Here is a 456,093-nt window from a genome sequence, read left to right on the forward strand (position 1 = left end):
TCTGCTATAAGAGTGCCCTTGTCGGTCACAATCTCCCACGTTCCATCCACACGAGGGTTGGTTTCCAACACCTTGGTATGAATATGAATTTCCGCCCCACCCATCCGCGCGGCCTTGGCATATGCATGTGTAGTGCCGGAGGGGTCGAGATGCCCGTCGAGCGGGTCATAAAGCGCGCCGAGCACGCCGTCGGTGTTGGTGATGGGCGCAAGCGCCTTTATCTCGTCCGGGCCGACGATTTCTGTCTCCAATCCCATGAAGCGATGCTTGGCGCGTTCGGCCTTGAGCATGTCGAGCCTTTCGGGGGTGTCAGCCAACGTCACGCCGCCCACATGGTGTAGGCCGCAGGACATACCAGTCAGCTCTTCGAGCTCCTTGTAGAGACGGATTGTGTAGCCCTGTAAAGCGGCCATGTTGGTGTCGCCGTTGAGCGTGTGAAACCCGCCGGCTGCGTGCCATGTGGAGCCGCTTGTCAGCTCGGACCGTTCCAAGAGAGTCACGTCCGACCAACCCAGTTTGGTCAGGTGGTAGGCAACGGAGCAGCCGACGACGCCACCGCCAATGATGCACACACGGGTATGGGATTTCATGGAGCTCTCCCCAATAAGATGTTTCGCGCATCTGATTTGGTTCAAGGGCTATGGGCAAGCCGGAATGCGACATGCGCGCGTCTCGCGTGCCGTATCCGTTGCAATGCCGCTGGCGGGCAAGCTTTGGGAGCCAGGTGGGGCAGGGCCTGCCACGGGGCTACCGGCCTGCAAGTTGCTCCGTCAGAAGGACGCGGACAGCGTTCTGCGGCACGTCTGCCGTGACAAAAGCCTTACCGATGCCACGGGCGAGGATGAAGCGAAGTTGGCCCGCGATCACCTTCTTGTCCTGCGCCATGAGCGCCAAAAGGCCATCTGCATCCGGCAAATCCCCTGCGATATCAGACAGATCACGCTTCATGCCCATCGCGGCCAGATGTGCACGGACACGGCTTGGGTCTTCTTGAGAACACAGGCCAAGACGGGAGGAGAGTTCGAACGCGAGCGCGCAACCGATGGCAACGCCCTCGCCATGCAGCAGCCGGTCGGAATAGCCGGTCGCAGCCTCTAAGGCATGGCAGAATGTGTGACCGAGGTTCAAAAGCGCGCGGTCGCCTTGCTCCGTCTCGTCACGGACCACGATGTTGGCTTTCATCTGAACAGAACGCCGGATGGCTTCCTGCCGAAGGGTCGCGTTTTCAGACAGGGAAGGGCCGTTTTGTTCCAGCCATTCGAAGAAGTCGGCGTCGCCAAGGAGGCCGTATTTGGCCACCTCGCCATAACCGGCCAGAAAATCGCGTGGTGTTAGCGTGTCGAGTGCATTGATGTCGGCGAGTACCAAAGCCGGCTGGTGAAACGCACCGATGAGGTTTTTGCCGTGTGTCGCGTTGATGCCCGTCTTGCCGCCGACAGAACTGTCGACTTGCGCGAGCAACGAGGTCGGGATCTGTACGAACCGGATGCCACGACGGTGGATGGCGGCGGCAAAGCCGACCAGATCCCCGATGACGCCGCCGCCGAATGCGATCACGATGTCGCGGCGTTCGACTTTCTCTGACAGAAGCCAATCCACCGTTTTCGCAAGGTTTTCCCAATTCTTGGTGCTTTCGCCCGGCTCCAAGATAAGGGCCTCGGACGTGATGCCGTGGCTGTTAAGCGCGTCGGTCAGGGCGCCAAGATGGTGGCTTGCTACAGTGCGCTCCGTTACGATCCACGCCTTTGGGCGATCGAGAAGGGGCGCAACCTGTGCACCCGCATCGCGGATCAGCGCAGGGCCGATCCGGACGTCGTAGGCGCGGTCGCCGAGGGGCACATGAACGATATCGGTCATTGAGTAAGGGCTTTGGTTGTGACGGTTCCAGTGGCGCGCAGGACGTCCATGACGGCGGCAGCGGTTTGATCGATCGACCAATGGGCTTCGACACTTACCCGGTTGGGCGCTGTCGCGTAGGCCGGTGTACGGTCTTCCAAAAGGGCGGTTAGCGTCGCCTTGGGGTCGGAGGTGCGCAGAAGTGGGCGATGCGTTTTGTGCTTCACCCGAGACCAGAGCAGGTCAAGGTCGGCCTCAAGCCAGACCACGCAAGCCTGTTCCCTAAGCATGGTGCGATTGGCCTCGGACAACCAGGCACCGCCGCCGGTGGACAAGATGCAAGGCGGGCCTTCAAGTAGCCGGGCGATGACCTGACCTTCCTTTTCGCGAAAGAAGGCCTCGCCATATTTGTCGAAAATCTCGGAAATCGTCAGCTGTGCGGAGGCGACGATCTCGGCGTCCGAATCGCGCATGTCAACGCCCAACTCAGCTGCCAATGCGCGGCCTATAGCGGTCTTTCCTGCGCCCATCATGCCCACCAGCACGACCGAGCGGGTCAACCGCCGTTCCCCATGTGGCACGCTTTCGCCCATGACCGAAAAAATTGCCTCCGTAAGTGGCGAAATCTCGCCGTCCATGGCTTATATGGAAAATACGGCGGCGGCAAACGCTGCTGTCTTTGCGCGGGGGCGCGAGGGAGCAGGCACGCAGAGGGGTCAGGGCGCGGTCATGGGGCGTATCCTTATTGTATTGATTGTATTGGCTATTCTCGGGTTCCTGGGATTGGTTGGATATGCCTATTCCGGGTTCCTTCGGCCCGATGTTCAGACCGTGACGCAGCCGGTGGTTTTGGATGTGGACTAACGTACCGACCTTTGTCTTGCTGGTCGCAATGGCACAGCCGCTTGCAGCACAAGAGGCTGAGATCGATCTGACTGGCTTGCCGGAATTGGGCACGCCGGACTGGCTGTCGGACGCCATCACGCGCCCCCATGCGAATGTCGCCACCGACGCGTCCGTGCCGCAGATTACGGTTCTGCCGCTGGATGCGATGCAGCTGGACTCCGTTGGTCTTTTGCCAGCCTCCATCACCGGCTTGCCGCGCGGCCTTTGGGGCACGTCAGAGACGGAGACGCTGGCCCGCCTGATGCGCGCACAACCGGTGCAAGGCCTACCAGCGATGCAGAATTTCACCGAGGTCCTGGCGCTCGCCGAACTGGACCCGCCTTTCGGGGCACCCGCAGAGGGGTCTGAACTGTTCCTCGCGCGGCTCGATCTGTTATTGGACCGAGGCGCACTTGATCCGGCGCAGGCGCTTATGGAGCGGGCTGGACCGACGCAAGAGGGGCTCTTCCGGCGATGGTTTGATGTCTCCCTCCTGACGGATCATTCAGACCGTGCCTGCGCCGCGATGAATGCGAACCCGGACATTGCGCCAACCTTTCCCGCGCGCATTTTCTGCATGGCGCGGGGTGGGGATTGGTCAGCTGCGGCACTGTCGCTCGGCACGGGTGAGGCACTTGGCGAGATTACGGAAGAGGAAGGGGATCTAATTGCCCGTTTCCTGGACCCGGAATTGTTCGAGGATGAACCGCCATTGCCGCCGGATGCTACGCTGACGCCGTTGGAGTTCCAGATGCGTATGGCGATTGCGCAACGCCCGGACATGACCGGCCTGCCGCTCGCATTCCTTTACGCTGATCTTTCGCCGCTGGCGGGCTGGCGGGCGCAGTTGGATGCGGCGGAACGGCTGACGCGGTCCGGTGCGATCGCGCCGCAGGAATGGTTAGCGATCTACACTTCCCAAGCGCCGTCCGCGTCCGGTGCCGTATGGGATCGGGTCGAGGCGCTGCAAGCGCTTGATGCCGCGCTTTTGGCCGGTGATCCGGTTGAAACATCGCGGCGCTTGGCCCCAGCCTGGGCTGCGATGCAGGAAGCGGGCCTGGAAGTCGCATTTGCGGACATTTACGGCGAGCGGTTGCTGCGCACTCCGTTGGTGGATGAGGCTGGCATTCTTGCGCGGCGGGTGGGCCTTTTATCGCCCCTCTACGAGCAGGTGGCGCAATCATCGGTCCCACAGGATGAGACGGAGCGCTTTGCCTTTGCGATTGCCCGCGGCCTACCGCCGGAAAACGCGCGTGACCCGCTGGATCGGGCCATCGCCGCAGCGTTCGCGCCTGATCTGCCGCCGCATCGCTACAGCCTGTTTCTTGAGAACAACCAACTCGGTGAAGCCTTGCTGCGAGCGGCTTTGGTTTTGGGGCAGGGTGCGCAGGACAGCGACCCGAACGATGTGACCGATGCATTGGTGCTGTTTCGGTCTGTGGGTCTAGAAGATGTGGCGCGGCGTACCGCGTTGCAGCTGCATCTATTGCAGGGCTAACGGATGGCAGGCCCGGCCACGGACGCGGATTGGATCGCCCTTTATCTGGATGCGGCAGCAGCCGAACAAGGGGCGGCGCAGAACACCTTGCTGGGATATGGGCGCGATCTGACGGACGCGATGGGCTGGCTTTCAAAGCGCGGCGGATTTGCCGGTGCGGATCGCGACAAGCTGGAAGGCTATATTGCCAGTCTTGAGGCGGAGGGCCTGGCGCCTGCCACGCGTGCGCGGCGCTTGTCGTCGCTGAAACAACTCTTCCGGTTCGCACATGAGGAAGGCTGGCGCGCGGACAATCCTACCTTGCAGATCACCGGCCCGGCGCGCGCGCGCAAGCTGCCGGGTACGCTGGATGTTGGCGAGGTCGACGCGCTTCTGTACGTCGCCGAACGGCACGGACGGACTGAGGGCGACCGGCTGCGCAACCACTGTTTGATGCAAATCCTCTACGCCACAGGCCTGCGGGTGACGGAACTGGTGTCTCTGCCGATTTCTGCCCTGCGCGGCGATCCGCAAATGCTGTTGGTCATGGGTAAGGGGGGCAAGGAACGGATGGTGCCTCTGAGCCCGCCGGCACGTGAGGCGGCTGCGGCGTGGTTGGCTCATAGGGACGCCGAAGACGACAGAGCGCGTGTGGAGACCGGTGCGAAACCCAGTGCTTTCGCTTTCCCGTCACGCGGCAAAGCCGGGCATCTGACACGGGTGCGCTTTTTCACGCTGATCAAGGAATTGGCGCTGGAGGCCGGTCTGGACCCGGCCAAGGTCACACCGCACACCCTGCGCCATGCCTTTGCGACGCATCTGTTGCAGAACGGGGCGGACCTGCGCGCGATCCAGACGCTTCTGGGCCATGCAGATATCGCGACGACTGAGATTTACACGCATATCTTGGACGAAAGGCTGAAAGCCTTGGTGCTTGAAAAGCACCCCTTGGCGCGGGGCGGGTAGGGCGCCCTAACCCCTCGTCCTGCCTTGGGCTATCCTCGCAGTTGGCCTGTTTTGCAGGGGCGTCCCTTGAATGGGACCGTCCGCGCCCCCATAACCCGCCCATGGAAAACGAATTGCCCCTCCCGGAACCGTCGGCGTTGGCCGATCCCACGAATTGGATCATCGCGGCGGTGATTGTGTTTTTGCTTGTCTGTTCGGGCTTCTTCTCGGGCTCTGAGACGGCTTTGACGGCTGCCTCGCGCGGGAAGCTGCGGTCGATCGCCAGCAAGGATACGGGACCGACCCGCGGGGCAGCCCGGGCGTTGGAGTTGAAGGAAGACAATGAACGCCTGATTGGCGGAATTCTTCTTGGCAACAACCTCGTCAACATCTTGGCGACAGCTTTGGCCACGGCTTTATTCACGGCGATCTTGGGCGAAGGCGGCGTGGCGATTGCAACGCTGGTGATGACAGCGCTCGTCCTGATCTTTGCGGAGGTGCTTCCTAAGACCTTTGCTATCAACAGCCCTGAGATGTCGGCGGCGCGTGTTGCGCGGCCCATCGGGTTGATCATCGCAGTCATGGCTCCTGTCGTGGCAGTCGTGCGCTTTATCGTGCGGGGCGTGCTGCGTCTGTTCGGCACGCGGATAGAGGCGGGCGACAACATGTTGTCGGTCAAGGAAGAGATCATGGGCGCGCTCTCGATTGGCCATGAGGAAGGTTCCGTCGAGAAAGAGCAGCGCGACCGGTTGCTCGGTGCGCTCGACCTGCACGAGCGGACAGTGGAGGAAATCATGCTCCACCGCTCAGGGATCGAGATGATCGACGCTGATGCTGCGCCGGAAGAGATCCTGACGCAATGCCTCCGCTCGCCCCATACCCGCCTTCCGGTCTTCAAGGATGATCAGGAGAACATCGTGGGCGTCGTGCACGCCAAGGACCTGCTGCGCGCAATTGACCGACTGACGCGGGGAGAAGATGCGAAAGGGCTTGCGGCGTTCGACATCTCGGACGTGGCGATGAAGCCCTATTTCGTGCCCGAAACCACGACGCTTGATGACCAGATGCGCCAGTTCCTGCGCCGCCACACGCACTTTGCGTTGGTGGTAGATGAATATGGCGCCCTTGGTGGGTTGATCACGCTGGAGGATATTCTGGAAGAGATCGTGGGTGAGATCACCGACGAGTTCGACGTGGAAGATGCGCCAGTGCTGGAGGCTGACAGCGCGGGGAACTACACGATTGATGGTGCCATGACGATCCGCGACCTCAACCGTGCGGCGGACTGGACGCTGCCGGATGAGGAGGCGAACACGGTCGCCGGCCTTGTGATCCATGAGGCGCAGACGATCCCGTTGCCGGGGCAATGCTTTGCGTTCCACGGCTTCCGGTTCGAGGTGGCTGAACGGGAGCAAAACCGGCTGACCAAGCTGAAGGTGCGGCGGTTGTGACGGCCTCTGCTCACGTGTCAGCAGGTGGGTTAAACGATTGAAATTACGCCAGAAAGAGGTTTTGCTTTCTCTGTTTCAACCACGTTTTGACCGCTTTAATCCTTGCCGCGATAGGGCTCCACATATTGCAGGGCCATGTCCCAAGGGAAAAAGATCCAGGTGTCCTGACTAACGCCGGTGATGAATGTGTCCACCATCGGCTCACCCTTCGGTTTCGCGTAGACCGTGGCGAAGTGGGCCTTGGGGTAGAGGGAGCGGACAAGTTCCAGCGTTTTGCCGCTGTCCACCAGATCATCAACGATTAGAATACCTTCGCCGTCGCCCATCAACTCGGCATCGGGGGATTTCAGAACCTCCGCCTCGCGCTGCTGATCCGCCTTGCCGCCACCCGCATGGTACGACTTCACCGAGATCGTATCGACCGTGCGGATGTCCAACTCGCGACTGACGATCATAGCGGGTGCCATCCCACCGCGTGTGATGGCAACCACGGCCTTCCACGCGCCATCGTCGGGGCCACGTCCGTCCAGCCGCCAAGCCAGCGCACGGGCGTCACGGTGCATCTGGTCCCAGCTGACGTGGAACCCTTTTTCGTGGGGGAGTTGTGTGGTCATGGCGTGCCTCGTTCGAAGAGCAGGCGCAGGCCCAAGGCGACGAGAACGCCGGCTGCGATGCGGTCAAAGATGGATTTGGCGCTGAGATAGCGCGTGCGGACGATCGCCGTCGAGAGGGCAACGGCCAAAAGTGGCTGCACGACTAGTTCAACGCCCAGATGGTTAAGGTAAATCAGAGCTTTATCGGCTGTGGTTAAACCTTCGGGAAAGATCACCACGATCACAGCAGCCGAAAAGAGAACGGATTTCGGATTGGCGAGATTGACGAGCATCCCTTGCCGAAACGCCCGGCCCTTGCTGACCTGCGGGGCGGTCCCAAGCGGCGCGCGGGCATTGCGCCATGTCTGAAAGGCGATCCAGATCAGGTAGGCCGCGCCGCCCATCTTCACCGCTGTGTAAGCCCAAGGAAACAGGGAAAAGAGAGCATCAAGGCCCAAAAGCGCGGCCAGGGTCCAGAGCGAAGCCATGATGCCCAAACCAACAGCTGCGGCCAGACCGGCGGTGCAACCTTCGGCCATGGCGGTGCGGGTCAGGAACGGAAGCGATGGACCGGGGGACGCAATGGCGGCCAGCAACGTCGCGTTGAAGGCCAGCACATGCACCCATTCGATGGTCATTCGCCCTTTTTCTCCAGCGTCATGTCAGGCGCTTCGGGGTTCTTCATGCCGATGATGTTGTAGCCCGCATCGACGTGGTGGGTTTCGCCGGTAACGCCGGACCCCAGATCGCTGAGCAGGTAGAGAGCCGATTTGCCGACTTCGTCCTGAGTGACCGTGCGGCGCAGGGGGGCGTTGTTTTCGTTCCATTTCAGGATGTAGCGGAAATCACCGATGCCAGAGGCTGCGAGCGTCTTGATCGTGCCTGCGCTGATTGCGTTGACGCGGATATTGTCGCGGCCCAGATCCTCGGCCAGGTACATGACCGACGCCTCAAGCGCTGCTTTGGCCACGCCCATGACATTGTAGTGCGGCATGACGCGTTCCGCGCCCGAATATGTCAGCGTCAGAAGCGAGCCACCGTTGGGCATCATCTTTTCGGCGCGCTGGCACACGGCGGTGAACGAATAGACCGAGATGTCCATTGTCATCTGGAAATTGGCTGACGAGGTCTCGACATACCTGCCGCGCAGTTCGTTTTTGTCCGAGAAGCCAATGGCGTGGACCACGAAATCAAGACTGCCCCATTCGTCCTTGAGGGTTTCGAACAGCGCATCGAGTGAATCTGCGTCGCCTACATCACAGGGCACGACCAGAGATGAGCCCAATTGTTCCGCTAGCGGGCCAACACGCTTCAGCAGCGCCTCACCCTGGTAGGAAAAGGCAAGTTCCGCCCCCTCCGACGCGAGGGCCTTGGCGATCCCCCATGCGATGGATTTGTCATTGGCGAGGCCCATGATCAGCCCACGTTTGCCGTCCATCATGCCCATATTGTGTCCCCATCCGTCACGATCTGAAACTCTCGTAGGCGATTGGCCGCAGGGCTTCAAGGTGGGCGACCCTTGTCGCAACATATGCTGACCGCTAGCTGATGGAGCGATTGGGAACGGAGGCATTCGGAATGACGACGCGAGACGGTATCTTTGCAGGCGACGACCCGTTCGCCTTGGCGCAGGCGTGGTTGACTGAGGCCGAGGTAAGTGAGCCGAACGATCCAAACGCAATTGCCCTTTCGACAGTGGATGCCGATGGGCTGCCGAATGCGCGCATGGTACTGCTGAAAGAGATTGAGGCGCACGGCGACGGGAATGGCGCGTTTGTGTTCTACACGAACTACGGCTCGGCCAAGGCGCAAGAGATTGAGGGGGCAGGGAAGGCGGCTTTCGTGTTGCACTGGAAATCGTTGCGGCGCCAAATTCGGGTGCGCGGCGTGACGTCTCGTGAAGAGGGGCCGCAGGCGGATGCGTATTACGCCTCAAGGTCTCTCAAAAGTCGGTTGGGCGCTTGGGCGTCGCAACAATCGCAACCGCTGGATAGTCGGGCAACGCTTATGGCCGAAGTGGCGCGTGTGACGGCGCTGCACGGGCCCAACCCGGCGCGCCCTCCGTTTTGGGGCGGCATCCGGATCACGCCGTTAGAGATCGAGTTTTGGGCGGATGGAGCGTTTCGTTTGCACGACCGGTTCCGGTGGACGCGCACTGGCCAAGGCGCGCCTTGGGAGGTGGTTCGCCTGAACCCGTAATTGACCCAAACGTCACCTAACTAAGGGTGTGTCTTTTTTGCAATTTCATGTATCATGAAAATGTAAGATACTGTTAAGAATAGAGTATTTGACCTTGTGTCTGGCTGTGGGTGCTTCACCATCACTACGTGGTGGAAGTGGAGCATATTATGCATACGGGCCCTGATGTGACCTTGGACGACGCGGTTGCCGGACAGGTGAAGTGGTTTGATGCCGCTAAGGGTTTTGGATTCGTGCTGGCCGATGGCGGCGGCCCGGATATTTTGCTACATGCGAATGTGTTGCGGAACTTCGGGCGAGGCTCCGTGTCGGAGGGCGCACGGGTCAAATTGCTGACGCAGGAAACCGGTAGAGGGCTGCAAGCGACCGAGGTCATCTCGATCGAGGCGTTGCCGGAGAGTGAAGCACCGGCAGACAGCACACACGCTGATCTCCCCGATGTGACCGACGTGCCCCTTGTCGCAGCGCGTGTGAAGTGGTTTGACAAGTCCAAGGGTTTTGGGTTCGCCAACGCGTTCGGCCAGCCGGAAGACGTGTTTGTCCATGTCGAGGTTTTGCGCCGGTTCGGGTTTTCGGAACTCCAGCCCGGTGAAGCGGTGGCGGTGAAAATCGTTGACGGGCCGCGAGGAAAGATGGCTGCGGAAATCCGCACCTGGGATCAAGCATAAGGTCAGACTGCTGCGGATGCGGGCTGTGCCTGCAGCGCCCGAAAGGGGCAGTGGTAAATGACGAAGATTTTTTTGGCCCCTTGTCTGGCGCTTCTTCTGATTTGTGTGAATGCTGCCGGCGCAGCTGCCGCGTGCCGTGAGGATCGTGTCGAGTTGCGGGGCGATTGGGGATCAGTCCGGTTCCGGGTTGCCCTTGCGGACACTCCGGCGGAACGCGCGCAAGGTCTTATGCATGTAGAAGAGATGCCGCGTCTGAGCGGGATGCTTTTTGTCTACGAGCGTCCGCAGCGCGTGAGCTTCTGGATGGAAAACACACTGATCCCCCTTGATATGATCTTTGTGGGTCCGGACGGGGTGGTCCGGCACGTCCACGAAAACGCGATCCCGCTTGACCGCACGGGCATTCCGGGCGGGAGCAATGACATTCAATATGTTCTTGAAGTGAATGGCGGCGTGACTGCCGATTTCGGTATTTCCGCAGGCACGCAATTGCGGCATCCCGCAATAGATCAGACCCAAGCAGTATGGCCGTGCGACGAGTGATGTTATTTGCGCTTTGATAGGGCTTGCGCAATGGCCCAAAGGACCGATATGACGCGCCCACGGTCGGGGCGTGGCGCAGTCTGGTAGCGCACCTGTTTTGGGTACAGGGGGTCGTGAGTTCGAATCTCGCCGCCCCGACCACTTTCCTAAATGTTGTATCCGCTGCCCTCAGGGGCGCCTTATGTAGTGTTCAGCCCTCGAATTGTGGCCGAATGACTACATATTGTGGGGGGCAGATTCTTTCTGCCTCGGCCTGATTTGAGGGTGCGAGCCCTGAGCAGTTGTTGAGGCATGACCTCAGGTAAATACGCTATCTAGGCCTGAATAAAGAAAAACATCCATATGTAGGGTGTGCATCGCGGTATACAGGAATCACCACCTCTACTGGACCGGTTTGATCGCCAAGCAGATTGCAAGAAAAATATCCCGAAAAATCCCTCAAAAAGCCGTTGACCCGATAGGGGTGAACACGTCAGGTTGTGCTGGCTGACACAAGCGCCACCACATATAGCGCATGTCGGCGGGGGCAGAGGGATAACACCTCAGCAAAACAAAAGCACGGTCTGTCACCGAGTGCCGCGGCACCCGACTGGAAGAGCTGTGCGTACGGCCAGCAAGCGCTGGAATGAGAGAGACGGTCAGAGGGCAGAAGACCCTGGCAGACCGCTTTGTTGGGAAACAGGGGCCTGGCACGGGTCCAGGCGATGATGAGGCAGCTATGAAAATTGAACGGAGATTCACCCGCGACGGTGCAGACCTGTACGCGGATCTGGAATTCACCACGACAACGTCGGAGATTCGTAACCCCGACGGCACGGTCGTGTTCAAGCTAGACGATGTAGAGGTGCCCCAAGGTTGGAGCCAAGTCGCCTCTGACGTCATCGCCCAGAAGTATTTCCGTAAAGCGGGTGTGCCCGCAGCGACAAAGCCTGTGAAGGAAAAAGGCGTTCCCGCATTCCTTCAGCGCCACGTGGCCGACGAAAAGGCGCTGGAGGCTATGCCGGAGGACCAGCGTTATGGCGGCGAAACGTCCGCCAAGCAGGTCTTCCGGCGCCTTGCCGGCGCCTGGGCCTACTGGGGCTGGAAAGGTGGCTACTTCACCAAGGAAGCTGACGCCCGTGCTTATTTCGATGAAATGCAGCTGATGCTGGCGCGCCAGATGGCAGCGCCCAACAGCCCGCAATGGTTCAACACCGGCCTGCACTGGGCCTATGGCATCGACGGCCCCGCGCAGGGCCACCATTATGTCGACTACAAGACCGGCAAGCTGACGAAGTCGACCTCGTCCTACGAGCATCCGCAGCCGCACGCTTGCTTCATTCAGGGCGTGGCCGACGATCTCGTCAATGACGGCGGCATCATGGATCTCTGGGTCCGCGAAGCGCGTCTGTTCAAGTATGGCTCCGGCACCGGTACCAACTTCAGCCACCTGCGTGGCGAGGGCGAGAAGCTGTCGGGCGGCGGCAAATCCTCCGGTCTGATGGGCTTCCTGAAGATCGGCGACCGCGCGGCGGGCGCAATCAAGTCGGGTGGCACAACACGCCGGGCGGCGAAGATGGTGATCGTCGATGCGGATCACCCCGATATCGAGGACTTCATCGAGTGGAAGGTGCTGGAAGAGCAGAAAGTGGCCTCCATCGTCGCGGGCTCCAAGATGCACGAGAAGATGCTGAACGGCATTTTCGCAGCCATCAAAACCTGGGACGGCTCGCTGGAAGATGCGGTTGACCCGGCTAAGAACGCGGGCCTGAAGCAGGCGATCCGCGAAGCCAAAAAGGTCGCGATCCCAGAGACTTACGTGAAACGGGTGCTGGATTACGCTAAGCAGGGCCACACCAGCATCGAATTCCCGACCTACGACACCGATTGGGACAGCGAGGCGTATAACTCGGTCTCCGGCCAGAACTCCAACAACTCCATCCGCGTGACGGACGCCTTCTTGAAAGCGGTCGAGAATGACGACGACTGGGAGTTGATCAATCGCAAGGACGGCGACGTCGCCAAGACGATCAAAGCTCGCGATCTGTGGGAGAAGGTCGGGCACGCGGCGTGGGCCTGTGCCGATCCCGGCATCCAGTACCACGACACGGTCAACGCGTGGCACACCTGCCCGGAAGATGGTGCGATCCGCGGGTCCAACCCTTGCTCGGAATACATGTTCCTCGACGATACGGCCTGTAACCTGGCGTCGATGAACCTGCTGACCTTCTATTCGAACGGCGTGTTCGATGCGGAAAGCTACATCCATGCTACGCGCCTCTGGACGCTGACGCTGGAAATCTCGGTGATGATGGCGCAGTTCCCCTCGAAGGAAATCGCGCAGCTCAGCTATGACTTCCGGACACTTGGCCTTGGCTACGCGAACATCGGCGGCCTGCTGATGAACATGGGCTACAGCTATGACTCGGCTGAGGGTCGCGCGCTTTGCGGAGCGTTGACCGCGATCATGACTGGTGTGGCTTACGCAACCTCGGCAGAGGTCGCGTCCGAGCTGGGGCCATTCGACGGCTTTGCCAAGAACCGCGAGCACATGCTGCGGGTCATGCGCAACCACCGCAACGCAGCCTACGGCAAGACGGAAGGCTACGAGGACGTGAACGTGAACCCGGTGGCGCTGGACCACACCAACTGCCCCGATCAGAACCTGATCGCGCTGGCCAAACAGGCTTGGGACGAGGCGCTGACGCTGGGTGAGCAGCACGGTTACCGCAACGCGCAGGCCACGGTGATTGCGCCTACGGGCACGATCGGTCTGGTCATGGATTGCGACACCACGGGCATCGAGCCGGACTTTGCGCTCGTGAAGTTCAAGAAGCTAGCCGGTGGCGGTTACTTCAAGATCATCAACCGCTCGGTCCCCGGCGCGCTTGAAGCGATGGGCTATTCCTCGGCCCAGATCGAAGAGATCATCGCCTACGCCGTGGGTCATGGCACCATCGGTCAGGCGCCCGGCATCAACCACACGAGCCTGATTGGCCACGGCTTTGGCCCGGCAGAGATCGAAAAGATCGAAGCCGCCCTGCCGCAAGCCTTCGACATTCGCTTCGTCTTCAACCAGTGGACCCTTGGCGCGGAGTTCTGCACCGAGACCCTGGGCATCCCGGCGGAGAAACTGAACGATCCCACCTTTGACCTGCTCCGGCATCTTGGCTTCTCCAAAGCCGATATCGAGGCCGCAAACGACCATGTCTGTGGGACCATGACCTTGGAGGGCGCGCCGTTCCTCAAAGACGAACACCTGTCCGTGTTCGACTGCGCGAACCCCTGCGGGAAAAAGGGCAAACGCTTCCTCAGCGTCGACTCGCATATCCACATGATGGCAGCGGCCCAGTCCTTTATCTCGGGTGCGATCTCCAAGACGATCAACATGCCGAACAACGCCACGATTGAGGATTGCCAGAAGGCATATGAACTCAGCTGGTCGCTCGGCGTGAAGGCCAACGCGCTTTACCGTGACGGCTCCAAGCTGTCGCAGCCGCTGGCCGCAGCCCTTGTCGAAGATGATGATGAGGCCGCAGAGGTTCTGGAAACCGGAACGCCGCAGGAAAAAGCGGCCGTGCTGGCGGAAAAGATCGTCGAGAAGGTCATCGTCAAGGAAATCGCCCGCGGGCGGGAAAAGATGCCGGACCGCCGCCGCGGCTACACCCAGAAGGCGATGGTTGGAGGCCACAAGGTCTACCTGCGGACGGGCGAATATGAAGACGGTCAGTTGGGCGAAATCTTCATCGACATGCACAAGGAAGGCGCAGGCTTCCGGGCAATGATGAACAACTTCGCCATCGCGGTCTCGGTCGGTCTGCAATACGGCGTGCCGCTGGAAGAGTTCGTGGACGCGTTCACCTTCACCAAGTTCGAGCCCTCGGGCATGGTGCAGGGCAACGAGACGATCAAGAACGCGACCTCGATCCTCGACTACATCTTCCGCGAGCTGGCCGTGTCCTACCTCGACCGCACCGACCTGGCGCACGTCGCGCCAACTGGTGAGACCTTCGACGATGTCGGACGTGGTGCAGAGGAAGGCGTGTCGAACGTGCAGGAAGTGCCGGAAAGCCGCGGCTCCGATCCGCTGGAAGTGCTCAAGCAGGTGGCCTCAAGCGGCTACCTCCGCAAGCGCGTCCCGCAGGAGCTGGTCGTGCTGCAGGGCGGGGCCGATCCGGTCGCCGTGCTGGAGACGCTGGTGCCAGAAACCAAGGGTGGCGGCACGATGGCTGCGGTGGCCTCCACCACAGCCGTGACCACCGGCACCGTTGAGATCGACGCGCGCACCAAGGCCAAGATGCAGGGCTATGAAGGCGAAGCCTGCGGCGAGTGCGGAAACTACACGCTGGTGCGCAACGGCACCTGCATGAAGTGCAACACCTGCGGCGGCACGTCGGGGTGTAGCTGACACAAGAGATCGGATGCGCGTCCCTCACCGTTCGCGCATCTGAGTTCCGGGGTGGGTGCGCTCACCCTTGGCGCGGATCAGGCCGCAGGCAGAAAATTTCGGGCAGTCAATTATCAGAGCCTGATCAGCGAAACTGGGGGTCCTTCGGGGCCCCCATTTTTTTTGTGCACGCACACTGACTTGCCGCCCAAGCCGCCAGCCGCGATAGTCGCGCAATGCGTATGGCCTGGCTCTTCTCGCTATTCCTGACCACGCCCGCCTTGGCGGAGGATGTCACCGTTTTCGCAGCCGCCAGCCTTGCCGGACCGCTGGACGAAATCGCGGAAGCGTTCGAACAGGACAGCGGCCACGATGTGACGCTGGTCTATGCGGGTAGCTCGGCCTTGGCGCGACAGGTTGCGGCAGGCGCTCCGGCGGACATTGTGATCTTGGCTAATGAGGCCTGGATGGACCATCTGGACGCGGAAAATGCCATCACTCGGAACACGCGTCGCACGCTTCTGACCAACCGGCTGGTCCTGATCGGATCATGGCACCTGTCTGAGCCGCTGGCCTTGCACGACCTGCCCGACGCTTTGGGCGCGCGCCGCCTTGCCATGGCGCTGACCGAAGCGGTCCCGGCTGGCATCTACGCACGCCAAGCCCTTGAAGAAGCAGGCCTTTGGGAGGCGCTCGCCCCGCAAGTGGTTGAAACCGACAATGTGCGCGCGGCGCAGATGTTGGTGGCCATCGGGGCGGCGGGCTTTGGCATTGTCTACGCAACAGATGTGGCTGAGGAACGGCGGGTGAGCGTACTGGCCCAGATCCCTGAAGATTTGCATGCGGCCATCCGCTATCCCGCCGCGCTGACGCCGGGGGCGAGCACAGCGGGGCAGGCCTTCTTCGATTATCTGGACGGCCCCATTGCGCAGGCCACCTTCAGCGGTGCCGGGTTCGGAGTGCCATCCGGTGAGTGAGTGGCTGGGACCGGCGGAATGGCAGGCGGTGGCGCTGTCGCTGCGTGTGGCGCTGGTGGCGACCTTGCTAAGCTTGCCGTTTGGCGTGGCCGTGGCGTGGGCTCTGGCGCGCAAGCGGTTTCCGGGCCATGCGCTGCTGAATGGCTTGGTGCATCTACCGCTGATCCTGCCACCGGTGGTGACGGGCTATCTGTTATTAATCTCCTTCGGGCCACAGGCCGTGTTGGGGGGCTGGTTGGAGGCGGCGGGCCTCGGCGTGGCATTCCGCTGGACGGGTGCGGCGTTGGCGGCAGCAATCATGGCGTTCCCCCTGATGGTGCGCGCGATCCGTCTGTCGCTTGAGGCGGTCGATCCGGGGCTGGAGGAGGCCGCAGCGACCTTAGGCGCCTCTCGATTGCGGGTGTTTGGAACGGTGACATTGCCCTTAATCGCACCGGGCGTACTAACGGGCGCAATCCTCGCCTTTGCCAAGGCGATGGGCGAATTTGGCGCGACGATAACCTTTGTCAGCAACATCCCGGGGGAGACCCGGACGGTACCCTCGGCGATCTACGCTTTTCTGCAAGTGCCGGGCGGAGAAGCGAGCGCATGGCGCTTGGTGATCGTCTCAGTGGTGATCGCAATGGGGGCCTTGCTGGCCTCCGAGCTATTGGCGCGCCGGGTCGCGGCCCGTGTCAGGGGGCGCGATGCTTGAGATCTCCGTAAAGCATGATTTCGGCGCTTTTGCACTGGACGCCGTGTTTGAGGCACCGGCAGGCGTGACCTGCCTGTTCGGCCATTCGGGTGCCGGAAAAACGAGTGTCGTCAAAGCAGTGGCAGGCCTTCTTAATGCGGATCACTCACGGGTTTCTGTCGATGGAACACGTCTGGACGGTTTACCGACGCACCGACGCGGCGTGGGCTACGTCTTTCAGGGGCCCCGCTTGTTTCCACATATGTCCGTGCGCGCAAACCTAAGCTATGCGCGATCCGGCATGGATATGGGCCCCGTGGTCGACATGCTCGGCATCGACCACCTGCTGGACCGTCGACCGGCATCCCTATCTGGCGGTGAGGCGCAACGTGTAGCAATCGGGCGCGCGCTTCTGAGCCAGCCGCGCCTGCTGCTGCTGGATGAGCCGCTGGCCGCGCTCGACGAAGCGCGCAAGGCTGAAATCCTTCCATATCTGGAGCGGGTCCGCGACGCGGCTGAGGTGCCGATCCTCTACGTCTCGCATTCCGTGGCGGAGGTGGCGCGTTTGGCCACCACGATTGTGGCACTTGAGCAAGGCAAAGTGGTGCGGGTCGGGCCTGCGGCGGATGTGCTGTCGGACCCTGACATTGCCCCAGTGATTGGCATCCGGGAGGCTGGTGCTCTGTTGTCGGCCCGCGTGGTGCGCCATCATGAGGACGGGCTAAGCGAACTGGCGGTGGCGGGCGGGGCGCTTTGGTTGCCCAAGGTCGCGGCCGTTGAGAGGGCTGAGGTTCGCGTCAGAATCGAGGCGCAGGATGTTATGCTGGCGGCCGACCGCCCCTCGGGAATCTCTGCGCTGAATGTGCTGCCGGTGCGCATCCGAACCCTGCGACAGGGGCAGGGGCCGGGTGTCATGGTCCAGCTTGAGGCGGGCGGTGAGCCGCTTCTGGCGCGTGTAACCAACCGGTCCGCCAAGGCGATGGGCCTTGGAGAGGGGTGGCAGGGCTACGCTGTTATCAAATCCGTCGCTGTGGCCTCGGGAAATGTCGGACGCTAGCCCCTAGTTTACCACTGGCTTTTCACTCCGCCGCTATTTTGATCACCGGCTCCATCCGCGCGAGAATGTCTTCGGCAAGGTGGCACTTGATCTGGTGGCCATCGGCCAGCGTGCGCATTGGCGGGACCTCTTTCTCGCAAAGCCCGCCGGGTACGTCGGACTTCCAGCGGCAACGGGTCTGGAACGGGCAGCCGGAGGGCGGGTTCATGGCAGAGGGGATGTCGCCTTCTAGCACGATGTGCTTCTTCTCGATGCTGGTGTCGGCGATCGGAACCGCGCTGAGGAGCGCCTCGGTATAAGGGTGATAAGGCGGGCTGAAGACCTGCTCTGTATCGCCCAGTTCAACCACATGGCCGAGATACATGACCATCACGCGATCAGACAGGTAGCGGACGATGGAGAGGTCGTGGGAGATGAACAGAAGCGTGGTCTTCTCGCGCCGTTGGATTTCCATCAGCAGGTCTGTAACGGCGGCCTGAACGGAAACGTCGAGAGCCGAGACGGGTTCATCCGCAACGACAATCTTGGCGTCACCCGCAAAGGCGCGGGCAATGCCGACACGCTGTTTCTGGCCCCCGGACAATTGGCGCGGCATGCGGTCCGCGAAGGCGCGGGGCAGTTTCACCAGATCGAGTAATTCCAGCATCCGTTCACGGCGCTCTGCCTCGTTCTTGCCGATTTTGAAGATCTCAAGCGCGCGGATGATCTGGCGGCCTACGGTCATGGAGGGATTGAGCGTGTCGAAGGGGTTCTGGAACACCATCTGCACGTTTGAGACAGTGCCGGTGTCCCGCTCCTCAATTGGGGTATCACCGATGGGCTTGTTGCCCAGGGTGATTTCGCCATCTGTGGCTGTCTCCAGCCCCATCAGAACCTTGGCGAGCGTGGACTTGCCACAGCCGGATTCGCCCACGATGGCCAGCGTCTCAGACTCGCGCGCCTCGAAGGTAAGTGTCTCATTTGCTTTGACAACTTTCTTGTCGCCGCCGCCGAAAAGGGCGTTGGCCGCCACCTCGTAGTACTTCTTGAGGTTGTCGATTTTCAGGACCGTATCGCCGATGGCGGCTTTCTCGGTTGAGGCCGCGACATCGGGCGGAGCGTCCCAGTCAATCTCATCGTAGCGCAGGCAACGCGTGGCGTGGCGGTCGCCATGGTCCAGATCGGCCATGGGGATGGCGGTGGCGTTGCAGCGTCCCTCCTCGAAATAGTTGCAGCGGGGGCCGAAATTGCAGCCGGGCGGGCGTTCATGGGGCAGGGGGAAGTTGCCCGGAATGGCGATCAGGGGACGGGCGTTCTTGTCGGCACCGGGCAGGGGGATCGAGCGGAAGAGGGCCTGCGTATAGGGGTGCTGCATGTTGTCGAAGACATCGGCGATGCGACCCGTCTCTACCGCCTCGCCGGAATACATCACGCAGAGGCGGTCGCAGGTTTCCAGCACGAGGCCAAGGTTGTGGGAGATGAACAGCATTGACGTGCCGTATTTCTCACCCAGACCTTTCACGAGATCGACGATGCCGGCCTCAACCGTCACGTCGAGGGCGGTGGTGGGTTCATCGAGGATCAGCAAGGAAGGCTTTGACATCAAGGCCATAGCGATCACGATGCGCTGCTGCTGACCGCCGGAAAGCTGGTGCGGATAGGATTTCAGCATCCGCTCAGGGTCGGGCAGGCGGACGTCTTTGACGACCTCAAGGGCCAGCTCATAGGCCTCTTTCTCCGACGCGCCTTCGTGGATCATCGGCACTTCCATCAGCTGCTTGCCGATGCGCATGGCGGGGTTCAGCGACGCCATGGGTTCTTGGTAGATCATAGCAATTTCCGAGCCGCGGAGGTCGCGGAGTTCTTCCTGGCTCATCTTGTTCAGGTCGCGGCCCTTGAACTTGATGGAGCCGCCAACGATGCGCCCGTTCACGCCGAGATCCTGCATGACGCCAAGCGCCACGGTGGATTTGCCGCAACCTGACTCGCCTACAAGGCCCATGGCCTCGCCGGGCATCACGGTGCAGGAGAAATCCATCACCGCCGGGATTTCGCGCAGGCGGGTGAAGAAGGAGATCGAGAGGTTTTCAATCTCAAGGATCGGGCCGTCGTAAGGTGTGCGTTCTGCCATGTTAGTTTTCCTTAACTGACCGGCCAAAAGGCGGTGTAGTGAAACTGTAGTTTTCCTGTAGTTTTTTCGTAACTACAGACTTTGGGCTCGGGACTTGCACGGTCATGGTTGCCACCCGCATCCGACGCCGTCGCGAGCTATGCGACCCTGCGCCGACATCAGGGTTTCAAATCCGAGTGTCTGGCGGCATTGCTGAACGCGCTGGATAATGTCGGTGTCGATATCGCTTGGGCTTGCGCCATTTTCGAGCTCTGCGACATAGTCGGCGCGAATGGCATTGCCGTGATCGAGCATCGCGTCATAGACCGCTTCGTAGGGCCGTGCGCATTCCGTGACGTCGCTTGTGAGACGGAGGGATTGGAAGAACAGGGCAAGGGCGCTTTGATAGAATTCCTGGGCAGTTGGTTCCCCGGCTTCGGCGGCTTCGCGAGCCCGAAGTTGCAGGACCAGCGCCAGACCACCGCATTCCGTGAGGGGTTGAATCCATTCCTCCTGCGCCTGTGTTGCCTCAGCCGAGGCAACAAGGCTTGCGGCGACCAGCAAACCAGCCGGGATCTTTGCAGGCAAGGCGTTCATTCGCGCCACCCGCAGGGGCTTGGCCGGGTGAAGCGGCGGTCGTTCATTTCGACCAGAAAATCGAAGCCAAAATAGGTCACGCATTCATCCCACTGCCCGAGGAATGCGACGAGCATTTCTTCGCGGGCTGCGCCGGTCGCGCGGATCGGGTCATGCTCTTCCAACAGGGTCGATCCCGACTGGGCGAATTGTTCGCTCGCCTGCTCGAAAGTGACATTGCATTGGCTTTGTACGGCATAGAAGTATTCGAGACCGTCATACAGCAAGTTGCCGCTTCGGATGATGTTGTCCGTATACTCGGACGGGCCTTCGTTTTCGATCAGGATGTCCCCCAAAACGCCCATGGCCAGCCCGTGGCCGCCGCAGGAGACAATTTGATCCGCCAGTGTCTGCTCCCCGACCGCGTGTGTGGTCAGGGCGAGAGATACGGCCATGGCGGATGCAGCCCGCTTCAATCCTTCAGGCTTTCTTCACGCAGGCCATCGGCCAGCAGGTTGAGGCCAAGCACAAGGCTCATCAGCGCCAAGGCGGGCGGTAGGGCGGGGTGGGGATAGACCGTCAGCAGGCGTCGGCCTTCGTTGATCGTGCTGCCCCAGTCCGGGCTCTCTGGCGAGAGGCCGAGACCGAAGAAGCCCAAGGTGCCCAGAAGGATCGTGGTGTAACCGATGCGAAGGCAGAAATCGACGATCAGCGGCCCACGTGCATTGGGCAGGATCTCCCACAGCATGATGTACCACGGGCCTTCGCCGCGGGTTTGGGCGGCGGCTACGTAGTCGCGGGTTTTCACATCCAGCGTGATGCCGCGCACGATGCGGAACACCGTGGGCGAGTTCACGAAGACCACCGAGACGAAGACAATCAGCAGGTTGCCGGGGATGTTGAAGAGGTCGAGACTTTCCGGCCAGAAGCGCACGGCGCTTTCCGGGTCGGCGCGGTCCGAGATCAGCGAGAAGTAAAGCCAGAAGCCCACAATCGCAGCGATACCGACAAGGATATTCCGGGTCATCGGTTGGGTGTGGTAGCGCGAGTTGAACAAGACGATCAGGAAGACGATGGGGAACAGGAACAGCACCATCGACATGTATTGCGGCACGCCCGCTTGCACGATTTCCGGAGTCACGAGCAGGTAGAAGAGCAGGATGACGGGGAATGCGAGGACGAGGTTCGCGACGAAGGTCAGGATCGTGTCGAGCTTTCCACCGATATAGCCCGCCGGAAGCCCAAGCGTAATGCCGACCATGAAGGCGAAGAGCGTGGCGAGCGGCGCGATTTGCAACACGTAGGTGGAGCCGAGGACCATACGGGAGAAGACGTCACGGCCCAAACGGTCTCCGCCGAAGAGGTAGTGGGAATAGGCCTCCCCCTCAGGGGTGGCGGTGCCGGGCACCTCGTTGCGCATGGAGCTAATTTGGTCGAGGGCGTCAAACGGCGCGACCCAGCTGGAGAAGATGGCCGAGAAGACCCAAAACATCACCAGCCCGAAGCCCACCATACCGATGGGGCTGTCGAAGAGCTTACCGTAGAGGCCGAGCTTGCGCTTGAACGTGATCGACAGGATGAACGTCACAATCAGCGCGATCCAGACGGGCAGGAACCGCTGGCCGGCCGCACCGATGATGCCCTTTTGCTCCATCGTTGGCAGGACAAGCCCGCCGATGATGAAGCCTGCAACACACAGCAGGAAAAGCATTACCGCGTATTTCATCGTCGTCAGAGCATAGTCTGACGGCGTGCGTGTGATGCCCATGGTGCCGTCGCCCTGGATTTCCAGCTCACCGGGGCGGACGCCCACGATAGTGAGGACGAAGTTGGTGAAAAAGCCCAGGAAGAAGACCACCACGGAGGCGAGGATCATTGGGTTGAGGAAGCTGCCGAATTGGCCGGTCCATGTAAGGGATTCCATCTCGATATCTCCTTACGCGATGCGAATGCGGGGGTTGAGGAAGACGTAGCCGATATCCGAGATCAGCTGCGTCACGAGGACCACGAAGACCGCCACGATGGAGCAGGACAAGAGCAGCTCGATATCGTTGTTGGAGGCGGCTTGTACGAGGGTCCAGCCAAAGCCGTTATAGTTGAACAGCGTCTCCACGATCACCACGCCGGTCAGCAGCCAGGGGAACTGGAGCATGATGACGGTGAAGGGCGCGATGAGTGCGTTTCTGAGCGCGTGCCGCAGGACGATCTTGCGGAAGCTGACGCCCTTTAGGCGGGCCGTGCGGATGTATTGGGCGGTCATCACTTCGGCCATCGACGCGCGTGTCATCCGCGCGATGTAGCCCATGCCGTAGAGCGCGATCGTCACGACAGGCAGGGTGAAGTTCCAAAAGGTGATATCGTCCATGGCCGAGCGGGCGGAGCCGAGGAACAGCGTGCCGCTGTCGAGCCAGCCCCATTCCACCAGCAGCGGTGATAGGCCCGCCTGGGAGGAAGCGAGGAAGACGATGAAAATCACGCCGGAGACGTATTCTGGTGTCGCGGTGGAGGCGATGGACATGGTCGATAGTGATCGATCAAGCCGGGAACCTTCGCGCATCCCCGCAAGCACGCCCACGAGAAGGGCGGCCGGGACCATCAGGGCAAAGGCCCAGAACATCAGGATGCCGGTCAGCTGCAGTCGCCCGCCGATAATGTTGGAGACCTCGTCATCGGAGACGGTCGAGAAGCCCAGATCGCCTTGCAGCAGCCCGCAGCGGGCAGGCGCATCGGCGGGATCCATGCCAAAGTCGATGCAGCGGCCAGTGATTTCACCGGTTTCTTCATCCACCCGGGTCCAACCGGGGACAACACCCAACCACTCGCCATAGCGGGAGATCATGGAGCCGCCATAGCCGTTGCGGTCAAGCCACGAGACGACCTCTTCATCGGTCATGCGGGCATTGCCTTGGGTCTTCGCGAGCTTTTCCAGGTTCGGGAAAAGGTTCGTGAGGAAGAACACCACGAATGTCAGGCAAAGTGCGGTGAGGATCATCACGCCAAAACGGCGGAGGATGAAGGCTCCCATGTCGGTCGGTCCCCTGTTGGTCTGGGCGGCGCGGTTGTTGTCGTGATGCGCTTCGCCTGGAGGTGGCCGCCTGCGATCTGCGCCGCGGTTCAGCCGTTTGCGGGAAAGTCCCGCAGGAAAGAAAAACCGGCGCCCCTGATGGGGGCGCCGATCTTTGAATTTAGGCTTCGAAGCCGAGGTAGTGGACGTTGATCTCAAACTTGGGATGCATGTCCGCATTCACGATGCCGGCCTTGTAGTGGCGGAAGAGCGAGCGCCAGTAAGGCTGGATCGTCACGCCTTCGTTGACCATGATCGTTTCGATCTGGGCCATCACCTCGCGGCGCGCATCGGCGTCCTGGATGCCGTTGGCCTGATCGAGAAGCGCGTCGAATTCCTCGTTCGCGAAGCCGGATTCGTTCCACGGCACACCGGAGCGGTAGGCGAGGTTGAGAACCTGAACGCCGAGCTCGCGGTGGTTCCAGTTCGTGGACGAGAACGGATAGTTCGCCCAGTCGTTCCAGAAGGTGGAGCCGGGGATGATCGTCCGCGTGACGTTGAAGCCGGCGTCGCGCAGTTGGGCTGCCACGGCGTCGGTCGTGTTCTTGCGGTAATCATCGTCGATCGAGATCAGTTCGAACTCGAAGTCAGCATTGCCAGATTCTTCCAGCAGCGCCTGAGCGGCAGCCGGATCGAACGCCAGTGCAGGCACGTCGGCATATTCAGGGTGGATCGGGCAGACATGGTGGTTCTGCGCGGTCACGCCTTGGCCGTTGATGCCGAGATCCAGCATCACCTGGTTGTCGCACGCCATTGCAATGGCCTGACGGACGCGAACGTCGTCGTAAGGTGCATTGTTCTGGTTGGGACGGATCACCACGGTCGCGGCCGTCGTCACCTCGGACTGTGTCCAGCCGATGGCGGCGAAGAGGTCAACGAATTCACCGACCGTCTCGTAGGTCATGTCGAATTCGTCGGCTTCAGCGCCTGCGAACCACGCGGCGGGGTCCTGGCCGAGGTCAACGAACTGAACTTCGTCCAGATAGGCTTCGCCCCAGTACTCGTGATCCGCTTTGCGGGTCAGCGTCGCGCCAACACCCACTTCGTAGGACGTGATCTCGTATGCGCCGGTGCCCACGCCGTGGTCGGCAGGGTTGGTGCCGATCAGGTCACGGTGCTGAACAGCGGACGGATAGTCCGCGATGCCGGGCACAAGCGTGATGTCGGGCGCAGGGTAGGTCACGCGCACGGTGTATTCGTCGACCACTTCGATGGCGCCTTCGCGGGCCACACCGGTGTCGGGGTCAACCAGGCCGCCCATACGGGTGGCCATGGAGTTGCCTTCAACGGTGCTGTCGCACCAGCCGATGAAGTTGGCAGCAACGTCTTCTGCGGTGAACGGATCGCCGTTGTTGAAGCTTACGCCCTGACGCACGTTCAGCGTGTAAACAGTGGCGTCTTCGTTGGCTTCCCAGCTGTCGAGCAGAACGCCTTCGAAGGAGCCGTCTGCGTTGTACTGGATCAGATATTCAAGGAAGCCGCGGGTCACGTTGGCCATCTGCGACCAGTCATAGGTGCGCGGGTCTTTCAGCGCGCGCACTTCCTGCTGGATGCGCAGGGTGCCGCCAGCGGCGGGCACGGCGCGGTGGCCATCGGCTGCGGCGGGTGTGGCACCGATCAGCGAATAGGCTGCGGCGGCGCTGAGGCCGAGTGCGGTCGAGCGGACGAGGAATTCGCGGCGGTCAAGTTTGCCTTCCTTGTGCTCGCGCGCATACATCTCGGCGACCGGATGGCTCGTCAGACCCTTTTGGGTCTGTACGTGGGTGAAATCTTTCATTTGCGTCGTCTCCCTGTGACGTCTTGGTCTGTTTTTATTTGAGCGCCCATTTTTCCGCGAAGCGGCCTGCGCGCCCTCAATCGCATTAGCAACCGCATTGGACACTTGCGTCAACGGTTAGTTGCGCCGACTAAGCGTCTGTTTGCGACATCGTCCAAGACAAAAACCGACATTGGGCCGGGATGCAACCGGAGATGTATACAGGTCCCCGGAGCGATGGCCCGGAAATAACGCTTAGCTGCGCAGGCGCGGCTTGCGGAATTCCTTGGGTGTCTGACCCACCGCCTGGCTGAAGGCGCGGGTGAAGTAGGCCGCCGAAGAGAAGCCCAGTTGTTCGGCCACCTCGCGCGCTGGCAGATCGGTTTCCAGAAGCAAACGGCGCGCTTCGTGCATGATCCGCTCATTCAGTAGGGCAAGGGCCGGGCGGCCCGATGCATCGCGGCAGACGCGGCTGAGATGGGTCGGTGTGACCTGCAGGTCGCGCGCGTAGTCCGCGACGCCTTTGCCTGTGCGAAAGCCCTGTTCCATGCGTTCGGCAAACATCTCCACCAGCTTGTGCGAGCGTTCGCGGCTGATCACGCCTTCCTGGCGCGACAATTCGCGGGTCATCCAAGCGGAAATCAGCAATGAATAGGCAGTCAGCGCGCGGCCCATGGCGGGAGCTCGAGCGGCCAGTTCGGCTTCCACTTTTTCGATGTGGGACGTGACCGCAGCCTGGCTTTCGATGTTCGAGACGCGCAGGTGAAAGGGCAGGTCTGGAAGATCCAGACTATTGTCGGGCGGCAGGCAGAGTTCCAACCCCTGCGTTTGTGCCGCCAATTCCAATGCCATTGGCACGCGGGCGGGCACAAACACGGCGGTGTTGGGGCCGTAGCCGCGCGTGATGCAATTCACGGAAACACGGCCCTGGCCACGGGTGATCCAGTAGAGGCGGGCGCGGGGGGAGGCGTGCAGGTGTTCGATCCGCCATGCCCCTTGCATGCGCAGTTTCCCGAGGGACGCGACAGAATGGGCAATGGGGCGGCGGGACGCTTCGAACATGGGCGGCAGGGTAGCCGTAGGGTGCGAGTGCGCAAGCGGAAAGGAAGTTGGAGCGCTAAGGAAGCGAAAGGTGAGTCCAATCGGCCATATTCGAACGGAACCATGTACGTTGCCGCTTGGCGTATTGGCGCGAGGCGATGATTGCGGCGTCGCGCGCCGCCTCGAGGGTCATTTTGCCTTGCAGATGGGCGATCAATTCGGGCGCCCCGATGGCTTTGGCGCTTCCGCCCGCATTTGGCCAACGGGCAAGGTTTCCGCGCGCTTCTTCGAGAGCTCCCTTGTCCAGCATCAGGTCAAACCGGCGCGCAATGCGGCCGGCCAGCCAGTCACGATCGGCGTCGAGCAGGATTGAGTAGGTGTTTGCAAGCGGAAGCACGGGCGGCGGTGTCTCGGACTGCCAGGCTGAGAGTGGCTTGCCGGTACCGCGAAGAACTTCCCACCCGCGTTGGATACGGGCACGGTTCTGGCGGTCGATGCGGTTGGCCAAGACGGGGTCTTCGTTATCAAGCTCGTTCAGGAGGATTTCGGTTGCCAAGGCATCTGCCGTCGCGCGCACCTCTGGCGCGGTGGCAGGAATCTCCACCAGGCCCTCCGTGAGCGCGCGAAAATAGAGGCCGGTGCCGCCGACGATGATCGGGCGTAGGCTCAGGAAAGGGGTGACGTCGCGCAGCCATTGGCCGACGCTGTATTCGGCCTCAAACGGGACATGGCCGAAAAGGTGGTGGGGCGCCGCTGCCTCTTCCGCGGGCGAGGGGCGCGCTGTCAGGATGCGCCAGCCGTCATAGACCTGAAGGGAGTCGGCGTTCACGATGGGCCGGTTTTGCGCCTGCGCAATTGCAATGGCGAGCGCGGTTTTGCCGGATGCAGTTGGCCCCGCAATCAGCACAGGCCTGTCCTTTGGTATGATATCTATATCAATCAATGCTTTGCGGGCCGTTCTTCAAGTTCTTTATTCGAGCTGGCCCGGCGAAAGGAGGGCGTTGAACCGGCGCGGTGTTTAGCCCATTGTTGCGCCGCAAATCAACGAAGGACATCCCCGCCATGACAAGCGACCCCGCCCACACCGCCGCCCGGTACAACCGCGTGATGCTCAAGATTTCGGGTGAGGCCTTGATGGGCGATCAGGGCTTTGGCCTTCATCCGCCGACCGTGGAGCGCATCGCAAAGGAAATCAAATCCGTACACGATCTGGGCGTTGAGATCTGTCTGGTGATCGGCGGCGGCAACATCTTCCGCGGGCTGCAGGGTAGCGCGCAGGGTATGGAGCGGACGACAGCAGACTATATGGGGATGCTGGCAACGGTCATGAATGCTCTGGCGATGCAGAGCGCGCTTGAGTCGCTGGGAGTGTTTACGCGTGTCATCAGCGCGATCACGATGAACGAGGTGGCGGAGCCCTATATCCGCCGCCGCGCCGTTCGCCACCTCGAGAAGAAGCGCGTTTGCATCTTCGCCGCTGGCACCGGCAACCCGTATTTCACGACCGATACTGCCGCCACCCTGCGCGCGTCCGAGATGGCGTGTGAGGCGATCTTCAAGGGCACCAAGGTCGACGGTGTGTATGACAAAGACCCTGCCAAGCACGACGATGCCAAGCGGTTCGAAACGGTCAGCTACGATGAAGTTCTGGCACAGCATCTGGGTGTGATGGACGCTTCCGCCATTGCCTTGGCGCGCGAGAATGACCTGCCGATCATCGTCTTTAGCCTCGATGCACCGGGTGGATTCCTCTCGATCCTGTCGGGCGAGGGGACGTTCACGAAGGTGTCCGATTGAGGCTCGCGGTCTGTCTCGCGCTGTTCGCCTTTCCCTGCGCGGCGGACCCTGTCGCGCTTTCGTTCTTTGAGCAGAATGGATGTGTTGCCTCAGCCGGTGATCTGACTGCGGCAGCGGCCAGTGGGGTCGATGTTGCAGCGATTGATGAATACGTCATGGCTCAGATGGCGGAAGGTCATGTGGTTGAGCAGGGGGCCTATACGGTTCTATCGCCAGAAATCTGCACGATCCGCCTGCCGCAGATTGAGACCGAGTGGCGACTGGATGCGCCAGAAATCCAGGCCATCACCACGGCAGTCGATCGTGACCCTGAGTTTCCTGGATGTCTCCTTGGGGATTTGCGCGGTTTTTTCGGACAGCAATACCCCGATGATCCGGCACGCGCCTATGATGAGTTTGTCCGCTTCGTGGCCGCACATATTATTTCTGGGGAGGTTCGCTTCTTCAGCGAGTCCCCCTTGAGGACCCCGGCGACGTGGCAGGTTGTGACGGGTGATTGCGCAAACGTGCCCGAAATTGACGCGATGCGTGAGACCCAACGCTACATCGCCGATGAACCCTTTGCGGAAGTCATTGCGACCTTGCAGGCCAACGACCCATGTTTTGAGGAGCGAAGTGACAGTTTACGCAATGCGGTGCTCGCCCTTCAGGGGATCGATGTTACAACGGGGCAGGGACCTGATGGTGCTGCGGTGAATGCGTGGATGGATACAGAATTCCTGTTCATAATGCTCGCGGCCGACTGGTTCATAGGGGACAGCTTTACGGAGCGGGGCATGACGCGTCCGCCGCTTTGCGCCTGGCCATAGGGTAATCGGACTACCGCCAATCACGCATCATCTGCACGAAAAGCCCTGAAACCGGGGTGTTGTCGAACCTCTGCCCTGCGGGTTACAAGCGGCGCTACGTAACAACAAAGAACAGGCCTTTGCGACATGTCCGACGAATTCATGCTCGATACCGATGATCTGGAGCGCCGGATGGAAGGGGCGATTGCCTCCCTTCGGACGGAATTTGCCTCGCTGCGGACGGGCCGTGCCTCAGCCTCGATGCTGGAGCCTGTGATGGTGGACGCTTATGGCGCGATGACGCCGATCAACCAGGTTGGCACGGTTAATGTGCCTGAGCCGCGGATGGTTACGGTAAACGTCTGGGACAAGGGCCTTGTCGGCAAGGTTGAGAAGGCGATCCGCGAGAGCGGTCTGGGCATCAACCCGCAGCTTAACGGCACAATCATCATGCTGCCGATCCCAGAGCTGAATGAAGAACGCCGCCGGGAATTGGGTAAGGTTGCGGGCACCTACGCGGAGAATGCTCGGGTCAGCATTCGCAATATCCGCCGCGACGGGATGGACCAGATCAAGAAGGCCGATACCTCCGAGGATGATGCGAAGTTCTGGGAAGGCGCGGTGCAGGAACTGACCGATACCTATATCAAGCGGGTCGATGACCAGCTGGAGACCAAGCAAGAAGAGATCATGCAGGTTTGAAACCGGTATCGGCCCTGACGGGCCGACAGACGCGTCAGTGGCGCGTTTGCGGTTTCAAAGGCCAAAGCCCGGGATGACATGCATCCTAGCCAATCAAGCCTCATCCATCATACCGGACGCTCCCTGAAAGGACGCCCAATGACCGACCAGACCAAAGCGCCAAAACACGTTGCCATCATCATGGATGGCAATGGCCGTTGGGCGCAGATGCGGCATCGTCCGCGCCTTGTCGGCCATCATGCTGGCGCCAAACGTGTACGGGAAGTTGTAAAGGCTTGCCCTGATTTGGGGGTGAAGTATCTGACGATCTTCGCCTTCTCCACTGAGAACTGGAAGCGGACGCAGACCGAAGTTGCGGGTCTGATGAAGCTGTTCAAACGCTATATTCGCCGTGAGGCAGAGAACCTGCTGGAAGAGGGAGTGAGGGTTCGTTTCATTGGCGACCGCGTGCGGCTTGAGCCTGCGCTGGTGGATCTGATGGACGGGCTGGAGCTTTTGACGGCTGACAATGACAAGGTGCATTTGACGATTGCGCTGAATTACGGCGGTCGGGATGAGGTGGCGCGTGCCGCCCGTCGATTGGCCCATGATGTTGAAATGGGCAAGCTGAACCCGCGTGACGTATGTGATGAGACGTTTCCCAAATACCTCGACACCCATGTTCTGCCTGACCCCGATCTGGTGATCCGCACGAGCGGTGAGGCGCGCATCTCGAATTTCCTGCTGTGGCAGTCGGCCTACGCGGAGTACGAGTTTATCGACACGCTCTGGCCTGATTTCACCTCGGATGTCTTCGCTGAAGTGGTGGGGCGCTTCGGGGTTCGGGAACGGCGCTTCGGCGCGGTGCCGGTCTGAGGCGCGCGATGGCGGGAGGGCCGAAATTCGCGGATCTCGTCCCGCGTGTGCTATCGGCGCTTGTCCTTTTGAGTGTGGCGGGGGCGGGGCTTTGGTTCGGCGGCCTTGTGCTGGCGCTTTTGCTTTCGGTCTTCGGGGCCGTGATGCTTTGGGAATATTTCCGTCTCATCATCCGGCTAACGAAGCCCTTTGCCCGGATCGCGACTGTTTTGTCTTCGGTCTTGCTCGCGGTCGCCTTGATCCTTGAACATCGACTTGTCCAGGAGACAGATGGAACGCTCGCCGTGTCCCCGATTGCAATCGGGGTTCTGATCGTCACGATGATCGTGGTCATGATACCGGTCCGCAAAAGCCGGTTGGAGACATTGTTCGGCGCGATGATCCCGCTGGCGACTTTCCTGTTCTTCTTCCTGCACCAGTCCGCGCCGATGGCGATGTGGCTTGTCGTGGCCGTGGTGATCTCTACCGACGTGGCGGGCTATTTCTTTGGCAAGTTGATCGGCGGCCCGAAGTTTTGGCCAAGCCTGAGCCCCAACAAGACATGGGCAGGCACGGTCTCTGGCTGGGGGATGGCTGCGATTATCGCGATCATCGTGGGTATCCGCGCCAGCGATCCGGTGTCGACGACGATTGTGGGCGTGATCTTTCTGGTTCTTGTGGCTTTCGCCGCGCAGATGGCCGACATCGCAGAAAGCGCGCTGAAACGCAGGGCAGGGGTCAAGGACAGCTCCAAGATCATCCCCGGCCATGGTGGCGCGCTTGACCGGTTCGACGGGATGCTTGGCGCCTTCACCGTGGCGGGGCTGGTCTTTGTGCTCGCGGGTTTCACGGTGACGTTGTGAAGAAGCGCCGTGTCTCGATCTTTGGGGCGACAGGCTCCATCGGGCAGAACACCATCGACCTGATTTCGCGCGATCCAGATGCTTATGACGTGATGGCCCTGACGGGGTCGTCGAACATCGCCCAACTCGCAGCAGATGCGAGGAGCTTGGGCGCGCAAATTGCGGTCACAGCCGATGAGCGTTTGTTGCCGGACCTGCGTGCCGCATTGGATGGCTCCGGGGTTGAGGCGGCGGCGGGTGAGGCGGCGTTGCTAGAGGCCGCAGATCGGCCCGCAGATTGGATCATGTCGGCGATTGTCGGCGCGGCGGGGCTTGCTCCGGGGTTCCAGGCCTTGCGCCACGGGACAACTCTGGCCTTGGCGAATAAGGAAAGCCTTGTGACCGCAGGCCCACTTCTTTTGCAAGAAGCACGCGCGCATTCGGCCCGCATCCTGCCCGTCGATTCCGAGCATTCCGCAGTTTTTCAGGGGCTTGTCGGCGAAGACATGGCGGCGGTGGAGCGCATCATCATCACCGCATCGGGCGGCGGTTTGCGGGATTGGCCGGTAGAAGCGCTCGCCTCCGCCACCCCGGAAGATGCGGGCGCGCATCCGAACTGGGACATGGGGCAGCGTATCACGATCGATAGCGCGTCGATGTTCAACAAGGCGATGGAACTTATTGAAACAAAAGAGTTCTTCGGTGTTGCGCCATCACAGATCCAGACGGTCATTCACCCGCAAAGCATCGTCCATGCGCTTGTCGGCTTCAATGATGGGGCGCTGATGGCGCATCTGGGCGCACCGGATATGCGCCACGCCATCGGCTACGCGCTCCATTACCCGGATCGCAAGACTCTTCCGGTGGAACGCATTGACCTCGCGCACCTGGCCAAGCTGGAATTCTATGCCCCCTGCGATACACGTTATCCGGCACTAAAGATCGCGCGGGCTGTCATGGAAACCGGTGGTCATGCGGGCTGTGTATTCAACGCAGCCAAGGAGGTCGCGCTGGACGGGTTTCTGGCGGGGCGGATCGGTTTCATGGACATGAGCGGTGTGGTTGAGGCCACACTTGACGCGATCTCGTCAAAGATCGGCCTTTCAAATGCCGTCGAAACCCTTGAGGACGTCCTGCAAACGGACCAAATGGCACGTAAGACTGCCTGGACCATGATCGAGCAACACGCAGAAAAGGCATAATTGATGGATCTTCTTCCCGCATTCGGCAATTTCGGCTTCACGTTGGTGGCATTCGTGGCTGCCTTGTCGATCATCGTGGCGATCCACGAATATGGCCACTACATCGTGGGCCGTTGGTCCGGCATCCATGCAGAGGTTTTCTCCATTGGATTTGGCCCGGTTCTGTTCAGCCGCGTCGATAAACGGGGCACGCGCTGGCAATTGGCCGCCTTACCCTTTGGCGGCTATGTGAAATTCCTTGGCGATGCCAACGCGGCCTCTGCCGGGGCAGATGGGGCGGTTCTGGATGCGCTCGACCCCACGGAACGCCGCCGCTCCATGCCCGGTGCGCCCCTATGGGCAAGGGCTGCGACAGTTGCGGCGGGTCCGATTTTCAATTTCATTCTGTCCATCGCGATCTTCGCAGGCATCGTCATGTTCAGCGGCCAGGCGGTGGAAGAGGCGCGCGTGGGCGCGCCCAAAGCGCTACCGGCAGACGTTGTTACGCTGGAGCCGGGCGATCTGATCACCGCCATCGAAGGCCAGTCGGTCGAAGAATTGCAGGACCTGTTTACGCTCGCCCGCGACCTCGAGCCCGCGCCTTTGCTGACCTACGACATCGTGCGCAACGACGAAGCTATTCAGGTGGAAGCGGCGTTCCCAATGATGCCCATCGTGCAAAGCGTGGCTCCGCAATCTGCGGCCATTGCCGCGGGTATCGAAGAGGGTGACTTGATCCGGAGTGTGGATGGCGTTCCGATCCATGGCTTTGGCCAGTTGCGCGAATTCGTCGATGCGTCTGAAGGCGCGCCGCTGGCGCTCGAAGTGTGGCGCGCGGGTGAAATCCTGAACCTGACGCTGAGCCCGCGTCAGACCGATATCCCAACCGGTGACGGGTTTGAGACGCGCTGGCTTATCGGCATCACCGGTGGTCTCATCTTTGACCCTGAACGGCAGAGCGTTGGCCCCTGGGCGGCTTTGACCTACGGCGTCAATCAGGTGGGATTCATCATCGAAAGTTCGCTTGACGGCTTGTGGCACATCATCACCGGCGCAATCTCAAGCTGTAACCTGCAAGGGCCTATCGGGATTGCAGAAACCTCCGGCGCCGCAGCCAGCCAAGGTTTGGACAATTTCATCTGGTTCATCGCAGTTCTGTCGACGGCTGTGGGCCTGCTGAACCTGTTCCCGATTCCTGTTCTGGATGGTGGCCATCTCGTGTTCCACGCCTACGAAGGCGTCACCGGCAAGCCACCCTCGGACAAGGTTCTGCGCGTGTTCATGTCGGTCGGTCTGGCAATGCTGCTTTCGCTGATGCTGTTTGCGCTGACTAACGACATCTGGTGCTGAACCAGCCGGGGTTTTGGGCGGGCCAAAACCCCCAAAACTCCACCCGGCGAACAAGGTTCTGACACATTTGAAGCGGATCATTAGCGCAATCGTACTTTGATTGGACCAGTGACCCATGCGTTATCTAGCTCAGAGCACCCGCGGAATGACCCAGCTTGTCATGCTGAACATGGACCGCTTTTTGACCCCGCTTCTGATCGTTGCGGCGCTGACGCTGGCCGGTTGGGTTCTGACACTGGCGCAGCCTTGGTAAAGGCCTGCGCGGGCACGCGTTAACCTACACATCACAAACACTTATCCGGCGGCCAGGGGACTGAGCCGCCGTGCTGGATTCGCCACAGGTTGTGACAATCGGCGAGAAAGGCACAACACTTCCACATCATGCGTTTGACTACCCCTTGGGGGCAGGCTACCCAGTGACTGTCTGCAAATTTGACCAATGGGTGGGATTCTATGGTCCTCCGTGCTTTTTCGCACTTGTCTGGCTTCGTCGGACGTATCGCGACCCCTGCATTGATTGTGTGTGTGCTGCTGTTGTCGGCACCTTTGGCAACCGCGCAGTCGTTTAATTTCAACAACTTCGATGTTCAGGGCAATGTGCGCACCAATGATGCGTCTGTGCTGGAAGTGGCGGGTATCACGCCGGGTCAGTCTGTGTCTGCCGGACAGGTGAATGACGCGCTTCAGCGGCTGCAGAACTCGGGTTTGTTTGAGCGCGTTGAAGTCGCGCCGCGTGGCAATACACTGGTCATCACCGTTGTCGAATTCCCCACGATCAACCGCATCTCGATCGAGGGAAACCGCCGGCTGGATGACGAGGACCTCCTGACAGTGATCTCGTCCACCCCGCGCCGCGTCTACTCGCCTGTCACGGCTGAGCGGGATGCCGCCGCAATTGCAGAAGCTTACCGCGAATCCGGTCGCCTGACCGCAACGGCAGTTCCGCAAATCATCCGCCGCGATGAGGGACGTGTTGATCTGGTCTTCGAAGTGACCGAGGGCGCGGTTGTCGAAACCCAGCGCATCGCGTTTGTGGGTAACCGCGACTACTCGGACCGTCGCCTGCGGCAGGTTTTGGAAAGCACACAAGCCGGTCTGTTCCGCGCGCTGATCCGGTCGGACACGTTTATTCAGGATCGCATCGCGCTCGACCAACAATTGCTGACGGACTTCTACCAAGACCGTGGCTACATCGACTTTGAGATTCTGTCGGTGACGCCGGAACTCAGCCGCGACCGCGGCGCATATTTTGTGACCTTCAACATCCGGGAAGGGCAAAGTTACCGGATCGGCAATGTCGGCGTTCGCTCGGAACTGCCGGGTGCGAACGCAGCCGACTTTGAGGGTGCCATCAACATCCGGCAGGGTGTCCGTTACAGCCCGCGCATCATCGACAACGTTGTGACGCGGATGGAAAACCTTGCCGCTGATCAAGGCCTGCGTTTCGTGCGGATTGAGCCTGTTGTGAACCGCGACGATGCCAACCTGATCGTGAATGTCGAGTTTGTCATTTCACGGGGCGAACGTGTCTTCGTGGAGCGGATCGACATCGAGGGCAACCAGACCACGCTGGACCGCGTGATCCGCCGCCAGTTCGACGTCGTGGAAGGCGACCCGCTTGACCCCGCACAGATCCGCGCGGCTGCTGAGCGTATCCGCGCCACCGGCTTCTTTGCGGATGTGCAGGTTGAAGGCCGCCCCGGCACTTCGCCCGAACAGGTGATCATCGACGTGGATGTTGAAGAGCAGCCCACGGGTTCACTTGGCTTCTCGGCGAGCTACTCGACGGACAGCGGTGCAGGTTTTGCGATCAACTTCTCGGAAGAGAATTTCCTTGGCCGAGGTCAGGCTGTTGCGTTGAGCCTGAACACGGTGGACGGCTCGCAGGCGTTGACCTTCTCGTTCGAAGAACCGGCCTTCCTGCGCCGTGACCTCGCGGCGGGTGTGACGGCGTACTATCAGCAAACGCAGCAGCAGAATAATGCGAGCTTCGATACGGTTCGCTATGGTGTGGGTGTTGGGTTCGCTTTCCCGGTCAGCGAAAATGGACGGCTGCGCGTATTTTACAACTACGATCATGATGAAGTTTCGGGGCTCGATAATGCTGCGAACCTGAACTCTGATATCCTTTTGCGTGAGCCGACAGAGGCAGACACGTCCCGCATCGGTTTCACTTACAGCTTTGACAACAGAGACACGGGTCTGAACCCGAATGCCGGCGTAGCGTTCGCGTTTACCGGTGAATATGCAGGGTTGGGTGGCGACACCGAATTCTTCCGGTCAGAAGTTCGTGCGGTCGCGGAGACACGTGTTGCGCGAGAAGAGATTACGCTGCGTGCGACGTTCGAGGGTGGCGTAATCAACGCACTCGACGATGACGGCACACGAATTGCGAACCGTTTCTCGTTGAATTCGCGGCAGATGCGAGGCTTTGAAAGTGGTGGCCTGGGGCCACGTGACTTGGCTGTGAGCAACCAAAACTTCCTTGGCGGAAACTACTTTGCGGTCGCGCGTTTCGAGGCAGCGTTCCCTCTGCCTTTGCCCGATGAATATGGGATCTCGGGTGGTGTTTTTGCGGACGTTGGTTCGGTTTGGGGACTCGACGATGTGCAAGGCGGGTCGGCTGCAGGCTCGGGTGCCAGCGTTGTCGACGACAGCTTCCGTCTCCGCTCCGCGGTCGGCGTCTCGATCTTCTGGGACACGGCGCTTGGGCCGCTTCGCTTCAACTTCTCGCACCCGGTCCAGTACGAGGATTATGACCGGACCCGCAACTTCGACTTCACTGTCGAGGCGCGTTTCTGATCGCCATGGGATCGTTGGCCAATGGTCTTTGCGCCGCCGCCCTTGGGTTGGCGGCGCTCGCTTTCGCAGCGCCTGCCACCGCGCAGACCGGTCCGGCACGCAATGATGTGCTCGTGCTCAACCAGGAACGGTTGCTAAACCAAACCGCCTATGGCGCGCGCATTCAGCAAGAGCTTGAAGAGGCCTCGATCGCGCTGGCCGCTGAAAACCGTCAGATCGAAGAATTGCTGACCGCGGAAGAGCTTGAACTGACCGACCTGCGCCAGACCCTTCCCGCTGACGAATTTCGCGTCCTGGCAGATGAGTTCGACACGCGTGTCAGCGCGATCAGGGCAGCACAAGACGCAAAAACCCGTGACTTGCAGGCGCAAGCCGAAGCGGCGCGCCAGCGGTTTTTCGAGGAAACGGTGCCTATTCTGCTGGAACTGGTGGAAGGTCGCGGTGCCTCTGTCCTGATGGACAGTCGCACCGTTCTTTTGTCTGCCGGAGGTGTCGATATTACCGAGGCAGCGATTGTCGTGATCGATGAACGTCTCGGGCGCGGTGGGGAAGATCCGCTGATTGCGATCCCAGGCCTGTCCTCCACGCCGCAAGAAGACTAGCCCCACGACTTGCCGCGCGCGGGCGGAGTTGCTAGGCCACCGCGAACAACGCCCTAATGCCGGAGCAGAACCATGACGGTCGACCCTCAGACCACAGCCGATATCGACCTGATCCAGCGCATTCTGCCGCATCGTTATCCCTTCCTTCTGATCGACAAGGTGCGCGACATTGAAGCGTTCAAATCTGCGGTAGGCATCAAGAACGTCACCGTGAATGAGCCACACTTTCAGGGCCATTTTCCGGGTGTGCCGATCATGCCTGGCGTCACTATCGTGGAAGCGATGGCGCAAACGGCGGCGGTGATGGTCGGCGTGTCGGCGGATTTGGCGGACAAGAATTTCCTCGTGTACTTCATGGGGATCGACAGCTGCAAATTCCGCCGCAAGGTGGTGCCCGGCGACGTGCTTGAGCTTCAAGTTACGACCCTGCGCGGCAAGCCCGGTGGAAAGGTCTGGAAATTCGAAGGTCGCGCCGAGGTTGAGGGCGAGTTGGCCTGCGAGTGCAGCTTCACGGCCATGATGGATCTGCCGCAAGGAGCCGCCTGATGGCGGTTGACCCATCTGCGCGTGTTCACCCGTCAGCGGTGGTTGAAGACGGAGCCTCAATCGGGCCCGGTTGCGACATTGGCCCGTTTTGCGTGGTCGGCCCCGAAGTGACCATCGGTGCGGACGTTGTGCTGAAATCCCACGTTGTCGTCGCCGGTTGGACCGAGATTGGCGATGGTTGCGAGATCTTCCCCTTCGCCTCCATCGGCGAAATTCCACAAGACAAGAAGTTCGGCGGCGAACGGACCCGCCTGATCGTGGGCAAGCGCAATCGCATCCGCGAAGGCGTGACCATGAACACCGGGACCGAAGGCGGTGGCGGTGTCACCAAAGTCGGCGATGATGGTCTGTTCCTCGCCAATTGCCATGTGGCCCATGATTGTATCGTGGGCGACCGTGTTGTGATGGTGAACTCCTCCGCCTTGGCCGGTCATTGCATTGTTGGTGACGACGTTATCCTCGGCGGCCTTTCGGGTGTGCATCAGTTCGTGCGCATCGGACGTGGCGTTATCGTTGGTGCGCTGAGCATGGTGACAAATGACGTAATCCCCTACGGCCTTGTTCAGGGACCGCGGGGCCGATTGGACGGGCTGAACCTTGTGGGTCTCAAACGTCGTGGCGTGGCCAAGGCTGATATTACGGCCCTGCGCGCGGCCCTTCAGGCGCTGAAACAGGGCGAGGGTGCTTCGTTTCAAGAACGTGCCCGGCGCCTTGGCGACAGTGACGAAATCGACAGCGACTATGTGCGCGACATCGTTGATTTCGTCATGGGCGAAAGCGACCGATCCTACCTGACGCCGGAGTGATGTGATGCGTGCCATTCTAGCCGGTGACGGCGCCTTGCCCCGCCTCCTGCTGGAGGCCGAGATGGCCTATGTCGTTCACTTCAAGGGCACAGTGATCGAACGGCACAAGGGGCCTCCGATCAAGGCGCGGTTTGAGCAGCTTGGAAAGCTGTTTGATGATCTGCGCGCCAAGGATGTGACTGAGGTTTGTCTGGCCGGTGCGATGGGCCGTCCGGCTTTGGATCCGGTGGCATTTGATCCCTTCACCGCTGCGAAGATGCCGATGCTCATGCAGGCCATGGGGCAGGGCGATGATGCCCTGTTGCGGGCGGTCGTGGGCGTGATTGAGAGCGAAGGCTTTTCAATCGTTGCGGCCCATGACATTCGCCCTGACCTTGTTGTGCCTGCAGGTGTGATTTTCGGTGCTCCGGTAGGGGAAGACGACGCCGCACGCGGACGCGCGGTTCTGGATGCGCTGGGGCCATTGGATGTTGGCCAAGGGGCTGTCGTCGGCAAAGGTCAGGTTCTTGGGATTGAAACTCTCCAAGGCACTGAAGCGATGCTCCGGTTCGTGGCCGAGACGGCCAAGGGATCGGGTGGTGTGTTCGTCAAACGCCCCAAAGCCGGGCAGGATCTGCGCATGGACATGCCCGCGATTGGCCCTGAGACGATCCGTCAGGCAGCTGTGGCCGGGTTGTCTGGCATCGAAGTTGCGCCCGGTGAAGTCATGTTGCTGGACCGACCGGCGATTGAGGCCGCCTGTGCCGAGACAGGTTTGAGCCTGTGGGCGGGTCCGTGACGTGGGCGCGCCGCTAAAGTTGTTCCTGGTTGCGGGGGAGCCTTCGGGCGACCGCTTGGGGGGCGCTTTGCTGGCGGGCTTTACAGACGCGGGCGTGGATGTGATCGCACGGGGCGTAGGTGGCCCCGACATGGCCGCGCAAGGCATGGCCTCGCTTTTTCCATACGAAGAACTCGCGGTGATGGGCATAGCGGAGGTGCTGCCCAAATATCGGCAGTTGAAGCGTCGGATAGCCGAGACGGCTCAGGCGGCGATTGCGTCAGGCGCGGATGCGTTGATCACCATCGACAGCCCTGATTTTGGCCTACGCGTTGCCAAGCAGGTCAAAGCGGCACGGCCCCAGACCAAAACCATCCACTATGTTGCGCCGTCGGTCTGGGCCTGGCGCCCGGGGCGGGCGGCGAAGATGGCGAAGGTGGTTGATCATGTGCTGGCGCTTTTGCCGTTTGAGCCGCCGTATATGGAAGCGGCGGGGATGACGTGTGATTTCGTGGGCCACCCGGTTGTGGCGGAGCCGGTTGCGTCAGTAGACGAAGCCGCCGCATTTCGGGCGGCGCATAGCTTCGCAGGCGGCGAGACTCTGATCCTTGTCCTGCCGGGGTCGCGCCGGTCAGAGGTTTCCCGTCTCGCCCCTGTCTTTGGTGAGGCATTGTCTGGCGTTAACGCGCGGCTGGTTTTGCCTACATTGCCACATATCCGGCAAACGGTCGCGGAACTGACACAGGGTTGGTCCAACCCGCCGCTCATTGTGGACGCGACGGACCTGCCTACCAAACGCGCAGCCTTTGTTGCGGCGGACGTGGCGCTGGCTGCATCGGGAACCGTGTCGCTCGAATTGGCCGCCAGCAACACGCCGATGGTCATCGCCTATGACTTCAGTTGGATCACTCGCGCCTTGGTGAAACGCGCGATCCGGGTGGACACAGTCACTTTGGTCAATCTTGTGAGCGAGACGCGAACCGTCCCTGAATTCCTGGCTGAGAATTGCCGCCCTGATCTGATCCGGGCAGGGCTGCTCGATGTCTTGGATGATCCGTCCAGTCAGACCGCCGCGATGGAAGAGACGATGGTGCGACTGGGCAAAGGCGGCGACGCGCCGGGCCTGCGGGCCGCGCAATCGGTGCTGCGGGCGATTAGCTGACGAAATCCGCTGTCTCGGCACCCGACATGGCCTGCAACGCATCGGGAGCGACTGGAAAAATGTGGCGTGGTGTACCTGCCGCCGCATAGACCAGATCGAACTCGGAAAGCCGTGGATCCCACCATGCCCGGATCGGGTTGAGATGTCCGATGGGAGCAACGCCGCCAATCGCAAAGCCCGTTTGTGCGCGGATCAGCCCGGCATCGGCCTTGCCCAACGGTTCGCCCGCCACGGCACTTGCCTTGGCCGCATCCACCTGATTGCCACCGGCGGTCACGAACAAAACGGCCTCGCCACTGGTTTCCGCACGAAAGATGATCGACTTGGCGATCTGGTCCAATTCGCATCCTGCCGCTGCCGCCGCCTCGGCTGCCGTGCGTGTGCCATCCGCCATTTCCAGCACGTCCACGCTCTGGCCCGCCTCTTCCAGCGCCCGTTTTACTCTTTTCAACGATTTCGACATGATCACCTGCTTGCCAATCCCGCCGGACCTTACAAGGATCGCACTCGGTCACAAGAGGGCAGAAAATGAGCTTCGCCGCACGCCTTAGCCGGGCACCTATCGCGTTCGCCCCGGAGCGGGGGAAGGAGGCTTTGGCCGCCGTCCCACATCTGGCGCCGGAACTTGCTGAGTTGATTGCGGGTGCAGGCGGGTCGTCGCCCTACCTCGCTGGCTTGATGGCGAAAGAGGGTCATTGGCTGTCTCATGCCTTCGACAAGCAGCCTGAGGATGTGATTGCAGAGTTGATTACCGAAACGAGCAATCTGGACGTAGGCAGCCTCAACTCCGGTCTGCGGCAGGCCAAGCGGCGGGCCGCGCTGATCGTGGGCCTTGCTGATCTGGGGGGTGTTTGGGGGTTGGCCACGGTCACGCAGGCCTGGACAGACTTTGCCGATGCGTGTGTCTCGGCAGCGCTGGCGATCCATGTCGCGGCCCAAGCGCGTCGGGGCAAATTGCCCGGCATGACCGAGGAAGACGCCTTGCGCGACGGGGCAGGGATGGTTGCGCTTGCGATGGGCAAGATGGGTGCGGGGGAGTTGAATTACTCCAGCGATATCGACCTGATCTGCCTGTTTGATGAGACCCGCTTTGACGGCCCCGCCGAAGAGATGGAAGCCCGCGCCGCCTTCATCAAGGCAACCCGCGCCATGGCGGCCAGCCTGAATGATGCGACGGCGGAGGGCTATGTCTTCCGCACCGATCTGCGCCTGCGGCCCGATGCGAGCGTGACGCCTGTCTGCATCTCCATGGCGGCGGCTGAGCGGTATTACGAGGCAGAGGGGCGCACTTGGGAACGCTCGGCCTACATCAAGGCGCGCGCAGCGGCGGGGGATGTGGAGGCCGGACAGAGGTTCCTTGAAACCCTCACACCCTTCGTGTGGCGCAAGCATCTGGATTTCGCGACGGTTGCGGAGACCATGGATATGCGCCAGCGCATCCGCGACCATAAGGGGCTGCATTCGCAGGCGTTGGAGGGGCGCAACATCAAGCTGGGGCCGGGTGGCATTCGAGAGATCGAGTTCTTTGCCCAGACCCGGCAACTCGTTGCCGGAGGGCGTGATCCTGCGCTGCGCCAGCCGCGCACCGTGAAAGCCCTGCAAGCCTTGGCGCGCGCTGACTGGATCACGCGGGATGTGGCCGGTGATCTGGCGGATCATTATTCTGCGCTGCGGGAAGTCGAGCATCGCCTGCAGATGATCGACGATGCGCAGACCCACAGCCTGCCCAAGTCCGATGAAGGGTTCGACCGGCTGGCCCGCCTGAGCGGCGAGGGGGATACGGTCCGCTACCGCGAAGCCCTTGAGGCGCGCCTGAACGCTGTCGATCAGATCACCGGCGACCTCTACGAGACAAAGACCCGTGCGAAAGTTGCGCCCGAATTAAGCGAGGATGCGAAGGCCATTGTGGCCCGTTGGCCGGGCTATCCGGCGCTCCGCTCCGAACGCGGGCAAGGTATTTTCGAACGCCTCAAACCCGATCTGCTGGCCCGGTTTGCGTCTTCTGATCGCCCCGAAGAGGCGCTGACGAATTTCGATGGCTTTCTGCGCGGCCTTCCTGCGGGCGTTCAGCTTTTCTCGTTGTTTGAGGCGAACCCAAGTCTGGTCGATTTGATTGCGGACATATGCGCCACCTCTCCGGGCCTTGCCACCTACCTTTCGCGCCATTCGCGCGTTTTGGATGCGGTGTTGGACGGGCAATTCTTTGCGGACTGGCCCGGTGCCCAAGGACTGACCCAAGACCTGCAAGCGGCGCTCACACCTCTCGACTATGAGGCGCAACTCGACACTGCGCGGCGCTGGCAAAAGGAATGGCACTTCCGGGTTGGCGTGCACATGCTGCGCGGGCTGATCGGTGCGGATGTCGCGGCACAACAATACTCCGATATCGGAGAGGCCATCGTCGCGTCGCTCTGGCCATGCGTCTGTGCCGAGATCGCGCGCAGGCACGGACCGGCCCCGGGGCGCGGCGGGGTCGTTCTGGCGATGGGCAGCCTTGGGACCACGTCCATGACTGCCACGTCAGATCTGGACCTGATTGTGATCTTCGACGCGGGGGATGTTGAACTGACAGATGGCCCGCGTCCGCTGGACCCGCGGGGCTGGTTCGCCAAAGCGACGAAATCGCTGATAACGGCGCTCAGTGCCCTGACCGGCGAAGGCAAACTCTACGAAGTCGACATGCGCCTGCGCCCGTCCGGCGGACAGGGGCCGGTGGCCACTTCGCTTGCCGCGTTCGACCGCTATCAGCGGGAAGAGGCATGGACGTGGGAGCATATGGCCCTGACCCGCGCGCGTGTTGTGGCGGGCGATGCGACACTGACCCGCGATGTGGAACAGGTGCGGTGCGATGTGATTGCCTCGCGGAATTCAGGCACAGCCAAGATCCTGGAAGACGCCGCAGACATGCGCGCGCGCCTCGCCAAGGCTGGCCGGGCCGGGGATACGTGGGCTGTGAAGGACGGGCCCGGGGGCTTGCAGGATATCGCGTTGTGTGCGCAGGCCCTTGCACTTGCGGCAGGAAGCGCCAGCCGTCAGCCGCCCGCACAGATCTCGAACGCCGTTGAGGCCGGGTTGCTGCCAGTCGATGCTGCCCGCGATCTAAGGGAGGCGCACAGGGTTTTCAGCACGCTCCTGCAAGGCGCGCGGCTGTTGACTGAAAAGCCGCTTTCGCCCGAAACGGTTGGTGCAGGCGGCGTCAGTTTTCTGCTGCGCCTGCTGGAAGTGACGGAGCTGGACGCTCTCGTGCCGCAGCTTGACAGGTTGCGGGGTCATGCAGCCACTAGGGTCAGCGAAATTCTAGGCGAAACTGGAAAGGATCCTGCGGATGCGTGAGGATGACCCAAATGATCCGAAGAACCTGATCCGTGAGGCGTTTCGCATCGACGGGATCACGGCCTCTGAGTGTCGGTCAATCTTTGTGGATTGGGCGTTAAGCCTTACTTCCCCGGACCCGAAGCCAGCCATCACAGCTTTGCTGGACAAGCACCGGGCAGAACCGGATGATCACCCTATGAAGGCCGTGCTGACAGAGGGTTTGTCACAAGCCCCCGATGCGCGCAGGCGGGGCGGTCGGGCCGCGCGTATGAAGACGGTCTAATCTCCACCCCAAAGGGAAGATACGAAATGCTCCGCAGATTAATCACCGCCGCAGCGCTGGCACTACTTGCCACGCAAGCGTCCGCCCAAACCGGCCTCGCAACACCCGGCGTTTTTGAGAACTACAACGCCATGCGGGCCGAGGTTGATCCGCTCGTCTCGGACCTTCGCATACAGACCCTGTTGCCGCGTATCGCTGATACCAGTCAAATGGACACGGGCGAGATCATGGCGCTTGAGATCCAGATGCGGAACGCACTGCGAGATCCGTTGACCGAGGTCGAGGTGATGATGCTGTCGCCGTTGGAGAACGGCTTTCGGCGCGAAATCCTGGCCTATCACGACGGCGGCACTGGTTATCTGTACCTGCTTTTGATGATCCACGAACGTGAGGATGATCTGGTGGTGTTGCATATGCTGATGAACACCAGCCTCGCACCGCTTTTGTCGTTGTTCTGAGCTACGTTTTCAGACGTGCCGCGTGGGTGCCGCGTTCGCGGTAAGGCGTGGTGTTGTAATGTGCGCGGTAGCACTTCGAGAAGTGCGAAGGTGAGGCAAAGCCACAGGCCAGCGCCACGTTGATCACACTCATATCCGTCTGCATCAACAGGTTGCGCGCTTTGCCCAACCGAAGCTCCATATAATAGCGCTTGGGCGAGCGGTTCAGGTAGCGGCGGAACAAGCGTTCGAGTTGCCGCGTGGACATGCCCACATCCTCGGCCAGTTGCGAGGGGCTGATCGGATCCTCGATATTTTGCTCCATCATGCGGATCACTGCGCCGAGTTTCGGGTGGCGCACGCCGATGCGCGTCGGGATTGAAAGGCGCTGCGTGTCCTGATCGGTGCGGATGGAGGTGTAGATCAGCTGGTCTGCCACCAGATTGGCGAGCTCTTCCCCGTGATCCTCCGCAATCAGCTTCAGCATCAGGTCGATAGACGCCGTGCCGCCGGCCGTTGTGATGCGGTTTCCGTCCACCACGAACACTGATTTGGTCAGCGTGACCTCTTCGAATTCCTCGGCAAAGCTGTCCTGGTTTTCCCAATGGATGGTCGCACGCTTGCCATCCAGTAAACCCGCCTTGGCCAGCGTATAACCCGCCGTGCAAAGCCCCGCGATAACGGGGCCTTTCCGGGCCTCGCGCCGCAGCCAGCTCAGCAGCCGTTTCGTCGTTGCGCCGGCAACATCAATGCCACCGCACAGCAAGATCACATCTTCGCGGCGAACCTCATCCAGATCAGTGTCGAGCCGAAACCAGATACCGGCGGAGCTTTGCGCATATTCGCCGCCTTCGCCCGCAAGGCTCCATTGATAGAGCTCTTGCCCCGACATCCGGTTGGCAATCCGCAAGGCCTCCACCGCTGAGGAGAAACAGAGCATGGTGAACTGGTTGAGCAATACGAAGACGAACCGCTTGGGGCCGTCGCCCGGGCGTGTTCTTGCGGTAGCATCCGTCATGCGCAGGTCTCCCTTGGGTGGCATCGGTTGATCCGAGCTTCACCCCAACGGAAAAATCGAAATCACCAAATTCGAGCCGGTGCAATCCCACAATTGTTTATGTGAGCGCTCACACTTTTGCCAAATGCGGGATTGGAAGCGGCAAGGGCCTTGTGTAGAGAGGGGGCCGACCCTTGGAGATGGAGACGAGAATGGCCTCTGCAACGACCTGGACGAAATCGGATTGGCGCGCCAAACCGCGCGTGCAGATGCCCGATTATTTGGATGAAGCCGCCCTGCACGAAGTCGAAGCACAGCTGGGGAAATACCCCCCGCTGGTTTTTGCCGGAGAGGCGCGCACGCTGCGCAATGAACTGGCCGCCGTGTCGCGTGGCGAAGGCTTCCTCCTGCAAGGCGGCGACTGCGCTGAGAGCTTCTCCGAATTTTCGGCGGACAATATCCGCGACACCTTCAAAGTAATGCTGCAAATGGCGACCGTTCTAACCTTTGGCGCGAAAGTGCCGGTGGTAAAGATCGGGCGCATGGCCGGTCAGTTTGCCAAGCCACGTTCCGCACCCACTGAAACCGTGGGCGGGGTGGAGTTGCCGTCGTACCGGGGTGACATCATTAACGAGCTGGATTTCACCGAAGCCGCCCGTATCCCGAATCCGCAGAAAATGCTGCAGGCCTACACGCAAGCCGCGGCCACGCTGAACCTGTTGCGAGCGTTTTCAAAAGGTGGTTTCGCGGACATCCACCGCGTCCATTCCTGGACCCTAGGCTTCACTGATATGGGTGATGCTGAGCGGTATGCAGACATGGCCAACCGTATCCAGGACGCGCTTGATTTCATGACGGCTGCTGGTGTCACACCGGGCACAGCCCATGAACTGGGTCAGGTGGATTTCTACACCTCGCACGAGGCTCTGCTGTTGGAATATGAAGAGGCGCTGTGCCGTCTCGATTCCACGTCCGGCAAGTGGCTGGCCGGGTCCGGCCACATGATTTGGATCGGCGACCGCACACGGCAGCCCGATGGTGCCCATGTCGAATTCTGCAAAGGCGTGCAGAACCCGATCGGCATCAAATGTGGCCCGTCTATTTCGCGCTCGGACCTCAAGGAACTGCTCGACACGCTGAACCCGAACCGGGAAGCGGGCCGGATCGTGCTGATCAACCGCTTCGGTGCCGGTAATGTGGCCGACCACATGCCCAAGCTGATCCGCGCGGTTGAGGAAGAGGCCCATCCTGTTGTCTGGTCCTGTGACCCGATGCACGGCAATACGATCAAGTCCGACAGCGGTTACAAGACACGGCCCTTCGACAGCGTGTTGCGTGAGGTGCAGGAATTCTTCGCGGTGCACCGCGCTGAGGGAACCGTGCCGGGCGGTGTGCATTTCGAGATGACCGGTCAGGACGTGACCGAGTGTACCGGCGGTGTCCGTGCTGTAACCGATGAGGATCTGTCCAGCCGCTATCACACGGCCTGCGATCCGCGTCTGAACGCGTCACAGTCTCTGGAACTGGCGTTCTTGGTGGCTGAAGAGCTTTCCGCCAGCCGTGAGGCGCTGCGCGCAGCCGGATAAACGATCAGCGCGCCCTTCATTTGAGGGGCGCGCGATCAGGCGCTATCAGGCCTTGCCACCTTCAATTACCTGAAACACTGGTCGCGCGTGGTGCTCCATCCGGCGCGCCTCAACGCGTGCAAGGGCGGGGCCCTTGGGGGCCCGTGTTTTTCGGGGCATGACCAGTTTCGCCTTTGGCGCATCGCCAAGGGCGCGCGCGGATGCGAGGCCGGGCAGGTCAGCCTTTTCGGGAATGTCGTGGCTCCAGACCTCAGAGATGCGGAATCGCCCTCGCAAGTCGTCGAGTGCTGTTGTGACAACTGCTTCCGAATAGAGCGCGATGGCGCGGTTCAACGTGCCGCGTGTGTCCGCAAGTGGTAGGATCAAAAGCTGGCCTTCGTGGCGCGCCCCAAATTGCCGCTGAAGATCCAGCGACAGGATGCTTATCGCAGGTGTGGTGATCGCCGTTTCCGCCGCATCCAGTGCCTTTGCCCGGTCATCAATGTCAAAAAGGGCGCGAAACGGCATACCGCGCAGCTCCATCCCCATCCGTTTTGAGAGGGATGCCCCCGACAGCCTGATCCGAACTGTTCCAGCCCGTGGACGTTCGAGAATGCAGATACGCGACAGGAATTGCGGGATGTCTGCGGGATTGATTTCAACCCGCCCCGGAACAGTACGACCCGCACGCAGGTTATCCCAGTGGCGCAGCATCGAAAGGCAGCGGGCATCGAGGCGCTCGAAGCCATTGGCGTGCATCAAGGTATCGGTCATGGGTCGGCCTCCGCCAAATCGCGTTATCGTACTGGTCGTTGCCCCCATAAGAACGCGCCTTGGCTTGACCACAGTCGGCGTTCCTGTCCTTTTTCAAATACACTGAATAAAATTGTATGGGCAGGGGGAGACTGGCGGGATGGTTAATGGGTTCAGGGGCGCACATGGTGGGTAAAGGTCTTGCATCGATGACGGCCTTTGCGGCGTCAGATGGGTCGGACGGGCCGCTGAGCTGGCAATGGGAAATCCGCGGCGTGAACGGGCGCGGCCTCGATCTGCGCCTGCGTTTGCCGGATGGTCTTGGCGCGTTGGAACAACCTTTGCGGGCCGCTCTGCAAAAAGCTCTAACACGCGGAAACGTCTCACTGTCGCTCAAATTGCAGCGGGCCGCTGGCGGTGCCGCTCTGGCTTTGCAGGCCGAAGCACTGGATGCAGCGCTCGCCGCGTTGGCAACTGTCGAAGAACGTGCAGACGGCGCTTTGGCTGCATCTTCAGCCGCAGATATTCTAGCGCTGAGGGGCGTGTTCGAGGCGTCAGACACGCTCCATGTGCCAGAAGTGTCCAACCTGATGCCTGAGGCTGAGGCGCTGATTGCGGCCTTCGTGGACATGCGCAGGGGCGAGGGCGCGGCTCTTGCGCAGGTCATGTCCGCGCAACTGGACCGCATCGCAGAGCTGACCGAAGCTGCGTCAGAGACAGCAACACTTCGCGCTGCCGCCGCAGGCACGCGCTTGCGTCAACAGGTGGCCGAGTTGCTGGAAGCGACGGAGGTGGTCGACGAGGCCCGACTGGCACAGGAATTGGCCGTTTTGGCCGTAAAAGCGGATGTGACAGAGGAGTTGGATCGCCTTCGCGCCCATGTCAAAGCGGCGCGTGACCTGATTGCAGGCGGTGGCGCGGTCGGGCGCAAGCTGGATTTCCTAATGCAGGAGTTCAATCGAGAGGCCAATACACTTTGCTCCAAGTCCGGTGATGCGGCGCTGACCGCGATCGGTCTTGACCTGAAACTGACCATCGATCAGATGCGCGAACAGGTTCAGAACGTGGAATGACTATGCCAGACACATCGCGCCGCGGGCTTTTGATTATCCTGTCTTCTCCGTCCGGTGCGGGGAAGTCGACCTTGGCGCGCCGTCTGATGGCGTGGGATGAGACCTTGTCCTTCAGTGTCTCTGCAACCACCCGCGCCCCTCGGCCCGGCGAAGTTGACGGCAAGGATTATCATTTCCTGGATGAGGCCCGGTTCAAGGCGATGGTCCGGGATGGTGAGATGCTGGAACATGCCCATGTCTTCGGCAATTTCTACGGCTCGCCTATGGGGCCGGTCGCGGACGCGATCGAAGCCGGGCGTGACATCTTGTTCGACATTGATTGGCAAGGCGCGCAACAGATCCAGAAAAGCGCGTTGGCCCCGCATGTGCTTTCGATTTTCATCTTGCCCCCGTCCATCGCCGAATTGCGTCGTCGTCTGGAAAGCCGCGCGCAGGACGATGCGGAGGTCATCGCAAAGCGGATGCAGAAAAGCTGGGATGAGATCAGCCATTGGGACGGCTATGATTATGTGCTGGTCAATGACGATCTGGATGCGACAGAGGCGCATCTGAAAACCATCGTGACCGCCGAGCGGATGAAGGCCAGCCAACAGCCCGCCCTGATGGATCATGTCCGCACGCTTCAGTCGGAATTCGAGGATAGCCCATGACACTTTACGCGCTCGACGCCGTCAGCCCCCAGATCGCGGACGATACCTGGGTTGCGCCTGATGCCAATGTCATCGGCAATGTGGTGCTGGAGGAAGGCGCAAGCATCTGGTTTTGCTGCACGCTGCGTGGCGATAACGAGGAAATTCGCGTCGGGCGCGGCTCGAATATTCAGGAAAACGTGGTCTGTCACACTGACCCCGGGTGTCCGCTGACCATCGGGCCGGATTGCACGATTGGTCACAAGGCGATGCTGCATGGATGTACGATTGGTGCGGGGTCGCTGATTGGGATGGGCGCGACCGTTTTGAACGGCGCTGTGATCGGCTCAGGCTGCTTGATTGGGGCCGGTGCGCTGATCCCGGAAGGCAAGGTGATACCCGACGGCTCGCTTGTCATGGGGATGCCAGGAAAGGTCGTGCGGGAGTTGGACGAGGCGGCGCGCGCGGGGCTGTTGGCGTCAGCCGAGCATTACAGGCAGAACATGCGCCGCTTTCGGCAAGGACTGCGGGCGCTCTAACGCGCGGCGAGGCGGACGTACCCTTCGGCCACTTCATAAGCCAGAGACAATCCAAGGGCCGCGGCCGCATGGATTGCAACAGCGAATTGCGCTTGCGAAGGTTTGAGGTTCACCTCCTCTGGCACTTCACCGGCGGGCAAAACGGACCAGAGATCGTCGTGAATGGTCAGCCGTGGTCCGTGGGCTTCGACTATCAGGGCTCTCTCCCCATCGCCTTGCAGGTAAAGATCACCCCCCATCGGCAGGCCCGTTTCGGCACAAAGTAGCATCAACATAAGCAATTTGATCTCTTGACGCGGGCGGTCTCCCCCAATCCGCCAATGCCCCATGATCCGGCTCTGGTTGAAATACCCTTCAACCGCCTCACGTGCTTCGCGGTTGCTTGTGGACTGGTCCGCGACTGCCCCCCCGAAGGCCAGCCGAAACAGGCGAATACGCGCCTCTGCGGCTTTGACGGCGTCGCGGATCAATTCCATTTCCGGGCCATCGGCCTTGCCCGTCATCTCCAAAAGCTCGACCCCATTGCCGATTGCGCCCAATGGGTTAACTAGATCATGGCACAGCCGCGAAGCGACCAGATCTGCCAGCTTGGTCGGCAGGTGTGAATGCGCGTCAAGCATGGCGGAAAGGTCCTTTGATTTCATGGAACGAGATATACACGCATCCGATATCACGGCGATCCTTGAGCCTGGAATGTACGTTCAACATCCCGCCGCACCAGATTGGGGCATTGGACAAGTGCAATCGAACATCGGCGGTAAGGTGACGGTCAACTTCGAGAATGAGGGCAAGGTCGTACTGGATGGCCGCGTCGTGGGTCTGGTCATCGTCGATCCCTCATAACATTCCACCCCAGCGTTAGTGGAAAGTGGTTAACGCGAGCTTAACGTTGAGGTTATCCGAGCGTCCAGCTTGCATCGTGCTTGCTTGCAAATGAGCCTGCCTCCGCTTAACCCTGCGCGCCAATGCCCCAAGCGCTACGAGGAAAACCCTCGCACCATGCCCATGGACGAGCCCCAATTCGAGTTGCGCCTGGCCGCGAATGAAGCGGATGTTCTGGCCGCGCAGCACCTGCGGTATCAGGTGTTCGTGGAGGAATTGGGCGGGGACGGTGTGCTTGTCGACCACGATCAACGGATCGAGGCCGACCGGTTCGATCCCTATTTCGAACATCTTCTGCTGCTCGACAATCGCAGGGCGGTCGATGATCGGGTGGTCGGCGTCTATCGTCTGATGCGTGCCGATGGAGCCAAGCGTGCGGGCAGCTTCTACTCCGAGGATGAATACGATCTGAGCGTTCTCCATGCTTCAGGTCGGCGCTTGCTGGAATTGGGTCGCTCCTGCCTGCACAGGGACTATCGCGGCGGGGCTGCAATGATGCACCTCTGGAACGGGTTGGCCGATTACATCGCCGCCAATGAGATTGAGCTGATGTTTGGCGTGGCGAGCTTTCATGGCCTCGATCCGGCCCCGTTGGCGTCGCAGCTCTCGTTGCTGCACCACCGCCATCTGGCCCCCGATGATATCCGCCCAACGGCCCGGGAAGATGGCTTTCAGAGGATGGATTTGATCGCATCCGAGGAGCTCGACCGCCCGGCCGCGATCCGCCAAATGCCCGCACTGATTAAGGCCTATCTGCGCCTTGGCGGCTTTGTCGGGCAGGGAGCTTATATCGACCGATCATTCAATTGCATCGACGTCTGTCTTGTGATGGATGTCGCCCGCATGTCCGACACGCACCGCACGATTTACGAGCGTGGGGCGGCCCGATGAACGGCACATGGTACGGGCAAGAGCCGCCCACGCCGCGCCGCATTGGCGCTCTGGACTGGCTCCGCATCCTGTGGCGCGGCGGGCCGCTGATTATCCTGCTTCTGATCTGTTTCCCACTCCTGTTGATCCTGCGCCTGCCTGAGCGCGCGATCTGGGGGCTGAAACGCCCAATCACGCCTTACATCACTCAGTTCGTCTGTATCTGGGCCTGTCGGTTCCTGTCATTGCGGCGTGAAGTCATCGGCCAGCCGATGCGCGAGGCCGGGGCCTATGTCAGCAACCATGTTTCCTTCCTCGACATCTTCGTGCTGAACGCCTGCAAGCGGCTCTACTTCGTGGCAAAGGCCGAGGTCAGCGGTTGGCCGGGCGTTGGCTGGCTGGCGCTGGGGACGGGCACGGTTTTTATTCGGCGTGACCGGCGGGAGGCTGCGGCGCAAACCAAGCTGTTCGAGGATCGTCTGATCGCAGGCCATCAGCTTCTGTTCTTTCCCGAAGGCACCTCAACTGACGGCCATCAGGTGCTGCCGTTCAAGACGACGCTTTTTGCGGCCTTTTTCTCGGACCGCTTGCAGGGCGAGATTTCGGTTCAACCGGTCAGCCTGCGCTATCACGCGCCGAAGGGGGCCAATCCGCGCCATTATGGCTGGTGGGGTGACATGGATTTCGGGCCAAGCCTGTTGCAGATCCTCGCCACACCGGGCCGGGGCAGGGTGGAGGTCGTGTATCACGCGCCATTGCCCGTAACGGCGTCCAGCAACCGAAAGGCACTTGCGAAGGCTGCTGAAGAGGCCGTGCGCCACGGCCTGGAAACCGGAACGTCGCTGACTTAGCCGAGGGGCGCCAGAAGCGTGCGCAGTGCCGCGAGCGGGTCGTCCTGCCCCCAAATCTCCGGCCCGACGGCAAAGAAATCCGTCACCGGCGCAAGGGCCGCGACAAGCTCCACATCCAGCGCACCTTCGGCCACAACCGGCAATTCGATCATCTGCGACCACCAGGCAAACAGCTCTGCCTCGGCAATGGTCCCATCGCCTAGGCTGCTTTCGCCCACCGGGCCGAAGCTCACGTAATCGGATCCGGCTTCGCCCGCGTTCATCCCGTCATGGCGCGAGGCCCCGCAGAAACTGCCAAGGATCGCATCGGCTCCAAGCGCCTTGCGGGCTGCCCGGATGGAGCGCGCGCCATCAGGCAGATGCACGCCATCGAGGCCAAGTCGTTCTACCAGCTGGATATGGCGGTCGATGACCAAGGGCACATCACGCGCATGGGCAACTTCACGGCACGCATCTGCGGCGCGCGCCAGACTGTCTTCATCATCCCCGGCCAAGGCCATGCGCAAGCATGCAATCTCGGTTCCATCAAGCACCTGTGCAAGTTGCGGTGCAAAGGCCGCGGGATCGAAACTGTGCGGAGTGATGAGGTAGATCTGCGGGCGATCTGCGGATTGGTCGTCAGTGGCCATGGCGCTCTCCTGCCAAGCGGGTTTTGAGGCTGATAGCCGCCACGCGCGACCGGGGCAATGGCTTGCGGCGTGGCGGGCCATTGGCTAAGCGGCGCATATGACTGACACCCTCAATGGCCCACGCCAGCCCGCCTTCGTTCTCGTCCGCCCCCAGATGGGCGAAAACATCGGTGCGGCGGCTCGCGCGATGTGGAATTTCGGGCTGGATCACATGCGCGTCGTGGCCCCGCGAGACGGATGGCCGAATGAACGTGCCGTGGCCTTGGCGAGCGGGGCAGGGCGGCTTCTGGATCAGGCGGGGCTGTTTGAGGATGTGCCGGGCGCTCTGTCCGATTGCACCTATGTCTTTGCAACCACTGCGCGCGAACGCGGGATGACCAAGCCAGTGGTCACGCCGGAACGCGCCATGGAACAGGCCCGTGCCATTGCGGCTGAGGGTGGCAAGGTTGGCGTGATGTTTGGACCCGAACGCGCGGGCCTTGAGAATGCCGATATCGCGCGGGCGGATGCCATCATTTCGGTCCCGGTAAACCCCGAGTTTCCGTCGCTGAACCTCGCCCAATGCGTGTTGTTGTGCGGCTATGAATGGCGGCGGCAATCGGTGGATGTGGCCCCGGAAGTCATGGAATTGGCAAAGACGGAGTTTGCCAATGGAGTCGAAGTTGCCGCCTTGGGGGATCATTACGAGGCGCAACTCGAAGAGGCTGGCTTCTTCTGGCCGCCCGATAAGGCCGACAGCATGAAGCTGACCCTGCGCAACCTGTGGGGGCGTTTGCGTCTGACACGGGCGGATGTGCAGACGCTGCATGGCGTGTTGCGCCAGATGGGCCGATGGGCGGAAGGCAAGCGCAAGGATCACAAATAGGGATTGCGCCGGCTGCGCCGTCGCCGGGGCAGATTTCCAAGGGAAATCTGGGATATGCCGGGCGATGGATATGCTTCGTATCCGCCGGGCCACGTGGCGAGAGGGTGGAGCCTCCGGCGGGGATATTTTGATCACATGGAAGACGGGGTGAGCATATCGGCGGCGGCCCGGTGTCGCGGGCGCTTGAAGGGGCCGGGGGCGCGGGTTAGGTCTTCGGGCAAGAGCGAAGAGGGACGACAATGGCCGGTGGACGCAGCATTTTCGAAGAGGTCAGCGAGACGCAAAAGCCCGCAGCAACGCCGGGCGGTGTGACCGGCGATCGGGGGCGCGGGCGGCGGCTTGTGCGGATCTTCATCATGATCCTGTTCGTGATGGTTGTGGTCCAGATTGCCGTGGGTGGCCTGACGCGACTTACAGATTCCGGGCTTTCGATCACTGAATGGGCGCCGATCAGCGGGGCGATCCCGCCACTGAATGACGCGGATTGGGAAGCTGAGTTAGAGGCCTACCGCGCCACCACGGAATATCAGGAACAGAACCGGGGCATGACGATGCCGGAGTTCCAGTTCATCTATTGGTGGGAATGGGGCCACAGGCAGTGGGCGCGGTTCCTTGGGCTTGTCTGGGCCGTTGGTTTTCTGGGGTTGTTGGCTACGAAATCGGTTCCGACCGGCTGGTCAGGGCGATTGCTTTTGTTGGGCGCGCTTGGCGGCCTTCAGGGGCTGGCCGGATGGTGGATGGTGCATTCCGGCCTTGCGCCGGGCATGTTTGATGTCGCGTCCTACCGATTGGCAGTGCATCTGGTACTGGCCTTCGTGATCCTTGCGCTGATGGCCTGGTATATCCTGACACTTGGGCGGCAGGAGGCTGAGCTGATGACCGCGCGGCGCGATGGGGATCGCAAGCTGAACGGCATGGCGACGGGGCTGTTGCACCTGACTTTTGTTCAAATCCTGATCGGAGCTCTGGTGGCTGGCATTGACGCGGGCCGCAATTACATCGACTGGCCGCTGATGGCAGGCGCCTTCACGCCGCCGGACATGTGGGTGCTGGAGCCGTGGTATCGCAACCTGTTCGAGAATGACGGGACGGTGCAATTCATCCACCGGATCACGGGCTACGTGCTGCTCCTGTTCGGGATCGGGGCTTGGTTTGCCTCGCGCCGCTCCTCCCGTGCCGCGACCAAGCGCGCGTTCGATTGGGTGGGTGTGATGATGTTTGGCCAGATCGTTCTGGGCATCGTGACGGTCATGCATTCCTCACCGTGGTACTTGGCGATCCTGCACCAGTTCGGCGCGGTTGTTCTGATTACCCTAATCCTGCGCGCCCGCTTCCTTGCGCGTTATCCCTTACCGCAATCCGTGAGAGGAGCTGCCTGATGGCTGCCATTGATGATCTGCTGGCGCACCAGCGCACCAGCGCCGCCCTTGGGCAGGTGATGGGACGTCTTGGGTGGGATCAGGAGACGATGATGCCCCCCGGCGCAGCCGAGCAGCGCGGCGAAGAGATGGCGGCGCTGGAGACCGTGTTACACGCACGCCGGACGGACCCGAAAGTTGGCGATTGGCTCGCGCAGGCTGAGCCGCGTGATGAGGTCGAGGCCGCGCATCTGCGCGAAATCCGGCGCGGGTATGAGCGCTCAGTCAAGGTGCCTGCCGATCTGGCAGCAGAATTGGCGCGTCTTACCTCTGTCAGTCAGGGGATATGGGCCAAGGCGCGCGCCGCCGATGATGTGGCGGCGTTCTTGCCGACCCTGAAGCAGGTTGTCGCGCTGCGCCGCGAAGAAGCGGCTGCGATCGCCGATGGCGGTGATCCGTATGATGCGCTGTTGCAGGATTACGAGCCCGGAACGAATGCCGCCGAGATCGCGGCGCTGTTTGATCGGATGCGGCCGCGACTTGTTGCGCTGCGGGACCGGTTGGCCGGGGCGCAGATGCCCTCATCTCTGGAGGGGCGGTTTGCGAAGGAGGCTCAGCTGGCGTTGAGCGCTGAGGTTGCCGGCGTGTTCGGGTATGATTTCGACATCGGACGCATTGATCTGGCGGTGCATCCGTTCAGCTCAGGCTCGGGGGCGGATGTACGGATCACCACGCGGGTGGACGAGGCTGAACCCCTTGGCTGTCTCTATTCCACGATCCACGAGGTCGGGCATGCCTGCTACGAGCAGAACATCGCGGCCGATCTGCGCCTGACGGCGTTGGGGCAGGGTGTGTCGATGGGCGTTCATGAGAGCCAGAGCCGGATTTATGAGAACCAGCTGGCGCGCTCTGTGCCGTTCACGCGGTATTTGTATGGTCGGATGGAGGCGCATTTCGGGGCGCTTTCAGCCAGCGCCGACGACTTCGCGCGAGTCATAAATCGGGTGGAAACCGGCTTTATCCGCACCGAGGCCGATGAGGTGCATTACAACCTGCATGTGATGTTGCGGTTCGATCTGGAACGGCAGCTGTTCGGTGGCTCGCTGGAGGTCGCGGATCTGGAGGAGGCGTGGAACGCGCGTTTTGCTTCAGATTTCGGGATGGAAGTCGACAAGCCGTCAAACGGCGTGTTGCAAGATGTGCATTGGTCGGTGGGGCTGTTTGGCTACTTCCCGACCTATTCCTTGGGCAACGTTTATGCGGGCTGTCTGCATGAGGCGCTGCGCCGGGATGTGCCGGATCTGGATGCGCAACTGGAGGCAGGGGATCCGTCGGCGGCGCTGGCGTGGCTGCGGGAGAATTTGCAGCGCCATGGGGCTTTGAGGACGCCGCGCGAGACGATCATGCACGCCACGGGCGGGGCGATCAGCGAAGCGCCGCTCTTGGATTATCTGGATGCGAAATATGGGGCGCTGTTTGGCGTTTGAGGCGCTTGCTCACGCGTGAGCAAGTGGGTCAATCTGTTGACCGGAAACGGTTTTCGTCTTCTTGTTAACGGTTTGCTAACCCGCGCAACCGGGCGGGCGAAGCGCGCCCTCCTCTGCTCTTGACGGGCCTCCTTGCAGCTTGGCCCGTCTTCAGGACCAATCGGGCGGGCGCTTTTCGAGGAAGGCGGTGATGCCCTCATCCGTGTCGCGGTTGAGCATGTTTTCGACCATGACCTCGCCTGTCAGGGCATAGGCCTCGGCCGTGGTCAGCTCGGCCTGCGCGTAGAAGGCCTGTTTACCGACGCGCACGGCGGAGCCGAGCTTGGCGGCGATGGTTTCGGCCAGCTCGGATGTAGCGGCGTCGAGGCCCTCGTTCGGGGCGGTGCGGTTGATGAGGCCTGCGGCTTGCGCCTCGGACGCATGAAGGAATTTGCCGGTGGTCAGCATTTCGAACACCTGTTTGCGTGGCATGACGCGGCTGAGCGCGACCATGGGCGTCGAGCAGAACAGGCCGATGTTGACGCCGTTCACACCGAATTTCGCATCCTCCTCAGCCACGGCGAGATCGCAGGAGGCGACAAGCTGACAGCCTGCGGCGGCGGCCAGACCGTGGACTTGCGCGATGACGGGCTGGGGCAGGCGGGAGAGGGTCTGCATCAGATGGGCACAGCGGTCGAAGAGGTCTTTCCACGCCGCCGCGCCATTGTCTTCAGACTGACGAGCGGCTTGCATCTGTTTGAGATCATGGCCCGCGCAGAAGGCCCGGCCCGCACCTTTGAGCACGATGACCTTTTGATCCGGAGTCTCGCCGAGGGTGTCGAGTTCGGCCTGCAGGGCGGCCAGCATCTCATCACTCAAGGCGTTGAGGTTTTTCGGTGAATTGAGGGTCAGGTGAGTGATGGGCCCGTGATCGTCGCGCAGCACCAGTGGATCAGATGACATAGGGGCGCCTCCCTTGCGCGTGTCTTCGAGTTGCGGGAAAGGTAGCCGGGACGGAGGACGGGGGGAAGCCATGCCGGTTAAGATGAACGCCGCCGAGGTTGCGGCCTATCTCGATGAGGTCTTTCCGCAGGTGCGGGGCGATTTTGTGATCGAGGAGGTGTCCGACATGGCGGTCCGCGTGCGTATGCCCGTAGCCGAGCGACATTTGCGGCCCGGTGGCACTGTCTCAGGCCCCGCGATGTTCGCGCTGGCCGATGTGTCGGTCTACATCGCAGTGATGGCTATGGTAGGGCGCGAGGCGTTGGCGGTGACGACGGGCGGGTCGTTCGATTTCATGCGCAAGCCGGTGGCGGGGGTGGACATGATCTGTGAGTGCCGCTTGCTGAAACTGGGGCGGGTCTTGGCCGTGGGCGAGTGCCTGCTGTACTCCGAAGGGATGGAGGCCCCGGTGGCGCGGATGTCGATGACCTATTCGATCCCGCCGAAGTAGCGGTTTCTTTTGAAGTGGAGCGGCTGCGCCGCGATCCGTTTGTTCTGGGTTGAGGGCGCTGCGCCCGCCCTTCGCGCTACCCCGGGATACTTCTGCCACATAGAATAAGGGCTCAGCGCGCACCGCGGTGGAGTTCGGTGACGTGGATGTCGTCGGTCTCAAACGCGGTCGAGAGGATCGGGATGGCGGCGTGGGGATCCGTTTCACCGCACATGAAGATATCGAACGCCGCGTAACCGATCTCGGGCCAGGTGTGGCAGGAGATGTGGCTCTCTGCGAGGATGGCCATGGCGGTGACGCCCTGGGGCGAGAAGTGGTGCGAGTGCAGACTGAGAAGGGTGGCGCCGGTCGCTTCGGTTGCATCGCGCAGCGCCTGCTCGATAAAGGCGCGGTCGTTGAGATGGGACGCGCCGTGCAGATCAACGATCAGGTGCGTGCCGGCGTAGGTGGTGCCGTCTTTGGCGGTGAGGTGCGTCTCAGTCATGGGCGAGGGTATGGCCCGTGTCTGTTGGAGAGGGCAAGAGGTGGAATTTAGTGCGGAAAGAGTGGGGTAAAATAAAACCCCATATTTAAGTCGTTGTTTTTACTTACCTGATGACATCTTTGGGTTCTTGACCTTGGCGCACAGATGCTTAGAAGACGCCCATGTTCAGAGGGCGTGCGCCCTCTTTCGTTTTTCTTTGGCGCAATATGTGCCGACCCGTAAGGAAAATACCGATGAAAACCTTCTCTGCCACGCCGGCGGATATCGACAAGAAGTGGATCCTGATCGACGCCGAGGGCGTTGTTCTGGGCCGTCTTGCCTCGATCGTCGCCATGCGTCTTCGCGGCAAGCACAAAGCCTCGTTCACGCCGTCCATGGATATGGGCGACAACGTTATCGTCATCAACGCCGACAAGGTGCAACTGACGGGCAACAAGCGCAACAAGCCGAACTACTGGCACACTGGCTATCCGGGTGGGATCAAGTCCCGCACCACCGGCCAGATCCTGGAAGGCGCGCATCCTGAGCGTGTCGTCATGCAGGCCGTCAAGCGGATGCTGCCAGGCAACAAGCTGAGCCGTCAGCAGATGACCAATCTGCGTGTTTATGCCGGTGCCGAGCACCCCCATGAGGCGCAAGATCCAACCGTTCTCGACGTCGCGTCGATGAACAAGAAAAACACGCGGAGCGCATGATATGACCGAGACACTCACATCGCTCGACGAACTGCGCGGCACTGTTGAAGGCACCGAGGCCTCCGCGCCCGTGGCCGAGACCATCCACCGTGAGCCCCAGCGCGACGCGCTTGGTCGCTCCTACGCCACCGGTAAGCGGAAGGACGCGGTTGCGCGCGTCTGGATCAAGCCCGGTTCCGGCAAGGTGACCGTGAACGGCAAAGAGATGGACAAGTATTTTGCCCGTCCCGTGCTTCAGATGATCCTGCGCCAGCCCTTTGAAGTGGCCGGTGTGGACGGCGAGTTCGACGTCATGGCGACCGTCAAGGGCGGTGGTCTTTCGGGGCAGGCCGGTGCGGTCAAGCACGGCATCTCGAAGGCGTTGCAGCTTTATGAACCGTCCCTGCGGGGCGCGCTGAAGGCAGCCGGTTTCCTGACCCGCGACAGCCGCGTGGTGGAACGCAAGAAGTACGGTCGCCGCAAGGCACGCCGGAGCTTCCAGTTCTCCAAGCGCTAAGCGTTCGCGCTTTTCAGATTTTTGGGAAGGGCTGCTCCGTTGGGGTGGCCCTTTTTCTTTTTGGGGCGCGCGTGGGGCGAATTTGGGCCCGGCCAGTTTTCAGCCCGGAACGCGCCGCATCTGTGCCACATTCATTACCTAGGACGGCCTCATATTCTGGGGAGCAGATGCCATGTATGCACAGCCGCAACGCGCCGAATCGTCGTTCTTGATCACGCATTTGGGTGGATTAACAATAGCTTTCGCCGCGTGCCTGATCGCGTCACTGGCCTTGCGCCTTGTCGGGGCGACGGATCCGGCGACGAGCGCCGCATCGTTAACCATTTTCGTCATCTTCATGTTCGCCGACCCGGTTGGGGCTTGGCGCGGTGTGCGGGATTGGTCGACATTTCGGGTGCGCCTCGGGGCGGGCGGTATTGTCGCGCTGTTGCTGTCGACTGTGTTCAACCTGGCGACCGAGCACAGCGCGGGCATTGTGGCCTCGGTCGGGCGCGAAGGCTTTGGCGGCGTGTCGCTGACCATGATCCTTGCGATGCTTATCGTTCCCATAGTTACCTTCGGTCCTGTCATCGAACGCATTCTGTCGGGCAAGGGTCCGAATGGAGAGCGGTTGACTTGGGATAGCTTTCAGATCGGTTTGACCTTCCCTCTCTACGTCAGCCTGCACTTCGGCTTGATGGGCGTGATCGCTGTGGCCCTTTGGACCTTGGGTGTGCCTTGGGTGGCTGGTGTCCTGACGCTGACGGCTGGCGCGCTTGTGGCCGTCGGGGATGCATGGACCGCTGCGCCGGAAGACAGATTGCCGAGCTGGCAGCCGAAAGTGGCTGGTCTGGCGGAGATCGAGACCGCAGAGACGGCTTGGGGCGCGTTTCGCCAGGCGATCCGTGGGGCCTTCCCCTCGGCTCTGTTCCTCGCAGGATTGACCTTCACCACGGTGGCTTTGGCGGTCTCCGTCGGGCAGGCGACGAGCGGCAGCGCAGACAGCTTGAACGGTGTCTTCATGCACCTGGCGTCCATTGCAGGCGTGATCGTGGCGGTCCTGATGGGATTGTCGGCCTTCGCCATGGCCCTGGCCTCTGCGATGGCATCGATCCTGGCGCATCGCAACGGGCTGGATGCGGCGCAGAGCGAGCAGATGATCAAGGAAAGCCTTGGGCGCTTGTTCGTGGGGGGCACCGCGTTTGTGCGCCCCGCGGCTACGTCGGCGGCCACCTCTGTTTGAGGACGCCGCTTCGGCTCGCACAACCGATGCTTCAGGGCGTAACGCTGCGGGCGACTCGGTAACTGCAACCCCAGCCCTGACCTTGCCCGGTGACAAACAGCCCCCTGCGGTAAGCGACAGCTGAATTCCCTGGCAGCTTCCGAGGGGCTGGCGTTGCGTGCCCCCTCATCAGAAACTTGGCGCTTGTGATCGCAAGGACAAACAGCAATCCTGCCCGCTAATGGGGCGTGCAGGGTGCGGGGATGGCACAAGGCTTATCGAGAGAGTCCAAGCAAGGTCTGACGATTGTCAGCCCTGCGCTGATCTTTGCGCTTTTGCTATTGGCGGTGCCGCTTCTGACGATCATCGCGTTCAGCTTCTGGACTCAGAACTTTCTTGAGATTGACCGGACCTTCACGCTTGAGAATTATACGGAGGCACTGACCGATCCGCTCTATCGCGCCTTGATGATGCGATCATTGCGGATTGCGGCCTCCGTCACGGCGGTGACCGTGATCCTTGCCTTTCCGATTGCCTATTTCATCAGCTTTCATGTGCGACCCGAGAAGAAGGCGCTGTGGTTGTTCCTGATCACCATTCCGTTCTGGACGAGCTATTTAATCCGGATTTTCCTGTGGCGCGTGATCCTCGCCTATGACGGTCCGATCAACGGGACATTGCTGGAACTGGGCGTAATCGAAGAGCCGCTTTCGTGGATCCTCTACAACGCCAACGCAGTCGTCATCACGCTGGCCCACGCCTTCGCACCCTTTGCGATCCTGCCGATTTTCGTGAGTCTGGAGAAGATTGACCGCTCGCTTCTGGAGGCAGCGAAGGATCTGGGCGAGGGGGCGGTGATGACGTTTTTCCGTGTCACCTTGCCACTAGCTATGCCCGGAGTGCTGGCCGCAGTTCTGATCGTGTTCATCCCGACAGTCGGCGATTACGTGACGCCGCGATTGGTGGGCGGATCAGGCGGGACGATGATCGCCAACATGATCTACGTGCAAATTTTCGACCTGTCGAACCGGCCCATGGGGGCGACTTTGGCGGTGGTTGCGATGCTGACGGTGACGATCACCTTAGCCTGGGCAATCCTACATGTGCGGTTCTGGGTGCATCTGAACGACCGCGTGGGTGGCGGTTTGGCCGGACTGGCGTTGGCGGGTGCGGCTGCAACGGTGGATATCGGCATCCTGTGGTGGCTTTGGAACAACGGCGCAGATTGGTTCGGACCGGCAGGCGTTTTGGGTGTGATGGCGGCGATCATGGCGGGGGGCGCGATTGCAATTGCCGTCTTCCTGCCGAAGGGAAGGTGGGGGATATGAGGATCCGGCCCCTTGGCATCTTTGCAGTGCTGTATCTTGTGTTCCTTTATGCGCCGATCGTGCTGCTGCCGATTTTCGCGTTCAACGATGGCACGGTCATCGCTTTCCCGCTGCGCGGCTTCACCTGGGGCTGGTTCGCGGAGCTGGCCAACATACCGGCGCTGCACGAAGCGACGTTGAATTCATTGATCATCGCCAGTTCGGTGGCGGTTCTGGCGACCTGTCTGGGCATGTTCGCAGCGCGCGCGGCAACACGCTACAACTTTCCCCTGAAGGGCGGGATCATGGGTTTTATCATGCTGCCACTTGTGCTGCCTGAGGTGATCGTGGCGATCTCGCTTTTGGTGGTGCTGATGCAGTTGGGGCTGGAGACGTCGATTTTCACGATCATTCTGGGCCATACGCTGCTCTGCATGCCCTTTGCTATTGCGATTTTGCAGGGGAGTTTTGCGGGCTTGGACCAGTCGCTGGAGGAAGCGGCGGTTGATCTGGGCGAGACGCGGGCCGGGGCCTTCCGGTTGGTGATCCTGCCGCTGGTTGTGCCCGGGATCATCGCGTCGCTGCTAATCTGTTTCATCATCAGTCTCGACGAATTCATCATCGCCTTCTTCCTGTCGGGCAATGAGCCGACTTTGCCGGTGTATCTCTGGGGCCAGTTGCGGTTCCCGGCGCGGCTGCCGGTTGTCATGGCGCTTGGCACAATCCTTGTGGCGCTGTCGATTGTGTTGCTGATCGTGGCGGATTTGTTCCGACGCAGGGGATTGCGGAAAATGGGCCAACAAGATGCGGGAGGGTTCTTGTGACTGAGCCTTTGATCAGCCTGAGCGGTGTGAACAAGTATTACGGCGACTACCATGCGCTGCGCGATATCTCGGCCGAGATCGGAGCGGGCGAGTTCTTCTCGCTGTTGGGGCCGTCGGGCTGTGGCAAGACCACGCTTCTGCGCGCCATTGCAGGGTTTGAGGAGATCTCGAACGGGACGATCACCTTATCGGGCAAGGATATGGCCGGAGTTCCGCCGAACCTGAGGCCCACGAACATGGTCTTCCAGAGCTACGCGATTTTCCCGCATCTGACGGTGGAACAGAATGTGGGTTTCGGGTTGCGCAAATCCGGCATGGCAGCGGGCGAGAAGACACGCGCGATTGGTGAGGCGCTGGAAATGGTGGGACTTGGCCATTTGGGCGGGCGCGCGGCCCATGCTCTGTCGGGCGGGCAGCGACAGAGGGTGGCTTTGGCGCGCGCGCTGATCCTGAAACCCAAGGTGCTTTTGCTGGACGAGCCTCTGTCTGCGTTGGACCGCAAGATGCGAGAAGATATGCAGGTCGAGCTGATGAAGTTGCAGCGCGAGGTGGGGATCACCTTTGTGCTGGTGACGCACGATCAGGAAGAGGCGCTGGTGATGTCGGACCGCATCGCTGTGATGTTCGAGGGTGAGATTGCGCAACTGGCCGACCCGGAGGATTTGTACCGACGACCTGCGACGAAGCGGGTGGCGAATTTCATTGGCGTCATGAACTTTCTGCCTGCGATGGCTGGGGATCGTTTGGACGTCGCAGGGCTGGGGACGGTTGATCTGGAGGGCGTCTTCAGTCCGCAAGGGGCAGTCGCGGGCGCCTGTTCCGTAGGCCTGCGCCCGGAGACTTTATCACTGCTTTACGAAGGTGAAACTGCACCGTCACGTGAGGCCCGAGGTGTGATCGACGAAGTCGTCTACTATGGTGACATGACCTATTACGACGTGCGGCTTGACGGATTGCAGACGCCCGTGCGCCTGTCGATGCGCAACATTGTGGGCCGCGATGTGCTCGATGTCGGCGCGCAGGCCCGTGTGGCCTGGGACCCGCGAGCGATGGTGGTTTTTCCCGACTAAACCCTTATGCCCGGTGTGCCCCCGCATCTGGCTCGGCCCTGCGGCCTCCGCCATTTAGGCATGGCGTATCAGGGACGGTCGTAAGCTGGGGATCAGGCGCGGCGGCGGATGTGGAAGGTTGTTGCACCGTCTGCTTCAGACGTTTCGAGCAGCGTGTGGCCCTGTTCGGCGCAGAAATGCGGGACGTCGACATGAGCGGCGGGGTCGGTAGCGCTAAGGAGGACCTCTGCGCCAGGCGCGATGGTGGCAAGGACTTTGCGCAGGCGCAGCACGGGCAAGGGACAGAGCAGGTCGCGCGCGTCGATGAGGATGGGATCGGCCATGGGTAGGGCAGGTAGCGCGGGTTGACGCTCACGTCTACGCGATTGTGCGGGTTTGGCAGGTGACGCCGCGCGGCGGGGCGTCTAAGGGTTGGGTTATGTTCGGAATAGATCTGTTTGATGCCTCGCTTTTGCCGGCAATGCTGGTGGCCCTCGCCGCGGGTGTGTTGAGCTTTCTCAGCCCCTGCGTTTTGCCCATCGTGCCGCCCTATCTGGCCTATATGGGCGGGATCACGATGACGGATATTCAGGATGAGGCCCGCGCGGCCCGGCGCAAGGCGTTGCTGCCGGCCTTGTTCTTTGTGATGGGGCTGTCGACGGTCTTTATCTTCCTTGGCTTCACGGCGTCGATCCTCGGGCAGTTTTTCCTGCAGAATCAGATCCTTCTGGCGCGTATTTCAGGTGCTGTTGTCATCATATTTGGTCTGCATTTCCTTGGCATCATCCGTATTCCGCTGCTCGATCGTGAGGCGCGGCTGGATGCGGGCGACAAGGGTGGATCGACCCTTGGCGCTTATGTGTTGGGGCTTGCATTTGCCTTCGGCTGGACTCCCTGCATCGGGCCGCAGCTTGGCGCGATCCTGTCGATTGCCGCAACCGAGGCGAGCGTTGAACGGGGTACAGCCTTGCTTGCGGTCTATGCCATTGGTCTTGGCCTGCCGTTCCTGTTGGCGGCGGCCTTCATCGACCGGGCGCAGGGTCTGATGGCGCGGATGAAGCGACATATGAAGCTGATCGAGCGGATAATGGGCGGGCTTCTTGTGGCGGTCGGCATTGCTTTGATGACCGGAGCATTCTCGGCCTTTGCATTCTGGCTGCTTGAGACCTTTCCGGCACTCGGCCAATTGGGCTGAATTGCCCTAGCGCCGCCATAATGGGCGGCTATGCTGCGCGTCATGACGCGCGTGGCTCGTAGACATGTCCTTTACATCCCCGGCTTTGACCCGGTGCCGCCGCGTGCTTATCGCGAACGCTATCGGCGTGAGGCGGCGCGGCAGGCGGAGATTTCCGGCTATGTGATCGAGAAGGGCGAGCCGCCGGAGGGCGCTCGGTTTGGCTGGCATGTTGATGCCCATGTTGAGGGGGCTGAAGTCGCCGTCGATCTGGAGGTGCTCTACTGGGCTGATATCGTGCGGGAACGGATGCAGGGGGGCATTGGTGCAACTTATCTGGCGCTGGTGCGTACGGCCTGGGCTTATATCGGATCGGGTGCACTGTGGCGGCTGATGCGGCTCAGGAAGGGGCCGGTGATAGCTGCGCTCTATCCGGTTGCTGTGCTATTGGGACAAGGGCTTGTTGCGCTGGCGATTGCGGGCCTCGTCGCTTGGTGTTTCTATCGTGGCGCGCATGGGCTGATGTCTCTGATTGGTGCGGACCAATTGGCCGACCCGTTTGATGCTTTTCGCCCACTTGCCGCTTTGGCTGGATTTGGGACCGGATATCTCTTCCTGCGTTGGTGCGCGAAACGGGATCACCTCTACGCGTGGTATCTGATGAAGGATTATGCGTTTTCCTCATCGCTAAAGGGGGCGTATCCGCCCGAGCAGGAAGCGCGGATGGAGGCCTTTGCGGATCGTATTGCCGAAGTGTTGCGCTCGGATGTGGATGAGGTCTTGGTCGTTGGCCATTCCTCTGGTGCCTATATCGCCGTTTCAGTCTTGGCGGACCTGATCCGGGCGGGGCGGGTTCCAGACGATGGCCCCGTGCTGTCATTGCTGACCCTTGGCCATGTTGTCCCCATGGTGTCGTTCCTTCCAAAAGCCGGGCGGTTGCGGGCGGATCTCGCCTTCATGGGCTCCGCCGATGTCCCGTGGGTGGATGTCACGGCCCCGGGTGATGGCTGTGCCTTTGCGCTCTGTGATCCGGTGGCGGTGTCGGGTGTTGCGGGAGAGTGCAAACGGTGGCCTTTGGTGATTTCAGCCGCCTTCACGCAGACGCTATCGGAGGCAGAGCAGGCGCGATTGAAATGGAAATTGTTCGAGTTGCACTTTCAGTATCTGAACGCCTTTGACCGCTTACCTGATGGCGCGGATGCCTATGACTATTTCCGTGTGACGGCGGGGCCTTTGACGCTGCGGGACCGGTTTGGCGAACGCGCGCCGTCGAAGTCTCGGCTGGAAGCGCCGGTCAACAAATTCACGGATATGGCGGCGTGAGCGATCTTCCCCCGAAACCACCTGCGCGTGCTGAGAAGGTCTCGCTCTGGCGCTATATGCGGCTGTTCCGCGAAGACATTCTGTCGGCGCAGCCCGCGCGGCTCTATCGCGCGTGGATGGCGGAGTTTCGCACGCCGTTTTTCCGGTCTTACTTGATCAATCAGCCCTCGTTGGTGGATGAGGTTCTGAAGGCGCGACCCTTGGATTTTCCGAAGTCGGATCGGGTGGGCGAGGGGCTGCGGCCGTTGCTTGGGAACTCGGTCTTTCTGACCAACGGGGCGGAATGGCAACGTCAGCGACGGATCATTGACCCGGCGTTTGAGGGCGGACGCCTGCGCGACACGTTCCCGGCGATGTGGGAGGCAGGCGAGGCCTCCGTCGCGCGGATGCCGTCCGGGATTGTGGAAGTCGAAGAGGAGATGAGCCACGCGGCGGCGGATGTGATCTTTCGCACGCTGTTCTCGCTGCCGATCGAGGCAGAGATTGCGACGCGCGTGTTCCATGAGTTCCGCGCCTATCAGCGGACGCAGCCAATCCTGAATGCCGCCGCCTTTGTGCCTTTGCCACGCTGGTTGCCGCGCGGGCATCGGGCCGAGACGCGGCGGACGGCCAAGGCGATCCGGGCGTTGATTACAGAGCTGACTGAGGCGCGGATGGCGGAGATTGAGGCGGGCACGGCGCCGGATGATCTGGCGACCAAGATCATGACGACGACCGATCCTGAGACGGGGGAGCGGTTCACGACCGAAGAGATGGTCGATCAGGTGGCGATCTTTTTTCTTGCGGGGCATGAGACGAGTGCCTCGGCTCTGGGGTGGGCGCTTTACCTGCTGGCACGCTACCCGGAGTGGCAGGAGAAGGTTGCGGAGGAGGCCATGCAATTGCCCGCCTCGCCGGACTTTGCCGTGATGTCGAAGCTGCGTGTCACCCGAGATGTGTTTCGAGAGGCGCTTCGTCTTTACCCGCCGGTGCCTATGATGGTGCGAGAGACGACGTGCCCTGAGACCTTCCGCGACAGACCAGTCAAGGTTGGCAGCCAAGTGGTGATATCGCCGTGGCATTTGCATCGGCAGAACCGGCTTTGGGACAATCCCGATGGGTTCGACCCCGGCCGGTGGGAGACGGAAAACGGCAAGCAATGTATGCGGGAGGCGTTCATTCCGTTCTCGGCTGGGGCGCGCGTATGCACGGGCGCGGGCTTTGCGATGGTGGAGGGGCCGCTTCTGTTGGCGATGCTGCTGCGCGCGTTTCGGTTTGAACGGGTGGAAGGTGTGGATCCGGTGCCGGTGGCTTACCTGACGGTGCGCGCCAAGGACGGGATCCGGTTACGGGTGTCGCGGCGGTAGAGGCGGGCGGAAACCTTGAGATGTCCGTTTGGAAAACTGCAGTTTTCCGGTCAGAAAAACTCAAGTTTTTCTGCGAGGAGGCGCTGATTTTTGAGCGAGGCCGCAAGATGCGGACAGGCTCGGCACTACAGAATAATACGATTTGGCCTGCATTTTCGACGGCACGAAATCCCCGCCTGTAGACTTCGTCAATGAACGCGGCGCGCCCAAAATAGCGTTCAATGTCGCGCATGTTTCGGCGCACGACCTTCCCGTCGCGAACAAGCTTGGTTCCGAAGACATCCGCAAGAAGGGCTTCGGGACTGACATGAGGGGGCTGCTTTTCCATGGTCCAAGCCTAGCCAGCCTTGGTTAATGGAGCGTTATCTCCGCTTCAGCTCCGCCAAGATATGGACCCGGATTGCGGAGGCGAGCCCTGCCGACACACCGCGTGCGGCATCAATTTCGGCGACCAATGCATTGATGGACATCTCTCGGCGCTCGGCCATGGCCTGCAATTCTTCCCAGAACGCATCTTCAAGCGACACGCTGGTGCGGTGGCCTTGCAAAGTCAGGGACCGTTTGCGGGGACGCGCATCAGTCATCGCGTTTGTGGGCGTCCAGATTGCGCGTAGCCTTTGCGTCACGCGTTTCATCGGCCAGCCGTTCGGCCTTCGTGCGACCGTGTTTGGCCGCGTTGGCATCGGCCTGCCGCCGGTCTTCGTCCCGCGCTCGTGATTTCCGCGCGCGGGACAGGCTCACGACCTTACCGGTCACTTGGGGCCGATCATGGTTTCGGGGCGGACGACTTTGTCGAAGGTTTCCTCGTCCACAAAGCCCAGTTCGATGGCTTCTTCCTTGAGGGTTGTGCCGTTCTTATGTGCCGTCTTCGCGACCGTCGTGGCGTTGTCGTAGCCGATGGTCGGCGCGAGCGCCGTCACAAGCATCAAGCTCTCGTTCATGATCTTGTCGATGCGCTGCGTATTGGCCTCGATCCCGGCGACGCACTTGTCGGTGAAGGCCACGCAGGCGTCGCCGACCAACTGCATCGATTGCAGCACGTTGTAGGCCATCATGGGCTTGTAGACGTTCAGCTCGAAATGCCCTTGGGAGCCCGCAAAACCCACGGCGGCATCGTTCCCGATGACATGGGCACAGACTTGGGTCATCGCCTCGCACTGGGTCGGGTTCACCTTGCCGGGCATGATCGACGAGCCGGGCTCGTTCTCGGGCAGCATCAATTCGCCGAGGCCGCAGCGGGGGCCGGAGCCCAACAGACGGATATCGTTGGCGATCTTGAAGAGGCTGGCCGCGACGGTTTTCATCGCGCCCGACATGGCGACCATGGCGTCGTGGCCCGCCAGCGCTTCGAATTTGTTGGGCGCGGTCACGAAGGGCAGGCCAGTGATGCGCGCCATGTTGGCGGCGACTTCTTCGCCCCAGCCTTTTGGAGAGTTCAGGCCGGTGCCGACGGCGGTGCCGCCCTGCGCCAGTTCATAGATGTCGCCCAAAGCGGCCTCGACCCGCTCGATGCCCTTGCGGACCTGATGAGCGTAGCCGCCGAATTCCTGTTCCAGCGTCAGGGGTGTGGCGTCCATCGTATGGGTGCGGCCGATCTTGATGATGCCTTCAAACGCCTTCGCGCGCTCTTCCAGCGCGGCCAGCAGCTTGCGCAGACTCGGCAGGGTCACGTCGCGCGCTGTCATCGCGGTGGCGATGTGCATGGCGGTGGGAAAGGTGTCGTTCGACGACTGGCCCATGTTGCAATGGTCATTGGGGTGAACGGGGGTTTTCGAGCCGATCTCACCGCCGAGGAGTTCAATCGCGCGGTTGGCGATGACCTCGTTGGAATTCATGTTCGATTGCGTGCCGGAGCCTGTCTGCCAGACGACCAGCGGGAAGTTGTCATCGAGCTTGCCGTCGATGACCTCCTGCGCGGCCTCGATGATGGCCTCACCCACGCCGTCAAGCTTGCCAGCCTTGTGGTTGGCCTCCGCACAGGCGCGCTTGATGACGCCAAGGGCGCGGACGATGGCGACGGGCTGTTTTTCCCACCCAATCGGGAAGTTCATGATCGAACGCTGCGTCTGCGCGCCCCAATACTTTTCGGAGGGGACCTCAAGGGGGCCAAAGCTGTCGGTTTCGGTGCGGGTCTGGGCCATGGTTGTCCTCCGGTATGCGGCTTGTGAAGCGGTTTACCGGGGGCAGCAGGGGGGTGCAACGCACCCTCGGTCGCAGGTTTGCGCTATCAGCCCTGTTGGCGGAACCGGTAGACGCGCGCGGGCGGCATGTTCCACCAGATTTTCCCGCTCTTGCGCCAGGTCAGGTTCAGCTCATCGCGGACCACGGATGTGACTGGCGGTTTGGGGCCGTAAGTGAATTGCACGTAATCGCCGCCGGGCTGCACCTTTGAGGCAAAGCCCGTCATGATATCGCGCTGAAGTTGGGTTGGCATCGACAGAAGCGGCAGGCCAGAGACAACGGCCTGAACATTTTCAACCGGAAGATCGCCGCAGTCGCCCGCGCTCATCTGGTAGACATTCAGGCCGGGGAAGTTTGCGCGCAGGCGGTCACAGAAATCGGGGTTCATCTCGATCGAGTGGCAATCTTCCGGCGCGATGCCCGCGTCAAGGATCGCACGCGTGATGTTGCCAGTGCCCGCACCAAGCTCGATGACAGGCCCCTTTGCCGGATCAAGCTCCGCCGCCATCTCGGCACATAGACCTTTCGAAGATGGTGCGAGCGCTACAACTTGATGAGGCTTGCGAAAAAGCTGACCCATGAACAGGGCAAAGTCGCTGGTGGCCATGCAGGTTTTCCCGGGCTTTGTATCGGTGGAAGATCAGGTGTTGCGGCGGAAGGTATCCAGGCTCACCACCTCGGCATCGCGAGGCGCCTCTTCCTGTTCGTCCGGCGCCGCGTCGGCCTCTTCGTCCGTGTCAGCGTTTTCGGGCGCCGGATCCTCCGTATCCTCTTCATTTCTCTCAAACCGCCAACCGAATTCGACGGAGGGGTCCACAAAGGTCAGGATCGCATCGAAGGGGACTTTCAAACGCTCAGGCGCATCACCAAAGTTCAGCGTCACCGCAAAGAACTCTTCTTCCACAACCAGATCATCATACCAGTTCTGGATCACGATCATCATCTCTTCCGGGTAACGGTCGCGTAGCCAATCGGCCAGTTCGACCATGTCGTGGCGGGTGTTGAAGGTGATGAAGAAATGATGCTCACCGGGCAGCCCATTGTCGGCAACGCCTCGCAGCACCTCACGGATCACACCGCAGACGGCCTCATGCATGAGGCGTCCGTAGGGAATGGAAGAGGGGCTATCAGGCATGAATAAGAACCGGTTGCGTGCAGACCCGTTCACCATACGAGATTCGCACCGATTTGAAAGGCGCAGTCGGCGGATCAGGTGGCGGGCAGGTTTGCGATGATCAGCCACGCGCCAAGGGCTGCCTCCGTCCCGAAGAACGTCCAGCTTTGGCGAGAGCCTGCCTGATCGCGCAGGATTGATGTCACGCGCCCTACAGCGGCCCCGCCATAGGCCAGGCCGAGGGCGATCCACGCCATAGGTTCGTTCAGGAACAGCACACCAGCGCCGATACCGACGAAGAGGCAGCCAGAGACCGCTGAGACCTCCGTGTATGCCATATTTGTGGGGCCGGATTTCATGTCCAGCACGTCCATGGTCCAGCGCGGCGCGAGCCACCCACACAGGCCAAGCCCCACGGTCAGGATGGCGACGGCATAGTTGATATAGTCGATGGCGGTCATGTGTTTGAAAACCCGGATTGCTTGCATTTGTGAACGTTAAACGCGCAAGGGCTCGGATTGGATCACAAAGCGCACAAGTATTGATCGCTAAAGGGCAAAGAAACGTCGGTGCGCAAGAATTGGCTTTCCACACCGTTAATGGCAGTTTAGTGTTATTTTTAAGGTATTTATTCTAATCTGGAAACAATGGCACGGGGGATCGCGCATGGTTTCTTCAACGGACACACAAAGCGGGTCAGACACCGGCACGATCAACGGAATTGATGTTGGTCTGACGGCTGAACTGCCAACCTTCGCAACAGATACGTTCGAAGTAACGGCGGACATCACGACTGGCGCGACCAGCCAGGACGTCAATGTGGCGCTTGTCATCGACACCTCTGGGTCGACGCGCAACAACTCTGGCTCGGACGTTGATGGCGATGGGAACAATGACACGTTTCTCGAAGCGCAGAAACTGGCGGCCAAAGCTGTTTTCCAATCGCTGGTCGATGCGGGTTACGACCCTGCTGACGTCACGGTCACGTTGGTTGAATACAATTCCGGCGGCAACACGCTTGGCAATTTCACGCTAGACCAACAAAGTAATTTCGACAGCGCGGTTGATGGACTGACCTCTGGCGGTGGGACGAATTTCGAGCAGGGCCTCGATGAAGTGGTCGATGAATGGCGGGACGCGGGCGATGTGGGCCCGGACGACAACAACCTTGTCCTGTTCCTGTCCGATGGCCGGTCTAACGCGGGCAACTTCAACAGCGAAGTGGCCGAGTTGGAGAATGAGTTCGACGCGGACATCACGGCAATCGGTATCGGTGCGAACGCGCAGCTGAGCCAATTGCACCTGCTCGACAACACCGACCCGACGCCAGGCGACGGAAATGACACATCGGCCACCCAGATCACCGATCTGAGCCAGTTGACCGACCTGATCACCACACCGCCGCCGCTGCCCGAACTGGAAAAGATCGAGATCATCGTCACTGACGAAGATGGTGTTGAAACAGTAATTGAGATCCCCGCCGACAGCCCCGCAATCATCGAAACCCCGCTTGGCCTTCGCATCGATTGCTTTGAGGTTTCCGGGTACGATTTCGAATTGGGCGAAACGCTGGAAGTCGAGGTGGTTGCCACGTTCACGCCAGATGGCGACACGTTGACCGTGGATGGTTTTGCGCTGCCCATGTTCGTGTGTTTCGTGCGCGGCACCCGCATTCTGACGCCGGAGGGCGAGCGCGCGGTTGAAGACCTCTCCGTTGGCGACCGCATCGTCACGCGCGACCATGGTGTTCAGCCAATACGCTGGATTGGTGCAACCCGCCTTCCCGCAGCAGCGCTCTCCGCCCGGCCTGAATTGCGGCCGGTGCGGATCAGCGCCGATGCGATTGCCGAAGGCGTCCCTGCACGTGATCTGTGCGTTTCGCGCCAGCACCGCGTTCTGGTCCGCGATTGGCGGGCAGAGATGCTGTTCGGAAGCCCGGAAGGCGTTCTGACGCCTGCCTTCACGTTGATCAATGATAAGACCATTCGGCCCGACGATGTCGCAGCCGATGGTGTGGAATACTTCCACATTGCCTTTGATCAGCATGAGGTCGTCTATTCCGAAGGGCTGGAGACGGAAAGCTTCCACCCCGCAGCTGACACGGTATCTGTCCTGACGGAGCCGCAGCGGCAGGAACTTTATGCGATATTCCCGGAACTGGAAAACGGCGTGGCGAATATGCCGGCGGCTCGTGTCGGCCTGAAGGGCCGCGACGGGCGTGCTCTGAAGCTGACAACCTGATTGCAAAACACTCCGCCCCGTTGCGAGGAGAGCCGAGGGCTCGAAGAGGGGCGGAGATGTCTGCACTGCTAAATCAACAAACGAACTGACACCGGACGCGCGGTTTGCGTGGCGTATAACTCGTCATGTGCGCGTAGGGAGGAAATGCAGGCTTCTGTTGCCAGGTGCCTGCGAACCCCGCCAGCTCTGGCTAGAGAACTGGGCTTAAAGTCGGCGACTCAGGACAGCTTACGCTGCGAGAGCCATTGCCGGAGCACGATTGTCATTTGCAATTGTACTTGTCGGGCCGATACGGTGGCACCCCGCCGAAACAAAGCTAACCCCTTTAGACGTTCGTCGATCCTATTTCGGCCCCGTGCCATCCCCAAATGAAGGATATTTTGGTGGAGCCGCCGGGTACCGCCCCCGGGTCCGATCCGCTTATTACGAGCGCGTTTATGTTCATAGTCCCCGAAGGAACATCTTACATATACGGAGGGTATGGCGCCTATTCAACCTTCGTCGGCACGTGGAAGCTGCGCTTCCAACAGGGCACGCACCGTGCCAACGCGGGTCGCCTCAGCCATGCGGGCCATCACTTCGGGCAGGCGACGGTCGATGCCTGAACCTGCTTCGGAAGCCTCGGCCATCCGCCAGCGGAACAGCCGCCACAGGGCGGCCTTGAGCGCATTGGCCAGAATATCGCTCGACATCTCACCGGTGATAATGTGCAGCGAGGTCGACCGGATTGCGAAGTTCGTTTCAAGGTTCATCTCATCGGCGGCGCTGACCTGCCGCTCTAAAGCGACGATATAGGCGTTGGTCTCCACCGACAGGGGGCGGTCGCCTTCGATGTCCGCCGCAACGTTCAGCAATGCAAAGGCAAGGTCGATATCGCGCTGCTTGTCTTCCGGTTTCAGCGGGGAGACGACGGTGCCAACACCGGAGCGGACTTCGACTAAACGCTCATATGCCAACCCCTGTAGCGCCTGACGCACTGGGGTGCGGGACACGCCGAATTCGTGGGCAAGGGCCTGTTCATGCAAAACGGGGCTGGCCGTTGGCGGTTCCAAACAGATACGCTTGCGCAGCGCGTTGGCGATGGTTTCTGCGTTGTTTTTGGCCATGGGGCAGCAAGCAACCTTTAATTGCAAAGCGTTAGCACCAAGTATATCTGTATACAGCATCACTTGAAAGCCAACTTATGTCTCTTCCAAATCGCCTAGACGGAGATCTGGCCCTTCCGGGCTCGATCCGGGCTGTCATTCCACACCCGATGGGCGGGGCGATTGCCATGGCCGGGTTTCCGGGCCTTGAAACCAGCATCGACGGTTCGGCGGTGTTTTTGCCGGAAGAGTGTCGTGAGACTTTGCAAGGGTTGGCTGACCTTGGTGCGACGTCGCTCACGCTTTTGGTGGAGTCGGACGAGTTGGACGAGGCGTTCATCCCGGCACTTCTTGCGATGGCGAACGAGGTTGGGATCGGGGTCGAGCGTCTTCCCATCGTTGACTATTCGGTCCCGACCGAGGCGCAGATCCAAGCATGGGCCAATGGCAAAACGCACAGACTTGCTGCGTTTGAACGGGGAACGACCTACGCATTCGCCTGCCAATATGGGGCAGGGCGCAGCGGTCTTATGGCCGCGCGAAGCCTGATTGAAGGCGGCATGACACCTGATGATGCCATTGCGCTGGTGCGCCACCATTTTTCCGAGGCCATCGAAAGTGACGCTCAGGAAGACTGGCTGAAAGCTGATGGGTGACGTTGCGTCACTTGGTCCGATGTGTCCATTTTTGATCTAATGGGTCTCAAAACCAACTTGTATACAGGTGTTTGAACATGTATACAGGTCGCTGAAAGGGAGCGAGGCGATTGAAGCGTGCCCGGAGCAATCCGGAGGTCACTTCGCAAACTTCACCTTTGCAGCCGCGGTCGACTTACCCGTGTCGCGGCTGCGGCTGCAAAGGACAAAACATACACCGTCCGACTGAGTGGCGGCAGGACCGTAAGGTCACCTAGAACGCGACGGGCTCACCCCCGGTCGCGTTTTTTCTTTGCTGAGACAGATATCAAAAAAAGAAACGCGCCCGGCGATGCGGGCGCGCTTTGTTTGTTTGTTTGGCGATGGTGAGGGGTTAGAAGCCGGCTTTGATCCGCTCAAACGCCTCAGCCTGACGCTCACGCTGCTCGTTGGAAATCGGCAGCTGCGCCAGTACCGGTACGGTCACTTCGCCCAGACCTGCGGCCTCCATCGCCTCGGCACCAAGAGCCTGCAGGGCCGCGTCATTGGCCGAGCCGAAACCGTTGCTCAGAAGTGGACCGGCGGAGGCGTCGCTGAGGACGGCGTTAACATAGTCATAAGCCATGGCTTCCTCGCCGGGGGCTTCGACCATGTTCACGTAACCGCAGAGCCAGACGGACGTGCCCTCAGTCGTGTTACGGGCGAAGCCGACGTTGAACCCTTCTTCGGCCATCGCCACGGGAACCTCGTTCCAGACCCAAGCCGCCAGAACCTCGCCGGATCCGATCAGCTGGCTGATCTCAGCTGGGTCGGTCCAGTAAGTACGCAGATTCTGGTGGATACCGCGGAGCCAGTCGGTGGCGGCTTCGAACTGTTCGTCTGTGACATTCGACCAGTCGGACACGCCCGTGGCGAGGTAGGCCAGCGCGTAGGCGTCATCCACGTTGTCGGGGATCGACAGGCGGCCTGCGTATGCGGGGTTGTTGAAGATCTCGAGCGAGGTCACGTCGTCGGCGCTCAGCTCATCGGCGTTGTAAGCGACAGCGGTGGAGCCGTAGTCGGTTGGCAGGAAGAACAGCTCCTCGGAGCCAGACAGGACGTTTTGGCCCACGAGGTCGGCGTTCAGGGTCTCAAACGCGGCGATCTGGTCTTGGTCCCAGGCCTCGATAATACCGGAGGCCTGCCAGCGTGGCACAGAGCCTGCACAGATATGAGTGACGTCGGATTGGAAGCCCGCCAGCAAGCGCTGGAATGCCTCATCCTCATCGCCGAAGAACACGAATTCAGGCGCGCCGTGGGCGTCTATGAAGGGCTGGTGGAACGAGGGGTCTTCGAACCCGGAATAGTCGAAGACGGTGAGGCCTTCGGCGGAGGCAGCGCCCGCAAGCGCAAGGGTCGCGGCGGAGGCGAGGAGGGTGGTTTTGGTCATGTTTGATGGTCCCTGTTGGCGTCTTGTTACGGTCAGACTGCCGGGGAGTTTAGGGCGCGGGCTTGCTGCGGTCCAGTGGATTTGAAGGCTGAGGTGCAAGGTTGCACGCGGGGGTTAAGTACTTGAAAAAAAATACTAAACCGATTTTCGTTTACTTTGCCTTAACCATATTTCGCCAAGGATTAACTTGACGCCTCGCCCGGCGTCGGCACCATAGCAGGGCGCTGATACCGGAGCCTTGAATGTCTGAACGCCCCACTGCATCCTCGCTGTTCTTCGGCGCCATCGGCGATCTGTTGACCAACTTTGGCGCGGTTCTTCGGATTGGGGCGCCTTGGTTTCTAATCTACCTTGCGCTGAACGCACTTGCGGGTCGGTTTTACGCCCATTGGGTGCTTTATGACGTGAATCAGATCAGCCCGGGCCCACCGAACGAATGGTATCTGACGGCCATGTTCCTGCTGATGCTTGGCACTGTCGCCGCGTCTTGGCACCGGTTCATGACATTGGGTGAAACGCCACGGTTCCTGCCGCAGATGCGCCTCGTCATTATCCTGAAATACGTTTTGGCCTGGGTCGTGATCGGCATCATCATCGGATCGATCCTTCTGGTCTGTCTGGGTTTGCCCGCGCTCCTCCTTTCGGCGCTGGTGGATCAGGCATTTCAGGACGTGATTGCGGGCCTGCTGCAAGACTCGGTCTTTGTGCCGTCTGGTCTGTCGGTGGGACTTATCGGTTTGGCTTTGTTTTTTGTCTTTCTCGTCGTGACCCTCTCCATCCTGTTGCTCTACCGCATGGGGATTGGGCTGCCTTCGGTCGCCATTCTGGACGGGGAGGGGATCGGGATGCGCGCATCGTGGCGCGCGACGCGTGGCATGGGGGGCGCGATTTTAGGCGCAAGCCTGATATCTGCGATTGGATCTGTGATCCTCTACGGCGTTGTTTTTTCAGGTTTCTTCTTGCCGAGCGAATCTTATTCGACCGCGACTGAAGTGACGATGCGCCTAGGCTTTGCGGTGACCGACATCATCACAATGCTTGTAGGCACGGCCATCCTGACACGTATCTATCAGGCGGTGCCGGAAGAGTCGCTCTGAGCTTTCGCGCGCGCATCGAAAACCGATTGCGCAAGCACCTTGGTATAGCTTTCAAGTTCGGTCAGCGCGGCAACAACGGCCTCCCCGTCTCGGGCGTCTTCGGCATCGGCGATCTGTTCGTGCAAGCGCACGATCTCGGCCCGGTCGCGTGCGGTGAAGGTGATCATGTTCATCAGGGGCTGCATCGCCTCAACCGCGCCAGCGAGTTGATAAGACATGACTGGGTTATCGGCGCCATCGACCAGCGCCCGATGGAAGGCAACGTCCGAGGCGCAGAAGGCCTCATCCGAGAGGCCCGGCTGTGCCTGACGCACAATCTCGGCCCGCATTGTGGCAAGGTGGTCGGCGTCGCGACGTTCTGCTGAAAGGCGCGCGCAGGCGCGTTCTAGGGCAAAGCGGGCTTCGCAGGCGGTGTCGAAGCTGACATTGTTCATGCCCAGTAGCAGCGTCGAAGTCGTGATATGGCCGCGATAGGCATCTTGAAACGACAGGCGGTTCACGAAGGCCCCGCCGAATGCGCCGCGTTGGGTGCGGATGAGGCTTTGCGCGGCAAGGCGTTTGAGCGCCTCACGCACCGTAGAGCGGGAGACATCGAAGTGATCTGCAAGCTCTGCCTCAGAAGGCAAGCGCTCATCCACGATGAGCTTGCCGGAGACGATTTCATCGCGGATCGCGGCGGCGATTTGCGCGGACAGATCAGCGGAGCTGTTGGGGTCAATTTTCATTTGTCTGACATTTAAATGTCTGACATCACGTTGAGCAAGCAGAATCGCCGTTTAGGGAGTGACCGGTGACGCATGTAATCCGCAACACGTTATGGCTTGGCTTCTTTGGCAGCATCCTGATCGCTTGGGTTGTCTTGTATCAGATGGCGACCGGCATGGGGCTGGATTGGATCGGGCGGATGACCATGGATATGGACATGGAAATGTCCGATCCGATGGACATGGGTGGCATGGAGATGGCCGACGGCGATGACATGGCTGGCATGGAGATGTCGGGCATGGGTGAGGGGGCTGAGATGCCCGCCGATGATGGCATGGCCATGGAGATGGACGGCGACGCGATGCCTGCCGAGGGCATGGCGATGGACGATGAGATGCCGATGGCAATGGACGGCGACATGGCGATGGATGGCATGGCCATGGACGGGATGGAGATGGGCGGCATGGATATGTCGGCCATGACGCGCTTCGGCCCGCTGTTCGGCATGTGGTCGATCATGATGGCGGCGATGATGTTGCCGACGCTGGTGCCGACGCTGGTGAATTACGAGCGGCTTATGGCGTCCGCCGATGGTACGCGGGCCGGATGGTTGGGTGTGTTGGGCGGCTATTCGATCGTGTGGATCGGAGTGGCAGCGATCTTTGCGATCGTGCAGATCGGCCTGCTGCGCGCCGGTGTGATCGACATGATGGGCATCGCGCAAAGCACGTGGATTGCAGGCGGATTGCTGATCGTCGTGGGCGCGTTCCAGTTCACCCGCGCGAAAGAGGTTTGCCATGGCGTGTGCCATGCGACGATGAATTACTTTCTGGGCCATTGGAAGACCGGGTTCTCGGGCGGGCTGCGCATGGGCATGGGCCTTGGCGCGTTCTGTGCGGGCTGCTGCTGGGGCTTCATGGCACTGGGTTTCGTGGGCGGCATGATGAGCCTTCTCTGGATGGGTCTCGCGACGCTGTTCATGGTGATCGAAAAGCTGCCCCAGATCGGGCATTATGTGACCAAGCCACTGGGTGTGGCGCTGATTTTGGGCGGACTGGCTGTGCTCGGCTATCCGTTCGTGACGTAGGGAGAGACGGACATGGCCGTAAAGAAACGCCCCGATGCGGACCGCTTGCCGGTCAGCCAGCGCATTGACCAGCGGATGGACAACCCCAAGCGACGGCAGTTGAAGCCGCGTGATTGGGCGATCAAAGGTGAGTTGATCCTGAACTGCTCCTGCACCGTGTTCTGTCCGTGTGTTGTGTCGCTCGGCAAACACGATCCGACGGACGGGGATTGTAAGGCGTGGATGGGCATTGCCATCGACGAGGGCCATTTCGAGGGCGAGGATCTGAGCGGTCTGAATGTGGGCCTGATGGTCTACATCCCTGGCAAGATGGCCGAGGGCGGCTGGCAGGTTGCGGCTTACGTGGACGAGCGGGCATCCGGAAAGGCCTATCAGGGGTTGCTGGAGATCTTCTCAGGGCAGGCGGGCGGCACGACGGGCCTGTTCACGCTGCTGGTGTCGGACATTGTGAGCGCTGAGCGCGAGAAGGTGGAGATCACCCGCGACGGCAAGAAGCGCGGGCTGTTTGTCGGCAAGAAAATTCAGGGTGAGATCGAGATGATCGACGGGGCGTCGCCCGATCATCCAGTGATGATCACCAATTCGAAGTACTGGATGGGTCCCGACATTATTGCAGCGCGCGGTCTGAAATCGAAGGTGCGCGACTTCGGCAAGATGTGGGATTTCTCGGGCAAGTCGGCGGAAATCTGTCCCATTGAATGGGGCGGATCGGCTGGCGGTAAGAAGTAATGATCGGCCCCGATTATGCGCGCACCATGGCGCGCTACAATGCCTGGCAGAACCAGTGGATGTTCCAGGCCTGTGATGGTCTGTCTGAGGCGCAGAGGGTTGAGGATCGGGGGCTCTTCTGGGGCTCGATCCAGGGCACGCTGAGCCATTCCTATTGGGGCGACATGATCTGGATCTCGCGCTTTGATGGGGGCGAGGGACCGGAGGCGCCGCTGACGGATACCGCGAGCGCTTATGATTGGGCGGAGCTGATGGCGGGGCGGCCGTTGTTGGATGCGCGGATCGCGGCATGGGCGTGGAGCACGGACGCGAGCGACTTCGAGGGCGACCTGAGCTGGTATTCGCAAGGTGTGGGGCGGCAGATGACCATGGCGCGCACGCTGTGTGCGGTGCAGATGTTCAACCACCAGACCCATCACCGGGGCCAGGTTCACGCAGCCCTGACCGCGCTAGGCGTCAAGACCACGGACACGGACCTTCCGTTCATGCCGGACGAGGTGCCGGAATGGGACTAATGCGCCTCCGTATAGCTGAGGTAGGCGCCACGCTGGACGAAGTTGAGGTCGTCGATGCCCCAGCTTTGGTCCTCGGGTCCGTCGAGCGTGAGGAAAACCGCGATGTAGCGGCCATCCGCGCCGCTGTTCAGCGGTTGACCGGCACTGCCCACCTCGATGGCAAACGGGATCACGGCGGTGCCGTCGGCGGTGTAGCGGGCGGGCAGGATCAGGCCATCCCACGCCACGGCTGCGCGCCCCTCGAGGCCATTGAAGACAGAGTCACTGGGAGCTTCGCCCGAAGCGAAGGCTGCGAAGATGTCTGCATTGAAAGCGTTCGCATGGGCACCGATGCCCGCCACGTCACGGTTCGTGAACGCGGTCAGGATTGCACTGGCGACGGCCTCTGGCGGATGGGCCTGAGCCGCGGCGGGCTGGATCGAGGCCAGCATCAGGGCGCAGGTCACGAGACATCGATTCATCATGGGTTTTTGCCTTTCATCTCTGCGCCCGCCTGCGACGCTGGCATGGGATCAACGGCTTTCGGACGCGGCCATATAGTCTGCAGGATCAATGAAGTTGATGTCTTCCGCGCCCCAGGTCGTGTCGTCGGGGGTATCAAGCGTCAGGATCAGAGAAATGTATCGACCTGGCTGCCCGGAGCCGAGTGTCGCCACTCCAGTTTCCGTTTCGATCATGAAGGGGATGATGGCCTCGGGCCGGTCTTCGCGCCCGATGCGGTAGCGCGCCGGAAGGATCATGCCATCCCACGCGGCACCCGCCTCACCGCGCGTGCCGTCCCAGAGCTCAGACGCCGTGTCCGGGTTAACGGCGGCTTCCGCGAAGAATTCCGCGTTCGTCGCGTTGGAATGGGGTGCAATCAGCGATGCGTCCTGAGCGCGCATCCCATGAAGAATGGCGGAGGCCACGGCCTCGGCGCTCTGGGTCTGCGCGTTGGCAGTACCGGCGATGCTGAGCGCGGCCAATACCGCAAAGAACAATCGTGTCATGGGACAATGCCCTCCATTACCGGCCTAAAGCCTATGACGCGCAAGACAGTCTGCCAAGGTAAGGAGACCCAGCCATGGCCATGATTTCTGCGTCTCGCCGCTTGCGTCGCACGCCTTTCTCAGAAGGCGTGGAGGCGGCGGGTGTGAAAGCCTACACAATCTACAACCGGATGCTTCTGCCCACGGTCTTCCGCTCGGTCGAGGAGGATTACAGCCATCTAAAGGACGCCGTGCAACTTTGGGACGTCTCGGTTGAGCGTCAGGTTGAGGTGCGCGGCCCCGATGCGGGCAAGCTGATCCAGATGCTGACGCCGCGTGACCTGCGCGGCATGCTGCCCGGCCAGTGTTATTACATGCCTGTGGTCGATGAGACGGGCGGCATGCTGAACGATCCGGTCGTGGTGAAACTGTCCGAGGATCGCTGGTGGATCTCCATTGCGGACAGCGACCTGCTGCTGTGGGTCAAGGGCGTGGCCTATGGCTACCGGCTGGACGTGCTGGTGGATGAACCGGACGTGTCGCCGTTGGCCGTGCAGGGGCCGAAGGCGGATGACCTGATGGCGCGGGTTTTTGGCGACAGCATTCGCGATGTGAAGTTCTTCCGCTTCGGGTGGTTCGATTTCCAAGGGCGCAGCATGGCGATTGCACGCTCGGGCTATTCCAAGCAGGGCGGGTTCGAGATTTATGTCGAAGGCTCCGACATCGGGATGCCGCTTTGGAACGCGCTGATGGAGGCGGGCAAGGATCTGGATGTCCATGCGGGCTGCCCCAATGGGATCGAGCGGATCGAAGGCGGTTTGCTGAGCTATGGCAATGACATGACCGACGATAACACGCCCCATGAATGCGGGCTTGGCCGGTTTTGTAACACCGCAACGGCGATTGGGTGCATTGGGCGCGATGCGCTGCTAAGGGTGTCGATGGAGGGGCCGGTGCAACAGATCCGGCCGATTGCGATTGATGCTAAAGCCTTGCCGGGCTGCGACCGGGCCTGGCCGTTGATGGCGGGCTCTCGCCGGGTGGGGCAAGTGACCTCAGCCGCGATCAGCCCGGATTTCGGCGAAGGGGTCGCGGTTGGCATGGTGCGCATGACCCATTGGGATGCGGGGACGCCATTGCACCTTGAGACGCCCGAAGGCAGTTTCGACGCAGAAGTGCGGGAAGATTTTTGGATTTGATTGTAAGGCCTTGTGCTGCAATCTTGAAGTAATGGGAGAGATGAGATGAGCTTCAATGCCCTAGTGGTCGAAAAGAATGACGAGGGGAAGACCAGCGCCTCGGTCACGCAGATCACGGAAGATCAGCTGCCCGAAGGTGACGTGACGGTTGCGGTCGAATATTCGACGGTCAACTACAAGGATGGTCTGTGCATCGGGCCGGGTGGCGGCTTGGTTCGGAATTACCCGCATGTGCCGGGAATCGACTTTAGCGGCACGGTGGAAGCCTCTGATAATCCGAAGTATTCTGCCGGTGACAAGGTTGTGCTGACCGGCTGGCGCGTGGGTGAGGCGCACTGGGGCGGCTATTCGCAGAAGGCGCGTGTGAAGGGTGACTGGCTGGTGCCGCTGCCCGACGGCTTGAGCGCGGAGCAGGCGATGGCCGTGGGCACGGCTGGGTTTACCTCCATGCTTGCGGTGATGGCGCTTGAAGATCATGGGCTAACTCCCGGAAACGGTGAAGTTTTGGTGACGGGAGCTGCCGGCGGTGTGGGGTCCGTGGCGACCGCTATTCTGGCCAATCTGGGCTATGAGGTTGCGGCAGTTACCGGGCGGCCCGAACAGGCGGACTACCTGAAAAGCCTTGGCGCCAGCCGGATCGTGCCACGTGAAGAGCTGAACGAAACCACCAAGCGCCCGCTTGAGGCCGAGACATGGGCCGGCTGTGTGGATGCCGTGGGTGGCGATATGCTGGCGCGCGTGCTGGGGCAGATGAAATATGGTGCCTCCGTTTCTGCTGTGGGGCTTGCCGGTGGTGCGGGCCTGCCTGCGACGGTCATTCCGTTCCTGCTGCGCGGTGTGAACCTGCTGGGGATCGACAGTGTCATGCAGCCCTACGACAACCGCGTGCGCGCGTGGCAGCGGATTGCCAAGGAACTGCCGATGGACAAGCTGGAGGCGATGGTGCAGCCCGCGACTTTGGCCGATCTGCCGGAGCTTGGGCGCGCGATCCTGAAAGGCGGCGTGCGGGGCCGGGTTGTGGTCGACGTGAACGCCTGAGGCTGGCTTAGAGGGGCAGGGCCTGCCCCTCTTTCAACTCCTCCATCACGAAGCTAGCGGAGACATCGCCCATCTCGACCATTTCGATTAGGCGCTGATAGAGACGGTCGTAATCGGCCATGTCCGACACACGCGCGCGGATCAGATAATCGAGGTCGCCGGTCATCCGGTAGACGCCGAGGATCTCGGGGATTGCGCGTACGGCCCGGCGGAATTGGTCGAGCCAGTCGGCAGAATGGTGCGCCGCGCGGACCTGGATGAACACCATCAGGCCAAGGCCGACGGCGGCGGGGTTGACCAAAGCGACACGGTCTTTGAGGATGCCTCGTTCCTCCAACGCCTTGATCCGACGCCAGACGGCATTGCGGGACAGGCCGATATGTTGGCCCAGATCGTCCAGCGGCTCATCACATCTAAGTTGCAAACGGGCGAGGATTCGGCGGTCGGTTTCATCAAGTGTTGTCATAATGCGAGAGATAGTGGGAAACCCTCCACAAGTCACGGCGGATTTGTGCGAGGTTTGGGAGCATTTCACACGGTGAGCAGGGCAAATTGTTCGAAACAGCGAACAGGAGTGCCCCGCCATGATCAACCGCGTCTTTCTTGACCATCCGCAAAGCGTGGATGAGACCTATCTGGAGCATGCCGCATTTGCCGGGAAGTTCAGCGGCAGGCTGTTTCTGGCGGCGTTCGCGGCGGCCGTTCATGCGGTGATCCCGTGTCTGTTTGAAAAGACGGCCAGCCGGATGATCGCGGATATGTACGCCAAGACGCACAATCGAGGGCAGTGAATGTGTCGGTGGGCGGCTTATTTAGGGCAACCGATTTTCATTGAGGACCTCGTCAGTGCGCCGGGTCATTCTCTGATCGAGCAATCGCGGCGCGCGACGGAGTGTAAGACGGCCACCAATGCCGATGGATTCGGGCTGGCCTGGTACGGGGACCGGCCAGAGGCAGGGCTTTATCGTGATGTCTACCCGGCCTGGTCTGATCCGAACCTGGCTGCCCTGTGCCGGACTGTGAAATCGCCCGCCTTTCTCGCCCATGTCCGCGCGTCCACAGGGGCCGCGACCAGCCGCAACAATTGCCACCCCTTTGCCCATGGGCGGTGGAGCTTCATGCATAACGGCCAGATCGGGGGCTTTGACGGGTTCCGGCGGCGGGCGGATATGGGGGTGAGTGAGGCGCTCTACCCGCATCGCAAAGGTGCGACCGACAGCGAGTTACTTTTTCTTTACGCTTTGGAGGCAGGCTTGGACGCAGATCCTGTCGGGGCCATGACACAAGCGCATCTCATGCTGCGCGATATGTCCATCACTCACGGAACGGCCCCTCATTTGCGATCCTCCGCGGCGTGGAGCGACGGACAAAGGCTATTTGCCCTTCGCCTTTCGTCTGACCACATCGCGCCATCGGTCTACTACCGCTGGAGCGCCAGCCGGGCCGGTTGGGCCGTGGTGAGCGAGCCGCTGGAGGTTGGGCAGGGCGGGTGGACGGAATTGCCACCCGGCCATGTGGCCGTGTTCGAGGGCGACCGGGTCGGGGTGCAGATGATGGAGCGCCAGGCCGCCTAGTGCCCCACATACAGATCGCCGCGGTGATTGATCGCGACGATGCCGTTGACCATGGCCGCGCCGAGCAGCGACCAGCCGACAAGGATCGGATCAAGCAGCGCGAAGGCGGCGGCGAAGATCAGGGCGTCAACGCCGAATTGGACGTAGCCCGCGCGGAGGCCGAATTTCTCTTGCACGTAATAGGCGAGAATTCCGATCCCGCCGAGCGACGCACCGTGGCGGAAGATGGCGAGAACGCCCAGGCCAAGCGTGGCCCCGGCGAGAAACGCCGCGACACCCGGATGGATGTAGTCGAGGCGCAGGACGTGGGGGGCAAGCTCGGCCATGACAGACAGCAGCGTGACGCCAATCACCGTTTTAAGCACAAATCGCCAGCCGAGGCGGAGCAAGGCCAGCGCGTAGAATGGGATGTTGACCAAGAAAAAGACCCAGCCGAATGACCAGCCGCTGACGTAGCTGAGCAGGACAGCAAGGCCCGCGGCCTGACCGGTGATCAGGCCCGCATGGGTCAGCAGGTGGATGCCAAGGGCACATAGCGTTGTCCCAAGGATAAGGGCCTGCAAATCCTCAAACAATGTGTGCCGATGGCCTTCGGATTTCGCGTCAATTTGGGTCATGCTTACTGACATAAAAGTCAGCGCCGAGATGTCAAAGGTCTGATCGGCGTTGGGCAACGGCTATGCGCGTGGATCATGAAGCGCTGGAAAAACGGGCCGTTTCCAGACCGATCGACCTCAGATCGTGCGGTAAATGCCTTTAGATCGACCCGGCCTCGACCATGTAGTTGTTGGCCGAGCACATGGCAGCGTCGTCGGAGGCGAGGAATAACGCCATGCGCACGACATAGACCGGGTCAATCGGGTCGGGCAGGCATTGGCGATTGGTTTGCGCCGTCAGCGCCTCATCCGTCACCCACAGCTCTTTCTGGCGGTCGGTCATGATCCAGCCGGGCACCACGGTGTTCACGCGAATGCGGTGGCGGCCCAGATCGCGGGCCATGGTGCGGGTCAGCCCGTGCACGGCGGATTTCGCGGTGGCATAAGCTGGAAAGCCACCGCCGGCCTCCCACCACGAGTTTGAGCCCATGTTGATGATGGAGCCTTTGCCTGCCTCGATCATCGAAGGGGCGACAGCTTGAATGGCAAAGAACATGTGGCGGAGGTTGGTGTTCAGTCGGTCGTCCCAATATTCCGGCGTGACATCCTTCCAATCGTGCCGGTCATCGCGGGCGGCATTGTTGACGAGAACCTGCGCGGGCCCAATAGCACCTGCCAGGGCGGCAAAGGCTGTGCGCAGGGCGTCGATGTCGCGGAGGTCGCAGGGTGCGAACGTGGCGCCGGTTTCGGATGCAAGCGCCTCGCCGCGGTCCAGATCAAAATCGACAAACCCAACCCTTGCGCCTTGTTCGGCAAAAGCGCGCACCAACCCTTCACCGATCCCGGATGCGCCGCCGGTGATGAAGACGGTGGTGCCCTTAAGGCTGGGATAAGTTGCGAATTGAGGATGGGTCATGGTGTGGGCTCCTGCACGGTCAGATGCGCAGGATTGGCCGAAGCGGCGCAGACGTCAATTCATGGAAGGGGCCAGATCAGGTCACCGGCCTCATCATGGACCGGGCTTTGGGGTTCGGCGGGCAGTAGGCGAACCACTGTATGGGAAGGGCGGCACAGGGCCACGCCTTTGGTCGTGCAGACGAAAGGCCGGTTCACGAGGATCGGGTGATCGAGCATCGCCGCGATCAGCGTCTCGTCATCTATCAAGGGATCCGTCAGCCCAAGCTCTACCGCTGGGGATTTCGAGGTGCGAAGTGCATCGCGAGGCGTAAGGCCGGCCGTGGCAAAAAGCGACAGGAGGTGGGGACGCGTCCAGCCTTTGTCGAGATAGGGGATGACATGAGGTTCGATGCCGGTTGCGCGGATGATCGCCAGCACATTGCGCGATGTGCCGCAGTCTGGGTTGTGATGGATAACGATCATCGGCGGGGCCTTTTCGCGGAATGCCATTCTGTTAGCGCCGGTCTGTGACGGGCGTATGACAGGCGGTTCAGGTGGTGTGCATCCAGTCCCATAGTCGGCGCAGAAGGAGGACAGCGATCATGGGCAGCATGCAGGCGAGGGCGATGCTCAGGAAGATCGGGTTCGTTTCATCGATGTCGGAGCAGGCGCTGTAGCTGGCCTCGCTCCAGTTGGATCGCGGGCCGCAATCGAGCCACACGAACTGGATTGCGCCGAGGAGGAACAGGCCGAATGAAAGGAGGCCCAAGGCGGCGACGAGTGATAGACAGAGCCAGAAGAGCAGCTTCATAATACGGGTCATGGAAGCCTTGTGCCATGGGGCAAAACGCGGCGCACCGGCGGATAACCTGTGCCAAAGGGCGCGAGGTTCCGTCAGCGGCATGGAGACCTCGCGAGCCTCAGCGACGTCAGAACAACAGGCTGAGGTCGAACCGGCTGATGTCCGTGATGCTGTCGACAACGGCAAACATCTGATTGGCATGCTGAGCGTTGGCGGTGTTTTCCTGGCGTGTTTCGAGGGTGCCGTTCAGGTCACGTTGGATCGCCTCGACAAGAAAGCTTGTGGTGGCGAGGACAATCTCGTCATAGGTCTGGTACCCGGGCTCGCCGCTTCTGAAACTCTGGCTGCCATCGCCCGCTGTGAAGATCAGGCCCGGGGGCACGCTCAGCACAAACTGCGTGCCGTCGGGCCGTGTCACAACGGTTTGAGACACGTATTGTGGGCCTTCATATTGCGTGCCGCCGCCGAATCCCGGAACGGTTTGCGTGGTATCGCGGAGATAGTAGGTGATGTCAGCCTCGTAGACCTGGCTTGGATCGTCGGGGTCGGCGACCTCCACCGTGTAGCTGACCACCTCTTCGGTTGGGCCGCTGAAGGTGTTACATCCCGAAAGCGTGAATGCGGCCAGAACCAGGATCACGGGCAGCAGGAGCAGGCGGCGGGCAAAAGGGCGGGTGGGCATCATGGCTGTTCTCCTTTGCGCGACGCTAGAAGCGGTGCGTGAGCCCGAGGCTCAGACGGTTGTTGGTTTCTTCCGCGCCGAGGGCCATGCCGTAGCTGGCCCGAAGGTCGAGCTGATCCGAGAAGGCCCAGGACGCCCCAAGGGAGGCGCGGGTGAGTTCGGTGTCACCGGTGATGGTCATGATCTGGTTGGACGTGGCGTATTCGACGCCGCCAAACAGGCTCAGGTCAGGCGTCGCCGCATAAGCGAGGGCGGCAGACGCGCCATAGGTGCGGTTGAAGACATCGTCGAGGAACAGGGAAGAGGGTGTGGTGACGGTGCCTTCTGTGACCGCGACGCTGATATTGGCCACGCCGACAAGACGATCGCTGAGGGGCACGAGCTGCTGGTAAGCCAGCGACAGGCCGCGCACATCACCGGCGCTTTGGGTCGGGACATTGAAGACGACGTTGACCTCGTCGATCTGGCCAAAAAGCGTCATGGCGCGGATGGTTGCGCCGCGCAGGCCGGTATAGGCGACGCCGAGACCGAAACTTCCGGCATCGGTATCTTGCGTCGCGGTGCTGCCGCCCGCAGTCACTTCGAAGGCCGTGCTGGTGAGCCCGAACTGGGTGATGACCTGCCAATCGCGGCTGAATTGGTACGCGTGGCTGATTACAAGTCCGTTGGCATCGCGCGAGAATGCGCCGTCCGAGCGGGTCAGAAGGAAGGCATCGACCGAAAGCGCGTGTTCCCCCGGCGCAAGGCCCTGGCCTGAGGCGGGTGCTACAAGAGAAAGCAGGGCCAGCGCGCCAAGGCTGGCCCGCAAAGCTTGCGACATGATCGACATGAAATTTTTCGTCCCCGAACAAGTGTTTGGACGACAGTGGCGCGAGTGGCTGGCCGGTGTCAAAGGCCACTCCGCAGAGAACACGCCGAGGCGTCCTCTCTGCAACACTTGTGCGCGCATGCCTTAGCCAGCCAGCGCCTTGTTCAGGTTCTCGTCGATCTTCTCAAGGAAGCCCATCGTGGTGAGCCATTTCTGATCGGGGCCGACCAGAAGCGCGAGGTCCTTGGTCATGAAGCCTGATTCCACGGTCTCCACGATCACACGTTCCAGCGTTTCGGCGAATTCCAGCAGTTTGGCGTTCTCATCGAGCTTTGCGCGATGCTTAAGTCCGCCGGTCCAAGCGTAGATCGACGCGATGGAATTGGTTGAGGTTGCCTTGCCTTCCTGATGGTTGCGGTAGTGGCGGGTGACGGTGCCGTGGGCGGCCTCGGACTCGACGATCTTGCCGTCGGGCGTCATCAGGACGGAGGCCATCATGCCGAGGCTGCCGAAGCCCTGAGCCACGACATCGGATTGCACATCACCATCGTAATTCTTGCAGGCCCAGACAAAGCCGCCGTTCCATTTGATCGCGCAGGCGACCATGTCGTCGATCAAGCGGTGTTCGTACCAGATCTTCTTTTCTTCGAATTGCTCTTTGAATTCGGCCTCGTAGACCTCGGCGAAGATCTCCAAGAAGCGGCCATCGTATTGCTTGAGGATGGTGTTCTTGGTGCTGAGATAGACGGGCCAACCGAGGTTCAGGCCGTAGTTGAACGAGGCGCGGGCGAAATCGTAGATCGATTTGTCGATGTTATACATCGACATGAAGACGCCGGGGCCGTCGGCCTTGTAGACCTCGTGTTCCACTTCGGTGCCGTCATCACCGGTGAATTTCATAGTGAGCGTGCCAGCCCCGGGGAATTTCATGTCGGTGGCTTTGTACTGGTCGCCAAAGGCATGGCGGCCCACGACGATGGGCTGGGTCCAGCCGGGCACAAGGCGGGGGACGTTTCTGCAGATGATGGGCTGGCGGAAGATCACGCCGCCCAGGATGTTGCGGATCGTGCCGTTGGGCGAGCGCCACATCTTCTTGAGGCCGAATTCCTCGACGCGGGCTTCATCCGGCGTGATCGTCGCGCATTTGACGGCGACGCCAACTTCCTTGGTCTTCTCAGCCGCGTCGATGGTGATCTGGTCTTCGGTCTCGTCTCGGGCCTCGATGCCGAGGTCATAGTAGAGCAGGTCGATGTCGAGATAGGGCAGGATCAACTTGTCCTTGATGAAGGCCCACATGATGCGGGTCATCTCGTCGCCGTCCATCTCGACGATGGGGTTGTCTACTTTGATTTTGGTCATATTGGCGGTCCTGTTGGGTCGCGGTCTGGTTGTATTTGGTTAGAGCGGAGCACCTTCTCGGAATCAAGGTTGCAGACCGCCATGAACCGACTGGCCGGGCCCCGGCGCGTCATTTCGGTCGGGCTGCTTGTGCTGCACGGATCTGGCGCTCATTTGCCAGGCAAAAAAACGCTTAGATACGCGTATGCATCGCCTCACCGAGGCTTGGCGATGCACAGCCTGAGCTTCATCCGATAATGCCGTTCAGGGTTGGGGAAGGACGCATGACGTTGGTGAGTTTTGCGCCTTCGTTCTTGAAGTAGCCACCGGTGTCTGCGGGGCTTCCTGCGCCCGCGTCGAGTTCCGCTATGATCGTTTCTTCATTTTCTGCAAGCGAACGCGCGACTGGAGCGAATTCGGCAGCGAGATCAGCGTCCGGGCCGCCCGCAAGCGCCTCTGCCCAAAAGCGCGCGAACCAGTAGTGGCTGTCGCGGTTGTCGGGCTGGCCGACCTTGCGCCCGGGCGAGCGGTTGTCGTCGAGGATGCCCTGCGTTGCTTTTTCAACGGCGTCGCCAAGAACTTGCGCCTTGGCATTGCCCTTGGCGTCGGCAAGGAACTTGAAGCTCTCGCCCAGGGCGCAGAACTCGCCGAGACTGTCCCAGCGCAGGTGGTTTTCACCATGGAGCTGCTGGACGTGCTTCGGAGCTGAGCCGCCCGCGCCGGTCTCGAACAAACCGCCGCCCTGCATCAGCTTCACGATGGAGAGCATCTTGGCGGATGTGGCCAGTTCCAGGATCGGGAAGAGGTCGGTCAGATAATCCCGCAGCACGTTGCCGGTGATGGCGATGGTGTTTTCGCCTTTGGTGATCGTTTCAAGGCTGGCACGGGTGGCCTCGCGCGGCGCCATGATCTCGAATTTATCAGCAACACCAGCGGCTTGCAGAATGGGCCTCACGTATTGGATGAGCTGCGCATCATGGGCGCGGGTCTCGTCCAGCCAGAAAATGGAGCGGTAGCCCGTGGCCTTTTGACGGCTTATCGCAAGTTGCACCCAGTCTTCGATAGGGGCTTTGCGGGCGGAGGCAGAGCGCCAGATGTCGCCGGGCTGCACATCATGCTGGTGCAGGACTGTGCCATCATCGAGGATCATCTTAACGGTGCCGGCCTCCGCGATCTCGAAGGTCGTTGGGTGGGAGCCGTATTCTTCGGCCTTCTGGGCCATCAGGCCAAGGTTTTGCACGGTGCCCGCAGTGGCGGGGTTCAGCGCGCCATTGGCTTTGAAGAACGCAATGCTCTCGTCGTAGACAGGCGCATAGCTGTTATCTGGGATGACACAGACGGCGTCGGCTTCTTTGCCGTCGGGCCCCCAACCTTTGCCGCCCGCCCGGATAAGGGCTGGCATGGAGGCGTCGATGATGACGTCCGAAGGGACGTGCAGATTGGTGATGCCGCGGTCACTGTCGACCATGTACATCGGAGGGCGGTCGGCCATAGTGGCGTCGATCGCCGACATGATCTCAGAGTTGCCGTTCACACGCTCCAGCAGGTCGCCAAGGCCGGAATTGGGGTTTACGCCGAGGGCCGCCATCTCATCGCCGAATTGCTCGAAGACCGGCGCGAGGAAGGTTTTGACGGCATGGCCGAAGATGATCGGGTCGGAAACCTTCATCATCGTGGCCTTCATGTGGAGCGAAAAGAGGACACCCTCGGCTTTGGTCTTCTCGATTTCCTCGGCAAGAAAGGTGTCTAGAGCGGCGGCACTCATGTAAGTTGCGTCGACCACGGTGCCGGCAGGGTAGGAGAGGCCGTCTTTGAGAACGGTTGTGCCGTTCTCGGTTTCAAGCACGATTTTGGCCCCGGTGGCGTGCTTGAGGGTTGCAGAGACCTCGTTGGACCGGAAATCGCCGCCGGACATGGAGGCAACACGCGTCTTGCTGTCGGCCGTCCACTCGCCCATCCGGTGCGGGTTGTTCTGAGCGTAGGATTTCACGGCAGCGGCTGCGCGGCGGTCGGAATTGCCTTCGCGCAGGACCGGGTTCACGGCGGAGCCTTTGATGCCGTCATACTTTGCGCGGATGGCTTTTTCGTCGTCGGTCTGCGGGTCCTCGGGGTAGTTGGGCAGTGCGTAGCCTTTGGCCTGCAATTCCTCGATGGCGGCGACAAGCTGCGGGACGGAGGCCGAGATGTTGGGCAGCTTGATGACGTTGGCCTCGGGTGTTTTCACCAGCTCGCCGAGGGCGGCGAGATCGTCCGGGATGCGCTGATCTTCGTTGAGATGTTCGGGGAAGGTCGCGAGGATGCGGCCCGCGAGGCTGATATCCTTGGTCCCAACGGTAATGCCCGCGGCGGAGGCAAAGCGCTGAATAATGGGAAGGAGCGAGGCGGATGCCAGCTCGGGCGCTTCGTCAACCTTGGTGTAGATGATATCGGGGTTCGTCATGGGCGTGCCCTCCGGTCCGGGGTGGGAGAATTTGGCCCGCTTCTATCGGAGGAGGGGCGCGCAGGGAAGGGGGTATACGATTGTATACCGTGCGCAGAGTGTCGCGGGCGTAATGCGGTGCTTGCAGGGCCGCAATGTGGCATTTGCTGTGGCTTGCGGCCTCAGGCCTGTTTGAGTGCTGCGCTGAGGGTTTCACCAAGCTGCACCATCGCCTCTAGCTGTTCGGGCGATTTGACTGTGTCCTTGAGGTTCAATTGCAGCCCCTCGGGCGAGCGGATGATCGTGGGCATGGCCCCTTTCGGCATCGCGTCATGGGGGCTGACGAGCGCCTCGTGAAAGGCGATGGGCAGGAGCGCTTCATGGGCGTCGGAGGTGGCGAGGATGGCCCCGGCTGCCCCTGTGGCCTCGACCGCATCGAGTTCCGAGGCGCGGTCACCGACGACACCGAAGAAAGTCTTCATCATGTGCTGGCCCATCACGCCGTCGCCCATCGTGTCGAGAAACCGTTCCATGTTGGCGGCTTTGTCGTCGGACATTGCGAGGCTCATGACCGCCAGACCCGTGGGGATGCCGGCATCCGGATCGGTCCAGGTCAGGGAGCGGTTCGTGCTGTCGGTGGCACCTCCACCGGAATTGGAGCCGAACCGCTCCTCCACGATCCAGTTGGCCGTGCGGCTGGTGATTTGGGTGATCCGGGTATAGCCGGACGGGTCGGTGGTGACGTCATGGCGCCAGCCCTTGGATTGGGCCAGCGCGTGAATGTCTTCCGCTTTGGCCTGGGACTTGCGCTTGGCAAAGATCATGATCGCGGTGCCTGCGAAGGCAGCTACGATCAGTATGGGTATCATGATGTTGAATTCCATAGCGCGGCTCCACTGCTGATAGCTGTTTGGCTGCGTTATCTGGTGCTTGGGCCTTGGGCAGCAAGCAAGGGAAACCTGACCTGACGGATCACCCTGATCCGGTTGCAATCACGGACTGGCCGGGCTCTGCAGCCTTCAGCTTATCTTCCAGCAGCTTCCGCGCGCGGCGTTCGGCCATGATGGTGCGCACGGCGGTGCGGAAGAGTTCTTCGGTTGTGGGGGACGAGGCCCCGACGGACTTCGCGATCGTTTCAGGCAGGCTTTCGTCGCCGAGCTTGTCAGCGGCGGCGACGGTATCGAGCGCGAGTTGCTCGGCAAGGTCTTGGGCGAGGCGGCTCATGGGCGTTTTACCGTGTGTTTTCGGTCAGGCGGCGGCGGACATAGGTCTGCACGTGGTCGATCATCGGGTCCATGTGGGGATCCTCGAAGAAGTGACCGGCGCCCTCCATCTCCTCATGGGTGATGGTGATGCCCTTTTGCTCGTGCAGTTTGTCAACGAGGATGCGGGTGTCCTGCGGCTTTGCCACGCGGTCAGCGGTGCCGTTGATGATCAGGCCCGACGACGGGCAGGGCGCGAGGAACGAAAAATCGTACATGTTCGCGGGCGGCGAGACGGAGATGAAGCCGGTGATCTCGGGCCGGCGCATCAGAAGTTGCATGCCGATCCAGGCGCCAAACGAGAAGCCCGCAACCCAGCAATGCTTGGAATTGGGGTTCATGGACTGGAGGTAATCGAGCGCGGACGCTGCATCGGAGAGCTCACCAATACCCTGGTCGTATTCGCCTTGGGACCGGCCCACGCCACGGAAATTGAACCGCAGCACCGTGAAGCCCATCTGATGGAAGGCGTAGTGCAGGTTATAGACGACGCGGTTGTTCATCGTGCCGCCGAATTGCGGATGCGGATGCAGGATGATCGCGATGGGGGCGTCTTTGGCTTTCTGGGGGTGGTAGCGGCCCTCAAGCCGGCCTTCGGGTCCGGGGAAAATAACCTCGGGCATCCTGTCTCCTTCGCGTGCGCGGCCTATGGCCGCTTTCTTGACGCGCGTGGTGCACGTCCTTAGAACGATTCCAAATTGCGGTCTGGCAAGGAGCCGGTCCGCCGGGCTGTTCCGCAGTTAAGCGGGAGGGCGCGAAAGGTCAATCGGAAGGGCGGCAACAGTGCCTTTCCTTGCGCTTAATTTTCGGGGGTGTGGCCATGAAACTGAGCACCAAGGGGCGCTACGCGATGGTGGCAATGGCCGACCTTGCCTTGCAGCCTGCCGATCAGTTGACGCCGTTGTCGGATCTGTCGAAGCGTCAGGACATCTCGCTGCCCTATCTTGAGCAGTTGTTCGTGAAGCTGCGTCGGGCTGATTTGGTGATTTCGGTTCGGGGGCCGGGCGGCGGCTACCGCCTGGCGCGGGCGGCGAGTGACATTCGTGTGGTCGAGATTTTTGAAGCGGTGGATGAAACGGTTTCTGCTCTGCACACCGGGGCCGGGGCCTCTGGTGGAGCCTCGGGCAGCCGCGCGCAAAGCCTGACCAACCGGTTGTGGGAGGGCTTTTCAGCCCATGTCTATGTTTTCCTGCATCAGACACGGCTGTCAGATGTGGTGAAGAACGACCTGACGCCATGCCCTGCCGTGCCGAACCTGTTCGAGTTGGTGGATGAGTAGGCCGGTGCGCGGCAGGTATTGCGCCGCCTTCGGCGTCGCCGGGGGCGATTTTTCTGGCGAAAAATCGCGGCGTTCCGGGCCGGTGATCGTGCAGATTTGCGAACCGGGATCGCAGGCGGCTGATCCTGAACCCTCCGGGGGGAGCTTTTCGGGCAAGATGAAAGAGTTGGCGCGTGACGATGCGACCGGGCGGGCATGAGGCGGGCCTATCTGGATTGGAACGCGACCGCGCCGCTCAGGGCTGAAGCGCGTCGCGCGATGGAAGCCGCGATGGATGTCGTCGGCAATCCCTCGTCCGTTCACACCGAAGGGCGCGCAGCGAAAGCCATGATGGAACGGGCGCGGGCGCAGGTGGCGGAGGCGTTGGGCGCGCAGGCGGCGGATATCGTGTTTGTGTCTGGCGCGACAGAAGCGGCGGCTTTGGCCATGGCCGGGCGCGGATTGCGCGTGGCGGGCGTGGAGCATGATGCAGTTTTGGCCTGGGGTGAGGCAGAATTGGACGTGTCCGGCGACGGGATCGTAGCCCTGTCGGAGCCTGCGTGCACCTGCGTTCAGGTGGCGAATTCCGAGACGGGCGTGGTGCAGACCCTGCCGGATGGATTGGCGGTGAGTGACTGGACGCAAGGTTTTGGGAAGATCCCGCTAGCGTTCGATTGGTCCGGTGTTGAGATGGCCTTTATCTCAGCCCACAAGATTGGAGGGCCGAAGGGCGTTGGCGCGCTGGTGTTGAAGCGTGGCCTTGATCTGCAGGCGCGCATCAAGGGCGGCGGGCAGGAGATGGGCCGCCGCCATGGCACTGAGAACCTGATCGGCATCGCTGGATTTGGGGCCGCGGCACAGGCGGCGGCGCAAGATTTGGCGGATGGCGCATGGTCTCGGGTTGAGAAACTTAGAAATATTCTAGAAAAGACTCTGGAAGATGCTGCGCAATCGACTATTTTTGTCGGGAAAGGCGCGGATCGCCTGCCGAACACCTCGATGTTCATCGCCGAAGGGTGGAAGGGCGAGACGCAGGTCATGGCGATGGATCTGGCGGGATTTGCCGTATCGGCGGGATCGGCCTGTTCCAGCGGCAAGGTGAGAGCCTCGGGCGTGTTGCGCGCCATGGGATATTCAGAGGAGCAAGCCGCCTGCGCGTTGCGGGTGTCGCTTGGGCCACAGACGACGGAGGCGGAGGTAAAAGCGTTTTGTGACGCTTGGCTGGCCGCCCGTGAAAAGAAGATGTCACGCGCATGACGCGCGTTTGGAGGGTTTGAGATGAGCGCACTCGATACGGATGTTGTCGTCAAAGACGGGGTCGATCAGGAAACGGTCGATGCGGTCAAGGGCCTGGGCGGGAAGTACAAGTACGGCTGGGATACCGAGATCGAAATGGAATATGCGCCCAAGGGCGTGAACGAGGATATCGTTCGTCTGATCTCTGAGAAGAACGGTGAGCCGGAATGGATGCTGGATTGGCGTCTGCAGGCATTCAAGCGCTGGAAGCAAATGGAAGAGCCTGAATGGGCGATGGTCGATTATCCGGCCATCGACTATCAGGACCAGTATTATTACGCGCGCCCCAAGAGCATGACGGAGAAGCCGAAATCGCTCGATGAGGTCGATCCGGAATTGCTGCGCACCTATGAAAAATTGGGGATCCCGCTGAAGGAGCAGGCGATTTTGGCGGGGGTGGAGCCTGCGCCGGAGGATCGCAAGGTTGCCGTGGATGCTGTGTTCGACAGCGTATCCGTGGGAACGACCTTCAAGGCGGAACTGGCGAAGGCGGGCGTGATCTTCTGCTCGATCTCAGAGGCAATCAAGGACCACCCGGATCTGGTGAAGAAGTATCTGGGCTCGGTTGTACCGATCACCGACAATTTCTTTGCGACGTTGAACTCGGCGGTCTTCTCGGACGGGTCGTTTGTCTACATCCCGCCGGGGGTGAAGTGCCCGATGGAACTCAGCACCTACTTCCGCATCAACGCCGAGAACACCGGCCAGTTTGAGCGGACGCTGATCATCGCGGATGCCGGCAGCTATGTGTCGTACCTTGAGGGCTGCACCGCGCCGATGCGCGATACGCATCAGTTGCACGCAGCTGTGGTCGAGTTGGTCGCGCTGGACGATGCGGAGATCAAGTATTCGACGGTGCAGAACTGGTATCCGGGCGATGAGAACGGCAAAGGCGGGATCTATAACTTCGTGACCAAGCGTGCCGATTGCCGGGGAGATCGCTCCAAGGTGATGTGGACGCAGGTGGAAACAGGCTCTGCCGTAACGTGGAAGTATCCATCGTGTATCTTGCGCGGTGATGATAGCCAGGGCGAGTTCTATTCCATCGCCATCGCCAACAACATGCAGCAGGCCGATACCGGCACGAAGATGGTTCATCTGGGTAAGCGGACGAAATCGCGGATTGTCTCCAAGGGGATCAGCGCGGGCCGTGCGCAGAACACCTACCGCGGGTTGGTGTCGATGCATCCCAAGGCGAAGGACAGCCGCAACTATACCCAGTGTGACTCCCTACTGATCGGCGACAAATGCGGCGCGCACACTGTGCCGTATATCGAGGTGAAGAATAACTCCTCCCGCGTGGAGCATGAGGCGACGACGTCCAAGGTGGATGACGATCAGATGTTCTACTGCCAGAGCCGTGGCATGGACGAGGAAGAGGCCGTGGCCCTGATCGTGAACGGCTTCGCGCGCGAAGTGCTGCAAGCGCTGCCGATGGAGTTTGCCATGGAAGCGCAGCAATTGGTTGCGATTTCGCTGGAAGGGTCAGTGGGCTGACACCTTCGGGTGCATCTGCGCAAATGGCTGCGGAAAGAGTCGATGGTTGAACCTCAGAACCCGGATCGCGTGAAGGAACGCGCGGCGGCCTCGGACGGTCTCGCGCGCTACCTGGTGCGCAACGTGCCTTTGGTCGCCTTGGGGGGCGGGCTTGCCGGACTGTTCATGTCGGTTGGGGCGCCTTTGCCGCAAATGGCTTTGTCGGCCGGGATTTTTGTCCTGCTTGGGCTGATGCTTGGTTTGCCGATTATGTCCCTAAAATGGTGGGCAGCGCGCCGCGACACCGATCTGACGGTGCAAGAGCAGCTTTTTCTAGGCATGAACAATTGGCGTTCGCGTTTGCTGCTATCCATGCCGTTTCCGGTGTTGGTGACAGGCGTGCTGGCGCTTGATCCGGCCATGGGGATGAGTCCCATGGGCATGATTTCGATGTTGCTTGCCACAACCGCAATCTTCTTTGTGGTGATCTGGGTGTTCGCCTTGGTCCTGCGCGCGTCGGGTTTGATGCCGGAGCAATCGCAGTGAGAGCGGATGCGCTGCATATCGAGGATCGCGCCTATGGGCGGGATGCGCGCCGATTGTTGGCCGACGCACAGCGCTACATGGACGATATTGTCGTGACCGATGCCGAAATCGACGGCCAGTTGGTGCGATTTGCCACCGACATGCTGCGCGATCCGATCCAGAAGCGGCATCGAAAGGGTGTCTTTTACGAGCCGGAAGAATTGGCGCTTACCGCCAAGTATCTGCCCGACGGCGGCACGTTTGTGGATATTGGTGCGAATGTGGGCAACCATTCGCTCTATGCCGGGCTGTTCTGTGGGGCGGGGAGGATTATTCCGTTCGAGCCAAACCCGCTGGCTTACCGGTTGCTGGTTCTCAACATCGTAATGAATGGCCTGTCGGAGAAGGTTGTCTTTGACCATATCGGCGTGGGGGCCTCTGACCTGGACAGCGATGGCTTCGGCATGACCGAGCGGGAGTTCAACTTAGGCGCCGCGCGGATGGTGCCCGGGCAAGGCGATATCCAGACTGTGCGCCCGGATGATGTTTTGCGGGATGAAAGCCCCGATTTCATAAAGATCGACGTAGAAGGCATGGAGATGTCGGTGCTGCGTGGGTTGCAGAAGACGATCCGGCGCTGCCGTCCGGTTTTGCTGGTCGAATGTGACCGCGCCAATATCCACGACTTCGCCGATTGGCGGCTGGCCAATGGCTTCGTGATCCCGGCGTCGATCAAGCATTACGCGGACAACCGGAATTTTCTGTTGGTGCCGGAGGAAAGTGCATGACCGCTCCGCTGCGCCTTTACTACTGGCCTGCGCCGAATTTCGGCGATGCGCTGAGCCATCTGATTGTTGAGCATGTCTCGGGCCGGCAGGTTGAGCAGGTGCGTCCCAAGCAAGCGGAGCTGTTTGCGTTAGGCAGCTTGATGCATGTGATCGCCAAGCATTGGACGGATCATAGCCGGGGCGAGGGGCCAATTCTATGGGGGACGGGGTTGCTGAACCCGTTCTATCGCAAGGATTTCCTTGAGAATGTGCGAGTGCGTTTGCTGCGCGGGCCGGTCTCTGCCGCCTTCCTGCGCCTGAAGATGACCGAATTCGGGGATCCTGGGCTGCTGGCCGATGACGTGATCGGGCCGGTGCCGGAGCGTCATGATCGGATCGCCATTGTGCCCCATCACAGCCAGATGGAAGACCCGCGCTTTGTCGACATGGTGGAGGCTGATCCGGCGCTGCATCTGATCGATGTGCGCTTGGACCCGGTGACGGTCTGCCGTGAGATTGCCGCCTCACGCCACGTTTTTTCGGCCAGCCTGCATGGCCTGATCGTGGCGGACGCTTATGGCATTCCAAATACCTGGATGGACCCAACCGAACAGGGCCGTCTGAAATACCACGACTATGCCGCGTCAATCGGGCGCGACATGACCTATCCGGTTGAAATCGAGGATGTACCTGCAGCGGCCCTTGCCGTTAAGGATCATCCGCTTCCCTACACTGAAGGCATTGCGCGTTGCCGCGAGAGTCTTTTGCGCCATTTCCCGGCAGAGCTGCGCGCTGCCCCCGTTTCATTCACGTCGGAGGCATAGCGATGGCCAAGCGCAGAAACCCAACGCACGCCGAGATTTCGCCTGCCGACCGCATGGCGCACCTTCGGGATCAAAAGCCGGTTGCGCTTGGGAAGTTTCACATCGGTTGCGCCTTTTTCGACGGGCGGCGCGTGATGTTTGCGGTGGACAACCCAAACGATGAAATTCAACGCCATCATCTGGCCGGAGAGTTCTACGAGCCCGAGGAATTGGACATCATCCGCAAGGCGTTCACGCCGGGCACCAATTTTATCGACATCGGCTCTAACGTAGGAAACCACGCGGTTTATGTCGCCATGGTTCTGGATGCCGCAAAGGTGGTTGCGTTTGAGCCTAACCCGGCCGCCTACGAAGTGTTGACGGCCAACGTTGTCCTGAACGGCCTGGAGGATGTCGTCGACCTGTCATGGCTGGGATACGGCGTATCCAACCAGAACTCTGACGGGTTTGGCGTTGAGTATTGGGGCGGCAATCTGGGCGGGGCAAAGCTTGTCGAACTGGATGGCGGCAATATCTCTCTGCGTAAGGCCGATGATATGCTTGGCGATGTCCGCGCTGACTTCGTGAAGATTGATGTGGAAGGCATGGAACTGACCGTGCTTGAGGGGTTGGATGCGACGATCGCGCGCGACCGCCCGACCATGTTTATCGAAATTGACAATGTGAACCGCGATGGCTTTCTCGCTTGGGTCGAGAACAAGAGCTACCGCATCGTAGATACGTTCCAACGCTACGGTTCCAACGAGAATTTCTTGTTGGCCCCTAGCGAAAAAGGAGAAGAAAAAGATGCTTGAGATCAAAGGCCTGGCCGTCAAACTGGAAGAAGAAGACAAGCAGATTCTGAAAGGCGTCGACCTGAGTGTCGAGGCCGGCAAGGTCCATGCAATCATGGGGCCCAATGGTTCGGGCAAGTCGACGCTGTCATACGTGCTGTCGGGCCGCGATGGCTATGAAGTGACAGGTGGCTCCGCCGCGCTGGAAGGCGAAAACCTGCTGGATATGGACCCGGAAGAGCGCGCGGCGGCGGGCCTGTTTCTGGCGTTCCAGTACCCGGTTGAGATCCCCGGTGTCGGCAACATGACCTTCCTGCGCACAGCATTGAACGCTCAGCGCAAGGCCCGTGGCGAGGAAGAGATCAGTGCGGGCGATTTCCTGAAGCTGATCCGCGCCAAGGCGAAGGATCTGAAGATCGACGCCGATATGCTGAAGCGACCGGTGAATGTGGGCTTCTCGGGCGGTGAAAAGAAGCGAAACGAAATCCTGCAGATGGCCATGCTTGAGCCGAAAATGTGCATCCTTGATGAGACGGACTCGGGCCTCGATGTGGACGCTATGAAGCTCGTTTCCGAAGGCGTGAACGCGCTGCGCGATGCGGGGCGGGGTTTCCTTGTGATCACCCACTACCAGCGCTTGCTGGACCACATTCAGCCCGACGTCGTGCACATCATGGCCGACGGCCGCATCGTGAAGACCGGCGGCCCGGAGCTGGCCCTTGAGGTCGAGAAGAACGGCTATGCCGACATTCTGGCGGAGGTGGCGTAATGGCGGCTCCGGCTGTGAAACAGGACGTTACCGAGGCGCGGCTTGCCGGGCTTTCGATGCCTGAAGGGGCAGGGTGGGCGAATGAGGCGCGCGCCGCCGCCTTGGCGCGGGTCCGTGCAATGGGCCTTCCGACGCGGCGGGATGAATATTGGCGCTACACCGATCCGGCAACGCTTGTGCAGGCGACGGCACCCCGCGCTGCGATCTTCGATGACCGGGATGAAGCCCCGGTGTTCGGTGATATCGACAAGCTGAACATCATCTTTGTCGATGGCGTGTTCGATCCTGAGCGGTCCGATCCCTTAGAGATGGCCGGTTTGGAAATTGAGCGGCTGTCGGACGCGATGGCGACCGACATTCACTGGGCCAAGGACCTTTACGGTGTGCGGGAGACGGCGGGACAAGACCCTGTCGCGCGGCCGTTGGCGGCCTTGAATACAGCGTTCGCCAGCGACGGTGTGGTGATCCGTGCGACGGGCAAGGCCCAGAAGCCGGTCTGTTTCATCTATCTGCATCGGGATGAGACGTCGGACGCGATCCTGCACCATCTGGTGAAGGTTGAGCCGGGCGCAGACGTGACTGTGCTTGAGGTCGGCCCGGCGGCGGCACGCTTCAACAAATGCATGGAAATCGACGTCGCCGAAACAGGCGCGTTCCATCATGTTCGCGCGCAGGGCCGTGACCATGAACGCCGTGCCGCGACGCATATGTTTGCCCGAGTCGGTGCGGACTCCTTATACAAAAGCTTCACGCTGACAGCCAACGGCGTGATGACCCGCAATGAGCATGTCATTGAAATCGTGGGTGATAACGCCTCTGCCCATGTGGCCGGTGCTGCGCTTGGCGATGGAAAAACCGGCGCCTTCCACCACGACGATACCGTCTTCATCACCCATGATGCCGTGGGCTGTGAGAGCCGTCAGATCTACAAAAAGGTCCTGCGGAACGGGGCCGAAGGTGTGTTCCAGGGCAAGATCCTTGTGAAGGAGGGCGCGCAGAAGACCGACGGCTACCAGATCAGCCAATCGCTTCTGCTGGATGATGACTCGAGCTTCCAGGCAAAGCCGGAACTGGAAATCTATGCCGACGATGTGGCCTGTTCCCATGGTTCCACCACCGGCGCGATTGACGAGACGGCGTTGTTCTACCTGCGCTCCCGTGGGGTGCCTACGGACATCGCGACCGACCTTCTGGTGATCGCGTTCTTGGCGGAAGCGATTGAGGAGATCGACAGCGAGGCGTTGCGCGAGGATATCATCGCGCGGTTGATGCATTGGCTGGAGCGGCGCAGGCAGGGCTGACGCGGGATGGCATTGGTCAACGATATCGTCGGCTCCTACAGGCGCCCGCGCCCGGTTTTCGCCGGGCTGTTGGCGCGTGGGGCGGACGATAAAACAGGCTTGGTGTTCCTGTTATTGGCAATGGCCTTGGGGTTCGTCTCTGAACTGCCGGGTGTGTCCCGCGACGCAAACCTGCCCAATCCTGAACTGGAAGCCGCTATTGCCGCCGAACGCGATGATGTGCGCCCGATCGAAGGGGCTGAAGTGCCCGAAGCGATGGTGGATGCCAAGTTCAGTGCCCTTCTGTCGGCGGAAATCATGGTGTGGTTCCTGATCTTGCCGTTGGTTTTCTATGGCGTTGCCATGGTCGGCCATCTGGTGGTCAAGCTGTTCGGCGGCGTACCGGATACCACGGCCTCTCGCCTCGCGCTGTTCTGGGCACTGGTCGTTGCGGTGCCGCTGAAGCTGTTTCATGGCTTGGTGGGGGGCATGATCGGGCCCGGCCCTGCGCTGACGGCGGTTGGATTCCTGTGGTTTGTCGTGCTGATGTGGAACTGGTCCATGAACCTGCGCGTGGCCGGATGGGAGGCGCGGGCATGACCGACCTATTGCGGCTTCCAATCCTGTTGAACATGGTGCGCGACACGATCTCTGACCCCCGGCGCGGGGCCGAGATGGTGCTGGCGCTAAACCTGCCGCGCTCGGCGCTCTGGTTGGCGTTTGCACTGACCATTGTGTTTTCGATGATCCTTGCCGTGCTGGTTACCTTCGTGCTCGGCACGCCCGAGGAAGGGCCGCTGACCGGGCGAACGCCTGTCGCGCTTGGCCTGCTGCAAGGGGCCTTTCTGTTTCTGGCCGTCCACGCCGTCACCCATATCGGGCGCATCTTCGGCGGGACAGGCAGCTTTGAAGGCGCTTTGGCGCTGATCACCTGGCTGCAATTCATCTTCATCGTTTTGCAGGTGCTGCAACTGATGGTGGCTTTGATCGCCCCACCGCTGGCGGCTGTGATCTCCCTTCTGGCGATCGTCCTGTTTTTTTGGCTTCTGAGCCATTTCGTCACTGTCCTGCACGGCTTCACGTCCGTGGGGCAGGTCTTTTTGATGACCCTGCTTAGCTTCATGGTCATCCTCTTCACCCTTAGCCTTGTCCTGTCCTTGCTGGGATTGGGCCTTCCGACGGGAACACCGACATGAGTTACGACGTTGATGCGATCCGCGCAGATTTTCCGATCCTGTCGCGAGAGGTGAACGGCAAGCCATTGGTTTACCTCGACAATGGGGCATCGGCTCAGAAGCCGCAGGTCGTGATTGACGCGATTTCGAACGCCTATTCGATGGAGTACTCCAACGTCCATCGGGGCCTGCATTACCTGTCGAACCTCGCCACCGAGAAATATGAGGGCGTGCGCGGCACCATCGCGCGGTTCCTTGGGGCAAAGGACGAGGATGAGATCGTCTTCACCTCCGGCACGACCGAAGGGATCAATCTGGTGGCCTATGGATGGGCCATGCCGCGGATGGAAGCAGGCGATGAGATCATCCTGACCATTGCCGAGCATCACGCCAATATCGTGCCCTGGCATTTCCTGCGGGAGCGGCAGGGGGTGAAGCTTGTGTGGGTCGATGTGGACGCCAATGGTGATCTGGACCCGCAAGCTGTGATCGACGCGATGGGGCCGAAGACCAAGTTGGTGGCGATGGCGCATATGTCGAACGTTCTTGGGACCGTGTTCGACGTGAAGACCGTGGTTGAGGCCGCCCATGAGCGCGGGATTGCCGTGTTGGTCGACGGCTCCCAATCGGCCGTCCATATGCCCGTGGATGTAGAAGCGCTCGGCGCCGATTTCTACGCAATCACCGGGCATAAGCTTTACGGTCCAAGCGGGTCCGGCGCGATCCATATTCGGAAGGATCGGATGGCTGAGATGCGGCCTTTCATGGGTGGCGGCGACATGATCCGTGAAGTGCACCGGGATGAGGTCACGTGGAATGACCCGCCGATGAAGTTCGAGGCCGGAACGCCCGGCATCGTTCAGCAGATCGGCCTTGGTGTGGCCCTGGACTATATGATGGGCGTGGGTATGGAGAAGATCGCCGCCCATGAGGCTGAGCTTGCGGTTTATGCGAAGGCGCGCTTGGAGGGGCTGAACTGGCTCCACCTACAGGGACGCAGCGCCGGTAAGGGTGCGATCTTCAGCTTCACCATGGCAGGCGCGGCCCATGCTCACGACATCTCAACCGTGCTCGACAAAAGGGGCGTTGCTGTGCGGGCCGGGCACCATTGTGCGCAGCCGCTGATGGAGCATATGGGCGTGAACGCCACGGCGCGCGCCAGCTTCGGCATGTACAACACGAAGGCCGAGGTCGATGTGTTGGTAGATGCGCTGGAGCTTTGCCACGAATTATTCGCCTAAGACGTGTTCGGGGAACTCCCGTGATCACCGCCGCTCGCTAACGCGAGACGTTGGTGAACTTTGGGCGTGGCGCGCTGACGCGCGCGGGCGGGTCTGGCTTGGCAGATGGTGGGGCTCAGCTGGCCGCGTTCCGGGGGAGGCAGGCGGTGCACAGGCCTCCGGCGGGGATATTTCTGGCACATGGAAGACAGGGACGCGCGCTATGGGAGCGGTGTGCCGTTCAGCTGTCTGGCGTGATCAGGCCCAAGCCTCGCAAGTAGATGCCGATCCCGGCCTCCAATAGATCTTCGGGCGGGAAAGGCGCATTCGCGCCGGGGCGGCCGCGCGCGAAGAGTTCGACAACACCGTGGCTCATGGCCCAGATATGGGCGGAGAACATCGACGGCGGTGGGCGCTTTTCCGGTGGGATATGGGCGGAGAGCGCCTCGGCCGCGCGTTCCAGAACATCTCGGGATTTGTTGGCGGCGGCGGCCAGTTCAGGCGTGGCATTGGCGGACGTGCCACTTTCAAACATCGCCATGTAGTGACCGGGGAACTTGCGGGCGAAAGCCAGGTACGCGCGGCCCGTGGCCTCAAACGCGGCCAGAGCCGTGGGTTGGCCGCCATTATAGGCGTGATCCATCAGGTCGGCGAAGATCTCATGCCCCTGCCGAGCGCATTCCGCGATTAGGTCTTCGCGGCCCTCAAAATGGCGGTAGACGGCGGCGGGGGTGACGCCAGCGTTCTTCGCCGCCTCCGACAGCGTGAATCCGGTCGGACCCTTCGCCTCGATCAGGCGCAGGGCGGCGTCGACAAGCGCTTGCTTGAGATTGCCGTGATGGTAGCCGCGTTTGGGCATTACTTGGCCACGTGCCCGGGATCAGACCACATCTCGGGTGAGCCGGTGATGGCTGGGTCGGGTGCTCCAACCACTTCGTTGTCTTTATCTTCGTAGTCCAACCCTTGCAGGACCGCCCGAATGACCGCCAGCCGCGCGCGGCGCTTGTCGTCAGATCGTACGACTGTCCATGGCGCGGCAGTGGTGTGGGAGCGATCCAGCGTTTCCGCAATCGCGTCGGAATATGCATCCCAGCGCTGCAAACCTTCGACGTCGATCCAACTGAGCTTCCACTGCTTCAGCGGATCGCCTTCGCGGTCGAGGAAGCGGCGCAGCTGTTCGGCACGGCCCACGTTCAGCCAGATCTTCGTCAGGTGAATACCGTCCTGCACCAGCGTGCTTTCAAAGCCGGGAAGTTGCGCGAAGAAGGTTTCGCGCTGCGCGTCGGTGCAAAAGTCGAAGACCTTTTCGACCACGCCGCGATTGTACCACGACCGGTCGAATAGGCGGATTTCACCGGCGGCGGGCAAATGCTTGATATAGCGTTGGAAGTACCATTGCCCGGCTTCGCGTTCGGTCGGTTTCGATAGCGCCACAACGCCCGCTGCGCGCGGATTCAGGTTCTCGCGAATACGCTTGATTGCACCGCCTTTGCCCGCGGCATCGCGGCCCTCGAACACCACCGCCACGCGCGCGCCGGTATCGCGCGTCCACGCGAGCATTTTGACCAGCTCGATCTGCAGGGCGGCCAATTGATCCTCGTACTCCGCGCGCTTCATCCGCTTTTCGTACGGGAAGGAGGGGTCGAGAACGCGGTTCTTCTCAGCGCTTTCGATCTGATCGCGCACCCAGTCTGGGGCGAGGTCGTCGAAATAGGCGCTGATCGCGCCGACATGTTTGTTGCTCATGATTTTGCCCGCCTCTCAGGGGATCGCATGGCTGCGAATGTTATTCCCTATTACATTAGGGGCTTGTGGGGCTTAACGCAAACCCGACGCGGCGTTCAGACGGTCAATTGCGTCCGCAACCGCTTGCGGATCAGCATGGTGTGGCATGTGGCCAACGCCTTCCATCACAACGAGGTTCGCGCCAGGTATCGCCCGTGATAGAGGCTCGGAGTGAATGGAAAGCGGCACGACGATATCGGCATCACCGTGGAGCAGTTCGGTCGGGACGGCGATATCCGGATAGCTCGGCACCATCGCCTGGATCTGCGGCAGAAGGCGCGTGCGCTGGCGGGCGTTTTCCAGCAGCGAAAAGCGGCGCAGGATCAGGCCGGTTCCGTAGTGGGCTTCATACCCCTCGGGCTCTGATTGGGGAGAGAAGGTGCCCGCGATGGCGTCTGAGACCGTCGCATCAGGGACCCACGCTGAAATCAAAGCGGCCATGATCGGGCCGGTGATGGGGTTGCCGAGGAATGTGTAGTAGAGGCCTTGGCCGCCTTCCCAAGGGTTCGACGCGCCGGCCAGAACCAAAAGCGCACCGATCTGATCCGGATGATAGACCGCCCAAGCCAAAGCGACAGAGCCGCCGTAGGAATGGCCCGCCACGATGGGTGTCTCCACCCCAAGCGCCTTGGACGCGGCGACCAGAACATAGGCCTGCTCTTCCGCCGTTGCGTTGCGGCCTACCATATCCGTGTAGCCCAAACCCGGCCGGTCGAAGGCCAAAACGCGGTAGCGGTCAGAGAGGCGCCCGACCATATCGAAGGTCCAGTCATGCACATTGCCGGACGCGCCGTGGATCAGCACCACAGTCGGGGCGTCGCGCGGGCCTTCGTCGACGTAGTGCACCTGGATCGGATCACCGCCGCGCGGGTTCGTCACCGACACGAATTGCCCGACAGGCGGATATTCGGCCTCCGTCGCGGCCTCTCGCGCGTTGGACCGCCACAGCGTCACAACGGCCAAAACTGCGAGGAGGGCTGCCAGACCGAGGAGGAGCTTCATTTCCGCAAATCCGTGCTGGCGAGGCCGATCTGGTCCATGTCGTAGGGTGTTGTCAGATAAAGCTCGGACACCCAGTTCCCGTAGAGCAGATGGGCGTGTGACCGCCAGCGGTTCATCGGATCACGCGCCGGGTTGTCTTCGGGGTAGTAGTTCACCGGCACATTGATCGGCGTTCCCGCATCGACATCGCGGTCGTACTCCTGCTTCAAGGTATCGCTGTCGTACTCGAAATGGTTGAACACATAGAGCGCGCGGTGGGCGGTGTCTTCAACCAGCGCAGGGCCGACTTCTTCCGATGAAATCAGCGTGTTCATGCCCGCCGCTTCCATCTCTGCGCGCTGCATCTCCGTCCAGCGGCTGACGGGCATCAGCACATCGTCCGAGAACCCGCGCAGGTAGGGCGAGGCGGGGGCAAGGTTCTGGTGCCGGAAGCAACCAAAGGCCTTGGCGTCCAGCATGTGCTTGGGAATGCCGTGGAAGTGGTAGGCCATCGCCATGCCGCCCCAGCAAATGCCGAATGTGGAATGCACGTTGGTCTGGGTCCAATCCATCACGCGGGTCAATTCATCCCAATACGTGACTTCCTCGAACGGCAAATGTTCAATCGGGGCGCCTGTGATGAGAAGCCCGTCGAATTTCTCGCCGCTCGCCCCTACTTCAGAGAACGGTCGGTAGAACTCGGCCATATGTTCAGAGGATGTGTTCTTGGTCTCATGCTCGGACATGCGGATCAGGGAAAACTCGATCTGCAACGGCGAGGCCCCGATCAGCCGCGCAAATTGCGTCTCGGTCTGGATCTTCTTGGGCATCAGATTCAGCAAGCCGATGCGCAAAGGCCGAATGTCCTGCTTCGATGCGCTGTCTTCCGGCATGACCATCACGCCCTCGCGGGAGAGAACATCGTAGGCGGGCAGGCTGTCAGGAAGTTTGATGGGCATGGAACCGGATCTGCTTTGTCTGGGAGGCTGGAATTAAGCCTTCGCGGCGGCGGTGCCAAGGGCCGTGGCGATCATCTCTTCGGCATCAGCGGCGTCACGCACCGATTCCACGTCGGCAGCCGTGACGCTGACACCCCAATTCCGCGCCATCGCCTCGTAGATCGGGGCGCGATGGTGGATGACCTTGGTGAAGGCGTGGACGGCGAAAGCGTCGGGATCAACCTGCGCTTCCGACTGGCCCGTGTCGTCCAGATAGCCCTGCCAGAGCGCATCAAGCATCTCGGGCTGATAGTAAATCGGCTTAGGGTTGGATTTGAACCGGCGGATCAGCTCGGCTTCATGCCCCTCTGGGCTTTCGATCCAGATCGTCAGGGTCTGCGCCGCTAGCGCGCTCAGCACCTCGTCATCGGGATCAGTCGGATCCACGACCTCGCAGATCGACCCGCCCGTATCGCAGATGAAATTCGGATAGCCATAAAGCGTTTGTGCGCGGTGTATAAACGGCGCTGTGTCGAGCAGCGCATTCACCTCGGCTCGGCGATGCAGCGCTTGGCGGCGCTTGTATTCTGCAAAGGGTAGGCCGTCGTTCGACGCGTCACCGGGCTTGCCTAGGAACGTGGACAGGGGGGCCAGGTTGTCGAAGGTAATGTTGGAGCCGATGTAGATCGAGTCGGAGCGGAACAACTCCGCCAGAAACGGCACCTGCATGGCCTGTCGCTTCAGGTTGTCGGTGATGTGCTCGCCCATATAGGCGGTGCCAATGCGGTAATCGACCGAGTAGTGAAACCAATCGCCTTGTGCGCGCAGCTTGTTGGACAGCACGGTTTTGCCAAGCCCGGACATGCCGAAGACGGCGATGCGCTTCTCTGGCGCTTCGCGGAAAGCGGCGGGGCTGTCGTAGAGCAGTTTCATAGGCGCAGGCTTGCCACGGGCAGACGGCCCGAAGCAAGCCATGTCAGGCCCTTAGCGGTACCACACGCCCTGATTGTAGGCTTGGCCCGCATGCACGACACGCGATTGCTGACGCAGGTAATAGCCTTGGTTTTGGTAGAACAGGTTCCGCTGAACGAAGGCGCTGTCTGACATGCCATGATGCGTCGCCCAATTGTTCACGCCGCCGGGCGCCGGTCCAAAAGTTGCGTGGTAGTGGACTTGCCCGTTGATCACGGCGGCATCCACTTGGATCGGCACAAGGGGCTGATAGAAGCCTTCATCAAAGAAGTACTGGTAGTCGTGATGCGGCAACCAACCAGTGGTGTTTTGTTGGGCCGTGGAAGGTGTCGCCGCAGCCAGAGAAATGGTCAACGCGGTGAGTGCAGAAAGAAATATGGATTTCATGGTCTAAGCCTTAACTAAAAAAGGGGATTTGAAAGGGCGTTAACGCAGCCAGATGGCCTGATTGGCCACGCGGCCAGATGAACTGACAAAGCGCTGGTGGTGGCTCAAACGGTAGCCCTGGGACCGGTACTGTTGATCCCGCTGCTGGAACGAGGCGTCCGATAGACCGTGATGCGTGGCCCATCCCACGCCGGGCGGCAGCGGGTCGAAATTAGCGAAGTAATAGATCTGGCCGTGAAATTCCGCCGCTTCCAGATAGGTCAGCAACAGGCCGCGCCCCTGAACTTGGGTCTGGAAATATTGCTGATACTGGGCGCTGGTCATCCACTCTGTCGTGACAGTCTGAGCGTTTACCGCCGCAGGCAAGCCTGTACCGGTAAGCAGCACGGCCAACAGGCCAGCCGAAATAAAATGTCTCATAAATTTGGTGTCTTTCAGAATTTGGGTAAAGGGCAGCCCGCCGTCCCGGCCAAGCTTACGCAGGGTCATGCATTTCGCCAAGAAAAAACCGATTTAGCGGTTACGCAGAACCGCCAATGCGCGGCCATCGATCAGGATCAGGCCAAGCGCAAGCAGGCCGAACCCAGCGAAAGCAGACGGCGCCAAACGCTCCCCCAAAACCACTGCACCAAGCACGATGGCCACCGGAGGGATCAGGAGGGTCACAAGCATGGCATTGCCAGAGCCTGCCAAAGCGATGATCCGGTAGTAGAGCAGGTAGGCCAAAGCGGTGCCGACAACGCCGAAGTAAAGGATCGCAGCCCATGTCGCGGGCAGGGTGGGTACTTGCGGTACGCCGTCGATTGCGAACGTCACAGGAAGGATGATCAGGCTTGCCCCGGTCAGCATCCCGGCGGCGGAGACCTGCGGCGGCAGATGCGACATCGTCTTGCGCGCCCAGGCCGCGGCGAAGGCGTATGAGATCGTGCCGCCTATAACTGCCAGCTGCGCGATAGAGCGGATGTCGAACTGTCGGAAGCTGTCGAGACCAATTGCAACAGCAACCCCGAAAAAGGCCACCAGAACGCCAAGCGACTTGCGTGGGGTCAACCGCTCATCCGCGAAGACGGCTGCGGCGACAAGCACACCGAAGATTGCCGTGCCTGCGTTAAAGATGGAGGTCAGCCCGGTCTCGATGAATTGCTGCCCCCAAGCCATCAGGCCAAAGGGGATCACGTTGTTCAGCAAACCCATCACCAAGAACGCGCCCCAGATGCGCGGATCACGCGGGATCGGGAGGCCACGGATCAGCACATAGGCCCAAAGGATTAAGCAGGCCCAGAAGACGCGGTGTGCGACAAGGGTCAGGAACGGCAGCTCCTCCAACCCCACCTTGATTGCCAGAAACGACGCCCCCCAGATTGCGCCAAGGGCGGCCATGAGGATCCAAGCATGGGTGCTGACAGAGGTCTGGTTCATGGGTCCGGTCTACGCGGGCGAATGGCTGCGCGCGACCCGGAACCTGCTGCATGAGCAAAGAAAAACCCCGCGCAGCCGGATGGCGCGCGGGGCAAACGTTTGCGAACGCAGAGCGATCAGAAGGAGTAGCCGACCCGCAGACCAACACCCAGAGCGGAGTTGTCCGAGAAGGTAGAGGTAGCACCGCCGCCGAGCTGCGTGTCGGCGTTGCCGATCCAGGAATACTGGATGCCACCGGCGAGGCTGATTTGACCCATCGTGTATTCACCGCCAAGCCCCAGCGAGAAAACGCCATCGGTTGGGCCCAGGTTGCCCGAGAACCCGCCGCGCTCAGTCTCATAGCCAACGGTTCCGGAAACGGAAAACTCGTCGTTGATACGACGGCCAACACCAAGCGCGAACGTGAAGACATCATCATCATAATCGACGAGGTTACCCGAAGGCGTCGGGTAGCGGTTCGGCGTGATGGCAAAGCCGCCATAGTCCGTCCAGCGAACGGACCCGAACAGGAGCGTATCTTCCGCGATCCCGGATTGTGCTTCCAGATGCACTTGCTGGGGCATGTTCACTTCAAAGGAAGTAGCCGGAGCGGCCGCCGCCAATCCAGCTTCCGGTGTGCCCGCTGCGCCGGGTGTTTCAACACCCTCCAGCGTCAGATCGATACCGCTGTAATAGGTCAACGCTACGCGAAGTGCTATCTCTGGCATTTCGTAGGCAGCACCTACCATGTAGCCAAGGGCCCACTCGCTTTCAGAGTCCAAATAGTACGTGAAGGCTGTGCCTGCGCTCACGTAAGCATCACCCGTTGCCCGCAGGGCGCGCAAACCACCATAAACCGAAACGTTTTCGTTGATCTGGTAACGCAAAACACCCGTCAATTGCTGCGACGTGATTTCAGCCGTTGATCCGGCAAACGGATAACCAGTTCCCGTTGGGTAATCGACTGACGCGCCGTAGGGCTGATCGAAAATCAACGCGAACGACAATTCGTCGGTCAGGTCTTGGCGGTATCGGACAGAGACAGAGCTGAACGAAGCACCGATATCGCCAGAATTGAGTGGCGCGCCATTGACTGCTCCCGAGATTTCCGGATCGGCAAAGCTGTAGCCGATTTCAACATAGGTGCCCTCTTCGAACAGGATCGAAGTGCTTGGCGCGGCACGGTCAATGCCACCCGCGCTTGCGATGCTTGTGGATGCCAGCAGCGCTGCGGCTGCGGTGAGTGTATAGCGGGTCATGAGTGCCTCCCCGACCTGTATGTCCCAAAATGTCCTGCGTACACTAAAGGCGGAAAAGGGCCGTTTCGGTCAAATATTCCGCAACGTCAGGACGGGGCAGAGGGCAAGGTAAGGAAATCGCTGTGTCACAAAAGCTACACTATCGCGCGGATTGGCTGCGGCGATGCTCGGTCAGCACGTTGAGGTAGTTCGCCCCGAAGATCAACGCCGCCCCCAAAACGACCGACCATTCCAGTGGCTCCCCATAAAGCACAAAGGCCAATGCGCCGATGACGGGCAGGCGCACAAAGTCGATGGGCATCACAACCGAGGCCGGAGCAAGCGAGATGGCGCTGGTCAAACTGAAATGCGCGACAAGGCCCGAGATGGCCACAACGATCACCCAGGGCCAGGCGGCCAGACTGGGCCACGCCATGGTGCCATCGTAAAGGCAAAACGCCAGGCCAAGCACCAGTTGGATGGCGGTTAGCCAAAACAGGATACAGGTGATTGATTGATCCCGCGTCAGGCGCTTGGTGAAGATGGCCGTGATTGCGAAGGCCAGCGCCGCGGCACCCGCAGCGACCATACCGGACGAGAGAGGGACGGAGCCCGGTTGGATCACGATCAAAACCCCGATGAACCCAGCCAACCCCGCCAAGGCTTTGATCCATGTCAGCCGTTCGCCAAGAAAGATCGCGGCCAGAACCATCACCCAGAGGGGCGAGGTGAATTCCAGGGCGAAGACCTGGCTGAGGGGGATTACGCCAACGGCCCAGAACCAAAGATTTTGTCCGGTGAAATGGAAGATGTTGCGAAGACCATGGTCGCGCAATCGGTTGGTTTTGACCTGTCCCAGCGTGCCGCAGGCTGCCGCAATGGCCACAACCAACACCATCCCGATCATCGAGCGGTACGTCATCAACTCAAAAGTGCTGAGTGTGGTCGAAAGCTCACGCCCTGCGATGGCCATGGACGAGAAGGCAATCACGGCCCCACTCATCCACAATGCGGCGAGGGGGACGTTGGAGGGTGGGGCTTCAGGCGCAGACATGGATGGCAACATTGAACATGCCAAAGGCCATAGGCGCGGAAATCGGTAGCCGCAAACGAAAAGACCGCCCCGAAGTGGAGCGGCCTTACATCATTTGGTTGCGGTTCGGATCAGAACCGGAAGCCCGCCCGAAGCGTGGCAGTGTTCAGCACGGCGTCGTAATCGAATACACCCGCAGATCCTTCAACCTGACGACCCGTTACATCGGCACCCAGAAACAGGCTTTCGTTGATGTTATACTCAACACCTACACCGTAGTTGAAACCGGTCATGTCAAACGCATTAACGCCAGCCATTGTGCTGACCGTGGACCAACCGGCGGCACCATAGATCATCAGAGCGTCGGAAGACGCGAGGCCCACACGCCCGCGAATGTCGAGGATTGTGTCAATCTCGAAAGCGCCGCTGGCGTCCGTTAGGTCAACGTGCAGATACCGCACCTCTCCACCGAATACGGTCGACCCATTTTGGACGTTGTAGCCCGCAAAGACACCGTATGCCTCACCGTCGAAGGTCAAGGTGCGCGACGGGAAGTTTGCACCAGCAACCGGCTGAGCGATTTCGTCGACATAACCGTCGCCAAACCCAAGTTCGAACCCGCCATAGAAGCAGTCGAAAGCCTGTGCGCAGGTTTCGGGTTCAACATAAACGGGCGGCGGGGGCGGTGGCACTTCAACCGGACCGGCGAAAGCGGCGATGGAAGAGCAAAGTAGCACAGCGGTCGTCGAGGCAAGACGGATCATCACAAGTCCCCTGAGTATATTTGCGTGTGTCGTAGGCAGTTGCCATTAAGATTGCATGAAGGCCGCTGTATCGCCAGCATTGCCACTGGAAAAGTTGCCGTCTGTTGCGTTTTGAACAACGCTTTGATGGTGTAGTTTCCGAGCGGAATCCCAACGAGCAATTTCTGTCGAGGTCAGCGGCAAAGACAAATCCCTAAAGGCCAACCCCCTTCGCGTCGTTCCAGAGCTTATCCATCTCTTCAAGGGAACTCTCCGACGGGCTTGAAGAACGTTTCGTAAGCTCTTGTTCTATATAACGAAATCGCCGCACGAATTTCGCATTGGCTTGGCGTAGGGCGGTTTCGGGATCAACCTTGAGATGCCGGGCAAGGTTGGCCATCACAAACATCAGATCGCCCATCTCTTCGACGATCTTATCGTGAGGCAGGCTATCCTGGGCCTCTGCGAGCTCTTTCGCTTCTTCTGTGATTTTTTCCAGCACTTGCCCGATCTCCGGCCAGTCAAAACCTACACGGGCGGCCCGTTTTTGAAGCTTTTCCGCCCGCATCAATGCAGGCAGGCCAAGCGCCACGTCATCCAAAACACCGCCACGTTGCTTGGCAGCACGTTCCGCGGCCTTGACGCTTTCCCAATCTGCCACTTGCTGGTCCGCAGACTTTTGGTTGCTTTCGCTTCCAAAAACATGGGGGTGCCGCGCGATCATCTTGTCACCAATGCTCTGCGCCACATCATCCAGATCGAACAGCCCCGCATCTTCGGCCATTTGGGCGTGGAACACGGACTGAAACAACAAATCCCCTAATTCGCCCTTCAATTCCTCCATATCGCCACGCTCGATGGCGTCCGCGACCTCATAGGCTTCTTCAATGGTGTATGGCGCGATGGACGCGAATGTCTGCTCCACATCCCACGGGCATCCATGCTCAGGATCGCGCAAGTGCGCCATGATGGCGCGCAGGCGGGGCAAAGGGTCGGACGGCAAATCAGTCATGCCCCGGTGATGGGCCAAGCGCTGGCGGAGGGCAAGCGCTCACCGCGTTGACTGATATGCGCGCAAACAGGTCACGCAACGTGGCGTTGCCCTAGACATTTTCGCCCACCACTGCAGGTTAAGCATATCTCACAACGTACCGCTGGAGGCTTCATGCCCGTCATCAACTCCATCGCCGCCATGGCGGACGATCTGAAGACCTGGCGCAGGCACCTTCACGCGCACCCGGAATTGGAATTCGATTGCCATCAGACGGCCGCGTTCGTCGTTGAGCGCCTCACAGAGTTCGGGATCACTGATATCCACACGGGTATCGCGACTTCAGGTGTTGTTGCCATCATCGACAGTGGACGCCCCGGCCCGACCATCGGTCTGCGCGCAGACATGGATGCGTTGCCGATGGAGGAGGTCACAGGGGCTGATCATGCCTCAACCGTGTCAGGCAAAATGCACGCCTGTGGCCATGACGGGCACACGACCATGCTGCTAGGGGCCGCGAAATATCTGGCGGAGACGCGCAATTTCTCTGGCCGTGTTGCACTGCTGTTCCAACCGGCGGAAGAAGAGGGCGGCGGGGGCGAAGTCATGGTGGACGAAGGTGTCATGGACCGCTTCGATATCGGGCGTGTCTTTGCCATTCATAACGTGCCTGGCGCGCCGGAGGGGCAGTTCTTTACAACGCCTGGGCCGATCATGGCCGCCGTCGACACATTCTACATCAACATCGAAGGGCAGGGTGGCCACGGCGCTTACCCGCATGAAACGGTTGATCCCATTCCACCTGCCATTGCTATTGCTCAGGCCTTTGCGACCATCGTGTCACGCAATCACCGGCCAAGTGACGATCTGGTGGTGTCGGTCACACAAATCCACTCCGGCTCGGCCAGCAATATCATTCCCGGTCAGGCCTTTGTGAACGGGACGGTGCGCACGTTCGATCCTGTTGTGCAGGATATGGTCGAAAGGCGCATGGCAGAGATCGTCGATGGAACCGCCGCCGCCTATGGCGTGAAGGCTGTGCTGGATTATGAACGCGGCTATCCCGCCACCGTGAATGATGCAGATCAAACCAGCTTTGCCGTGGATGTCGCGCGCGATGTCGTCGGAGCTCAACGGGTCGTCCCCGACGCTGGCGCGGAAATGGGCGCGGAGGATTTTGCTTATATGCTTGAGGCGCGACCCGGCGCCTACCTGTTTCTCGGGGCGGGTGAAGGGGCCGGGCTTCACAACCCCGCCTACGATTTCAATGACGACATCGCCCCCATAGGCGCCAGCTATTTCGCGCGCCTTGTCGAATTGGCCCAACCCGCATGATCGGAAAATGGCTTTGGATGCTGCGCAGTGTATTGCGCCGGCTTTGGGTCCGTGTGGCCGCGTTTGCTTTGCTTGCCATATTGGCCGCCATCGCAGCGCCTGCCTTGTCGCGGTTCGTGCCAGACGGATGGGCAGACGCGTTGGGCGGCAATGCGGTCGACCAAGTGCTGGGGATCCTGTCGACGTCGATGCTTGCGGTGACGACCTTCTCTCTGTCCATCGCCGTGAACGCATATATCGCCGCCTCCAGCACGGCCACGCCGCGGGCAATCGCGCTACTGCAGGAAGATCATACCACCCAGACGACGCTGGCGACCTTTCTGGGGGCTTTTGTCTATTCGATCGTGGCGATCATCGGATTGAACGCCAGCTATTATGACGACGGAGGCCGCGTTGTTCTGTTTGGTGCGACCATTCTGGTGATCGTTGTTGTTGTTTTGGCGCTGCTCCGCTGGATCGCCTACTTGCCGGATTTCGGGCGGATGGAGAACACGCTGGACCGTGTCGAAGACGCGGCGCGGCATGCACTGGCCACACGATTGAAGGCACCATACCTGCAAGGCGTACCAAGCGACGGCGTGATCCCGGATGGTGCGCAGCCAATAACCGGTGGGCGGACGGGCTACATCCAACATATCGACATGCGAGAGCTGCAAGACCTTGCAGAGAAGGCTGATCTTCGCCTCTGGCTCGGCGCTGTTCCGGGCGATTTTGTGCACCCCAAGCAGCCGCTGGTGTTTGTTCTGGGGGATGCTCCCTCGGCTCAACTATGCGAGGCGCTTTGCGAGGCATTCACCATCGACCGCACCCGGGATTTTGATCAGGACCCACGCTTTGGGATGGTGGTGTTCGCTGAAATCGCCTCGCGCGCGTTGTCGCCTGGCGTGAATGATCCCGGCACGGCGATTGCTGTGATAGGTCGGCAAGTGGCGGTGCTGTCGGAATGGCAAGTGCGCGAGGGCCCGGATGTCGCGTTTGATCGGGTGCATGTCCAATCAATAGATCCTTCCGACATGCTGGATGATGCGTTCCGGGTGATCCTGCGCGACGGTACGGGGGCATGTGAGGTGCTCGTTCGTTTGATCCTTGCGCTCAAAGCGGTGAAGGCCAACGGACCAGATGTCTTTGATGACGCGGCAAATGCCATGCTGAACGACCTCGATGACGCCGTGTCTCAAGCACAGCTCAGCGATTGGGATCGAGAACAGATCGCGTCAGCTCGCAGTTGAACGGGCTTAATGCGCCTCTGCGCGCAGGTACTTGCGCATACCATAAAGCAGCGGATCCCCATCCGGGGCCACGCGCACTGCCTCAACCGCGCCGATGCAGATGTGATGCGTCCCGTGGCGCTCCGCCGAGATCAGTTTGCAATCGAAGCTGACCAGCGCCTCACTCAACGACGGTGCACCCGTGGCCAAAGGCTCGACCGTCACCGCATTGAACTTATCGCCACCCGGCGCGGGCCTGCGGGATGAGAATACGTCTGAAATATCGGTTTGCCCGATGCGCAGTACGTTTATGCAGAAGCAGCCATTTTCCAGCACCAGCGGCAGCGCCGAGGACGACGCATTCAGGCAGGTCAGCATCGTAGGCGTCTCACCATCGGCCGAGATCGAGGTCATGGCCGATACAGTCACGCCGCCGCGTCCGGCCGCGCCATCGGTTGTAACGACAGAAACGGATGCGGCCGCGCGGCTCATCCCTTCCAGAAATTGTGCTTTCAGATCGTCTGAATTGCCCATGCTCATGCCCTTTATTCGCGCGCCCGAACCATCGCGCACTGCCGATTGCCGCACAAGATGGATCAATTCACGCTTTCGTCCTGCGAAATCTGCGGTGTAGCTAGGGGTACGGCGGTGGAAAGGCAAAGCACATGGCATTGGAAGACGCAAAAAACGAAGTTGATGGGGCGTTCACGCGTCAAGATTTGAAGGGACCAGCCTTTGAGAACACCTTCTCCGGCGCGACGTCCTTCCTGCGGCGGCGCTACACCAAGGACCTTGCGGGCGTGGATGTTGCGGTCACGGGCATTCCGTTTGACCAAGCCGTCACAAATCGCCCCGGCACACGCCTTGGCCCCCGCGCGATCCGCGAAGCCTCTGCCCTTCAGCCCTATGATCCGCCCTATGGCTGGGATGGCTATTCGCCGTTAGAGGCGCTCGCGATAGCCGATTACGGTGACATGGCATTCGACTACGCCCATACCGCTGACGTGCCCGACCGGATTGAGGCGCATATCGCCAGCATCCTTGGGGCAGGGGCCGCAGCCATCACCCTTGGTGGCGATCATTCCATAACCCTCCCAATTCTGCGCGCCCATGCTGCCGTCCACGGTCCGCTCGCTTTGATCCAGGTTGATGCACACACGGACACCTGGCCCGATGATGACCCGTCCCGGATCGATCATGGCACGTTTTGCTACACGGCTGTGAAAGAGGGGCTGATTGATGTCGCTCGGTCTTCCCACATCGGTATCCGTACGGTCGTCGAAGATAATCTCGGCATACAAATCCACGATGCCCGCGAAATCCACGAAGACGGCGCCGCGCAGGTGGCCGCCGCAGTCAAAGCGCGCGCCGGGGATGCACCGGTCTACCTGAGCTTTGACATTGATGGCCTCGACCCGGCCTTCGCACCCGGCACGGGAACCCCCGTTTGGGGCGGCCTCAGCAGCGGACAGGCCGCGATCTTGTTACGTGAACTGGCGGGCATCAATCTGGTTGGCGGTGATGTCGTCGAAGTCTCTCCGCCTTTTGATACTGCCGGTATCACTGCTGTCGCCGGCGCCCATGTCGCCATGGAGCTTCTATGCCTTTGGGGTTGGACAAGGAAGTAGACCCCGCCGCACCCTTGGCGTATCCATGGGCCAGCACGCAAACAGAGGCTTCCTGAGCAGATGCCCAACCGTCGCCGACCCGATCGCGAAAGCCGCGCTGTAGCGCGCGAGATTTCCTATGCCCATTCTGCCGAAACCAAGGGCGGGCGGGCGATGATCCGCGTAATGGAGAATACGACCGGCCGTATGCGTCTGATAAAACAGGCAGACGGCTATGATGAGGAAATCCGTCAGGGCCGCGATTTCTGGGAGGTCATGGTTGAACGCTACGGTCTTGAGCTGAACGTGATCCGCGGCAGCCTCTCAAACATTCCGCAAGAAGGCGCGGTCGTGCTGATCGCTAACCATCCTTACGGTATCCTAGACGGGCTCATGATGGGCCATATCCTAAGCCAGGGACGTGGTGATTTCCGCATTCTGGCCCATCAGGTGTTCCGAAAGGCCGAAGATCTGAACCGTGTGATCCTGCCGGTGAACTTCGAAGAAACCAAAGAGGCGCTTGCGCAAAACCTCCGCACTCGGAAAGACGCGTTGAAGTATTTGAGTGATGGCGGCGCCATCGGTGTTTTCCCCGGCGGCACCGTCAGCACCGCCGCTAAACCGTTCGGGCGGCCCATGGACCCGGTCTGGCGCAGCTTCACCGCGCGCATGATAGCCAAATCCGACGCGACCGTCGTTCCGATCTTCTTTGACGGCCATAACAGCCGTCTTTTCCAATTGATGAGCCACCTTCACTACACGTTGCGGATGGGCCTGCTGATCAAGGAATTCAAGAAACGGGTGAACAAACCCGTGGACGTGGTCATTGGCGATCCGATTGCACGCGAAGATCTCAACGACATGGCAGGCGACGCAAAAGCGCTGATGGAGCATTTGCGCAAAACGACCTATGCCTTGTCACCCCGCCCATTGGACCCAACGGTGCGCGGGTTCGAATTCGAAGACAAACATCGCGGACCGGAAGAGAAGCCGATGCGCAAGAAACTGAAGGATCGTTACTGATGGCAGTGGGTATTTTCGATTCCGGCCTTGGCGGCTTGACCGTTCTGGATGCCGTTCAGAAGCGCTTGCCGGATCTGCCGATCCTTTACTACGGCGACAACGCGCACACGCCCTACGGAACGCGGGAACCCGAGGACATCTACAATCTGACCACCGCTGGCGTTCAGGCGATGTTCGACCGCGGCTGCGACTTGGTGATCCTCGCCTGCAACACGGCCTCTGCCGCAGCACTGCGCCGGATGCAGGAAGGGTGGGTGCCCGAAGGCAAGCGCGTCCTCGGTGTGTTTGTGCCGCTGATCGAAGCTCTGACTGAGCGGAACTGGGGCGACAACTCCCCTCCGCGCGAAGTGGCTGTGAACGACGTGGCCTTGTTCGCCACACCCGCGACCGTTTCCAGCCGGGCCTTCCAGCGAGAACTCGCGTTTCGCGCGATCGGTGTGGATGTAGAGGCGCAGCCTTGCGGCGGAGTGGTGGACGCCATCGAAGATGGCGACATGATCCTCGCCGAGGCGCTCGTCCGCTCCCATGTGGACGCACTGAAACGGCGGATGCCCAAGCCGCAGGCCGCCATTCTGGGCTGCACACATTACCCGCTGGTCGAAGATGTGTTCCGCGCGGCACTTGGCGATGAGGTTGCCGTCTATTCGCAACCCTCACTCGTGGCGGAATCGCTCGCCGACTATCTTGAACGCCGGCCAGAGATGTTGGGAACAGGTGAGGCCGCTTTCCTTACAACCGGCGATCCGAAATCGGTTGAGGCGAAGGCCACCCTGTTCCTTCGGCGGAAAATCACGTTTGAGGGCGTCGAATAGGCAGGTCGCTTGTGCGGACGGGTTTTGTCCCTCACCGTGTGTACATGGTCCGTACCTTTCCGCTGCTTCTTGCTCTCACCCTCGCATCGCCTGTGATGGCCCAGGTTCCGATACAGTCCGTGCCTCCCGCTGCGGCTGCAACCTCTACGGCTGATCGCAGCGATCCGGCGGCCTGGCAGGCGGCAATGCCATCCATTGAAATCGTGGCCGGTTTTCTGGCGGAGCGTGATATTCGGGGCGAGGATGACGCCCATATTCCGCGCGCAGACAACGCCTTTGTCAGTGGGGAGGAGGTGTATTTCTACGTCTCCCTTGGCAATGTCGCACGCGACCCCGTCGGCCAACCCGGAGCACGTTTCCAGATGTCCCTGCGCGCGCAGGTCCGCTCGGATACCGGCGAGCCGCTCAGCCCATGGCTCGACATCCATACATATGAGGGGACCATGACCATGGCCCCGGACGATCCGGAATATTTCCAAAGCTGGATCACGGGGGGATTGGGGCCGGAAGTGCCGCCGGGACGCTACCAACTCGCGCTCGAATTCACTGATGACCTGCGCGTAGAAGAGGCGGCCCAAACCCCTGTAGAGATCGTCTTTGACTTGGTCTATCCCGCTCCTTGAGCGCGTGATGCGCGGGCCGGATCCCGAAGGCGCAGCCACTACATGTGTAGTTACAGAAAAACTACGGGATCACTACAGGTTGAGGCCCCGCATTTTCAGTGCTGATCAGCGTATCACGCAGGATGATTTGATCGCCATGCCGATTTGCCGTAAGGCGCTCGGACACATCTGAAACGGGCCTTTCACCATGACCAAGACCATCGCGATCCTCGGCGCTTCCGGCTATACGGGGGCAGAGCTCTGTCGCCTGATCGGTGGGCACCCGGATCTGCGAATTGTAGCGCTGACCGGGGACCGTAAGGCGGGTCAGCCCATGGCCTCGGTCTATCCGTTCCTGCGCAGTGCCGGATTGCCCGATTTGCAGCGGATTGAGGATGTGGATTTCTCTGGGGTTGATTTGGCCTTTTGTGCCTTGCCTCACGCCACATCTCAAAGCGTTATCAAAGGCTTGCCGAGCGATCTTAAAGTTGTGGACTTGTCGGCCGATTTCAGGCTGCGCGATCCGGCCATGTATCGCAAATGGTACGGCAAAGATCAGGATGCGCCGGAGCTTCAGGCGGAGGCCGTCTATGGCCTGACCGAATTCTACCGTGAGGACATTCAGTCTGCGCGGTTAGTAGCAGGCACGGGGTGCAACGCGGCCACCGGGCAATTTGCGTTGCGGCCGGTGATCGCAGACGCTTTGATCGACCTCGATGAGATCATCATCAACATGGTCGTCGGCGTCTCGGGCGCGGGGAGGAGCCTCAAGGAAAACCTCCTCCATGCCGAATTGAGCGAAGGCACCAACGCCTATGCCCTTGGCGGCACGCACCGGCATTTAGGTGAGTTTGATCAAGAGTTTAGCTTGATCGCAGGTCGTCCCGTCGAAGTGCAATTCACGCCGCACCTCGCCCCCTTCAACCGGGGCATTCTGGCGACGGTCTATGTCAGCGGCGATGCGGATGCGATCCACAGCGCGCTGCGCACCGCTTACGATCACGAACCGTTCATCGAAGTGCTTCCGATGGGGCAGGCCCCCTCGACACATGACGTCAGAGGCACCAATTATTGTCATATCGGGGTCGTAGCTGACCGCCGGTCGGGCCGGGCGCAAATCGTGGCTGCCCTGGACAATTTGTGCAAAGGCTCTTCAGGGCAGGCGATCCAGAATGCCAACCTGATGCTAGGGCTGGAGGAAACGGCGGGCCTGATGGGCCTTGGCGTATTCCCGTAGGGAGAGATTGCGATGCGAAGTTTGAAGCGGCAGCGGCGCATTCAGGTGATCGTCTTGGCGGCCGTGGCCCTTTTGGGCTCCACCGGGTTGATCATCTGGGCCTCGCAGGATGCGTTCAACTTCTTCCGCCCGCCCGCCGAAATCGCCTCCAACCCGCCGCCGCCGAATGAAGTTTTCCGCATTGGCGGATTGGTCGAAGAAGGCACCTTGGTGCGCGGCGAAGGGGAAACGATTACCTTCAGCGTGACCGACGGCGCGGCTTCGATCCCAGTCAGCTATACCGGTATCCTGCCCGATCTTTTCAACGAAGGCGAAGGCATGGTGGGCACTGGGCGCTTGGTGGATGGCGTATTTGAGGCCACGGAAATTCTCGCCCGCCATGATGAGACCTATATGCCCGCCGAGGTGATCGAAGCGCTGGAAGAACAGGGCGTTTACCGCGACCCAGGCGAAAGCTGATCTTTCAGCTTCTCCTCCAGCCTGTCGCCTGTTCTCGCAGCTGATTTCTTTGGCTCAGTAACACTTCCTTAACTCTCCCATGGTGGATTCCATCGCTCAAAACCAATGAGTGTGGAGGGACGGGCCATGCTTTCGGTTCGATCTATAGCAGAAGACATTGTTGCCCGTGAGGGCGGTTTCGTGAACGATCCCGACGATCCGGGCGGGGCGACCAAACATGGTGTGACCATCCATACGATGCGCAGTCTCGGCCTCGATCTGGACACGGATGGTGATGTGGACGTCGCCGATGTGCGGCTGGTGACGCCGGAGCTCGCAACCGATCTGTTCATCGAGCACTACTTCACACGCCCCCGCATCCATCTTTTGCCGGAGCCCTTGCAGGCCACGGTCTTCGATATGCAGGTCAACGCGGGCTCAAATGCCGTGCGCATCCTTCAACGGCTGTTGCGGGACATGGGGCTCGACATAGCGGTCGACGGTGCCATCGGCCCGCAAACGGCGCGTGCAGCCCATGCCGCTCTCGCGCAAGCCCCGGACCATCTGGTTGATGCGTACGGGATTGCGCGGCGCAATTACTACTATCGCCTGGCCGACCGTCGCCCCGCCAGCCGCAAATACGCGCGTCGCCGGGACGGCGGAAAAGGGGGCTGGATCGTTCGGGCCGAAGAATTCATCTCCCCCCGCTACCACCTGACAGCGGCGCAGCACCGTGAAAGGACAGCGGCATGGGGTTGATGGATCGCGGGATCGGCGAGACGGTCGAAGGGATCGGAGAAGCGGCGGAAGGACTGTCGGAAGTCTTCGTGCCCAACGCCACGCGCGCGATGGAGCTCGCCGCAGGCATCCACCAAGCGACATTGCAAACGGCGGCGGCGGAATTTGAATATGCGGGCACCGGTTGGTTTGACCGCATGATCAACGGGTTGAACCGGTTGCCCCGTCCCATGCTGGCCTTGGGCACGCTTGGCCTGTTTGTTTATGCGATGGCCGATCCGCAGGCTTTTGCCGCGCGCATGATCGGTTTGCAGGAAGTGCCGGAGCCATTGTGGTGGCTTCTAGGAGCCATCGTCAGCTTCTACTTCGGGGCGCGTGAGCTGCACTATTCCCGTGGTGTGACGCCCCGGCTAAATGGCGGCGCACAACAAGGCAGGCGGCGTCTGCGCGATCGTTTGGGTGGCATTTTCGGTCGGCGTCGCCGCCAGCCTGCCCCGGAAGAAGAGGCCGATAACCCCGCGCTCAGCGATTGGCGACGCAACTAGTGCCAATCTTCCGGTTTGGTGCCTGCGAACGATCCCAGAATTGCAGCCATCAATCCAGTGGCCTCAAACAAAAGTCGTTTGGGCAAATGCTCATTCGGGGCGTGTTGGGAGCATTCGGGGTAGGAATGGGGAACCCAGATTGTTGGCAAGCCCAATACCTCCCGAAAAATGTCGTTCGGAAGCGAGCCGCCCAGAGAAGGCAGAATGGCTGGGGGCTGCCCGCTCTCGGCTTCGATGACACCAGAGAGGCGTTTAACCGCTTGATGGTCAACTGGCGTGGCACTGGCTCGAAACGAAGGGCCTTCGGGGGTGATCGTAACGTCTGAAAACCCTGCTTCGTCCAGATGAGTGCGGAGCGCCTCTAACAACCCCTCGCTCCGCGTTCCGGGCGCATAGCGCAACTGGACCCAAGCACTGGCTTTCGGCGGAATGGCGTTGACCGGAGCAGGGGGATGGCCGGCGTGCAAGGCCAGCACTTCCGCGGACGACCAGGCATGGATGCGTTCCGCAGGTGTCAGGCCGGCAACACCCCAATCTTCATCGACGGCACCGCCGGCGGGTGTGATTGTCTTAAGGGCTGCCCGCGTTGCGTCCGGAATATGGCCGGGTGTCCACGCGTCAATCTGCAATCCGCCGTTCCGGTCGACGATGCTGGTCAAGGCATGGGCAAGTTCGATTGCGGGGTTCCGAAGGGCACCACCGAAATTGCCGGAATGTCGCCCGCTTTCCCTGTGTTCTAGATCCAACCGGAACGTCATGCCCCCGCGTGCGCCGAGAAACAGAGTGGGCGTCTCAGCCGCAACCCTTGGGCCGTCAGAAGCCAGCAGCACATCCGCTTTCAGGGCTTTCGCCTGTAGCATACAGATCTCGGCCAATCCGGGGGAGCCAATTTCTTCCCCCATCTCAATCAACCAGATCAGGTTAAATCCCAAGGCGTGCCGTTCTGCCAGAACGGTTTCCACCGCGGTCAGGTTGACCAGAAACTGACCCTTGTTATCGGCAATGCCACGGCCAAACCAATGCTCACCCGCTTCGGTCAGCGTCCAAGGGTCACGCCCTTCGGCCCAATCCCCCTCCATGCCCGGAACGACATCGCCGTGCGAATAGGTCAGTACGGTTGGAAGAACCGGATCCTCAATCCGACGCGCGATCAAGAAAGGTGCGCCGGGAACGCCGTGCTGTTCCAAAGTAAACGAAAGTGGCGCAAGCCATTGCGAGATTAGGTCAAAGTACGACGCCGCCCATTGCGGGGCATTTTCGGTTTGGGCATCCGTCTTTTGGGCAATCAGTTGCGCCAAGCGGGTCTTGAAAGCGGACCCGCGCGCACGTTCGAGTCCAGCCATTGAAAGTTCAGACGTAAACATGCGCGGATCCTTTAGAATGGTTCACTGCGATTTTTGGGCGCAACTATCCGAGCGTGGCCGTTTTTGTGTGCGATTGCACCCGCCGATCTTGCACAGGATTTTTCCTTTTGGCACCGCTTAACACTGCATTGGTGGAGATAAGAGTGCGAACGAACGCAACTATTGCCTCAGACTTTGCGGAAAGCGCTCGGGTTTTCGGACTGCTCTGCGAAAAGGCCTGACCAAAGGATAGCGATGGCTAATGCGTCACGCGCGGTAGGCGGGCAGGGGGGATCGATCTTGAAGAGAGATCATTCTCCGCAACATCAGCTCCGACAAATGATGCCGCACCTGCTCAGCAGACGGTTGATCGTAAAGGTTGTCCACTTCTCCAGGATCTGTCTCTAGATCGTAGAGCTCGTTCCAATCCTCACCTTCTCGCAGCGACATGCGGTAGCGGTCCGTCACCAGTGTTCTGACGCGTTGAGGGCGGTCGAAGCCTGTCATGGTCCGTTGGCTGTCTTCCTCGATAACGAGACCTTCAGGGGGCGACGATGAGAACAGATCGCGCCCCTGTATTCCGTTGTACGGCTGGATACCCGCGCGCGCCAGAACGGTTGGTGCGATATCGATGGAGGAGGCGAGCCCCGCATCGCTGTGACCCGAGATCGCCGCGTGCGGATCATGCCAGATAAACGGCACCCGGATAATGCCCTGATAATGCAGCAAAAGTTTCAGCATCAAACCATGGTCGCCCATATAGTCACCGTGGTCCGTTGTGAATATTACGACCGTATTCTCGGCAAGGCCCAGTTCTTCAAGCTGATGTAACACACGCCCAATCGCGTCGTCGATCATGGTGATCATGCCGTACGTCAGCGCGATAATGGCGCGCGCTTCGTCTTCGGTGACGGCGAAGGGGTTTTGGTTATCACGTGGATCGCTGCCGTTTGCCATTGCCTCGCGCATGGCGCGAATGGGCGGAAGATCGCCCTTTCCGAACGTCTCAGGCAGGGCGATGTCCAATGGGTCGTACATATCCCAATAGCGACCCGGCGGGGTGAAGGGGTGGTGCGGATCGGGAAAGCTCATCTGCAGAAAAAACGGAGCGTCTTCTTGCGCACGTTCGGCCAGATAAGCCGCAGACCGATCCGCGATCCAATTGGTTGAATAAAGCTCTTCAGGGACAGCGGTTCGCCATGCCTGTGGCGCATTTATCCGGTTGTCTGGCAGCGCGTTTTCCGGGCCCACGAGGTTGTCAAAATCGGGGCACTGATCTCGCGCCCATAGAAGGTAGTCGCCGCTGGCCTGATCCCCGTGATCTGCAGCAACTTCGACATGCTCGAACCCGTAGAAATCGCCATCGATCCTCTCGGCCAGCGGGCGATCCCATTTCGGCGCAATCTCAAGATCATAATCCGGCGTGTGCCGGTTGTTCTTGATCGCATCGCGCAGAGGGGCGCTTGGCGCGTGAAGGCCATCGGCGGGTTCATAAGTGTTCGTGGCCGCCAGTCCCGTAAAGCTTTGCAGGTGCGACTTACCAATCAGCCCTGTGCGATATCCGGCATCGCGCAGCAGTTCCACAAACGTGGTGTGGTCCTTGGAAAGCGGAATTCCGTTGTGCCGCGCACCATGGGCCGAACACATCCGCCCCGTCATAATAGAGGCCCGGTTTGGCATGCAAATGGGGTTGGCCACATAGAACCGCTCAAACCGGGTCCCTTGGGCGGCGATCCTGTCGATATGCGGCGTGCGGACTGTCGGGTTGCCGTAGCACCCCAAATGATCGGCGCGATGTTGATCGGTGATAATGAAGAGGAAATTGGGACGCTTTGTCATGGGCTCACCTTTGGCTCAGACGGCGTGCCCCCGCGCATCGCCCACGCCACCAACGCAAGACCAAGGGCCAGTGCAGGCAGGTGGATTGCAGGCGATGTGGCCAGAAGGGCGAAGGCAGCCCCGAACCGCAAAACAACCTCGGGAATAGTAAGCTTGCGGACCCCAAACGCCGACAAAGCAGAGGAGAAGAGCCAAATGCAAAAGCATGTGCGCGCCACGATCCACAAGAACGGCAGCAGGCTGAACTCCTCAACGATCAGGATCGTAGGGTAGAAGGCAAAGATGAACGGGATGATAAATTTCGCCATCCCAAGCCGGAAGGACATCAACGCCGTCATCAACGGGTTCGCCTGCGCAATCGGGGCCGCCGCATAGGCCGCGATGGCTACCGGCGGGGTCAGCGACGACGCCACGCCGTAGTAAAACACGAACATATGTGCCGTCAGCATCGACACGCCAAGTGCCTGAATGGCTGGCCCCATGACAAGGATAATGATCAGGTAGGCGGGCAGGGTGGGCATCCCCATACCGAGGATCAACGCGCCAATCATCGCCACCAGCAGGGCGGAAAAAAGGCTCTCGCCGCGAATGTCCGAAATCACCCCGGCCAGTTTCAGCCCAAGGCCGGTGCTGTCGAGCGAGCCCACCAGAATGCCTATCGCCGCAATCGCAATCAAAAGCGTCGCGCCGCTTTCGGCACCTTTCAGGAACGAGTTCCAGACCCGCACCGGATCGCGGCGCACGTCTGGGTTGATCACTGACAGGGCCAGCAAAACGATCACCGCATAAAAGCCTGCCGCTGAGGTCGAGTACCCGAGCAAGAGGCTCCCGATCACGGTCACAATCGGCCCGACAAACAGGATCGCGTTGATCATATCGGTGCGCGTGATTTTGTCGTCTAGGGCCAGCGGCTGCACTTCGATGCCCTGCCGACGGGATTCGACCGTGACGCCAGTGAAGAGACTGAAGTAATAGAACAAGGCCGGAAACAAGGCCGCAATGATGATGTTGAGGTAGCCTGCGCCCGTCAGGTCCGCCATGACCAGCGCTGCCGCGCCCATGATCGGCGGCATGATCTGCCCGCCGGAGGAGGCCGTGGCCTCGATCCCCGCCGCAAAGGTCGGGCTGAACCCACGCCGCTTGATCATCGGGATCGTGAAGGTGCCGGTGCCCACGATATTGGCCACGGTCGATCCCGACATCGTGCCGAACATCGACGACGCAACGATGGCCGCATGGGCCGGGCCGCCGCGTGTCCGCCGCGTCAAAAGAAACGCGAATTTCAGCAGCGTGTCGCCCGCGCCGGTGCCTTCCAGCAGCACACCAAAGATGATGAAGATGAAGACCGTGACCAAAACGATATTGGTAATCGAGCCGAAGACACCCTTGTTAGTGTTGTACCAAAGCGCCTCGGACACATCGACAAAATCGAAACCCGTATGCTCCAGAATGCCCGGCATCCCTTGGCCGTAGAGCAGGTAAAGCACCCCCAGCGCGCCGATGGAGAAGAGGCCCCAGCCCCAAAGGCGGCGACACAGCTCCAGGAATACGATCAGGCCAGCCAGCGCAGGCCATGCATCGGCCTGTCGCACATCGTATAGGGCAACCTCCATCTGCGTCTGGACGGTAAAGAAAGACCAGATCGCCCAAAGCCCGGCGCCCAAAAGCGCCAGATCGATCGCCAAGTGGATTGGCCCATTGGCTTTGCCCGCATCGACCCGCCTGCGGCGTGACACGGCGATGGCTACAAACAGGGCCAGTGCAAAGCCAACAGCGCGGTGCATCTTTGGATCAATGAGATCAATGCCTGCGCTATAAATCGCGATCGCCCCGAGCGCGGCACAGGCCAGATAGGCGGCCCACGTAAAGGCGCGGTCAATCGGTCCGGACGGAACGTGCGTCTGGTCGGCCATGGGTGTGGCTTTCGGGTAAGAGGGTCGGGGGCGACGCCGCCCAGTTTAGGCGGCGCCGTGTGCGCATCGGTTAGGGGCGCAGCTCATCGGGAATGTCGAATCCCGCTTCCTCATAGTAGCGCAACGCACCCGGGTGCAGCGGCACGTTGACGGCAGTGAATGCCGTCTCGGGCGTCACATTCTGCAAGAACAGGGCCGAAGCATGGACCTCGTCCAACCCTTCCCAAAAGGCGCGTGTGGCCTGATAGACAACCTCTTCATCCACGCCCACATGGGTGCCGATGAACTGGAAGAAGCCGAGCGCCGTGATCGTCCCTTCGGTCAGCTGACCCTGATAGAGGTCGCCTTCAAATTGCATCATCCCGCGACCCGGGCGCCCAAACAGCGCCTGCATGTCCTCGTCCGCAACCATGTCCTCGGGGATCGAGAAGATGCGGAATTCGCCCGAAAGGCCAAACCGCTCGATATTGGCTGAGCCGACTTCCGCCGGACGCACCATCATGTCGATCTGACCATCGGCCAGAGCGGAATACCCCTCACCCCAGCTTAAGCGTACGGCCTCGTAATCCTCACCCGGTTCATAGCCCGTTATGATGCGGATCAGCGCCTCAGACGTGGCCGAAGCCGAGCCTGCCGGCGGACCGGTGAATACGGTCTGACCCGCAATGTCTTCCCAGCTTTCGATACCCGATCCGGCCAGCGTGACGGGGTGATAGGCCCCAGCCTGAAAGCCAAGGATCGCACGCAGATTGCCTGCAACCTCGGGCGCGTCATCGACTGTTTCATACATCCGTGCGCCGTTGGACATCAGGCCCACAAGCGACGGCACGGACGAGAAGAATTCGATGTCTCCCCGTGCGCCTGAAAGCATGGAGCGTGTCAGCGTCTGACCTGCGTTGACCTGAATGTTGACCCCCGCTTCGCTCGCCTGATTGGCAAATGCCACAAACATCGTGTGCACCGGATCGCCGACGCCAGCCGTCTCGCCGCTATAGATCTGTGCTGATGCGGTGGTCGACGCCAAAGCCGAAGCTGCAAAAACGGCCATCGCAGCCGCAATTTTCCTGAAATGGAACACGGTATCCTCCCTTGATTTTGGAAAAGACTAGCACGTCCAATCCATTCGATATAATCAAACATAAGGATTGAAGCATTCCGTTTTGATATGAAACTTGACCCGAAGCACCTTGTCCAACTGGCCGTCATTGTCGAGGCAGGATCGTTTCAATCGGCGGCTGACCGGCTGGGGCTGACGCAACCTGCGCTCAGTCGCAACATGAAGTCGCTGGAGGCGCGGCTTGGCGCGAGCCTGTTCAACCGCGACGGCCGCAAATCCGTTCCCAACACGCTTGGCCTGCGTCTTGCCCGCAATGGCGCGACAATCAGATTGGCAGAAGAACAGGCCAGCGTGCTGGCCGCGCAGTCCGCCCAAGGGGCTGTGGGGGAATTGCGGATCGGCGCCCCACCCATCGTGGCGGGCAGGTTCCTGAGCGGCGTGCTGGCGCATTTCATTCGCGACAACCCGAATTGCGTCGTCGAGATGCGAACTGGTCTGGTTCACGAACTTCGCTCAATGCTGGAACGCAAGCAGGTGGATCTGATCCTGGGTCCGCAAAGCCTGGCCGACGCGACCGACAGCATGGTGTTCGATCCTCTGATTGATGACCGCGTTGGCATCTTATGCCGTAAGGACCACCCCCTCACGAAACGAAAGCGGGTGACCGCTGATGATCTTGAGGCGCAGGTCTGGCTTGCACATTCCCGTGGCAGCCTTCTTCGCCAACAGACGGAGGCCGCGATGACCGCATCCGGTGTGACCTCCATGCATATCGTTTGTGAAACGGATTCTATCCGGTCGGCGCTTGAAATCGTGGCCGAAACGAACCTGATAACCACCATGCCGCGGGCGACGACGACGCCTTACTTGGCAAACGGTCTCGCGTTTCTGGATTTTGACCATCCGCAATTTCGGAGACCGCTGGGGGCAATCAGACGCGCAGATGCGAGGATGAACCCGATCGAGAAACGGTTTCTCTCGAGCCTGAATGCCAGCTTGCTCAGTCTAGACCAAACGCGCAATTGATTGTTGGCGATCGCTCCACGATTGCAAGTCGACGCGCCGGCTACCAAAGCGGTTTTTCGACGGAAGTTTGAAATAGGATTTGTGGCGGAGAGACAGGGATTCGAACCCTGGGTGGGCTTGCACCCACAACGGTTTTCGAGACCGCCCCGTTCGACCACTCCGGCACCTCTCCGCGGATAGGGTTGTCGCCCGTGGGCGGCGGGATAGCGGCAAGCGGTGCGCCGCGCAAGGCCCATATCGGGGAAAACTGATTTGACGTCCGCTGGTTTTCCGGCAGGATCGCCGCAATGTGCCAAAGCGGTCCGTAGTGGGACAGTTTCGGCATTGCGAATTTGATCGGAGTGCCCATGGTCCGCGCAATCTGTATTGCTCTCTTGCTGTCGCTTCCGGCGGTTGCAGCTTTTGCTCAGGCCCAACAGGCTTCTGCGGTGTCCGGCAGCACCTACGCGGTTGAGCAACCGGCACTTTATGAGATGTTCGAGGCGATGGGCATGTACGAGATGCTGCCGATCATAGCTGAGGAACACATCAATGCGGCCCAAGACATGCAGGCCGGGCTATTTCCCGGACGGGGCGGGGCCGCTTGGCAGGCGCGGATTGAAGAAATCCACGACCCCGCGCGCCTGATTGCGTTGTTTGAGGAATTCTTCCCGCACGATCGGCTAAGCCGCGAAGATGTTGCGGCTGTCACCGCCTTCATGAGGTCTGAGTCCGGGCGACGCCTGATCAACGGCGAAATCGCGGCCAGGCGCGCGTTCCTCAATGCCGACGCAATGGAGAACGGACAGGCGGCCCTGCTGCTTGCGATGGAGACCCAAGATATCCGCTTGGAAACACTGCGCGCGTTCAACGAGGTAAACGATCTGATCAACCGCAATGTCTCAGGCGCCATGAATTCGCGTTTCTCCCTGTTTCAAGGCCTCGCCGACGGTGGAGCGTTTGACGATGATATGGGCGAAACCCTCATGATCAGCGACGTCATGGCCCATGAGCCGCAAATCCGCGAAGCGACGGTTGAATGGTTGTTCTCGTTCCAGGCCATCGCCTATTCCAATGTCGAGAATGCCGATCTTGAGGCTTATGTCGCCCATTCTGAAAGTGAAACGGGTCAAGCGATGATCGCTGCTTTGTTCATCGCCTTTGAAGAGTTGCTCGGCACGCTCAACTACGATCTGGGTTATGCGGCTGCGACCTATATCGGCGGCGAAGATCTATAGGGCGGCAACGCGTGCCTTTTGGCTTGACATAACACGGCGCCTCCAGCATTTAGCGGCCTCCGCCAGCGCAGGGATTCTGTCGGCTGGTGGTTATGGTAATGAACGCCCCTAATCGGGGCGCGCTGTTCGAGGCGGGGAAACCCCAAAACGCTGCAACGCTGCAGGGCCACACGACGCGGGTTATGAAGGATAAGCCAATGTTCGCTGTCATGAAGACAGGCGGCAAGCAGTATAAAGTCCAGGCGGGTGACAAACTCCGCGTGGAAAAGCTTGCAGCAGAGGCCGGTGAAACGGTCCAGTTCAACGAAATTCTGATGCTGGGTGGCGATAGCGCCACGGTCGGCGCGCCGCTTGTGGAAGGCGCCGCTGTTCAAGCCACGGTTGTGGACCAGGTCAAGGGCGAGAAGCTCATCCACTTCGTCAAGCGCCGTCGTAAGCACTCTTCGAAGCGTAAGAAGGGTCATCGTCAGCAGCTCACGCTGATCGAGATCACCGAAGTCCTCGCCAAGGGTGGCGACAAGACCGGTGTGAAGGCTGCTGTTGGTGCAGGCTCCGTTGCCGGTGTGGCCGTGGCCGCCGCCGCTGCGAAGCCCGCAAAGAAGGCGAAGAAGGCCGAAGCGCCCAAGGCAGAGGCCCCGAAGGCCGAAAAGCCCAAGGCGAAGAAGGCTGAGGCCGCTCCGGCGCCCGCCGCCGAAGCTGGCGCAGATGACCTCAAGCAACTGTCCGGTGTTGGACCCGCGCTTGAGAAGAAGTTGCACGCCGCTGGCGTGACCACTTTCGCTCAAATCGCCGCCTGGGGCGCCGATGACATCGTCGCCATGGACGAAAAACTCTCGTTCAAAGGCCGGATCGAGCGTGAAGGCTGGGTCGATCAAGCCAAGAAAATCGTCGAAGGCTAAGGAGACAAACACATGGCACATAAAAAAGCAGGTGGTAGCTCCCGGAACGGCCGCGACTCCGCTGGCCGCCGTTTGGGCATCAAGAAATTCGGTGGCGAAGCCGTCATCCCAGGCAACATCATCGCGCGTCAGCGCGGCAACAAGTGGTGGCCGGGTGAAGGCGTGGGCGAAGGCAAGGATCATACGATCTTCGCAACCGTCGAAGGCAATGTGTCCTTCCGCAAAGGCTTCAAAGGCCGCACTTTCATTTCCGTACTCCCAGCAGCCGAGGCTGCCGAGTAACCGCCCGTCCCAAGGGTAAGATTTTCAAGGGGCCGGTGGAAACACCGGCCCCTTCGCATTTCTGTAACCGCTCTTGTGCAAACAGACCGCGATGCCCACCTGTGAGGCTGGGGATGAGAGGCCAACAAGAGCAATCGGTTCGGAGGAGGACCGAGATATGAAACAGGAAACGATCCTGCGCACGGCTCCAAATATGGAGGCAGCGCAATTGCAGATCCAAACACCCCGTATGGTGCTACGCCCCATGCGTGCGTCCGATGCCGGGCTGATCACCCTCTACCACGCCGACAAACGCGTGGCTGAGATGACGACGTCTATCCCGCACCCGCTGCCGCCTGGCGCTACGGAAAGCTTCATGGGCAAGTTCCTGCGCGATGATGTGGAGCATACGGCCTGGGTCATGGATGCCAGCAGCTTTGGCGGGGCCGAGGTTCTGGGGATCATTTCGCTCGACCAGATGGATCGCGGCCAGTCCGAGATCGGCTATTGGGTTGCACCCGCGATGTGGAACACCGGCTTCGCCTCCGAGGCCGTCCATGCGCTTGTCGATGCCAATCCGCTGAAGAACAAAACCATCTTTGGTTCGGTGTTTCAGGACAATCCAAGCTCCGCACGTGTTTTGACGAACGCGGGCTTCGATTACCTTGGCGATGCGGAAGCCTTCTCGGTCGCGCGGGCCGCAAAAGTTGCGACGTGGACTTACCTCAAGCGATTGGGGTAGGAGGCAAGCGCAAGGACATTGGGGGGCCAGCCCCCCAAGCCCCCCGGCATATTTGAAGAACAAAGATGGGGCGGGCGTTCGCGCGCGCAAACTCAGATGAAATTTCTCGATCTGGCGAAAGTCTATATCCGCTCTGGCAGTGGCGGTGGCGGCGCGGTCTCGTTCCGGCGGGAGAAATATATCGAATATGGCGGTCCCGATGGCGGTGATGGCGGGCGCGGTGGCGATGTCTGGATCGAAGTGGTCGAGGGCCTTAATACGCTCATCGACTTCCGTTACCAGCAACATTTCTTTGCTAAAAATGGCCAGCCCGGCATGGGCAAACAGCGCACGGGCAAGGATGGCGATGATATCCTCTTGCGCGTGCCTGCAGGCACCGAAGTGTTGGAGGAAGATCAAGAAACTCTGATTGCGGATCTTGATGAAGTTGGCCAACGGCTTTGCGTGGCCAAGGGCGGCAATGGCGGCTTTGGCAATCTGCACTTCAAAAGCGCCACCAATCAGGCCCCGCGCCGCGCCAATCCAGGCCAAGAGGGCGTTGAGCGCACCATATGGCTGCGCCTGAAGCTCATCGCCGATGTGGGCCTTTTGGGCCTGCCTAATGCGGGCAAGTCCACCTTCCTGTCGGCGACCTCCAACGCGCGCCCGAAAATTGCGGATTATCCCTTTACCACGCTCCACCCCAATCTCGGCGTCGTTGGCGTGGATGGTGCGGAATTCGTTGTGGCCGACATTCCCGGCCTGATCGAGGGCGCGAGCGAGGGCAGGGGGCTTGGAGACACATTCTTGGGCCATGTCGAACGCTGTGCGGCGCTTCTGCACCTGATTGATGGCACGGCGGAAGATGTGGTGGCGGATTACAAGACCATTATTGGCGAGTTAGAGGCCTATGGTGGCGATCTTGCGGAAAAGCCACGCATCACTGTGCTCAACAAGGTTGATGCACTGTCGCCGGAAGAAACCTCCAAGAAACGCGCCGCGCTTGAGGCTGAGGCCGGGCCAGTGATGGAGATGTCGGGCGTGGCCCGCACAGGCCTGATCGAAGTGTTGCGCGTGCTGCGGGCCCGCGTTGATGCCGACCGTAAGGCCGAGCGGGAGGCCAAGGAGGATCCTTCGCCATGGCAGCCCTGACCATTTCTGACGCGAAGCGGGTCGTCATCAAGATCGGCTCTGCGCTTTTGGTGGATCGCGACACGGGCGCGTTGCGGGCTGATTGGCTGGTGGGCCTTGCCTCTGACGTAGCCGCCCTCAAAGCAAATGGCACTGACATCATCCTCGTCTCATCCGGCGCGATTGCGCTTGGGCGTGGCGTTCTGGCGCTGGGGTCCGGCCCCTTGTCACTGGAAGAGGCTCAGGCGGCGGCGGCTGTGGGTCAGATCCGTTTGGCGCGCGCCTATGAAGAGGCGCTTGCGCCCCATAACTTAACCTCGGCCCAGATACTGTTGACACTGGATGATAGCCTTGACCGGCGCCGTTACTTGAACACGCGCGCAACCTTTGCGGCCCTTCTGGCGCGCGGGGCGGTGCCCATCGTCAACGAAAACGACACCATCGCCACTGACGAGATCCGCTACGGCGACAATGATCGTCTCGCGGCAAACGTAGCTGTTATGGCGGGCGCAGATATCTGCGTGCTGCTCAGCGATATCGACGGCCTTTATACGGCCCCGCCGGGAACAGATGGCGCGACGCATTTGCCGCTGGTGGAAGAGATCACCGCTGAGATCGAGGCGATGGCGGGGGATGCCGGGTCTGGCCTGTCGAAGGGTGGGATGAAGACCAAGATCATGGCGGCACGGACGGCCACGGCGGCAGGCTGCGCCATGGTCATCACGCAAGGCGCAGTGGATCGGCCCTTGCAGGCCTTACAAAGCGGCGCGGCGTCCACTTGGTTCACCGCCAACCTCACACCGCAACAGGCTCGCAAGGCGTGGATCGGGGCCATGAAGCCGAAAGGGGCCGTGCGCCTCGATGCAGGTGCTGTGGCTGCCATTGGCCGTGGCAAATCTCTGCTACCTGCCGGGGTGGCGCAAGTTGAAGGCAGCTTTGAGCGCGGCGACCCGGTGCGCATCGAAGGCCCGGATGGTGCAGCGCTTGGCATCGGCCTCAGCCGCTACACAAGCGCCGAGGCGCAGGCGATTGCGGGCCACCATTCTTCCGAGATCGAGCCAATTCTGGGCTATCCGGGGCGCGCCGCCTTGATCCACCGTGATGACATGGCGCTCTGACCCCTTCCGCTTCACGCAAAACACCCTATTCTGCCCGCCGACCCTGGAGGCACCGCCATGAAAGATCTGACCGACAACATCCCCGCCCTGATGGCCGATATCGGCGCCCGTGCAAAAGCGGCCTCGGCCGAACTGGCTTTTGCGCCGGCTCAGGCAAAGACGGCAGCTCTCAACGCCGCAGCGGATGCAGTCTGGGCGCGGCGGGAAGAGATCATCGCCGCCAATAGCCAAGACATGGACTACGGGCGCGAAAAGGGTCTCTCGGCGGCGATGCTAGACCGTTTGATGCTGGATGCGGGCCGGATCGAAGGCATCGTCGAAGGCTTGCGCGCCGTGGCAGGGCAGGACGATCCTGTTGGCCAAGTCATGACGGAGTGGGATCGGCCCACTGGCCTTCACATCCAACGCGTGCGCACGCCGCTTGGCGTCATCGGTGTCATCTACGAAAGCCGCCCCAATGTAACCGCCGATGCCGGCGCATTGTGCCTGAAGTCGGGCAATGCGGTGATCCTGCGGGGCGGATCGGAAAGCTTTCATTCCTCAGCTTTGCTGGTTGAATGCCTCAAGGACGGCTTGCGCGCCGCGTCTTTGCCGGAAGATGCCGTTCAACGTGTGCCGACCCGCGACCGCACGGCTGTCAGCGAGATGCTGACGATGACCGATGCAATCGATGTGATCGTGCCCCGTGGCGGCAAGGGCCTTGTCGGGCTGGTGCAGCGCGAGGCGCGTGTGCCCGTCTTCGCCCATCTCGAAGGGATTTGTCATATCTTCGTCGATGCGGCGGCGGACCCTGAAAAGGCGCTGAAGGTTGTGCTGAACGCCAAGACACGGCGGACCGGGATTTGCGGCTCGGCCGAATGCCTGCTGATCCACCGCGATATTGCCGATACGATTGGGCAAGGCATCGTGCGCGCCCTGCTGGATGCCGGTGTCGAAGTGCGTGGCGATACGGAACTTCAGAAGATCGACGGCGTGATGGCCGCGGTGGACGATGATTGGGGGTGCGAATTCCTCGACATGATCATCGCGGCGCGAGTCGTCGATGACGTGGACGGTGCGATTGCCCATATCCGCCAGTTTGGCTCGAACCACACAGATTGCATCATCACCGAAGATGACGCGGTGGCCGGGCATTTCTTCCAACGGCTCGACAGTGCCATCCTGATGCGCAATGCCTCGACCCAGTTTGCCGATGGCGGTGAGTTCGGAATGGGGGCCGAAATTGGCATCGCCACGGGCAAGATGCACGCCCGCGGGCCGGTCGGGGCGGAACAGCTGACCTCGTTCAAGTATCTTGTGACGGGCGACGGGACTGTTCGCAGCTGACACGGACAGCAATGAAGTGGGAAAAGGGGGCTTTGCCCCCGTCGCTTGCGCGACTCCCCCAAGGTTTTTCGGGTAAGACGAAAGGGTACAGGGATGAGTGACGGGCGGAATGAGAAACCGGCAACTCTGGTGCGGCGCGCGGCGCTGCGCGAAGGGGTCAGCCGCCCGGTTGCGACACCAATCCAGCCTTCGGTGGTTTATGCCTCCCCTTCGATCCAGACGCTCCACGCACAATACGAAGGTGGGGCTTATGGATACACCTACGCCCGTGAAGGGCACCCGAATGCAGAGCTTCTGGCGCGCAAGATCGATGCGATGGAAGGGGCCGAGGGCGGGCTTGTTCTGGGGTCAGGCATGGCGGCAGTGTCGGCCACGATCCTCGGGCTTTTGGGGCAGGGCGATCATATCCTGGGCGGTAACCAGCTTTACGGGCGCTCGCTGCGATTGATGCATCAGGATCTGGCCCGCTTTGGGATTGAAACCTCGGTTGCAGACCCGACAGATGTGGAGGCGATGCGGGCGGCCCTGACTCCGAAAACCAAGATGATCCTGGTCGAGGTGATCTCGAACCCGACGCTTCGGGTCGCGGATATGGAGGGGATCGTCGCGCTCGCGAAAGAGGCCGGCGTGATCCTTGCCGTGGATAATACCTTCACGACACCGCTTGGCTACAAACCGCTCGACGCCGGGGCCGATATCACGATCCATTCGGTTACCAAATTGCTGGCTGGCCATTCCGATGTGACGCTTGGCTATGTAGCGGCGCAGGACCCGGACAACATGCGGGCGATTTATGATTTCGCCGTGACCGTCGGCATGACACCTGCACCGCAGGAATGTTGGCTGGCCGAACGCGGGCTCTACACTTTCCCGCTGCGGTTGGAGAAAGCGCAAGAGAACGCCACAGCTTTGGCCGATTGGCTGGCAGAGCATCCAAAGGTTGCGCGCGTCCTATACCCCGGGCGAGCCGATCACCCGGATCACAGCCGCGCCGCTGCCCTGACTGGGGGTGTTTACGGGAACATGGTCAGCTTCGAGCTGATCGATCCGACAGAAGCCGCAGCTGATCGCATGATCCAGGCCGCGCCCGATCTGCCCTTTGCCCCGACGCTTGGCGATGTGGGCACCACGCTCAGCCACCCGGCTTCCTCGAGCCATCGCGGCTTGACGTCTGAGGGCCGCGCAGCACTGGGGATCAGCGACGGGTTCTTCCGCGTCTCGGTAGGGATTGAGCCAATTGAGCTGTTGATTGCAGATTTCGAAACGGGATTGGCCGCGGTTTAAACCGTATGGAGCGTGCTGGACGCCCCAAGCGCTATGACATCCAGATCAATGCAGCCCGCCTGGGCCATCATCTCGGCCCGGATCAACGGGATATCCGGCATAGCGGAGGCCAACATCAGGTAGCGCCCGGCGAAACGGCGCTTTTGCAATATGCGCAGCAGGTCGATTGCATCGAACCCCGGGGAGATCAGCGGTGAAAGCACCAGATCGGGTGCCGCTGGCCCTGAGAATGCTTGGTTTTCAATATCCGCGATCGAGACATGTTGCACCCGCGCGTCAGGCGCCAGCACGTGCCTTGGTATCCGTTCTAGCACACGGGCAGGAACGGAGACTGTCAGGGTATACTGGGGTTTAGCGACAGGTGGCAACTCACCGTCGAGGGGTGTCCATCGGAGCAGGGGTTGGTCGTTTAGCATGATGGCCCACCAAAGGCGCGCAAGGTCACCACGATGGTGCGTCCCTTTGAACCGCGTCTACCCCAGATCATTACAGGCAAAACGTGTTCTTTGCGAGTGCAAGTATTTCCAGCGCCGACACCGGCACCATTGCGCCACCTCTAAGAATCGGCGCAATTCAAAGCGACGTCGCAAGTTGCGCAGGTTGAGGACATGGACGACAGAATTCCAATGATCGACACCATCCTCAATGCCGTGCCGGACCCTCTGCTTCAGATCGACGGCCTGGGGAATATCGCCAACGCGAACGAACCGGCACTGATCATGCTTGGCGATTGGATCCTCGGGCGCAGCCACGGAACCGTTCTGCGCCAGCCCGCACTACAATCGCGCATCGAGGCTGTGCAAAGTGGCGATGCAACGGCTGAGGCGCGGTTCGAACGGTCCGAGCAATCCGGAGTGACTGAATACAAGGTCCGCATAACCGCCCTGCAAGCGGACGGTTCCCGTGGACTACTTCTGCACTTCACAGACGTCACTCATTTGCGCGAAGCCGAAGAAATCCGCCGCGATTTCGTAGCCAATGTCAGCCACGAATTGCGCACGCCGCTGACGGCTGTTCTGGGCTTCATCGAGACACTCCGTGGTCCGGCTAAAGATGATCCCGCAGCACAGGAACGGTTCCTGTCGATCATGGAGGAAGAGGCGCAGCGCATGAACAGGCTCGTCTCCGACCTTCTGTCGCTCAGCCGGGTGGAAGCCGCCGAACGGATGCGTCCCAGTGACGTGGTCGACCTGGATGGCCTGTTGCAAGCCAGCCTCGCCTCGCTACGGCCCCGGGCCGAGGAAACCGGCAACACGCTGAGCCTCGAAATCGATCCCTCCGCCACAAGTGCCGCCAGCATCATCGGAGAGCGGGACCAATTGATGCAGGTCTTCCTCAACCTCACCGAAAACGCGATCAAATATGGTGGACCAGACAAGCCTGTGACGCTTCGGATCAGCCGGGGCGAGGGCAGGGGCCTTATGCGTGGACCATTCGTTCAAGTTGATGTGACGGACCAAGGCGACGGCATCGACGGCCAGCATCTGCCGCGTTTGACGGAGCGTTTCTACCGTGTCGACACCCACCGTTCGCGCGAAATGGGGGGCACGGGCCTTGGGCTGGCCATTGTGAAACACATCGTCAATCGCCACCGGGGACGGCTCAAGATCACGTCCGAGAAGGGCAAAGGCAGCACCTTTTCTGTCCTTCTCCCGGCGAGCTGACGCAACGGCAGCGCACCCTGTCATAAAACTGTTACGCAACCGTCACAAAAGCATAGCGAGCCGTCTTTAGGCGGGTCGGCAACGGGGGCGAAATGCGCCTTCGGGATGTCTGACAAACCAAGTGGAGAATGTTCCAACATGTCTTTCGCAAAGCTTAGCGTTTCTGTTCTGGCCGTGGCTGCCGTATCCGCAACCGGGGCCGCCGCCCAAAGCCGCGACAACGTCCAGATCGCCGGTTCCTCGACCGTTCTGCCCTATGCCACCATCGTGGCCGAAGCCTTTGGCGAGAACTTCAGTTTCCCAACCCCGGTTGTGGAATCCGGAGGCTCCTCCACCGGCCTGCGCCGTTTCTGCGAAGGGGTGGGCGAGAACACGATCGACATCGCGAACTCGTCGCGCTCGATCCGCGAAAGCGAAGTCGCGACCTGCGCCGAAAATGGCGTGACCGACATCATCGAAGTGCGCTTTGGCTATGACGGCATTGTCTTCGCCTCCGACATCAACGGCCCGTCCTTTGAATTCAGCCCCTCCGACTGGTATCTCGCACTGGCCGCTGAACTGCCAGTGGACGGCGCGATGGTCGCGAACCCGAACACCAACTGGGCAGAAGTAAACGGCGACCTGCCGGATCAGGAAATCTCTGCCTTTATTCCCGGCACCCGCCACGGCACGCGCGAAGTGTTTGATGAACGCGTGATCTTGCAAGGCTGTGAAGACACCGGCGCAATGGCTGCGATGATGGAAATGGGCATGGACGAAGATGCGGCGGAAGAGGCCTGCATGGAAATCCGCGCTGATGGTGTCTCGGTCGACATCGACGGCGACTACACCGAAACGCTGGCCCGCATCGACGCGGATGCCAATGGTGTCGGCGTCTTCGGCCTCGCCTTCTATGAGAACAACACCGACCGCCTGCAGGTCGCCACAATGAACGGCGTGGTGCCAACGGTTGATGCGATTGCAACCGGTGAATACCCCGTCTCGCGCCCGCTGTTTTTCTACATTAAGGCCGCACATCTCGACGTAATCCCGGGCCTTCAGGAATATGCCTCCTTCTTCGTCAGCGAAGATATCGCGGGGGATTGGGGCCCGTTGGCCGCTTACGGTCTCGTATCCGATCCGGAGCTTGCCGAGACGCAGGCAGTGGTCGCCAATCGTGTGCTGATGGGCCAGTAAGCCCAACTGCTTGAACCGACAGGGCAGGGCCGCTAGACGGCCCCGTCCGCACCCCAAACCCACCGGAACGCTGCCATGCTCTGGATTCTTCTCGCCCTGATTTTCCTTGGTGCGCTCGGCTATGTGCTGGGGCGTCAGAGGGCGATGGCCAGCGCCGGGGGTGACCGCCGGGAACTCCATTCGCTGCCCAACTATTACGGCCTCAACGTCACACTCCTGACGCTGGTGCCCGCGCTGCTGGTTTTGGGACTATGGCTCATCATCCAGCCCATCGCGGTTGAGCGCATTGTCGAACGCCAGATCCCCAATCCATACATGGAGCAGGTCGAAAACCCGACCCTTCTGATGACCGAGGTGCGCAGGTTGGCGGGCGGCATCGACGCCGCTATTGATCGGGGCTTCCTGAGTGCAGACGACGCGTCAAACCTCGCGTCCGACAACGACATTCGCGCGCAACTGGCCGAGGCCGGTGTGGCCCTCGGCGCCGATGTCAGTGAAACGGTTCTGGAGGCCGCGCAAAACTTCCGCGATCTCAACGCCACTGGCGGCACATGGATGCTGGTCGTTGTCTTCGCGCTCGCCTTCGCGGGCCTCGCCTATGCTTACGTGCGCACCCACAAGGATCTGCGCGCTCGCAACCGGGTGGAATATGCGATCCTGTCCATTCTCGTGGTCGCCTCAACCCTCGCAATTCTGACAACCGTAGGCATCGTCCTGTCGATGCTGTGGGACACGCGGAACTTCTTCCAACTCTACCCTTGGCAGGATTTCTTCTTCGGCCTGGAATGGCGGCCATCGTTTGAGGGCAATTCCGAACTTGGCCTGATCCCACTCCTCTGGGGCACGCTCTACATTTCGCTGATTGCACTGCTCGTGGCAGTCCCCATCGGCCTCTTCGCCGCCATCTACATGGCAGAATATGCCACCAAGCGCGTCCGCTCCATCGCCAAGCCACTGATCGAGGTGCTCGCGGGTATCCCTACGATTGTTTACGGCCTTTTCGCCCTCATCACCGTGGGCCCCATGTTGCGCGATTACTTCGCCCAACCGCTGGGGCTGGGGGATTCATCATCCTCCGTCATGACCGCAGGCATCGTCATGGGAATCATGCTGATCCCCTTTGTCTCCTCGCTCAGCGATGACATCATCAACGCCGTTCCCCAATCCTTGCGTGATGGCTCCTACGGCCTCGGTGCCACGCAATCGGAAACCGTGAAACAGGTCATCCTGCCCGCAGCCCTGCCGGGCATCGTCGGCGCAGTCCTGCTAGCCGCCTCCCGCGCGATTGGTGAGACGATGATCGTGGTTCTTGGAGCAGGGGCCGCGGCCCGGCTCGACCTCAACCCGTTTGAGGCCATGACAACCGTGACCGTGAAGATCGTGGGCCAGCTCACAGGCGATACCGACTTTTCTAGCCCCGAAGCGCTGGTGGCCTTCGCACTGGGTCTGACGCTCTTCGTCATCACGCTCGCGCTCAACATCTTCGCGCTCTACATCGTCCGCAAATATCGGGAGCAATACGACTAATGACCGATATGCCGATCTCCACCGCGCCCAAACGCTCGCTCTACGCGCAAGACGCCCGCACGCAAAAGCGCAACCGGGCAGAAGCGCGCTTCCGCGCCTATGGCATGGCTGCTGTCCTCACCGGCATCCTTGCGCTTGTGGTGCTGCTGACCTCAATCCTCGGCAACGGCCTCAGCGCGTTCCAACAGACCTATATTTCCTACCCGATCACGCTGTCCGAAGACCGGCTCGACCCACAAGGCAACCGCGACCCTGAGGAAATGGCCGCCGTCACCACGTTCGGCTACCTCCCCGTGATCGCCATGTCGCTGCAGCAGCACCTTGAAGCTGAGGGGATTGACCCCGGGATGGGCGGACGTGAGCTGGCCGCCATGCTGTCCGAGGAAGCACCCGCACAAATCCGCGCCATGGTACTTGCTAATCCCGAGCTTGTCGGCACCACCATCGACGCTGAGATCCTAGCCGGCGGCCGCATCGACGGCTTTTTCAAAGGCCGCGTGACGATGGAGAGCGCCGAGAGGGACCGCAACGTGTCCGTCGCGCAATTGGAACTGGCGCAAGTGCTCGTCGAAGCCGGCATGATGGACACCCGCTTCAACTGGGATTTCATCACCTGGCCCGATGCCTCCGGTTCTCGCCCCGAAGCGGCGGGTCTCGGCGTCGCCATCATCGGCTCATTCTACATGATGCTTGTGGTCTTGGCCCTCGCACTTCCCATCGGTGTGGCCGCGTCCATCTACCTTGAGGAATTCGCCCCGAAAAATCGCCTTACGGACCTGATCGAGGTGAATATCTCCAACCTTGCCGCCGTGCCCTCCATCGTTTTCGGTATCCTCGGGTTGGCCGTGTTCATCAACTTCATGAATTTCAACCAATCCTCGCCGCTTGTCGGCGGCTTGGTCCTGACGCTCATGACCCTGCCCACAATCATTATCGCCACCCGTGCGAGCCTGCGTGCCGTGCCGCCGTCGATCCGTCAGGCCGCCCTAGGCTTGGGCGCGTCCAAGATGCAGAGCATCTTTCATCACGTCTTGCCGCTCGCCATGCCCGGCATCTTGACCGGCACGATCATCGGCCTGGCGCAGGCCCTGGGCGAAACCGCACCGCTTCTGCTGATCGGTATGGTCGCTTTCGTCCGCGAATATCCCGATTTCCTGTCGGGCCATTCGAACACATTCCCCCTGATGGGCGACGGCGCCACCGCCTTGCCCGTGCAGGTCTATAGCTGGACACAACGCTCCGACCCCGCATTCGTGGAACGGGCCTCGGGCGCGATCATCGTGCTGCTTGTGTTCCTCTTGATGATGAACCTGATCGCCATCCTGCTGCGGCGCCGGTTCGAAAGACGGTGGTGACAAGGTCCATGGAAGGCGCGAACATGAACGAGATGACCGAGATTGACCAAACCGTCGCAACCGATGCGCTGAAGATGAAAGCGCGCAGCGTGGATGTCTTCTATGGCGACAATCACGCAATCAAAGAGGTTGACGTTGATATCGCCGACAAGACCGTCACGGCCTTCATCGGCCCGTCCGGCTGCGGCAAATCCACCTTCCTTCGCGTGCTGAACCGCATGAATGACACGATCGACATCTGCCGTGTCACCGGTGACGTGACCCTCGAAGGCGAGGATATCTACGACCCCAAGGTCGACCCCGTGCAGCTGCGCGCCAAGGTCGGCATGGTGTTCCAGAAACCCAACCCGTTCCCCAAGTCGATCTTCGATAATGTCGCTTACGGCCCCCGCATCCACGGGCTGGCGCAGAACAAGGCGGATCTTGAAGGCATCGTTGAAAAGTCGCTGCGCCGCGCGGCCCTCTGGGATGAGGTGAAGGACCGTCTGACAGCGCCGGGCACCGGCCTCTCAGGTGGCCAGCAACAGCGCTTATGCATCGCACGCGCTGTGGCAACCTCACCTGAGGTTCTGCTGATGGATGAACCGTGCTCGGCGCTTGACCCCATCGCCACCGCGCAGGTCGAGGAACTTATCGACGAGCTCCGCAGTCGCTTCTCTGTCGTCATCGTCACGCACTCCATGCAGCAGGCAGCGCGCGTGTCGCAGAAGACCGCCTTCTTCCACCTCGGCAACCTCGTGGAATTCGACGACACCGACACCATTTTCACCAACCCCAGCGATCCGCGCACGGAAAGCTACATCACCGGCCGTATCGGCTAAAGACAGGGCAGGGGCCATGGCACATTCAGACCATATCGTCAGCAGTTTCGACCGCGACCTTGAAGGCATTCAGGCCAAGATCATGCGCATGGGCGGCATGGTCGAAGAGGCGATCAGCAAATCCGTTGAGGCCCTGGAGGCCCGCGATGTCGAGCTCGCGAAGACTGTGCGCAAGGCCGACAAGGCCATCGACGCGCTGGAAGAGCAGGTGAATGAGGATGCCGCGCGCATCATCGCCCTGCGGCAGCCCATCGCGTCCGATCTGCGCACCGTGCTGACCGTCTTCCGCGTCTCCGCCAACCTCGAACGCATCGGCGATTATGCCAAGAACATCGCGAAGCGCAGCCAGTCGGTGATCGAGTTGGAACACGTTCCGGGCACGGCAAAGGCGCTCAAGCGTATGGCGCGGCAGGTTGAATTGATGCTGAAAGACGTGCTCGACGCATACATCCAGCAAGACGCCGATCTGGCCGAAGATGTCCGCCAGCGCGATCTGGAAGTTGATCAGATGTATTCCGCGCTCTTCCGCGAATACCTCACCCACATGATGGAAGATCCCCGCAACATCACCACCTGTATGCACCTCCATTTCATGGCCAAGAACATCGAGCGCATGGGTGACCATGTGACATCTGTGGCCGAGCAGGTGATCTACCTTGTGACCGGTGAAATGCCCGACGATGACCGTCCGAAAGAGGACAAGACACCTTACGTTCAGGGCACATAAATGGCTGGCGAACCCCTTGTTCTGGTGGTGGAGGATGAACCCGCACAGCGCGAGGTTCTGGCCTACAACATTCGCGCCGAGGGGTTCGAGGTGCAGACCGCCGCAGCAGGGGATGAAGCCCTGGTCGCCGTACAGGAAACGCCGCCCGATGTGATCGTCCTCGATTGGATGCTGCCCCATGTTTCGGGTATCGAGGTTTGCCGTCAGCTCAAGATGAGCACCGACACCGCGAAAATCCCGATCATCATGCTCTCCGCCCGATCTGAGGAGGTCGACAAGGTCCGCGGGCTTGAGACCGGGGCCGATGATTACGTCACCAAACCCTATTCCGTGGCCGAGCTTCTGGCCCGCCTGCGCACCCAACTCCGCCGCGTGCGTCCATCCACTGTGGGTGAACGCCTCGAATACGAAGATATCAGTGTCGATCTGACCGAACATCGCGTTTATCGCGGCGGTGACGAACTGCACCTCGGCCCGACCGAATTCCGGCTACTCAGCGCCTTCATGGAACGCCCGGGCCGGGTCTGGAGCCGCGAGCAATTGCTGGACCGCGTCTGGGGCAGGGACATCTATGTCGATAGTCGCACGGTCGATGTTCACGTCGGCCGCCTGCGTAAAGCGTTGAAAGCAGGTGAGGCCGGCGACCCAATCCGCACGGTGCGCGGCGCTGGCTATTCGTTAGGTTAACTTCACGCCGTAAGCCGTTGCTGCAGAAAGCAAAAACACTGCATCGTGCTGTTCGGAAAGGATGCCGCCCGCAATCTCTTCAATGCATGCCTGATACCGTTTCGCCAGCTTCTCCACCGGGTAATTGCTGCCCCACATGACCCGATCCGCGCCGAAACTCAGCATGATATCGTCGACATAAGGCTGGATCGCTTCGACCCCGAACCGATCCCAACCGCTGTCATACATGCCCCAACCGCTTAGCTTGATCCAGGTATTCGGACGTGCAGCCAGCATCCCAACGGCCTTGTTCCACAACTCATACCCCTCTGCGCGTTGGTCATATGGGCACAACGCATGGTCGATGATGACCCGCAGGGCAGGGGTCGCAGATAGCGCCTCCAGCGCCTGTTCGGCCTGCTCAGGATACATCTGCAAGTCAAAGGTCAGCCCATCGCCTTCAAGTCGTTTCAACCCCTCACGCCATTGATTTTCGGCCATAAAGTCGCGCGGTGCAAAGGTCAGATCGGGTCGATGCGCCAACCGTCCAACGATCTGGCGCACACCACAAAAGCCGTTATACGCGCCGTGTCGTGCGAGCGTCTCTGCCAAATCACCGGCGCTCAGGTCCGCAAGCCCGACAATCCTCACAGTGTGATCGCACCGATCCGCCTCGGCCTGCACGAAGGCCGTCTCGGCCACAGGATCAGGCAACGCGCCGTCCGTTTGCACGTGCACGGACGCTCGGGGCGCAACTTCGGCCTCAGCCAGAAACTCCTCCATCAGGTAATCACGCTGGATCGGCGTCGGATCGCCAAACGGTTTCGGAGCGCCGATGTCGCGCAACCATCCGTACCCAATCTCGTCGCCACGTGTATCGGGCGCCCAAACGTGGTGGTGCGCATCAATATAACCGGAAGGGAGGAGATCATTCAGCGCCATATCTCATAGTCCATTTCGCCAGTAATCATGATTATGTTAAATATGCAGTATGCCGGGAATGTATAATAACCCCAATGGCTTAGACGTTTGCTCACGCGTGAGCAGCTTACGCAACCGCCGCCGTGACGATCATCTCCACCTTCAGCACGTCCCGCGCCAGCTTTGCTTCGCCACAGGCGCGCGCCGGTGCATGGCCCTCAGGCACCCATGCGTTCCACACTTCGTTCATCGCTGCGAAGTCGGCCATATCGGCCAGCCAGATCGTCACCTGAAGCATATGCTCGCGGCTGGAACCGGCTTGTTTCAGCAAAGCATCGACACGACGCAGGCATTCAACCGTTTGCTCCGTGATATCCGCACCCTCGCCCACTTGGCCGGTCAGATAAACCACACCATTGTGCTTCACGATCTTCGAGGACCGGACACCCGGCTCAATTCGTTCGATCATCCGACCAATCCCTTCGTTTTCAAGACATCCGTGATCTCATCCAGGATCGCCGGGTCGTCAATCGCAGCTGGCATCTTGTAGCTCTCAGCATCCGCAATCTTCTGCATCGTTCCACGCAGCACCTTCCCAGAGCGTGTCTTGGGCAACCGTTTGACACCCACAGCCGTCTTGAAAGCCGCCACAGCACCGATCTCAGCCCGAACCATTTTCACCAGTTCGGCGCAGATCTCATCCTCAGGCCGGTTTACGCCAGCCTTGGTCACAAAGAACCCCAGCGGCATCTGGCCCTTCAATTCATCCGCTTTGCCCACAACAGCGCATTCAGCGACATCCTTATGGTGCGCCAGAACCTCTTCCATAGCGCCCGTGCTCAACCGATGGCCCGCGACGTTGATGATGTCATCGGTGCGCGCCATGATGTGCAGATAGCCGTCTTCATCCAGAATGCCAGCATCCGATGTGGCATAATATCCTGGAAAATCATTGAGATAGCTCGACCGAAACCGATCTTCCGCATTCCACAACGTCGGCAGGCAACTCGGTGGCAAAGGCAGTTTCACCACGATATTCCCAAGCGTTCCGTTGGGCACAGGCGCGCCGGAATCGTCCAACACCTGCACGTCATAGCCCGGCATGGGAACGCCCGGAGAGCCATGTTTTACAGGCAAGGCCTCGATCCCCATGGGCACCGCGGAAATGGCCCATCCGGTCTCTGTCTGCCACCAATGGTCGATGACCGGCACGCCCAGATGTTCCTCGGCCCATTGCAGTGTTGCGGGGTCCGAACGTTCGCCGGCAAGAAACAACGATTTCAGCCCACTCAGGTCATAATCGGCCATCAACGCCGCCTCAGGGTCCTGCCCCCGGATCGCCCGGAACGCTGTGGGTGCAGTGAACAGCACCTTGACGTTGTGCTCGGAAATCACCCGCCAGAACGCGCCAGCGTCGGGCGTGCCGATGGGCTTTCCCTCGTAGACCAGCGTCGTGCAACCCGCCAGCAGCGGCGCGTAGCAGATGTAGGAATGGCCCACGACCCAGCCAACGTCCGAGGCCGCCCAGAACACATCGCCCGTATCGACGTCATAGATGTTCTTCATCGTCCAGTTCAGCGCCACCATATGGCCGCCGGTATCGCGCACCACGCCTTTGGGCTGACCCGTCGTGCCAGACGTATAAAGGATATAGGCCGGGTCAGTCGCCTTGACCTCAGCACAGGGCGCTTTCCGACCCTCTGCACGAGCCGTGGCCATTGCGTCGGCCCAATCCAGATCGCGGCCTTCGGTCAGTGCACAAGACTGAACCTCGCGCTGAAGGATCAGACATGCATCCGGCTTTACCTGAGCAATATCAATCGCTTCATCCAGCAACTTCATGTAATCGATGACGCGCCCCGGCTCGATCCCACAGCTGGCCGAGATCACCGCCTTCGCGCCCGCATCGTCGATCCGTGTCGCCAGTTCCGGCGCCGCAAAGCCACCGAACACCACCGAATGTACCGCCCCAATCCGCGCGCAGGCGAGCATGGCCATCACCGCCTCAGCGACCATGGGCATATAGATGATCACGCGGTCCCCCTGCCCCACGCCCATGCCCTCGAGCACGGCGCCAAGGGTGGCGACCTCATCCTGCAACTCGGCGTAAGTGATCTTGCGCTTGGTGTCCGTCACCGGGCTGTCGTAGATCAGCGCGAGCCTGTCACCGTGCCCGGCCTCCACATGGCGGTCCACCGCGTTCCAGCAGGTGTTGCAGGTCGCATCCGGGAACCAGCGGCCATAGACGTCCGCGTTGCCGTCAAAAATCACCTCAGGTGCCTTGATCCAATCGATCCCTTTGGCGGCCTCCACCCAGAAATCCTCAGGCGCGGCAGCCCAGGCCGCATAGGTGTCTTTGTAGCTCATCTCGGTGTCCCTCCCGCTGCGCCTTGGCGTGTATTCGGCAGTCATGTTGCAACCCGGGCGCGAGGGGGTCAATCTGCGTTACCGCCAACTGTGACGAAAGGGACAGGCATGACGCTGACCACCACCGCGGCTGAGATGGTTGCCGCCGCCCGCGCCCGTATTGATGAGGTCGAAACAAAGGACCTGATCGCGCAGCTGGATGATCCCGATCTGGTCGTGGTCGACATTCGCGACATCCGCGAACGCCAGCGCACGGGCTTCATTCCCGGATCGGTCCACGCCCCACGCGGCATGATCGAATTCTGGATCGACCCCGACAGCCCCTATCACAAGGCCGTCTTCGCGCAGGAGGGCAAACGCTACGTCTTTCACTGCGCCTCAGGCTGGCGCTCGGCGCTGACAGTGGCCACGCTGCAGGACATGGGATTCCCTGCCGCCCATCTGCGCGAAGGCTTTTCCACCTGGGCCGATCAAGGCGGTCCGGTCGAACAGTCAGACAAGGGTTAACGACGCTTTGACGCGGCCCGGCACTTGATTATAAAGTGCCGTCAAAGGGATAGGACTAAAATGAAATTTCTGGTGCTCAACGGCCCCAACCTCAACCTCCTTGGGGAGAGAGAGCCCGAGATTTACGGGGCCAAGTCGCTTGCCGATATTGCGGCCGAATGCGCGGCGTTGGCCAATGATTTAGGCTGTGAAGTTGAGTTCCGCCAATCGAACCACGAAGGCGGCCTTGTCGATGCCCTTCACGATATTCGCCACACCCATCAGGGCGTGGTGATCAATGCGGGTGCCTACACCCATACGTCGATCGCGTTGCGGGATGCGATCAGTGGGATCGCCCTTCCCACGGTCGAGCTACACATTTCCAATACCCATGCCCGCGAAGACTTTCGCCATGCCTCCATGCTTGGCGGTGTCTGCCTTGGCATTATCCAAGGTTTCGGAACGGCAGGTTACGGCCTGGCAATCCGCGCCCTTCACACTCACCTTTCATAAGCGTTTAGGATCCCCTTCATGAAACGCCTTCGCCCCTATTTGCAAATGACCACCGTCGAAGATCTGTGGTCCCATCACACCAAGGTTCTGGCCTCTTACGGCTTTGACCGTGTCTTCTATGCATTCAACGCCTTTCGGGGTGCCGGCCTGTACGACAACCCTGAAGATGCGCTTTTGCTCACCAATATGCCCACGGATTACATGGAGGCCTATGTTGGCGGGGGCATGTTCCGGGACGGTGTCATGATGCGGTGGGCCGTGGACAATGTCGGCGCGGCCTCCTGGCGGGATGTGTTTCAGTCCATGGTCGGTGACACCCCCACCAAGGGCGAACTCGCCATGATGGAGTTGAACCAGCGCCACGGCATGACAGCCGGTTACACGATCAGTTTTCCCATGGCGATCAAGAACTCGAACGCGGGCATCGGCCTGGCGGTCAAGAAAGGCATGGGCCAGGACGAGGCTGATGCGATCTGGGAAGAGCATGGTGCGGACATCGAGACGATCTGCCATGTCGCCCATCTGTGTATTCTGCAACTGCCCGCCACCGGTCAGCGCAAACTTCTAACCCCCCGCCAATCCGAGGTGTTGGAGCTTGTGGCCGACGGCAAGACAATGGCCGACATCGCGCTTCTGCTCGAACGCAACGTGGCCACCGTCGAAAAACACCTGCGCGGCGCACGTGATGCCTTGGGGGTCGAAACCACGGCCCAAGCGGTGCGCAAAGCGTCGATTCTCAACCAGATTTTCCGACTCGACGACAAGGAAGATCAAACCCCGCGCCTACCACATTTGACCGGTTCCGTCGGCGATCGGCGCTAAACCTGTCCTTTTCGACAGGTTTTTGACCGAATGGTAAGGGAATCCCCATCTATCCTGACGGGTTCTCTTTTGGCATTCTGATGCTGTTCCGTGAGTGATGGCAATTACGGCCAGGAACACCGGGCCTTGGTGGCGGCATTTTCCCGCCACCGGGTCCACCTAAGGGTCACGCGAGTGGCCCGAGGGGCTCGAAGCGGGCGGCGTTTATTTTTCGACGCCCGATATCCGCTTCGGGGAAACGGACCGCCTTTATCCCTTGGGCGGCCCGACATAACGAACCGGCGCACCTTGTCCCTTGCCCCTCGCGCCGGGTGTTCACTGAAGAAGCGGCGTTGCCTATGTCCCTGGGCGGCGCCGTTTTTCTTTTTGATGGCACGCCATACCCGCCAAAAAATGCAGCAACGATGTAAACCGATCCTCTGTTCCGTGACATGAATGGTCATGAAAGGGCGGACCATGACCGAGACGGACAAAGACATCGAAACGCTGAACATGCTGTTTGGCGACGCAAGGGCCGATTATCAATCGCTGCGCCACGGCGCCGTCCCCCCGCCCCTTACGGTTGCGCCACAAGCCAAGCCGCGCCCCGCACGCCGCTTCCTTGCGATTGCAGCAGGCGTCGCGGCGCTTGGTGTGACGGGCCTCGTCCTGCTCAGCCTCAACCAACCGGACAATTCGACAGGCCCCCGCTTGATCGCCGCCCCGCAAACCATGCCTGATGCGCCCACAGGCCGCCCCCAATTCAACGGCAGCACCCGCCCCAATCTGTCCTTTTCGCGCATGACGCTTGATTTCACCCTTCCGCAACGCCCGGACGGATCGAACGGATGAACGCCGCCCCGCCCTCAGATGCGGATTGGGGCCTTATGGCGCGCGCCTCGCAGGACCAGCTGGCCCTGTCGCAACTTTACGACCGGCACCGCCATTACGTGTTCCGGCTCGCCTGGGGCATCTTGGGCGAAGACGCCGCTGCAGACGACGTCGTGCAAGAGGTGTTCCTGCGCCTCCACGATGGCCGCCTGAAGGCGCAGCCGCGCGCGAAGTTCACCACCTGGCTCTATGGTGTCGTGCTCAACATCGCGCGCGAACAGGCCCGCAGGCGCCGCCGCTTCTGGGGCGCTGCGCAAGCCGATGAGGTGCTCAGCACCCACGCCGATGATCAGGCCGACCCGGCCCGGTTGGACCGGTTGCGCGATCTGGGCCGTGCGCTCGCCACCCTTCCAATCCGACAGCGCGAAGTCGTTCTACTGCGCTTTCTCGAAGGTTTCGACACCGCCGAGACCGCCGAAATTCTCGGATGCCGCCAAGGCACCGTGAAGGCCCACCTCCACCGGGCTACCCGCAAACTGCAAACCGAATTCCAATCCCCGCCCCCACTTTCGAAGGAGACGTCCCAATGAAACACTTGATGCTCGCAGGAATCCTCAGCGTGACCGCCGTATTTGCCCCAGTTCACCACGCACAGGCGCAAGAGGCCGAGTTTGAGATGATCGACCTCTTCCAATCCTATCTCGACCTGGCCGAGCAATTCGTGGGCTTCACCACCGAACAGGAGGCGACGGTTTTCCTCGCCATCGAAGGTGTGGTCGAAATCTACGAAGAACGCGGCGAACAGGCCGCCGCCATCCCGATCCTGCAAGAGGCGCTGGCCCAGTACCCGGATGATTTGGCCGTGCGCAATATCATCCGCTTCAAACTGCGCGATCTCTACCGTGACACGGGCCAGGCCGAGCTGGCATTGGCCGAATTGCAGGCCATCATTGAAGAAAACAGCTGACCCGCAAAGAAAACGGGGCAGAGGATTGCTCCCCTGCCCCGTCACTGTCCCTCGCGAAAGCTGAGTTCAGCCTTGGGCCGCTTTTGCGACCTCTTCTGCGAAGTTCTCTTCTTTCTTTTCGATGCCTTCGCCCACTTCAAGGCGAACGAACCCGGTGATCTCAGCACCGGCTTCCTTGGCGGCATCGCCAACAGTTAGGTCGGGGTTCACGACAAACGCTTGGTTCACCAGCGTGACCTCGGCCATGTACTTCTTCATACGACCGACGATCATCTTCTCGATGACCTGCTCGGGCTTGCCGGACTCGCGCGCGATGTCCATCTGAACCTGCTTTTCCTTCTCGACCACGGCCGGATCCAGATCAGCTTCCGACAGCGAGGCGGGGTTCACAGCGGCGACGTGCATTGCGACCTGCTTGGCGAAACCGGCATCACCACCTTTGGTGGCAACCAGAACGCCAATCTTGCCCATGCCGTCAGCAGCCGCGTTGTGCACGTAGGCCACAACCTGATCGCCTTCCAGCTTGGCCATGCGGCGCACCGACATGTTCTCACCGATCACGGCAACGGCGTCAGTCACGGTCTGCTCAACGGACTTACCGTCCATGTCAGCGGCTTTCAGGCCGTCAATGTCGTTCACGCCCATTGCCACGCTGGCAATGCCGGACACCATCTTCTGGAAGTCGGCGTTCTTGCCCACGAAGTCGGTTTCTGAGTTCACCTCAACGGCGACACCTGTGCCACCGTCAACGGCGACAGCCACAAGGCCCTCAGCCGCGGTGCGGCCCGATTTCTTCGCGGCCTTTGCGAGGCCCTTGGTGCGCAGCCAGTCAACGGCGGCTTCCATGTCGCCATCGGTTTCGGTCAGCGCCTTCTTGGCGTCCATCATGCCTGCGCCGGTCGTGTCGCGCAGCTCTTTCACCATGCTTGCGGTGATAGCCATGTCATGTCTCCTGAAATGGGAAATGTCGGGCCGGGGCATCTCCCCCGACCCTCATGTCAGTTCGCTCGCAAAGGGCTCAGCCCTCGGCGGGGGTCTCTTCTGCGGCGGGTGCCTCGGCTGCGGCTTCTTCCGTGGGGGCGGCTGCAGGGGCCTCTTCGGTGAGCGCTTCCTCGACGGAGCCCTCTTCGAGCGCACCCAGATCGACACCAGCGGTCTCCATCTGCGTGGTCATACCGTCCAGTGCCGCGCGGGAGATGAGATCGCAGTAAAGCGCGATTGCGCGGGCCGCGTCGTCATTGCCGGGGATGATGTAGTCCACACCATCGGGCGAGCAGTTCGTGTCGACCACAGCCACAACCGGGATGCCAAGCTTCTTGGCTTCGGCAATGGCGAGGTCTTCCTTGTTGACGTCGATCACGAAGATCAGGTCAGGCAGACCGCCCATCTCGCGGATACCGCCGAGCGAGGCTTGCAGCTTCGCCTGGTCACGCTCCATGCCAAGACGCTCTTTCTTGGTCAGACCTTCGAGGGAGCCGTCTGCCGACTTCTCGTCAATCTCTTTCAGGCGGCTGATGGAGTTGGAAACGGTTTTCCAGTTGGTCAGCGTGCCACCCAGCCAGCGGTGGTTCATGTAGTATTGCGCGCAACGCTCAGCGGCGTCAGCGATCGGCTTTTGTGCCTGACGCTTGGTGCCCACGAACAGAATGCGGCCGCCCTTGGCGACGGTTTCGCGAACCGCGACCAGCGCCTGCTCAAGCATCGGGTGCGTCTGCGTCAGGTCGATGATGTGAATGCCGTTACGGTCACCATAGATGAACTCGCCCATACGGGGGTTCCAACGTTGGGTCTGGTGGCCGAAGTGAACGCCAGCTTCAAGAAGCTGCCGCATGGAGAAATCAGGAAGCGCCATGCTTGTTTTCCTTTTCCGGTTTGTACCTGAGCGAGGGATCAGAGGCGGATGCCTCAACCGGTGGACCGTATGGGGATGTCTCCCCCAAGGGCCCGCCCTCGCCTGTGAAGTGCGCGCGCTTTAGGCCATCGCGGGCGGCAACGCAACCCCGCGTTCAGGACTTGATGCAAATCAAGGCAGTCGCAGCGTGTTTGACGTACATGACCTGCATACCAACGGAGAGTAGCATGGCGAAAGACACAGCAGAGAGCAGCCAAAAAGCCCCCGCTCAACCTGTGACGGAATTGGCCGAGGCCAAACCCACGATCACTGGCTTTGAAACGGGCGACTATCCCTACCCCAACAAGCTGGCTGCAAAGGAATATGAGGCTGAAAAAGCTGCGCTTCAGGTTGAGCTTCTTAAAGTCCAGCATTGGGTGGAGGAAACGGGCCAGAAAGTCGTCATGCTGTTTGAGGGCCGCGATGCCGCTGGCAAGGGTGGCACGATCAAGCGCTTCATGGAGCATCTGAACCCACGCGGCGCGCGTGTGGTGGCGCTCAACAAACCGTCTGACGAGGAACGCGGCCAGTGGTTTTTCCAGCGCTATATCAAGCACCTGCCCACGGCCGGTGAGATCGTTCTCTACGACCGCTCCTGGTACAACCGCGCGGGCGTGGAACGCGTAATGGAGTTCTGCGAGCCCAACGAATATCTCGAATTCATGCGCCAGACGCCCGATCTTGAACGGATGCTGACACGCTCCGGCATCAAGCTGTTCAAATACTGGTTCTCGGTCACGCAGGAAGAACAGCGCCGCCGCTTCCAATCGCGTGAAACCGATCCGCTGAAGCAATGGAAGCTATCTCCTATCGACCGTGCAAGCCTCGACAAGTGGGACGATTATACCGAGGCGAAAGAGGCGATGTTTTTCTATACCGACACCGCCGATGCGCCTTGGACGTTGATCCGCTCCAACGACAAGAAGCGCGCGCGGCTTGGCTGTATGCGCCATTTCCTTTCGAGTCTTGATTATCCTGGCAAGGATCATGAGGTCGTCGGCGCGCCGGATCCACAGATCGTGTTGCAAGCCGAAACCGTCGTGCACGAGGCTGATCATATCCTCGCCAGCTCGCTTCATCCAAAAACTCGGAAAAGCGGCTAGAGCGGTTGGCGGGCCGGTACGCGCGGCCCGCCATTCGATCTATTCCAACACCAGCAGCACCCATTCCGTGCGGTCAGTGTCCCAATCGCCTTTCACCAACGGACGCCGCGCGACCTCGCGGAACCCGAGGCTATGATAGAGCGCCTCTGCAGCGTCATTACCAGCCGCCAGAATGATGCTTGCCCCCTGCCCCGCAGGCCGTGCGGCAAGCGCTTCTTTCAATAGAGACCGGCCAAGGCCTTTCCCGCGCGCGTCGGGCAAAACCGCCAAAACGTTCACATAAAGTGTGCCCGGTGCCATGTTCTCCAACTCGATCAGCGGCACGAACAAGTCAGGCGTGATCTCCTCTGGCTCGGTAGCGACGTCGTAGGTGATGATCATCCCTTTGGACGCACCATCCACGGTGCCCACAACGGCATTGCGCCACGAGAACGCGCCTTCATCGCGCGACGCGCGCGCCATACCCACATCCATCGGAGTTTCATCCCCCTGAACCATCGCGGCCCACAGGGTCATGGGCAGGCCCTCGCCCGCCATATCCACCAGTTGCGCCATCAGCGGCACATCGGCCAGCGTTGCCGGGCGGGAGGCTAGATCATGCGACATGATGATGCCCTCCAAGGCAAGTATGACCAACGGCTGCGATGTGGCGGTGATCGGTGCCACAGCATCCGCCAAGAACCTTCATTCTCGGCACATGCGACAACATCTCGGCATGCAGCTCACCGAATTCCTGCGGGTCGCCATCGTCCAGCTCTGCCGCCTCATCCAGTTCCGCGTGACTCATCCGGCTGGCGTTGGAGCGCAGTCCACCAAGGCGGTGGGTCCAGGCTTCCCCCCGCAGGATCGCGGCATAGTGATCGGGATGGGCGCAATTGATCATATAGAAAATCGGCGTGCTGCCCGTCGCTGCATCCACTTCTGCCACAGCGTCAGCCACGCGCTGACCCGATGGCATCACGCCATCGGTCTCAACGGTGAAGGAGACGATAACGGGCAAGCCTGCCAAAGCGGCGGCGCGCGCGATCCCGATTGCCTCTTCCACATGCGTCATGGTGACAGCACTCACCATATCGACCTGCGTTTTCGCGAAAGCCGCGATCTGATGCGCGTGATAGGCCTCATAGGCGGCAACCGATTTCATCTCGCCCGGTGCATATCCGTCGCCCTCAGGCCCGATCACGCCGTTAAGCACAACATCCATGCCCTCTTCGCGCCAAGGCTTGGCCAATTCAGCCGCAAAAGCGGCGGCTTTCCCGTTGGCCTGCGCGACAGCATCCGGGGCAAGCCCCAGTTTCGCACCCCAGCCCTGGCTTGCCCGCCATGTCGGTGTGTCGAGAACAAAGCCAGTGACAGCCTCAGCGGCCAGCTTCAAAAAGCCGTTGTAATAGCGCGCGATCATGGCGCGTCCGTCTTCCGTTTCCAACAATGGAAACGCGGCAAATTCCGGCAGGTCGAGGCCGTCGTGGAAAATCAAAGTCGTCTCCAGCCCGCCATCCGTCAAATACGGGCGGGACGTCGTCAGCAACGCCGAAGGGCGTGTGTGGTCCAATTGGTCCATGGTGTTGATCCTGATAAAATGTGAGGCCCGGCGTCGTGGAAACCTCCTCCAACACCGAACCCGCCGCAAAGAACACGGCGCACCCTGGTGTCCAAGGTAAGGGATTCCACCACTCCGTCCAAAGCATGATCTTGCAAAGCGCGTGGCCCCGCGCCATTGAACGGGGCATGACACAACGTCCCGACATTCTGTGCATTGGCGCTGTCCTTTGGGACATTATCGGCCGGACGCATCTTCCAATGGTGCAAGGCAATGACAAGCCCGGCCGGATCACCCGCATCCCCGGGGGCGTGGCGCTCAATATCGCCATGGCGCTTCGAAAACTCGATCTGCGGCCCGCCCTTCTTTCTGCCATTGGTGAAGATGCCGAAGGCCGTGATCTGCTGGCGGCGTGTGGCACCCTTGGCCTCGACACCAGCTACATTCACATCGACCCGTCGCTGCCAACCGATCGCTACATGGCCATCGAGGCGCAGGGGGCGTTGGTGGCCGCAATCGCCGATGCGCAAACACTGGAAAAAGCCGGGCGCGCGATCCTGAAACCGCTGGCCGACGGCGCACTTGGCTCGGCCCAAAGTCCGTGGGCGGGGCCAGTCGCCCTCGATGGCAACCTCAGCGCAGATCTGCTGGAAGAGGTCTCGCGCAGCCCGCTGTTTAGCCAATCTGACCTACGCATTGCGCCCGCATCCCCCGGCAAGGCCGAACGCCTCCGCCCGTTCCTCGTCCATCCGCAGGCCACGCTTTACGTCAACCGTGAAGAGGCCGGCCTGATCACCGGAACCAACCCCGCCAACGCAGCCGCCGCGGCCGAGGCGATGTTGCGTGCAGGCGCGCGCCGGGTGCTTGTCACCGAAGGCGCGCAAATGGCCGTCGACGCCACACCCGACAGCACGCTGACCCAGACCCCGCCCCCGGTGGAGGCCATCCGCATTACCGGTGCAGGCGACACCTTCATGGCGGCCCACATCGCCGCCGAGATTGCAGGGGCCACGCGCCACGACGCGCTGCACTCCGCCACCACAACCGCGGCCACCTACGTCGCCGGAGATGCCCTATGACCCTGCCCCTCACATTCTCACCCGAAGTCGAAGCCGCCAAGGCAGATGGCGCAGCAATCGTGGCCCTTGAAAGCACGATCATCACCCATGGCATGCCCTACCCGCAAAACGTGGAAACCGCTCGCCTGGTCGAGGCTGAGATCCGCGCCGCAGGGGCCGTCCCCGCCACCATCGCGATCATGGACGGGGCCATCCATATTGGCCTGACCGACGAACGCCTCGACGCACTCGCGCAAGCCCAAAACGTCGCCAAGCTCAGCCGCGCCGATCTGGCCGTCTGCCTTGCTTCAGGTGGCATCGGGGCCACAACGGTCGCCGCCACCATGATCTGCGCCCACCTCGCGGGTATCCACGTCTTCGCCACCGGCGGCATCGGCGGTGTGCATAAAGGGGCCGAAGACAGCTTTGACATCTCTGCCGACCTGCACGAACTCGCCCAAACCCCCGTCACCGTTGTGGCCGCAGGCGCAAAGGCGATCCTCGACCTGCCGAAAACCCTCGAAGTCCTCGAAACCCTCGGCGTGCCCGTCATCGCCCACGGTCAGGCCCCTTTCCCCGCTTTCTGGAGCCGCGACAGCGGCCTGCCCGCCCCCCTCCGCATCGACGACCCCGCACAAATCGCAGCCGCCCACCGAATGCGCACCGCGCTTGGCCTGCCCGGCGGGCAACTGATCGCCAATCCGATCCCGGTTGAGGCCGAAATACCGGCCGAAACGCTCGCCCCCCTCATCGCGCAGGCGCAGTCCGAGGCAGATGCGCAGGGCGTATCAGGCAAGGGCGTCACCCCCTTCCTGCTGCAACGCCTGTTCGAGTTGACCGAAGGCAAAAGCCTGACCGCCAACATCGCGCTTGTGCTCAACAATGCCCGGGTCGCGGCCCAAATCGCCCAACATTTGCGCGGCTGAGCCCTCCCGAGCCCATGCGCGCTTGTGCGCCCGCCCCCGCGCGCCTAGATAAGCGGTATTATGTCTAGCAGCTGACGGCCCCATGAAACTGCCCCAAACCGATCAACCGCCGCGTCGCGGGATTTTCTCCTCGCTGAGGTCGAATTTCCTGACCGGCCTTATCGTGATTGCCCCCATCGGCATTACGATCTGGTTGATCTGGACGTTGACGGGCTGGATCGACAGCTGGGTGCTGCCGTTCATTCCCGACCGCTACAATCCCTCGCTGCTGATTGCCGAATGGACCGGCATCAACATCAACATCCGTGGCATCGGCGTAGTAACGTTCTTCATCTTCACCATGCTGGTGGGGTGGATCGCCAAGGGCCTGATCGGTCGCTCGATGATCCGATGGGCGGAGTCGCTGGTGCTCTCGATCCCCGTGATCCGCACGGTTTATTCCGGCCTCAAACAGATTGCCGAAACCGTTCTCCAGCAAGGCCAGCAGAACTTCGACAAGGCTTGCCTCGTGCAATACCCGCGTGAGGGCATCTGGGCGATTGCCTTTATCTCAACCTCCGCCAAGGGCGAGATCGCCGAAAAGGTGCCGCAGGATATGGTCTCGGTCTTCTTGCCGACCACGCCGAACCCGACCTCAGGTTTCCTGCTGTTCGTGCCGCGCAAGGATGTCATCATCCTCGACATGAGTGTCGAAGACAGCGCCAAGCTGATCATCTCCGCCGGTCTGGTCTATCCCAACGGCGAAGACGCGAAAAAGGCGGTTGAGGCTCAGGTGGCTGAAGCCGCGGAATGAGCGCCCGGCGCCTTTACGTCATCTCCGGCTGCTCCGGCGGTGGCAAATCCACATTGATCGACGCGCTGGCCGAAACGGGCCACAACGTCGTGCGCGAACCCGGTCGCCGGATCATCGCTCAGGGTGGCCCCCTGCCGTGGGACGATATGGCAGGCTTCGCACAGGCAGCGATTGCGATGGCCGAGGCCGATTACGATGCGGCCCGTGCGCTCGAAGGCCCGGTCTTCTTCGACCGTGGTCTTGTCGACGCCGTCCTCGCCCTCGCCCACGCTACGGGCCAGCAACGTGACCTCACACGCATCGCGCAACGTCCCTATGCAAAACCCGTCTTCTTTGCCCCGCCGTGGCAAGACCTCTTCGCCAACGACGAAGATCGTCGCCATGGGTTTGCCGAAGCGCTCGCCGAACACGACAGGCTTGCGCGCGCCTACCGATCCTTGGGTCACACGCTCACCCCGCTTCCCAAATCCTCGGTCGCGCAACGCGTGGCGCTTGTCGTTGCAAAGGCGCTTTGAGCGTCCGAGGCAAATCAGGCTATAGGTGATCGGATGTTAGACGGCCTCGACGACATTTCTTGGGACTCGCTTGTTCACGCGTACGGGCCCGCGTCCGATGTGCCAGCCGATCTGCGTGCCCTGCTCAGCGCCGATGAGAACACCGCCAAAGACGCGCTCTGGCGTCTGTTCGGAAACATCCATCATCAAGGCACGGTGTATTTGGCCGCGCCACCGGCCATTCCCTTCCTGACAGAAATCGCGCTGGCCCTTCCGCCCGAGCGCGCGGCCGGTGTCGTCGATTTGCTCTCGGCTATGCTCGACTATGCAGCGGACATGATCATCGAAGACGGCCTGACCGTCGCAGCATTCCGCGAAAAGATGCGGGCCGACGAAGCCGCACTTGATCCCAAGGCCCTCGCGGAATGTAGGGAATTTGGTTGTTACCCCACGGTAATCGTTGAGACGTATGACGCCGTGATGGCGCAGATCCCTGTTTTGATGGAAGGGCTGGATACGGACGATCCCACGATCCAGATCGCCCTTTTTGGCCTATTGGCGGACGCACCTGAACACAGCGCGATGGCCAAAACCCTCGCCGAACGCGTCCTGTTTTTCGGCACATCCGACGAGGTCGCCCAGGTCAGCGCCATTGAATGCCTGCGACGCTTGTCGCTGTTTGACGAGGTCGCGGATTTTGGGCCGATCATTGAAAGGCTCACAGCCGACGGCGCGTCCCCGTTCCTAACCGCCTATGTCGTGCTGGCCCAAAGCAAGACCGGCCAAGCAGGCAAGGAAGACTTGCTGCGCGTTCTGCAAAAGGCCGACCGCTTGTACGAGATTGACCGCATGAACGCGCGCGGCGAAGGCTGGACCGCACCCCGCATCGCAGGCGCGCTGATGCCTTGGGCAGACACCGACAAAGAGCGGATTTGCGACGCAATCATGGGCGCAATTTCCGCCGCACGAACGGTCAAGGCCAGCCCTGATGACGTGATCGCCGTGCTGGTTCGGGTCCTGGCCAGCCCGCAGCCCGCGCAGGACTATTTCACCGGGAAGCGCACTTCAGACCTTACCCCTTTGGAGAGGCGGGCGTTGTTGCACGTCGCCGAGTTCGGAACGTGGAAATTGCGCGACAAATGGTTCGCAAATTTTGCGCAGCAAATGCGGTCTTACGGTCTTCCCGACAAGCCGGACGCATTGGAACGGTTTGCCGGGGCCAAACGCGGTGTGATTGCACGCCTGTTGGGGCGCTGACAAAAGGGCCGCCCCCGTTCGGGAAGCGGCCCAATCATGGTTAGCGAAAGGCTAACGTTTTCTGCTTTTATCAATATATCAGACACTTAACCCCTGGTTGCAACCTTGCAACCCTCGGCCCTCACTCTTCTTCAACCCACCAGACATCCGGCTGCCAGCCGATCCAGTCGCCATAAATCGGGATGTAATCGGGGTAGTTCAGCTCGGCGTTGAAGGCCAAACGGCTGATCGGGTTGTGGTGGAACGGCACCACATAACGCTGCGAGATCAGGACCCGGTCAAGCGCCCGGACAGCCGCCCGGTAATCGTCTTGGCTGGCAGCACTCAGCATCTCATCCACCATCGCTTCAATCGCCGGATGACACGCCCCCATAAGGTTGCGGGAGCCTTCGGCATCCGCCGACTCACACCCCCAATAAAGCCGCTGCTCATTGCCCGGGCTCAGCGACAGACCACGGCGGTAGTAGGTCATGTCGAAATCATAAACATCCGTCCGCTCGCGGTATTGCGCACTGTCCACACGGGTCACGTTGACCTCGATGCCAACACGCGCCAACGCCTCGACATAGATATTTGCAATTGCCTCGTTTTCAGACGATCCGGTCTGCAACAGGATCTCGAACGTCACCGGCCCGTTCGGCCCGGTCATGATCCCTTCTTCAACCGCGTAGCCCGCCTCTTCCATCAAGGCGATGGCCTGACGGATGCCGGCCCGGTTGCGTTCTGATCCATCCGAGATCGGCAGTTCATACCCCTCCATCGCGCCGGGAAGCAGGTCGCCTTGGAACGGGGCGAGGAATTCGGCCACTCGACCCGAGGCCGCGCCAGGTTCCATCGAAAGCGGCGAGTTTGCGAAGTAAGAGGTGATGCGCGGATCCACGCCACCGTTCACCGTCTGATTGATGAACTCGAAGTTGAACGCCTGGATCATCACCTCGCGCACGCGCCAATCGTCAAACGGCGCGCGACGGGTGTTCATAACGAAGCCAGTGATGCCCGAAGGCCGCTGATGCGGAATTTCGGCCAGCACGACTTCGCCGCTCTGCACGCGCGGGAAATTGTAATTGTCGGCCCAAGCCTGCGCCGAAGTCTCGCGCTGCGTGGTGATCAACCCGCTGGTGAAGGCTTCGGTCATGGCATTGCCGTCGCCGAAGAATTCCATGCGGATCTCGTCGATCACGTGCGTGCCCCGCCGGAACGGCACATCGGCGCCCCAATAATCCGGGTTGCGGCGGAGGCTGACGAAACGGCCCGCTTCGAAATCATCAATGACGTAGGGCGCGGTCGTTATCGGGATATTGGTCAGCCCGCTTTCAGTGAACTCAAGGTCCTCCCATTGCGCCGCCTGAAGGATCGGGCGCAGGCCCATTATCATGGCCAGTTCACGATCCGCTTCCGTCAGCGTGATGCGGACTGTGCGCTCGCCTACGGCTTCTATTCCCTCTACTCGCGTCCAGGAGCCGAGGTAACGCGGGTGCCCATCTGTGCCGAGCGTCTCGAACGACCAGATCACATCCTCGACCGTCACGGGGCTGCCATCGGAAAACGCGGCTTCCTCGCGCAACGTGAACTCGACCCACGTGTGATCTTCACCGATCTCAACCGTCTCGGCCAAAAGGCCGTAGAGCGTAAAGGGCTCGTCATAGGACCGGCCCAAAAGCGATTCGTAGGCAAGGAATCGCAACTGCCAGGGAACCGAGCCTTCGCGGATATGCGGGTTGAGCGAATCGAATGAGCCGACCTCGCCAGTTACGATTCGCCCGCCCGTGGGCGCGTCAGGATTAGCGTAAGGCAGATGCTCGAAATCCGCGCCAAGCGCTGGCTCACCGTACATGGCGACGCCGTGCGAAGGCTCAGCAATGGCAGGGCTGGCGAGCGCCAGACCCAGGGCCACAATACCTGCCCCTTTTATGAAACAATGCGTTTGCATTTGCGAACAATCCTCCTGCGGCCCGATTTTGTTGTAGTCTCACGCTATCCGGGCCGGATTGGGAGGGCAAACTTTTCGGTTGGACACGGGCCAAGTCATTGCTTATAAAGGGGTCACTGCTCGATAGGTTTCTTGCCTGTATGAAACCTGCCTCAATGACTTAACCCTGGCCTTGTGCCAGGGTTTTTTTTTGTTCAGCCGTCAAATCACACGGAACCTTGTCTGGCTTCCTCTGTTCTTTTCGCACCTGCAGCATTAGCGTGCAGGAAAAGACGATCAGAGCGGAGACCTTTCCATGGCCATCACCACAGACCTTTCCGGCAAGACTGCCGTTATCACCGGCTCAAATTCAGGAATCGGCCTTGGCGTCGCGCGGGAATTGGCGCGGGCGGGCGCAAATGTGGTTCTGAACTCCTACACCGACCGGAAAGAGGACCATGCGCTGGCCGAGGAGATCGCTGAGAACTTCAGCGTCGAGGCGCGCTACATCAAAGCAGACCTCTCCAAGGGCGATGAGGCGCGCGCGCTGATCGAGCAAGCTGGCACCTGCGACATCCTCATCAACAATGCTGGTATTCAGCACGTGGCGCCCATCGACGAATTCCCGGTCGAGAAGTGGGATGCGATCATCGCCATCATGCTATCCTCAACGTTCCACACCACGGCAGCCGCCCTGCCGATGATGCGAAAGGCCGGTTGGGGACGGTTTATCAATATCTCGTCTGCGCACGGCCTGACCGCCTCCCCCTACAAATCGGCCTATGTCTCGGCCAAGCATGGGGTTGTGGGAATGACCAAGGTTGTGGCGCTGGAAACTGCGCAGGAACCAATCACAGCCAACGCCATTTGCCCCGGTTACGTCCTGACGCCTTTGGTCGAGTCGCAAATTCCGGATACAGCCAAAAAATACGACATGTCTGAGGAAGAAGTGACGCAGAAAGTCATCCTCGAACGCCAGCCGTCCAAGGAATTCGCTACAACCGAGCAGCTCGGCGGCACCGTCGCGTTCCTTTGCTCGCCTGCAGCGGACCAGATCACCGGCACGACGATCAGCGTGGATGGTGGTTGGACGGCGCTCTGACCCACCGCTAGGCTTGTCGTGCGCGCTATCGCAAGGAGGAAGACCCATGTCCGAAGAGCAAGAAGCCGGAAACGACAAGCTTGAGATCGACAATATGTACCTGTGCGGCTCGACCTTCTCTCGCGTCAGCCTGAAGGGCGCGTCTTTCACCGACAGCACCTTGGAAGATGCGCGGCTGGAAGATGTGAATGCCACCGGGTTCATTTTCGAAAACGTCAACCTGACCGAAACCAAGTTCCACGACGTGAACATGGCGCAGGCCCATATCGACTATGCCAATCTGACAGGTGTGAAGATCACTGATGCGAACATGACCGACACGCGGATCGAGAATGTGAACCTGACGGGCTTCCACATGTCGAACGTCAATCTGACGGGGGCTGAGATCAGCAATGCAAATCTTTCCGACATGAAAATCAACGGCGTGTCGGTTGAGGATATGTTGGCCCTTTGGAAGGACACACATGGCACCGCCTAAGCGGATCAACCTTGCCCTTCAGGGCGGCGGTGCGCACGGCGCGTATACGTGGGGCGTGTTGGAGGCGATTCTTGCCTGCGATGATTTGGAAATTGCTGCGATATCCGGGACGTCCGCCGGAGCGTTGAACGGGGCAGCGGTGAAATCCGGGCTCAGCCGGGGATCACGGAATCTGGCGGCAGAAATGCTTGCCGGCGTTTGGGAGCAGGTGGGCGCAATCACGGATGAGGCATTTACGCCTTGGCTCAACATGATCTCGCCACAGGCGGTCAGCTTCGCCATCGAATCCTCCCTGCCCTTCGCCGTGGGCGACAGTGTCAGCCGGATGGTCAGCCCCTATTCAACCGGGCCTTTCTACCGCAACCCGTTAGCCCCCATCGTTTCCAAATTCGAATACGATCACATCTGCTGCGAAGACGGCCCGGATTTTTACATCTGCGCCACCAACGTGCGCTCCGGCAAAATTCGCATCTTCTCAGGAGAAGAGATCGGGCCGAAGGCGATCATGGCATCGGCCTGCCTGCCGACGCTTTTCCGCGCCATCGAAATCGACGATCCCCAAACCGGTGAGACCGAGGCCTATTGGGACGGCGGCTATACCGGCAACCCGGCGCTATTTCCTTTATTCAACCCCGAACTTCCGCGCGACATTCTGATCGTGAACATCAATCCCCTCTACCGCGATGAAGTACCGACATCGGCCCGCGCGATCCAGAACCGGATCAATGAGATCAGTTTCAACACATCTTTGCTGCGCGAACTTCGCGCCATCGAATTCGTCCAGCGCTTGCTTCACAAAGGGGCCGTTCAGGACAATGCGATGAAGGATATGCTGATCCATATGGTGTCAGACGACGACCTGATGCAGCAGCTTTCTGTTGCCACGAAACTGGTAGCCACGCCGCAAGTCCTCCATCAACTACGAGAGGCCGGTCGAACATCGGCTGAAACCTTCATTTCCGAGCATTTTGACAAAATCGGTGAAGACAGCACCGTCGATCTGCGGGCGATGTTCGAATAGCTTGGAACCCTCACCCGTTCCGCGCGTTGCAGTTTTACGCAACAGGAAAGGGAAATCCCATGAAATGGTCCGATGTTACAGCCAATTGGCCGTCTGTATTTGCTTCGTTGAAGGCGCGCTTTCCCTATCTTTCCGATGATATCCTGATTGCTGCTGACGGACAGCGCCATGCGCTTGAAGCAGCTATTGCCAATGAGCATGACCTTTCGAAAGCCGAAGCGCGTGAAGCATTGGACGAGTGGCTGGACGGACCCATGCCGTCGGATGCACGCACGCATCCAGCACAAGACAACGTGGCTATGCTGAACAGCCGCAGATACGTGGCGCCGCAGGAGGACGTGTATTCTGATGACGCACGGTTCGGCGACGATGATCAGGTTGAACAGCCCCGGCGTCGGTTCGGCTAAGGCGTCAGTTCCGTCACAAAACCTTCACATGAACGCATCTTGATTGCCGATCCCACTTTCGGCATGGATCGCGCTCATGACCTTGTCACAGCGCCTCATAGCCGAAGCCATTGGTACAGCTTTCCTTCTGATTGCTGTCGTTGGGTCGGGCATAATGGCTGCCAACTTAAGCGATGGGAACATCGCGCTTGCACTTTTGGCCAATGCCATCGCAACGGGCGTTGCGCTTTATGTGCTGATCACGATCTTCGGCCCCATCTCAGGGGCGCACTTCAACCCGGCGGTGACACTGGTCTTTGCATTGCGGGGTGAGATTGCGCTGCACCATGCTGCGGCGTATGTGTTGGTGCAGATCGTGGCTGGTATCTTGGGCGTATGGCTGTCCCATGTGATGTTTGATCTTCCGATCCTTCAGGCCTCAACAACCGCGCGGACAGGCCTTTCGCAGTGGGTGGCGGAAATCGTCGCAACCTTCGGCCTGCTCATCACCATTCTCGCGGGTATCCGTCATGCGCCTGCGCAAGTCCCAGCCTTGGTGGCGGCCTATATCACCGGCGCCTACTGGTTCACTGCATCGACAAGCTTCGCCAACCCCGCGGTCACGATCGCCCGCGCCTTCTCAGACACGTTTGCGGGGATTGCGCCTTCTGACGTGCTGCCGTTCATCGCCGCCCAGATCGTTGGTGCGGTACTGGCTTTTGGCCTTGCACGAATTCTCTACGCGCCAAATCGCTAACCCATCGACGTGACCCAAAGGATCGTGGCGTCATCGTCTGAAATCGAGATCACGTTGTGCCCCATCGCGGCGTCGTAGTATGCGCTATCGCCACGCACCATGTCGACGGGTTGGTAGAACTCCGTAAACAGCCGCACGGCACCGGTCAGCACGTAGAGGAACTCTTCCCCCTCATGTCGGACCCAACCGTCGAATTCCTCAAACGACCGCGCCCGGATCCGCGCGCGATAGGGCAGCATCGACTTTTGGACCAACTGATCGGCCAAAATCTCATGCTCATAGGTCGTGGTTGCATGGGCCGCGCCTTCGCCGCGTTTGGTGGAAACCATCCGCCCACCGCCCTGTGGCGAGGATTTCGGCGTGAAAAGCTGCGGCACTGAAATCCCAAGGCCCACGGCCAGCTTTTTGAGCGCGTCATAGGTGGGCGACATCTGCCCATTCTCGATCTTCGACAGCGTTGAGCGCGCGAGCCCTGCCTGCTGCGCCGCCTGCTCCAACGTCCAGCTTCGCGCCTTGCGCAATTCCCGCACGCGGACGGCCAGATCGACTGGCGCGGCTGTCGCATCCTCACCTGAGGCACGAGCAAGTTGGATCAGGCTGGGTTCCGGGGCGTGATCGGTCATGTGCTGTGCAGTAACGCAGGCCGGGCTGCGCTTGCAACCGCGCGCGGGCACGCATAGGCCATCGCCATGCAGCCACCCGCGAATTTCAACATCGTCGATCACGTTCTGGCCCATGCACAGGCGGACCCTGACAAGATCGCGCTCGCCGTTCTTGGGCCAGCCCGGGCTGAGCGCTGGTCCTATGGGCGGCTGGCCGAAGCTGTGGCGAGAGCCGCTGGCGGATTGCAGAGCACTGGCTTGCCACCAGGCAGCCACATCATGCTGCGCCTGACCAATTCTGCGACCTTTCCCGTGGCCTTTCTGGGCGCAATTTCCGCCGGTTACGTCCCACTCGTGACCTCTGCGGCTTTGACCGCGCCCGAGGTAACGAAGCTCACGCAGGTCGTCGCGCCGGACGCGATCATCGCCGACCAGGGCATCGCACTGCCGAATGGCGATTGGACGGTCTATGGCCCTGACATCCTACACGGCGCCCTTGCCCCGAACGGCACGTCCCACGCTGACAATCTGGCCTATATCGTGTTCACCTCCGGCACGTCCGGACGACCCAAAGCCGTACGCCATGCCCACCGGGCGATCTGGGCGCGCCAGATGATGGTGGAGGGCTGGTATGGCCTGACACAATCAGACCGCGTCCTGCACGCGGGCGCGCTAAACTGGACTTACACGCTCGGCACCGGGCTGCTAGACCCTTGGGCGATAGGCGCAACCGCGTTGGTCCCCGCCGACGGCACTGATCCGGCAACCCTCGGCCTTCTCGCCAAACGTCATGATGCGACGATACTGGCAGGCTCCCCCGGCCTTTTCCGCAAGCTTCTGGCCCGCGATTTGCCGCCCTTGCCCAAGCTGCGTCACGCCCTCTCAGCCGGGGAGGCCTTGCCGCCAAGCATGCGCACCCGCTGGCAGGCTGCCACAGGCACCGATATCCACGAAGCTCTCGGCATGTCGGAATGCTCTACCTTCCTATCCGGCTCCCCTGCCCGGCCCGCACCCGACGGGTGCATCGGCTACGCGCAGCAAGGGAGGTCTCTGGCCGTATTGGATGATACCGGCGCCCCGGTTCCTGATGGCACCACCGGCCATCTTGCCATACATCACAGTGATCCGGGCCTGACCTCTGGCATCTCCGGCCTTGGCGGTGCCGTTAGCTTGCCATTAACCGGCGACTGGTTCGTGACCGGAGATCTCGTCACGCGCCGCCCCGACGGCGCCTACACCTACCATGGCCGCGCCGATGACATGCTGACCGCTGGCGGATTTCGTATCGCCCCGGCCGAGATCGAAGCCGCTTTTGACGGCGTCTCCGGCCTCACCGAATGCGCCGCGCTGACCATCCAACCGAACGCGGAAACCAATATCCTCGCCCTTGCCTATTCCGGCACAGCCAGCGAAGATGATCTGGCACGCCACGCCGAACCCATTCTCGCCAAGCACAAACGCCCCCGCGCCTTTCTGCGCCTCGACGCCTTGCCGCGTGGCGGGAACGGCAAACTGAACCGCCGCGCGCTTGCGGCGGCTGTGAAGGACCTGACATGATCAAGCTCGATATCCTTTCCGACCCGATCTGCCCCTGGTGCTATATCGGCTGGAGCAACCTCGCCCGCGCGATGGAGGCCAAGCCGGATCACCCCTTCACCATCGAATGGCACCCCTTCCAGCTAAACCCCGACATGCCGCCAGAGGGCATGGACCGCCGCGCCTATCTGGAAGGCAAGTTCGGCGGCAAAGAGAATGCCGTGCGCGCCTATGCTCCCGTGTCCGAAAAGGCCGAGGAAGCGGGACTGAAACTGAACCTCGAAGGCATCACGCGCACTCCGAATACACTGAACGCCCATCGGCTGATCCACTGGGCAGGCATCGAAGGCCGCCAGACGCCCGCGGTTCTGGCGCTGTTCCGCGCATATTTTGTCGATGGCCGCGATATTGGTGACGTGACAAACCTGACCGACATTGGCGAAAGCATCGGGCTCGACCGCGCCATGCTGACCAAACTCTATGACGGCGACTCAGACACCCAGAACATCCGCGACCGCGACGCCCATGCCCGCGAACGCGGCGTTCAGGCCGTGCCGACCTTCATTGTGGCATCCCAACACGCTGTTCCCGGCGCACAGCCACCGCAGCAGTGGGAAGCGATTATCGACGACTTGAACGAGCAACTTGCGAAGCTGCAAGAGGCTGAGGGGTGATCTTCGGCCTTATCCTCGGCCTTGGGGCCTGCGCCGCTTGGGGGCTGCTGCTTTGGTGGTCCGAGCGGGACGCCATGACCGGCCCTTGGCCACCCGAGCAGGGCAATTGGGGCACCGCCGCCTGGGCCTGGGGGCTGACGATCCTGATCTATGTCGGCCTCTTTCAGACATGGGAGGTTCCCACTGGTCCGTGGGCCTGGCTGATCTGGACCATCGGGCTGGGGATTGGCTTTGCTGGCAGTGCGCTCCAGACATGGGGCACGGCCAATCTGGGCTTCAAAGGGACCAGCGGGTGGGACGTGGGTGTTGAGACGCGAGGTGCCTATGCACGGTCGCGCCACCCGCAATATGTAGGCCAAGCGGCGGGCTTTCTGGGCTTTGCCATCATTTTGGGTCACTGGCCCGGCTGGATCATCTCACTGACGGCCATGGCCACGCTCTACGCCGCTGCCATCGTAGAAGAGGCCGCGCTTGCCGCACGCCATGCGGACCACGCCGCCTACCGCGCCCGCATGCCGTTCCTGTTGGGGCGCAGCACATGAGCAGCACCGCCGAGGCCCCGCGCCCGATCCCTCGCCTGTCCACAACCGAATTCATCGCCCTGATGGGCATGATGTTTGCCACCATCGCCTTTTCAATCGACGCGATGCTGCCCGCACTGCCCGACATCGCGGCGCAGCTTTCACCAGACGAGCCCAACTATGCACAACTTGTCATAACTAGCTTCGTGATGGGCATGGGCGTGGGCACGCTTGTGACAGGCCCGCTCTCGGACGCGTTCGGGCGCAAGACGATTATCATTTCATTCGCAGCCCTTTACATGGTCGGCGCGGCGCTTGCTTGGGCAGCTTCCAGCATGGAATTGCTGATTGCCGCCCGCATCATCCAGGGCTTAGGTGCGGCGGGCCCGCGCGTGGCCTCCATGGCGTTGATCCGTGACCTTTACACGGGTCGGGAGATGGCCCGGATCATCTCATTCGCGATGCTGGTCTTCACCGTCTTTCCCGCCGTCGCGCCTTTGATCGGCCATGGCATTATCGAGCTGTTCGGCTGGCGGGCGATCTTCGTCAGCTTTCTGCTGTTCTCACTGGTCTCCGTGGGTTGGCTGACGATCCGCCAGGCCGAAACCCACCCGCCTGCAAACCGCCGCAAGCTGAACGCGGCTGAGCTGTGGGCCGGCACGCGTGAGGCGCTTTCACTGCGCCAGATGCAGCTGTCGATCCTTGTACAATCCATGATCTATGGCCTGCTGTTTGGCACGATCACCTCAATCCAACCGATCTTCGACCGTACCTACGGATGGGGCGAATATTTCCATTGGTTCTTCTTTGCCATAGCCGTGCTTTCAGCCCCGGCAGCCCCTCTGAACGGACGGCTCGTGGTGCGCCTCGGAATGCGCCCTTTGATCCGCCGCGCACTCTGGGCCCAGACCGGCTTCTCAAGCCTGTTCGTCCTGCTGCTGCACAGCAGCGCCGCAGGAGGGGCGGAGGTTTGGTTCTACTTCGCCTGGTCCGTCACGGTTTTCGCGCTGATGGGCTTCACCATCGGCAACCTCAATGCGCTGGCACTGGAACCACTCGGTCACATCGCAGGGCTGGCAGCCTCGCTTATGGGAGCATTGGCTACAGTAGCAGGCGCAGTCCTCGGCACAGGGATCGGCCAACTCTACAACGGCACGGCCATGCCCCTTGCCGCGTCAGTTCTGGCGCTGTCACTGATGGGCGCCGTCGTCATGCGCTATATGCCCCGTGAAGGACGCGACTGAGGCTATTCGGCGGGCTGGGGCATGGGCGCGCGCTTTGCGGTGCGCCACCACCAGATCGCCACGACAAGCACGTTTGGAACCCAGCAGGTCCAGCCAAGGTAAGGGAAAACCACGTCCATATCCCAGAACAGCCGTAGGACCGGCAGCTGCAAGCGGAACGACACAGCCCCAAAGCTCAGCGCTGCCATCATTACCATCCAGCGTTTGTGCATCTCGTAATTCTTTCGGCGGATGTGCCAGATGCCCATAACCAGCGCGCCGAACCACGCGACGGAGCCCAGGGCGAAGCCCGCCTCGGACCAGAGTGGATAGGACATGTTGAAACTGATCGGCGGGGTCGTCAGCGACGCGATCACCACAATGGGGACCAGCGCCCACCCCAGATAGACATGTTTCCGCCGATCGCCCCGCCGCCACATGCGGCTAACCTGAAGCGGTGTCAGGATCACGGCCAACCCACCGGCAATCATATGCACGGCCAGGATCGAGCCAACATTCTCGATATGATGGGCCACATGGTCCGCGCCGCGTTCGATCCCCTCGACCACGAAACTCATCCACGTGACATGAAACCCTTCCCCCCAATGGGCAAAGACCCCATGGATCAGGCCAGGTGGCACGAATTTGAACGCCGAAGCTGCAGACAGAGCCGAGAAAAACAGGAATGCGTACCAACCCCAACGGGGCATCTCTCGGCGGGAATTAGGCGTGTCTGACATCTGCTCGGGGCCTTTGCGTATATGACCTTCGCGCTTTGGGGTCACTTACCCCGAAAAGGCCACCGGCATCAATGCGACGCCTTTGCAGGAGCCTTGCCCTCGGCATGCATCGCCAGATCGCGGGCAATCGCAAAGGCACCTTTGATCTTGTCGCTGTCTTTCTTCCAATCGCGGCGCACGACGATCTTGTTGTCTTTGACCTTCGCCAGACCCTTCTGGTCCTGCACAAACTCCACCAATCCGGCGGGGCTTGGAAACTTGTCGTTGTGGAACTGGATCGTCGCCCCCTTCGGCCCGGCGTCCAGCTTGGCGATATGGGCGCGTTTGCACATCGCCTTGATGCGCACGACCAGCAGAAGCGTATTCACTTCTTTCGGCAGCGTTCCGAAGCGGTCGATCAATTCGGCGGCAAAGCCTTCCAGGTCGACCTTCGTTTCAAGCTGCGAAAGCCGCCGATACAACCCCAAGCGCACATCGAGATCGGGCACATATGCCTCGGGGATCAAAACCGGTACGCCGAGGTTGATCTGCGGTGACCATTGGCCATCATCGGCAACGATCCCCTCCGCCTCGCCTGAGCGGATCTTGGCAATCGCCTCCTCCAACATGGATTGGTAAAGCTCAAAGCCAACTTCCTTCACATGGCCCGATTGCTCTTCGCCCACGATGTTGCCAGCGCCCCGAATGTCGAGGTCTTGGCTCGCAATCGTAAAGCCCGCCCCAAGGCTGTCGAGGCTGCCCAACACCCGCAACCGTTTCTCCGCCGTGGGCGTCAGCTTGCCCCGTGGTTTGGTCGTCAGATAGGCATAAGCCCTTGTTTTTGAACGGCCCACCCGGCCCCGGATCTGGTATAGCTGCGCCAGGCCGAACATGTCCGCGCGGTGAATGACCATCGTGTTCGCCGTTGGAATATCGATGCCCGATTCCACAATCGTGGTGGCCAGTAACACATCGTATTTTCCGTCGTAGAAGGCCACCATCCGGTCGTCCAATTCGCCTGCCGCCATCTGTCCGTGGGCGGTGATGAACGTCACTTCCGGCACATGGTCACGCAGGAATTCCTCGATCTCGGGCAAGTCCTGTATCCGCGGCACCACGTAGAAGGATTGCCCGCCCCGATAATGCTCGCGTAGCAGGGCTTCGCGGATGGTGACCGCATCGAACTCGCTGACATAAGTGCGGATCGCCAGACGATCCACCGGAGGCGTACCGATCAGGCTGAGGTCCCGCACGCCAGACAATGACATCTGCAACGTGCGCGGAATTGGCGTTGCTGACAGCGTCAGGACATGCACGTCAGAACGCATCTCTTTCAGGCGTTCCTTATGCGTCACGCCGAAGCGCTGTTCCTCGTCGATGATCAGCAGGCCGAGGTTCTTGATCTTTACTTGCTTGGCCAGCACGGCATGTGTGCCGATCACGATATCGACGGAGCCATCGGCGAGACCCTTTCGCGTATCCGCCGCCTCCTTCGTGCCGACAAAGCGCGAAAGCTGCCGCACCGTGACCGGGAAGCCCCGGAAACGGTCCGCGAAGGTTTTCGCGTGCTGGCGGGCCAGCAGAGTCGTCGGTGCAATCACGGCGACCTGCATCCCCGACGCCGCCGCAACGAACGCGGCCCGCATCGCCACCTCGGTCTTGCCAAAGCCCACATCGCCAACGACCAGCCGGTCCATCGGGCGCCCAAGGGTCAGATCGTCCAACACATCGGCAATAGCCGTAAGCTGATCGTCCGTCTCCTCATAGGGAAAGCGGGCATTGAACGCCTCCCACATGTCGCCGGGTGGCTCGTAAACGGGCGCGCTGCGCAGCTCGCGTTCGGCGGCGATCCGGATCAGCTTATCGGCAATCTGGCGAATGCGTTCCTTAAGCTTCGCCTTCTTCGCCTGCCATGCCCCGCCACCCAGCTTATCAAGCAGACCTTCATCATGGCCGTAGCGGCTGAGCAGTTCGATGTTCTCGACCGGCAGGAACAGGCGGTCGCCCCCGGCATATTCCAACGCAACACATTCATGCGGCGCACCGGCGGCTGTCACGGTCTGGAGGCCGGTGTAGCGGCCCACCCCATGATCCACATGGACCACCAGATCTCCGGGGCTCAGACTTTGTGCCTCGGTCAGGTAATTCTCGGCCCGCTTCACCTTGCGCTTGGGTCGGATCAAGCGGTCGCCCAGAACATCCTGTTCCGAAATTACGGTCAGGCTATTGCCGGTAAAGCCTTCCTCCAGCGGCCAAACCGTCAGGTTCAGGCTGCCTGCACCGCCGATCTCCCGCGCATCCGCCACACGCCGGATGTCGCCAAGCCCCTCATCTTCCAGCAAGCCTTCAAGCCGCTCGCGTGCACCTTCGGACCAGCTCGCAATAAGCACGGCCCCATCTTCACGCTTTGCACGAACATGATCCGACAAGGCTCGGAAAAGGCTCAGATTCTCTTGTTGTCGCTCCGGCGCAAAACTGCGCCCGATCCGCCCGCCTGCGTCAATCACACCCGGACCGCTTGCAGCCGAGTGGACCGAGAATTGCAGAACTTTGTGGCCTGCCACCGCCTTTTCCCAAGCCGCATCGGCCAAATAGAGCAGTTCCGGCGGCGCAGGCTTATACACGGTATCAAGTCGCCCTTTCTGCGTCAGGGCAGTCTTGCGGGTGTCATACTGGTCCGTGATGCTTTCCCACCGCGCGACACGCTGTGGCGTGCTCTGGTCGTCCAGTGTGACGGTCGCTTCGGGCAGATAGTCGAACAGCGTCTCCAACCGCTCATGGAAGAAAGGCAGCCAATGCTCCATCCCCTGCGCTTTGCGCCCTGCGGTGACCGCTTCATAAAGCGGGTCTTCCGACCCTCCTGCCCCAAACTCCACCCGGTAGTTCTGTCGGAACCGCGCAATCGCAGCGTCATCAAGGATCACCTCGGAGACCGGCGCCAATTCCACACGCTCAAGTTTTTCTGACGTGCGCTGTGTGACCGGATCGAACCGTCGGGCCCCATCCAGCACATCGCCGAACAGGTCGAGACGCACAGGCTGGTCCTCACCGGGCGGCCACACGTCAATGATCCCGCCGCGCACGGCATAGTCGCCCGGCTCCGTCACCGTCGGGGTCTGCACGTACCCCATGCGCACAAGGAAGCCGCGCAACGCCTCTTCGTCGATGCGACCGTCCACCTGCGCCACGAATGCGGAGGAGGCCAGCAGGTCTCGCGGCGGTACATATTGCGTGGCCGCGTTCAGCGTTGTCAGCAAGATAAAGGGGCCCTTCAGCCCACCAGCCAACGTGGCGAGTGTCGCCATCCGTTGCGCCGAGACTTCCGCCTGCGGACTGACGCGGTCATAAGGCAGGCAATCCCAACCGGGGAATTCCAACACTGGCACCGTGGGATCAAAGAAGCGCAACGCCTCTGCCATCGCGCGCAGGCGCTTGTCGTCGCGCGCGACATGCACAACCGGCCCTGACGCGACTTCGCGCAGGACCAAAGTGGCATCGAACCCCTCAGGGGCACCACCGCACAGGATATGATTGGGATCAGCCATGGAGCGCCTGACCTACGCCGCCTCGCGCGGGTGTCAAGGTGTCAGCCGAACGGGCCAACATTCACATTCTGATACATGCCCCAGAACGCCGTGATGAAGATGAACACGACGCCCATCATCTGCACAATCAGCCGGTGTTGGCGCAGCATTGCGGGCACTTTGGCATATCCCGTGTCGTGCAAGCGCCGCGACGTCCACACGCCAAGAGCAACAACCAGCATCGACGGGCACAGCAACAGGAAAATCGCTTGACTGAATTCCACGCCATAGGCCCAACCGGTGATCGCGAGACCAGTTAGCAAAAAGGTCGCAAAGGCCACCGCAGCCACGCCTGATGTCTCTGCGTACTGCAGCATCCGCTCGGCGTTCATGCGCGCCAAAACCATCATGTCGGCCTCGGCACGTTCATCGCCACGCTTGGCGCGGCTGACCAGGTGGAACGGCACGCCGATGGTCCAATGGCTCAGCGAGGACCACAGGATCGCCAGAACGATCCAGTACCACATGTTCGAAAACGACCTGAGGTTGATCACTTGAGTGACGAGATCGAGGAAATCCAAGGGGAGCTCTTGCTGGGTGCCGACAATTCGCGCGCACCATATGCGTGCGATTCACCGGATGCCACCCCCGGCAGCACGCTTGCACCAAAAGCGTTGCCATGGCACCCCTGTCAACGGAACGTGACGACCGAAAGACCTGACAGATGAGTGTGAACCAAGCCCCCTTCCCGCTGGCCCGCTTCCGGCGCACCCGCGCCGCCGCACCGATCCGCAACCTCGTGCGCGAAAGCAGCCTCAGCGTGAATGACCTCATCTGGCCCGTCTTCGTCTGCGCGGGCACAAATGAGCGCCAAAAGGTCGCCTCAATGCCCGGTGTCGAACGCCTTTCGGTCGACTTGCTGGTCGACGCCGCGCGAGAAGCTGCCTCACTTGGCATCCCTGCAATTTGCATTTTTCCCTACACAGACCCATCCCTGAAAACCGAGCTCTGTGAAGAGGCCTGGAACCCAGACAACCTCTCCAACCGCGCGATCCGCGCGATCCGGGAAGCAGGCGTCGATATTGCGATCATGACCGACATCGCGCTCGACCCTTACAACGCCAACGGCCATGACGGCATCGTGCGCGACGGCATCATCGTGAACGACGAAACGGTCGAGGCGCTCGTGAAGATGGGGCTGGCGCAGGCGGAGGCCGGTGCAGATATCCTAGGACCGTCCGACATGATGGACGGGCGCATCGGCGCTATCCGTACAGCGCTTGAGGAGAACGGCCATAGCAATGTGACCCTCATGTCTTACGCCGCCAAATTCGCATCCGCCTATTACGGCCCGTTCCGGGATGCCGTCGGTGCGTCCGGTGCGCTGAAAGGCGATAAGAAAACCTACCAGATTGACCCTTTGAACGGACGCGAGGCGCTGCGCTGTGTGGAGCGTGACCTTCGCGAAGGTGCGGACATGGTCATGGTCAAGCCTGGCCTGCCCTACCTCGACATGTGCCGGCAGGTGAAAGACCGCTTTGGCGCACCGACCTTCGCCTATCAGGTCAGCGGCGAATACGCGATGGTTGAGGCTGCGGCCGCCAATGGCTGGATCGATGGCGAGAAGGTCATGCTGGAAAGCCTCATGGCCTTCCGCCGTGCAGGATGCGACGGGGTGCTGACCTATTTCGCGCCGCGTGTGGCGCGCATCCTCAACGGTTAGACCCAAGAATTGGGCGCGGCATCGGCAAAAACCCGCAGATATAGCGCCTTCACGGATGACAGCCCCGCCATTTCGGCGTATTCTTGCCACTAAGGATCGAGGCTACACAAGCCCCGGCAAGAGGCAATTAGGCAAGGTATTTCCCATGGCAGATGGTCTTTCCAGACGTTCCCTTCTTCTTGGCGCAGGCGCAGCACCGCTTTTGGCAGCGTGCGGCAACCCGCTTGGCAATTCAAACGCACCGCGCATCGACAGTCGCGTCGATGCGGCGATTGATTTCATGGTGGCCGAGGTTCCCGGAACACAGGACCTTGTGAACAACGCATCCGGTATGCTCGTCATGCCGCTGATCACCGAAGCAGGCTTCGGCTTTGGCGGGGCTTACGGTCGCGGCGCGCTGCGCGTCGGCGGGGCCACGGTCGATTACTATTCCGCTGTCTCCGGCAGCTTTGGCCTTCAGATCGGCGCACAGCAATATGCCCACACCCTGTTTTTCATGAACCCCGACGCGCTGGCTGAATTCCGCAATTCCGTCGGTTGGTCTGTCGGTGCAGACGTGCGCTATGCGGTCAACACAAACGCGGGCACTCTTGGGTTTGACACCGCCACATTGGCGGAACCCGTCATTGCCGTGATCTACGGCCAAGCCGGCCTAATCATTGGCGCGACGCTCGACGGTACGCGCTACACCCGCATCATTCCCTGATCTTGCTCGCGCAAGCGTGACTGGATGCAGTCCCCGGGCCGCGCCATCCTCTCGCCATCTTTACCGGAGGTCCCATGCTGCGCTTGCTCTTTGCCCTGATCCTGTTCGCTCTTCCCGCCACGGCCCAGGAAGACGTTGCCGACCTTAGCCCCTTGCCCGGTTGGGAAGTGCATGCCACTGACCACGACTTTAACACGCTAGTGCAAAGAACAAGGGACGCGATCGGCGCGCATGGTCTGGCAGTCGTCACGCAAGCCGGGCCAACCGGGGCTGCCGCGCGCCGGGGCATCGAGATTCCTGGCAATCGCGTGATCGGCGCGTTCAACAACCATTTCGCTGTCCGTCTTTTGCGGCAATCGACCGAGGCGATGATTCACGCCCCCATCCGCTTCTACGTCACCGAAAACGCGGACGGCACGGCCACCCTGTCTTATATCGCCCCCTCCACCCTTCTTTCGCCTTATGAGACCGCGGCGGACGTGGCGTCCGAACTCGATGATGTGTTTGCCGCCATTGCCCAAGACGCTGTCGCGCGCTAGACGCGGGCGATGCAGTGAACCCTGGCTAAGGACCGCCCGCGAATGATGACCCTGTTGCGATGGCTGACGCGGCTTGTGGCCGCCGGTATCGTTTTGGTCGTCCTCGTCGCCATGCTGGCCTATTGGATCGCCGGGCGCTCCATCCCTGATTACGAGGCCGAATGGACGGTTCCCGGTCTTGACGGTGAGGTTGAGATCGTCCGAAACACCGCCGCCGTTCCCCATATCTTTGCTTTGACCGACCACGATGTGCATTACGGACTTGGCTTTGTGCATGCCCAAGACAGGCTATGGCAAATGCTGATGCTGCGACGCACGGCGCAGGGGCGGCTATCGGAACTGTTCGGGCCCCGAACGCTGGAAGTCGATGATCTGATGCGGCGGTTGGATTTGGATGGTCATGCCACTCGCTCACTCGATGCCTTTTCCGACGACAGCCTTGGCGCGTTGCAAGCCTATGCCGACGGCGTAAACGCTTGGCTGCGCCTTGTCGGGTCGGAGGCGCTTGGGCGCGGGGCACCGGAATTATTCCTGTTCGAGCCTGAAATCGCACCATGGCGCCCGAACGACTCCGTCGCCATTTCGCTGCTTGTGGCGCTCGAATCCGCCACGCATCACGAACACGAAATCCTGCGCGCCCGCACGTCGCTGGCCTTGCCTGAACCGGGGCGCATCGTGGACATCATGCCGGATGCGCCGGGCACAGGTGCCGCAGAACTGGGCGACATCGCAGCCATTCTGGACATCCCCCGCAGCCTGTTTGCCGATGCAGGACCCACCAGGCCGCGTGATCCATTGCATCCCAATGCGCAGGGTTTGAACCGTGGCGGCGCATCGAATGTCTGGGCCGCAGCCCCGTCGCGTTCCGCGGCCGGCGGAGCTTTGATGGCCTCCGACCCGCACGTCACGCTGAGTGCGCCATCTTCATGGTACCTCGCCCGGCTGGAGCTTGCCACGGGTGGCGTCATCGGGGCCACCATCCCCGGGATGCCGAGCATCCTCAACGGTCGATCCGAGCAGATCAGTTGGGGCATCACCGCCGCCTACCTTGATGATATCGACCTCTATGTCGAAGAGCTGAACCCGGATAATCCGCAGCAATATCGCACACCCGACGGTTGGGCGGATTTTGAAACACGCCGAGAGATCATCCAGATCGCCGGCGAGGCTCCCGTTACGATAACCCTGCGCGAGACCGAGAATGGCCCCGTCATCCCCGGCGCGCATTGGGGACTGAGCAGCGTGACACCGGCAGGTCATGTGATGTCGATCCGCTGGACCGGGCTCAGCGATGAATTCACCTCCATCCAAACCGGCCTGCGTCTTATGCGCGCCCGTACTGTCGAGGAAGCTTTGACCACCGGCGAAGATTTCGTTGCACCCGCGGCCAATCTGCTTGTCGCGTCAGCTGACGGGCAGATCGGCATGCAGGTCATCGGCCATATGCCCTGGCGTCTGATCGAACATGAGACGGAGGCGCGCATGCCGTCGCGCGGCTGGATCGAGGGCAACCGTTGGCAAGGCATCACCCAGTATTTCGCCAATCCCACCTTCGTGGACCCCGAAAGCGGTGTTCTGGGCAACACCAACAACAAGATGGTCGACCGCGAATTCCCGCTGCATGTCTCCTACCATTGGGGTGACACGCAGCGCATCGACCGTCTGAGCCGGTTGATGGAGGCCCGCGCCGTCCATACCCGCGACAGTTTCATCGAGGCGCAGCTTGATACCGTCTCACCCGCCGCGCGAAACCTGTTGCCGCTCATCGCGCGCGACCTTTGGTTTACCGGGGAGCCCGCCGCCCCCGGCACGCCCGAACGCCGCCGCCAACGCGCCTTGGAGCTGCTCGCCGACTGGAATGGTGAGATGAACGAGCATCTGCCTGAGCCGTTGATCTTCGCGTCCTGGATGCGGCATCTGCAACAGCGCCTGATCCGCGACGATATCGGCCCCCTTGCTGAGGAATTCTGGCAAGTGGAGCCGGTGTTCCTCGAGCGGGTCTTCCGCGATATCGACGGGGCATCGATCTGGTGCGACGTGCGTCCGTCCACGGCCGAGGAAACTTGCACAGACATCGCGCGCATCGCGCTTGATGAGGCGTTGCAGGAGCTTTCCGAAACGTACGGCGGCGATATCGCCAGCTGGCGCTGGGGCGCGGCGCATGAGGCGTTGCACGAACATCCTGTCCTTGGGCAAACCCGCCTCTTTTCCTGGATCGTGAACATCCGCCAGGCCACGTCGGGCGGCGACTTCACCCTCAACCGCGCAGCCACCCCGGGAACAGGCCCAGAGCCTTACCTGAACACCCATGCGGCCGGCTATCGTGGGGTTTACGACTTCGCTGATCCCGACAGTTCGGTCTTCATCATCGCAACGGGCCAGTCTGGCCACCCGTTAAGCCGCCACTACGATGATCTGGGCGATCTTTGGCGACGGGGCGAATATGTCCCGATGACGCTTGATCCTGACCTCGCCCGCGCCGGAAATCTTGGAATTACGCGGCTGCGCCCGCCGCACTAGGGCCTAGCGTCCGGGCGGTGGCCAGCGCTTCGTCAAGCGGCAGTGGCTTTCCAAGCAACCACCCCTGCCCGCGATGGACACCCAATTCCCGTAATGTCTCGGCCTCTGCCTCGGTCTCTATGCCCTCCGCAACCAGCAACGCGCCGGTTTCCTTGGTGTAATGCATCACAGCCGCACAAAGCGCGCGCAAGGCCTGATCCGTGTCGATCCCCGACACGAGCGTCCGGTCCAACTTGATCAATTCTGGTTTCAACCGCGCGATCTGTTGCAACCCCGAATACCCCGCCCCCGCATCATCGACTGCGATGCGGACGCCGATGGTCCGCAGATCGGCCAAGGCTCGTGCCAGCTGCGCCGCGTCACGGACGGCGGCATGTTCGGTGACCTCAAGGACGATCCGCTCAGGCCCGTGGTCCGCGAACAAGTCCTTCAGGCGACCCGTGGCCACCAATTCAGGGCCTGCATTGACGGATAGATACAAAGGCTCCGGGATAATCGGCAGGACGCCAACAGTGGCCTCCAACACGCAGAGCTCCAGCTCTTCGCCAAGGCCGATATTGGCGGCCTCATCAAACCACATATCCGGGCTGCGAACCGGATCAGCCTCAAACCGGCAAAGGGCCTCAAACCCCGAAACCGTATTTGTGGTCAGGTCACAGATTGGCTGAAACACCATCCTGAAATGCTCGTTGGACATGACAGTTCGAACGCGCGCCTCGGCCTCTTCCGCCATGCGGCGCGCCTCCATCCCATCCTGCACCTCAGCCTGGGCCAGGCGGGCAAACATCTTCATGATGTTGAGATCGCGCTCATTCAGGCCCGGGTTGGGCTTCGGCGACAAACAGCAAAACATCCCGTACACCGACCCATCCCTACGCTGGATCGGAACGCTCACATGGGCGCCAATCGGAACTCTTGCCGTTATAGGCAAGCCGTAGGCAAATGGGTTGGCCGACGTGTCCGGGATCAACTCGGGCAAGCGCCCGTCCAGAATGTGCTGACAATACACTTCCGACAAAGGCTGTGCATCGCCGGGCTTGATCATGTCCTCAAGCCCTGGCGCATCGACGGCCCGAAACACGGTCTGATCCCCTACAAACTCGGACAAATAGGCGATTTCCATGCCCAGATGCGTGCGCACACCACGCAACGCCTCCTGCACGACATCCTCGGATTCGCGTGCTGGCGTCAGTCCAACCGGCGCGCCGAACAATTCGGGAAGGTGCAAATCGACCATGAGACATCCTTTTGAAAGCCACTCGCCGAAAACCATCGCACAGCGTGAGTTAAGGGCAGGTTTCCAAACCGTCGATCTTCATAGAGAGGTTAAAGCGAGCGAAAGGCCTTTTCCTGCCGCGCGGTCCAGCGCACGTTCAGAACCGTTTCATCGTCCCCCGATGCTTCCGTCTCAACCACACCTTGCTCAAACAACCAGGCGCGCTTGCGACCTTCCGTATGGGGCAATGTCAGCTCCGTCTCATGACGGGGCGGCGAGAGGGCCTCGGCCACGGCGGCCAGCATTGGCCCCATGCCTTCACCCGTCAACGCCGATGTGGCGAACACATCAGGCCGTCGCTCGGCTTCGGTTGAGCGTGCTTCGCGTGCCGACGCATCCAGGCGGTCCAGCTTATTCCAAACTTCGATCTGTGCGGCGCTCTCACTGACACCCAAGTCACTCAAGATGGCCATAACATCTTCGGCCTGCTCGATCGTTTCAGGGTGGGAGATGTCGCGGACATGCACGATCAGGTCCGCATCCAGAACCTCTTCCAACGTGGCGCGGAACGCAGCGACCAATTGCGTAGGTAGATCACTGATGAACCCCACCGTGTCCGACAGGATCACCTCTGTCCCATCGGGCAACTTCACCGCCCGCATGGTGGGATCAAGCGTGGCAAAGAGCATGTCCTTCGCCATCACTTCCGCCCCGGTCAGTCGGTTGAACAGCGTCGACTTCCCCGCATTCGTATAGCCGACAAGCGCCACAATCGGATATGGCACCTTCTTGCGGGCCGCGCGGTGCAGGGACCGCGTCTTGACCACCTTCTGAAGCTGTCGCCGGATACGCGTGACGGCCTCATCAATCGCCCGCCTGTCCGCTTCGATCTGCGTCTCACCGGGGCCGCCCACAAAGCCCAAACCGCCCCGCTGCCGTTCAAGGTGGGTCCAGGCCCGTACCAGCCGCGTGCGCTGATAGCTCAGTGCCGCTAACTCCACCTGCAGCACGCCCTCGCGCGTCGCAGCCCGGTCGGCAAAGATCTCGAGGATCAACCCTGTCCGGTCGAGCAGTTTGCAGCCCCATTCCTTCTCAAGGTTGCGTTGCTGTACAGGCGTGACCGGCCCGTCAATCAGGACAAGGCCAATATCCATCGCCTCCATCAGATCGTGCAATTCCTCGATCTTGCCGGACCCGAACAGAAGACCTGGCTGCGCCCGAGGCAGGCGCACCACTTGTGCTTCCACGACCTCAAGATCGGGCAAAGCGGCGGCAAGCGCCACAGCCTCTTCTAGCGCCGGACCGGCGTCGCGCCGATTGCGATCAGACTGAATGTCAGGGTGCAACACCAAAGCCCGCATAGGGCCCTTGCCCAATGCGGTACCTGTCTCGTCAGTGGCGCCGATGGCTGCGCTCACTCTTCCCCGTCGTAGAGGTTGATGGGCTGAGCCGGCATCACGGTCGAAATCGCGTGCTTGTAGACCAACTGGCTTTGTCCGTCGCGTCTGAGCAACACACAGAAGTTGTCAAACCACGTGATGACGCCTTGAAGCTTCACACCGTTGATCAGGAAAATGGTTACAGGAACCTTCGTCTTGCGGACGTGATTCAGAAATGCGTCCTGCAAGTTTTGCTTATTTTCGGCCATTAACTATCACGCCCCGTTGGTTTTTTTGGGCCAGGTTGATCCCGGCCGCACTCCCGCGTCCGGACACTATGTCGCCCTTCGAAGGGAATTTCCACCCCCGTTCAATAGGTTGAGCGTGTCGGGGCCTAATCCCGCCAGAACGACGGGTTGAACAGCGCGATCAGAACCAGCGTTTCGATCCGACCCACGATCATCGCGGCGGCACAAATCAGCTTGGCCGCATCCGAAAGAGCAAAAAAGGAGACCGGCGTTTCCCCGGCAACGATCGCCAACGGCCCGGTCGTGGTGAGTGAGGCAATCGACAGGATCATCGCCTCTTCAAATGAGAGCCCAGTCAGCGCCAAGGCGATCATCACGGCCGCCATCGACAGGATAAACAGCATGAAAACGACCCAGGCGATATACGCGCCCTCCCGTCGGATGCGACGCCCCAGCCGCCCTGCCCCGGCCACGGAGTTCGGATAGACCAGTTTCCCGATCTCCCGCACCCCATGCTTGTAGAGCGCATAGACCCGCAACAGCTTCACACCGCCTGCTGTGGTCGCCACACCGCCGCCCATCAGGACAAGGCCCACGAGCAGCAACCCCGGCGATTGCAGACCCGACCAATCCCGCGCAGCACCCCAACTGTCCGAGACGAAGCCTGTTGTGGTCAGAAACGACACCACTGTGAACACCGACCCCCAAAGCGCCTCCAGCGCTGCGCGTCCATCGGCCAGCTCATCCACCTCCAGCGCACCGAGCCAATGTCGCGCAAACAGCAGGGTCGGCAAAACAACACCGGCAAACAGCGCCAGCCGGATCTCGCGGTCTTTGGTCAGCCTCTCACGCAATTCGCGCCCAATCCCGCTGGCATAAGTTCGCCGCGACAGGGCGAAGACGAAGAAGATCAGGATCAATGCCTCGCCCATCACACCTGTCGGTCGCCCGTCAATCCCGCCCACCGGGCTGATGCCTGATGTGGCCAAAGTCGACATGGCGTGGATCGACGCAACCAGTGGCTCTTCCCCCACGGCGATCATGGCAAAGGCCAGCACCGCCGTCAGCCCGAGATAGATCGGTGTCAGCCGCATCGCATGTTTGCGCAGCCGCTCGGACGCATTGGCCGCCCGCATTTGCCCCCGCGCCTTAACCACCTGGCCTTGGATATTCGCCTCGGACGTCACCTCATACCCGCCAAGGTTCAGCGGCGCGAGAACGGCAAACGCCGTGATCCAGATCAGCAATCCGCCCATCCAGCCCACAAGGCCCCGCCATAGATGCACGACAGGATCCAGCCGCATCGGCTCAAACACCTCCGCACCCGTGGTTGTCAGGGCCGAGGCCATGTCGAGATAGACATTGATGAACCGAGTATTCCCAACTGCCTGATCCATCGGCCAGGCCAACACCACGGGCATCCACAGATAAGCCAGGAAGACCGTCGCCAAATGGCTGCGCTCGGACGGTGGGCGGCGCGGGGTCTGGCTGGCAAAGCCAATCAGAAACGCCGCCATGATCACCATCGCGCCCACGTAGAAGAAATCGCGCGCCGTCGCGTAAAAGCCCAGATAGGTGCCCACCACAGCCGGCAGCAACATCGCCACGCCGGATGCGAACAACAGCACCGTAAAGAAAGGCAGGTTGCGGAAATAGACGGCCATACCGGCTCAGAAGAAATCGATGGAGACTTGCAGCAAAGCCTCAACCGCTGGCACATCCGCCGTCAGCGCGAAAATCACGATGGCGTCGCCATCCTCGATCCGCGTCGTGCCGACCGGGCGGAACACCTTGCCGCCCCGCTGCACGGCGCCAACCAACGCCCCTTCCGGAAAGTCGATGTCGCGGATCGCCTTGCCGGAAATGGGTGAAGTCGACAGAACCTGCGCCTCGATGATCTCGGCCTCCGCATCCCCGATGGAATAGACCCCGCGTACCCGACCATGCCGGATATGGCGCAAGATCGAACTCACCGTCGTTGCCCGCGGGCTGACATAGGCGTCGATCCCCAACGGGTCCATCAACGGCACCAGAGTGGGATCGTTCACCAGACTAATCGCCATGCCAGCTCCCGCCGACTTCGCCCGGACGGAGGCCAGCATGTTCGTCTTGTCATCGTCCGTCAGGCACAACATCACATCGGCCCGTTCCACCCCCGCCTCGCGCAACAGGTCCATATCGAGCCCGTCACCATGCAGCACAATCGTCCGCTCCAGCGCATCGGCTGCCACCTCGGCGCGCGCACGGTTCGCCTCAATCACACGGGTGCGCATTCGGGTCTCAGACAGCTCAAGCTTCCGGGCCACTGTCAGGCCCACATTGCCACCGCCCACAATCAGAACACGCTCCGCCGCCGCCCGCGTCTTGCCGAAAATATCCAGCGTTCGCGCGACATCTTCGGCATGGGTGAAGACATAGATCTGGTCATGCGCGAACAGCTGATCGCCAGGCTCCGGCGCGAACAACGCGCCATCCCGCCGCACGCCGACGACAATGGCCCGCAGGGTCGAAAACAGCTCTGAGAGTTGCCGCAACGGCGTATCAAGCACCGGGCATTCTTCATCCAGCGCGATCCCCAGCAACTTGGCATCCCCGCCGAGGAAGCTTTCCGTATCAAAGGTCGTGGGCGATGCGATCCGGTTCAAAACAGCCTCCGCCACCTCCATCTCGGGTGAGATCACGACGTCGATGGGCAGGTGGTCCCGACGGTAGAGGTCCGAATAGCTGGCCTGCAAATAGCTCTGCGACCGCAACCGCGCGATCTTGCGGGGCACGGCAAACACCGAATGAGCGACCTGACAGGTGACCATGTTCACCTCGTCCGAGAACGTGGCGGCAATCACCATATCGGCATCTCGCGCGCCCGCTCGGTCCAGCACATCCGGGTGGCTGGCAAAGCCTGTCAGGCCCTGCACGTCCAGCGTATCGGTCGCACGGCGCACAAGATCGGGGTTGTTATCAACCACCGTTACATCGTTGTTTTCCGAAGACAGATGGCGCGCAATCTGCCAGCCAACCTGGCCTGCGCCACAAATGATGACCTTCATGTCCGAGGTCCGCCTTTAAGCTCCAAAAGGTTGCGCAGGATTGGCAGGTTGGGGGCCGGGCGTCAACGGGTCCACAAGAACTCCGACACCGGTCAGCGCGCCACAAAATGGTCTAAAAATAATGAAATCAGGGTCTCCATCACGCGACAGCCTCAACGAACAGTTACGATCAAGGACAGTTTTCATGCGTAAGTCGGCCAGAGTATTCGTATCAGCCCTGGTCTTATTCAGCGGACAAGTGGCCCTCGCGAACCCGCAAGCCGACGCGATCCTCATTGCACAGCGCGCGCAGACCCCGGATTGGCTGGAAACTGTCCAACAAACCCTTGGAGATGCACTTGTTGATGCGTATTTCGCGCCGATCGCCGGAAACGGGATCGAAATTGCGGATCGCGACCGGTTCAGGGCGTTGATCCCCGAAGAAATCGTCGCGCGATATGTAGAATTTCTTGAACAAAGAAGTGTCGATACCGCGCTCGAGGTCTATACGCCGGAACAGCTTGCGACCATCGCGGCCGTTCTGCGCGCCGACCCGGATGCGACCCCGGCCGAGATTTTTGCCGAAGACTACCAACAAAGGCATGAAGCCGCCCTCATTGAGGCTCGGAGCAATGCCGTAGCCTCCGGTTCAGACGATCCGCTCGTGCTAGAGCTCGAAGAGGTTGCCGTGCGCATGAACGCACTTTCCGCAATGCTTGAGGATGGCGGCGGCGAAGCGCTTGGGCAGGACCTTGCATTTGGCATCGCCTCCCTCTTCTCCATGGCAGCAGTTGCCAACCAGCTGGCGCAGAGCGAGGTTGAGGCCGACAATCCCGTTACCTTTGCCGCAATCAATGAGCGCGGGGTTCTCCGGTTCGCCAATCCGACGCATCGCCAAACACTGTTAAGGCAGATTGCGCCATCCACGAGTGGCGGCGGAATTCAATTCGTCAGGCCGCTGATCGGATCCGCCGGGTCGAACTAGCCCGGTCTCTGGCGCTAGGCAGCTATTGAGGCGCCTTGCCCAAGTTAGTGCTCGACTTTTCATGCATCCGCAAACCCGACAGATCGCTTGTTATTGAGTGACACGGCATTGCCCCCTACCGCATGGGCATTGATCTAGTGGAGCTTTCTATGATGCACCGATTCCTTCTTGGCACACTTCCGGTGCTCGCCCTCACCGCCTGCGTGTCCGACACCGTCTACCACGCGCCCGGCGTGTCAGTGGCAAGTCGGGATGCCACTTTTGCCCAGTGTCAGTCGCAATCATTGAGCCAATACCCAATCCGCAATGAAACCCGCTTTCGCCCGCCCACATTTGTGCCAGCGACCGAGACCTGTGATGCGGCGGGTGTTTGCACGCGAACCGAGGGCTATTGGGAACCCGGCGAGGCCTATACGGTCGATGTAAATGCCGATTTCCGCCGGACTGCCACGCAGGGCTGTATGGGGTCTGCGGGCTTTTCGCGCGTGGAATTGCCGTTTTGCGAAGAAGGCACTGCCGTCATCCAATCCACCACGATCCCGACGCTGAACGGCGGCACTTGCCTGATACGGCAACGAGGGGCCGAACCGTTGATCGTGAACCCCGCTCGATGAGGGCAGCCTAGGCTCAATACATTTCTACAATTATAGAAATGATTTGATAGGCCGACTGTTATTTTTCAGAAACTTACGCGACGACCTTAATCCTGATCACGCGAGAGCAACCTTGCAATAGCCTACCCTTCGCTCACCTGCGCCACTCGAGTCCCGGCCTTCGAGGTCGTGACAACGCCAAGCGATTTCAACTTCCGATGCAGCGCCGATCGCTCCATTCCCACAAAGCTCGCCGTGCGGCTGATATTGCCGCCAAACCGGTTGATTTGAGCCATCAGATACTGCCGCTCGAACAGTTCCCGTGCCTCTCGCAATGGCAACGTCGTTAAAGACGCCGACAGCGCGATGTCCTCCTCCGAAGTCGGCGCCTCCGTCTGTCCAGGCAGGTCCCGCGCCTCGATCGGGCCGGAGCCTTCGCCAAGTATCAACACCCGTTCGATCATGTTCTTCAACTGCCGCACATTGCCCGGCCAAGCCATCGTTTGCAGCATCGCTGCCGCATCCTCCCCCAGATCGCGCGCCGTCAGACCCTGTTCGCGGTTGAAAAGCTCAATAAAATACCGCGCCAGTTCCGGAATATCCTCGCGCCGGTCCTCAAGGTTCGGCACCTCGACTGGCACCACATTCATGCGGTGATAAAGCTCCTCCCGAAACCGCCCGGCGTCGATTTCGGCCTGCAAATCCCGGGTGGTTGACGACACAACCCGAAGGTCGACGCGCACCTTCGTCGTGCCGCCCACTCGCGTGAAACTTTGGTCCACCAGAACCCGCAAGATCTTCGCCTGCGTCTCCAGCGGCATGTCGGCAACCTCGTCGAAATAGATCACCCCACCATGCGCCTGCTCGAGCAAGCCCTGCTCTACCCCGCGCTGCTGGCTTTCGCGGCCGAACAAAACCTCTTCCATGTGATCGGGCTGGATAGACGCGCTGGAGACGGTCACGAACGGCGCATCAGCGCGGTTCGACTCCGCATGGATATACCGTGCCGCCACTTCCTTGCCCGCGCCCGGCCCGCCCGTCAGCATCACTCGGCCATTGGATTTTGTGACCTTATCAAGCTGGCTTTTCAACGTGCGGAACGCCGAAGACGACCCAACCATGTCCATCGAACGGCTATCCTGACGCCGAAGTGCCGAATTCTCTCGCCGCAACCGGCTTGTTTCCATCGCCCGTTTGATCACCACCATCAGCTGGTCGATGTTGAATGGCTTCTCGATGAAATCATACGCCCCCTGTTTGATCGCGGCGACCGCGATCTCAACATTGCCATGGCCCGAGATGATGACTACCGGCACTTCAGGGTTGTCGCGCTTCACATGGCCCAGAATGTCGATCCCGTCCATCGAACTGTCCTTGAGCCAGATGTCGAGGATCATCAGCCCCGGCTGGCTCTTGTTTAGCTCAGCCATGCATTCGTCGGACGACCCCGCCATGCGCGTCGTGAAACCCTCATCTTCGAGGATGTCACAGATTAGCTCGCGAATATCGCGCTCGTCATCGACGACCAGAATGTCACTCATCACTTAATCTCCATGCCTGTCGGGCAAACGCGGCAACGTGATACGCGCAAGCGCCCCCAGATGCGCGCCGTCGCTGAACGGCTCCGCATCCAGAAGCTCCAGCGTGCCGCCATGCTCCTCAATGATTTTCTTGACGATGGGCAGGCCAAGACCGGTGCCCTTGTCGCGGGTTGTTACATAGGGTTCGAACAGTTTCGCGCGGTCCGGTGGAAGGCCGATGCCATTATCTGCGATGTCGATCTGGACACTATCCGCGCCAATCTCCATGGCAACGCGAAGCTCCGGCACATGGCCTTCAGGTGCGCTTTTTTCTTGAAGGCTCTCAATGGCTTCACCGCCGTTCTTCAACAGGTTCGTCAGCGCCTGTCCGATCATGGTCGCGTCAACTTCTGCCATCGCCTGCGCATCGGGAATATCGGTCACAAACCGCACCTCTGGCTGGCCCGCGCGCTGCAACATCACCGCATTGCTCAACAATTGAACGACATCCTCGACCCGTGTTTCCGGCTCCGGCATACGCGCGAACTTTGAGAATTCATCAACGATGCGCCGCAGGTCATTGGTCTGGCGCACGATCACTTCGGTCATCTGTTCCAGAGATTCTTTATCCTCATCCTCCAACCGTTTGGAGAATTTGCGGTTTATCCGTTCAGCACTCAGCTGGATCGGCGTCAACGGGTTCTTGATTTCGTGGGCAATCCGGCGAGCCACGTCGCCCCAAGCCGCCATACGCTGCGCACTGACAAGTTGGGTCACATCGTCGAAGGCCACCACGTAGCCTTCAAGCTCGCCGTCAAGATTGCGTCGTGTGGCCATGCGAACGAGCAGGCTTTCCTGCTTACTGCCACGGGTTAGCTTGATCTCCTCCTGCACAGCTTCGGCGGTGGTGCCCTTCAGTTTCTCGAACAGCTCGGCGAACTCTGGGACGGCGGCTTCAAGCGTCAGTCCGCTGTCGCGCTGTTCGACCAAAGACAACAGCCGGATAGCCGACCGGTTCATGAAATCGACGCGGCCCGATTCCTCCAGCCCAATGACGCCCGCAGTCACCGAAGACAGCACAGAATCGAACAGGCGGCGGCGTTCTTCCGTTGAGGCATTTTGCTCGATCAACGTGTCGCGCTGGCCTTTGAGTTGCAGAGTCATCTGATTGAACAACCGCCCCAACATGGCGATTTCATCATCTGAGGTTTCTTCCGGAACACGGACGTCGAGATCGCCCTGCCCGACACGCTGCGCCGCACCGGCCAGACGGCCCACAGGGCGCGAAAGACGCTCTCCAAAACTTAGGCCTGCCCAGATGGCCGCGAGGATCATCAGTGTCGCAAAGCCAAGATAAAGAAGGGCAAAATCGAACAGCAGACGCCCACGGTCGGATTCAACCTGCCGGTAGAGCAAAACGGTTTGCTCAGTCTCATCCAGCAGAGAAATGATCTGCCCGTCCACCTCGCGGCTGATGTAGAGGTATCGGTCGGGGAAAGCGTCTAGCCGCAGCAGCGCGCGGAATTCGTTCTGCTCCCGATCCTCGGTCAGAACCACATCGCCTTCGGCGGCGGCTATCAAGTCCTCGGCGCTCGGTTCGTCGTAGTCGAATAGATAAGATCGCTCACCTCGCGCCCGGATCTGCCCTGCCCCGTCGATCACGAACGCCTCTCGCAACCCGCGCTGAATTTGCTGCTGTCCTTGGCTGAGCACCTGTCGCAAGTCGCCGTCACTCAGGAACGGCACCGCGCGTCGGTTGAGGTTAATGAAGGCCCCCAGCGCACGGACATCCTGTTCCAGATCATCCCGGTGCTCTTCCTGATAGGCCACGGCCGCGTCCACGGAATTGCCAAGCGCCGTTGAGACCCTGTCTGAAAACCAGCCCTCAAGGCCCATGTTCACGCTCAGAACCGCCAGCACAGCCACGACCACCGTGGGCACAAGGGCGACCGCCCCGAAGATCGTAGTCAGACGCAGGTGCAGCCGGGAGCCCGCCGATTCCGCGCGGCGCGATGCGGCGATACGGGCCAGCTCCCGTAGAACGAGGGTCGCAATAACAAGAATATAGACAAAATCCGCGAGCAGGATCAGCGTACGCGCCGTCTGCCCCGTGACATCCCCAAGCGGGCGGAAGGCCAGATACGTCGCCAGCGCCAGAACCGGTGCGAGCACGATCAGACCAATGGTGCCGAACGACCGCACACGCTTGTTGCGCCGCAAACCCGCGACACGCGCCAGAAATGGCTGATGTTCGCCCATATCGCTGGCGGGCTTGTCGACCACTCGCATCCCCCAATTCTGTCGCTCGATCGGGCTGACAGACCCGGCGACGTCGAGGTGCCTGTACCCCGAATGCCACGCGACTGTTGCGAGATTACATCAATTTTCTGCGGCGCGTAACCCGAATATCGAGGTCGGTGATCTTTTTTCTCAAGGTATTGCGGTTGATGCCAAGAAGATCGGCACATTTGGCTTGGTTGCCGCCCGTTGCATCAAGAGCAATCTCGATAAGTGGAAGCTCTACTTCCCGCAGGATTCGAGTGTAGAGGCCCGGAGCCGGAAGCACCCCGCCGTGTAGATCAAAGTAGCGCCGCAAGTGTTTGGCAACACTGGCAGAAAGCTTGTCGCCTTCGCTGTTTCCAGAGATCAGCGGCTCAATTGCTGGCTGGCTTCCGAGCACAGCCTCAACTTCCGCCAATGTGATTTCCTCACTGGCGGCGGTGACAGTCAGGCGGCGTATGGAATTCTCCAACTGGCGGGCATTGCCCGGCCAGGAATAGGCGCGGATCAGGTCCATTGCGGCATCGGAAAACCGGCGCGTGAGCGCTCCGTCCCGCTCGGCCCGCGCAAGAAAGTGATTTGCAAGCAACGGGATATCGTCGACCCGCTCCCGTAAACTGGGAACTGCGATGCCGACGCCACCGAGGCGATAAAAGAGGTCTTGGCGGAAGGCACCGGCCTCCATTTTTTCCATCAGGTCCTTTTGCGACGTCGCCATAATGCGCGGACCGCCGTCGGACATAGAATCGAGCATGCGCACGATCTTGGCCTGGGCGTCCTCGGGCAGATCGCCAACCTCATCAAACAGGATAGAACCTCCCTTCGCGCGGGCAAGGATGGACGACGGGCCATCGATCCCCTCAAGATCCGGGGCAGAGGCTACGACAAACGGCAAGGTGCGCCGGTCTGAGAAGTCGTGAATAGCGCGCGCAATCAGCGACTTACCAGTACCAGATTCACCTGTGACAAGAACGGTCAGGTCGGTGTTCATCACCCGGGCGACAAGGCGATAAAGCGACTGCATGACGGGTGTTCGCCCGACCAAGGGCAGGTCTTCGCCGGAGGTAGGAGCGGGGGTGGAGGCGGGTTTGGCCGTGGCTTGCAGGCGCCGCTTTTGCTCCAAAGCGCGGGCGGCGCGTTTCATCAGGTCGGGCAGGTCAAAAGGCTTTGGCAGGTAATCGTAAGCGTCTTTTTCGGTCGCCTGAATTGCCGTCATGATCGTGTTCTGTGCCGAAATGATGATCACCGGTAGCCCCGGACGCTCCGCCGTGATTTTCGGCAGGGTTTCCAAGCCGTTGCCATCTGGCATGACCACGTCGGAGATCACCAGATCGCCCTTCCCCTCCTCAACCCATCGCATCAGGGTCATCAGGCTGGAGGTCGCGTGAACCTTGCACCCGGCCCGGGTCAACGCCTGGGTCAGAACGGTGCGAATGGTGCGGTCGTCATCGGCGACTAGAACGGTGCCGTCCATGGGTCAGTAGCCTTTCGAGATAAGACCAGTTGAACGCAGATGCGTCCTTCTGATCGGATTTTCGTGGGAAACGCGTCCGACAGAACGCATCCCTTTTCGCAGAGGGTCATCCAGTCGCTCCTTTTGGTGCGACCGGCAGTGAAATGCGGAACGCAGTACGTCCGGGTACGCTATCGACACTGATCAATCCGTCATGGTCGGAAACGATCTTGGAGATCAGGGCAAGCCCAAGACCGGTACCATTTTCGCGACCCGAGACGAACGGCTCAAAAATGTCCTGCGCCAGATCGGCGGGGATGCCGGGCCCATCATCCACGACCTCGACCTGAAGCGGCACGGCGGCGCCCGAGCCGTCGCTGCGGCGGACTTTCAGGCCAAGTTCATAAAACGTGCGGATGCGGATCGTGCCGCCCTCCGCCCCGGCTTCTGCGGCGTTCTTCAACAGGTTAAGAATGACCTGCAAAAGCTGATCGGGGTCCGCCCAGGTCAGTGGCAGCGACGGATCGTATTCATCCTCAATGGTCATATGGGCGGCAAACCCCAAGGCGGCGGACTTTCGCGCGCGATCCAACACGTCGTGAATATTGACGCCCTTGCGATCCGGTGGACGGACATTGCCGAAGTCTTCCACCTGTTCGAGGAGTTTGAGAACGCGGCGCGTCTCAGCCACGATCAAGTCGGTCAGTTCCAGATCTTCCGGCGGCAGATTCATGGAGATGAGCTGCGCCGCGCCCGTAATCCCGGCCAGCGGGTTCTTGATTTCGTGCGCCAGCATCTCGGCCATGCCAATGGCAGACTTCGCCGCCGTTTTCGACGACATGGCCCGGTCCATCCGCCCCTGCATCTCGCGGCTTTCCAAGAGCACCAGCACATGATCGGGTCGGTCAGTCAGCCCCGTGATCTGAACGTCACAGGAAACAGGTTTGCGGCTGCCGGTGCCGACATCGACGGCATTCACGAACAGCGCGGATTGGGCGTTGCGGACGCGGGCGAAGCTTTCTTCCAGCGGCGCATCGACGAAGATCTTGTCCCAGACCGGGAAGCCCAGAAGCGAACGACGCGACGTGTTGAGGAAGGCCTCTGCCGCCGGGTTTACGTCGGCGATGCGATCGTCAGCGTCAAGGATCAGCGCCGGGATCGGCAGGGATGCCCACAAAGCGTCGGTCACAGAGGTCATGCGACGGCCCTCAACCCGGAGGACAAGGCCAGTGGCAGGGTCGCCATAACCTGCTTGGGATCCGTTTCCGTCAGCACCTGTTTGCGGAGATCGCGTGGCGTGGCGCTGGCATCCATGTACCAACCAAGATGCTTACGCGCGACTTTGAGGCCGAGCGTGGTGCCGTAGAAGGCCAGAATGTCTTCGTAGTGGCCGGCGACCATTTCAGCGAAGGCTGCACCTGCGGGAACATCCGGCGTGGGCGTGCCGTAAAGACTTGCGCCAATCTCGGCCAGCAACCATGGCGCGCCCTGAATACCACGCCCTACCATGACGCCGTCCGCACTAGAGCAGCGCAGCGCCTGCATCGCAGATGGCGCGTCGACGATATCGCCGTTGGCAATGACCGGGATCGATACGGCTTCTTTGACGGCACGGATGGCAGGCCAGTCGGCTGTGCCTTTGTAAAACTGGCAACGGGTGCGGCCATGGATCGTGACCATGCGAATGCCGGCCCCTTCCGCGCGCTTTGCAAGGCGCGGCGCGTTCAGGAGGTCGTCGTCCCACCCCAACCTTGTCTTGAGCGTAACAGGAACGTCTACGGCCCCCACCACGGCTTCGATCAACCGCAAAGCATGGTCCGGGTCGCGCATGAGCGCCGAACCAGACATGCCGCCCGTCACCTTCTTGGCGGGGCAGCCCATGTTGATGTCGATGATCTTTGCGCCCTGCCCGGCTGCGATGCGCGCGGCCTCGGCCATCCAATGTGCTTCTCGCCCCGCGATCTGCACAGCAGAAGCTTGTTCACCAAACCCAAGCTCGGCCCGCGCGCGCACGGACGCTTTCGCCTCGACCATCTCTTGGCTTGCGACCATCTCGGACACGACAAGGCCCGCGCCGAAGCGGCTGACCAGCCTGCGAAACGGCAGATCGGTGATCCCCGCCATGGGCGCCAGCAGAACCGGCGGCGTTAGGGTCATGGTATCGAGCTGGATGGCCAGAGCGCTTAATCCTTGTGCGTTTGTCATGTGGATAGGGCTGCGCAGGGGAGAAGACAAAGTGGTGAGGCTTTCTATTTGCACGCAAAAGGGCATTTGCACAATAATTAGGCACAACGATGCGAAAACGGTCAGAACGATATCGGATTGTGCGGGAGGGTGGCCTCGCCTATCACAAAACCCATGGTTGAAACGCCCCCTTCCCTCACTGCCGTCATCGTCGCCGCCGGACGTGGCACACGCGCCGGTGGAGACGTGCCGAAGCAATGGCGCGAGATCGCCGGGAGGAGGGTTGTGGAGTGGACCGTGTCGCGGTTCGCGGCGCATCCGGCGGGCCTTGACATGGTGTTGGTGATCCCTCCGGAAGATTTCGGGCGGCTTGAAGGATTGGACCTTCCAAGCACGCTGCGTGTGGTCCATGGCGGAGCAGATCGGGCGGCGTCGGTGCGGGCCGGGCTTGCGGCTTGTGGCGAGGGTATTGTCCTCATCCATGATGTGGCGCGCCCCTGTGTGCCGCCGGGCGTGATTTCCGCCGTGATCGAGGGCGTGCGCCGCCACGGTGCGGCAGCCCCGGCTTTGGCGGTGACAGACGCGCTTTGGCGCGGCGGGGAGTCGGTTGAAGGCACGCAGGAGCGTGACGGATTGTGGCGGGCGCAGACGCCGCAAGGGTTTGAGCGGTCGGCGATTATTGCAGCGCATGAGGCGTTTGAAGGCGTGCCTGCCGACGATGTCGAAGTTGCGCGTGCGGCGGGCCTGGACGTCGCGATTGTGCCGGGCGATGAGGCCAATCTGAAGATCACTGGCCCAGAAGACTTCGCGCGGGCCGAGGCGCTGTTGAAAGGCGAGAAAATGGATATTCGTGTCGGCAATGGATTTGACGTGCACCGGTTCGGTCCGGGCGATCAGGTCTGGCTATGCGGTGTCTCCGTGCCCCATAACCGGGGCTTGCAGGGGCATTCGGATGCGGATGTGGGCCTGCATACGGTGACAGATGCGATCTATGGCGCGCTGGCAGTGGGGGATATCGGCACACATTTCCCGCCGAGTGACCCACATTGGAAAGGGGCGGAGAGCCATATCTTCCTGAACCATGCAGTGGAACTGGCCGCAGAACGGGGGTTCGAGATTTCGAATGCCGATCTGACGTTGATGTGCGAGCGCCCCAAGATCGGCCCTGTCGCTGGTGCGATGCGGGCGCGATTGGCAGAGTTGCTGCGGATCGAGTTGGGCCGCGTCTCCGTCAAGGCGACGACGACGGAGCGGCTGGGCTTCACGGGCCGCGAGGAAGGGATTGCGGCGATGGCAACGGTCACGCTGGTGGCGCGATGACGCGGTTGATTGCGATTGTCGGCGGTGTGGGATTGCTGAGGCCAGCGCCGGGCACTTGGGGCAGCCTTGTGGGGCTTGGGCTGGGCGTGCTGGTGCACATGGTCGGCGGGGCGCTGTTGCTGGTTTTAGCGACGCTGGCGGTGACGGCCCTAGGCTATTGGGCGGTGCAGGTCGAGGTTGGCACTTCGGACGAAGACCCAAGCGAGATCGTGATTGACGAGCTGGCAGGACAATGGGTTGCCCTGTGGCCGGTCTCGGTCGGCGCGCAGATGACGGGATCGGAGATCACCGCGCTTTACCCGGGGCTGATCGTGGCGTTTCTGGCGTTCCGCTTCTTCGACATCTTTAAACCCGGACCTGTGGGTTGGGCAGACCGGCAGCACGGCGCTTTCGGGATCATGGCTGATGACGTGATCGCAGGCTGGCTGGCAGCGATGATCGTGGCGCTGGCCGCCGTGCTTGGTCATCTGTTGTTCTTGTGAACCCGCAAGCCGTCAATGAGGCGCTGCATAAGGCCGGGATGATGCTGGCCACGGCGGAAAGCTGCACGGGCGGGTTGATCGCTGGGGCGATCACGGATGTGCCGGGCAGCTCGGACGTGCTGGATCGGGGGTTCGTGACCTATTCCAATGCGGCCAAATCAGAAATGTTGGGCGTCGATCCGGCGCTGATAGAGGCGCACGGCGCGGTGTCAGAGCCGGTCGCCCGCGCGATGGCGGCGGGCGCCTTGAAACACTCAGGCGCGGATATAGCGGTGTCTGTCACGGGCGTGGCCGGACCGGGTGGAACGGATGCGAAGCCGGAAGGCATGGTCTGCTTTGGCCTCGCCATGGACGGGCACGAGACAAAGGTCGAGACCGTGCAATTCGGCCCGCTGGGGCGGCCAGTTGTACGGATGCGGACGATCGAACATGCCTTGTCGATGATCCTCGACGCGCTCAAATCCAAGGCTTAGCCCGGCAATAGCGCCTATTTTTCGAGCAAATTATAAACCGCATAGGTTTTGGGCGGCAAAATCCCCACCTGCCTCTTTTTCCCGCACGCGCTTCGCGGTTTGTGCCGCCCCAAGAGGGACAAAGGAAGGGAGCATCCGCCATGGTCGGAGCCGACACCGCCTGGATCATCGTCGCAACGGCGCTGGTCCTTTTCATGACATTGCCGGGACTTGCGCTGTTCTACGGAGGGCTTGTGCGCTCTCGCAACGTGCTGAGCGTTTTCATGCAATGCTTCTCAATCGCCTGCCTGATGAGCGTTCTGTGGCTCGCCATTGGCTATTCCATCGCCTTCGGGGATGGCAATGCCTATTGGGGCGGACTTGGGAAAACCTTTCTGAACGGGGTCGACGCTGACACCTTGTTCGGCACCATCCCAGAAGTTCTGTTCTTCGCCTTCCAAATGACATTCGCGATCATCACCCCTGCCCTGATCGTCGGCGCCTATGTGGAGCGGATCAGCTATGGCTTCGTTATGGCCTTCTCAGCGCTGTGGATGCTGATTTGCTACGCGCCGGTTGCGCACTGGATCTGGGGCGGCGGATTGCTGGCCGGCGAAGAATGGTCGCTGTTTGAGAACGGCGTGAACGACTTTGCGGGCGGCATCGTGGTGCACCAGACCGCCGGTCTGGCGGCGTTGATCCTGGCCTTCTTCCTGGGCCAACGGTCGGACAAGTCTAAACCCCCGCATAATCCGGGCATGGTGATGATCGGGGCTGCAATGCTGTGGGTCGGCTGGTTCGGCTTCAATGGCGGCTCGCAACTCGCCGCTGATGGTGGGGCCGCGATGGCGCTGACCGTCACGCACATCTCGGCCGCCACGGCGTCGCTGACCTGGGCGCTGTGGGAACGGATCCGCTACGGCAAAGCCTCGCTTGTGGGCATGGTAACGGGCACGATTGCCGGACTTGCCTCCATCACGCCTGCCTCGGGCTCCGTCAGCCCGGTAGAGGCCATGATCATCGGTGCTGTTGCCGGTGTCATGTGCCAGGTCCTGTGTGGCGTCGTGAAAGACCTGATGAACATCGACGACACACTGGACGTCTTCGCCGTGCACGGCGTTGGCGGCATGTTCGGGATCATCATGCTGGTCGTTTTCGGCCATGCGGGCGCGACCGAGCAATTCGGTGGACTGGCCGTTGTGGGTGCCTGGACGGTTGTAACGACCACGGTGATCATACTTGTCGTGAAGGCGATCTTCCCGCTGCGCGTGACGCAGGAGGACGAATATACCGGCCTCGATCTGTCGTCCCATGGGGAACGAGCCTACGACATGACCTCGTAGATCCGCATCATCTGGAAAACAAAGCACCCGGCCAATTGGTCGGGTGTTTGCGTTCTGCGGGAATGTGAACACGAAGTGTTCCGGGCGGCATTCAGGCCGTTTCGGCGGCCCCTGCCCCATAAAGGTCGTGAGCGCGTGCTTCGAACGCGCGAACGATGCGCTGCATGGCGTCCATGAAGAACAGACCTGCCGCGCCTTGGAGAAGTCGGTTCTTGAACTCGAAATCCACGGCGAAGTTCACATCGCAGCCCGTGGCCGTGTCCACGAATTCCCAATTCGAATTGAGGTACTTGAACGGGCCATCGACATAGGCCGTGTCGATCTTGCGCGCGGCCTCATAAAGCTCAACCCGGCTCAGGAACTTCTCCCGGAACATCCGGAACCCAACGACCATGTCCGCATGCATAAGCGCGTGATCGCCCTTATCCTCCACCGAACGCACGCGCGTTGCGACCGTCCACGGGATGAACTCCGGATAGCGCGCCACGTCAGCGACAAGGTCGTACATCTGCTGCGCTGAGTACGGCAGCTTGCGGGTCTCAGAATGGCTAGGCATGGGCCCCTTTCGCCTTTTCGTCTTGTGGCTCATGTCATAAACCTGACCGGCGATTGCAAGGTTCCGGGGGGAATTGGGGGCGAAATGGCGCAGCAAAGCTACACTGTCGACAAGATGATCTCGGCCAAGGCCATTGCCGCCCGGATCGAAGAACTGTCGCGTGAGATCGAGGCAGAGTTCGGCGGAACTGACAAGCTGGTGGTGGTGGGTCTTCTGCGCGGAAGCTTCGTATTTATCGCTGATCTTGTGCGTGAGATTGACCTGCCGGTGGAGGTCGATTTTTTGGAGGCCTCCAGCTATGGCAACGCCATGGAAAGCAGCCGCGAGGTGCGCATCCTGAAGGATTTGCGTGGCGAAATTCAGGGCCGAGATGTTCTGGTTGTCGAAGATATTGTCGATACAGGCCACACGCTAAAGCATGTTGTGGGCCTGTTGGCGCAGCGCGAACCGGCGCGGATGAAGACCATTGCGCTACTGGACAAGCCAACACGGCGTGAAGTCGATATTCGCGCGGATTGGACCGGTTTCGAGATCCCTGATGAATTCGTGGTCGGCTACGGCATTGATTATGCGCAAAGAAACCGGAATCTGCCGTTTATTGGCAAAGTGTCAATGAAATAAGGGGCTGTGGCACCCCTGCAACGCAATTGACCTTAGGTCAACGAAGGAACAACAGGGACGTTGCATGACCCGTTTGGTGGGCTGCACGATAGTGCAACACCACCACCGAGGACTATTTCATGAAACGTATTTTCGTTCTGTCAATGACAACGGCCATCGGCCTTAGCAACGCGGCACAGGCGGGTCCAATTGATCCAACAATCGGGTTTTCCGGGGATGTTCGGATCGGTGCCTTCGACATCAGCAATGCCGACAGGCTGGATTATTTCGACCTGGATCTGACGGCGCGCGTCCTGTTCACACCCTTTTTCGGGATTGATCTGGGATATGACGGTTTCAGTGAATTCAACGGACCCCTCCGGGACCGTTATACGGCATACTTTTTCTATGAGTTCTTTGAAGGCGGCACGATTGGTGCGGGCTACGTCCCCTCTCCCATCGGGCAGGTCACTCTTGATGACCGGATCGGCTACGGCGCACCGATTGAATTCGAAGTCGGTGCCATTTTGCTCGAACCGTTTCCTCATTTGATCGCGCTTCTTGATGAGGAGCCTGTGGCGGGTCTTCTGTACGAGGGCAATTACGGGTCAGTTTGGGCCGGGGCGAGTGTCCACTTCAACCCAAGCGGCGACGGCGAGGTGTACTCGGTCGCTGCAACCTATTCCGGAAGTCTCGCCAACGGGATCGACTACGACTTGGGTGGCGGCGTCGAATATGTCGACAGCGAAACGGCAGACGATTTCGTGCGGATCTTTGCCCGTGCCAATCTTGAGAATGAAAACTTCGATGGTGGGTTGGCCATCGTCGGCGGAGACTCACCACTGGGCAGCGACCGATTGACGGTGATTGACGCTAGCGTGGGCTACACACCGGATATTCCGACGCTTGCAGGGAGCTTGTCGAGCGAGCTGCGATTGGGTGCGGATCTTACCCATGCCTTCCGTTCCAACGGCGGCTCGACGCTGACTGTCTATGGGCTTGGTGCGGAGATCACATTCGAGGAACAATTCGGCCTGGGACTTAGCGCGGGCCGCACAGACTCGGGCGGTGGAAGTGACTCGGAATGGGTCGCAATCGAAGCGTTCCTGAGGTTCTGATCATCGCAAAGATGAGCGGTGGGGCACACGGGCCGTGCGCCTTCGCACTGAGTTGTGAGTTGACGGAATGTCGCACCTGTCTACCCTTAGTGACATAGCGACCTGTCAGCCACGTAACCACGGAGCCTTCGCCATGACCCTGTCCCGCATTCTTATCGCATCTGCTTTGACCGGCGCCTTCGCCCTGACGGCGACGGCACAGGAAAGCAATCCAGCCGTCGATGCACGGCAAGGTCAATTTCAGGTCATGGCGCTCAATATCGGTGTTCTGGGTAATATGGCGCGCGGCAACACAGACTATGATGCCGAAGCCGCCCAAGCGGCAGCAAACAACCTGCTGACGATGAGCCAGATCGACCAGCGCTTCCACTGGGTGCCGGGAACAGACAATGCCAGCATCGAGGGCACGCGCGCCCTTCCCGCGATTTGGGAGGAAGGCAGCCGCGTGATCGAGATTTGGGGTGAGTTCGGTACGGGCGCTGAAGGTCTGGCCGCGGTTGCCGGTGACGGGTTGGATGCCATGCGCGCCGCGCTTGGTCCCGTGGGGGCCGCTTGTGGATCGTGTCACGACGATTACCGCGCTGCTGCGAACTAAGCGATGCGTGGCCTGATCCGCCTTTTGGGTCTTTTGGCCGTTCTGGCCCTTGCAGCAGGTCTTTGGCTGACCCGGGCGGATCACATCACGGAGGACGAGGTGGCCGGGCTGACCGGCGATCCGGCGGCGGGTGAAGCCGTTTTCTGGGCGGCAGGCTGTGCGTCCTGCCATGCTGCCGACGAGGCCGAGGGCGAAGATCGGCTAATCTTGTCCGGCGGTCAGGCTTTTCCCAGTGAGTTTGGCACGTTCCGCGCCCCCAATATCTCGACCGACCCGGTCCATGGCATCGGGGACTGGACATTGGCCCAATTCCTGACGGCACTGCAAAACGGCATCAGCCCCGAAGGTCAGCACTACTACCCTGCCTTCCCTTACACCGTCTACCGGCTGGCGGAGCGTCAGGACCTCGCAGACCTTTATGCTTTCATGCAAACCCTGCCCGCGTCTGGCGTGCCATCAGAGCCGCATGACGTAGGCTTTCCGTTCTCGATCCGGCGCGCGGTCGGAGCATGGAACCTGCTGCATCTGCGGGACGATTTCGCGGTGAACGCTGAACTAAGCGCCGAGGCCGAGCGCGGGCGGTATCTGGCAGAGGCGCTGGCGCATTGCGGTGAATGCCACACGCCGCGCAATGCCATTGGAGGGCTTGATCTGGCGCGCTGGTTTGGCGGCGCTCCCGACCCGTCCGGCAGCGGGACGATCCCCAACATCACGCCTAATGCATTGGGCTGGTCCGCCAGTGAAATCGCAGCCTACCTCAATGATGGCTTCACGCCGGACTTCGACGTGGCAGGTGGCCATATGCGGTCCGTGATCCTCAACATGGCCGAACTAACCGAGGCCGATCGCGCAGCGATTGCGGACTATCTGCTTCAGGTTCCTGACATTCCCTAAGCGGTGCCAAAAACTCACGAACGGGCCCGTCCGCGACATCAGTACGTATTCAGCAACTCAGCCGAACGGGAAATTGCCGCGCGCTGCTCATCCTGGCTAAGGTTCTGCGCGAGGTCGGCGCAGTTCAGGCGGTATTCATCCCGCGTGTCCGGGTTATCTTCCCGCTCCGCACTGAAATGGCACCATGCAACGCCTTCCACCGGATCAACGGGGGATTTCGTGGTATCGGTGAGGATGTAGGCGAGGTTCTGCGCGCCCAATGTGTGCCCGCCCTGAGCCGCCTGCTGATAAAGATGCGCCGCGCCTGAGATATCAACCGGCCCGCCCAGACCTTGTTGCAGCATCACGCCCAGATCGTTCATGGCGCCGTAATCGTTTTGCTCTGCCGCATGGGTAAGCAGACGGCGCGCCTCGTCAAAATCGACCGGGCCGCCAACGCCGTCCCAATGCAGGTAGCTGAGCGCAACGCTTGCATCGAGATTTCCCATCTCGTGCCCGACCTCATAAAGACGCCGCGCGCGGACCGGATCATCGGGCACGCCCGGATCGCCATCAGCCAACAGATCAGCCAAATTGACGTGGGACCATTCATCACCCGCGGCAATCCCGCGCTCATACCATTCAACAGCTTGTTCAAAGTCCACCGGCACGCCCGTCGCACCATAGTTGAAAAGCAACCCCATATCATTCGCGGCGGCGACATCCCCCAGGTCCCACGCTTCGCGGTAGAGTGCTTCGGCACGCGGCACATCTTCCGGCCCGCCGATGGAGAACTCGAGCATATAGCCAAGCATCCGCATCCCGCGCGGCGACCCGACGGAGACGGAGCTTTCGGCCCATTGCCGCGCCAGTGAGGGGTTTTCAGGAACGCCGTCGCGACCATTAAGGAAGACATTGGCGAGATTTGCGGCGGCGCTTGGCTCGCCGAGGTTGGCTGCGCGCGCATAAAGGTCGATGATGGAGGCCCAGTCCGGCGTGCCAAGCAGCCCTTCTTCTTGCATCAGCGCGAAATTGTTCATCGCAAACTCGCTGCCCCCCTCGATCGCGCGTTCGTAGAGTTGGCGCGCGCGGGCCACATCAACCTCCTGCCCCAGAAAGCCATAATGGTAGACGCGGGCCAGATTGTTCATGGCTCCGGTGAAACCGGCATCGGCAGATCGTGTGTAGAGGTCTAGCGCGCGTACGGGATCTACGGGCAGCCCACCAAGCCCGTCATCATACATCAGACCCAGCATATTCATCGCCGCCGCATCGCCGGCCTCGGCCAATGGCATGACCAGTTCTGCAGCCCGCGCAAAATCGCCCGCATCATAGGCGGCGCGCGCATCGTCGTAGGTTTGAGCGGAAAGCGGAGCTGCAAGCGCTACGGCGAAAGCCGCGGCCATTGCGAAGGTCGAAAATCGGGACATGAAGGGCATCCAGCTGTGAAGGGTGCGCCCAATATAGGCACACCCATTGCTGGCTGCGAAGGCAGGAATTCCCGTAAGGCGCTTAGGCTTGACCCAGTTTGGCCAACCGATTTTCGCGCAGGCGGGCAAAGTCATTACCCGCGTGGTAGGAGGACCGCGTCAGTGGCGTGGCCGAAACCATCAGGAACCCTTTGCCCCAGGCCGCTTTCTCATACCCCGCGAATTCCTCGGGCGTAACGAACCGGTCCACCTTGTGGTGCTTCGGTGTGGGTTGCAGGTACTGGCCAATGGTCAAGAAATCGATGTCGGCGGCGCGCATATCGTCCATCACCTGATGCACCGCCTGCTTATCTTCGCCGAGGCCTACCATGATGCCGGATTTGGTAAAGATCGTGGGGTCCATCTCTTTCACGCGTTGAAGCAGACGAAGCGAATGGAAATAGCGCGCGCCAGGCCGGACCTCTGGATAAAGGCCGGGGACAGTCTCGAGGTTGTGGTTGAAGACATCAGGCTTGGCATCGACCACGATTTGTAGCGCATCGGGCGTTGATTTGATGAAATCAGGTGTCAGGATTTCAATCGTCGTCTCCGGCGCACGGTGTCGGATCGCACGAATGGTTTGGGCAAAATGCTCCGCCCCGCCGTCGGACACGTCATCGCGGTCAACGGAGGTGATCACAACGTGGTTCAGGCCAAGTTTCTGGACCGCATCGGCCACGCGGCCGGGCTCAAACACATCTAGGGGCTCTGGCGGCTTGCCTGTGGCGATATTGCAGAAGGTGCAGGCGCGTGTGCAGACCTCGCCCATGATCATCATGGTGGCATGGCCCTGCGACCAGCATTCGCCCACATTCGGACAGCCCGCCTCTTCACAAACGGTGGTCAGCTTATGCTCCCGCATGATCTTGGCGGTGGATTTATACCCCTCGCCCACAGGTGCTTTCACGCGAATCCAGCTTGGCTTTTTCGGCTGCGGATTATCGGGCCGCCGCGCCTTTTCGGGGTGGCGCTGTTCAGGGATCTTCAGATCGCGCATGGCTTCCTCATTCGGTGCGTTGAGGATCATTTAACGTTAAACGATCCCTACGTCACCCGGGCGAGTTGGCACAGCCGCTATGTCCCATATGCAAGTCCCGCTGAGTTCACTGATCGGTGCCGGACGTCGAAAGTGTTACGGATGTTCCAGTTTGCGGGGTTGCAAACGTGCCCGGCGCAGACGCGTTCGCGGCCAAGGACCGGAAGTACGGCATGCAGGCTGCCATCACTACCGGGTCAGCCTGCTGCGGCCCGATGATTAGAGCCTGTTCGCACTGCGCTGCGCTTTGGGCGAAAGCAGGGCCGGTGACCAGGGCAAGCACAGCGGGGATGGCGAGTTTTCTAAGCATTCTGAACCTCGGATGTATGAGTGAGAGGTTTCTACACTCACCATTCCCGCCCGCGCATGAACCCGGAGAGCATTTCGAATTTTTCGCTATTTCACAAAGCCTTGGCGCAACTGACAAAAAATCCACGAAGACTTTTATTCGAAGTCTCCCGTCCTCTCCTCTGGCGCTTATCCCCGTGTAGCAGGGACGAATCCTTGCGAGGCCTCGTAGTGCTGCAACAAGCGCTGCAAGCCGATCTTCAGCACTACTTTGCCTGAACGGGCCGACCAACCAAGCCGCTTTTCGGCTGACTCCAGCCCCTCCAGGAAACAACAGACCCGCATCACGACATCCGCCAGTCCCGGACCCAGATCGTCCAGCGCATCAGAGACGCGTTTGCGCGCATCCATTGGGCCTTCGCCGATGCCTCCATCCGAAAGGAAGCCACCGCGATCCCCGCCTGTCAGGAAGCGGTCCCAGTTCTGGCCGACGCGTGGCCCCATCTGGGCGCGCTCAAAGTCCTCTCGCAAACGCTCACCCGCCTGAACCAACTCCGGGCCAAGGAAAGGCTTTCCGTCCGGCCCCTTGCGGCGGGCCAATCCAGCCAATGGTGATTCCGACAGGTTCACACGCAGCTGAACGGGCTTTCCGTCGTCTCCTGCAACCTTGCGTTTGCCCCAATTGGCATGTTGGCCCTGAAACGCTGTCGGCCCCTCCGCGAAACCGGCATTTCCCACACGACGCTTGCGATCTTCCTCAATCAAACGCTTAAGCGCCGACTTTCCGGCATTTGTGATGCCGTAACGTGCGATGCGGCCGCCCTTTTTTACGCATTGGATCCAGTCTTTGACCGCGAACGCCTGCGCAACGCGGCGATCCACAACTGCGGTGCGTGTCTGGTCCCCGTCTATGCCCTGGCGCAGCACTACGGCCTTGTCCATATCCTGTGCTACGGCCAAAACGGCCCCCGTCTCACACAGGCGGCGCAAAATCCGCCGAGCCTCGCGTGTGATCTGCGTCTCATCTTCAATCGGCGTCCGTATCGGGGCAGTCATGCGCCGCGTCTCCTCATGTTGATTGGTGTTTTTCGTCAGTTCGCACGGGCGGAAACCGGATAAGGTGTCGAGTGCTTCATTCAGCAACGGATCGTCCCGCCGATCCTCGAAATCCCGCACCTGGCGACAGATTGTCGAAGGCGATTTGCCGACCGTTCCGGCGATATTGCGATAGCTTTGCCCCGATGCCGTATGGGCCAAATATTGCTGTGCCTGTTGAGGCACCCAAGCAGGTAAGTGCGGAACAGCAACCGTTTTTGCAGAGTCAGTATTGTTCATGGCCAAAGGCCTCGCGATCAAAAGGTTAATGCCTGCAAAATTCCGCCGTATTGATTACTGAATGGTTAAATTCTGTGGATAACTGGAAAATTGTTTCTGAATCGTAAACTTTTTCAGGGGGTCCGCGCGCATGTTCTTTGATTCATGCAACGCCCCCGTATCCGGTGGCAGCCTGTGGCAGTGAAATCCATTGTCTGGGGACGCCGAAATGACCGAACTGACCAAACATCTCAGCACTATTCGCCGGCCGGGCCTTCTTGTCCGAGCCGCCACAATGGCTTGTGATACGGGCGATGCCCACCGCCGGGCCAAGCGGCGTCCGGTGACGAAACTGCTTGCCGAAGAGGAAATGCTGAATGCAGCCCGCATGGGCGGCGGCATGGGCTATTCTCCCACGCGTCACGTCCAGGTCATGAGCGCACTGCTGGCCGCGGCACGCGCCGTCAATTGAACGGCGCATTTACCTTTTGGTGTGGATAACCTGCGGCCAGTTCAGATGAACGCGTCCGGCATCGACGCCTTCTTTTCGCTGACATAGGCGCGCAGTTCTTCGTTGATGGCCGGATCCAGCGCGGGTTGCTGGTAATCGGCCAGCATCTTCTCAACCTTCAGCGCGGCAAGCTCATAGCTCGACTGACTGCCATCCTCGGCCCAAGTCTCGTAGGGCTTGTAGTCAAGCACATTGGTCCGCCAGAACGCTGTCTGGTAATTGGCCTGTGTGTGCTCGCACCCCAAGAAATGCCCGCCCGGCCCCACTTCGCGCAAAGCGTCAAGGGCTTGCGCATTCTCATCCACGGCAATGCCTTCGGCCATCTTGTGCAGAATGCCAAGCTGGTCGGCGTCCAGAACGAACTTCTCCGGCGACGCGGACAAGCCACCTTCCAGCCAACCGCAGGAATGCAGCATGAAGTTCACGCCCGACAACAGCCCCATGTTCAGCGAATTCGCGGTCTCATACCCCGCCTGCGCATCGGGAATTTTCGAGCCGGTGAAAGACCCGGAGGAGCGGTATGGCAGGCCAAGGCGGCGGGTCAGCTGGCCCATGCCGTATGTGATCTGCGAAGTCTCAGGCGTGCCAAAGGTCGGCGCGCCGGAGTTCATGTCGATTGACGTCACCATGGCACCCATGATCGCGGGGGAGCCCGCTTTGACCAATTGGCTATAGGCCACGCCCGCCAGCCCTTCGGCGAGGCATTGCGTGAGCGTCCCGGCCACAGAAACAGGTGCCATCGCCCCACCCACGATGAAGGGCGAGATGATGGAAGCCTGCCCGGCCTCGGCATACACCTCCAACGCGCCCATCATGGTGCTGTCGAAGGTCAGCGGCGAGTTAATGTTGATGAGCGAGGTCATCACCGTGTGGTTATCGACCACATCTGCACCAAAGAGGATCTTCGACATTTCAACCGAGTCGACCGCGCGTGAGGGTTCGGTGACAGAGCCCATGTACGGCTTATCGCTGAGCGCCATATGGGCGTAGAGCATATCCAGATGGCGCTTGTTGACCGGCACATCGGTGGGCTCACAAACGGTGCCGCCGGAATGGTGCAACCATTTCGACATATAGCCGAGCTTCACGAAAACCTCGAAATCGGCCATGGTGGCGTAACGGCGCCCCCCTTTGAGGTCGTTTACAAAGGGCGGTCCATAGACCGGCGCCAGTACCATCGTGTTGCCGCCAATCTCGACATCGCGGGCGCGGTTGCGGGCGATCTGGGTGAACTTCGACGGTGCCGTCTTGATCAGCTCGCGCGCAAGGCCACGCGGAATGTGCACACGCTCGCCCTGCACATCAGCCCCGGCATCGCGCCAACGCGCCAACGCGCCCGGGTTTTCGACGAACATAACGCCGATTTCTTCCAGCACGGTCTCGGCGTTGGTCTCGATAATCTCGAGCGCCTCGTCATGCAGGATGTCGAGGTTGGGAATCTTCCGCTCAATAAAACGTGCTGTCTCAAAGCTGACCGCTGAACGGCTGGCTCGGCGTGCGGCCCCACCGCCCCCACGTGCCCTGCGCCGACCGCCCGTTGCCTGTTCCGCTTCGCCCATGACACCCTCCAAAGGCAAATGACCCGTTGGAAGGTGTCTAACGCGCGGGCCAACCGGTCAGCGGGCGAATTACGTCATCTGCGACGCGGATGCGACATGGTCGCGTGCTTGCGGGTTCCGCGCGAACGCCCTTAAGGAAAGGGATGGCAGACGAAACAGTCACACACCATTGGCGGCCTTCCCCTTACCCTAGATGCATCGCCATCGGCCTGATTAAGGACAATGGCAGACTTCTATGCGCTGAGGTCACCTGCGACGACGGCGGGATCAAGGGGTATCGCCCACTGGGAGGCGGAATCGAAATCGGTGAAACCGCCGCCGATGCCCTTGCCCGTGAATTCAAAGAAGAGGTCCGGGCAGAGGTAAAGGTCGGTCCGCGCCGCGCTGTGTTGGAAAACATCTTTCAGCATGAAGGCGCGTTGGGGCATGAGATCGTGTTCGTTCATGAAGCCGTAGTGATCCGTCCCGGATTGATCCAACCAAAGCGGTTCCTGCTTGAAGAGGCAGGCCGTGTCACTGCCCTTGATTGGGTCCCGCTGGACAGTTTCAAAAGCGGTCAGGCTGTGCTGTTTCCCGATGGTGTGTTGGCGCTTCTCTAGTCAGGGCCTTGCACGCCCCTGCCCCGCGGCTTAATCCGCGTCCATGACCAACGCTGCTGTCCCCGACCCCGCCGACCATGAACGCCTGCTGATCATCGACTTCGGGTCGCAGGTCACGCAATTGATCGCCCGCCGCCTGCGCGAGTTGAGCGTGTATTGCGAGATCCACCCCTATCAAAACGTTGATGACGCTTTCATCGAAGCCTTCGCGCCAAAGGCGATCATCTTCTCGGGCGGGCCGGATTCGGTTGTTCGTGAAGGCTCGCCGCGTCCTCCGCAGGCTGCCTACGACGCGGGCGTTCCGATCCTGGGCATCTGCTACGGCCAGCAGGTGATGATGCAGGACCTTGGCGGCGAAGTGCACGGCGGCAAAATCTCTGGCGGTGGCGGCACCGCCGAATTCGGACGCGCCTTTGTGGAGCCGAAGGGGGAGCTGGACCTTCTGACCGGTTGGTTCGGCACTCCGGAACAGGATGGCCGCGAACAGGTATGGATGAGCCATGGAGATCACGTTGCGAAGCTGGCCCCCGGCTTTGAGGTCTATGGCACCTCGCCCAACGCGCCCTACGCGATCACGGCTGATCTGAGCCGGCATTTCTATGCCGTGCAGTTCCACCCAGAGGTACATCACACGCCCAAGGGCGCGAAGCTATATGAGAATTTCGTGCGGCTCGCCGGGTTCTCGGGCGACTGGACGATGGAAGCCTACCGCGAGCAGGCGGTCGAGGCGATCCGCGCACAGGTGGGCGATGCCAAGGTGATCTGCGCCCTGTCAGGCGGCGTGGACTCGTCGGTGACGGCGGCGCTGCTGCACGAAGCCATTGGCGATCAGTTGACCTGCGTCTTCGTGGATCACGGCTTGCTACGCCACAAGGAAGGCGAAGAGGTTGTGGCTATGTTCCGCGATCATATGAACCTTTCGGTCATCCACGCCGAAGAGCAGGAGCTGTTTCTGGGCGAGTTGGAGGGGGTCAGCGACCCTGAGACGAAGCGGAAGATCATTGGCAAGCTCTTCATCGACGTGTTCCAGAAATACGCCAACGAAATCGAAGGCGCAAAATACCTAGCGCAGGGCACACTTTATCCGGATGTGATTGAAAGCGTGTCGTTCTCCGGTGGGCCCTCGGTGACGATCAAATCCCACCACAATGTCGGCGGCCTGCCCGAAAAGATGGGTCTGAAGCTGGTGGAGCCGCTGCGCGAGCTCTTCAAGGACGAGGTGCGGGCCTTGGGCCACGAACTTGGTCTGCCGGCCCATTTCATCGCGCGCCACCCCTTCCCCGGCCCCGGCCTCGCCATCCGCTGCCCAGGTGAGATCACGCGGGAGAAGCTGGATATCCTGCGGCTGGCTGATGCCGTCTATATCGACCAAATCCGGAAGCACGGCCTTTATGATGAAATCTGGCAGGCTTTTGTCGCGATCCTGCCCGTGCGCACCGTGGGCGTGATGGGCGACGGGCGCACATATGATTACGCCTGCGCCCTGCGCGCTGTAACATCGGTCGATGGCATGACCGCCGACTATTATCCGTTCAGCCATGAGTTCCTTGGCGAGACGGCAACGCGGATCATCAACGAAGTTCCCGGGATCAATCGGGTCACATACGACATCACCTCAAAACCGCCCGGCACGATCGAGTGGGAATGACCCACGAACGGTTGCGAAAGATGTTCATGCTTTGAAGACCTTTGGCAGGTAAGAGCGGGCCATGTCGGCACATATCGAGACATTTGCCCTTTTGGCAGTTTTTGATTGGCAGTTCATTTGGCCCTGATCCGGCCCATCAAAATGCGGCGCGTCCGGCGCGTTCTGCGGCTGATGGTGATCTTCTATGCCGCGACGCTTGCAATGGTCCTGCTTTGCAACTGGTTTTGGCCGCGTGACACGCTTCCTGCCCCTGCTGCACAGGTGATTTGCCTCGGTGGCCAGTCACATCAGGGTGTTCTGGCCAGCGACAGCACCTCGAGGGCTGAACGGTGCGCCGAGTTGCTTCTGGCCGGATTGGCGGACGAAATTCTTGTCACAGGATCAGGCACCGGCACACTGATGGTGGATCACATCCTGGCCTTGGGGGTCCCGGCAGAAGCGGTCTCGCTTGAGGCCATGTCACGTTCCACCCTGCAAAACGCGCTATTCTCTGCCGACATAAGCGACGTTGAGCAGCCCGTAATCGTGGTGACAGACGCATATCATTTGCCCCGATCGTGGGTCTCGTTCCGCGCAATGGGCTTTCAGGATGTTCGCCTATCCTCATCCTCGTCGATGGTGGACCGGCCCAAACCCCTTTTACGTGAGGTTTCCGCAATCTGGTTCAACGCGCTCAGGCTTTTGGTTTACAGCGCCCTGTTCTGGGTCGATCCAGATATTCGCGCGGCGCTGATGGCGTGACGGCGGCCCCTTAGCGGAAAGCTTGTAGCCGACCGCCCTCTGTCACAACCAGCAGCGTGTCGTTGACCACAATCGGGTGGGCTGCCGCGCCATCGCGCATTTCAACCGCACCGACCAACTGGCCGCTTTCCGGGCTGAAGAAACGGATATTTCCATCGCCTGAGACCACAACCAGGCGACCACCCGCAAGGATTGGCCCGAAATGGGTGAAGACGGCCCGACGGCGACGCTCCCGATCATTGACATAAAGCGGCAGTTCCGTGCCCCAGACGCGTGCGCCCGATCCGGCATCAAGGCGGATAAGCTCGTTGCGGTCGGACACGAAAAACAAGTCACCACCGGTGGCCAGAACGGGCGAATACGCGCCTTCTTCGGCGGTCCAAAGACGCGTGCCCGTTCCCGGGTTCAGCGCAACGACACGGCCCGATTGGTTGCCGACATAAATGCGCCCGTTCGCGATCACGGGGTCAGAGGTCACATCATTGATGTTCGCATAAGCAACACCACTGCGCCCACCGGCCACGGACGTAACCCACAAAGGCGCACCGGACCGGCGCAACGTGCCCGAAAGCTCACCCGAGCCGAAAGGGAACAAAACGATGCGGTCGGTCACTGCCGGGGCCGCGGCACCACTGAGAAGCGGATCGGTTGTGGTCGCTGGCACTTGCCAGATCAAACGGCCATTGGACACATCCAGCGCCCAAGCCTGATTGTTACGGCTGACGATGTAGACGGTGTTGCCCGAAATCGTAGGCGCGCCGATGCCTGCATCAAGTCGCTGCCGCCAGTTCACAGCACCCGTGGCGGCGTTGACTGCGATCAACTCCCCAAAGCCGGTCGTCACGAACAGCGTGCCGCCGGACAAAGCCAAACCACCACCTGAGACGGAGCCGCCGCGATCAAATCCTGGCTGAAGGTCAGCGGACCAGACCGTTCCACCTGTCGCAAGATCGGTCGCAACCACCCCTGCCGTTGCATCCATCGTGAACACGCGCGCCCCGTCCGAGACAGGATCAGCGGTAATCCGGTTTCGCCGTGAATTTCCACGTCCGATCTCAGCCGTCCAAACAGGCGTCAGGCTGGAGCCGAGATTGGCATGTGGTGTGCGGTTCGAAGAATTATAGCCGCGCTGTTCCCAAGTCGCGATGCGCACGATGCTTGGCAAGCTGATCGCGCGCGGCGCGTCTGCGGCCCCCGCATCGGCAAGCGACCGCGTGGCGTCACCGCTGAGAACATCGGCCAACGGCGTGTCGATAGAGAAACGCTCACCCGGCAAAATCACCTCACGCTCACAGGCTGCGAGGCCAAGAACGGCGACACAGGCGAAGGCGCTGGCTTTAACAAATGTGCTCATCTCGTGCCCACCACTCATTGTCTTGGGATCGTTTGGCGATCCTGAAAATGTCTTGCGCCGGACCAATCGGGCCATCGGCTTATTCCGTTTCCGCCTCGGCCTCTTCCGCCGCTGCAGGCTCCTCTTCGGCACCGTCTTCTTCGCCGGGTGCTTCTGCCGCCGCATCGTCCGCTTCTGCGGGTTCCTCGGCAGGTTCCCCCTCTTCGGAGCCTAGCTCACCAACGGCTTCATCCTCAACAGGCGCGTCCTCCCCCGGCGCCTCTTCTTCAGGGGCCTCTTCTTCTACTGGCGCGTCCACCAGCACTGCTCCACTTTCCAGCGACACAATCAACTGCGCAGCGCGTTGTTGCAAGCCTGCAGTGGCCGCAGCGCTGTTCTCGATGCTGCGCAAACGGTCGAGGCCCGCATCAAGATTACCGGCCCGAATGTCGACAAGGGCCAACTGCTCTTCCGCAAGGGCTGAATAGGGCGCGCCGGGCTCGGCCAACCGCTCAAGCACGAGGCGTGCTTCATCTTCCGGGGCCGGGTCCATCATCTGCGCCTTCAAAAGCGCCAGATCGACGTAACGGCGCGGCAATCCGGGTGCCTCAGCGGCTTCGCGAAGGCGGGCCGCAGCGGCTGCGGTATCTTCTGAATTGGCCTCTTCTCCCGCGGCCAGCAGGGCCAGGATCATGGCGACCTCAGGCGAAGGTGTCTCGATTGCGGACAGGGCGGCGATACGCGCCTCAGGGTCTTCGCTTTCCAGGCCGGCCAGAAGCGCGTCGCCAAAGGCCTCGGACTCTGCACGCTGCTGCGAGGATTGCCATTCAAACCATGCGGCGGCTCCGACGATGGCAACCACAACCAGAATGGCCAGCCATCCCCACCGACGGAACAGCGAAAACAGCCGATCACGGCGAACTTCCTCGCTGACTTCCTCGATAAAACTGTCGGTATTGGACATGCCTGCCGCTCCACCCCGGAATTCTTTGTTGCGCAGGGATTACCCCGGCATTGGGTCAAGGCGCAAGGGCCGGAAGAGCGGCGGTTTATCCCGCCCATACTCAACCCGAGGGCGAGTATTCTGAACCGTTCAGTTCACTCTTGTAGCTCCGGCGGAAAAAAAGTAATCTGAACCGGACGGTTCAGCGTAACTCGTCAACACGGGATGATGCCAGGCCATGCGAACGGGCTGGCGTTCCAACGCCGGGGGGCGTTTGGACAAGAAAGGTCGAAGGCATGAAGCTGTTTCCAATCCTGACCGCGGCGCTCGTCTGCGTTGCGCTCTACTTTGTCGTACTCGACCGGGAGAGCCTGACCGACTTCGCGGCCGGCTTTGTGCCTGAGCCGCAAAATGCCCCTGAGGAAATGGCCGACGATGAGACGGCCGACGCCCTAGCCGAAGAGGCAGAGGCTACGTCCGATGATGGCCGAATGCACGTCGTTGTGCGCCGATCAGAGGCACAAGTGACTGAAAACGCAGTATTGATGCGCGGTCGCACCGAAGCGATCCGGCTGGTTGATGTCGCATCCGAGACATCAGGGCGCATCATTTCCGCCCCTATTCGGGCCGGTGCCTTCGTCGAAGAAGGTCAGGTTATGTGCGAAATCGACCCCGGCACATCGCAAACCGCCTTGGAGGAGGCTCAAGCACGTCTAGCCGAAGCGCAAGCGCGCGTTCCCGAGGCGGAAGCCCGCTTGCCCGAGGCGCAGGCCCGCCTTCCTGAGGCCCGCGCGATGCTGGCACAGGCTCAGGCGCAACTCGCCTCGGCTCAGATCGATGGCAATGCAGCATCGCGGTTGAGCGAGTCGGGTTTCGGCTCTGAGACACGTGCGGCGTCGGCTGCTGCTGGAGTTGCAGCGGCTGAGGCTGGCGTGCAAAGCGCCGAGGCCGGTGTCGAAGCAGCCGATGCAGGCGTACAATCGGCACGGGCTGGCATCCAGTCCGCACTCGCCGGTGTCAGAGCGGCAGAGGCTGCCGTGACGCGCGCGGAAGACGCGATTGCTGACCTGACGATCTACGCCCCCTTCTCGGGCCTGCTGGAGTCGGACACGGCAGAGCTGGGAACGCTGATGCAGCCGGGCGCCATTTGCGCGACGATCATTCAACTGGATCCAATCAAGCTAGTTGGCTTTGTGCCGGAGGCGCAGGTGGATCGCGTCACACTCGGTGCAAGGGCCGGGGCGGATCTGTCCTCTGGTCAGCGCGTCGAAGGAGAAGTCACGTTCGTCAGCCGGTCCGCCGACGACAGCACGCGCACCTTCCGGGTCGAAATCACCGTTGAGAACCCGGAGCTTCTGATCCGGGACGGCCAGACAGCAGACATTCTGGTGCAGACCGAAGGCATTCCCGCGCACCTCCTGCCCTCCTCCGCCTTGACGCTGGACGATGATGGCCGCCTCGGCGTCCGCACGGTTGTGGACGGCGTCGTGGAGTTTGTCGAGGTCCAGATGATCCGCGACACACCGCGCGGTGTTCTCCTGACTGGCCTGCCCGAGGTGGCGGATGTGATCACCGTGGGACAGGAGTTCGTGACCGCCGGTGTCGAAGTCCGCACCACGTTTGAGGAGCTGACGCAATGACCGGCATCATCGACTGGGCCGCCAGCCGCGCCCGCATGGTCATCGCCTTCGTCCTGCTGTCGCTGACGGCGGGCGCTGCGGCCTATATCGGTCTGCCCAAGGAAGGTGAGCCCGATATCGACATTCCCGGCCTGTTCGTCTCGGTCCCCTTCCCCGGCATTTCGGCCACGGACAGCGAACGCCTGCTGATCCGCCCCATGGAGGCAGAGTTCCAGGACCTCGACGGGCTACTCAGTATCAACTCGACCGCTGGCGAAAGCTATGCCGGTGTGTTCCTTGAATTCGAATTCGGTTGGGACAAGGGCGAGACAATCGCCGATGTCCGCGATGCCATGGGACGCGCGGAAGTGCAGTTCCCTGAGGGCGCGGAAAGCTATTCGATCAACGAAATCAACTTCTCCGAATTCCCGATCATCATCGTGGCGCTATCCGGTGATGCCCCTGAACGCACGCTGATCCGCCTTGCAAATGAAATGCAGGCCGAGCTTGAGACGCTTTCCCCTGTTCTGGAAGCAGGGCTGGCCGGTACACGCGATGAGATGCTGGAGGTTATCCTCGATCCGCTTGCGCTGGAGGCTTACAACGTCACCGCCGCCGATTTGATCAACGCTGTGGTCAACAACAACCAGCTGATCGCTGCCGGTGAAGTTGAAACGGCGGGCGGCGCGATTTCCATCACGATCCCGTCGAGCTTTGACAACGCACAGGACGTCTACAACCTTGCCGTGACAGTGAATGGCGACCGCGTTGTGACCCTTGGGGAACTCGCTGAAATCCGCCTGACCTACCAAGACGAGACCGGCACCGCACGCTTCAACGGTGAGACGACGGTGGCGCTTCAAGTCGTCAAACGGCAGGGTTTCAACATCATCGACACGGTTGAATTGATCCGCGCCGAAGTGGAGCGGGTTCAGGAAAGCTGGCCCGAGGAACTACGCGCCTCCGTCACTGTTGAGACAACGCTCGACCAATCCGTGCAGGTGGACTCCATGGTCCGCCAACTTGAAGGTTCCGTCCTGACGGCCATCGCGCTTGTGATGATCGTCGTTCTGGCCGCCCTTGGCACACGCTCCGCCCTTTTGGTGGGCTTCGCCATCCCAACATCGTTCCTTCTGTGCTTCATCCTTCTGGGTGTGATGGGCATCACCATCTCAAACATCGTGATGTTCGGCCTGATCCTCGCGGTGGGTATGCTGGTGGACGGCGCGATTGTCGTCGTTGAATACGCCGATCGCCGCCTGAAAGAAGGCGCGCGGCCGATGCAGGCCTATGCCGACGCCGCCAAACGGATGTTCTGGCCAATCGTCTCGTCGACCGCGACAACGCTTTGTGCCTTCTTGCCGATGTTGTTCTGGCCCGGTGTGCCTGGCGAATTCATGGGCATGTTGCCTGTGACACTGATCTTCGTTCTGTCGGCATCGCTAATCGTGGCGCTAATCTACTTGCCTGTTCTGGGCGGTGTGGCTGCGCGGTTCAGCCGGGTGATCGACAATGCGGCGGCGGTCGTGAAGGGATTGATCCCTTGGTATCTCGCGCGCCTCGCCCTGACGATCGGCGCAGGTTACCTGATGTTCAGGGCGGCGCTGAACGTCGTGCAGCCCGGTGTGTTGCTGCCGATGCCCGCCGACATGTCGCCAGTGATGCAAATGGCGCTCGGCGGCATCGTATTTGTCGTGACTTGCGTGATCATGTCCGTTCTGATCGCGACCGTGCAATTCGCACGCCGCGAAAAGGCCGTGCAGTCTGGCTACAAACGCTCGCCCTTCGGGTGGTTCGTTCATTTCCTGACGGGCAACCCGTTGATGCCAGTTGTCTCAGTAGTGGCCGTGCTTGGCTTTGTCGGGTTCACGTTCAGCTACTTCGGTGAGAACAGCAACGGCGTGGAATTCTTCGTGGCGACCGAGCCCGAGAATGCCATCGTCTATGTCCGTGCGCGTGGCAATCTCAGCGTGCAGGAACAAGACGCGTTGGTCTCACAGGTCGAGGACATTGTGCTTGAAACCGATGGTGTGCGGGACGTGTTCGCCTTTGCAGGCTCCGGTGGGTTGAACAACAACACTGGCGGCGCGGCGGCCCCGTCCGACACAATCGGGCAGGTCCAGATCGACCTTGAGCCATGGGGCGAACGCGCTGACGGCGACATGATCCTTGATGCGCTGCAAGCACGCCTAGACCAGATCCCCGGCATCCAGACTGAGATCTTCTCGGCCTCCACTGGCCCGGCGGAAGGCAAGCCTATCAGCCTGCGCCTTGCGGGCGATAATTGGGAAGAGCTTCAGGAAGCCACCCGGATCGTGCGGGAGTATTACGCCAGCCTCGATGGCCTGACACTGATCGAAGATACGCTCCCCCTGCCCGGCATCGACTGGCAGATCAACGTCGATGTTGAAGCCGCTGGCCGCTACGGCGCTGACGTGGCGACCGTGGGTGCAATGGTGCAGCTTGTGACGCGCGGTATCCTGCTCGACACGATGCGCGTGCCAACCTCGGATGAGGAAATCGACATCCGCGTCCGTTTCCCGGAAGAGGCGCGCGTGCTGTCCACACTCGATAGCCTCCGGGTGCGCACCCGCGACGGTCTTGTGCCGCTGTCCAACTTCGTCTCGTGGGAGCCGACGCCCCAATTGGCCACCATCGAACGCTACAACCAGCAGCGCTTTTTCATGGTGAAGGCGGATGTCTATTCCGGGTTGGAACGAGTCGACGATGCGGACGGGAACATCATCGCCCTGATCCGCGATGTGGCCGAGATCGCCACAGGCGACACGACAGCGGATTTTGAACATCAGGAGGTCGGCTATCAGCTCTATGCGAATTACTCCGACCTCGATGTGTCCGAGATCGCGGATGGCGTGATTGCGGGTGATTTACCAACCACCCCAGTCACGGCTAACGAACGGATCGAGCGCATCACCGAATGGCTTGAGACGCAGGATGTTTTGCCGGCCTCAGTCAGTTGGGAATGGGCAGGCGACCAGGAAGATCAGGCGGAAAGCCAGGCCTTCCTGAGTTCGGCCTTCGCTGCAGCCCTTGGCTTGATGTTCATCATCCTGCTGGCGCAATTCAACTCCGTCTACAATGCGATCCTCGTGCTGCTGGCCGTTGTCCTGTCCACCACGGGCGTGTTGTGGGGCATGATCGTGATGGATCAGACCTTCTCAATCATCATGACCGGAACGGGCATCGTGGCGCTGGCGGGGATCGTGGTGAACAACAACATTGTTCTGATCGACACCTATCAGGAATACAGTCGCTACATGCCTCGGCTTGAGGCGATTGTCCGCACGGTCGAGGCGCGTATTCGTCCGGTTCTGTTGACCACCATCACAACCATGGCCGGTCTGGCACCGATGATGTACGGCATCAGCCTGGATTTCGGCAGTGGTGGCTATACGATCGACAGCCCCACGGCGCTTTGGTGGAAACAGCTGGCGACGGCAGTGGTCTTCGGCCTTGGCATCGCAACCTTCCTGACGCTTTTGTTCACGCCGTCGCTTCTGGCACTTCGCATCTGGTTCTGGACGATCCTGTCCTGGGGTGCGCGAGGTCTTGCGCGGGTAGGTGCAAACAGCATGAGCCAGCGGGCGCAGGATTGGGCGTTGCAACGACAGGCTCGCCGCGCGCAGAACCCGGTCATCTTCTGGGACGAAGACCCGCGCGAAGATGAGGTGGCGGCTCTGGAAGTGCCGGAAGAGGATCTGACGTTGAACGAGATGGCAACGGAAGATCCGATCCCACCTGCGCCGGAGGATCTGCCGCCCGAGGCTGATCCATTCGAGGATACGGAACTCGACAACGACATCCCGCCGCAACCGCCCCTGCGCGCCGCGGAGTGATCCTTCCTTAGGGTCGGGCACGTTGCAGGACGTGTCCGACCCGGCTTGATGCGCTGGCCCAATGGCGGATCATCGGGTGATACAAAAAGTCTAAGAAGCGTAAACGAAAATCCGTTTATGCCATTAAATCAATATCTTAAACTCTAAGTGCAACTATGCATATTCCGCTTTCGGGCGTCAGGCGGCCTCGTCTTCGTTCGCCTGCCGATGCCAAAGCTGCGCATAGCGTCCATCCTGCTCTAGCAACGCATCGTGCGTGCCTTCTTCAACCACCTCGCCCTTCTCAAGCACAACGATCCGGTCCGCATCCACGATGGTGGACAGACGGTGAGCAATGGTGAGAACTGTCCGCCCCTCACCCATCGCCTTCAACTCGGCCTGAATCTCCATCTCCGTATCCGTATCAAGCGCAGACGTCGCCTCATCCAGAACAAGGATCGGCGGATCTTTCAGAAGGGTCCGCGCAATACCCACACGCTGTTTTTCACCGCCCGACAATTTCAAGCCCCGCTCACCAACGGCTGTCTCGTAGCCCTCCGGTAGTGACAGGATGAAATCATGCACCTGTGCAGCTTTCGCCGCCGCCTCAACCTCATCCCGGCTCGCGCCATCGCGGCCATAAGCGATGTTGTAGAAAATGGTGTCGTTGAACAGCACCGTATCCTGCGGAACCACACCAATCCGCGCGTGTAGGCTTTCCTGCGTCACATCCCGCAGGTCCTGTCCGTCGATGGTGATCCGCCCGTCGCCGACATCGTAGAACCGGAACATGAGCCGCCCGATGGTGGATTTGCCTGACCCGGAAGAGCCGACAACGGCAACAGTCTGCCCGGCTGGGATGTCGATATCGACGCCTTTAAGGATCGGGCGCGACGGCTCATAGCCAAAAACAACGTTTTCCAGGCGCACATTGCCGCCCTCGACCTGCAGAGGCTTGGCGTCTGGGGCATCACGCACTTCTTGCGGCTGTTCCAGCAGATCAAACATCTCACCCATATCCACAAGCGCCTGCCGGATTTCGCGGTAGACCGTGCCAAGAAAATTCAGCGGCATGGTGATCTGGATCATGTAGGCGTTGACCATGACGAAATCGCCAACGGTCAGATCGCCCGATTGCACGCCCATGGCCGCCATGACCATAACTGCAACCAGACCGCCGGTGATAATGAGGGATTGCCCGAAGTTGAGCGCCGCCAAGGAATAGGAAGTTTTGAGCGCCGCCGCCTCATACCCCTCCATCGAGGCATCGTAACGGCGCGCCTCGCGGGTCTCAGCGCCAAAGTACTTGACCGTCTCGAAGTTCAGCAAACTGTCGACGGCTTTCTGGTTCGCATCAGTGTCCTGATCGTTCATCTCCTTGCGGATACGAACGCGCCATTCCGTGACCTTGAAGGTGAACCAGACGTAAGCCGCAATCGTGACGGCGAGCACGAACAGGTAGTTGATGTCGAAGACTACGGCCAGGATGATCCCGGTGAGCGCGAGCTCAAGGATCAGCGGACCGATGGAAAACAGCAGGAAGCGCAGAAGGAATTCAACACCTTTCACCCCGCGCTCGATGATGCGGCTGAGGCCACCCGTCTTGCGCGTGATGTGGTAGCGAAGGGACAGCGCGTGGATGTGCTGGAACGTCTCCAATGCCAGCTGTCGCAGCGCCCGCTGTGCGACACGGGCGAACACGGCATCGCGGAGCTGCTGGAAGCCCACGTTCATGACGCGGGTCAGGCCGTAGACGACAGTGATTGCGACGGCCCCTGCCCCAAACATCCAAGCGGGCGACGTCCCTTCCCCTGACAGGATATTCACGGCTTCACGGTAGAAAAACGGTGTGGTGACGGCGATCACTTTGGCCAAGGCCAGCATGCCCAAGGCGATCACAACGCGCTGCTTTACCCATGGTTTGTCGTCGGGCCAAAGGTAAGGCGCGACTTTGCGGATCGTGCGCCAGCCAGAGCGACGCTCGGCCACCTCCTGCGCTTCAATGGGATCGGGTGTGTTGCTAGGCGCGGGGCCGCTTTGCCCCTGCGCACTTGTGTCGGCTGGCATGCAGGCTCGCCCCTTTATTCGTCAGGTGCATAACCTAGGGTGTCGCCCCGGGGACTACCAGTGCTGCCGCTCAGTTCCGTGCTGTGTCGTCGCCCATTTCCGGCATGCGGAAAATCTGGCCCGGAAAGATCCAGTTCGGATCGCGGATCTGATCGCGGTTTTCCTCAAAGATCTGAACGTAGAGGATGCCATCGCCGAAGTTGTTTTCGGCCATGCCCCACAGGGTAAAGCCGGGCTGCACCGTGATCACGTCGATGCCCTGTGCTGCGGCCTGCGCGGGTGCCTCGGCCACACGCTCCGGATCTTCGCGCAGGAATGGCGTTGTGACCTGGCTTTCGACGGTGCCATCTTCGGCCAGTTCCGCCACCACCAAATCGTACGTGCCCGGGTCGACATCGGGCAGTTGCAACGACCACGCGCCATTGGCCCCGACCTCGCCCAATTGGATTGGCTGGTTGTTGAGGTAGACCTGAATATCTGCCGTCGCAGGACCACGCCCGGCCAGAATAACTGCTCCACTTGCGTCGTATGAAATTGCGTCCAGTTGCACCTCGGTCTGCACAGCCGGTGTACCCGGGCCCTGCGCAATGCGCAGACCGTCCGGCCCGGCGATCAGCACCGCCGGGGGTTGGCTTGGCTCAGCTGTGGCAAGGTTCGGTGCGGCGGCGATGGGGCCGGTGGAACCGGCGGTCGCTTCAATGGCGGCTGGCGGACCTAGAGAAGGTGCAGCGGCAACGGTCTCGGGTTGCGGCGCTGCCGGGCCTTCTGCAAGAGTTTCGGGGTCAACATCTGGCGCGGCTTCAGGTGAGGCAGCTTCTGAATCGGCCGTTTGATCACCTTCATCGACGATAGGCTCAGCTATTTCCTGCTCAACCGTTTCGCCCTCCGCAGCGGTTGGGAGGTCGTCCGGCGAAGGATCGACGCTCGCCAGAGCAAATGGCGCGACAAGAACAGACTCCGGGCCGGGCAAAGCTGGCACGCCTTCGGGGCGACCCTCGGCTGAAATCATGCGCGGGGCGTCTGAGGGCTCTAGCGTCAGGAAGGCCACAAAATCGCCTGCGCCGTCCGCCTCAACCAGTGCGACTTCTGAGCCATCGAGCAGAATGGCAACCGGCCAACCCGGCTCTGTCTGGCCCGCGATCAGCGTGCTTCCGTTAGGCTCGACGCGGACCACATCCAGCAGCGGCGCGCCAATCGCTGGCTCCTCTGCCAGGTCAGGTTGCACGGGTGCTTCCGGGGTTGCGGGGGAGAGCTCGACACTTTCGAGGATCGGAGCAACTGGCGTTTCGGGATCGGCGTCCGACGTCAAAACCGAGTAGCCAACAGCGCTGGCAACCAACAGCACGGCCCCACCGGCGGCCGCGCCGACAACTCCGGAACTTGAACCAAACATTGCCGCGATCTTCATGGACGACCCCGCCGCATGATATTCCCCTCGGAACGCTCCACGGCCGCTTCGCCATGACGGCTTGAGCGGCCCGCACATCCTCCCTATCAGGGGGGAAAGGAATCCAAAACACAAGGTATAGTGATGTCCACCTTCTCATTGTGTGTCTATTGTGGCGCGCGACCCGGTTCCAACCCGTCATATATGGCTGCAGCAACAGAGCTGGGGCAGGCCATTGCACAGGCGAATATGCGTCTGGTCTATGGCGCCGGAGATGTCGGGATCATGGGCGCGGTTGCGCGCGCCGCACAGACAGGTGGAGCCGAAACCTTTGGCGTGATCCCTACTCATCTGATGGACATGGAAGTGGGCAAGACAGACCTGTCAACTTTCGTCGTCACCGAGACGATGCATGAGCGCAAGAAGGTGATGTTCATGAATGCCGATGCGGTGGTTGTTCTTCCGGGGGGCGCGGGGTCGCTGGATGAGTTTTTCGAAGCTCTGACATGGCGGCAATTGCGGCTGCATGAAAAGCCGATCTTCCTGCTGAATGTAGACGGCTATTGGGACCCGCTGCGCGCAGTGTTGGATCATGTTGTGCGCGAGGGTTTTGCGGATCCATCCCTTTTGTCCTTCGTTCAAACCGTAGCAGACGTACCTGACCTGATGGCGAAGCTACAATAAGGCAGCGCACTGCCCCGCATTTCGACGGCAAGGCAGTGAGATGAGGGAATAAGCGCTAAGCGTCGACAGTCGCGTCTGTGATGCGCGTGGCGATCTCGTCGATCGGGTGATTGGTCAACACCAAGTCGATCTCCGCGACCACTTTGCCGGTTACCACCTGGTGAAGCTCTCGCCGCAACTCGCCTAGGATCTTGGGCGCTGCACATAGGATGATGCGGTCAAACCGCCCGTGATGCGCTTGCTTGTAAAGAATTTCGGCGAGATCGGACGCAAAGCGCTCTTTCTCCAACCAATGCCAATCGGTGTCGTCAACGGCCGAGCGCTGAACTTGAGGGCCATCGTTAAAGCGACCGGGTTTGTCTGTCCCCTGCGCACGCGTTGGCGGATTGTCCTGCTCTTCTTCACGGAAGACGCTTAGGTTCGGATCATCTGCATCTCCGTCATTGCGCAGAAACAAAGCCTTTTCGCCATCGGCCACCAAAACCCAAGTCCCGGTCGTCAAGGGAGATGAGTTACGACGCACGTAGTCGATTTCAGGATTTTTCAGCGGGTCTGCCATCCTACTTATTCCTTTCGCCCAAGTTGTCGGTGCCAGGTTTTTCTTCGTCGGACTTGGTGATGCGCGTCGCGCCAGCTGATCCGTTCTCAAACCGGCGCAATTCAGCTTTCGTGCCGGTTTTCCGCGCCAGATCACCGCCATCGCGGCCTGCATGGCTGGGGGTGGAGGGCATGTCGCCCAGAAGCTCTTGAGTTTCGCTGCGTCCATCGCTTGATCTGTGCCGCATGGCCATCCTTTTTCCTCCATCGTTGAATGCACTTGTTGATCAACGCGAGGCGCGGGTCTGGGTTCCGAAACGAAAAAGGCCCGCCGTTGCAGGCGGGCCTTTCAAGGAATGGTTGGCGGCTCACATGCGTGAAGCGACGTTTTCCCAGTTTACGAGATTGTCGAGGAAGTTCGACAAGTAAGCCGGGCGCTTGTTGCGGAAGTCGATGTAGTAGGAATGCTCCCACACATCGCAGCCCAGAAGCGCGGTCTGACCGAAGCAGAGCGGGTTCACGCCGTTTTCGGTCTTGGTGACCTTGAGGCCGCCATCGCTGTCCTTGACGAGCCAGCACCAGCCCGAGCCGAACTGGCCAGCACCTGCGGCGGAGAACTCTTCCTTGAATTTGTCGACGGAGCCGAAGGATTCGGTCAGCGCCGCTTCCAGCTCACCCGGCATTCCGCCATCGCCCGGGCCCATCATTTCCCAGAACTGGTTGTGGTTCCAAAGCTGCGAGATGTTGTTGAAGATGCCCGACTGCGCGACAGCGTTCGCGTCGTAGGTGCCGGTGATGATCTCTTCCATCGACTTGCCGTCCCACTCGGTCCCGGCGATCAGCTTGTTGCCGTTGTCGACATAGGCCTTGTGGTGCAGGTCGTGATGATATTCCAGCGTCTCGGCGGACATGCCCTTGGAAGCAAGTGCATCGTGCGCATAGGGAAGATCGGGAAGGTCGAATGCCATGTTGGCCCCCTGTTTTTCATGTGGTGCGTTCTGCGGCACAGATGGAGGCCGCAAGGGGTAAACGTCAAGGGGCCAGCTCCAGTTCCCTGACACTTAGCCCTTTGCGTGATAGCCGACTTCGCCACCTTCTTTGGCCGCTGTGCAGAGCAAATCATAAACGTATTGCGCCACGGAACGGAAGCAGATGACGGCCGCGTGGTTGTGGCTGTTCATCCAGAACGCCGCGGGCACTTGGGCCAAACGAGACCGGCGCATTTCGCGGATTGGCAGATTGCCCAGATCCGCTGGCGTGAGCTTGCCCAAAACCTCCCGCACATCACGGGCTTCGATGGTGAAGACCGCGCGCGCGTCGGAAACATTGACGGCGAGGTGGTGCGCGCTGCCCATCTCTTTTGTCAGGGTCGCCACAACCTCATCGGCCTTCGCATGGTCGCAGAACAACAGCAGCTCGTCGGGTGCCATCCAAGCGACGCCGTCCTCCTTCTTTCCGCTGCTCATGCCGCGTGGTTCAGGGATATCCGCCCCCACAGCCGCTTTCACAGCCTTTTTCGTGGCCGCCGCTCCAAGATCAGCCTTGAGCGTGACCATACCAGCAAGGCCCATCTCCTTAATGTGGGCGAAGCCAGTCTCTGACACACCCTGCAACGCGCTGACAGCATTAGACATTTTGCTTCTCCCCTTCCGGGTCATAGAATACGGGGCTGAGGATCTTGGTTTTGATAAGTTCGCCGTCGACGGTGTTGAACTCGATCACTTCACCCATGCGGTCGGGCCCTTTGTGAACCAAACCCATGGCGATACCGCGCGCCAGCGTGGGCGAATAGTAGGTCGAGGTCACACGCCCCTGCACATTGCCCTGCCCGTTCGCATTGGTGCCATCAGCCACACAGTAAGAGCCATCGGGCAGGACTGAGCCGTCTAGCGTTTCCAACCCGACCAATTGCCAGCGGTCCTCTGACGCGAGGAAGGTTCGTTGCTGACCGCGCTTGCCTAGGAAATCCTCTTTCTTCTTGGAGATCGCCCAGTTCAGGCCAAGGTCCTGCGGGATCACGGTGCCGTCGGTCTCGTCCCCGATCATGATGAAGCCCTTCTCGGCCCGCATGACGTGGAGCGCCTCTGTGCCGTAGGGTGTCGCTTTCCACTCTGCCCCTGCCTCATGCAGCGCATCCCAGAAGGCGCGCCCCTGGCTGGCGGGAACGGCGATCTCGTAGCTGAGTTCGCCCGAGAAAGAGATGCGGAACACGCGGGCGTCGAAGCCACCGAGCTTTCCCTCGGCCATCTGCATGAAGGGCAACGTGTCTTTGGACACATCCATGCCGCCGAGCTTCTCAAGCAGTTTGCGGGCATTCGGACCGACCACGGCGATCTGCGCCCATTGCTCGGTCACATTGGCGGTGTAGACCTTCCAATCCCACCATTCGCACTGCAGCCAATCTTCCATGTGGGCATGGACATGATCGGCACCGCCCGAGGTCGTGTGGCACAGGAAGGTATCTTCATCGAGCCGGACAACGACGCCGTCATCCATCAGGAACCCGTTCTCGGAACACATCAGCCCGTAACGGCATTTGCCCGGTTTAAGCGTGGACATCATGTTGGTGTAGAGCATGTCCATGAATTTCGGCGCATCCGGGCCTTTGACGATGATCTTGCCAAGGGTCGAGGCATCGAGCAGCCCGAGGGACCGGCGCGTTGCGTCAATCTCACGGTTCACGGCATCGGCATGGCTTTCCCCATCACGCGGGAAGCAATAGGGCCGCCGCCAATGCCCGACGGGTTCCATGTAGGCGCCCTGTTCTTCGTGCCAGTCATGCATCGGCGTGCGGCGCAGCGGCTGGAAGATTTCGCCCCGCGCCTCGCCCGCAATCGCGCCCATGGAAATGGGGGTGTAAGGCGGACGGAAGGTTGTGGTGCCAACCTGTGGGATGCCCTTGTCGAGCGCATCAGCCAGCACGGCGAGGCCGTTGATATTGCTGAGTTTCCCCTGATCGGTCGCCATACCGAGCGTTGTGTAGCGTTTGGTGTGTTCGACGCTTTCATAGCCTTCCTGAGCCGCAAGCATCACGTCGGACACTTTCACGTCGTTCTGAAAATCGAGCCACATCTTGGCGCGCTTCTTGGCGCCTGCATAGGCGGGCATGACCCAAACCGGTGCCAACGGCGCCTCGCTGGCGGTCTTAACCGCTATTTCGTCTGCGTCGATGCCCAACCCTTTCAAGCCAAGGCCGACCGTCTTTGAAGCTTCACTGCCCGTCAACCCGCCTGCTGCAGTGCCGATACAGGTGACAAAGCCTTCACCGTTCTGGTTCGTCGGCGGGCGGTCCGGGTCGGGTGAGAAGCAGGCCCGCGCCTCATCCCAATTCAGCTTGCCACCGCAATGGGACCAGAGATGGACCACCGGCGACCAGCCGCCGGACATGGCGACCGCATCGCAGGGGATTTCCTCAAAGCTGCCATCATCCTCGGCAAACGGTTGCACACGAACGGCCACCACGCGCTTGAGGCCCTTTACCTTGCTGATGGCCGATCCCGTCTTGATGGGCACGCCGAGCGCACGGACCTGTTGCGGAAGCTCCCCGTCAACCTCTGCGCGCGGGTCCACAACGCAGGCGACCTCCACCCCTGCAGCGCGGGCCGTCAGAGCGGTGCGGTAGCCATCGTCGTTGTTCGTCACGACTACGATCCGGTCGCCCGGCGTCACACCGTAGTTGACGATGTAATCGCGCACGGCCGAGGCGAGCATGACCCCCGGCTTGTCGTTACCGGGGAAGCTGAGAGGGCGTTCGATCCCGCCAGTCGCGGCCACGATATGACCGGCCCGGATGCGCCAAAGGCGGTGGCGCGGGGCATCCTCATCATCCAGATGGTCGCTGACACGCTCATAGGCCAGGGCGTATCCATGGTCGTACACACCGGAAAGCTGTGTGCGAAGGCGGAGCGTCACATTCTCCATCTTTTCAAGCGCTTCAACGGCGTTCTTCACCCATTCATCGGCGGGCAGGCCATCGATCACATCTCCATCTACCGGTGCGCGCCCACCCCAATGGGCGGATTGTTCCATCAGCAGCACGCGTTTGCCTGCCTTGCCCGCCGCCAGCGCCGCCATTAGGCCCGCCATGCCGCCACCGGCAATGGCCAGATCGACATGGGCGTAGAAATGCTCATACCGGTCCGGATCGCGAGTTTCGGGATGCGGCGCCGCGCCAAGACCTGCCGATTGGCGGATCACAGGCTCGAACACATGCTTCCAGAATGCGCGCGGGAACATAAAGGTTTTGTAGTAGAAACCCGCCGGCAAGAAGCGCGAGACCATCGAGTTAATCGCACCCACATCGAATTCAAGCGACGGCCAGTGGTTCTGGCTGGTCGCCTCCAACTTCTCAAACAACTCGGTCGTGGTGACACGTTGGTTCGGCTCATGCCGGTCCTTGCGGCCCAGGTTGACCAAAGCATTGGGTTCTTCCCCGCCACTGGCCACAATCCCGCGCGGGCGGTGGTATTTGAACGACCGGCCTACCAGCATCTGGTCATTCGCCAGAAGCGCGGAGGCCAGAGTATCGCCCGAATGTCCACGCATCCACTTGCCGTTGAAGGTGAACTTCACAGTGGTCGAACGGTCAATCAGGCGACCGTGGGTTTCAAGACGGGTGCTCATTTATGTCAGGCTCCAGTCGGGGCGTTTCGCCTTAATGGCTTTGATGATGTCAGCGGGCGGCTCGGTGGTTTGGGCGGAATAGGTGCCAAACACTTCCAGCGTTGCCGTATCGCGCGCGGCAAGGAACCACTTGCCGCAGCCCATGGCGTGGCGCCAGCGTTCAAAATGCACACCCTTTACGTTGGGGCGCATGAACAGATATTCCTCAAACTGCTCATCGGTGGAGCCAGGGCCATAGCGCTTGAGATGTGCTTCACCGCCTGCGGCAAGCTCAGTCTCGCAGGCGTCCACGCCGCAGACGGGGCAGGTCAACGTCAACATGGGTCAGTCTCCGTAGGGAAATCGTCGGTCAGCGCCATGGGCTCGGTCGCGTCGAGCTTGGCGAGAATATCAGCGTGCAGCGCGCGGGCTTCGGCCTCCGGTGGCTTTTCGTACTTGTCCAGCGTGCTGCCCCAATGGTGCTCGGCATAGATGCGACCGGGGCCATCATAGCGCGGGCCGGTCTTGTGTTGCGGCACGAAGAAATAGGCCGGCCAGATGCGCAGATCCGTGATCTCGTCACGGTACTTCTGCAGAAATTCGCGCAAGAAGAGGTTGCCCACCGAAATCCACGGCTGGCGTGCGGTCTCAGGTGCGTGAGCAAAGGTTTCGTGGATCTCGTCAATGGTCAGCGCCAACGTGTGTGTGCCGGGTGCCGATGCGAGATACGGTGTCAGTTTAGAGCGACGCTTGGGGTAGGTTTCATAGCAGGTATAGGTGCAAGGCTCGGAAAACAGCTCCTCGCAACACTGCAACGCTTCGAAATCCGCACCGGGCAGGAATCCGCCCTGCTCGAACAGGATCTCGTAACGCATGAGGTCCGCCACGCCCTCATAGTGCTTCTTGCGGAAATAATGCGCGATCAGGCGCTGGTTCCGCCAACGACGTCCCGTGAGATAGGCGTTGTCGAACAGGCGATAGGCCCAGTTGGGGTGCAGCCGCTTCCAGCTGTCGAGCCACCGCGTGGGCGCAGGGCGCGGGCCGATCCAGATATGGCCCAGGCGCATGGGGATGGCGACCGTAGTCATGGCCGCCACCCACCATGGGAGAGGGTCTTATTCGGTCGGTGCGGGCGCTGCCGGCGCTGTTGTGTCGGCGGCAGGTGCCGTGCCTTCAACGGCTGGCACTGCGGCCCCGTCTTCGGGAAGCGTGCTTGTGCCACTGCCCATGAAGATGACGGCAAGCACGAACAATGCGATGATCCCGCCAATGAACATGAGCGCACCGGAACCGGAGCCGCCACGGGTGGGCGGCGCGTAATCGAAAGCTTGGTTTCTGTGGTCGTAGTCAGACATGAGGCATCCTCCATTTGGATGACCTCAGCCTCGCGCCCTGCCCCATTTGCCTCAACGACCACACCCAAGCGGTCGGTTCCTCGGCCGGAAAGAGCCATTTCCGACCAAAGCCGTGCGCTATTCCCTGCCGCGTCCCGATCACGTTTTGTGACCGGCGGGACGTTGCCGAATGGGGGCCCATGCAATGTCGTGGTTACGGCAGACACTAGTGCGCCACCCCGGCCGCAACCGACTCGTCGATGAAGCGGCCTTCCTTGAACCGCTCCATGCCGAATTCCGCCGTCAGAGGCGAATGTCCTTTGGCCATCAACTCGGCAAAGCCCCAGCCAGAGCCCGGGATTGCTTTGAACCCGCCCGTGCCCCAGCCGCAATTGATGAACACGCCATCGACCGGTGTTTTGGAAAGGATGGGCGAACGGTCGCCCGTCACATCCACGATCCCGCCCCATTGGCGCAGCATCTTCAGACGCGAGAGCATCGGGAAGGTCTCGATCAGCGCGCGCACGGTTTCCTCAACATGATGGAATGACCCGCGCTGGGTGTAGTTGTTGTGACTGTCCGTACCACCGCCGATCACCATCTCACCTTTGTCGGACTGGCTGAGATAGCCATGGACCGTGTTGGCCATGACGACCACATCCATGCAGGGTTTGATCGGCTCGCTGACCAGCGCCTGCAGCGGCACAGATTCCAGCGGCAGACGGAAGCCCGCCATCTCGGCCACCACGCCTGAATGACCCGCAACGACAACGCCAAGTTTCTTGCAGCCGATGAAGCCGCGGGTTGTCTCTACGCCCGAAACTGCGCCGCCTTCACGCCGCACGCCCGTCACCTCGGTCTGCTGGATGATATCCATGCCCATGTCTGAACACGCCCGCGCATAGCCCCACGCCACCGCGTCATGGCGCGCCGTACCTCCGCGTGGCTGCCAGAGTCCGCCTAGAACCGGATAGCGCGGCCCTTCGATGTTCATTATCGGGACGAGCTTCTTGACCTCGTGTTTGTCGATGAACCGGGTATCTACACCCTGCAATGCATTCGCATGCGCTGTGCGGATGTAACCGCGTACCTCGTGATGGGTCTGCGCCAGCATGATCACGCCGCGCGGGGAGAACATGATGTTGTAGTTCAGGTCCTGGCTCAGCGTCTCGTAGAGCGAGCGCGCCTTCTCGTAGATCGCGGCCGAGGGGTCCTGCAGATAATTCGAGCGGATAATGGTCGTGTTCCGGCCCGTATTGCCACCACCCAGCCAGCCCTTCTCGATCACCGCGACATTGGTGATGCCGAAATTTTTGCCAAGGTAATAAGCCGTCGCAAGGCCGTGCCCGCCTGCACCCACGATGATCACATCGTAGGACGCTTTAGGCTCAGGCGAGGCCCAGGCCCGCTCCCACCCTTTATGGTGGCGGAACGCTTCGCGGGCGACGGCAAAGGCAGAATATTTGCGCATGGAAATTCACTCCGGAACCTGTTGCTTCGCTTTTCGCGCGAGACCGAAAAAAGAGGATACTCCGCGCGACCTTTGAACGCCATTTTGCGACCCCATGCCATGTTGTCGCGGCTGTGCCGAAATTGTCATGCACATATGCTTTCGCTCGGTCGCTGCGCGGCTTATGTGAAGGGGACGTTAAGTACTCACGGAAGGGTTGCGGAACATGGCATTCTGGATCGCCGCAGGGTTGATCTGCCTCGTTGTGGCGGCTCTCGTCATCATGGCAGCGCGTCGGTCTGGCCCCGCAGAAGCACCCAAGGCGGCCTATGACCTGCAAATCTACCGCGATCAGCTTCGTGAAGTTGAGCGTGACGTTGCCCGTGGCACCCTAACCGAGGAAGAGGCCATCCGCGCCCGCACCGAAGTGAGCCGCCGCATCCTTGACGCCGACCGCACCTTGCAAGCCGAGCAGGCGCAGACCGCCGACGGCAAAGGGTCAGCGCTGATCTTCGGCGGGCTATTGGCTGCTTTCGCGATTTCGGGCTGGACATATTGGCAGATCGGCGCGCCGGGCTACCCCGACCTGCCCCTACAGGGCCGTATCGCACTGATCGAAGATGCTCGCGAAAACCGCCCCGACCAGGCCACGGCAGAAGAGCAAGCGCCGGAGCGGCCTGAGAGACAGGTTGATCCCGAGCGCGTCTCACAAGTTGAACAATTGCGCACTATCCTCGAACAGCGCCCTGACGATACGCGCGGATTGGAACTGCTTGCAGCCAACGAAGCGATGCTTGGCAATTTTCGCGCAGCCCGAAACGCGCAAGGCCGCCTGCTGAGCCTGCTGGAAGACGACGCCACCGGCCGCCATTGGATCGACTACGCTGAGATGCTGATCTTCGCGGCGGGCGGTTATGTCTCGCCCGAGGCCGAAGACGCGCTTGTCCGTGGCCTGGCGCTTGAGCCGCGCGATGGCACCGGCCGCTATTTTGCGGGGCAGATGTACGCGCAACAAGGCCGCCCGGACCTCGCTCTACCGATCTGGGTAAACCTACTGCGCGAAAGCCGCCCAGAGGCGCCGTGGGTGCAAGCCATTCAAGCGCAAATTGCCGAAGTGGCGTTTGCGGCTGGCGTCGAGTTGGACCCGGCCATGCTGGAAAGCGCCGCGCCCGTCGACATCGCCGCGATGGAGGGCCTCAGCGCCGATGAACAGGCCGAAATGATCGAAACCATGGTCGCGGGCCTTGCCGACCGTCTCGCGACCGAAGGCGGCACGCCGCAGGATTGGGCGCAACTCATCACGGCCTATGGTGTTCTCGGACGCTCCAACGCCGCGCAGATCGTGCATGATGATGCGCAGACCACTTTCGCCGAATTCCCCGAAGCGCTTGAGATCATTGATGAAGCCTTCCGCGCCGCCATGGCCCGCGCCGGTGGGGCGGCGGAATGATCCACGATACGCTGGAAGCGCTCGCCGGCGCTGCACGCCCGATGTCTGGCCTGATCGGCTTGGACCTTGGCACCAAAACAATCGGCGTCGCGCTGTCGGACCGTTTGCTCAATTCGGCAACCGCGCTTGAGACGATCAAACGCAAGAAGTTCACGCTGGATGCGGATCGGTTGGCCGAGCTAGCGAAACAACACGAGGTCGGCGGCATCATCCTTGGCCTGCCCCGCAACATGGACGGTACTGAAGGCCCTCGCGCGCAGGCCACCCGTGCTTTCGCGCTCAACCTCTCCCGCCGCCCGGATTTCGCTTACATGCCGCTGGCGTTCTGGGACGAACGGCTCAGCACCGTTGCGGCAGAAAAGGCACTGCTTGAGGCGGATACGACCCGCAAACGTCGCGCAGAGGTGATCGATGCGGTCGCCGCGGGCTATATCCTGCAAGGAGCGCTGGATCGTTTGCGCCATATCAGGAGCGGGTCATGACAGACGAGGTCTGGAAACGGGACGAGATCGAAAGCCCCTGCGTAAAGATTTGCGTCGTCCATCCCGAGGCGCGGATTTGCACCGGTTGCCTACGCTCCATCGACGAAATCACTCAATGGTCCCGCATGGCACCCGAGGCCCGGCGCGAAGTGATGGCCGCCCTTCCCGACCGCCGCGCCCTGACCCAGAAGCGCCGGGGTGGTCGTGCGGCACGGATTGCACGCGAAGGCTGACGGAACCCCCTGAAGCCTGCTGCGTTCTCCTTCCATCACACGGAAGGATAGACCATGGCCAACTTCAAACAGGGCGACAAAGTTGAATGGGATTGGGGCAAAGGCTCCGCCCAAGGCACGGTCGAAAAAACCTACACCCAGAAGATCACCCGCAAGCTGCAAGGCAGTGAGGTCACGCGCAATGGGTCGGACGATGACCCTGCCCTCTACATCGAGCAATCTGATGGTGATGGCGTGCTGAAGCTGGCGTCCGAAGTGCGTAAGGCGTGATTTAAGGCGCGGAAAGCCACGCTTCGGGATCGTCGAAACACGGCCTAAAATAAGCTATCGCCCGCCCCTCGAGCGCGGCCTTCGTGCCATCCGCCCAAGGGGCAACGCCGTGAATGACGTGGCGGTGCAAAAGCACGCTTTCCCCAATGGACAACGGCACCTCAAAGCGTTTGCAGGTCTCGAAAACCTCGGCGCGCGCGTCTTTGTAGATGTCCGTCACGTCCACATCGCCCCAATCCGTGGGCGCAATCCCCTCAAACGCGTCCGAGAAGGCGCGCGCGATGATGCGATGACTTCCTTCCCAGACGACCAATGGCGCAGCGTCCGCATCTGCCTCCGTCAACGCGATGCCCAGAATCCAAGCATGCGGCTCTCGCAAGTGGCGCCGTTTCTGCGGACCCTCGGGCAGCAGGCCATCCAGGTGCGCCGCATCCCGCACTAATCGAAACCGATGCGCGGTCTCGCTTTCGTCCACGTCCTGTCGCGGATAGCCCGGATAGGTGATGGACACCTGCGCCCGGTGCAGCAGGGATACGCCCGTCGCTGCAACCGCCGCGCCGTAAGCCGCGCCGCCCAAGGCCGGGCCAAGTCCGACATGACCCTCGGCGTCGTTGTCCAGCGCATCCACACCTACGAACCAGGTCCCGCCATGGCGCAGCCAAAGCTGGCGTAGTTCCGGGTCCTCTGCCGCGGTCAGCGCCGCGTTTCTCGCCGCCTCACACCAGGCATCAACTGCAAATTCGCGCGGGAAAAGCTGATAACCCGCCTCAAGCCAAGTCAAAACCCGAACGCCTTTCGCAGCATGTTCAATGCCATAAGAATGATGAAGAACGCGAAGACCCGCTTGAGCAGCTTTGGGTCCAGGGCATGAGCCAGCCGTACACCAAGCGGCGTGGTGATTAGCGTCATCGCAACAACCAAACCGAACGCGACAAGATTGACCTGACCCACGGTGAAGGGTGGCCGATTTGCGCCATCACCACTGACCAGCAGGAACCCGATAACCGAAGGTACCGCGATTAACAGCCCAAAGCCGGCTGCCGTTGCCACGGCGCGATGGATGGGCTGGCCATAAAGTGTCATCATCGGCACCCCGAACGAGCCGCCACCAATGCCCATCAGAACTGACAAAAACCCAAGCACGGGAGAAGAAACGGCCGTGCCGACCCCTCCCGGCATGGCATCCCCCAAGCGCCATTCTGCTCGGCCAAAGGCCATGTAGAGCCCCACGATCATGCCCAATACGCCGAAGATGATCATCAGTGCCTCGTTGCGCAGGCCGCTGGCCGCGACAACGCCCAAGGCTGACCCAATCACGATCCCCGGCCCCCAGGCCTTCAGGATGTCCCAATCCACGGCGCCCTTCTTGTTGTGCCCATGAACAGACCGCAACGAGGTCACGACAATCGTTGCCAGAGACGTGGCAAGGCAAATTTGCATCAACCCATCTGGGCCGTATCCCAGCCCCTCGAACGCGAAGTAGAACGCGGGCACCAGAACGATGCCGCCGCCGACACCCAGTAGCCCGGCAATCACACCGCCCAAGGCCCCGATGGCAAGGATCAGCGCCACCATCGGCAGCAATTCGGAAAGCTCTGGCACGGTCGTTCTCCTCAAGCGCGGCGCAGAGCTAACGCAAGGGAGCGGCGGGCAAAAGGCCGCCCTTCGAAAAATCTCGCGGGCGTCTATTCGGCTGCTTGAGCCGTAACCCTGCCGCCCGCCTGAAGGCTTGCCAAAATCACAGCGCGGCGATTGGCGGCGCGAGACGCATTTGCCTCTTTCACAGGGCCAAACCCTCGGATGTCCAGCGGCAATTCTGCCAAGGCCACCATGGCGTCCATCCGGTCGGGCGTGGCGTCGGGCAACCAAAGGGTCATGTCCCGCTCATATTCACGGATCAGCGCGCGTTCCATCTTGCGCTCGGCGGCATGGCCAAACGGATCGAACCATGTCCCGCGCAGGCCGCGCATCTTCGACAGCAGCTTGAACGCCGTTCCCATCCAGCTCCCGAAAGCACGTTTGCGCGGACGGCCATTGGGTTCCTTCCCGGGCAGAAGCGGTGGGGCAAGGTGGAAAGACATCTTGAAATCACCGCCGAAGGTCTCGCGGGCCTTGGCCTCAGTCTCCAAATGCAGGCGGGCAACCTCGTATTCATCCTTGTAGGACAGGAGCTTGTGGTAGCCCTTCGCCACCGCCTCCTTAAGCCGTGGCTCTTCGACCTTATCGACCAGCGCGCGATACCGTTTCGCCAGGCGCTTACCGCCATAAGCCACCAGATGCCCTTCGCGGTAGGCGATTTTCTCGTCCAGCGTCTTGGGCAAAGCGATGACGTTTGGTGTGGTCAGCCGCTCGGCCTCCACCGGATTCTCGACCGCCCAACGGCCCATCTCGAACGCCTGAAGGTTCGCATCGACTGCCGCGCCATTCATTCCGATGGCCGTGGTGATTGCGTCATGGCTCAACGGCACCAACCCCATTTGCCAGGCCGCGCCGAAGACCATCATGTTCGAATAAATCGAGTCACCCAACAGCACACGCGCCAGTTCTGTTGCGTCAAACAGCACCAAGCGATCCCGTAATCGTGCTTGAAGAGCGACCTCCAAGTCTTTGCCCGGAACAGTAAATTCTGTATCGAGGGTGAAATCGCCGGTTGTGATTTCATGGCTGTTGACCGCCGCGCCCGTGCGCCCCGTCGCCATCTGGCCGAGCGTCTTGGCTCCACCCGTCACAACCAGATCGCCGCCGATCACGGTGTCGGCCTCTCCCGCGCCCACGCGGATGGCAGCGATCCCGTCCGGGCTGTTGGCCAAGCGCAAATGGATCGCGACTGCCCCGCCCTTTTGGGCCAACCCGGCCATCTCGATCATGCCGACGCCCATGCCATCCAGCTGCGCGGCTTGCGCCATCACAGCACCGATGGTGACAACACCCGTGCCACCAACACCTGTGACCAGCACATTGTGCGTGCCGTCAATCGCGGGCAGCGCGGGCTCCGGCAGTCCGCGCAAGTCAACGGAGGCCGAGGCCTCTTTCTTGATGACAGCGCCTTCCAAAGTCACGAAGGACGGGCAGAACCCCTTCACGCAGGAGAAGTCTTTGTTGCAGGTCGATTGATCAATCGCCCGCTTGCGACCCAATTCGGTCTCCACCGGCACGATGGACACGCAATTCGATTGTACCCCACAATCGCCACATCCCTCACAGACGTCGTTATTGATGAAGACGCGCTTGTCGATATCCGGGAAGGTCCCCCGCTTTCGGCGGCGCCTTTTCTCTGCCGCACAGGTCTGCAAGTAGATGATGGCCGAGACGCCTTTGACCTTGGCCATACGCTCCTGCACGTTCATCAACTCGGCGCGCTCAAACCGCTCAACGCCGCTAGGAAAGGACTGGAAATCAACGTCTTCCTTTTCATCGTAGACCAGTGCGACCTCACCCACACCCATCGCCTTCAGCTCATGGGCAATCCGGCCGGGCGACAGCTCCCCCTCATTTGTCTGCCCGCCGGTCATCGCCACCGCATCGTTGAACAGAATCTTGTAGGTGATGTTTGTGCGGGCCGCCAAAGCCGCCCGGATCGCCAGAATGCCCGAATGGTTGTAGGTCCCCTCGCCTAGGTTCTGGAACATGTGATCGCGGGTTGAGAATGGCGCCTCACCCACCCAGTTCACGCCCTCACCGCCCATATGCGTATAGGCCTCGGTTTCGCGGTCCATCCACTTCGCCATAAAGTGGCACCCAATCCCCGCCCCCGCGCGAGAGCCTTCGGGCACCTTGGTCGAGGAATTGTGCGGACAGCCAGAACAGAACCAAGGCGTGCGTTTGGCGAGGTCCGGCGCGTTGGTGGCCCTCTGCGCCTCCTCCACACGCGCCATGCCCGCCCGCATCCGGTCAGTCATGCAGCCTTCTTCTTCTAAAACACGCCCCAGCTTCAGCGCGATATCCGCCGGGTCCAGCGCGAAATGTTGCGGGAACAGGGTATTCCCGTGCCCGTCCTTGTATCCATAAACGCGCCGACCGCGTCGATCGTCGAAAATGGCTTCTTTGACCTGAACCTCGATCAGCTTGCGTTTTTCCTCGACCACCACAATCAGGTCGAGCCCTTCGGCCCAATCGTTGAAGCCCTTCATGTCAAGCGGCCAGACCTGCCCGATCTTGTAGGTTGTGATCCCCAGCCGCTCGGCTTCCGCTTCATCAATTCCCAACGCAGCGAGCGCCGACAGAAGGTCGAGCCAGTTCTTACCCGCCGCAACGAAACCAATCTTCGCGCCCGGCTTGCCATGCACTCTCTTGTCGATGCCGTTGGCGTGCGAAAACGCCTCTGCCGCCCACCGCTTATGCTCCAGCAGACGCTCTTCTTGCGGAATCCAGTGATCTCCAAGACGAATGTTCAGCCCGCCCTCAGGCATGTCGAAGTCCGGCTCAACAAAGCTCAAACGATCCGGGCGACCATCCACCACAGCCGTCGCTTCCACCGTGTCCTTCAGACATTTCAGCCCAACCCAAACCCCTGCAAACCGGCTGAGCGCGTAGCCGTACATGCCGTAATCGAGGATTTCCTGAACGCCCGCCGGACTGAGCACCGGCATATGAGCATCCACCATGGCCCAATCGCTTTGGTGGCATACAGTCGAGGACTCACCGGTATGATCATCGCCCATCGCCATGATGACGCCGCCATGCTTCGACGTCCCCGCCATGTTCACATGACGCATCACATCGCCCGTGCGGTCCACACCCGGCCCCTTGCCATACCAAAGGCCGAAGACGCCGTCATATTTCCCCTCACCGCGCAATTCCGCCTGTTGGTGGCCCCAATGAGAGGTCGCGGCGAGGTCTTCATTGAGGCCCGGACGGAACAGCACATCATTCTCCGCAAGGCGCTTTTCATTGCGGGCCATCTGCAAATCGACCGCCCCAAGGGGTGAGCCGCGATAGCCCGACACAAAGCCCGCCGTGTTCAGGCCGGCCAGCCTGTCACGCTCCTTCTGCATCAGCATCAAACGCACGAGCGCCTGCGTGCCGTTCAGCAATACCGGGGATTTCGAAAGGTCGAACTTGTCGTCGAGCGAGACCTGCTGCACTCCCATGATGGGCCTCCCGTGCTGCGTGGTGTTCATCCGTTAAGGGCAAGATAGGTCACAAAAGCTGACCTGTCTAGCAAAACAATCGTGAAACCTTGTGTCCCCCGCACCGTTGCGCCAGCATCGCACCTGCCCATCCATGTGTGGCTAGGGTTCCGCTGACGATGCGTCAGGTCTGGAGCGAGCGCCACGGCAGCCGGTGCACCGGCGGACACCTTAAGGGATAGAAGACCAGGGGGGATGGCATGGGCGCGGCTTTGCCGTGCCTTGCAACCTCCTGCCCCGAAAGGGCCGCCACACATGACACTTCTTGGCTTCTCCCTTGTTCTCGCCGCCGCATTTGCCCATGCCGGGTGGAATTTTCTGGTAAAACGCCTCAATGGCGGACCCGAGCTTATCTGGCTCTTCGGTACCGTTTCGCTACCGATCTTCGGACCTCCGGCGATATACTTTGCCCTCACCTTCGACGGCTGGACCTGGCTTGCCGTGCTGGCACTTGTCGGCAGTGCGCTACTTCATCTGGTCTATTTCTTGCTCCTGCAAGCGGGCTACCGCGTCGGTGATCTGTCCGTCATCTACCCCACCGCCCGCTCTACTGGCCCAGTCCTTTCGTCACTTTTGGCGTTTCTGCTTCTGGGACAGGCGCTACCACTGCAAGCAGCAATCGGTGGCGCGGTCATCGTGTTTGGCGTCGCCATGCTGACCTTTGGCCCCAAAGGCAGTACTCGCCCGCTAAAATCACTGGCTTATGGCTTAGCCGTCGGCCTGCTGATTGGTAGCTACACGGTTTGGGATGCCTGGGGCGTGTCGGTCCTGCTTATCCCGCCCATCGTGATGGATTATGCCACAGCCCTATTACGCTCGATCCTACTGTTGCCCTATGCACTGAAACGCTGGGATAGTGTCTGTGTGCTCTGGAGCGATCATAGAATAGAAGTCGTAGCCATTGCCGTACTTAGCGGCCTGGCCTACATCCTAGTGCTCTACGCGCTGACCTTCACACCCGTGATCTACGTCGCCCCCTTGCGTGAAGTCTCTGTTCTGATTGCAGTACTCCTCGGATCCATCATGCTCGGCGAAGGTCAGCTTGCCCGAAGATTGATCTGGGCGAGCGTTATTCTGGCAGGCGTCAGCATTCTGGCGACAAGCTGACAGAAACCTTTTGCATACACAGGCATGCGTTCTTAGGTTGCCCTTCAACGCGCGCGAACAGGTGACACAATGGATTGGGACAAACTGCGCATATTTCATGCGGTCGCCTCGGCGGGCTCTTTGACCCATGCCGGTGACACCTTGCACCTCAGCCAATCCGCCGTCTCACGCCAGATCCGGGCGCTTGAGGAAGGGTTGAACACCACCCTCTTTCACCGCCATGCGCGCGGCCTGATCCTGACCGAACAGGGTGAGCTTTTGTTCGACGCCACCCGCGCCATGACCAAGCGCCTCGATGCCGCATCGGCCCGCATCCGCGACAGCGAGGAAGAGGTGTTTGGAGAGCTGCGCGTGACCACTACTATCGGCTTCGGCTCTCTCTGGCTCGCCCCGCGCCTGCCCGCGCTTTACGAGAAATATCCGGATCTCAAGATCGACCTCATGCTCGAAGAGCGGCTGCTGGACCTACCGATGCGCGAGGCTGACGTCGCCATCCGCATGAAGGAACCCAGTCAGGCCGACCTGATCCGCCGCCGGTTGATGACGATCAACATGCGTCTCTTTGCGACCCCGTCCTATATCGAGGCCAACGGGATGCCGGAAACGGTCGAAGATCTTGGCAACCACCGGCTGATTTCGCAAAACGCGTCCGCTGCTCAGGTCAGCGCTGGCGCTTTGTTGGTGCGCGAATTGCTTAGCTACGATGTCGGCTCCACTCTTAGCGTGAACAACTATTTTGGCGTGCTACAGGCCGTGATCCACGATCTCGGCATCGGCGTGCTGCCCGATTACTTGACGCAGGACTTCCCGGACATTGTCCGCGTTCTGCCTGAGGTTGAATCCGCCGAAGTACCGGTCTTCCTTGCGTATCCCGAAGAATTGCGGCAATCACGCCGGATAGAGGTGTTCCGCGACTTCGTGATGGAAGAAGTGATCGCCTATCGCCGCCGCCAACGCGAGGCCGAGGCTGATCCAAGCGCCTGAAAATCGGGCAAACCGCCTACTAAGTCTGTGTGCTATGCGCCACAGACATACCGGGTTTGCGCAGTCAATCCCCATTTTGCCTTGATTGAACGCAATCTGCCACTTACTTCATCAAGTGTCAGAGCAAATTGCTTTGACACCTCCCTGTTGGACTTCGGCCGAGATTCGTCTCGGCCTTTTTTTTGGAAATTCAGAGGGATGCGATGGTTTCCAAAATAGAAACAAACCCGCAATCCGTCGATTGGCTAGCTCTGCTTCACCTGCTTCGATCATGCTTTGCCTATATGCATGATCGGATTGATCCGCCTTCTTCATTAAATCGAATGTCGCTAGAGGACTTGATTGCGAAGGCAAATCACGAGGATCTGTTCCTCATTCAAGACGCAAACACCCCTATCGCCTGCCTTTTCGGCGCGCAGCGCCCTGATACCTATTACGTCGGGAAAATGGCCGTAGCCCAAACGCATCAAGGCAAAGGGCTTGCCAAGCAATTGGTTGAAGTCGCGGCAAATCGCGCCCTCGCCCTCGGCCACACGTCCCTAGAACTCGAAAGCCGTGTCGAGCTGACTGAAAATCACGCTGCTTTCACACGTATCGGCTTCGTCAAAATCAGCGAGACAGCGCACAAAGGCTACACGCGCGCCACCTCTTTCACCTTTCGCCGTGACCTCTCTTCCCCCCACGGCGCAGGCGGCTTATAGACCGCCGCAACTGGGGGACATACATGCAAGAGCCAACCATCACACCCGAGATCATCGCAGCCCACGGCTTCACCGACGGCGAGTGGGCCGAAGTGAACAACATCCTCGGGCGCGCTCCGAATTTCACCGAGATGGGCATATTCTCGGCCATGTGGAACGAGCATTGTTCCTACAAAAGCTCCAAAAAGTGGCTCCGCACCTTGCCAACCGAAGGCCCCCAAGTGATTTGCGGCCCAGGCGAAAACGCGGGCATCGTCGATATCGGCGACGGGCAATGCGTGGTCTTCAAAATGGAAAGCCACAACCACCCCTCCTACATCGAGCCCTATCAGGGCGCGGCGACAGGCGTTGGTGGCATTCTGCGTGACGTTTTCACGATGGGTGCGCGCCCGATTGCGGCAATGAACGCGCTTAGTTTCGGGCAACCCGACCATCCGAAAACACGTCAGCTTGTAAACGGCGTGGTCGAAGGCATTGGCGGCTACGGAAACTGCTTCGGCGTGCCAACCGTGGGCGGCGAAATCCGCTTCCATCCTGCCTACAACGGCAATTGTCTGGTAAATGCCTTTGCGGCTGGTTTGGCCGACACGGACAAGATTTTTTATAGCGCGGCCTCAGGGGTCGGTATGCCCGTCGTCTACCTCGGCGCGAAAACCGGCCGCGATGGTGTCGGCGGCGCGACGATGGCCTCGGCCGAGTTTGACGACACGATCGAAGAAAAGCGCCCCACTGTTCAGGTTGGCGACCCCTTCACCGAAAAGCGCCTTCTGGAAGCCTGTCTTGAGCTGATGGAAACCGGCGCCGTGATCTCAATCCAGGACATGGGCGCTGCTGGCCTGACCTGCTCCGCCGTGGAAATGGGCGACAAGGGCGGGCTTGGCATCAAGCTGACCCTCGACCATGTCCCGCAGCGCGAAGAGAACATGACCGCTTACGAGATGATGCTGTCCGAGTCCCAGGAACGGATGTTGATGGTCCTCAATCCCGACCTTGAGGATCAGGCCCGCGCCATCTTCGAGAAATGGGACCTCGACTTCTCCATCGTAGGCGAGACCATCGCGGAAGACCGCTTCCTGATTATCCACGGAAACGAAACAGTCGCAGATCTTCCGCTGTCAAAGCTCGCCTCCACCGCGCCCGAATATGACCGCCCGTGGGTTGAGACACCCGCAGCCGAGCCGCTGGCCGACGTGCCTGAGATTGACCCTATCGACGCCCTCCGCGCGCTGGTCTCCTCCCCCAACTACTGCTCCCGCGCCTGGGCCTATCAGCAATACGACAGCCAGGTCATGGCCGACACGATCCGCGCGCCCGGTCTTGGCGCGGGCGTTGTGCGTGTGCACGGCACCGACAAGGCACTGGCCTTCACCTCCGACGTGACGCCCCGCTACGTCAAAGCCAACCCCGTCGAAGGCGGCAAGCAGGCCGTGGCCGAAGCCTTCCGCAACCTCTGCGCTGTTGGGGCCAAGCCGCTTGCGACCACCGACAACATGAACTTCGGCAACCCCGAAAAGCCCGAGATCATGGGCCAGTTCGTCGGCGCCATCAAAGGCATCGGTGAAGCCTGCCTCGCACTCGATACTCCCATCGTCTCCGGCAATGTCTCGCTTTACAACGAGACCGACGGCACCGGCATCCTGCCCACGCCTACCATCGGCGCGGTCGGTCTGCTCGACCACACCGACGACCTCATCGCCGGCACCGCGCGCGACGGGCACATGCTGCTGCTTGTTGGGGAAACCCAAGGCCATCTGGGCCAATCCGCCCTCCTCGCCGAGGTCTTCAATCGCGAAGACGGCGATGCCCCCGCTGTGGATCTGGACGCCGAGCGTCGCAACGGTGAGTTCATCCGCGAGCAACGCGAATGGATCGGCGCCTGCACCGACCTGAGCGACGGCGGCCTGGCGCTCGCTGCATTCGAGTTGGCCGAAGCAGCAGGCACTGGCGTCACACTTGACGTGGCCGATACGCCAGCGCTGTTTGGCGAAGATCAGGGGCGTTACCTGATCTCCACGAGCTTTGACAAAGCCGAGGCATTGATGATCGCCGCAGGCCACAAAGGCGTGCCCATCGTCACGGTAGGCAAGGTCGGCGGCGAAACCATCAAGATCGGCACTTCCGAAGCGCCCCTGTCCGAACTGAGCGAAGCCTGGTCCGGCGCTTTTGCGGAGACGTTCGCCTAGAGCCGCCGTGCGGCATAGGCGTCCATTGTATCAGGCAACCATTTACCGAAGCCCGGAGCGAGTGCCTCATACCGGGCCACAAAACCTGCATGACGGCGGTATAGCTCTGCCAAACCCGCATAGGCTTCGACCGTGCAGGACCGTCCCCACATGTTCGTCACCCAACCGCGATGCGCGTCGAGCAAAAGATCCGTTTCGTTCTCGTCATTTTGAAATGCCTGAACGAGCGCTTTCTCAATTTCACGCAACCGAGCCATGCTTGCCTCCAAGTCCGATCCCGAGAGATGGGCCTGGGACGTGGCAATATCGTCTGCAAGTGACGCGCCGTAGCTTTGCGTCAGCCAGTCTTCGTGATCCTTCTGCGTTTCGGGTGTGAAGGGCGTGTACAAGTCTTCCAAAGCCATGGGGGGGTCTCCTCTTATCACCGCAATGCTGCGTTCAAGGGTCGCTATGACCTGAGCTAGATCTGCCGCCTGCCCCATAAGACGGGCACGGTGGGCTTCAAGCCGGGACAACCGATCCTCCGGTCCATCCAGCAGCGCGGCGATCTGCGCTAAGTCCATACCTGTGGCGCGGTAAAACAGGACCTCCTGCAAACGCTCAGCCTCGGCCCGGCCGTAAAGCCGATAGCCATTGGCCCGGACATGAGCAGGTTTCAACAAACCAATCGCATCGTAATGATGCAGCGTCCGCACCGAAATGCGGGCCGCCTTGGCCAGTTGTCCGACCGAATATTCCTCGATTCGCTTCTCCATGGCTCCTCTATCGGGCCTCACGTGGCGTGAGGGTCAAGCATCGGCTTGCGGCTGCCCCAACCGCGTCCTACATTTCTTCTCAAGACAGCCAAGGACAACGCAATCCATGCCCATGCAAGCCAACGAGATCGAGGCCCTCCTGCGCGAGACCTTCCCCGACGCCCAGATCGAAGTCGCGGGCGATGACGGCGTGCACATGTCAGCCATGGTCATCGACGAAAGCTTCCGCGGAAAGAACCGCGTCCAGCAACAGCGCGCGGTCTACGCGGCATTGAAGGGCAAGATGGATGGCCCTTCGGGTGAGTTGCATGCGCTGGCGCTGACGACTAAGGCACCGGAATAGTGGGGAAGATTGCCTCATTTCTCGTCGCGGGCTTGTTCCTGAAACCTCTCATCAACAGGTTTCTCGGGGCGTCCTACCGCGAGGCGGAGCCGTTCTTCGACCGAATGACACGTGACGGCAAACGCCGCGCTTTGGGATCGCGCTCCGAGGTGCCAGACTCAGATAACGCGCAAAGCAAAAGGGACATCCGAACATGAAAGCCTTCCTCCATGGCGCCTTCATCGCGCTTCTCGGCCCCTTCGCGCTGTTGTACCGTCCCACGCGGCAGCAGCTGAACCCCATTCCCATTCGTACCGACGACCAAAGGATCCCGCCACATGAGCGCTGAAGATCAGATCAAGCAAACCATCACCGACAACACCGTCGTCTTGTTCATGAAGGGCACCAAAGAGATGCCGCAATGTGGGTTCTCTTCGCGGGTTGCAGGTGTGTTGAATTACATGGGTGTCGAATATCAGGATGTGAACGTGCTGGCCGATGAGGGCATTCGCCAGGGCATCAAGGATTTCTCCGACTGGCCCACGATCCCGCAGCTCTACGTGAAGGGTGAGTTCGTCGGCGGCTGTGACATCATCACCGAGATGACCCTATCGGGCGAGCTGGACTCGATGTTTGCCGAGAATGGCGTCGGGTTCGACAAAGACGCGGCTGACAAAATCCGCGAAGCGAACGCCTGAGGCGTTGCGCCCGCTGACGCGGTCGCCGAATGCGAGGGGCCAGCCCCTCGCGCTCCCCGGAGTATTTTTGACCAATGGAAGACCGGGCGTTTTGGCGAGGCGGGTCAACGCAGGCGGGTGATCAACCGTTCTTCGTCTCACCCTTCCGCACGTGCTTGTTGAGCCGTGACGGCGTCGATTTCTTGCGGTTCTTGTAAGGGTTATCGTCAGCCTGGCTGCGCATCCAAAGCCGGATCGGCGTGCCGGGCATGTCGAAATCCTCCCGCAACCCATTGACCAGATAACGCGAATAGGCCTCAGGCAGTTTATCGGGGTGAGAGCACATCACCACAAAGCCCGGTGGGCGCGTCTTCGCTTGCGTCATGTAACGCAGCTTGATGCGGCGGCCGCCCGGTGCAGGGGGCGGGTGCGCCTCGATCATGCCACCGAGCCATTGGTTCAGCTTCGCGGTCGAGACCCGAGTGTTCCACGTCTCATGCGCTTTCATGATCGCCGCGTGCAATCGGTCGAGACCCTTGCCGGTCTTGGCTGAAACAGTGATCAAAGGTGCCCCGCGCAACTGCGGCAATAACTTTTCAAAGCCTTGGCGAAGATCTTTCAGCTTTTGCTGCTTCTCAGGCTCGATATCCCATTTGTTGACCGCCACGACGACAGCACGTCCCTCACGCTCCGCCAGATCCGCTATGCGCAGATCCTGCGTCTCAAACGGAATGGCAGCGTCGAGAAGCACCACGACAACTTCGGCGAATTTCACCGCGCGCAGGCCATCGGCGACCGAGAGCTTTTCCAGCTTCTCCTGCACCTTTGCCCGTTTGCGCATCCCCGCCGTGTCAAAGATTTTCATCGGCACGCCGTCCCATTCGAACGGCAGCGCGATGGCATCTCGGGTGATCCCGGCTTCGGGGCCAGTCAACAGGCGGTCTTCACCGATGATCTGATTGATCAAGGTCGATTTGCCGGCATTCGGGCGACCAACAACCGCAATCTGCAAGGGTTTTGAGCGACTTATAACGCGATCTTCACCCTCAACGTCGACATCCGTTTCGGCCTCTTCGTCTGGCTTGGCCTCGATCAGAGGCGCAAGTTCGGCGGCCAGATCGCTCATCCCTTCGCCATGTTCGGCGCTCAGCCCAATCGGCTCTCCCAGGCCAAGGCCAAAGGCCTCCAGCATCCCCGACTGGCCTGCATTGCCCTCAGCCTTGTTGCAGCCCAGAAGCACAGGCTTGCCGGACTTGCGCAGGATGTCGGCGAAGTATTCATCCGCCGCCGTCACACCCGCACGCGCATCGATCACGAACAGCGCCGCATCGGCCATCTCTACCGCATGTTCGGTCAGCCGCCGCATCCGCCCTTGCAGGCTATCGTCCGTCGCATCCTCAAGTCCCGCCGTGTCCACCACCGTGAAGCGAAGCGGCCCTAGCCGTGCATCCCCTTCGCGCAGATCGCGCGTGACGCCGGGCTGGTCATCGACCAGCGCCAGCTTCCGGCCCACAAGCCGGTTGAACAGCGTCGATTTGCCGACATTGGGACGCCCGACAATGGCGAGGGTGAAAGACATTGGACTACCTCTAACAGAAGGCGCGGCTCTACGCCCTTCTGTGCACTATTTCAAGCGCCGCAGCGCGGTCTCGATGGCATTGGAAAAGGCCGACCGGTCCGCTTTGCTGAACGGCTTCGCACCGCCAATCCCCTGCCCGTCCAGACCTGCGCGAATATCGGCCATGATCGCACGCGTCGCCACCTGGGATCCGATGGAGTTTTTTGTGAACGCCCGGCCTTTCGGGTCCAGTACAGCTGCGCCCTTTTCAAGGCAGCGCTCCGCCAGAAGGATGTCTGCCGTGATCACCAAGGATCGCTCATGGGCAGCCTCTGCAATAAGATCATCCGCCGCATCGAACCCGTCACCTGCCATTTGCATCGAGATCAGCGGGTGCTCGGGGTGGCGCAGATATGACCCAGCCACAAGCCGCACCGCGATCCCATGGCGCCAAGCAGCCTTGTAGATTTCCTCCTTCACCGGGCAGGCATCGGCATCGACGAGGATCAGGGGCTCAGCCAAAGTGACCCTCCGGGAATGGCAAGGAGATCTCAGCGCCGGAGGCTTCTCGCAAGGTCAACGTACCCTTCTTCAACGTCACCGCCTCTACCTCCGTCCAACCCGGCGGGCGCGGCAAAGATACCATCGCGTGCCGGATCGTGTGCAATTCTCCCAAAGGCAGCGTTGTGGGTACGTCCATCGACGTCAGCACGTTTTCTGCCATTGCGGCCGCCAGCCCCTGCCCGCCCATGGCGCGCCCATCTTCGATCCCCAGAACGCCGGTATGGCGGCTGTTCCAAGGCGGAAAGTCCCGCGCACCGTTGGAAATCCACAGCATCGTCACAGGCATCATGACCGGGTCCTTCAGGACCAACAGCATGTCATCCTCGGCATTGCGCATAACGCAGGTCCAGCCGAGCGTGTTCTCGCGGGACTCTACCAAGGTGCAGAAATCCTCCACCAGATGACCGGCCGGATAGGTCCGCCCGTCCCATTGGCCACCACCTTCCAACTCAAGATGAAGATCGCCGCGCAATTGGCTCAATTGCCAGTAGTTGAACCCGTCATGTTGAGGCGCAGGATCGGTCAACGCCGCGCGCTTCTTGCTGAAAGAGACGCGCCCGCCCTCTTCCATCCGCACCATCGGATGGTGGGCGAAGGTCACATCGCCGCGCCCCTTGTCGATGACATGCCGTTGCAAAAGGCACTCGCCCACAACCTGAATTTCCTTGGCAACGACAGCATCGTTCAGTTTCGTCAGGCCATTGGCAAAGACACCCTTATTGCCCTCTGTGCTCAGGATCACCCAAGGGTCATTCGCCGTAGGTCCATGGATGGGATGACCATGCACATCATCGCGTCCAAACGGCATGCAGAAAAAATCTCCCGCCAGCCGTTTGTCGACATCTGCTACGTTCGGGTCGGACTGCACCGCCTCTTCATCCCGCCAAGGGGCAACGTGCAAGGGCGAACGCCCGCCCACCGTCCAGACAGGGATATTGCCTGCCTCCATATCGAAGACGGCATGGGCATCGCCGTGTTTAAGATCGACTCTCATCCTTCGGCCAGCTCCGACAAGGCGCTTTGCAACAGGGAGGCGTCCGATCCGCAGCCAAGGAACGTGACCCCCAACTCGATCATTCGCGCTTCGGCCTCTGCCCCGGCAACAATGATACCCGCCGCCCTGCCACCATTGCAGATCGTCTTGATGCCGTCGGCCACCGTGTCCCAAAGCTCTGGATTCGACAGGTCATCGCGGTAGCCCATATCGGCGCCCAAATCTGCGGGGCCGATGAACACCCCGTCGACACCGTCTACTGCTGTAATCGCCTTCAACGCCTCCATTGCAGCGCGGCTTTCGGCCTGCACCAGAATGCAAATGTCGTCATTGGCGTGGGCAGCATAACCCTCGATCCCGCCAAAACGCCCCGCACGAGCCACCATAGCTCCCATGCCACGCACGCCTTCGGGCGGATAGCGGCAGGCACGCACAACGGCGGCGACCTCCTCGGCGGAGTTCACCATCGGCACCAGAAGCGTCTTCACGCCCAGATCCAACGCCTGTTTGATGATCCAGTCTTCCGCGACCGGGACTCGGACCACAGCCTCGGTGTCAGTACCCTCAAGCGCGATCAATTGGTCCCGTATGCCCGCCGGATCCCACGGTCCATGCTCCCCGTCGATCAGGCACCAGTCGAACCCGGCCTGCCCGGCCATTTCTGCCGTCACCGCGCCCGGCAGGTTCAGCCACAGGCCGCGCTGCAACCGCCCCTCCGCTAATGCCGCTTTCAACCGATTTCCCAAGGCATGTCCCCCACTTTATTCCAGCGCAAAACTCGCCGCCCTTCCGCCACTTGTCCACCCGTTATCGCGGCTTGTCACCCGGCCAACACCTTGCAAGACGACCCCTTTTACTTTGCGGGCGTGAAAGCTAATCTCCCCTCCATCAAGGGCGATGAACGCCCATCCACAGGGAGAATATTGATGAAGAAGTTTTTGCTGGCATCCGCCGCATCCATGGCGCTGACCGGTGCTGCAGCCGCTGATGGCCACCAGGGTGACGTGACCCTCGGTGTGATCCTCGGCTTCACGGGCCCCATCGAATCGATCACGCCAGCCATGGGCGACGGCGCAGAGCTTGCGATGGCCGAAGTCACCGAGTCCGGCGCACTTTTCGATGGCGCAGCCGTCACGTCCGTGCGCGCGGACTCCACCTGCGTTGACTCTTCGGCAGCACAAGCCGCGGCTGAACGCTTGATCACGTCGGACGGCGTGCACGGCATTGTCGGCGCGGATTGCTCCGGTGTGACCGGCTCCATCCTGGCCAACGTCGCTGTGCCAAACGGCATGGTAATGATCTCGCCCTCCGCCACGTCGCCGGGCCTCTCGACCGCTGAAGACAACGGCCTGTTCTTCCGCACCGCACCGTCTGACGCGCGTCAGGGTGTTGTGATGGCTGAAATCATCATGGAACGTGGCATCGACACCGTCGCCGTCACCTACACCAACAACGATTATGGTCAGGGCCTCGCAGACGCCTTTACCGCCGCCTTTGAAGAGGCCGGTGGCACCGTGACGCTCTCCGCCGCCCATGAAGACGGACGCGCGGACTATTCCGCTGAAGTCGGCGCACTGGCCTCGGCCGGTGGTCAGGCGCTTGTCGTGGCGGGCTATGTCGACCAAGGCGGTTCTGGCGTGATCCAGGCAGCACTCGACACCGGCGCGTTTGACACGTTCGTCTTCCCGGACGGCATGGTCTCTCAGGCACTCGTCGACAACTTCGGCTCCGACATCGACGGCTCCTTCGGCCAGAACCCCGGCACCGACAGCGAAGGCGCAGGCCTCTTCCAGGCGATGGCTGAAGAAGCTGGCTTCGATGGCACCTCGCCCTTCTCGGCGGAAAGCTATGACGCAGCAGCGCTGATCATGCTCGCCATGGCAGCTTCCGGTTCGCGCAATGCCGCCGACTACATGGGCGAAGTCATGAACGTGGCCAACGCACCGGGCACCGAGATCCTGCCGGGTCAGCTTGGCATGGCGCTTGAGATGATCGCCAACGGCGAAGACGTGGACTACGTCGGCGCGTCGGCAGTGGAGCTCATCGGTGCAGGCGAATCCGCCGGCAACTACCGTGAGATCGAAATCGTCGATGGTGAGCTTTCGGTCGCTGGCTACCGCTGATCGTTTGATCATTGAACATTCAAACAGCCCGGTGATATCGCCGGGCTGTTTTTCTACCGAAAGGGCACGCGCCTCATGATCGAAGTCCACGACCTACACAAACACTTCGGCGGCTTCCATGCCGTGGATGGCGCAAGCCTGAAAATTGAGACCGGCTCAATCACCGGCCTGATCGGCCCCAATGGCGCAGGAAAAACCACGCTTTTCAATGTGATCGCAGGCGTTCTTGAACCAACATCCGGGCGCGTTCACATGGACGGCGAGGACATTACCGGCCTGCCGCCACACAAGCTGTTCGGCAAGGGTCTGCTGCGCACCTTCCAGATCGCGCATGAGTTCAGCTCCATGACGTGCCGCGAAAACCTTATGATGGTGCCTGAAGGTCAGACCGGCGAAAGCCTGTGGAACACGTGGTTTGGCCGCAAGCGGATCGCTGATGAAGAGCGCGCGCTCCGGGCGAAGGCCGACGAGGTTCTTGAATTCCTCACCATCACACACCTCGCGGACCACCCCGCGGGTGCCGTCTCAGGCGGTCAGAAAAAGCTTCTGGAACTTGGCCGCACTATGATGGTTGACGCCAAGATCGTCTTTCTTGATGAGGTTGGTGCAGGCGTGAACCGCACCCTTCTCAACACGATCGGCGACACAATCCTGCGCCTGAACAAGGAACGGAACTACACCTTCTGCGTGATCGAGCATGACATGGATTTCATCGGCAAAATCTGCGGCCCCGTGATCTGTATGGCCGAAGGCAAAGTCCTCGCCGAGGGCACGCTCGATGAAATCAAGGCCAACGAGCAAGTGATCGAGGCTTATCTGGGCACGGGCCTCAAAAACAAAGACCAACTGGAAAGCGCGCCTGCATGATCAAGGCGGGCATGGTCTTGGCCACAGCGGTACTCGGTGCCCCTGCACTGGCCGAAGACTGCCGCTTTTTGCGCGACCCCGTCCATATCTGCGGCTCCGACCATGGCTGGTTCGAGTTCGGCCCATTCGGGCGCTATGGCAATGATGCATTTCTAACCAGGGTTGGTGGCCCCAACGCCTACATCGTGTCAGACCCGCTGGATGGCTCGGACTATACGCTCGCCACGCTTGAAGCGACCGCGTTGCGTGGGCTTCCCGCAGGCGATCCGGAAGCCAGGACAGTGCGGGTTCTCGAACGTAGTGTCGTGTCTCACCTGGGCATGGAATGGCTCACACTCGTTTATGAAAGGCGCACGTCCGAAGACGTGACCTTGCTCTTCGCCAACACCATGGCGCTGACAGAAACACACGCGATCCAGTTGATCACCATCGAGCACGAGGTAGACGCCTACACCGACACCCACCGCGCGGATCACGCTCTGTTCGTCTCCGCCATCGCGTTAGAGCCGTAGATGATGAAACGCGTGCTCCCTTTTGCCCTTCTCCTCTGCGGCATTCCCGCGCTGGCGCAGGTGGCCCCAAAGGACGGCGATCTGCCGATGCCCGGCTCCGCCCCCTGCCCGTTGATTGCCGAGCCTGTCCGGTTCTGCGGCACGTCCCCGCAATTCGTCCTCACGCCCCAAGCCGACAATGCCGAGATCACCAGCTATTTCGCCACACCCCTGGGCATTCAGGCCATCGCCGTGGTTGAACCGATCGGCCGCACCAATGGGCTGACGATCGAGCGCTTGCAGGACGTGGCGCTCCAGAACCTCGCCGCAGCTTCTGGCGCACCCGTTGAAACAATCCCCGTGATCCAGCGAGGGCAGCTTATCATCGCAGGCGGTCCTCACCCGAACTTCGTCTACCGCGGAACGGTAGATGGTGAGATGTATGTCTATTCTAACTCCATGCTGCTGATGGAGGACAGCGTTGCCCAATTCGTCACTATCGAATCTGGCGTGACCACCTATTCCCCGCGCCACCGCTCACTTCATCTGCAATTCCTCGACCAGATGCAGGTGACCCAATGAGCCTTCCACGCCTTTCTGCCATCGCATTCGCAATAGTCACCACGTTGACCGCCCCCGCCGCGGCCGACTGCATCGACTGGGGCCTCGATCTTGAGGTGTGCAGCACGCCCGACATCAGTGTGGCCTACAATGAAATCGGCTTCCCATTCGCCGAGATTCGCACGGAAACACGCCTAACGCAGGTTTTCTGGACAGTCAGCGGACCTCGCATCGAAAGCGAAACTGACCTCGAAAACTCCTTCTGGACCGTGTGGAGCCTAGTTGGCGACCGTCTTGAAGGTAGGGGCCACCTGGACTTCAACCGTGATTACATGAGCGAAATCAACGGCCAGACCGTCTTTCGCAACCCGTTCGTCCTCCGCCCAGAAGACAATCCAAACCACTTCTACATCCATCTCTCGGTCTTCGACGCCTTTGGTGTCCCCGCCGCCATCGAGATCATCGAACCGGTTCGCAGTAGTGATACGCAGACCACCAATGCCTTGCTTGCCCAGGCCATGCAGATGATACAACCACAAGGCACCGGCCAGTGATCCGGCGCACATGCTTACCCAAGACAGGCCAACCATGACCCAAACCGCAGCCGCCACAGACACCACAACGCCCTTCCTGATAGGCGACGCCATGACCGGCGGCTATGGCTCGGGCGCGGATATCCTGCATTCCTGCACCATCGCCGTGAATCCCGGCGAGATTGCCGTCATCGTTGGCCCCAACGGCGCGGGCAAATCTACCGCCATGAAGGCTGTCTTCGGGATGCTGAACCTGCGCGAAGGCCATGTGATGCTGGATGGAACCGATATCTCGGGCCTCACGCCGCAAGCGCGTGTTGCGGCGGGCATGGGTTTCGTGCCCCAGACCTCCAACATCTTCACGTCGATGACGGTCGAGGAGAACCTCGAAATGGGCGCTTTCATCCGCAAGGACGATTTCCGGGCCACGATGGAGCAGGTTTACGACCTCTTCCCGATCCTCCGTGAAAAGCGCAAACAGGCGGCGGGGGAGCTTTCCGGCGGCCAGCGCCAGCAAGTCGCCGTGGGCCGCGCGTTGATGACCCAGCCCAAGGTCCTGATGCTGGACGAGCCCACCGCTGGCGTTTCCCCCATCGTCATGGACGAACTCTTTGACCGCATCATTGAGGTCTCACGCACCGGCATCCCGATCCTCATGGTGGAACAGAACGCCCGCCAGGCCCTTGAGATTGCAGATCGCGGCTATGTGCTCGTCCAAGGCCGCAACGCCTATACCGGCACCGGCAAGGAACTGCTGGCCGACCCCGAAGTGCGCAAAAGCTTCCTAGGCGGTTGATCCTGTGCGGGCAGCGTTATTCGGTACACTGATGCTACTGGCCAGCCTGCCAGCCGCCGCCCAAATTCAGCCCCGAACCATGACTTGCGCCATCGACTTTGTGTGCACCGGGGTCAGCCTTGACCCGGACACGTGCGAACGTGCCGAAGGAGCGGCTAACGTCCAGATAACCACAGACTTGATCACCGTCTCCGCATTCGAAGAAACGCTGCGCTTCGACGATATCACACCCGGAAGCCTGTCCCTCAACACGGGCATGACGGCGTCCGGCCTCGACACGTCCTCCGATCCGGCTCGCTACATGACCCTTGTGCTGTCCGATACGACCCTTGGCGTTTTCATCAGTGACGAGCGGGCCGAAAGCGGCGAGTATTACGGCGCACGCACCTTTGCCGCCACCTGTCCTGCGCCATAGCCCTCCCTTCGCTTCAAGGAGCATCGAACTTGGAACAAGTCACAATCCTTCTGACCTGCACTTTCCTGACCTTTTGCGGCGGCGACGGAACCTGCACCAGCGACACACCCTTGCCGATTACGCTCGACCCCGGCGCCGACAGCGCATCGGCCCGGATCTGGGCCACGCCGGGCGCCACGGGCAGACCAACCGGCGCCGAGATCATTCCACCGCTTCCATCCAGCGCAGGCGCGCCATTGCATTTCCTAGCCCGCACACGCTCTGAAGGCGCTCTCGTACTGTCGATCAGTCGAAATCCATCCGACGACAGCATGCGCGCCACGCTGCGCCGTCATCCTGACCGAGGCGGGAATCCAGCCGGACCCGACGCGTTCGTCTCAGAAGAAGTCCCCTGCCAACAGTCATTCGTGAGGCAGTGACAGGTCGGAGCAACATACCCCAACGCCTCGTTTGCGCGGCTATGCTCGCTCTGCCTTTGCCAGCGCAGGCCAATCTCAGCGATGACATCGCAACAACAACGTACACCGCCACCTGCGAAACCATCGAAATCTGCCGTGAGAGCAGCGGCTGCGTCTCGTTCCCAACCTTCGGCGTTCTGATCCTTCAGGTTCAAGGCGACAGAGGCAGTCTCGGGCCAGAGGCCGACGATCCGCGCCCTCTCAACGTCTACCACGCCCTCGAGTCTGCGCCCCCAGACCCCGAAGATCTCGGCCTGCGCTTCATCGTCGAGCAAGAGGCAACAGACCCCCTCACCCGCCGTTTCGCCTATGTCGACCAAACCCGTGCAGGCCCCGCCGGGCGCTATTTCATGCTCGAATGCACGGAGCGGTCCGAATGATCCGCGCACTGGCCGCCTGTCTCTGCCTCGTTAGCTCCCCCGCGGCGGCCACTGGCCTTGCCTGCACGTTCACGCAGCTCTGCTCCCCCCTCACCGATTGCCAGACACACCCCGGTCTGCCCTTCACCTTTGATCTCATCTCCGGCGCGCTGGCGTTGACCACGGCGGATGGCATCGCCTTGGGCACCCCGCTCTCGCATGTGGAGGCACCAGCCCTGTCGCTCCTCTTCGACACCCGGCCCGATCAAACCCTACTCCTCAGCGTCTCCGCCACCGGCGAAGCCGCGATGACCCAGCATGATTTTGAGGCCGCAGGCAGGCTCACCTCGGTCAGCTATTTCGGCACGTGTGAGCCCGCCTCATGATCCGCCTCGCTTCCTTGCTGCTCCTCAGCGCACCCGCCCAAGCCGACGTCCTGATCTGCGGCTTCTCCCCGACAGATTGCGCGCCCGGCGTCCTGTGCGAACCTTACGAAGTGACAATCAACACTCACCACGGCGCAGCCGCCCCGCTGTTCGACTATGGCGGCCACATCGTGCCAATCCGCGTGATCCCCGAGGAAGGGGTCCAGGCCCCAAGCTACGTCACGCTCGGCCATGGCGACCGCGAGATGATCACGCTATTCAACGGCCTCGACGCTATCCATACCCGGCACTTCACCTTGAACGGCCAACCTGCCGCCCAAACCACCGTTGGCCGCTGCACCAGCTTCTACTGAAAGGTCCCCATGCGCCTCCTCGCAACAACCGCCCTTCTCTGCACCCCGCCCCTTGCAGCGCCCGCGCAAGAGGCGCCCGTGGAATGGACGTGCCTTCTCAACGTCATGTGCCCACATACCGGAGCCTGCCGTGACCTCGCCCAAACAATTGCGATCATCGAAGGCAATGAAGGTTGGACCGTGGATTGGATCGATACCGACCTCCCTTCCGACTACGAATTGATCGCTGACCTCCCACCCGTTGAAGGGGCCGCCCATCAGACCCGTGTTCGCAGCCTCATGCACCGCGATCCGGACAGCCAAACCGTTCAAACGCTGACCTTCGACAGCACTGGCCATGTGATCGTGACCACCCACCAACCCCATGCGGGCATGCAGGTCGTCACCGGCCTCGGGACTTGTGAGCAATCATGACATTTGCCGTGCGAGTCGTCGCCGCATGTGTTGCAGCGGTCATCGCGCACCCGCTTTCGGCGCAAGTCCTGTCGGATCGAATGCTGTGCGAACTCATCGACCCCTGTGGCGATGAACCCTGCGAAGGATTGGACGCACCGCTTCTCTTCTCACTCGAACTTGTAGATGGTACGTGGCTTTGGGATCCGCTGGCCGAATGGAACGGGTTTCCGGTTGCAGTTGCTGAAACCCTTACACAAGCGGAGGCATTGGCGCAGGAAGATACCACAGAGGTTGGCCTGATCCTCGTTCCCATGGGACACACGGAAGACGGCGCGCTTATCCTTGATGGCTACGGCTTCCAGTATTTCCCCACCCGCGGTCTCGCCCCCCGCGCAATGCGCCACCATTGTGCACCGGTTGGGCGTGACCTGTCATGATCCACTTCGTTTTGGCCTTCATGCTTCCAACGACTTCCGCCATTGCCAATCCGACGTGGGATAGCTTCCCCGACCGGATGGTCTGCCAATCGCAAACGCCGTGCAACCTGCAAGCCATTTGCGACGCTGGAACACCGGCGCACCTCATCCTCACCCGCGATGGCTCTGAATGGTTTTGGACCGTAACGCCAGAGCACCCGTCACGCGGCCTCCCCGCGACCATCGCCAGCACGGTGGCGGAAGCGCAAGACATGGCCCGCAGCCACAGACTTTCAGACCCGCCAATCTATCGCTTCCTGTTCGTCGCGGTTTCCGGCAACGCCACGGGATCGATCTTGATCCACGCCCACGAATTCAACCCCGTGTCCCGTGCGCTCATACCGGGCCCGCTCGAATATGTCTGCCACCCCTCTGAGGTCACATCATGATCCGCACAGCTTTCGCCCTGCTATTGCTCGCCACACCAGCCATGGCCGAACCGTGGGACTGCACCTTCACCACCACCTGCCTCGCCAGCCTCGACTGCTTTGATCAGGACAATTCGGCCCGTGTGATAGCCGCCGATCATGCAGGCGATCTGTTTCTTGAATGGGACGGAATGCAGCTGCGCGCTGAGGCACTTTCCGACGGCGCAGGATATGTGGCCGTCTCTCCGAGGGACACACACGCCTTGCTGACGATTACCGGCAATCTGGCCATACTGACCACCCACACCGCCGCTGCCATGACCTTTTTCGGCAGTTGCGAGGTCTTGGGAAATTGATAGAACCAACAAAACGCCAAAAGGCCAAAACCAACAGGGACACGTGATCCGACCATGGATTTTCTGAACGCACTCGTTGCGCTGGCGAACTTCGTCATTATTCCCGCCACCGCCTATGGCGCGCAGCTCGCACTGGGTGCGCTTGGCGTGACGCTGATCTACGGCATCCTGCGGTTTTCCAACTTCGCCCATGGCGACACGATGGCATTCGGCACCATGATCACGATCTTCGGCACCTGGGGCCTGCAGGCCGCAGGCGTCAGCTTCGGCCCCCTGCCCACAGCGCTCCTCGCCCTACCTCTCGGCATCGCCGTCACGGCCCTTCTGGTGATCGGCACCGACCGCACCGTCTACCGCTTCTACCGCGAAAACAAAGCCAAACCCGTGATTTTCGTGATCGCCTCCCTCGGCGTCATGTTCATCATGAACGGCATCGTGCGCTTCCTTATCGGCGTCGATGACCAACGCTTTGCCGATGGCGAGCGGTTCATTATCCGCGCCCGCGACTTCCGCGAGATGACCGGCCTCGACGAAGGCCTCGCCTTCCGCACTACCCAAGGCATCACAATCGTTGTGGCCCTGATTGCCGTCATAGCGCTCTTCTGGTTCCTCAACCGCACCCGTACCGGCAAGTCGATGCGCGCGTTTTCCGACAACGAAGACCTGGCCCTTCTGTCGGGCATCAACCCCGATCGTGTCGTGCTTGTCACCTGGATCATCGTCGCCGCGCTCGCCACCACCGCGGGCGTCCTCTACGGCCTCGACAAGTCGTTCAAGCCCTTCACCTATTTCCAGCTGCTCCTGCCGATCTTCGCCTCCGCCATTGTCGGCGGCCTCGGCAACCCGCTCGGCGCCATTCTTGGCGGCTTCCTCATCGCCTTCTCCGAAGTCGGCGTGACTTATGCATTCCGCAAAGTGGTGGGCTATCTGGGGCCAGAGGATTGGCAGCCAGAGGGCCTCCTGCAACTGCTCAGCACCGATTACAAATTCGCCGTCTCCTTCGGCATCCTGCTGATCGTGCTGCTCTTCAAACCCACCGGCATCATGAAGGGGAAATCAGTATGAGCGACGCAGCCACCACCCCTCAGTCGGGTAATTCCAAAACCATCCTTCTCTTCGCTCTTGTGGCCGTTCTCTTCATCGGCACCGGTTTCGTGCAGTCGTGGAACACTGCGCTCACGATCTTCAACATGGGGCTGATCTCGGCCATCATGGCGCTCGGCGTGAACATGCAATGGGGCTACGCGGGCCTCTTCAACGTGGGCGTCATGGGCTTCGTGGCCCTCGGTGGCCTCGCCGCCGTCCTCGTGTCCTCCGACCCAGTGCCAGAGGCCTGGGCCGCCGGCGGCCCGCAAGTCCTTCTCGGCCTCGTCCTTGGCGCCATGACCATCGTCGCTGCCATCCTGACCTACACCAAACTCCCCGCCGGACGCCTCCGCGCGCTCGCGGTGGTCGTCGTCTTGATCGGCGGCTTTGCCATCTTCCGCACCGTCTTCGACCCCGCCGTTGAGGCCGTCGAAGCCGTCGATCCCGCCTCCACCGGCTTTCTCGGTGGCCTCGGCCTGCCCGTCATCCTCGCCTGGCCCATGGGCGGCGTTCTCGCCGCCGGTGCCGCATGGATCATCGGCAAGACGGCCCTTGGCCTGCGCTCCGACTACCTCGCCATCGCCACCCTCGGCATCGCCGAGATCATCATCGCCGTCCTCAAAAACGAGGATTGGCTGGCGCGCGGCGTGAAGAACGTCACCGGCATTCCCCGCCCCGTCCCCTATGAAGTCGACCTGCAGGCGAACGAGGCCTTCCTGAACGCCTTCGCCGACCCGGTTACGGCCTCCACCATCACCGTCAAACTCGCCTATGCGGGCCTCTTCATCCTGTTCCTGATCGCCTTGATCTGGCTCAGCGAGAAAGCGTGGAACTCCCCCTGGGGCCGCATGATGCGCGCCATCCGCGATAATGAGGTCTCGGCTTCAGCCATGGGCAAGGACGTCAAAGCGCGTCACTTGCAAATTTTCATCCTCGGCTCCGCCGTCTGCGGCTTGGCCGGCGCAATGATGACCACGCTCGACAGCCAGCTTGTGCCCGGCACCTACCAGCCCCTGCGCTTCACCTTCCTGATCTGGGTGATGGTGATCGTCGGCGGATCGGGCAACAACTGGGGCGCGGTCCTGGGCGGCTTCCTGATCTGGTGGCTCTGGGTGCAGGTCGAACCGATGGGCCTGATGCTTATGCAGGGCCTGACTTACTTCTTGGAACCAGGCTCAGCCCTGTCTGAGCACCTGCTCGACAGCGCCGCGCATATGCGCCTACTGACGATGGGCTTGATCCTGCTGCTGGTCCTGCGCTTCAGCCCACGGGGCTTGATCCCGGAGCGATAAGGCCGAGCGCCACACATACCCGCGAAAAAAGCAGAACCCCCGGCTTCGTCACAAAGCGGCCGGGGGTTCCTGACCCGTGAAGGCGAAAACGATTTACGCAGTGTGAAGGCCTACAGTGCCGTCGCGGGATAACGCGGGTCAAACACAATCAAAGCGCCTGTTCTGCTATCTTCCAAACCGGGCTCAATACCCTGCCGGAGAACTGAATTCTGCTCTGGCGAACGTGCTCCACCGCCTTGCGCAGAACCTACGGTTACGGCTCAGATTATGGCAATCACCCGAACGGGTGAAATCCGACGGAAACGCCCGCAGGATCGGCCTTTTTTCAGATCGGCTCTGCCGCGGACAACACGGTTGGCAAAGCCGACGACACATAAGGCAGGTAGCTGTCGATACGGACCACGGGCGCACCGATGCGTTGCGCGAAATCGTCAAACGGACCCGATGCCTTGATCAACGAATCCCTGCAATGGATGAGCGTCGCACGAGGGCGCAAATTGCTGCTTTGGGGCGCATAGGCCCAATCCACACAGGAATAGCTTGAATCCCGCCACATCCCGTCTGCCCTATGGACCATGAGATCGGCGAAGTTCCGGTCATCCGCGTGCAGACCGTCTTCTGTCTCCACCTTGCGCATCTCAACACCGATCAACGGATGCACCCCGGCATGGCGATCCTCCATCCGCTCCAGTTGATGCATCGCCAGCCCGAACATGAATTTGATCGTCTTGGGGGCATAAAGGCAGGCCAGACCAAATGTCTTCATCTTGCCGACAAAACCTGTCGTCACCTCACGCGACAGGATCGGTGGCACTGCTTCGATCCCTACAATCGTCTGCACCCGTTCGGGGTGTTGCAGGGCCAGTTGATATCCAACGGCAAACCCATCCGCCGCCGCAAAGATCGAGAATGCGCCAATCCCTTCCTGGTCCAGCACCGCCATCACGTCGTCGATGTGATCCTGCAACAGCGCTTCGCCTTCCTTGACGTTCACCGAAGATGGCCCCCGACCCGCGCGACTAATGCGCACCACTTGCCAGCCGCGACCAACCGCAAGCGCCCGTGCGTTCTCCGGCCAATGCCGCCCTTGCGTCATCCCGTGCAGGTAGACCAGTGTCTTGCCCGAGTTTGGTCCATCCACCTCATATCCAAGCGTCCGGCCATCCGGTCGCTGCAGCGTCAGCAGACCACCCTCCCCGGCTGCGCGCGCTTGCGTCGCTTGCGGGGGGATCAATGTCGCCGCCTGATTCAACATGCGCAAAATATCGGATTGGGAACTGACCCCCAACTTATTGGTCAGGGATTTGACCTGGCTGCGCACCGTCTCCCACGATTTCCCGACACGGTCGGCGATTTCGCGCAGCGTACCGCCCAGAAGAAGCTCTTTCAGCAGGCCGAATTCCGCGTGGGTTAAATCGAAACTCTCGGCCACGAAGGCCGAAATGACACGCTCAAAGGCATCGCCCGAGCGCTTCGACACATATCCATCCACCGCCGGGTCACGCGACAGCATGACCAGTTCAACCGCCTGACCCTCGTTCACCCGCAGCAGCAGGGTCGACCCGTCCTCATCATCGGACAACCACTTGTTCAGCTTGTCCTGATCCTCCAGTGGGATGCGCGCCACAAAACCGGCTGCAACGTCTGCCTTGCTCTCATAGCGTGTGATGTCCAGCGCCTGCAGGGCTTCGACCTCGTCCGGCGTAGCACCTTGCGAAAGCTCCCCTAACAAGCGCCAGGCTCGATCTGCATGATATTCCAGCTTCGGGGATATTAGCTGCCCATCTTCATCATCGAGCCACGAGGTCAGGACCTCCATCAAACGGTCCAACTGTGCCGGTTCGGTCAAGCACTCGTAAAATGCCAAAAGCACTTCACCAAGCGTTGGGGCCGAAGGAGGATGTTCTAGTTTGGACATCTTTGGGCTGGCTGCGTTTGTGGCAAGGCACCGTTCGGCAAAGTGTAGTCACATGGCTCAGCTAGGCCAGCGGAAAACAGGGAGCGTGTTGCTATTCACCTCCGCACTGTATGGAAACGGGCAACAACTTCGCTGCTGCGCGTTTCACACAATCATAGTTACCGAAACTTTAACGGAAATGGCTTTGTCTTGGGGGTACAGATACTTAACCCCTTTGTGCAAGCGTGCACAAACCTCGCTCACCGCCCCTCATAGACCGGCGCGCGCTTCTCCAGAAAGGAAAGTACACCTTCCTTGAAGTCCCGCGTTTTCCCGCATTGGCCCTGCAGCTGACCTTCCAGATGAAGCTGCTCCTCCAACCCGTTGCCAAAGCTCGCCCGCATCACCTGCTTGACCCGCTTGAACGCCTCCGTCGGCCCGCTCGCCAGATGCTGCGCTCGGCCCATCCAGACCGCCTCGAATTCGTCGTCCGAAGCCATCTCCCAGATCATGCCCCAATCCGCGGCCTGCGCGGCTGAGATCTTGTCCGCAAACAAAGCCGCCCCCATCGCCCGCTGCAATCCGATCGTGCGCGGCAAAGCCCAGGTTCCGCCCGCGTCCGGAATAAGCCCAATCCGCGTGAACGCTTGAATGAAGGAGGCGCTTTCTGCCGCAATCACCACGTCACAGACGAGTGCAAGATTGGCCCCCGCCCCTGCAGCCGTGCCGTTCACAGCGGCGATCACAGGCACCGGACACTCCACAATCGCCATCAGCATCGGAATGTATTCGTCCCGCAATGTGCGCTCCAGGTTCAGGTTCGCTGCATTCGCGCGATCCCCCAGATCCTGCCCGGAGCAAAACGCGCGCCCCGTCCCGGTTAGCACCACGACCCGCGCCTCATTGCCCGCAGCCGTCACTGCGTGGGTGATCTCGGCCCGCATCTGCGTGTTCAGCGCGTTCATCACATCTGGCCGGTTCATCGTGATGACAGCCATACCATCGCGGTCTTCGCGGGTGATCGTTTCATAATCCATGGGGGTGCCTCCCGTTGCGTTGCGCGGACCCTAGGCGAACCGATCAGTTCAGAAAAGCGGAAACGCTGCGTCAGTCCGTGCGGTCATCATTGAGGATCGCATCCAATCGCGCTTGCTCATCCGAGCTTAGCCCTGCTTCAGCAGGTGCAGGCGCATTGGAGCGCCCTCGGATATAGACAACGGACATCCCGATCCCCGCACCCAAAAGGATCAGGGGCAGAACCCACAGAACGCGGTTGGCACCGTCAAAATTCGGGCTCAGTAAGACATATTCGCCGTATCGCGCCACGATATAGGCCACGACCTCATTATCGCTATCGCCCTCCAGCAACCGTTCCCGCACCAGCAGCCGCAGGTCGCGCGCAATGTCGGCGCTGGATTCGTCGATGCTCTCATTCTGACAGACCGGGCAGCGCAACCCGGCTGAAATATCCCGCGCACGGTCCTCAAGCACCGGATCGTCGAGAACCTCGTCGGGCTGCACTGCGCAAAGCGGACCAGCTGCGAGGAGGATCGCAGATCCGAGGAGGGCTGCGCGCAGCCCCCTCATTCCGCGGGCACCCCGGCCGCAGGCGCTTTTGCGGCGCCTGCCGCGACCCGATAGCGCCGGTCAGACAGACTCAGGAAACCGCCCAAAGCCATGATGATCGTGCCGCCCCAAATCCAGTTTGCGAAGGGTTTGATCCAGACGCGCAGCGCCCACCCGCCTCCGACCTGGGGATCACCAAGCGTCACGTAGACATCGCGGGTCACGCCGTTGTTGATACCCGCCTCGGTCGTGGGCATCCCGGCGACAGGATAAATCCGCCGCTCGGGGTTGAGGATGGAGATTTCCGCCCCAGTCTCCGGGTCCCGCACAGCAACGGACGCCATAGTTGACAGATAATTCGGCCCCTGAACGTTTTCATCCACGCCCAGAAGCTCAATCTCATAAGCGCCAACCTGATAGGTCTCGCCCTCGCGGGCAACGCGGATATCCTCGATCTGATAGCCTGTCAGGGTCACGACCGCGAACATTGTAATGCCCACGCCGGCATGGGCGATCGACTTGCCCCAATCTGCGCGAGGCAGGCGTGTCAGCCGCGCAAACCGCCCGCCAATTGCACCGCGTCCGGTCCGCGACCAAAGGTCGGTCGCAGCGCCGGCCACAAGCCAAACCGACAGGCCCACACCGATGGGGCCAATGGCAGACCGCCCCGTCCACATCGCCCAGGTCAGCAGGCCCACAGCGACGGCAAGCACGGCCGCCGGGACCAACGCGCGCATAGGCTTTGCAATGGTCGCCCGCTTCCATGGCATCATCGCCGCAATGGGAAGCGCCACGGAAAGCGCGAAGACAAATGGCGTGAAGGCCGCGTCGAAGAATGGCGGGCCCACGGACAGCGTACGGTCGAAAAACAGGTCGGCAATCAGGGGCCAAATTGTGCCGATGAAGACTACGAACGTCGACACGGCGAGGATCAGGTTGTTGAAGACCAGACCACTTTCCCGGCTGACGATGCCGAAAACGCCCTTCGCCTCCATCGCGCCCGCACGCAGCGCAAAGAGCAGCAGCGCACCGCCCATGAAGACGGCAAGGATCATGAGGATGAAGACCCCGCGCTCAGGGTCATTGGCGAAGGCGTGCACAGACGTCAGTACGCCCGAGCGCACAATGAACGTGCCAATCAGCGAGAAGCCAAAGGCGAGGATCGCCAAAAGAATGGTCCAGCTTTTCAGACTTTCCCGTTTCTCCACAACGATGGCCGAATGCAGCAGCGCGGCTGAAATCAGCCACGGCATGAAACTGGCATTCTCAACCGGGTCCCAGAACCAGAAGCCGCCCCAACCAAGCTCATAATAGGCCCACCAGGAACCAAGGCCGATCCCAATGGTAAGGAAAACCCAAGCCGCCAGCGTCCACGGACGCACCCACCGGCCCCAAGCGGCATCCACGCGCCCTTCGATCAGGGCGGCGACGGCGAAAGAGAACGCCATGCTGAGGCCCACATAGCCGAGGTAAAGGAACGGCGGGTGGAAGGCCAATCCGGGGTCCTGCAACAGCGGGTTCAGGTCCTGCCCGTCAAAGGGCGGGCTGGCGAGCCGCAGGAACGGGTTCGACGTGAAGAGAATGAAGGCGAAAAAGGCCACGGCCACCGCGCTTTGCACCGCAAGAACGCGCGCGCGCAGAGTCGGCGGAAGGTTCTTGCCGAACCAACTGGCGCAGGCCCCAAAAAGTGTAAGAATCAGCACCCAAAGTAGGAGAGACCCCTCATGGTTGCCCCAGACGCCGGTGATTTTATAAAGCAACGGCTTGTCGGTATGGGAATTGGCCACCACGAGGCTCAGCGAGAAGTCCGACGTAACAAACGCATAGGTCAGCGCCGCGAAACTGAACGCTGTCAGCACGAATTGGGCGCTGGCTGCCGGATCCGCTGTCGCCATCCAGCCGCGATTGCCCGCATAGGCGCCCGCCATGGGCACAACCATCTGAAAGATTGCCACCGCAAAGGCGAGGATCAGGGCGAAATGTCCGAGTTCTACGATCATGAGGTGGAACCTAGCTCAGTGCGACCCTGTATTCCATAGGATGCGACGCCCTTTCCTGATCGGATTTGCGGTGGATGCAACCGTTGAGATTTGGCTCATTCCATGGGGCGCGATGGGCGAAAGAGCCTTATATCAAAGGGGTAACGGCACCGCCGCAAGGGCCCTCGCCATCGCATCAAGCTGATCCCTAGAGGTGATCTCGATCGCCGTCTCTGTCACACGAAAAGGTGAGCCGTCTTCCGTGATCACGAAGCGGGCGGAAATGATGTCGAGGGTGTCATGCTGGGGTACCACATTCAGATGCGCATGGGGCACGCCAAAGCCGTGGACCACATAGCCGATGCGCGCCGCCTCGGTCACGGTAAGAAGCCGCCGCCCAAAATGCTGCCCCACCCTCAGAAGATGCGTTGCCAGATCATCGGGAAGATCCGTGAAATGGTCGATATGCTCGCGCGGGATCACGATGAACGCCCCCGGACGGATCGGTCGCAATGTCATGAATGCGATGCAAAGCGCATCTTCATGGATCACGCTGGCGGGTTCGGTGCCTGCAATGATCCGGCAAAAGACGCAGTCGTCGTCCACCTAGCGCCCCCTGAACAGCCCGCCCAGAACACCGCGCACAACCGCACGCCCTGTCCGCGTTCCTAGTTGGCGGGCGAAGCTTTTAGCGAAAGTTGTGCCTATGCTGTCGGACCGCGAGGAGCTGCGCCGTTGGCGGGCGGGACGTGAGGAAGATCGGCTGACCCCTCCGCCAGAATAGCGCCGTCCGGCCCGATATTCGCGTTCAGCCGCTTCGGCCTGTTCTTCGGCCTCCTCTGCCTTTTCCGCTTCTTTTGCAGCCTCTTCGGCACGCTTTTGCAAAATCTCAAACGCGCTTTCGCGGTCTTGGAGCTCATCATACTTGCCTGCGACCGGCGACATGCCCATCAGTGCGGCGCGCGTTGCAGGCTTGATCGGGCCAAGCTGCGACGACGGCGGGCGGATCAGCGTGCGTTGCGCGATGCCGGGAATACCCTTGCGTTCGAGCAGAGAGGTCACAGCTTCCCCGACCCCCACCTCGCGGATTGCGTCTTCGATGTCGAGGTCGGGATTTTCACGATAGTTTTCAGCCGCTTGCTTCAGAGCGCGGCGGTCTTTCGCGGTGAAAGCACGCAGCGCGTGTTGGACACGGTTGCCAAGCTGCCCGAGAATGTCTTCGGGAACGTCCGCCGGGTTTTGGGTGATGAAGTAGACGCCCACACCCTTGGATCGGATCAGGCGCGCGACTTGTTCGACCTTGTCGACCAGAGCCTTGGGGGCGTCTTCGAACAGCAGATGTGCTTCATCAAAGAAGAAGACCAGCTTGGGTATATCCGGGTCGCCGACCTCAGGCAGTGTTTCAAACAGCTCGGACAGCAGCCAAAGCAGGAAGGTCGCGTAAAGGCGCGGCGATTGCATCAGCTTGTCGGCGGCTATGATGTTGATGCGGCCTGCGCCAATTTCGTCCTTCAGGAACAGGTCATCCAATTCCAGCGCCGGTTCGCCGAAGAATTGCGCAGCCCCCTGCCCTTCAAGCACCAGCAGCCGCCGCTGGATCGCGCCGATGGACGCGGTGGAGACATTGCCGTAGCGCAACGACAGCGTTTTGCGGTTTTGACCCACCCATACGAGCAGCGCTTGAAGGTCCTTCAGGTCCAGAAGGGCCATGCCCTCTTCATCGGCCACGCGGAAGGCAATATTCATCACACCTTCCTGCGCTTCGCTCAGCTCCAACAGGCGGGACAGAAGAAGTGGCCCCATTTCGGCCACGGTCGTGCGGACAGGGTGGCCCTGTTCACCGAATAGGTCCCAAAAAGTCACGGGAAAAGCGCGATAGGCATAATCGGTGAAGTTGATCTTCTCGGCACGCTCGGTGAAGGCGCCGTGCAGCTTGAACTCGGGCGAGCCCGATTGGGCTAGGCCGGAGAGATCCCCTTTTACGTCCGAAAGGACAACCGGTACGCCGAGGGCAGAGAAGCTTTCAGCCAGAATCTGAAGGGTCACGGTTTTACCGGTGCCGGTCGCGCCGGCAATCAGGCCGTGGCGGTTGGCATAGTCGGGCCGCAAGACCTGCGCTTCGCCGTAATCGCGGCCACCGCCCCCTACAAAAATCCCGTTTGGCACCTGTTCTGGCATCTTGTTTGTCCCTGCAGTCCGTTTTTCTGGCGATACCAATACATTTTTAACCTTTGGATGCCAGTCTGTCCCTACGCCGCGCTTTTGCGTGGTGTTGACTTCCTCCCTGTCAACTGGCCGCGCCCCTCTTGGGCGCGGTTTTTTTGGCCATTTGGTCAAGAAAAACAGGCCTTCGTTCACTTCTGCAAATTTCCTGAAAAGCCCTGTTGACGGCTGCGACACCTTGGCATAGCGTCCGTCGCATAAGTCGGCCAGTCCGACAGGGAGAGAAAACGCAAAGGGTCCGTGCGCGGGCCCTTTCGCTATTTTAGGCACAAATTTTTTGGCGCTGACAGGCGCACCCCTGCCATGTTAGCCAACGCTGGATTGGCAGGCGCACCCTTGGTTTTTGGTGCCCGAGCAGAGCCAACCGAAAAGCAAAAGGACGCACACCTGATGACCGTGTTTAACAAATTTGCCACCCTGAGCTTTGCCGCTGTGATGGGCGTAACTGGTGCCGCATTTGCGCAAGATGAGCCACTGGTTCTTCCCGACCGCAGCGAGGTTGAAGCCGGTGAGACCTTTGTGGCCGAGATTTACCGCGATTGGCAAATCCGCTGCATCCGCGCGGAAACCGACGACGCGCCAGATCGCTGCGAGATGTTCCAACTGCTGGAAGAGGAAAACGGCAACCCGGTCGCGGAATTCCGCGTGGGGGCCGAGCTGTTCTCGCCCGACGAAGCGGTGGCATCCGCCACCATCCTGACGCCGCTGGACACGCTGCTGAGCCCCGGGCTTCAGATGCAGATCGACGATGCGGAAGCGGTTGTTCTGCCCTACGCCTTCTGCCGTCCGATTGGCTGCTTCGTGCAAATCTCGCTGACCGAAGAAAACGTGGCCCTGTTCCAGAACGGAGCTGACGCGCTGATCGTGTTGTTTGCGTTGACACGCGATGAGTTCGGCCAGATCGGCGGTATTCCTGTCCCCACCCAAGCCTCCCTGCGCGGCTTCACCGCCGCTTACGAGGATCTTTTGGAGCGCCGGACAGAGATCATCGCGTTCATTGAAGAGCAAGAGGCCGCAGCTGCGGCTGCCGAAGGTGAAGGCGAAGACGGCGCCGTTGAGGAAGAAGACGGCGAAGCCACCGAATAAGCGCGCCTTTGCGCAAAGAAAGAAGCCCGCCGATCCAATCGTGCGGGCTTTTTTGATGGCTTGCGAGGATTTTAAGGTGCAGCGCGCAAAGCGAGGACGGCGTTCAGGCCCCCAAAGGCGAACGCGTTGGACAGGCAGGCCTCAACCTTGGCCTCCCGCGCTTCATTGGGCACCACGTCCAGCGCGCATTCGGGATCAGGCTCTTCATAGCCAATCGTGGGGGCAACCACCCCGTCCTTCAGCGCCATGATGCAAGCCAAAAGCTCCACCGCGCCGGTGCCGCCGATCAGGTGGCCGTGCATGGATTTCGTGGAGGAGATCATCAAGTCATCGGCATGATGCCCAAACGCATGGGCGACCGCGGCGCATTCCACCTTGTCGTTGGCGGCTGTCCCCGTGCCGTGGGCATTGATGTAGCAGACATCTTCGGGGTTCAGCTTGCCATCGGTCAACGCGCCGGTGATTGCGCGCGCCGCGCCCTGCTGGGACGGCATCACGATATCCGCCGCATCCGACGTCATGGCAAACCCAACCACTTCAGCCAGAATATCCGCGCCGCGCGCGCGGGCATGGCTATATTCCTCGAACAGGAAAACGGCCGCGCCCTCCCCCTGTACCATGCCATTGCGGTTGGCCGAAAACGGGCGGCACGCATCCTTGGACATGACGCGCAGTCCTTCCCACGCTTTCACCCCACCAAAGGACAGCATCGCCTCGGACCCACCCGTAACCATCACATCGGCCATCCCACAACGGATCAGATTGAACGCCTGCCCCATGGCGTGATTGGACGACGCGCAGGCTGTCGCCACCGAGAAACTGGGCCCTTTGAGGTTGTACTCCATGCTGACATGAGAAGCGGCCGCATTGTTCATTAGCTTCGGCACAACGAAGGGATGAACGCGGTTCTTCCCCTCTTCATAGACGGAGCGATAATTCTCGTCCCACGTATTCACACCGCCCCCGGCGGTTCCGAATACAACCCCCGTCCGCGTGGCCAACGCGCCCGAGAAATCCAGTCCACAGCCATCCAGCGCCTGTTTCGTGGCGATTAGCGTGAATTGGGTGAACCGATCGTAAAGCGCGATCTGCTGGCGATTAAACAGCGCCTCAGGATCATAGCCTTTGACCTGACCACCGATCTTCACCGATAGACGCTCGACATCGCGCAAGTCCAACGGGCCAATACCGCAGCGCCCTTCGCGGAACGCCTCTAGCGTTGTCGGAATGTCGTGGCCAAGCGCGTTGATCGTGCCTTGTCCGGTGATGACGACGCGGCGCAAGGGTCAGCCCTTCTGTTCGGCCACGAGGCCCTCAACCGCTTTCACGATGGCCGCAACCGAGGAGATGTCAAAATCACTGGCCTGAGGTTCATTGGCATTGAAAGGCACTTGAATATCAAAGGCTTCTTCAATCGCAAAAATGGACTCAACCAGCCCAAGGCTGTCGATACCCAAGTCTTCAAGCGTCTGCTCCATCGACACATCCGATGGCTCTAAAACCGCTTGCTCTGCGATGATCGCGATGATCCTGTCCTGAACGCTCTCGCCCATGGATTGATCCCCTTCCTCTTGAGAAGGCATTTAGGGCCTATCATCCGGCTTTGACAGGGCTTTTTGCAGTTCCGTCACAGCGCGCGTGGTGCGCGGCAGGCGGCGCAAAGCTTTGTACATCTCGACATGCGTGTCCATCTTCACAGCCGGATGCCCCATGACCATGCGACCCGAAGGAACGTTGGTGAACAGTTTGGAGGAACCGGCCGCCACAACATCACTGCCGATGACGATATTGTCGTTCACGCCACACTTGCCGCCCAAAACAACGCGGTCGCCCATCTGAACTGACCCGGCAAAGCCCGTCTGGCCACAGATAAGGCAGTCTTTCCCGATGACACAATTATGGCCGATATGCACAAGGTTATCGATCTTGGTGCCGTCGCCGATCACGGTGTTGGCGATGGTGCCACGGTCGATGGCGGCGTTGCTGCCGACCTCCACATCATGGCCAATCACCAGCGACCCGAGGGAATGAATGCGCGTCCAGCTTTGGTCCGTCGCGGCATTCTCCGCCTTGCCGAGCGTGGCGCGGGCCTGTTCAACCATCGAGGTTTCAGGCGTGACAAAACTGAACCCATCGCCGCCCAAAACCGCACCCGGTTGAGCAATGAACCAGTCACCAATCTGGACATGGTGGCAGATGCGCACGCCCTCATGGATCAGCGCATCATCCCCGATCACAGCCCCCGCCCCGATGCTGACGTGGGAGGCGATCCGGGCATTCTCACCAATCCGCACATCCGGCCCGATCACGACAAACGGCCCTATGGCCGCGCCCGCACCGATCCGGGCCGTCTCATCAATCACAGCGCTCGGGTGGATGCCCGGCGCAATCACGGGTCCCGCATCCATCGCGGCGGTTACGCCGGCCATGGCATAGCGCGGGCGTGGCGCGATGATCGCAGCCTCGAGCCCAAGGGCTTGCCAGTCCATGCCGGCCCCGATGACGGCGGCTCGCGCCTGCCCCTGTTTCAACCCGTCTGCGAATTCCGGCTTCATCGCCAGTGCCAGATCCTTCGGCCCGGCGCTGGCCGGTTCGGCCACGCCGCTTACCAAAAGATCGGCGGCGCCCAAGGCCTCTGCCCCAAGCGCCGCCGCGATGTCTTTGATCGTGTAAGCAGCCATGCCGCCCCCGCTTAAGTGTCGGAGGTGGACTTAGCTGTTCACCCCGCGAATCTCCACCCCGAGGTTCGCAATCGCGTCCCGCAAGATGGCATTGCGCCCGTAGATGTCGTTGCGGAAGTTCAGGCGACCCTCGGTGTCGACCCAAGCCGTCCAATAAACAAGGTGCACCGGAACCGGCTCGACAAGATTTACCTGCGTCTCACGCCCCGAATTCAGGATCGTGTCGAAGAAGGTGCGCGGATCGTCTTCCTGCGCCGCCAACAGGTGGTAGGCCAGGTCGAACGGATCATCCAAACGGATACAGCCCGCCGAATAGGCCCGGACTTCGTGCGTCATCAAATGCTGGTCCGGGCTGTCGTGCAGGTAGATGTTCCACTGGTTGGGGAACATGAACTTCACAAGACCCAAAGCATTGCGCGGCCCGGGCGGCTGACGCAGGTCGAACGGAAAGTTCGACGCGGAGTAGCGCGACCAATCCACAGCGCCGCGGCTGACCGGGCGCCCGTTCGCCATCAGCTGCAGGTGGTTCGCGCCACCGGCAAGGATCGACGGGATGTAGCCACGCGCAATCGAACGCGGGACATACCAGCTAGGGTTGATGACCATATGCTCCATCGTGTCGGAGAATTCCGGTGTCCGGCGGTCGCTGTCGCGGCTGCCGATTACCGAGCGAGTGATGAAGGTCACTTCGCCATCGTCGATCACACGGGTGTGGAAATCGGGCAGGTTTACGAAGATGTGGCGATCACCACGGTCAAAGTTCATCCAACGCTGCCGCTCCATCGCAAGGATGACTTCCGACAGATGCTCTGCCGCCGACCGGTTCACCGCGCGGATCGTCTCACCACCGGCAATGCCATCGGCGCTGATGCCATTGTCGATCTGGAATTCAACGACGGCCTGCTGAATGCGTGCGTCATATTCCGCTGTCATCGAGCGTTCGAGATAGCCCATCGTGATCAGGCGATTGCGCAGCTGCACCACAGCGTCACCCGTTGCGCCAGGCGCGAGAGATCCCGCCTGCACAGTCGGACCATAACCGCCATTGTCGATCAGGTTTTCCAGATGCAGCTTGGCGCGCATCAGGCGCGTATATTCCGGGTGCTGCGGCGCCAGCGTGGCGATGTATTCATAGGGGTTTGCGTCCACGAACTCCGTGAACAGCTCAAGCGGATCGCGACGCGGCAAGGTGTGAACGATATCACCTACGATATCGCCCGGCTCAAGGAAGCCAGAATGAATGTCCTGCGCATATTGCAGGAAGAGGAGCGAGGCCTGCACATCAGCACGGCCCATCTCATAGGGGTTGGTGGCGTTCTCAAAGGCCGCGACCAGGTCTGTCGTGTCATAGCGCTGCGTCGGCAGGCCATGATTGTGCGCCTCCGCCAATGCGCTGAACAGCGCGTTCCGGCGATCGGCTGCATCTACGGTCGTCCAGATCGGCTGGAAATCCCGCTCCCGATAGAATGCGGCCAATTGCTCCTCGGTGGAGGACGCCTCGGCAATGGCTTGCCGCAAGCTGGAAAAAGCCTGTGCTTCGGCCTGCGTCGGCGCAAGAACGAGCGTCACAACGGGCGTGGTGGCCAAGGCGAGCGAGAGAAGCGAAAGCCTCGCGAGTTTCAACATGTTAACGTATCCCCGGTTGGAAATGTGTGGTGCAGCCGTCAATGCCTCACCCTTACGTGAGCCTGCGCGCAAGTCCATTCACGTTTCTGCAAGTTTTTCAGGGTAGTTTCACGGATGCAACGGCGGGTTTCCGGACCTGTCACATCATAATGAGAGGTTTCGTGAACACGTCCCTGCCGCGGCGTCATCGGCAATTTTCCGCTAAACCGGCAGAAAATCGCCGAAATTCGGGGACATATCCACAAGCTAAGGGCATCGGGGCTTTCAGAAAAGTTTCGATTGTGTCATTCAAGCCGCACTGAGCCTGTGGGGATGGCACACGAGTTTGTGATGATCGCATGGACAAGCGATCGAGGTGCTGAATGGAACGGGCAGAACAAGGGGCAATGAACCCATGACGACAACGAATTTTACGCGGCGCGCGCTCATGCGTGCGTTCGCCGCCACCACTGTTGCGGCTGCACCAGTGATGGCCAACGCGACCGGCCTTCTTCGAGGCGCAGGCGATATCCGCCGCCTCAACATGTACAACGGCCGCGCGGGCGAAAGCCTGAACATGATCTACTGGATCGAGGGCGAATATATCGCGCCCGCTCTGGATGAAGTGAACTACTTCATGCGCGATTGGCGCAACGATCAGGTGATCGACATCAACATTCGCACCATCGACATCATGGCCGCAGCGCACAATTTGCTTGAGACATCCGAGCCTTACACGCTCCTCTCCGGCTACCGTTCGCCTGAAACGAATGCCATGCTGCGCCGCCGGTCGTCGGGTGTTGCCCGCAATTCGCGGCACATCCGTGGCGAGGCGGCGGACCTGCAGCTGCAGTCGCGCTCGGTCACGCAGATGTTTAATGCGGCACGCTCTTGCAACGCGGGTGGCGTTGGTCGTTACTCTCGCTCGAACTTCGTGCATATGGATTGCGGCCCTGTCCGCACTTGGGGTGGCTGAAGGCAAAACGCCGAACCACCCCGAAGGTTCCATCACGCCCCGCCCTGCCCGCGGGGCGTTTTCATGTCCGCCCATTGGACAAGTGACCACCGGCTCCCCATATTCCTGAAGGAAACCAGAAGGGGAGCATAATGTCCGAATTCACCAAGAACCCCGACGTGATCGCCACGCTGACGCCCGAGCAATACCGCGTCACACAGCAAAGCGGCACGGAACGCCCCGGCACGGGCGAATATCTCGATAACAAGGAACCTGGCATTTACGTCGACATCGTCTCTGGCGAGCCTTTGTTTGCCTCGTCCGACAAGTATGAGTCCGGTTGCGGCTGGCCCTCGTTTACCAAGCCCATCGACAACGTGACCGAGCATCGTGACACGACACACGGCATGATCCGGACCGAGGTCCGGTCCAAGCACGGCGACAGCCATCTGGGCCATGTCTTCCCCGACGGACCGCGTGATCGCGGTGGCCTGCGCTATTGCATCAACTCCGCCAGCCTCCGGTTCATCCATCGCGACGAGATGGAGGCCGAGGGCTACGGCAAATACATTGATCAAGTGGAGGACGTGGCATGAGTGACCGCGCAGTACTGGCCGGCGGCTGTTTCTGGGGTATGCAGGACCTGATCCGCAAGCTGCCCGGCGTTGAGAAAACGCGTGTGGGCTATACGGGCGGCGACGTACCGAACGCGACTTATCGCAACCATGGCACACACGCCGAAGGCATTGAAATCATTTATGATCCCAATGTCATCAGCTACCGTAAGCTGCTGGAATTCTTCTTCCAGATCCACGATCCCACCACGCTGAACCGGCAGGGCAATGATCGCGGGATGAGCTATCGCTCTGCCATCTATTACGTCGACGAAGACCAGCGCCAGGAGGCCCTGAATACCATCGCTGACGTCAACCATAGCGGGATTTGGCCCGGCCCGGTTGTCACGGAGGTTGAGCCCGTAGGCGATTTCTGGGAAGCTGAGCCTGAGCATCAGGATTATCTGGAGCGGATTCCGAATGGCTATACCTGCCATTTCCCGCGTCCCGACTGGGTGCTGCCGAAACGGACCCAAGCAGCGGAGTAAGACCCATGGCCATTCGACATATCGCCGTTTTCGTGATCCTCGCGGGCGTCTATGCCGGGTGGACAATGCTTGCCAAACGCAAAGAGGCTGCCGCCCGGAATGAGGCGGCGGCCAACATGCAATCCCCGAAAGCTGACGAGGCTTAGGCGTTCGCCAGCGTCTGTGCCTGCGCCCAAAGCGCATCGGGTACGTCCACCGGATCTAAGTGCCTGCGCGGCACACCGGGAATGCGACCTTCCCCGCCATCTGACGCGATCACATCTGCCACCCGAGCCAAGCGTTCGCGCATGACATCACCGCCTGCATGGGCGTCGGGGTCGATAAGCAGGTAGGTCTGCCCCAGATCGTGGGGCGGCCCATCGGGCAGTTTCAGCCCTTTCACGTCCAGCGAATTGACCGATCCGGTCAGGCCTGCGGCCATCACCTCCACCAGCAGGCCAAATGCCCACCCTTTCGGCCCGGCCGCACTGACCAACGCGCCTTTCAACGCCGCTTCGGGATCAGTCGTCGGCTGCCCCTCCGCATCCACGGCCCATCCGAGCGGGATCGCCTCGCCCGCCGCCTTCGCCATGGTGATCTTCCCAAGCGCCACGGCGGAGGTCGAGAAATCGGCATGCATCACCGGCGCGCCCTCGCCCGGAATGGTCATCGCAATTGGGTTCGTGCCGAGGACCGGCGCGCGGCCTCCGGGCGCCGCAACGATGGCAGAGGCATTGGTGAAGCCAATCCCGATCAACCCCTCAGCCGCGATCTGTTCGGTGAAAAACCCAAGCGAGGTACACGTATGGGCATGGGCCACGGTCAATGTTGCCACACCGTTTTCCCGTGCTGCCTCAATGGCTTGCGGCAAGGCACGGGTGAAGGCCGGCTGCGCAAAGCCAAGCCGCGCATCGGCTACAACCACGCCGGGCTTGGGGCGGGAAATGTCTGGTTCGACCGTCCCGTTCACCCGGCCCGACCGCAACTGCGTGCAATAGCTCTCAAGGTAATAGAGGCCGCAGATGATATTGCCCGTCTCTTCGGCCCGGGCCACGGCACGCGCCACTTCTGCCGCCTGAAACGCCCCTGCCCCATGGGCAAGCAAGGCCGCCTCGGCCGTCGTGCGTATGTCTGAAACGGAAACCTGCATGCTCTTTCCCCTCTGCAAACTCTTCGTCGGCACGCATCCACATCGCGCCCCGAAAGGCAAGTAATCCTGCGCGTCGGAAGTCTTAAGAAATCGTAAACGGATTTGGCTTTATCGTTTTAAATCAACCGCGTAACCCACATGCTCACGCGTGAGCAGAGCCGCAATCCGGTCTTCTGAAAGAAATGGCGGACCCTAGAGGATTCGAACCTCTGGCCTCTGCCTTCGGAGGGCAGCGCTCTATCCAGCTGAGCTAAGGGTCCGCGTGGCGAGCGGTATAGACCCGGGTCCCGGCTACCGCAATCGGAAATAGGGCTCAGGCCGCGTGTTGTGTGACGTGATCCAACGCCCGCAGGACGACCTCCGGCCCTGCCCCATCGCGGTGGGCCTCTTCCGACAGTGTCCGCTTCCAGCCCCGTGCACCGGGCCGTCCTGCAAACAGCCCAAGCATATGACGCGTTATCTGGTTCAAACGGCCACCAACACTCAGATGCGCCTCGATATACGGCAGCATGGCGACAGCCGCATCTTCCGCAGATCGTACCGCCGGAACATCGCCGAACATCAACGCGTCCGCGTTGAGCAGAATATCGGCAGGCGTATGGTAGGCAGCCCGCCCAATCATCACGCCATCCATGCCGTGGTCGAGGTGCACCTGCGCTGCGTCGAGGGATGTTACACCGCCATTGATCGACAAGTGCAGATCAGGAAAAGCCGCTTTCATTCGGTAAACCAACGGATAGTCCAAGGGCGGCACGTCGCGGTTCTGCTTCGGGCTAAGCCCCTCCAACCATGCTTTTCGCGCATGGATCGTTGCGCGTTTGATCCCTGCCTTCTCCATCGCTTCCAGGAACCGAGGCAGAGCCTCTTCCGGGTCTTGCTCATCAACACCGATGCGGCATTTAACGGTTACTTCAACGTCGCTCTGGTCCTGCATCGCCTTGACGCAATCGGCTACGAGGTCAGGCTGTCGCATCAGCACCGCCCCAAAACAGCCTGACTGTACACGGTCTGATGGGCAGCCGACGTTCAGGTTGATCTCATCGTATCCGTAGCCGCTGGCAATGCGCGTGGCCTCCGCCAGTTCCGCGGGGTCGGAGCCCCCCAATTGCAAGGCGACCGGGTGTTCTGCGGCGTCGAAGGTCAACAGGTGCAAAGCGTCGCCACGGGTGATGGCCGGCGCGGTCACCATTTCCGTGTACAACAAAGCGCGGCGCGACAGCACGCGATGAAAGAACCGGCAATGCCGATCGGTCCAATCCATCATCGGGGCCACGGACAGCTTCGCCGCCTCGGTGACTGCGTCTGCACGCATCGGAAACTCCTCGGACGCACCCACGCCCAGTATTATCTTTGGAGGAACCCTATACGCCGACAGTATTTGTCCTGCCACCCCACCGGGCTTCAGCGCATGGAGGAGATCGGTAGAGGCTGCCTTTTGGGGCCGCGTTGAACGGAGCTACGACACGGAGGCTTCGGCCAATGCTTTTGCAGCTTGACCGACGGCGTGCTCCGTTAGCTGCAAGTCCTCCTCGCGCAAGGCAAGTGATGGGTAGAGCTTGCCGGGTGACTTGAACACGCCATTGTCCCTTAGCACCCTGTTCCAAGTTTCATTCATCCTCGGATCGCTGTGTTTCGCGCTTCGGTAATCAACGGGATCACCTTGCGTGAAGTAAATGTCGAACAGCGTTGGGTCGCCACAGATGCGATGCGGAATTCCGTGTGCGGTCAGAGCGGAAGACTGCATGTCCTTAAGGGTTTGACCCAACTCTCGTAACTTATCGTACTGCCCCGGTCGTCGCAGGATCTCCATCGTCTTGAGGCCTGCGGCGGCAGCCACTGGATTACCCGACAGCGTACCAAGCTGCATCAGCCATTTGTCCGCGCCGACGGCGGATTTGTCGAAATGCGCCATGATCTCGGGCTTGGCCCCGAGTGCGGCTAGAGGAAAGCCGCCACCAATAATCTTGCCCAAGGTACAGATGTCAGGTGTCACGCTATAGCGTTCTTGCCCGCCGCCATAGGCAAGGCGAAAGCCAGTGACGATCTCGTCAAAGATCAGCAGCACGCCATACTTGTCGCAAAGATCGCGCAGTCCTTGCAAAAATCCGGGACGCGCGGGGATGATCCGTTGCAAGGGTTCGGCAATGACGGCTGCAACATCATCGTGTTCGGCCAAAAGGGACGCCACAGCATCCAGATCATTGAATGGCGCGATCAGCATGTCATCGGCCACGCCCTGCGGGATGCCGGCGCTGTCGGGCACTGCAGTCGGAAAATTGACCTCACGCGTGGGGGCCAGACTCATCTGAGCCTCGGCGGACATACCGTGATAGCCCCCCTCGAATTTGAGGATCTTGGCCTTGCCAGTATAGGCCCGGGCAAGACGGATGGCGTACATGTCGGCCTCACCGCCGGAGGCAACAAAGCGCACTTGTTCGCAACAAGGCACAGCATCAACGATAGCCTCAGCCAGTTCGATCCCGCGCGCGTTATTGGCGAAAAACGTCATGCCTTTGGGTAGCTGCTCAAGCACGGCTTCCATCACCTCACGGTCGCCATGGCCCAAAAGCATGGGTCCTGAGCCGATGAGATAGTCGACATATTCCCGCCCCTCTTCATCCCAGACACGGCTGCCCTCGCCCCGCGCAATGACGATGCCAGGATCAAAATTCCCGAAGCCTGCGGCGGGCAGCACCTTCCGCGCGCGGGCGATCCAGTCAGCTTGGGTATGGAGGCGGTTCATGGGATCAATCCAATACCAGGTCAGGTGAGCCGAGGAGGTCTTCGTCGATCGTGATCCCCAAACCGGGGCCGTCTGGGGGGGCAATGAGACCGGAGGTTCGGCTTGGTGCATTCGGTGCGAGGCGTGGGCTGACATAGCCCGAAAGATCGCAAACGTTAAGAAGGCGCGATGGCGGACTGGCGGCACCCAGATGGAGGGCTGCGGCGGTGACGATGTCACTTCCCCATGTGCATTCGATGCACATCTTTGCCCCAAGATGCAGACAGAGATCGCGTGCGCGGCGTGTTGCAGATAACCCACCAAACTTGGACAGCTTCAGCGCAACCGCATCCATGATGCCCAATGCATGCGCGGCCAGAAGCGATCCGGTATCGTGCGCCAATTCATCCAATTTCATGGGCACGCCAGTTGCCGATTGCACGCGAGCGCAATCTTCCAGTGTTGCGCAAGGCTGCTCCAGCATCACATCCAGATGCGCAGCACCGCGTCCCACACGGATCGCGTCCAGCGTCGTCGCGCCGCAATTCCAATCGCCGTATACCAACGGACCGGGACCAACCGCCTCCCGCACCTTGGCAAGGCGTTCGACATCTGTTTGCCAATCCCCCGACGCACCGAGTTTTGCCTGAAACTGAGTGATACCGCTGGCCTTCGCCTCGCGCGCGATGCGGGCCATTTCATCTGGGTCAACGCAGGTGATCGAATGGTAAAGCGGCAAATCCGGCTGACGCCGTCCGCCCAACAGAGTGTAAAGCGGCAGGCCCGCGGCCTGTCCCGTCAAATCCCATAGCGCCAAATCAATGGCAGATTTCGCATAGCGGTGCCCGATCAGGTGCGTATCTACACGCGCCATCAGCGCGTCTGCACCAAGTGGATCAGCCCCCAAAAGCACCGAAGCACATTCCGTCAACGCCGGGGCCACGCCGCGTGCATAAGCAGGCAGGTAATGCGGGATTGGACAGACCTCGCCCCAGCCGGTCAGCCCGGCATCGGTTCCAACCGCGACAACAACGGTTTCCACCGTCGCACAGGTCTTACCCTCGGCCATGTAATAGGTCGCATGACTGGTCAGCGGGATGTGCCAGATCGATATTCGGGTGATCTTCATGCAGAATACACCGCCACCGGGTGCCCAAGCGTAGCCTCGTCAGGGTGCACGCCCAGACCAGAACCTTCGGGCAAATGGAGATGGCCGTCGATATTTCGCGGTCCGCGGCCGCCTGCGATCTCAGCCGTGATCATGTCCTGACATGCCCAGACTGCACGGCAGGCCGCATCGGGCACAGTTGCGGCCAGATGCAGAGCCTCAGTATCGGCCAGCACACTGCCGCCTGTGGCCATTACGAAGATGTCGATGCCATGGGCCAAAGCAATGTCGCGTAGGCGAGCGGCCTTGGTAAGCCCCCCGACCCTGTTCAGTTTGATGCCAAACACCTCAGCCAGTCCGTCGCGTGCAATGCGCGCGCCGTCTTGCAGGGTGACAAGGCTTTCATCCACGCTGACAGGTGCTGCATGCAACGGGCGCAGTGCGGCTATATCGTCGAGCGTTTCGCACGGCTGTTCGAAGGTCACGCAGAGGTCTTCGGTCGCCCGCATGACTTGAAGCGCCTGCGCACGGCTCCAGCCCCGGTTAACGTCGTAAAGCACGATCTCTCCATCACGGCGGATCGCTTCGACGTCGCGAATGCGCGCGATGTCTCGGGCGACGTTGCCGCCGATCTTGACGGAATGGGCCACGTAACCGCGCGCGCGATATCGCTCAATCACGTCGCGCGTTTCCTCAATGGTTTTGGCCCCTACCGACGAGGCAATCGGGCGCGGGGTGCGCGACCCGCCGCCCATCAGATCTGCAATAGGCACGCCCGCCGCCTGCCCCGCAATGTCCCAACAGGCCATATCAATGGGCGATTTCGCGTAGAGATGCCCCGGAAGCGCAAGGTCCATGGCACGTTCGACATCCAGAACGCGGCGCGGATCTAAACCAAGGACAAACGGAGCCATTGTGGCAAGGCCCGCGCGCAGTCCAGGCCCATGGGCCGGCACATAAGTGTGCCCCCAAGGCGTGCCTTCACCCCAACCGGTCAGGCCAGTGTCAGTTTCCAACTTCACCAGCGTGGCATCCAGACATTCGAATTTGAGACGCCCACCGGACAACCAATAGGGATGCTCCAATGGCAAATCGACTTGGTAGACGGTGATGCGCGTGATCTTCATTCTGCGGCCACCGCGTCAGCATCTGTGCGGGGCGCCAGATTTTGCGGGTCGTAGGCGGGCTCCGCCAGTACCCGCGCCGGGCGCGGTGTGCCATGGATCACCACCTCAAGCGCCGTGCCCGGCACCGCCGCCTCAGGCACGATATAGGCGAAGGCAAGTCCTTTGCCGACGGTCGGGCTATGCACGACCGAGGCCGTTGAACCGACCACGCGCCCGTCGTGCATCACAGCCTCGCCACCATGGCCGTCGATCTTTCCATCCGGTTCAATCTCCAGATAGGCGCAGACCCATTGCAGATCGCTATTCAGGCTAAGGTCTCGGCCCAAATACTCCTTGTCGGTGCGTGCAAAACGCAGCACATCGGCCTCCGCCAATGTGACTTCATTGGTCAACTCTCCCGCACCCTTGAAGCCCTTTTCCATTCGCATCACGTTCATCGCGAAACTGCCGTAATCGGCGATGCCATGGGTCTGCCCTGCTTGCCAGAGCGCCGCATAGACGTCTGCCATTGCGGTGAAGGGCATGTGCAGCTCCCAACCGAGCTCACCCGCGTATGACATGCGCAAGGCCCAGACATCGTGACCGGCAATGTCGATCTGCTGCGTGGAGAGCCAGCGGAATGACGCGTTTTCCAGGCGCGCATTGGTGCAGGCGGCAAGCACGTCGCGTGACCGGGGGCCGTTCAGGCTGAGCGCGCCCCAGCTATCGGACAGGGCGGTGAACGTGACCTCCTCACCATCGCGGTGTTGGGCGAGGTGATCCAAAAGACGCTGCTCAAAAAATGCAGCACAGACGAGATAGAAGCGATCCCCAGCCATCCGCACGATGGTCGTCTCCAACTCAATCCGTCCACGGCGATTGAGCATATGGGCCAAAGTAATCGAGCCATCCTTCTGCGGCATTCGGTTCGCCGTCAGCCGGTCGAGTAATGCATATGCGCCCGGTCCTTCCACCAACACCTTGGTAAAGGCCGTTACATCCATGATCCCCGCACGCTCCCGCACGGCCTTAACCTCAGCAGCAACGACGTCATCCACAATTGTGCGGCGGAACGAGTAGTGATCCTCCTGCGCCACGCCGTCTCGCGCGAACCAACGCGGGCGCTCAAAGCCGTAGACCTCCTCAAAGACGACACCCTTGGCCTTCAGCGTTTCATACAGCGGCGAGGGTTTGATCGGTCGTCCAGCCAAGCGATTGAAATGCGGGTACGGGATCTCGTGGCGGAGGCAGTAATCCTCTTTGGCCTTGGTCACTTGCCACTCTTTCGTCGCGTAGCTTCCGAACCGACGCGGGTCATAATCGCGCATCGAGATATCCGCTGCGCCGTGCACCATCCAATGCGCCAATTCTCGCGTCAGGCCCGGGCCCCAACCGATCCCGATTTGTGTACCGCAACAACACCAGTAATTGCGGACACCCGGCGCAGGGCCAACCAACGGGTTGCCATCGGGCGGATGGCTGATTGCACCGTGCACGTCGCGCGTGATGCCAAGCTCGGCGAAGATCGGCATACGGTTCAGGCTTTCCTCCAACCACGGCATGACACGGTCGTAGTCCGCCTCGAAAAGCTCATTTTCGGCCTCCCAAGGGCAATGATCCTCCCAAACTGTGTTCGGGTTTGCCTTCTCATAGATACCAATAAGGCCCTTCTTTTGCTCCATCCGGATGTAGCCGGAGACTTTACGGTCATCGCGGATGACGGGCAGTTCGCGATCTAGGTCACGGAATTCGGGGACCTCATCGGTCACGAAGTAATGGTGGGTCATCGACGTCATGGGTAGTTGCAGCCCCGACCATTCCCCCATTTGGCGCGCATAGGTTCCACCTGCATTGACGACATGCTCGCACAGGATGGACCCCTGCTCCGTTTCGACAAGCCACTCACCCGTTGGCTGCTGTGTGACATTCGTGGCGCGGCATCGCCTGATGATCCTAACGCCCTTGGCCCTCGCCCCGGCGGCCATTGCCATGGTCACGTTGGTCGGATCGACATGGCCATCATCGGGCGTATGCAGTGCACCCAAAACACCGTCGAGGTTGTAGAACGGATGCAACTCACCGACTCGCTCAGGCCCGACCAATTCGATGTTGAACCCGAGTGCGCGACCCACCGACAACGTGTGGCGCAGCCAATCCATCTCATCCTCGGTATAGGCCAGTCGGAACGACCCGCATCCATGCCAGGTGACGGCCTGCCCAGTCTCCGCCTCCAAAGCACCGGAATAGAGCCCGATATTGTAGTCCACACATTTGCCGAGGCTGAAGCTGCTGGTTGAGTGGGTGATCTGCCCTGCCGCGTGCCAAGTGCTGCCAGAGGTCAGTTCCGCCTTTTCCAGAAGCACAACCTCAGGGCCCCACCCCTCATGGGCAAGATGGTAGGCAAGCCCGACCCCCATGACCCCACCGCCTACGATGACAACACGCGCGTGGCTGGGCATCTGCTTGTCCGACATTGTCGCTGCCTTTTCATTCAAGAGTCGCAAAACCTGTAGACAGGCTAATTGGATATTTGTACCACTGTCAATTATGGATGGTACAAACGTGTCACTACAAGTTCTGGAGCGCCTCAACGATGAATGGGATGCGCTGACGCCCGAAGCGCAGAAAGCTGCGCGCTACGTGCTGGAAAACCCAAATGACGTCGGTGTTTCGACGGTACGTGAGATTGCCGAAGCCGCAAACGTGAAACCGAATACCTTTGTGCGCATGGCCCGGCAGGTCGGTTTTGAAGGCTATGAGGACTTCCGCGCGCCCTTCCGCGAGGCGATCCGTAAGGGCGCTGTTAGCTTTCCTGACCGGGCCCGCTGGCTGCAGGACATCCGCAAATCGGGCGATCTGGGTGGGCTTTACGCCGACATGGCGGAAGGCGCGATCCGCAATCTTGCCGAGACCTTTTCCAGCATCGACGCAGACGCCCTGAAAGCTGCCGCAGATGCGATCTGGACCAGTCGGCAGGTCTTTACTTTGGGCGTCGGTGTAAACAACGCAAACGCGCGCAATTTCACCTACCTTGCCTCTACCGGGATGGTTCAGTTCCATGCCATCCCACGCCCCGGATCGACGCCGACCGATGACCTGGCTTGGGCGGACAAGCGCGATGTTCTGATCGCCATGTCTATGCGCCCCTATCGCAGCGAGGTCGTGGACGCCATTGAAGTCGCGCGGGAACAGGGAATGACCATTATCGGCCTCAGCGATAGCCCTGCCAGCCCGATCCTTCGCGCCGCCGATCATGCCTTTGTTGTCGCCGTCGATACGCCCCAGTTCTTTCCATCCTCGGTGTCGACCATTGCGTTAATGGAAACCTTGCTGAGTTTCGTCATCGCAGTGGCCAGTGATGAGATCGTCGACCGTGTCGACAGCTTTCACCAGCGGCGGCATCGCCTTGGTATGTACACGGAGGAGCCTTGATGAAGGACGATGCGGGCCTCATCCGGTCACTTGACGCGCGGTACTATACCGATCCGCAGGTGTTCGAAGTCGAAAAGCGCGGCTTGCTGGCGCGCACGTGGCAATTCGCGTGCCATGCCAGCGAATTGGAAAACCCGGGCGATTACGTCACGTTCGATTTGGCTGATGAGAGCCTGTTCTCGATCAAAGGCCGGGATGGCCACATCCGCACCTTCTACAATGTTTGCCAGCATCGCGCGCATCAGCTTGTCAGCGGGGTCGGCAATACGCGCGTGGTCGTCTGCCCCTACCATGCATGGACCTATGAACTGACCGGCAAGTTGCGCGCCGCACCCAACACAAAATCAGTTCCGGGCTTCGACGCGGCCAATATCTGCCTGACTGAGGTGCGAACCGAGATTTTTCTGGGCTTTGTATTCGTGAACCTCGACGCAAACGCCGCCCCGATGGATGATTGGTTCCCGAATGCGCGCGCTGAGTTGGAAAGTTTCGTTCCCAATTGGGCGGATCTGAAGCCCTTGGAATGGGTGGAGATCCCGGAAAACTGCAACTGGAAGGTCTCGGTCGAGAACTATTCGGAGTGCTACCATTGCACCCTGAACCACCCAACCTTTGCCACCGGCGTGATCCGGCCCGAAACCTATGACATTCAGCCCCAAGGTTATTGCTTGCGGCACACGACCGAATGCAGCGACCTCAGCCAGATGACCTACGACATCGAAAGCGGCTTTCCCAACCATGACAAGTATTCCAGTTGGTTCCTTTGGCCGATGTTTTCCTTTCAGGTCTATCCCGGGAATTTGCTGAACACCTATCATTGGCGGGCGATTGACGCCGATCATGTGGTGGTCTGGCGCGGTTGGTATTCTGTAGACGGCACTGACAATCCGGTGGTCAGACGCATGGCGCAGCAGGACCGAGCGACGACCGTGGAAGAGGACATTCACCTTGTCGAAAGCGTGCAGCGCGGTCTGAAATCACGCGGCTACGTTCCCGGCCCGCTGGTTGTCGATCCACGTTGCGGCGTGAACTCGGAACATTCGGTCATGCACCTGCAACGGTGGATGCGAGAGGCGATCGATGGCTAACGTTAAGCGGTACTGGAAAAACTATATTGATGGTGCATGGGTCGACGGCGGCGCGGCCTGGATCGGTGTGCTCGATCCGGCAACAGGCGAGCAAATCGCAGAGCATGCCCTGGCCGATGCTGCCGATGTGGACCGCGCCGTCCAAGCGGCGCGCAGAGTGCATGTTTCAGGCGCGCTGACCGCGATGCGGCCCATTGAACGCGGCCGGATGGTCCAAGCGATGGGACGCTATCTTCTGGAACATAAGGGTGAGATTGCCCGTGTGCTGACGCTCGAACAGGGCAAACCGCTTTGGGAGTCGCATATCGAAATCGAAGGCGCGGCCCTCTACTTCGAGTATTACGGCAATCAGGCGAGCACGGTTGAAGGCCGCTCCATCCCTCTCGGTGCGGGCTACATGGACTGGACGGAGTACGAACCGTTCGGGGTATCTGCCCAGATTGTCCCGTGGAACTACCCGGTAGAGATGACGGCCCGGTCGCTGTCAGCCGGTCTGGCCACTGGCAATGCCTGTGTCATTAAGTCCCCGGAATTGACGCCATTGACCAACGGTTATCTGGCCATGGCAGCCGAAGCGGCGGGCTTTCCCGCCGGTGCGGTGAACATCATCTGCGGCTTAGGACACGAGGCTGGCGCGGCACTGGCCGGGCATTCTGGCGTCAACCAGATTGTTTTCACCGGGTCAGTGCCCACAGGCGTCGCGATTTCAACCGCAGCGGCTCAGAACGTCGTGCCGTGCGTCCTTGAACTGGGTGGCAAATCGGCGGCCATCGTCCATGAAGACGCAGACCTGGATGCATTTGAGAACGACATTCGCTGGGGCATCTATTTCAACGCAGGTCAGGTATGCTCTGCCATGTCACGTGTCATCGTGCATGAAAGCCGCCGGGACGAACTGGTCGAACGCGCCGCGTCCGTGGCCAAATCCCTTTCCGTCGGTCCGGGCATCGAAAGCCCGGATTTCGGCGCCAATATGGGTGCTATGGTCAGCGACGGCCAACGCGACCGCGCCATGGAAATGATCGCCCGCGCTCAAGACGAGGGTGCCACCCTTGTTACGGGGGGACGAAGGCCCAACCGCCCCGGTGCATTTTTGGAGCCCACGGTGCTTTCAGACGTCACGCCCAATATGGAGATCGCCAATCAGGAGGTCTTTGGCCCGGTTCTGTCCGTTCTGTCTTTTCAGGAAGAAGCTCAGGCCATCGAAATCGCCAACGGTACAGAATATGGCTTGGTCGCGGGCGTCTTTACGGCTGACCTCGATCGCGCGACGCGGGCGGCGCGACACCTTCGCGCGGGTCAGGTCTTTGTCAATGAATGGTATGCGGGCGGCGTGGAAACACCGTTCGGAGGCTATGGCAAGTCCGGCTATGGCCGCGAAAAGGGCCGGGAAGCGCTATGGAACTACGTACAGACCAAGAATATCGCGATCCGGCTGAAAGGATGATGGCATGAGCACCTTCGACGAAGACCTGTTCCTGAAGGGACTTGAGCAACGCAAAGCGACCCTTGGGGCGGAGTATGTGGAGAGGAACCTTGCCGCCGCGGATGATTTCACCCGCCCGTTTCAGGAGGCGATGACCGCCTGGTGCTGGGGCTTTGGCTGGGGCGACGACGTGATCGACGCCAAGACCCGTTCGATGATGAATCTGTCCATGATCGGTGCCCTTGGCAAAATGCAGGAATGGGAAATCCATTGCAGGGGCGCCATCAGCAATGGCGTGACGCAGGAAGAATTACGCGCCATCATCCATGTGGTCGGTATTTATTGTGGGGTGCCGCAGGCACTGGAATGCTTTCGGGTCGCCCGCAAAGTACTGGAAGAGGAATAGGCGCTCCAGCAGCGCTTCAGAAAGAAAAACGGCCCGAGAATTCGGGCCGTTTCCATTTCATGCGATGCCTTTTCGCTTCAGCTTTTACCTTTCCAAGGCACCAGCCAGTTCTCAGCCGCACGCATCAAAATATCGATGCCGAAGCCGATGATACCGATCAGAATGATCCCGAGGATCACGATGTCGGTCAGCTGGAAGCGCGAGGCCGCGATAATCATCATGCCCGCGCCCTGGGTCGCCGCCACGAGCTCGGCCGCCACAACCGTGCCCCAGCAAACCCCCATCGCGACCCGCGCGCCGGTGAAGATTTCCGGCAGCGAGTTTGGCACAATGACGTGCCAAAGGATCTGCCCCTTCGACGCCCCAAGCGAATAGGCCGCGTGGATTTTCGAGATATTCACCCCGGCCACGCCTGCCCTTGCAGCGATGGTCATGATCCACAATGCCGCCAGGAACAGCAGCACGATCTTTCCGGTCTCGAAGATGCCGAACCAGATGATGACCAGCGGGATCAAGGCCAGTGGCGGAACCGGTCGCATGAATTCGACGATTGGGTCAAACCAGCCGCGGAACCAACCGCTCAAGCCCATCGCATAGCCAAGCGGGATGCCCACCAGCGCGCCGAAAAAGAAGCCGCCAAGCACGCGGAAAAGCGACGCCCAAAGGTGCTCCAGCAAGGTCGAGTTCTGGTAGCCGTCCGTCCAGATTTCTTTCAAGCGGAACCAAATCGCCTCAGGCGCAGGCAGCCAAATCGGCTGCATCTGCATACCCGCCGTTGGTGTGAAGTTGAGCGAGCCGCGCTGGGTGAGTGTGACGGTCCCGTTGTCCACGCGCACCGTCTCGTTTGTGGCAATCGGCTCCCCGTTGATTGCCACGATACCGTAGCCATCATCGCCTTCGGCGCCCGGGTCGTTGCGCGGTGCACGGATCAAAACCGATCCCCACGCACCCGCCGAGCCTGCATCATTCAGCGCCAGACCATCACCTTCGTCAATCTCAGGTGGATCGCCCTCTTCCTCATCCCGGCCATAGACGCGGATGAATACGGTCGCATCAGCACTTTCCCCATCTGACGTCTCGGCGGTGTAAGTGAATTCAACGTCACCCGAATACGGCCCCGGAACGTGCAACGGCACAAGGACCGAGTTGGTGAACGCGCCCCAGATGAAGAACAGGCAGACAACGGACAGAACCGACGCGATCCGATCCGGCGTCACGGCGCTTTCATCACCGAACGTCACCGTTTTCAAAGAGGTGAAATCGCGGCGCGCATCCATTTGCGAGCGCACAAGTTTCACCACGAAATAGCAGCCCACAAAGAGTGCTACGTAGAACGCTAGAACGATCATTATCAGCCCTCCTTCCGGCCCATGATTTCTTCTTCCATCTCCCAGATGAGCGATAGGATTTTTTCCCGTGTCGGGTTGAACTCGGGATGCAGTTTCACCTCCCGAAGGTCTTTGCCCACGCCAGCCTCTGCGAATGGCAGGTCATAGACCGAGTGGATGCGGCCCGGGCGTGGTGCCATCACGACCAGCCGCTGGCCCAGAAGCAGGGCTTCCTCGACCGAGTGGGTGATCAGGATGATGGTCTTGCCGGTCTCTTTCCACAGCTTCAGAACGAGGCCCTGCATTTTCTCGCGCGTCAGCGCGTCCAACGCGCCGAGCGGTTCGTCCATCAAGATGACATCAGGGTCGTTGGCGAGACACCGCGCCAGCGCCACGCGCTGCTGCATACCGCCGGACAGCTCATAAATCGCCTTGTCCTTGAAGTCCTGCAGTCCAACGGCGTCGAGCAGATGGTCCGTGATTTCGGCAGCTTCTTTCGCCGGCATGTTTTTCATGCGCGGGCCGAAGTTCACGTTCTTGCGCACGCTCATCCATTCAAACAGCGCGCCTTTCTGAAAAACCATTCCGCGTTCCGGCGCAGGACCGGTGACTTCGTGGCCATTGATCTCGATCGAGCCTGCGGTTGGGGCCAGAAAGCCCGCAACGATGTTGAGAAGGGTCGTTTTACCACAGCCCGATGGGCCGAGGACGGACATCAGCTCGCCCTGCTTCAGGTTTAGGCTGACATCCTCAAGCGCTTGCACGGCGCCGCCATCGGGCAGCTCGAAGCGCATGGATATGTTGTTGATTGCGAGTTCCGACATGGGCGGGGCAAACTCCGACGCAAAGGGGCCGATCTGAGGACCTGGCGGATAAGAAAAAGCCCGCCGCGAGGGCTTGGTCGCGGCGGGCCGATATCAAGCGGCTATTGCCTTACTCAGCCGCAGCCCGCAGCGGAGCTGTGTTCACCAGCGAGCCGTAATCGTCGAGCGTGCCGTCGATGGACCCTGCATCTGCGAATACAGTCGCCACACCGGCCATGAACTCACCCACATTGCCGCCGAGCCATGCATCGGAAAGCTGCTCTTCGGTTGAGGGGAAGACGAACGTGTCGATGGTCTGAGCGGTTGCTTCGAGGTCCATACCGGCATCGTTTGCGATGACTTCGAGCATCGCGTCGCGGTTCTCACCGGAGTTCCACATCGCGTTGGCTTCTGCCGTCACGGCCAGGAACTGTTCAACCAGCTCGGGGTTTTCTGCGACGAACGACGCAGGTGCCGAGGTGACGTCAAACACCAGAATGCCAAGCTCGGTCTTCTCAGCGCCGGTCAGCAAGACGTTACCATGCTCCAGCATACGACGTAGGGCGCCGCCCCAGCCGCAGACCATGTCCAGCTCGCCCTGTGCAAAGGCTGCTGCGCCATCGGGCGGCGCCATGTCGACGACGTTCATCGAAGACACATCCACGCCGAAGTGGTTCATCTGAGCAAGGAAGCCGTAATGCGCGGCAGTACCCAGCGGCACACCAACGGTCAGGCCAGCCAGATCGCCGGCGTTCGAGGCGTCGATTTCCAGCGCTTCTGCCACGACGCAGTTGTCGTTGTCGGCGTAAGACACGGCCACGTCGAGCAGCTCAAGGTCCTGACCGGCAGAGGTCGCAACGATGAACGGCGGCAGACCCTGCGAAACCGAAAGGTGCACGTCGCCAGACGCCATGGCTGCGGACATCGCAACACCGGTGTCGAACGCAACCCAGTTAATCGAGACGCCCATGGCCTCTTCATACATGCCTTCCACTTTCGCGAACTGGAACGGCATCGGCCATTCGAGGAAGTACGCAACAGTGATCTCTTCAAGATGGCCGTCAGCCATTGCCGCCTGACCGGATGCAAGGATCGCGGTGCCAGCCAGCAGCGAGGCGATAGTCTTTTTCATTGTTCTCTCCTGTCGGGATCCGTCCGTAAGGACTGGACCGGTTCCGTATTTTTGGCGGGTTTCACGCACCCTTACGGACATTGAGTTTTGTGTGGAGGACCGACGGCCCACCACGCGTGAGCGTAGGTGGAGCGTCTGAACGCCGTCAACACCTTTCAGATGGAGTCCAACAGGCGCCTAGGTCCAGATTCGACGAACAGACTGGCCAACAGTGCTGGTTGCCGTTTTTGCGGGTCTCAGTACCCAGCGGCCAGCGGAGGGCGCAGGATCAGATTTCCAGCTCAGCCAGTATATTGGCAAAGGATGCCCCGTGCATGTCGCGGTCATGACGCGTACCTTGGATTTGAGGGCGCGGCAGGCTGAATTTGAGAACGTTTAGATCGCTAATCTCAAACCGTTTGAGTTGCGTGGAGCTGACCTGTAACGCCGCTGCGACACGCTCCGTATTCAGTGCCGCGCAGATCTCGCCGAACTCGGCTTCTCCTGCACAGAAGATATCGAAGGTCAGCCAAAACGGTCCGGCATTCTTTGAGCGAACCTTTGTCACAACATCTGCAAGCGTTGTCATGGGCCCACCTCCAGCGTTTCGATCCGAAAGGCCGACAACGGATCCTCCAACTCCAGCACATGGTTCAAACAGAACTCAAAGATCTCTCCACACGCCATTTCTGGGGGCGAGAAGGGAAATGCGAAGGTCGGCATCTCCTCCTGTTCCGTCAGCGGATGGTGTAAAAGGTATGGGTTCAGGATCTTGGCGACTTCGCGCGACACGTCTTCGCGTTCAGCCGTCACAATCCCCATAACCCCCACTTCTCCAGCACTCAGTGTCGATGTTTCGAGCGGCCCCAAGGTCGCATCGACACCAATAAGTCGTAACTCCAGCGAGAAATCCGCATTCACCCGCGTGCGCGCCTTTTCAGTGCATTGAGCCTCAATATCCGCGACCCATGCACGGATGTTTTCCACGTAACGCGCGTCGCGCACCAGTGCGAGGGATACCGTCTGAAAGCCACCAGACCGGGCCCCCTCTAGCTTCACTGTATAGCGCTCGGACGGCAGCCACTGGCTTCCCGTCACACGCACCCGACGATCATCCAACGCCTCATAAGATGCTTCGGTCACATCAAGATGGCCACCAGGCTCAAAAAGCACATGCGGGTTCGCGTTCTCGTACAGCATGTGAGCTGAGACAGTGTAGGGCGTGGCCCGCGCCTCTGCTCCCATGGGCGTAATCGTGAATCCTGCATCATCGAATTCGATTAAGATCGTGCCGGAGTTCGGGCTGGTCGTGGCCAATGCACCGCATTCTCCGATCTTCGCACCATGCCAAGCCCCACCCGGATGCGCTCCGCGGGCAATGGGCAAAGCCGCGATGATCGCCGTGTCGGTTGTGCGCCCCGCGATCACGATGTCCGCTCCGGTATCGAGGGCGGCGTTGATCTGTTCCACCCCGGCCAACGCCACGATGTTGGTGCAGGCGCTCAGCACATCCGCAGAAATCTTAGGTGCGGCCTCAAGCGGCGTGATCCGGCCTGCCGCAAATGCCTCGGCCATGGCCGCCCCACCCTGCCCGCTTTTGACCGTAGCGATTTTCAGTGTCTGGCCCAATTCCGCAGCAAGCTCTCGCGTGATATCGAGCATCCAATCCACGGCGCTGTCTGCCCCACATGTACCGGCTGTCCCTATCACCAGCGGAACACCGGCGCGGGCGCGTGCCTCCATCAACTCGCGCCATTCCGCCTTCACGGAACTGCGTGAATACTTTGAGGTACCGGTACCGAGGTAATGCGGTCCACTGTCCGTGGACCCGCCATCAATCGCGATCAGATCAGGACCTTCTGCGATCCCTCGCGCAAGGGCGTCGCGGTCATAGCCAAGGCCGAGGGCCCCTGAAGGAATTAGGATTTTCGTCATGACCCACCCTCGCTTACACGCACTGTCTTAGGCGCGTCAGTTGCGCGTCTCAATCCAAATCCAATTCGACTTGCGGCAATAGATGCGACCGCAAGGCAATGCTCATTAAAATCAAACCAGGACTACGGCCCCCAAGCTGAGCCAGACGGACCCTCCATCCGGCCTAAGCTGTTAGGCGCATGGAACAACAGAGAGGGCCCGCCATTGGCCATGCCCTAAGCCCATGCTACGCCTCCGAAAAGCCTTTAAGGAGACGCCCATGCCCGACCTTGTCATCGCCGCCCCAAAGCAGCACACGATCCCCACTGCAAACGGCGGCGCGTTCCCTGTACGCCGGGTTTACTGCATCGGGCGGAACTTTGCGGACCACGCTATCGAGATGGGCCATGATCCAAACCGCGAGGCCCCATTCTTCTTTCAAAAGAACCCAGACAGCCTCGACCCGTCCGGTCAGTTTCCCTACCCGCCCCACAGCCAAAACGTGCATCATGAGGTAGAGCTTCTGATCGCCCTTAAATCTGGCGGCACAAACATTCCCGTTGCGTCCGCGCTGGATCACGTCTGGGGGTACGGCGTGGCCTTGGACATGACGCGCCGCGATTTGCAGGGTGAGGCCAAGCAGGCAGGCCGCCCGTGGGAAATCGGCAAGGCGGCCGAACGTTCTGGCCCTGTCGGCCCCGTGCACCCTGCTTCGGACGTTGGTCACATTGAATCCGGCCGCATCGCAGTATCCGTTAACGGCGAGGTCAAACAGGATGGCGACCTTAACCAGATGATCTGGAAAGTGCCTGAAATGATTTCGTATTTGTCGGAGTATTTTGAGCTTGCTGCCGGTGACGTTATCCTTGGCGGCACACCTGCGGGCGTTGGGCCAGTCGAACGAGGGGAAACAATGGTAGCCTCAATCCAAGGGTTGGGTGAAATCACGGTGAACGTGGTCTGAGCGGCCTATTCCCGACCGTCCCGCTTCCGCGTCCAGCGGTGTAGCCACACGGGGCTAACCGCGGCTCCGCCTGCATCGCGCAGAACCAGCCGCACCTCGAGCGCACGCGCCGCATTGCCCGGTGTAAGCAGGAAGGTCGCCCGCTGCCCGCGCCCGTCCGGGAGATTGAACAGGGCGATGCCATCCAGCATGTCGGGCACGGCCCCTTCACCCGACACACTCAGATCGGGCACCAGCCCATCGGACGACCCGGTGAAATCAATCACAAAACGCCGCGTGCCGGGATATTCATGCTCCCGCCCGCTACGCGATTGTATGACCTGCGCCGGGCTGTCGGGGTCCGGGTCGGCCAACGTCCAATCCAAACGATAGCGGAAGCGATATTCTCCACCGGCTTCCAGCGCCGCTTCCGGCCGCCAGAACGCCACGATATTGTCGAGGAACTCTGTGCCCGTTGGTATCTCGACCAGCATCACAGCACCCGGCCCCCAATTGCCGAGCGGCCCGATAATGGCAGAGGGGCGTATCTCGTATCGCGCTTCGGTGTCCTCAAAATCCTCGTAGGTACGCGCTGTCTGGAACAGACCGAAAGCCCTTGGATCGTTATCTGAGAAAGCCGAAGTTTCGACCGCTGCCGGGTTACCGATAGGCCGCCACAGGCGCTCGCCCGCGCCGTTTTCGATGAACAGCACATCACTGTCATGCACGCGTGGCCGGAAATCATCCGACGCCGCCCCGCGCATGGGGCCTTTCAGATACATCGACGTCAGCGGCGCTATGCCAACCGAATCCAGCCGCACACGAGGGAACAGCGTGACCGAGATGTTCATGCCCGTATCCATGCCCGGGAAAAGCTCCATATCGAAATGTCCGGAAAGGGACGGGCTGTCGATCAACGCCTCCATCCGAATACTGCCACCGCCCCCTTCGTGCAGGCGCATATGCGTGAAACGAGGGAACTCCTCCGGGGTGGCCCCGCCCGTACCGAGTGCCACAGCCCGTGCGGAAAGGCCGTAAGCCATCGCCTGACCAATCGCGCGGAAATAGCTTGCCCCCTGAAAGACCGCCACCTCGTCCATGACATCCGGAGCGTTGAGAGGATATCGCAGTCGAAGCCCGGAGAACCCGGCGCCCGGTGCCTCTTGCGGAACGGAGTCGAAATATCTTGGGTCGAAATCGAACAATTCCGGCGTCAGCGGCAGGTCAGCCCACGCGCCATCCACTTGCCGCTCCACCGTGACAGGATCAGGAAAGTAGAGCCCCGGTGGTAGAAGATCGACCGCGAATGAACCGCCCTGCGGCAACAAGGCGGCCTCACCAACAATGGGTCGGATGCCACGAAACGCATCATAATCCAGCCCGGCAAAAGGTGGCGGTAACACGCCGGAAGGCGCGACATAATCCTGAGCCGCCGTGGCACGCGCGACCTCCAACAGCGACGGCACGCCGCCTTGGGCCGCAACGGGAAGCCCACGGGCGATCATGCTGGCCAGCGCCGTGCCCATAAACAGCCTTCGGTTCATGCCTTTGCTCCCACTTTTTGTGCACACCGCAAGTAAGCTGTTGCCGAATTTGTCATTTTCCACGCGAAACCCTTTCAAGTAGGGCTTGGCAGGTTACCATTAGTATCTGATCTGACCCGCATCCCTTTGCACAGGCAAGGGCGCCCAAAGCCTGCACGACATTCGATTTTGACCAATAGACCAACAAATATTGAGCATTCCGCACAAACCCGAGCCATCCCTCTCAGGATTGTGAAGCCGCGTGGCGTTTTGCTGGCCTTTCTGGGTGCAGCATTGGTGGGCATTTTCATTTCGTTTGGGCTTGGGGGGCTTATGCTTGGCGACGCAACGCCAAGTGCCTCGACTGTCTCAGCCTTGGTATTCGCCGTTTTAGCAGCGTTTGCCGGGGCTGCCCTTGCGCAAAGCTATCCCCATTCGCGGCTTGGTTTTTGCAACACGGTCACCTTACTGCGGCTTTCACTGGCCAGCGTGTTGGTGGGCGCCTGTGTTGCGGGTGGTTGGTCGGCTTGGCCCGCATTTGCCGTTGCCAGCACGGCTTTCGCGCTCGACGGGCTGGACGGGTTCCTTGCTCGGCGTGAGGAGCTGAGTTCGGAGTTCGGCGCGCAGTTCGACATGGAGGTCGACTCGATCCTCGCCCTCACCCTTGCGGCACTTGCCTTCCAAAGCGGCGCCGCCGGGGCGTATGTGCTGCTTCTTGGCCTACCCCGCTATCTTTTCGGTTCGGCACAGCTTGTGTTTCCGTGGCTAAAGGGCGACTTGCCCGCGCGTTTCTCCCGCAAGGTGGTTTGCGTTATTCAAATCGCAGCGCTTCTGTTGATGGTGCTGCCGCTGGTTGGCTCTCCGCTGACTGACTGGATCGCAGGCTTTGCAGCCTTTGCCCTGATCTGGTCCTTTTGGCGCGACATTGTCTGGCTCAAACAGGCCACACGCGCATGACGATGACGCGGCTGCTTTTGGCGGCACTTGTGCTGCATCTTGTCCTCATCCAGCCAAATCACCCAGCCGCCCTGTCATGGCAGGCGTTGTTCCTGTTTCCGCTGGAATTTCCCGTGATCCTGTTCGCGCTGATGGCGCTTGGCCAGACCGCCGCTTCCCGAATTGTCCGCATGGTACTGACTGCTGTTCTTACCGGTCTAGTCGCTCTGAAAGCGGCCGACTTCGTCAGCTTCACCGCGTTGTCGCGGGGTTTTAACCCAGTCACCGATCTCTCATTGATCGACGCGTTCATCAGGCTGCTCACTGGGTCTGTTGGCGTCCCTGTCACTCTCCTAATCGGCGTAGCGTCACTTGCTCTTATCCTTTTAATTGCTTGGTTGATATGGTGGGCCACAGGCATTTGGGCACGCTTGGCCCTGCCACGGATTGCCCGCCTTGCTGCGATCCCTCTAACATTGCTTTCCGCTGGTGTCGCAACGGCTGAGATCGGTCAGGCGCTCAACCAATGGTCCCTGCCCGCCACTCCACCCGGTGCCGCCTTCACGGCCCGCGTCGGTGTCGAACGGATTGAGATGATCCGCGAAACCCGCGCCCGCCTCGCCGCTTTTGATCTAGCCGCCTCCGAAGATCCATTCACAAACACGACCGGCCTGTTTGAGGTCATCGACCGGGACGTTTTAGTCATTTTCATCGAAAGCTATGGCCGGACCAGTTTCGATACCCCTTTCTATGCCGACACCCATCGCGCGACGCTTGAGAGTGCGGAGGCGCGGCTGAGCGATCTTGGCCTTTCCATGCAATCAGGCTTCCTTACGTCACCCACGCAAGGCGGGCAAAGCTGGCTGGCCCATACCACGTTCGCCAACGGCCTTTGGGTGGACAACCAGATCAGCCATGCCGCCGCTTTGGCAAGTGGGCGCAGCACGCTTTATCACCATGCGGCTGCCAATGGTTTTCGCACGGCAACGCTGATGCCGCAGATTACGCTCGATTGGCCTGAGGCGGATATGATGGGGTTTGAGGATGTGCTGGTCGCCGCCGACACAGGCTATGCGGGACTGCCCTTCAACTGGGTCACGATGCCCGATCAGTTCACGCTTGCCACACTGGACCGGCTCCTGCGTGACGGGTCTGACACGCGCCGCTTGTTCGCGCAGGTCGCGCTTGTATCTTCCCACGCACCGTGGACCCCGGTCCCTGAGCTTTTGCCGTGGAGCGACATCTCAGACGGCACGGAATTCAACGAGATGGCCCAAGCCGGTGATCCGCCAGAAGTCGTCTGGCGCGATCATGACCGTGTGCGCGCTCAATATCGTTTGGCCGTCGACTATTCCTTGCAGGTTGTTTTCAACTACGCGGCCCTTCACGCCGAAAACCCACCCCTCATCATTGCACTCGGCGATCATCAGGCGGCTGGCTTCATCGCCCTAGATGAACGAGCGGAAGTGCCTATTCACGTCATCGGCCCGGAAGCTTTGGTCTCGCGCTTGACGCCGCTTGCCCCAACCCTTGGCTTGCTGCCGCCTTCTGACGCGCCTGCAATCGGTATGGAGGCAGCACGCGACATCTTCCTCCGCGCCTTCCAAGTTGAAGACGTAAACGAGTTGGGCAATTGAGCATGGGCCGCGCTTATCCCAAATGGCTCAATACGGTGCTGCAACTGCTCACCTTGGCCGCGCTGGCTTACCTCCTTTCCCGCACTGTAGATTGGTCGGAGGCATGGACGCTCCTGAGCGGTGCACACCTCTTGCCCCTCCTCGCAGCGGCCCTCCTGTTAACCGCGCAAACCGTGCTTTCGGCCATGCGTTGGCGGCTCACAGCAGCGCGTTTGGGGATCAGCCTGCCGATGGGGTTTGCCGTTCGCGAGTACTACCTAAGCCAAGTTGTAAACCAGTCCCTGCCCGGCGGTGTGCTAGGCGATGCTGGCCGTGCCGTTCGCGCCCGCAGCCAAGCGGGGCTACTGGCTTCGGGTCAATCCGTTCTATTTGAGCGCATCGCGGGGCAGATCGGCCTCTTGATCATCCTCGCGAGCGGCCTTCTTCTGAACGCGCTCAGCCCTTCTGGCTTACATTGGCCATTAGGCGTAACGACCGCCATTGGCGGCGCATTCGTGCTCGGGCTGATAATCCTGCTCGTTGCTCTCACCATGCGCCGAACTGCCATTGGTCGCGGACTAGCCCGGTTTCACCACGCGGTTCTGGCCGCACCCGTACTTTCCAAGCAAGCCAATCTGAGCATCGGCACCGCAGCACTCAACATCAGCGCCTTTTCCCTTTGCGCCACAGCCATCGGCGCGCCACTCCCTCTTCTTCATGCCACTGCCCTTGTCCCCATGATCCTTTTTGCGATGGTCTTGCCCCTGTCCATCAGCGGCTGGGGCCTTCGTGAGGGGGCCGCAGCACTCCTCTTTCCCATCGCGGGTCTTTCGTCGACCGCCGGACTTGCGGCCTCTGTCGCGTTTGGCCTGACCTATCTTGCCGTGACCCTGCCCGGCCTGTTGATGGTGCGCCGCGCGCCAAATCTCGCCGCTGATCACAATTCCGAGGCCAAGCCTTGAGTTTCCGGCTCAAAGGCTAAAAACTGTCAACAAAACTATACACTTGCAACGAATTGGACTTTCACATGAAACCATCCACCGGTCTCTCCCGTCGCTCTCTTCTGGCCACCGGCGCAGGCGCGCTCGGCGCTGCATCTCTTGGCCTCTCGCCACGCCGCTTGCACGCTCAAACAGCCGTGAACTTCCAACTGTCCTGGCTCCACTCGACGCAATTCGCAGGCTCCTATATCGCACAGGATCGTGGTCTCTGGGCTGAGCGCGGTCTCGCCGTCTCCCTCCAGCCCGGCGGCCCCAATGCGCCCGTGGAGCCGCCCGTCGTCTCTGGCACCGCGCTCATGGGCATCTCGGCGGCTGACTATACCGCCGCCGCCGTATCGGAAGGCGCACCGTTCAAGATTATTGGCGTGGCAATGCAGAACAACCCCTTCGCCATCGCCTCGCTCAGCGCCAATCCCGTGAACCAACCCTCTGACATGGAAGGGATGCGCATCGGCATGGCGCTGGCCAACACCCCCGTTCTGCAAGCCCTCTGCACAATCAACGACGTTGATTTCGATGCCATCGAGATTGTGCCGACGCAATACTCGCCCCAGCCCCTCGTCGCGGGTGAGGTAGATTGCCTGCTCTGTTGGGCAACTGACCTGCCGGTTGCCATGACTGTTCAGGGCGTCGACAACACCACCATGCTGATGGCCGACCACGGATACGCTGTTCATTCGCAGACCTACATCGTGACCGAAGACAGCCTCGCCAACCGCCGCAACGAGATCGTGGCCCTGATGGCGGGCGAAGTGGCCGGATGGGCCGCCTACCGCGAAGACACCGTCGCCGCCACTGACCTGACGCTGGCCATGTTCCCCGATGCGGGCCTCGACCGCGAAACGCAGCTTTTGCAGGCCGAACGGCAGGTGCCGCTGATGTTCTCGGATCTGACCGATGCCAATGGCTTCGGCTGGTGGACCGATCAGACCGTTGCCGCCAACATCGAAACCCTTGGCCTTCTGGGGCGCGAGGTCACATCCGACCTCTGGGATCGTTCGATCCTGGAAGAGGTCCACGGCGTCTGATCAGTGTCGGTTGAGATCATCTGCAAAGGTCTGGCCAAGACCTATCCCGGCGGGGTCGAGGCGGTGCGCCCGCTTGACCTATCGTTAGCGGCTGGCCAGACCACGGCACTGGTCGGGCCCTCGGGCTGTGGCAAGTCTACGCTGTTGCGGATGATTGCGGGGCTGGAGGATCCCTCCGCCGGCACACTGACCATCGGTGGTGCACCCGCCGCCGATACGCTTGCCCGAGCAGGCCTTGCCGTCGCCTTTCAGGACCCCTCACTCCTGCCTTGGCGCACGGTTCGGCAGAACATCGAACTGGCTCTCGACCTCGCTCGAAAGCCGCGAAAAGCGGCTGAGATCGACCAGCTGATCCACCTTGTCGGCCTCGACGGGTTTGCCGACACGCGCCCCGGTGCCCTGTCCGGCGGAATGCGCCAGCGCGCTGCAATTGCGCGCGCGCTTTCCACCAACCCCGACCTGCTGCTGCTGGATGAGCCATTCGGAGCGGTCGATGAACTGACCCGCGCGCAACTGGCCGCCGACTTGCCCGGCATTTGGGAGGCGCGGGGCACCACGACCCTGCTCGTGACCCATTCCGTGACCGAGGCCGTAACTCTGTCGGATCGCATCCTCATCCTGTCGCCGCGTCCCGCGCAGGTAGTCGCTGACTTGCCTATCGACCTGCCCCGACCGCGCCCCTCGAACCTAAAGGCCCTGCCCGCCTTCCAATCCCATGTCGAAGCGACCTTCGCGGCGTTGAGCCGGGGTGTGGCGGATACCCTGCCTAAAGCCGCCCAATGATCCGCGCCGTCGCTGGCCCAATGCTTGCCCTGATCGCTTGGGAGGCGCTCGCCCACCTTTTCGCCAGTGCCTTTGTCCTCGCTGCACCCTCCGCAATCCTGCTTTATTTGATCGACAATGCAGGTCTCATGGCCCGCGCGCTTGGCGTGACGCTGACCAATGCGGCCGCAGGCTTTCTGATCGGCAATGTCGCGGCCATCTTGCTTGCAGGTATCGCCATTGCCGTACCGCGAACCGAAGCGATGATCCGCGCCCTCGCGCTTGTTGTCTTCTGCCTGCCGCTTGTCGCCACAGGCCCGGTCCTGCGCATACTCTTCGGCCCCGGCATCGGCCCGCAAATCACGCTGGCCGCACTGGCGGTCTACTACACCACGCTGATCCCCCTCCTCGTGGGTCTGCGCGCGGTTCCCTCCGATTGGCTCGACCTTGTGCGCAGCTATGGGCGTGGCCGTATGACGGCGCTGTTGCGGGTCCGCGCCATGGCCTCGTTCCCCTATCTGGTTGCGGGTTTGCAGATCGCAGCGCCTGCTGCATTTTTAGGGGCCATGGTGGGGGAATTCACTGGGGCCGAGCGTGGTATGGGCGTGCTCACTATCCGTGCCATGCGAGATCTCAATATCGAGATGACTTGGGCTTTGGCCACGCTAGCCACTGCCGTCGCCGTCGCCGCATATCTGGCGATTGGATTCGCCGCACGTGCTATCCTGACGGAGGAGCCGCCCGTTATCCTTGCAGCGCCCGCCACGAGGCGACGCAGCCCGCTCGTCGCGTTTACCATGATTGCGCTAAGTACCATCTTGGTCCTTGCGCTTTGGTGGGGCGGCTTAGACGCCCTGAATCTGTCATCCTTCTTCGCCAAACGCCCGGACGACCTGATCGACGCCCTGTTCCTTGCCCCCGACGCGGCCCAAACCCGCGCATCTCTTGGCGGCGCCCTAGCCGAAACCCTCGTCTTCCTGTTCCCCGGCTACCTTGCGGGTCTGCTAGCCGGTGCGGGCCTTGCCATGGCTCTCATCCTCTTGCCGAGTCTTGCCAACACCGCCCTGCCGCTTGCCATTGCCCTGCGCTCGGTGCCGATCATCACGACCGCGCCGCTTGTGGTGCTGATCCTCGGGCGCGGGGCAATTGGCACCGTGACACTCATCGCAATCATGGTCTTCTTCCCCACCTTCATCGCTTGCCTGCACGGCTTGCGCCAAGCACCGGGCCGGGCCACGGACGTCATGCGCTCCTACGCCGCCTCGCCCACCGCGATCTTGCGCCATGTCCGCATTCCCGCAATGTTGCCCGCTTTCTTCGCCGCCGCCCGCATCAACGTGCCCGCCTCCATCCTTGCAGTCACGGTTGTCGAGTGGTTGGCCACCGGGAACGGCCTTGGCGCGCTCATGGCGTTGTCTGCGTCTTTATCCGACTACGACATGCTGTGGAGTGCAGTTGTTCTCACCACGCTCCTCTCGGTGGTCGGCTACGGCCTGATTGGCCTTATTGAACGCCAAACCCTGAAGGTTTACGCGCCGGAGCAATTGGCATGAGATCTGCGGCCTTCGCCATCCCCGGAGACATCACGACGTTGACCGGCGGATATATTTACGAACGCCGCCTGTTGGAGGGGCTGCGCGGGCGCGGCCATGACGTGCAGCATATCGAATTGGGCGACACGTTCCCCACGCCGACCGACGACCACATGGCCTGTGCCATTGGCGCACTGACCGCCCTGCCACCTGAACGTGCACTGATACTCGACGGGCTAGTCTACGGCTCCATCGACACCGCGGGCCTCGCTCAGATCCGTACGCCCATCGTCGCCATGATCCACCATCCGCTCGCGTTGGAAACCGGCCTCGACACGGCAACTAAAGCCCATCTCTACAAGACCGAACGCGATAACCTTGCCCTCGCGTCGCATGTCCTTGTTCCCAGCCCGCACACGGCGCAGATTCTGACAAGCGACTACGCCGTCCCACTCGAAAAGATCACCATCGCGCAACCCGGTACAATGCGGCCGCCCCTTCCCCGTATGCCAACACACCCGCCCCTGATCCTGTCCGTTGGCATCCTGCACCCGCGCAAGGGCCACGATGTGTTGCTTGCGGCGCTGTCGCGGCTCGCGCACCTGGATTGGCGGGCCGCAATCGTAGGCTCCCTGCACGATCCGGTTTATGCGGAGGGCCTGACAGAACAACTCCACGCCCTTGGCCTTAGCGACCGCGTGGACCTCATGGGTCGCGTTGCCCAATCTGAGCTCGATCAACTCTATGCCGAGGCCACGCTTTTTACCCTCGCAACCCGTTACGAAGGATACGGCATCGTTTTTGATGAGGCATTGGTTCGTGGCCTCCCCATAGTCACCTGCGCGACCGGCGCTGTTCCACAGACCGTGCCAGAGGAGGCGGGTCTGCTCGTCGCGCCCGATGACGCCTCTGCGCTCAGCCGCGCCATGGAAACTCTGCTGACTGACACCAAAAAACGCGAAACGATGGCCAAAGCGGCGCTCCGTGCAGGCAATGCGTTGCCAACATGGGAAGACACGGCACGTAAAGCCAGCAATGTCCTCGAACGCCTATGACAGCCCTTCGCCGCTCCTTCGATATCTACTACCGGGACGCCGCCCGTACGAAGCGGATGGACAGGCTGAATGCTCAGTTTGTCCAAGATGGCGATCTTGCCTTCGACATTGGCGCCCATGTCGGTGACCGCACCGGCAGCTTTCTGCGACTTGGCGCGCGCGTCGTTGCCCTCGAACCCCAGCCGCGCGTGCATCGGGCCTTGCGGCTGATCTACGGTCGCAATCCGAAAGCAACCTTGCTGCAATCAGCCATAGGTGCCACGCCCGGAACGATCCCGTTTCACGTCAATTCCGCTAATCCAACAGTCTCCACCGCCTCCACCGCTTTGGTAGCCGCCGCGCCTACAGCAGCGACCTGGAGCGACCAACGGTGGGACACGACAACTGACGTGCCCATAACAACGCTGGACGACCTAATTGAGGAGCACGGCACGCCCGTTTTCATCAAGATCGACGTTGAAGGGTTCGAGCTTGAGGCGCTGAAGGGCCTGACCCACTCCGTTCGCGCCCTGTCGTTTGAATTCACCACACTGCAACGCGAAATCGCGGCCGCCTGTCTTGAGCGTTTAGCCGAACTGGGCCTTTACCGCTTCAACCTCAGCCTCGGGGAAGACCATGTCCTGCGGCCCGAGTGGTTAAGCGCAACGCAGATGAACGACCTGTTGTCCGCCTTGCCCGAAGCCGTCAATTCCGGCGATATCTTTGCGGTACAGCGCGACAACACTGCGCGGTAGACGCCGCCTCGTCGTGGAACCATTGTGGAATCATGACCCAAAGCCACCAATCCTTTGCCTGCCTTGTTGCCGTTGATCCTGAGACCGCGCGGATCACCCATGCCAGTGAGACTTGCGGCACCATCTTGGGTCATGATGCTAGTGATATGCTTGACGCGAACATGCGCGATCTTCTGGGGGTCGAGTTGTGGCACGCCTTGCGCAATGCTGCGTCGAACCCGGCCTTCGGGAAAAGCGCCATTGCCGTCCAGGCACTGGGAGAAAGAGGCGAAAGCCTCAATATTCTCGCTTATCCCACCGGTCCCCTGCATGTCATTGAGGTCCTTCCCAAAAACCCACAAGAATTCGGAAGCACGGCACCCATCGACATAGCAAAGGCAAGCATGGCGCAGCTTTTGCCACTGAAAGCGGGCGCGGAATTCGCGTCACATCTCTCCACACTCCTGCGCCACTTCACCGGGTCGGAGCATGTTTTGATCTGGGACCGTCAAGCGGGTGACGCGGCCATTTGCACCGCGGAGTCCAAGCGGGCGAGCCGAGACAGCATGCTCGGCGCACAATCCCAATGGCCCGCCCTATGGCCGGACGATTGTGGCACAATCGGCTTAATCTCCGACGTGCAGGCAGATCCTGTTTCGCTCCTCACAGCCTCGGATCCCCTAGTCTCGGAAATCGATTTAACCAAGGCATTGTCAAGCAATCCATCACCCGACTTGACCGCGCGTCTGCAACAATTGTCCATGCGATCATCGATTTTACTACGCCTTGCCCGCAACGGAACGCCTTGGGCCGTCGTCGAATGCCAAAGCTCCCGCGCACGCGTGCCCTCATCTGCGCTCCTGTCACTCTTCGACGTGATGCAGCCCTTTCTGGACGCAAAACTTCAGCTGCTGCACGGCGCCTGAGCTTTTGGATCGAGCATTGAGCTGACCATCGAAAGCAAATCCGCTTCGTTGATCGGCTTTTTCAACTCATCAGTGGCCCCAATGGCGCGCGCCGTGGTCAGAATATCGGCCATACCGGGGTTCTTGTAGGTCCCCGTGACTGCAATAATCGGAACATTGGCCGATGTCGCATCGCCCCCCATAAAACGGCGTACTTTGCCAATAAGGCTGATGCCACCATCCGGCTGGCTGCGGCCTTCTACCTGCACAATGATGTCCGTGATGATAAGGTCAAAGCGTTCGGCCATCGCGGCGCTGACTGCGTCCGTCGCGTTGGAATAGCTCGCAACATCGTGGCCGTCCTGCTCAAGTATGCTGGTCACGTGCGACCTTTGAAGCGCATCATCTTCCATCACGAGTACATTCGCCATTTTCTGCCCTCCGAAGGGAAAGGCACCGAACCTATCGTGGCGGGTGCTGCATTTTGGTTAATCGCTTAGGTTGAAATTTGCAAAAATCATCGCAAACAGCGACAAGACGCCACTCCGCACGCCGCGATAAACAGGTCGAACACTGATGCAATCTCCTCTTCTTCTTCTGCCCGGAATGATGTGCGACGCACGGCTGTTTCAACCGCAATTCACCGCTTTTTCGGCCACGCGACCGGTCATGACGGCGCCTTTGAGCGGTGCCAGCACAATACCCGAACTTGCGGCGCACATCTTTGGCGCTGCGCCGGAACGCTTTGCACTGGCTGGTTTGTCGATGGGCGGCATCGTCGCCATGGAAATGGCACGCCAAGCCCCCGAGCGGATCGAGCGGATCGCGCTCTTGGACACCAATCCGCTGGCAGAACCGCCAGATCGCGCCGCCGCCCGAGAACCGCAGATCGCAGATGTCCGAGCCGGCGGATTACGGCGCGTGATGCGGGATGAGATGAAGCCCAACTATCTGGCGGACGGCCCCAATCAAGGCGCGATCCTTGATCTGTGCATGGCTATGGCGGAAACGCTGGGACCTGCGGTTTTTGAAAGCCAATCCCGGGCGCTTCAAATCCGGCCTGATCAATCCGACACGCTGCGCGGCCTCAACATTCCCGCTCTTGTGCTATGCGGGGCCGAGGACTCGCTTTGCCCGCTAGAAAGGCACACGCTGATGCGTGATCTGTTGCCCGATGCCACGCTTGAGGTCATCGAAGGGGCCGGACATCTGCCGACGCTTGAGCAGCCAGACGCCACCAACGCAGCCCTGTTGCGGTGGCTTGAACGTTAGGCAGAAGCCCTTACCCGCATTGCAGCCAGTGCAGGGATGCTCTGCATACAAAAGTATACCAATTGGATCGTCGGACCGCTATAGCTGAAGCACACTCCCCACCCGGTCTCGCCCTTTGCTGATCCTCGCGCGCACTTACCTCATTTCGGCCCTTGGCGTCGGCGCATTCTATCTGCTGTCTTTGCCTTTGCCGTTTCTGCTTGGCCCGATCACGGCATGTTTGATCGCCGCATTGGCGGGCCTCGATCTGCGCGGCCAACCGGTCGTGAACGATGCGATGCGGGCCATTCTGGGTGTCGCTGTCGGAGCCACGCTGACGCTTCCGGTTGTGTTGTCGATGGGCGCGATGTGGCCCACACTGGCCATGATCCCATTGATGATTGCCGCCATCGGCGCGGTCGGCATCCCCTATTTTGTGCGGCTTTGGGGCTTTGACTTTGCCACCAGCTACTACTCCGCCATGCCCGGTGGCCTGCAGGACATGCTGGTTTTCGGAGAGGAAGCAGGCGGCGATGTCCGTGCGCTGTCGCTGATCCATGCCACACGGGTTTTGGTCATCGTCATGCTCCTGCCCTTCGTGCTTAGCCTCGGGTGGGAGGTTGACCTGACCAATCCACCCGGCGCGCCCGCTAGCTCCATCGCCCCCGCGCAACTGTTACTGATGGTCGCCGCAGGTTTGGTTGGTTGGCAAGGCGCGAAGCGGATTGGGTTGTTCGGTGCCTCGATCCTCGGCCCCCTGATCGTCGCCGCCCTGCTCGCGATAACGGGCCTCCTGCAATCCCGCCCCCCGGCAGAGGCTATCTTTGCCGCGCAGTTCTTCATCGGCATGGTCGTGGGCACAAAGTATTCCGGTGTAACAGGCCACGAGGTGCGCCGCGACGTGGCCGCTGCGCTCGGCTTTTGCGTTATCATCCTGCTGCTCGCCCTGGCCTTCGCCGAACTTGCCGTGTTTTGGGATCTTGCCCCGCATCTTGAGGCTCTTCTGGCCTTCGCACCCGGTGGTCAGGCCGAGATGACGGTTCTTGCGCTGGTCGTTGGCGCAGATGTGGCCTTTGTCGTCGCACACCACCTTCTTCGCATCATCGCCGTTATCCTCGGCGCGCCCATCGCAGCCCGTATCTTTGATCGCCGCTAGCCCCGGATGTCGGCGCTGAACCAAAGGGTTTCGGAATCTAGCTAGTCGCCTGAAACTCCGATGTATACGTTTTGTATACAAATGGGAGGCTGACCATGACCGACACCGCAACGCGCACCCGCGCCGGAGGCCGCGCATCACGCCGCGCCGCGCGGCAAGCCATTGATGTCACCATGCTCCCGGGTTTGGAGAACACGCTTCCCTTCACCGAAGTCATGGACGGCGCGCAGGTTGAACGGATCGATGCAGCCTCCATGCACATCCTCGAAAACGTGGGCGTTCAGTTCCGTGACGACATCGCGCTGGCCGATTGGAAAGCTGCAGGCGCCAAGGTCGAAGGCGAAATGGTCTATCTCGATCGCGGTCTGGTGCGAGAGCTGATTGCCACCATCCCCTCCACCTTCACGTTCCACGCCCGCAACCCGGCCAACAACGTGCCGCTTGGCGGGCGGCGGTCGATCTTCGTGCCCATGACCGGAGCGCCCTACCTCCGAGATCTGGAAGACAAACGCCGCAACCCGATGCTCGACGACCTGGCGATGTTTCACAAACTCAGCCACATGCTGCCCGCGCTGCATTCGAGCGCGCATCACATCGTGGAGCCCTACGATCACCCGATCAGCCAGCGCCACCTGCGGATCACCTATTCCTCGATGAAACATTCCGACAAGACGTTCATGGGCATGACGACAAGCCCCAAGAACGCCGAAGATGTTATCGACATGTGCCGCATCCTTTTCGGCGCGGACTTTATGGAGAGCCACCCCGTCGTCACCGGAAACTGCAACGGCAATTCGCCCTTGGTGTGGGACGAAACCATGCTCGGCGCACTGCGCGCCTTCTCCCGCGCGAACCAGCCGATCCTCTGCTCCCCGTTCGTGCTTGGAGGAGCGAACACGCCTGCCTCTGTTCCGGCCACCGTCGCGCAATTGAACGCCGAGGCCCTGAGCGCACTGGCCTACACGCAAGTCGTGCGAAAAGGCGCACCGGCGATCTACGGCCACTACCTCAGCACCGTCTCAATGAAATCCGGTGCCCCCATGGCAGGTACACCCGAGATCAGCCTGATGAACTTCATGATCGGCCAGATGGCGCGCTACTATGACGTGCCTTGGCGCACCTCGAACACGCTTGGCGGGGCCAAAACCTTTGACGCGCAAGCAGGCTATGAAAGCGCCCACACGCTCTCCGCCGTCATGCATTCCGGCGCAAATTATATCTGGCATTCAGCGGGTTGGAACGAGGCTGGGATGCATTGCTCTGTCGCAAAATTCGTGGTCGACGCCGAGCAATGCGCCATGGCTTATCGCATGGCGGAGGGGCCGAAGTGGCACGATTTCGACATGGCACTCGATGCGGTGAAAGACATTGGCCCCGGCGGCCATTACCTTGGCCATCCCCACACGCAGGAAACGTTTCAAGAGGCGTTCTTCATGCCCGAACTGTTCGATAACAACTCCATCGAGCAATGGGCGGCTGAGGGATCGGTCGAGATCACCGAACGTGCGCTAACCTATGCCAAGAAGCTGCTCAACGCCTATGAGGAACCGGAGCTGGATGAAGGCGTGAACGAAGCCCTGTTGGACTACATCGCCCGCCGCGAGCGGGAGATTCCGGCCGCAGATGCATTGAATCAAACGGCATGACCGGCCTCGCCGGAAAACGCGTCGTCATCACAGCTGGCGGCGGGGGCATCGGGGCCACGCTGGCACGGCGCTTCGCGGCAGAGGGCGCGAAGGTTGCGGTATGTGATCTGGATGGTGCCGCAGCGGAAGCTGTCGCGGCCGAGATTGATGGCCTCGGCATGGGCGCGGACGTCACCGATGAGGCGCAGATGCAGGCCTTCTTCGATGCAGTGGACGGCGCGTTCGGTGGCGTCGACGTGCTGTGCGCCAACGCCGGCACAGGTGGCCCTGCCGCCCCGATCGAAGACATTGACTATGCCGCATGGCAGGCGTGTCTGTCGTCCAACCTCGACGGGGCTTTCCTGGCCTGCCGATGGGCCGCTCGGCATATGAAGGCGCAAGGCAGCGGACGGATCATCCTTACCTCTTCCACCTCCGGCCTGTTCGGCGTGCCCACGCGCGCGCCTTATGTGGCTGCAAAGTGGGGCATCATCGGCCTGACCAAGACCCTCGCGATGGAGCTTGGGCCACACGGCATCACGGCGAATGCCATCTGCCCCGGCGCGGTTGACGGCGACCGGATGGAACGGGTCGTGGCCATGGAAGCGCACGCGCGCGGTGTGCCAGCAGACGAGGTCCGCACGCTCTACGCTGAAGGCACATCCATGCGCACTTGGGTCAATGCCGACGACATTGCAGACAGCGCGCTCTACCTCGCCTCGCACGCCGCGAAAAAGGTCAGCGGACAGGTCTTGGCGGTCGACGGCCACACCGAGCGAATGACCTAAGCCACTACTCCAGCTCGGCGCGGCGCTCTTTCCAGCGGATCACGGCATTGCCGACCGCATCGCGGAACGGCTGTGGCGGCAGACGGGGCGGCACGACCTCCTCCTGAAAGTGCGCCGTCAGTTCGGTGGCTATACCGCAAGCCATCTCCGCCGCCGCGATGCCCGTCAAAGTCCCACGCGCCGTGCCAAGGCCGTTCTGCACACAAGCGGTAAACAGCCCCTCCTCCACCTCGCCGGTGACCGACGCCCCGTTGCGCGACAGGCAGAGATGCCCGGCCCAAGTGTATTCCGGTTTCAAGCCTGCCAGCTCCGGAAACCGAGCGTCGAACTTCGCCTGCTGGATCGCTGTGGCCCGCGCAAGATCCGCCTCCGACGCCTTCATCCCTGACCGCAACGTTGCCACCGTCCGCGTCAGAATACGATCTCCACCCTGCGGCCCATCAATCCGCCGCATGGAGGTGCCCATTGGGTCCGATGGCGTTATCCCCCACCGCGCCGCGCCGCCAACCGCACCCTCGGGCAGAACGGGCGTAAACGCCGCATAAAGGAACACGTGCATCAGCCGTCCGGTAGCGATGCTGAAACTCTCCACATGCCCGTTCGTGGCAAGGATAACCTGCGGCGCGGCGACACCGCCTTTGGGAACCTGCACACGCCAGATGTGACCGATCCGCTTGATGGAAATAACGGGCGAGTGCTCATGAATTGCGGCAGACAAACCCGCTGCCAGCCCGCGGATGTATCCCGCCGGTTGCAGCATCGCCGTGCCCGGCGTGTAAAGGCCGGATCGGTAGTAGGTGCTGCCCGTCATCTCAGCCATCGCCTGCGCATCAAGCCACTCATAAGGTTCGCCAAGCGCATCCAGATGTGCTGCGTAGCTTCGGTTCTGACTGTCTGCCCCCTCACCGACCGCGCCATTCACCTTGCCCACCGGGTCGAAGAAATCCGTGCGGATGCCGTGCTCCTCAACCGCATCCCGCGCGAAGGCGATGGCGTGCCGGTTCATCGCAATCTGCGCCCGATCGTCCCCCGCACCGGCATAATCGTGGCTTGTCAACTCATGTGGCAGATCGATCATGAAGCCGGAATTTCGCCCCGCCGCCCCTTCCGCAATCTGCCCGGCCTCCAGCACAACCACGCGCGCCTCTGGCCGTAGCTGCGCAACCCGCCGCGCTGCTGACAGCCCGGCAAAGCCCGCACCGACGATAACGACATCCGCCATAATCTCTTCTTCCAGACGCGGATACGCGGGACCGGCCCCCAGGATGCTTGCCCAAGCGGCCTCGCCCCGATGTTTCGGCAACCGCCGGGCGACGTAACGGCTCAATCCACCGCCTCATCGCCATCATCGCTCAGGTCGATCCAGATGGTCTTAAGCTGCGTGTATTGGTCATGGGCCTGCAAGCCATTGTCGCGCCCACCGAAACCCGATTGCTTCCAGCCTCCGAACGGCGTGGTGATGTCGCCCTCGCCAAAGCTGTTCACCGTCACGGTGCCCGCCTTAAGCATCCGCGCGCCCCGAATGGCGCGCTTGGCGTTGGCTGTGAACAGGCTGGCGCAGAGGCCATAAGGCGTGTCGTTGGCCAGTGCGATGGCCTCATCAAAGCTGGAAACGGTCAGGACCGACAGGACCGGCCCGAAGATTTCCTCGGTCGCCTGCGGGCTGGACGCATCCGTTTCAATGCAGGTTGGCGCAACAAATCCATCCTTGGCCTCACCGCCGAATATCACTTGAAGATCGGCGTCTAGATAACTGGCAACCTTATCGAAATGCGCTTTTGACACCAGCGCCCCAACACGCACCTCGGGGTCGAGCGGGTCGCCGACCGGCCACTCGCGGGCATGGGCCTCGATCCGCTCAAGCAACGGCGCCTTGACCGCCTCATGCACGATCAACCGCGACGTAGCGGAGCAGTTCTCCCCCATGTTCCAATACGCGCCATTCACGATATGCGCGGCCACACGGTCGAGATTTTCGGCGTCGTCCATCACGATAGCAGGGTTCTTCCCGCCCATCTCAAGCACGACCTCCTTCGCATTACTTTCAGCAGCATAGGAGAGGAACTTCATCCCCGTTTCGGTCGATCCGGTAAACGACACCACGTCGATATCCATATGCCGCCCGATGGGTTCGCCCACATCTGCGCCCATCCCCGGCAGGACGTTCAGCACACCGCGCGGCACGCCCGCCTCCATCGCCAGTTCTGCCAAGCGCAAGGCAGTCAGTGAGGTCTCTTCCGCGGGCTTCAACACCACCGAACAGCCAGACGCCAAAGCCGGGCCGATCTTCCACGCCATCATCAAAAGCGGGAAGTTCCACGGCAGGACCAAGCCCACCACACCCACAGGCTCCCGCACCACCATGGCAATGTGATCGTCTGAGGCGGGAGAAACGGAATCGTAAATCTTATCAATCGCTTCCGCGTGCCACTTGATGAAGTTTATCGCCTCTGGCACGTCGACGGTTTCGCAATCGAAGATCGTCTTGCCTGAATCCACGCTCTCCATCACCGCCAGCTCACGCGCATTGCGGGCCATCAGCTTGCACAGACGGATCAAAACGTCCTTTCGCTCGGCCGGATGCAGACGCGACCAGCGGCCATCGTCGAACGCCTCCCGCGCCTTCTCTACCGCAACGTCCACGTCTTCGGGCCCGCACGAAGCGACCTTAGCCACCACAGCCCCCGTTGCAGGGTTCACACTATCGAAGGTCTTGCCCGACGCCGCTTGCCGGAACCCGCCGTCGATGAACGCGCCCGTCGGCGGGTTCAACTCCGCCGCCAGCGCGCGGTATTCCTCTGCCGTCAAAAGATCCATCGCTCAGCCCTCCGCCTCGATCGCCGCAACGGTGCGTTTGACCACGGCCACCACCTGCTCCAACGCGCGTTTGTCGTCCTTGTTGAGAGGCTTCAACGGCGCGCGCACATCGGTGCAATCAATCCCCTGCATCGTCACGCCATACTTGATCGTCGCCACGAACTTCCCGCCCTGTTCCAGCACCCGCATCAGCGGCAGAAGCGCCGACATGATGCGCCGACCCTTGGCGAAATCGCCCTCGATCACGCAGGCCTTGTAGAGCGCCACATGCTCGCGCGGCAGGAAGTTCGACCCGCCGCAGACCCAGAACGGCGCGCCCCAGGCGAAGAACTCCAACGCCTGATCGTCCATCCCGCAGCCAAGCTGGATGTGGGGGTAATCGCGGGCCAGCAGGTGCACGCGGTTGATATCGCCCGAGCTTTCCTTGATGCCACAGAAATTGCGCGACCGACCGACCCGGTCGAGAAATTCCTCGCCCATGCATGTGCCCGTCCGGCCCGGATAATTGTACAGCATCACCGGCAGGTTCGCCGCCCGATCAATCGCCAGCGCGTTCAAGGCATTCTCCCGATCCGTGGGCACCGCATAAGGCGGTGAGGCCAGCAGGATCGCATCCGCCCCCATCTCCCGCGCATCGGTCGCCAAGGCGATGCTGTCATCGGTCAGCATAGCGCCCGTGCCCACGACCAGCGGCAGCCGCCCTTTCAACCGTTCGTGCGTGAAACGCGCAATCTCAATCCGTTCCACCACGGTCTGCGCGTAATTCTCGCCCGTAGACCCGCCCGAGATCAGGCCGTTCACACCATTCTCGACCAGCCATTCCACCACATCCGCCAGACGGTCCCAATGCACTGATCCATCGGGCGCATAAGGCGTCAAAACCGGCGTGTAGATGCCGTCGAAGTGGAATATCGGGGTCAAGACGCGCCTCCACCCGCAATGTCATCGCCAAGGCCCAGGTCGAGGGGCGCGGGGAGGACGAACCGTCCAATCTCATCGCGGCTCAGCGCCCAATGCGCCTCGGCCAACGCCGCCGCCGCGTCCTCATCCCCGGCTTCGATGGCCGCGATGATTTGGTCATGGTGTTCGCTGGCCTTGGCCAGATTGTCCGCCATTTGCTGGTTCTTGGGCTGATAAAAGGTCATCCCGATCCGCGCATGGTCGATCAGCAAACGCTGGAAGGACGGAATCAGATAGACGCTGCCCGACATCTCGCCAGTGATTTCATGGAACCGCGAATTTGTCAGCGCGCGCTCCGCCGCGCTGCCTTGACGCAGGGCTGCAGTGAAGGCGTTCTGCGCTGCCTTGAGGTCTTTGATTTGGGCTGCGGTAGCGTTACCGGCAGCCATCCGCAGGATCGCGGAATAGATCATCGGCGCGACAAGGAAAAAGTCGCGCAAGGTCGTATGCGACAGCGCCGCCACCCGCGCGCCCTTGTTCTCGCGCAGTTCGACAAAACCGGCCCCGTCCAAGTCACGAAACACCTCGCGCACGGGCGTCCGACTAAGCCCAAAACGCTCACAAATCGCGACTTCATCCAGGTCGCTGCCCGGATGGTATTCCAACGTCAAGATGCCCGCACGCAGATGGTCGGCCAGCGCGGCCTTGCGGTTTCGGGGGGAAAGATGATCAGCAGCCATGGGCGGACGCTAGACCCGAACCCGGCGTGAATACAATATGTATTTCTTATGTGACGCGCTGCCGGGCCAGATACTCGGGACGATCCCAAAGGCGGTCGCGCAGGATCTCGGCCAGTATAGCAACGGCCCTCTTCACATCTGCATCGTCCAGATAGAGCGGCGTGAACCCAAAGCGCATGATGTCTGGTGCGCGGAAATCCCCGATGACACCGCGTGCAATCAACGCCTGCATGGCGGCGTACCCGTTCTCAAAGTGGAAAGAGACTTGGCTTCCACGGACCGCCGCATCGCGCGGACTGGCAAGGCGCAGGTTTGGGCAGTGCGCCTCGACCTCAGCGACGAACAGCTCGGACAACCGGATGGAGGCGGCACGAATGTCGACCATGTCCACCTCACCCCAGATCTTCATCGCCTCTTCCAAGGCGGCAAGCTGCAGAACCGGCGGCGTGCCCACACGCATTCGTTCAATCCCTGGCGCGGGCCGGTAGTCGAGATCAAAGGCAAAAGGCGCCTCATGCCCCAGCCAACCCGCCAGCGCCGGGTCGATGCTGTCGGCCAGATCCGGGCGCACGTAGATGAAGGCCGGCGCCCCCGGTCCGCCATTCAGGTATTTGTAGGTACAGCCCACAGCGAATTCGGCGTTTGAGCCTGCCATATCCACCGGCACGGCCCCGGCAGAATGCGCCAGGTCCCAGACCATCACGGCCCCTGCCCCATGGGCCTTGGCAGTGATGGCGTTCATGTCGTGCATCCGGCCCGTCCGGTAATCCACCTGCGTCAGCATCACGGCAGCGATGTCACCGGTGATCGCATCTGCGACCTCTTCCGGCGCGACAACCCGCAATTCATGTGCCTGCCTCAGATGCCGCAACAGGCCTTCGGCCATGTACAGATCGGTCGGGAAATTTCCGCTGTCAGACAGAACCACCTTCCGCTCTGGCCGCATCTGAAGCGCCGCAGAAAGCGCCTGATAGACCTTCAGCGAAAGTGTGTCCCCCATTACTACCGAGCCCTCGGGCGCGCCGATGATCCGGCCCACCATGTCGCCCACGCGGCTCGGCTGCGCCATCCAGCCATCCACATTCCAGCCCTTGATCAGGTTCGCACCCCACTCATCCGACATCATCCGCCCAACCCGCGCAGCCACACCCTTGGGCAGCGGCCCTAGCGAGTTCCCGTCGAGGTAGATCATGCCCTCGGGCAGCTCAAATCTGTCTTTCATCGGCAAGTTCATAGCTGCCCCCTTACATTCCAAAGCTCCGGAAACAGCTCGACTTCGAGCATACGGCGCAGATATTGCACGCCAGACGTGCCTCCGGTGCCCCGTTTGAAACCAATGATGCGTTCGACAGTTGTGACGTGGTTGAAGCGCCATCGGCGAAAGTAATCTTCAAGATCAACCAGCTTCTCAGCCAGTTCATAGAGCGACCAATGCGCGGCCGGATCACGGTAAACCCTGGCCCACGCATCTTCGATGGCCGGAACAGGCTTATGCGGCGCGTCCAGTGCAGGCCGCGGCAATTCAGAGTCCAGCTTGGCAATGGCCACAGCATATAGCGACGGGCGCGTCAGTTCGGCTGCCAGCATCGCGTGGAGCGCGGGGCGATGTTCATGCACCCGCATCATCGCCGTGTTCCGATTGCCGAGGATGTATTCGATCAGTCGGTATTGGTGCGACTGGAACCCGCTACTCTCGCCCAGATCTTCGCGGAACGCTGTGTATTCAGAGGGTGTCATCGTACGCAGCACATCCCACGCACCATTGAGTTGCTCGAAGATGCGTGCCACCCGCGTCAGCATCTTGAAGACGGGCGGGAAATCGTCGGCCATCAGTGCCTCACGCGCGGCGTTCAACTCATGCAAGGCCAGCCGCATCCACAGCTCCGAGGTCTGATGCTGAATGATGAACAGCATCTCATCATGGGCCCGGCTTTTGGGTTGCGCGGCCCCAAGGATCGGGTCGAGCGCAAGGTAATCGCCATAGCTCATTGCGCCGTCAAACGACATGCGCGCGCCATCATCTTCGGGGTTCTCGGGCTTGGTCATACCGCACCGTATCCAGCCAGCGCGGGGCGGCAAGGCTTATCCGCCTGCGGCCACGCCTACCCGGTGCCGGGCGGGGCCGAATAGACAGGCCAACAACAGGATCACGCCCGAGACGGCGGCGACCATCCCCGCCGCTGAAACCGAATTGGACGCCCCAAGCCAGAGCGGGCCGTAGCCCGCCAGAACATAGCCCAGGATCGCTGAGGCCGTGGCAAACACGACGCTCCACCCCACCTGACGCCCAAGATGGTTCGTCATTAAACGCGCAGCCGCGGGCGGACAGATGAACATCGCGATCACGATGATGGAGCCGACGGCATCAAAGGCTGCTACCGCTGCAACCGCTGCGGCCGTCACAAGGCCGAGGCCAATGGCACTGACGGGCATCCCAAGGGCGCGCGCAAAGCCTTCATCGAAACTCGACAGTTTGAGCGGTCGCCAGAACAGCCAAGTCAATACAGCGATCAGGGCGGCCGCCACCGCCATGCGCGGAAGCTCAGGCGGCAGATGGGACAATGCGACCGGGTCCAGCAGCGATCCCCAGCCATCCGCGCGCAGCCAGATCAACTGCTCCAGATTGCCCATCAGTGCGTGTTCAACATCAAGATGAACGCTCGAAGTATCCGACTGCTCCAACAACAAAACACCGGCCGCGAAAAGCGAGGTGAAGACCACCCCCATCGCCGCTCCCGGTTCGATCTTGCCCAATCGGCGCACGGCCTCGATCAACAGAACAGCTGCAAGTGCGGCCCCTGCGGCCCCGAGCAGCATCGGCCAAGTCGAAACCACACCAGTGATCAAGAACGCAACGACGATCCCCGGTAGAACAACATGGCTGATCGCATCGCCAATCAACGCCTGCCTTCGCAGGATCAGGAAATTGCCCGGCAAGGCACAAGCAATCGCGGCAAACACGCCAATCAGGATCGGGGTCAGCGAAAACTGGACGAACTCGGCCCCCATTATGCTGCCCCTTCGCTGAGAACCTGGCTATCGATCCAAGTGATCTCATCCTCGGTGAACACATCGTCGATGGGCGTCAGCCCGTCATAGCGCCCGGTAAGAGCTGTGTCCTTGTGCAGACGGCGCGCCACACTCCAACGGCGTTCATCGCGGGCAATACGGGCACAGGCCGCCTGCCCGGCTTCGGTAGCGACCCCGTCACGCCGCAAGAGCCCCTCGGACCTCAGGATTTTCAGGGTTAGGCGATCATAGATCGGCTCATTCCGCGCCAACGCCAGCAACCCCTGACGCCGGTGAACCCGTGTCTGAAAGGCTCTGCGCGCGATGACGGCCGCCGCAACGCCGCGCGTCGGTGAGAACAGAAGAGACACCGCGAACAGGCCAGTGGCCACCAGCACGATAATGGGGCCTGTCGGCAAGGCTGGAGCCGTCGCAGAGATGGCCGCACCGATCCAACCGGACACGCCGCCAATCACGCCGGCAATCCAAACAACGTTCTCCGCCCGGTCTGACCAGAACCGGGCCGTGACGGGCGGGATAATCAACAGCGCCACGATCAGGATCAGGCCAACCAATTTCAGCCCCACGACTGTGACGGCCAAAACCACGCCCATCATCGCCAAATCGACCCGGCGCACGTCGACGCCCCGCGCTGCCGCAAAGGCTGGATCGAACGCCACCAGCGTCATTGGGCGGCGCAAGAGCCAGATGGCGAACACCACTGCCATGCCGCCCCCTGCAATCAGCAACCCATCTTGCAAAAGCATGCCCGCGGTCGAGCCAAGCAGAAAATCCTCCAGCCCCGCCTGCCGACCCCGGCTCATGCCCTGAATGACGGTCAGAAGTACAACACCAAGCCCGAAGAACGTGGACAAAATCGCGCCAATTGCTGCGTCTTCGGAAAGGCGCGTACGGCGCACCATCCACTCCACCGCCAGAAGTCCAACCCACGCCGAAACCGCAGACCCCGCCAGCAACCCGATCAGCGAGCGTCCATCACCTCCGAGCGCGACCATTACGATGAACGCCAAGCCTACGCCCGGCAACGTAGCATGGGCCACAGCATCGGACACCAGCGCGCGGTTGCGCAAAAACAGGAAAGAGCCGCCCGCGCCCGCCGCAAACCCCAAGAGCATGGCCCCAAGCGCCACGAGGGCCGCATTGTACCCGGCCTGAAAGAACAAGGCGTCCAGAAAGGCCGACATCATGCCTCCGACAGAGAAAGCGCGTCGATCTGCACGGCGCCAAGCCGCCCGCCATAGGCATCAGCCAGCGTCTCTGCCGTGAAGGTTGTGGCCACCGGCCCTTCGGCAATGCGGCGCAGGTTGACCAGCATTACATGGTCAAAATAATCCGCCACAGTGCTCAGATCATGGTGCACTGCAACCACGCTGCGCCCTTCGGCCTTGAGGGACTTCAAGACCTCAATGATCGCCGCCTCTGTCGCGGCGTCCACACCGGCAAAAGGTTCATCCAAAAGGAAAAGATCAGCCTCCTGCGCCAAGGCACGAGCCAGGAAAACACGCTGCTGCTGGCCACCTGAAAGCTGCCCGATCTGTCGGTCCGCAAAGTCGGCCATGCCCACGCGATCAAGGCAGCCGCGTGCTTTCGCTCTATGCGCCCCGGTGATCCGCCGCCACAGCCCGACCTGCCCGTAAAGGCCCATCAAGACGACATCCAGTGCCGTCGTCGGAAAATCCCAATCCACGCTGGCACGCTGCGGCACATAGGCGATGCGGTCGCGGACGCGGTCCACCTCCCGGCCAAACACATTCACCTCGCCCGAGACTTTCGGGATCAGACCAAGCGCTGCCTTCAGAAAGGTCGACTTCCCGGCCCCGTTCGGCCCCACGATCGCTGACATCGCCCCGACCGGAAAGGTCGCATCCAGCGAGAACAGCGCTGGCTTTTCGCCATAACTGACGGTCAAACCCCGCACGGCGAGAGGGCTGGCAGCGTCTAGTGGTTCAGGCGATTGGATCAGGGTCAGGTCTGCCATCTCAGTTCAGCGTCAGCGCCCCCTGCATTCCGCCATCCGGCACTTCGCCACCAAGGGCACGGGCGATGGTGGTGACGTTGTGGTCGATCATGCCGATCCATGTGCCCTCATAGGTGCCATCCGGGCCCATTGCGTCCGAGAACAATTCGCCCCCGATCACGACCTCATGGCCCCGCGCCGCAGCCCCTTCGATCAGCGCGCGGATGTTGCGGTCAGAAACAGAGCTTTCGACAAAGACAGCGCCGATATCGCGTTCAACAAGCAGGTCCACGAGTTCACCGATACGCTGAAGACCGGCCTCCGATTCCGTGGAAATGCCTTGAATGCCAACCACTTCAAAACCGTAGGCCGCCCCAAAATAATTGAATGCATCATGGGCCGTGACCAACACACGCGCCTGTTCCGGCACGGTAGACAAGACCTGCTCCGAGTACACCGCCAGTGCCTCGACCTGTTCGCCGTAAGCCTCTGCATTTGCGGTAAAGCTTTCGGCGGCGTCTGGAGCGCTCTCAGAAAGAGCTGCCGTCACCTCCTGCACGACGCCGGCCCAAAGGTAAGGGTTCATCCAGACATGCGGATCGAATTGATCGCTGTAATTCTCCGACGCAATCAGACTGGAAGAGTCCAGCGCCTCGGCGACCGGAATGACCCTGTTGGTCTCGGCCAGCTCCAAAAGGAACTCTTCCAACTGTGCTTCAAGGTAAAGGCCGTGCCACAGAACCAAATCCGCACGGGCGATCGCCACAATGTCAGACCGGGTCTGGCGGTAGGCGTGCGGATCGACGCCCGGCCCCATAAGCGCCTGAACGTCAACGAAATCTCCGCCAATCACCCGCGCGGCGTCGGCGATCATACCGGTCGTGGCAACAACCGAGATTTGCTCCTGCGCATACAGGTTTGTGGGCAGAAGGGCCGTTGAAAGCAAAATGGCGGGCAATGTGCGCGTCATTGGCAAGACTCCAAAGAAAAACGCCGTCGCATCTGAATATGCGAGGCATTCGCAAGAAGTCAAGAATTGCGAATGATTTTCAAAAACATGTGATGTGCATCAGCCTACGTAGTGCAAGCTACGGAATTTCGACCTGAAATCAGCAACTTCCCGCGCCATGGTTTCGGGCGTATCACTGCGTAGCGCACGCGCAATGAGAGAGCCCAGTTGCGCCACCTCACCTTCGCCCTGCCCCACGCCCCAACGGACAATCTCAGGCGTCCCGATGCGTATCGCGTTCATATCATTGAGAATCTCGGGCGTGGGCACCCCTATCCCGCAGGCAATCAAACCGGCTTTGTAGAGGTGTTTCGACGCCGCCTGCCCTCCACCAAACTCATGGGCGAGGATCGCAAATTGATGGCTTTGGGTTGTCCCCTCCGCCGTCTCAAAGACCGGGATACCTTCTGATCTCAGCGCTTTAGCCAGCCCTTGCGCAATCTCGACCATCTTGGCCGCGTAAGCCGCCCCATGCTCGCGCCAATCCAGCAATGTTCGTGCAAGGGCCGCGGATTTGGAGGCGTCGAAGTTCGCGGTCATGCCGGGAAAGGCAATGGAATCGAGCCGCTCCGCAAGTTCTGCGTCGTTGGTCACGATCAGGCCGCCAGCGGGGCCGCCGAGGCTTTTGTAGGTGCTCATCGTCATCAGATGGGCTCCTTCGGCCAAGGGATCGGGCCAGGCCTTTCCAGCGAAGAGGCCGCATTGATGGGCGGCGTCCATCAGGACTTTCGCCCCCACTTCATCGGCGATCTTGCGGACGTCGGCCACGGGATGGGGGAGCAGGTTGAGGGAGCCGCCAAGGGTGATTAGGGCGGGCTGCTCACGCGTGAGCAATTCTCTAAGCCCTTGAATATCCACGGTATAGCGATCCGCGTTAACCGGATATTCATGAATGTTAAGCCCAAACAGTCCCGCGCAGCCCGCCATGTGATGGGTGACATGCCCGCCGATCTCGGCGGGCGGAACGAGGATGGTGTCGCCGGGGTTGCAGGTCGCCATGAAGGCATAGAGGTTGGCCATCGCGCCAGAGGCCACGCGGATCTCGGCGAAGCGGGCATTGAAGACCTCCGCCGCGAGCGCCGCAGCGATCACCTCGGCCTCCTCAATCGCTTCCAGACCCATCTCGTACTTGTCGCCGGGGTAGCCAAGCGACGGACGCGTGCCCATGCCGTTGGCAAGCAGCGCCTCGGCGGCGGGGTTCATCACGTTGGTGGCGGGGTTGAGGTTGAAACACCGCGCCTCGTGGATGGCTCGGTTTTCCTCGCCGAGGGCGGTGAGGCGCGCGGCGATATCGGGGGTTGGTGCATTGGTCGTTTGGCTGGCGATGGTCTGGACGAGCGTTTCCGAGTGGGTCGGAACCCAGGGGCGGTGGGCGAGCGTCATGGCGGGCTTTCGTGCGGTGGTTTTGGCGGAGTATGACGGGGATCTCACCTTGCCGCAAACGACTGGCGGCGCATCAAATCCGCAGACCAAAGGTAATCGGCGCTGCTGCAGAGGCGGGCCTCAATATCTCTTACCCAATTGTGGGCCAACACAAACCTCGACACCGAGGGGAGCTCGGTTCCAGGAGTGCCTTGTAGGAAATTTAGCAACAATGCTTGATGAGAGCATACGAAATAGCCTTAGTTGCAGTATCGGGCGTGACGTCACCCAAACGAAGGGAGATCGCTATGAGTGCGAAGCAAGGCCTGTTTGAAAGTGATGAGGCTTTCAGAGATCGGATGGAGCTGGAAGCCAATGAGAAAACGATCAGCCAGTCAACAGGCTCTGAGCCGTCCCAAGGCTTTTTCGAAAGCGATAGGGATTACTCTGAAAGAGTCGCTAAGGAGGCAGATGAATATACGATCTCGGGAAACACGGGTTCGCCACCACGACAGGGTCTCTTTGAAAGTGAATCCGACTATAGATACAGGCTCGAAGAAGAAGCCAACGAAAGTATCATTAATCACTCAACCGAAAATTCCCCCCGACAAGGGCTCTTTGAAAACGATACTGACTATAATACAAGGGTTCGCAAAGAGGCAAATCAGCGCATTTTGAACGAGCAATCAGACGAAACATATAAAAGAGGCTTGTTTGAAAGTGATTACGAGTATCGACGGAGGATAGACCACGCGGCGAACATATCGCAGATTTTAACCAAGCCAAAGGATAAGACAAGGTATCGTCATTCCACATCGTATAATGTGGCTTCGCAAACGGCTACGGTGAATGACCATGAGAGTCCCGGTACGCTCCTCTTTTTTGGAATTATAGCCGTTTCAGTTGCTGTGGTTTTCTGGGTTTTGCGAACCGCAACGCCTGTTGCTCCTCCTTTAGATATTGAGGTCGCAGCATATCAGAACGGTTCCACAATACCGTCGCCCCTTTTCGGAAGCGATGTTGGCGAGATTCAAATTCGTGCTCGCTTGGTCAGTGGCAGTACCTATCCGGAAGACTTCCAAATTGTAATCAGATATCCAAACGGGGATATACAATCCTGCGCTGCACCGACTTGTCCTGTCAGGCAATATGAGATTCGGACAATAGAACTAGGGCCGTCACTATTTGCTCCAAATCGAGCAGGGCGCGATCGAGTAAGCATCGCATTCCAAGCCGGGTGGTACACGATTTATGCGCATTCCGACGAAGAAGTGATTTCGCAAACGCGATTTCAAGTCCGTGGGTAGTGTTTCCTCCTTTCGCAAATGTCCATCACTTTCTCAAGTTTGCTTTTTCGAATCTCCGCAGCCCATACTTCGCAAGGCTGTAGATTATAGGCAGGGTGCGTCGCCCTTGCCGCGTCGAGAAGCCACCATGCGGAAATCTCGAGATTTCCAGTTAGCTGAGCCGCCGCCCCTCGCCCGCATCAAACAAATGAACGGCGTTTGGCTTCAGCGCGAGGCGCATTTCGCCAGTTTCGGCTTCTTGATCCTTCGGGACCGCTACCGAGAACGCCTGCCCCGCCATCTGGCCGTGGAGCAGCCGTTGCGCGCCCAATTCCTCGATGATGTCGACGTTGAAGGTCAGGTCGCCTTGCGGTGACGGCGTGACATCTTCGGGGCGGATGCCGACCGTGATGGTGCCGGCGTGGCCGTTGACGCCCGCTTGGGGGATAACCTCGCCCCCTTTGAGGGTCACACGCCCCTGCCCCGCTTTGGCCTCCAGAAGGTTCATCGGCGGCGCGCCCATGAAGCTCGCCACGAAGGTGGAGGCCGGGTGTTCGTAGATCTCGTTCGGGGTGCCGATCTGTTCGATATGCCCATTCGAGAGCACGATGATGCGGTCAGCCATGGTCATGGCCTCGACCTGATCGTGGGTTACATACATGGCGGTGGTGCCGAGGCGGCGTTGCAGGGCGCGGATTTCGATCCGCATCTGGTTGCGGAGTTTGGCGTCGAGGTTCGACAGCGGCTCATCAAACAGGAACAGGTCCGGTTCCCGCACGATGGCGCGGCCCATAGCGACGCGTTGGCGTTGGCCGCCGGAGAGTTGCGATGGCCTGCGGTCGAGGAACTCGGTGAGGTTCAGCATCTCAGCCGCTTCGCGCACCTTGGCGGAGATCGCGCCCCTGTCCATGCCGCGGTTCTTGAGGCCGTAGCCCATGTTCCGCGCCACGGTCATATGCGGGTAGAGCGCGTAGTTCTGGAACACCATGGCGATGTTACGGTCGGCGGGATCGACATCGTTGACGACACGGTCGCCGATGGAGACCTCGCCTTCAGTGATATCTTCCAGCCCCGCGACCATGCGCAGCATCGTGGATTTGCCGCAGCCCGAGGGGCCGACGAGCACGCAAAGCTCACCATCTGGGATGGTGAAGGTGGAGGGTTCCAGCGCCTCGGCGCCGTTGGGGTAGACCTTGCGGACCTGATTGAGTGTGACTTGTGCCATTCTTGTTGCCTTTACTTATCGGATTCCGTCAGGCCCTTCACGAACCAGCTTTGGAAGAAGACGACGATGAGGACCGGGGGTGTCATCGCGATGATGGCGAGGGCTGCGGCCTGCCCGTAATCGGGCGTCTCGGAGCCGTCGGCGTAGCTCTGCACGATCTGGCGGATGCCGCGCACGAGGGTGAAGAGGCTCTCATCCGTCGTGATCAGTGTGGGCCAGAGGTATTGGTTCCAGCCGAAGACGAACATGATGATGAACATCGCCGCGATCATGGTGCGCGAGAGGGGCACGAGGATGTCGATAAAGAATTTGACCGGCCCTGCCCCGTCGATGCGCGCGGCCTCGATCAACTCCTCGGGCACCGACAGGAAGAACTGGCGGAAGAAGAAGGTCGCCGTGGCGGACGCGATGAGCGGGATGATAAGGCCCGCATAGCTGTTGCCCATGCCGTTTTCGTAAAGGCCGAAGACGGTGATCGAGGTGATGATCTCATACGATGGCAGGATGCGCACTTCGAGGGGCAGGAGCAGCGTGGTGAAGATCATCCAGAACGCGAGGGTCGCAAACTTGAGGCGGAAGTAGACGATGGCATAGGCGGCCATCATGCCGACGACGATCTTGCCTATGGCAAAGCCCAAGCCAAGGATCAGGGAGTTGGCCAGCATCGTCACGCCATTCACCGCGTCGGTGAAGCCGCCGTATTCGAACAGGGCCGCGTCGTAGTTGGTGCCGAGTTGGTCGGAGAAGCCGAATTGCATGCCTTCGCGGTGGACGGTGATGGCGTCCCACGACGAGGTCGCGAAGACCATGTAGACGGGCACCAGCATCAAAAGCGCGCCGGCGATCAGTATCGCGTGGTCGGCCACATGATCCCAGCGGATGCGTTTGCGGGTGCGTGTGGTTGTGGCGGTCGTGACGCGGGTTTCAGTGATGTCAGCCATATCCCTGCCCCCTTACGTGTAGTGAATGCGGCGTTCCAGGAAGCGGAACTGCACGATTGTTAATATGAGGACGAGGACCATCAGGACGACCGATTGCGCCGAGGACCCGCCCAGATCGCCGCCCCGGAAGCCATCGACGTAGACGCGGTAGACGAGCGTCAGTGGATTGTTCCCGGGTTCTCCCTTCACGATGGTGTCGATGATGCCGAACGTGTCGAAGAGCGAATAGGTGATGTTGATGATCAGGAGGAAGAAGCCGGTGGGGGCGAGCAGCGGGAAGGTGATGTCCCAGAAGCGGCTGGTGCCGGACCGATTGTCGATCATCGCTGCTTCGCGCACCGATTGCGGGATCGCCTGAAGGCCGGAGAGGAAGAAGATGAAGTTGACCGGGATTTGCTTCCAGACCGAGACGGTGATCATCGCGGTGGCGGTATCCCAGTAGTTCACGCCAAGACGGTATTCGTAGCCGAAAAAAGCCAGAAGCTGGGTGATGTTGCCGCGCGATTGGTCAAACAGCATCACGCCAATCAGGCCCGCGACGGGCGGCGCGATGGCGTAGACCCACATCAGAAGCGTGCGGTAGGTCTTTGCGCCCCGGATCACCTTGTCGGCCTTAACTGCCAGCAGAAGGGCAATGCCGAGCGAGAAGAAGGTGACGAGCACGGTGAAGATAACCGTGAAGTTCAGCGCATTGAGGTAATTGGTCGAGTCGATCAGGCGGGTGTAGTTCTCAGCGCCTACAAAGGTCGACGTAAACCCGAACATGTCTTGCGCATAGAACGACGACTGCACCGCATAGGCGGCGGGCCAGTAGAAGAAGATCGCAATGATCACAAGCTGCGGCAGAAGCAGCAGGATCGGAAAGCCGATATGGCCGAAGGCGGCGCGTTTCATGGGGGCCCTGTCGTGTCGTTTTTGTTGGTGCAACGGGGGCCGAATGGCTCGGCCCCCGTCGAATGGTATAGTTTGGCTTAGCCCTGCGTCTGCGCGAAACGCTCAAGCAGATCGTTGGCCTCAGCTTCGATGATCTCGAACGCCTCTTCCACGGTGGCTTCACCGGTCAGGATGCGGCTGTATTCGCGGTTCATCACGTCACGGATCTGGACGTAGAAGCCCATACGGTAGCCACGGGTGTAATCACCGGCGGGCAGCGAAAGCTGCTGGATGCCAACCTCGGCAGCCGGGAATTCTTCGTAATGGCCCTGTTCACCGGCGGCGGCATAGGCGGCCGTGGTGATCGGCACATAGCCGGTTTCAGTGTGCCACATGACCTGCGCATCGACGCTGTCGAGATAGTCGAAGAACGCCGCCGTCGCTGCGTTTTCCTCGGCATCGAAGCCGGACATTGCGAAGAGCGCTGCGCCACCGATGAAGGTTTGCGTGGGTTCGGTCGTTACCGATTCCCAGTAGGGCAGCATGGTGGCGGAGAAGTTGAATTCCACGCGGTCCGCAATGCCACCGAACGAGCCGGAGGAGCCGAGCCACATGGCAACTTCGCCAGCTTCAAACGGGTTCTGGTTGTCGCCCCAGCCGGTGCCGTACCAGTTGAACAGACCCGCTTCCTGCCAATCGGCCAGCGCCTGGAAGTGCGCGCGGATGGCGGGGTGGTTCACCATGATCTCGGTGTCCGTGCCGTCATAGCCGTTGTTGTTGGAGGCAAACTGCAGGTTGTGGCGCGAGAAGAAGTTCTCGGTAAAGATCCACGGCAGGTGCGATTGCGCAAGCGGCGCGATGCCGGATTCGAGCAATGCGGGGCCGGTCACTTCGGCGAATTCTTCCCAGGTGGCGGGCGGCTCAACGCCAGCGGCTTCAAGCGCGTCGGCATTGTAATAGAGGATCGGCGTGGACGAGTTGAACGGCATGCCGATCATCTGGCCATCGCTGTCGGCGTAGAAGTAGCGCACGCCGGCGATGTAATCTTCGATGTCGAATTCAACGCCATTCTCGCTGAGGAGCTGCTGAACCGGGATCGTTGCACCCTGTGCGCCGATAACAGTGGCAGCACCGGCGTCAAAGACCTGCACGATGTTGGGCTGTTCGCCCGCGCGGAACGCGGCAATCGCGGCGGTCAGAGTTTCTTCGTAGGTGCCCTTGAAGACGGGAGTCAGGACATAGTCCGACTGGCTGGCGTTGAAATCGGCAACCAGCTGGTTGACGGTTTCACCCAGTTGGCCGCCCATGGCGTGCCAGAATTCGATCTCGGTCTGCGCTTGCGCGGCACCACCGACCATGAGGCCGGCCGCAAGGCCAAGCGATAGTGTGGTCTTAAGGGTCATTCGTTTCTCCCATCTCTCCGCAGCCGGAACAGGCTGCCGTTTCCGCGACTGCCTGCCGTTCATTGGGCAGGTCGTGTCATTTTCGAAAAGAGGCACGTGCGCTGGCACGATCCCCCCAATCATCATGTCGCGTGGGAGAAGCCTACACAGCGCGTGCGCGAACGCAAACGAAATGAAACGCGCCTGCCCCGGCGACATTGAGATCGGCATAGGGGGAGTCGGTGACAGGTCTATGACGGTTCTAGCTAAAACCGTTACAAAACCGTCACTTAAGTAGGCTCAATCGGCGAGTGAGCGGATGATGCCCGTGGCCGTCGCCTCGTTCACTGCCATCAGGGTGTCGTACAGAATGGCCAGACGGATCAGGGATTTAACGTCAACGTCATGGGGCATGGCCGAGAGCGGATCGATGAAGAAGATCAGGGCATGCAGATCCTCCTCCGCGATCATCGCGCCAAGCTGCGCATCGCCGCCCAAGGGCCCAGATTTCAACGGCGTGACGTTGAGGCCGGTTTCCTCTTGCAGCCGCCCGCCCGTCGTGCCGGTGGCAAATAGGCGATGGGGGCTAAGTTCAGCTTCATGCGCCTTGGCCCAAGCGACGAGCGAATCCTTTTTCTGGTCATGGGCGACAAGGGCGATGGTTTTCATGTCTCTTCTCCCGGAAGGGTCAGGCCGGAGGCGCGGGCATAGACCTTGGCGACGGCGGCGTCATCTTCATGCCCATGGCCCATGCCCGCGGCGGCCACGAATTGTTGAAGCGCGATGCCGGTGATCGGCGCGGGAAAGCGCGCTCCCTTGGCGATATCAAGCACGATGCCCAGATCCTTGGGCCAGATGTTCACGCTGCTAGTGGGAGTATAGTCACCATCTACGATATGCGGCCCGCGGTTTTCCAGCATGAAGGAGGTTCCGGCGCATTGGGGGATGACCTCCATGAACCGGGCGGGATCAATGCCCTGGGTCATGCCGAAGGTCATCGCCTCAGCCATGGTGGCGATATGGACGCCCGCGAGGATCTGGTTGACCGCTTTCATGGCAGAGCCCGCGCCAACCGCGTCGCCCATATGGTGCACGGTGGACGCAGTGGCCTTTAGGACCGCATCGGCAGCGGTGAAAGCCTCTGGCGTGCCGGAGGCCATGATCGCCAGATCGCCAGCCGCTGCCCGGGCCATGCCGCCGGAGATGGGCGCGTCGAGGTAGTGGAGGTCAAGCGCCTCACACCGGGCGGCCATATCGCGGGCGAAGTCCGGCGCGACGGTGGCGCAGGACATAACGAGCGCGCCCTTGCGCAGGAAGGGGGCGATGCCGTGTTCACCAAATAGAACGTCTTCAGTTTGGGTGGCGTTCAGGACGACAATTACAACGGCATCGAGTTGGGCGGCAACGGTGTGCGGTGTGCCGTCTGCGCCGCCCTCGGATTGCAGGCGGGCGACAGCGTCTGTGTTGAGGTCGGCGCCGTGCACCGCATGGCCCGCGCGCAGGAGCGATTGCGCCATGCCGTAGCCCATGGCGCCGAGGCCGAATAACCCGACAGTTTTGTGATCGCCCATGCCCGTTCCCCTTTCACGCCGTTTCTATGCCTTATCGGCGAAACGGGCGCGGAGTGCGAGTCAGGTGGGCTCGCAGGTAAGGGACGGGTCGTGCACGCTGCCCGGTAGGGTCCACATCGTGTCGGGCGTGTGGACCTGAAAGGTCTGGCGGCGGTCGAACTGATCGAAGGCAGCTTGCGTGGTCGGCAGATTGAAGGAGGCGACCTCGCCCCGTTCGGCATAGAACGACAGCAGCATCGGATCTTCGTAATCGGTGACGCCGCCCAGATCGCCCGCCACATCAACGATGTCGAAAGACATGTAATCGGCCCAATGTGGCGCGCGGACGATATGGACCACGCCGAGCCGCCCGGTCAGGCCGGTGCCGTCGGGGCCGGTGATCTGGACCGTGCCGTCTGTCAGGTACGCTGTGGCCTCCGCACCCATACGCATCCGGCGGGTTGGGGTGAAGGTGAGCTCGGCCTGGAGGGATGTGCCTTCGGGGTGGGCGCCGTGGATCGCCTCGGTCCGAATGGAGAGGGTCAGCGTGCAGGTTTGGGCCGTGGCTGGGGTCGCGATCAGCAGCAGGAGCACGGCAAGGTGGATCATTCGGGGACCTCCCGCAGGACAAAGGTGAAATCTGAAAATGCGCCCGCCGATGTCGTGGCCTCCGCATGGCAGCCAAGGCAGGTGCCGTCGCGATGGGTCTGGATATAGGTTTCCATCGTGACGTTCGACAGGAAGCGCGGAAGCTCTCCGTGTTCGATGTAGGGGCTGGCATTTGCGCCGCGCCATTGGGCGGAGATGAGCATGTAATGCTCAAGGGGCGTGCCGAAGAGTTCGGCCTGCCAGCGGGCGTTGGTGGCTTGCGTCGGCGCGAAGATGTCCCAGCAGCGCACGACTTGGGACGGCGGTAATGGGGTGCCGGTATCGTCCACCGCATAGGGCGGCGTGGCGGACCAGAGGGCGGCCGCGGCGGGCGGCGTGTTAGCGGGCGTGGAGAGGGTCGCGTCATAGAGCAGCCGGTCAGGTGGACTATCGGGCGCGATGCAGCCTTGCGGGAAAAGGTTGTTGCCGTAAATCGCGTTTATGTCACGCGCATCCGCTGCGATGGGGGCGTTCGCGCGGTGTTCGAACGTGGCCCAGATCCATTCATCGCCATTGCCACTTTCGACCTTGGTGACGATGTGCATGCCCACAAGGCCGAGCGTGACCTCAAGGCAGAGAGGGGCGCCGGTGAGGCTCTGCTCTGGCGGGACGATGATAAGGCCCTGCGCGGTGATGTAATCGTCGGAAGGGGCCTCAAGCACTGTCCAAGCGGATTTGAACAATATGGAGGCCGGGTTATCGGCGTCGCGGCCGTGGGGGAAGTTGACCGGATTGGCGTGGCCTTCGGCGTTGTGGAGGTTTTCCGCGTGGATGTGGTCCGCCACAACCGGGTTCAGGCGCGTCTCGTAGAGGATGTAATTGCCGTGGCGGTCTACCAGCGGGTGCCCGTCGGATTGGGCGAAGTCGGTGATGATGACCTCCGCTTGGGCCGCCTGTTCAGCGCATTGCGCGGTCTCGCGGCCAAGCACGGCATCGCGGCGTGGGAAGTCGCGCCAGCCGAGTTGGTCCGTTTGCGGTTCGATTTCGGGCCAGTTGAGGGCGACGAAGGCCTGCCAGGCGTGGCGGTCAAACGGTTCCTGCGCGGCGCCGGAAATCACCATGTATTCAAAGAATTCGCTGAACTCCGGCACGTCCTGCGGGAAGGTGGCGCACAGCTGATCGTGGGGCGCGTGGACGCAGAATTCGCCCTGCTCCTCCTGAGCCATCAGCGCCGGTATCGGAAGCAGGCAAAGGACGGGAAGAGGAAAGCGGATACGCATTCTTATAATTGGATACAGTTTTAGATATTTGTCAACAAAGCTGAATCTGCTAGGCTGCAGCCCATGAAAGCACCGATCCGAGAATTGGCCGATCTGGCCCCCCTGCCCTTGCCGCGCGGACGGGTCGCCGACCTTGTCGAAGACCTGCGCGCGGAGATCGTCACAGGGGCCATCGCGCCGGGGGCCACGCTGGTTCAGGAGGATTTGGCGAGCCGGTTTGGCGTCAGCCGGATGCCCGTCCGCGAGGCGATCAAGCATTTGCAGATGCTTGGCTTTGTGACGGTAGAGGACAACAAGCGCGCCCGGGTCGCGGAGTTAAGCCGGGCCGATTTCGTGGAAATCTACGACATGCGGGAAGCGGCGGAGGCTTTGGCGATGCGCTCGGCCATTCCGCATCTGACGAACGCGCATATTGACGAGGCCGCAGATATCCAGGATCGGATCGAAGGGGTGGACCCGAAGGGCTTCGGCGCGCTGAACATGGCCTTTCACATGGTGCTGTATCGCCCGTCGGGCCGGACGCGTCTGCTGGCCCATGTGGAAATGCTATTCAACGCCGCGGACAGGTATGTCTCAATGGTGTCCGCCGGGCCGGAGTTGAAGGCCAAGGCAAATGCCGAACACCGCGCGCTGCTGGAGCATTGCCTGGCCCGCGACACGGACGCGGCGGAGGCCTGTGTGCGGACCCATATCGCCGATGCGCGGGACGCATTGGTGCAGTTTTTCTGAGCCGGACGCGCGGATTAGCTGAGAAGTGCCGCTACCAGCGCGAGTACGATCACGACATCCACAAGGATGAAGGCCCATGTCACCCATTTGCGAATGCTGAATCTGTCTCGGTTGAGGAACGCGATGGTCCCGCCCATGCCCGCGGCAAGCAGCGCGATGATCTGGGTGATCATACCGCCGGTGCCCAACACCAAAAGGCACCCGAGCAATAGGTAGACAAGGCCGACCGGCACCAAACGCCATGTGTCGGGCCGCCGGCCATCCATCATCCATTCCGTTGCGTGCCATATCCCGGTGAAGACCAGAAGGCCGCCTGCTATGCCTGCGAACATGGGCCGCTCCTCAGTTTTCGGGACAGGGCATACCAGCGACGCCCCAGATCAGAATGTCGTCCACATGCTCCTGCAAACTGTAGGGCGCGGGTTCACGGGTGCCGCCAGGGTTCCACGCCCAATGCAGGATCAGGTCATGGTCGAGATGTTCGGCCAAAGCCATCATATCGCGATCACCGTTCCGGGCCGGATCGCGAAGCTGTTCGCAAATCTCAGGCGAACTGCGCCCGAACCAATCGGCCTCCACCGGGGCGAGTTGCCAGAACATGGGCACACGTGGCGCAGAATGGGGCATGGCATTCGCGTTCTCCCAATCCTCGCTCATCGTCGTGTGGCAGGTCTGGCAAGGCACATATTCCGCCCCGAAACGGCTTTCACCGGCACGAACGTTCATGCCATGGGGCCGCGCCTGCCCATAGGACGGGCCGGACCACATCGGCCGGTCGCTTTCGCCAGTATGGCAGTTGGAACAGCGCGGGTGGCTGGCGACCTCATATATGCGCGCCCAAGCTTCTAGCCCTTCGGCCTCCGTCGCGCTGTCGGGAGGGGTCAGGTCAACCTCGGCCAGAAGCGGGGTGGCGAGAGCGGCGACAAGCGCCAGGGTCAGTTTGGCATTCATGGCGGCCCCCTCAAACAAAGGTGATGTGCTTGTTGAACGGCATCTCGCGGATGCGTTGCCCGGTGGCCGCAAAGATCGCATTCCCAAGCGCGGGGGCTGAGGGCGGGATCGGGGGTTCGCCAAATCCGCGGATCTTTGGGTTCGTCTCCAGCGCTCGGAATTCGATGGGCGGGCATTGCCAGATGCGCATCCCCTCATGGGCGTGGTAATTGCTCTGCTCCGCCATGCCATCGGCATAGGTGATCTCGCAATTGATCGCGTGACCAAGGCCAAAGACCGTACCGCCTTGCGCAAGGTTTTCGAGGTTCACGGGGTCGATCACCCGGCCCACATCGGCGGCGACCCAGACATGGTCCAACTTGATGCCCGCATCCGTGTTCGTGACCTCAACCACCGTGGCAACGGCCACCCCGAAGGAGAAGCCGTAGGCGACGCCCCTGCCCCGGCCTTCGCCGATATTGGGGCCATTCCAACTGCTCATCTCACCCACGGCTTCCAACACACCGACAGAGACATCATGGCCCATCAGGCGGATGCGTTCCTCCAACGGGTCTGCGCCTGCGGCATGGATCGCTTCATCTAGAAGTGTCTCGTAAATGAAGACGTTGGGCCCCGCGCCCACCGCGCGCCAGGAGGAGACGGGCGCAAGCTCTTCCGTCACGTAGGAGCGGACGCGCAGGTTTGGCAGATTGAACATGGGTGCATCCCATGCGCCTTCGTGGAGCTGTGTATCCGGGCCCGGCAGGCTGTAACCCATTCGCCCGAACTGGCTGCGGAGAACCGATTGCCCGGCGATCTGCACATCAAGCGCATTGACCTGCCCGTTCAGCACCTTCGCCGTGCCACGCCCCATGGTGATGTGGCGGGGGAAATCGTGGGCGAAATCCTCTTCCCGCGAATAGGTCATCTGCACGGGCGTGCCGCGCATATGGTTGGCGATCTCTGCGGTCTGTTTGATAAAATCAAACTCCAGCCGGTGCCCGAAACTGCCGCCCATGAACATGTTGTGCAGATGGACATTGTCTTGATCTACGCCGGTGATGTCGGCCACGACCTGTTCCACAATTTGCGGAATCTGATGGCCGGTCCAGATATCGACTCGGGCGTCGGTGACAAGAATGGTGGCGTTAAGCGGTTCAAGTGGTGCATGGGCGATATAGGGGGAGCGGTATTCGCCTGTGATTTCTTCGCCTTCAGCAGCCTCCACATCGCCTTCCACGCGGGCCTCTGCATTCAGATGCGCCTCATCGAAGATACCGGCGAGATGATCCCAATGGGCGGCCTGTTCCGAAGGGTACGGTGCCTCGCCCCAATCGAACTCTATTGCGTTAGCGGCCTGAATGGCGCGCCATGTGTTGTTGGCGACAACCGCCACACCGCCCGTGATCTCGAATATCTCCTGCACGCCTGGCATGGTTTCAGCGGCGGAGGCATCATAGCCGTTCATCGCCCCACCCTGACGCGGGTTCACCTTCACGGTGGCGAACAACATATCCTCAGTGCGGAAATCGATGCCATAGGTCAGCGTGCCAGTGGATTTCTGGACGATGTCCACGCGCTCCATAGGCTGACCTACAAGCGACCATTCGGACGGGTCGCGCAAAGTGACGTTTTGGACGGGTTCGATGGAGGCGGCCGCACCGGCAAGCGCCGTGTAGGGCATCTCAGTCCCATCGGGCAAGACGACTGCACCGCGTTCTGTGCGCAACTCAGCCACTGGCACGCCGCTTTCACGGGAGGCAGCGAGCTTCAGTGTTTCGCGCGCGGTGGCCCCGGCATGGCGCAGTTTGTCATACACATCCGGAATAGAGGAGGAGCCGCCTGTGCCCATAAGCGGTAGCGTCAGTTTTGCCACCCCACCAAAGAAGCCGCGCACGCGTTCCGCCGTGGGCGACATGTCGTAGAGCGGGAAGCCCGCAGCGGCTTCGGTGAATGCCGTGTTGTAATAGGCGCGATCCGGGGTGCCGAAGCTGGCCTCCACCTGATCGAGGCCGATGTCGAGTTCCTCCGCGATCAATGCGGTCTGGGCTGAGAAGATGCCCTGCCCCTTGTCAGCGTGTGGGGCGATCAGCGTGACACGCTCGTTGTCGATGATGACCCAAGGGTTGAAGCTGACTGAGCCTTCGAGAAGGTCGGCGAGGTTCGGGTTGGGAAACGGCTGACGCGCGGCATAGACGCCGAAGGCTACGCCCCCAGCGACGGCAGCCGAGCCAATCAGGAAGGTGCGGCGGGCGATTTTTCCAATGCTGGCCATGGTTACGCCCCTTGCAACTTGGCGGCGGCAGAACGCACGGCGGCGCGGATGCGGGGATAGGTGCCACAGCGGCACAGATTGCCGCCCATCACGGCGTCGATGTCGTCATCGGTCGGCGCGGGGTTGGCGGCGAGCAGATCGGCGGCCTGCATGATCTGGCCGGACTGGCAGTAACCGCATTGGGCCACCTGCTGTTCAACCCACGCCTCTTGCACCGCATGAAGGTTGTCTGGCGTGCCAAGCCCCTCAATGGTTGTGACCTCACCCTGCAAATCGCCAATGGCCAATTGGCAGGAGCGCACGGCAAACCCGTCGACATGCACGGTACACGCGCCGCATTGCGCGATGCCGCAGCCATATTTTGGGCCGGTGATGTTCAACTCATCCCGCAAGACCCACAAAAGCGGCATGTCCGCTTCGACATCCACCTCATGCTCGGTTCCGTTGACGGTCAGTCGCATTGCGCTGCCTCCCTGGTCGCTGTTGCCGCCATCATATGGGATATGCGGACAAAGTCGAATTGACGGAGCGCGCCAATTCAGTGTCATTTCGCGCCAATGGTTGGCCGTGCTCTGGATAGGGTCAAGCGCCATGGCGCATAGTGCCGCCACGTCGTGCAAGCGGAGCAGCGCCATGGCCACCCGATACCCGATGGGCAATTACATGAAGCAAGCAGGCGCCCTTCTGGGGGTTTCGCCCGACCGCGTGCTGCGTCGTGTTGGACTATCGAACACGTTACTGGAGGAGGACTTCAGCGTCACGGCCGAGATGTTTTTTCGCCTGTGGGATGCGATGTCGGCAGAGGCCGACCGGCCGGGGATCGAATTGGAACTGGCCACGGCCTATGCCCACGGGCCCTTTATCCCACCCATCTTTGCGTTTTCATGCGCCGAAACACTGGCCTCGGGGCTGGAGCGCTTGGCAGATTTCAAAGCGTTAATCGGGCCCGCGATCATGGAGGTATCGCGCCCAGGGGGCGGGCTGCATCTGGTTCTACGCCCCGCTGATCCGGGGTTGCAGATGCCCGCGCGGATGGGGTTGTTCGAATTGCTCTACATCCTTGAATGCGCACGAACCTTCACGGGCGTGAACCTGCGCCCGGTGGCTACCGGCCTGCCCGGTCCGCTGGAGTTGGACGCAGACGCCCTCGCCTATCTGGGCGTAGCACCTGACACAGGTGATGCGGTCCGCCTGACCTTTTCCGCGGAAGATGCCGACCGCCCCCTGATCACCCGCAGCGCGGCCTTGTGGGAGACATTGGAGCCGGGATTTGTCGAACAGCTTCGCGCGAAGAATGACACCACAAGCATGACTGCGCGGGTCCGGCAGAGCTTGTCTGAAGCGCTTCCGGGCGGGGCCACATCAATCGAGGATATGGCGCGCCGGCTCAACGTCTCAAAACGCAGCCTGCAACGGCGATTAAGCGAGGAAGGCACAAGCTTCCAGAACCTGCTGTCGCAAACACGATTTGAATTGTCCGAGCAATATTTGAAGAACAGCGACCTGAGCGTGCCGGAGATCTCATACCTGCTCGGATACCGTGAAACCTCTTCGTTTTTTCGGGCTTTTCAAGGTTGGACGGGCATGACGCCCGGCGATTACCGTACAAAAGGCACAGCTGTTTGAGAGCGCATCGAGCGGAGGAAGTGGCGGAAAAGAAGTCAGCGCAATCCTTCAATTAGGCAATTGTTTTTATACAAAAAAAAGAAAAACCGTGAGACTAGCTGCCACGTTTCATACCGCACAAGCGCCACCCCAAAGGCCGCCAACGACATGCAGCAACGAAGACCACACTAGGGGTAAGCTTCGTCAAACTCGGATACGCAATCGCGTCATACCAAAAACTGGACACTTCTTCCCAAAAGAGTTCCCCAGCGTTTCAGCGGATTCGCGCAATACTCGTCACGATGCGAAGCTCATATGACGCGGCCTGTCGCCATCGCTGTTCGATCAAGTCTTCCAGCGCGTCCAGATTGCGCCGTGCGACCTCAGCACTTTCATCGCCACGATAGTAGTCCAACTCCAGAATCGACGGACGCTCACCAAGCACTTGCATCAAACGCTCGACCCCCTGCACCAAGGCGTTCGTGGGCTGGCCATTGGGTTGGAACGCGGCCGCCGTTAGGTCGATCTCGATCAACTGACCGAACGTGGCACCAAAGTTGAACACGGTCATGGTGCCCGGCGTTACTCGCAGGATACGTGGGTTCTCGGTTGTCACGAAGAAGCCGGTGGGCAGGGTACGGTCGTCCAGTTCAAGCTGGAAGTTCGATCCGATATCGGCCCTAGGCAGTGCGGCACAAGGCACGGAGAAACGGCCATGTTCATCGGTCGTGATTAACGTGCCGTCGACCGTGACCAGACGCACGCGCGGAAGGCCTTCTTCGGTCCCTTCATCGAAGACACCATCGAAATCCCGGTCGTCAAAGACCCGTCCGATGATATCGGCGCAATCGAACAGGGCTTCGGCCCGCCGCGTCACCGTTGCCGAGGCGATGTTGGACACGACCGATCCATCTGCCGCCACGATGAAGGCGCGGTTCGTCAGCTCTCCGCTTTCGCCGCCGGTGATGCGCGCCTGCAGTGCGATGGTGATCGTTTCACCGGGCCCAATCGTCACGCCCTGCCACTGCAGTTGCCGCCCGACGACAACCGGCGCCGGTGTTGCCGACCCGTTGTAGGTCGCTGTGCCCGGGGTGTATTCCAGCCCAGGGGGCAATTCGTCGATCAACGTCAATGCGCCCTCCGCCGTGGTCAGGCGGTTTTCGAACGTCATCGTGTAGGTGATCGTGTCGCCCAGGATCGCTGATTGCGGTGAAGCCGTCTTGGTGGCGAACAAATCAGGCTGAGCGGTGATGCCAGCCACCAAAGCCGTCGCCGTGACAGGTACCGTGATCCGATCCGATGTGACGGACACGGTATTGGGTGAAGCCGGATTACCACCCGCAATGTCGTAGCGCACCGTCAGCGTGATGGTCCCGCCCTGCCCCGGATCGAGGTCGACCGCCCCATCGAGGACCTGCGTGTTCGTCGCTCCATCATATAGAGTGTTGCCCGCCGCGCCGTTCAGGCCGGTCGGTGCGGGTGTATCGACATCAACCAATGTGGCCGGGGCGACAAAGCCCGTCAGATCATCAACGACTTCGACGCCGGTCTGCGTGACGTTGCCGGTATTCTCGATCTCGATCTCGAACACCACTTGCGTCAGCGTCCCGTTGATCCGCGTCGGCACTCCGGCGGTTTTGCTGACAGTGATTTCATCAATCTGCGTGATCGGTGCAGGCGTCGGTGTGCTGCCTGTGCCGGAGCCGGTATCGGATATATCGACGACGGGCGAGCCCGTCGGGGATGTCGCCTGGAACGTGGCAGAGTTCAGGACCCCGCCCGCGTTGATGTCATTTTGCTGGATCGTGTAAGTCACACGGAAAACAGACGAGCCGTTTACGGGCAATAGTCCGGTCGTGTCGCCACTGGTTTGAACGATGCTGTCCGGCGTCAGGCCTGAGCCGTCAAAGTTTGTCAGATCCTCCGAGGTCAGGGACAGTCCCGTGAGGGTGACGTTGCCTGCGTTCCGAACTTCGATGTCGAAGACAACCGTCTCACCTACCGCATCCCCGGCCGAAACCAGCGTCTTGATGACCTCGATGGCGGGGCTGCGAATGATTTCCATCTCGGTCGGGTCGTCCGTGACATTGCCATCGGCCGGATCGCCATCGCGCGACACATCGGACACGGATGGCGCACCACCCGGCGGGTCGCCTGTGACAGTCGCCGTGTTCGACAATCCGCCAGCATCCACATCGTCTTGGGTCAGGATGTAACGCAGTTCCCAAACCCAGGCCTCACCCGGATCAATGCCGCCCGCATTGCCCGATGTCAGGACCGGTGCAGGAATCGTCCCACCGACAGGGGTGCCATCAATCTGGGTAAGCGTATCGGCGATATCCGGCGCGGTCAGGGTCACATTGCCCGTGTTGCGCGCGGTGATCGTGAAGACGACCTCATCGGTGGCGACAAGGCCCGGTGTGGTCACAACCTTCTCAACCTCCAGCGACGGAGTGCTGGAGATCTCGATCCGAGTCGGGTCATCAACCGTATTGCCGTCGCCATCATCGCCGTCGTCGGAAACATCCGAGGCAGTGTTGCCCAGAAGATCAGTGGCCGTGGCGGTCGCCGTATTCTCGAACCCGCCCGCATTCACATCGGCCAGAATGATCGAATAGGTGGCCGTGTAGGTCCACGTCTCGCCCACATCGAGCAGGTTGTTGGCGGTTCCGCTTTCCACGGGCGCCGAAAGCGTCCCAATCGGACCGCCTGCGGTGCCATTCAATCGGGTCATCGTGTCGGTGATGCTCGGCGGCTGCAATGTGACCGTGCCGGTGTTCACAACGGTGAAGGTATAGGTGACCGTGCCGCCATCCCCCAGGAAATCCACGCTGCTGGTCTTGGTCAGCTCCAGCGCCGGAGCAGGCGCCGGGCCTGGCGTCGTGATGGTCGTAGTGACAGGTGTCAGCGTTCCGCGTTCGGGCGTCGCTGAAACGGTGGCGGAGTTCGTGATCTCTGCCGCGTCCACATCCCCTTGCGTGACCGTATATGCCAAAGTGCAGCCTGAATTGCTGTCGCCCGGGGCCAAATCCGGCACCGTGCAGCTATAGGTCGGGTCGAGGATGTCGGTGACAACGATGTTGCGCAGGGTCACGTTGCCCGTGTTCGCGACCGTAAAGGTGTAGATCACATCGCTGCCCAAGGGCCCGAACGGGTCGGGCGAGGCGGTTTTGCCAAGCGTCATCATCGGCATGGCCGCAGGCATCGTCGTTGTCTCGCCATCGGTATCGGTGACGCTGGTGCCGGCGGGCGTCGTGCCCGCGGCGGTGGCCGTGTTGATAACCGTGCCCGCGTCCACATCGTCTTGTGTGACGATGTAATCCTCGGAACAGATCAGATTGTCGCCGGGATCAAGCGTTGCAACGGTGCAAGACAGGCCGGGCAAAAGCGGGTCCGTGACGGCGATATTCGTCAGCGTCTGGTTGCCCGTGTTCTCAACCTCGAACTCATAAGTGATCGTCTGCCCTACGGCGGTGATAGCAGGGCTGATCACACGCTTGTCGAAGGTGATCTCGGGATCGGCATCGCCGGGGGAAGTCACACTATCCGTGGGCGAGTTATACGTCGTCGGGATTGATCCAAACGTGGTTGATGCGTAGGCCGTATTCACCACCTCACCGGCGTCCAGATCGGGCTGCGTGATCGTATAGGATCCGGTGCAGGTCGCCGTCTCACCACTGCGGAAATCTTCGTCTGTGCCGGGGACGCGCGTCCAACAGGTGACGGACCCACCCGCGATCAACGGATCGATCACATCAATATCGCCCACAAACGCCCGCGTGCCAGTGTTCGTGACGGTGAAGGAGTAGTTGAGTATATCGCCCACGGCGAGGAATTCGCCCCCAGGCCGCACGGTGCCGCCGGCATCGGTGACCGATGCAAGGGTTTTGACCACATCCAGCGCGGGCGTTGCGCCGGTGGGCGTCGTCTCACTGTCCGGCGGAGAGACGGTGGTGCCAGACGTGGCCGTGGCATTGTTGACGACCGATCCCACGTCAACATCGTCGCCGGTGACTGTGTAGTCAGCTGTGCAGACATAAACCCCTGAAGGCGCCAATCCGCCAGATGGGAAGGGGGGGCAAACGATATCCGCAGCCACGATACGGTCATCGGTGATCGTCACCGGGTCGGTCAGCGTTACGTTGCCTGTATTGGTGACGGTGTAGGTGTAAGTGACGACGGCTCCGACCACGAAATCCGCCGGGTTCAGCGGTGCGGCTTCCTTGAGCAACGTTAGTTCCGGCTCCTGTGCCGCTGGAACGGTAACGTCATCGGCCGGGCTGACAACTGGCGTGCCATTGAATGCCGAAGACGCCGTGGCACTGTTCGTGACGAACCCATCGTCGAGGTTCGGCTGCGTGACCGTATAACTGCCCATGCATGTGACAACGCCCCCCGGCGCAACATCGCCCGGCGGGCAGATCACGCTTCCCCCTGCCCCTGCAATCAGCGGGTCGTCGATCACGATGGGGTCGGTCAGGGTGACATTACCGGTGTTGGTCACGATGAAGTCGAAGGTCAGCACATCGCTGGTGTCGTCGAACGTTGGCCCGCCGCTGGCCAGCACCTTGTCGAGGGTCAGGCCAAGCGTTGGCAGGATCTCCTGCACCGTCGGATTGTCGTCGCCGATCCCGTCATCGTCCGAGATGTCCGTCACGGGCGGCCCGCTGGGTGGCGTGCCTGTGGCCGTGGCCGTGTTCTGGACCCCGCCAGCGTCGACATCTTCCTGCGTCAGCGTGTAGGTCAGCGTGTAGAATGCCGTCTCGCCGGGCGTCAGCGTGCCGGAAGGGGAGCCTCCGTCAGCGCTTGCAAAAGTCGGTCCGCTGATCGCACCGGTCACGGCAGCGCCGCCGAGCCGCGTGATAGTGTCCGAGGCGATGCCCACATTCGTCAGCGTCACATTGCCAGTATTCTCTACGGCGATCTGGAACACGACCTGTCCACCAACGGTCGTCGCTGGGGTCGTGATCGTCTTGATCGCCTCGATAGACGGCGCGGCCGGGATCTGGACGAGCGTCGGCGCGTCCCCGGCGGGAGAGCTTCCGTCAGACAGGTCGCTGACCGGGGTGCCGGAGGGGTCCGTCGCCTCTGCCAACACCGAATTCGAGATACCACCCGCATCTACATCTTCCTGTGTCAGCGTGTAGGTCAGCGCATATTCCCACGTCTCGCCCACGTCCAACTCGCCGATCGTGCCCACGTCTTGCACCGGCCCAACAGGCGGCGGCATGGAAATGACTGAGCCATCGAGCCGCCCAAGCGTGTCCGTCAGAACCACGTTGTCGAGCGTCACGTTGCCCGTGTTCTGCACTCGAATGCGGAAAGTCACGTCCGTCCCGGCCACAAGCGAGGCGGGCAGGTTCGGCACATCCTTGATGACTGACAACTCCGGCGCAGCAGGCGATAGGCTGACTGAAGCTACGTCGTTGTCAGTCGGAGCAGTCACGCCCGTCGGTGCGGTCGCCGTGGCGGTCACGGTGTTGGTCAGCGCCGCACCCGCATCAATATCGGCCTGCGTGACCACGTATTGCGCGGTCAAAGTCGTGCTTGCCAGCGGGTCGAGCGACAGGATTACGCCGCCATTGCTGATCGCCAGCGGCGCCGTGCCGGAGGCCGAGACATGCTGATCGTCCAGTACGGTATTTGTCAGCGTTACGTTGCCCCGGTTCGTCACCAGATAGGAGTAGGTGATCGTGTCACCCACCGCCACGCCGGAGGTCATGGACGGCGTCTTGACCACCTCGATCACCGCGTTGCGCACGGCGGGCACGGTTGCCGTGGCGCTTGCCGTCAGCGGCGTGCCTGGATTGGTCGGATCGTCAATCGCCACTTCCGCGACATTCGACACACCACCCGCGTTCACGTCGGGTTGCGTCGTCTCGTAAGCCCCGGTGCACGACAGCGTTGCCGTCGGCAGCAAACCACCGGCCGGAACCGGATCACAGCTCAGGTCCGTCGCGCCGATGCGGTCATCGGTCAGCACCGGGGCCGCGGTCAGCGTGACGTTTCCGGTGTTCTCAATCACGTAGGTGTAGGTGATCGTCTGGTTCGCACCAGTGAAGTTCGCCACATCCGGCGTCTTGGTCAGTGTAATCGATGGTGTCTGGACAGCCGGTACCGTGACTGATCCGGTCGACGTCAGCGGTGTGCCCGGATCGAGCGGGTTTGGCAACGAGGCCGTCGCGGTGTTCACCACCTGGCCCGCATCAACATCGGCCTGCTCAGTCTCATAGGTGCCTGTACACGTCACTGTTCCGCCCGGCAGCAACCCACCCGCTGGCAGCGGATTACAAGTGATGCCAGTCGCATCCGGGTCGTTGATCGCGGGCGTACCTGTCAGGGTGATGTTGCCCGTATTCTCGATCTCGAACGTGTAGGTGATCGTCTGAAGCGCTGCATTGAAGCTGGTCAGGTCCGCCGTTTTGGTCAGCGTGATGCCCGGCGTCCGCGTCGGGCCCGGCGTGATCAGGTTGCCCGTCCGCGTGATTGGTCCGGCGCCAGAGCTTGCAATCGGAGTAGCCACACCCGTCGCGGTATTGTCGATCTCACCATCATCCACCGCACTCTGTGGAACGGTATAGACGAAGCGGCAACTGTCATCGTTGTCACCCGGCGCGAGTGGGCCGATTGTGCACGTGCCCGGCACAAGGCTATCGGTCACGTCGATGCTGGTCAGCGTCACGTTGCCGTTGTTGCGCACTTCGACTGTGAAGCTGACCGTGTCACCTTCCTCGGTGTAGGCGGGCGTCGGCGTGCCGGCGGTCAGCGTCTTGATGACTTCGATGTTGGGTTGGGGCGCCGCCAAAGGATGCGTGTCCGTGCCCGTGGCCGTCACTGGGCTACCATTGGGCGAAAGCCCCGTGGCCGTTGCGGTATTGGACAGGGTCTGTGTGTCCACGTTTTCTTGCGTAACGGTGTAGTCGCCGGTGCAAGTCAAAACCTCCCCAGGCTCTAGCGTCACGCTCGCCGGTGCGGCCACGCCCCCAACGGTACAGGTCAGGCTGGGGATTAGCGGATCGCTAAGGCTCACATCGCTCAGCGTCTGATTTCCTGAATTCGTCGCGGTGATCGTATAGGTCAGCAGATCGTTGGCCGTCGCAGGATCGGGGCCAGCGGTCACATCCTTGGCCACGGTCAGTTCGGGGTTCGCCGCCGCTGGCACGGTTTCGGTTGCGGTGGGCGAGTTGTAGGTGCTCGGCCCCTGCCCCACATCGTTAAACTCGACAGAGGCGAAGGCTGTGTTGATCACCTCCCCAGCGTCCAGATCGTTCTGCATAATCGTATATTGCCCGGTACAGGTCGCCCTCTCAGTGGGCTGGAAATCCGGGTCACTCCCAGTGGGCGTGAAGCAGGTGATCGGGTTCGGCGTCAGCATCGGGTCAGTCACGGTGATGGGCCGCACGAAGGCCACCGTTCCGGTGTTCTCGATCTCGAACTCAAAGGTCAGGACATCGTCGACCTCATTGAATTGCAGACCGCTCGGCGTGCCGCCCGCAGGGTCGGTGATCGATAGGATGTTTTTCGTCACATCCAGTGCGGGTGTCGCGCCAGTGGGCACGGTCACCGTGGCAGGCGGCGACGTCGTGGTGCCGGACGTGGCGGTCGCATTATTCACGACCGTGCCGATGAACACGTCATTGGCCGTAATAGTGTAGGTCGCGTTACAGGTGTAAATCCCCCCGGGTGCCAGACCGCCCGCCGGGAAGGTCGGACAGACCACGCCGCCAGACGGGAAGCGGTCGTCATCAATCGTGATTGGATCGGTCAGGGTCACATTGCCGGTGTTCGTGGCGACATAGGTATAATCAATCGTCCCGCCCACCGTCAGCACCGTGACATTGGGTGCGTCTTCGGACTTGGCGAGCGTCAGGGCCGGGGTCTGCTGCGCGAAGGCGGTGGCGCTGGCCGGCGTAGGCGTGTTGACAGCCCCACCGTTGAAGGTCGTCGCGGCACTCGCCGTGTTCACGAAGCTGCCGTCATTCAGATTGGGCTGCGTGACGAGGTGGCTGGCCGTACAGGTCACACTATCACCCGGCGCAAGGTTGGGCGCGGCGGGACCACAATTTACTGTCGCACCGATATCCGTATCCGTCACCACGATCTGGTCCAGCAGGGTGACGTTGCCGGTATTGGTCACCGTGAACATGTAGTTCAAAACGTCATCGACCTCGTCATAGGTCAGCGTGGTCTGCGGGGTGCCATCCTCATCCGTGATGGAAGTCAACTCTTTCGCAATCGCAATCGCCGGATCGCGGTCGGCATTGGCCGTGGCAGAGACCTGAGGCGAGGTCTCCGTCACGGTGGAGCCATTGGCCAACGTCTGCGTCACACTCGCCGTGGCAAGGTTCGTAACCGACCCCGCGTTCAGATCCCCCTGTGTTACGGCGTAGCTCGCTGTACAGGTGATCGTCGCCTGCGGCGCCAGACCGCCCGCGGGCAGAACCGGGCAAGACACGCTCGTGCGGTTGTCGGCCACGGTGATCTGGCTGGTGATCGTGATATTGCCATCGTTTGTGACGACGTAATCATAAGTCACGACATCGCCGACGGCAGAGAAGTTGTCCCCGCCGGTAACTGACTTTGCCATGATTAGCTGCAAGTCCTGCGTAGGGCCGGTCAACACAAGCGTATCGTCATCGCTGACATTGGTGCCTTGCGTCGTCTCACCCGTGACCGTGACTGTGTTCGTGTAGGTCGCAGCATCCACGAGAGCCTGCGTAATCGTCAGATCAACACTCAGCGGATCGCCATTGGCGCAGACGCTCGTGTTTGCCCCCGGTGCCAGATCGGCAAGCGGGCAGGTAAAGGCCAAGGCCGGATCGCTCACCACCAGATTGGTGAGCGTCACATCCCCATCGTTGAACACCTGGAAGGTGAACGTCTCGAGGTCATTGACCGGGCCAAATGCCAGATCACCGCCCTCGTCCGTCTTCACGATACGTACTGCCGCAACCTCGGCAGGCCCGGTTAGCGTGACCGTGTCCGTCTGCTCGGGCAAAGCCGCGCCGCCTGCCCCGTTGGCATTGGCCGCAGCGACGTTAACGATCTCGCCCCGGTCGATATCGGCCTGGGTCACGTTGTAGGTAAAGGTACAGGTCGTGTTGTCGGTGATGCCCGGCGCAAGCGTGGCGATGGTGCAGGAATAGTCTGGGTCAAAGAACGGGTCCGTCACCACCACGTCGGTTAGCGTCACATTGCCGGTATTCTCGACCGTGAAGGTAAAGACCACTGGGTCATTCACCGCGGCAAAACTAGTCACATCAGTGCTCTTGGCGAAGGTGAAACTGTCGTCCTGATCCACTGGGATCGCGGCGGTATCACTTTCCACATCTGTGCCGGTTTCGGTCGTCGTGACAGCGACCGTGTTCACCAGCGGCCCGCCGCCGTCGATATCGCCCTGCTCAATCGTGTAGGAGATCGTGTAGGTCCACGTCTCCCCCACATCGATCCGCCCGGGCTGGTCGCGTCCATCGGTGCCACCGCCCTCAACCGGGCCGGTCAGCGTGCCGGCACTGCCATTTGGCAAGGTGTCGACAATGTTGATGCCGGTAAGCGGGATATCCCCGGTATTCTCGACCTCGATCTGGTAGTTGACGACCTGCCCCTCTGCAGTGGCCACCGCCACGCCCGATACGCGTCGCTTGTCGACCTCGAAGCTCACATCCCCGGTTACATCGATTGTCACGGTCGCCGTCGCCGTAAGGCCCGCCGGATCCGTGACGGTGTAGGTGAACGTGTCGGTGCCAAGGAAATACGTATTCGGCGTATAGGAGAACGTGCCGTCGCCATTCAGCACCAGTGTCCCATTGGACGGGCCCGAATCCGGCCCAGTCACCGCCAACACTCCGCCGTCGGGATCATTGTCGATGCCATTGCCGTTGTCGGCTGTCACGTCACCTGTGATCGCGACGTTTACAGGCGTAGAGAAGTCATCGTCTTGCGCGACCGGTGCAAGGTTCGGGAAGTTGGCCAGCGAGCAGGAGAAGCCGTCATTGTTGCCCGATGGCACGCCAACGCCCACCTGCACGGCGCGCGGGGCATTCGTGTTGTAATCGAAGATCTCGAACAGCAGGCCGGTATTGTTGTTGAACGTGAAGAGCCGTCCGGCCGCATCCGTCCAGGTCGCGCCGTAGCCGCCTCCGGGCATCCCGCCCGTTACATTCAGGCGCGTCTTTTGCAGGCTCGTTAGATTGTAGATGAACATCTGACCGCCGCTGAACCCGATTAGACGGTCACCGCCACCCGGAATGAAGGCGACGTCCGCAGGCCCACCGCCCACACCCGTGAAGTTGAGCGTCGTGATATTTCCGGTCGCAAGATCAACCCGGTCGTACCGGTTGTTGTTGCGTCGCAGGTAGAAGTTGTTGGACCGGTCAAGATCTCCTGAATACGTGCCAAATCCAACATCGTAGACGACCTCACTGTCGCCGTCGGACCCAATTCGGATAATGTTGCGCCCTTGCGAGGCGTAGGCATAGCCATCGATCACGTTGTAACCGGTGGCGTTGTAGCTGCCCTGATTGCTGCCGATGTTGGTGTAGGTGGAGGTGATGGGATCAAAGATGCGCAACTGACCCGACTGCACCTGATAGATGTCGCCGGTGCAACCGAACGTCGGCAAGGTCGAATCGTTCGGATCAGGAACCGCTTGCGCCTGAACCAAACTGCCAAAGGCCACGGCAACCAACGTCGCCAGACCGAAAATCGATGCCCTGAACCCTGAGGTCATGGTCATGCTCTTCATGCTCCCCCTGCGGTTGGGGCGTGTCGCGCCCCGTCACGCATCTTGTGTCGTTTCGCCCTCCAAAGGACGCCCGTTTGGCAGGTCGTCAGAAACTCGCCGTCAGGTTGATAAACAGCCCCTGATCGTCCCGTGTCAGATCCGTAAGATCGTCGGAGAAGGTGCCAAAATTATATCCAACACCCAGGCTTAAGCCGTTGCCCATTTGTCGTGAAACAGCGCCGAGCAGACCTATGTCGGTGCCGTCCGCCTGTACCGTATGCAGCGCCCGCCATTCCAGCAGCGCATCCCAATTGTGCAGCATGTGATAACGCGCGTTGACCACTGACAGGATCGCGTCATTCTGAGTGAACGGATCCGCCTCGGTCGCCGCCGCTTCTGTCAGACGGAAGCCGATCCGCGCGCCGATCCGCCATTGTTCATCCAGCAGGTAACTCGCATCGGCGCTGAACACATGGCTCCGCTGCCTGGGGCCCAATTCGTCCGTGTCATCAAGGCGTTGACCAACATCGTCAAACAGATAGCGGTAGCGCACCAGCATATTCAGACGATCCGTATTTGTTGGGCGGAACGCATAGCCCACACTTGCATCTACGAAAGTCCCATCGAGGATCGAGCTTTCATCGGTGTCCGTATCGATCCCCTCGAACGAAAACACGAGCCGTTCATGTTCATTGATCAGGTAGCGCCCATCGAGGGTCAGCGCGATGGTATCACTGTCCAGCGGAAGTCCCGAGCGTTCGCCCGTCTCCGTCCGGTATTCCAAGCGGGCGCCCGCCGTCAGCATCTCGTCCTCGTAGCGTACGCCAAAGCTCACCGCCGTGCGGTCGAAATCATTGTCGAACCGATCATTGACAGAACCAAATTCCAACGCGGCAGTATAGCTCAGGAACTCCGTCTGTTGGTAGGTCAGGCCGTATGCCGTGGTCAGCGAATTATAGCGCCCGAACATGTCATAGGTGTTCTCACCAAAATACGTGAGCTGGTCATTCACCTGCCGCCGCATCCCCGCGATGAAGCGGCCATTGTCGCGCCCTTCCAGCGTCACGCCCGAGATTGTGCGGCCCGGATCAAGCTCGTATCCGAAATAAGATGTGGACCCCGCCCCGTCATCATGGCTGACCCGCAGCAGCCCCCCCGGCCCCATCGCGCCGCCGGAAATCTCGCCCTCGACCTGCCAGCCATTGTCGAACGCGTAAGACGCGCCGATCCCGATCCGGTCGTTGTCCTCAAGCCCCTGATTGTCGACAGTCGCCTGACCGAAGACCCAAACATCGCCAGCCTCCGAATAGGAATAAGTCAGCCTTGCGCCGATATCCGTGCGCCGCCCTTGTTCCCCAACCGAGGCCACGCGGTCCCGGTCCAGATGTTCCAACCCGAACCCGAGTGTGTAGCGCTCGTTCAGCGCAAACTCGACCTCGCCCTCCGCACGCCGGTCATGCTCGCCCACGCCGTTGGAGTAATCGTCATAACTCAGCGCATAGCGCAGGCCCTCACGCGGCTCCGCATCAACGAAAACGCCCCAAAGTGTCTCATCACCGGTGATCGACGTGACCGAATAATCGAGGCTAGAGAACCCTTCCCCGCGCTCCTCGAAATAGCCGCCGAACGCGCCTTCACCCGCCAGGCCCAGATCTACGAAATCAAGCCGGACATCGGCCCGCACCGCCTGCCCCGATCCGCCATTCGGCCCAACCGTGTCAAACACCAGACCACCGTCAGCGGAGAAGGTCGACCCAAATCCCGGCCCATCACTTTCCGCATATTCCAGCCGCACATGACTGTTCTCACCAATGCGCCATTCCACATCGGCTCCGACTACCGTCTGATCGGCAGTGCCGGTCTGTTCGACCATGCCCGAGACGCCGACGCGCACATCGTCCGTGATCCAGCCTTCGATCCGCCCACCGACCGAAAAGCCATCCACATCCGTCAAGGTCGGCGTGTATTCATACTGCGCCACCAGCCGTAGCTCGGGCGTGTCGCCGGGCGAAGTGACGATGCCCGCATCACCCACACGGCTGGCCAGAGGTTCGGACAGAGTCACGATGCCCTGCAGGTAGTTGATCGAATAGTCCACCCCCGGCGCCAGTCGCACGATGTCGATCACCCGGCCCGTAACCGGATCGCGTACCTCGATGCTCAGAACCTCAGTCGCAACGCCGATATCCTGCCGCTGCAACACGTAAACCGACCCGCCCGTGCCAAGGAACACGTCACGCTGTGCCAGCATGTCGGGGCTGGCCGCATAAGCAGTCGCCGCCACCCGCGCCTCGCCGCGCGTTGTGGTTTCAGCCGTCGCCCAATACGCCTCCGCCCCGTAAAGCGACCGGTCGTTGCGGACCAGCGTCCCGTCGCCCAGATCAGCCTCGAAATCCCCCCAAAGGAAGTGGTTTCCGTCCCGCTCGATCCGCAGGTAAAGCCGCCCGGAGGTGGGCGTGTTGTCCACGATTGTCGAGTCATCGCCATAAGTTGGGTAGAGATCGTCCGGTTCGATCCGTTGCACGGTGGAGCGCGGATCACGCTCCTCTAGCCGGCGGAAGATATCCTCAATCTCGCCTTCTCCAGTATCGGCCTGCGCAGTGATCTCATACCCGCTCGCCGTGCGTCCATCTATGTAGAAGGCCAGGCGCGCGCTGTTCCACGTCTCGCTACCCTCCCCCTCGACCTCGCGCCAGCCAAGATAGAAATCCGCCAGCCCCGTCGTGAACCATTCCGCACGCGGGATCTCGATATCGCGCACAAGATCGACCGATTGGCCGGGGCCGACCACGTTCACGTCCACACCATATTCACCGGGCGGCAGGATGCGCTGGATCACGAAGCCACCGGCGGGATCAGGCCGCACAACCTCCCCCAACGCCGAGACCCGCGCGCCTTGCACAATCGACGAGCCGCGCACCGTAACTGCCCCGCCGTGCACGGGAATGCGCGACCGCGCGGTCAGATCCGAGCCGTCTTCCACATCATCGGCCAGCAGCCGACGGTCAGCTTCGCTCAACGGAACCGGATAAGTCTCATCATACCGGCCCTCTGCGTCATAGACCCGGTGGATGACGGCCAAGCGATCTCCTTCTGGTACGCTGATCTGGACCGTACCATTGGCTTGCATGGGGATAACCTGAACCGTACGCGGCCCGCCCGCTGCACCAAGATCGACTAAGCGCACCTCGGATCGTGCAATGTATGCTGGATAGTTCGTGGCCGATTGCAGAACTGCGGTATCACCCGCCTGGTGCGCGCGCGGCTCACCCACAATCTCAAGATCGAGGCGGGGCACGGCGCCGAGGCCGTCAAATACCACTTCGATATCGGCATCCGCCAAGCGCACGTCTGTACGCCGCACCATATCGCGAACCGTTTCGTCACCCTCCAGGACGTCGCCGTCTACCGCAATGACAAACCCAGTTGGAGCGTCCGCGATGCTGGGACCCGGAACGGAAATCGCCGGAAGGCAAACGCCATCCACAAACTGGGCATCGCCCTCGCAGGATTGCCCAACGGCGATCCCCGCAAGGCCGGAAACGCCAATAGCGAAGCCTGTCGATGCTAAGATCCCGCTTCGGAGATTTCTGCTTCGACGCTCTATACAATCCTGTTGCCGGACAGACCGTACAACCCGCGTTTCTCTCAAAATGCGTCCCCCGACACATCTCCGAATTCACATGCTCGACGATTCGGATTTTAGTTTCATTTTGCGGTGTTAGGCGAACATTAGGATCTTTAGGTGTGTCGACCAGTACGCGCAGGATTCCGCCTATCTGCGACGTGGCCAGAGCGCCACACCCAAAGCTGAGTTTGTCGTCTAGTCCAACCCATCTTGCCGCCCGCACATGCGCTTCACTGGCGCAATCTGGAGAGCTTTATTTCAAGGATTGGGTGACGCTGGTTCAGTCCATCGCTCTGTGGGGGAGATCAGTCCCGTATGAACCGGGTGCCTGTGAGGTAGACAAGATGGTTGTAGAAAAAATGGTTCTGACAGAGCCCAGTTACCTGCGATTGAACCATCGCCTAGGACCTGATTGCCCCCAGCGTTCTACAACGCCCTACTCGATAGGGTTGCTGGAGGAGACGACCTCCTGCTCGATGACTTCATTCGAGTATTAATCAGATCGGACATCGACTGCGATCTCGTTTCGATCACCTGCTCTAGGGCGTACAAAGCGGCGCCGTCGCGATCAAGATTGAGATGTTGAACCGAAGACAGCTTCATTTTCGGTGCCCGGCACTTGCTTCCGCGACAACGCCAATCTGCGGTTCAAGTGTGTCTAAACAAGGTGCATCCTAAACAGGTGCAGGCATTTTCTCGTATATGTCGATCGTGCGAACTACTGACGATGCATCATTTCCATTGCCGCGTTATTCCGCGGCCATTTGTAAATGTGAGACACTAGGCGAGCGTTCGTTTTCCTGCGCCACTGCCTTTCGGCGATACACCAAGCGGAAAACAGGTGGCACGAAGTAGAATGACACGATTGCTGACAGCAGAACCCCTCCTGCAATGGCGACGGCAAACGGAGGCCAAAATCCGCCCCCTCCGAGGATCAAGGGAAGAAAGCCGCCAAATGTGGTAATCGTGGTCGAGATGATGTGGCGGCTTGACCCGCTGACAACTCGCGCCATGGCATCGGTATTCCCAGCCGCTGCGTCCGGGTCGGCCTGAAGGCCCGTCAGAATAATGATCGCGGCGTTGATAGAAACGCCGATAGAGCCGATGACACCGATGATCGCATTAATCCCGAACGGGTACTGCAACACAGCGAGAGACAGCATGGACAGGCCTGCCGACAAGACGCAGACGACCAGCGCCACAGCCGTCAGCCGGAACGAATTGAAGGTCAGGGCGATGGTGGCGATCGTGAGCGTCACGATCAGGCCGATGGAGGCCAGAAGGTTGCCCACGGTGCTGGACCTTGCGTCGCTGTCGCCGCCCAATTCGATCCGGTAGCCCGGCGGCAGTGCAAAGCCTGCCGCGTCGAATTCGGCCAGAACAGCCTGCAATGCCTCCTCCGGCAGGACGTCCGGCACGATGAAGGCCTGCACAACGTTCACACGCTCACCATTGCGACGGGTGACGACGCTTTCGGCAGGTTCCAAAATCGGCGTGGCAAGCTCTGACAGCGGGACCGCCGGAAACACACCCTCGGTCGACAAAGTGCCTGCGCCCGGCAACAGGATAGGTATGTCCGAAACGGCGGCGAGATCGGTGAACGCGTCACGGTCGAACCGTGTGCGCACCGGCAACTGATCTGTACCTTCAACTAAGCTCCCACCTGTTGTGCCGACCAAGCCGTTTTCCAGCTGCGCGGCGATATCGGTGATGTTTAGGCCAAGAAGCCGCGCCGCCGTTTCGTCGATATCGAACCGGATTTGCGGGGCGCCACCTGAGACGCCAGTGCGAACTTGCGTCACGATGGGAATGCCTGCCATCAGCGCGCGCGCTTGATCCCCATATTCGCGCAGGATTTGCAGGTCGGGGCCGACGAGGCGCACTTCGATGGGCGCGGCAACGGGCGGCCCTTGGACCAGCCCGCGCACGATGATGCGCGCTTGCGGGTACGCGGCATCCACCTGCGCCTGAATCGCTGGGACAAGGCGCGCCGCATCCTCTGCCTTTTCGGTGGTGATCATGGCGATGGCGTAGCTGGGTTCCTGCGACCGGCCGCCAGTGACATTGTAGTAGAAAGCTGGTCCCGATTGACCCACCGACCAATAGACTTGCGCGATGCCGTCGGTTTCAAGCAGATCGGCATCGATTGCGCGAACGATTTCGGCAGTGCCGCTCAGCGCGGTGCCCGGCGGCATCTCAACCTCAAGGTAGAACTGGTCGCGTTCAACGCCGGGAAAAAACTGCGCGGTGAGCGACGGGAAGGCGGCAAAGCCCATGACCGGCAGGATCAACGAAAAGGCGACGGATTTGATCGGGTTGCGGACTGACCAGCGGATCGATGCGTTAAACGCCCGACCCAGCGGCGCGAAGGTAAGGCCGCCGCGCCCACCGGATTGGATGAACCACCCGGCAACGGCGGGCGTCACCGTCAGCGCGATGAACAGCGACCAGATAAGCATGATGACGACGGCGATCGCGATGGAGCCCACGAAATCACCCGCCGGTCCGGGCAGCAGGATCATGGGGGTGAAAGACAAGGCGGTCGTCACGGTCGAGGCCAGAAGTGGCGCGGCAAGACGTTTGACTGCGTCACCCACCGCCGCTTCGCGGACCATCCCCCTGGCCAGCCGCTGACGGACCTCGTCCACCATGACGATCGCGGCATCCACCAAAAGGCCGAGTGCCACAATTAGGCCGGTCACCGACATTTGGTGTATTGGCAGGCCGATAAAGTTCATCGTCGCGATGGTCGCAAGCGACACCACCGGCAGGACCAGCGCCACGATTGCCGCGGCCCTAAGGCCTAGCGTGATGAACAACACGGCAACCACGAGCGCCACACCGATGGCCATGTTTGTGCCGACCTCCGCCAAGCGGCTGGCAGTGTAGGTTGATTGATCGAAGATCAGCGTTTCGGTCAGGCCCAGCGGTACCAAAGCGGCACCTTCCGCAAGTTCTTCTCGCACGAAGCCCATCCACCGGTCGATCTGCACACCGTCTTGTGCCAGCACGCCGACCAGAACCGCAGGGCGGCCGTTGGCATAGGCCAGTTCCGTGGACGGATCGCGTGGCCCGCGCGAGATGTCGGCAACATCGGCCACAGTGACCGTTGCGCCGCTTGCTCCTTCCCGCAGAACGATGCGGCCCAACCGTTCAAGTGCGGTAATCTCGCCCGAGACATTGATGGTCAGTCCGGTCTCGTCGCCGTCCAGCGCGCCGGCGCGAACCTTACCATCGGCAGAAGCAATCCGTTGCGAGACCTCTGCAACTGTCAGCCCAAGGGATGCGGCGGCGTAGGGGTCAAGCTCAACCAGTACCTCCTCTTCGGGTTCGCCAAACAAATCGACGGCGCGAGTGGACGGGATCGACCGCAATCGGTCGGCGAGAGCCTCGGCATAGGCGTGCGTCAGGGTAAGCGGCACGTCATCATCGTCGGCGGTAACGGCGATGACAGCGGAATAGGCCGAGATGCCTTCAGCGTTGAATTCGGGTGCAAGAACACCTTGCGGGAAATTCCGGCGCGCGTCTTCAACCGCATCCCGCGCCTCGGACCACACCTGCTCGATCGTGGTTTCTTCCAGTGTTTCCAGAAGCTCTACAGACACAACGGACACGCCCGTTCGCGAAACGGAGGTGACGGTATCGACTTCGGCAATTTCGCGCAGCTCTTCCTCGATCTCGGCGGTGACCAATGCCTCGACACGCGCCGGATCGGCCCCCGGAAACTGTGTGGTGACGGTGGCAAAGAGGTTGGTGATGGTCGGGTCTTCCTGTCGACCAATCGACAGGAAGGCGGAAAGACCGGCTGATATCAGCACCAGCAGGATCAGCGCGACGATGCGGGGCTGGCGGAAAGGAAGGGTCAGCATTGGCCTTACTCCGCTGCAACGATAGGCTGGACGGCTTGGCCCGGTACAACGCGGTGCGCACCTGTTCGGATCATCTGAGCACCGGGCGCAAAAGTGCCGCTGACATAGGCCCGTGCCGCATCGGCATGGCGGATTTCAACGAGCGCCACGCGCACTTCTTCGTCTTCGACGACAAGCAGGTTCCAACTGCCGCCGATCCCTTCCTGCAACGCATCCAGCGGCACCCATGTGCCCGAAGCCTCGACCCGAGAGGTCAGCGTCAGCGTTGCGGTCTGCCCGAAGGTCGGTATGTCATCCGTCAGCAAAGTGAACAGAACGGTGCGTGTCCGCGTGACCGGGTCGATGTCCGGTCGGACTTGCGACAGCCGGGCGGGATAGGTTTGCCCGCCAATCTCGATCGAAACCTCGCCGACGGCGGTCGCATCGACCGACAGCGGAAGGCCGACGCGCACCTCTGGTGCAGCCGTCTCAATCAGGGTCAGCACCGGCGCGCCCGCCGATAAGGTTTCGCCCCCATCCACGTTACGCATCCCGACACGGCCCGCGAACGGCGCGCGCAGTTCCGACTTTTCCAGATTGATCTCCACAGCATCGATCGCAGCGGCAATCTCCATCATGCGGCTTGCCAATTCATCGCGGGTGGCAAGCGCCTGATCCACCGCTTCCTGGCTGACATGGCCGTCGGCCAGAAGCGCCTGGGCCCGTGCAAAGCGGGTTTCGGCCAGTTCCAGTTGCGCGCCGGTGGCCGATTGGCTGGCCTCTAACCTCGTGCGCTCTGCTACCAGCAACGAGGTGTCGAGCCGCGCAATAACCGTACCTGCCTCGATCTCCGCGCCTTCCGAGACGGACACGTCACGCAACCGTCCGGCCAATTCGAACGACAAAACCACGCTGGACGCCGCTTCGACCTGGCCTACGAATTGCCGGGGGATGTCGAACCCGTCGGACACCTCAAGCGCCACAACCTCAACCGGGGTGGGATCAGCTACGTGGGTCACAGCTGTGGCCTCGGCGCGGTTGGCCAACTGCGTTGATCCGAAGAATACTGCGGCACTTGCGCCCGCAACCACGGTCATCGTGAGGGTGACGGTTGCAAGCCGGCGAAGGATGCGTCGCCAAAGAACCGGTTTTGCTTGATTGACCATGGCTGTGACCTTTCAATGTTAGAGGCTCTAACATATGTTAGTAGCTCTTACTTTGACAAGGGTTACGAAGTCTGAAAGCACTTGGATCATGAAAAGTTCTGAAACAGTTACGCCCCGCACGGGCTATCATCACGGGGATTTGCGGGCGCAGTTGATCGAGGCGACGCGCCAATTGGTGGAGGAAAAAGGCCCCGATCACCTTTCGGTCTCAGAAGCCAGTCGCCGTGCCGGCGTTTCAACCGCCGCACCTTATAAGCATTTCAAAGACAAGGATGATCTGCTGCGAGCCGTGGCGTTTCAGGGGATGGAACGGCAATATGATCAGATGCTGGAAGCCATCGCGCCGCTTGCCCCGCGAAGCCTGGCCCGCATCTCTGCCCTCGGGCACGTCTACATCAACTTCGCCAGAACAGAGCCAGCCGTTTTCCGCCTCATGTTCGGCCTTTCGGAGGACCATGCCGAAGACGAAGCAATGGTCGAGAAGGGGCGCAGCACCTTCGCTGTCGTTCAAAAAGAAGTCGCTGCATTCCGCGGCAGCGACACGGTCGAGGAGATAGATCTGCGCCGCGCCTTCCAATTGTGGAGCTTCGTGCACGGTCTGTCGTTTTTGCTGATCGACGGGAAGCTAAAGCAGATGGACATACCGTTGAACCTTGAAGACATGCTGGACGACGTGGGGCGGAGAGTGATGCTGGATGCCTAACTGCAAGCGCCGTGAAACGACCCAGAGCGGACCCTAGTCAAGGAGAGAACGCCGCGGCGCAGTGCAGCAAACAGGTGTAGAGTTGAAACGATCCTAGGGGTGAGCTGTCGGTTGGCTAAGGAACGATCGTATGAGGCTACTCTGCTCCGCGTCACGAAAACTCGATGGTCCGAGCGGATTTGCGACGTATCAATGTGGGGGCACAATGAAGGCTGCCTTGCATAGCTGGGACTCGGTCGACAATCGCGCTGACAAGCGCAGATGCAGCTTCCTCGCCGATGCGTTTTGCTGGCAGGCGAACGGTCGTTAGCGGAGGCTCAATTTCCGCGGAACCTTTGAAATCTCCAATTCCCACGATCGAAACATCGTCGGGTACCGAAAACCCCGCAGCCTTTGCGCCGTAAAGGGCGCCTGTCGCCAGAATATCGTTGCCGCAAATCAACGCGGTCGGAATATCAGTCCGCGACAGTAGTTTCTCGGTGTCTCGTTTCGACGCGGAGATGCTGTAGACGGTGGTCAAAGACCAGTCAGGAGGTAAGTCCACTCCGGCTTCTGACAAAGCATCCAGAATAACGTTCCGGCGCGCCTGGGCGCGATCGTTTCCGTCTGTTGGAGGAAACATGCAAGCAATGCGCCGGTGGCCAAGCGAAAGCACATGCTCGGCAATTAGCTGTCCGGCGAGCTCGTTGTCCGCTCCGATGGACGGATAGCGTGACTTGGGGGAGTAGTTCCACATCAACACACACGGAACGGCTTGCTGGTCGATGAGCTGGAATACAGCGTCATCATGATCAAGACCGGTCAACACAACGCCATCAACGCGATGCTCAAGGAACTTCCGAAGGATTTCGTATTCCTTCTGTTGATCGTAGCCATGGGAGGCGAGCAGAATGGTAAACCCTTTTTCCGCTACGCTGTCCGAGAACGCTTGCACAACTTCCGCAAAGATTGCGTGGTCCAGGGTCGGGATTAGAACGCCGATTGTGCCGGATCGAATACCATGAATTGTTTGCGCCGCCCGGTTGCGGATGTAGCCCGTGCGCCGGATCGCCGCGTCGATGCGTTTGCGCGTCGCTGGCTTCAACAATTCGGGATGATTGAAAAAACGAGAAACCGTGGATGCGGAAACTTTCGCGGCCTTTGCCACCGAAAAAATGTCTACTTTTCTATCTTTTTCAGTCATTTACGTTTAATTTCAGAGCTTTTTATGAAAACATTTGCAAAACTATTTTCATGACATAGCCTTCTGGGTCAACCGCTGAGTGTTTGGGAGGGCCGAGGCGCGTGGACTTTCTTTTCTACATGGGTGACGTGTTCACGCCGGTGAATTTCGCGCTGCTGTTGATCGGCACTGTAGGCGGCCTGATCCTTGGCGCGACGCCGGGTCTGTCGCCGACAATGGCAGTTGCGCTCCTGATCCCTTTTACCTTCCAGTTGGAGCCGCAACAGGGCCTTATCCTGTTGGGTGCGGCATACACCTCGACCGTCGCAGGTGGCGCGGTTTCGGCAATCCTGCTGAAGATACCTGGGGCGCCTGCAAACATTGCCACCACGCTCGACGGACACACTATGGCGCTGAATGGACAAGGGGCGAAGGCCCTTCAGGTGTCGTTCCTGGCGTCTGCCGTCGGCGGCATCTTCGGCGTGTTACTCTTGATTTTCCTCACGCCGGTTTTGGCGCAATGGGCGCTGGCGTTCGGGCCATCACATCTGTTCTGGCTGGCCATCCTTGGGGTGACGGTGATTGGCACGCTCGACTCCAGTTCAGTCGTCAAAGGACTGTTGTCTGGCTGCATTGGTCTGTGGCTCGCCACGATCGGCTTCGACGACATCATGGGCGCGCAGCGCTTCATCTTCCATTCGTCGCTGAGCGGAGGGATTAACGTGATCCCCGCACTCATTGGCCTGTTCGCGATACCGCAGGTCATCACCATGCTGACCAAAGGCCGCAGCGATAGCGGGGCCGAGGTAATCACCGTTCAGAGGCATCCCATCGGCGCGGCACTCCGCGAAGTCTTTGGACGGCTTCGTGCGCTTTCGATTGGCACAGGTGTCGGTTCGATTATCGGTCTGATCCCGGGCGTTGGGGGTCAGATTGCGGGCTTGGTTGCCTATGACCAATCAAAGAAGTTCAGCGCCGAAAGCGAAAAATTCGGCAAAGGCCATCCTGAGGGCGTGATTGCCGCCGAAAGCGCCAACAACGCGATGGTCGGACCATCGCTTGTGCCGCTACTGACGCTGTCGATCCCTGGCTCCCCAACAGCTGCCGTGCTGCTGGGTGGCCTACTGATCCACGGCATTTTCCCCGGCCCAGATCTGTTCATGAACTATCCCGCCGTGGCGTGGACGTTCATCGACTCGATGCTGATCGGACAGATCCTGATGTGTGTGTTCGGCCTGTTCATCGCGGGGCTGGCTGCGAAGGTGGCGCGTGTACCGCATGCCGTGATGGCGGCCATCGTCCTCGCGCTCGCGGTGTTCGGAAGCTACTCGGTGCAGAATTCGATGGGCGATGTCTACGTTATGGCGACGTTGGGCTTGGGCATGTATTTCCTTGAACGTTTCGGCTTCTCCGCCGCTCCGCTTGTGCTTGGCCTGATCCTTGGACCGATTGCCGAGGCAAATTTCATCCAAGGTTCCATGATTGCCAACGCAACTGTGGGCCTCGGCCCCTACTTCTTCACCGGCGCGTTGAACTGGCTGCTGATCGCCATCGTTGTCGTCTCCATCAGCTACTCTGTCTGGATGGAGTTGCGACAGCGTCGCTACACCACCAAGGACGATGCAGTCGCCAAGGAGGAGAGCCTGACATGAGCGATCTTCCCCGCACCCAACACATCATCGCCTCGGGCCTGATCGCTGCCGTCGGCGTGACCGTCGCCTGGATCAGCTACACGCAGGAACCGGCGCAGGCCTATCTTTTCCCGCGCATGATCTCTTCTGTCTTCGCAGTGCTGGCGATCTGGACCTTCGGCAAGGCCGTTCTGGGCCGCACGAAGGTAGGGAATGGCCTTTCGGCTCAGGCGATGTTCAACATGGCGCCGGGCCTCGTGGTCATGCTGGTCTACGTTTTCTGGGCTGCCAAAGCCTTGGGCTTCTACACCGCCACAACCATCACGGTTTTCATCCTGATCTCACTCTACGATCCTGCCCCCCATGGTGCGGCAAAGACGTGGATCAAACGCATTCTGATCACCGCCGGATTCATGGCGGTCATGTATGGCCTCTTCGCGCTTCTGTTGAACGTGTTCACACCGCGAGAGGTCTTTTTCTGAACCGCAGTCTTTCCGCAGGAAAGCGGGACATAAAGCGGCAGAACCAATCTTAGGGAGGAAAGACAAATGAAAAAGTGGATTGCAGGGGCCGCAATGGCCCTGACCGCGATGTCCGGAGCGGCCTTTGCCGATGGGCACGCAGACTACCCTGAACGCCCACTGCTGCTGATGGTCAGCTATGGCGCCGGCGGGGCGACCGACTTTCAGGCGCGCATCGTGACCATGACAGCGGGCAACGAAGACGCCCTTGGCATGCCTATCGCGATCCTGAACCGTCCCGGTGCGGGTGGACGCGTCGGCTGGAACTGGTTCGCGACGGAAGCCGAGGCCGATGGCTACACACTCGGGGCCTATAACATCCCGCACTTCATCGCACAGTCGATCGAAGGCGGCGTGGAATATTCCACCGAAAGCTTTGAGCCCATCGCCAATTGGGGCGCGGACCCGGCCGTGTTCGTCGTGCCGACCGACTCGGAATTTCAATCCATGGCCGATGTCGTGGCCTATGCCACGGAAAATCCCGGCGGCCTGACCTTCTCAGGCGCTGGCCTGTTTGTGGGACACCACATCGCAGCGCTTCAGCTTGAACAGGCGACTGGCGTGGAGCTGGCCTACATCCCCAACAACGCCGGTGGCGCAGGCGCGATGCGCGCCGTGATCGCAGGTGAGGTTCTGGGCGGGGTCAACAACCTGTCTGACGCGTTCCGTGCGCAGGAAGCGGGCAACGTGCGCATCCTCGGCGTGTTCGACCTTGAGCGGAACGAGTTCCTACCCGATGTGCCCACAATGATGGAACAGGGCTATGACATCGACAACGCGTCGGTGAACTTCCGCGGTGTAATGGTGCCCGCTGGCACCCCGCAGGAGATCATCGATCACCTGGCCGCCATCGTGCCGAGCATGTTCGAAAACGACCGTGTCGCGCGCCGCATGGAGGCCGGTGGCTCGCCCATGCACATCATGACCCGCGACGAGGTGCTTGAGATGTGGGCCGCACGTCAGGAAACGCTAGAGGCGCTTCTGGCCGACCTCGACAACTGAGCTTATCTCGGGGCGGGCATATCCGCTCGCCCCGATTACCAAACTGACAGGATGCACGCCCGTGTCTGACCTTGATCCCATTGCTGAAGTGGATGCTATCGTTGCGCGCTCTCGCGCCGCGCAGGCCGCATATGAAAAGGGCGGAAGCCAAGCGCTCTATGATCGCGCCGCGCAGGCTGCCGCCTGGGCCATCATGGAACCCGCCCGCAACCGGCATCTGGCCGAGTTGGCCGTGCAGACGACGGGGCTCGGCAATGTGCCGGACAAGATCACTAAGAACCATCGCAAAACGCTGGGTCTGATGCGTGACATCGCCGACGTCACAACCCATGGGATCATCAGCGATGATCCGGAGACCGGCATTACCGAGATCGCTCGTCCAATCGGAGTAATCGGCGCGGTCGTGCCGTCGACTAATCCCGGTGCGACGCCGGCAAACAACATCATTAATGCGTTAAAATGCGGCAATTCCATCGTCGTATCGCCGTCACCCAAGGGGGTGCCGACGTGTGAGGTGTTGCTAGAATACATTTACGTTGAATTCGACAAGGCCGGGATCGACCGGGACCTTGTGCTGATGATCCCGGGGCGCGGCTCCAAAGAAAAGACGCAACGCCTGCTCGAGACCTCCGACTTGATCGTCGTGACCGGCAGCCAGAACAACGTGAAGCGCGCTTATACATCCGGTACGCCGGCCCTGGCCGTTGGGGCCGGGAATGTCTGCGTGATCGTGGACGAAACCGCAGACCTCGCCTCTGCCGCCGAAAAGATCGCCGCGTCCAAATGCTTCGACAATGCAACCTCGTGCTCATCTGAGAATGCTGTCGTCGTGGTCGACGCCATCTACGATGCGTTCGTAGCGGAAATGGCGAAAACAGGCGGCGCATTAATCACCGACGAGACGAAAGTCACCGAAAAGCTTTGGGTCAAAGGTACGCTGAACCCCCGCGCCATTGCGCAGGACGCCTCCGACATGATCGCAGCACTCAGCCTAACGGGGCAAGTGCCGGACGACACTCAATACTTGGCCGTAGAGGCCAAGGGGATTGGGCCGGGCCATCCGCTTTCGGGCGAGAAACTCAGCCGCGTGCTGTCCGTTTATCGCGCCACCGATTTTGCGGACGCCGTCGAAACCACTCTCAAGGTGCAGTTGCATCAAGGCGCGGGCCATTCGGTTGGTATCCATACCATCGACCCGGATCGCCCGATGGTGCTGGCCAACGCCATTCCGACCAGCCGTGTGATCGTGAACCAAGCCCACACTTTTGCGACCGGGGGCTCTTTCACGAATGGGATGCCATTCTCACTATCGATGGGGTGCGGATCGTGGGGCGGGAATTCCGTGAACGAGAACCTGCATTGGAAGCACTTCCTGCAATCGACAAAGATTGTGCGTGAAATCCCGGCCCGTGAACCAGAGCTGACGGATATTTTCGGCGCCTATTGGGCGGAGGTCGGCAAGTGATCTTCGACCCGACCATGCCGCCTGCGGGCACCGTGCGCGACTGGCTCGATGCCCGTGCCGAAGTTGGCGGAACGGCCTTCGTTTTCCCCGAAGGCGATCCGCCGCTTCGCTGGGATGAGGTGCGCGATAAGGTGCGCGATATGGCGACAGGGATCGTGGCACTCGGCGCGCAAAAGGGCGAAAGCCTCGCGATTGTGCATCCAAATGGCCGCGACGGAGTTCTGGCGCTTTTTGCCACGCTCTATGCCGGGTGCAGGGCCACCATGATCAACCTCGCCGCAGGCCCGACCGCGATCGCCTATGCGTTGGAACATTCTCAAGCCCGCTTTGCATTCGTCCATGACAGTCAGGCGGAGACATTTCGTGAGATCGCGCCTGCGGGACTGAGCCCTATCGCGTCAAAGGATCTTCCGGGCGGGGATGTTTCGCTTCCCGACCTTGGCCCGGATGACCATGGATTGCTGATGTACACGTCTGGCACAACCGGCACGCCCAAGGGCGTTGTGCACAGTCATGCAAGCCTGCTTGCCGGTGGCTGGACCACTGCCGTCGCCCATGACCTCACACCGGAAGACCGCGCCTTCTGTGTGCTGCCGATCTACCATATCAACGGGCTGTGCGTGACGTTGATGGGGCCTTTGGTGTCCGGCGGCTCCACCGCTGTCGTGTCGCGTTTCTCAGCCCGCAAGTTTTGGGATCAGGTGAACAAGGCCGAAGCGACATGGTTCTCCGTCGTTCCAACAATCATCAGCCATCTATTGCACGGCAAAGCTGACCCGGCTGCTGCTGTGATCGACCGTTTACGGTTCGGACGTTCGGCGTCTTCGGCGCTGGCGAAAGAGACGCAATCCGCGTTCGAGGACCGATTTGGAGTGCCGATCATCGAGACGATGGGACTGACCGAAACAGCAGCGCAGGTGCTGTCGAACCCGTTGCCACCCGGCACCCGCAAGATCGGATCACCCGGCCTCGCTTTCGGGAATGAAGTCTGCATCCTGACCTCTGATCTGCAAAAAGCGGCCCCGATGCAGCAAGGCGAAATTGCGATCCGTGGTCCCAACGTCATGATCGAATACCTTCATAATCCGGAAGCAACCTCCGCTACCTTCCACGGCGACTGGCTCCGAACCGGCGATCTTGGGCACATAGACAAAGACGGCTACGTGTTTGTCACCGGTCGCCTGAAGGAGCTGATTATCAAGGGTGGCGAAAACATCGCACCGCGGGAAATCGACGAGGTGCTTTATTCAGAGCCGGATATCATCGAGGCCGCAGCCTTCGCGCGCCCTTGCAACAGCTATGGCGAAAGAGTGGAAGCCGCCGTCAGCATAAAGCCGGGTTCACCTCTCACTGAAGCAGCTTTGATAGAGCATTGTCGGAACCAGCTTGGGGACTTCAAAGCGCCGGAGCGGGTGCATTTCCTCGATGAACTGCCAAAGGGTCCTTCGGGAAAAATTCAAAGACTGAAGCTTGCAGCGCTTCTGTAGTGTCGCGCATCAAATGGAGCATGATTTCCTATTGCGTGGCTTAGCCTCCGGTAGTCCTCGTTCCTAAGGCAAGACCCACCGCGCCGATCGATTGGGCGGCATGGCCCCAAACGCCTATCGGCCATTTGATCGGCGGTTCAGCGCGTAACGAAACGACATGGGCCGTCGTTAAACGAGCTTCTTGCACCAGCTTCTTCGTCCACTTTCCGGTCAGGGTCATGATCCTGCCACTTGACGTGCCAGAACAGGAAAGATCGAAAAAACCGAACGCAACGCTCTGGATGCGCATCTTCCCACAAAACGAAGAAAACGGACCACTCTAAGCGACCCATTGAAATAAACTTAGATGGGGAAGTGGCGGACAGGAAGTCCGCATAACTGCGGTTCTTCTGGGTTTGGCTCTGTCCGCGCGTGTTCAATTTTCATAATGCAAAACAATTACTTAAATTCAGACCCCGCTCTTGCGGTTCGTAGGCGTTCACCCTAAATCAATCCTAAGTGTGGGAATATATGTGGGAACAATATGCCATTGAGCGCGCGCAAAGTGGAAACGGCTGGCCCCGGACGGCATGGTGATGGACGCGGCCTGTTTCTCTATGTCAAATCCTCTGGCGCACGGTCTTGGGTGCTGCGCTATCAGGTCATGGGCAAGCGGCACGATCTTGGGCTTGGAGCCTATCCCGAGGTTTCGCTGGCGATGGCGCGTGACCGGGCGTTGCAAGCGCGGCGCATGATCCAAGAGGGCGAAGACCCAATTGCGAAGAAACGGCAAGCCAAACCCAAGACATTCAAGGAAGCGGCGATCGAACTGATCGAAAGCAAGCGCCCCGGCTGGAGAAACGCCAAGCACGCAGCGCAATGGACCTCAACTCTTGAAGCCTACGCGTTCCCAAGCCTCGGGCGCATGCAGGTTGCGCGTATCCAGACGTCAGACGTGATCGGCGCTTTGAAGCCAATCTGGAACGAAAAGCCCGAAACGGCCAATCGAGTGCGCCAGCGGATTGAGGCCGTGTTGGACTACGCCTCTGCGCTTGGCATTCGGACGGGCGACAACCCTGCGCGCTGGCGTGGGCATCTTGACCACCTGCTTCCCAAGCCAACGAAGGTGAAAGCGATCAAACACCACCCGGCCTTGCCCCATGCCGAGATTGCCGAATTCATGGAAGACCTGTCAGGCCGCACAGGCGTCGCGGCGCGGGCGCTGGCCTTTACCATTCTGACGGCGGCACGTTCCGGCGAGACGCGTGGCGCGACATGGGCCGAGATTGATCTGGGCGCGAAGGTTTGGACGATCCCGGCGGACAGGATGAAGGCGGGCAAAGAACACCGGGTTCCGCTGACGTCTGAGGCAATCGCTTGCCTTGGCGCTAAGCGAGACGAAGCAGCGTCGATCTTCGAAAGCGAAACCAAACTGGGAAAGCCGATTTCGGATATGAGCATGACAGCGGTCCTGCGCCGCATGGGGCGCGACGACATTACGGTTCATGGCTTCCGGTCGACCTTCCGAGACTGGGCTGGCGAGACTACGGCTTTCCCGCGAGAAGTGATCGAAGCGGCGCTGGCCCATGGCATCAAAGACAAGGCGGAAGCAGCTTATGCCCGGTCTGATCTATTCGACAAACGACGAAAGCTGATGGGAGCATGGTCCAGCAGAGCAGTGGGTTCCGACCAAAGACAAAACATTATCGCAATCTGAATCAGTCAGCTGACCTCGATAACTGTATCGTAAAGTCCATAACGAGTCAGACCAGAATGGCTATCGATGCCGCTGTATGACAGCGACGCGTCCTCATATCTGCGGAATGCGAATACAGCTTGGTTCATATGCTCGGTGTTGAACACCTTGAGGCGAACCAGCAAATGGAAGTCAGCAACGGTCAGCCCCGTCACGCTCAAGAAAAGATCAGGTTCAAGTTTCGTAATTACATCTTGCAGCGTGTTTTCGCGGAAGTCTGTCAGATACATAAACGCGGGTATCCGAGTTGCGAACTTGACCAGCTTTTCCTGAACGAGTTTGCGCTTCGATTTAAACTCTTTCTCCTCAGCGGAAAGCTCTTTCTTTTCCTTCTCCGAAATGTCGCCCGATTTAGCTTTGCCCTTTAGTTCCTTGACCTTCTCGCTCTTGTTGATGATCGTTTCGATGATGTTGTCGCCGAGCGCGCGCCACCCTTCGATACGCTCCACCGCTTTCATGGCTTCTTCGTTGTCCATGATGCGTCGCAGGGTGTCGTTATCGACGTTCACCAACAGCGCGCTTTCCCATTTGCGAGCCAGCAGTGTCGCAGAGGTTCCGGCCATCGCTATGTCCAGAATGCCACCAGCATCAATCTGGGTCATGTTCGCGCCGTCGTAAGCGAGAACAGGCAGGAAAGACACAAGATCACGAACCGCGTTTTCTGGGTTCGGTTCGTTTGGTGAAAGCCCAATGCCGTATTCCGACAACTGCCTGAGGGCGCGAGTCGGTGCAAAATCAAAGACAAAGCAAACCGGCTTGAGAACTTCTTCCTCGTTGGGATTGTCGCCATTCGGGTTCTTGATCGCCCACGGCGACTGCACCCTAAACGCGGCTTGAAAGTACGTTTCCGGCGATTTCAGGTTCCGCAGCATCAGAATTGAAGACCATTGCTTGACCGTCACGCCGGTTGTGAGCTTGCCGCAGGACAGGGTGATCGACTTCGTGTCAAAGCCGCTTCCGATAGCCGCGCGAACTGGTGGCAAGGCTTCAAGCCCGATGCCTGCCGATGTGCCAGCCGACACCACCACGTTGTACTCGTGCCAGAAATTGTTTTGGCGCTCTGCCAACAGTTTCGTCATAGCATGACATGCGGCGACGTTTGGCAGGAACCAGAATGAGTGCTGGAGGTATGGCAACAACCGCACGTCAGAATATGGGAACGGCGGTCGCGTGCCTGTTCTGAGGTTGTCCACCGCATGAGCCGCGTGCTGGCCCCTGATGATATTCAGCCAGGTCTGCACTTCATCCTTGTGCTTGAACTGTGCATTCGCACCTGTGCCGGTTGCGGCAAAAAACTCGTTCAGGTCGAACTCGTCGAACTCACCCGCGCTTGCTATGGACAACAGTTCGTCCGGCATCTGATAGGTCAGCAACCGCATCTGTGGCAGTGAGCCGTAAGGGTTCCATTGGCCGGGATGGTTTGCCGCAAATTCGGCCTTGGCGCGTTGCTCGTCGGTGTAGGTCCAGTTGAAGATCTGTTCTTCGATGAACTCGCCCGTCGCCAGCGCCTTGAACGGTGTGCCTGACAGGTAGAGGTAAGCCCGTGTCGTAATCGGCAAGAACTCGGTTTCCGCTTCAAGTGGCTCCTGCAACTCGGCAACGCGCTCCGTCAGCTTGTTTGCGTCTTCGAGAAGCTTCTCCTCACGCTCAAGGGCTTCTTCTTCGCCTTCGAACAGTTCCTTGGCACTCTCACGCCACGCGCCGAAATGGTATTCGTCAAAAACCACCAAGTCCCAGTTGACCGCGTGGAGCCAATCGTTCCGGGGCTTGATATTACCCAGCCGATCCTTGCCCAGCATGTCTTGGAACGAGCCAAAGTAGACCACAGGCTTGCTCTCGTCGATCTGGGTTGGATCGGCGTCTGATTTGCGGGACAGGTATTGCCAGCCGTCGAAATCGACATGGCTTTCAAGGTCGGTTTGCCACGCATCTTCCACGGCTGGCTTGAAGGTCAGCACCAGCACCCGCTTTGCGCCCATCTTGCGGGCCAACTGGTAGGTGGTGAAGGTCTTGCCGTAGCGCATCTTGGCGTTCCACAGAAAGCGGGGAACGGCGTGCATGTCCTCAGACCAACGGGACATATAGTAGGCGTGAGTTTGCTCGACCGCCTCGCGCTGTTCCCTGCGCATGGCAAAGGTCTGGTGGTGCGTGCCCGAGCGTTTTTGCCCGGTGCGCAATTCGGTCAGGACGGTCTGCACATCCGCAAGAGAACACTGCATCCATTCCTTTTCAGTGTTCACAAATCCCTTGCTGACAAGCCGCGCGCGCACTTCATGGTCGGTTATGAAAGAACCATCCGCACGTTCTGCTGGTTCATCAAGTTCGATGGTGAAGTTCTTGATTGCGGCGGTGCCGAGTTGCTCGTTTACCCGTTGCCGCACATCCCGTGTGGTCTGCCCGACTTTGAGAAGACCCGCGTGGGCGGCATCGTCAATCGAATAAGCGTAAATGCGGGGGCGAGCCTTTGGTTTTGGCTCTAGAATGTCGTCAACAGTCACGGACATCGCTATTCCATTGGCCGAATAAGCGCTTCGATGTAGCTCTGTTCTTCGCTAGTGATCGCATACTTTTCGAAAAGTGCCTCATCTGTCCAGTGACGGTCCCAAGACTGCATAGGGACCCACGAGTAAGTTCCGTGCGTAGCGTGCTGTGTGATCTTCCGTAGAGAAACCAAAAACCGAAAGAAACGGGTCTTGTAATAGGACTGGATGCTCTCTGCCGCTGCCTGTGAGTCCACGTAGAAGAACAAAAATGATTGAGTGCAGACCGAAGGATTTGGAGCAATCTGCGACGGTCCAAGTACAATATCCACGCCGCTTTTTTCTCTCTCTCGCCCCGATCCTACAGCCGGAACTAGAAGTTTCCACGTATCGACCAGATGTGCACTTTTGGTAATTTTCTCACGCTCAATGAAGCCATGACTACGCTTCATTTTTCGAATGTAGTAGAGCGGAACGTCCCCCGGTTTTTCTGTCTTGTGAAATCCATCAAAATTGGATGTCCAGCCAAACTCTTTGTCTCTCGCGAGAATAGTATTAACGGATGGTTCACTGTGACTAAGTGTCTTTCGCAGGATGTCGAGCGCTCGGTCGTCTCGAACCAAAACATCAAATTCGTTGAGGTCTCGAAGCGATGGCCCAGAGATTTCTCCACCCCTAACCGTTGAAACCATACATTGGCCGTCATGCTCCGCGTCCCACAGGAAGTAACATGCCCCTCCATTAATGCCGACCGAAGAGAATACTTCCGCAGCATTGGTATAGTCGACGAGGACTTTGAGGTGAGTATCGTTTAGCATCGTGTTGCGAAAATCGTTCAACCCAAGCCCAGTGGCCATCCAACGAGATGGAATAACCATTGATAGATACCGTGGCTGAAGGGCTTTGGCTTGTTCGACAAAGTGCTGATAAATTGGCACGTCACGCGTACCGCCATCGCTCGCGAGTTGATATGGTGGGTTCCCTACGATGACATCGAACTGCATGTCGCCTCCAAAAAGCGCCGAAACGCGCTCCCTAATATTGTTGGTGTGAATGAACGCATAGGCATGACTTTCTCGGTCTTCGCCTCGGTCCAGCGTCGATCTGCTCGCACCGCAGAAGGTGCACTTGCCTTGTTTGTTCCAGTTATGCTCCACCCGTTCGAACCAGATATTGCCCGCCTCGGAATTGAAGCCGCGTGAAATCGAATGCGGCCCGTTCGCGTGTTTCGAGCAATAGAGCGAGCGCCGCGCCAGCATGGCCGTTAATTCGGTGATGCCAATGCCGTAGACCTGTCGCGTCAGGATGTGATCCACGCGCGCTTGCAATTCGGGCATCTGTGGCTCAAGGCCGACTATCAGGCGTTTTGTGATCTCCCGCAGGAACACCCCTGACTTGGTGCATGGATCAAGAAACCTGACGGACGGGTCGGCCCAAATGTTTGCGCCGTCATTGTCCGCTGCCCATGCCTCTGCCAGCGTGTCCAACATTCGGTTGGAAAACTCGGGAGGCGTGAACACTTCGTCGTTGGACAAGTTTGCAATACAGGACAGAACGTCCGGGTTCCTGCCCCGGAGCGCAAAAGCAGCTTTGGTCATGGTGCCGTCGCCTGTCGCTCAGCAATTGCTTGCTGCCATTCATGATAGTTTTGCTTGGAGCCTTTTACCTTCCAACGTTCACGGCCATTGCTGGATTGATCCAAAATGATGGCGGCAGCGGCGGAAGGGCTGTTGAACCCCCATGGTTTGACAAAGCGCATTCTGCCCGGACCGTCACTAACCAATACCCCGTTGGCCACTAGCTTGTCCTTAAGTGAGGCATACCCAGGATTTTGGACATAACCGGTGTCCGAAAGCGCCTCTGATCCCTCTAGAACCACAAACTCACCGTCTTCTTCGACCGCAGTCGCTTGAACCCCGCTCTTGTGGCGTATTTCAAATTGTGTCTCGCCGGATGTGCGCTCTTCAACAGATTTGGCCGTTTGAGTGACGGCCTTCGGTTGCGGCTTCAGCATGTCCAGACCGACCACCGGCAGAACAACCTGCAAGTTCGCGAGGAACTGTTCCATGTTCGCAACGTCAGCCTCAGGCAATCGGCGGCGAGTAGTGTCTGGCTGAGTGCCGTTGTCGAGGACGACGCGACCTGCATCATTGGCGACTTGGATCAGTCTGGCTTCAAGATATTCTGCATGGCCCTTTGAAAGGTCATCGTCACTGGTCGTTACGGTAATGGCCGTTTCCCAGAAGTCTCGCTTTAGCGCACTCTGCTTGATGCGCTCTGCAACAGAATTTCCTGATCCTATGTAAACGCGCGTCCCACCCGGGCTTTCAGGGTCGGGACCGGCCAGAATGTAAACTCCTGTCCGGTCAACTTCATGGCGAGCGGTCATCTCTCCAAATGCCGATGCGCCTGAAACAAAGAGCAGGCCGGTCCAGCCGTGAATAGTTGCTTTGCGAAGTCCCGTTGGCTTTCCGTCCACGAGAAAAAGTTGAATGGTTCGCCCCAAGGCCGCTCCAACACTCATTCGTTAACCTCAAGGGGTAAGTCAATCTGTCTTGCTAAGTCTCTTATTGTCATTGGGGGATATGTCTTTGTCGGTCTAAATATTTCATGATTTCCAAGAGCCGCAAAAAGCGAACCCTCTGCATTAAATGCAGACGCACCGGTCAGAACATCTAATCGAAAATCGCGGCGTTGAAATTTACCCTTTCCCAAATAGCCCCATTCGGCAAATGAAATGGGAACGCTTTGAGAAGTCTGCATGTTCAGCGCATCGCCATGTACTAGGTTGGTCAAAAGAACATGTGACGCGGCACGGTATAGGTCATCATCTGGCGAAAGACGCAGATATTCTGACAGCACCTCGAGCATGTTGGCCCGGCACTCGTCGATGTTGTCGGCTAGGATCTCGACGCCATAGCAGCACATTAGCCCCAACAGCGCATAGTGGCGCCGGTTGAAATCGGACTTACCAAACTTTACTTGCACAGCCGCAAGCTTGCGTTGCAGGACCGGCACGAGAAAGTTACCGCTGCCGCACGCAGGCTCAAGAAAGCGGGCATCGATCCGCTCGGTTTCGCCCTTCACGAGGTCAAGCATAGCGTTCACCATCCATTCGGGGGTAAAGACTTCGCCGTGGTCGGCGACACGTTGTTTCGAGCGGATCAGCACCATCAGGCAACTGTTACAGAATGGACAACGATGACCAAGAGATTCGAAGGAGAAAACGGGTCTGCATCGAATACTACAAACTTGCATTGAACGCCCACGAACACCACATTGTGACTAACCATTCCGACCAGGCACAAGATACATGGCGTCTTACAGTGGGTTCTTACGGAAAGCGCCCAGCGCGCGTTTAAAGGCATTTCTCGCCGCCAACGGTGTTCAGGTGCCTGAGGATTTCGACTGGAATAGCGCTGGGCGCGGCACAGCGTTTGTCGAAGGTCTGAATGCGGTCATTGATGGCTTGCCTGCGCGCCAACAAGATCGGCTCAAGGCCGAGTTGGATCATCTGGCCAGCTTGACCAGTGACGCGGTGATGGTCAGCGCCGAGCAAGTCTGCCCGATTATGGGCATTGATCTGGAGGGCCTAGAAGGCGTCCAAGACGTGCTTTTGATGCTGGCGCTTGATCACCCGCAGGCCTTTGAACGCGTGGCCGTGCAAGCCTCGCTTAACCGGCGCACAGGCGGCAAAAATTGGTCGGCGTTCCAGTTCGATGATGGTGGAAAGGCGTGGGCTCTGGATGATCAAACTGCGCGCGCGTTATTCGTGGCAGACGCGATTGCAATTCTGAACCTACCCGAACATCGCAAGCGAGAATCGGATTGGTATCGGGCTGTGCGAGTTCACCCCATCACGGGCGAGGAAACGGAGATCGTTCAGGCAACGATCTACGTAGAAGACCGCGCCGCAAGCGAATTGACTTTCGGACCGTCAGAGGGCTTGGAGCGGCAAGTGGTGCAGCGGGTCTTGGAGGTGGGAATCGCGTGCAATCCTGCCGAGCGTATCGTCGAGATTTGTGCCACCGGTGGGAAAAAGGTCCGCGATGAATATGCGCAGGCATTCTCAAAGCATTTCGCACCGGGTTCAGAACCGCCCGTGGAAGCGCCGCGTCGAGAAGTTCTGCTGAACACGCTGCGCTCAAGCCCCGAATTTCCAGTTGAACCGGCAGATGGCATCGAGCGGGTTGAAGTGTCGTCGCTCGACTTTTTCTCAACTGGCGGCGGCTTTGCCCGGTTCGAGAAACGCGGTGATGACGAAACGATCTATCAGTTTCTCGACCGACGGTTCGGGCATGTGTCCCCGCTCAACGCCGGTGGATGGCAGGTCGTCTCTGCCACGCTGCGGATTGTCATGGCGGCGCAAGGTGGCAAGCGCCGCCGCACGCTGACGGTAACCTTGCGAAGTCCGAATATCACCACGATCCCCAACAAGACGGAAGCGGACCGCCAACTGGTGCTCAACCTGTTGGAACGATGGAACCTGATTGCGCCGCCCGCGCCTGAAATTGACGTGATCGAGGACGATTGATTGAACGCGGTTTCCTTACTCTGTGAGATCATCGGGCAAACGGGAAAAGTCGCGGCGCAGGCATGTCGTGATGATGCGGGGTATGGCGCTTTGCTGGATGCAGGTTTGCTCAAAGGCGACGGCTTGGTGGAAGCGGTGCTCTGCGAGAATTGCGATGTTGCGCACGATGCCGAGATCGTCTTCGAGGGCGGTTCATACGGGCATTTTTGTCCGGAACTAGGCTTTGTTTCCGTTGAGCGTGAGGACATTGTCGCCATCCGGCCCGACATTTCGGCGCTGGTGGAACACCTACGCGCCGCCTTTGAGTGTCCGCCGGGGGGCATTTCACAACTCGGGCCGCGCACATGGCGCGTCGGGCTGGCTGACACACCCGGCGGTCGAGCGGTTGTTTACTTCCACACCTGCCTTCAAAATGACGATGATCTAGTCAGTCTTGAAAATGCGCTGCGCGCTGAAATCCGGCGCGACTACGTCCTTGTCGTCACCGCCGCTGGGCATTTGCCGTATCGTGAGGCCGCAACCTGCACCCTCGCCCAGCTGGTGCAGTTGGATTTGGGGACCGCGCACCTGCGAAACAGTGTGAGCGTGGCCGAAGCCGTAGGTGCGCCGCCAACCCCTACCGGTGGGCGACCGAGTGTTTACCGCGAGCGCTTGCAGGCTTTGCTTGCGGAACGTGCTGCGCAAGGATTGGCAGAGGATGGGCGCAACGAGGAGGCAGCCGCTGTGCTAAATGCCTACGTTGAGCGTTTTCCACGCGATGCAGTGCCCTCACGCGTGACCGTTCAACGAAGTGTCACCAGGTTTAGAGCTGGATCATAACTGGATCAAAACCCAAGCCCTGTTTTGATCCACCCAACGTCCGCGACGGTTCACCCATCTTCAAACGATGGAGTTTGATCCATGACAGACCTGAATGAACCAACCCCGAAACATGCCCCTATCGCCGTATCCCCGGACGAAGCGGCGCGCCTTGCGGGCATCGGGCGCACGACGCTTTACGCGGCATTGGCTAAAGGCGATCTTCCCAGCATCAAAATCGGCACGCGACGGCTGGTCCGGGTGGAGGCTATCCGCGAATGGCTGGCTCGGCATGAGGCGTAAGAACAGATGCCCAAGTCAGCCAAACTCAGCGGTATCAAATCGCTGCGCTGCTACACGATCGCAGAGGCGGCGGGTGTGACCGGCGTCTCTGACCGCACCATCCGGGCGTGGATCAAGCAAGGCCTGACGGCCATGACGGATGAGCGACCAACGCTAGTGCGTGGTGACGCGCTTATCAGCTACATCCAACGCCAGAGACAGGGGCGAAAATTGCGCCTATCGCTTGACGAGTTCTATTGCATGAAATGCCGCGCAGCGCGGAAACCGGCGGGCGGGCTGGTCGATTGCGAGACGGATGGCAACCGCGCAAAACTCTCCGCGATCTGCGCGACCTGCGACACGATCATGCACAAGCCAATTCCGCCTGCCAGCGTTCCGACCCTCGCCAAAATATTCGATGTGACGTTGCGCGGGGAACCTTCCCAAAAGGCCAACGACACTTTCGAAACAACCGCTCAGAATCGACATTAAAGAGGCGGACAGATGCCCCCCTGATCTTCCACTTCCAGCCTGCCGCGATTGGCAGGGGTTTTGACTGGCAAAACTAAAGCAAATTGGAGGTTCTTATGACCACCCAACTCAACGAGAAAAACGAGCGGACCAAGCGAGAGTTCCTGACTTTTCGCAAGCACGCAAAGCAGGTTTCGAACAAGACCCTGGATCGTGAGATTGCCCATCTTGAACGCTTCGACGCTTGGAACAGACGCAAGGATTTCGCCAAGTTCCACATTGACTGGGCCGTGGGCTTTCGCGAGCACCTCGATCACGCAAAGGGCACGAACGGCAAACCCCTCGCCAAATCTACGACCCGCGCGATCATGGCCACGATGCGTGAGTTCACCCTTTGGCTGTCTCAGCAAGACGGGTTCCGACGCAGGATCAAGGCCGCCGACGCAAGCTATTTCCAACTGTCCCGACGCGATGAAGCCGAAGCCCGCGCCGCCCCCGAACGGCCCGCGCCCAGCATTCGCCAAGCCAAGCGCGCCTTAGCGATGATGCCCAGCGAGACCCCGCGCCAGATGCGGGACAAGGCGATCCTCGCACTTCTGTGCTTAACCGGCATCCGCGTCGAGGCGCTAACATCGCTTAAGATCAAGCATGTGGACTTGGACGAAAAATCCGTCACTCAAAACCCACGTGAGGTGGCCACCAAGTTCGGCAGGCGGATCGACACGTTCTTTGCCAAGGAGTTCACGGAGGCCGAAGCCCCGCTGCGCCAATGGATGACCTACCTCGACGAGATTGCGCTCTACAGCCCCGACGATCCGCTGTTTCCCGCCACGGCCCTGACAGCACAGTCAAACAGAGGGTTCAAGGCTTCTGGCTTCACCCGCGCGCATTGGAAAACAACTGAACCTGTGCGCAAGATCGTCAACAGCGCGTTCGAGACCGCCGGTTTGCCGGCTTATGGCCCACACGCGTTCAGGCACATGCTCGCGCGACACGCCGCGAAGAACAGCAAATCCGTAGCCGAGTTCATCGCCAACGCTCAGAATCTGGGCCACTCGGACCCACTGATTACCCTGCGAAGCTATGGGCAAATCAGCCGAGACGCCCAGCGACGCCTTATCACCGGGGAAAGCGAGTGACTTAATAGGCAGCGCAAGCGGGCATCATGCGTGGGAACAAGTGTGGGAACCAATCCTATCAACTACTAATTTTAATATGAAAATCAGCATCTTAAAAGAAGTAGGTGGCGGACAGGAAGGGATTCGAACCCTCGAGACGGTTTCCCGCCTACGCACTTTCCAGGCGCGCGCCTTCGACCACTCGGCCACCTGTCCGAGGCGGGGTTTACCCGCGATTGCGGGCCATGTGCAAGGGGTTAGAATAAACGAAAGCTGGCGGTGAACGGCAAGTGATCCGAGACGTGATCACGGAACTTGGCCCGCCCCATCTTGAACGCCCAATGCATCGGGAAAAGCCTGAGCGAGCCTTGGATGTAACGCGTTGAAAAGCGCCGTGAGACGGCGAAGCCATCCAGCAGGTTGGCCCGTCCGCTGGACAGGATATGGCTCCACCGATCCTGCAGGTCCCAGGAGGAGGTGAAATCCATCACGTCGTCGCCGCCCAGATGGTGAAAGTTCGACACGTCCTGGCCCGGGATCATGTTGAAGTCACCCATCAGACAGATCGTGTGCTGCTTGTAGCCGGGGGTGTTGTGCAGATCGGTGATCCAGTCGCCAATCACTCTGCATTGGCTATCGCGCTTGTCCTGATTGGGTTTGTCGCGGCCGGATTTCAGGTGAACGCCGATCACCACGGCTTTGAACCGCTGCCCGGCACGTACATCCACCGCGATAGCCTGACGCCCGCCCTGATACGTGCCTTCCGAGCCGGGAATGAACCGTACATTGGAGACCTGCACATGAGGTTTGTGCAGAAAACCGATGTGCAGGTGACTGTCGGGCTGAGGCAGAATCGTGATGTCATAGGTCAGATCCTTCTCGGCCAGCAGGTCACGCAAACGCTCGATATGGGTAATCGGAAAGACTTCAACCAGCGTAACCAGATCAGCGTCAAGATGGGCAAGACCAAGGGCCTGCCGTGCGGCTTGTGGGTCTTCGGCCAAGATGCCATCGCCTGCCCCGCCACCGAAGCGGTCATTCGAGGCGAGGTTCCAGACGGCGGTGCGAAGGATTGAGTTGGTCATGTCCGTGTCTCCAAGCGATGCATTGCGAGGATAGCACGGAATTGGGTTTGCGCGGCGTCAGGCCAGTTCGATGGTCACGCGGCGGTTTTGTTTGCCCTTGTTCTCGATCTTGGCAATGGTCAGCTTGCCGATCTCTCCCGTGCGCGCCACGTGGGTGCCGCCGCAGGGTTGCAGATCAACCTGATCCTTGCCTTCGCCAATCCGCACCAGCCGCACCTTGCCCGCGCCGCGTGGGGGTTGAACCGAGAGCGTCTTCACGAGGCTCGGATTGGCGTCCAGCTCTTCGTCCGTGATCCAATCCACCGAAATCGGCAGATCGCGGGTCACGAGCGCGTTGAGCTGCCCCTCAACAATCGCTTTGTCTTCCGGCGGATGGGGCATGTTGAAATCCAGCCGTCCCTTGTCGGCAGCCACAGCCCCGCCAGTGACAGGCAGGGGGATAACGACCGACAGCAAATGCAGCGCTGTGTGGATGCGCATATGCCCAAAGCGGCGTTCCCAATCGAGGCGTTGGTCGATTTGTGCGCCGACCGGCGGCAGGGCACTGGGCTCGGACGGGACAAGGATGATGTTCCCCCGCTCGCCTTTCACCGCCGTCGCAATCGGGATGCGCCCGCCGTCCCAATCAAGCGTGCCGCTGTCACCGGGTTGTCCGCCACCGCGGGCATAGAAAATCGTCTGGTCCAGCACGATGCCGCCTTCCTCCGTCAACGCGGTGACGGTGGCGGGGCTGGATTTGCGATAGGGATCGTCAAGGAAAAGGGCTTGGGTCATCGTTACTCAGGCTCTGGTACAGGGGGCTGTGATTGCGACAGGGCTTCGGGGTTGCGAAGCCAGATATCACGTTGGGCGAACGGAATTTCGATACCTTCGGCGGTGAAGCGTTCGGCGATCTGGTGATGAAGCTCGGTCTTTACGGCAACGAGCTGGTTGATATCGCGCAGGATCACGCGCACGCGGAAATCAAGGCTGTCGGCCCCGAAGCCAAGGAAGTCGACGCCCGGCTGCGGAAACTTCGCCACGTCGGGATGGCCCTCCGCAATCTCCATCAGGATGTCAGAGACACGCCGGGTGTCGGTGCCATAGGCCACGCCCACGGTCACAATCGCGCGGCCGACGGTATTGCCACGGGTCCAGTTCGTGACAGTCCCTGAGATGAAATCGGCGTTGGGCACAATCACATCGGTCTTGTCGAATGTCTCGATCGTCGTGGAGCGAACGGAGATGTCTTTGACGATCCCCATATTGCCGTTGACCTCGATCCAATCCCCTTCCGAGATCGGCCTTTCGATCAAAAGGATGATACCCGAGACGAAATTCGACACCACGTTTTGCAGGCCAAAACCGATGCCGACCGACAGCGCACCAACGACGAAGCCAAGGGCGGTCAGGTCGATGCCGGCTGAGGTAACGGCGATAAGCGCAGCCAGCGCGATACCGACATAGCCGACCCCTGCACTGACTGCGTTACGCGCACCAACGTCGAGCTTTGTTCGCGGCAGAACGGTGGATTTTAGCGCGCCTTGCAACAGACGCGTGATCAGCAGACCAGCCGCAAAGACCAGAATGACAGCAAGGATGATGCCGGGCGTGATGCGCGTATCGCCGAGCGTGAAGCCTTCAAGAATCCTGACCCAAAGCTCCCACAAACGTTCCGGACGCACGCCCCAAGTGATCGCCAAAAGCGGTGCAGCCGCCGCGAAGAGAACGAAGTTGACGAGCACCGGCAACAAAGCCTCACCCGCTGCATCCTGCGAGGTGCGGAAGGCCAGCGCGTAGAGATCTCGCACGACGGCTTGTAGGGCGAGCAAGACTCCAAACAGGAACAGGGTCATCGCAACTGGGACCATCAGCGCCTCAGCCGCGTTGATGTAGCCAATCACCCCCAGAAGTGGGCCGACAACGGCCAGCACCCGCAGCGCGGTGGCGACCAGGCCCAAGACGCCCGTCGCAAAGCCGCCGCTTTCGCCTTCCAACATCGGAGCCCGGATACGCCGCAATAGCCCCGAAAGGCGCCAATACATCAAGCCAAGGCCGATATGGACCGGCACAACCAACACACCCCGCGCAGCGGGTGGCACGATATCCAGATCCGCCACGACCTGCGCCAGATTGCCCAGGCCGGTCAGCAGCCCGATCAGCAGGATCGTGCGCCGCATGGGGGCGCGAAGGCTCGGATCGGTTTCAAACGCAGCGGCGCGTTGCTCATGATCCGGGAACAAGCGCCCTGCCAGCCAAAGGGCGGCATAAACCGAGATGATCAGCGCAAGGATCGCTGCAAGCAGGGTTTCACCATCCTCCGTCAGCAGATCGGACAGGGCCAATGCTGCGACGATCAAGGCAAGGCCGATGACAGGGATCACCAATTGCCCAAGCGAAACGAGAAAGCCCAAAACGGTTCGCCCACGGCGGCCATCGCCATCCAGGAACCGCTCCCCCAAGCGGGCCACGAATTTGCGGCCCCGCAGGACCATTACAAAGCCGATCAGCAGCATCCCCAAAATGGCCGGGGCATTGTCGGCTATGCCAGTGCGCACTTCGTCGTCGGACAGCGTTTCAGCCGTCTCCAATTGCAGATTGCCGGCCAAATCCGCCAGCGCCGAAAGGGCAGTCGCCCAGTTGACGGGGTTTAGGGGCGTCGGCTCTAGCTCCAGCAATTCCTGTGTCTGCCGCTCAAGCAAAATAGTGTCGATCTCTGCGATCAGGCCATTGGCGCGGTTAAAGGCCTCGTTTGCGGCAAGACCCGGAACCTGTGCCTGATCCAACCGCTCCTGCAACGCGGCGCGCCGTGCCGCGATGGAATCGGGTTCGACTTCACCCTCCGCTGGCGCTGGACCAAGCGCGTCGATCTGTGCCTGAATGGTCGCAATGCGTTCTGCATTTGCCGCCTGAGCCGCCAAAAACTGTGCCCGCCATCGGACAAGTTCCGATCGCCTGTTCTCAAAGAAGGCGGTGGAAGCCACGCCGCCGGAGATCAGATTTTCCGCCGCTGTGGCCGCCGTCTCCCACGCGTCATAGTCCAGCTCAGTGCTGGCACTGCCTTCGGTGGTTTGGGACCAAGCGGGTGCTGCCCCGACGCTCACGAAAACCGAAAGCGTCAGACAAAAGGCAACAAAAATCCGGGCGAAGGCGTTCATACGTCCTCAAACACCGTGGGCACGTCGCGGCCTGGCCCGTCCATCCACGGTGGCACTGGTAGACCTTTTTCGCGCAGGAAGTCGGGGTTGAAGAGCTTGGACTGATAGCGCGTGCCGTAATCGCACAGGATCGTCACGATGGTATGGCCCGGCCCCATTTCGCGGGCCATGCGGATCGCACCGGCCACATTGATGCCTGAAGAGCCCCCAAGGCAGAGACCTTCGTTGGCAAGGATGTCGTAGACAATCGGCAACGCCTCGGCGTCCGGGATCTTATAGCAGACATCCGGCGTGAAGCCTTCTAGGTTCGCGGTGATACGCCCCTGCCCGATCCCTTCGGTGATTGAATTTCCGCCGGCCTCCTGCCCGGTATAGAGCTTGTAGAGACCGGAGCCTTCCGGATCGGCTAGGCCGACTTTCACACCCTTGGGCTGCAGCGCCATGCCAACACCCGCGAGCGTCCCGCCGGAGCCGACCGCGCAGACAAATCCATTCACCTCATGATTTGTCTGCTCCCAAATCTCCGGGCCGGTCATGTCGATATGGGCCTGACGGTTGGCGACATTGTCAAACTGATTGGCCCAGATCGCGCCGTTCGGATCGCTTTGGGCCAGACGCTCGGCCAAACGGCCGGAATACTTCACGTAGTTGTTCGGGTTCGAATATGGCACCGCGGGCACTTCAATCAGCTCGGCGCCTGCGATGCGGATCATGTCTTTCTTTTCCTGGCTCTGCGTTTCGGGGATCACGATCACCGTTTTGAAGCCAAGCGACGCGCCCACAAGCGCCAGCCCGATGCCAGTATTGCCTGCCGTCCCTTCGACAATCGTGCCGCCGGGGCGCAGATCACCGCGTGCGACCGCATCGCGGATGATGAACAAAGCTGCGCGATCCTTCACGGATTGGCCGGGGTTTAGGAATTCGGCCTTGCCCAAAATCTCGCAGCCCGTCGCGTCCGAGGCCGCGTTGAGCCGGATCAACGGTGTGTTGCCAATGGCAGCGGCAAGATCTTTGTGGGTCGTCATGGGTACATGCCTTATGCGGGCTGAAAGATGGCCTCAGGATTAGGGGGTTCGGGGACCGACCTCAACCCGCGCCGTCTATCCAAGGCGCACGGTCGCGCGCAGCCGATCACGATGCAGCATCAGGTATTGCATAGTCACGATCTGCGCCGCATCGGCCATATCCCCTTCGGCCAACAACTTGCGCGCCATGTCATAGGGCACAAGATGGCTGAGAATATCTTCATTCTCGTCAGCATGGCCGCCAAGACCCGCAATGCTGTCTGGCAGATCGGCAATCGCGAGGTAAGAGAACAAAACCTGCGCCACGCCACCGGGGGATGGATAATAGCGCCCGACGAAATGCAGGTCCCCAAGGGTCAGGTTCGCCTCTTCCCGTGCCTCGCGCCGCGCCGCTGTTTCTGGCGTTTCGCCTGCATCGATCATGCCAGCGATAGGTTCCAACAGCCATGGGTTCGCGTCGCCATGGGCATAGGCGCCAAAGCGGAATTGCTGCACCAGAAGGATGCGGTCGCGCACCGGGTCATAGGGCAGAACGGTGACGGCATCGGCCACCCGAAACACGGACCGCTTCAACGGTCCATTCACCCCACCGTCAAAACGGGGATGGCTGGCCTGCATCTCCTCTGCGTTGAAGAAGCCGTCATAGGCGTGGTGGGTGCCATGATGAACGATTTGATCGCCCGGCATCTTTGCGCCAACATGGCCCGGTCTGCGCCAGCGGCTGGCGCGGACAAATGCATCGGCGCGGGCACGGATAATCGGAAAACGCCCGCCCACCTGATCGGGGGCCACGATACCCATCTGACGCATGACCTCTGCGGCCGCTACGCACTGAACTTCGCCCCATTGGCGGGCCCAAAGCGCAAGTGACCAATCCTCGCCGGGTTCCTGCGCCGTGTCCTCTGGCGGGAACCAAGCCTCCGCCTCGATCTCGGCCCCGTCCCACACAACCTGAACTTTGCTGCGCGTGTAGGCGAAACAGGCCTCGTAAAAATCCAGACGGTTCAGAATGCGCGGCTCGGGCAGGATCAGCGCACCCTCGGCCAATCCATCGGCCTGCTTTTCCAGCATCGGCCAGGATTTGCCCTTCACCCACGCCGCCCGGTAGCCGCGCAACGCAGCGGCTTCCATACGCAATTCGACGCCCGCCACCACATCCAGCAGCGGTTGGTGGCAAAGCGCGCCAAACAAAAATATCGGAGACATACTTACCGCCAGGCTCTCGCGGCCCATTCCGTCAGCAAACCGCCAACGATCCCGCCAACAAACAAAACACCCCAGATCTCGATGGTCATGGACTGAACAAAATACTCAATAAATTGGCTCATCGCGTCACCGATGGCCTCTCCAAACCCGCTGTAGCGCAGATCAGCCGAACGCAGGAACATCTGGCGAAGCGAGAACAGCAAAAGACCAAAGAAGGCGATCTGGAGCGAGGTGCGCAGCCCGTTGGCCACTGCCGCGCGCATACCGTCACCGGCGCGCGCGCCCATCACCATCCAGCCGTTGACCAGACCGATCAGCGCAATCGTCAACGGAAAGAACCGCATCGAGGTGCCTTCGGGAAAGGTTGGGATCACCTGCAACGCCGCATACCAGCCTACTGCGAAAAACAGGACTGCGCCGACGAGTTTTGAGCCTGTGGGCATGGGACCGCCCGTCCTCTTTGCTTATGCCGGTTTTCGAACCGTTATCTGCGTTACGTCACAATTTCCGAAATGGAACGTCGCGGCGCAAGAGGTCAGGTAAAAATTCCACATTCTCCGGAACCGATCATCAAAGCCCATGGCGGCGATCTGGTCCCATTTTTCGTTGAAGGTTTCGTGCCACCGGCGGCAGGTCTGGCTGTAACTTTCGCCAAATTCGATGGAATTGTGGACGCTCAGACCAGCCTTTTCGACCTGCTCTTTCAGCACCTTTGGCGCGGGCAGCATGCCGCCAGGGAAGATGTATTTCTGAATGAAATCAACGCCCTTGCGGTATACTTCCCACCGCTTGTCCTGCACGGTGATGATCTGAAGGGTCGCGTTCTTGCCGGGCTTGAGGCGGTCACGGACGACATTGAAGTATGTGGGCCAGTATTTCTCGCCCACAGCCTCGAACATCTCGATTGAGGCGATGCCGTCATATGTGCCAGTTTCGTCACGGTAATCTTGCAGTTTGATCTCCACCCGGTCGCTCAAACCCGCATCCGCGATGCGTTTGACCGCGTAATCGTGCTGTTCCTTGGAGATCGTAAGGCCCGTCACCTTCAACCCGCGCTCCTTCGCGGCGTATTCAGCGAAGCCGCCCCAGCCACAGCCGATCTCGAGCACATGCTCGCCCGGCTGCGCGCCCATTTCATCAACCATCTGTTTGTATTTCGCGATCTGCGCGGCCTCCAAGCTCTCCTGCCCGGTCTCAAACAGCGCACTGGAATAGGTCATCGTGTCATCAAGCCAAAGCGCATAAAAATCATTGCCCAGATCATAATGGGCCGAGATGTTCTTTTTCGCCTGCCGCTTGGTGTTGGACTGCAACCAAAAGCGGAACTTCTCGTAGGCGCGGATCAGACCCATGCCAAGGAAGCCGTCATAGACCTCATCATTATCGGCATGGACGACATCAAGAAACGCCTGCAGATCGGGCGTGGACCACCATTCATCAAGGTAGGCATCGCAAAAGCCCAGGTCCCCTTCGCGGATCAGGCGGGCGAAGATATCGACGTTGTGGATGTTGAGCTCTCCCACCGGGCCGGGCTTGTCCCCTTCCACGCGGAACACGCGCCCGTCGGGCAGGCGAAAATCAATCCGCCCATGTTCCAGATTCTGCGCCTGGTCGAACACGGCTTTGAAGTAGCGCGGCAGATCGCGCTGCCCCTCAAGTGATGTGAGTGCGGTCATTTTCTTCCCTTTGTCCCGCGCCAGTTTTGGTAGGCGCGGCGATGCGGGGCAAGCCCCCATCGTTTGTCAGTGTAAGGTATCCACGACACGTTCATGTCAGAAGTTTCGGTTCTCATACGCATGAAGCGCCCGTTTGCGCCCCTCGGCGGCGTCAACGATCGGCTTATCCGGGTATCCATCGCCCGGCGACATGTTCCATGAGCGAGGGATCGCGTCGAAATAGCTTGTGGCCGTTTCCGGCGGCTGGTTCGTGATTTCGGCCAACCAGCGCATCCGGTAGCGGCCATTCTTGTCGAACTTTTCGGCCTGCGTTTCGGGGTTGAAGACGCGGAAATAGGGTGTCGCGTCGGGGCCGGAGCCCGCCGACCACTGCCAGCCCATCGCGTTGGAGGCCGGGTCCCAATCCACAAGGCATTCTTCAAACCAATCCAGACCGATCTGCCAATGACACATCAGGTGCTTGGTCAGGTAGGAGGCCACCAACATCCGTGCGCGGTTGTGCATGCGGCCGGTCACATACATCTCACGCATCGCGGCATCGACGATGGCCATGCCTGTGCGCCCCTGCTTCCAAGCTTTCACCTCGGCCTTGCGTTCATCGGTGTTCCACGGGAAGGCATCCCATTCCTCACGCCAGTTGCCGGAGGTGATGCGGGGTGTGTGGTAGACGAGGTGATAGGCAAAGTCGCGCCAGACGACTTCTTTCAAGAAGGTTTCGGCCCCCTGCTTGCCCTCTTCCATCGCGCGTTGACCGGCCCACCAGCAGGCCCGCGCGCTGATTTCGCCATAGGCGAGGTTCTCGGACAGAAGCGATGTGCCATTCTTGGCGAGGTTGTCACGCGCGTCGGAATAATCGTCGATCCCGTGGCCGATGAAATTGGCCAGCCGCGCCCGGGCAGCCGGTTCGCCGACGTTCAGATGCTCCGCCACGATATCGGCGCCCCGGTTCATTGCGGCACCAAGTTGCCAGTCGGCGATGTCGTCGGAGGCGGGCCAGCTGCCCGGTGCCGGGATTTTCGGCGCGCTCAACGCTTCCCCCGGATCGCGGGAGCGCACGTTTTTCCAGAACGGCGTGTAGACCTTGTAGTAGGCCCCGCCGCCGGTCTCGACCGTCCAGGGCTCAAACAGGATATGGCCGTTGTGGCTGAAGGCTTCGATCCCGTCGTCCTTTAGCCCGGCCTTAACGCCTTCGTCGCGTTTGCGACTGTCGGGGTCATAAAGGCGGTTCCAGTGCACAGCCTTCGCGCCCGTGTCCTCAATCAGCTTTTGCAAAACCGGAAACGCATCACCGCGCCGCAGGATCAGCTTGCATCCGGCTTCTTCCAGTGCTTTGGCGAAGGCCTCAACGCCCAGACCCAGCCGCCATTTCGGGGCAGCGCCGTGGCTTTCCACCACCTCGTCGCAAATGAACACAGGGATAACGGGGCCACCGGCCGCGCAGGCGGCCACCAGCGCCGGATTGTCCGAAAGACGCAGGTCCCGACGGACCCAGTAGAGGATTGGTGCGCTCATGCCCTGCCCTTGTTAACGCTTTGTATCGCAAGCTAGGGCGCGGTGGCGCGGGTCAAGTCACTCGACGGCTTCGACCAGCACAAGATCGCGTTCCGAGGCCCCTTTCGCATGGCTGAGCGCCTCTTGATAGGTCTCAGATTCGTAGCAGGCATTGGCCGCATCAAGGCTGGGGAAAATGCTGACCACGTTGCGCGGATGGGCGCGGCCCTCTTTCTGGATGGCCGTGCCACCACGGGCGAGGAACTTGCCGCCGTGGGCTTCGATGGCCTTGGTCGCAAGCGCCGCGTATTTCGCGTAAGCCTCTTCATCGGTGACGGTGACGTGGGCGATCCAATAGGCTTGGGGCATTGTTCAGGCTCCTTCAATGACGGCTTTGGCAGCCGCAATGGCGTCGTCGGCTTTGGAGGCATCGGCCCCGCCGCCCTGCGCGAAGTCGGGCCGGCCACCGCCGCCCTTGCCGCCAAGTACAGGGGTTGCGGCGCGGACAAGGTCCACGGCACTGATCTTGTCTGTCAGGTCATCGGTCACACCAGCGGCCACAGCCGCTTTGCCGCCCGCATCTGCAATGAGCAGGACAGCACCGGAACCAAGGCGCGCTTTGTGTTCGTCGATGATCCCCGCAAGGTCCTTACCCGTGACGCCAGACAGCGCTTGAGCATGGAAGGCGATGCCGTTGATTTCATTGGCTTCCGGCGCGCTTGCGCCACCCGCCATGGCAAGCTCACGCCGCAATTGGGCCACTTCGTTTTCTAGCTTCTTGCGCTCGTCCATCAGGGCTTTCACCCGCTCCGGCACGTCCGAGGCCTGCGCCTTCAGTGTGTTCGCCGTCTCCGCCAGCAGATGGTCCTGCCCGCGCAGATAGTCGTGGGCCGCCTGCCCCGTCAACGCTTCGATCCGGCGGACACCGGCGGAGGACGCAGAGTCGCCAAGCGTCACAAACGCCCCGATCTCACCCGTGCGCGAAACATGGGTGCCGCCGCAAAGCTCCAGCGACCAGGTATCGCCGTTGATCCCCTTGCCGGTGTCGGCCCGGCCCATGGAGACAACGCGGACCTCATCGCCGTACTTTTCACCAAACAGCGCCTGCGCCCCTATGGCGCGCGCGTCGTCGGGCGTCATGATCCGGGTCTCCACCGCTTCGTTCTGGCGAATGAAGTGGTTCACCTCGCGTTCGATCTCGGCAAGGTCCTCCAGCGTCAGGGCGTGGTTATGCGAGAAGTCGAACCGCAGCCTGTCTGCCGCATTCAACGAGCCTCGCTGAGCCACGTGGTCGCCAAGCCGTTCGCGCAGGGCCTCGTGCAACAGATGCGTCGCGGAGTGGTTCGCCCGGATGGCAGACCGGCGGGCGTGGTCGACGGCGAGTTCCGCCCCCTGCCCGGCCTTTACCTCACCATCGCTGACCGTGCCGATGTGCAGAAAGACGCCCGCGACCTTGCGGGTGTCCGTCACGGTGACAGTCCCGGTCTCTGTCTTAATGACGCCCGTGTCGCCAATCTGACCGCCGGATTCGGCATAAAACGGCGTCTGGTTCAGGACCACGGTGACGTCGCCCTTGGCCGCATCGACCGTCGCACCGTCGCTGACAAGCGCAAGGATTTGCCCTTCGGCCACTTCGGTGTCATAGCCGAGGAATTCCGTCACGCCGTGTTCTTCCGCGATGTCGAACCAGATCGTCGCGTCCGCCGCATCACCCGAGCCTGACCAAGCCGCCCGCGCCTTGGCCTTCTGCTCTTCCATCGCGGCGTCAAAGCCGTCGGTATCCACACCACGCCCCTTCTCGCGCAACGCGTCCTGCGTCAGGTCGAGGGGGAAGCCATAGGTATCGTAGAGTTTGAAAGCTGCCTCACCGGGCAGGTCGCTGCCTTCGGGCAAATTGCCAAGCTCATCATCCAGCAGCTTCAAGCCACGGTCGAGCGTCTGACGGAAGCGTTCTTCTTCCAGCTTCAGCGTCTCGGTGATCAGCGCCTGCGCTTGTCCCAGTTCCGGGTAGGCCTGCCCCATCTGGCTGACCAGTGCGGGCACAAGCCGATACATCAACGGGTCTTTCGCGCCCAGAAGATGCGCGTGACGCATGGCGCGGCGCATGATCCGGCGAAGGACGTAGCCGCGCCCGTCATTGGACGGCATCACGCCATCGGCGATCAGGAAAGAGGTTGAGCGGAGGTGATCGGCGATCACGCGGTGATGCACGTTCTGGTCGCCATCGATATCGGTCGACGACGCGTTGGCTGACGCCTCCATCAGCGACCGCATCGTGTCGGTGTCGTAGTTGTCGTGCGAGCCTTGCAGCAACGCCCCAATCCGCTCCAGCCCCATGCCGGTGTCGATTGACTGCATTTCCAACGGCACCATGGAGCCATCGGCGAATTGCTCGTTCTGCATGAAAACGATGTTCCAGATCTCGATGAACCGGTCGCCGTCCTCTTCCGGCGAACCCGGGGGGCCGCCCCAGATGTGGTCGCCATGGTCATAGAAAATCTCGGTACACGGCCCGCACGGCCCGGTCGGCCCCATCTGCCAGAAGTTGTCGGACGTCGCGATGCGAATGATCCGGTCTTCCGGCACGCCGACCTTCTTCCAAAGCTCGAACGCCTCGTCATCCTCATGCCAGACGGTCGTGGACAGCTTCGACTTGTCGATTCCGAAATCCTTGGTGATCAGTTCCCACGCGAAGGGGATGGCGTCGTCCTTGAAGTAGTCACCAAAGCTGAAATTCCCCAGCATTTCAAAGAACGTATGGTGGCGTGCGGTGTAGCCCACATTGTCGAGGTCGTTGTGCTTGCCCCCGGCGCGCACGCATTTCTGCGACGTCGTGGCGCGGACATAGTCGCGGCGTTCCACCCCGGTGAAGAGGTTCTTGAACTGCACCATGCCGGAATTGACGAACATCAGCGTCGGGTCGTTGCGCGGGACCAGCGGGCTGGAAGGCACAACCTCGTGCCCCTGGCGCGCGAAGTAGTCGAGGAAGGTCGAGCGGATATCGTTCAGGCTGGTCATGGGCGTGCGTCCGTGGCTGAGGTGCAAAGGCCGATGTATCCCCGTGGCTTGGGTCTGTCCACAGGACCAAACGAAAAAGGGCGGCCCGATGGACCGCCCCCTGCACCCTCGGATCGTGGCGCTTTATTCGTCGTCGTCGAGGATATCCTCGTCGCCTTCACGCTCCATCTCGAAATCGAGGCCGTGGGCGGCGCGGATCTTGTCTTCGATCTGCAAGGCGATGTCAGTGTTTTCCTTGAGGAACGACTTCGCGTTTTCACGCCCCTGCCCGATGCGTTCATCGCCGTAGCTGAACCAGCTGCCGGATTTTTCCACGACGCCAGCCTTCACACCCAGATCGAGCAGTTCGCCCATTTTGGAGATGCCTTCGCCATACATGATGTCGAATTCAACCTGCTTGAACGGCGGGGCGACCTTGTTCTTAACAACTTTCACGCGTGTCGCGTTGCCGACAACCTCATCACGGTCCTTCAGCGCGCCGATGCGGCGGATATCGAGACGGACGGAAGAATAGAACTTCAGCGCGTTACCGCCCGTCGTCGTCTCGGGCGAGCCGAACATGACGCCGATTTTCATGCGGATCTGGTTGATGAAGATCACGGTGCAGCCCGAGCGGTTGATAGAACCGGTCAGCTTGCGCATCGCCTGAGACATTAGGCGGGCATGCACACCCACGGAACTGTCGCCCATGTCACCTTCAAGCTCGGACTTCGGCGTCAGCGCCGCAACCGAGTCGACGATAACCATGCTGACGGCGCCAGAACGGACCAGCGTATCGACAATCTCCAAAGCCTGCTCACCGGTGTCGGGCTGCGAAATCAGCAGCTCGTCAAGGTTCACGCCAAGCTTCTTGGCATATTGCGGATCAAGGGCGTGTTCAGCGTCCACGAACGCACACACACCGCCCTTTTTCTGCTCCTCGGCCACGCAATGCAGCGTGAGCGTCGTCTTGCCCGAGCTTTCCGGACCATAGATTTCAACGATGCGACCCTTCGGGATGCCACCGATCCCCAACGCGATGTCGAGGCCAAGCGAGCCGGTCGAGGTCGAGTCGATTTCCTGAATGGCGTTTTCACCACCCAGTTTCATGATAGAGCCTTTGCCGAACTGCCGTTCGATCTGGGCCAATGCACTGTCGAGGGCCTTTTGCTTGTCGGCCGAGATACGGTCAGTCATGTCGAGAAGGTTCGCCGTTGCCATGGAGTTTCGTCCTTATGTCATGCCGCGGGGCGTGGCGGCAATGGGGCCGGTCGGGGTTATCCCCTGAAATCCGGCATGCTCTTTGTTCACCTCTTGTTCGCATATTTACTAGCAAACAAAACGAGAACAATTCAAGTTAAATCTTATGCGCTGTGATCTTTCGACTTGAGACGTTAACAATCGGTTACGGTGGCCAAAAAAACTTGAGGCGCGAGATGTTGGTGTTTTGGAAAGCCCGTTTGGTGCTGCTTGCGGTTCCGAAAACGGGGACCACCGCGCTAGAAGAAGCGCTGATGCCCTACGCCGACTCGGCGATTCTCAATCCCCCGCAGCAAAAGCACTGCACAGTGAAACGCTATCGCAATCAGTTGCAGAAGTTCTTTGAGCAGCGTGGGCAGCGTCAGCTAGAGCTTATGGCCGTGGTCCGCGAACCGGTCGGCTGGCTCTCAAGCTGGTATCGGTACCGCGCCCGCGACGCGATTGCGGGCAGCGCGAATTCCACCCAAGGCGTCAGCTTCGATGCATTTGTCGAGGCATGGCTGGAAGACGATCCCCCGGCCTTTGCGAAAGTCGGCCGCCAATCCCGGTTCGTGACCGAGGAGGACGGCTCCCTCGGGGTCGACCATCTCTTCAGCCATGCCAAGCTGGACGAGGCGGTGCGCTTTCTTGAGGGGCGCGTGAAGGCGAAACTGGATGTCGGGCGCAGCAACGTTTCGCCCAATCAAGCCACAGATCTCAGCCCCCGCGTTCTGCAACGCCTCCAGGACGAGGCGCCGCAGGAATTCGCACTTTGGGAGCATGTTCAGGCGCTTGGCCGCTAGTGTAACTGACGGCGAACCGTCTCCGTCAGGTCTGTCAGAGAAAACGGTTTGGGCAGGAACACGGAGCCCGGAATGCCATCCTCACTGCCCTCAAGCGCATCCTCTGCATAGCCTGAGACGAAAATCACTTTCGTATCTGGCCGATCTTTCAGCGCCTCGCGTACCCAGGTTGGCCCATCAAGGCCCGGCATGATCACGTCGGTGACGAACAGATCAATCTCAAGGCTTTGGTCCGTCAGTGTTTCAAGTGCCTCCTCGGCGCTGCCCGCCTCGATCACGGTATAGCCGCGCAATCGCAGCGCGCGAGAGGCGAAGGCGCGCACCGGGGCCTCATCCTCAACCAACATGACCACGCCCGGCCGCGACTCATCGGTCAGGCTGTTGCCAGCATTCGCGGGCACTTCAAGGGCGGTGGCAGTGTCTTGTTCGTCGTTGCCGGTGACATGGGCGGGGATGTAGATCGTGAAGGTTGTCCCTGCGCCAACGACGCTGTCGACAAAAATATAGCCGCCGGTTTGCTTGATGATCCCGTAGGCCATCGAAAGGCCAAGGCCGGTGCCTTCACCCGTTCTTTTCGTCGTGAAAAACGGCTCGAAAATGCGGTTGAGTTTGTCAGCCGGAATGCCGCTGCCCTGGTCACGGACCCGTATGGTCACGTAAGACCCAGGCGGCACAACCGCCTGATCCCGCTTCATCATTTCTGACAGGTGCACCATGCGTGTCTCAACCCGCACCTCGCCACCGTCTGGCATTGCGTCGCGGGCGTTGACGACAAGGTTCATAAGCACCTGATCTAATTGCCGACGGTCGGCGCGGATGGGCTCCAGCCCCGGATCATTCGAAAGCCTCAGCGTGATCCGCTCCCCCACCAAACGGTTGAGGAGGTGGGTCAATTCGCCAATGGAGTCGCGCAGATCAATAACTTCAGGTTCCAACGTCTGCTTGCGCGAGAAAGCCAATAGCTGCCCGACAAGCGAGGCCGCACGATTGGCGTTCTGGTTGATCTGAACAAGGTCTGCATAGTCCTGATCGCCCTGGTCATGGCGTAGCAAAAGCAGGTCACAATGGCCTGTAATCGCGGTCAGCAAGTTGTTGAAATCATGGGCCACACCACCGGCAAGCTCACCAATCGCCTGCATCTTTTGACTTTGCACGAATTGCTGTTCAAGGGTCTTGAGCTCTGTCGCGTCGTGCAGAACCGCCAGCAGTGACGGACCTGTTCCGTCAACAATCCGGCTGAGCGAAATCTGCAGGAACGTCTCATCCTTGCGGCGCTTGGCGCGCGCCACTTCCGCGCGGTTTGGAATGCGTTCTGCCAATGTATCGGCGACCCAATCATCGACGGGCCGGCCGAGATTTTCCACGAACTGCGAGAGCATCCCGCTTGAATCAGAGGGGATCCCAAGCAAGCTTTGCGCATGCTGGTTTGATGCGAGAACCTCACCCTCTGCGCCGATATGAAGCAGGGCAACGGGCAGCGATTCAAACGCGCGCGCCGCGACGGATGCGGCGGGCGGCTCGGACAGGCCGGGGACGGCATAGATTTCGCGCCGCCCGTCTTTGGCCGGGACCACAATCGGGATAACCTCGATCCGTCCGTCGACGCCCGACAGGGACGACCGCCGCCCTGCTACAAGTGGCTGCTCGGGAAAAACATCCTCTAACGTGGTGGCGCGCCGCCCTAGCACGTCGCGCATGGCCGCATTCATGGAAAGAACCGTGTCATTGTGGCTGACGACCATCATTGGAAGACCGATCGTTTCACCCTGACGCGCATGGGCATCGGCCAGATCATCCAGCCGCCAGATCACACCGCCCTGCATCCGGTGGGCCGCCAAACGCACCGTTCCGCGTGGTGTCACCACAATTTCATGGGAGGACGGCCTGCGCCCAATGGCCGTTTCCTGACGGAAAACGACAGCTGCGGCGTTCGGCAGCGCGCCCGCGATGGCCCGGGACATGGATGTGCCCTTACGGTCGCCAAAGCGTCGATCCGCAGCCGCATTCTGCATGAGGATCGCGCCATCCTCGGTCGTGCAAAAGCAAGGCGAGGGATCATGTTCCATTAGATCAAACGCAGCCTTGATAGAGGAGCGCACCTGGCGGATCCGCCATAAATCCCGCAACGCCACCAAAACGGCCGCAACAAGGCATCCCCCTGTCGCGGCCAAAAGCCCGAACCTCAGCTCAGGTCCAGGCGCGAAAAACGTGGCAACGCCAGCGACAAGGCCAAGCACAAGCAGGATGATAGGCTGCGCGAAAGGGCGGATTCCTGCCCCTTGGGAAAAGCCGGGATCTGCGGCCTGATCGGTCAATGGCTGCCCTCGCCGTACATTTGAACGGGTCCCTGACGCCACAGGGTCCTCTTGCGCCATAGCACTCCGCCAAAATGGTTAAGATTGATTTAAGAATGCGCGAAAATCAGGCGTCTGGCGAGTCTGTCTTACGCGCCAAAACGGCGGAGAAAAATCCGTCCGAGGCCGTCAACGGAGTATCGAAATGGCGTGCGGTGCAAATCCAGCCTGGGCGCCGCGCCAAGAAGCCGTCGATTTGGGCATCGTTTTCGGCCCGGAACAACGAACAGGTCATGTAGACGAGTTGACCGTTTGCGGCGACTAGCGCCGCAGCTTCGTCCAGTATGCCCGCTTGCACTGCGACCAGCTCAGCGAGTCTTTCCGGGGTCAGTCGCCACTTCACCTCCGGGTCACGCCGCCATGTGCCACTGCCTGAGCAGGGCACATCCGTCACGACAAGATCGTAGGGAGCGTGGTTTCCCAGATCTGACGGGGCAATCTGTTCGATGCTTACCCCTGCCCGTGTGGCGCGCGCCGGCAGATCAGCCATACGCCGAGGGATCGCGTCATGGGCAAATATGGAGGCCTCAGTTCCAGCAGCGATGGCCAACGCCTTTCCGCCCCCACCTGCGCAATAATCCAGCACCCGGCCTGTCTGGGGCAGATCCAGCCGCGCGATGGCCATTTGGGGGGAGAGGTCCTGAACCTCTACAAGCCCCTCGGAATAAGCCTGCGTGTGCCGCACACGACGTGCACCATCGGTAACACGTAGAGCCGCAGGCAAGTTCCCATGAGGCTCGCACAGCACACCTTCGCTTTGCAGCATGTCAATGGAAACCGCGGGAGAGGCTTTGCGTGTGTTGACGCGCAACCAGACCTCCGCGCGCGAGGTCATCGCAGCCAACAACGTACGCTGATCTTCGATACGCTGATCGTCCAGCTCCAACAGCATCCAGTCTTTTACGTCGAGCGGCTCAATATCCAGATTGCGTGGCGCGGTCTCCTCAGACGGGCTTAGCTTAGATGGGGCATGCCCCTCACCCGAAAATATGAGGGCAGGATCGACCCCACCCAATCGGAGCAGCCCGAGGATCAGGGCGCGCCCCGTCTCTCCGCCCCCGTGAGCCGCGCAACTGTTCTTGCGCCGCAGCACATCGTAGACATGATCCCGCACAGCCGCGCGGTCTTTCGACCCGGCATAGCGCGCGCCGCGCGCCCAACGGGTCAGGGCTTGCTCGGCAGCCATTCCATCCTGCCAAGCGTCAAGCACTTCAATGGCCGCCGCATATCGCGCCTCTGGTCGCACGTTAACGTATTACCTTAAAAGCCGGACGCAACATGTTCAGCCAGCACGATAATTCGGGCTTTCGCGTGTGATTTGAACGTCGTGCACATGGCTTTCCTTAAGGCCCGATCCCGTGATACGCACGAAATTGCAGTTCTGACGCATCTCATCGACAGTCGCGCAGCCGGTATAGCCCATGGCCGCCCGCAGACCGCCAATTAGCTGGTGGATCACCGTGCCGGCAGAGCCCTTATACGGCACCTGCCCCTCAATCCCCTCAGGCACCAGTTTGTCACTGGCCGCATCCTTCTGGAAATACCGGTCCGCCGAGCCCCGCGCCATGGCGCCAAGGCTTCCCATGCCGCGGTAGGATTTGTAGCTGCGGCCTTGGAACAGGATCACCTCGCCCGGGCTCTCGTCAGTGCCTGCGATCATCGAGCCAACCATGGCACAATGCGCGCCCGCCGCGATGGCCTTCGCGAAATCACCGGAGAATTTGATACCGCCATCCGCAATGACGGGCGTGCCGGACTTGATGGCCTCGTTTGCGCAATCCGAAATGGCGGTCAGTTGCGGCACGCCGACACCTGCCACGATGCGTGTCGTGCAGATGGAACCCGGCCCGATTCCGACCTTGATTGCATCCGCCCCCGCATCAATCAGCGCTTTTGTGGCTTCAGCGGTAGCGACATTACCCGCAACCACCTGTACCTCGTTCGACAGACCCTTTACCCGCTCAACCGCATGCGCAACGCCTTCGGAATGGCCATGGGCTGTGTCGATCACGATCAGATCGCAGCCCGCGTCGACCAGCGCCTCGGACCGTTCAAAACCGGCATCCCCGACCGTCGTGGCCGCGGCAACCCGCAGCCGGCCAAGGGGGTCCTTGCAGGCCTGAGGGTTCAGCACGGCCTGTTCGGTGTCCTTCAGTGTCAGAAGCCCGGTCAGCTTGCCGTCCGCGTCCGTGACCAGCAGCTTCTCGATCCGGCGCGCCTTCATCAGGCTGATCGCCTCATCCCGGTCGGCAGGCTCTCGCAAAACGGCCAAGTCATCCGCAGTCATCATCACGCGCACAGGCGTTGCATCATCTTCGGCAAATCGCATGTCCCGGTTCGTCACAATGCCCAGCACGCGGCGGTTTTCGTCAACAACCGGGAAACCTGAAAACCCATAGCGCTCGGCCAATGCTTTCGCGTCAGCGAGAGTCTGGTCCGCAGTCAGCGTAACGGGGTTGTAGACGATCCCGCTTTCAAACCGCTTCACCCGTCGCACCTCACGCGCCTGCGCTTCGATGTCGAGGTTGCGGTGGATCACGCCCATACCGCCAGCTTGCGCCATGGCAATCGCCATCCGCGCCTCTGTCACCGTGTCCATCGCGGAGCTCAGCAGCGGGATATTCAGGGCGATGGTTTTCGTCACTTGCGTGCGCGTATCAGCATCCGATGGCAGGACCGAGCTTTTGCCCGGCACAAGGAGAACATCGTCAAAAGTGAGGGCCTCGCGAATCTCCATTGGCGCGTCTCCTTGGAGGGTGTCGGTTGGCACGTCCCTATCCCATGGGGTGGACCGGGGGGCAAGGACGAAATGTGGTGTGCGCACTCATCGGAGGGGTTGCGCCGCCTTCGGCGTCGCCGGGTGCAAATTTCCAAGGGAAATTTGGGGTGCCTGGTGGTTTACGTGTGATTTGCCCCGCGGGCATTGTGCGCCTCCGCCCTGACGCACTGCATCCGGCGGAGGTTTTTCGGGCAAAATGAAAGAGGGACGCGCACTAGCCCTTGAAGCCCGTGGCCACCACGAATTTCTCGGAACTGTCAGCGCGCGACGCCCCCGGTTTGACGTTGGCGACCTTCTTGAAGCGTTGCTTAAGGGTTTGCTGGAGGGAGCCTTCCGCCCCGCCGGCAAGGACCTTGGCCACGAAGGTACCACCCGGCTCCAGCACATCGAAGGCCAGCTCCGCCGCCGCCTCACACAGCGCCATGATGCGCAGGTGGTCGGTTTGCTTATGGCCCGACGCAGAAGCCGCCATGTCTGACATCACCACATCCGCCTTGCCGTCGAGCCAGCCCTTTACCTTGTCGTCTGCACCGTCTTCCATGAAGTCGAGCTGGTGCAACTCACACCCCGCAATCGGCTCCATCTCTTGCAAATCCAGACCGATGATGCGGCCCACGGCTTTGCCGGATTTCTCGCCCAGCGCGTTCACACGCCGCGCGGCAACCTGGCACCAGCCACCAGGCGCGCAGCCCAGATCGACAACGCGGGCGCCTGGAACGAGGAAGCGGAACTTGTCGTCCAACTCCAGGATCTTGTAGGCCGCCCTTCCGCGATACCCATCGCGCTTGGCGCGGGCCACGTAAGGATCGTTCAACTGGCGTTCCAGCCAACGGGTCGAGCTGAGCTTACGACCGCGCGCGGTCTTGACCTTTACCTTCAGGTCCCGCTGCCCCCGTCCGCTTGTGTTCTTTGCCATCTTGGCCTCTCAAGCCCTACTCATCGTAGAGCCGCTTCTCATCATTGAATTTCAGGCGCTTCTCCACGGCCTCCAGGGTCACGTCAACCTGATCGAGCTTCCCCTGATCGTGGATCGCCTGTGCGTAAGTCGGCAGAGCATCGACCGGCCCTGCCTGATCCGGCGTCCACAGGCCCGATCTAATCACCGCCTTGCCACAATGGAAGAAGGCCTCTTCTACATGGACGACAATGGCGAAGTCCGGCACGCGGCCTTTGATCGCCATACTCTCCCGCAAATCTTCGTCCCGTACCACCTGCGCCGAACCGTTCACGCGCACCACCTCATTGCGGTTGGGCACAAAGAACACCAGCCCGATACGTCCCGTCTCAAGAATGTTGCGGAAGCCCATGAACAGGTGATTGCCCGGCCGGTCGGGAATGGCGAGCGTCTTATCGTCCACCACCTTCACGAACCCCGCCGGGTCGCCCTTGGGGGAGGCATCAACACGCCCCTCTGCATCGACGGTGGACATCACCAGAAACGGCGAATGGGCAATCCAGTTGGCGCAATGGGCGTCGATATGGTCGATCACCTTGTGCCGCTGCGCGATGTGCACTCCATCAATCACGGCGCGGATCTGCGCCTCGGAGGTGATTGGATCAGAGGGATTGTAAGCCACTCAATAGGGCCCGTCTTCCAGCACGCCATCGCGGCTCATCTGCGCATAGAGCAACCCTTCGCGCAGGCCCCGGTCGGCCACGCTCAACCGATCCGTAGGCCAGGCCCGCAGCAGAGCCTGCAAGATCGCAGCACCCGACATGATCAGCGTCTGCCGGTCGCGTCCGATGCGCGGATCGCGGCGGCGGCCTTCCGGGCCCAACGCCAGATATCCGTTGATGACTGTGTCGATCTGATCCGAGGTCATCCGCAAACCATCGACCTTGTTGCGATCATACCGGCGCAATCCAAGGTGCGAGGCCGCAACGGTTGTGACCGTCCCGGACGTTCCGATGATCTGGAACCCTTCAAGCGCCTGATCGGCGGCATCGTCATAAGGCGAAAACTCGGCCAGCTGCTCCTCAAAATACCAACTCATCAACGCAAAGCGCGCGCCATCATCGGCAACATCGTCATACATGTCTTTCAGCGTCGCCACGCCCAGCGGAATGGAAATCCAATCCACCACCTTGGCGCGCGGGAACACATCCTCGGCGTTATCAAAACCATGGTGCAACCGCATGATTGCTTTGGGGCGTTCCAGCTTTGGCACCCGGCTCAGGTCAATCCACACAAGCTCCGTCGACCCGCCGCCAATATCCACAACCAGCAATTGCTCGGTCCGAGTGGAGACCAAAGGAGCACAGGAGACGACCGCAAGCCGCGCCTCCTCCTCCGGCTCGATGATATCAAGCTGAAGGCCGGTCTCTCGCTTCACAAGGTTTATGAACTCGGACGCATTCGTGGCCCGGCGACAGGCTTCCGTCGCCACAAGCCGCGCCCGTTCCACGCGGTGTTTCTGCAACTTCTTGTGGCAGATCTTCAGCGCCCCCACCGCACGCGCCATGGAAGCACGGCCCAACCGGCCCGAGGCCTCAAGCCCCTGCCCCAGCTGGACCGATTTGGAGAACGAGTCGACCACATGCAATTGGCTGCCCTTGGGCTGCGCGATCAGCATCCGGCACGAATTCGTGCCAAGATCGAGGGCTGCATAGAGATCATCCGGGTCGGGACCCGATTTCTTGGTTGCCGCGGGGCGTCGTTCGACAGCCGGGATCGCGCCCGGTTCAATCTTGGGCGTTACGGGCGCCACAGGTCTGGGGAACGGGCCGTCCCCGCCAGAGCGCTTGCGCGACATGGGGTGCACCGCCAATTCGAATTCTAGGTTGAAGAAAGCGTAACCTGTTCACGGATTTGAAACAATGGGCGATGCGCGTGGCTCTCATGTTCATATTGAATAATTCGATGCCAGCCCCCTATCGTCTGAGGAGGTGCAGACCGCTAGATAAGGTCTGGCACAGGCGTGCGTCGTTTTGGGAAGGCGTGATGTCGAAAACAGGATCAGCGGCGGGCCGTGGCGCGCCTATGGTGCGCAAAACCGGTGGGCGAGTCGCCTTGCCAAACCAATAAGGGAACGGCCATGGCCAACATCACGCATGTCTTCTGGCGCGATATTCCTGCGCAAGTCATCATCGGCAAAGGCCGGTCCGGCGCGAAAGCCCCTCTGCCCGAAAGGTTTGAGCAGGCCATCGACCGCGCCGCCATGAAGGTGGGCGCCAAAGATGACGATGCCTACCTCGCCGGGTTCCGTCGTGTCGTGGTGGGCGAGGCGCAGGGCGATCTGGCGGAGGCCGCCAAGACGGAAGCTGCAGCCCTTGATGCCGCCTATGACAATGCCCGCCTGAAAACCCTGATCGATGCCGAGGGCTATGACCCGGCAAACGTCGCCTGACCTTTGAGCATTCGGGAGAAACTCATGTCGCTGCTGAATTTCCGCAAGACCGCCCCTGCGTCCGAGCCGACCGTCGCCTCGCCCGAGATGGAGGCGTTGCTGGACGGCTTCTCCATCGAAGTCATGCCCCGTACCGCTGAGAAGGTGGATGACTTCCGCAACTACCTGCCCGCCGGCACGCGCGTTTACATCGCCCATATCGAAGGCACGCCGATCGAGGACATGGTCGCCACCGCCGCCCGACTGCGGACCGAGGGGTACGATCCCATGCCCCACTTCCCCGCGCGCATCATCAAGGATGCCGCCACGCTGGAAGACTGGATCGCGCGCTACAAGGGCGAGGCTGACATCACGCAGGCGTTGTTGCTGGCCGGTGGCGTGGCGCAGCCGCACGGGGATTTCGACAGCTCCATGCAGCTGATGGAAACGGGCCTGTTCGACAAAGCGGGCGTCACGCGGCTGCACGTGGCAGGGCACCCAGAGGGGAACCGTGACATTGATCCGAACGGTGGCGATGAGGCCGTGATGGAGGCCTTGTGCTGGAAGCAGGCGTTCAGTGAGCGCTCGGATGCGGACATGGCGATGGCCACGCAGTTCGCGTTTGAGGCGGGCCCGGTGATCGAATGGGCCGACCGGTTGAAGGCGGAGGGCATTACGCTGCCGATCCATCTGGGGATCGCGGGGCCTGCGAAGCTTCAGACGCTGATCAAATTCGCCATCGCCTGCGGGGTTGGGCCGTCGCTGAAAGTGCTCCAGAAGCGGGCGAAGGATGTGACCAAGCTGCTGCTGCCGTTTGAGCCAAATGAGATCCTGACGGACATGGCTGCCCATAAGGCGGAGAACCCCGACAGCCTGATCGAGGCCATCCATTTCTTCCCGCTCGGCGGGATCAAAACCAACGCCAAATGGGCCGTCACGAATGGCGGGGCGTCGGCTGTGCCGGCGAACGGGCCTGAGGCGGCGTTTGGGTGAGAAAAGCCCCCTGCTCACGCGTGAGCAAGGGGGTTAAGTATTTGATTTAGCAATGTAAACGCATTTTCGTTTACGTTTTGTTAGGGTATTTCCGGCGTCTCTCAGTGCTGACTGAACGCCATCACCGCGTAGAGCACAGCCATCGGCACGTAGATCTCGGGCTTGCCGGTGGCCCAGGCCGCAAAGCCGTGGCAGCCGGAAAGCTGGCCGTAAAGGCTGCGGTGACATACGCAGGCCTTGGCAATGCTCTGCACCGTTTTGGCCACCCACTTGACGGCGTCGGTCAGTTTCTCAGTCATCGTTTTTTGTTCGGTCTTCATCGGTCAATCTCCGTTCTAAAGATCGACCCGCGCAGGTCTTGAGAAGACACTGGCACATGCGGTTAACTGCCTGAGAAACAGGAAGGGTGTCACTGTTACACCCGGAAGGTAACGCCCGCGCGCGCGCAGGCGGGTAAAGAGGGCCCATGACGATCCAAACCCCCATCTCCCCTGCCCTCGACGCCTTCGGCAAAGCCGTGAAAGCGGAGCGCTTGGCGCGGGAGTGGAGTTTGGCCACGCTCGCGGACAAGGCGCTCGGGAACCCGGACCGGAAGGGCTACTGCTCTCAGGTCGAGAAGGGCCAGCGCAACCTGTCCGAGGGCACCATCCGCAGCTTTGCGCGCGCGCTCGATTTGCCTGCCTCTGTCATCGACCCGCTCACCGGGCATTTCTTGCCAAGCGAGGATGATACAACCCAATCGGATGACGCCGCCGCTGCCCTTCTGCACGAGGTAGACGCGTTGCGCGACAAGTTGAAACTGTCGGAGGCGCTGGCCGTGGCCATCGCCTACAAATATGCCGACGGGAATCCGACCGATATCGAAGGCGCGCTGAAGGGGCTGGAGGCCGCGCTGGAACTGGCGGCGAAGGATCAGGCGCGGGGCAGAGAAATCACTAACTACGAAAGTGCTGCACAAGAGATCGTGGATCGGGTCAACGATCTCAACGAAAACGGTGACATTGACGAAGCTTATGCCACCCTGCAAGCTGAGGCCGCGCGGCGGGCCGAAGCGCTGGAGGAGCGGAAGGCAGAGAATGGGCGCATCCTCAAGCTCCTTATCACGCAGGCGGCGCTGGCCAATGACGCGGGAGGCTATGCGCAGGCGCAGTTGCAGAAAGTACAGTTGGATAGCCCGGGGGCGGAGGAGACGTTTCATCGACTGCGAGACGATATGAAAGACCGCTACGAAGATGGCCCGCGGCTCGGCACGCCTTTCGCGATCACCTCCGCCGAAAGGCTCGCGCGCGCCTGTATCAAAATCGCCCCGACACGCTACCTCTGCGCGATGGCGCAAAATGACTTGGCGCTGACGCTGCAAAACCAAGGTAGCCTAACCAATGGCCGCAAGGGTGCAGCGCTTTTGGCCGAGGCCGTTGAGGCCTACCGCGCCGCTCTGGGCATCTGTACCGAGTTGGATCACCCTTTGAATTGGGCGAAGACAATGCAAAACCTCGCCATTGCGCTGGTTAACCAATGCATCCTGACCGATGGCGCCGAAGGCGACGCGCTTCTGGCCGAAGCCATCGTTACTTACCGCGCCGCCCTTCGCGTCTTAACCGAAGCCGACCACCCCATGGACTGGGCCAACATAATGCAGAACCTTGGCATCGCACTTCGACACCAAGGCAGCAGAGTCGACGGCCCAAAGGGCACTGCCATTCTGTCTGAGGCTGTTAAAGCATACCGCGTCGCGCTTCGCGTCTACACTGAGGTCGATCATCCCCTCAAGTGGGCCAAGGCGATGCAGAATCTCGGTAGCGTGCTGCAAATCCAGGGTTGCCGCACCGATGGCCCACAGGGTGCTATTCTTCTGGATGAAGCCGTTGAGGCCTACCGTGCCACCCTGCGTGTTCTAAAAGAGCCAGATACCCCCCTGTATTGGGCTATGGCGCAGCAAAACATTGCTACCGCAGAACTCTCCCGCGCGATTGATGACACGACCACCGCCCCGCAGCCGCACCTCGACGCCGCCCTCGCCCATGTCGACAACGCCTTGCGCATCTTCGACCCCTTGCACATGTCGCACTACCACACCAAAGCCACCACCCTCCGCACCAAAATCCTCGACGCCTTCGACGCGCTTGGTGAACCAAGCTCCTCATCATCTTCATGAGCCAAATCTCCGGTGACGTCGCCTCCGCGCGCGGCTATGTCGCCATTGTGCCGTCCCGCCCCGCGCAAGCCGCTTAGGGTCGCGCGAAATGGCCCATGAATGGCCGCCCAGATCGTGCCCGCAGGAGAGCGCCCCATGACCCGCACCGTCATTGAATCGAAGACCAAGACCACCGTGATCGGCTTTGATGAGCCGTTTTGCGTGATCGGTGAGCGGATCAACCCCACGGGGCGCAAGATCCTCAACGAAGAGTTGGAGCGCGGCGATTTCTCCCGCGTGGAGGCCGACGCGATTGCGCAGGTCGCGGCCGGGGCGACGGTGCTGGATATCAACTCGGGCGCGGTGTTTTCGAACAAGATGGCCGAAGACCCGCGCTATGCGGACAACAACTTCGTGGAACCCACGCTGATGAGGCAGTTGGTGGAGGTGGTGCAGGCCGTCACCGATTGCCCGCTGTGCATCGACTCGTCCGTGCCCGGCGCGTTGGAAAACGGCCTCGCCGCCGCCGAGGGCCGCCCGCTCCTGAATTCCGTGACCGGAGAGGAAGAGCGCCTTGAAATGGTGCTGCCCCTTGTCGCGAAATACAACGTCCCCGTCGTGGCCATCTCAAACGACGACACCGGCATCTCGGAAGACCCTGAGGTCCGGTTCGCTGTCGCCAAGAAGATCGTCGAACGGGCCGCCGATTTCGGCATCCCCGCCCATGACATCGTTGTCGATCCGCTCGTCATGCCCATTGGTGCCATGGCGACCGCAGGCCATCAGGTCTTCACCCTCGTGCGCCGTTTGCGCGAAGAACTGGGCGTGAACACCACCTGCGGCGCGTCCAACATCTCTTTCGGGCTGCCGAACCGGCATGGCATCAACAATGCATTTCTGCCGATGGCGTTCGGCGCGGGCATGACCTCCGCGATCATGAACCCGGTCGCCCTGCCCGTCGGCCCGAAGAAGATCGCCGAGAAGAAGGCGCTGGTGGAGGCTGCCGGTGTGATCCTGCCCGAGGGCATGGATGACGAGGCGTTTGTGAAGCTGTTCGGGATGGGCTCCACCAAGCCGCGCGCGGGCAAGGAGATGGAGGCCATTCGGGCGGCCAACTTCCTGCTGAACCACGACGATGGGGGTGGCGCGTGGATTGCGTTCAACAAGGACCCCGACTCTGCCCCTCGCCGGGGCCGTGAAGGTGGACGCCGCCGCCGCGCGGGGTAATCTGGAAGGCGCAATGACTGATCCTCTCGTCATTTTCACCCCTTCGGGCAAGCGCGGGAATTTCCCCATCGGCACCCCGATCCTGACGGCTGCACGGCAGCTTGGTGTGGACCTCGATAGCGTTTGCGGCGGGCGCGGCATCTGCTCAAAATGCCAAATCGCGCCGAGCTATGGCGACTTCCCGAAGCATGGCGTGACGGTGTCGGACGGCGCGCTGAGCGAGTGGAATGAGGTTGAGGCGCGCTATGACCGCGTGCGGGGCCTCAAGGAAGGCCGCCGCCTTGGCTGTCAGGCAAAGGTGATGGGCGACATCGTTGTGGATGTGCCGCCCGAAAGCCAGGTTCATAAGCAGGTTGTGCGCAAGGCGGCGTCGGCCAAGCCGATTACGATGGACCCGGCCACGCGGCTTGTCATGGTTGAGGTGGTTGAGCCAGACATGCACGAACCCTCCGGTGATCTGGAACGGGTTGCGGACGCGTTGAAGGCGCAGTGGGATATTGGCCCCGTGACGGCCCGCCTGCCCGTCCTGAAGGCGCTGCAACCGGCCTTGCGCAAGGGCAACTGGCAGATCTCGGTCGCCGTGCATCAGCCCGCAAACAGCGACACGGCGCAGATTGTGGGGGTCTGGCCGGGGCTGCATGAAGGTGGGCTTTTCGGGCTGGCCGTCGACTTGGGCTCCACCACCATTGCCGCGCATCTGTGTGATCTGACGGACGGCTCGGTGCTGGCGTCATCGGGCCTGATGAACCCGCAGATCCGTTTCGGCGAAGACCTGATGAGCCGGGTCAGCTATGTCATGATGAACCCCGGCGGCGATGCCGAGATGACCGATGCGGTGCAGGAGGCGCTGAACACGCTCGCCGTTGAAATCGCGGCTGAAGCTGGCATCGACCCCGCCCTGATTTTCGAGACGGTGATCGTTTGCAACCCGGTCATGCACCACCTGCTGCTTGGCATTGATCCCGTCGAGCTGGGTCAGGCCCCATTCGCGCTCGCCACCTCCGGCAGCCTGACGATGGACGCCGCGGAGATTGGCCTGACTGGCATCGCACCCACCGCGCAGACCTACCTGCTGCCGTGCATCGCGGGCCATGTGGGCGCAGACGCCGCCGCCGTTGCCTTGGCAGAAGAACCCAATACGTCCAGTGACTTGGCGCTTATTGTTGATGTGGGAACCAACGCTGAAATCCTGCTGGGGGACACCAATGGCGTTCTTGCCTGCTCCTCCCCCACAGGCCCCGCATTCGAGGGCGCACAAATCTCCTCTGGCCAGCGCGCCGCGCCGGGTGCCATCGAGCGGATCGAGATTGATCCCACCACCAAGGAGCCGCGCTTCCGCATTATTGGCGCGGACGCCTGGTCCGACGACCCGGCCTTCCCCGAGGACGCCCAGATCACCGGCATCTGCGGCTCTGGCATTATCGAGGCTGTGGCCGAAATGCGCATGGCAGGTCTGTTGGACGCCTCCGGCCTGATCGGCTCGGCTGAGGCCACCGGCACGCCACGGTGTGAGCCCACGGGCCGCACGCACCAATACCTGATCCACGACGCGACCGCCCAAGGCGGGCCGCGGATTGCCGTGACCCAAGGCGATATCCGCGCGATCCAGTTGGCAAAATCCGCCCTTTACGCAGGCGCGCGCCTGCTGATGGACCAGCGCGGCGTCGACAAGGTGGATCGCGTGGTGCTGGCCGGGGCGTTTGGTGCGCATATCTCACCCAAACACGCCATGGTCCTTGGCATGATCCCCGATGTTCCCCTCGACAAAGTCCAGTCTGCTGGCAACGCGGCGGGCCACGGGGCACGCATTGCCTTGTGCAACCGAGCTGCCCGCACGCGCATCGAAGAGACGGTACACCAGATCCACAAGGTCGAGACGGCCATCGAGCCGAAGTTTCAGGAACACTTCGTCAACGCCAACGCCATCCCCCACGCCACCGACCCGTTCCCGGAACTGACGCTGGTGGTCGCCCTTCCAGCAGTGGCCTTTGGAGCCAGCGGCGCGGCTCCGGGTGGCGAGGGCGGGCGGCGACGGCGGCGGCGGAATTAGACAGTTCCACGGCTGACCAATGGGATCATTGGGGGTCGTACACGGAGGTCAGCTTAGCGGGTCAAAGCCGACCTTGCTTGAAGGTCGGCTTTCGGTTCTTAGGTCACCCTTCAACGCGGATCATCGGTTGCTGTAGCCCCACCGTCGGTCGGTTCTCGGGGTAGTAGAAACCTGTGCCGTCGACATGTTTGCCGCCCATAAACAGCATGTTTGGCGTGTCTTCCCGTACATAGAGGAAGTCATGATCGGTCACAAAGGCGCTGCCTTCGACAAAGCGAAGAAGTGCGCAGGGTTGGCCCAGTATGTCGCGCGGTTCACCCACGACAAATTCACCGTCTCCGCAGGCCCCGTCGGGAAGTTGGTTCAACTGGTCCGCCATGGGGGGCGCAAGAACGGTCAGCTCTAGCTGGCGATTGAGAAGGTAATCCTGCGACCAGGCGCCCTCGGCTGCGGGGTTTGCGTCGTGCCAGACGATTTCTCCGGCGAAGTCGTAGGACACTGCCGGAATGGCGCAGGCGCTGTCGGCATAGACGGTGATATTGGCCTCAAACCCACCCTCAGCATCGTAGGTGAAATCGCGGGTAAGATAGGATGGCGTCGGCGCGAGTTCGGGGTTTTCCGCATTCTGCTGCGGGCGCATTTCGCAGGTGATTGAAGTCCAGGTCCCGACGATACGGTTCTGGAGACCCTCAAGTGAGGTGTCCTGCGCGACGGCTGTGTTCGCAAGTGCTCCGATCATGACGAGGGAAAGGGCTGGGATTTTCATGGTGATCTCCATCTGTTGACGATGGAGACACAAACTGCGCATAATATCTCATATCGCAACTAGTCAAAATAAACTGATATAGTCATGAAAACGGAACCATTGGCGCCCAATCCCGATGTCAAAGGCTGTCCCGTAACCTATTGCCTGTCCGTCATTGGCGGAAAGTGGAAGCCTGTCATCCTGTTTTGCATAGCCAACGGCGTTGATCGGTTCGGTGCGATGCAGCGGTCGGTGCCAGGCATCACAAAGCAGATGCTGACCAAACAACTCCGTGAGCTCGAAGCCGATGGTTTGATCTCTCGCAAGGTCTACGCCGAGGTGCCGCCGCGCGTTGACTATGCCTTGACTGACGTCGGACGCACCGTTCTGCCGATCATCGAACAGATGGAAGCTTGGGGAAAAGCCAACATGACATAGCTGTCATTCGCCGCTGTGCATCAATCGGTAGGTCTGAGCTCGAAGCAGACCTTCGCTGCGCCGAAAAACAGATATGGGCAGCCGCGCTCCATTCCGGGCCGGGATGCGCTTTTCGCGGCGGTGGATGGCGGCAGCAAGTGGCGGCTTGAGGTGCGTCTATCCGTTAAGTTTGCGTAAACAAAACCGGTTTCTACACACGTTTTCAATGCTTTAACTCCTGGTTGCAATCGTGCAACCCCACCCACTCCCTGCTTGACGACCCGTCCGCCCAAGCGTATCCCCATGCCGCAGCGGCGGGTATGGTGAAAAGGTATCACGAAAGCTTCCCAAGCTTCAGTTACGGGTTCGATTCCCGTTACCCGCTCCAAGCACCTCTTCCACCAGATCCGGCAGATCGTCCCAGTGATCGAACGCGCCCGTGTGGGGTAGCTCCGACAGTGGCGTCGTGCGGTAGCCGGGCGTGAAGATCAGCGTAGGCACGCCGGCGCGATCGCCCGTCTCCGCATCCACCTCACTATCGCCCACAAACAGCGCAGGCCCCTGCCCCAGGTCTCGCAACGCCGCGTGCAACGGGGCTGGATCAGGCTTGCGCACAGGGAGGCTATCCCCGCCGTAGACCGCATCAAAGAACCGCTCCAGCCCGAAATGCGCCAGAACGACCCGCGTCGGCCCCATCGGTTTGTTGGTACAGATCGCCAGACGGTGCCCCTGCGCCTTCAGCCGCTCCAATGCCGCCAGCGCACCGGGATAAGGCTGCGTCAAGTGAACCGCCCCCTCATACGCCGCGATGAACCGCTCCAACAAAGCGCCATGCTGTGCTGCGGGCAGACCGCGCGCGTTCATCATCCGCTCCACGAACACGGCCGCCCCTGATCCGACATAGCCACGCGCCTCCGCCGTCTCCATCGGGTCAGCCCCCGTGCCTTCCAGCGCGGCATTGCCCGCCAGACAGATATCCGGCGCGCTGTCCAAAAGCGTGCCGTCCAGATCAAAAGCGATGCGCGCCATCTTGCCCCTTTCCGGCGTCCTCGCCAGACTATCCCCATGGAAAACCTCACCTATCACACGCCCCTCGGGGCCGACACCCTGCGCGCGCTTGGCATTCCAAAGCCCTGGACCTTCGGCCTCGCCGACCGCGTCCGGTTTGGGGAGCTCGACGCTTTGGGCCACGTGAACCACACGGCATATCTGCGTTGGTTCGAAAGCTTTCGTTTGCCTTTTCTCAAAGCGCGCGGGGTGACGGATTACGGCCCGTCCGCGCCGCGACTGGTGCTGAAACAGGTCGAATGCACCTATCTGGCCGAGATGGGTCTGGGGCTGGATTACGTTGTGACCGGACGGGTCAGCCGGTTCCGCAATACGTCTTTCACAATGGAATTCGCGGTGTGGCTGCCGGGCGAGACGGCTCAGGAAACCGCACGCGGGGGCGCTGTGGTCGTGCTTCTGAACCGCGACGGCCCGGGGCGTTACGCAATCCCTGAAGCGGGGCGCTGTGCGTTCATTGCCGAGGATGGCGCAGTGTCAGAGGGTTAAGAAATTGGGTCAGGTTTTCCGCAACTGGTCACATCCGCGTGATCTGATAGGTTAGACCCGCATTTAAGACCCCAGACGTCCCGCCAAAACGCATTGCCGGTGGGAGAGGCAATTTGAGCCTCGCTAGCAGCAACACTCTGTTGCCGATACGAAAACAAGAAGTCTGTTAACCCGTTAAATACATTTCAGAATAGGTCTGCCCCAATGTCCCCCTCAAACACCAAGACCCGCATCCTTGCCCTGTCCGCTGCCTTGGCCTCCACCCTCGCCTTTCCGGCCGCCGCCGATTTTGTCGGCGTGTCGCGCTGCGCGGCGGCGGATGGCACCAACACGCCCGCCCTGCACTTTGTCTCAGGCGGTGAGCGTTTCCTTGTTGTCGTCGGAAGCGGTGGTCTGACCCGCTCCATCGCGTTCAACGAACGCCGGGCGCTGGAATGGGCGCGCAATTCCGGCCTCTTCCCCGAAGGCACCGTTTTCGGCAACTACAGCGACTATGTCTGTGGGCTTCTCAATGAAGATGAAGAGGTTGAGGAGCAGCCCGCCCCGGCCCCGGAAGAGCCAGAACAGCCCGAAGAGCCGCAAACGTGCGATTTCTGTGAGGAAAATCCACAGTAACGCAGTTCCCGCGCGGTCCGCGCGCTAGGGTTCACCCGCCGCTCGGACAGCCGCCACAAGGGCAAGGGTGGACCCATCCTTGCCAGCCCCATCGGATGCGCCGGTCAGGACAGGCTCCAGCGCGACCGCCAGTTCCTTGCCAAGTTCCACGCCCCATTGGTCGTAGGAATTGATGCCGAGGATCACGCCTTCGACAAAGACGCGATGCTCGTAAAGCGCGATTATCTGGCCGAGGACAAAAGGCGTGAGTTGGTCGTAGAGCAAGGTGGTGGAAGGCCTGTTGCCGGAGAACACGCGATGCGCCGCTTGGCGTTCCAGTTCCGCGCCGTCGAGGCCTTTTGCGCGCATGATCTCGCGCGCTTCGTCCATCGACCGCCCCCGCATCAACGCCTCTGATTGGGCAAGGCAATTGGCCACGAGCAGCGTGTGATGGTGCGCGAGGTCAGGTTCATGCCCACGGGCGGCGACTAGGAATTCGCATGGGATCACCCGCGTGCCTTGGTGGATCAACTGGTAAAAGGCGTGCTGGCCATTGGTGCCCGGCTCGCCCCAGACGACGGGGCCGGAATTGCGCGTCAGGGCACTGCCGTCCATGGCAACGGATTTGCCGTTACTCTCCATCTCAAGCTGCTGAAGGTAGGCGGGCAAGCGGCTGAGGCGATTGTCGTAGGGCAGCACGGCGCGTGTCGCATGGTCCTGCACCTGATTGTGCCATACTTCGACCAGCGCCAGCAGAACCGGCAGGTTGTCGGCCAGATCGGCCTCTTGGAAATGGGTGTCCATGGCGTGACCGCCCGCAAGGAAGGCTTCAAAGGCCTCCTGCCCTATGGCGATCATGATGCCCAAACCGATTGGCCCCCAAAGCGAATAGCGCCCGCCGACCCAATCTTCGAACCCGAAGACACGTTCGGCTGGAATGCCAAATTCACCCGCTTTGTCCGTGGCCGAGCTGAGGGCTGCGAATTGAGTGGCGGGGTCGCTGACCTCATTCGCCATCCAATCCCGCGCGGTCTGTGCGTTGGTCATCGTCTCAATCGTTGTGAACGTCTTGGACGCCACGACCACCAAAGTTGTTTTCGGATCAAGCCCTTGCAGCGTATCGTTGATGTCCGCGCCATCGACGTTGGAGACGTAATGCAGACGTGGCCCATCGTGGTACGGGGCCAGCGCCAGTGTTGCCATGGCAGGCCCAAGGTCCGAGCCGCCGATGCCGATGTTGATCACATCCGTGAACCGCCCGCCCGCGCCCGCAAAGGCGCCGCTGCGCACCGCTTCGGCGAACGCAAGGCACCGTTGGCGCGTCTCCAAGACCCCCGGCATGACGTTTTCGCCGTCGACTTCAACCGTCCCGCCGGGCGCGCGCAGGGCCGTGTGCAAAACGGCCCGGCCCTCGGTCTCGTTGATCTTCTCGCCTGAGAACATGGCCGCGCGCCGGGATTCTACACCGCTGGACCGTGCCAATTCTAACAGCAAAGACATCGCGCCCGCATCGAGCTGCGTTTTCGAGTAGTCGAACAGCAAGCCATCCGCCTTTGCGGAGAACGCCTCCGCCCGGCCCGGCTTGTCGAACAGGTCAAGGATCGTGCGCCGCGCCTTGGTCTTGTTGTGCGCGTTAAGGTCTGCCCAGATATCGCCCATGGCCTTCACTCCGCCCAATGTACCGTTGCGCCTTGCAAGACGGCCGAAACCGGCGCCTCCTGCGGGCTAAGGTGACGTGCCCGTTCCAGCGCCTCGCGCTTTTCCGCACCTGTGATCAGGATATGCTTGCTCATCGCTCCGTTCAGGATGGGCGCGGTCAACGTGATCCGCGGCTCCCCCGCGCCGTCGGCCCGCATGGGCATCAGGCGCGGCGCATCTGCCGCCAACGCGGCTTCTAGGTTGTCTGCACCGGGGAAAAGCGAGGCCGTGTGCATATCGGCCCCCATCCCGAGCAGCAAAACCGAGATCGGCAGATGCCCGTCAAGGCCTGCACCAAGTTCCTCCATCGCGTCTTCGGCTGCGACACCCGGCTTGAACAGGGGAATCAACGTCGCGTCAGAGGCCTTTGAAACCAATAGCCTTTTGCGCAGCATGGCCGTGTTAGACCGTGGGCTATCTTCATCCACCCAACGCTCGTCATTCAGCACGACGGCAACCCTGTCCCAATCCAACGCCTGCTCGCTAAGGACGTCGAAAATCGGCCCCGGCGTCGATCCGCCTGGCACGCAGAAGGTCGCGCTATCATGCCGCCGCAGGCAATCGGCCAACTCGCCCGTCAGCTTGTCCGCCAGATCCAGCATCATCATGTCGCGGTCGGGATATTCGACGATGTTCATGTCAGATCCCTCCACCGGCGCCCATCGCGGTGCATCAGCATCAACGCCTCCTCCGGCCCGGCCGAGCCTGCCTCGTATGTCGATGGCTTATCGCCGCGTTCTTTCCAGCCCTCAATCAGCGGATCGGTCCAGGCCCAGGCGGCCTCAACCTCGTCCCCACGCATGAACAGCGTCTGGTTGCCCCGGATCACATCCATAATCAGGCGTTCATAGGCATCGGGCACATGTTCGGCATCCGGCCCCAACGCATCGGCGAACGTCATGTCGAGCGGCACGTCGACCAAACGCATACCGCCCGGCCCCGGTTCCTTGATTGTGACGCTCAGGTCGATCCCCTCATCGGGTTGCAGGCGGATCGACAGCACGTTGGCCTTCTGGCCCGCATCCTCATCGAAAATCGAATGTGGCGTGTCCTTGAACGTCACCACGATCTCGGATTTGCGCGCCTTCATCCGCTTGCCAGTACGCAGGTAGAACGGCGTGCCATTCCAGCGCCAGTTCGCAATCTCCAGCTTCATGGCGATATAGCTTTCCGTCCGGCTGTCCGGGGCCTCCGCATCTTCGACGTAAGACGGCCCGTCGTTGTCGCCATATTGCCCGCGCACGATGTTGGACGCAGGCACCGGTTGCAGCGCACGGATCACCTTGAGCTTCTCGTCACGCACGGCGTCGGGCTCGAACCGGTTGGGCGGCTCCATCGCCGTGAGGCAGAGCAATTGCATTAGGTGGTTCTGCACCATGTCCCGCATCGCGCCGGACTTGTCGTAATAGGCCCCGCGTCCGCCAACGCCGACCTCTTCAGCGACGGTGATTTGCACGTGATCCACGTATTGCGCCTTCCACAAAGGCTCGAACAGAACGTTGCCAAAGCGGATCGCCATGAGGTTCTGGACCGTCTCCTTGCCCAGATAGTGGTCGATCCGGTAAATCTGCGTCTCGTCGAAATGCTCCGCCAGCGTCCCGTTCAACTCACGGGCGGAGGCCAGATCGCGCCCGAACGGCTTTTCCACCACGATCCGCGCATCTTTGCGGGCAATGTCATGGGTGTGCAGCCGCTCAGCCAGCGCGCCAAACAGGCTCGGGCCGACCGAGAAGTAGAATGCTTGCGTCACTCCATCGCGCATCTTTTTCTTCAGTGCTTTCCAACCGCCGTCACCCATCGCGTCAATGGCGAGGTAATCGACATGCTCAAGAAACGCGTCCATCTGTTCGTCGCGTTCATCCTTGCGCAGGAATTCCTTGAACGCCGCGCGGATTTCCTTGCGGTAGCCTTCGGCATCCAGATCCGAGCGTGCGGCCCCGATGATGCGCGCCCCGTCGGGCATCTGCCCATCCCGGAAACGGCGGTACAAGGCGGGCAAGATCTTGCGCCGCGCGAGGTCCCCCGTGCCGCCAAAAATCACCAGATCAAACGGTTCCACCGGAATGACGCGCGAGACCATGCTCTGTCCTCTCGATATTCTTTTGGGCCGACGCCTTCGCCGGTACGTTAGCGCTAACAGCGCCTCTTTATCCGAAAGCTGAGGGGAAAGTCTATCACTTCTGAAAGGCGCGCAACCGGCGAAGTGGGACCGCGCGTTTCAGCCGCGCAATTGCGCCCACCACTCCCTCGGCCTGACGCGCGGCCTGGCCCGCCGCGCCGCCCATTTCCGCGCCACAGCGCGGCCGCGCGCGCCGAACTCTCCTGTCGCCAACCGGAACCACCGTTTCCAGAAACTGTCCTCACGCGGGGCGGTGAACGGGCAGACGCGCATGCAGATCGCGCAATCGGATTTCAGCGTAGCCCAGTAACCGAAACAGGCCTCTGCATTGGAGGACCATTTCTTCACCCCCCGAAGGGTGGAGGGCGAGCCTGCTGCGACCTCCTCGCCAAAATCCGGCTCACCAAATGGCAGCGCCTTCACCGGGCAGGCCACCGCGCAGACATCGCACTCCTCGCAATAGGCCTTCATCCCCAGATCGCGCGGCCCATCCACTGCCAAGGGCAGGTCGGTGAAGATCTTGGAGAACCGCACGCGCGGCCCGAATTCCGGGGTCAGCACCATCTGGTTGCGGCCATATTCCCCAAGCCCCGCTTTGATCGCATAGGGGATCACGAGCGCGGTGTCATTCATGCTCGCCACCGCATTGTAGCCGAGGTTGCGGATATAGGCCGCCACCTGCATCACAATTGCCGCCTCGTGGGAGTATTCCCGACCCGTCGCGGCCCCGGCCAAAGCGCTCGGATAGGTCTCCACCAAATCGGCATCCATCGCATGACCCATGACGATAACATGGCTTAGACCGTCAGGCAGATCATTCGGCACAGGCTCCATCGTCCGCACGTCGGGCCGGTCGCTGTAATGCCAGCGGTCATCACGATGGGTGATGCCGACAAGGTTTGCGCCGAACAGCTTGGCGACCGCCTTGATCTCCGTCGCCTCATCCTCGGGCTTTCCCAGATCGGCCTTTTCGGGGGCCATGGGCGTATCGTTCCGGATCGGTCCCTGAAACCCCTCGCGCAGCCCCTCACCCGCACTGCGCTCAGAGATCAGGTCACTGATCAGCCAGGCCGCGTTCCGTAAGGCGAAATCCTTTTGTGTGAAGCCATCACCCCGGCGTGGCGCAGCCTCCATCCGGTAGGAGGCGAAGAACGCGTCGCTAGCCGCCGACTTCACCCGGTCGTCCCAAAAGGCGCGCGTGAAGATGTCGTTCATCTGGCTGAAGCGTTCGAAATCATCGGTGATCTCGAAGCCAGCCGCGCGGTCGCTCTCTCGAAGGTGGTCCGGCAAACGATTGGCGGGATAGGTCACGCCTGCATCGCACAGAGCAATTCGAACATCACCGACGCGCCCAGCCAAGCGGTGATCCCGCCCGTGTCAAAGGGTGGAGAGACCTCCACAAGATCGGCCCCGATCACATCGAGGCCTCGTAAGGCGCGCACGCATTGGATCGCCTCGAAACTCGTTGGCCCACCCACTTCCGGCGTGCCGGTCCCGGGCGCAAAGGCCGGGTCGATGAAGTCGATATCAAAGCTCAAATAGGTCGGCCCATCGCCCACAACCTCGCGCGCCACTTGCATGGTCGACGGCCAGCCCCGATCCATACATTCCTCAATCGGAATGATCCGCACGGCCTTGTCCCAGCCGTACTGGAAATCCGAGTTATTATAAGAGGTTCCGCGCATTCCGATCATCACGACACGCTCGGGATCAAGGCAGCCTTCCTCGATCCCCTGCCGGAACGGATTGCCATGGGTCAGTGTCTCGCCCCCGAAATAGGCCGGGTACAAATCGGTGTGGCTGTCGAGCAGAACCAGCCCAAACGCCTCGCCGCGTGCCTTACGCAGTTCGCGCAAGACCGTCAGCGTACACAGGTGATCGCCCCCCACCATGAAGGGCCGGATCCCTTGCCCCAGCACGTCTGCGATAAAGGCCTGCGCGTCCCTCAAGGCCTCATCCTGATCCACGGGGCTCATGGCAATGTCACCCAAGTCGGCGACCCGTGCGGCCTTAAACGGCTCCTGCCCCGTATGACGGTTCATCTCCCGGATCATCGTTGACGCATCGCGCAACGCCCTCGGCCCGTGCCGTGCCCCCGGCCGGTTCGACGTGGCCCCGTCCCACGGCATCCCGAAAAACCCAATATCAACCTCCGCTCGTCTGGGATCATCGGGTGTCAAATAGGGCAAGCGCATGAAGCTTGGCACGCCTGCATAACGCGGCAAATCAGTGCCAGAAGGTGGTTGGAAGAAGGGATCGGTCATGGAACATCTCCGGGCAAAGGCCCGGTCACGCTACAAGCGCTGCACAGGGCTGTCACGCGCGGCTCCGATCTTTGTTCCGAAAATATGCCGGGGGTTTTGCGCGCAGAGCCCCCAAGCCTGCCCTATGCATCCAGCTCGCTGTCCCAGTAGAGGAAATCCATCCAGCTTTCATGGAGGTAATTGGGCGGGAACTTCCGGCCCCTGTTGCGCAACTCCTCCGCGCCCGGCTGTCGCGGCGGTTGGCGCAGCGACAGGCCCGAATGCTTCAGACTGCGCGAGCCTTTGCGCAAATTGCACTTCGAACAGGCCGCGACCACGTTCTCCCAACTCGTCACCCCACCCTTCGCGCGTGGCACGACATGGTCAAACGTCAGATCCCCCTTCGCGCCGCAATACTGGCAGCTGAACTCATCCCGTAGGAACAGGTTGAACCGGGTAAAGGCCACCCGCTTTTGCGGCTTCACATAGTCCTTGAGCACCACAACAGACGGGATCTTGATCGCGGTTGAGGGCGAGTGAACGTAATCCTCATACTCCGCCACGATCTGAACGCGCTCCAGCCAGACGGCCTTCACGGCTTCCTGCCAGGGCCAGAGCGATAGCGGGTAATAGCTAAGCGGGCGGTAGTCCGCATTCAGGACCAGCGCGGGGTTATGGCGCAACGCGCCCGGTTCGCGCACGAAATTGGTCCGAAAGTCGCCGTCGATCCTGTCGGGGGTCACTGCCTGCATAGAGTCCTTCTCCGCCCTGTCTGCCTGTTTGCGGCACCAGAGCGGGAGCCCCCGCTCCTGCCTTTTGGCCACTATATCTAGGCGCGGCCATCCGGCAAGCAAAATAGATACAGTGGTCGTGCAGAAGCGTTAGAGGCTTAGGGCAACGCTTTTATGACGGTGCTCAGCCCGGCAGCTTGTCCCTCAGGAACGCCAACGCCACGCTTAGCCCATCGGGCGCAATGCCGTGAGCCGTGCCCTTCATGATATGGGCGTAAACCTCTTCCCAGCCTGCGTTCTGCAGCCCTTCCGCCGCTTCGGGCAGCGATTGCGGCGGCACCACGTCATCCGCGTCACCATGGATCAGCAGCACCGGCGGGCGCACGACAACCTCATCGACAAGGCTTTCAGGCTCCAACAGACGGCCCGAGAAACCGACAACGCCTGCAAAGGCCTCATCCCGGCGCGGGGCGACGTGAAGGCTCATCATCGTGCCTTGGCTGAAGCCCACGAGGGCTGTCTCAGCGGCCGTCACGCCATTCTCCGCCATGACATGGTCGAGAAACCCGTTGAGGTCGTGCACGGCGCGTTCCATGCCCTCGGCGGCGACCTCCTCAGACGATCCGTCGATCCAGGGGATTGGAAACCATTGAAATCCCATTGGATTCATCACCGAACGTTCCGGCGCGTCGGGGGCCGCAAAGACCGTATCCGGCAGATGCTCGGCCAAGGGATCAGCCAGCCCCAGCAGGTCTCCACCATCCGCACCGTAGCCATGCAGGAAGATCACGAGGCTTTTTGTATCGCCCGAATGTGAGCCCTTGGTTTTGTAGTCCAGCGTCCGCACCATCAAAGCGCCCCTTCGCGTTTGGTCTTTTCCCGGTAGTAGGCCCAGAGCGCGCGGGCGGCAATGGCCCGGACGGGGCTCCAAGCCCCGGCCATATCGTGCATTTCGCGTTCATTCGGGCGCGCGGGCAGGTCAAACAGCAGCTTCGCGCCTTCTTGAAGGGCAAGATCACCTGCGGCGAAGACATCCGTGTGGCCAAGCGCAAACTTTGCGTAAATCTCCGCTGTCCAACGCCCGATCCCGGTGATTGCGGTTAGCGTTTCAACGACAGCCTCCGTTTCCACTTCGCGCAACGCTACATAGTCAATCCGTGCGCGCGCGAGGGCATGGGCGTAGCGTACTTTCGGGCGAGACAAGCCGCAGGCGCGCAAATCCTCCTCACTGGATGCGGCGACTGCCGACTCCTCGCAGAGTTTGGCCTCTTGCAGACGCGCCCAGATCGCGGCGGCAGAGGCGGTGGAGACCTGCTGGCCAACGATGGCCTGCAACAAAGCGGCGAAGCCATCCGCCCGCCTTCGCAACGGTAAAGGCCCGGGAATGCGGGAAAATCTGGGTTCCAGCCGCAGCAAATGCGCGCGCCCCAAAGCGACATCGGCCTCGGTCACGATCCGGTCTGGCACGGACGATTCCCTGTCTTCCACTGGTTCCAAATACTCAAAATCCCCGGTTGGCTCGAAACGTGACATCGGCGTCTCTGGACCCCGTCTGCCAAACCCTATACCGCTCAACCCATGGTCGAAAGCACGCAATCCCTTCCCACATCAGACGACAGCCGCGCCAAGCGGAATGTTGTGGTTCTGGTGCTCGCGCAGGCTCTTTTGGGCGCGCAGATGCCGATGATTTTTGTCGTTGGCGGGTTGGCGGGTTTGATGATTTCGCCGAACCCAGCCTTGGCGACGATCCCGATTTCGCTGATCGTTTTCGGCTCCATGACGACTGCACCCTGGCTATCGGCGCTGATGCAGCGTTACGGGCGTACCGTTGGCTTCTACATCGGAGCAGCTGGCGGGGCGACCGGGGCGGCGGTATCTGCTTTAGGGCTTTGGATCGACAGCTTTCCGATATTCCTCGTTGGGTCGTACCTAACCGGTATCTACATGAGCGCGCAGGGCTTTTATCGCTTTGCGGCCACCGATACGGCGTCTGACAGCTTCCGGCCCAAGGCGATTTCCTACGTCATGGCAGGCGGATTGTTGTCCGCCTTTGTCGGCCCGCAACTGGTAAAGGCCACGTCAGAGGCGACCGTGATCCCGTTCCTTGGCACGTATGCTGCCGTGATTGTCATCAACGTGGTCGGCGCGGCCCTTTTTGCATTCCTTGACCTGCCCAAGCCTGAACCCGTCGCCGCAGACGCGCCGCGCGGGCGGAGCCGGTTGGAATTGCTGAAAGATCCAAAGATCGTCGTAGCGATGATCTGCGGGGCGGTCAGCTATTCGCTGATGAACCTGATGATGACGTCGACACCTCTGGCCGTTGTCGGGTGCGGGTTCACAACAGGCAACGCAGCGGACGTCGTTTCCGCCCATGTGATCGCAATGTTCGCGCCGTCCTTCTTCACGGGCCATCTGATTGCACGGTTCGGCACCACCAAGATCGTCGCAACCGGCCTCGTCCTACTTGCCGCTGCCGGTGTCGTGGCGATGACAGGCGTTGAGTTATTTCAGTTTTTCGCAGCCCTCATCTTGTTGGGATTGGGATGGAATTTCGGCTTCATCGGTGCCACGGCCATGCTGACGCAAGCCCACAAGCCTGAAGAACGCGGCGCGGTTCAGGGGATGAACGACTTTGTAGTGTTCGGCTGTGTGACCATCGCCTCGCTCAGTTCTGGAGTGCTGATGCATTCGGGTGGTGAAGACGTTGTGGCCGGCTGGACCAGCGTCAATCTGGCAATGGCCCCGTTCCTGGTGCTCGCGGGTGCGGCCCTGATTTATCTGGCGATGAAACCGGCAGCGCGCACCGTCTGACATTCGTAATCGGCACGCGTTGTGCGGCCCTAGAGACGATCTGTCATTGTGGCACGGATAAGGGCCCACCGTTCAGCCAACGGGCTGCCTTCCAGCCGTCCCTCCGCCACCGCCATGGGATCGCGCGACGCACGCGTTAAAATTGCGCGCGCTTGAACGGCCTCGAACAAGGCAGCTGATGCGTTCTGAGCCAGTTTGGGCATGTGGCGCGGCAGGGCGGCAAGTGCGTCCGTTGCGAGTGCGGCGATGGCTTCCGGGCGGCCGTCCACCAGGGGCAGACGCCCGCGTGCCTCAAGTTCAGGCACGGCGATCAGATACCGAGCGAGGCCTGATGCATAACCAACGGCGCGCACCGCGTCAGTGATTGTGCCGCCAAGGGCCGAAACCCCCACCTCTATCAGACCTGCACCTGTCCGCTCGATATACTCAAGAAAGTGCGCTTCATCCTCGAAGGCGTCCTTGTAAATGTCCCAACGGCGCGCCGCGACGAGCTGGTCTAGCCGCCCTGCCCCTTCGGCGTCCAGAAAGCCTAACGCATCGACAACCTCATGCCGGCGGCCCCTGCCCTCGGCCACTTCTTCCAAAGCATCTCGCCACCATTGCAGGCGCATCTCGGCGATCATCGGTTCTTCGGTGAGCCAGGGCGCGCGGCTGACTTCGATGTTGAAGGCATAAAGCGGCAGAAGCACCTCTCGCGCCGCCAAGGGCGCAGCCATGGCCGCACGAAACCGGCGCGGGTCGCCGCGGGCAACCAGATCTGCGCAGGCCTGAACGCTCATTGCTTTGGTTTGACGACCGACAGCAGATAGCCCGTTTCGGCCTTGTGTTTGCGCCAGGCCTCAATCTCGGCAGCATGTTCATCAAGCGCCGCGATCAGCGCCTCATCCGCGCCGCGCCGCAGCTTGGAGATGCGGTCTTCCATCGGGCGATAATAGCTTTCCCACGCGATGTCGGAAATCACGCGGGTGGCCAATGTATCGTATCCCGCAGCCTCAACCTGCGCCGCGATGCCATCGGAGTCGGTCAGGCGTTCATAGCCCTCCCACATGGAAATGGCCCCGTCCGAGGGCGTGTCAGTGAACAGGCACGGCTCGGAGAATGCAATCGCGCCACCTTCGGCCAAGGCCCGGCGCCAGCCTTTCAGGGCCGCCTCGATGCCCACGAAATAGACCGCACCGGCGCACCAGATGAAGTCAAATGGGCCTTCCGGGCCAAGGTAATCGCCGGTGAGCAACGTGACACGGTCGTCCTTTCCCCAACGCCCCTGCGCGGCCTCGATAAAGCCTTCGTGCTTGTCGATGGCCGTGACATGACCGCGCGCAGCCACCCGCAGGAGCGCGCCGATATCGCCACCGGGTCCGGAGGCCGCGTCGAGGATATTGGCGCGCGACGTGACCCCGGCGACCTCAGCCGCCCAAGCGACATCCGCCGTCTCGCCCGGCCCTTCGCGGGGCAGGTCGGCGTGGATGGTGAAGAAAATCTCGGGGTCAATGAAGCTCATGGATCACCAGTTGTGAAAACATGGGGCATAAACCCCTTCGGCGGCGCCGTCGATATAGGATCGTGTCGGGTTCACGACGGTGGAGGCTGTGGTTGCAAAGATCGCATCGAGGGTTTGGGCCACGGGATTTCGCGCGCAGGAGCCTTCGAACACAATTGAGGAGCCGTCATCGTATCGAACCACGATGGTGTCCCGCCAGCCGTCATCGCATTGGGCCAAAAGATCGGCGGGCATATCGCCCTCGTAGCGGATCAACTGGCTGAGCATTTCTTGCGCGAACCCGGGGTCCTGCCATTCCGTCAGGCGGGTGCGTTCCTCGCTCGAGTTAGGGCTGTCGATACGCAGAGCACGGCCATCGAGATCGTGCAGAAAGCCAGAAACTCCTTCAGCCTCAGACCCGCGCGAATAGCAGACAGACATCATGTCTTGCGCGAAGGAGGCTGTGGGAAGGGCAGTTGCGAGAGCGGCGGCAAAGACAAGGTATTTCAAGGCAAAATCCTTTTTGGAATTGCGATAACGGATCACTGCAGCGCGCGGCAGATATCGCGGAGCGCCGGGACCACGGTGCCGGTCCATGCGCGGGCATCTTCACCGGACGGGTCGCCTGTTGCTGCAATCAGCGTATCGTTGAGGTCCAGCAGGGCCTGCGTGGTGCATGGCGCGTCATAGCGCAGCGGCTCTGCACCCATTTGCCGAACGGCGATGGAGACAGGGCCGAGCGCATCGTCCGCGCATTCACTGGCCTCTGGAGCGGCGGGCATGGCGGCGAGGCCCGGCAGAAGCGCGAGGATCATGTCATTGAATGCCCCGTCGGGCAGCGTGACCGTCTGGCTTTCCATCGCGGCCCCGTCCCCCTCGGGCGGCAGGGCCATGACCAAGGCGCTGTCGTCTGCGCCGTAAACGGCGACTTGGGTCCAGCTTCCGTTGCCCCCCACCGAGAAACAGATCAAATCCGCCCCACCCGCAGTTTGCGCCTGTGCCGTAAGGGGCAGAAGGCACAGCAATGCGGCGGGCAGGTTGCGGATCAAGGTGTGGCACCCTCTTGGACGAGTTTCCATGTCACCGCATCCAACAGCGCCTCGAAACTCGCGTCAACGATGTTGGCAGAGACGCCGACCGTCGACCAACGCCTGCCGGTGCTGTCTTCGCTGTCGATGATGACGCGGGTCACAGCCTCGGTCCCGCCTTGGGTGATGCGGACCTTGAAGTCGACCAGACGGATGTCTTCGATCAGGCTCTGGTACGGGCCGAGGTCCTTGGCGAGCGCCTTGGCCAGCGCGTTCACCGGGCCACGGTCTGACCCGGTTTCATCCAGCGACTCCGATACCGACAGCTTCTTGTCGTCGCCGATTTTCACGACAACGACGGCCTCGGACAAGCTGACCATCCGGTCGTATTTGTTCTTCCGGCGTTCGACGGTGACTTTGTAGCGCTTCACCTCGAAGAAGTTCGGCAGCAGGCCAAGCGCGCGACGGGCGAGGAGCTCAAACGAGGCGTGCGCAGTGTCGAAGCTGTAGCCCTGATCCTCGCGCGCTTTGATGTCGTCGAGGATCTGGGCCAGCGCAGGATTGCCTTTCTCGACGTCCAGCCCCGCATCGGCGAGCCGCTTGCGCAGGTTGGATTGACCGGCCTGATTGGACATCGGGATGATGCGTTCATTCCCGACGGTCGCGGGGTCGATGTGTTCGTATGTGGCCGGATTCTTGACGATAGCCGAGGCGTGAAGACCCGCCTTATGGGCGAAGGCCGAGGCGCCGACATAGGCCGCTTGTCGGAAGGGCACGCGATTGAGGATGTCATCAAGCATTCGCGACGTGCGCGTCAGGCTTTCGAGTTTTTCGACAGCGATGCCGGTCTCGAATTGGCTTTTGTAAGGCTCTTTCAGCAGCAGCGTCGGGATCAGCGTGGTGAGATTGGCGTTGCCGCAGCGCTCCCCCAGCCCGTTCAGCGTGCCCTGGATCTGCCGCGCGCCTGCGTCCACGGCGGCGAGGCTGCCTGCGACCGCCGTTTCGGTGTCGTTGTGGGTGTGAATGCCGAGGCTGTCGCCGGGGATGCCGGCGGCGATGACAGCCTTGGTGATCTCGTGGATTTCATGGGGCAGCGTGCCGCCGTTTGTGTCGCACAACACGACCCAGCGCGCGCCCGCGTCATGGGCTGCTTTGGCGCAACGGATCGCGTAATCGGGGTTGGCTTTGTAGCCGTCGAAGAAGTGTTCCGCGTCGAAAAGTGCTTCACGGCCCTGGGCGACCAGATGAGCGATGGAGTCGCGAATGTTTTCGACATTCTCGTCGAGCGTGATGCCAAGGGCGTCGGTGACGTGGAAGTCGTGGGATTTGCCGACAAGGCAGACCGTGCCCGTGCCCGCATTCAGGACGGCGGCGAGGACATCGTCGTTCTCAGCCGAGCGGCCTGCCCGCTTGGTCATGCCGAAGGCGGTCATCCGGGCGGCGGCTTTGGGGGCGTCGTCGAAGAAGGCGCTGTCGGTCGGGTTCGCGCCGGGCCAGCCGCCTTCGATGTAATCGAGGCCGAGGGTGTCGAGCGCTTGGGCGATGCGGACTTTCTCTGGCGTTGAGAACTGCACGCCCTGGGTCTGCTGGCCATCGCGCAGGGTGGTGTCGTAGAGGAAAAGGCGGTCGGTCATTGTATGATCCCGGCTGGTGTCTTGTGGCCATGGCCGGGTCGCTTGCGGCCCGGCCAGCCCCCGTCCGCCCCCCCGGGCGGGGGCTTTACCCCCACCCGCGGCCGGGGGCTGTCCTTCTGTAAAGGATACATCATCACATCCCCTCCAGCTTGGCAGCGTCAAAGTCAGGGCCCGGCAACAGCTCCACCCCGGCCTTCGACATGCGCACCTCGACGCCTGCGTCGAGCAGAGCTTTCTTCAGAGCGTCAACTTCCGAGAAATCCTTGCTTTCCATCGCGACCGTGCGCGCTTCGCGCAGGCGATCTTCATATAGCGAAAGATCGACATCCGAAGTAGCGGCCCAATCTGGCGCCACGCCCTTCCAGAGGCCCATCATCGACAGAGCCGCGCCCAGTTCCGCGCCTTCGAGTTTGTACATTTCGGTCAGCGCGGCATGGGTGTTCAGATCATCGGCGAGCGCCTCGACAACGGGCGAAGGTACCTGCCCCCCCGGTTCGGCGGAGGCGTACCACTTGCGCAGCGTTTTTTCAGCCTCTTCCCGCTTCTTCTCGGTCCAGTCCATCGGCTTGCCGTAATGTGTGCCAAGGAACACCATGCGGATCACCTCACCCGGCACGCCTTGGTCCAGCAAATCGCGCACGGTGAAGAAGTTGCCCAAGCTCTTGGACATCTTCTTGCCCTCGACCTGCAACATCTCATTGTGCAGCCAGATGCGTGCGAAGCCGTGGCCCGCTGCGCAGCTTTGCGCGACCTCGTTTTCGTGGTGCGGGAACAGCAGGTCCGCGCCACCGGCGTGGATGTCGAACTCTTCCCCCAGAATGGCGTGGCTCATGGCGGAGCATTCGATGTGCCAGCCGGGCCGGCCCCTGCCCCATGGGCTGTCCCAGCCGGGGATGTCGTCGGTTGAGGGCTTCCATAGCACGAAGTCCATCGGGTCTTCTTTGTAGGGTGCCACCTCAACCCTTGCGCCCGCGATCATGTCATCAACCGAGCGGCCCGACAGTTTGCCATATTCCGCGAAGGAGCGGACGCGGAAGAGGACATGGCCGTCCCGTGCATATGCATGATCCTTGGCAATGAGGTCTTCAATGAAGGTCACCATCTCCGCGATGTATTCGGTGGCGCGGGGCATATGGTTGGGCTCAAGCACGCCGAGGGCGCCCATATCATCAAGGTACCATTGCGCCGTCTCGGCGGTGATATCGCCGATCGGGCGGCCCGTTTCCGCGGCGCGCGCGTTTATCTTGTCGTCCACATCGGTGAAATTGCGCACGAAGGTCACGTTTTCGGGGCCGTAGACATGGCGCAGGAGCCGAAAGAGCTGGTCAAACGCCACCGCCGAGCGCGCATTGCCGATATGGGCGCGGTCGTAAACCGTCGGCCCACACAGATACATGGAAACCGTGCCCGGCACGATCGGATCGAGCCGCTCCATCTGACGGGTCTTGGAGTTCTTCAGAGTTATGTCGGCCATGGGTCGGAGGCTTTCAATGCGCGTGGGTCGGAGAAGGCGGGTCCGGCCTAGCAGCTTGCGATTGTGTTGAAAACCACGACTGACCGGCCCGCTGGATTAGCGGGGAATGCAGATACAAATGATGCAAATGCAACGGGTCATACGGTATCGAATACCATGGCATGCCCTGCGCCGACAAGTCGCTGATCATTTCATGTGCAATTTAAAAACTTCGCGTGTAGCGTGCGTTCATGCGGGAGCTCTTCGTAGATAGATACTGTGGCGCTCTGCTAGACACGGAGCGTACGACGCCCTTCGGCGAGGACACGATCGTGTGGACGGTCCGTGGGCATATGTTTGCTGCATATGCGATCGGGGGCGAAGGCGTCTCGGTCAGAATGAGCGGCAAGATCGAGGCGCAACAGATGGTTGGCCAGGGCCGCGCGACATCGCCTGATTATTTGCGTGGCGGCGGTTGGGTTCTGTTGCCGTGGGACACCCCATTTGATGAATTGCGCAGCAGGATCAACAAAAGCTACCGGCTTGTCCGGGACGACGGCAATCGCGAAAGTTGAGGGTTTGCACCGTCGCCGAGAGTAGCTTTCCGAGGGGAAAATCGGGAGCGTGCAGCTCGCACAGTTCAAAGCTGGACCGGATATGTAAGGCTACGCGAGCGGGTTTTTCGCATTTTACGGAACGAAGATGGCGGGTTGCGCCTGAGCCTCTGGCATGGCCATTTGCGGCCTGCAACGTGCAATCAAGGAGGGCCACGCCATGCCCGGGCTGTCGAAACGGATCACGCATTTGACTGGTGGGGGTGATGATGGCTGGGGCCTGTTTTACGAGGCCCGCAGACGAAAATCGGCGGGAGCACCGATCCTTGAATTGACCATTGGCGAGCATGATGTGCGCACGGATCCGGCCATTCTGGATGCGATGCACGCGGCCGCGAAAGGCGGCCATACTGGCTATGCCGCCGTTCCCGGTATTGAGCCATTGCGGCGCGCTGTTGCTGCGCGGCTGAGTGAAAGCAGTGGGGTCCAACATGAGGCAGAGAACGTGCTGGTCACCCCGGGTGGTCAAGCGGCCTTGTTTGCGGCTCATCATGCGGCTTGCGATGAGGGGGATAAGGCGCTTTTGGTCGACCCCTATTACGCGACCTATCCCGGCACGATCCGGGGTGTTGGGGCGCGGCCCGTCCCGGTCGCGGCACGGCCCGAAGACGGATTTCAGCCGAGGGAAAGCGATCTGGCAGTAGCAGCTGTTGGCGCGTCTAGCCTTTTGATCAATTCACCCAACAATCCGACCGGCGCAGTATACACAGACGTAACGTTGGAGGGCATCGCGCGGGTCGCGGAGGCCCATGACCTTTGGGTCATCTCGGATGAGGTTTACGACAGTCAGGTTTGGGACGGGGCACACCGCCCCTTTGCGAGTTTGCCGGGAATGTTCGCGCGGACACTGACAGTTGGATCACTATCTAAGAGCCATGCGATGACGGGCTCACGCCTTGGATGGGTCGCCGGGCCGCGAGAGGCAATTGCTCATCTGGAAAACCTGGCCACCCACACGACCTACGGCGTGCCGGGCTACATCCAGGAGGCGGGACATTTTGCGCTGGAGCGAGGCGCGACGGCTGAGGCAGAGGTGGCAGCACCGTTTCGGCGACGGCGGGACATGGTTCTGGCGCGGCTGGAGGGGCAACAGGCGTTGCACGCAATCCCGCCGGCAGGGGCGATGTATGTGATGCTGGACGTGCGGGCGACGGGCTTGAGCGGGCAAGCGTTCGGTGCGGGCCTGTTGGACGAAGAAGAGGTCGCGATCATGCCGGGCGAGAGCTTTGGACAGGCTGCCGCAGGGCATATCCGCGTCGCCCTGACCCTGCCGGATGATCTGTTTGAAGAGGCGTTGGATCGCCTCTTTGCCTATGCCGGGCGCCAAATGGAAAAGGCCCACGCATGAAGCGCGGGCCTTTGTGGTGTTAATCAATCGACGGGATCAGAAGCGGAAGGCCGCGTTGATGCCGAAGGTTGTTGCCGAGATGTCGAGATCCGTGCCGAGACCGGTGGACGTGAAGCCCTCGAACTCATGTTGCAGGATTTCGGCACCGAGCACGATCTGATCGGTCACGAGGTAATCGACGCCTGCGCCGAAGAAGTAACCGTTGTCGGTGTCTTCCACACCGGCAAGCGTCGCGGTGGCTTGCGCCAGACCAGCCGTACCGTAGATCAGCGCCGGGCCAGCGTCGTAGCCGGCCTCGATACCTGCACGAAGGACGGAGTCGAGCGTGCCAGCAGCGGCACCGGCCGGTGTTGTGAGATCAATATCGGCCAAGTTGTAATCAATTTCGCCACCCACAACGAAGTCGCCAAAGTCAAAGCGGTAGCCGCCGAAAACGCCGTAAAGCGCGTCATCGCCTGCCGCTGCCTCGGCTCCGGTGGCCGCAAGGTCTGCGGTCACGTCGCCGTATTCGAGTTGCACACCACCGTAGAAGCCAGACCAGTCATAGCCGATCGGGGCCGGTGCCGGAGCAACCGGGGCGGGGGCGGGTGCGGCGGGTTCAACATAACCGCCAGCCGTGGCCGCGAAGGGGAGGAGGGCCATGGTGCCTGCAAGAACTGCAATTTTCATCTGTCGGATCCTTTTGTTCCGTGTCGTGGTTCCGTTGGTCCAACGCGATCTGTGCGCGGTGGTTCCGAACCGACAGATAGGGAGCCCGCACAGGTTTGCACTTCACGACGTCGTGGGGTGCAATTTGACGGCCAAAAGCCGCCGAGCAGACCTGCAGGGATCAGCGAAGCGTTGCCGCGTCCGCCGCGAGCCGCTTGATTTCAGCCCAGTCGCCCTTAGCGACCGCATCTTTCGGCGCGACCCATGACCCGCCTGCGCAGATCACGTTGGGCAGGCTGAGATACTCCAATGCGTTGGACGGCGACACACCCCCGGTCGGGCAGAACGCGACCTGTGGGATCGGTGCGCCGATGGCCTTGAGCGCGGGCGCGCCGCCATTGGCCTCGGCCGGGAAAAACTTCAGCATGTCAAAGCCTTGATCGTAGAGGGCCATGACCTCGGTCGCGGTGGCCGCGCCTGGCAGCAGAGGCAGTTCGTTGGCAATGCAGGCGTCGATCAGCTTTTGCGTCGCGCCCGGTGAGACACCGAAGCGCGCGCCTGCAGCTTTTGCCTGTTCGACGTCGGTGGGCGTCAGCAAGGTCCCTGCCCCCACGACCCCGCCATCAACGGTGGCCATTTCCCGGATCACGTCGAGGGCCGCGTCTGTGCGCAGCGTGACTTCGAGGGCGGGCAAGCCCCCGTCGACCAACGCCTGAGCAAGCGGAGCGGCTTGGGCCGCGTCCTCGACCACGAGCACCGGGATGATTGGGGCGAGGCCCGCGATCCGGCGCGCTTCGTTGGATTGGGCTTGAGGCATCATGGGATTGGTCTTTCGTTTTATCAGGGTTTGCGCCCGCTTCGCGGTCGCAGGAGCAGATTTTTTGGGAAAAATCTGGGGCGACACAGGGCGCCGTGTGGGTGGACGTGGGAACCGGTTGCGCGGTTTGAGAGGGTCGGAGCCTCCGGCAGAGGTTTTCCTGGCAAGATGAAAGACCGGAGGCGTCTAGACAACCACCCCGGCGCCCGCCGTTGCGGGGCCTGCGGTTTGGCGGAAGATTTCGAACATCTCACGGCCTACGCCATGGGCGTTGGCGGAAAGGTCGGGTTGTGCGGCGGGGCGGTCGGCGACGCCTTCAGTCAAAACGTTGAGCGTGCCGGATTTCGCGTCAACGCGGATCATGTCACCGTTCTGGACCTTGCCGATCAGGCCGCCATCGAGCGCTTCGGGGGCGACGTGGATGGCAGCAGGCACTTTGCCCGACGCGCCGGACATGCGCCCATCGGTGACAAGCGCCACCTTATGGCCCCTGCCCTGTAGCACCGACAGGACCGGCGTGAGGTTGTGCAATTCCGGCATGCCATTGGCCTTGGGGCCCTGGAAGCGGACGACAACGACCACATCACGGTCAAGATCGCCGTTCTGGAACGCCGCTTTGACGTCGGCTTGGGAGTGGAAGACGGCCGCGGGCGCTTCGATGATGTGGCGTTCGGGATCGACGGCGGAGACTTTCATCACGCCGAGGCCGAGATTGCCGGAGAGTTCCTTTAGGCCGCCGGTGGGTTGGAACGGGTCGGCCGGCGCGCGGAGGATCTTTTCGTTCAGGCTATCGGTGGGGCCGTCGCGGTAGGCCACGGCTCCGTCCTTCAGGACCGGCTCCTGACGGTAGAGGTCAAGCCCCTCGCCGGCGGCGGTTTTCACATCGCCATGCATCAGGCCCGCATCGAGCAACTTGCCAATCATGTATTGTAGGCCGCCCGCCGCGTGGAAGTGATTCACGTCGGCAAGACCGTTGGGGTAGACGCGTGCCATCAGGGGCGTCGTGTCGGATATGTCGTTGAAATCGCGGCATTCGAGGATCACGCCTGCGGCGCGGGCCATGGCGATCAGGTGGATCACCAGATTGGTGGAGCCGCCCGTGGCCATCAGGCCCACAAGACCGTTCACAAAGGCCTTTTCGTCGAGGATATCGGCGACCGGCGTATATTCATTGCCTAAGCCTGTGATTTGGGCCGCGCGTTCTGTGGCGGCAACAGTCAGCGCCTCTCGCAGGGGGGTGCCGGGGTTCACGAAGCTCGCGCCCGGCATATGCAGGCCCATGAATTCCATCAGCATCTGGTTGGAATTGGCCGTGCCGTAGAAGGTGCAGGTGCCGGGGCCGTGGTAGGAGGCCATTTCGGCCTTCATCAGCTCTTCCCGGCCGATATTGCCCTTGGCGAATTCCTGACGGACTCGGGCTTTTTCGTCGTTCGGCAGGCCGGAGACCATGGGGCCTGCGGGCACAAAGAGGCCGGGCAGATAGCCGAAGGTGGCGGCCGCGATCACAAGGCCGGGGACGATCTTGTCACAGACGCCCAGATAGAGGGCCGAGTCGAAGGTGTTATGGCTGAGCGCCACGCCCGCCGCCAATGCGATCACATCGCGGGAGAAGAGCGAGAGTTCCATCCCCACCTGGCCTTGCGTGACACCATCGCACATCGCAGGCACGCCGCCCGCGACTTGCGCCGTGGCCCCTGCCCCGCGCGCGGCCTCCTTGATAATGTCCGGGTAATCCTTGAACGGCTGATGCGCCGAAAGCATGTCGTTATAGGCTGTGACGATCCCGATATTAGGCGCGCGTTCCGCGACTAGCGCGTCCTTGTCGGCCCCCATCGCGGCGTAGGCATGGGCCTGGTTGCCACAGGTCAGATGGGCCCGGCGTGGGCCCGCCTCAGCCAGTTGGCGCATGCGGTCAAGATAAGGTTCCCGCGTCGGGCGGGAGCGTTCGATGATGCGGTCGGTGACTTCTGCAATACGGGCGTCGAGGGGCATTTGCGCACTCTTCCTGCTGGCAAGCGTTTCAATTTGGCCTCGCCCTAACATGTTAGCGCTAACACGTCCATGCGAAAACCGGACAATGTGATGCCTTTTGCCGCCATGCGACCATGGGTCTGCACAAATGCCGACACAAAGCGCAATCATCGCATGAGCCATGATTGACGCGACCCTGCCCCGATTGCGTGCGATGCGCACCGGCCCGCTGCATCCCCGCGGGATGGCCGAAGCAATCCTGTACGTCTCGCTTGGGATTATCGCCGTGCCGGTCGGTGGAACGGCGGAAATCGTCTTGCTCTATGGCGAAGTGACACCGCTTGTAGCCCTGCCGCCAAACCCATCGATCTTTCACACCGCGACGCTGCTTTTGCTTTTCGCAGGCTACCGTCTGATCCTGCCCGCGCGGTGGGATATGAGCCTTGCTATGGGGGCGGGTTTTGCCGCCATGGCCCTGCTGGAAACGCGGCTGGCCGAGGCCTTTCCCCATGTCTGGATGAAGATTTACGAGCTTGCACTGTATTTGTGTTAGGCGGCCCCAGAATGACGCTTGGCGATGGCGTTGAATACAGCGTGAAAGTCATCCGCCCCTGCCTGATCAAGCGCGCCCTCTGCCACCTGCCCCTCGGACCAGGCCCAGGAATGCGCCGGGTCGTGCAGCATATCCCAGTCTGAGAACAGGCGCGTGTCCGAGGGGGCGTCGTAACGCGTGATCACTTCAACATGGCGGTCATCGCGGGCGATACGCTCCAACGTGTTGCGGACCGCGCCATCATTGCCTTCGAGGAATTGAAGATAGACATCCCGGCGACACACCAACGCGCCCGTTATGCCGTCACGCTTGTTGCAGCGCCGCGCATCGGCCAGCAGCCCGTTGAGGAGGTTCGCATCGTAGCCAAACGGTGTGGACGAATAGATGATCTGGGTGACACTCATGGGCGCGCTCCACTGACGGATGGGCGACCTTAGACTGAAGGCGGTGCGAAAGTCACATACGATCAAGCGCGTGTTCGATTGGACTGGCTAAACAGGGCGCATTGCAACGGAGAGAGCCATGGCGTTGATGAACCGACTGATCTGGCAGATCGAAGCCCACCTTGATGAGGCGCTGACCCTTGCCGATCTGGCGGATCGGTGTGGAGTAAACGTGCATCACATGTGCCGGGCGTTTCAGCAGGCGACCGGATTGTCGATCATGTCCTACATCCGTGCGCGGCGGCTGACACGGGCCGCGCGTGAGATGGCAGGTGGAGAGGCGGACATTCTGAGCGTCGCGCTGGAGGCGGGCTATGGCTCTCACGAGGCATTTACGCGGGCCTTTGTGGCTTATCTGGGGGTGCGGCCCTCAGACGTCAAAAAGACGCGTGATCTGAGTGACTTGAAGCTTATGGAGCCTTTGGAAATGGATAAATCAATGCTTGTGGATGTGGCAGAACCCGAGATACGGGAACACGCCCCCTTTCGCGTGGTGGGCCTTGGCACGGATGTACGCGGGTTCGACATCAGCGCAGTGCCCGGCCTTTGGCAGAGCTTTGCGCAGCGCTATCTGGAAATCGGGCCGCCCGGCGTGACCTACGGGGTCAGCTATGACATCGGTGAGGCTGGCGATTTCCACTACATGGCCGGGATGGAAGGGCCGAACGTGCCCGACGGCATGAAGACGGTCGATATCCCCGGTGGGCGCTATGCGGTGTTTACCCATAAGGGCGGGATCGGGGATTTGCCGAAGACGATCTATTCGATCTGGAACCGCGCGCTGCCTGATGCAGGTTTGGAGCCCGCGATTGCGCCGGAATTCGAGCGGTATGATGAGCGGTTCGACCCGGTGACTGGGCGCGGCGAGGTGGAAATCTGGATTCCTCTCTCCTAACGTGATCCATGCCCGGCTACGATTTCGTCGGGCATTGACCAAAGAAGCGTAAAAACGATGGCTGGTTTTTTCGGAAGACTGTTTTCCAAGCGATCTGCGAAAGACGGAAGCCGATCGGCGTCCAAGGCAAAAGCGCTGTTCACGTCAAAAGGCGAAGTCCAGCTTGAGCCAAAAGCGAAAGGGCAACCCGCCTCTGTCGATGCAAGGGCCGCGCAAATTCAGGCCACCAAGACGCAAATCCGGTACTGGCAAATAAGATGGCATGACCTGTTCGATGCCGATCAGAGTTTGATTGCCGCCGGAGAGTTTGAGCGCCCCGCCCCCCTGCCCGAGCGGGAAGATCTGGATTTCCGCCTGATCTTTGGCCTTCGCCAAGCCGAACTTGCCACCCGGGAAGCCTGTTTCGCGCCGTTTCCGAATGGGGAAGAGATGGCGGCGCGCTTTGACCAGTTTCTCACCTCTCCGTTAGAACTGTTGTCGGAGCAGGAGGCGCGCGCGGGCGTGGCCGAGATTGCGCAGATGCTGCCTGCGATGGACCCACATGAAGAGGTCAATTTCGCCAAGATCACGGTGATCGACTGCGATACGCAGGAGGGAATGGACGCCCTGCGCAAGACGGATAACCTGACATACACGTTGGAGAACACGCCCGTTCATCCCTACGGTTCACAGAATTCTACCGCTGTCGCAGCCCGTGTGTTTCTGACCGAACCCCTCTATGCATCGGCCGGGAACTATTACCATCTGCGCGATTGGGTCACGGGCGCGATGTTCGATCCGCGTTGGGACGCATTGCAGGGGATCTTGTACCGGCTTTGACATGGCGGATGGGAGGTCCGCGTGGATGATGAAGATGCCATCGTTCTGGCAAGGCGTCACGTGGGGGCTCCGGCTTAGCGAAAGCTGATTTTCTAAGCGACGATTTCTACTGATCCATTGATCGTCCTCAGTCGGCGCCAGCCTTCCATCCAGACGATCAGGACTGCCGAGGCAAAGCAGCGCGCTTCAGGATCGCGTCCGGGCCAACACGCGCCGGAAACAGCGCCCAATCCTCAATCGCAAAAGCCGCCGCCGCAGCGGCAAAGCGTCCGGCGTCGGTCAGGGAAAAACCGACACGCAGCGCGTGCCAGAGGGCAACCGAAAACGCATCCCCTGCCCCATTGCTATCCTGCATCTGCGCAAAGCATGGCGGCACGTAAGTGTTGCCTTCGCGGCGGTGAATCGAAGCCCCTTTCTCTGCGTGGGTCACAACGATTGTGTGGGCTCGACCGGATAGGAGCTTGGCAACCACCGGCTCGGGTTTAGGCAGAGCCACATCTGACAACTGGATGACATCGGCATGCTCGATAAATGCGTCATACCAAGGGTTTGCGCCGTCATAGTCGTGCAGGTCCAGCAGGATTTCGGCCTTGGTCCGACCAAGCAATAGCAACAATTTGCGAGAGGATTGCGCGAGCGACAGAAAGATCGTGTCCGCGCCCCGGATAGCATTGGCGGCACGATCCAAATCCAGCGCAGGATGGTCTGGCCCGTTTGACAGGAACAGGGAATAGCGCCCACCTGCGCGATCCATAATGTTAAGATGGTGTGGGGTTGGATCGGTCTGTACATCAACCAACATCTCGATCCCCCGCTCGGCACAGGCGGCTTGCACCTGTCGCCCATGCGGGTCGTCCCCCAGAACGCACTGAAGAACCGGCTTGTAACTCAATTCCGCCAAAGCCATGGCCTTGCCCGCCCCGGTGGAACCGACGCCTTCGCGTTCAGACGCATTGAACAGGGTCGTCGATCTGCCCTGCGGCAAGGCGTCGACATAGACCATGCGGTTCCAACTGGCCGCGCCGAGCACCAGGACGTTGTGAGGCTCGGCCGTCATGCAGCAAGTGCCTTAGTGCGGTTGCACGCCCGGCAGGAAAACCGTTTCATCGCGGTAGAGCAGGCTGACGCCGTCCTTGAAGACATGCACCTTGTCTGCCGATGCGGTCAGTTTCACATCCGAGCCGCGCAGGTCCTTGTGGATACCGGCCAGCTTGCCGATGACCGGATCATCTTCTGCATTGGCACGCGCGAAATACAGCAGCGTGACTTCACCCAAGGCTTCGGTGATCTCGACCGTGCCATGATAGGCAAAGTCGGACCCATCCGCCTCGACCATGTCTTCGGGTCGGATACCAACCTCGACCTCGGCGCCCATATCGGCGTCGGTGGAGGGATAGTTGGATGTGATTGTGCCACCACCCTGCTCCATCTCAAGTGTTGTCGTAGCGCCGGTGCCAACAATCTTGCCGTTCATCAGGTTCATGGCGGGTGAGCCGATGAACTTGGCCACAAAGGTCGAATTCGGCTTTTCGTAGAGCGTGAGCGGGCTGCCCACCTGGGCGACGCCACCACCGGCCAGAACCACGATGCGCGAGGCCAAGGTCATCGCCTCCACCTGGTCATGGGTTACGTAGATCATTGTCGAGTCCGGCATCTCTTCCTTGAGCTGCGCGATCTGGATGCGGGTGGCCACGCGCAGACTCGCGTCAAGGTTGGAGAGCGGCTCATCAAAAAGGTAAACCTTCGGGTCGCGTACGATGGAGCGGCCAATGGCGACGCGCTGGCGTTGCCCACCTGACAGTGCCTTGGGCAGACGGTCGAGGAAATTCTCAAGCTGCAGCTTGGCGGCGGCGGCCTCGACCTTGCGGTCAATCTCTTCTTTGCTGTCGCCCGCGATCTTGAGCGCGAAGGCCATGTTATCGCGCACCGTCATGTGGGGATACAAAGCGTAGGATTGGAACACCATTGCGATGCCACGCTCGGATGGCGGCACGTCATTGACGACCATATCGTCGATCACCAACTCGCCACCGGTGATCTTTTCCAGTCCAGCGATCATTCGCAAAAGCGTGGACTTGCCGCAGCCCGAGGGACCAACGAACACGATCAACTCGCCCTGTTCAATGTCCAGGTTGATGTCGCGCAGGACCTGCACAGTGCCACCATATGTCTTCTCGACGTCGGTCAGTTTCAGATTGGCCATCGGTCTTATCCCTCTGTCTTAATGTCGGTGCGCCGTGCAAAGCCGGCCTCGTATGGTGGCAACATCATTTCATCGCCCATCGGTTCGCCATCGAAGGGCGAGATGATCCGTTCCCATGACCCATCGGCCAGCGGCACGCGTTGCGTTTCGTTGCTCAGGTTGAAGGTGCACAGCACCTCTTCGCCCTCATGGCAGCGGATGAATTCCACCACCGGGCCCACGGCGCGGAGGCCGCGCATCGTGCCTTTGATCAAGGCCGGCTGCGTTTTGCGCCAGTGGATGATCTGGTTGTAGTAGAACAACATGCTTTCCTGCGCGCCGGTCTGCTTGGCGACCGCGCGCGCCAGATGTTCAGGTGCCACCGGCAGCCACGGCTTGGCCTCCGAGAATCCACCATTCTGGTTGTCTGCCACCCATGGTATCGGCGTCCGGCAGCCGTCGCGGCCTTTGAACTTGGGCCAGAAGCGGATGCCGTAGGGGTCCTGCAAATCCTCGAATGCGACATAGGCTTCGGTCAGGCCAAGCTCTTCGCCTTGATAGAGGCAGACCGAGCCGCGCAGGCTGAGAAGCAGCCCTGCGTAAAGTCGGATCGCTTCTTCGCTCAGCGCCCAACGGGAGGCATGGCGGACAACGTCATGGTTGGAAAACGCCCAACAGGCCCATCCGTCACCCACGGAATTCTCGTAATCCGTCAACACCTGCACTACCCGGTCGGCATCCGGGGTCACGCCCGAGAGGAACTCGAACGAGTAGCACATGTGCATCTTGTCGCCGCCGGAGGTGTATTCGGCCTGAATCTCAAGGCCGTATTGCGCATCGCCCACTTCGCCCACAGCGGTGGCCGCCGGGTAGTCTTCCATCACTGCACGCAAGCGACGCAGGAACTCGAGGTTCTCGGGCCGGTTCTTGTCGTGGATGTGATCCTGCCAGTTATAGGGGTTCACTTCCGGTGCGATGGTGGCATTGCGCGCCTCTGGATCGAGGGCGGGATTGTCGCGCAGATCGGCATCGTGGAAGTAGAAGTTGATCGTATCAAGGCGGAAGCCATCGACGCCGCGGTCCAGCCAGAAGCGCGCCACGGACAGCAATTCTTCCTGCACATCCGGGTTGTGGAAGTTCAGATCGGGCTGCTCTTTCAGGAAGTTGTGCAGGTAATACTGCATCCGTTCGCCGGACCATTCCCAGGCCGAGCCGCCGAAGATCGACAACCAGTTGTTGGGCGGCGTGCCATCGGGCTTGGCATCGGCCCAGACATACCAATCGGCTTTGGCGTTGGTCTTGTTCTGCTGGCTTTCCTGGAACCAAGGGTGCTGGTTCGACGTATGGCTGAGCACCAGATCGATCAGCACCTTCAGCCCCAGATCATGGGCGCGTTTGATCAGCGCGTCGAAATCACCGAGCGTGCCGAACATCGGGTCCACGTCGCGGTAATCGCTAACGTCATAGCCGAAATCGAGCATGGGCGAGCGGAAGAAGGGTGAGATCCAGATCGCATCGACGCCAAGATCGGCAATATGCTCCATCCGGTGGATGATGCCCGCCAGATCGCCGATCCCGTCGCCGTTGCTGTCCTGAAAGCTGCGCGGGTAGATCTGATAGATCACTGCGCCGCGCCACCAATCCTTGTCCGGTGCCACGATGTCGCCTTGGGGCATGTCCTGCATCAGGTTCATGGCCGTATCGTTCCTTACTTAACCGAGCCGGCCAGCAGGCCGCGCACGAGGTAGCGTTGCATGGTGAAGAAGACGAGCAGCGGAACCGCGATGGAGACGAATGCCGCCGTCGCAAGGATACCCCAGTCGCCGCCGCGTGAACCCAGAAGGTCGTCCGCGATCTTCACGGTCATCACGGCTGCGTCGCCAGCCGAGGGCAGGAACACCTTGGCCACCAGAAGGTCATTCCAAGTCCACAAGAACTGGAAGATCGCGAAGCTGGCCAGTGCCGGGAACGAAAGCGGCAGAATGATCTTCGTGAAGATCTGGAAATCCGTCGCGCCGTCTACCTTGGCGGACTCGATGATATCTCGCGGCAGGCCGACCATGTAATTGCGTAAGAGGTATATCGCGAGCGGTAAGCCGAACCCTGTATGGGCTAACCATATGCCTACGAAGCTCTGACCGATCCCGAGCTGGTTGTGCAGGTTCAGCAAAGGTACGAGCGCTAGCTGGAGGGGCACCACGAGTAAGCCCACCACCGCTGCGATCAAAAGCCCCCTTCCCGGGAAATCCATCCATGCCAAGGCATATGCCGCGAAAGCCGCGATCAGGATTGGGATGATCGTTGCCGGGATCGTCACCGTCAGCGTGTTGATGAACGCGCGGTCCATATTATCGGCGGTCAGAACCGTTCGGTAATTGTCGAGGGTGAATTCCGGTGGCGTTTCGGCCACGAAGTATACGCGCGGCGCGCCGTCTATCGGCTCAGGCGAGGTGTAGACATAGGTGCCGTCGGCATTCACCTGAATGGTGCCGCCATCGCGGTTCTCGGCCTCCGTCCCGGCCTCAAACGCGCCCGGCTCCCGCCCGCGCAGACCGAAGGCCGCGATGGAGCTTTCACCATCCTCAAAGCTTTCGCGCACTTCCTCGGATTCGAAGATATTGCCTTCGATCACGAAGAGGTTGCCCTGCTCCGTTGGGGTTGCATCAGCGCGTGTGCGGTACGTCAGTTCCACCGAGAAGGGGGCCACCCACCAGCCCGAGGCCGCGATCTGGTCACGGTCCCGGAAGGAGCTGACGAAGAGGCCCACGGTCGGAATGAGCCAGGCGATCACGATCAGAAGCACCGCGATGTTGGTGACAAGGGAAAGGCTGCTTTTCTGTCCTGCGATATTGTCCATTGCTCTTCCCCCTCAGCGCATTTCTTTGCGCGCTTGCGCGATGTTCCAGATCATCACTGGCAGAACCACCAGCATGATCACGAAGGCCACGGCCGTTGCCTGCCCGTCGTCGCGGAACATGAAATCCATCATGAAGGACGGCAGGATCTCGGTCCCGAAATTGCCGCCGGTCATGGTGTAGACGATGTCGAAAACCTTGAGGACGAGGATGGTGATGGTCGTCCAGACCACCACAATCGTGCCCATGATCTGCGGCACCTTGATCTTGAAGAAGACCTGGAACGGGTTCGCGCCGTCGATGATCGCGGCTTCCACCGTTTCCTCGGGGATGCCGCGCAGGGCCGCGCTTAGGATCACCATGGCAAAGCCCGTCTGGATCCAGATCAGGATGATCATCAGCAGGAAGTTGTTCCAGAATGGGATTTGGAGTGGATCAATCCCCTCCTCCGCGCCGAAGTAGAAGCGGATGGCGTTGATGATGCCGATGTCACCGTCCTGTGCGTAGACAAAGCGCCAAATAAGCGACGCGCCCACAAAGCTGATTGCCATGGGCATGAACACCAACGATTTGGCGATATTGCCCCAGCGCAGGCGATCGGTCAGCTGCGCGATCACAAGGCCAAGGAACGTAGCCCCCGCAGGCACCACAAGCGCCCAGAGGATGTTGTTGAGGAAGGCCTGCCGGAAATCGGGGTTGTTGAAGAGGCGCGCGTAATTGCCTAGCCCCACAAACTCATCGCCGCTCCGGTCGTAGAGCGAGCGGAAGAACGAGCCGACCACCGGGTACATCAGGTACAGCCCCAGCGCGAACATGGCCGGGAACAGGAAGACCCAAGGGCGGATCATGTTGGCGCGGTTAATGTTGCGCCCTGCATTTTCACCACGAGCGGGGAACAGCACCTTATCGATGAAGAGGTTGGCGAAGTAGAAATACCCCACGCAGCCGCCCACGCCGATGATAATAGTGATGATGCCTTGAATGACTGGCGACATGGTGCGCCCCTCCCCCGGTCGAATGGTGTTGGCAGATGCGCTCTGGCCGGGCGGGCCGCATTGGGCCGGTCGTGCGCCGGTTTATCCGACTTGGCTGGCACCCGGCCCGCAGTTTTGCGGGCCGAGGCCGGTATCATTTTCCGTGAGTGGACGGATTACTGGATTTCGGACCAGCGATCCTGGATGCGGCCTGCAACCGAAGCGGCGTCTTCGCCACCCACATAGTCGACCATGCCGGACCAGAAGATGCCCTGACCGATTTCCGACGGCATCAGGTCCGATGCGTCAAAGCGGAAGGTCGTGGCCCCCAGCAGGATGTCGTTCATCTGACGCAGCGTGTCAGAGGCGAACAGGTCGCTGTTCACACCCGAATGCGGTGTCAGGAAGCCCGACTGTGCCATCCACACTTCGTGCGCGATCTCGGTCTGCAGGAACGCGATCAGCGCCTGAGCGCCTGCGCTGTCCTGCGTGATGCCGAAGGCCGTGCCAGCGCCCAGAACGGGCGAGCCAAGGTCTTCACCGGCGAACGCTGGGAAGTAGAAGAAGTCGCTGTCCGCATCTTCAGGGAAGAAGGTCGGGATGAACGACGCCTGACGGTGCATGTAGCACTCCGCCGGGAACGTGAAGAGGCCTGCGGGGCTGTCACGGAAGTCGGTGGAGGCCACAGCCTCGGATCCGCCATTGACCCAATCATTGTTGCGCGCGAACGAACCGAAGACTTCGATGGCGTTCACAACCGCCGGATCGTCAAAGCCGATCTCGTTGGCAACCCACTGGTCATAAACCGACGGGTCCTGCGTGCGCAGCATGATGTCTTCAACCCAGTCCGTGGCCGGCCAGCCGGTTGCAGCACCGGAACCCAGCCCAATGCACCAAGGCGTCTCTCCGTCGGCGACGATCTGTTCGGACAGCGCGATCAGGTCTTCCATGGTTTCAGGAATGTCGTAGCCTGCTTCATCGAAGGCTTCCGGCGAATACCAGACCAGCGATTTCACATCGACCTTGTAGAAGAAGCCGTAAAGCGCCTCTTCACCGTCGGGGCCAGCAGCCGTCGCCAGCGACACCCACGATTCACCGGCCGCGTAGTTGTCGCGGATCCAGTTGGCCGTGTCTTCGCTCAGCGGCGTCAGCTCACCGCGCGATGCGAGGTCTGCAATCAGGCCGGGCTGCGGGAAGACGGCAACGTTCGGGGCCGAATCGGCCTGCGTCGCGATCACGATGTCCTGCTCAAAGCTGTCGGAGCCGGAATATTCCACAACTGCGCCAGTGGCGGATTCGAAGTAGTCGAGAACCGAATTCACAAGCTCAGCGTCAGCACCCGTCCAGGGGCCAGTGATGGTGACAGTCTCACCCGACAGGTCGAACCCATCGGCGAACGTGTTGTAGCTGTCCCAGTTAAAATCGCCTTCGCCAACGGCAAAAACGTGGTTGATGTGACCATCAGCCAGTGCGCCGCTCGCGGAAAGCGCCAGTGCAGCCGCACTGGCCAGATACATCTTCTTCATAGGTGACCTCCCAGTCAGTTTCGCGCGGGGCCGTGTCGCCCAGCGCGTGCAGTGCCCCGCTGCGCCTCTCTCCAAAGCGCTTTGGGTTAGCGATACACTTGCCGATGCAAAGGCCGCTGTCAATGAGACTCTGCAAACAACAGAAAAATCATGGAATTTTGGACCATCTGGTCAGAGAATGCGTATTTCCCCCTTTGACAGCGCGGCAGAGCTGCCGCTAGCTTACTTCTGATTTTCGAAGCGCTTTGAAAGCTGATTTCGTATGAATCTCAAGGAATTGTCCGAGTCGCTCGGACTGAGCCAAACCACAGTCAGCCGCGCTTTGAACGGCTACCCCGAGGTTCGGGAAGAAACCCGTATGCGCGTTCGCGCGGCGGCGGAGGCTGCGAATTACACACCCAACGCCAAGGCCCGCAGGCTGGCAACCGGGCGCGCGATGGCGATTGGCCACGTGATGCCGCTCACCGGTAAAGAAGAGCTGGTAAACCCGATCTTCGCCGACTTCATCGCCGGTGCGGGAGAAATCTACGCCCGCGAAGGCTATGACCTGTTGCTGTCGATGGTGCCCGCTGAAGGGACAGAGGCGGCGTACCGTCAGATGGCCGCCAATGCCTCCGTCGATGCTGTCATGGTTCAGGCCCCCACAATGGACGATGCGCGCGTCCCGCTTTTACAGGAACTCGGTCTGCCCTTCTTGGTTCATGGGCGCACGGGCACGCCGGAGGGCTACTCCTGGCTCGACGTGGCCAATATCCGCGCCTTCCGCCGGGCGACCGACTTCCTCTTGGATCTCGGCCACCGCAGAATTGCGTTGATCAACGGTCAGGAAAGCCTCGATTTCGCCCGCCGCCGTCGCCTCGGGTTTGAGCAGGCCATGGCCGCGCGCGAGGTCTCACCCAACGCCGCATGGATGCGATCGGACGTGATGACCGAGCAATATGGCTACCGCGCCGCCTGTGAGATGTTGGACGCAGGCGATGGGCCAACGGCCTTTCTGGCTGCCTCGATCATTCCCGCCATAGGGATCCGCCGCGCTGCAGGCGAGCGTGGGCTCAAGATCGGGCGCGACGTGTCGATCATCTGCCATGATGACGGACTCAGCTATATGGGCAACGAAGGCATCAGCGCGCCGGACGGCCCCGCGTTTACGGCCACACGCTCCTCCATCCGGGCAGCGGGCCAGCGCTGTGCGGAGATACTGCTCAGCCTTATCGACAATCCCAAACAGCCGCCCATCCAAGAGCTGTGGGATACCGACCTTTCGCTGGGGCGCTCCACAGGCCCTGCCCCCGCCTGACCCTTTGCCTGACAAGGACACCAAAATGAACTTCACCCGCGCCGACTTCCCCGACGGCTTCCGCTTTGGCGTCGCCACGTCCGCCTACCAGATAGAAGGCCACCAATTCGGCGGTGCCGGCCTGACCCATTGGGACAGCTTCGCAGGCACACCCGGCAATGTCGTGCGGTTCGAAAACGGCGCGCTGGCCTGTGACCATTACAACCGGCTGGATGAAGATCTGGACCTGATCGCGGGGCTTGGTGCGGATGTCTACCGCTTCTCCACCTCCTGGGCGCGGGTCATGCCCGAAGGCACGGGCGCGGTGAACGGCGAGGGTCTGGATTTCTATGACAGGCTGGTCGACGGGTTGCTGGAACGCGGAATTTCCCCTGCCCTGACCCTGTATCACTGGGAACTCCCGCAACCGCTGGCCGATCAGGGCGGCTGGCGCAACGTGGACATGCCGAACTGGTTTGCCGACTATGCCGAGGTTGTGGCGGGCCGCCTTGGCGACCGCCTCTGGTCCCTCGCACCGATCAATGAGCCCTGGTGCGTCGGCTGGCTGTCCCACTTCGATGGTCACCATGCGCCCGGCTTGCGCGACATCCGCGCCACTGCCCGTGCCATGCACCATGTGCTAGTCAGCCATGGCCGGGCCATTCAAGTGTGTAAGGGTCTGGGTGTCCAAAACCTCGGCGCGGTCTGCAACTTTGAATGGTCCACGCCCGCATCAGATGCCCCCGAAGATGTCGCTGCAGCCACCCGCTACGATGCAATTTACAACCGCTTTTTCCTCGGCGGCCTCTTCAAAGGAGAGTATCCGGCGGAGGTGCTCGACGGATTGGAGCCGCATCTGCCCAACGGCTGGCAAGACGACTTCCCGACGATCCAATCGCCGCTCGATTGGGCCGGGATCAATTTCTACACACGAAAACGCCTCGCCCATGTGCCGAACGCCCCCTGGCCCGCCTACGCAGAGATGCCCACCCAAGGCCCGACCACCGATATGGGGTGGGAGATCTACCCCGACGCCTTGCAAATGTTTCTGACCCGCATGGCGCGCGAATATACTGGTGACTTGCCGATCTACGTGACCGAAAACGGCATGGCCTCAGCAACAAATCCTGACCCTGACCGGATCGAATACCTCGACCAGCACTTGCGTGCCGTACAAGCCGCTATCGCCGAAGGTGCTCCTGTTGCCGGCTATTTCGTCTGGTCCCTGATGGACAATTACGAATGGGCGCTGGGGTACGAGAAACGCTTTGGCCTTGTCCATGTGGACTTCGACACCTTGGCAAGGACGCCCAAAGCATCCTATCACGCGCTGGCAGATTGGTGGCGCGGCTGACGCGCGGCCTGCCGGGTAAGGAACGATCATGGCCCTATCACTCGTCGCCGATATCGGAGGCACCAACACCCGCGTGGCCCTTGCCGACGACGCGCATGTCCGTGTTGACAGCGTCTCGCGCTATCGCAATGCCGAGCATCAGGGCATTGCGTCCGTCATCGCCCGCTATCTCGACGATACCGGGCAGGACCGCGATGCGATTTCGGGCTGCTGCGTGGCGATGGCCGGCCCGGTACATGATGGTGTCGGCACGCTGACAAACCTCGATTGGCGCATCGACAAAGCGGTTTTGGCCGATGCGTTGACTGCTGATAAGGTAGCTGTGCTGAACGATCTGCAAGCGCAGGGCCATGCGATTGGCCATATTGCTTCAGATGATCTTGAAGTTGTTCTTCCCCAACCGGAGGTTCCCGCGACGGCCGCCAAACTCGTCATCGGATTGGGCACCGGGTTCAACACTTGCCCCGTTTTCGACACAGCTGCAGGGCGCTTCGTTCCGCCGTCTGAGGCGGGGCATGTCAGCCTGCCCGCGTCGATCACTGCACTTCACGGAATTCTGGGCGCACTTGGCGATTCCAAGGGTTTCCCGTCGGTCGAAGAAGTGCTGTCTGGCCGCGGCGTCAGCAATCTGCACCGCGCCTTGCATGGCGTCCTCATTGGACCGGCCGACATACTGGCCCATATCGGATCCGGCGATGAAGCGGCTTGCGAGACCGGCGCGCTGTTCGTGGAAGTGCTTGGGGAAGTGGCCGGCAATCTTGCCCTGACGCACCTGCCCTTTGGCGGCATTTACCTTGTCGGCGGCGTGGCCCGCGCCTTTGCCCCGCACCTGGACCGGTTCGGCTTTGTGGAAGCCTTCCGCGCCAAAGGCCGGTTCTCAAACTTTATGGAGCAATTCGGGATCAGCGTTGTCAGCGACGATTACGCGGCCCTGACGGGCTGCGCGAACCATCTATCGCACCTCTAGCGACAGATCCTCTCATCCAGCTTTCGGCTGTTTTCGCAGCTGTTACGCGACCTCGTGGCCAAGGGCGGCTGTGTAGATTTCAAACCAGTCGACGCGGCTGAGATTTACTTTAACAGCATCCGACAAGCCCTTTATCCGGCTGAGGTTGTTCGTTCCCATCACCGGCAGGATCTTGGCCGGGTGACGCAGAAGCCACGCGACGGCCACGGCGTCCGCGCCGACGCCCTGTTCGGTCGCAATGCGGTCAAGGACAACGCGCACCGAAGCCCCTTCATCGCCAAACAGCGCACCCCCGGCCAAAGGCGACCAAGCCATCAGCGGCTGATTGCGTTGCTGGTGGTAGGCCACATCGCCATTGGTGAACGGCACATGATGCAGAACGGACATCTCAATCTGGTTGGTCGCCAGTTGCGTGTCCATCGCCGATTGCAGCAGGTCCCAATCCCATGGACGGAAGTTCGAAACGCCCACAGCACGGATCTTGCCGGACGCCACCAGCTTATCGAGGCAGGCGCCGGTTTCCACGTGATCCATCAGCGGATCGGGGCGGTGGATCAGCAGCAGGTCAATGACGTCAATCGCCATATCTTTCAAGGAATTATCGACACAAGCTGAGATGTACTCCGCACTCGTGTCGTAATACTTCACCCGCTTGTCGGAGTGCTTTCCGATGGGTGCCACGATATCGCATTTGGTCACGATCTCGACCTTGTCGCGCAGGCCCGGCGACGCCTTGAACGCCTCCCCCAACAGCGCCTCGGCGATGTAGCCACCGTAAATGTCGGCCTGATCCAATGTCGTGATGCCCTGCTCAAGGCACGCCTCGACCTTCGCCTGCACATGGGCGGGCGAGGTGTCGTCATCATCTCCCAGCCGCCACATACCGTAGACGATTTGGGACATCTCGATGCCCCCGACATTGATACGATCCATCAGCGACGCTCCCCTGTGCCCAAAGGCGTAGTGGGCGTGCCGCTTGGCACCCGTCCATAAACCTCTGGCATTGAACATGTTTTCAGCTCGGGCATGACCAGCCGCCCGAAGTGTTTGCATTCATCCATATGCGGATAGCCCGAGAAGATGAAAGCGCGGATGCCCATCTTTTTGTATTCCTCGATCTCGCTGAGGACCTGATCGGCGGAGCCGACCAGCGCCGCACCACATCCCGACCGCGCACGGCCCACGCCGGTCCACAGATGCGGCTCGACATAGCCATATTTGTCGGCCAATTCGCGGGCCTTGGCCTGATGCGACACGCCCAGAGACGTCGAATCCAGGGCCCGTTCGCGGATCAACTGACCGTATTCGTCGTCCAGCTTTGACGTCAGATGCTCCGCATATTCGCGCGCCTCAGCCTCCGTGTCGCGCACAATCATGTGCACCCGCAGGCCATAATCAAGCGTCCGGCCATAACGTTCGGCCACCGCGTTAACGTCCCGCATCCGCTGCGCCAGCGCCTCTTTCGGCTCGGGCCACATTAGATAGATGTCGCAATGATGACCGCACAGCTCCAATGCGGGCGGGGAATAGCCGCCGAAATACAAAAGCGGTCCACCGGTCTGAAAGGGGCGCGCTGGATCGGTCGTTAACCCTGCGAAATCATAGACTTCGCCTTGATAGTTAATCTCGTCCTGTGTCCAGGCCTGCTTCAGGATTTCGACCACCTCGCGGGAACGCTGGTAGCGAAACCCACTCTCCGCCTTCTCGCCTGGAAAGTCGGACGAGATGATGTTCACCGTCAGCCGTCCCTCCAGCATGTGGTCGAGCGTGGCGATGGTCCGCGCCAGCATGATCGGCTGCATCTCTCCGCAGCGCACGGCGGCCAGCAGGTTGATCTTGTCGGTGATCGGCGCGCAACCCGCCACGAAAGACAGCGTGTCCTGCCCCACCTGATAGGACGACGGGCACAGGATATTCCGAAACCCCTGCGCCTCAGCCTCTTTCACGATGCCCGAGCAATGATCCCAAGAGGATCGCAACTTGCCATCCGGCACGCCCAGGAATTCGTAGTCGTCCGAGCAAAGGGCTGCGAACCAGCTGACTTCGGCGGCGTCCAGATCTGCCGATGTGACGGGAACCACTGTCATCCCTCGCGTCCTCCCTTGCGCGGTCGTTTCTTCTCGGGTAGCACCGGAGAAACGGTATATCAATGGTATATCAATTCCGGCCAGCGAGGGAGGACGCGCGATGCCGAAGACGCTGCGCGCTACAGCTGCGCCCGTGCTGCCAGACGCGCCCACGGGCGCCCTGCCCACCTACCTGCGCATCGCTGAAGAGTTGACACGCGACATCGGCTCAGGTCGCTTGGCGGCGGGCGACAAGCTCGCCCCTGAACGCGCAATGGCGGCGGAAAAGGGCGTGGCGGTGGCGACCCTGCGCAAGGCATTGCAGCTGCTGGTAGATCGCGGGTTGATCGAACGGCGGCAGGGGTCGGGGAACTATGTGTTGGGCGGCAACCGGTCGGTCGGCACCTACGCGCTGCTGCGCCTCGAACTGGCAGGCCAAGGCGGCGGCTTGCCCACAGCCCGCGTGCTCGACATGACGCGCGCGGCAAAGCCCGCCACCCTTCCCCGCATCGGTGCCTCAGACATCGGCCTGCGCATTCGTCGCCTTCGCTTCCTGTCGGACACGCCTGTCGCCGTCGAAGAAATCTGGCTCGACGCGCGCTGGCTCGACCGCGGGCCGCTGACCCCGCAAAACATCTCGGAATCGCTTTACCGCAGCTACGAGGATCGGCTCGGTCTGAAGATCATCGAAGCTGAAGATGTGATCCGCATGGGCGCGCTGCCAGCTTGGACGCCAAGCGAACTGGGTCTCGCGCAGGCCACGAATCTACCCCTCATTGAGCGCCGCGCCTTTGATCAGAACGGACAGGCCGCCGAGGCCAGTTGGACATGGTACGACCCCGAGCGTGCCCAATATTTCGCGCGGGTGCCATGACACCCAAACAACAGGGAACACGAACATGACGCGCTACGGCATCGTCGGCTCCGGGATGATGGGGCAAGAGCATATCCGCAACATCGCGCTTCTCGCTGGCGCCGAAGTCAGCGCCTTTTGCGAGCCTGATGAAGGGATGGCGCAGGCCACCGCCGCGCTTGTGCCCGGTGCCGTGCGTTGCCCGGACCTTGAGGGCGTTGTGCAACGCAACGATGTGGATGCGCTTGTCGTGGCCTCGCCCAACCACACCCATGTCGACGCTCTCAAACGCATCGCGGCCACGCGCCCCCTGCCCGTGCTTATGGAAAAGCCGCTCTACACCGACCCCGCCGATGAGGCCGTGCTGGCCAAGCTCGTCAACGACTACCCCGCCCCCATCTGGGTCGCGATGGAATACCGCTACATGCCCCCCGTCGCGAAATTCCGCGAGCTGTGCGATCAAGCCACCGGCGGCATCAAGATGCTGGCGATCCGCGAACATCGCTTTCCATTTCTGGAGAAAGTCGGCGACTGGAACCGCTTCAATCGCAATTCCGGCGGAACCTTGGTCGAGAAATGCTGCCATTTCTTCGACCTGATGCGCCTGATCCTGCGCGATGAAGCCGTGCGTGTGATGGCCAGCGCCGGGCAAGCCGTGAACCACCTTGATGAAACCTACAACGGCGAGACGCCCGATATCTGGGACAATGGCTTTGTGATCGTGGATTTCGCCCGCGGCAGCCGCGCCATGCTGGACCTTTGCATGTTCGCCGAAGGCAGCGAGTATCAGGAAGAGATCAGCGCCGTTGGCCCCGCAGGCAAGATCGAGGCAAAGGTTCCGGGCCCCACGCGGTTCTGGAACTTCGACATTGGCCCTGCGCCGACGCCAAAAGTCATCGTCAGCCCGCGTATGCCCACCACTGGCAAGGTGGTGCATGAAACCCCCGTGGACAAAGACCTGCTGACAGCGGGTGATCACCACGGCTCGACCTACTACCAGCACTTGCGCTTCCTTGAGGTGGTGCGCAAAGGCTGGACGCCGGAAGTCACACTGGCCGATGGGGCCGCTGCCGTGCGCATCGGCATGGCGGCACAGGAAAGCGCCGTGACCGGGCGCGCGGTTCCCCTGATCTGAGCGCCGCGCTAGACTGCCTTCATGTCAGACCGGATCGACATCGGCATCGACGGCGGCGGCTCCGGCAGTCGTGTCATCGTATCAACGCAAAACCGCGAGGCGTACGCCGAGGGCGGTCCCGCGAATGTTGTTACCGATCCTGCCGCCGCCGAGGGCGCAATCCGCGAAACGGTTTTGGACGCACTCGGTCAACTCTCTCGCAGTCTCGAAGATCTTGAAGCCGCACGGATCGTCGCCGGTCTCGCAGGATGCCGCTTGCCCGGGGTCGCCGACACCTTCGCCATCCGCCTGCCCTTCCTCGCCTATGTGGTCGATGACAGCGTCACCGCGCTTGAAGGCGCGTTTGGCGGTGGGCATGGCACGCTTGTGAACCTTGGCACCGGATCATTCTTCATTCGCAAAGACGACCGAGGCGTGACGCATCATGGCGGCTGGGGGTTTGTTCTGGGTGATGAAGGCTCGGCGGCTTGGTTGGGGCGCGAGGCGTTGCGCGAATTGACCCTTATGGAAGACGGACGGATGCAAACGCACGCGGATGACCCGCTGCGCGACGCCCTACTCGAGGCGTGCAATGGGCTTCATCCGTCACAATTTGCCATGCAAGCGGCGCCAGAAGACTTCGCAGCGCTCGCCCCGCTCATCTTTGACCAAAGCACAGCTTGGGCGCACGCGTTGCAACGACGCGTCCAAACCTGTGTGGAACAAGGGTTGGAAGACATCGGCCATCCAGACGGCACGTCATGGGCACTGACAGGTGGCCTTGGTCTTGCCTTGGCTGAACGGTTGAGCGGGCCGATCACCGGCGGCCTGCAAGCACCCCAAGGCAGCGCGCTCGATGGTGCCCTTACGATGGCGCGGTCCTTGCCCTAGGCGCTGTCCGCCTCGACCATCGGACGCTGGTAGCCCTTTACAAAACCCTCAACCGCTTTGCGGAACCGGTCGGCATCGCCGCTTTCGACGGCCCCGCGCGCCTCACGCAACATGGCGGCCACCTCGATCTGGCTCAGCATGTCTTCTGACGCACGCAGGATCTTGGAGTGCGGCGTCGCAATCAACGACGCATCGTCGATCAGCAGCTCTTCATACAACTTCTCTCCGGGGCGCAATCCGGTGATCTTGATCTCGATCCCCTCCGCTTCATCCCCGTGTCGCACACGCGCGCCCGAAAGCTCGATCATGCGACGCGCGATATCGAGGATCTTCATCGGCTTGCCCATATCGAGGACGAACACGTCCCCGCCCTCGGAATAGGCGCCGGCCAGAAGAACCAGACGCGCCGCTTCGGGAATGGTCATGAAAAAGCGCGTCACTTCCGGGTGGGTCACAGTCACCGGGCCACCCGACCGGATCTGGTCCTGGAACAGCGGCAAGACCGATCCGGACGACCCAAGGACATTCCCGAACCGCACCATCGAAAACCGCGTGCCGCTGGTGCGTGAGGCCATGTCCTGCACAACCATCTCGGCCATGCGCTTAGTCGCGCCCATGATGTTTGTGGGCCGCACCGCTTTGTCGGTGGAGACCAGAATGAACCGCTCAACCCCCTGCGCTTCGGCGGCGCTTGCAACGATCTGAGTGCCAAGCAGATTATTGCCCGCCCCTTCCAGAACGTTGTCTTCCACCAACGGCACATGTTTATAAGCCGCCGCGTGAATGATCGCCTCAATGCCTTCCTCTTTGAGCACATTGGCCAAGCGCTTTGGGTTGGTCACAGAACCCAAACGCGCAGAGAGGCCGATCTGAGCATCCTCCGCCCGCACGCGTAACTCGCGATCAATCTGATAGAGGGCAAATTCCGATTGCTCGTACAACACGATCCGTGCCGGGGCGCAGTCCAGCAATTGGCGGCACAACTCGGACCCGATAGACCCACCCGCCCCAGTCACCATCACAACCCGGCCCGCATACGCCTTAGCGATGTCCGGCACATCTAAATCGACCTTGTCGCGGCCCAAAAGCGCATCGGGCGCCACCGGCTGCAACGTTGTGGACTGACCAGAGATCAGATCGACATAAGATGGAAGCACCTGCACATCACAGTCCAGTTCATGCAGGTCTGCCAGAATGGCATCGGTTTTCGCTTGGGGCAGCGATGGCATGGCCAGCAGGACGCGTTTCACTTGCCCGGATTCCACCATGGCACCCAACTGTGCAGGAGGCGAAACGGAAAGGCCCGAGATAATCAGACCATGCAGGTTCGCGTTGTCATCGACAAAGGCCACGGGCTCCACTTCAGACGAGGCGCGCAACGCCGCAGCCAATTGGATGCCAGCCGCGCCCGCGCCGTAGATCGCAACCGGCACGCTGTCTTTGCCGTTCTGATAAGAACGCGACACAAGCAAATAACCAAGGTTGCGTCCCATCACCGACATTACGAAAAACGCACCGCCAAACAGGAACGGGATAGACCGCGGGGCGTTGATATTCAGGGCAAAACTACAGGCCATCGCAATTATGATGAGAAGAGCTGAGGCGCCGGCAATGCGACTGAGCGCCGTCATGTCGAGGGACGTGAGCTTGATCCAGGGCAAACGCATCGCCAACATGATGAATGGCCCGAAAACGGTCATCACAGCAATCAGAGGTAGGGCCTCGCTCAGGTAATGTGCGGGAAACAGAACCGAAAAGCGCAGGCAATAAGCCAGCAAAAAGGCCAGCGGAACAAGCGCGCTATCGAAAGCCAGAAAGAAATATCGCTTCTGTCGACGCGACAACCCGCTTAGCATTTTAACCCCCATGGCGGCCAAGGCATAGTCGCAGCCAAATCACGCCTGATATTCTACGTGTTTTCCCTGACGCATCAGGGACAAAACCCGTGAGGACACTGCAGGACAACTGCAATATCATGCCAAAGATGCTTAGCAAAAACAACGCCGTGATGTAATGCCACCTTTCGAAACTATGCGGAATATCGCCGTCGGCGCGCCGTGCATGCCGGTATCATTTCCGTTTTGCAGAACTGCGGCGCAAATTCCCCGCATATGCACGGACACAACTGGGCAAAAGGCAACTGACAACGTTGAACGCATCAGGTAAACGCCTGCCAACAAGAGGGTTGATCTTCGCGATCACTGGGGTGCGAGTAGAATGACGACGGGAAACGACGCTGAAACAAGCGGTGCAACGGGTGGCGAGATTGACCTGTTTGCATTGGTGCGCACCCTTTGGCGCGGGAAGTATTGGATCGCGTTGTTTTCGATCCTGTCGATGCTGGTCTTCGGGTTTTATACGATGCGGTTTGTTGCGCCGATGTATCCGGCGCGGGCGAGCGTGGTTTTGGAAGTGCAGGACCAGCAGGTCATCTCGGACATCGAGAGTGTTTTTGCCGGCGCGGGAACAGATCTATCGGCGATCAATACCGAGATTGAGGTGTTTCGGTCTCGCGAACTGATCGGGCGATTGGTCGACGACCTCGACCTCGTGAACCATCCGGAGTTCGGCAATACGGACGGACGGGGCGTCGTAAGCTTTGTTCGAACCCTAATCAGTGATTGGGAGCCGCCCACCATCGAAGGCGAGGAGTTGCGGAACCTCGTGATGGACCGTCTCATCAACCGGCTTGCAATCACGAATATTCGCCAATCCTTTGTTTTCAACATCTCGATTGAAACCCGAAATCCGGAAGACTCAGCGCGTATCGTGAACAGACTGGCCGAGCTATACGTTGAGAACCAGATTCAGCGAAAGCTGGATGAGCAGACCCGCGCCATCGAGTTTCTGTCGCTCAGAACCTCCGAGTTGGAAGCAAACCTCGAACAGCTCGAACAAGGCCTTGCGCAACGTATGGAACAATCCGACGTGATCGACGGCGACGTGCTCCAGGCTCAGAATTTGCAACTACGCGATACACGCGACCGTATCGCAGAGACAGAAGCAAGACTGACCCAAGCCACGGCCCTATCGGATGCCTTGGCCGCTGCCGAAGGGGCCGAGGCTTTGATCGCCGTGGCGGAAAACTCGGGCGACACGCGGTTCAATGCAATTGTTCAGCGCTTTCAAGACGGCCGCCTTGGCGCGGCTGCAACCGAGATCGCGTTGCGCGAAGTACAAGACGATATCAGCGCCGATCTGCGCCGCTTGGAGGCACAGCTGACAAGCCTGCGCCGGTCGGAAACAGAGCTGACCAATCAGTTCAACAACCAATCCGAAGAGCTGATCGAACTTCAACAGCTTGAGCGCGAAGCCAATACGGCGCGCCTGCTCTATGAGACGTTCCTGACGCGCCTTCAGGAGGCCAGCGTTCAGCGCGGGCTTGAAACAGCAGACAGCCGGATCTTGTCGGAAGCCATTCCGCGGCCTGCGTCCAGCCCACGAATTATGATTACCCTCGCCCTTGCCGCAATTCTGGGTGCGATGGCCGGGGCGGCTCTTGTGCTGATCCGCGAATGGCGTTTCGCTGGCTTCCGCACGACCGACGAGATGCGCCAAACGCTCCCCGTTTCGGTTCTGGGCTCCCTGCCTGCCATGACAAGCAGCAAACGCATCGAAGTGCTGAACCATCTGCGCGAGAAGCCCAATTCTGTCTTTGCCGAGGCCGTGCGCAACCTGCGCACCTCGATCCTGATGTCCAACCTCGACCGCGCCCCTCAGGTGATCCTTCTGACGTCTTCGGTTCCGGGCGAAGGCAAGACGACCCTGTCCATTGCACTCAGCCGCTATCTGCGTGCGCTGGAGGGCAAACGTGTGCTGCTCGTGGAAGCCGATATTCGCCGCCAAACGCTGCGCGCATATGTTGGGGAAGGCCATCAGGCAGGTGTCCAGCTAATCGATGTCGTTTTGGGCCGCGTGGCACTTGAGAATGCGAACCTCATGGATGATGAGCTTGGCGTCGAAGTCCTGATGGGCTCAGGCGGCGATTTCAACGCCGCCGACCTTTTCGAGTCCCGCCGCTTCCAGGACCTCATCACCAAGTTGCGCGAGCATTACGACCATATCATCATCGACAGCCCGCCTGTTCTGGCCGTCCCCGATGCTCGCGTCCTGTCGCGCTATGCCGATGTCAGTGTTTTCGCCGTGCGTTGGAGCCACACGACCCGCACCCAGGTTCGACAGGGCCTGGAGATGCTCAATAGCGTGGGTCACCCCGCGGATGGTGTTGTCCTTACCCAAGTGGACCAGCGCAAAATGAAGGGCTACGGCTATGCCGGGCAATACGGGTATGACGGA

Annotated in this window: 439 protein-coding genes, 5 tRNA genes and 1 other RNA gene (2 of these 445 cut by a window edge); 227 read left to right on the forward strand and 218 right to left on the reverse strand. The window is 60.7% G+C overall.

Annotation, left to right across the window (positions count from 1 at the left end; all coding sequences use genetic code 11):
* The 3 genes from V8J81_RS06165 to V8J81_RS06175 all read right to left on the reverse strand — a co-directional run.
* On the reverse strand, window positions 1–590 hold the start of the coding sequence (locus tag V8J81_RS06165; protein ID WP_368474872.1) for a GcvT family protein. Its footprint begins 1,819 nt before the window's first position; 590 of the gene's 2,409 nt are visible here — the first part of the coding sequence; its start codon is at window positions 588–590; its stop codon lies off the left edge, out of view.
* Window positions 591–747: 157 nt separating this feature from the next.
* Window positions 748–1,857, reverse strand: a complete 1,110-nt coding sequence (aroB, locus tag V8J81_RS06170) for a 3-dehydroquinate synthase (protein ID WP_368474873.1) — start codon at window positions 1,855–1,857, stop codon at window positions 748–750.
* Window positions 1,854–2,429: a shikimate kinase gene (locus V8J81_RS06175; RefSeq protein ID WP_368477605.1), complete on the reverse strand. Its 576-nt coding sequence runs from the start codon at window positions 2,427–2,429 to the stop codon at window positions 1,854–1,856. Before V8J81_RS06175 ends, aroB begins: the two co-directional genes overlap by 4 nt.
* Before the next feature lie 43 nt (window positions 2,430–2,472).
* Here V8J81_RS06175 and V8J81_RS06180 point away from each other — a divergent pair, with 43 nt between their 5' ends.
* From V8J81_RS06180 to V8J81_RS06195, 4 genes are all read left to right on the forward strand, one after another.
* On the forward strand, window positions 2,473–2,700 hold the full coding sequence (locus V8J81_RS06180) for a hypothetical protein (protein ID WP_368474874.1): 228 nt from the start codon (window positions 2,473–2,475) through the stop codon (window positions 2,698–2,700).
* 28 nt (window positions 2,701–2,728) lie between these two features.
* A complete protein-coding gene (locus V8J81_RS06185; protein ID WP_368474875.1) occupies window positions 2,729–4,219 on the forward strand; it encodes a hypothetical protein in 1,491 nt (496 codons plus the stop codon).
* Between the two features lie 3 nt (window positions 4,220–4,222).
* Window positions 4,223–5,164, forward strand: coding sequence for a tyrosine recombinase (locus V8J81_RS06190; RefSeq protein ID WP_368474876.1), 942 nt, complete (start codon window positions 4,223–4,225; stop codon window positions 5,162–5,164).
* A gap of 101 nt (window positions 5,165–5,265) precedes the next feature.
* Window positions 5,266–6,594 carry an HlyC/CorC family transporter gene (locus V8J81_RS06195; protein ID WP_368474877.1) on the forward strand — a complete coding sequence of 443 codons (1,329 nt, stop codon included), beginning with the start codon at window positions 5,266–5,268 and terminating at the stop codon, window positions 6,592–6,594.
* A gap of 95 nt (window positions 6,595–6,689) precedes the next feature.
* Here the strand turns inward: V8J81_RS06195 and gpt are convergent, their stop codons facing one another.
* Genes gpt through fabI form a run of 3 tightly spaced genes read right to left on the reverse strand, consistent with a single transcriptional unit; the run spans window position 6,690 to window position 8,634 of the window.
* The gene (gene gpt, locus V8J81_RS06200; RefSeq protein WP_368474878.1) at window positions 6,690–7,208 is read right to left on the reverse strand and encodes a xanthine phosphoribosyltransferase; all 519 of its coding nucleotides are present in this window, start codon (window positions 7,206–7,208) and stop codon (window positions 6,690–6,692) included.
* A complete protein-coding gene (locus tag V8J81_RS06205; RefSeq protein WP_368474879.1) occupies window positions 7,205–7,825 on the reverse strand; it encodes a LysE family translocator in 621 nt (206 codons plus the stop codon). The genes gpt and V8J81_RS06205 overlap by 4 nt, the downstream gene beginning before the upstream one ends.
* Window positions 7,822–8,634: an enoyl-ACP reductase FabI gene (gene fabI, locus V8J81_RS06210; RefSeq protein WP_368474880.1), complete on the reverse strand. Its 813-nt coding sequence runs from the start codon at window positions 8,632–8,634 to the stop codon at window positions 7,822–7,824. The genes V8J81_RS06205 and fabI overlap by 4 nt, the downstream gene beginning before the upstream one ends.
* A gap of 131 nt (window positions 8,635–8,765) precedes the next feature.
* Here fabI and pdxH point away from each other — a divergent pair, with 131 nt between their 5' ends.
* The 8 genes from pdxH to modC all read left to right on the forward strand — a co-directional run bounded on the left by pdxH (window position 8,766) and on the right by modC (window position 17,670).
* Window positions 8,766–9,386, forward strand: a complete 621-nt coding sequence (pdxH, locus tag V8J81_RS06215; protein ID WP_368474881.1) for a pyridoxamine 5'-phosphate oxidase — start codon at window positions 8,766–8,768, stop codon at window positions 9,384–9,386.
* 149 nt (window positions 9,387–9,535) lie between these two features.
* A complete protein-coding gene (locus tag V8J81_RS06220) occupies window positions 9,536–10,054 on the forward strand; it encodes a cold-shock protein (RefSeq protein WP_368474882.1) in 519 nt (172 codons plus the stop codon).
* A gap of 57 nt (window positions 10,055–10,111) precedes the next feature.
* Window positions 10,112–10,597 (forward strand): DUF192 domain-containing protein, encoded by a 486-nt coding sequence (locus V8J81_RS06225; protein WP_368474883.1) that lies wholly within the window; start codon window positions 10,112–10,114, stop codon window positions 10,595–10,597.
* A 64-nt stretch (window positions 10,598–10,661) separates the two neighbouring features.
* Window positions 10,662–10,738: transfer RNA gene (locus V8J81_RS06230), tRNA-Pro, on the forward strand.
* A 577-nt stretch (window positions 10,739–11,315) separates the two neighbouring features.
* A complete protein-coding gene (locus tag V8J81_RS06235) occupies window positions 11,316–14,984 on the forward strand; it encodes a vitamin B12-dependent ribonucleotide reductase (RefSeq protein WP_368474884.1) in 3,669 nt (1,222 codons plus the stop codon).
* Window positions 14,985–15,199: 215 nt separating this feature from the next.
* Window positions 15,200–15,940, forward strand: coding sequence for a molybdate ABC transporter substrate-binding protein (modA, locus tag V8J81_RS06240; RefSeq protein WP_368474885.1), 741 nt, complete (start codon window positions 15,200–15,202; stop codon window positions 15,938–15,940).
* Window positions 15,933–16,634 carry a molybdate ABC transporter permease subunit gene (gene modB, locus V8J81_RS06245; RefSeq protein ID WP_368474886.1) on the forward strand — a complete coding sequence of 234 codons (702 nt, stop codon included), beginning with the start codon at window positions 15,933–15,935 and terminating at the stop codon, window positions 16,632–16,634. The genes modA and modB overlap by 8 nt, the downstream gene beginning before the upstream one ends.
* Window positions 16,627–17,670, forward strand: coding sequence for a molybdenum ABC transporter ATP-binding protein (modC, locus tag V8J81_RS06250; protein ID WP_368474887.1), 1,044 nt, complete (start codon window positions 16,627–16,629; stop codon window positions 17,668–17,670). The genes modB and modC overlap by 8 nt, the downstream gene beginning before the upstream one ends.
* Window positions 17,671–17,692: 22 nt before the next feature.
* On the opposite strand, the gene V8J81_RS06255 is transcribed toward modC, so the two are convergent.
* The 8 genes from V8J81_RS06255 to miaA all read right to left on the reverse strand — a co-directional run bounded on the left by V8J81_RS06255 (window position 17,693) and on the right by miaA (window position 27,139).
* Window positions 17,693–19,780 carry a dipeptide ABC transporter ATP-binding protein gene (locus V8J81_RS06255; protein ID WP_368474888.1) on the reverse strand — a complete coding sequence of 696 codons (2,088 nt, stop codon included), beginning with the start codon at window positions 19,778–19,780 and terminating at the stop codon, window positions 17,693–17,695.
* Between the two features lie 102 nt (window positions 19,781–19,882).
* Window positions 19,883–20,356, reverse strand: a complete 474-nt coding sequence (locus V8J81_RS06260; protein WP_368474889.1) for a hypothetical protein — start codon at window positions 20,354–20,356, stop codon at window positions 19,883–19,885.
* A complete protein-coding gene (locus tag V8J81_RS06265) occupies window positions 20,353–20,790 on the reverse strand; it encodes a hypothetical protein (protein WP_368474890.1) in 438 nt (145 codons plus the stop codon). Before V8J81_RS06265 ends, V8J81_RS06260 begins: the two co-directional genes overlap by 4 nt.
* A gap of 17 nt (window positions 20,791–20,807) precedes the next feature.
* Window positions 20,808–22,259: an ABC transporter permease gene (locus V8J81_RS06270; protein ID WP_368474891.1), complete on the reverse strand. Its 1,452-nt coding sequence runs from the start codon at window positions 22,257–22,259 to the stop codon at window positions 20,808–20,810.
* A gap of 12 nt (window positions 22,260–22,271) precedes the next feature.
* Window positions 22,272–23,360, reverse strand: a complete 1,089-nt coding sequence (locus V8J81_RS06275) for an ABC transporter permease (protein ID WP_368474892.1) — start codon at window positions 23,358–23,360, stop codon at window positions 22,272–22,274.
* A 160-nt stretch (window positions 23,361–23,520) separates the two neighbouring features.
* Window positions 23,521–25,176 carry an ABC transporter substrate-binding protein gene (locus V8J81_RS06280; protein ID WP_368474893.1) on the reverse strand — a complete coding sequence of 552 codons (1,656 nt, stop codon included), beginning with the start codon at window positions 25,174–25,176 and terminating at the stop codon, window positions 23,521–23,523.
* A 234-nt stretch (window positions 25,177–25,410) separates the two neighbouring features.
* Window positions 25,411–26,217, reverse strand: a complete 807-nt coding sequence (locus V8J81_RS06285; RefSeq protein WP_368474894.1) for an AraC family transcriptional regulator — start codon at window positions 26,215–26,217, stop codon at window positions 25,411–25,413.
* A 55-nt stretch (window positions 26,218–26,272) separates the two neighbouring features.
* Window positions 26,273–27,139, reverse strand: coding sequence for a tRNA (adenosine(37)-N6)-dimethylallyltransferase MiaA (miaA, locus tag V8J81_RS06290; RefSeq protein WP_368474895.1), 867 nt, complete (start codon window positions 27,137–27,139; stop codon window positions 26,273–26,275).
* A gap of 119 nt (window positions 27,140–27,258) precedes the next feature.
* Between miaA and pyrH the strand changes: the two genes are divergently transcribed.
* The 13 genes from pyrH to lpxB all read left to right on the forward strand — a co-directional run bounded on the left by pyrH (window position 27,259) and on the right by lpxB (window position 40,365).
* A complete protein-coding gene (gene pyrH / locus V8J81_RS06295) occupies window positions 27,259–27,993 on the forward strand; it encodes a UMP kinase (protein WP_368474896.1) in 735 nt (244 codons plus the stop codon).
* The gene (locus V8J81_RS06300; RefSeq protein WP_368474897.1) at window positions 27,990–28,802 is read left to right on the forward strand and encodes a hypothetical protein; all 813 of its coding nucleotides are present in this window, start codon (window positions 27,990–27,992) and stop codon (window positions 28,800–28,802) included. Before pyrH ends, V8J81_RS06300 begins: the two co-directional genes overlap by 4 nt.
* Window positions 28,803–28,928: 126 nt before the next feature.
* Complete coding sequence (frr, locus tag V8J81_RS06305) at window positions 28,929–29,483, forward strand: ribosome recycling factor (RefSeq protein WP_368474898.1); 555 nt, start codon at window positions 28,929–28,931, stop codon at window positions 29,481–29,483.
* 138 nt (window positions 29,484–29,621) lie between these two features.
* Window positions 29,622–30,338 carry a polyprenyl diphosphate synthase gene (gene uppS, locus V8J81_RS06310; protein WP_368474899.1) on the forward strand — a complete coding sequence of 239 codons (717 nt, stop codon included), beginning with the start codon at window positions 29,622–29,624 and terminating at the stop codon, window positions 30,336–30,338.
* Between the two features lie 8 nt (window positions 30,339–30,346).
* Window positions 30,347–31,180, forward strand: a complete 834-nt coding sequence (locus tag V8J81_RS06315; protein WP_368474900.1) for a phosphatidate cytidylyltransferase — start codon at window positions 30,347–30,349, stop codon at window positions 31,178–31,180.
* Window positions 31,177–32,361, forward strand: a complete 1,185-nt coding sequence (dxr, locus tag V8J81_RS06320) for a 1-deoxy-D-xylulose-5-phosphate reductoisomerase (RefSeq protein WP_368474901.1) — start codon at window positions 31,177–31,179, stop codon at window positions 32,359–32,361. The genes V8J81_RS06315 and dxr overlap by 4 nt, the downstream gene beginning before the upstream one ends.
* A gap of 3 nt (window positions 32,362–32,364) precedes the next feature.
* Window positions 32,365–33,690: an RIP metalloprotease RseP gene (gene rseP, locus V8J81_RS06325; RefSeq protein WP_368474902.1), complete on the forward strand. Its 1,326-nt coding sequence runs from the start codon at window positions 32,365–32,367 to the stop codon at window positions 33,688–33,690.
* A 453-nt stretch (window positions 33,691–34,143) separates the two neighbouring features.
* The gene (gene bamA / locus V8J81_RS06330; protein ID WP_368474903.1) at window positions 34,144–36,492 is read left to right on the forward strand and encodes an outer membrane protein assembly factor BamA; all 2,349 of its coding nucleotides are present in this window, start codon (window positions 34,144–34,146) and stop codon (window positions 36,490–36,492) included.
* A gap of 5 nt (window positions 36,493–36,497) precedes the next feature.
* Window positions 36,498–37,094 carry an OmpH/Skp family outer membrane protein gene (locus V8J81_RS06335; protein WP_368474904.1) on the forward strand — a complete coding sequence of 199 codons (597 nt, stop codon included), beginning with the start codon at window positions 36,498–36,500 and terminating at the stop codon, window positions 37,092–37,094.
* Between the two features lie 72 nt (window positions 37,095–37,166).
* Entirely contained in the window at window positions 37,167–37,640 is a 474-nt protein-coding gene (gene fabZ, locus V8J81_RS06340; RefSeq protein WP_368474905.1) for a 3-hydroxyacyl-ACP dehydratase FabZ, read from the forward strand.
* Entirely contained in the window at window positions 37,640–38,446 is an 807-nt protein-coding gene (gene lpxA / locus V8J81_RS06345; protein WP_368474906.1) for an acyl-ACP--UDP-N-acetylglucosamine O-acyltransferase, read from the forward strand. The genes fabZ and lpxA overlap by 1 nt, the downstream gene beginning before the upstream one ends.
* A 4-nt stretch (window positions 38,447–38,450) precedes the next feature.
* On the forward strand, window positions 38,451–39,224 hold the full coding sequence (locus V8J81_RS06350; protein WP_368474907.1) for an LpxI family protein: 774 nt from the start codon (window positions 38,451–38,453) through the stop codon (window positions 39,222–39,224).
* A 1-nt stretch (window position 39,225) separates the two neighbouring features.
* Window positions 39,226–40,365, forward strand: coding sequence for a lipid-A-disaccharide synthase (gene lpxB, locus V8J81_RS06355; protein WP_368474908.1), 1,140 nt, complete (start codon window positions 39,226–39,228; stop codon window positions 40,363–40,365).
* Here the strand turns inward: lpxB and V8J81_RS06360 are convergent.
* A complete protein-coding gene (locus tag V8J81_RS06360; RefSeq protein WP_368474909.1) occupies window positions 40,358–40,828 on the reverse strand; it encodes a YbaK/EbsC family protein in 471 nt (156 codons plus the stop codon). The two genes, lpxB and V8J81_RS06360, sit on opposite strands and share 8 nt — an antisense overlap.
* A gap of 65 nt (window positions 40,829–40,893) precedes the next feature.
* Here V8J81_RS06360 and glnE point away from each other — a divergent pair, with 65 nt between their 5' ends.
* Genes glnE through V8J81_RS06375 form a run of 3 tightly spaced genes read left to right on the forward strand, consistent with a single transcriptional unit; the run spans window position 40,894 to window position 44,421 of the window.
* Window positions 40,894–43,698 carry a bifunctional [glutamate--ammonia ligase]-adenylyl-L-tyrosine phosphorylase/[glutamate--ammonia-ligase] adenylyltransferase gene (gene glnE / locus V8J81_RS06365; RefSeq protein WP_368474910.1) on the forward strand — a complete coding sequence of 935 codons (2,805 nt, stop codon included), beginning with the start codon at window positions 40,894–40,896 and terminating at the stop codon, window positions 43,696–43,698.
* Window positions 43,691–43,963 carry a hypothetical protein gene (locus V8J81_RS06370; protein WP_368474911.1) on the forward strand — a complete coding sequence of 91 codons (273 nt, stop codon included), beginning with the start codon at window positions 43,691–43,693 and terminating at the stop codon, window positions 43,961–43,963. Before glnE ends, V8J81_RS06370 begins: the two co-directional genes overlap by 8 nt.
* 26 nt (window positions 43,964–43,989) lie before the next feature.
* Window positions 43,990–44,421, forward strand: a complete 432-nt coding sequence (locus tag V8J81_RS06375; RefSeq protein WP_368474912.1) for a hypothetical protein — start codon at window positions 43,990–43,992, stop codon at window positions 44,419–44,421.
* A 1-nt stretch (window position 44,422) separates the two neighbouring features.
* Here V8J81_RS06375 and V8J81_RS06380 read toward each other — a convergent pair whose 3' ends face one another.
* Complete coding sequence (locus V8J81_RS06380) at window positions 44,423–45,418, reverse strand: GlxA family transcriptional regulator (protein WP_368474913.1); 996 nt, start codon at window positions 45,416–45,418, stop codon at window positions 44,423–44,425.
* 191 nt (window positions 45,419–45,609) lie between these two features.
* Here V8J81_RS06380 and V8J81_RS06385 point away from each other — a divergent pair, with 191 nt between their 5' ends.
* Window positions 45,610–46,983: a class II 3-deoxy-7-phosphoheptulonate synthase gene (locus tag V8J81_RS06385; RefSeq protein ID WP_368474914.1), complete on the forward strand. Its 1,374-nt coding sequence runs from the start codon at window positions 45,610–45,612 to the stop codon at window positions 46,981–46,983.
* A 45-nt stretch (window positions 46,984–47,028) separates the two neighbouring features.
* On the opposite strand, the gene V8J81_RS06390 is transcribed toward V8J81_RS06385, so the two are convergent.
* Window positions 47,029–47,736 carry a PAS domain-containing protein gene (locus tag V8J81_RS06390; protein ID WP_368474915.1) on the reverse strand — a complete coding sequence of 236 codons (708 nt, stop codon included), beginning with the start codon at window positions 47,734–47,736 and terminating at the stop codon, window positions 47,029–47,031.
* A gap of 188 nt (window positions 47,737–47,924) precedes the next feature.
* Here V8J81_RS06390 and V8J81_RS06395 point away from each other — a divergent pair, with 188 nt between their 5' ends.
* From V8J81_RS06395 to V8J81_RS06405, 3 genes are read left to right on the forward strand one after another with little or no spacing between them, the layout of a single operon-like run.
* Window positions 47,925–48,788 (forward strand): YicC/YloC family endoribonuclease, encoded by an 864-nt coding sequence (locus V8J81_RS06395; RefSeq protein WP_368477606.1) that lies wholly within the window; start codon window positions 47,925–47,927, stop codon window positions 48,786–48,788.
* Window positions 48,785–49,438: a guanylate kinase gene (gene gmk, locus V8J81_RS06400; RefSeq protein WP_368474916.1), complete on the forward strand. Its 654-nt coding sequence runs from the start codon at window positions 48,785–48,787 to the stop codon at window positions 49,436–49,438. Before V8J81_RS06395 ends, gmk begins: the two co-directional genes overlap by 4 nt.
* Window positions 49,435–49,956: a gamma carbonic anhydrase family protein gene (locus V8J81_RS06405; protein WP_368474917.1), complete on the forward strand. Its 522-nt coding sequence runs from the start codon at window positions 49,435–49,437 to the stop codon at window positions 49,954–49,956. Before gmk ends, V8J81_RS06405 begins: the two co-directional genes overlap by 4 nt.
* Here the strand turns inward: V8J81_RS06405 and V8J81_RS06410 are convergent.
* The gene (locus V8J81_RS06410; RefSeq protein ID WP_368474918.1) at window positions 49,953–50,576 is read right to left on the reverse strand and encodes a histidine phosphotransferase family protein; all 624 of its coding nucleotides are present in this window, start codon (window positions 50,574–50,576) and stop codon (window positions 49,953–49,955) included. The genes V8J81_RS06405 and V8J81_RS06410 overlap by 4 nt on opposite strands.
* A 22-nt stretch (window positions 50,577–50,598) precedes the next feature.
* Here V8J81_RS06410 and V8J81_RS06415 point away from each other — a divergent pair, with 22 nt between their 5' ends.
* The 3 genes from V8J81_RS06415 (at window position 50,599) to olsA (ending at window position 52,559) form a co-directional block, all read left to right on the forward strand.
* Entirely contained in the window at window positions 50,599–50,799 is a 201-nt protein-coding gene (locus V8J81_RS06415; protein ID WP_368474919.1) for a DUF3553 domain-containing protein, read from the forward strand.
* 156 nt (window positions 50,800–50,955) lie between these two features.
* Entirely contained in the window at window positions 50,956–51,729 is a 774-nt protein-coding gene (gene olsB / locus V8J81_RS06420) for an L-ornithine N(alpha)-acyltransferase (protein ID WP_368477607.1), read from the forward strand.
* Window positions 51,726–52,559 carry a lyso-ornithine lipid O-acyltransferase gene (gene olsA / locus V8J81_RS06425; RefSeq protein ID WP_368474920.1) on the forward strand — a complete coding sequence of 278 codons (834 nt, stop codon included), beginning with the start codon at window positions 51,726–51,728 and terminating at the stop codon, window positions 52,557–52,559. The genes olsB and olsA overlap by 4 nt, the downstream gene beginning before the upstream one ends.
* Here the strand turns inward: olsA and V8J81_RS06430 are convergent.
* Window positions 52,556–53,188, reverse strand: a complete 633-nt coding sequence (locus tag V8J81_RS06430) for a thiamine phosphate synthase (protein WP_368474921.1) — start codon at window positions 53,186–53,188, stop codon at window positions 52,556–52,558. The genes olsA and V8J81_RS06430 overlap by 4 nt on opposite strands.
* A 97-nt stretch (window positions 53,189–53,285) precedes the next feature.
* On the opposite strand from V8J81_RS06430, the gene V8J81_RS06435 reads away from it, so the two are divergent.
* The 3 genes from V8J81_RS06435 (at window position 53,286) to V8J81_RS06445 (ending at window position 56,898) form a co-directional block, all read left to right on the forward strand.
* Window positions 53,286–54,053, forward strand: coding sequence for an RNA methyltransferase (locus tag V8J81_RS06435; protein ID WP_368474922.1), 768 nt, complete (start codon window positions 53,286–53,288; stop codon window positions 54,051–54,053).
* A 239-nt stretch (window positions 54,054–54,292) separates the two neighbouring features.
* Window positions 54,293–55,432: a heme A synthase gene (ctaA, locus tag V8J81_RS06440; protein WP_368474923.1), complete on the forward strand. Its 1,140-nt coding sequence runs from the start codon at window positions 54,293–54,295 to the stop codon at window positions 55,430–55,432.
* Window positions 55,432–56,898, forward strand: a complete 1,467-nt coding sequence (locus tag V8J81_RS06445) for a carboxypeptidase M32 (RefSeq protein ID WP_368474924.1) — start codon at window positions 55,432–55,434, stop codon at window positions 56,896–56,898. The genes ctaA and V8J81_RS06445 overlap by 1 nt, the downstream gene beginning before the upstream one ends.
* A gap of 150 nt (window positions 56,899–57,048) precedes the next feature.
* Here V8J81_RS06445 and V8J81_RS06450 read toward each other — a convergent pair whose 3' ends face one another.
* Entirely contained in the window at window positions 57,049–57,840 is a 792-nt protein-coding gene (locus V8J81_RS06450) for an enoyl-CoA hydratase (RefSeq protein WP_368474925.1), read from the reverse strand.
* A 70-nt stretch (window positions 57,841–57,910) separates the two neighbouring features.
* On the opposite strand from V8J81_RS06450, the gene V8J81_RS06455 reads away from it, so the two are divergent.
* Complete coding sequence (locus tag V8J81_RS06455; protein ID WP_368474926.1) at window positions 57,911–58,330, forward strand: PaaI family thioesterase; 420 nt, start codon at window positions 57,911–57,913, stop codon at window positions 58,328–58,330.
* A 112-nt stretch (window positions 58,331–58,442) separates the two neighbouring features.
* Here the strand turns inward: V8J81_RS06455 and speD are convergent, their stop codons facing one another.
* Window positions 58,443–58,814, reverse strand: a complete 372-nt coding sequence (gene speD / locus V8J81_RS06460) for an adenosylmethionine decarboxylase (RefSeq protein ID WP_368474927.1) — start codon at window positions 58,812–58,814, stop codon at window positions 58,443–58,445.
* 233 nt (window positions 58,815–59,047) lie between these two features.
* Here speD and rplM point away from each other — a divergent pair, with 233 nt between their 5' ends.
* From rplM to V8J81_RS06490, 6 genes are all read left to right on the forward strand, one after another.
* Window positions 59,048–59,509, forward strand: coding sequence for a 50S ribosomal protein L13 (gene rplM, locus V8J81_RS06465; RefSeq protein WP_368474928.1), 462 nt, complete (start codon window positions 59,048–59,050; stop codon window positions 59,507–59,509).
* Between the two features lies 1 nt (window position 59,510).
* Window positions 59,511–60,005: a 30S ribosomal protein S9 gene (gene rpsI, locus V8J81_RS06470; protein ID WP_368474929.1), complete on the forward strand. Its 495-nt coding sequence runs from the start codon at window positions 59,511–59,513 to the stop codon at window positions 60,003–60,005.
* A 172-nt stretch (window positions 60,006–60,177) separates the two neighbouring features.
* A complete protein-coding gene (locus V8J81_RS06475) occupies window positions 60,178–61,227 on the forward strand; it encodes a hypothetical protein (RefSeq protein ID WP_368474930.1) in 1,050 nt (349 codons plus the stop codon).
* 242 nt (window positions 61,228–61,469) lie between these two features.
* The gene (locus tag V8J81_RS06480) at window positions 61,470–62,534 is read left to right on the forward strand and encodes an ABC transporter permease (protein WP_368474931.1); all 1,065 of its coding nucleotides are present in this window, start codon (window positions 61,470–61,472) and stop codon (window positions 62,532–62,534) included.
* A complete protein-coding gene (locus tag V8J81_RS06485) occupies window positions 62,531–63,337 on the forward strand; it encodes an ABC transporter permease (RefSeq protein WP_368474932.1) in 807 nt (268 codons plus the stop codon). Before V8J81_RS06480 ends, V8J81_RS06485 begins: the two co-directional genes overlap by 4 nt.
* On the forward strand, window positions 63,334–64,407 hold the full coding sequence (locus tag V8J81_RS06490; protein ID WP_368474933.1) for an ABC transporter ATP-binding protein: 1,074 nt from the start codon (window positions 63,334–63,336) through the stop codon (window positions 64,405–64,407). Before V8J81_RS06485 ends, V8J81_RS06490 begins: the two co-directional genes overlap by 4 nt.
* A gap of 92 nt (window positions 64,408–64,499) precedes the next feature.
* Here the strand turns inward: V8J81_RS06490 and V8J81_RS06495 are convergent, their stop codons facing one another.
* The gene (locus tag V8J81_RS06495; protein WP_368474934.1) at window positions 64,500–64,730 is read right to left on the reverse strand and encodes a sulfurtransferase TusA family protein; all 231 of its coding nucleotides are present in this window, start codon (window positions 64,728–64,730) and stop codon (window positions 64,500–64,502) included.
* A 95-nt stretch (window positions 64,731–64,825) separates the two neighbouring features.
* Here V8J81_RS06495 and V8J81_RS06500 point away from each other — a divergent pair, with 95 nt between their 5' ends.
* From V8J81_RS06500 to V8J81_RS06510, 3 genes are read left to right on the forward strand one after another with little or no spacing between them, the layout of a single operon-like run.
* Window positions 64,826–65,581, forward strand: a complete 756-nt coding sequence (locus tag V8J81_RS06500; protein WP_368474935.1) for a cytochrome c biogenesis CcdA family protein — start codon at window positions 64,826–64,828, stop codon at window positions 65,579–65,581.
* Between the two features lie 42 nt (window positions 65,582–65,623).
* Window positions 65,624–66,883 (forward strand): hypothetical protein, encoded by a 1,260-nt coding sequence (locus V8J81_RS06505; protein ID WP_368474936.1) that lies wholly within the window; start codon window positions 65,624–65,626, stop codon window positions 66,881–66,883.
* 56 nt (window positions 66,884–66,939) lie between these two features.
* Window positions 66,940–68,229, forward strand: coding sequence for a cytochrome P450 (locus tag V8J81_RS06510; RefSeq protein ID WP_368477608.1), 1,290 nt, complete (start codon window positions 66,940–66,942; stop codon window positions 68,227–68,229).
* Window positions 68,230–68,591: 362 nt separating this feature from the next.
* On the opposite strand, the gene V8J81_RS06515 is transcribed toward V8J81_RS06510, so the two are convergent.
* The 6 genes from V8J81_RS06515 to V8J81_RS06540 all read right to left on the reverse strand — a co-directional run bounded on the left by V8J81_RS06515 (window position 68,592) and on the right by V8J81_RS06540 (window position 71,985).
* The gene (locus V8J81_RS06515; protein WP_368474937.1) at window positions 68,592–68,813 is read right to left on the reverse strand and encodes a ribbon-helix-helix domain-containing protein; all 222 of its coding nucleotides are present in this window, start codon (window positions 68,811–68,813) and stop codon (window positions 68,592–68,594) included.
* Window positions 68,806–68,985: a DUF4169 family protein gene (locus V8J81_RS06520; RefSeq protein ID WP_368474938.1), complete on the reverse strand. Its 180-nt coding sequence runs from the start codon at window positions 68,983–68,985 to the stop codon at window positions 68,806–68,808. Before V8J81_RS06520 ends, V8J81_RS06515 begins: the two co-directional genes overlap by 8 nt.
* Complete coding sequence (fumC, locus tag V8J81_RS06525; RefSeq protein WP_368474939.1) at window positions 68,982–70,370, reverse strand: class II fumarate hydratase; 1,389 nt, start codon at window positions 70,368–70,370, stop codon at window positions 68,982–68,984. The genes V8J81_RS06520 and fumC overlap by 4 nt, the downstream gene beginning before the upstream one ends.
* Window positions 70,371–70,456: 86 nt before the next feature.
* The gene (locus V8J81_RS06530) at window positions 70,457–71,017 is read right to left on the reverse strand and encodes a class I SAM-dependent methyltransferase (protein WP_368474940.1); all 561 of its coding nucleotides are present in this window, start codon (window positions 71,015–71,017) and stop codon (window positions 70,457–70,459) included.
* 33 nt (window positions 71,018–71,050) lie between these two features.
* Window positions 71,051–71,545 carry an SspB family protein gene (locus V8J81_RS06535; protein WP_368474941.1) on the reverse strand — a complete coding sequence of 165 codons (495 nt, stop codon included), beginning with the start codon at window positions 71,543–71,545 and terminating at the stop codon, window positions 71,051–71,053.
* Between the two features lie 74 nt (window positions 71,546–71,619).
* Complete coding sequence (locus V8J81_RS06540; protein ID WP_368474942.1) at window positions 71,620–71,985, reverse strand: DUF4345 family protein; 366 nt, start codon at window positions 71,983–71,985, stop codon at window positions 71,620–71,622.
* A 205-nt stretch (window positions 71,986–72,190) separates the two neighbouring features.
* On the opposite strand from V8J81_RS06540, the gene V8J81_RS06545 reads away from it, so the two are divergent.
* Window positions 72,191–73,765 carry a Hint domain-containing protein gene (locus tag V8J81_RS06545; protein ID WP_368474943.1) on the forward strand — a complete coding sequence of 525 codons (1,575 nt, stop codon included), beginning with the start codon at window positions 72,191–72,193 and terminating at the stop codon, window positions 73,763–73,765.
* Window positions 73,766–73,908: 143 nt separating this feature from the next.
* Here the strand turns inward: V8J81_RS06545 and ssrA are convergent.
* Window positions 73,909–74,264: a transfer-messenger RNA gene (gene ssrA, locus V8J81_RS06550) on the reverse strand.
* Window positions 74,257–74,871 carry a GntR family transcriptional regulator gene (locus V8J81_RS06555; RefSeq protein WP_368474944.1) on the reverse strand — a complete coding sequence of 205 codons (615 nt, stop codon included), beginning with the start codon at window positions 74,869–74,871 and terminating at the stop codon, window positions 74,257–74,259. Before V8J81_RS06555 ends, ssrA begins: the two co-directional genes overlap by 8 nt.
* Window positions 74,872–74,948: 77 nt before the next feature.
* Between V8J81_RS06555 and V8J81_RS06560 the strand changes: the two genes are divergently transcribed.
* Window positions 74,949–75,506, forward strand: coding sequence for a protein-tyrosine phosphatase family protein (locus V8J81_RS06560; RefSeq protein WP_368474945.1), 558 nt, complete (start codon window positions 74,949–74,951; stop codon window positions 75,504–75,506).
* Window positions 75,507–75,879: 373 nt separating this feature from the next.
* On the opposite strand, the gene V8J81_RS06565 is transcribed toward V8J81_RS06560, so the two are convergent.
* A complete protein-coding gene (locus V8J81_RS06565; RefSeq protein WP_368474946.1) occupies window positions 75,880–76,914 on the reverse strand; it encodes an extracellular solute-binding protein in 1,035 nt (344 codons plus the stop codon).
* A 242-nt stretch (window positions 76,915–77,156) separates the two neighbouring features.
* Here V8J81_RS06565 and V8J81_RS06570 point away from each other — a divergent pair, with 242 nt between their 5' ends.
* Window positions 77,157–78,011 (forward strand): hypothetical protein, encoded by an 855-nt coding sequence (locus V8J81_RS06570; protein ID WP_368474947.1) that lies wholly within the window; start codon window positions 77,157–77,159, stop codon window positions 78,009–78,011.
* Here the strand turns inward: V8J81_RS06570 and V8J81_RS06575 are convergent.
* Window positions 77,984–78,736 (reverse strand): FadR/GntR family transcriptional regulator, encoded by a 753-nt coding sequence (locus V8J81_RS06575; protein ID WP_368474948.1) that lies wholly within the window; start codon window positions 78,734–78,736, stop codon window positions 77,984–77,986. The two genes, V8J81_RS06570 and V8J81_RS06575, sit on opposite strands and share 28 nt — an antisense overlap.
* Window positions 78,737–79,056: 320 nt before the next feature.
* Between V8J81_RS06575 and V8J81_RS06580 the strand changes: the two genes are divergently transcribed.
* From V8J81_RS06580 to V8J81_RS06590, 3 genes are read left to right on the forward strand one after another with little or no spacing between them, the layout of a single operon-like run.
* Window positions 79,057–79,803: a DUF2182 domain-containing protein gene (locus V8J81_RS06580; protein ID WP_439649918.1), complete on the forward strand. Its 747-nt coding sequence runs from the start codon at window positions 79,057–79,059 to the stop codon at window positions 79,801–79,803.
* A 12-nt stretch (window positions 79,804–79,815) separates the two neighbouring features.
* Window positions 79,816–80,532: a DUF1326 domain-containing protein gene (locus V8J81_RS06585; protein ID WP_368474950.1), complete on the forward strand. Its 717-nt coding sequence runs from the start codon at window positions 79,816–79,818 to the stop codon at window positions 80,530–80,532.
* Window positions 80,532–81,047: a DinB family protein gene (locus V8J81_RS06590; protein WP_368474951.1), complete on the forward strand. Its 516-nt coding sequence runs from the start codon at window positions 80,532–80,534 to the stop codon at window positions 81,045–81,047. The genes V8J81_RS06585 and V8J81_RS06590 overlap by 1 nt, the downstream gene beginning before the upstream one ends.
* Here the strand turns inward: V8J81_RS06590 and V8J81_RS06595 are convergent.
* Together V8J81_RS06595 and V8J81_RS06600 are read right to left on the reverse strand one after the other, a co-directional pair.
* Window positions 81,044–81,511 carry a hypothetical protein gene (locus tag V8J81_RS06595; protein WP_368474952.1) on the reverse strand — a complete coding sequence of 156 codons (468 nt, stop codon included), beginning with the start codon at window positions 81,509–81,511 and terminating at the stop codon, window positions 81,044–81,046. The two genes, V8J81_RS06590 and V8J81_RS06595, sit on opposite strands and share 4 nt — an antisense overlap.
* A gap of 48 nt (window positions 81,512–81,559) precedes the next feature.
* A complete protein-coding gene (locus V8J81_RS06600; protein WP_368474953.1) occupies window positions 81,560–82,036 on the reverse strand; it encodes a hypothetical protein in 477 nt (158 codons plus the stop codon).
* A 74-nt stretch (window positions 82,037–82,110) separates the two neighbouring features.
* Here V8J81_RS06600 and V8J81_RS06605 point away from each other — a divergent pair, with 74 nt between their 5' ends.
* A complete protein-coding gene (locus tag V8J81_RS06605; RefSeq protein WP_368474954.1) occupies window positions 82,111–83,214 on the forward strand; it encodes a dimethylsulfoniopropionate demethylase in 1,104 nt (367 codons plus the stop codon).
* Window positions 83,215–83,259: 45 nt separating this feature from the next.
* Window positions 83,260–84,252: an acrylyl-CoA reductase (NADPH) gene (gene acuI / locus V8J81_RS06610; protein WP_368474955.1), complete on the forward strand. Its 993-nt coding sequence runs from the start codon at window positions 83,260–83,262 to the stop codon at window positions 84,250–84,252.
* Between the two features lie 7 nt (window positions 84,253–84,259).
* On the opposite strand, the gene V8J81_RS06615 is transcribed toward acuI, so the two are convergent.
* Window positions 84,260–84,718 carry an Lrp/AsnC family transcriptional regulator gene (locus V8J81_RS06615; protein WP_368474956.1) on the reverse strand — a complete coding sequence of 153 codons (459 nt, stop codon included), beginning with the start codon at window positions 84,716–84,718 and terminating at the stop codon, window positions 84,260–84,262.
* 118 nt (window positions 84,719–84,836) lie between these two features.
* On the opposite strand from V8J81_RS06615, the gene V8J81_RS06620 reads away from it, so the two are divergent.
* Together V8J81_RS06620 and V8J81_RS06625 are read left to right on the forward strand one after the other, a co-directional pair.
* Window positions 84,837–85,043: a DUF6356 family protein gene (locus V8J81_RS06620; protein WP_368474957.1), complete on the forward strand. Its 207-nt coding sequence runs from the start codon at window positions 84,837–84,839 to the stop codon at window positions 85,041–85,043.
* Window positions 85,044–85,826, forward strand: a complete 783-nt coding sequence (locus tag V8J81_RS06625; RefSeq protein WP_368474958.1) for a class II glutamine amidotransferase — start codon at window positions 85,044–85,046, stop codon at window positions 85,824–85,826.
* Here the strand turns inward: V8J81_RS06625 and V8J81_RS06630 are convergent.
* The 11 genes from V8J81_RS06630 to V8J81_RS06680 all read right to left on the reverse strand — a co-directional run bounded on the left by V8J81_RS06630 (window position 85,823) and on the right by V8J81_RS06680 (window position 95,253).
* A complete protein-coding gene (locus tag V8J81_RS06630; RefSeq protein WP_368474959.1) occupies window positions 85,823–86,443 on the reverse strand; it encodes a YitT family protein in 621 nt (206 codons plus the stop codon). The two genes, V8J81_RS06625 and V8J81_RS06630, sit on opposite strands and share 4 nt — an antisense overlap.
* Before the next feature lie 139 nt (window positions 86,444–86,582).
* Window positions 86,583–87,338: an SDR family NAD(P)-dependent oxidoreductase gene (locus V8J81_RS06635; RefSeq protein ID WP_368474960.1), complete on the reverse strand. Its 756-nt coding sequence runs from the start codon at window positions 87,336–87,338 to the stop codon at window positions 86,583–86,585.
* A gap of 59 nt (window positions 87,339–87,397) precedes the next feature.
* On the reverse strand, window positions 87,398–87,802 hold the full coding sequence (arsC, locus tag V8J81_RS06640; RefSeq protein ID WP_368477609.1) for an arsenate reductase (glutaredoxin): 405 nt from the start codon (window positions 87,800–87,802) through the stop codon (window positions 87,398–87,400).
* 67 nt (window positions 87,803–87,869) lie between these two features.
* Complete coding sequence (locus V8J81_RS06645) at window positions 87,870–88,142, reverse strand: hypothetical protein (protein WP_368474961.1); 273 nt, start codon at window positions 88,140–88,142, stop codon at window positions 87,870–87,872.
* Window positions 88,143–88,248: 106 nt separating this feature from the next.
* Window positions 88,249–88,806, reverse strand: a complete 558-nt coding sequence (locus tag V8J81_RS06650) for a hypothetical protein (protein WP_368474962.1) — start codon at window positions 88,804–88,806, stop codon at window positions 88,249–88,251.
* Between the two features lie 22 nt (window positions 88,807–88,828).
* Entirely contained in the window at window positions 88,829–89,632 is an 804-nt protein-coding gene (locus V8J81_RS06655) for a hypothetical protein (protein ID WP_368474963.1), read from the reverse strand.
* 123 nt (window positions 89,633–89,755) lie between these two features.
* Complete coding sequence (locus tag V8J81_RS06660; protein WP_368474964.1) at window positions 89,756–90,970, reverse strand: NADP-dependent isocitrate dehydrogenase; 1,215 nt, start codon at window positions 90,968–90,970, stop codon at window positions 89,756–89,758.
* A gap of 226 nt (window positions 90,971–91,196) precedes the next feature.
* Window positions 91,197–93,389 carry an NADP-dependent isocitrate dehydrogenase gene (locus tag V8J81_RS06665; RefSeq protein ID WP_368474965.1) on the reverse strand — a complete coding sequence of 731 codons (2,193 nt, stop codon included), beginning with the start codon at window positions 93,387–93,389 and terminating at the stop codon, window positions 91,197–91,199.
* 161 nt (window positions 93,390–93,550) lie between these two features.
* Window positions 93,551–94,252 (reverse strand): hypothetical protein, encoded by a 702-nt coding sequence (locus V8J81_RS06670; RefSeq protein ID WP_368474966.1) that lies wholly within the window; start codon window positions 94,250–94,252, stop codon window positions 93,551–93,553.
* 88 nt (window positions 94,253–94,340) lie between these two features.
* Entirely contained in the window at window positions 94,341–94,592 is a 252-nt protein-coding gene (locus V8J81_RS06675) for a hypothetical protein (protein WP_368474967.1), read from the reverse strand.
* Between the two features lie 7 nt (window positions 94,593–94,599).
* A complete protein-coding gene (locus V8J81_RS06680) occupies window positions 94,600–95,253 on the reverse strand; it encodes an alpha/beta hydrolase (protein WP_368474968.1) in 654 nt (217 codons plus the stop codon).
* Between the two features lie 197 nt (window positions 95,254–95,450).
* Between V8J81_RS06680 and iscR the strand changes: the two genes are divergently transcribed.
* The 12 genes from iscR to V8J81_RS06740 all read left to right on the forward strand — a co-directional run bounded on the left by iscR (window position 95,451) and on the right by V8J81_RS06740 (window position 106,014).
* Entirely contained in the window at window positions 95,451–95,909 is a 459-nt protein-coding gene (iscR, locus tag V8J81_RS06685) for a Fe-S cluster assembly transcriptional regulator IscR (RefSeq protein WP_368474969.1), read from the forward strand.
* Window positions 95,910–96,104: 195 nt separating this feature from the next.
* Window positions 96,105–97,145 (forward strand): cysteine desulfurase family protein, encoded by a 1,041-nt coding sequence (locus tag V8J81_RS06690; protein WP_368474970.1) that lies wholly within the window; start codon window positions 96,105–96,107, stop codon window positions 97,143–97,145.
* Between the two features lie 21 nt (window positions 97,146–97,166).
* Window positions 97,167–98,681, forward strand: a complete 1,515-nt coding sequence (gene sufB, locus V8J81_RS06695) for a Fe-S cluster assembly protein SufB (protein ID WP_368474971.1) — start codon at window positions 97,167–97,169, stop codon at window positions 98,679–98,681.
* 42 nt (window positions 98,682–98,723) lie between these two features.
* The gene (locus V8J81_RS06700; protein ID WP_368474972.1) at window positions 98,724–99,206 is read left to right on the forward strand and encodes a hypothetical protein; all 483 of its coding nucleotides are present in this window, start codon (window positions 98,724–98,726) and stop codon (window positions 99,204–99,206) included.
* On the forward strand, window positions 99,203–99,973 hold the full coding sequence (locus tag V8J81_RS06705) for an FkbM family methyltransferase (protein WP_368474973.1): 771 nt from the start codon (window positions 99,203–99,205) through the stop codon (window positions 99,971–99,973). Before V8J81_RS06700 ends, V8J81_RS06705 begins: the two co-directional genes overlap by 4 nt.
* Complete coding sequence (locus tag V8J81_RS06710) at window positions 99,970–100,776, forward strand: polysaccharide pyruvyl transferase family protein (protein WP_368474974.1); 807 nt, start codon at window positions 99,970–99,972, stop codon at window positions 100,774–100,776. Before V8J81_RS06705 ends, V8J81_RS06710 begins: the two co-directional genes overlap by 4 nt.
* Window positions 100,777–100,778: 2 nt before the next feature.
* Window positions 100,779–101,570, forward strand: a complete 792-nt coding sequence (locus V8J81_RS06715) for an FkbM family methyltransferase (protein WP_368474975.1) — start codon at window positions 100,779–100,781, stop codon at window positions 101,568–101,570.
* Entirely contained in the window at window positions 101,563–102,318 is a 756-nt protein-coding gene (gene sufC, locus V8J81_RS06720; protein ID WP_368474976.1) for a Fe-S cluster assembly ATPase SufC, read from the forward strand. Before V8J81_RS06715 ends, sufC begins: the two co-directional genes overlap by 8 nt.
* Window positions 102,318–103,619 (forward strand): SufB/SufD family protein, encoded by a 1,302-nt coding sequence (locus V8J81_RS06725; RefSeq protein ID WP_368474977.1) that lies wholly within the window; start codon window positions 102,318–102,320, stop codon window positions 103,617–103,619. The genes sufC and V8J81_RS06725 overlap by 1 nt, the downstream gene beginning before the upstream one ends.
* A gap of 6 nt (window positions 103,620–103,625) precedes the next feature.
* Window positions 103,626–104,198 (forward strand): hypothetical protein, encoded by a 573-nt coding sequence (locus V8J81_RS06730; protein WP_368474978.1) that lies wholly within the window; start codon window positions 103,626–103,628, stop codon window positions 104,196–104,198.
* Entirely contained in the window at window positions 104,195–104,794 is a 600-nt protein-coding gene (locus V8J81_RS06735) for a Yip1 family protein (protein WP_368474979.1), read from the forward strand. Before V8J81_RS06730 ends, V8J81_RS06735 begins: the two co-directional genes overlap by 4 nt.
* On the forward strand, window positions 104,791–106,014 hold the full coding sequence (locus V8J81_RS06740; protein ID WP_368474980.1) for a cysteine desulfurase: 1,224 nt from the start codon (window positions 104,791–104,793) through the stop codon (window positions 106,012–106,014). Before V8J81_RS06735 ends, V8J81_RS06740 begins: the two co-directional genes overlap by 4 nt.
* 220 nt (window positions 106,015–106,234) lie before the next feature.
* On the opposite strand, the gene V8J81_RS06745 is transcribed toward V8J81_RS06740, so the two are convergent.
* From V8J81_RS06745 to mazG, 12 genes are all read right to left on the reverse strand, one after another.
* On the reverse strand, window positions 106,235–106,852 hold the full coding sequence (locus V8J81_RS06745; RefSeq protein WP_368474981.1) for a TetR/AcrR family transcriptional regulator: 618 nt from the start codon (window positions 106,850–106,852) through the stop codon (window positions 106,235–106,237).
* Window positions 106,852–107,739 carry a polyphosphate kinase 2 gene (gene ppk2 / locus V8J81_RS06750; RefSeq protein WP_368474982.1) on the reverse strand — a complete coding sequence of 296 codons (888 nt, stop codon included), beginning with the start codon at window positions 107,737–107,739 and terminating at the stop codon, window positions 106,852–106,854. Before ppk2 (V8J81_RS06750) ends, V8J81_RS06745 begins: the two co-directional genes overlap by 1 nt.
* A 72-nt stretch (window positions 107,740–107,811) precedes the next feature.
* Entirely contained in the window at window positions 107,812–108,780 is a 969-nt protein-coding gene (locus V8J81_RS06755; protein WP_368474983.1) for an alpha/beta fold hydrolase, read from the reverse strand.
* Window positions 108,777–109,718: a homoserine O-succinyltransferase gene (locus tag V8J81_RS06760; RefSeq protein WP_368474984.1), complete on the reverse strand. Its 942-nt coding sequence runs from the start codon at window positions 109,716–109,718 to the stop codon at window positions 108,777–108,779. The genes V8J81_RS06755 and V8J81_RS06760 overlap by 4 nt, the downstream gene beginning before the upstream one ends.
* Window positions 109,719–109,751: 33 nt before the next feature.
* The gene (locus tag V8J81_RS06765; protein WP_368474985.1) at window positions 109,752–110,630 is read right to left on the reverse strand and encodes an ATPase; all 879 of its coding nucleotides are present in this window, start codon (window positions 110,628–110,630) and stop codon (window positions 109,752–109,754) included.
* A gap of 51 nt (window positions 110,631–110,681) precedes the next feature.
* Complete coding sequence (locus tag V8J81_RS06770) at window positions 110,682–111,056, reverse strand: hypothetical protein (protein WP_368474986.1); 375 nt, start codon at window positions 111,054–111,056, stop codon at window positions 110,682–110,684.
* A 39-nt stretch (window positions 111,057–111,095) separates the two neighbouring features.
* Window positions 111,096–111,545 carry a hypothetical protein gene (locus V8J81_RS06775; protein WP_368474987.1) on the reverse strand — a complete coding sequence of 150 codons (450 nt, stop codon included), beginning with the start codon at window positions 111,543–111,545 and terminating at the stop codon, window positions 111,096–111,098.
* A 24-nt stretch (window positions 111,546–111,569) separates the two neighbouring features.
* Window positions 111,570–112,475 carry a DMT family transporter gene (locus V8J81_RS06780; RefSeq protein ID WP_368474988.1) on the reverse strand — a complete coding sequence of 302 codons (906 nt, stop codon included), beginning with the start codon at window positions 112,473–112,475 and terminating at the stop codon, window positions 111,570–111,572.
* Between the two features lie 116 nt (window positions 112,476–112,591).
* Window positions 112,592–113,713 (reverse strand): OmpP1/FadL family transporter, encoded by a 1,122-nt coding sequence (locus V8J81_RS06785; RefSeq protein ID WP_368474989.1) that lies wholly within the window; start codon window positions 113,711–113,713, stop codon window positions 112,592–112,594.
* 139 nt (window positions 113,714–113,852) lie between these two features.
* A complete protein-coding gene (locus tag V8J81_RS06790) occupies window positions 113,853–114,746 on the reverse strand; it encodes a DMT family transporter (RefSeq protein ID WP_368474990.1) in 894 nt (297 codons plus the stop codon).
* Between the two features lie 110 nt (window positions 114,747–114,856).
* Entirely contained in the window at window positions 114,857–115,489 is a 633-nt protein-coding gene (locus V8J81_RS06795; protein WP_368474991.1) for an outer membrane protein, read from the reverse strand.
* 193 nt (window positions 115,490–115,682) lie between these two features.
* Entirely contained in the window at window positions 115,683–116,480 is a 798-nt protein-coding gene (gene mazG / locus V8J81_RS06800; RefSeq protein WP_368474992.1) for a nucleoside triphosphate pyrophosphohydrolase, read from the reverse strand.
* A gap of 153 nt (window positions 116,481–116,633) precedes the next feature.
* Between mazG and V8J81_RS06805 the strand changes: the two genes are divergently transcribed.
* Both V8J81_RS06805 and V8J81_RS06810 read left to right on the forward strand, forming a co-directional pair.
* Window positions 116,634–117,794, forward strand: coding sequence for a M20 aminoacylase family protein (locus V8J81_RS06805; protein ID WP_368474993.1), 1,161 nt, complete (start codon window positions 116,634–116,636; stop codon window positions 117,792–117,794).
* A 17-nt stretch (window positions 117,795–117,811) separates the two neighbouring features.
* On the forward strand, window positions 117,812–119,023 hold the full coding sequence (locus tag V8J81_RS06810) for a DUF2254 domain-containing protein (protein WP_368474994.1): 1,212 nt from the start codon (window positions 117,812–117,814) through the stop codon (window positions 119,021–119,023).
* Window positions 119,024–119,029: 6 nt separating this feature from the next.
* Here the strand turns inward: V8J81_RS06810 and V8J81_RS06815 are convergent, their stop codons facing one another.
* Complete coding sequence (locus V8J81_RS06815; protein WP_368474995.1) at window positions 119,030–119,536, reverse strand: flavin reductase family protein; 507 nt, start codon at window positions 119,534–119,536, stop codon at window positions 119,030–119,032.
* A gap of 131 nt (window positions 119,537–119,667) precedes the next feature.
* On the opposite strand from V8J81_RS06815, the gene speB (V8J81_RS06820) reads away from it, so the two are divergent.
* From speB (V8J81_RS06820) to V8J81_RS06855, 8 genes are all read left to right on the forward strand, one after another.
* Window positions 119,668–120,630 (forward strand): agmatinase, encoded by a 963-nt coding sequence (speB, locus tag V8J81_RS06820; protein WP_368474996.1) that lies wholly within the window; start codon window positions 119,668–119,670, stop codon window positions 120,628–120,630.
* 60 nt (window positions 120,631–120,690) lie between these two features.
* Window positions 120,691–121,632, forward strand: a complete 942-nt coding sequence (locus V8J81_RS06825) for a lysophospholipid acyltransferase family protein (RefSeq protein ID WP_368474997.1) — start codon at window positions 120,691–120,693, stop codon at window positions 121,630–121,632.
* Window positions 121,632–122,444, forward strand: coding sequence for a glutamate racemase (locus V8J81_RS06830; RefSeq protein ID WP_368474998.1), 813 nt, complete (start codon window positions 121,632–121,634; stop codon window positions 122,442–122,444). Before V8J81_RS06825 ends, V8J81_RS06830 begins: the two co-directional genes overlap by 1 nt.
* 44 nt (window positions 122,445–122,488) lie before the next feature.
* Entirely contained in the window at window positions 122,489–123,067 is a 579-nt protein-coding gene (locus V8J81_RS06835; RefSeq protein WP_368474999.1) for a hypothetical protein, read from the forward strand.
* A 187-nt stretch (window positions 123,068–123,254) separates the two neighbouring features.
* Window positions 123,255–124,283, forward strand: coding sequence for an N-acetyl-gamma-glutamyl-phosphate reductase (gene argC / locus V8J81_RS06840; RefSeq protein WP_368475000.1), 1,029 nt, complete (start codon window positions 123,255–123,257; stop codon window positions 124,281–124,283).
* Window positions 124,284–124,295: 12 nt separating this feature from the next.
* Window positions 124,296–124,742 (forward strand): cytochrome c maturation protein CcmE, encoded by a 447-nt coding sequence (gene ccmE, locus V8J81_RS06845; RefSeq protein ID WP_368475001.1) that lies wholly within the window; start codon window positions 124,296–124,298, stop codon window positions 124,740–124,742.
* Between the two features lie 126 nt (window positions 124,743–124,868).
* Complete coding sequence (locus tag V8J81_RS06850; protein WP_368477610.1) at window positions 124,869–125,480, forward strand: holin-associated N-acetylmuramidase; 612 nt, start codon at window positions 124,869–124,871, stop codon at window positions 125,478–125,480.
* Window positions 125,471–126,004: a holin family protein gene (locus V8J81_RS06855; RefSeq protein WP_368475002.1), complete on the forward strand. Its 534-nt coding sequence runs from the start codon at window positions 125,471–125,473 to the stop codon at window positions 126,002–126,004. Before V8J81_RS06850 ends, V8J81_RS06855 begins: the two co-directional genes overlap by 10 nt.
* Here V8J81_RS06855 and V8J81_RS06860 read toward each other — a convergent pair.
* From V8J81_RS06860 to V8J81_RS06875, 4 genes are all read right to left on the reverse strand, one after another.
* A complete protein-coding gene (locus V8J81_RS06860) occupies window positions 126,001–127,368 on the reverse strand; it encodes a M20/M25/M40 family metallo-hydrolase (RefSeq protein WP_368475003.1) in 1,368 nt (455 codons plus the stop codon). The two genes, V8J81_RS06855 and V8J81_RS06860, sit on opposite strands and share 4 nt — an antisense overlap.
* Before the next feature lie 246 nt (window positions 127,369–127,614).
* Window positions 127,615–129,186, reverse strand: coding sequence for a sulfatase family protein (locus tag V8J81_RS06865; RefSeq protein ID WP_368475004.1), 1,572 nt, complete (start codon window positions 129,184–129,186; stop codon window positions 127,615–127,617).
* Window positions 129,183–131,099 (reverse strand): TRAP transporter permease, encoded by a 1,917-nt coding sequence (locus V8J81_RS06870; protein WP_368475005.1) that lies wholly within the window; start codon window positions 131,097–131,099, stop codon window positions 129,183–129,185. Before V8J81_RS06870 ends, V8J81_RS06865 begins: the two co-directional genes overlap by 4 nt.
* 70 nt (window positions 131,100–131,169) lie before the next feature.
* A complete protein-coding gene (locus tag V8J81_RS06875) occupies window positions 131,170–132,177 on the reverse strand; it encodes a TAXI family TRAP transporter solute-binding subunit (RefSeq protein ID WP_368475006.1) in 1,008 nt (335 codons plus the stop codon).
* An 87-nt stretch (window positions 132,178–132,264) separates the two neighbouring features.
* Here V8J81_RS06875 and V8J81_RS06880 point away from each other — a divergent pair, with 87 nt between their 5' ends.
* On the forward strand, window positions 132,265–133,182 hold the full coding sequence (locus tag V8J81_RS06880; protein ID WP_368475007.1) for a LysR family transcriptional regulator: 918 nt from the start codon (window positions 132,265–132,267) through the stop codon (window positions 133,180–133,182).
* Between the two features lie 82 nt (window positions 133,183–133,264).
* On the opposite strand, the gene V8J81_RS06885 is transcribed toward V8J81_RS06880, so the two are convergent.
* A tRNA-Ser gene (locus tag V8J81_RS06885) sits at window positions 133,265–133,354 on the reverse strand.
* Between the two features lie 175 nt (window positions 133,355–133,529).
* On the opposite strand from V8J81_RS06885, the gene V8J81_RS06890 reads away from it, so the two are divergent.
* The 8 genes from V8J81_RS06890 to V8J81_RS06925 all read left to right on the forward strand — a co-directional run bounded on the left by V8J81_RS06890 (window position 133,530) and on the right by V8J81_RS06925 (window position 141,139).
* Window positions 133,530–134,399 (forward strand): hypothetical protein, encoded by an 870-nt coding sequence (locus V8J81_RS06890; protein WP_368475008.1) that lies wholly within the window; start codon window positions 133,530–133,532, stop codon window positions 134,397–134,399.
* Between the two features lie 197 nt (window positions 134,400–134,596).
* Window positions 134,597–135,298: a 50S ribosomal protein L21 gene (locus tag V8J81_RS06895; RefSeq protein ID WP_368475009.1), complete on the forward strand. Its 702-nt coding sequence runs from the start codon at window positions 134,597–134,599 to the stop codon at window positions 135,296–135,298.
* Between the two features lie 12 nt (window positions 135,299–135,310).
* On the forward strand, window positions 135,311–135,580 hold the full coding sequence (gene rpmA, locus V8J81_RS06900; RefSeq protein ID WP_368475010.1) for a 50S ribosomal protein L27: 270 nt from the start codon (window positions 135,311–135,313) through the stop codon (window positions 135,578–135,580).
* A 193-nt stretch (window positions 135,581–135,773) separates the two neighbouring features.
* Window positions 135,774–136,301: a GNAT family N-acetyltransferase gene (locus V8J81_RS06905; RefSeq protein ID WP_368477611.1), complete on the forward strand. Its 528-nt coding sequence runs from the start codon at window positions 135,774–135,776 to the stop codon at window positions 136,299–136,301.
* 96 nt (window positions 136,302–136,397) lie between these two features.
* Entirely contained in the window at window positions 136,398–137,432 is a 1,035-nt protein-coding gene (obgE, locus tag V8J81_RS06910) for a GTPase ObgE (protein WP_368475011.1), read from the forward strand.
* On the forward strand, window positions 137,420–138,529 hold the full coding sequence (gene proB / locus V8J81_RS06915) for a glutamate 5-kinase (protein ID WP_368475012.1): 1,110 nt from the start codon (window positions 137,420–137,422) through the stop codon (window positions 138,527–138,529). Before obgE ends, proB begins: the two co-directional genes overlap by 13 nt.
* 57 nt (window positions 138,530–138,586) lie before the next feature.
* Window positions 138,587–139,855: a glutamate-5-semialdehyde dehydrogenase gene (locus V8J81_RS06920; protein ID WP_368475013.1), complete on the forward strand. Its 1,269-nt coding sequence runs from the start codon at window positions 138,587–138,589 to the stop codon at window positions 139,853–139,855.
* 93 nt (window positions 139,856–139,948) lie between these two features.
* Window positions 139,949–141,139: a trans-sulfuration enzyme family protein gene (locus V8J81_RS06925; protein ID WP_368475014.1), complete on the forward strand. Its 1,191-nt coding sequence runs from the start codon at window positions 139,949–139,951 to the stop codon at window positions 141,137–141,139.
* Here the strand turns inward: V8J81_RS06925 and V8J81_RS06930 are convergent.
* Window positions 141,136–141,429, reverse strand: a complete 294-nt coding sequence (locus tag V8J81_RS06930) for a response regulator (RefSeq protein ID WP_368475015.1) — start codon at window positions 141,427–141,429, stop codon at window positions 141,136–141,138. The two genes, V8J81_RS06925 and V8J81_RS06930, sit on opposite strands and share 4 nt — an antisense overlap.
* A 336-nt stretch (window positions 141,430–141,765) precedes the next feature.
* On the opposite strand from V8J81_RS06930, the gene V8J81_RS06935 reads away from it, so the two are divergent.
* From V8J81_RS06935 to phoB, 7 genes are all read left to right on the forward strand, one after another.
* On the forward strand, window positions 141,766–142,803 hold the full coding sequence (locus V8J81_RS06935) for an ATP-binding protein (protein WP_368475016.1): 1,038 nt from the start codon (window positions 141,766–141,768) through the stop codon (window positions 142,801–142,803).
* Window positions 142,804–142,941: 138 nt separating this feature from the next.
* The gene (locus tag V8J81_RS06940) at window positions 142,942–143,979 is read left to right on the forward strand and encodes a substrate-binding domain-containing protein (RefSeq protein ID WP_368475017.1); all 1,038 of its coding nucleotides are present in this window, start codon (window positions 142,942–142,944) and stop codon (window positions 143,977–143,979) included.
* A 75-nt stretch (window positions 143,980–144,054) separates the two neighbouring features.
* Entirely contained in the window at window positions 144,055–145,506 is a 1,452-nt protein-coding gene (pstC, locus tag V8J81_RS06945) for a phosphate ABC transporter permease subunit PstC (RefSeq protein ID WP_368475018.1), read from the forward strand.
* On the forward strand, window positions 145,506–146,861 hold the full coding sequence (gene pstA / locus V8J81_RS06950; RefSeq protein WP_368475019.1) for a phosphate ABC transporter permease PstA: 1,356 nt from the start codon (window positions 145,506–145,508) through the stop codon (window positions 146,859–146,861). The genes pstC and pstA overlap by 1 nt, the downstream gene beginning before the upstream one ends.
* Before the next feature lie 23 nt (window positions 146,862–146,884).
* Window positions 146,885–147,682, forward strand: coding sequence for a phosphate ABC transporter ATP-binding protein PstB (gene pstB / locus V8J81_RS06955; RefSeq protein ID WP_368475020.1), 798 nt, complete (start codon window positions 146,885–146,887; stop codon window positions 147,680–147,682).
* 16 nt (window positions 147,683–147,698) lie between these two features.
* Window positions 147,699–148,409: a phosphate signaling complex protein PhoU gene (phoU, locus tag V8J81_RS06960; RefSeq protein ID WP_368475021.1), complete on the forward strand. Its 711-nt coding sequence runs from the start codon at window positions 147,699–147,701 to the stop codon at window positions 148,407–148,409.
* Window positions 148,410–149,096, forward strand: coding sequence for a phosphate regulon transcriptional regulator PhoB (gene phoB / locus V8J81_RS06965; protein WP_368475022.1), 687 nt, complete (start codon window positions 148,410–148,412; stop codon window positions 149,094–149,096). It abuts the gene before it with no gap.
* Here the strand turns inward: phoB and V8J81_RS06970 are convergent.
* The 3 genes from V8J81_RS06970 to V8J81_RS06980 all read right to left on the reverse strand — a co-directional run bounded on the left by V8J81_RS06970 (window position 149,088) and on the right by V8J81_RS06980 (window position 152,363).
* Entirely contained in the window at window positions 149,088–150,017 is a 930-nt protein-coding gene (locus V8J81_RS06970) for an amidohydrolase family protein (RefSeq protein ID WP_368475023.1), read from the reverse strand. The genes phoB and V8J81_RS06970 overlap by 9 nt on opposite strands.
* A 106-nt stretch (window positions 150,018–150,123) precedes the next feature.
* Window positions 150,124–150,465, reverse strand: coding sequence for a RidA family protein (locus tag V8J81_RS06975; protein WP_368475024.1), 342 nt, complete (start codon window positions 150,463–150,465; stop codon window positions 150,124–150,126).
* Window positions 150,462–152,363, reverse strand: a complete 1,902-nt coding sequence (locus V8J81_RS06980) for a propionyl-CoA synthetase (RefSeq protein WP_368475025.1) — start codon at window positions 152,361–152,363, stop codon at window positions 150,462–150,464. Before V8J81_RS06980 ends, V8J81_RS06975 begins: the two co-directional genes overlap by 4 nt.
* A gap of 108 nt (window positions 152,364–152,471) precedes the next feature.
* On the opposite strand from V8J81_RS06980, the gene V8J81_RS06985 reads away from it, so the two are divergent.
* The 6 genes from V8J81_RS06985 (at window position 152,472) to V8J81_RS07010 (ending at window position 155,961) form a co-directional block, all read left to right on the forward strand.
* Entirely contained in the window at window positions 152,472–152,870 is a 399-nt protein-coding gene (locus V8J81_RS06985) for a rhodanese-like domain-containing protein (RefSeq protein WP_368475026.1), read from the forward strand.
* Between the two features lie 60 nt (window positions 152,871–152,930).
* Window positions 152,931–153,362 carry a type II 3-dehydroquinate dehydratase gene (aroQ, locus tag V8J81_RS06990; RefSeq protein ID WP_368475027.1) on the forward strand — a complete coding sequence of 144 codons (432 nt, stop codon included), beginning with the start codon at window positions 152,931–152,933 and terminating at the stop codon, window positions 153,360–153,362.
* 18 nt (window positions 153,363–153,380) lie between these two features.
* Window positions 153,381–154,184, forward strand: coding sequence for a helix-turn-helix transcriptional regulator (locus V8J81_RS06995; protein WP_368475028.1), 804 nt, complete (start codon window positions 153,381–153,383; stop codon window positions 154,182–154,184).
* A gap of 456 nt (window positions 154,185–154,640) precedes the next feature.
* Window positions 154,641–155,015 carry a hypothetical protein gene (locus V8J81_RS07000; protein ID WP_368475029.1) on the forward strand — a complete coding sequence of 125 codons (375 nt, stop codon included), beginning with the start codon at window positions 154,641–154,643 and terminating at the stop codon, window positions 155,013–155,015.
* Complete coding sequence (locus V8J81_RS07005) at window positions 155,012–155,584, forward strand: RNA polymerase sigma factor (protein ID WP_368475030.1); 573 nt, start codon at window positions 155,012–155,014, stop codon at window positions 155,582–155,584. The genes V8J81_RS07000 and V8J81_RS07005 overlap by 4 nt, the downstream gene beginning before the upstream one ends.
* Window positions 155,581–155,961 carry a tetratricopeptide repeat protein gene (locus V8J81_RS07010; protein ID WP_368475031.1) on the forward strand — a complete coding sequence of 127 codons (381 nt, stop codon included), beginning with the start codon at window positions 155,581–155,583 and terminating at the stop codon, window positions 155,959–155,961. Before V8J81_RS07005 ends, V8J81_RS07010 begins: the two co-directional genes overlap by 4 nt.
* Before the next feature lie 66 nt (window positions 155,962–156,027).
* Here the strand turns inward: V8J81_RS07010 and tsf are convergent, their stop codons facing one another.
* Together tsf and rpsB are read right to left on the reverse strand one after the other, a co-directional pair.
* Window positions 156,028–156,903 (reverse strand): translation elongation factor Ts, encoded by an 876-nt coding sequence (gene tsf, locus V8J81_RS07015; RefSeq protein WP_368475032.1) that lies wholly within the window; start codon window positions 156,901–156,903, stop codon window positions 156,028–156,030.
* A gap of 76 nt (window positions 156,904–156,979) precedes the next feature.
* Complete coding sequence (rpsB, locus tag V8J81_RS07020; RefSeq protein ID WP_368475033.1) at window positions 156,980–157,813, reverse strand: 30S ribosomal protein S2; 834 nt, start codon at window positions 157,811–157,813, stop codon at window positions 156,980–156,982.
* A gap of 227 nt (window positions 157,814–158,040) precedes the next feature.
* Between rpsB and ppk2 (V8J81_RS07025) the strand changes: the two genes are divergently transcribed.
* On the forward strand, window positions 158,041–158,955 hold the full coding sequence (gene ppk2 / locus V8J81_RS07025; protein WP_368475034.1) for a polyphosphate kinase 2: 915 nt from the start codon (window positions 158,041–158,043) through the stop codon (window positions 158,953–158,955).
* 39 nt (window positions 158,956–158,994) lie between these two features.
* On the opposite strand, the gene V8J81_RS07030 is transcribed toward ppk2 (V8J81_RS07025), so the two are convergent.
* Both V8J81_RS07030 and V8J81_RS07035 read right to left on the reverse strand, forming a co-directional pair.
* Entirely contained in the window at window positions 158,995–159,561 is a 567-nt protein-coding gene (locus tag V8J81_RS07030; protein WP_368475035.1) for a GNAT family N-acetyltransferase, read from the reverse strand.
* Window positions 159,551–160,516, reverse strand: a complete 966-nt coding sequence (locus V8J81_RS07035; protein WP_368475036.1) for a homocysteine S-methyltransferase family protein — start codon at window positions 160,514–160,516, stop codon at window positions 159,551–159,553. Before V8J81_RS07035 ends, V8J81_RS07030 begins: the two co-directional genes overlap by 11 nt.
* Window positions 160,517–160,683: 167 nt before the next feature.
* Here V8J81_RS07035 and V8J81_RS07040 point away from each other — a divergent pair, with 167 nt between their 5' ends.
* The 5 genes from V8J81_RS07040 (at window position 160,684) to V8J81_RS07060 (ending at window position 165,023) form a co-directional block, all read left to right on the forward strand.
* Window positions 160,684–161,574, forward strand: a complete 891-nt coding sequence (locus V8J81_RS07040; protein ID WP_368475037.1) for a PfkB family carbohydrate kinase — start codon at window positions 160,684–160,686, stop codon at window positions 161,572–161,574.
* Complete coding sequence (locus V8J81_RS07045; RefSeq protein ID WP_368475038.1) at window positions 161,571–162,479, forward strand: pseudouridine-5'-phosphate glycosidase; 909 nt, start codon at window positions 161,571–161,573, stop codon at window positions 162,477–162,479. Before V8J81_RS07040 ends, V8J81_RS07045 begins: the two co-directional genes overlap by 4 nt.
* A gap of 82 nt (window positions 162,480–162,561) precedes the next feature.
* A complete protein-coding gene (locus V8J81_RS07050; protein ID WP_368475039.1) occupies window positions 162,562–163,272 on the forward strand; it encodes a DUF502 domain-containing protein in 711 nt (236 codons plus the stop codon).
* The gene (locus V8J81_RS07055; protein ID WP_368475040.1) at window positions 163,269–163,787 is read left to right on the forward strand and encodes an AAA family ATPase; all 519 of its coding nucleotides are present in this window, start codon (window positions 163,269–163,271) and stop codon (window positions 163,785–163,787) included. Before V8J81_RS07050 ends, V8J81_RS07055 begins: the two co-directional genes overlap by 4 nt.
* A 33-nt stretch (window positions 163,788–163,820) precedes the next feature.
* Window positions 163,821–165,023 (forward strand): hypothetical protein, encoded by a 1,203-nt coding sequence (locus tag V8J81_RS07060; protein WP_368475041.1) that lies wholly within the window; start codon window positions 163,821–163,823, stop codon window positions 165,021–165,023.
* Between the two features lie 121 nt (window positions 165,024–165,144).
* Here the strand turns inward: V8J81_RS07060 and V8J81_RS07065 are convergent, their stop codons facing one another.
* Window positions 165,145–166,953, reverse strand: a complete 1,809-nt coding sequence (locus V8J81_RS07065) for an extracellular solute-binding protein (RefSeq protein WP_368475042.1) — start codon at window positions 166,951–166,953, stop codon at window positions 165,145–165,147.
* A gap of 295 nt (window positions 166,954–167,248) precedes the next feature.
* On the opposite strand from V8J81_RS07065, the gene V8J81_RS07070 reads away from it, so the two are divergent.
* The 5 genes from V8J81_RS07070 (at window position 167,249) to V8J81_RS07090 (ending at window position 170,676) form a co-directional block, all read left to right on the forward strand.
* A complete protein-coding gene (locus tag V8J81_RS07070) occupies window positions 167,249–168,034 on the forward strand; it encodes a 3-hydroxybutyrate dehydrogenase (protein WP_368475043.1) in 786 nt (261 codons plus the stop codon).
* A gap of 46 nt (window positions 168,035–168,080) precedes the next feature.
* A complete protein-coding gene (locus V8J81_RS07075; protein WP_368475044.1) occupies window positions 168,081–168,512 on the forward strand; it encodes a pentapeptide repeat-containing protein in 432 nt (143 codons plus the stop codon).
* Window positions 168,499–169,533: a patatin-like phospholipase family protein gene (locus V8J81_RS07080; protein WP_368475045.1), complete on the forward strand. Its 1,035-nt coding sequence runs from the start codon at window positions 168,499–168,501 to the stop codon at window positions 169,531–169,533. Before V8J81_RS07075 ends, V8J81_RS07080 begins: the two co-directional genes overlap by 14 nt.
* A 59-nt stretch (window positions 169,534–169,592) precedes the next feature.
* Complete coding sequence (locus V8J81_RS07085) at window positions 169,593–169,940, forward strand: hypothetical protein (RefSeq protein ID WP_368475046.1); 348 nt, start codon at window positions 169,593–169,595, stop codon at window positions 169,938–169,940.
* Window positions 169,941–170,016: 76 nt separating this feature from the next.
* Complete coding sequence (locus tag V8J81_RS07090; RefSeq protein ID WP_368475047.1) at window positions 170,017–170,676, forward strand: aquaporin; 660 nt, start codon at window positions 170,017–170,019, stop codon at window positions 170,674–170,676.
* On the opposite strand, the gene V8J81_RS07095 is transcribed toward V8J81_RS07090, so the two are convergent.
* On the reverse strand, window positions 170,673–171,299 hold the full coding sequence (locus V8J81_RS07095) for a helix-turn-helix domain-containing protein (protein WP_368475048.1): 627 nt from the start codon (window positions 171,297–171,299) through the stop codon (window positions 170,673–170,675). The two genes, V8J81_RS07090 and V8J81_RS07095, sit on opposite strands and share 4 nt — an antisense overlap.
* Before the next feature lie 66 nt (window positions 171,300–171,365).
* On the opposite strand from V8J81_RS07095, the gene V8J81_RS07100 reads away from it, so the two are divergent.
* The 4 genes from V8J81_RS07100 to V8J81_RS07115 are packed head-to-tail and all read left to right on the forward strand — an operon-like array spanning window position 171,366 to window position 175,253.
* Window positions 171,366–172,835 (forward strand): class I adenylate-forming enzyme family protein, encoded by a 1,470-nt coding sequence (locus V8J81_RS07100; RefSeq protein ID WP_368475049.1) that lies wholly within the window; start codon window positions 171,366–171,368, stop codon window positions 172,833–172,835.
* Entirely contained in the window at window positions 172,832–173,488 is a 657-nt protein-coding gene (locus tag V8J81_RS07105; RefSeq protein ID WP_368475050.1) for a DsbA family oxidoreductase, read from the forward strand. Before V8J81_RS07100 ends, V8J81_RS07105 begins: the two co-directional genes overlap by 4 nt.
* Window positions 173,485–174,030, forward strand: coding sequence for a methyltransferase family protein (locus tag V8J81_RS07110; protein WP_368475051.1), 546 nt, complete (start codon window positions 173,485–173,487; stop codon window positions 174,028–174,030). Before V8J81_RS07105 ends, V8J81_RS07110 begins: the two co-directional genes overlap by 4 nt.
* Complete coding sequence (locus V8J81_RS07115) at window positions 174,027–175,253, forward strand: multidrug effflux MFS transporter (protein ID WP_368475052.1); 1,227 nt, start codon at window positions 174,027–174,029, stop codon at window positions 175,251–175,253. Before V8J81_RS07110 ends, V8J81_RS07115 begins: the two co-directional genes overlap by 4 nt.
* A 2-nt stretch (window positions 175,254–175,255) precedes the next feature.
* Here the strand turns inward: V8J81_RS07115 and V8J81_RS07120 are convergent, their stop codons facing one another.
* The 3 genes from V8J81_RS07120 to V8J81_RS07130 form a co-directional block, all read right to left on the reverse strand.
* On the reverse strand, window positions 175,256–175,972 hold the full coding sequence (locus tag V8J81_RS07120; RefSeq protein WP_368475053.1) for a DUF2306 domain-containing protein: 717 nt from the start codon (window positions 175,970–175,972) through the stop codon (window positions 175,256–175,258).
* 68 nt (window positions 175,973–176,040) lie between these two features.
* On the reverse strand, window positions 176,041–179,496 hold the full coding sequence (mfd, locus tag V8J81_RS07125; RefSeq protein WP_368475054.1) for a transcription-repair coupling factor: 3,456 nt from the start codon (window positions 179,494–179,496) through the stop codon (window positions 176,041–176,043).
* Between the two features lie 41 nt (window positions 179,497–179,537).
* A complete protein-coding gene (locus V8J81_RS07130) occupies window positions 179,538–180,056 on the reverse strand; it encodes a component of SufBCD complex (protein WP_368475055.1) in 519 nt (172 codons plus the stop codon).
* 143 nt (window positions 180,057–180,199) lie between these two features.
* Here V8J81_RS07130 and hemB point away from each other — a divergent pair, with 143 nt between their 5' ends.
* The 4 genes from hemB to V8J81_RS07150 all read left to right on the forward strand — a co-directional run bounded on the left by hemB (window position 180,200) and on the right by V8J81_RS07150 (window position 184,963).
* On the forward strand, window positions 180,200–181,198 hold the full coding sequence (gene hemB, locus V8J81_RS07135; protein WP_368475056.1) for a porphobilinogen synthase: 999 nt from the start codon (window positions 180,200–180,202) through the stop codon (window positions 181,196–181,198).
* Window positions 181,199–181,343: 145 nt separating this feature from the next.
* Entirely contained in the window at window positions 181,344–181,904 is a 561-nt protein-coding gene (locus tag V8J81_RS07140; RefSeq protein ID WP_368475057.1) for a lipid-binding SYLF domain-containing protein, read from the forward strand.
* Between the two features lie 74 nt (window positions 181,905–181,978).
* A complete protein-coding gene (locus tag V8J81_RS07145) occupies window positions 181,979–182,443 on the forward strand; it encodes a DUF302 domain-containing protein (protein WP_368475058.1) in 465 nt (154 codons plus the stop codon).
* A gap of 42 nt (window positions 182,444–182,485) precedes the next feature.
* Window positions 182,486–184,963 carry a penicillin acylase family protein gene (locus V8J81_RS07150; RefSeq protein WP_368475059.1) on the forward strand — a complete coding sequence of 826 codons (2,478 nt, stop codon included), beginning with the start codon at window positions 182,486–182,488 and terminating at the stop codon, window positions 184,961–184,963.
* Here V8J81_RS07150 and V8J81_RS07155 read toward each other — a convergent pair.
* The 5 genes from V8J81_RS07155 to trkA all read right to left on the reverse strand — a co-directional run bounded on the left by V8J81_RS07155 (window position 184,938) and on the right by trkA (window position 190,853).
* Complete coding sequence (locus tag V8J81_RS07155; protein WP_368475060.1) at window positions 184,938–186,200, reverse strand: sensor domain-containing phosphodiesterase; 1,263 nt, start codon at window positions 186,198–186,200, stop codon at window positions 184,938–184,940. The genes V8J81_RS07150 and V8J81_RS07155 overlap by 26 nt on opposite strands.
* Before the next feature lie 89 nt (window positions 186,201–186,289).
* Window positions 186,290–187,540 (reverse strand): GTPase HflX, encoded by a 1,251-nt coding sequence (gene hflX / locus V8J81_RS07160; protein ID WP_368477612.1) that lies wholly within the window; start codon window positions 187,538–187,540, stop codon window positions 186,290–186,292.
* 53 nt (window positions 187,541–187,593) lie between these two features.
* Entirely contained in the window at window positions 187,594–187,827 is a 234-nt protein-coding gene (hfq, locus tag V8J81_RS07165) for an RNA chaperone Hfq (RefSeq protein ID WP_025312876.1), read from the reverse strand.
* A 125-nt stretch (window positions 187,828–187,952) separates the two neighbouring features.
* Complete coding sequence (locus V8J81_RS07170; protein ID WP_368475061.1) at window positions 187,953–189,470, reverse strand: TrkH family potassium uptake protein; 1,518 nt, start codon at window positions 189,468–189,470, stop codon at window positions 187,953–187,955.
* Between the two features lie 6 nt (window positions 189,471–189,476).
* Window positions 189,477–190,853, reverse strand: coding sequence for a Trk system potassium transporter TrkA (gene trkA, locus V8J81_RS07175; RefSeq protein WP_368475062.1), 1,377 nt, complete (start codon window positions 190,851–190,853; stop codon window positions 189,477–189,479).
* A 184-nt stretch (window positions 190,854–191,037) separates the two neighbouring features.
* On the opposite strand from trkA, the gene V8J81_RS07180 reads away from it, so the two are divergent.
* Window positions 191,038–191,817 (forward strand): hypothetical protein, encoded by a 780-nt coding sequence (locus V8J81_RS07180; protein ID WP_368475063.1) that lies wholly within the window; start codon window positions 191,038–191,040, stop codon window positions 191,815–191,817.
* A 149-nt stretch (window positions 191,818–191,966) separates the two neighbouring features.
* Window positions 191,967–192,431, forward strand: a complete 465-nt coding sequence (locus V8J81_RS07185; protein ID WP_368475064.1) for a hypothetical protein — start codon at window positions 191,967–191,969, stop codon at window positions 192,429–192,431.
* 122 nt (window positions 192,432–192,553) lie between these two features.
* Here V8J81_RS07185 and ntrX read toward each other — a convergent pair whose 3' ends face one another.
* The 5 genes from ntrX to dusB all read right to left on the reverse strand — a co-directional run bounded on the left by ntrX (window position 192,554) and on the right by dusB (window position 199,868).
* The gene (gene ntrX / locus V8J81_RS07190; RefSeq protein ID WP_368475065.1) at window positions 192,554–193,951 is read right to left on the reverse strand and encodes a nitrogen assimilation response regulator NtrX; all 1,398 of its coding nucleotides are present in this window, start codon (window positions 193,949–193,951) and stop codon (window positions 192,554–192,556) included.
* Window positions 193,952–193,954: 3 nt separating this feature from the next.
* Entirely contained in the window at window positions 193,955–196,219 is a 2,265-nt protein-coding gene (locus V8J81_RS07195; protein WP_368475066.1) for a sensor histidine kinase NtrY-like, read from the reverse strand.
* A gap of 85 nt (window positions 196,220–196,304) precedes the next feature.
* On the reverse strand, window positions 196,305–197,684 hold the full coding sequence (locus V8J81_RS07200) for a response regulator (protein WP_368475067.1): 1,380 nt from the start codon (window positions 197,682–197,684) through the stop codon (window positions 196,305–196,307).
* 106 nt (window positions 197,685–197,790) lie between these two features.
* On the reverse strand, window positions 197,791–198,861 hold the full coding sequence (locus tag V8J81_RS07205) for a two-component system sensor histidine kinase NtrB (RefSeq protein WP_368475068.1): 1,071 nt from the start codon (window positions 198,859–198,861) through the stop codon (window positions 197,791–197,793).
* The gene (dusB, locus tag V8J81_RS07210; protein WP_368475069.1) at window positions 198,858–199,868 is read right to left on the reverse strand and encodes a tRNA dihydrouridine synthase DusB; all 1,011 of its coding nucleotides are present in this window, start codon (window positions 199,866–199,868) and stop codon (window positions 198,858–198,860) included. The genes V8J81_RS07205 and dusB overlap by 4 nt, the downstream gene beginning before the upstream one ends.
* Before the next feature lie 153 nt (window positions 199,869–200,021).
* Between dusB and V8J81_RS07215 the strand changes: the two genes are divergently transcribed.
* The 4 genes from V8J81_RS07215 (at window position 200,022) to V8J81_RS07230 (ending at window position 203,444) form a co-directional block, all read left to right on the forward strand.
* A complete protein-coding gene (locus tag V8J81_RS07215) occupies window positions 200,022–201,167 on the forward strand; it encodes a bifunctional 2-C-methyl-D-erythritol 4-phosphate cytidylyltransferase/2-C-methyl-D-erythritol 2,4-cyclodiphosphate synthase (RefSeq protein ID WP_368475070.1) in 1,146 nt (381 codons plus the stop codon).
* Window positions 201,164–201,649: a phosphatidylglycerophosphatase A family protein gene (locus tag V8J81_RS07220; protein ID WP_368475071.1), complete on the forward strand. Its 486-nt coding sequence runs from the start codon at window positions 201,164–201,166 to the stop codon at window positions 201,647–201,649. Before V8J81_RS07215 ends, V8J81_RS07220 begins: the two co-directional genes overlap by 4 nt.
* On the forward strand, window positions 201,646–202,122 hold the full coding sequence (locus V8J81_RS07225; protein WP_368475072.1) for a CinA family protein: 477 nt from the start codon (window positions 201,646–201,648) through the stop codon (window positions 202,120–202,122). Before V8J81_RS07220 ends, V8J81_RS07225 begins: the two co-directional genes overlap by 4 nt.
* A gap of 140 nt (window positions 202,123–202,262) precedes the next feature.
* The gene (locus V8J81_RS07230) at window positions 202,263–203,444 is read left to right on the forward strand and encodes an ammonium transporter (protein WP_368475073.1); all 1,182 of its coding nucleotides are present in this window, start codon (window positions 202,263–202,265) and stop codon (window positions 203,442–203,444) included.
* Between the two features lie 91 nt (window positions 203,445–203,535).
* Here V8J81_RS07230 and V8J81_RS07235 read toward each other — a convergent pair whose 3' ends face one another.
* Entirely contained in the window at window positions 203,536–204,000 is a 465-nt protein-coding gene (locus V8J81_RS07235; RefSeq protein ID WP_368475074.1) for a type II toxin-antitoxin system RatA family toxin, read from the reverse strand.
* Between the two features lie 84 nt (window positions 204,001–204,084).
* On the opposite strand from V8J81_RS07235, the gene hpt reads away from it, so the two are divergent.
* From hpt to V8J81_RS07255, 4 genes are all read left to right on the forward strand, one after another.
* Entirely contained in the window at window positions 204,085–204,621 is a 537-nt protein-coding gene (gene hpt, locus V8J81_RS07240) for a hypoxanthine phosphoribosyltransferase (RefSeq protein ID WP_368475075.1), read from the forward strand.
* Between the two features lie 119 nt (window positions 204,622–204,740).
* The gene (locus V8J81_RS07245; protein ID WP_368475076.1) at window positions 204,741–205,718 is read left to right on the forward strand and encodes a hypothetical protein; all 978 of its coding nucleotides are present in this window, start codon (window positions 204,741–204,743) and stop codon (window positions 205,716–205,718) included.
* Between the two features lie 133 nt (window positions 205,719–205,851).
* Window positions 205,852–206,313 carry a c-type cytochrome gene (locus tag V8J81_RS07250; RefSeq protein WP_368475077.1) on the forward strand — a complete coding sequence of 154 codons (462 nt, stop codon included), beginning with the start codon at window positions 205,852–205,854 and terminating at the stop codon, window positions 206,311–206,313.
* A gap of 3 nt (window positions 206,314–206,316) precedes the next feature.
* Window positions 206,317–207,207, forward strand: a complete 891-nt coding sequence (locus tag V8J81_RS07255) for a c-type cytochrome (RefSeq protein ID WP_368475078.1) — start codon at window positions 206,317–206,319, stop codon at window positions 207,205–207,207.
* Window positions 207,208–207,245: 38 nt separating this feature from the next.
* Here V8J81_RS07255 and V8J81_RS07260 read toward each other — a convergent pair whose 3' ends face one another.
* The 4 genes from V8J81_RS07260 to V8J81_RS07275 all read right to left on the reverse strand — a co-directional run bounded on the left by V8J81_RS07260 (window position 207,246) and on the right by V8J81_RS07275 (window position 211,314).
* Window positions 207,246–208,616, reverse strand: a complete 1,371-nt coding sequence (locus tag V8J81_RS07260) for a tetratricopeptide repeat protein (RefSeq protein ID WP_368475079.1) — start codon at window positions 208,614–208,616, stop codon at window positions 207,246–207,248.
* Window positions 208,617–208,698: 82 nt separating this feature from the next.
* A complete protein-coding gene (gene lipA / locus V8J81_RS07265) occupies window positions 208,699–209,652 on the reverse strand; it encodes a lipoyl synthase (RefSeq protein WP_368477613.1) in 954 nt (317 codons plus the stop codon).
* 106 nt (window positions 209,653–209,758) lie between these two features.
* Window positions 209,759–210,001 carry a hypothetical protein gene (locus V8J81_RS07270; RefSeq protein WP_368475080.1) on the reverse strand — a complete coding sequence of 81 codons (243 nt, stop codon included), beginning with the start codon at window positions 209,999–210,001 and terminating at the stop codon, window positions 209,759–209,761.
* Window positions 210,002–210,168: 167 nt separating this feature from the next.
* A complete protein-coding gene (locus V8J81_RS07275) occupies window positions 210,169–211,314 on the reverse strand; it encodes a DUF6456 domain-containing protein (RefSeq protein ID WP_368475081.1) in 1,146 nt (381 codons plus the stop codon).
* A gap of 208 nt (window positions 211,315–211,522) precedes the next feature.
* Between V8J81_RS07275 and V8J81_RS07280 the strand changes: the two genes are divergently transcribed.
* Window positions 211,523–211,765, forward strand: a complete 243-nt coding sequence (locus V8J81_RS07280) for a DUF6477 family protein (protein WP_368475082.1) — start codon at window positions 211,523–211,525, stop codon at window positions 211,763–211,765.
* 41 nt (window positions 211,766–211,806) lie between these two features.
* On the opposite strand, the gene V8J81_RS07285 is transcribed toward V8J81_RS07280, so the two are convergent.
* On the reverse strand, window positions 211,807–213,363 hold the full coding sequence (locus tag V8J81_RS07285) for a trimethylamine methyltransferase family protein (RefSeq protein WP_368475083.1): 1,557 nt from the start codon (window positions 213,361–213,363) through the stop codon (window positions 211,807–211,809).
* Window positions 213,364–213,506: 143 nt separating this feature from the next.
* Here V8J81_RS07285 and V8J81_RS07290 point away from each other — a divergent pair, with 143 nt between their 5' ends.
* The 3 genes from V8J81_RS07290 (at window position 213,507) to V8J81_RS07300 (ending at window position 216,351) form a co-directional block, all read left to right on the forward strand.
* Window positions 213,507–213,962, forward strand: a complete 456-nt coding sequence (locus tag V8J81_RS07290) for an NUDIX hydrolase (protein WP_368475084.1) — start codon at window positions 213,507–213,509, stop codon at window positions 213,960–213,962.
* Between the two features lie 43 nt (window positions 213,963–214,005).
* The gene (guaA, locus tag V8J81_RS07295) at window positions 214,006–215,610 is read left to right on the forward strand and encodes a glutamine-hydrolyzing GMP synthase (protein WP_368475085.1); all 1,605 of its coding nucleotides are present in this window, start codon (window positions 214,006–214,008) and stop codon (window positions 215,608–215,610) included.
* A 105-nt stretch (window positions 215,611–215,715) separates the two neighbouring features.
* Window positions 215,716–216,351: a YdcF family protein gene (locus tag V8J81_RS07300; RefSeq protein WP_368475086.1), complete on the forward strand. Its 636-nt coding sequence runs from the start codon at window positions 215,716–215,718 to the stop codon at window positions 216,349–216,351.
* Between the two features lie 10 nt (window positions 216,352–216,361).
* Here the strand turns inward: V8J81_RS07300 and V8J81_RS07305 are convergent, their stop codons facing one another.
* Together V8J81_RS07305 and V8J81_RS07310 are read right to left on the reverse strand one after the other, a co-directional pair.
* Window positions 216,362–217,705, reverse strand: a complete 1,344-nt coding sequence (locus V8J81_RS07305; RefSeq protein WP_368475087.1) for an outer membrane protein assembly factor BamB family protein — start codon at window positions 217,703–217,705, stop codon at window positions 216,362–216,364.
* A gap of 79 nt (window positions 217,706–217,784) precedes the next feature.
* Window positions 217,785–218,648: a tetratricopeptide repeat protein gene (locus V8J81_RS07310; protein ID WP_368475088.1), complete on the reverse strand. Its 864-nt coding sequence runs from the start codon at window positions 218,646–218,648 to the stop codon at window positions 217,785–217,787.
* A 275-nt stretch (window positions 218,649–218,923) separates the two neighbouring features.
* Between V8J81_RS07310 and V8J81_RS07315 the strand changes: the two genes are divergently transcribed.
* Both V8J81_RS07315 and V8J81_RS07320 read left to right on the forward strand, forming a co-directional pair.
* The gene (locus V8J81_RS07315; RefSeq protein WP_368475089.1) at window positions 218,924–220,267 is read left to right on the forward strand and encodes an efflux RND transporter periplasmic adaptor subunit; all 1,344 of its coding nucleotides are present in this window, start codon (window positions 218,924–218,926) and stop codon (window positions 220,265–220,267) included.
* On the forward strand, window positions 220,264–224,103 hold the full coding sequence (locus V8J81_RS07320; protein WP_368475090.1) for an efflux RND transporter permease subunit: 3,840 nt from the start codon (window positions 220,264–220,266) through the stop codon (window positions 224,101–224,103). Before V8J81_RS07315 ends, V8J81_RS07320 begins: the two co-directional genes overlap by 4 nt.
* Window positions 224,104–224,280: 177 nt before the next feature.
* On the opposite strand, the gene V8J81_RS07325 is transcribed toward V8J81_RS07320, so the two are convergent.
* Window positions 224,281–226,149: an ABCB family ABC transporter ATP-binding protein/permease gene (locus V8J81_RS07325; RefSeq protein ID WP_368475091.1), complete on the reverse strand. Its 1,869-nt coding sequence runs from the start codon at window positions 226,147–226,149 to the stop codon at window positions 224,281–224,283.
* A gap of 70 nt (window positions 226,150–226,219) precedes the next feature.
* Window positions 226,220–227,557 (reverse strand): LysM peptidoglycan-binding domain-containing protein, encoded by a 1,338-nt coding sequence (locus tag V8J81_RS07330; RefSeq protein WP_368475092.1) that lies wholly within the window; start codon window positions 227,555–227,557, stop codon window positions 226,220–226,222.
* 123 nt (window positions 227,558–227,680) lie between these two features.
* Here V8J81_RS07330 and V8J81_RS07335 point away from each other — a divergent pair, with 123 nt between their 5' ends.
* Entirely contained in the window at window positions 227,681–228,220 is a 540-nt protein-coding gene (locus V8J81_RS07335; RefSeq protein WP_368475093.1) for an LOG family protein, read from the forward strand.
* A gap of 55 nt (window positions 228,221–228,275) precedes the next feature.
* Here the strand turns inward: V8J81_RS07335 and V8J81_RS07340 are convergent, their stop codons facing one another.
* The 9 genes from V8J81_RS07340 to V8J81_RS07380 form a co-directional block, all read right to left on the reverse strand.
* A complete protein-coding gene (locus tag V8J81_RS07340; protein ID WP_368475094.1) occupies window positions 228,276–228,779 on the reverse strand; it encodes a host attachment family protein in 504 nt (167 codons plus the stop codon).
* Between the two features lies 1 nt (window position 228,780).
* Window positions 228,781–229,005 carry a hypothetical protein gene (locus tag V8J81_RS07345; RefSeq protein WP_368475095.1) on the reverse strand — a complete coding sequence of 75 codons (225 nt, stop codon included), beginning with the start codon at window positions 229,003–229,005 and terminating at the stop codon, window positions 228,781–228,783.
* A 120-nt stretch (window positions 229,006–229,125) separates the two neighbouring features.
* Window positions 229,126–229,725 carry a superoxide dismutase gene (locus V8J81_RS07350; protein ID WP_368475096.1) on the reverse strand — a complete coding sequence of 200 codons (600 nt, stop codon included), beginning with the start codon at window positions 229,723–229,725 and terminating at the stop codon, window positions 229,126–229,128.
* A 93-nt stretch (window positions 229,726–229,818) separates the two neighbouring features.
* Window positions 229,819–230,391 (reverse strand): sarcosine oxidase subunit gamma, encoded by a 573-nt coding sequence (locus V8J81_RS07355; RefSeq protein WP_368475097.1) that lies wholly within the window; start codon window positions 230,389–230,391, stop codon window positions 229,819–229,821.
* Window positions 230,384–233,380 (reverse strand): sarcosine oxidase subunit alpha family protein, encoded by a 2,997-nt coding sequence (locus V8J81_RS07360; protein WP_368475098.1) that lies wholly within the window; start codon window positions 233,378–233,380, stop codon window positions 230,384–230,386. The genes V8J81_RS07355 and V8J81_RS07360 overlap by 8 nt, the downstream gene beginning before the upstream one ends.
* Window positions 233,381–233,701, reverse strand: a complete 321-nt coding sequence (locus V8J81_RS07365; RefSeq protein ID WP_368475099.1) for a sarcosine oxidase subunit delta — start codon at window positions 233,699–233,701, stop codon at window positions 233,381–233,383.
* A complete protein-coding gene (locus tag V8J81_RS07370; RefSeq protein ID WP_368475100.1) occupies window positions 233,695–234,447 on the reverse strand; it encodes a glycosyltransferase family 32 protein in 753 nt (250 codons plus the stop codon). The genes V8J81_RS07365 and V8J81_RS07370 overlap by 7 nt, the downstream gene beginning before the upstream one ends.
* Window positions 234,448–234,474: 27 nt before the next feature.
* Window positions 234,475–234,714 carry a hypothetical protein gene (locus tag V8J81_RS07375; RefSeq protein WP_368475101.1) on the reverse strand — a complete coding sequence of 80 codons (240 nt, stop codon included), beginning with the start codon at window positions 234,712–234,714 and terminating at the stop codon, window positions 234,475–234,477.
* A gap of 205 nt (window positions 234,715–234,919) precedes the next feature.
* The gene (locus V8J81_RS07380; protein WP_368475102.1) at window positions 234,920–236,164 is read right to left on the reverse strand and encodes a sarcosine oxidase subunit beta family protein; all 1,245 of its coding nucleotides are present in this window, start codon (window positions 236,162–236,164) and stop codon (window positions 234,920–234,922) included.
* A gap of 205 nt (window positions 236,165–236,369) precedes the next feature.
* Here V8J81_RS07380 and ccmI point away from each other — a divergent pair, with 205 nt between their 5' ends.
* From ccmI to V8J81_RS07400, 4 genes are read left to right on the forward strand one after another with little or no spacing between them, the layout of a single operon-like run.
* Window positions 236,370–237,593 (forward strand): c-type cytochrome biogenesis protein CcmI, encoded by a 1,224-nt coding sequence (gene ccmI, locus V8J81_RS07385; RefSeq protein WP_368475103.1) that lies wholly within the window; start codon window positions 236,370–236,372, stop codon window positions 237,591–237,593.
* Window positions 237,590–238,075, forward strand: a complete 486-nt coding sequence (gene ruvX / locus V8J81_RS07390) for a Holliday junction resolvase RuvX (protein ID WP_368475104.1) — start codon at window positions 237,590–237,592, stop codon at window positions 238,073–238,075. The genes ccmI and ruvX overlap by 4 nt, the downstream gene beginning before the upstream one ends.
* Entirely contained in the window at window positions 238,072–238,308 is a 237-nt protein-coding gene (locus V8J81_RS07395) for a DUF1289 domain-containing protein (RefSeq protein WP_368475105.1), read from the forward strand. The genes ruvX and V8J81_RS07395 overlap by 4 nt, the downstream gene beginning before the upstream one ends.
* A gap of 54 nt (window positions 238,309–238,362) precedes the next feature.
* Window positions 238,363–238,578, forward strand: coding sequence for a hypervirulence associated TUDOR domain-containing protein (locus tag V8J81_RS07400; RefSeq protein ID WP_368475106.1), 216 nt, complete (start codon window positions 238,363–238,365; stop codon window positions 238,576–238,578).
* A 1-nt stretch (window position 238,579) separates the two neighbouring features.
* On the opposite strand, the gene V8J81_RS07405 is transcribed toward V8J81_RS07400, so the two are convergent.
* The 3 genes from V8J81_RS07405 to V8J81_RS07415 all read right to left on the reverse strand — a co-directional run bounded on the left by V8J81_RS07405 (window position 238,580) and on the right by V8J81_RS07415 (window position 243,668).
* Window positions 238,580–239,359 carry a hypothetical protein gene (locus tag V8J81_RS07405; RefSeq protein ID WP_368475107.1) on the reverse strand — a complete coding sequence of 260 codons (780 nt, stop codon included), beginning with the start codon at window positions 239,357–239,359 and terminating at the stop codon, window positions 238,580–238,582.
* Window positions 239,356–240,180 (reverse strand): sulfite exporter TauE/SafE family protein, encoded by an 825-nt coding sequence (locus V8J81_RS07410; protein ID WP_368475108.1) that lies wholly within the window; start codon window positions 240,178–240,180, stop codon window positions 239,356–239,358. The genes V8J81_RS07405 and V8J81_RS07410 overlap by 4 nt, the downstream gene beginning before the upstream one ends.
* Before the next feature lie 83 nt (window positions 240,181–240,263).
* Window positions 240,264–243,668 carry an indolepyruvate ferredoxin oxidoreductase family protein gene (locus tag V8J81_RS07415; RefSeq protein WP_368475109.1) on the reverse strand — a complete coding sequence of 1,135 codons (3,405 nt, stop codon included), beginning with the start codon at window positions 243,666–243,668 and terminating at the stop codon, window positions 240,264–240,266.
* Between the two features lie 294 nt (window positions 243,669–243,962).
* Between V8J81_RS07415 and V8J81_RS07420 the strand changes: the two genes are divergently transcribed.
* From V8J81_RS07420 to purL, 4 genes are all read left to right on the forward strand, one after another.
* Window positions 243,963–244,814 (forward strand): EamA family transporter, encoded by an 852-nt coding sequence (locus V8J81_RS07420; protein WP_368475110.1) that lies wholly within the window; start codon window positions 243,963–243,965, stop codon window positions 244,812–244,814.
* A 69-nt stretch (window positions 244,815–244,883) separates the two neighbouring features.
* A complete protein-coding gene (locus V8J81_RS07425) occupies window positions 244,884–245,798 on the forward strand; it encodes a LysR family transcriptional regulator (RefSeq protein WP_368475111.1) in 915 nt (304 codons plus the stop codon).
* 182 nt (window positions 245,799–245,980) lie between these two features.
* Window positions 245,981–246,499 carry a GNAT family N-acetyltransferase gene (locus tag V8J81_RS07430; RefSeq protein WP_368475112.1) on the forward strand — a complete coding sequence of 173 codons (519 nt, stop codon included), beginning with the start codon at window positions 245,981–245,983 and terminating at the stop codon, window positions 246,497–246,499.
* 23 nt (window positions 246,500–246,522) lie between these two features.
* A complete protein-coding gene (gene purL / locus V8J81_RS07435) occupies window positions 246,523–248,682 on the forward strand; it encodes a phosphoribosylformylglycinamidine synthase subunit PurL (RefSeq protein WP_368475113.1) in 2,160 nt (719 codons plus the stop codon).
* On the opposite strand, the gene V8J81_RS07440 is transcribed toward purL, so the two are convergent.
* The gene (locus V8J81_RS07440; RefSeq protein ID WP_368475114.1) at window positions 248,679–249,437 is read right to left on the reverse strand and encodes a MerR family transcriptional regulator; all 759 of its coding nucleotides are present in this window, start codon (window positions 249,435–249,437) and stop codon (window positions 248,679–248,681) included. The two genes, purL and V8J81_RS07440, sit on opposite strands and share 4 nt — an antisense overlap.
* A 106-nt stretch (window positions 249,438–249,543) precedes the next feature.
* On the opposite strand from V8J81_RS07440, the gene V8J81_RS07445 reads away from it, so the two are divergent.
* From V8J81_RS07445 to grxD, 3 genes are all read left to right on the forward strand, one after another.
* Complete coding sequence (locus V8J81_RS07445; protein WP_368475115.1) at window positions 249,544–249,780, forward strand: BolA family protein; 237 nt, start codon at window positions 249,544–249,546, stop codon at window positions 249,778–249,780.
* A 193-nt stretch (window positions 249,781–249,973) separates the two neighbouring features.
* Window positions 249,974–250,108, forward strand: a complete 135-nt coding sequence (locus V8J81_RS07450; RefSeq protein ID WP_368475116.1) for a hypothetical protein — start codon at window positions 249,974–249,976, stop codon at window positions 250,106–250,108.
* Window positions 250,098–250,457, forward strand: coding sequence for a Grx4 family monothiol glutaredoxin (gene grxD, locus V8J81_RS07455; protein WP_368475117.1), 360 nt, complete (start codon window positions 250,098–250,100; stop codon window positions 250,455–250,457). Before V8J81_RS07450 ends, grxD begins: the two co-directional genes overlap by 11 nt.
* 121 nt (window positions 250,458–250,578) lie before the next feature.
* Here the strand turns inward: grxD and der are convergent, their stop codons facing one another.
* From der to V8J81_RS07475, 4 genes are read right to left on the reverse strand one after another with little or no spacing between them, the layout of a single operon-like run.
* Window positions 250,579–252,015, reverse strand: coding sequence for a ribosome biogenesis GTPase Der (gene der, locus V8J81_RS07460; protein ID WP_368475118.1), 1,437 nt, complete (start codon window positions 252,013–252,015; stop codon window positions 250,579–250,581).
* A 45-nt stretch (window positions 252,016–252,060) separates the two neighbouring features.
* Entirely contained in the window at window positions 252,061–252,516 is a 456-nt protein-coding gene (locus tag V8J81_RS07465; protein WP_368475119.1) for a YaiI/YqxD family protein, read from the reverse strand.
* The gene (locus tag V8J81_RS07470) at window positions 252,509–253,552 is read right to left on the reverse strand and encodes a hypothetical protein (protein ID WP_368475120.1); all 1,044 of its coding nucleotides are present in this window, start codon (window positions 253,550–253,552) and stop codon (window positions 252,509–252,511) included. The genes V8J81_RS07465 and V8J81_RS07470 overlap by 8 nt, the downstream gene beginning before the upstream one ends.
* The gene (locus tag V8J81_RS07475) at window positions 253,549–254,286 is read right to left on the reverse strand and encodes an HpcH/HpaI aldolase family protein (RefSeq protein ID WP_368475121.1); all 738 of its coding nucleotides are present in this window, start codon (window positions 254,284–254,286) and stop codon (window positions 253,549–253,551) included. Before V8J81_RS07475 ends, V8J81_RS07470 begins: the two co-directional genes overlap by 4 nt.
* A gap of 192 nt (window positions 254,287–254,478) precedes the next feature.
* Between V8J81_RS07475 and V8J81_RS07480 the strand changes: the two genes are divergently transcribed.
* From V8J81_RS07480 to V8J81_RS07560, 17 genes are all read left to right on the forward strand, one after another.
* Window positions 254,479–255,675 carry an ABC transporter substrate-binding protein gene (locus V8J81_RS07480; protein ID WP_368475122.1) on the forward strand — a complete coding sequence of 399 codons (1,197 nt, stop codon included), beginning with the start codon at window positions 254,479–254,481 and terminating at the stop codon, window positions 255,673–255,675.
* Window positions 255,676–255,750: 75 nt separating this feature from the next.
* Window positions 255,751–256,542 carry an ABC transporter ATP-binding protein gene (locus tag V8J81_RS07485; protein WP_368475123.1) on the forward strand — a complete coding sequence of 264 codons (792 nt, stop codon included), beginning with the start codon at window positions 255,751–255,753 and terminating at the stop codon, window positions 256,540–256,542.
* The gene (locus tag V8J81_RS07490; RefSeq protein WP_368475124.1) at window positions 256,539–257,054 is read left to right on the forward strand and encodes a hypothetical protein; all 516 of its coding nucleotides are present in this window, start codon (window positions 256,539–256,541) and stop codon (window positions 257,052–257,054) included. The genes V8J81_RS07485 and V8J81_RS07490 overlap by 4 nt, the downstream gene beginning before the upstream one ends.
* Window positions 257,055–257,057: 3 nt before the next feature.
* A complete protein-coding gene (locus V8J81_RS07495; protein WP_368475125.1) occupies window positions 257,058–257,615 on the forward strand; it encodes a hypothetical protein in 558 nt (185 codons plus the stop codon).
* The gene (locus tag V8J81_RS07500) at window positions 257,612–258,148 is read left to right on the forward strand and encodes a hypothetical protein (RefSeq protein WP_368475126.1); all 537 of its coding nucleotides are present in this window, start codon (window positions 257,612–257,614) and stop codon (window positions 258,146–258,148) included. Before V8J81_RS07495 ends, V8J81_RS07500 begins: the two co-directional genes overlap by 4 nt.
* Window positions 258,149–258,182: 34 nt before the next feature.
* Entirely contained in the window at window positions 258,183–258,923 is a 741-nt protein-coding gene (locus V8J81_RS07505; RefSeq protein ID WP_368475127.1) for an ABC transporter ATP-binding protein, read from the forward strand.
* Between the two features lie 31 nt (window positions 258,924–258,954).
* Window positions 258,955–259,338, forward strand: coding sequence for a hypothetical protein (locus V8J81_RS07510; RefSeq protein WP_368475128.1), 384 nt, complete (start codon window positions 258,955–258,957; stop codon window positions 259,336–259,338).
* A 29-nt stretch (window positions 259,339–259,367) separates the two neighbouring features.
* Complete coding sequence (locus V8J81_RS07515) at window positions 259,368–259,757, forward strand: hypothetical protein (RefSeq protein ID WP_368475129.1); 390 nt, start codon at window positions 259,368–259,370, stop codon at window positions 259,755–259,757.
* 41 nt (window positions 259,758–259,798) lie between these two features.
* Window positions 259,799–260,176, forward strand: coding sequence for a hypothetical protein (locus tag V8J81_RS07520; RefSeq protein WP_368475130.1), 378 nt, complete (start codon window positions 259,799–259,801; stop codon window positions 260,174–260,176).
* Entirely contained in the window at window positions 260,173–260,541 is a 369-nt protein-coding gene (locus V8J81_RS07525; protein ID WP_368475131.1) for a hypothetical protein, read from the forward strand. Before V8J81_RS07520 ends, V8J81_RS07525 begins: the two co-directional genes overlap by 4 nt.
* Window positions 260,538–260,894 carry a hypothetical protein gene (locus tag V8J81_RS07530; RefSeq protein WP_368475132.1) on the forward strand — a complete coding sequence of 119 codons (357 nt, stop codon included), beginning with the start codon at window positions 260,538–260,540 and terminating at the stop codon, window positions 260,892–260,894. Before V8J81_RS07525 ends, V8J81_RS07530 begins: the two co-directional genes overlap by 4 nt.
* 9 nt (window positions 260,895–260,903) lie before the next feature.
* Window positions 260,904–261,308, forward strand: a complete 405-nt coding sequence (locus V8J81_RS07535; RefSeq protein WP_368475133.1) for a hypothetical protein — start codon at window positions 260,904–260,906, stop codon at window positions 261,306–261,308.
* The gene (locus V8J81_RS07540; protein WP_368475134.1) at window positions 261,305–261,727 is read left to right on the forward strand and encodes a hypothetical protein; all 423 of its coding nucleotides are present in this window, start codon (window positions 261,305–261,307) and stop codon (window positions 261,725–261,727) included. The genes V8J81_RS07535 and V8J81_RS07540 overlap by 4 nt, the downstream gene beginning before the upstream one ends.
* The gene (locus V8J81_RS07545; protein WP_368475135.1) at window positions 261,724–262,155 is read left to right on the forward strand and encodes a hypothetical protein; all 432 of its coding nucleotides are present in this window, start codon (window positions 261,724–261,726) and stop codon (window positions 262,153–262,155) included. The genes V8J81_RS07540 and V8J81_RS07545 overlap by 4 nt, the downstream gene beginning before the upstream one ends.
* A complete protein-coding gene (locus tag V8J81_RS07550) occupies window positions 262,152–262,490 on the forward strand; it encodes a hypothetical protein (RefSeq protein ID WP_368475136.1) in 339 nt (112 codons plus the stop codon). Before V8J81_RS07545 ends, V8J81_RS07550 begins: the two co-directional genes overlap by 4 nt.
* A 54-nt stretch (window positions 262,491–262,544) precedes the next feature.
* The gene (locus tag V8J81_RS07555) at window positions 262,545–263,555 is read left to right on the forward strand and encodes a branched-chain amino acid ABC transporter permease (protein ID WP_368475137.1); all 1,011 of its coding nucleotides are present in this window, start codon (window positions 262,545–262,547) and stop codon (window positions 263,553–263,555) included.
* Entirely contained in the window at window positions 263,552–264,868 is a 1,317-nt protein-coding gene (locus V8J81_RS07560) for a branched-chain amino acid ABC transporter permease (RefSeq protein WP_368475138.1), read from the forward strand. The genes V8J81_RS07555 and V8J81_RS07560 overlap by 4 nt, the downstream gene beginning before the upstream one ends.
* A gap of 325 nt (window positions 264,869–265,193) precedes the next feature.
* Here V8J81_RS07560 and V8J81_RS07565 read toward each other — a convergent pair whose 3' ends face one another.
* The 6 genes from V8J81_RS07565 to V8J81_RS07590 form a co-directional block, all read right to left on the reverse strand.
* Window positions 265,194–266,786: a LuxR C-terminal-related transcriptional regulator gene (locus V8J81_RS07565; RefSeq protein WP_368475139.1), complete on the reverse strand. Its 1,593-nt coding sequence runs from the start codon at window positions 266,784–266,786 to the stop codon at window positions 265,194–265,196.
* A gap of 239 nt (window positions 266,787–267,025) precedes the next feature.
* Complete coding sequence (locus V8J81_RS07570) at window positions 267,026–267,802, reverse strand: enoyl-CoA hydratase-related protein (protein ID WP_368475140.1); 777 nt, start codon at window positions 267,800–267,802, stop codon at window positions 267,026–267,028.
* A 70-nt stretch (window positions 267,803–267,872) separates the two neighbouring features.
* Window positions 267,873–268,352, reverse strand: coding sequence for a cytochrome c-type biogenesis protein (locus V8J81_RS07575; protein WP_439649878.1), 480 nt, complete (start codon window positions 268,350–268,352; stop codon window positions 267,873–267,875).
* Window positions 268,349–270,331 (reverse strand): heme lyase CcmF/NrfE family subunit, encoded by a 1,983-nt coding sequence (locus V8J81_RS07580; RefSeq protein WP_368475141.1) that lies wholly within the window; start codon window positions 270,329–270,331, stop codon window positions 268,349–268,351. Before V8J81_RS07580 ends, V8J81_RS07575 begins: the two co-directional genes overlap by 4 nt.
* 132 nt (window positions 270,332–270,463) lie before the next feature.
* Window positions 270,464–270,916, reverse strand: coding sequence for an HIT family protein (locus tag V8J81_RS07585; RefSeq protein WP_368475142.1), 453 nt, complete (start codon window positions 270,914–270,916; stop codon window positions 270,464–270,466).
* Window positions 270,917–272,488 (reverse strand): helicase HerA-like domain-containing protein, encoded by a 1,572-nt coding sequence (locus tag V8J81_RS07590; protein WP_368475143.1) that lies wholly within the window; start codon window positions 272,486–272,488, stop codon window positions 270,917–270,919. It lies immediately after the preceding gene.
* Window positions 272,489–272,923: 435 nt separating this feature from the next.
* Here V8J81_RS07590 and V8J81_RS07595 point away from each other — a divergent pair, with 435 nt between their 5' ends.
* The gene (locus V8J81_RS07595) at window positions 272,924–273,619 is read left to right on the forward strand and encodes an invasion associated locus B family protein (protein WP_368475144.1); all 696 of its coding nucleotides are present in this window, start codon (window positions 272,924–272,926) and stop codon (window positions 273,617–273,619) included.
* Between the two features lie 71 nt (window positions 273,620–273,690).
* Here V8J81_RS07595 and V8J81_RS07600 read toward each other — a convergent pair whose 3' ends face one another.
* The 4 genes from V8J81_RS07600 to V8J81_RS07615 are packed head-to-tail and all read right to left on the reverse strand — an operon-like array spanning window position 273,691 to window position 277,926.
* Window positions 273,691–274,902 (reverse strand): beta-ketoacyl-[acyl-carrier-protein] synthase family protein, encoded by a 1,212-nt coding sequence (locus V8J81_RS07600; RefSeq protein ID WP_368475145.1) that lies wholly within the window; start codon window positions 274,900–274,902, stop codon window positions 273,691–273,693.
* A 3-nt stretch (window positions 274,903–274,905) separates the two neighbouring features.
* Entirely contained in the window at window positions 274,906–275,172 is a 267-nt protein-coding gene (locus V8J81_RS07605; protein ID WP_368475146.1) for an acyl carrier protein, read from the reverse strand.
* 30 nt (window positions 275,173–275,202) lie between these two features.
* Window positions 275,203–276,300 carry a UDP-3-O-(3-hydroxymyristoyl)glucosamine N-acyltransferase gene (locus V8J81_RS07610; RefSeq protein ID WP_368475147.1) on the reverse strand — a complete coding sequence of 366 codons (1,098 nt, stop codon included), beginning with the start codon at window positions 276,298–276,300 and terminating at the stop codon, window positions 275,203–275,205.
* A gap of 30 nt (window positions 276,301–276,330) precedes the next feature.
* Complete coding sequence (locus tag V8J81_RS07615; RefSeq protein WP_368475148.1) at window positions 276,331–277,926, reverse strand: L,D-transpeptidase family protein; 1,596 nt, start codon at window positions 277,924–277,926, stop codon at window positions 276,331–276,333.
* A gap of 394 nt (window positions 277,927–278,320) precedes the next feature.
* Between V8J81_RS07615 and mepK the strand changes: the two genes are divergently transcribed.
* The 4 genes from mepK (at window position 278,321) to V8J81_RS07635 (ending at window position 280,108) form a co-directional block, all read left to right on the forward strand.
* Window positions 278,321–278,881 carry a peptidoglycan L,D-endopeptidase MepK gene (mepK, locus tag V8J81_RS07620; protein WP_368475149.1) on the forward strand — a complete coding sequence of 187 codons (561 nt, stop codon included), beginning with the start codon at window positions 278,321–278,323 and terminating at the stop codon, window positions 278,879–278,881.
* Window positions 278,882–279,012: 131 nt separating this feature from the next.
* A complete protein-coding gene (msrB, locus tag V8J81_RS07625; RefSeq protein WP_368475150.1) occupies window positions 279,013–279,456 on the forward strand; it encodes a peptide-methionine (R)-S-oxide reductase MsrB in 444 nt (147 codons plus the stop codon).
* The gene (msrA, locus tag V8J81_RS07630) at window positions 279,453–279,962 is read left to right on the forward strand and encodes a peptide-methionine (S)-S-oxide reductase MsrA (RefSeq protein WP_368475151.1); all 510 of its coding nucleotides are present in this window, start codon (window positions 279,453–279,455) and stop codon (window positions 279,960–279,962) included. Before msrB ends, msrA begins: the two co-directional genes overlap by 4 nt.
* 5 nt (window positions 279,963–279,967) lie before the next feature.
* Window positions 279,968–280,108, forward strand: a complete 141-nt coding sequence (locus V8J81_RS07635; protein WP_368475152.1) for a hypothetical protein — start codon at window positions 279,968–279,970, stop codon at window positions 280,106–280,108.
* On the opposite strand, the gene V8J81_RS07640 is transcribed toward V8J81_RS07635, so the two are convergent.
* From V8J81_RS07640 to V8J81_RS07670, 7 genes are all read right to left on the reverse strand, one after another.
* Complete coding sequence (locus tag V8J81_RS07640) at window positions 280,105–281,091, reverse strand: Ldh family oxidoreductase (RefSeq protein ID WP_368475153.1); 987 nt, start codon at window positions 281,089–281,091, stop codon at window positions 280,105–280,107. The genes V8J81_RS07635 and V8J81_RS07640 overlap by 4 nt on opposite strands.
* 183 nt (window positions 281,092–281,274) lie before the next feature.
* Window positions 281,275–281,351 (reverse strand) — tRNA-Arg (locus V8J81_RS07645).
* Window positions 281,352–281,404: 53 nt separating this feature from the next.
* Entirely contained in the window at window positions 281,405–282,403 is a 999-nt protein-coding gene (dusA, locus tag V8J81_RS07650; RefSeq protein ID WP_368475154.1) for a tRNA dihydrouridine(20/20a) synthase DusA, read from the reverse strand.
* 144 nt (window positions 282,404–282,547) lie between these two features.
* Window positions 282,548–283,834 (reverse strand): aspartate aminotransferase family protein, encoded by a 1,287-nt coding sequence (locus V8J81_RS07655; protein ID WP_368475155.1) that lies wholly within the window; start codon window positions 283,832–283,834, stop codon window positions 282,548–282,550.
* A 4-nt stretch (window positions 283,835–283,838) separates the two neighbouring features.
* On the reverse strand, window positions 283,839–284,942 hold the full coding sequence (locus tag V8J81_RS07660) for a mandelate racemase/muconate lactonizing enzyme family protein (protein WP_368475156.1): 1,104 nt from the start codon (window positions 284,940–284,942) through the stop codon (window positions 283,839–283,841).
* Entirely contained in the window at window positions 284,939–286,048 is a 1,110-nt protein-coding gene (locus V8J81_RS07665) for a mandelate racemase/muconate lactonizing enzyme family protein (RefSeq protein ID WP_368475157.1), read from the reverse strand. Before V8J81_RS07665 ends, V8J81_RS07660 begins: the two co-directional genes overlap by 4 nt.
* Window positions 286,045–288,501 carry an FAD-dependent oxidoreductase gene (locus tag V8J81_RS07670; RefSeq protein WP_368475158.1) on the reverse strand — a complete coding sequence of 819 codons (2,457 nt, stop codon included), beginning with the start codon at window positions 288,499–288,501 and terminating at the stop codon, window positions 286,045–286,047. The genes V8J81_RS07665 and V8J81_RS07670 overlap by 4 nt, the downstream gene beginning before the upstream one ends.
* Window positions 288,502–288,574: 73 nt before the next feature.
* Between V8J81_RS07670 and V8J81_RS07675 the strand changes: the two genes are divergently transcribed.
* From V8J81_RS07675 to V8J81_RS07690, 4 genes are read left to right on the forward strand one after another with little or no spacing between them, the layout of a single operon-like run.
* Window positions 288,575–289,459: a MurR/RpiR family transcriptional regulator gene (locus tag V8J81_RS07675; RefSeq protein WP_368475159.1), complete on the forward strand. Its 885-nt coding sequence runs from the start codon at window positions 288,575–288,577 to the stop codon at window positions 289,457–289,459.
* Window positions 289,459–290,547, forward strand: a complete 1,089-nt coding sequence (locus tag V8J81_RS07680) for an aromatic ring-hydroxylating oxygenase subunit alpha (RefSeq protein WP_368475160.1) — start codon at window positions 289,459–289,461, stop codon at window positions 290,545–290,547. Before V8J81_RS07675 ends, V8J81_RS07680 begins: the two co-directional genes overlap by 1 nt.
* Entirely contained in the window at window positions 290,540–291,994 is a 1,455-nt protein-coding gene (locus V8J81_RS07685; RefSeq protein WP_368475161.1) for an aldehyde dehydrogenase family protein, read from the forward strand. Before V8J81_RS07680 ends, V8J81_RS07685 begins: the two co-directional genes overlap by 8 nt.
* Before the next feature lie 4 nt (window positions 291,995–291,998).
* Entirely contained in the window at window positions 291,999–292,379 is a 381-nt protein-coding gene (locus tag V8J81_RS07690) for a carboxymuconolactone decarboxylase family protein (protein ID WP_368475162.1), read from the forward strand.
* Between the two features lie 77 nt (window positions 292,380–292,456).
* Here the strand turns inward: V8J81_RS07690 and V8J81_RS07695 are convergent, their stop codons facing one another.
* The 5 genes from V8J81_RS07695 to V8J81_RS07715 all read right to left on the reverse strand — a co-directional run bounded on the left by V8J81_RS07695 (window position 292,457) and on the right by V8J81_RS07715 (window position 297,556).
* Window positions 292,457–293,728: an ABC transporter permease gene (locus tag V8J81_RS07695; protein WP_368475163.1), complete on the reverse strand. Its 1,272-nt coding sequence runs from the start codon at window positions 293,726–293,728 to the stop codon at window positions 292,457–292,459.
* Between the two features lie 2 nt (window positions 293,729–293,730).
* Entirely contained in the window at window positions 293,731–294,531 is an 801-nt protein-coding gene (locus V8J81_RS07700) for a taurine ABC transporter ATP-binding protein (RefSeq protein WP_368475164.1), read from the reverse strand.
* Window positions 294,532–294,640: 109 nt separating this feature from the next.
* Window positions 294,641–295,642, reverse strand: a complete 1,002-nt coding sequence (locus V8J81_RS07705) for a taurine ABC transporter substrate-binding protein (RefSeq protein ID WP_368475165.1) — start codon at window positions 295,640–295,642, stop codon at window positions 294,641–294,643.
* 268 nt (window positions 295,643–295,910) lie between these two features.
* The gene (locus tag V8J81_RS07710; RefSeq protein WP_368475166.1) at window positions 295,911–296,210 is read right to left on the reverse strand and encodes a DUF4387 family protein; all 300 of its coding nucleotides are present in this window, start codon (window positions 296,208–296,210) and stop codon (window positions 295,911–295,913) included.
* On the reverse strand, window positions 296,207–297,556 hold the full coding sequence (locus V8J81_RS07715) for an acyclic terpene utilization AtuA family protein (RefSeq protein WP_368475167.1): 1,350 nt from the start codon (window positions 297,554–297,556) through the stop codon (window positions 296,207–296,209). Before V8J81_RS07715 ends, V8J81_RS07710 begins: the two co-directional genes overlap by 4 nt.
* 259 nt (window positions 297,557–297,815) lie before the next feature.
* Between V8J81_RS07715 and V8J81_RS07720 the strand changes: the two genes are divergently transcribed.
* Window positions 297,816–298,499 (forward strand): fumarylacetoacetate hydrolase family protein, encoded by a 684-nt coding sequence (locus tag V8J81_RS07720; protein WP_368475168.1) that lies wholly within the window; start codon window positions 297,816–297,818, stop codon window positions 298,497–298,499.
* A 5-nt stretch (window positions 298,500–298,504) separates the two neighbouring features.
* On the opposite strand, the gene V8J81_RS07725 is transcribed toward V8J81_RS07720, so the two are convergent.
* On the reverse strand, window positions 298,505–300,022 hold the full coding sequence (locus V8J81_RS07725) for an OpgD/OpgG family glucan biosynthesis protein (RefSeq protein ID WP_368475169.1): 1,518 nt from the start codon (window positions 300,020–300,022) through the stop codon (window positions 298,505–298,507).
* Window positions 300,023–300,253: 231 nt separating this feature from the next.
* Here V8J81_RS07725 and V8J81_RS07730 point away from each other — a divergent pair, with 231 nt between their 5' ends.
* The 9 genes from V8J81_RS07730 to V8J81_RS07770 all read left to right on the forward strand — a co-directional run bounded on the left by V8J81_RS07730 (window position 300,254) and on the right by V8J81_RS07770 (window position 309,570).
* Window positions 300,254–300,958, forward strand: coding sequence for a CDP-alcohol phosphatidyltransferase family protein (locus V8J81_RS07730; RefSeq protein WP_368475170.1), 705 nt, complete (start codon window positions 300,254–300,256; stop codon window positions 300,956–300,958).
* The gene (locus V8J81_RS07735; RefSeq protein WP_368475171.1) at window positions 300,955–302,574 is read left to right on the forward strand and encodes an alkaline phosphatase family protein; all 1,620 of its coding nucleotides are present in this window, start codon (window positions 300,955–300,957) and stop codon (window positions 302,572–302,574) included. The genes V8J81_RS07730 and V8J81_RS07735 overlap by 4 nt, the downstream gene beginning before the upstream one ends.
* Before the next feature lie 2 nt (window positions 302,575–302,576).
* Entirely contained in the window at window positions 302,577–303,515 is a 939-nt protein-coding gene (locus tag V8J81_RS07740; RefSeq protein ID WP_368475172.1) for a lysylphosphatidylglycerol synthase transmembrane domain-containing protein, read from the forward strand.
* A gap of 65 nt (window positions 303,516–303,580) precedes the next feature.
* On the forward strand, window positions 303,581–304,582 hold the full coding sequence (locus tag V8J81_RS07745) for an ABC transporter substrate-binding protein (protein WP_368475173.1): 1,002 nt from the start codon (window positions 303,581–303,583) through the stop codon (window positions 304,580–304,582).
* Between the two features lie 3 nt (window positions 304,583–304,585).
* Window positions 304,586–305,365, forward strand: a complete 780-nt coding sequence (locus V8J81_RS07750; RefSeq protein WP_368475174.1) for an ABC transporter ATP-binding protein — start codon at window positions 304,586–304,588, stop codon at window positions 305,363–305,365.
* Entirely contained in the window at window positions 305,362–306,897 is a 1,536-nt protein-coding gene (locus tag V8J81_RS07755; protein ID WP_368475175.1) for an ABC transporter permease, read from the forward strand. Before V8J81_RS07750 ends, V8J81_RS07755 begins: the two co-directional genes overlap by 4 nt.
* Window positions 306,894–307,931 (forward strand): glycosyltransferase family 4 protein, encoded by a 1,038-nt coding sequence (locus V8J81_RS07760; RefSeq protein ID WP_368475176.1) that lies wholly within the window; start codon window positions 306,894–306,896, stop codon window positions 307,929–307,931. The genes V8J81_RS07755 and V8J81_RS07760 overlap by 4 nt, the downstream gene beginning before the upstream one ends.
* The gene (locus V8J81_RS07765; protein WP_368475177.1) at window positions 307,928–308,665 is read left to right on the forward strand and encodes an FkbM family methyltransferase; all 738 of its coding nucleotides are present in this window, start codon (window positions 307,928–307,930) and stop codon (window positions 308,663–308,665) included. The genes V8J81_RS07760 and V8J81_RS07765 overlap by 4 nt, the downstream gene beginning before the upstream one ends.
* A gap of 32 nt (window positions 308,666–308,697) precedes the next feature.
* The gene (locus V8J81_RS07770) at window positions 308,698–309,570 is read left to right on the forward strand and encodes a hypothetical protein (RefSeq protein WP_368475178.1); all 873 of its coding nucleotides are present in this window, start codon (window positions 308,698–308,700) and stop codon (window positions 309,568–309,570) included.
* Here V8J81_RS07770 and V8J81_RS07775 read toward each other — a convergent pair.
* Entirely contained in the window at window positions 309,549–309,980 is a 432-nt protein-coding gene (locus tag V8J81_RS07775; protein ID WP_368475179.1) for a response regulator, read from the reverse strand. The genes V8J81_RS07770 and V8J81_RS07775 overlap by 22 nt on opposite strands.
* A gap of 145 nt (window positions 309,981–310,125) precedes the next feature.
* Between V8J81_RS07775 and V8J81_RS07780 the strand changes: the two genes are divergently transcribed.
* From V8J81_RS07780 to V8J81_RS07795, 4 genes are all read left to right on the forward strand, one after another.
* Complete coding sequence (locus V8J81_RS07780; RefSeq protein ID WP_368475180.1) at window positions 310,126–310,821, forward strand: alpha/beta fold hydrolase; 696 nt, start codon at window positions 310,126–310,128, stop codon at window positions 310,819–310,821.
* A 115-nt stretch (window positions 310,822–310,936) separates the two neighbouring features.
* Window positions 310,937–311,956: an AbrB family transcriptional regulator gene (locus V8J81_RS07785; protein WP_368475181.1), complete on the forward strand. Its 1,020-nt coding sequence runs from the start codon at window positions 310,937–310,939 to the stop codon at window positions 311,954–311,956.
* A 95-nt stretch (window positions 311,957–312,051) separates the two neighbouring features.
* Window positions 312,052–313,602, forward strand: coding sequence for a trimethylamine methyltransferase family protein (locus V8J81_RS07790; protein WP_368475182.1), 1,551 nt, complete (start codon window positions 312,052–312,054; stop codon window positions 313,600–313,602).
* Window positions 313,599–314,369 carry an SDR family oxidoreductase gene (locus V8J81_RS07795; protein WP_368475183.1) on the forward strand — a complete coding sequence of 257 codons (771 nt, stop codon included), beginning with the start codon at window positions 313,599–313,601 and terminating at the stop codon, window positions 314,367–314,369. Before V8J81_RS07790 ends, V8J81_RS07795 begins: the two co-directional genes overlap by 4 nt.
* A 4-nt stretch (window positions 314,370–314,373) precedes the next feature.
* On the opposite strand, the gene V8J81_RS07800 is transcribed toward V8J81_RS07795, so the two are convergent.
* From V8J81_RS07800 to glyA, 11 genes are all read right to left on the reverse strand, one after another.
* Complete coding sequence (locus V8J81_RS07800) at window positions 314,374–315,696, reverse strand: NAD(P)/FAD-dependent oxidoreductase (RefSeq protein WP_368475184.1); 1,323 nt, start codon at window positions 315,694–315,696, stop codon at window positions 314,374–314,376.
* Window positions 315,693–317,186, reverse strand: a complete 1,494-nt coding sequence (locus V8J81_RS07805) for an aldehyde dehydrogenase (RefSeq protein ID WP_368475185.1) — start codon at window positions 317,184–317,186, stop codon at window positions 315,693–315,695. Before V8J81_RS07805 ends, V8J81_RS07800 begins: the two co-directional genes overlap by 4 nt.
* Window positions 317,187–317,189: 3 nt before the next feature.
* Window positions 317,190–318,107: a dihydrodipicolinate synthase family protein gene (locus V8J81_RS07810; RefSeq protein ID WP_368475186.1), complete on the reverse strand. Its 918-nt coding sequence runs from the start codon at window positions 318,105–318,107 to the stop codon at window positions 317,190–317,192.
* Entirely contained in the window at window positions 318,104–318,826 is a 723-nt protein-coding gene (locus V8J81_RS07815) for a GntR family transcriptional regulator (RefSeq protein WP_368475187.1), read from the reverse strand. Before V8J81_RS07815 ends, V8J81_RS07810 begins: the two co-directional genes overlap by 4 nt.
* A 46-nt stretch (window positions 318,827–318,872) precedes the next feature.
* On the reverse strand, window positions 318,873–320,048 hold the full coding sequence (gene kynU, locus V8J81_RS07820) for a kynureninase (RefSeq protein ID WP_368475188.1): 1,176 nt from the start codon (window positions 320,046–320,048) through the stop codon (window positions 318,873–318,875).
* Window positions 320,049–320,056: 8 nt separating this feature from the next.
* Window positions 320,057–320,872, reverse strand: coding sequence for a tryptophan 2,3-dioxygenase (locus V8J81_RS07825; protein WP_368475189.1), 816 nt, complete (start codon window positions 320,870–320,872; stop codon window positions 320,057–320,059).
* 36 nt (window positions 320,873–320,908) lie between these two features.
* The gene (locus V8J81_RS07830; protein ID WP_368475190.1) at window positions 320,909–321,835 is read right to left on the reverse strand and encodes a metal ABC transporter permease; all 927 of its coding nucleotides are present in this window, start codon (window positions 321,833–321,835) and stop codon (window positions 320,909–320,911) included.
* Complete coding sequence (locus V8J81_RS07835; protein WP_368475191.1) at window positions 321,835–323,040, reverse strand: metal ABC transporter permease; 1,206 nt, start codon at window positions 323,038–323,040, stop codon at window positions 321,835–321,837. The genes V8J81_RS07830 and V8J81_RS07835 overlap by 1 nt, the downstream gene beginning before the upstream one ends.
* The gene (locus tag V8J81_RS07840; RefSeq protein WP_368475192.1) at window positions 323,040–323,834 is read right to left on the reverse strand and encodes a metal ABC transporter ATP-binding protein; all 795 of its coding nucleotides are present in this window, start codon (window positions 323,832–323,834) and stop codon (window positions 323,040–323,042) included. Before V8J81_RS07840 ends, V8J81_RS07835 begins: the two co-directional genes overlap by 1 nt.
* A gap of 1 nt (window position 323,835) precedes the next feature.
* The gene (locus V8J81_RS07845; protein WP_368475193.1) at window positions 323,836–324,783 is read right to left on the reverse strand and encodes a metal ABC transporter solute-binding protein, Zn/Mn family; all 948 of its coding nucleotides are present in this window, start codon (window positions 324,781–324,783) and stop codon (window positions 323,836–323,838) included.
* A 99-nt stretch (window positions 324,784–324,882) separates the two neighbouring features.
* Window positions 324,883–326,205, reverse strand: coding sequence for a serine hydroxymethyltransferase (gene glyA, locus V8J81_RS07850; RefSeq protein ID WP_368475194.1), 1,323 nt, complete (start codon window positions 326,203–326,205; stop codon window positions 324,883–324,885).
* A gap of 287 nt (window positions 326,206–326,492) precedes the next feature.
* Between glyA and V8J81_RS07855 the strand changes: the two genes are divergently transcribed.
* Window positions 326,493–327,491: a hypothetical protein gene (locus V8J81_RS07855; RefSeq protein WP_368475195.1), complete on the forward strand. Its 999-nt coding sequence runs from the start codon at window positions 326,493–326,495 to the stop codon at window positions 327,489–327,491.
* Window positions 327,492–327,642: 151 nt separating this feature from the next.
* Here V8J81_RS07855 and ugpC read toward each other — a convergent pair whose 3' ends face one another.
* The 8 genes from ugpC to V8J81_RS07895 form a co-directional block, all read right to left on the reverse strand.
* Complete coding sequence (ugpC, locus tag V8J81_RS07860) at window positions 327,643–328,695, reverse strand: sn-glycerol-3-phosphate ABC transporter ATP-binding protein UgpC (RefSeq protein ID WP_368475196.1); 1,053 nt, start codon at window positions 328,693–328,695, stop codon at window positions 327,643–327,645.
* A gap of 11 nt (window positions 328,696–328,706) precedes the next feature.
* Window positions 328,707–329,636 carry an ABC transporter permease subunit gene (locus V8J81_RS07865; RefSeq protein WP_368475197.1) on the reverse strand — a complete coding sequence of 310 codons (930 nt, stop codon included), beginning with the start codon at window positions 329,634–329,636 and terminating at the stop codon, window positions 328,707–328,709.
* A gap of 12 nt (window positions 329,637–329,648) precedes the next feature.
* Window positions 329,649–330,530, reverse strand: a complete 882-nt coding sequence (locus V8J81_RS07870; protein ID WP_368475198.1) for an ABC transporter permease subunit — start codon at window positions 330,528–330,530, stop codon at window positions 329,649–329,651.
* A gap of 77 nt (window positions 330,531–330,607) precedes the next feature.
* Complete coding sequence (locus V8J81_RS07875; protein ID WP_368475199.1) at window positions 330,608–331,912, reverse strand: extracellular solute-binding protein; 1,305 nt, start codon at window positions 331,910–331,912, stop codon at window positions 330,608–330,610.
* A 279-nt stretch (window positions 331,913–332,191) separates the two neighbouring features.
* On the reverse strand, window positions 332,192–332,560 hold the full coding sequence (locus V8J81_RS07880; RefSeq protein WP_368475200.1) for a methylglyoxal synthase: 369 nt from the start codon (window positions 332,558–332,560) through the stop codon (window positions 332,192–332,194).
* On the reverse strand, window positions 332,557–333,462 hold the full coding sequence (gene ltnD / locus V8J81_RS07885; RefSeq protein WP_368475201.1) for an L-threonate dehydrogenase: 906 nt from the start codon (window positions 333,460–333,462) through the stop codon (window positions 332,557–332,559). The genes V8J81_RS07880 and ltnD overlap by 4 nt, the downstream gene beginning before the upstream one ends.
* 60 nt (window positions 333,463–333,522) lie before the next feature.
* Window positions 333,523–334,050, reverse strand: coding sequence for a hypothetical protein (locus tag V8J81_RS07890; RefSeq protein ID WP_368475202.1), 528 nt, complete (start codon window positions 334,048–334,050; stop codon window positions 333,523–333,525).
* On the reverse strand, window positions 334,047–335,309 hold the full coding sequence (locus tag V8J81_RS07895) for a hypothetical protein (RefSeq protein ID WP_368475203.1): 1,263 nt from the start codon (window positions 335,307–335,309) through the stop codon (window positions 334,047–334,049). Before V8J81_RS07895 ends, V8J81_RS07890 begins: the two co-directional genes overlap by 4 nt.
* 63 nt (window positions 335,310–335,372) lie before the next feature.
* Here V8J81_RS07895 and V8J81_RS07900 point away from each other — a divergent pair, with 63 nt between their 5' ends.
* On the forward strand, window positions 335,373–336,038 hold the full coding sequence (locus V8J81_RS07900) for a GntR family transcriptional regulator (protein WP_368475204.1): 666 nt from the start codon (window positions 335,373–335,375) through the stop codon (window positions 336,036–336,038).
* Between the two features lie 14 nt (window positions 336,039–336,052).
* Here the strand turns inward: V8J81_RS07900 and V8J81_RS07905 are convergent, their stop codons facing one another.
* From V8J81_RS07905 to V8J81_RS07920, 4 genes are read right to left on the reverse strand one after another with little or no spacing between them, the layout of a single operon-like run.
* Window positions 336,053–336,370, reverse strand: coding sequence for a hypothetical protein (locus tag V8J81_RS07905; RefSeq protein ID WP_368475205.1), 318 nt, complete (start codon window positions 336,368–336,370; stop codon window positions 336,053–336,055).
* Window positions 336,371–336,380: 10 nt separating this feature from the next.
* The gene (locus tag V8J81_RS07910) at window positions 336,381–336,989 is read right to left on the reverse strand and encodes a hypothetical protein (RefSeq protein ID WP_368475206.1); all 609 of its coding nucleotides are present in this window, start codon (window positions 336,987–336,989) and stop codon (window positions 336,381–336,383) included.
* Between the two features lie 10 nt (window positions 336,990–336,999).
* Window positions 337,000–339,243: a xanthine dehydrogenase family protein molybdopterin-binding subunit gene (locus V8J81_RS07915; RefSeq protein WP_368475207.1), complete on the reverse strand. Its 2,244-nt coding sequence runs from the start codon at window positions 339,241–339,243 to the stop codon at window positions 337,000–337,002.
* Between the two features lie 2 nt (window positions 339,244–339,245).
* Window positions 339,246–339,704: a (2Fe-2S)-binding protein gene (locus V8J81_RS07920; RefSeq protein ID WP_368475208.1), complete on the reverse strand. Its 459-nt coding sequence runs from the start codon at window positions 339,702–339,704 to the stop codon at window positions 339,246–339,248.
* Window positions 339,705–339,876: 172 nt separating this feature from the next.
* On the opposite strand from V8J81_RS07920, the gene V8J81_RS07925 reads away from it, so the two are divergent.
* A complete protein-coding gene (locus V8J81_RS07925; protein ID WP_368475209.1) occupies window positions 339,877–340,869 on the forward strand; it encodes an AraC family transcriptional regulator in 993 nt (330 codons plus the stop codon).
* Window positions 340,870–341,122: 253 nt separating this feature from the next.
* Here V8J81_RS07925 and V8J81_RS07930 read toward each other — a convergent pair whose 3' ends face one another.
* From V8J81_RS07930 to V8J81_RS07945, 4 genes are all read right to left on the reverse strand, one after another.
* On the reverse strand, window positions 341,123–351,583 hold the full coding sequence (locus tag V8J81_RS07930; RefSeq protein ID WP_368475210.1) for a beta strand repeat-containing protein: 10,461 nt from the start codon (window positions 351,581–351,583) through the stop codon (window positions 341,123–341,125).
* A 94-nt stretch (window positions 351,584–351,677) separates the two neighbouring features.
* Complete coding sequence (locus V8J81_RS07935; protein ID WP_368475211.1) at window positions 351,678–354,938, reverse strand: hypothetical protein; 3,261 nt, start codon at window positions 354,936–354,938, stop codon at window positions 351,678–351,680.
* Window positions 354,939–355,948: 1,010 nt separating this feature from the next.
* Window positions 355,949–359,068: an efflux RND transporter permease subunit gene (locus tag V8J81_RS07940; RefSeq protein WP_368475212.1), complete on the reverse strand. Its 3,120-nt coding sequence runs from the start codon at window positions 359,066–359,068 to the stop codon at window positions 355,949–355,951.
* Between the two features lie 5 nt (window positions 359,069–359,073).
* Window positions 359,074–360,213: an efflux RND transporter periplasmic adaptor subunit gene (locus tag V8J81_RS07945; protein ID WP_368475213.1), complete on the reverse strand. Its 1,140-nt coding sequence runs from the start codon at window positions 360,211–360,213 to the stop codon at window positions 359,074–359,076.
* 88 nt (window positions 360,214–360,301) lie between these two features.
* On the opposite strand from V8J81_RS07945, the gene V8J81_RS07950 reads away from it, so the two are divergent.
* Window positions 360,302–360,916, forward strand: coding sequence for a TetR/AcrR family transcriptional regulator (locus V8J81_RS07950; protein WP_368475214.1), 615 nt, complete (start codon window positions 360,302–360,304; stop codon window positions 360,914–360,916).
* Window positions 360,917–361,067: 151 nt separating this feature from the next.
* Here V8J81_RS07950 and V8J81_RS07955 read toward each other — a convergent pair whose 3' ends face one another.
* Entirely contained in the window at window positions 361,068–362,099 is a 1,032-nt protein-coding gene (locus V8J81_RS07955; RefSeq protein ID WP_368475215.1) for a LacI family DNA-binding transcriptional regulator, read from the reverse strand.
* Between the two features lie 119 nt (window positions 362,100–362,218).
* On the opposite strand from V8J81_RS07955, the gene V8J81_RS07960 reads away from it, so the two are divergent.
* From V8J81_RS07960 to V8J81_RS07985, 6 genes are all read left to right on the forward strand, one after another.
* The gene (locus tag V8J81_RS07960) at window positions 362,219–363,730 is read left to right on the forward strand and encodes a tripartite tricarboxylate transporter permease (RefSeq protein ID WP_439649919.1); all 1,512 of its coding nucleotides are present in this window, start codon (window positions 362,219–362,221) and stop codon (window positions 363,728–363,730) included.
* Window positions 363,727–364,191, forward strand: coding sequence for a tripartite tricarboxylate transporter TctB family protein (locus V8J81_RS07965; protein ID WP_368475217.1), 465 nt, complete (start codon window positions 363,727–363,729; stop codon window positions 364,189–364,191). Before V8J81_RS07960 ends, V8J81_RS07965 begins: the two co-directional genes overlap by 4 nt.
* 66 nt (window positions 364,192–364,257) lie before the next feature.
* A complete protein-coding gene (locus tag V8J81_RS07970; protein ID WP_368475218.1) occupies window positions 364,258–365,232 on the forward strand; it encodes a tripartite tricarboxylate transporter substrate binding protein in 975 nt (324 codons plus the stop codon).
* 61 nt (window positions 365,233–365,293) lie between these two features.
* Window positions 365,294–366,697: an acylating sulfoacetaldehyde dehydrogenase gene (sauS, locus tag V8J81_RS07975; protein ID WP_368475219.1), complete on the forward strand. Its 1,404-nt coding sequence runs from the start codon at window positions 365,294–365,296 to the stop codon at window positions 366,695–366,697.
* Window positions 366,694–368,184, forward strand: coding sequence for an AMP-binding protein (locus tag V8J81_RS07980; RefSeq protein WP_368475220.1), 1,491 nt, complete (start codon window positions 366,694–366,696; stop codon window positions 368,182–368,184). Before sauS ends, V8J81_RS07980 begins: the two co-directional genes overlap by 4 nt.
* 523 nt (window positions 368,185–368,707) lie before the next feature.
* Entirely contained in the window at window positions 368,708–369,880 is a 1,173-nt protein-coding gene (locus tag V8J81_RS07985) for a tyrosine-type recombinase/integrase (RefSeq protein WP_368475221.1), read from the forward strand.
* A 5-nt stretch (window positions 369,881–369,885) separates the two neighbouring features.
* On the opposite strand, the gene V8J81_RS07990 is transcribed toward V8J81_RS07985, so the two are convergent.
* From V8J81_RS07990 to V8J81_RS08005, 4 genes are read right to left on the reverse strand one after another with little or no spacing between them, the layout of a single operon-like run.
* Window positions 369,886–372,417 carry a GIY-YIG nuclease family protein gene (locus V8J81_RS07990; RefSeq protein WP_368475222.1) on the reverse strand — a complete coding sequence of 844 codons (2,532 nt, stop codon included), beginning with the start codon at window positions 372,415–372,417 and terminating at the stop codon, window positions 369,886–369,888.
* Between the two features lie 8 nt (window positions 372,418–372,425).
* Window positions 372,426–373,997: an Eco57I restriction-modification methylase domain-containing protein gene (locus tag V8J81_RS07995; protein WP_368475223.1), complete on the reverse strand. Its 1,572-nt coding sequence runs from the start codon at window positions 373,995–373,997 to the stop codon at window positions 372,426–372,428.
* The gene (locus tag V8J81_RS08000; protein WP_368475224.1) at window positions 373,994–374,923 is read right to left on the reverse strand and encodes a GIY-YIG nuclease family protein; all 930 of its coding nucleotides are present in this window, start codon (window positions 374,921–374,923) and stop codon (window positions 373,994–373,996) included. Before V8J81_RS08000 ends, V8J81_RS07995 begins: the two co-directional genes overlap by 4 nt.
* Window positions 374,920–375,573 (reverse strand): N-6 DNA methylase, encoded by a 654-nt coding sequence (locus V8J81_RS08005; protein ID WP_368475225.1) that lies wholly within the window; start codon window positions 375,571–375,573, stop codon window positions 374,920–374,922. Before V8J81_RS08005 ends, V8J81_RS08000 begins: the two co-directional genes overlap by 4 nt.
* A gap of 139 nt (window positions 375,574–375,712) precedes the next feature.
* On the opposite strand from V8J81_RS08005, the gene V8J81_RS08010 reads away from it, so the two are divergent.
* The 5 genes from V8J81_RS08010 (at window position 375,713) to V8J81_RS08030 (ending at window position 379,623) form a co-directional block, all read left to right on the forward strand.
* Window positions 375,713–376,933 carry a hypothetical protein gene (locus tag V8J81_RS08010; protein WP_368475226.1) on the forward strand — a complete coding sequence of 407 codons (1,221 nt, stop codon included), beginning with the start codon at window positions 375,713–375,715 and terminating at the stop codon, window positions 376,931–376,933.
* A complete protein-coding gene (locus V8J81_RS08015) occupies window positions 376,934–377,752 on the forward strand; it encodes a helix-turn-helix domain-containing protein (RefSeq protein WP_368475227.1) in 819 nt (272 codons plus the stop codon). It abuts the gene before it with no gap.
* An 81-nt stretch (window positions 377,753–377,833) separates the two neighbouring features.
* A complete protein-coding gene (locus V8J81_RS08020; protein ID WP_368475228.1) occupies window positions 377,834–378,034 on the forward strand; it encodes a helix-turn-helix domain-containing protein in 201 nt (66 codons plus the stop codon).
* Window positions 378,035–378,040: 6 nt separating this feature from the next.
* Complete coding sequence (locus tag V8J81_RS08025) at window positions 378,041–378,505, forward strand: helix-turn-helix domain-containing protein (RefSeq protein ID WP_368475229.1); 465 nt, start codon at window positions 378,041–378,043, stop codon at window positions 378,503–378,505.
* 95 nt (window positions 378,506–378,600) lie between these two features.
* A complete protein-coding gene (locus V8J81_RS08030) occupies window positions 378,601–379,623 on the forward strand; it encodes a tyrosine-type recombinase/integrase (protein WP_368475230.1) in 1,023 nt (340 codons plus the stop codon).
* A gap of 105 nt (window positions 379,624–379,728) precedes the next feature.
* Here the strand turns inward: V8J81_RS08030 and V8J81_RS08035 are convergent.
* The 12 genes from V8J81_RS08035 to recA form a co-directional block, all read right to left on the reverse strand.
* Window positions 379,729–379,818: transfer RNA gene (locus V8J81_RS08035), tRNA-Ser, on the reverse strand.
* Between the two features lie 41 nt (window positions 379,819–379,859).
* Entirely contained in the window at window positions 379,860–380,687 is an 828-nt protein-coding gene (locus tag V8J81_RS08040) for a GMP synthase (RefSeq protein WP_368475231.1), read from the reverse strand.
* A 57-nt stretch (window positions 380,688–380,744) separates the two neighbouring features.
* A complete protein-coding gene (locus tag V8J81_RS08045; RefSeq protein ID WP_368475232.1) occupies window positions 380,745–381,461 on the reverse strand; it encodes an alanyl-tRNA editing protein in 717 nt (238 codons plus the stop codon).
* A gap of 2 nt (window positions 381,462–381,463) precedes the next feature.
* Window positions 381,464–383,824: a DUF3772 domain-containing protein gene (locus V8J81_RS08050; RefSeq protein ID WP_368475233.1), complete on the reverse strand. Its 2,361-nt coding sequence runs from the start codon at window positions 383,822–383,824 to the stop codon at window positions 381,464–381,466.
* The gene (locus tag V8J81_RS08055; RefSeq protein ID WP_368475234.1) at window positions 383,821–384,849 is read right to left on the reverse strand and encodes a cysteine synthase A; all 1,029 of its coding nucleotides are present in this window, start codon (window positions 384,847–384,849) and stop codon (window positions 383,821–383,823) included. The genes V8J81_RS08050 and V8J81_RS08055 overlap by 4 nt, the downstream gene beginning before the upstream one ends.
* 75 nt (window positions 384,850–384,924) lie before the next feature.
* On the reverse strand, window positions 384,925–386,055 hold the full coding sequence (locus V8J81_RS08060; RefSeq protein ID WP_368475235.1) for an NUDIX domain-containing protein: 1,131 nt from the start codon (window positions 386,053–386,055) through the stop codon (window positions 384,925–384,927).
* A gap of 2 nt (window positions 386,056–386,057) precedes the next feature.
* Window positions 386,058–386,498, reverse strand: a complete 441-nt coding sequence (locus V8J81_RS08065) for a TrgA family protein (protein WP_368475236.1) — start codon at window positions 386,496–386,498, stop codon at window positions 386,058–386,060.
* Window positions 386,499–386,519: 21 nt separating this feature from the next.
* Window positions 386,520–387,731 carry a class I SAM-dependent methyltransferase gene (locus V8J81_RS08070; protein WP_368475237.1) on the reverse strand — a complete coding sequence of 404 codons (1,212 nt, stop codon included), beginning with the start codon at window positions 387,729–387,731 and terminating at the stop codon, window positions 386,520–386,522.
* 96 nt (window positions 387,732–387,827) lie between these two features.
* A complete protein-coding gene (locus V8J81_RS08075; RefSeq protein WP_368475238.1) occupies window positions 387,828–389,243 on the reverse strand; it encodes a cryptochrome/photolyase family protein in 1,416 nt (471 codons plus the stop codon).
* A 57-nt stretch (window positions 389,244–389,300) separates the two neighbouring features.
* Complete coding sequence (locus tag V8J81_RS08080; RefSeq protein WP_368475239.1) at window positions 389,301–389,591, reverse strand: DUF1330 domain-containing protein; 291 nt, start codon at window positions 389,589–389,591, stop codon at window positions 389,301–389,303.
* Window positions 389,592–389,594: 3 nt separating this feature from the next.
* The gene (gene alaS / locus V8J81_RS08085; protein WP_368475240.1) at window positions 389,595–392,240 is read right to left on the reverse strand and encodes an alanine--tRNA ligase; all 2,646 of its coding nucleotides are present in this window, start codon (window positions 392,238–392,240) and stop codon (window positions 389,595–389,597) included.
* Between the two features lie 123 nt (window positions 392,241–392,363).
* A complete protein-coding gene (recA, locus tag V8J81_RS08090; RefSeq protein WP_368475241.1) occupies window positions 392,364–393,440 on the reverse strand; it encodes a recombinase RecA in 1,077 nt (358 codons plus the stop codon).
* 293 nt (window positions 393,441–393,733) lie between these two features.
* Between recA and V8J81_RS08095 the strand changes: the two genes are divergently transcribed.
* A complete protein-coding gene (locus tag V8J81_RS08095; protein WP_368475242.1) occupies window positions 393,734–394,261 on the forward strand; it encodes a gamma-glutamyl kinase in 528 nt (175 codons plus the stop codon).
* Here V8J81_RS08095 and V8J81_RS08100 read toward each other — a convergent pair.
* The 6 genes from V8J81_RS08100 to V8J81_RS08125 all read right to left on the reverse strand — a co-directional run bounded on the left by V8J81_RS08100 (window position 394,258) and on the right by V8J81_RS08125 (window position 402,147).
* A complete protein-coding gene (locus V8J81_RS08100) occupies window positions 394,258–396,576 on the reverse strand; it encodes an ATP-binding protein (protein WP_368475243.1) in 2,319 nt (772 codons plus the stop codon). The two genes, V8J81_RS08095 and V8J81_RS08100, sit on opposite strands and share 4 nt — an antisense overlap.
* Before the next feature lie 106 nt (window positions 396,577–396,682).
* Window positions 396,683–397,861, reverse strand: coding sequence for an RsmB/NOP family class I SAM-dependent RNA methyltransferase (locus V8J81_RS08105; RefSeq protein WP_368475244.1), 1,179 nt, complete (start codon window positions 397,859–397,861; stop codon window positions 396,683–396,685).
* Between the two features lie 36 nt (window positions 397,862–397,897).
* Window positions 397,898–399,352 carry an IMP dehydrogenase gene (gene guaB / locus V8J81_RS08110; RefSeq protein WP_368475245.1) on the reverse strand — a complete coding sequence of 485 codons (1,455 nt, stop codon included), beginning with the start codon at window positions 399,350–399,352 and terminating at the stop codon, window positions 397,898–397,900.
* Window positions 399,353–399,608: 256 nt separating this feature from the next.
* Complete coding sequence (locus V8J81_RS08115; RefSeq protein WP_368475246.1) at window positions 399,609–400,310, reverse strand: RlmE family RNA methyltransferase; 702 nt, start codon at window positions 400,308–400,310, stop codon at window positions 399,609–399,611.
* Between the two features lie 16 nt (window positions 400,311–400,326).
* Window positions 400,327–400,971, reverse strand: a complete 645-nt coding sequence (locus V8J81_RS08120; protein WP_368475247.1) for a pyridoxamine 5'-phosphate oxidase family protein — start codon at window positions 400,969–400,971, stop codon at window positions 400,327–400,329.
* On the reverse strand, window positions 400,972–402,147 hold the full coding sequence (locus V8J81_RS08125; protein WP_368475248.1) for a Ppx/GppA phosphatase family protein: 1,176 nt from the start codon (window positions 402,145–402,147) through the stop codon (window positions 400,972–400,974).
* Between the two features lie 282 nt (window positions 402,148–402,429).
* Between V8J81_RS08125 and V8J81_RS08130 the strand changes: the two genes are divergently transcribed.
* Window positions 402,430–402,741 (forward strand): virulence factor, encoded by a 312-nt coding sequence (locus tag V8J81_RS08130; RefSeq protein ID WP_368475249.1) that lies wholly within the window; start codon window positions 402,430–402,432, stop codon window positions 402,739–402,741.
* A 24-nt stretch (window positions 402,742–402,765) separates the two neighbouring features.
* Entirely contained in the window at window positions 402,766–403,713 is a 948-nt protein-coding gene (locus V8J81_RS08135; RefSeq protein ID WP_368475250.1) for a methylenetetrahydrofolate reductase, read from the forward strand.
* A 101-nt stretch (window positions 403,714–403,814) separates the two neighbouring features.
* Here the strand turns inward: V8J81_RS08135 and V8J81_RS08140 are convergent, their stop codons facing one another.
* A complete protein-coding gene (locus tag V8J81_RS08140) occupies window positions 403,815–404,033 on the reverse strand; it encodes a hypothetical protein (RefSeq protein ID WP_368475251.1) in 219 nt (72 codons plus the stop codon).
* Window positions 404,034–404,179: 146 nt separating this feature from the next.
* Between V8J81_RS08140 and V8J81_RS08145 the strand changes: the two genes are divergently transcribed.
* The 3 genes from V8J81_RS08145 (at window position 404,180) to V8J81_RS08155 (ending at window position 409,124) form a co-directional block, all read left to right on the forward strand.
* A complete protein-coding gene (locus V8J81_RS08145; protein WP_368475252.1) occupies window positions 404,180–405,868 on the forward strand; it encodes a helix-turn-helix domain-containing protein in 1,689 nt (562 codons plus the stop codon).
* Between the two features lie 135 nt (window positions 405,869–406,003).
* Window positions 406,004–407,074 carry a methyltetrahydrofolate cobalamin methyltransferase gene (locus V8J81_RS08150; protein ID WP_368475253.1) on the forward strand — a complete coding sequence of 357 codons (1,071 nt, stop codon included), beginning with the start codon at window positions 406,004–406,006 and terminating at the stop codon, window positions 407,072–407,074.
* A gap of 13 nt (window positions 407,075–407,087) precedes the next feature.
* A complete protein-coding gene (locus V8J81_RS08155; RefSeq protein WP_368475254.1) occupies window positions 407,088–409,124 on the forward strand; it encodes an ASKHA domain-containing protein in 2,037 nt (678 codons plus the stop codon).
* A gap of 103 nt (window positions 409,125–409,227) precedes the next feature.
* Here V8J81_RS08155 and V8J81_RS08160 read toward each other — a convergent pair whose 3' ends face one another.
* Entirely contained in the window at window positions 409,228–409,890 is a 663-nt protein-coding gene (locus V8J81_RS08160) for a hypothetical protein (RefSeq protein ID WP_368475255.1), read from the reverse strand.
* A gap of 84 nt (window positions 409,891–409,974) precedes the next feature.
* On the opposite strand from V8J81_RS08160, the gene V8J81_RS08165 reads away from it, so the two are divergent.
* Both V8J81_RS08165 and V8J81_RS08170 read left to right on the forward strand, forming a co-directional pair.
* Window positions 409,975–410,307, forward strand: coding sequence for a winged helix-turn-helix transcriptional regulator (locus V8J81_RS08165; RefSeq protein WP_368475256.1), 333 nt, complete (start codon window positions 409,975–409,977; stop codon window positions 410,305–410,307).
* Between the two features lie 293 nt (window positions 410,308–410,600).
* A tRNA-Gly gene (locus tag V8J81_RS08170) sits at window positions 410,601–410,674 on the forward strand.
* On the opposite strand, the gene gph is transcribed toward V8J81_RS08170, so the two are convergent.
* Window positions 410,641–411,315 (reverse strand): phosphoglycolate phosphatase, encoded by a 675-nt coding sequence (gene gph, locus V8J81_RS08175; RefSeq protein ID WP_368475257.1) that lies wholly within the window; start codon window positions 411,313–411,315, stop codon window positions 410,641–410,643. The two genes, V8J81_RS08170 and gph, sit on opposite strands and share 34 nt — an antisense overlap.
* 36 nt (window positions 411,316–411,351) lie before the next feature.
* On the opposite strand from gph, the gene V8J81_RS08180 reads away from it, so the two are divergent.
* Both V8J81_RS08180 and V8J81_RS08185 read left to right on the forward strand, forming a co-directional pair.
* A complete protein-coding gene (locus tag V8J81_RS08180) occupies window positions 411,352–411,840 on the forward strand; it encodes an acyl-CoA thioesterase (RefSeq protein WP_368475258.1) in 489 nt (162 codons plus the stop codon).
* Between the two features lie 204 nt (window positions 411,841–412,044).
* Window positions 412,045–412,455 (forward strand): hypothetical protein, encoded by a 411-nt coding sequence (locus tag V8J81_RS08185; RefSeq protein WP_368475259.1) that lies wholly within the window; start codon window positions 412,045–412,047, stop codon window positions 412,453–412,455.
* A gap of 24 nt (window positions 412,456–412,479) precedes the next feature.
* On the opposite strand, the gene pgi is transcribed toward V8J81_RS08185, so the two are convergent.
* From pgi to V8J81_RS08225, 8 genes are all read right to left on the reverse strand, one after another.
* Window positions 412,480–414,093, reverse strand: coding sequence for a glucose-6-phosphate isomerase (pgi, locus tag V8J81_RS08190; RefSeq protein ID WP_368475260.1), 1,614 nt, complete (start codon window positions 414,091–414,093; stop codon window positions 412,480–412,482).
* A 5-nt stretch (window positions 414,094–414,098) separates the two neighbouring features.
* The gene (pgl, locus tag V8J81_RS08195) at window positions 414,099–414,770 is read right to left on the reverse strand and encodes a 6-phosphogluconolactonase (RefSeq protein ID WP_368475261.1); all 672 of its coding nucleotides are present in this window, start codon (window positions 414,768–414,770) and stop codon (window positions 414,099–414,101) included.
* Window positions 414,767–416,212, reverse strand: coding sequence for a glucose-6-phosphate dehydrogenase (zwf, locus tag V8J81_RS08200; RefSeq protein ID WP_368475262.1), 1,446 nt, complete (start codon window positions 416,210–416,212; stop codon window positions 414,767–414,769). The genes pgl and zwf overlap by 4 nt, the downstream gene beginning before the upstream one ends.
* 138 nt (window positions 416,213–416,350) lie before the next feature.
* Entirely contained in the window at window positions 416,351–417,562 is a 1,212-nt protein-coding gene (locus V8J81_RS08205; RefSeq protein ID WP_368477615.1) for a reductive dehalogenase domain-containing protein, read from the reverse strand.
* The gene (gene speB / locus V8J81_RS08210) at window positions 417,559–418,515 is read right to left on the reverse strand and encodes an agmatinase (RefSeq protein WP_368475263.1); all 957 of its coding nucleotides are present in this window, start codon (window positions 418,513–418,515) and stop codon (window positions 417,559–417,561) included. Before speB (V8J81_RS08210) ends, V8J81_RS08205 begins: the two co-directional genes overlap by 4 nt.
* Window positions 418,516–418,637: 122 nt before the next feature.
* On the reverse strand, window positions 418,638–419,222 hold the full coding sequence (locus V8J81_RS08215; RefSeq protein WP_368477616.1) for an HNH endonuclease: 585 nt from the start codon (window positions 419,220–419,222) through the stop codon (window positions 418,638–418,640).
* Between the two features lie 187 nt (window positions 419,223–419,409).
* Window positions 419,410–420,075, reverse strand: a complete 666-nt coding sequence (locus tag V8J81_RS08220; protein WP_368475264.1) for an alpha/beta hydrolase — start codon at window positions 420,073–420,075, stop codon at window positions 419,410–419,412.
* Window positions 420,075–420,713: a DNA-3-methyladenine glycosylase family protein gene (locus V8J81_RS08225; RefSeq protein WP_368475265.1), complete on the reverse strand. Its 639-nt coding sequence runs from the start codon at window positions 420,711–420,713 to the stop codon at window positions 420,075–420,077. The genes V8J81_RS08220 and V8J81_RS08225 overlap by 1 nt, the downstream gene beginning before the upstream one ends.
* Before the next feature lie 90 nt (window positions 420,714–420,803).
* Here V8J81_RS08225 and V8J81_RS08230 point away from each other — a divergent pair, with 90 nt between their 5' ends.
* Window positions 420,804–422,036: an MFS transporter gene (locus V8J81_RS08230; RefSeq protein ID WP_368475266.1), complete on the forward strand. Its 1,233-nt coding sequence runs from the start codon at window positions 420,804–420,806 to the stop codon at window positions 422,034–422,036.
* A gap of 29 nt (window positions 422,037–422,065) precedes the next feature.
* Here the strand turns inward: V8J81_RS08230 and V8J81_RS08235 are convergent, their stop codons facing one another.
* The 6 genes from V8J81_RS08235 to cysS all read right to left on the reverse strand — a co-directional run bounded on the left by V8J81_RS08235 (window position 422,066) and on the right by cysS (window position 427,652).
* Window positions 422,066–422,815, reverse strand: a complete 750-nt coding sequence (locus tag V8J81_RS08235; RefSeq protein WP_368475267.1) for a squalene/phytoene synthase family protein — start codon at window positions 422,813–422,815, stop codon at window positions 422,066–422,068.
* A complete protein-coding gene (locus V8J81_RS08240; RefSeq protein WP_368475268.1) occupies window positions 422,812–423,537 on the reverse strand; it encodes an SAM-dependent methyltransferase in 726 nt (241 codons plus the stop codon). Before V8J81_RS08240 ends, V8J81_RS08235 begins: the two co-directional genes overlap by 4 nt.
* 3 nt (window positions 423,538–423,540) lie before the next feature.
* Window positions 423,541–424,026: a hypothetical protein gene (locus V8J81_RS08245; protein WP_368475269.1), complete on the reverse strand. Its 486-nt coding sequence runs from the start codon at window positions 424,024–424,026 to the stop codon at window positions 423,541–423,543.
* Between the two features lie 32 nt (window positions 424,027–424,058).
* Window positions 424,059–424,565, reverse strand: a complete 507-nt coding sequence (locus tag V8J81_RS08250) for a hypothetical protein (protein ID WP_368475270.1) — start codon at window positions 424,563–424,565, stop codon at window positions 424,059–424,061.
* Window positions 424,562–426,178 (reverse strand): citramalate synthase, encoded by a 1,617-nt coding sequence (gene cimA / locus V8J81_RS08255; RefSeq protein ID WP_368475271.1) that lies wholly within the window; start codon window positions 426,176–426,178, stop codon window positions 424,562–424,564. The genes V8J81_RS08250 and cimA overlap by 4 nt, the downstream gene beginning before the upstream one ends.
* 133 nt (window positions 426,179–426,311) lie before the next feature.
* Window positions 426,312–427,652 (reverse strand): cysteine--tRNA ligase, encoded by a 1,341-nt coding sequence (gene cysS, locus V8J81_RS08260; RefSeq protein ID WP_368475272.1) that lies wholly within the window; start codon window positions 427,650–427,652, stop codon window positions 426,312–426,314.
* 230 nt (window positions 427,653–427,882) lie between these two features.
* Between cysS and V8J81_RS08265 the strand changes: the two genes are divergently transcribed.
* Window positions 427,883–428,206: an MmcQ/YjbR family DNA-binding protein gene (locus tag V8J81_RS08265; protein ID WP_368475273.1), complete on the forward strand. Its 324-nt coding sequence runs from the start codon at window positions 427,883–427,885 to the stop codon at window positions 428,204–428,206.
* Window positions 428,207–428,360: 154 nt separating this feature from the next.
* The gene (locus tag V8J81_RS08270; protein ID WP_368475274.1) at window positions 428,361–429,593 is read left to right on the forward strand and encodes a pyridoxal phosphate-dependent aminotransferase; all 1,233 of its coding nucleotides are present in this window, start codon (window positions 428,361–428,363) and stop codon (window positions 429,591–429,593) included.
* 36 nt (window positions 429,594–429,629) lie between these two features.
* Here V8J81_RS08270 and V8J81_RS08275 read toward each other — a convergent pair whose 3' ends face one another.
* The 3 genes from V8J81_RS08275 to edd all read right to left on the reverse strand — a co-directional run bounded on the left by V8J81_RS08275 (window position 429,630) and on the right by edd (window position 433,050).
* Complete coding sequence (locus V8J81_RS08275; RefSeq protein ID WP_368475275.1) at window positions 429,630–430,262, reverse strand: outer membrane protein; 633 nt, start codon at window positions 430,260–430,262, stop codon at window positions 429,630–429,632.
* A 160-nt stretch (window positions 430,263–430,422) separates the two neighbouring features.
* On the reverse strand, window positions 430,423–431,061 hold the full coding sequence (eda, locus tag V8J81_RS08280) for a bifunctional 4-hydroxy-2-oxoglutarate aldolase/2-dehydro-3-deoxy-phosphogluconate aldolase (protein WP_368475276.1): 639 nt from the start codon (window positions 431,059–431,061) through the stop codon (window positions 430,423–430,425).
* A 183-nt stretch (window positions 431,062–431,244) separates the two neighbouring features.
* Window positions 431,245–433,050 carry a phosphogluconate dehydratase gene (edd, locus tag V8J81_RS08285; RefSeq protein ID WP_368475277.1) on the reverse strand — a complete coding sequence of 602 codons (1,806 nt, stop codon included), beginning with the start codon at window positions 433,048–433,050 and terminating at the stop codon, window positions 431,245–431,247.
* 160 nt (window positions 433,051–433,210) lie between these two features.
* Here edd and V8J81_RS08290 point away from each other — a divergent pair, with 160 nt between their 5' ends.
* Window positions 433,211–433,582: a hypothetical protein gene (locus V8J81_RS08290; RefSeq protein WP_368475278.1), complete on the forward strand. Its 372-nt coding sequence runs from the start codon at window positions 433,211–433,213 to the stop codon at window positions 433,580–433,582.
* On the opposite strand, the gene V8J81_RS08295 is transcribed toward V8J81_RS08290, so the two are convergent.
* Window positions 433,579–433,986, reverse strand: coding sequence for a BLUF domain-containing protein (locus tag V8J81_RS08295; protein WP_368475279.1), 408 nt, complete (start codon window positions 433,984–433,986; stop codon window positions 433,579–433,581). The genes V8J81_RS08290 and V8J81_RS08295 overlap by 4 nt on opposite strands.
* Before the next feature lie 118 nt (window positions 433,987–434,104).
* On the opposite strand from V8J81_RS08295, the gene V8J81_RS08300 reads away from it, so the two are divergent.
* A complete protein-coding gene (locus V8J81_RS08300) occupies window positions 434,105–434,920 on the forward strand; it encodes an AraC family transcriptional regulator (protein ID WP_368475280.1) in 816 nt (271 codons plus the stop codon).
* A gap of 57 nt (window positions 434,921–434,977) precedes the next feature.
* Window positions 434,978–435,739, forward strand: coding sequence for a hypothetical protein (locus V8J81_RS08305; RefSeq protein WP_368475281.1), 762 nt, complete (start codon window positions 434,978–434,980; stop codon window positions 435,737–435,739).
* 157 nt (window positions 435,740–435,896) lie between these two features.
* On the opposite strand, the gene V8J81_RS08310 is transcribed toward V8J81_RS08305, so the two are convergent.
* The 6 genes from V8J81_RS08310 to V8J81_RS08335 all read right to left on the reverse strand — a co-directional run bounded on the left by V8J81_RS08310 (window position 435,897) and on the right by V8J81_RS08335 (window position 443,276).
* Window positions 435,897–436,796, reverse strand: coding sequence for a carbohydrate kinase family protein (locus V8J81_RS08310; RefSeq protein WP_368475282.1), 900 nt, complete (start codon window positions 436,794–436,796; stop codon window positions 435,897–435,899).
* A 12-nt stretch (window positions 436,797–436,808) separates the two neighbouring features.
* A complete protein-coding gene (locus tag V8J81_RS08315) occupies window positions 436,809–437,942 on the reverse strand; it encodes an ABC transporter ATP-binding protein (RefSeq protein ID WP_368475283.1) in 1,134 nt (377 codons plus the stop codon).
* Window positions 437,943–437,947: 5 nt separating this feature from the next.
* Window positions 437,948–439,615 (reverse strand): alpha-glucosidase, encoded by a 1,668-nt coding sequence (locus tag V8J81_RS08320; RefSeq protein ID WP_439649879.1) that lies wholly within the window; start codon window positions 439,613–439,615, stop codon window positions 437,948–437,950.
* Window positions 439,616–439,629: 14 nt separating this feature from the next.
* Window positions 439,630–440,778, reverse strand: a complete 1,149-nt coding sequence (locus tag V8J81_RS08325; protein WP_368475284.1) for a carbohydrate ABC transporter permease — start codon at window positions 440,776–440,778, stop codon at window positions 439,630–439,632.
* Window positions 440,779–440,790: 12 nt separating this feature from the next.
* Window positions 440,791–441,771 carry a carbohydrate ABC transporter permease gene (locus V8J81_RS08330; protein ID WP_368475285.1) on the reverse strand — a complete coding sequence of 327 codons (981 nt, stop codon included), beginning with the start codon at window positions 441,769–441,771 and terminating at the stop codon, window positions 440,791–440,793.
* 155 nt (window positions 441,772–441,926) lie between these two features.
* The gene (locus V8J81_RS08335; RefSeq protein ID WP_368475286.1) at window positions 441,927–443,276 is read right to left on the reverse strand and encodes an ABC transporter substrate-binding protein; all 1,350 of its coding nucleotides are present in this window, start codon (window positions 443,274–443,276) and stop codon (window positions 441,927–441,929) included.
* A gap of 262 nt (window positions 443,277–443,538) precedes the next feature.
* On the opposite strand from V8J81_RS08335, the gene V8J81_RS08340 reads away from it, so the two are divergent.
* From V8J81_RS08340 to V8J81_RS08350, 3 genes are read left to right on the forward strand one after another with little or no spacing between them, the layout of a single operon-like run.
* Entirely contained in the window at window positions 443,539–444,573 is a 1,035-nt protein-coding gene (locus V8J81_RS08340) for a LacI family DNA-binding transcriptional regulator (RefSeq protein WP_368475287.1), read from the forward strand.
* A gap of 25 nt (window positions 444,574–444,598) precedes the next feature.
* Window positions 444,599–445,906, forward strand: a complete 1,308-nt coding sequence (locus V8J81_RS08345; RefSeq protein WP_368475288.1) for a GH1 family beta-glucosidase — start codon at window positions 444,599–444,601, stop codon at window positions 445,904–445,906.
* Between the two features lie 28 nt (window positions 445,907–445,934).
* On the forward strand, window positions 445,935–446,873 hold the full coding sequence (locus tag V8J81_RS08350) for a glucokinase (protein ID WP_368475289.1): 939 nt from the start codon (window positions 445,935–445,937) through the stop codon (window positions 446,871–446,873).
* A gap of 42 nt (window positions 446,874–446,915) precedes the next feature.
* Here the strand turns inward: V8J81_RS08350 and V8J81_RS08355 are convergent, their stop codons facing one another.
* Window positions 446,916–447,806: an aldo/keto reductase gene (locus V8J81_RS08355; protein ID WP_368475290.1), complete on the reverse strand. Its 891-nt coding sequence runs from the start codon at window positions 447,804–447,806 to the stop codon at window positions 446,916–446,918.
* Window positions 447,806–448,960, reverse strand: coding sequence for an LLM class flavin-dependent oxidoreductase (locus V8J81_RS08360; protein ID WP_368475291.1), 1,155 nt, complete (start codon window positions 448,958–448,960; stop codon window positions 447,806–447,808). The genes V8J81_RS08355 and V8J81_RS08360 overlap by 1 nt, the downstream gene beginning before the upstream one ends.
* Before the next feature lie 100 nt (window positions 448,961–449,060).
* On the opposite strand from V8J81_RS08360, the gene V8J81_RS08365 reads away from it, so the two are divergent.
* Genes V8J81_RS08365 through V8J81_RS08375 form a run of 3 tightly spaced genes read left to right on the forward strand, consistent with a single transcriptional unit; the run spans window position 449,061 to window position 451,797 of the window.
* Complete coding sequence (locus V8J81_RS08365; protein ID WP_368475292.1) at window positions 449,061–449,813, forward strand: GntR family transcriptional regulator; 753 nt, start codon at window positions 449,061–449,063, stop codon at window positions 449,811–449,813.
* 25 nt (window positions 449,814–449,838) lie between these two features.
* A complete protein-coding gene (locus V8J81_RS08370) occupies window positions 449,839–450,927 on the forward strand; it encodes a Gfo/Idh/MocA family protein (protein ID WP_368475293.1) in 1,089 nt (362 codons plus the stop codon).
* A 21-nt stretch (window positions 450,928–450,948) separates the two neighbouring features.
* Window positions 450,949–451,797 (forward strand): glucosamine kinase nucleotide-binding domain-containing protein, encoded by an 849-nt coding sequence (locus tag V8J81_RS08375; RefSeq protein WP_368475294.1) that lies wholly within the window; start codon window positions 450,949–450,951, stop codon window positions 451,795–451,797.
* Here the strand turns inward: V8J81_RS08375 and V8J81_RS08380 are convergent.
* Entirely contained in the window at window positions 451,794–453,653 is a 1,860-nt protein-coding gene (locus V8J81_RS08380; protein ID WP_368475295.1) for a polysaccharide biosynthesis protein, read from the reverse strand. The genes V8J81_RS08375 and V8J81_RS08380 overlap by 4 nt on opposite strands.
* A gap of 361 nt (window positions 453,654–454,014) precedes the next feature.
* Between V8J81_RS08380 and V8J81_RS08385 the strand changes: the two genes are divergently transcribed.
* Window positions 454,015–456,093: the 5' portion of a GumC family protein gene (locus V8J81_RS08385; RefSeq protein ID WP_368475296.1), read on the forward strand. Its footprint extends 30 nt past the window's final position; the window shows 2,079 of its 2,109 coding nt (coding positions 1–2,079); the start codon lies at window positions 454,015–454,017; its stop codon lies off the right edge, out of view.

The sequence above is a fragment of the Gymnodinialimonas sp. 202GB13-11 genome, assembly GCF_040932485.1.
GTDB classification, from domain to species: Bacteria; Pseudomonadota; Alphaproteobacteria; order Rhodobacterales; family Rhodobacteraceae; genus Gymnodinialimonas; species Gymnodinialimonas hymeniacidonis.

Coding starts and splice junctions, on each gene's coding strand:
- V8J81_RS07955 (WP_368475215.1), bottom strand. CDS start 362,099: ATGACTGAAAAAGATAGAAAAGTAGACATTTTTTCGGTGGCAAAGGCC.
- V8J81_RS08020 (WP_368475228.1), top strand. CDS start 377,834: ATGACAGACCTGAATGAACCAACCCCGAAACATGCCCCTATCGCCGTA.
- V8J81_RS06880 (WP_368475007.1), top strand. CDS start 132,265: ATGAAACTTGACCCGAAGCACCTTGTCCAACTGGCCGTCATTGTCGAG.
- V8J81_RS07910 (WP_368475206.1), bottom strand. CDS start 336,989: ATGAATGCCAAACTGACCCTGGCGCTTGTCGCCGCTCTCGCCACCCCG.
- V8J81_RS07440 (WP_368475114.1), bottom strand. CDS start 249,437: ATGGAGAAGCGAATCGAGGAATATTCGGTCGGACAACTGGCCAAGGCG.
- V8J81_RS07670 (WP_368475158.1), bottom strand. CDS start 288,501: ATGTCGGACAAGCAGATGCCCAGCCACGCGCGTGTTGTCATCGTAGGC.
- V8J81_RS06555 (WP_368474944.1), bottom strand. CDS start 74,871: ATGGCCAAAAACAACGCAGAAACCATCGCCAACGCGCTGCGCAAGCGT.
- iscR (WP_368474969.1), top strand. CDS start 95,451: ATGAAACTGAGCACCAAGGGGCGCTACGCGATGGTGGCAATGGCCGAC.
- V8J81_RS06760 (WP_368474984.1), bottom strand. CDS start 109,718: ATGCCCATCAAACTTCCTGACAGCCTGCCCGCCTACGATGTTCTCTCC.
- V8J81_RS06850 (WP_368477610.1), top strand. CDS start 124,869: ATGCTTTCGGTTCGATCTATAGCAGAAGACATTGTTGCCCGTGAGGGC.
- V8J81_RS07770 (WP_368475178.1), top strand. CDS start 308,698: ATGACCCAAAGCCACCAATCCTTTGCCTGCCTTGTTGCCGTTGATCCT.
- V8J81_RS08185 (WP_368475259.1), top strand. CDS start 412,045: ATGTCCCCCTCAAACACCAAGACCCGCATCCTTGCCCTGTCCGCTGCC.
- V8J81_RS06975 (WP_368475024.1), bottom strand. CDS start 150,465: ATGATCGAACGAATTGAGCCGGGTGTCCGGTCCTCGAAGATCGTGAAG.
- rseP (WP_368474902.1), top strand. CDS start 32,365: ATGGATCTTCTTCCCGCATTCGGCAATTTCGGCTTCACGTTGGTGGCA.
- V8J81_RS07685 (WP_368475161.1), top strand. CDS start 290,540: ATGGCTAACGTTAAGCGGTACTGGAAAAACTATATTGATGGTGCATGG.
- V8J81_RS06225 (WP_368474883.1), top strand. CDS start 10,112: ATGACGAAGATTTTTTTGGCCCCTTGTCTGGCGCTTCTTCTGATTTGT.
- V8J81_RS07185 (WP_368475064.1), top strand. CDS start 191,967: ATGATGCACCGATTCCTTCTTGGCACACTTCCGGTGCTCGCCCTCACC.
- V8J81_RS07305 (WP_368475087.1), bottom strand. CDS start 217,705: ATGAGCACATTTGTTAAAGCCAGCGCCTTCGCCTGTGTCGCCGTTCTT.
- V8J81_RS06220 (WP_368474882.1), top strand. CDS start 9,536: ATGCATACGGGCCCTGATGTGACCTTGGACGACGCGGTTGCCGGACAG.
- V8J81_RS06710 (WP_368474974.1), top strand. CDS start 99,970: ATGACCGCTCCGCTGCGCCTTTACTACTGGCCTGCGCCGAATTTCGGC.
- V8J81_RS08165 (WP_368475256.1), top strand. CDS start 409,975: ATGAAAACGGAACCATTGGCGCCCAATCCCGATGTCAAAGGCTGTCCC.
- V8J81_RS07230 (WP_368475073.1), top strand. CDS start 202,263: ATGGTCGGAGCCGACACCGCCTGGATCATCGTCGCAACGGCGCTGGTC.
- V8J81_RS08080 (WP_368475239.1), bottom strand. CDS start 389,591: ATGCCCCAAGCCTATTGGATCGCCCACGTCACCGTCACCGATGAAGAG.
- V8J81_RS06865 (WP_368475004.1), bottom strand. CDS start 129,186: ATGACAAAGCGTCCCAATTTCCTCTTCATTATCACCGATCAACATCGC.
- V8J81_RS08295 (WP_368475279.1), bottom strand. CDS start 433,986: ATGAGTGTCACCCAGATCATCTATTCGTCCACACCGTTTGGCTACGAT.
- V8J81_RS06805 (WP_368474993.1), top strand. CDS start 116,634: ATGCCCGTCATCAACTCCATCGCCGCCATGGCGGACGATCTGAAGACC.
- V8J81_RS06280 (WP_368474893.1), bottom strand. CDS start 25,176: ATGAAAGATTTCACCCACGTACAGACCCAAAAGGGTCTGACGAGCCAT.
- V8J81_RS08125 (WP_368475248.1), bottom strand. CDS start 402,147: ATGTCGCGCAAGCGCTCTGGCGGGGACGGCCCGTTCCCCAGACCTGTG.
- V8J81_RS07370 (WP_368475100.1), bottom strand. CDS start 234,447: ATGACTACGGTCGCCATCCCCATGCGCCTGGGCCATATCTGGATCGGC.
- V8J81_RS07880 (WP_368475200.1), bottom strand. CDS start 332,560: ATGAAAACCATCGCCCTTGTCGCCCATGACCAGAAAAAGGATTCGCTC.
- V8J81_RS08270 (WP_368475274.1), top strand. CDS start 428,361: ATGGCCATTTGCGGCCTGCAACGTGCAATCAAGGAGGGCCACGCCATG.
- V8J81_RS07310 (WP_368475088.1), bottom strand. CDS start 218,648: ATGTCCAATACCGACAGTTTTATCGAGGAAGTCAGCGAGGAAGTTCGC.
- V8J81_RS08340 (WP_368475287.1), top strand. CDS start 443,539: ATGAATCTCAAGGAATTGTCCGAGTCGCTCGGACTGAGCCAAACCACA.
- hemB (WP_368475056.1), top strand. CDS start 180,200: ATGAGTGTGAACCAAGCCCCCTTCCCGCTGGCCCGCTTCCGGCGCACC.
- V8J81_RS06970 (WP_368475023.1), bottom strand. CDS start 150,017: ATGGCGCTGAATGATCTCCTCCCTTCCGGTTATATTGATGCGCACCAC.
- V8J81_RS08360 (WP_368475291.1), bottom strand. CDS start 448,960: ATGACAGTGGTTCCCGTCACATCGGCAGATCTGGACGCCGCCGAAGTC.
- V8J81_RS08355 (WP_368475290.1), bottom strand. CDS start 447,806: ATGGATCGTATCAATGTCGGGGGCATCGAGATGTCCCAAATCGTCTAC.
- V8J81_RS07325 (WP_368475091.1), bottom strand. CDS start 226,149: ATGCCAGCCGACACAAGTGCGCAGGGGCAAAGCGGCCCCGCGCCTAGC.
- V8J81_RS08160 (WP_368475255.1), bottom strand. CDS start 409,890: ATGAAAATCCCAGCCCTTTCCCTCGTCATGATCGGAGCACTTGCGAAC.
- V8J81_RS07285 (WP_368475083.1), bottom strand. CDS start 213,363: ATGGGCGAAGCGGAACAGGCAACGGGCGGTCGGCGCAGGGCACGTGGG.
- gmk (WP_368474916.1), top strand. CDS start 48,785: ATGACTATGCCAGACACATCGCGCCGCGGGCTTTTGATTATCCTGTCT.
- V8J81_RS06350 (WP_368474907.1), top strand. CDS start 38,451: ATGCGTGCCATTCTAGCCGGTGACGGCGCCTTGCCCCGCCTCCTGCTG.
- V8J81_RS06920 (WP_368475013.1), top strand. CDS start 138,587: ATGAAAGATCTGACCGACAACATCCCCGCCCTGATGGCCGATATCGGC.
- V8J81_RS07180 (WP_368475063.1), top strand. CDS start 191,038: ATGCGTAAGTCGGCCAGAGTATTCGTATCAGCCCTGGTCTTATTCAGC.
- V8J81_RS06690 (WP_368474970.1), top strand. CDS start 96,105: ATGAGGCGGGCCTATCTGGATTGGAACGCGACCGCGCCGCTCAGGGCT.
- V8J81_RS08115 (WP_368475246.1), bottom strand. CDS start 400,310: ATGGCAAAGAACACAAGCGGACGGGGGCAGCGGGACCTGAAGGTAAAG.
- purL (WP_368475113.1), top strand. CDS start 246,523: ATGCAAGAGCCAACCATCACACCCGAGATCATCGCAGCCCACGGCTTC.
- olsB (WP_368477607.1), top strand. CDS start 50,956: ATGCCCATGGACGAGCCCCAATTCGAGTTGCGCCTGGCCGCGAATGAA.
- V8J81_RS08145 (WP_368475252.1), top strand. CDS start 404,180: ATGACGATCCAAACCCCCATCTCCCCTGCCCTCGACGCCTTCGGCAAA.
- V8J81_RS08045 (WP_368475232.1), bottom strand. CDS start 381,461: ATGACCCAAGCCCTTTTCCTTGACGATCCCTATCGCAAATCCAGCCCC.
- V8J81_RS07070 (WP_368475043.1), top strand. CDS start 167,249: ATGGCCATCACCACAGACCTTTCCGGCAAGACTGCCGTTATCACCGGC.
- V8J81_RS07965 (WP_368475217.1), top strand. CDS start 363,727: ATGAGCGATCTTCCCCGCACCCAACACATCATCGCCTCGGGCCTGATC.
- V8J81_RS07960 (WP_439649919.1), top strand. CDS start 362,219: ATGGGTGACGTGTTCACGCCGGTGAATTTCGCGCTGCTGTTGATCGGC.
- V8J81_RS06375 (WP_368474912.1), top strand. CDS start 43,990: ATGCTCCGCAGATTAATCACCGCCGCAGCGCTGGCACTACTTGCCACG.
- V8J81_RS07105 (WP_368475050.1), top strand. CDS start 172,832: ATGATCAAGCTCGATATCCTTTCCGACCCGATCTGCCCCTGGTGCTAT.
- V8J81_RS07215 (WP_368475070.1), top strand. CDS start 200,022: ATGGTTGAAACGCCCCCTTCCCTCACTGCCGTCATCGTCGCCGCCGGA.
- V8J81_RS07335 (WP_368475093.1), top strand. CDS start 227,681: ATGTCCACCTTCTCATTGTGTGTCTATTGTGGCGCGCGACCCGGTTCC.
- V8J81_RS07530 (WP_368475132.1), top strand. CDS start 260,538: ATGATCCGCCTCGCTTCCTTGCTGCTCCTCAGCGCACCCGCCCAAGCC.
- V8J81_RS06895 (WP_368475009.1), top strand. CDS start 134,597: ATGTTCGCTGTCATGAAGACAGGCGGCAAGCAGTATAAAGTCCAGGCG.
- V8J81_RS07930 (WP_368475210.1), bottom strand. CDS start 351,583: ATGACCATGACCTCAGGGTTCAGGGCATCGATTTTCGGTCTGGCGACG.
- V8J81_RS06605 (WP_368474954.1), top strand. CDS start 82,111: ATGGCCATGATTTCTGCGTCTCGCCGCTTGCGTCGCACGCCTTTCTCA.
- hpt (WP_368475075.1), top strand. CDS start 204,085: ATGGCGCAGCAAAGCTACACTGTCGACAAGATGATCTCGGCCAAGGCC.
- V8J81_RS06645 (WP_368474961.1), bottom strand. CDS start 88,142: ATGACCCGTATTATGAAGCTGCTCTTCTGGCTCTGTCTATCACTCGTC.
- V8J81_RS06285 (WP_368474894.1), bottom strand. CDS start 26,217: ATGTTCGAAGCGTCCCGCCGCCCCATTGCCCATTCTGTCGCGTCCCTC.
- V8J81_RS07470 (WP_368475120.1), bottom strand. CDS start 253,552: ATGAGAGTCGATCTTAAACACGGCGATGCCCATGCCGTCTTCGATATG.
- V8J81_RS08055 (WP_368475234.1), bottom strand. CDS start 384,849: ATGACGACCCACAAAGATCTTGCCGCTGCCATTGGCAACACACCGTTG.
- V8J81_RS07060 (WP_368475041.1), top strand. CDS start 163,821: ATGTTAGACGGCCTCGACGACATTTCTTGGGACTCGCTTGTTCACGCG.
- guaA (WP_368475085.1), top strand. CDS start 214,006: ATGACCAACGCTGCTGTCCCCGACCCCGCCGACCATGAACGCCTGCTG.
- V8J81_RS08010 (WP_368475226.1), top strand. CDS start 375,713: ATGGCGTCTTACAGTGGGTTCTTACGGAAAGCGCCCAGCGCGCGTTTA.
- V8J81_RS06315 (WP_368474900.1), top strand. CDS start 30,347: ATGGCGGGAGGGCCGAAATTCGCGGATCTCGTCCCGCGTGTGCTATCG.
- V8J81_RS06385 (WP_368474914.1), top strand. CDS start 45,610: ATGGCCTCTGCAACGACCTGGACGAAATCGGATTGGCGCGCCAAACCG.
- V8J81_RS08050 (WP_368475233.1), bottom strand. CDS start 383,824: ATGAACGCCTTCGCCCGGATTTTTGTTGCCTTTTGTCTGACGCTTTCG.
- V8J81_RS07145 (WP_368475058.1), top strand. CDS start 181,979: ATGCTGCGCTTGCTCTTTGCCCTGATCCTGTTCGCTCTTCCCGCCACG.
- V8J81_RS08070 (WP_368475237.1), bottom strand. CDS start 387,731: ATGACCGCACTCACATCACTTGAGGGGCAGCGCGATCTGCCGCGCTAC.
- pgi (WP_368475260.1), bottom strand. CDS start 414,093: ATGGGCGATATCTGGGCAGACCTTAACGCGCACAACAAGACCAAGGCG.
- V8J81_RS07030 (WP_368475035.1), bottom strand. CDS start 159,561: ATGTCGCATGATCTAGCCTCCCGCCCGGCAACGCTGGCCGATGTGCCG.
- V8J81_RS06790 (WP_368474990.1), bottom strand. CDS start 114,746: ATGTCTGCGCCTGAAGCCCCACCCTCCAACGTCCCCCTCGCCGCATTG.
- V8J81_RS07815 (WP_368475187.1), bottom strand. CDS start 318,826: ATGGCTGCTGATCATCTTTCCCCCCGAAACCGCAAGGCCGCGCTGGCC.
- V8J81_RS07450 (WP_368475116.1), top strand. CDS start 249,974: ATGAAAGCCTTCCTCCATGGCGCCTTCATCGCGCTTCTCGGCCCCTTC.
- V8J81_RS07680 (WP_368475160.1), top strand. CDS start 289,459: ATGAAGGACGATGCGGGCCTCATCCGGTCACTTGACGCGCGGTACTAT.
- V8J81_RS06635 (WP_368474960.1), bottom strand. CDS start 87,338: ATGACCCATCCTCAATTCGCAACTTATCCCAGCCTTAAGGGCACCACC.
- V8J81_RS07505 (WP_368475127.1), top strand. CDS start 258,183: ATGACCCAAACCGCAGCCGCCACAGACACCACAACGCCCTTCCTGATA.
- ccmE (WP_368475001.1), top strand. CDS start 124,296: ATGCGAAGTTTGAAGCGGCAGCGGCGCATTCAGGTGATCGTCTTGGCG.
- V8J81_RS08030 (WP_368475230.1), top strand. CDS start 378,601: ATGACCACCCAACTCAACGAGAAAAACGAGCGGACCAAGCGAGAGTTC.
- V8J81_RS06620 (WP_368474957.1), top strand. CDS start 84,837: ATGATCAACCGCGTCTTTCTTGACCATCCGCAAAGCGTGGATGAGACC.
- V8J81_RS08130 (WP_368475249.1), top strand. CDS start 402,430: ATGGCCAACATCACGCATGTCTTCTGGCGCGATATTCCTGCGCAAGTC.
- sufB (WP_368474971.1), top strand. CDS start 97,167: ATGAGCGCACTCGATACGGATGTTGTCGTCAAAGACGGGGTCGATCAG.
- V8J81_RS07425 (WP_368475111.1), top strand. CDS start 244,884: ATGGATTGGGACAAACTGCGCATATTTCATGCGGTCGCCTCGGCGGGC.
- V8J81_RS07250 (WP_368475077.1), top strand. CDS start 205,852: ATGACCCTGTCCCGCATTCTTATCGCATCTGCTTTGACCGGCGCCTTC.
- V8J81_RS06570 (WP_368474947.1), top strand. CDS start 77,157: ATGTCTGAACGCCCCACTGCATCCTCGCTGTTCTTCGGCGCCATCGGC.
- V8J81_RS08380 (WP_368475295.1), bottom strand. CDS start 453,653: ATGCTAAGCGGGTTGTCGCGTCGACAGAAGCGATATTTCTTTCTGGCT.
- V8J81_RS08300 (WP_368475280.1), top strand. CDS start 434,105: ATGGCGTTGATGAACCGACTGATCTGGCAGATCGAAGCCCACCTTGAT.
- V8J81_RS07725 (WP_368475169.1), bottom strand. CDS start 300,022: ATGAACCGAAGGCTGTTTATGGGCACGGCGCTGGCCAGCATGATCGCC.
- V8J81_RS06540 (WP_368474942.1), bottom strand. CDS start 71,985: ATGACCGCCATCGACTATATCAACTATGCCGTCGCCATCCTGACCGTG.
- V8J81_RS06925 (WP_368475014.1), top strand. CDS start 139,949: ATGAGTGACGGGCGGAATGAGAAACCGGCAACTCTGGTGCGGCGCGCG.
- uppS (WP_368474899.1), top strand. CDS start 29,622: ATGACCGACCAGACCAAAGCGCCAAAACACGTTGCCATCATCATGGAT.
- V8J81_RS07580 (WP_368475141.1), bottom strand. CDS start 270,331: ATGATCGTAGAACTCGGACATTTCGCCCTGATCCTCGCCTTTGCGGTG.
- V8J81_RS08155 (WP_368475254.1), top strand. CDS start 407,088: ATGACTGATCCTCTCGTCATTTTCACCCCTTCGGGCAAGCGCGGGAAT.
- modC (WP_368474887.1), top strand. CDS start 16,627: ATGCTTGAGATCTCCGTAAAGCATGATTTCGGCGCTTTTGCACTGGAC.
- V8J81_RS06495 (WP_368474934.1), bottom strand. CDS start 64,730: ATGGCCGATCCCATCCTCATCGACGCGCGCGACCTGCTCTGTCCCTTG.
- V8J81_RS07065 (WP_368475042.1), bottom strand. CDS start 166,953: ATGCAAACGCATTGTTTCATAAAAGGGGCAGGTATTGTGGCCCTGGGT.
- V8J81_RS07155 (WP_368475060.1), bottom strand. CDS start 186,200: ATGGTCGATTTGCACCTTCCCGAATTGTTCGGCGCGCCGGTTGGACTG.
- V8J81_RS07200 (WP_368475067.1), bottom strand. CDS start 197,684: ATGGACGGCACCGTTCTAGTCGCCGATGACGACCGCACCATTCGCACC.
- V8J81_RS06625 (WP_368474958.1), top strand. CDS start 85,044: ATGTGTCGGTGGGCGGCTTATTTAGGGCAACCGATTTTCATTGAGGAC.
- V8J81_RS07825 (WP_368475189.1), bottom strand. CDS start 320,872: ATGACCAAGCCCGAGAACCCCGAAGATGATGGCGCGCGCATGTCGTTT.
- V8J81_RS07865 (WP_368475197.1), bottom strand. CDS start 329,636: ATGGCTGACATCACTGAAACCCGCGTCACGACCGCCACAACCACACGC.
- V8J81_RS07950 (WP_368475214.1), top strand. CDS start 360,302: ATGAAAAGTTCTGAAACAGTTACGCCCCGCACGGGCTATCATCACGGG.
- V8J81_RS07545 (WP_368475135.1), top strand. CDS start 261,724: ATGATCCACTTCGTTTTGGCCTTCATGCTTCCAACGACTTCCGCCATT.
- V8J81_RS07755 (WP_368475175.1), top strand. CDS start 305,362: ATGATCCGCGCCGTCGCTGGCCCAATGCTTGCCCTGATCGCTTGGGAG.
- speD (WP_368474927.1), bottom strand. CDS start 58,814: ATGACTGAGACGCACCTCACCGCCAAAGACGGCACCACCTACGCCGGC.
- V8J81_RS07220 (WP_368475071.1), top strand. CDS start 201,164: ATGACGCGGTTGATTGCGATTGTCGGCGGTGTGGGATTGCTGAGGCCA.
- V8J81_RS06630 (WP_368474959.1), bottom strand. CDS start 86,443: ATGACCCAAATTGACGCGAAATCCGAAGGCCATCGGCACACATTGTTT.
- V8J81_RS06870 (WP_368475005.1), bottom strand. CDS start 131,099: ATGGCCGACCAGACGCACGTTCCGTCCGGACCGATTGACCGCGCCTTT.
- V8J81_RS08265 (WP_368475273.1), top strand. CDS start 427,883: ATGCGGGAGCTCTTCGTAGATAGATACTGTGGCGCTCTGCTAGACACG.
- V8J81_RS06715 (WP_368474975.1), top strand. CDS start 100,779: ATGGCCAAGCGCAGAAACCCAACGCACGCCGAGATTTCGCCTGCCGAC.
- V8J81_RS06175 (WP_368477605.1), bottom strand. CDS start 2,429: ATGGGCGAAAGCGTGCCACATGGGGAACGGCGGTTGACCCGCTCGGTC.
- modA (WP_368474885.1), top strand. CDS start 15,200: ATGCGTATGGCCTGGCTCTTCTCGCTATTCCTGACCACGCCCGCCTTG.
- V8J81_RS07735 (WP_368475171.1), top strand. CDS start 300,955: ATGACGATGACGCGGCTGCTTTTGGCGGCACTTGTGCTGCATCTTGTC.
- gph (WP_368475257.1), bottom strand. CDS start 411,315: ATGGCGCGCATCGCTTTTGATCTGGACGGCACGCTTTTGGACAGCGCG.
- V8J81_RS06205 (WP_368474879.1), bottom strand. CDS start 7,825: ATGACCATCGAATGGGTGCATGTGCTGGCCTTCAACGCGACGTTGCTG.
- ugpC (WP_368475196.1), bottom strand. CDS start 328,695: ATGGCACAAGTCACACTCAATCAGGTCCGCAAGGTCTACCCCAACGGC.
- V8J81_RS07945 (WP_368475213.1), bottom strand. CDS start 360,213: ATGGTCAATCAAGCAAAACCGGTTCTTTGGCGACGCATCCTTCGCCGG.
- V8J81_RS08320 (WP_439649879.1), bottom strand. CDS start 439,615: ATGAACCTGATGCAGGACATGCCCCAAGGCGACATCGTGGCACCGGAC.
- V8J81_RS08135 (WP_368475250.1), top strand. CDS start 402,766: ATGTCGCTGCTGAATTTCCGCAAGACCGCCCCTGCGTCCGAGCCGACC.
- V8J81_RS07605 (WP_368475146.1), bottom strand. CDS start 275,172: ATGGGCGAGAGCGTTCAGGACAGGATCATCGCGATCATCGCAGAGCAA.
- V8J81_RS06565 (WP_368474946.1), bottom strand. CDS start 76,914: ATGACCAAAACCACCCTCCTCGCCTCCGCCGCGACCCTTGCGCTTGCG.
- mepK (WP_368475149.1), top strand. CDS start 278,321: ATGACGACAACGAATTTTACGCGGCGCGCGCTCATGCGTGCGTTCGCC.
- V8J81_RS06275 (WP_368474892.1), bottom strand. CDS start 23,360: ATGGGAGCCTTCATCCTCCGCCGTTTTGGCGTGATGATCCTCACCGCA.
- V8J81_RS07855 (WP_368475195.1), top strand. CDS start 326,493: ATGAGTGCGAAGCAAGGCCTGTTTGAAAGTGATGAGGCTTTCAGAGAT.
- V8J81_RS07805 (WP_368475185.1), bottom strand. CDS start 317,186: ATGGATCTTTTGACGGCAGAGGAATACCGCGCGCTGGCGGCGGAGTTG.
- V8J81_RS06510 (WP_368477608.1), top strand. CDS start 66,940: ATGCGGCTGTTCCGCGAAGACATTCTGTCGGCGCAGCCCGCGCGGCTC.
- V8J81_RS07350 (WP_368475096.1), bottom strand. CDS start 229,725: ATGGCATTCGACCTTCCCGATCTTCCCTATGCGCACGATGCACTTGCT.
- V8J81_RS07760 (WP_368475176.1), top strand. CDS start 306,894: ATGAGATCTGCGGCCTTCGCCATCCCCGGAGACATCACGACGTTGACC.
- V8J81_RS07925 (WP_368475209.1), top strand. CDS start 339,877: ATGGCCACCCGATACCCGATGGGCAATTACATGAAGCAAGCAGGCGCC.
- V8J81_RS07345 (WP_368475095.1), bottom strand. CDS start 229,005: ATGCGGCACAGATCAAGCGATGGACGCAGCGAAACTCAAGAGCTTCTG.
- V8J81_RS06775 (WP_368474987.1), bottom strand. CDS start 111,545: ATGACCCTGCGTAAGCTTGGCCGGGACGGCGGGCTGCCCTTTACCCAA.
- V8J81_RS07485 (WP_368475123.1), top strand. CDS start 255,751: ATGATCGAAGTCCACGACCTACACAAACACTTCGGCGGCTTCCATGCC.
- V8J81_RS07400 (WP_368475106.1), top strand. CDS start 238,363: ATGGCCAACTTCAAACAGGGCGACAAAGTTGAATGGGATTGGGGCAAA.
- V8J81_RS08275 (WP_368475275.1), bottom strand. CDS start 430,262: ATGAAAATTGCAGTTCTTGCAGGCACCATGGCCCTCCTCCCCTTCGCG.
- V8J81_RS08325 (WP_368475284.1), bottom strand. CDS start 440,778: ATGGACAATATCGCAGGACAGAAAAGCAGCCTTTCCCTTGTCACCAAC.
- V8J81_RS07045 (WP_368475038.1), top strand. CDS start 161,571: ATGACCCTGCCCCTCACATTCTCACCCGAAGTCGAAGCCGCCAAGGCA.
- V8J81_RS07150 (WP_368475059.1), top strand. CDS start 182,486: ATGATGACCCTGTTGCGATGGCTGACGCGGCTTGTGGCCGCCGGTATC.
- V8J81_RS07090 (WP_368475047.1), top strand. CDS start 170,017: ATGACCTTGTCACAGCGCCTCATAGCCGAAGCCATTGGTACAGCTTTC.
- V8J81_RS07290 (WP_368475084.1), top strand. CDS start 213,507: ATGGCAGACGAAACAGTCACACACCATTGGCGGCCTTCCCCTTACCCT.
- V8J81_RS06995 (WP_368475028.1), top strand. CDS start 153,381: ATGAAACGCCTTCGCCCCTATTTGCAAATGACCACCGTCGAAGATCTG.
- V8J81_RS06745 (WP_368474981.1), bottom strand. CDS start 106,852: ATGCCCAAACGCGGCTACCATCACGGCAATCTCAAGCAAGCGCTTGTC.
- V8J81_RS06260 (WP_368474889.1), bottom strand. CDS start 20,356: ATGAACGCCTTGCCTGCAAAGATCCCGGCTGGTTTGCTGGTCGCCGCA.
- zwf (WP_368475262.1), bottom strand. CDS start 416,212: ATGGTCTCGCGCGTCATTCCGGTGGAACCGTTTGATCTGGTGATTTTT.
- V8J81_RS08345 (WP_368475288.1), top strand. CDS start 444,599: ATGAACTTCACCCGCGCCGACTTCCCCGACGGCTTCCGCTTTGGCGTC.
- V8J81_RS07845 (WP_368475193.1), bottom strand. CDS start 324,783: ATGACGCGCACATTGCCCGCCATTTTGCTTTCAACGGCCCTTCTGCCC.
- V8J81_RS06410 (WP_368474918.1), bottom strand. CDS start 50,576: ATGCTTGACGCGCATTCACACCTGCCGACCAAGCTGGCAGATCTGGTC.
- V8J81_RS07270 (WP_368475080.1), bottom strand. CDS start 210,001: ATGCTTAGAAAACTCGCCATCCCCGCTGTGCTTGCCCTGGTCACCGGC.
- V8J81_RS07830 (WP_368475190.1), bottom strand. CDS start 321,835: ATGGGGGCCGAGTTCGTCCAGTTTTCGCTGACCCCGATCCTGATTGGC.
- V8J81_RS08150 (WP_368475253.1), top strand. CDS start 406,004: ATGACCCGCACCGTCATTGAATCGAAGACCAAGACCACCGTGATCGGC.
- ltnD (WP_368475201.1), bottom strand. CDS start 333,462: ATGGGCGATCACAAAACTGTCGGGTTATTCGGCCTCGGCGCCATGGGC.
- recA (WP_368475241.1), bottom strand. CDS start 393,440: ATGGCAACGGCGAACCTTCTCGACATGACTGACCGTATCTCGGCCGAC.
- V8J81_RS06270 (WP_368474891.1), bottom strand. CDS start 22,259: ATGGAATCCCTTACATGGACCGGCCAATTCGGCAGCTTCCTCAACCCA.
- V8J81_RS06700 (WP_368474972.1), top strand. CDS start 98,724: ATGGTTGAACCTCAGAACCCGGATCGCGTGAAGGAACGCGCGGCGGCC.
- V8J81_RS07895 (WP_368475203.1), bottom strand. CDS start 335,309: ATGCGTATCCGCTTTCCTCTTCCCGTCCTTTGCCTGCTTCCGATACCG.
- V8J81_RS07690 (WP_368475162.1), top strand. CDS start 291,999: ATGAGCACCTTCGACGAAGACCTGTTCCTGAAGGGACTTGAGCAACGC.
- V8J81_RS07635 (WP_368475152.1), top strand. CDS start 279,968: ATGGCCATTCGACATATCGCCGTTTTCGTGATCCTCGCGGGCGTCTAT.
- V8J81_RS07520 (WP_368475130.1), top strand. CDS start 259,799: ATGCTCGCTCTGCCTTTGCCAGCGCAGGCCAATCTCAGCGATGACATC.
- V8J81_RS06370 (WP_368474911.1), top strand. CDS start 43,691: ATGCGTGAGGATGACCCAAATGATCCGAAGAACCTGATCCGTGAGGCG.
- V8J81_RS07075 (WP_368475044.1), top strand. CDS start 168,081: ATGTCCGAAGAGCAAGAAGCCGGAAACGACAAGCTTGAGATCGACAAT.
- V8J81_RS07420 (WP_368475110.1), top strand. CDS start 243,963: ATGACACTTCTTGGCTTCTCCCTTGTTCTCGCCGCCGCATTTGCCCAT.
- V8J81_RS07395 (WP_368475105.1), top strand. CDS start 238,072: ATGACAGACGAGGTCTGGAAACGGGACGAGATCGAAAGCCCCTGCGTA.
- V8J81_RS07675 (WP_368475159.1), top strand. CDS start 288,575: ATGGATGGTACAAACGTGTCACTACAAGTTCTGGAGCGCCTCAACGAT.
- speB (WP_368475263.1), bottom strand. CDS start 418,515: ATGACCGATCCCTTCTTCCAACCACCTTCTGGCACTGATTTGCCGCGT.
- ntrX (WP_368475065.1), bottom strand. CDS start 193,951: ATGAGTGACATTCTGGTCGTCGATGACGAGCGCGATATTCGCGAGCTA.
- V8J81_RS08095 (WP_368475242.1), top strand. CDS start 393,734: ATGCCCTACGCCGACTCGGCGATTCTCAATCCCCCGCAGCAAAAGCAC.
- V8J81_RS07835 (WP_368475191.1), bottom strand. CDS start 323,040: ATGTCGGCCTTTCTGGACGCCTTGTTCTTTCAGGCCGGGTACAATGCG.
- V8J81_RS07915 (WP_368475207.1), bottom strand. CDS start 339,243: ATGGCCAGCATTGGAAAAATCGCCCGCCGCACCTTCCTGATTGGCTCG.
- V8J81_RS06825 (WP_368474997.1), top strand. CDS start 120,691: ATGCCCAACCGTCGCCGACCCGATCGCGAAAGCCGCGCTGTAGCGCGC.
- V8J81_RS07695 (WP_368475163.1), bottom strand. CDS start 293,728: ATGATCGTTCTAGCGTTCTACGTAGCACTCTTTGTGGGCTGCTATTTC.
- V8J81_RS06530 (WP_368474940.1), bottom strand. CDS start 71,017: ATGGCCACCAGCGACTTTGCCCTGTTCATGGGTCAGCTTTTTCGCAAG.
- pgl (WP_368475261.1), bottom strand. CDS start 414,770: ATGAACATCGTCGAATATCCCGACCGCGACATGATGATGCTGGATCTG.
- msrA (WP_368475151.1), top strand. CDS start 279,453: ATGAGTGACCGCGCAGTACTGGCCGGCGGCTGTTTCTGGGGTATGCAG.
- hfq (WP_025312876.1), bottom strand. CDS start 187,827: ATGGCCGAAAATAAGCAAAACTTGCAGGACGCATTTCTGAATCACGTC.
- V8J81_RS06505 (WP_368474936.1), top strand. CDS start 65,624: ATGACGCGCGTGGCTCGTAGACATGTCCTTTACATCCCCGGCTTTGAC.
- V8J81_RS08330 (WP_368475285.1), bottom strand. CDS start 441,771: ATGTCGCCAGTCATTCAAGGCATCATCACTATTATCATCGGCGTGGGC.
- V8J81_RS07340 (WP_368475094.1), bottom strand. CDS start 228,779: ATGGCAGACCCGCTGAAAAATCCTGAAATCGACTACGTGCGTCGTAAC.
- V8J81_RS06575 (WP_368474948.1), bottom strand. CDS start 78,736: ATGAAAATTGACCCCAACAGCTCCGCTGATCTGTCCGCGCAAATCGCC.
- olsA (WP_368474920.1), top strand. CDS start 51,726: ATGAACGGCACATGGTACGGGCAAGAGCCGCCCACGCCGCGCCGCATT.
- V8J81_RS07005 (WP_368475030.1), top strand. CDS start 155,012: ATGAACGCCGCCCCGCCCTCAGATGCGGATTGGGGCCTTATGGCGCGC.
- V8J81_RS07195 (WP_368475066.1), bottom strand. CDS start 196,219: ATGCGAGTGGTCGACAAGCCCGCCAGCGATATGGGCGAACATCAGCCA.
- ccmI (WP_368475103.1), top strand. CDS start 236,370: ATGGCATTCTGGATCGCCGCAGGGTTGATCTGCCTCGTTGTGGCGGCT.
- V8J81_RS07080 (WP_368475045.1), top strand. CDS start 168,499: ATGGCACCGCCTAAGCGGATCAACCTTGCCCTTCAGGGCGGCGGTGCG.
- V8J81_RS06195 (WP_368474877.1), top strand. CDS start 5,266: ATGGAAAACGAATTGCCCCTCCCGGAACCGTCGGCGTTGGCCGATCCC.
- V8J81_RS07905 (WP_368475205.1), bottom strand. CDS start 336,370: ATGTTCGCAGGCATAGCAGGCGGCCTTCTGGTCTTCACCGGGATATGG.
- V8J81_RS07255 (WP_368475078.1), top strand. CDS start 206,317: ATGCGTGGCCTGATCCGCCTTTTGGGTCTTTTGGCCGTTCTGGCCCTT.
- V8J81_RS06755 (WP_368474983.1), bottom strand. CDS start 108,780: ATGAAGCTCCTCCTCGGTCTGGCAGCCCTCCTCGCAGTTTTGGCCGTT.
- V8J81_RS06940 (WP_368475017.1), top strand. CDS start 142,942: ATGTCTTTCGCAAAGCTTAGCGTTTCTGTTCTGGCCGTGGCTGCCGTA.
- mfd (WP_368475054.1), bottom strand. CDS start 179,496: ATGGCTGATCCCAATCATATCCTGTGCGGTGGTGCCCCTGAGGGGTTC.
- V8J81_RS06740 (WP_368474980.1), top strand. CDS start 104,791: ATGAGTTACGACGTTGATGCGATCCGCGCAGATTTTCCGATCCTGTCG.
- V8J81_RS08290 (WP_368475278.1), top strand. CDS start 433,211: ATGATTGACGCGACCCTGCCCCGATTGCGTGCGATGCGCACCGGCCCG.
- V8J81_RS07525 (WP_368475131.1), top strand. CDS start 260,173: ATGATCCGCGCACTGGCCGCCTGTCTCTGCCTCGTTAGCTCCCCCGCG.
- V8J81_RS06395 (WP_368477606.1), top strand. CDS start 47,925: ATGACGGCCTTTGCGGCGTCAGATGGGTCGGACGGGCCGCTGAGCTGG.
- V8J81_RS06580 (WP_439649918.1), top strand. CDS start 79,057: ATGGAGATGGACGGCGACGCGATGCCTGCCGAGGGCATGGCGATGGAC.
- pyrH (WP_368474896.1), top strand. CDS start 27,259: ATGACAAGCGACCCCGCCCACACCGCCGCCCGGTACAACCGCGTGATG.
- V8J81_RS07040 (WP_368475037.1), top strand. CDS start 160,684: ATGACACAACGTCCCGACATTCTGTGCATTGGCGCTGTCCTTTGGGAC.
- V8J81_RS07205 (WP_368475068.1), bottom strand. CDS start 198,861: ATGACCTCTGTGACCGACGCTTTGTGGGCATCCCTGCCGATCCCGGCG.
- sufC (WP_368474976.1), top strand. CDS start 101,563: ATGCTTGAGATCAAAGGCCTGGCCGTCAAACTGGAAGAAGAAGACAAG.
- V8J81_RS06780 (WP_368474988.1), bottom strand. CDS start 112,475: ATGAACCAGACCTCTGTCAGCACCCATGCTTGGATCCTCATGGCCGCC.
- aroQ (WP_368475027.1), top strand. CDS start 152,931: ATGAAATTTCTGGTGCTCAACGGCCCCAACCTCAACCTCCTTGGGGAG.
- V8J81_RS06730 (WP_368474978.1), top strand. CDS start 103,626: ATGGCATTGGTCAACGATATCGTCGGCTCCTACAGGCGCCCGCGCCCG.
- dusB (WP_368475069.1), bottom strand. CDS start 199,868: ATGACAAACGCACAAGGATTAAGCGCTCTGGCCATCCAGCTCGATACC.
- V8J81_RS07490 (WP_368475124.1), top strand. CDS start 256,539: ATGATCAAGGCGGGCATGGTCTTGGCCACAGCGGTACTCGGTGCCCCT.
- V8J81_RS07055 (WP_368475040.1), top strand. CDS start 163,269: ATGAGCGCCCGGCGCCTTTACGTCATCTCCGGCTGCTCCGGCGGTGGC.
- V8J81_RS08350 (WP_368475289.1), top strand. CDS start 445,935: ATGGCCCTATCACTCGTCGCCGATATCGGAGGCACCAACACCCGCGTG.
- V8J81_RS08335 (WP_368475286.1), bottom strand. CDS start 443,276: ATGAAGAAGATGTATCTGGCCAGTGCGGCTGCACTGGCGCTTTCCGCG.
- V8J81_RS08075 (WP_368475238.1), bottom strand. CDS start 389,243: ATGAGCGCACCAATCCTCTACTGGGTCCGTCGGGACCTGCGTCTTTCG.
- V8J81_RS06255 (WP_368474888.1), bottom strand. CDS start 19,780: ATGGCAGAACGCACACCTTACGACGGCCCGATCCTTGAGATTGAAAAC.
- speB (WP_368474996.1), top strand. CDS start 119,668: ATGGCATTGGAAGACGCAAAAAACGAAGTTGATGGGGCGTTCACGCGT.
- V8J81_RS06935 (WP_368475016.1), top strand. CDS start 141,766: ATGATCGACACCATCCTCAATGCCGTGCCGGACCCTCTGCTTCAGATC.
- V8J81_RS07445 (WP_368475115.1), top strand. CDS start 249,544: ATGCCCATGCAAGCCAACGAGATCGAGGCCCTCCTGCGCGAGACCTTC.
- V8J81_RS07870 (WP_368475198.1), bottom strand. CDS start 330,530: ATGAAACGCGCCGCCTTCGGCCATATCGGCTTTCCGATCCTGCTGCTT.
- V8J81_RS07275 (WP_368475081.1), bottom strand. CDS start 211,314: ATGAACAATACTGACTCTGCAAAAACGGTTGCTGTTCCGCACTTACCT.
- cimA (WP_368475271.1), bottom strand. CDS start 426,178: ATGACCGACCGCCTTTTCCTCTACGACACCACCCTGCGCGATGGCCAG.
- V8J81_RS07480 (WP_368475122.1), top strand. CDS start 254,479: ATGAAGAAGTTTTTGCTGGCATCCGCCGCATCCATGGCGCTGACCGGT.
- V8J81_RS07920 (WP_368475208.1), bottom strand. CDS start 339,704: ATGCGACTGACCGTCAACGGAACCGAGCATGAGGTGGATGTCGAAGCG.
- V8J81_RS06810 (WP_368474994.1), top strand. CDS start 117,812: ATGCTGCGCAGTGTATTGCGCCGGCTTTGGGTCCGTGTGGCCGCGTTT.
- phoB (WP_368475022.1), top strand. CDS start 148,410: ATGGCTGGCGAACCCCTTGTTCTGGTGGTGGAGGATGAACCCGCACAG.
- V8J81_RS08140 (WP_368475251.1), bottom strand. CDS start 404,033: ATGAAGACCGAACAAAAAACGATGACTGAGAAACTGACCGACGCCGTC.
- V8J81_RS08375 (WP_368475294.1), top strand. CDS start 450,949: ATGTCAGACCGGATCGACATCGGCATCGACGGCGGCGGCTCCGGCAGT.
- V8J81_RS06765 (WP_368474985.1), bottom strand. CDS start 110,630: ATGAAACTGCTCTACGACAGCCCCGCCGCTTTCCGCGAAGCGCCAGAG.
- V8J81_RS06180 (WP_368474874.1), top strand. CDS start 2,473: ATGGCTTATATGGAAAATACGGCGGCGGCAAACGCTGCTGTCTTTGCG.
- V8J81_RS08235 (WP_368475267.1), bottom strand. CDS start 422,815: ATGAGCGTTCAGGCCTGCGCAGATCTGGTTGCCCGCGGCGACCCGCGC.
- V8J81_RS06590 (WP_368474951.1), top strand. CDS start 80,532: ATGATCGGCCCCGATTATGCGCGCACCATGGCGCGCTACAATGCCTGG.
- hflX (WP_368477612.1), bottom strand. CDS start 187,540: ATGCGGGCTTTGGTGTTGCACCCTGACATTCAGTCTGATCGCAATCGG.
- V8J81_RS07745 (WP_368475173.1), top strand. CDS start 303,581: ATGAAACCATCCACCGGTCTCTCCCGTCGCTCTCTTCTGGCCACCGGC.
- V8J81_RS06725 (WP_368474977.1), top strand. CDS start 102,318: ATGGCGGCTCCGGCTGTGAAACAGGACGTTACCGAGGCGCGGCTTGCC.
- V8J81_RS07740 (WP_368475172.1), top strand. CDS start 302,577: ATGGGCCGCGCTTATCCCAAATGGCTCAATACGGTGCTGCAACTGCTC.
- V8J81_RS07565 (WP_368475139.1), bottom strand. CDS start 266,786: ATGTCCAAACTAGAACATCCTCCTTCGGCCCCAACGCTTGGTGAAGTG.
- V8J81_RS07315 (WP_368475089.1), top strand. CDS start 218,924: ATGAAGCTGTTTCCAATCCTGACCGCGGCGCTCGTCTGCGTTGCGCTC.
- V8J81_RS07570 (WP_368475140.1), bottom strand. CDS start 267,802: ATGGATTATGAAACGATCACCCGCGAAGACCGCGATGGTATGGCTGTC.
- V8J81_RS06235 (WP_368474884.1), top strand. CDS start 11,316: ATGAAAATTGAACGGAGATTCACCCGCGACGGTGCAGACCTGTACGCG.
- V8J81_RS07010 (WP_368475031.1), top strand. CDS start 155,581: ATGAAACACTTGATGCTCGCAGGAATCCTCAGCGTGACCGCCGTATTT.
- tsf (WP_368475032.1), bottom strand. CDS start 156,903: ATGGCTATCACCGCAAGCATGGTGAAAGAGCTGCGCGACACGACCGGC.
- V8J81_RS07970 (WP_368475218.1), top strand. CDS start 364,258: ATGAAAAAGTGGATTGCAGGGGCCGCAATGGCCCTGACCGCGATGTCC.
- V8J81_RS06430 (WP_368474921.1), bottom strand. CDS start 53,188: ATGGCCACTGACGACCAATCCGCAGATCGCCCGCAGATCTACCTCATC.
- V8J81_RS07615 (WP_368475148.1), bottom strand. CDS start 277,926: ATGTTGAAACTCGCGAGGCTTTCGCTTCTCTCGCTCGCCTTGGCCACC.
- V8J81_RS08000 (WP_368475224.1), bottom strand. CDS start 374,923: ATGAGTGTTGGAGCGGCCTTGGGGCGAACCATTCAACTTTTTCTCGTG.
- fumC (WP_368474939.1), bottom strand. CDS start 70,370: ATGGCCCAGACCCGCACCGAAACCGACAGCTTTGGCCCCCTTGAGGTC.
- V8J81_RS06980 (WP_368475025.1), bottom strand. CDS start 152,363: ATGAGCTACAAAGACACCTATGCGGCCTGGGCTGCCGCGCCTGAGGAT.
- V8J81_RS07120 (WP_368475053.1), bottom strand. CDS start 175,972: ATGTCAGACACGCCTAATTCCCGCCGAGAGATGCCCCGTTGGGGTTGG.
- V8J81_RS07140 (WP_368475057.1), top strand. CDS start 181,344: ATGGCAGATGGTCTTTCCAGACGTTCCCTTCTTCTTGGCGCAGGCGCA.
- V8J81_RS06485 (WP_368474932.1), top strand. CDS start 62,531: ATGAGGATCCGGCCCCTTGGCATCTTTGCAGTGCTGTATCTTGTGTTC.
- pstC (WP_368475018.1), top strand. CDS start 144,055: ATGCTCTGGATTCTTCTCGCCCTGATTTTCCTTGGTGCGCTCGGCTAT.
- V8J81_RS08180 (WP_368475258.1), top strand. CDS start 411,352: ATGGAAAACCTCACCTATCACACGCCCCTCGGGGCCGACACCCTGCGC.
- V8J81_RS08065 (WP_368475236.1), bottom strand. CDS start 386,498: ATGCCCACAGGCTCAAAACTCGTCGGCGCAGTCCTGTTTTTCGCAGTA.
- V8J81_RS07790 (WP_368475182.1), top strand. CDS start 312,052: ATGACCGACACCGCAACGCGCACCCGCGCCGGAGGCCGCGCATCACGC.
- V8J81_RS06445 (WP_368474924.1), top strand. CDS start 55,432: ATGGCTGCCATTGATGATCTGCTGGCGCACCAGCGCACCAGCGCCGCC.
- V8J81_RS06670 (WP_368474966.1), bottom strand. CDS start 94,252: ATGGAATTCAACATCATGATACCCATACTGATCGTAGCTGCCTTCGCA.
- V8J81_RS06795 (WP_368474991.1), bottom strand. CDS start 115,489: ATGATCCGTCTTGCCTCGACGACCGCTGTGCTACTTTGCTCTTCCATC.
- V8J81_RS06415 (WP_368474919.1), top strand. CDS start 50,599: ATGGAACGAGATATACACGCATCCGATATCACGGCGATCCTTGAGCCT.
- V8J81_RS07260 (WP_368475079.1), bottom strand. CDS start 208,616: ATGTCCCGATTTTCGACCTTCGCAATGGCCGCGGCTTTCGCCGTAGCG.
- der (WP_368475118.1), bottom strand. CDS start 252,015: ATGTCTTTCACCCTCGCCATTGTCGGGCGTCCCAATGTCGGCAAATCG.
- V8J81_RS07510 (WP_368475128.1), top strand. CDS start 258,955: ATGCTACTGGCCAGCCTGCCAGCCGCCGCCCAAATTCAGCCCCGAACC.
- lpxA (WP_368474906.1), top strand. CDS start 37,640: ATGGCGGTTGACCCATCTGCGCGTGTTCACCCGTCAGCGGTGGTTGAA.
- V8J81_RS06860 (WP_368475003.1), bottom strand. CDS start 127,368: ATGTTTACGTCTGAACTTTCAATGGCTGGACTCGAACGTGCGCGCGGG.
- V8J81_RS07715 (WP_368475167.1), bottom strand. CDS start 297,556: ATGACGAAAATCCTAATTCCTTCAGGGGCCCTCGGCCTTGGCTATGAC.
- V8J81_RS06615 (WP_368474956.1), bottom strand. CDS start 84,718: ATGACAACACTTGATGAAACCGACCGCCGAATCCTCGCCCGTTTGCAA.
- V8J81_RS06405 (WP_368474917.1), top strand. CDS start 49,435: ATGACACTTTACGCGCTCGACGCCGTCAGCCCCCAGATCGCGGACGAT.
- V8J81_RS06515 (WP_368474937.1), bottom strand. CDS start 68,813: ATGACTGATGCGCGTCCCCGCAAACGGTCCCTGACTTTGCAAGGCCAC.
- V8J81_RS07940 (WP_368475212.1), bottom strand. CDS start 359,068: ATGCTGACCCTTCCTTTCCGCCAGCCCCGCATCGTCGCGCTGATCCTG.
- V8J81_RS07840 (WP_368475192.1), bottom strand. CDS start 323,834: ATGGCAGACCTGACCCTGATCCAATCGCCTGAACCACTAGACGCTGCC.
- V8J81_RS06655 (WP_368474963.1), bottom strand. CDS start 89,632: ATGTCGATCATGTCGCAAGCTTTGCGGGCCAGCCTTGGCGCGCTGGCC.
- V8J81_RS06735 (WP_368474979.1), top strand. CDS start 104,195: ATGACCGACCTATTGCGGCTTCCAATCCTGTTGAACATGGTGCGCGAC.
- gpt (WP_368474878.1), bottom strand. CDS start 7,208: ATGACCACACAACTCCCCCACGAAAAAGGGTTCCACGTCAGCTGGGAC.
- V8J81_RS06660 (WP_368474964.1), bottom strand. CDS start 90,970: ATGACCAAAATCAAAGTAGACAACCCCATCGTCGAGATGGACGGCGAC.
- V8J81_RS07890 (WP_368475202.1), bottom strand. CDS start 334,050: ATGATCCACCTTGCCGTGCTCCTGCTGCTGATCGCGACCCCAGCCACG.
- V8J81_RS06380 (WP_368474913.1), bottom strand. CDS start 45,418: ATGACGGATGCTACCGCAAGAACACGCCCGGGCGACGGCCCCAAGCGG.
- V8J81_RS06360 (WP_368474909.1), bottom strand. CDS start 40,828: ATGTCGAAATCGTTGAAAAGAGTAAAACGGGCGCTGGAAGAGGCGGGC.
- V8J81_RS08370 (WP_368475293.1), top strand. CDS start 449,839: ATGACGCGCTACGGCATCGTCGGCTCCGGGATGATGGGGCAAGAGCAT.
- glyA (WP_368475194.1), bottom strand. CDS start 326,205: ATGACGCTCGCCCACCGCCCCTGGGTTCCGACCCACTCGGAAACGCTC.
- V8J81_RS07935 (WP_368475211.1), bottom strand. CDS start 354,938: ATGGTGCGGCGTACAGACGTGCGCTTGGCGGATGCCGATATCGAAGTG.
- edd (WP_368475277.1), bottom strand. CDS start 433,050: ATGCCCCTCGACGCCCGTATTGCAGAAGTCACCGACCGCATCATCGAA.
- V8J81_RS06890 (WP_368475008.1), top strand. CDS start 133,530: ATGGTCCGCGCAATCTGTATTGCTCTCTTGCTGTCGCTTCCGGCGGTT.
- V8J81_RS07415 (WP_368475109.1), bottom strand. CDS start 243,668: ATGGGAGTGCAGCAGGTCTCGCTCGACGACAAGTTCGACCTTTCGAAA.
- V8J81_RS07095 (WP_368475048.1), bottom strand. CDS start 171,299: ATGACCGATCACGCCCCGGAACCCAGCCTGATCCAACTTGCTCGTGCC.
- V8J81_RS08305 (WP_368475281.1), top strand. CDS start 434,978: ATGGCTGGTTTTTTCGGAAGACTGTTTTCCAAGCGATCTGCGAAAGAC.
- proB (WP_368475012.1), top strand. CDS start 137,420: ATGGCAGCCCTGACCATTTCTGACGCGAAGCGGGTCGTCATCAAGATC.
- aroB (WP_368474873.1), bottom strand. CDS start 1,857: ATGACCGATATCGTTCATGTGCCCCTCGGCGACCGCGCCTACGACGTC.
- dusA (WP_368475154.1), bottom strand. CDS start 282,403: ATGCGTGCAGACGCAGTCACCGAGGCGGCGAAGCTGTCCGTGGCCCCG.
- pstB (WP_368475020.1), top strand. CDS start 146,885: ATGAACGAGATGACCGAGATTGACCAAACCGTCGCAACCGATGCGCTG.
- fabI (WP_368474880.1), bottom strand. CDS start 8,634: ATGGGCATGATGGACGGCAAACGTGGGCTGATCATGGGCCTCGCCAAT.
- V8J81_RS07875 (WP_368475199.1), bottom strand. CDS start 331,912: ATGACCCTTAAGACCACACTATCGCTTGGCCTTGCGGCCGGCCTCATG.
- V8J81_RS06770 (WP_368474986.1), bottom strand. CDS start 111,056: ATGAAATCCATATTTCTTTCTGCACTCACCGCGTTGACCATTTCTCTG.
- V8J81_RS06855 (WP_368475002.1), top strand. CDS start 125,471: ATGGGGTTGATGGATCGCGGGATCGGCGAGACGGTCGAAGGGATCGGA.
- V8J81_RS06535 (WP_368474941.1), bottom strand. CDS start 71,545: ATGCCTGATAGCCCCTCTTCCATTCCCTACGGACGCCTCATGCATGAG.
- V8J81_RS06480 (WP_368474931.1), top strand. CDS start 61,470: ATGGCACAAGGCTTATCGAGAGAGTCCAAGCAAGGTCTGACGATTGTC.
- V8J81_RS07085 (WP_368475046.1), top strand. CDS start 169,593: ATGAAATGGTCCGATGTTACAGCCAATTGGCCGTCTGTATTTGCTTCG.
- V8J81_RS07610 (WP_368475147.1), bottom strand. CDS start 276,300: ATGGCTGCTTACACGATCAAAGACATCGCGGCGGCGCTTGGGGCAGAG.
- V8J81_RS07500 (WP_368475126.1), top strand. CDS start 257,612: ATGAGCCTTCCACGCCTTTCTGCCATCGCATTCGCAATAGTCACCACG.
- V8J81_RS08025 (WP_368475229.1), top strand. CDS start 378,041: ATGCCCAAGTCAGCCAAACTCAGCGGTATCAAATCGCTGCGCTGCTAC.
- V8J81_RS07710 (WP_368475166.1), bottom strand. CDS start 296,210: ATGACAACGCTTGCAGATGTTGTGACAAAGGTTCGCTCAAAGAATGCC.
- V8J81_RS08230 (WP_368475266.1), top strand. CDS start 420,804: ATGGTCGAAAGCACGCAATCCCTTCCCACATCAGACGACAGCCGCGCC.
- V8J81_RS06595 (WP_368474952.1), bottom strand. CDS start 81,511: ATGATGAATCGATGTCTCGTGACCTGCGCCCTGATGCTGGCCTCGATC.
- V8J81_RS07000 (WP_368475029.1), top strand. CDS start 154,641: ATGACCGAGACGGACAAAGACATCGAAACGCTGAACATGCTGTTTGGC.
- V8J81_RS07535 (WP_368475133.1), top strand. CDS start 260,904: ATGCGCCTCCTCGCAACAACCGCCCTTCTCTGCACCCCGCCCCTTGCA.
- V8J81_RS07380 (WP_368475102.1), bottom strand. CDS start 236,164: ATGCGCAAATATTCTGCCTTTGCCGTCGCCCGCGAAGCGTTCCGCCAC.
- V8J81_RS07705 (WP_368475165.1), bottom strand. CDS start 295,642: ATGAAAAAGACTATCGCCTCGCTGCTGGCTGGCACCGCGATCCTTGCA.
- V8J81_RS07640 (WP_368475153.1), bottom strand. CDS start 281,091: ATGCAGGTTTCCGTTTCAGACATACGCACGACGGCCGAGGCGGCCTTG.
- V8J81_RS07795 (WP_368475183.1), top strand. CDS start 313,599: ATGACCGGCCTCGCCGGAAAACGCGTCGTCATCACAGCTGGCGGCGGG.
- pdxH (WP_368474881.1), top strand. CDS start 8,766: ATGACGACGCGAGACGGTATCTTTGCAGGCGACGACCCGTTCGCCTTG.
- V8J81_RS06680 (WP_368474968.1), bottom strand. CDS start 95,253: ATGCCCGAGGTTATTTTCCCCGGACCCGAAGGCCGGCTTGAGGGCCGC.
- V8J81_RS07985 (WP_368475221.1), top strand. CDS start 368,708: ATGCCATTGAGCGCGCGCAAAGTGGAAACGGCTGGCCCCGGACGGCAT.
- phoU (WP_368475021.1), top strand. CDS start 147,699: ATGGCACATTCAGACCATATCGTCAGCAGTTTCGACCGCGACCTTGAA.
- argC (WP_368475000.1), top strand. CDS start 123,255: ATGACCAAGACCATCGCGATCCTCGGCGCTTCCGGCTATACGGGGGCA.
- V8J81_RS07035 (WP_368475036.1), bottom strand. CDS start 160,516: ATGGACCAATTGGACCACACACGCCCTTCGGCGTTGCTGACGACGTCC.
- V8J81_RS07655 (WP_368475155.1), bottom strand. CDS start 283,834: ATGAACCGCCTCCATACCCAAGCTGACTGGATCGCCCGCGCGCGGAAG.
- V8J81_RS07550 (WP_368475136.1), top strand. CDS start 262,152: ATGATCCGCACAGCTTTCGCCCTGCTATTGCTCGCCACACCAGCCATG.
- V8J81_RS07560 (WP_368475138.1), top strand. CDS start 263,552: ATGAGCGACGCAGCCACCACCCCTCAGTCGGGTAATTCCAAAACCATC.
- rpmA (WP_368475010.1), top strand. CDS start 135,311: ATGGCACATAAAAAAGCAGGTGGTAGCTCCCGGAACGGCCGCGACTCC.
- V8J81_RS07495 (WP_368475125.1), top strand. CDS start 257,058: ATGAAACGCGTGCTCCCTTTTGCCCTTCTCCTCTGCGGCATTCCCGCG.
- V8J81_RS07540 (WP_368475134.1), top strand. CDS start 261,305: ATGACATTTGCCGTGCGAGTCGTCGCCGCATGTGTTGCAGCGGTCATC.
- V8J81_RS08365 (WP_368475292.1), top strand. CDS start 449,061: ATGCCGAAGACGCTGCGCGCTACAGCTGCGCCCGTGCTGCCAGACGCG.
- V8J81_RS07590 (WP_368475143.1), bottom strand. CDS start 272,488: ATGCCAGAACAGGTGCCAAACGGGATTTTTGTAGGGGGCGGTGGCCGC.
- ppk2 (WP_368475034.1), top strand. CDS start 158,041: ATGGCGAAAGACACAGCAGAGAGCAGCCAAAAAGCCCCCGCTCAACCT.
- kynU (WP_368475188.1), bottom strand. CDS start 320,048: ATGAAAGACAGATTTGAGCTGCCCGAGGGCATGATCTACCTCGACGGG.
- V8J81_RS08315 (WP_368475283.1), bottom strand. CDS start 437,942: ATGGCCAATCTGAAACTGACCGACGTCGAGAAGACATATGGTGGCACT.
- V8J81_RS07900 (WP_368475204.1), top strand. CDS start 335,373: ATGAAAGCACCGATCCGAGAATTGGCCGATCTGGCCCCCCTGCCCTTG.
- msrB (WP_368475150.1), top strand. CDS start 279,013: ATGTCCGAATTCACCAAGAACCCCGACGTGATCGCCACGCTGACGCCC.
- grxD (WP_368475117.1), top strand. CDS start 250,098: ATGAGCGCTGAAGATCAGATCAAGCAAACCATCACCGACAACACCGTC.
- trkA (WP_368475062.1), bottom strand. CDS start 190,853: ATGAAGGTCATCATTTGTGGCGCAGGCCAGGTTGGCTGGCAGATTGCG.
- V8J81_RS07320 (WP_368475090.1), top strand. CDS start 220,264: ATGACCGGCATCATCGACTGGGCCGCCAGCCGCGCCCGCATGGTCATC.
- V8J81_RS08060 (WP_368475235.1), bottom strand. CDS start 386,055: ATGTCTCCGATATTTTTGTTTGGCGCGCTTTGCCACCAACCGCTGCTG.
- mazG (WP_368474992.1), bottom strand. CDS start 116,480: ATGACTGATTTGCCGTCCGACCCTTTGCCCCGCCTGCGCGCCATCATG.
- V8J81_RS06785 (WP_368474989.1), bottom strand. CDS start 113,713: ATGACCCGCTATACACTCACCGCAGCCGCAGCGCTGCTGGCATCCACA.
- fabZ (WP_368474905.1), top strand. CDS start 37,167: ATGACGGTCGACCCTCAGACCACAGCCGATATCGACCTGATCCAGCGC.
- V8J81_RS07665 (WP_368475157.1), bottom strand. CDS start 286,048: ATGAAGATCACGCGCATCACCGTCTACCAAGTCGATTTGCCATTGGAG.
- V8J81_RS07245 (WP_368475076.1), top strand. CDS start 204,741: ATGAAACGTATTTTCGTTCTGTCAATGACAACGGCCATCGGCCTTAGC.
- V8J81_RS06545 (WP_368474943.1), top strand. CDS start 72,191: ATGGTTTCTTCAACGGACACACAAAGCGGGTCAGACACCGGCACGATC.
- V8J81_RS08310 (WP_368475282.1), bottom strand. CDS start 436,796: ATGACGGCCGAGCCTCACAACGTCCTGGTGCTCGGCGCGGCCAGTTGG.
- V8J81_RS06905 (WP_368477611.1), top strand. CDS start 135,774: ATGGAGGCAGCGCAATTGCAGATCCAAACACCCCGTATGGTGCTACGC.
- ctaA (WP_368474923.1), top strand. CDS start 54,293: ATGGCCGGTGGACGCAGCATTTTCGAAGAGGTCAGCGAGACGCAAAAG.
- V8J81_RS08005 (WP_368475225.1), bottom strand. CDS start 375,573: ATGGTGCTGATCCGCTCGAAACAACGTGTCGCCGACCACGGCGAAGTC.
- acuI (WP_368474955.1), top strand. CDS start 83,260: ATGAGCTTCAATGCCCTAGTGGTCGAAAAGAATGACGAGGGGAAGACC.
- pstA (WP_368475019.1), top strand. CDS start 145,506: ATGACCGATATGCCGATCTCCACCGCGCCCAAACGCTCGCTCTACGCG.
- alaS (WP_368475240.1), bottom strand. CDS start 392,240: ATGACCAGCCTGAACGATATCCGCTCGACCTTCCTCGACTACTTCGCG.
- rpsI (WP_368474929.1), top strand. CDS start 59,511: ATGACCGAGACACTCACATCGCTCGACGAACTGCGCGGCACTGTTGAA.
- eda (WP_368475276.1), bottom strand. CDS start 431,061: ATGATGCCTCAAGCCCAATCCAACGAAGCGCGCCGGATCGCGGGCCTC.
- bamA (WP_368474903.1), top strand. CDS start 34,144: ATGGTCCTCCGTGCTTTTTCGCACTTGTCTGGCTTCGTCGGACGTATC.
- obgE (WP_368475011.1), top strand. CDS start 136,398: ATGAAATTTCTCGATCTGGCGAAAGTCTATATCCGCTCTGGCAGTGGC.
- V8J81_RS06390 (WP_368474915.1), bottom strand. CDS start 47,736: ATGACCGATACCTTGATGCACGCCAATGGCTTCGAGCGCCTCGATGCC.
- V8J81_RS06475 (WP_368474930.1), top strand. CDS start 60,178: ATGTATGCACAGCCGCAACGCGCCGAATCGTCGTTCTTGATCACGCAT.
- V8J81_RS08240 (WP_368475268.1), bottom strand. CDS start 423,537: ATGAGCTTCATTGACCCCGAGATTTTCTTCACCATCCACGCCGACCTG.
- V8J81_RS06675 (WP_368474967.1), bottom strand. CDS start 94,592: ATGAGCCGCCTCGCCCAAGACCTTGCCGAGCAACTCGCGCTCGATACC.
- V8J81_RS07375 (WP_368475101.1), bottom strand. CDS start 234,714: ATGTCTGACTACGACCACAGAAACCAAGCTTTCGATTACGCGCCGCCC.
- V8J81_RS06815 (WP_368474995.1), bottom strand. CDS start 119,536: ATGGGCAATTCAGACGATCTGAAAGCACAATTTCTGGAAGGGATGAGC.
- V8J81_RS07115 (WP_368475052.1), top strand. CDS start 174,027: ATGAGCAGCACCGCCGAGGCCCCGCGCCCGATCCCTCGCCTGTCCACA.
- V8J81_RS06185 (WP_368474875.1), top strand. CDS start 2,729: ATGGCACAGCCGCTTGCAGCACAAGAGGCTGAGATCGATCTGACTGGC.
- V8J81_RS07575 (WP_439649878.1), bottom strand. CDS start 268,352: ATGAGGGGGCTGCGCGCAGCCCTCCTCGGATCTGCGATCCTCCTCGCA.
- lipA (WP_368477613.1), bottom strand. CDS start 209,652: ATGCGCGATCTGAAGATCCCTGAACAGCGCCACCCCGAAAAGGCGCGG.
- rplM (WP_368474928.1), top strand. CDS start 59,048: ATGAAAACCTTCTCTGCCACGCCGGCGGATATCGACAAGAAGTGGATC.
- V8J81_RS06585 (WP_368474950.1), top strand. CDS start 79,816: ATGGCCGTAAAGAAACGCCCCGATGCGGACCGCTTGCCGGTCAGCCAG.
- V8J81_RS06665 (WP_368474965.1), bottom strand. CDS start 93,389: ATGACGAACCCCGATATCATCTACACCAAGGTTGACGAAGCGCCCGAG.
- V8J81_RS06435 (WP_368474922.1), top strand. CDS start 53,286: ATGACTGACACCCTCAATGGCCCACGCCAGCCCGCCTTCGTTCTCGTC.
- V8J81_RS07360 (WP_368475098.1), bottom strand. CDS start 233,380: ATGAGCACCCGTCTTGAAACCCACGGTCGCCTGATTGACCGTTCGACC.
- V8J81_RS07775 (WP_368475179.1), bottom strand. CDS start 309,980: ATGGCGAATGTACTCGTGATGGAAGATGATGCGCTTCAAAGGTCGCAC.
- V8J81_RS06500 (WP_368474935.1), top strand. CDS start 64,826: ATGTTCGGAATAGATCTGTTTGATGCCTCGCTTTTGCCGGCAATGCTG.
- V8J81_RS06265 (WP_368474890.1), bottom strand. CDS start 20,790: ATGGCCGTATCTCTCGCCCTGACCACACACGCGGTCGGGGAGCAGACA.
- V8J81_RS06560 (WP_368474945.1), top strand. CDS start 74,949: ATGTCTCTTCCAAATCGCCTAGACGGAGATCTGGCCCTTCCGGGCTCG.
- V8J81_RS07235 (WP_368475074.1), bottom strand. CDS start 204,000: ATGCCTAGCCATTCTGAGACCCGCAAGCTGCCGTACTCAGCGCAGCAG.
- glnE (WP_368474910.1), top strand. CDS start 40,894: ATGAGCTTCGCCGCACGCCTTAGCCGGGCACCTATCGCGTTCGCCCCG.
- cysS (WP_368475272.1), bottom strand. CDS start 427,652: ATGGCCGACATAACTCTGAAGAACTCCAAGACCCGTCAGATGGAGCGG.
- V8J81_RS07700 (WP_368475164.1), bottom strand. CDS start 294,531: ATGTCGGAACTCGCAATCAACAACATATCCATGCGCTTCGAGCTGCCC.
- V8J81_RS07330 (WP_368475092.1), bottom strand. CDS start 227,557: ATGAAGATCGCGGCAATGTTTGGTTCAAGTTCCGGAGTTGTCGGCGCG.
- V8J81_RS06190 (WP_368474876.1), top strand. CDS start 4,223: ATGGCAGGCCCGGCCACGGACGCGGATTGGATCGCCCTTTATCTGGAT.
- V8J81_RS06830 (WP_368474998.1), top strand. CDS start 121,632: ATGGCAGTGGGTATTTTCGATTCCGGCCTTGGCGGCTTGACCGTTCTG.
- V8J81_RS07100 (WP_368475049.1), top strand. CDS start 171,366: ATGCAGCCACCCGCGAATTTCAACATCGTCGATCACGTTCTGGCCCAT.
- V8J81_RS06455 (WP_368474926.1), top strand. CDS start 57,911: ATGCCGGTTAAGATGAACGCCGCCGAGGTTGCGGCCTATCTCGATGAG.
- V8J81_RS07995 (WP_368475223.1), bottom strand. CDS start 373,997: ATGACCAAAGCTGCTTTTGCGCTCCGGGGCAGGAACCCGGACGTTCTG.
- V8J81_RS07050 (WP_368475039.1), top strand. CDS start 162,562: ATGAAACTGCCCCAAACCGATCAACCGCCGCGTCGCGGGATTTTCTCC.
- guaB (WP_368475245.1), bottom strand. CDS start 399,352: ATGGAGATTCGCGAGGCCCTCACTTTTGACGATGTTCTCCTTGTGCCG.
- V8J81_RS06335 (WP_368474904.1), top strand. CDS start 36,498: ATGGGATCGTTGGCCAATGGTCTTTGCGCCGCCGCCCTTGGGTTGGCG.
- ruvX (WP_368475104.1), top strand. CDS start 237,590: ATGATCCACGATACGCTGGAAGCGCTCGCCGGCGCTGCACGCCCGATG.
- V8J81_RS07660 (WP_368475156.1), bottom strand. CDS start 284,942: ATGAAGATCACCCGAATATCGATCTGGCACATCCCGCTGACCAGTCAT.
- arsC (WP_368477609.1), bottom strand. CDS start 87,802: ATGATCGTTATCCATCACAACCCAGACTGCGGCACATCGCGCAATGTG.
- V8J81_RS08040 (WP_368475231.1), bottom strand. CDS start 380,687: ATGACCAACTCAATCCTTCGCACCGCCGTCTGGAACCTCGCCTCGAAT.
- V8J81_RS06985 (WP_368475026.1), top strand. CDS start 152,472: ATGACGCTGACCACCACCGCGGCTGAGATGGTTGCCGCCGCCCGCGCC.
- V8J81_RS06650 (WP_368474962.1), bottom strand. CDS start 88,806: ATGATGCCCACCCGCCCTTTTGCCCGCCGCCTGCTCCTGCTGCCCGTG.
- V8J81_RS07780 (WP_368475180.1), top strand. CDS start 310,126: ATGCAATCTCCTCTTCTTCTTCTGCCCGGAATGATGTGCGACGCACGG.
- ppk2 (WP_368474982.1), bottom strand. CDS start 107,739: ATGAGCAACAAACATGTCGGCGCGATCAGCGCCTATTTCGACGACCTC.
- V8J81_RS07355 (WP_368475097.1), bottom strand. CDS start 230,391: ATGTCTAATGCTGTCAGCGCGTTGCAGGGTGTGTCAGAGACTGGCTTC.
- V8J81_RS08220 (WP_368475264.1), bottom strand. CDS start 420,075: ATGGTGCGGACGCTGGACTACAAAACCAAGGGCTCACATTCGGGCGAT.
- V8J81_RS06835 (WP_368474999.1), top strand. CDS start 122,489: ATGGTCCGTACCTTTCCGCTGCTTCTTGCTCTCACCCTCGCATCGCCT.
- V8J81_RS07595 (WP_368475144.1), top strand. CDS start 272,924: ATGACCGTGTTTAACAAATTTGCCACCCTGAGCTTTGCCGCTGTGATG.
- V8J81_RS07765 (WP_368475177.1), top strand. CDS start 307,928: ATGACAGCCCTTCGCCGCTCCTTCGATATCTACTACCGGGACGCCGCC.
- V8J81_RS07720 (WP_368475168.1), top strand. CDS start 297,816: ATGCCCGACCTTGTCATCGCCGCCCCAAAGCAGCACACGATCCCCACT.
- V8J81_RS07170 (WP_368475061.1), bottom strand. CDS start 189,470: ATGGCCGTCTATTTCCGCAACCTGCCTTTCTTTACGGTGCTGTTGTTC.
- rpsB (WP_368475033.1), bottom strand. CDS start 157,813: ATGGCGCTTCCTGATTTCTCCATGCGGCAGCTTCTTGAAGCTGGCGTT.
- V8J81_RS06600 (WP_368474953.1), bottom strand. CDS start 82,036: ATGACACGATTGTTCTTTGCGGTATTGGCCGCGCTCAGCATCGCCGGT.
- V8J81_RS07365 (WP_368475099.1), bottom strand. CDS start 233,701: ATGTTGACGTTGACCTGCCCCGTCTGCGGCGTGGACGCCTGCGAGACT.
- V8J81_RS06450 (WP_368474925.1), bottom strand. CDS start 57,840: ATGTCATCTGATCCACTGGTGCTGCGCGACGATCACGGGCCCATCACT.
- V8J81_RS07280 (WP_368475082.1), top strand. CDS start 211,523: ATGACCGAACTGACCAAACATCTCAGCACTATTCGCCGGCCGGGCCTT.
- V8J81_RS07555 (WP_368475137.1), top strand. CDS start 262,545: ATGGATTTTCTGAACGCACTCGTTGCGCTGGCGAACTTCGTCATTATT.
- frr (WP_368474898.1), top strand. CDS start 28,929: ATGTCCGACGAATTCATGCTCGATACCGATGATCTGGAGCGCCGGATG.